452 protein-coding genes, 3 tRNA genes, 1 other RNA gene, 7 pseudogenes and 1 riboswitch (2 of these 464 running past the window's edge) are annotated in these 446364 nt (G+C 62.9%); of the genes and pseudogenes, 263 read left to right on the top strand and 200 right to left on the bottom strand.

The window, feature by feature from the left end; translation table 11 throughout:
• Positions 1-531, bottom strand: the 5' portion of a protein-coding gene (dgcN, locus tag FGD77_RS21210) for an N-acetyltransferase DgcN (RefSeq protein ID WP_255013737.1). 471 nt of this gene lie to the left of the window's left edge; 531 of the gene's 1002 nt are visible here — the first part of the coding sequence; its start codon is at positions 529-531; the stop codon falls past the left edge of the window.
• Between the two features lie 311 nt (positions 532-842).
• Here dgcN and FGD77_RS21205 point away from each other — a divergent pair, with 311 nt between their 5' ends.
• Positions 843-1802 carry an L-malyl-CoA/beta-methylmalyl-CoA lyase gene (locus tag FGD77_RS21205; RefSeq protein WP_255013736.1) on the top strand — a complete coding sequence of 320 codons (960 nt, stop codon included), beginning with the start codon at positions 843-845 and terminating at the stop codon, positions 1800-1802.
• Positions 1803-2073: 271 nt separating this feature from the next.
• On the opposite strand, the gene FGD77_RS21200 is transcribed toward FGD77_RS21205, so the two are convergent.
• From FGD77_RS21200 to FGD77_RS21180, 5 genes are read right to left on the bottom strand one after another with little or no spacing between them, the layout of a single operon-like run.
• Positions 2074-3000, bottom strand: a complete 927-nt coding sequence (locus FGD77_RS21200) for an alpha/beta fold hydrolase (protein WP_255013734.1) — start codon at positions 2998-3000, stop codon at positions 2074-2076.
• On the bottom strand, positions 2997-3914 hold the full coding sequence (locus FGD77_RS21195) for an ornithine cyclodeaminase family protein (protein ID WP_255013732.1): 918 nt from the start codon (positions 3912-3914) through the stop codon (positions 2997-2999). The genes FGD77_RS21200 and FGD77_RS21195 overlap by 4 nt, the downstream gene beginning before the upstream one ends.
• Positions 3911-4546, bottom strand: coding sequence for an HAD-IA family hydrolase (locus tag FGD77_RS21190; RefSeq protein WP_255013730.1), 636 nt, complete (start codon positions 4544-4546; stop codon positions 3911-3913). Before FGD77_RS21190 ends, FGD77_RS21195 begins: the two co-directional genes overlap by 4 nt.
• A complete protein-coding gene (locus FGD77_RS21185) occupies positions 4543-5520 on the bottom strand; it encodes a DMT family transporter (RefSeq protein ID WP_255013728.1) in 978 nt (325 codons plus the stop codon). Before FGD77_RS21185 ends, FGD77_RS21190 begins: the two co-directional genes overlap by 4 nt.
• 11 nt (positions 5521-5531) lie before the next feature.
• Positions 5532-5978, bottom strand: a complete 447-nt coding sequence (locus FGD77_RS21180; RefSeq protein WP_255013725.1) for a YaiI/YqxD family protein — start codon at positions 5976-5978, stop codon at positions 5532-5534.
• 113 nt (positions 5979-6091) lie between these two features.
• Here FGD77_RS21180 and FGD77_RS21175 point away from each other — a divergent pair, with 113 nt between their 5' ends.
• On the top strand, positions 6092-6685 hold the full coding sequence (locus tag FGD77_RS21175) for a LysE family translocator (RefSeq protein WP_255013723.1): 594 nt from the start codon (positions 6092-6094) through the stop codon (positions 6683-6685).
• A gap of 33 nt (positions 6686-6718) precedes the next feature.
• Here FGD77_RS21175 and sthA read toward each other — a convergent pair whose 3' ends face one another.
• The 5 genes from sthA to FGD77_RS21150 form a co-directional block, all read right to left on the bottom strand.
• On the bottom strand, positions 6719-8155 hold the full coding sequence (gene sthA / locus FGD77_RS21170; protein ID WP_255014394.1) for a Si-specific NAD(P)(+) transhydrogenase: 1437 nt from the start codon (positions 8153-8155) through the stop codon (positions 6719-6721).
• Between the two features lie 4 nt (positions 8156-8159).
• Positions 8160-8993, bottom strand: coding sequence for an S-formylglutathione hydrolase (gene fghA / locus FGD77_RS21165; protein ID WP_255013721.1), 834 nt, complete (start codon positions 8991-8993; stop codon positions 8160-8162).
• A gap of 103 nt (positions 8994-9096) precedes the next feature.
• Complete coding sequence (locus FGD77_RS21160) at positions 9097-10029, bottom strand: AEC family transporter (RefSeq protein ID WP_255013719.1); 933 nt, start codon at positions 10027-10029, stop codon at positions 9097-9099.
• A 140-nt stretch (positions 10030-10169) separates the two neighbouring features.
• Positions 10170-13319: a valine--tRNA ligase gene (locus FGD77_RS21155; RefSeq protein ID WP_255013716.1), complete on the bottom strand. Its 3150-nt coding sequence runs from the start codon at positions 13317-13319 to the stop codon at positions 10170-10172.
• A gap of 284 nt (positions 13320-13603) precedes the next feature.
• Complete coding sequence (locus FGD77_RS21150; protein WP_255013706.1) at positions 13604-14212, bottom strand: HD domain-containing protein; 609 nt, start codon at positions 14210-14212, stop codon at positions 13604-13606.
• A 162-nt stretch (positions 14213-14374) separates the two neighbouring features.
• Here FGD77_RS21150 and FGD77_RS21145 point away from each other — a divergent pair, with 162 nt between their 5' ends.
• Entirely contained in the window at positions 14375-15448 is a 1074-nt protein-coding gene (locus FGD77_RS21145) for a DUF2235 domain-containing protein (RefSeq protein WP_255013704.1), read from the top strand.
• A gap of 17 nt (positions 15449-15465) precedes the next feature.
• Here FGD77_RS21145 and metF read toward each other — a convergent pair whose 3' ends face one another.
• Positions 15466-16332, bottom strand: a complete 867-nt coding sequence (metF, locus tag FGD77_RS21140) for a methylenetetrahydrofolate reductase [NAD(P)H] (protein ID WP_255013702.1) — start codon at positions 16330-16332, stop codon at positions 15466-15468.
• Between the two features lie 100 nt (positions 16333-16432).
• Here metF and FGD77_RS21135 point away from each other — a divergent pair, with 100 nt between their 5' ends.
• Together FGD77_RS21135 and FGD77_RS21130 are read left to right on the top strand one after the other, a co-directional pair.
• Entirely contained in the window at positions 16433-17347 is a 915-nt protein-coding gene (locus FGD77_RS21135) for a LysR family transcriptional regulator (protein WP_255013698.1), read from the top strand.
• 81 nt (positions 17348-17428) lie between these two features.
• Entirely contained in the window at positions 17429-18217 is a 789-nt protein-coding gene (locus tag FGD77_RS21130; protein WP_255013696.1) for an inositol monophosphatase family protein, read from the top strand.
• Between the two features lies 1 nt (position 18218).
• Here the strand turns inward: FGD77_RS21130 and FGD77_RS21125 are convergent, their stop codons facing one another.
• The 3 genes from FGD77_RS21125 to putA are packed head-to-tail and all read right to left on the bottom strand — an operon-like array spanning position 18219 to position 22785.
• Positions 18219-18575 (bottom strand): GFA family protein, encoded by a 357-nt coding sequence (locus FGD77_RS21125; RefSeq protein WP_255013694.1) that lies wholly within the window; start codon positions 18573-18575, stop codon positions 18219-18221.
• Positions 18572-19315 (bottom strand): rhomboid family intramembrane serine protease, encoded by a 744-nt coding sequence (locus FGD77_RS21120; RefSeq protein WP_255013691.1) that lies wholly within the window; start codon positions 19313-19315, stop codon positions 18572-18574. The genes FGD77_RS21125 and FGD77_RS21120 overlap by 4 nt, the downstream gene beginning before the upstream one ends.
• 38 nt (positions 19316-19353) lie before the next feature.
• Positions 19354-22785 (bottom strand): bifunctional proline dehydrogenase/L-glutamate gamma-semialdehyde dehydrogenase PutA, encoded by a 3432-nt coding sequence (putA, locus tag FGD77_RS21115; RefSeq protein WP_255013689.1) that lies wholly within the window; start codon positions 22783-22785, stop codon positions 19354-19356.
• A 146-nt stretch (positions 22786-22931) separates the two neighbouring features.
• Between putA and FGD77_RS21110 the strand changes: the two genes are divergently transcribed.
• The 4 genes from FGD77_RS21110 to tig all read left to right on the top strand — a co-directional run bounded on the left by FGD77_RS21110 (position 22932) and on the right by tig (position 26300).
• The gene (locus FGD77_RS21110) at positions 22932-23402 is read left to right on the top strand and encodes an Lrp/AsnC family transcriptional regulator (protein WP_255013686.1); all 471 of its coding nucleotides are present in this window, start codon (positions 22932-22934) and stop codon (positions 23400-23402) included.
• Between the two features lie 120 nt (positions 23403-23522).
• Positions 23523-23608 (top strand) — tRNA-Leu (locus tag FGD77_RS21105).
• Between the two features lie 94 nt (positions 23609-23702).
• Positions 23703-24857 (top strand): benzoate/H(+) symporter BenE family transporter, encoded by a 1155-nt coding sequence (locus FGD77_RS21100; protein ID WP_255013682.1) that lies wholly within the window; start codon positions 23703-23705, stop codon positions 24855-24857.
• 108 nt (positions 24858-24965) lie between these two features.
• Positions 24966-26300, top strand: a complete 1335-nt coding sequence (gene tig / locus FGD77_RS21095) for a trigger factor (protein ID WP_255013679.1) — start codon at positions 24966-24968, stop codon at positions 26298-26300.
• Between the two features lie 215 nt (positions 26301-26515).
• Here tig and metG read toward each other — a convergent pair whose 3' ends face one another.
• Positions 26516-28234 (bottom strand): methionine--tRNA ligase, encoded by a 1719-nt coding sequence (gene metG / locus FGD77_RS21090; protein ID WP_255013677.1) that lies wholly within the window; start codon positions 28232-28234, stop codon positions 26516-26518.
• Between the two features lie 73 nt (positions 28235-28307).
• Positions 28308-29531, bottom strand: a complete 1224-nt coding sequence (locus FGD77_RS21085; RefSeq protein WP_255013675.1) for an MFS transporter — start codon at positions 29529-29531, stop codon at positions 28308-28310.
• 349 nt (positions 29532-29880) lie between these two features.
• Between FGD77_RS21085 and FGD77_RS21080 the strand changes: the two genes are divergently transcribed.
• Complete coding sequence (locus tag FGD77_RS21080) at positions 29881-30924, top strand: aldo/keto reductase (protein ID WP_255013672.1); 1044 nt, start codon at positions 29881-29883, stop codon at positions 30922-30924.
• 8 nt (positions 30925-30932) lie between these two features.
• On the opposite strand, the gene FGD77_RS21075 is transcribed toward FGD77_RS21080, so the two are convergent.
• Entirely contained in the window at positions 30933-31796 is an 864-nt protein-coding gene (locus tag FGD77_RS21075; protein ID WP_255013668.1) for a helix-turn-helix domain-containing protein, read from the bottom strand.
• Positions 31797-31903: 107 nt separating this feature from the next.
• On the opposite strand from FGD77_RS21075, the gene FGD77_RS21070 reads away from it, so the two are divergent.
• Genes FGD77_RS21070 through FGD77_RS21060 form a run of 3 tightly spaced genes read left to right on the top strand, consistent with a single transcriptional unit; the run spans position 31904 to position 33900 of the window.
• The gene (locus FGD77_RS21070; RefSeq protein ID WP_255013666.1) at positions 31904-32110 is read left to right on the top strand and encodes a DUF2061 domain-containing protein; all 207 of its coding nucleotides are present in this window, start codon (positions 31904-31906) and stop codon (positions 32108-32110) included.
• The gene (locus tag FGD77_RS21065; protein ID WP_255013663.1) at positions 32103-32987 is read left to right on the top strand and encodes a fatty acid desaturase; all 885 of its coding nucleotides are present in this window, start codon (positions 32103-32105) and stop codon (positions 32985-32987) included. Before FGD77_RS21070 ends, FGD77_RS21065 begins: the two co-directional genes overlap by 8 nt.
• Before the next feature lie 19 nt (positions 32988-33006).
• A complete protein-coding gene (locus FGD77_RS21060) occupies positions 33007-33900 on the top strand; it encodes a DMT family transporter (RefSeq protein ID WP_255013660.1) in 894 nt (297 codons plus the stop codon).
• Here FGD77_RS21060 and FGD77_RS21055 read toward each other — a convergent pair.
• The 3 genes from FGD77_RS21055 to FGD77_RS21045 form a co-directional block, all read right to left on the bottom strand.
• A complete protein-coding gene (locus tag FGD77_RS21055) occupies positions 33863-34570 on the bottom strand; it encodes an NUDIX hydrolase (protein ID WP_255013658.1) in 708 nt (235 codons plus the stop codon). The two genes, FGD77_RS21060 and FGD77_RS21055, sit on opposite strands and share 38 nt — an antisense overlap.
• A gap of 29 nt (positions 34571-34599) precedes the next feature.
• A complete protein-coding gene (locus tag FGD77_RS21050) occupies positions 34600-34992 on the bottom strand; it encodes a DUF983 domain-containing protein (RefSeq protein WP_255013656.1) in 393 nt (130 codons plus the stop codon).
• A gap of 112 nt (positions 34993-35104) precedes the next feature.
• Entirely contained in the window at positions 35105-36517 is a 1413-nt protein-coding gene (locus tag FGD77_RS21045) for a diguanylate cyclase (RefSeq protein ID WP_255013654.1), read from the bottom strand.
• An 87-nt stretch (positions 36518-36604) separates the two neighbouring features.
• On the opposite strand from FGD77_RS21045, the gene FGD77_RS21040 reads away from it, so the two are divergent.
• From FGD77_RS21040 to FGD77_RS21025, 4 genes are read left to right on the top strand one after another with little or no spacing between them, the layout of a single operon-like run.
• The gene (locus FGD77_RS21040) at positions 36605-36889 is read left to right on the top strand and encodes a DUF3572 domain-containing protein (protein ID WP_255013651.1); all 285 of its coding nucleotides are present in this window, start codon (positions 36605-36607) and stop codon (positions 36887-36889) included.
• On the top strand, positions 36886-37596 hold the full coding sequence (locus FGD77_RS21035; RefSeq protein WP_255013648.1) for an HAD family hydrolase: 711 nt from the start codon (positions 36886-36888) through the stop codon (positions 37594-37596). The genes FGD77_RS21040 and FGD77_RS21035 overlap by 4 nt, the downstream gene beginning before the upstream one ends.
• Entirely contained in the window at positions 37593-38501 is a 909-nt protein-coding gene (locus FGD77_RS21030) for a DMT family transporter (protein ID WP_255013646.1), read from the top strand. Before FGD77_RS21035 ends, FGD77_RS21030 begins: the two co-directional genes overlap by 4 nt.
• A gap of 59 nt (positions 38502-38560) precedes the next feature.
• Positions 38561-40123 carry a trimethylamine methyltransferase family protein gene (locus FGD77_RS21025; protein WP_255014389.1) on the top strand — a complete coding sequence of 521 codons (1563 nt, stop codon included), beginning with the start codon at positions 38561-38563 and terminating at the stop codon, positions 40121-40123.
• Positions 40124-40318: 195 nt separating this feature from the next.
• Here FGD77_RS21025 and FGD77_RS21020 read toward each other — a convergent pair whose 3' ends face one another.
• From FGD77_RS21020 to FGD77_RS21005, 4 genes are read right to left on the bottom strand one after another with little or no spacing between them, the layout of a single operon-like run.
• Positions 40319-41056, bottom strand: a complete 738-nt coding sequence (locus FGD77_RS21020; RefSeq protein ID WP_255013642.1) for an ABC transporter permease — start codon at positions 41054-41056, stop codon at positions 40319-40321.
• Entirely contained in the window at positions 41053-41775 is a 723-nt protein-coding gene (locus tag FGD77_RS21015; protein ID WP_255013640.1) for an ABC transporter ATP-binding protein, read from the bottom strand. Before FGD77_RS21015 ends, FGD77_RS21020 begins: the two co-directional genes overlap by 4 nt.
• Complete coding sequence (locus FGD77_RS21010) at positions 41772-42440, bottom strand: TenA family protein (protein ID WP_255013638.1); 669 nt, start codon at positions 42438-42440, stop codon at positions 41772-41774. Before FGD77_RS21010 ends, FGD77_RS21015 begins: the two co-directional genes overlap by 4 nt.
• On the bottom strand, positions 42440-43408 hold the full coding sequence (locus FGD77_RS21005) for an ABC transporter substrate-binding protein (RefSeq protein WP_255013634.1): 969 nt from the start codon (positions 43406-43408) through the stop codon (positions 42440-42442). The genes FGD77_RS21010 and FGD77_RS21005 overlap by 1 nt, the downstream gene beginning before the upstream one ends.
• 68 nt (positions 43409-43476) lie before the next feature.
• A riboswitch (TPP riboswitch) is annotated at positions 43477-43582 on the bottom strand.
• Between the two features lie 152 nt (positions 43583-43734).
• On the opposite strand from FGD77_RS21005, the gene FGD77_RS21000 reads away from it, so the two are divergent.
• The 3 genes from FGD77_RS21000 to FGD77_RS20990 are packed head-to-tail and all read left to right on the top strand — an operon-like array spanning position 43735 to position 47268.
• Positions 43735-45489, top strand: a complete 1755-nt coding sequence (locus tag FGD77_RS21000; protein ID WP_255013630.1) for a DUF4153 domain-containing protein — start codon at positions 43735-43737, stop codon at positions 45487-45489.
• A 58-nt stretch (positions 45490-45547) separates the two neighbouring features.
• Positions 45548-46144: a heme NO-binding domain-containing protein gene (locus FGD77_RS20995; RefSeq protein ID WP_369682750.1), complete on the top strand. Its 597-nt coding sequence runs from the start codon at positions 45548-45550 to the stop codon at positions 46142-46144.
• The gene (locus tag FGD77_RS20990) at positions 46141-47268 is read left to right on the top strand and encodes a diguanylate cyclase (RefSeq protein WP_369682749.1); all 1128 of its coding nucleotides are present in this window, start codon (positions 46141-46143) and stop codon (positions 47266-47268) included. The genes FGD77_RS20995 and FGD77_RS20990 overlap by 4 nt, the downstream gene beginning before the upstream one ends.
• Before the next feature lie 338 nt (positions 47269-47606).
• On the opposite strand, the gene mnhG is transcribed toward FGD77_RS20990, so the two are convergent.
• The 6 genes from mnhG to FGD77_RS20960 are packed head-to-tail and all read right to left on the bottom strand — an operon-like array spanning position 47607 to position 53539.
• A complete protein-coding gene (gene mnhG, locus FGD77_RS20985) occupies positions 47607-47996 on the bottom strand; it encodes a monovalent cation/H(+) antiporter subunit G (RefSeq protein ID WP_255013627.1) in 390 nt (129 codons plus the stop codon).
• Positions 47993-48280 carry a K+/H+ antiporter subunit F gene (locus FGD77_RS20980; RefSeq protein ID WP_255013623.1) on the bottom strand — a complete coding sequence of 96 codons (288 nt, stop codon included), beginning with the start codon at positions 48278-48280 and terminating at the stop codon, positions 47993-47995. Before FGD77_RS20980 ends, mnhG begins: the two co-directional genes overlap by 4 nt.
• Positions 48277-48777: a Na+/H+ antiporter subunit E gene (locus tag FGD77_RS20975; RefSeq protein WP_255013621.1), complete on the bottom strand. Its 501-nt coding sequence runs from the start codon at positions 48775-48777 to the stop codon at positions 48277-48279. The genes FGD77_RS20980 and FGD77_RS20975 overlap by 4 nt, the downstream gene beginning before the upstream one ends.
• Before the next feature lies 1 nt (position 48778).
• Complete coding sequence (locus tag FGD77_RS20970; protein ID WP_255013619.1) at positions 48779-50317, bottom strand: monovalent cation/H+ antiporter subunit D; 1539 nt, start codon at positions 50315-50317, stop codon at positions 48779-48781.
• Positions 50314-50667, bottom strand: a complete 354-nt coding sequence (locus FGD77_RS20965; protein ID WP_255013616.1) for a Na+/H+ antiporter subunit C — start codon at positions 50665-50667, stop codon at positions 50314-50316. The genes FGD77_RS20970 and FGD77_RS20965 overlap by 4 nt, the downstream gene beginning before the upstream one ends.
• A 1-nt stretch (position 50668) precedes the next feature.
• Positions 50669-53539, bottom strand: a complete 2871-nt coding sequence (locus tag FGD77_RS20960) for a monovalent cation/H+ antiporter subunit A (RefSeq protein ID WP_255013600.1) — start codon at positions 53537-53539, stop codon at positions 50669-50671.
• A gap of 590 nt (positions 53540-54129) precedes the next feature.
• Between FGD77_RS20960 and FGD77_RS20955 the strand changes: the two genes are divergently transcribed.
• Positions 54130-54762 carry a MarC family protein gene (locus tag FGD77_RS20955; protein WP_255013598.1) on the top strand — a complete coding sequence of 211 codons (633 nt, stop codon included), beginning with the start codon at positions 54130-54132 and terminating at the stop codon, positions 54760-54762.
• Positions 54763-54904: 142 nt separating this feature from the next.
• Complete coding sequence (cls, locus tag FGD77_RS20950; protein WP_255013596.1) at positions 54905-56335, top strand: cardiolipin synthase; 1431 nt, start codon at positions 54905-54907, stop codon at positions 56333-56335.
• Between the two features lie 68 nt (positions 56336-56403).
• On the opposite strand, the gene FGD77_RS20945 is transcribed toward cls, so the two are convergent.
• Together FGD77_RS20945 and FGD77_RS20940 are read right to left on the bottom strand one after the other, a co-directional pair.
• Positions 56404-57594, bottom strand: a complete 1191-nt coding sequence (locus tag FGD77_RS20945) for a crosslink repair DNA glycosylase YcaQ family protein (RefSeq protein ID WP_255013594.1) — start codon at positions 57592-57594, stop codon at positions 56404-56406.
• Positions 57591-58427, bottom strand: coding sequence for a hypothetical protein (locus tag FGD77_RS20940; RefSeq protein ID WP_255013591.1), 837 nt, complete (start codon positions 58425-58427; stop codon positions 57591-57593). The genes FGD77_RS20945 and FGD77_RS20940 overlap by 4 nt, the downstream gene beginning before the upstream one ends.
• A gap of 322 nt (positions 58428-58749) precedes the next feature.
• On the opposite strand from FGD77_RS20940, the gene panB reads away from it, so the two are divergent.
• Positions 58750-59601, top strand: coding sequence for a 3-methyl-2-oxobutanoate hydroxymethyltransferase (gene panB / locus FGD77_RS20935; RefSeq protein ID WP_255013589.1), 852 nt, complete (start codon positions 58750-58752; stop codon positions 59599-59601).
• Positions 59598-60446: a pantoate--beta-alanine ligase gene (panC, locus tag FGD77_RS20930; RefSeq protein WP_255013587.1), complete on the top strand. Its 849-nt coding sequence runs from the start codon at positions 59598-59600 to the stop codon at positions 60444-60446. Before panB ends, panC begins: the two co-directional genes overlap by 4 nt.
• A 212-nt stretch (positions 60447-60658) precedes the next feature.
• On the opposite strand, the gene FGD77_RS20925 is transcribed toward panC, so the two are convergent.
• Together FGD77_RS20925 and FGD77_RS20920 are read right to left on the bottom strand one after the other, a co-directional pair.
• Positions 60659-61201 (bottom strand): carboxymuconolactone decarboxylase family protein, encoded by a 543-nt coding sequence (locus FGD77_RS20925; RefSeq protein ID WP_255013586.1) that lies wholly within the window; start codon positions 61199-61201, stop codon positions 60659-60661.
• Between the two features lie 201 nt (positions 61202-61402).
• On the bottom strand, positions 61403-62731 hold the full coding sequence (locus FGD77_RS20920) for an aspartate aminotransferase family protein (protein ID WP_255013584.1): 1329 nt from the start codon (positions 62729-62731) through the stop codon (positions 61403-61405).
• Positions 62732-62978: 247 nt separating this feature from the next.
• Between FGD77_RS20920 and FGD77_RS20915 the strand changes: the two genes are divergently transcribed.
• Positions 62979-63866 (top strand): MurR/RpiR family transcriptional regulator, encoded by an 888-nt coding sequence (locus FGD77_RS20915; RefSeq protein WP_255013581.1) that lies wholly within the window; start codon positions 62979-62981, stop codon positions 63864-63866.
• Positions 63867-63990: 124 nt separating this feature from the next.
• Here FGD77_RS20915 and serA read toward each other — a convergent pair whose 3' ends face one another.
• Both serA and FGD77_RS20905 read right to left on the bottom strand, forming a co-directional pair.
• Positions 63991-65586, bottom strand: a complete 1596-nt coding sequence (serA, locus tag FGD77_RS20910) for a phosphoglycerate dehydrogenase (protein ID WP_255013579.1) — start codon at positions 65584-65586, stop codon at positions 63991-63993.
• Positions 65587-65640: 54 nt separating this feature from the next.
• Positions 65641-66813 carry a phosphoserine transaminase gene (locus tag FGD77_RS20905; RefSeq protein ID WP_255013576.1) on the bottom strand — a complete coding sequence of 391 codons (1173 nt, stop codon included), beginning with the start codon at positions 66811-66813 and terminating at the stop codon, positions 65641-65643.
• A 157-nt stretch (positions 66814-66970) separates the two neighbouring features.
• Here FGD77_RS20905 and serB point away from each other — a divergent pair, with 157 nt between their 5' ends.
• Entirely contained in the window at positions 66971-67843 is an 873-nt protein-coding gene (serB, locus tag FGD77_RS20900) for a phosphoserine phosphatase SerB (protein ID WP_255013573.1), read from the top strand.
• A 90-nt stretch (positions 67844-67933) separates the two neighbouring features.
• Positions 67934-68251: a YciI family protein gene (locus tag FGD77_RS20895; protein ID WP_255013568.1), complete on the top strand. Its 318-nt coding sequence runs from the start codon at positions 67934-67936 to the stop codon at positions 68249-68251.
• Between the two features lie 27 nt (positions 68252-68278).
• Here the strand turns inward: FGD77_RS20895 and FGD77_RS20890 are convergent, their stop codons facing one another.
• On the bottom strand, positions 68279-69289 hold the full coding sequence (locus tag FGD77_RS20890) for an asparaginase (protein WP_255013564.1): 1011 nt from the start codon (positions 69287-69289) through the stop codon (positions 68279-68281).
• A gap of 189 nt (positions 69290-69478) precedes the next feature.
• Here FGD77_RS20890 and FGD77_RS20885 point away from each other — a divergent pair, with 189 nt between their 5' ends.
• The gene (locus FGD77_RS20885) at positions 69479-70027 is read left to right on the top strand and encodes an invasion associated locus B family protein (protein ID WP_255013561.1); all 549 of its coding nucleotides are present in this window, start codon (positions 69479-69481) and stop codon (positions 70025-70027) included.
• A 130-nt stretch (positions 70028-70157) separates the two neighbouring features.
• Entirely contained in the window at positions 70158-71336 is a 1179-nt protein-coding gene (gene rlmN, locus FGD77_RS20880; RefSeq protein WP_255013557.1) for a 23S rRNA (adenine(2503)-C(2))-methyltransferase RlmN, read from the top strand.
• Between the two features lie 131 nt (positions 71337-71467).
• Here rlmN and FGD77_RS20875 read toward each other — a convergent pair whose 3' ends face one another.
• On the bottom strand, positions 71468-72286 hold the full coding sequence (locus tag FGD77_RS20875) for an LOG family protein (RefSeq protein WP_255013551.1): 819 nt from the start codon (positions 72284-72286) through the stop codon (positions 71468-71470).
• Between the two features lie 194 nt (positions 72287-72480).
• On the opposite strand from FGD77_RS20875, the gene dapD reads away from it, so the two are divergent.
• The 5 genes from dapD (at position 72481) to rnr (ending at position 77939) form a co-directional block, all read left to right on the top strand.
• Positions 72481-73308 carry a 2,3,4,5-tetrahydropyridine-2,6-dicarboxylate N-succinyltransferase gene (gene dapD, locus FGD77_RS20870; protein WP_255013550.1) on the top strand — a complete coding sequence of 276 codons (828 nt, stop codon included), beginning with the start codon at positions 72481-72483 and terminating at the stop codon, positions 73306-73308.
• Entirely contained in the window at positions 73308-73676 is a 369-nt protein-coding gene (locus FGD77_RS20865; RefSeq protein WP_255013545.1) for a hypothetical protein, read from the top strand. Before dapD ends, FGD77_RS20865 begins: the two co-directional genes overlap by 1 nt.
• Before the next feature lie 213 nt (positions 73677-73889).
• Positions 73890-75041, top strand: coding sequence for a succinyl-diaminopimelate desuccinylase (dapE, locus tag FGD77_RS20860; protein ID WP_255013540.1), 1152 nt, complete (start codon positions 73890-73892; stop codon positions 75039-75041).
• A gap of 3 nt (positions 75042-75044) precedes the next feature.
• The gene (locus FGD77_RS20855; protein ID WP_255013535.1) at positions 75045-75635 is read left to right on the top strand and encodes a DUF2064 domain-containing protein; all 591 of its coding nucleotides are present in this window, start codon (positions 75045-75047) and stop codon (positions 75633-75635) included.
• Positions 75636-75674: 39 nt separating this feature from the next.
• The gene (rnr, locus tag FGD77_RS20850) at positions 75675-77939 is read left to right on the top strand and encodes a ribonuclease R (RefSeq protein WP_255013529.1); all 2265 of its coding nucleotides are present in this window, start codon (positions 75675-75677) and stop codon (positions 77937-77939) included.
• On the opposite strand, the gene FGD77_RS20845 is transcribed toward rnr, so the two are convergent.
• The 3 genes from FGD77_RS20845 to FGD77_RS20835 all read right to left on the bottom strand — a co-directional run bounded on the left by FGD77_RS20845 (position 77936) and on the right by FGD77_RS20835 (position 79811).
• Positions 77936-79009 carry a 5-(carboxyamino)imidazole ribonucleotide synthase gene (locus FGD77_RS20845; protein ID WP_255013526.1) on the bottom strand — a complete coding sequence of 358 codons (1074 nt, stop codon included), beginning with the start codon at positions 79007-79009 and terminating at the stop codon, positions 77936-77938. The genes rnr and FGD77_RS20845 overlap by 4 nt on opposite strands.
• Positions 79002-79490 carry a 5-(carboxyamino)imidazole ribonucleotide mutase gene (gene purE / locus FGD77_RS20840; protein ID WP_255013523.1) on the bottom strand — a complete coding sequence of 163 codons (489 nt, stop codon included), beginning with the start codon at positions 79488-79490 and terminating at the stop codon, positions 79002-79004. Before purE ends, FGD77_RS20845 begins: the two co-directional genes overlap by 8 nt.
• A 96-nt stretch (positions 79491-79586) precedes the next feature.
• Entirely contained in the window at positions 79587-79811 is a 225-nt protein-coding gene (locus tag FGD77_RS20835) for a YdcH family protein (RefSeq protein ID WP_255013520.1), read from the bottom strand.
• A 170-nt stretch (positions 79812-79981) separates the two neighbouring features.
• Between FGD77_RS20835 and FGD77_RS20830 the strand changes: the two genes are divergently transcribed.
• The 3 genes from FGD77_RS20830 to FGD77_RS20820 all read left to right on the top strand — a co-directional run bounded on the left by FGD77_RS20830 (position 79982) and on the right by FGD77_RS20820 (position 81650).
• On the top strand, positions 79982-80401 hold the full coding sequence (locus FGD77_RS20830) for an Hsp20 family protein (RefSeq protein ID WP_255013506.1): 420 nt from the start codon (positions 79982-79984) through the stop codon (positions 80399-80401).
• Between the two features lie 18 nt (positions 80402-80419).
• Positions 80420-80647 (top strand): DUF1150 family protein, encoded by a 228-nt coding sequence (locus tag FGD77_RS20825; RefSeq protein WP_255013503.1) that lies wholly within the window; start codon positions 80420-80422, stop codon positions 80645-80647.
• A gap of 136 nt (positions 80648-80783) precedes the next feature.
• The gene (locus FGD77_RS20820) at positions 80784-81650 is read left to right on the top strand and encodes a glycosyltransferase family 10 domain-containing protein (protein WP_255013500.1); all 867 of its coding nucleotides are present in this window, start codon (positions 80784-80786) and stop codon (positions 81648-81650) included.
• Positions 81651-81722: 72 nt separating this feature from the next.
• Here FGD77_RS20820 and FGD77_RS20815 read toward each other — a convergent pair whose 3' ends face one another.
• Together FGD77_RS20815 and trxB are read right to left on the bottom strand one after the other, a co-directional pair.
• Positions 81723-82049: a ribonuclease E inhibitor RraB gene (locus FGD77_RS20815; RefSeq protein WP_255013498.1), complete on the bottom strand. Its 327-nt coding sequence runs from the start codon at positions 82047-82049 to the stop codon at positions 81723-81725.
• Positions 82039-83043: a thioredoxin-disulfide reductase gene (gene trxB, locus FGD77_RS20810; protein WP_255013496.1), complete on the bottom strand. Its 1005-nt coding sequence runs from the start codon at positions 83041-83043 to the stop codon at positions 82039-82041. The genes FGD77_RS20815 and trxB overlap by 11 nt, the downstream gene beginning before the upstream one ends.
• 202 nt (positions 83044-83245) lie before the next feature.
• Here trxB and FGD77_RS20805 point away from each other — a divergent pair, with 202 nt between their 5' ends.
• A complete protein-coding gene (locus tag FGD77_RS20805) occupies positions 83246-83746 on the top strand; it encodes an Lrp/AsnC family transcriptional regulator (RefSeq protein WP_255013493.1) in 501 nt (166 codons plus the stop codon).
• Positions 83747-83758: 12 nt separating this feature from the next.
• Here the strand turns inward: FGD77_RS20805 and pgeF are convergent, their stop codons facing one another.
• Genes pgeF through lgt form a run of 3 tightly spaced genes read right to left on the bottom strand, consistent with a single transcriptional unit; the run spans position 83759 to position 86471 of the window.
• Positions 83759-84526 (bottom strand): peptidoglycan editing factor PgeF, encoded by a 768-nt coding sequence (pgeF, locus tag FGD77_RS20800; RefSeq protein ID WP_255013489.1) that lies wholly within the window; start codon positions 84524-84526, stop codon positions 83759-83761.
• The gene (locus tag FGD77_RS20795; protein ID WP_255013487.1) at positions 84523-85587 is read right to left on the bottom strand and encodes a class I SAM-dependent methyltransferase; all 1065 of its coding nucleotides are present in this window, start codon (positions 85585-85587) and stop codon (positions 84523-84525) included. Before FGD77_RS20795 ends, pgeF begins: the two co-directional genes overlap by 4 nt.
• Complete coding sequence (lgt, locus tag FGD77_RS20790; protein WP_255013484.1) at positions 85584-86471, bottom strand: prolipoprotein diacylglyceryl transferase; 888 nt, start codon at positions 86469-86471, stop codon at positions 85584-85586. The genes FGD77_RS20795 and lgt overlap by 4 nt, the downstream gene beginning before the upstream one ends.
• A gap of 123 nt (positions 86472-86594) precedes the next feature.
• Between lgt and FGD77_RS20785 the strand changes: the two genes are divergently transcribed.
• The 5 genes from FGD77_RS20785 (at position 86595) to FGD77_RS20765 (ending at position 89435) form a co-directional block, all read left to right on the top strand.
• Positions 86595-86849, top strand: a complete 255-nt coding sequence (locus FGD77_RS20785; protein WP_255013481.1) for an accessory factor UbiK family protein — start codon at positions 86595-86597, stop codon at positions 86847-86849.
• Positions 86850-87242: 393 nt separating this feature from the next.
• Positions 87243-87488 carry a hypothetical protein gene (locus FGD77_RS20780; protein ID WP_255013479.1) on the top strand — a complete coding sequence of 82 codons (246 nt, stop codon included), beginning with the start codon at positions 87243-87245 and terminating at the stop codon, positions 87486-87488.
• Between the two features lie 253 nt (positions 87489-87741).
• On the top strand, positions 87742-88242 hold the full coding sequence (locus FGD77_RS20775) for a YbjN domain-containing protein (RefSeq protein WP_255013475.1): 501 nt from the start codon (positions 87742-87744) through the stop codon (positions 88240-88242).
• 43 nt (positions 88243-88285) lie between these two features.
• A complete protein-coding gene (proC, locus tag FGD77_RS20770) occupies positions 88286-89104 on the top strand; it encodes a pyrroline-5-carboxylate reductase (protein WP_255013473.1) in 819 nt (272 codons plus the stop codon).
• On the top strand, positions 89097-89435 hold the full coding sequence (locus FGD77_RS20765) for a tRNA-binding protein (RefSeq protein ID WP_255013470.1): 339 nt from the start codon (positions 89097-89099) through the stop codon (positions 89433-89435). The genes proC and FGD77_RS20765 overlap by 8 nt, the downstream gene beginning before the upstream one ends.
• Positions 89436-89692: 257 nt before the next feature.
• Here the strand turns inward: FGD77_RS20765 and FGD77_RS20760 are convergent, their stop codons facing one another.
• Both FGD77_RS20760 and FGD77_RS20755 read right to left on the bottom strand, forming a co-directional pair.
• On the bottom strand, positions 89693-89956 hold the full coding sequence (locus FGD77_RS20760; RefSeq protein WP_255013467.1) for a hypothetical protein: 264 nt from the start codon (positions 89954-89956) through the stop codon (positions 89693-89695).
• Between the two features lie 67 nt (positions 89957-90023).
• Positions 90024-90965, bottom strand: a complete 942-nt coding sequence (locus tag FGD77_RS20755; protein ID WP_255013465.1) for a GlxA family transcriptional regulator — start codon at positions 90963-90965, stop codon at positions 90024-90026.
• Positions 90966-91053: 88 nt separating this feature from the next.
• Here FGD77_RS20755 and FGD77_RS20750 point away from each other — a divergent pair, with 88 nt between their 5' ends.
• From FGD77_RS20750 to FGD77_RS20720, 7 genes are all read left to right on the top strand, one after another.
• Complete coding sequence (locus tag FGD77_RS20750) at positions 91054-91965, top strand: 3-keto-5-aminohexanoate cleavage protein (protein ID WP_255013462.1); 912 nt, start codon at positions 91054-91056, stop codon at positions 91963-91965.
• Positions 91966-92730, top strand: coding sequence for an SDR family oxidoreductase (locus FGD77_RS20745; protein WP_255013460.1), 765 nt, complete (start codon positions 91966-91968; stop codon positions 92728-92730).
• 24 nt (positions 92731-92754) lie between these two features.
• Positions 92755-94176 carry a carnitine 3-dehydrogenase gene (locus FGD77_RS20740; protein ID WP_255013458.1) on the top strand — a complete coding sequence of 474 codons (1422 nt, stop codon included), beginning with the start codon at positions 92755-92757 and terminating at the stop codon, positions 94174-94176.
• Complete coding sequence (locus FGD77_RS20735; RefSeq protein WP_255013456.1) at positions 94173-95333, top strand: acyl-CoA dehydrogenase family protein; 1161 nt, start codon at positions 94173-94175, stop codon at positions 95331-95333. The genes FGD77_RS20740 and FGD77_RS20735 overlap by 4 nt, the downstream gene beginning before the upstream one ends.
• Before the next feature lie 252 nt (positions 95334-95585).
• Positions 95586-97625, top strand: coding sequence for an acetate--CoA ligase family protein (locus FGD77_RS20730; RefSeq protein WP_255013452.1), 2040 nt, complete (start codon positions 95586-95588; stop codon positions 97623-97625).
• Complete coding sequence (locus FGD77_RS20725; protein WP_255013450.1) at positions 97622-98407, top strand: carnitinyl-CoA dehydratase; 786 nt, start codon at positions 97622-97624, stop codon at positions 98405-98407. The genes FGD77_RS20730 and FGD77_RS20725 overlap by 4 nt, the downstream gene beginning before the upstream one ends.
• Positions 98408-98532: 125 nt before the next feature.
• Positions 98533-99576: a PAS domain-containing sensor histidine kinase gene (locus tag FGD77_RS20720; RefSeq protein ID WP_255013448.1), complete on the top strand. Its 1044-nt coding sequence runs from the start codon at positions 98533-98535 to the stop codon at positions 99574-99576.
• 46 nt (positions 99577-99622) lie between these two features.
• Here FGD77_RS20720 and FGD77_RS20715 read toward each other — a convergent pair whose 3' ends face one another.
• Together FGD77_RS20715 and FGD77_RS20710 are read right to left on the bottom strand one after the other, a co-directional pair.
• The gene (locus FGD77_RS20715; protein WP_255013446.1) at positions 99623-100651 is read right to left on the bottom strand and encodes an ACP S-malonyltransferase; all 1029 of its coding nucleotides are present in this window, start codon (positions 100649-100651) and stop codon (positions 99623-99625) included.
• Positions 100648-102828: a thiamine pyrophosphate-dependent enzyme gene (locus FGD77_RS20710; RefSeq protein WP_255013444.1), complete on the bottom strand. Its 2181-nt coding sequence runs from the start codon at positions 102826-102828 to the stop codon at positions 100648-100650. Before FGD77_RS20710 ends, FGD77_RS20715 begins: the two co-directional genes overlap by 4 nt.
• A gap of 177 nt (positions 102829-103005) precedes the next feature.
• On the opposite strand from FGD77_RS20710, the gene FGD77_RS20705 reads away from it, so the two are divergent.
• The 5 genes from FGD77_RS20705 (at position 103006) to FGD77_RS20685 (ending at position 107684) form a co-directional block, all read left to right on the top strand.
• The gene (locus FGD77_RS20705) at positions 103006-104100 is read left to right on the top strand and encodes a saccharopine dehydrogenase NADP-binding domain-containing protein (RefSeq protein ID WP_255013442.1); all 1095 of its coding nucleotides are present in this window, start codon (positions 103006-103008) and stop codon (positions 104098-104100) included.
• A 9-nt stretch (positions 104101-104109) separates the two neighbouring features.
• Positions 104110-105627, top strand: a complete 1518-nt coding sequence (locus tag FGD77_RS20700) for an aldehyde dehydrogenase family protein (RefSeq protein ID WP_255013440.1) — start codon at positions 104110-104112, stop codon at positions 105625-105627.
• Between the two features lie 63 nt (positions 105628-105690).
• Entirely contained in the window at positions 105691-106413 is a 723-nt protein-coding gene (locus tag FGD77_RS20695) for an energy-coupling factor ABC transporter ATP-binding protein (RefSeq protein WP_255013437.1), read from the top strand.
• The gene (locus FGD77_RS20690) at positions 106388-106984 is read left to right on the top strand and encodes an energy-coupling factor transporter transmembrane protein EcfT (RefSeq protein ID WP_255013434.1); all 597 of its coding nucleotides are present in this window, start codon (positions 106388-106390) and stop codon (positions 106982-106984) included. Before FGD77_RS20695 ends, FGD77_RS20690 begins: the two co-directional genes overlap by 26 nt.
• A 157-nt stretch (positions 106985-107141) precedes the next feature.
• The gene (locus FGD77_RS20685; protein WP_255013431.1) at positions 107142-107684 is read left to right on the top strand and encodes a biotin transporter BioY; all 543 of its coding nucleotides are present in this window, start codon (positions 107142-107144) and stop codon (positions 107682-107684) included.
• Positions 107685-107806: 122 nt separating this feature from the next.
• Here the strand turns inward: FGD77_RS20685 and FGD77_RS20680 are convergent, their stop codons facing one another.
• Positions 107807-108655 carry a PRC-barrel domain-containing protein gene (locus FGD77_RS20680; protein WP_255013428.1) on the bottom strand — a complete coding sequence of 283 codons (849 nt, stop codon included), beginning with the start codon at positions 108653-108655 and terminating at the stop codon, positions 107807-107809.
• A gap of 326 nt (positions 108656-108981) precedes the next feature.
• Here FGD77_RS20680 and FGD77_RS20675 point away from each other — a divergent pair, with 326 nt between their 5' ends.
• From FGD77_RS20675 to FGD77_RS20665, 3 genes are all read left to right on the top strand, one after another.
• Positions 108982-109701: a response regulator gene (locus FGD77_RS20675; protein ID WP_255013425.1), complete on the top strand. Its 720-nt coding sequence runs from the start codon at positions 108982-108984 to the stop codon at positions 109699-109701.
• Positions 109701-111065 carry an ATP-binding protein gene (locus tag FGD77_RS20670; protein ID WP_255013422.1) on the top strand — a complete coding sequence of 455 codons (1365 nt, stop codon included), beginning with the start codon at positions 109701-109703 and terminating at the stop codon, positions 111063-111065. The genes FGD77_RS20675 and FGD77_RS20670 overlap by 1 nt, the downstream gene beginning before the upstream one ends.
• Before the next feature lie 221 nt (positions 111066-111286).
• The gene (locus FGD77_RS20665) at positions 111287-111838 is read left to right on the top strand and encodes an EF-hand domain-containing protein (RefSeq protein ID WP_255013419.1); all 552 of its coding nucleotides are present in this window, start codon (positions 111287-111289) and stop codon (positions 111836-111838) included.
• Positions 111839-112026: 188 nt separating this feature from the next.
• On the opposite strand, the gene FGD77_RS20660 is transcribed toward FGD77_RS20665, so the two are convergent.
• The 8 genes from FGD77_RS20660 to FGD77_RS20625 all read right to left on the bottom strand — a co-directional run bounded on the left by FGD77_RS20660 (position 112027) and on the right by FGD77_RS20625 (position 118489).
• On the bottom strand, positions 112027-112509 hold the full coding sequence (locus FGD77_RS20660) for an isoprenylcysteine carboxylmethyltransferase family protein (protein ID WP_255013418.1): 483 nt from the start codon (positions 112507-112509) through the stop codon (positions 112027-112029).
• Between the two features lie 82 nt (positions 112510-112591).
• A complete protein-coding gene (locus FGD77_RS20655; RefSeq protein WP_255013415.1) occupies positions 112592-113350 on the bottom strand; it encodes an ABC transporter permease in 759 nt (252 codons plus the stop codon).
• Complete coding sequence (locus FGD77_RS20650; protein ID WP_255013413.1) at positions 113350-114042, bottom strand: ABC transporter permease; 693 nt, start codon at positions 114040-114042, stop codon at positions 113350-113352. Before FGD77_RS20650 ends, FGD77_RS20655 begins: the two co-directional genes overlap by 1 nt.
• Positions 114043-114110: 68 nt before the next feature.
• Complete coding sequence (locus FGD77_RS20645) at positions 114111-114902, bottom strand: transporter substrate-binding domain-containing protein (protein WP_255013410.1); 792 nt, start codon at positions 114900-114902, stop codon at positions 114111-114113.
• Between the two features lie 28 nt (positions 114903-114930).
• A complete protein-coding gene (locus FGD77_RS20640; protein ID WP_255013407.1) occupies positions 114931-115701 on the bottom strand; it encodes an ABC transporter ATP-binding protein in 771 nt (256 codons plus the stop codon).
• Positions 115698-117089: an NAD(P)/FAD-dependent oxidoreductase gene (locus FGD77_RS20635; protein WP_255013392.1), complete on the bottom strand. Its 1392-nt coding sequence runs from the start codon at positions 117087-117089 to the stop codon at positions 115698-115700. Before FGD77_RS20635 ends, FGD77_RS20640 begins: the two co-directional genes overlap by 4 nt.
• Complete coding sequence (locus tag FGD77_RS20630; RefSeq protein WP_255013389.1) at positions 117082-117399, bottom strand: (2Fe-2S)-binding protein; 318 nt, start codon at positions 117397-117399, stop codon at positions 117082-117084. The genes FGD77_RS20635 and FGD77_RS20630 overlap by 8 nt, the downstream gene beginning before the upstream one ends.
• Positions 117365-118489, bottom strand: a complete 1125-nt coding sequence (locus tag FGD77_RS20625) for an FAD-binding oxidoreductase (protein ID WP_255013387.1) — start codon at positions 118487-118489, stop codon at positions 117365-117367. Before FGD77_RS20625 ends, FGD77_RS20630 begins: the two co-directional genes overlap by 35 nt.
• 91 nt (positions 118490-118580) lie before the next feature.
• Here FGD77_RS20625 and FGD77_RS20620 point away from each other — a divergent pair, with 91 nt between their 5' ends.
• The 3 genes from FGD77_RS20620 (at position 118581) to FGD77_RS20610 (ending at position 122082) form a co-directional block, all read left to right on the top strand.
• Entirely contained in the window at positions 118581-119495 is a 915-nt protein-coding gene (locus FGD77_RS20620; RefSeq protein WP_255013386.1) for a LysR substrate-binding domain-containing protein, read from the top strand.
• Positions 119496-119633: 138 nt separating this feature from the next.
• Positions 119634-120443 (top strand): carbon-nitrogen hydrolase family protein, encoded by an 810-nt coding sequence (locus tag FGD77_RS20615; RefSeq protein WP_255013382.1) that lies wholly within the window; start codon positions 119634-119636, stop codon positions 120441-120443.
• Entirely contained in the window at positions 120436-122082 is a 1647-nt protein-coding gene (locus tag FGD77_RS20610; protein WP_255013379.1) for an NAD(P)/FAD-dependent oxidoreductase, read from the top strand. Before FGD77_RS20615 ends, FGD77_RS20610 begins: the two co-directional genes overlap by 8 nt.
• 239 nt (positions 122083-122321) lie before the next feature.
• Here FGD77_RS20610 and FGD77_RS20605 read toward each other — a convergent pair.
• Positions 122322-122396 (bottom strand) — tRNA-Thr (locus FGD77_RS20605).
• Between the two features lie 82 nt (positions 122397-122478).
• On the opposite strand from FGD77_RS20605, the gene FGD77_RS20600 reads away from it, so the two are divergent.
• From FGD77_RS20600 to FGD77_RS20565, 8 genes and pseudogenes are all read left to right on the top strand, one after another.
• Positions 122479-122637, top strand: coding sequence for a hypothetical protein (locus FGD77_RS20600; protein ID WP_255013376.1), 159 nt, complete (start codon positions 122479-122481; stop codon positions 122635-122637).
• A 292-nt stretch (positions 122638-122929) separates the two neighbouring features.
• Positions 122930-124199, top strand: a pseudogene (gene murA / locus FGD77_RS20595) (UDP-N-acetylglucosamine 1-carboxyvinyltransferase).
• Positions 124196-124666 (top strand): DUF2948 family protein, encoded by a 471-nt coding sequence (locus tag FGD77_RS20590; protein ID WP_255013373.1) that lies wholly within the window; start codon positions 124196-124198, stop codon positions 124664-124666. The pseudogene murA and the gene FGD77_RS20590 overlap by 4 nt, the downstream one beginning before the upstream one ends.
• Before the next feature lie 37 nt (positions 124667-124703).
• On the top strand, positions 124704-126005 hold the full coding sequence (hisD, locus tag FGD77_RS20585) for a histidinol dehydrogenase (RefSeq protein WP_255013370.1): 1302 nt from the start codon (positions 124704-124706) through the stop codon (positions 126003-126005).
• A 179-nt stretch (positions 126006-126184) separates the two neighbouring features.
• Positions 126185-126664 (top strand): UPF0262 family protein, encoded by a 480-nt coding sequence (locus tag FGD77_RS20580; RefSeq protein ID WP_255013368.1) that lies wholly within the window; start codon positions 126185-126187, stop codon positions 126662-126664.
• Positions 126665-126668: 4 nt separating this feature from the next.
• Positions 126669-127133, top strand: coding sequence for a low molecular weight phosphatase family protein (locus tag FGD77_RS20575; protein WP_255013366.1), 465 nt, complete (start codon positions 126669-126671; stop codon positions 127131-127133).
• On the top strand, positions 127130-127522 hold the full coding sequence (locus tag FGD77_RS20570) for a ketosteroid isomerase-related protein (RefSeq protein ID WP_255013361.1): 393 nt from the start codon (positions 127130-127132) through the stop codon (positions 127520-127522). Before FGD77_RS20575 ends, FGD77_RS20570 begins: the two co-directional genes overlap by 4 nt.
• A complete protein-coding gene (locus FGD77_RS20565) occupies positions 127522-128127 on the top strand; it encodes a GNAT family N-acetyltransferase (RefSeq protein WP_255013359.1) in 606 nt (201 codons plus the stop codon). The genes FGD77_RS20570 and FGD77_RS20565 overlap by 1 nt, the downstream gene beginning before the upstream one ends.
• A 154-nt stretch (positions 128128-128281) precedes the next feature.
• On the opposite strand, the gene FGD77_RS20560 is transcribed toward FGD77_RS20565, so the two are convergent.
• Positions 128282-129067, bottom strand: a complete 786-nt coding sequence (locus FGD77_RS20560) for a hypothetical protein (RefSeq protein WP_255013357.1) — start codon at positions 129065-129067, stop codon at positions 128282-128284.
• 411 nt (positions 129068-129478) lie between these two features.
• On the opposite strand from FGD77_RS20560, the gene mgtE reads away from it, so the two are divergent.
• A complete protein-coding gene (mgtE, locus tag FGD77_RS20555; protein ID WP_255013355.1) occupies positions 129479-130879 on the top strand; it encodes a magnesium transporter in 1401 nt (466 codons plus the stop codon).
• Between the two features lie 64 nt (positions 130880-130943).
• Here the strand turns inward: mgtE and FGD77_RS20550 are convergent, their stop codons facing one another.
• Complete coding sequence (locus FGD77_RS20550; protein WP_255013353.1) at positions 130944-131573, bottom strand: ribonuclease T2; 630 nt, start codon at positions 131571-131573, stop codon at positions 130944-130946.
• 148 nt (positions 131574-131721) lie between these two features.
• Here FGD77_RS20550 and FGD77_RS20545 point away from each other — a divergent pair, with 148 nt between their 5' ends.
• From FGD77_RS20545 to FGD77_RS22515, 7 genes are all read left to right on the top strand, one after another.
• Complete coding sequence (locus FGD77_RS20545; protein ID WP_255013351.1) at positions 131722-132465, top strand: DUF1013 domain-containing protein; 744 nt, start codon at positions 131722-131724, stop codon at positions 132463-132465.
• Positions 132466-132713: 248 nt separating this feature from the next.
• Positions 132714-133538 carry a carbon-nitrogen hydrolase family protein gene (locus tag FGD77_RS20540; RefSeq protein ID WP_255013348.1) on the top strand — a complete coding sequence of 275 codons (825 nt, stop codon included), beginning with the start codon at positions 132714-132716 and terminating at the stop codon, positions 133536-133538.
• A 169-nt stretch (positions 133539-133707) separates the two neighbouring features.
• Positions 133708-135672, top strand: a complete 1965-nt coding sequence (locus tag FGD77_RS20535) for a site-specific integrase (RefSeq protein WP_255013345.1) — start codon at positions 133708-133710, stop codon at positions 135670-135672.
• A gap of 107 nt (positions 135673-135779) precedes the next feature.
• Complete coding sequence (locus FGD77_RS22530) at positions 135780-135923, top strand: transposase (RefSeq protein WP_369682748.1); 144 nt, start codon at positions 135780-135782, stop codon at positions 135921-135923.
• Positions 135924-136288: 365 nt separating this feature from the next.
• The gene (locus FGD77_RS22525) at positions 136289-136669 is read left to right on the top strand and encodes a hypothetical protein (RefSeq protein WP_369682773.1); all 381 of its coding nucleotides are present in this window, start codon (positions 136289-136291) and stop codon (positions 136667-136669) included.
• Positions 136606-136767, top strand: a complete 162-nt coding sequence (locus tag FGD77_RS22520; protein WP_369682747.1) for a hypothetical protein — start codon at positions 136606-136608, stop codon at positions 136765-136767. Before FGD77_RS22525 ends, FGD77_RS22520 begins: the two co-directional genes overlap by 64 nt.
• A gap of 45 nt (positions 136768-136812) precedes the next feature.
• Positions 136813-137166: a transposase gene (locus tag FGD77_RS22515; protein ID WP_369682746.1), complete on the top strand. Its 354-nt coding sequence runs from the start codon at positions 136813-136815 to the stop codon at positions 137164-137166.
• A gap of 373 nt (positions 137167-137539) precedes the next feature.
• Here FGD77_RS22515 and FGD77_RS20520 read toward each other — a convergent pair.
• A protein-coding gene (locus tag FGD77_RS20520; protein ID WP_255013343.1) for an IS3 family transposase occupies positions 137540-138666 on the bottom strand; the annotation gives its coding sequence in 2 pieces (ribosomal slippage) (positions 137540-138402 and positions 138402-138666; 1128 coding nt in all).
• A 52-nt stretch (positions 138667-138718) separates the two neighbouring features.
• Here FGD77_RS20520 and FGD77_RS20515 point away from each other — a divergent pair.
• Together FGD77_RS20515 and FGD77_RS20510 are read left to right on the top strand one after the other, a co-directional pair.
• A complete protein-coding gene (locus FGD77_RS20515) occupies positions 138719-139069 on the top strand; it encodes an MgtC/SapB family protein (protein ID WP_255013340.1) in 351 nt (116 codons plus the stop codon).
• Positions 139070-139079: 10 nt separating this feature from the next.
• Positions 139080-139817, top strand: coding sequence for a Crp/Fnr family transcriptional regulator (locus FGD77_RS20510; protein ID WP_255007515.1), 738 nt, complete (start codon positions 139080-139082; stop codon positions 139815-139817).
• Positions 139818-139965: 148 nt separating this feature from the next.
• On the opposite strand, the gene FGD77_RS20505 is transcribed toward FGD77_RS20510, so the two are convergent.
• Positions 139966-140121: a hypothetical protein gene (locus FGD77_RS20505; RefSeq protein WP_255013338.1), complete on the bottom strand. Its 156-nt coding sequence runs from the start codon at positions 140119-140121 to the stop codon at positions 139966-139968.
• A 187-nt stretch (positions 140122-140308) separates the two neighbouring features.
• On the opposite strand from FGD77_RS20505, the pseudogene FGD77_RS20500 reads away from it, so the two are divergent.
• From FGD77_RS20500 to FGD77_RS20470, 7 genes and pseudogenes are all read left to right on the top strand, one after another.
• Positions 140309-141048: pseudogene (locus FGD77_RS20500) on the top strand (IS110 family transposase); the annotation flags it as partial.
• 494 nt (positions 141049-141542) lie between these two features.
• A complete protein-coding gene (locus tag FGD77_RS20495) occupies positions 141543-143006 on the top strand; it encodes a glycosyltransferase family 2 protein (protein WP_369682745.1) in 1464 nt (487 codons plus the stop codon).
• Positions 143003-143971, top strand: a complete 969-nt coding sequence (locus FGD77_RS20490) for a glycosyltransferase family 2 protein (RefSeq protein ID WP_255013336.1) — start codon at positions 143003-143005, stop codon at positions 143969-143971. The genes FGD77_RS20495 and FGD77_RS20490 overlap by 4 nt, the downstream gene beginning before the upstream one ends.
• Positions 143972-143976: 5 nt before the next feature.
• Positions 143977-145014 (top strand): glycosyltransferase, encoded by a 1038-nt coding sequence (locus FGD77_RS20485; RefSeq protein WP_255013333.1) that lies wholly within the window; start codon positions 143977-143979, stop codon positions 145012-145014.
• A 3-nt stretch (positions 145015-145017) separates the two neighbouring features.
• Complete coding sequence (locus tag FGD77_RS20480; protein ID WP_255013331.1) at positions 145018-146118, top strand: acyl-CoA dehydrogenase; 1101 nt, start codon at positions 145018-145020, stop codon at positions 146116-146118.
• Positions 146115-146819 carry a PIG-L deacetylase family protein gene (locus FGD77_RS20475; protein ID WP_255013329.1) on the top strand — a complete coding sequence of 235 codons (705 nt, stop codon included), beginning with the start codon at positions 146115-146117 and terminating at the stop codon, positions 146817-146819. Before FGD77_RS20480 ends, FGD77_RS20475 begins: the two co-directional genes overlap by 4 nt.
• A pseudogene (locus FGD77_RS20470) lies at positions 146819-147025 on the top strand (SAM-dependent methyltransferase); the annotation flags it as partial. The gene FGD77_RS20475 and the pseudogene FGD77_RS20470, both read left to right, overlap by 1 nt.
• A 71-nt stretch (positions 147026-147096) precedes the next feature.
• Here FGD77_RS20470 and FGD77_RS20465 read toward each other — a convergent pair.
• Positions 147097-147936: a plasmid recombination protein gene (locus tag FGD77_RS20465; protein ID WP_255013327.1), complete on the bottom strand. Its 840-nt coding sequence runs from the start codon at positions 147934-147936 to the stop codon at positions 147097-147099.
• Positions 147937-148506: 570 nt separating this feature from the next.
• Entirely contained in the window at positions 148507-150678 is a 2172-nt protein-coding gene (locus FGD77_RS20460; protein WP_255013325.1) for an AAA family ATPase, read from the bottom strand.
• A 189-nt stretch (positions 150679-150867) separates the two neighbouring features.
• Between FGD77_RS20460 and FGD77_RS20455 the strand changes: the two genes are divergently transcribed.
• The 4 genes and pseudogenes from FGD77_RS20455 (at position 150868) to istB (ending at position 153542) form a co-directional block, all read left to right on the top strand.
• Positions 150868-151242, top strand: coding sequence for a hypothetical protein (locus tag FGD77_RS20455; protein ID WP_255013324.1), 375 nt, complete (start codon positions 150868-150870; stop codon positions 151240-151242).
• Between the two features lie 125 nt (positions 151243-151367).
• Positions 151368-151833: pseudogene (locus FGD77_RS20450) on the top strand (DDE-type integrase/transposase/recombinase); the annotation flags it as partial.
• Positions 151834-151933: 100 nt separating this feature from the next.
• Positions 151934-152758 (top strand): annotated as a pseudogene (locus tag FGD77_RS20445) (IS21 family transposase); the annotation flags it as partial.
• On the top strand, positions 152748-153542 hold the full coding sequence (gene istB / locus FGD77_RS20440; protein ID WP_255013322.1) for an IS21-like element helper ATPase IstB: 795 nt from the start codon (positions 152748-152750) through the stop codon (positions 153540-153542). The pseudogene FGD77_RS20445 and the gene istB, both read left to right, overlap by 11 nt.
• Positions 153543-154124: 582 nt before the next feature.
• On the opposite strand, the gene FGD77_RS20435 is transcribed toward istB, so the two are convergent.
• Positions 154125-156014 (bottom strand): propionyl-CoA synthetase, encoded by a 1890-nt coding sequence (locus FGD77_RS20435; RefSeq protein ID WP_255013320.1) that lies wholly within the window; start codon positions 156012-156014, stop codon positions 154125-154127.
• A gap of 347 nt (positions 156015-156361) precedes the next feature.
• Positions 156362-158638, bottom strand: a complete 2277-nt coding sequence (locus FGD77_RS20430; RefSeq protein ID WP_255013318.1) for an NADP-dependent malic enzyme — start codon at positions 158636-158638, stop codon at positions 156362-156364.
• A 192-nt stretch (positions 158639-158830) separates the two neighbouring features.
• On the opposite strand from FGD77_RS20430, the gene upp reads away from it, so the two are divergent.
• Entirely contained in the window at positions 158831-159463 is a 633-nt protein-coding gene (upp, locus tag FGD77_RS20425; protein WP_255013315.1) for a uracil phosphoribosyltransferase, read from the top strand.
• 165 nt (positions 159464-159628) lie between these two features.
• Here upp and FGD77_RS20420 read toward each other — a convergent pair whose 3' ends face one another.
• On the bottom strand, positions 159629-160657 hold the full coding sequence (locus FGD77_RS20420; RefSeq protein ID WP_255013313.1) for a hypothetical protein: 1029 nt from the start codon (positions 160655-160657) through the stop codon (positions 159629-159631).
• A 219-nt stretch (positions 160658-160876) separates the two neighbouring features.
• On the opposite strand from FGD77_RS20420, the gene FGD77_RS20415 reads away from it, so the two are divergent.
• Positions 160877-161896, top strand: coding sequence for a type I glyceraldehyde-3-phosphate dehydrogenase (locus tag FGD77_RS20415; RefSeq protein ID WP_255013311.1), 1020 nt, complete (start codon positions 160877-160879; stop codon positions 161894-161896).
• Here FGD77_RS20415 and FGD77_RS20410 read toward each other — a convergent pair.
• Positions 161880-162563: a tyrosine-protein phosphatase gene (locus FGD77_RS20410; protein ID WP_255013309.1), complete on the bottom strand. Its 684-nt coding sequence runs from the start codon at positions 162561-162563 to the stop codon at positions 161880-161882. The two genes, FGD77_RS20415 and FGD77_RS20410, sit on opposite strands and share 17 nt — an antisense overlap.
• 131 nt (positions 162564-162694) lie before the next feature.
• Between FGD77_RS20410 and FGD77_RS20405 the strand changes: the two genes are divergently transcribed.
• Complete coding sequence (locus FGD77_RS20405) at positions 162695-163912, top strand: alanine--glyoxylate aminotransferase family protein (RefSeq protein WP_255013307.1); 1218 nt, start codon at positions 162695-162697, stop codon at positions 163910-163912.
• On the opposite strand, the gene FGD77_RS20400 is transcribed toward FGD77_RS20405, so the two are convergent.
• Genes FGD77_RS20400 through smpB form a run of 5 tightly spaced genes read right to left on the bottom strand, consistent with a single transcriptional unit; the run spans position 163909 to position 167878 of the window.
• Complete coding sequence (locus FGD77_RS20400) at positions 163909-165009, bottom strand: pyridoxal phosphate-dependent aminotransferase (RefSeq protein ID WP_255013305.1); 1101 nt, start codon at positions 165007-165009, stop codon at positions 163909-163911. The two genes, FGD77_RS20405 and FGD77_RS20400, sit on opposite strands and share 4 nt — an antisense overlap.
• Before the next feature lie 40 nt (positions 165010-165049).
• Positions 165050-166234: an amino acid aminotransferase gene (locus tag FGD77_RS20395; protein WP_255013301.1), complete on the bottom strand. Its 1185-nt coding sequence runs from the start codon at positions 166232-166234 to the stop codon at positions 165050-165052.
• Between the two features lies 1 nt (position 166235).
• The gene (gene sseA, locus FGD77_RS20390) at positions 166236-167093 is read right to left on the bottom strand and encodes a 3-mercaptopyruvate sulfurtransferase (RefSeq protein WP_255013299.1); all 858 of its coding nucleotides are present in this window, start codon (positions 167091-167093) and stop codon (positions 166236-166238) included.
• Between the two features lie 60 nt (positions 167094-167153).
• Complete coding sequence (locus FGD77_RS20385; protein WP_255013297.1) at positions 167154-167402, bottom strand: hypothetical protein; 249 nt, start codon at positions 167400-167402, stop codon at positions 167154-167156.
• Complete coding sequence (gene smpB, locus FGD77_RS20380; protein ID WP_255013294.1) at positions 167402-167878, bottom strand: SsrA-binding protein SmpB; 477 nt, start codon at positions 167876-167878, stop codon at positions 167402-167404. The genes FGD77_RS20385 and smpB overlap by 1 nt, the downstream gene beginning before the upstream one ends.
• A 241-nt stretch (positions 167879-168119) precedes the next feature.
• Here smpB and rpsD point away from each other — a divergent pair, with 241 nt between their 5' ends.
• From rpsD to FGD77_RS20360, 4 genes are all read left to right on the top strand, one after another.
• On the top strand, positions 168120-168740 hold the full coding sequence (gene rpsD / locus FGD77_RS20375) for a 30S ribosomal protein S4 (RefSeq protein WP_255013292.1): 621 nt from the start codon (positions 168120-168122) through the stop codon (positions 168738-168740).
• A gap of 129 nt (positions 168741-168869) precedes the next feature.
• A complete protein-coding gene (gene hisC, locus FGD77_RS20370) occupies positions 168870-169955 on the top strand; it encodes a histidinol-phosphate transaminase (protein ID WP_255013290.1) in 1086 nt (361 codons plus the stop codon).
• Entirely contained in the window at positions 169952-170875 is a 924-nt protein-coding gene (locus tag FGD77_RS20365; RefSeq protein ID WP_255013288.1) for a prephenate/arogenate dehydrogenase family protein, read from the top strand. Before hisC ends, FGD77_RS20365 begins: the two co-directional genes overlap by 4 nt.
• Entirely contained in the window at positions 170872-171777 is a 906-nt protein-coding gene (locus FGD77_RS20360) for an extensin family protein (protein WP_255013286.1), read from the top strand. The genes FGD77_RS20365 and FGD77_RS20360 overlap by 4 nt, the downstream gene beginning before the upstream one ends.
• 1 nt (position 171778) lies before the next feature.
• On the opposite strand, the gene FGD77_RS20355 is transcribed toward FGD77_RS20360, so the two are convergent.
• The gene (locus tag FGD77_RS20355) at positions 171779-172795 is read right to left on the bottom strand and encodes a DUF2125 domain-containing protein (RefSeq protein WP_255013284.1); all 1017 of its coding nucleotides are present in this window, start codon (positions 172793-172795) and stop codon (positions 171779-171781) included.
• A gap of 66 nt (positions 172796-172861) precedes the next feature.
• Between FGD77_RS20355 and FGD77_RS20350 the strand changes: the two genes are divergently transcribed.
• From FGD77_RS20350 to FGD77_RS20340, 3 genes are all read left to right on the top strand, one after another.
• Positions 172862-173392 (top strand): gamma-glutamylcyclotransferase, encoded by a 531-nt coding sequence (locus tag FGD77_RS20350; protein ID WP_255013282.1) that lies wholly within the window; start codon positions 172862-172864, stop codon positions 173390-173392.
• A 66-nt stretch (positions 173393-173458) separates the two neighbouring features.
• Positions 173459-174676, top strand: coding sequence for a biopolymer transporter ExbB (locus FGD77_RS20345; protein WP_255013280.1), 1218 nt, complete (start codon positions 173459-173461; stop codon positions 174674-174676).
• A 3-nt stretch (positions 174677-174679) separates the two neighbouring features.
• The gene (locus tag FGD77_RS20340) at positions 174680-176440 is read left to right on the top strand and encodes a peptidoglycan -binding protein (protein ID WP_255013278.1); all 1761 of its coding nucleotides are present in this window, start codon (positions 174680-174682) and stop codon (positions 176438-176440) included.
• Between the two features lie 181 nt (positions 176441-176621).
• On the opposite strand, the gene clpA is transcribed toward FGD77_RS20340, so the two are convergent.
• Together clpA and gloB are read right to left on the bottom strand one after the other, a co-directional pair.
• Positions 176622-178946, bottom strand: coding sequence for an ATP-dependent Clp protease ATP-binding subunit ClpA (gene clpA, locus FGD77_RS20335; RefSeq protein WP_255013276.1), 2325 nt, complete (start codon positions 178944-178946; stop codon positions 176622-176624).
• Positions 178947-179099: 153 nt separating this feature from the next.
• Positions 179100-179867 (bottom strand): hydroxyacylglutathione hydrolase, encoded by a 768-nt coding sequence (gloB, locus tag FGD77_RS20330; RefSeq protein ID WP_255013274.1) that lies wholly within the window; start codon positions 179865-179867, stop codon positions 179100-179102.
• Positions 179868-179964: 97 nt separating this feature from the next.
• On the opposite strand from gloB, the gene FGD77_RS20325 reads away from it, so the two are divergent.
• The 8 genes from FGD77_RS20325 to FGD77_RS20290 all read left to right on the top strand — a co-directional run bounded on the left by FGD77_RS20325 (position 179965) and on the right by FGD77_RS20290 (position 186831).
• Positions 179965-180711, top strand: a complete 747-nt coding sequence (locus FGD77_RS20325) for a class I SAM-dependent methyltransferase (protein WP_255013271.1) — start codon at positions 179965-179967, stop codon at positions 180709-180711.
• Positions 180712-181047: 336 nt separating this feature from the next.
• Positions 181048-181608 carry a F0F1 ATP synthase subunit delta gene (locus FGD77_RS20320; RefSeq protein ID WP_255013269.1) on the top strand — a complete coding sequence of 187 codons (561 nt, stop codon included), beginning with the start codon at positions 181048-181050 and terminating at the stop codon, positions 181606-181608.
• Complete coding sequence (gene atpA, locus FGD77_RS20315; RefSeq protein ID WP_255013267.1) at positions 181609-183147, top strand: F0F1 ATP synthase subunit alpha; 1539 nt, start codon at positions 181609-181611, stop codon at positions 183145-183147. It begins immediately after the preceding gene.
• 1 nt (position 183148) lies between these two features.
• Positions 183149-183550 (top strand): hypothetical protein, encoded by a 402-nt coding sequence (locus FGD77_RS20310; RefSeq protein ID WP_255013265.1) that lies wholly within the window; start codon positions 183149-183151, stop codon positions 183548-183550.
• Positions 183551-184432, top strand: coding sequence for a F0F1 ATP synthase subunit gamma (locus FGD77_RS20305; RefSeq protein ID WP_255013263.1), 882 nt, complete (start codon positions 183551-183553; stop codon positions 184430-184432).
• A gap of 20 nt (positions 184433-184452) precedes the next feature.
• A complete protein-coding gene (atpD, locus tag FGD77_RS20300; RefSeq protein ID WP_255013261.1) occupies positions 184453-185877 on the top strand; it encodes a F0F1 ATP synthase subunit beta in 1425 nt (474 codons plus the stop codon).
• Between the two features lie 57 nt (positions 185878-185934).
• Complete coding sequence (locus FGD77_RS20295) at positions 185935-186360, top strand: F0F1 ATP synthase subunit epsilon (protein WP_255013259.1); 426 nt, start codon at positions 185935-185937, stop codon at positions 186358-186360.
• A gap of 120 nt (positions 186361-186480) precedes the next feature.
• Positions 186481-186831 carry an H-type lectin domain-containing protein gene (locus tag FGD77_RS20290; protein WP_255013257.1) on the top strand — a complete coding sequence of 117 codons (351 nt, stop codon included), beginning with the start codon at positions 186481-186483 and terminating at the stop codon, positions 186829-186831.
• Positions 186832-186892: 61 nt separating this feature from the next.
• Here the strand turns inward: FGD77_RS20290 and FGD77_RS20285 are convergent, their stop codons facing one another.
• Positions 186893-187909: a ribose-phosphate pyrophosphokinase gene (locus tag FGD77_RS20285; RefSeq protein WP_255013255.1), complete on the bottom strand. Its 1017-nt coding sequence runs from the start codon at positions 187907-187909 to the stop codon at positions 186893-186895.
• A gap of 108 nt (positions 187910-188017) precedes the next feature.
• Here FGD77_RS20285 and FGD77_RS20280 point away from each other — a divergent pair, with 108 nt between their 5' ends.
• Together FGD77_RS20280 and FGD77_RS20275 are read left to right on the top strand one after the other, a co-directional pair.
• Positions 188018-188263 (top strand): hypothetical protein, encoded by a 246-nt coding sequence (locus tag FGD77_RS20280; protein WP_255013253.1) that lies wholly within the window; start codon positions 188018-188020, stop codon positions 188261-188263.
• A 1-nt stretch (position 188264) separates the two neighbouring features.
• The gene (locus FGD77_RS20275) at positions 188265-189089 is read left to right on the top strand and encodes an alpha/beta fold hydrolase (RefSeq protein ID WP_255013250.1); all 825 of its coding nucleotides are present in this window, start codon (positions 188265-188267) and stop codon (positions 189087-189089) included.
• Between the two features lie 28 nt (positions 189090-189117).
• On the opposite strand, the gene FGD77_RS20270 is transcribed toward FGD77_RS20275, so the two are convergent.
• The 5 genes from FGD77_RS20270 to FGD77_RS20250 form a co-directional block, all read right to left on the bottom strand.
• Positions 189118-190158 (bottom strand): low specificity L-threonine aldolase, encoded by a 1041-nt coding sequence (locus tag FGD77_RS20270; RefSeq protein ID WP_255013248.1) that lies wholly within the window; start codon positions 190156-190158, stop codon positions 189118-189120.
• The gene (locus tag FGD77_RS20265; RefSeq protein ID WP_255013247.1) at positions 190158-190613 is read right to left on the bottom strand and encodes a YcgN family cysteine cluster protein; all 456 of its coding nucleotides are present in this window, start codon (positions 190611-190613) and stop codon (positions 190158-190160) included. The genes FGD77_RS20270 and FGD77_RS20265 overlap by 1 nt, the downstream gene beginning before the upstream one ends.
• On the bottom strand, positions 190610-191548 hold the full coding sequence (locus FGD77_RS20260; protein WP_255013244.1) for a bifunctional riboflavin kinase/FAD synthetase: 939 nt from the start codon (positions 191546-191548) through the stop codon (positions 190610-190612). The genes FGD77_RS20265 and FGD77_RS20260 overlap by 4 nt, the downstream gene beginning before the upstream one ends.
• Before the next feature lie 77 nt (positions 191549-191625).
• Positions 191626-192069, bottom strand: a complete 444-nt coding sequence (locus FGD77_RS20255) for a MaoC family dehydratase (RefSeq protein ID WP_255013242.1) — start codon at positions 192067-192069, stop codon at positions 191626-191628.
• Between the two features lie 142 nt (positions 192070-192211).
• Positions 192212-193087 carry an HAD family hydrolase gene (locus FGD77_RS20250; protein WP_255013240.1) on the bottom strand — a complete coding sequence of 292 codons (876 nt, stop codon included), beginning with the start codon at positions 193085-193087 and terminating at the stop codon, positions 192212-192214.
• A 118-nt stretch (positions 193088-193205) separates the two neighbouring features.
• Between FGD77_RS20250 and FGD77_RS20245 the strand changes: the two genes are divergently transcribed.
• The gene (locus tag FGD77_RS20245) at positions 193206-194084 is read left to right on the top strand and encodes a cation diffusion facilitator family transporter (RefSeq protein ID WP_255013238.1); all 879 of its coding nucleotides are present in this window, start codon (positions 193206-193208) and stop codon (positions 194082-194084) included.
• A gap of 80 nt (positions 194085-194164) precedes the next feature.
• Here FGD77_RS20245 and FGD77_RS20240 read toward each other — a convergent pair whose 3' ends face one another.
• Positions 194165-195085 (bottom strand): manganese-dependent inorganic pyrophosphatase, encoded by a 921-nt coding sequence (locus FGD77_RS20240; RefSeq protein ID WP_255013236.1) that lies wholly within the window; start codon positions 195083-195085, stop codon positions 194165-194167.
• A gap of 101 nt (positions 195086-195186) precedes the next feature.
• Here FGD77_RS20240 and FGD77_RS20235 point away from each other — a divergent pair, with 101 nt between their 5' ends.
• The 4 genes from FGD77_RS20235 to FGD77_RS20220 all read left to right on the top strand — a co-directional run bounded on the left by FGD77_RS20235 (position 195187) and on the right by FGD77_RS20220 (position 198741).
• Complete coding sequence (locus FGD77_RS20235; RefSeq protein ID WP_255013234.1) at positions 195187-195873, top strand: DUF2161 domain-containing phosphodiesterase; 687 nt, start codon at positions 195187-195189, stop codon at positions 195871-195873.
• Between the two features lie 187 nt (positions 195874-196060).
• Positions 196061-196348, top strand: coding sequence for a co-chaperone GroES (locus FGD77_RS20230; RefSeq protein ID WP_255013231.1), 288 nt, complete (start codon positions 196061-196063; stop codon positions 196346-196348).
• Positions 196349-196422: 74 nt separating this feature from the next.
• Complete coding sequence (gene groL / locus FGD77_RS20225; RefSeq protein ID WP_255013230.1) at positions 196423-198066, top strand: chaperonin GroEL; 1644 nt, start codon at positions 196423-196425, stop codon at positions 198064-198066.
• Positions 198067-198249: 183 nt separating this feature from the next.
• Positions 198250-198741, top strand: a complete 492-nt coding sequence (locus FGD77_RS20220) for a GNAT family N-acetyltransferase (protein ID WP_255013228.1) — start codon at positions 198250-198252, stop codon at positions 198739-198741.
• A gap of 14 nt (positions 198742-198755) precedes the next feature.
• Here the strand turns inward: FGD77_RS20220 and FGD77_RS20215 are convergent, their stop codons facing one another.
• Both FGD77_RS20215 and FGD77_RS20210 read right to left on the bottom strand, forming a co-directional pair.
• On the bottom strand, positions 198756-199259 hold the full coding sequence (locus FGD77_RS20215; protein ID WP_255013226.1) for a GreA/GreB family elongation factor: 504 nt from the start codon (positions 199257-199259) through the stop codon (positions 198756-198758).
• 5 nt (positions 199260-199264) lie between these two features.
• Positions 199265-199702, bottom strand: coding sequence for an NUDIX domain-containing protein (locus tag FGD77_RS20210; RefSeq protein ID WP_255013224.1), 438 nt, complete (start codon positions 199700-199702; stop codon positions 199265-199267).
• 72 nt (positions 199703-199774) lie between these two features.
• On the opposite strand from FGD77_RS20210, the gene FGD77_RS20205 reads away from it, so the two are divergent.
• The 3 genes from FGD77_RS20205 to FGD77_RS20195 all read left to right on the top strand — a co-directional run bounded on the left by FGD77_RS20205 (position 199775) and on the right by FGD77_RS20195 (position 203110).
• Positions 199775-200497, top strand: a complete 723-nt coding sequence (locus FGD77_RS20205) for a triacylglycerol lipase (protein ID WP_255013222.1) — start codon at positions 199775-199777, stop codon at positions 200495-200497.
• Complete coding sequence (locus FGD77_RS20200; RefSeq protein WP_255013220.1) at positions 200494-201648, top strand: alpha-D-ribose 1-methylphosphonate 5-triphosphate diphosphatase; 1155 nt, start codon at positions 200494-200496, stop codon at positions 201646-201648. The genes FGD77_RS20205 and FGD77_RS20200 overlap by 4 nt, the downstream gene beginning before the upstream one ends.
• Positions 201649-201775: 127 nt before the next feature.
• The gene (locus FGD77_RS20195; RefSeq protein ID WP_255013218.1) at positions 201776-203110 is read left to right on the top strand and encodes a lytic murein transglycosylase; all 1335 of its coding nucleotides are present in this window, start codon (positions 201776-201778) and stop codon (positions 203108-203110) included.
• Between the two features lie 398 nt (positions 203111-203508).
• Here FGD77_RS20195 and FGD77_RS20190 read toward each other — a convergent pair whose 3' ends face one another.
• The 7 genes from FGD77_RS20190 to FGD77_RS20160 form a co-directional block, all read right to left on the bottom strand.
• Positions 203509-203991, bottom strand: coding sequence for an RNA pyrophosphohydrolase (locus FGD77_RS20190; RefSeq protein ID WP_255013216.1), 483 nt, complete (start codon positions 203989-203991; stop codon positions 203509-203511).
• Between the two features lie 54 nt (positions 203992-204045).
• Positions 204046-205383: a S41 family peptidase gene (locus FGD77_RS20185; RefSeq protein ID WP_255013214.1), complete on the bottom strand. Its 1338-nt coding sequence runs from the start codon at positions 205381-205383 to the stop codon at positions 204046-204048.
• Between the two features lie 3 nt (positions 205384-205386).
• Positions 205387-206559 carry a murein hydrolase activator EnvC gene (locus tag FGD77_RS20180; protein ID WP_255013212.1) on the bottom strand — a complete coding sequence of 391 codons (1173 nt, stop codon included), beginning with the start codon at positions 206557-206559 and terminating at the stop codon, positions 205387-205389.
• Positions 206556-208097: a 2,3-bisphosphoglycerate-independent phosphoglycerate mutase gene (gene gpmI, locus FGD77_RS20175; RefSeq protein ID WP_255013210.1), complete on the bottom strand. Its 1542-nt coding sequence runs from the start codon at positions 208095-208097 to the stop codon at positions 206556-206558. Before gpmI ends, FGD77_RS20180 begins: the two co-directional genes overlap by 4 nt.
• A gap of 169 nt (positions 208098-208266) precedes the next feature.
• Positions 208267-208737, bottom strand: coding sequence for a 23S rRNA (pseudouridine(1915)-N(3))-methyltransferase RlmH (rlmH, locus tag FGD77_RS20170; protein ID WP_255013208.1), 471 nt, complete (start codon positions 208735-208737; stop codon positions 208267-208269).
• A gap of 28 nt (positions 208738-208765) precedes the next feature.
• Entirely contained in the window at positions 208766-209236 is a 471-nt protein-coding gene (gene rsfS, locus FGD77_RS20165; protein WP_255014365.1) for a ribosome silencing factor, read from the bottom strand.
• Between the two features lie 101 nt (positions 209237-209337).
• The gene (locus FGD77_RS20160; RefSeq protein ID WP_255013206.1) at positions 209338-210693 is read right to left on the bottom strand and encodes a mechanosensitive ion channel family protein; all 1356 of its coding nucleotides are present in this window, start codon (positions 210691-210693) and stop codon (positions 209338-209340) included.
• A gap of 102 nt (positions 210694-210795) precedes the next feature.
• Here FGD77_RS20160 and FGD77_RS20155 point away from each other — a divergent pair, with 102 nt between their 5' ends.
• The 4 genes from FGD77_RS20155 (at position 210796) to FGD77_RS20140 (ending at position 216054) form a co-directional block, all read left to right on the top strand.
• Positions 210796-211722 (top strand): histone deacetylase family protein, encoded by a 927-nt coding sequence (locus FGD77_RS20155; RefSeq protein WP_255013204.1) that lies wholly within the window; start codon positions 210796-210798, stop codon positions 211720-211722.
• A 193-nt stretch (positions 211723-211915) separates the two neighbouring features.
• A complete protein-coding gene (locus tag FGD77_RS20150) occupies positions 211916-213091 on the top strand; it encodes an MFS transporter (RefSeq protein WP_255013202.1) in 1176 nt (391 codons plus the stop codon).
• Between the two features lie 74 nt (positions 213092-213165).
• On the top strand, positions 213166-214188 hold the full coding sequence (locus FGD77_RS20145) for an aspartate-semialdehyde dehydrogenase (RefSeq protein WP_255013200.1): 1023 nt from the start codon (positions 213166-213168) through the stop codon (positions 214186-214188).
• A gap of 243 nt (positions 214189-214431) precedes the next feature.
• Complete coding sequence (locus FGD77_RS20140) at positions 214432-216054, top strand: DUF4139 domain-containing protein (protein ID WP_255013198.1); 1623 nt, start codon at positions 214432-214434, stop codon at positions 216052-216054.
• Positions 216055-216157: 103 nt separating this feature from the next.
• Here the strand turns inward: FGD77_RS20140 and recR are convergent, their stop codons facing one another.
• From recR to FGD77_RS20120, 4 genes are all read right to left on the bottom strand, one after another.
• Complete coding sequence (recR, locus tag FGD77_RS20135; protein WP_255013196.1) at positions 216158-216751, bottom strand: recombination mediator RecR; 594 nt, start codon at positions 216749-216751, stop codon at positions 216158-216160.
• 77 nt (positions 216752-216828) lie between these two features.
• Positions 216829-217173 carry a YbaB/EbfC family nucleoid-associated protein gene (locus FGD77_RS20130; RefSeq protein WP_255013194.1) on the bottom strand — a complete coding sequence of 115 codons (345 nt, stop codon included), beginning with the start codon at positions 217171-217173 and terminating at the stop codon, positions 216829-216831.
• 88 nt (positions 217174-217261) lie between these two features.
• On the bottom strand, positions 217262-219037 hold the full coding sequence (locus FGD77_RS20125) for a DNA polymerase III subunit gamma/tau (protein WP_255013192.1): 1776 nt from the start codon (positions 219035-219037) through the stop codon (positions 217262-217264).
• 78 nt (positions 219038-219115) lie between these two features.
• Positions 219116-219478, bottom strand: a complete 363-nt coding sequence (locus tag FGD77_RS20120; RefSeq protein ID WP_255013190.1) for a DUF202 domain-containing protein — start codon at positions 219476-219478, stop codon at positions 219116-219118.
• Between the two features lie 109 nt (positions 219479-219587).
• Here FGD77_RS20120 and FGD77_RS20115 point away from each other — a divergent pair, with 109 nt between their 5' ends.
• On the top strand, positions 219588-220430 hold the full coding sequence (locus FGD77_RS20115) for a neutral zinc metallopeptidase (protein ID WP_255013188.1): 843 nt from the start codon (positions 219588-219590) through the stop codon (positions 220428-220430).
• Between the two features lie 8 nt (positions 220431-220438).
• Positions 220439-220957 carry a protein-tyrosine phosphatase family protein gene (locus FGD77_RS20110; RefSeq protein WP_255013186.1) on the top strand — a complete coding sequence of 173 codons (519 nt, stop codon included), beginning with the start codon at positions 220439-220441 and terminating at the stop codon, positions 220955-220957.
• On the opposite strand, the gene ffs is transcribed toward FGD77_RS20110, so the two are convergent.
• Positions 220952-221050: signal recognition particle sRNA small type (ffs, locus tag FGD77_RS20105), an RNA gene on the bottom strand. The genes FGD77_RS20110 and ffs overlap by 6 nt on opposite strands.
• A 133-nt stretch (positions 221051-221183) precedes the next feature.
• Between ffs and FGD77_RS20100 the strand changes: the two genes are divergently transcribed.
• Positions 221184-222392, top strand: a complete 1209-nt coding sequence (locus FGD77_RS20100; protein ID WP_255013183.1) for a bifunctional 2-polyprenyl-6-hydroxyphenol methylase/3-demethylubiquinol 3-O-methyltransferase UbiG — start codon at positions 221184-221186, stop codon at positions 222390-222392.
• A gap of 62 nt (positions 222393-222454) precedes the next feature.
• On the opposite strand, the gene FGD77_RS20095 is transcribed toward FGD77_RS20100, so the two are convergent.
• On the bottom strand, positions 222455-222991 hold the full coding sequence (locus FGD77_RS20095; protein WP_255013181.1) for an adenine phosphoribosyltransferase: 537 nt from the start codon (positions 222989-222991) through the stop codon (positions 222455-222457).
• A 149-nt stretch (positions 222992-223140) separates the two neighbouring features.
• Positions 223141-224028 (bottom strand): S-methyl-5'-thioadenosine phosphorylase, encoded by an 888-nt coding sequence (locus tag FGD77_RS20090; protein ID WP_255013179.1) that lies wholly within the window; start codon positions 224026-224028, stop codon positions 223141-223143.
• Positions 224029-224308: 280 nt separating this feature from the next.
• On the opposite strand from FGD77_RS20090, the gene FGD77_RS20085 reads away from it, so the two are divergent.
• The 4 genes from FGD77_RS20085 (at position 224309) to FGD77_RS20070 (ending at position 227506) form a co-directional block, all read left to right on the top strand.
• Positions 224309-225880, top strand: coding sequence for a SulP family inorganic anion transporter (locus tag FGD77_RS20085; protein WP_255014363.1), 1572 nt, complete (start codon positions 224309-224311; stop codon positions 225878-225880).
• A gap of 77 nt (positions 225881-225957) precedes the next feature.
• On the top strand, positions 225958-226128 hold the full coding sequence (locus FGD77_RS20080; protein WP_255013177.1) for a hypothetical protein: 171 nt from the start codon (positions 225958-225960) through the stop codon (positions 226126-226128).
• A 60-nt stretch (positions 226129-226188) separates the two neighbouring features.
• A complete protein-coding gene (locus FGD77_RS20075) occupies positions 226189-226704 on the top strand; it encodes a GNAT family N-acetyltransferase (RefSeq protein ID WP_255014360.1) in 516 nt (171 codons plus the stop codon).
• A gap of 34 nt (positions 226705-226738) precedes the next feature.
• Positions 226739-227506 carry an EcsC family protein gene (locus FGD77_RS20070; protein ID WP_255014358.1) on the top strand — a complete coding sequence of 256 codons (768 nt, stop codon included), beginning with the start codon at positions 226739-226741 and terminating at the stop codon, positions 227504-227506.
• Positions 227507-227522: 16 nt separating this feature from the next.
• Here FGD77_RS20070 and ptsP read toward each other — a convergent pair whose 3' ends face one another.
• From ptsP to FGD77_RS20045, 5 genes are all read right to left on the bottom strand, one after another.
• Positions 227523-229766 (bottom strand): phosphoenolpyruvate--protein phosphotransferase, encoded by a 2244-nt coding sequence (gene ptsP, locus FGD77_RS20065; protein ID WP_255013175.1) that lies wholly within the window; start codon positions 229764-229766, stop codon positions 227523-227525.
• 66 nt (positions 229767-229832) lie between these two features.
• The gene (locus tag FGD77_RS20060) at positions 229833-231071 is read right to left on the bottom strand and encodes an aspartate kinase (RefSeq protein ID WP_255013173.1); all 1239 of its coding nucleotides are present in this window, start codon (positions 231069-231071) and stop codon (positions 229833-229835) included.
• Positions 231072-231153: 82 nt separating this feature from the next.
• Positions 231154-231558: an ACT domain-containing protein gene (locus FGD77_RS20055; RefSeq protein WP_255013171.1), complete on the bottom strand. Its 405-nt coding sequence runs from the start codon at positions 231556-231558 to the stop codon at positions 231154-231156.
• Positions 231559-231577: 19 nt separating this feature from the next.
• On the bottom strand, positions 231578-232006 hold the full coding sequence (locus FGD77_RS20050; RefSeq protein WP_255013169.1) for a DUF1178 family protein: 429 nt from the start codon (positions 232004-232006) through the stop codon (positions 231578-231580).
• Positions 232007-232085: 79 nt separating this feature from the next.
• Positions 232086-232571 carry an NUDIX hydrolase gene (locus FGD77_RS20045; protein ID WP_369682744.1) on the bottom strand — a complete coding sequence of 162 codons (486 nt, stop codon included), beginning with the start codon at positions 232569-232571 and terminating at the stop codon, positions 232086-232088.
• A 151-nt stretch (positions 232572-232722) separates the two neighbouring features.
• Between FGD77_RS20045 and modA the strand changes: the two genes are divergently transcribed.
• From modA to modC, 3 genes are read left to right on the top strand one after another with little or no spacing between them, the layout of a single operon-like run.
• Positions 232723-233505, top strand: coding sequence for a molybdate ABC transporter substrate-binding protein (gene modA, locus FGD77_RS20040; RefSeq protein ID WP_255013168.1), 783 nt, complete (start codon positions 232723-232725; stop codon positions 233503-233505).
• Positions 233505-234188 carry a molybdate ABC transporter permease subunit gene (gene modB, locus FGD77_RS20035; protein ID WP_255013166.1) on the top strand — a complete coding sequence of 228 codons (684 nt, stop codon included), beginning with the start codon at positions 233505-233507 and terminating at the stop codon, positions 234186-234188. Before modA ends, modB begins: the two co-directional genes overlap by 1 nt.
• Complete coding sequence (gene modC / locus FGD77_RS20030) at positions 234185-235279, top strand: molybdenum ABC transporter ATP-binding protein (protein ID WP_255013164.1); 1095 nt, start codon at positions 234185-234187, stop codon at positions 235277-235279. Before modB ends, modC begins: the two co-directional genes overlap by 4 nt.
• A 224-nt stretch (positions 235280-235503) precedes the next feature.
• Here modC and FGD77_RS20025 read toward each other — a convergent pair whose 3' ends face one another.
• The 5 genes from FGD77_RS20025 to FGD77_RS20005 all read right to left on the bottom strand — a co-directional run bounded on the left by FGD77_RS20025 (position 235504) and on the right by FGD77_RS20005 (position 241046).
• Positions 235504-236475, bottom strand: coding sequence for an ABC transporter ATP-binding protein (locus FGD77_RS20025; protein WP_255013163.1), 972 nt, complete (start codon positions 236473-236475; stop codon positions 235504-235506).
• Positions 236472-237458 carry an ABC transporter ATP-binding protein gene (locus tag FGD77_RS20020; RefSeq protein ID WP_255013161.1) on the bottom strand — a complete coding sequence of 329 codons (987 nt, stop codon included), beginning with the start codon at positions 237456-237458 and terminating at the stop codon, positions 236472-236474. The genes FGD77_RS20025 and FGD77_RS20020 overlap by 4 nt, the downstream gene beginning before the upstream one ends.
• Entirely contained in the window at positions 237458-238366 is a 909-nt protein-coding gene (locus FGD77_RS20015; protein ID WP_255013160.1) for an ABC transporter permease, read from the bottom strand. The genes FGD77_RS20020 and FGD77_RS20015 overlap by 1 nt, the downstream gene beginning before the upstream one ends.
• On the bottom strand, positions 238363-239343 hold the full coding sequence (locus tag FGD77_RS20010; protein WP_369682771.1) for an ABC transporter permease: 981 nt from the start codon (positions 239341-239343) through the stop codon (positions 238363-238365). Before FGD77_RS20010 ends, FGD77_RS20015 begins: the two co-directional genes overlap by 4 nt.
• Positions 239344-239501: 158 nt before the next feature.
• Positions 239502-241046, bottom strand: coding sequence for an ABC transporter substrate-binding protein (locus FGD77_RS20005; RefSeq protein ID WP_255013155.1), 1545 nt, complete (start codon positions 241044-241046; stop codon positions 239502-239504).
• A 347-nt stretch (positions 241047-241393) separates the two neighbouring features.
• Between FGD77_RS20005 and FGD77_RS20000 the strand changes: the two genes are divergently transcribed.
• From FGD77_RS20000 to clpX, 3 genes are all read left to right on the top strand, one after another.
• The gene (locus tag FGD77_RS20000) at positions 241394-243028 is read left to right on the top strand and encodes an iron ABC transporter permease (protein ID WP_255013153.1); all 1635 of its coding nucleotides are present in this window, start codon (positions 241394-241396) and stop codon (positions 243026-243028) included.
• A 110-nt stretch (positions 243029-243138) separates the two neighbouring features.
• Positions 243139-243780, top strand: a complete 642-nt coding sequence (locus tag FGD77_RS19995; protein ID WP_255013151.1) for an ATP-dependent Clp protease proteolytic subunit — start codon at positions 243139-243141, stop codon at positions 243778-243780.
• 132 nt (positions 243781-243912) lie between these two features.
• The gene (clpX, locus tag FGD77_RS19990) at positions 243913-245181 is read left to right on the top strand and encodes an ATP-dependent Clp protease ATP-binding subunit ClpX (protein WP_255013149.1); all 1269 of its coding nucleotides are present in this window, start codon (positions 243913-243915) and stop codon (positions 245179-245181) included.
• A gap of 122 nt (positions 245182-245303) precedes the next feature.
• Here clpX and FGD77_RS19985 read toward each other — a convergent pair whose 3' ends face one another.
• The gene (locus tag FGD77_RS19985) at positions 245304-245624 is read right to left on the bottom strand and encodes a DUF1801 domain-containing protein (RefSeq protein ID WP_255013146.1); all 321 of its coding nucleotides are present in this window, start codon (positions 245622-245624) and stop codon (positions 245304-245306) included.
• 355 nt (positions 245625-245979) lie between these two features.
• On the opposite strand from FGD77_RS19985, the gene FGD77_RS19980 reads away from it, so the two are divergent.
• From FGD77_RS19980 to FGD77_RS19970, 3 genes are read left to right on the top strand one after another with little or no spacing between them, the layout of a single operon-like run.
• Positions 245980-246363, top strand: coding sequence for an NADH:ubiquinone oxidoreductase subunit NDUFA12 (locus FGD77_RS19980; RefSeq protein ID WP_255013144.1), 384 nt, complete (start codon positions 245980-245982; stop codon positions 246361-246363).
• A gap of 23 nt (positions 246364-246386) precedes the next feature.
• A complete protein-coding gene (mlaD, locus tag FGD77_RS19975) occupies positions 246387-246851 on the top strand; it encodes an outer membrane lipid asymmetry maintenance protein MlaD (protein ID WP_255013141.1) in 465 nt (154 codons plus the stop codon).
• Positions 246848-247207: a DUF2155 domain-containing protein gene (locus tag FGD77_RS19970; protein ID WP_255013139.1), complete on the top strand. Its 360-nt coding sequence runs from the start codon at positions 246848-246850 to the stop codon at positions 247205-247207. Before mlaD ends, FGD77_RS19970 begins: the two co-directional genes overlap by 4 nt.
• Here the strand turns inward: FGD77_RS19970 and aat are convergent.
• From aat to FGD77_RS19950, 4 genes are all read right to left on the bottom strand, one after another.
• Positions 247171-247821: a leucyl/phenylalanyl-tRNA--protein transferase gene (gene aat, locus FGD77_RS19965; protein WP_255013136.1), complete on the bottom strand. Its 651-nt coding sequence runs from the start codon at positions 247819-247821 to the stop codon at positions 247171-247173. The genes FGD77_RS19970 and aat overlap by 37 nt on opposite strands.
• Before the next feature lie 8 nt (positions 247822-247829).
• Entirely contained in the window at positions 247830-249179 is a 1350-nt protein-coding gene (accC, locus tag FGD77_RS19960) for an acetyl-CoA carboxylase biotin carboxylase subunit (RefSeq protein WP_255013134.1), read from the bottom strand.
• Between the two features lie 10 nt (positions 249180-249189).
• Positions 249190-249681, bottom strand: coding sequence for an acetyl-CoA carboxylase biotin carboxyl carrier protein (gene accB, locus FGD77_RS19955; RefSeq protein WP_255013132.1), 492 nt, complete (start codon positions 249679-249681; stop codon positions 249190-249192).
• Between the two features lie 118 nt (positions 249682-249799).
• Positions 249800-250357 (bottom strand): LuxR C-terminal-related transcriptional regulator, encoded by a 558-nt coding sequence (locus FGD77_RS19950; RefSeq protein WP_255013130.1) that lies wholly within the window; start codon positions 250355-250357, stop codon positions 249800-249802.
• A 160-nt stretch (positions 250358-250517) separates the two neighbouring features.
• Between FGD77_RS19950 and queC the strand changes: the two genes are divergently transcribed.
• Genes queC through queF form a run of 4 tightly spaced genes read left to right on the top strand, consistent with a single transcriptional unit; the run spans position 250518 to position 252771 of the window.
• Positions 250518-251210 (top strand): 7-cyano-7-deazaguanine synthase QueC, encoded by a 693-nt coding sequence (gene queC, locus FGD77_RS19945; RefSeq protein WP_255013127.1) that lies wholly within the window; start codon positions 250518-250520, stop codon positions 251208-251210.
• Between the two features lie 3 nt (positions 251211-251213).
• Positions 251214-251570, top strand: coding sequence for a 6-carboxytetrahydropterin synthase QueD (queD, locus tag FGD77_RS19940; protein WP_255013125.1), 357 nt, complete (start codon positions 251214-251216; stop codon positions 251568-251570).
• Entirely contained in the window at positions 251567-252289 is a 723-nt protein-coding gene (queE, locus tag FGD77_RS19935; RefSeq protein ID WP_255013123.1) for a 7-carboxy-7-deazaguanine synthase QueE, read from the top strand. Before queD ends, queE begins: the two co-directional genes overlap by 4 nt.
• A 17-nt stretch (positions 252290-252306) precedes the next feature.
• Positions 252307-252771 carry a preQ(1) synthase gene (queF, locus tag FGD77_RS19930; RefSeq protein ID WP_255013121.1) on the top strand — a complete coding sequence of 155 codons (465 nt, stop codon included), beginning with the start codon at positions 252307-252309 and terminating at the stop codon, positions 252769-252771.
• A gap of 120 nt (positions 252772-252891) precedes the next feature.
• On the opposite strand, the gene acs is transcribed toward queF, so the two are convergent.
• From acs to FGD77_RS19900, 6 genes are all read right to left on the bottom strand, one after another.
• Positions 252892-254841, bottom strand: coding sequence for an acetate--CoA ligase (gene acs, locus FGD77_RS19925; protein ID WP_255013119.1), 1950 nt, complete (start codon positions 254839-254841; stop codon positions 252892-252894).
• Positions 254842-254897: 56 nt separating this feature from the next.
• On the bottom strand, positions 254898-255653 hold the full coding sequence (locus tag FGD77_RS19920; RefSeq protein WP_255013116.1) for an ABC transporter ATP-binding protein: 756 nt from the start codon (positions 255651-255653) through the stop codon (positions 254898-254900).
• 45 nt (positions 255654-255698) lie between these two features.
• A complete protein-coding gene (locus FGD77_RS19915; RefSeq protein WP_255013114.1) occupies positions 255699-256460 on the bottom strand; it encodes an ABC transporter ATP-binding protein in 762 nt (253 codons plus the stop codon).
• A 12-nt stretch (positions 256461-256472) separates the two neighbouring features.
• Entirely contained in the window at positions 256473-257666 is a 1194-nt protein-coding gene (locus FGD77_RS19910) for a branched-chain amino acid ABC transporter permease (protein ID WP_255013112.1), read from the bottom strand.
• Positions 257667-257669: 3 nt separating this feature from the next.
• On the bottom strand, positions 257670-258701 hold the full coding sequence (locus FGD77_RS19905) for a branched-chain amino acid ABC transporter permease (RefSeq protein ID WP_255013109.1): 1032 nt from the start codon (positions 258699-258701) through the stop codon (positions 257670-257672).
• Positions 258702-258822: 121 nt separating this feature from the next.
• On the bottom strand, positions 258823-260196 hold the full coding sequence (locus tag FGD77_RS19900) for a substrate-binding protein (RefSeq protein ID WP_255013107.1): 1374 nt from the start codon (positions 260194-260196) through the stop codon (positions 258823-258825).
• Between the two features lie 218 nt (positions 260197-260414).
• Between FGD77_RS19900 and FGD77_RS19895 the strand changes: the two genes are divergently transcribed.
• From FGD77_RS19895 to FGD77_RS19875, 5 genes are all read left to right on the top strand, one after another.
• Positions 260415-261758, top strand: a complete 1344-nt coding sequence (locus tag FGD77_RS19895) for a helix-turn-helix domain-containing protein (RefSeq protein ID WP_255013105.1) — start codon at positions 260415-260417, stop codon at positions 261756-261758.
• A 94-nt stretch (positions 261759-261852) separates the two neighbouring features.
• A complete protein-coding gene (locus FGD77_RS19890; protein ID WP_255013103.1) occupies positions 261853-262224 on the top strand; it encodes a response regulator transcription factor in 372 nt (123 codons plus the stop codon).
• Positions 262221-262562: a hypothetical protein gene (locus tag FGD77_RS19885; RefSeq protein ID WP_255013101.1), complete on the top strand. Its 342-nt coding sequence runs from the start codon at positions 262221-262223 to the stop codon at positions 262560-262562. Before FGD77_RS19890 ends, FGD77_RS19885 begins: the two co-directional genes overlap by 4 nt.
• Complete coding sequence (locus tag FGD77_RS19880; protein WP_255013100.1) at positions 262562-265231, top strand: ATP-binding protein; 2670 nt, start codon at positions 262562-262564, stop codon at positions 265229-265231. The genes FGD77_RS19885 and FGD77_RS19880 overlap by 1 nt, the downstream gene beginning before the upstream one ends.
• Positions 265232-265299: 68 nt before the next feature.
• The gene (locus tag FGD77_RS19875) at positions 265300-266280 is read left to right on the top strand and encodes a FliM/FliN family flagellar motor C-terminal domain-containing protein (protein WP_255013097.1); all 981 of its coding nucleotides are present in this window, start codon (positions 265300-265302) and stop codon (positions 266278-266280) included.
• Positions 266281-266400: 120 nt separating this feature from the next.
• Here FGD77_RS19875 and FGD77_RS19870 read toward each other — a convergent pair whose 3' ends face one another.
• Complete coding sequence (locus tag FGD77_RS19870; RefSeq protein WP_255013095.1) at positions 266401-266616, bottom strand: hypothetical protein; 216 nt, start codon at positions 266614-266616, stop codon at positions 266401-266403.
• A gap of 131 nt (positions 266617-266747) precedes the next feature.
• On the opposite strand from FGD77_RS19870, the gene FGD77_RS19865 reads away from it, so the two are divergent.
• Positions 266748-267014, top strand: coding sequence for a DUF2312 domain-containing protein (locus FGD77_RS19865; RefSeq protein WP_255013093.1), 267 nt, complete (start codon positions 266748-266750; stop codon positions 267012-267014).
• 164 nt (positions 267015-267178) lie between these two features.
• Here FGD77_RS19865 and FGD77_RS19860 read toward each other — a convergent pair whose 3' ends face one another.
• Entirely contained in the window at positions 267179-267937 is a 759-nt protein-coding gene (locus FGD77_RS19860; protein WP_255013091.1) for an alpha/beta fold hydrolase, read from the bottom strand.
• A 96-nt stretch (positions 267938-268033) separates the two neighbouring features.
• On the opposite strand from FGD77_RS19860, the gene FGD77_RS19855 reads away from it, so the two are divergent.
• The gene (locus tag FGD77_RS19855) at positions 268034-268408 is read left to right on the top strand and encodes a hypothetical protein (RefSeq protein WP_255013089.1); all 375 of its coding nucleotides are present in this window, start codon (positions 268034-268036) and stop codon (positions 268406-268408) included.
• 55 nt (positions 268409-268463) lie between these two features.
• On the opposite strand, the gene glyA is transcribed toward FGD77_RS19855, so the two are convergent.
• Positions 268464-269747, bottom strand: a complete 1284-nt coding sequence (glyA, locus tag FGD77_RS19850; protein WP_255013087.1) for a serine hydroxymethyltransferase — start codon at positions 269745-269747, stop codon at positions 268464-268466.
• Positions 269748-269920: 173 nt separating this feature from the next.
• On the opposite strand from glyA, the gene FGD77_RS19845 reads away from it, so the two are divergent.
• Both FGD77_RS19845 and FGD77_RS19840 read left to right on the top strand, forming a co-directional pair.
• The gene (locus FGD77_RS19845; protein ID WP_255013085.1) at positions 269921-270682 is read left to right on the top strand and encodes an NAD kinase; all 762 of its coding nucleotides are present in this window, start codon (positions 269921-269923) and stop codon (positions 270680-270682) included.
• A 107-nt stretch (positions 270683-270789) separates the two neighbouring features.
• Positions 270790-270993, top strand: coding sequence for a CsbD family protein (locus FGD77_RS19840; RefSeq protein ID WP_255013083.1), 204 nt, complete (start codon positions 270790-270792; stop codon positions 270991-270993).
• A 166-nt stretch (positions 270994-271159) separates the two neighbouring features.
• Here the strand turns inward: FGD77_RS19840 and FGD77_RS19835 are convergent, their stop codons facing one another.
• The gene (locus FGD77_RS19835) at positions 271160-271561 is read right to left on the bottom strand and encodes a MerR family DNA-binding transcriptional regulator (RefSeq protein ID WP_255013081.1); all 402 of its coding nucleotides are present in this window, start codon (positions 271559-271561) and stop codon (positions 271160-271162) included.
• A 225-nt stretch (positions 271562-271786) separates the two neighbouring features.
• On the opposite strand from FGD77_RS19835, the gene FGD77_RS19830 reads away from it, so the two are divergent.
• From FGD77_RS19830 to FGD77_RS19820, 3 genes and pseudogenes are all read left to right on the top strand, one after another.
• Positions 271787-272188, top strand: coding sequence for a PaaI family thioesterase (locus FGD77_RS19830; RefSeq protein WP_369682743.1), 402 nt, complete (start codon positions 271787-271789; stop codon positions 272186-272188).
• Positions 272185-272691 (top strand): PaaI family thioesterase, encoded by a 507-nt coding sequence (locus FGD77_RS19825; protein ID WP_255013077.1) that lies wholly within the window; start codon positions 272185-272187, stop codon positions 272689-272691. The genes FGD77_RS19830 and FGD77_RS19825 overlap by 4 nt, the downstream gene beginning before the upstream one ends.
• Positions 272684-274023: pseudogene (locus FGD77_RS19820) on the top strand (MATE family efflux transporter). The gene FGD77_RS19825 and the pseudogene FGD77_RS19820 overlap by 8 nt, the downstream one beginning before the upstream one ends.
• Here FGD77_RS19820 and FGD77_RS19815 read toward each other — a convergent pair.
• From FGD77_RS19815 to FGD77_RS19795, 5 genes are read right to left on the bottom strand one after another with little or no spacing between them, the layout of a single operon-like run.
• Positions 274020-275645, bottom strand: coding sequence for a hypothetical protein (locus tag FGD77_RS19815; RefSeq protein ID WP_255013075.1), 1626 nt, complete (start codon positions 275643-275645; stop codon positions 274020-274022). The pseudogene FGD77_RS19820 and the gene FGD77_RS19815 overlap by 4 nt on opposite strands.
• Positions 275646-275651: 6 nt before the next feature.
• Positions 275652-275999 (bottom strand): arsenate reductase (glutaredoxin), encoded by a 348-nt coding sequence (gene arsC / locus FGD77_RS19810; protein WP_255013073.1) that lies wholly within the window; start codon positions 275997-275999, stop codon positions 275652-275654.
• Positions 275996-277054 (bottom strand): quinone-dependent dihydroorotate dehydrogenase, encoded by a 1059-nt coding sequence (locus tag FGD77_RS19805; protein ID WP_255013071.1) that lies wholly within the window; start codon positions 277052-277054, stop codon positions 275996-275998. Before FGD77_RS19805 ends, arsC begins: the two co-directional genes overlap by 4 nt.
• Positions 277051-277389 carry a DUF952 domain-containing protein gene (locus tag FGD77_RS19800; protein WP_255013069.1) on the bottom strand — a complete coding sequence of 113 codons (339 nt, stop codon included), beginning with the start codon at positions 277387-277389 and terminating at the stop codon, positions 277051-277053. The genes FGD77_RS19805 and FGD77_RS19800 overlap by 4 nt, the downstream gene beginning before the upstream one ends.
• A 51-nt stretch (positions 277390-277440) precedes the next feature.
• The gene (locus FGD77_RS19795; RefSeq protein WP_255013067.1) at positions 277441-278172 is read right to left on the bottom strand and encodes a folate-binding protein YgfZ; all 732 of its coding nucleotides are present in this window, start codon (positions 278170-278172) and stop codon (positions 277441-277443) included.
• A 69-nt stretch (positions 278173-278241) separates the two neighbouring features.
• On the opposite strand from FGD77_RS19795, the gene FGD77_RS19790 reads away from it, so the two are divergent.
• Together FGD77_RS19790 and FGD77_RS19785 are read left to right on the top strand one after the other, a co-directional pair.
• Positions 278242-278913: a TIGR04283 family arsenosugar biosynthesis glycosyltransferase gene (locus FGD77_RS19790; protein WP_255013065.1), complete on the top strand. Its 672-nt coding sequence runs from the start codon at positions 278242-278244 to the stop codon at positions 278911-278913.
• A 93-nt stretch (positions 278914-279006) separates the two neighbouring features.
• Positions 279007-279080: transfer RNA gene (locus FGD77_RS19785), tRNA-Gly, on the top strand.
• Positions 279081-279236: 156 nt separating this feature from the next.
• Here the strand turns inward: FGD77_RS19785 and FGD77_RS19780 are convergent.
• The 3 genes from FGD77_RS19780 to FGD77_RS19770 all read right to left on the bottom strand — a co-directional run bounded on the left by FGD77_RS19780 (position 279237) and on the right by FGD77_RS19770 (position 280494).
• Positions 279237-279458 (bottom strand): hypothetical protein, encoded by a 222-nt coding sequence (locus FGD77_RS19780; protein ID WP_255013055.1) that lies wholly within the window; start codon positions 279456-279458, stop codon positions 279237-279239.
• A 172-nt stretch (positions 279459-279630) separates the two neighbouring features.
• The gene (locus FGD77_RS19775) at positions 279631-280275 is read right to left on the bottom strand and encodes a hypothetical protein (RefSeq protein WP_255013053.1); all 645 of its coding nucleotides are present in this window, start codon (positions 280273-280275) and stop codon (positions 279631-279633) included.
• Positions 280276-280332: 57 nt separating this feature from the next.
• Positions 280333-280494, bottom strand: a complete 162-nt coding sequence (locus FGD77_RS19770) for a hypothetical protein (protein ID WP_255013050.1) — start codon at positions 280492-280494, stop codon at positions 280333-280335.
• A gap of 741 nt (positions 280495-281235) precedes the next feature.
• Here FGD77_RS19770 and FGD77_RS19765 point away from each other — a divergent pair.
• Positions 281236-282060 (top strand): hypothetical protein, encoded by an 825-nt coding sequence (locus tag FGD77_RS19765; RefSeq protein WP_255013040.1) that lies wholly within the window; start codon positions 281236-281238, stop codon positions 282058-282060.
• A gap of 220 nt (positions 282061-282280) precedes the next feature.
• Here the strand turns inward: FGD77_RS19765 and FGD77_RS19760 are convergent, their stop codons facing one another.
• Positions 282281-282781 (bottom strand): hypothetical protein, encoded by a 501-nt coding sequence (locus tag FGD77_RS19760; protein WP_255013039.1) that lies wholly within the window; start codon positions 282779-282781, stop codon positions 282281-282283.
• Here FGD77_RS19760 and FGD77_RS19755 point away from each other — a divergent pair.
• The 3 genes from FGD77_RS19755 (at position 282765) to FGD77_RS19745 (ending at position 285600) form a co-directional block, all read left to right on the top strand.
• On the top strand, positions 282765-283328 hold the full coding sequence (locus FGD77_RS19755; protein WP_255013036.1) for a hypothetical protein: 564 nt from the start codon (positions 282765-282767) through the stop codon (positions 283326-283328). The genes FGD77_RS19760 and FGD77_RS19755 overlap by 17 nt on opposite strands.
• A 111-nt stretch (positions 283329-283439) precedes the next feature.
• Complete coding sequence (locus tag FGD77_RS19750) at positions 283440-284921, top strand: hypothetical protein (RefSeq protein ID WP_255013034.1); 1482 nt, start codon at positions 283440-283442, stop codon at positions 284919-284921.
• On the top strand, positions 284881-285600 hold the full coding sequence (locus FGD77_RS19745) for an autotransporter outer membrane beta-barrel domain-containing protein (protein ID WP_369682770.1): 720 nt from the start codon (positions 284881-284883) through the stop codon (positions 285598-285600). Before FGD77_RS19750 ends, FGD77_RS19745 begins: the two co-directional genes overlap by 41 nt.
• A 186-nt stretch (positions 285601-285786) precedes the next feature.
• On the opposite strand, the gene FGD77_RS19740 is transcribed toward FGD77_RS19745, so the two are convergent.
• Together FGD77_RS19740 and FGD77_RS19735 are read right to left on the bottom strand one after the other, a co-directional pair.
• Positions 285787-286944, bottom strand: coding sequence for a calcium:proton antiporter (locus tag FGD77_RS19740; RefSeq protein ID WP_255013030.1), 1158 nt, complete (start codon positions 286942-286944; stop codon positions 285787-285789).
• Positions 286945-287042: 98 nt separating this feature from the next.
• Positions 287043-287585, bottom strand: coding sequence for a DUF2799 domain-containing protein (locus FGD77_RS19735; protein ID WP_255013028.1), 543 nt, complete (start codon positions 287583-287585; stop codon positions 287043-287045).
• Between the two features lie 703 nt (positions 287586-288288).
• On the opposite strand from FGD77_RS19735, the gene FGD77_RS19730 reads away from it, so the two are divergent.
• Positions 288289-288555 (top strand): hypothetical protein, encoded by a 267-nt coding sequence (locus FGD77_RS19730; RefSeq protein WP_255013026.1) that lies wholly within the window; start codon positions 288289-288291, stop codon positions 288553-288555.
• A gap of 229 nt (positions 288556-288784) precedes the next feature.
• Entirely contained in the window at positions 288785-289327 is a 543-nt protein-coding gene (locus tag FGD77_RS19725; RefSeq protein ID WP_255013024.1) for a hypothetical protein, read from the top strand.
• 82 nt (positions 289328-289409) lie between these two features.
• Here FGD77_RS19725 and FGD77_RS19720 read toward each other — a convergent pair.
• Positions 289410-289800, bottom strand: a pseudogene (locus FGD77_RS19720) (transposase); the annotation flags it as partial.
• A gap of 531 nt (positions 289801-290331) precedes the next feature.
• Positions 290332-291102: a FadR/GntR family transcriptional regulator gene (locus FGD77_RS19715; protein ID WP_255013022.1), complete on the bottom strand. Its 771-nt coding sequence runs from the start codon at positions 291100-291102 to the stop codon at positions 290332-290334.
• A gap of 234 nt (positions 291103-291336) precedes the next feature.
• On the opposite strand from FGD77_RS19715, the gene FGD77_RS19710 reads away from it, so the two are divergent.
• On the top strand, positions 291337-292482 hold the full coding sequence (locus FGD77_RS19710) for a TRAP transporter substrate-binding protein (protein ID WP_369682742.1): 1146 nt from the start codon (positions 291337-291339) through the stop codon (positions 292480-292482).
• 108 nt (positions 292483-292590) lie between these two features.
• A complete protein-coding gene (locus tag FGD77_RS19705) occupies positions 292591-293442 on the top strand; it encodes a TRAP transporter small permease subunit (protein ID WP_255013021.1) in 852 nt (283 codons plus the stop codon).
• A gap of 329 nt (positions 293443-293771) precedes the next feature.
• Here FGD77_RS19705 and FGD77_RS19700 read toward each other — a convergent pair whose 3' ends face one another.
• From FGD77_RS19700 to FGD77_RS19685, 4 genes are all read right to left on the bottom strand, one after another.
• Positions 293772-294341 carry a sarcosine oxidase subunit gamma gene (locus tag FGD77_RS19700; RefSeq protein WP_255013017.1) on the bottom strand — a complete coding sequence of 190 codons (570 nt, stop codon included), beginning with the start codon at positions 294339-294341 and terminating at the stop codon, positions 293772-293774.
• Complete coding sequence (locus FGD77_RS19695) at positions 294334-297282, bottom strand: sarcosine oxidase subunit alpha family protein (RefSeq protein ID WP_255013015.1); 2949 nt, start codon at positions 297280-297282, stop codon at positions 294334-294336. The genes FGD77_RS19700 and FGD77_RS19695 overlap by 8 nt, the downstream gene beginning before the upstream one ends.
• Complete coding sequence (locus FGD77_RS19690; protein WP_255013013.1) at positions 297279-297566, bottom strand: sarcosine oxidase subunit delta; 288 nt, start codon at positions 297564-297566, stop codon at positions 297279-297281. The genes FGD77_RS19695 and FGD77_RS19690 overlap by 4 nt, the downstream gene beginning before the upstream one ends.
• A gap of 154 nt (positions 297567-297720) precedes the next feature.
• Positions 297721-298971, bottom strand: coding sequence for a sarcosine oxidase subunit beta family protein (locus tag FGD77_RS19685; protein WP_255013010.1), 1251 nt, complete (start codon positions 298969-298971; stop codon positions 297721-297723).
• An 81-nt stretch (positions 298972-299052) separates the two neighbouring features.
• On the opposite strand from FGD77_RS19685, the gene FGD77_RS19680 reads away from it, so the two are divergent.
• Positions 299053-300021, top strand: a complete 969-nt coding sequence (locus tag FGD77_RS19680; protein ID WP_255013008.1) for a GlxA family transcriptional regulator — start codon at positions 299053-299055, stop codon at positions 300019-300021.
• Positions 300022-300023: 2 nt separating this feature from the next.
• Here FGD77_RS19680 and dapA read toward each other — a convergent pair whose 3' ends face one another.
• Positions 300024-300899 carry a 4-hydroxy-tetrahydrodipicolinate synthase gene (gene dapA, locus FGD77_RS19675; RefSeq protein WP_255013005.1) on the bottom strand — a complete coding sequence of 292 codons (876 nt, stop codon included), beginning with the start codon at positions 300897-300899 and terminating at the stop codon, positions 300024-300026.
• 162 nt (positions 300900-301061) lie between these two features.
• Here dapA and FGD77_RS19670 point away from each other — a divergent pair, with 162 nt between their 5' ends.
• Positions 301062-303032, top strand: a complete 1971-nt coding sequence (locus FGD77_RS19670; RefSeq protein ID WP_255013002.1) for a lytic transglycosylase domain-containing protein — start codon at positions 301062-301064, stop codon at positions 303030-303032.
• Positions 303033-303116: 84 nt separating this feature from the next.
• On the opposite strand, the gene FGD77_RS19665 is transcribed toward FGD77_RS19670, so the two are convergent.
• Positions 303117-303983 (bottom strand): DMT family transporter, encoded by an 867-nt coding sequence (locus tag FGD77_RS19665; RefSeq protein ID WP_255013000.1) that lies wholly within the window; start codon positions 303981-303983, stop codon positions 303117-303119.
• On the bottom strand, positions 303980-304657 hold the full coding sequence (gene mnmD / locus FGD77_RS19660) for a tRNA (5-methylaminomethyl-2-thiouridine)(34)-methyltransferase MnmD (protein ID WP_255012997.1): 678 nt from the start codon (positions 304655-304657) through the stop codon (positions 303980-303982). Before mnmD ends, FGD77_RS19665 begins: the two co-directional genes overlap by 4 nt.
• Before the next feature lie 64 nt (positions 304658-304721).
• Between mnmD and FGD77_RS19655 the strand changes: the two genes are divergently transcribed.
• The 3 genes from FGD77_RS19655 to FGD77_RS19645 all read left to right on the top strand — a co-directional run bounded on the left by FGD77_RS19655 (position 304722) and on the right by FGD77_RS19645 (position 306870).
• Positions 304722-305747 carry an FAD-binding oxidoreductase gene (locus tag FGD77_RS19655; protein ID WP_255014350.1) on the top strand — a complete coding sequence of 342 codons (1026 nt, stop codon included), beginning with the start codon at positions 304722-304724 and terminating at the stop codon, positions 305745-305747.
• Positions 305748-305773: 26 nt separating this feature from the next.
• A complete protein-coding gene (locus FGD77_RS19650) occupies positions 305774-306256 on the top strand; it encodes a L,D-transpeptidase (RefSeq protein ID WP_255012995.1) in 483 nt (160 codons plus the stop codon).
• Positions 306257-306507: 251 nt separating this feature from the next.
• Complete coding sequence (locus FGD77_RS19645) at positions 306508-306870, top strand: H-NS family nucleoid-associated regulatory protein (protein ID WP_255012992.1); 363 nt, start codon at positions 306508-306510, stop codon at positions 306868-306870.
• A gap of 105 nt (positions 306871-306975) precedes the next feature.
• Here the strand turns inward: FGD77_RS19645 and FGD77_RS19640 are convergent, their stop codons facing one another.
• Positions 306976-307629, bottom strand: a complete 654-nt coding sequence (locus FGD77_RS19640) for a YggS family pyridoxal phosphate-dependent enzyme (RefSeq protein ID WP_255012990.1) — start codon at positions 307627-307629, stop codon at positions 306976-306978.
• A gap of 164 nt (positions 307630-307793) precedes the next feature.
• Here FGD77_RS19640 and FGD77_RS19635 point away from each other — a divergent pair, with 164 nt between their 5' ends.
• Positions 307794-308294, top strand: coding sequence for a DUF3576 domain-containing protein (locus FGD77_RS19635; protein WP_255012988.1), 501 nt, complete (start codon positions 307794-307796; stop codon positions 308292-308294).
• Between the two features lie 131 nt (positions 308295-308425).
• On the opposite strand, the gene FGD77_RS19630 is transcribed toward FGD77_RS19635, so the two are convergent.
• Positions 308426-309676, bottom strand: coding sequence for a glycosyltransferase (locus FGD77_RS19630; protein WP_255012985.1), 1251 nt, complete (start codon positions 309674-309676; stop codon positions 308426-308428).
• 149 nt (positions 309677-309825) lie between these two features.
• Here FGD77_RS19630 and leuS point away from each other — a divergent pair, with 149 nt between their 5' ends.
• The 3 genes from leuS to holA are packed head-to-tail and all read left to right on the top strand — an operon-like array spanning position 309826 to position 313872.
• Complete coding sequence (gene leuS / locus FGD77_RS19625) at positions 309826-312372, top strand: leucine--tRNA ligase (protein WP_255012983.1); 2547 nt, start codon at positions 309826-309828, stop codon at positions 312370-312372.
• Positions 312359-312850, top strand: a complete 492-nt coding sequence (gene lptE / locus FGD77_RS19620) for an LPS assembly lipoprotein LptE (protein WP_255012981.1) — start codon at positions 312359-312361, stop codon at positions 312848-312850. The genes leuS and lptE overlap by 14 nt, the downstream gene beginning before the upstream one ends.
• On the top strand, positions 312847-313872 hold the full coding sequence (holA, locus tag FGD77_RS19615; RefSeq protein ID WP_255012979.1) for a DNA polymerase III subunit delta: 1026 nt from the start codon (positions 312847-312849) through the stop codon (positions 313870-313872). Before lptE ends, holA begins: the two co-directional genes overlap by 4 nt.
• On the opposite strand, the gene FGD77_RS19610 is transcribed toward holA, so the two are convergent.
• Together FGD77_RS19610 and FGD77_RS19605 are read right to left on the bottom strand one after the other, a co-directional pair.
• On the bottom strand, positions 313869-314312 hold the full coding sequence (locus FGD77_RS19610; RefSeq protein ID WP_255012977.1) for a GFA family protein: 444 nt from the start codon (positions 314310-314312) through the stop codon (positions 313869-313871). The genes holA and FGD77_RS19610 overlap by 4 nt on opposite strands.
• A 36-nt stretch (positions 314313-314348) precedes the next feature.
• Positions 314349-315902 (bottom strand): MORN repeat-containing protein, encoded by a 1554-nt coding sequence (locus FGD77_RS19605; RefSeq protein WP_255012975.1) that lies wholly within the window; start codon positions 315900-315902, stop codon positions 314349-314351.
• 196 nt (positions 315903-316098) lie between these two features.
• On the opposite strand from FGD77_RS19605, the gene FGD77_RS19600 reads away from it, so the two are divergent.
• Positions 316099-317763 carry an NAD+ synthase gene (locus FGD77_RS19600; RefSeq protein WP_255012973.1) on the top strand — a complete coding sequence of 555 codons (1665 nt, stop codon included), beginning with the start codon at positions 316099-316101 and terminating at the stop codon, positions 317761-317763.
• Between the two features lie 33 nt (positions 317764-317796).
• On the opposite strand, the gene FGD77_RS19595 is transcribed toward FGD77_RS19600, so the two are convergent.
• On the bottom strand, positions 317797-318192 hold the full coding sequence (locus FGD77_RS19595) for a metallopeptidase family protein (RefSeq protein ID WP_255012971.1): 396 nt from the start codon (positions 318190-318192) through the stop codon (positions 317797-317799).
• Positions 318193-318279: 87 nt separating this feature from the next.
• Entirely contained in the window at positions 318280-320193 is a 1914-nt protein-coding gene (locus FGD77_RS19590; protein ID WP_255012969.1) for a bifunctional 2',3'-cyclic-nucleotide 2'-phosphodiesterase/3'-nucleotidase, read from the bottom strand.
• Between the two features lie 217 nt (positions 320194-320410).
• Between FGD77_RS19590 and nudC the strand changes: the two genes are divergently transcribed.
• Both nudC and FGD77_RS19580 read left to right on the top strand, forming a co-directional pair.
• Complete coding sequence (gene nudC, locus FGD77_RS19585; protein WP_255012967.1) at positions 320411-321379, top strand: NAD(+) diphosphatase; 969 nt, start codon at positions 320411-320413, stop codon at positions 321377-321379.
• 65 nt (positions 321380-321444) lie between these two features.
• Entirely contained in the window at positions 321445-321912 is a 468-nt protein-coding gene (locus tag FGD77_RS19580) for an SRPBCC family protein (protein ID WP_255012965.1), read from the top strand.
• A 101-nt stretch (positions 321913-322013) separates the two neighbouring features.
• Here the strand turns inward: FGD77_RS19580 and FGD77_RS19575 are convergent, their stop codons facing one another.
• Complete coding sequence (locus FGD77_RS19575; RefSeq protein WP_255012964.1) at positions 322014-322526, bottom strand: hypothetical protein; 513 nt, start codon at positions 322524-322526, stop codon at positions 322014-322016.
• A gap of 253 nt (positions 322527-322779) precedes the next feature.
• A complete protein-coding gene (locus tag FGD77_RS19570) occupies positions 322780-323613 on the bottom strand; it encodes a prephenate dehydratase (protein ID WP_255012962.1) in 834 nt (277 codons plus the stop codon).
• Between the two features lie 143 nt (positions 323614-323756).
• On the opposite strand from FGD77_RS19570, the gene FGD77_RS19565 reads away from it, so the two are divergent.
• The 6 genes from FGD77_RS19565 to fnrL all read left to right on the top strand — a co-directional run bounded on the left by FGD77_RS19565 (position 323757) and on the right by fnrL (position 331148).
• Complete coding sequence (locus tag FGD77_RS19565) at positions 323757-324278, top strand: cytochrome c family protein (RefSeq protein WP_255012960.1); 522 nt, start codon at positions 323757-323759, stop codon at positions 324276-324278.
• 245 nt (positions 324279-324523) lie between these two features.
• Positions 324524-326422, top strand: a complete 1899-nt coding sequence (locus FGD77_RS19560) for an extracellular solute-binding protein (protein WP_255014348.1) — start codon at positions 324524-324526, stop codon at positions 326420-326422.
• 7 nt (positions 326423-326429) lie between these two features.
• Entirely contained in the window at positions 326430-327518 is a 1089-nt protein-coding gene (locus FGD77_RS19555) for a microcin C ABC transporter permease YejB (RefSeq protein ID WP_255012958.1), read from the top strand.
• Positions 327519-327522: 4 nt separating this feature from the next.
• A complete protein-coding gene (locus tag FGD77_RS19550; RefSeq protein ID WP_255012955.1) occupies positions 327523-328629 on the top strand; it encodes an ABC transporter permease in 1107 nt (368 codons plus the stop codon).
• A complete protein-coding gene (locus FGD77_RS19545) occupies positions 328626-330224 on the top strand; it encodes an ABC transporter ATP-binding protein (RefSeq protein ID WP_255012953.1) in 1599 nt (532 codons plus the stop codon). The genes FGD77_RS19550 and FGD77_RS19545 overlap by 4 nt, the downstream gene beginning before the upstream one ends.
• Before the next feature lie 177 nt (positions 330225-330401).
• Positions 330402-331148, top strand: coding sequence for a transcriptional regulator FnrL (gene fnrL, locus FGD77_RS19540; protein ID WP_255012951.1), 747 nt, complete (start codon positions 330402-330404; stop codon positions 331146-331148).
• Between the two features lie 52 nt (positions 331149-331200).
• Here the strand turns inward: fnrL and FGD77_RS19535 are convergent, their stop codons facing one another.
• Positions 331201-332040, bottom strand: coding sequence for a universal stress protein (locus FGD77_RS19535; RefSeq protein ID WP_255012949.1), 840 nt, complete (start codon positions 332038-332040; stop codon positions 331201-331203).
• A gap of 241 nt (positions 332041-332281) precedes the next feature.
• Here FGD77_RS19535 and ccoN point away from each other — a divergent pair, with 241 nt between their 5' ends.
• The 4 genes from ccoN to ccoP are packed head-to-tail and all read left to right on the top strand — an operon-like array spanning position 332282 to position 335722.
• Positions 332282-333886 (top strand): cytochrome-c oxidase, cbb3-type subunit I, encoded by a 1605-nt coding sequence (ccoN, locus tag FGD77_RS19530; protein ID WP_255012947.1) that lies wholly within the window; start codon positions 332282-332284, stop codon positions 333884-333886.
• Positions 333887-333901: 15 nt separating this feature from the next.
• Entirely contained in the window at positions 333902-334627 is a 726-nt protein-coding gene (gene ccoO, locus FGD77_RS19525) for a cytochrome-c oxidase, cbb3-type subunit II (protein WP_255012945.1), read from the top strand.
• A gap of 13 nt (positions 334628-334640) precedes the next feature.
• Entirely contained in the window at positions 334641-334838 is a 198-nt protein-coding gene (locus FGD77_RS19520; protein ID WP_255012933.1) for a cbb3-type cytochrome c oxidase subunit 3, read from the top strand.
• Between the two features lie 5 nt (positions 334839-334843).
• Positions 334844-335722, top strand: coding sequence for a cytochrome-c oxidase, cbb3-type subunit III (gene ccoP, locus FGD77_RS19515; protein ID WP_255012931.1), 879 nt, complete (start codon positions 334844-334846; stop codon positions 335720-335722).
• A gap of 208 nt (positions 335723-335930) precedes the next feature.
• Here ccoP and FGD77_RS19510 read toward each other — a convergent pair whose 3' ends face one another.
• A complete protein-coding gene (locus FGD77_RS19510) occupies positions 335931-336086 on the bottom strand; it encodes a hypothetical protein (protein ID WP_255012909.1) in 156 nt (51 codons plus the stop codon).
• 101 nt (positions 336087-336187) lie between these two features.
• Between FGD77_RS19510 and FGD77_RS19505 the strand changes: the two genes are divergently transcribed.
• The 5 genes from FGD77_RS19505 to ccoS all read left to right on the top strand — a co-directional run bounded on the left by FGD77_RS19505 (position 336188) and on the right by ccoS (position 341542).
• Positions 336188-337084, top strand: a complete 897-nt coding sequence (locus FGD77_RS19505) for a LysR family transcriptional regulator (RefSeq protein ID WP_255012907.1) — start codon at positions 336188-336190, stop codon at positions 337082-337084.
• Between the two features lie 93 nt (positions 337085-337177).
• Positions 337178-338728, top strand: a complete 1551-nt coding sequence (locus FGD77_RS19500) for a cytochrome c oxidase accessory protein CcoG (protein WP_255012904.1) — start codon at positions 337178-337180, stop codon at positions 338726-338728.
• Entirely contained in the window at positions 338728-339183 is a 456-nt protein-coding gene (locus FGD77_RS19495; RefSeq protein WP_255014345.1) for a FixH family protein, read from the top strand. Before FGD77_RS19500 ends, FGD77_RS19495 begins: the two co-directional genes overlap by 1 nt.
• Positions 339180-341387, top strand: coding sequence for a heavy metal translocating P-type ATPase (locus FGD77_RS19490; RefSeq protein WP_255012902.1), 2208 nt, complete (start codon positions 339180-339182; stop codon positions 341385-341387). The genes FGD77_RS19495 and FGD77_RS19490 overlap by 4 nt, the downstream gene beginning before the upstream one ends.
• Positions 341384-341542: a cbb3-type cytochrome oxidase assembly protein CcoS gene (gene ccoS, locus FGD77_RS19485; protein ID WP_255012900.1), complete on the top strand. Its 159-nt coding sequence runs from the start codon at positions 341384-341386 to the stop codon at positions 341540-341542. The genes FGD77_RS19490 and ccoS overlap by 4 nt, the downstream gene beginning before the upstream one ends.
• Before the next feature lie 196 nt (positions 341543-341738).
• Here ccoS and FGD77_RS19480 read toward each other — a convergent pair whose 3' ends face one another.
• Together FGD77_RS19480 and FGD77_RS19475 are read right to left on the bottom strand one after the other, a co-directional pair.
• Positions 341739-343199: a D-alanyl-D-alanine carboxypeptidase family protein gene (locus tag FGD77_RS19480; RefSeq protein WP_255014343.1), complete on the bottom strand. Its 1461-nt coding sequence runs from the start codon at positions 343197-343199 to the stop codon at positions 341739-341741.
• A gap of 259 nt (positions 343200-343458) precedes the next feature.
• Positions 343459-344046: a DNA-3-methyladenine glycosylase I gene (locus tag FGD77_RS19475; RefSeq protein ID WP_255012898.1), complete on the bottom strand. Its 588-nt coding sequence runs from the start codon at positions 344044-344046 to the stop codon at positions 343459-343461.
• Between the two features lie 89 nt (positions 344047-344135).
• Between FGD77_RS19475 and FGD77_RS19470 the strand changes: the two genes are divergently transcribed.
• The 3 genes from FGD77_RS19470 to phbB all read left to right on the top strand — a co-directional run bounded on the left by FGD77_RS19470 (position 344136) and on the right by phbB (position 347285).
• Positions 344136-344978 carry an EAL domain-containing protein gene (locus FGD77_RS19470; protein WP_255012896.1) on the top strand — a complete coding sequence of 281 codons (843 nt, stop codon included), beginning with the start codon at positions 344136-344138 and terminating at the stop codon, positions 344976-344978.
• 144 nt (positions 344979-345122) lie between these two features.
• Positions 345123-346298, top strand: a complete 1176-nt coding sequence (locus tag FGD77_RS19465) for an acetyl-CoA C-acetyltransferase (RefSeq protein WP_255012893.1) — start codon at positions 345123-345125, stop codon at positions 346296-346298.
• 264 nt (positions 346299-346562) lie between these two features.
• Entirely contained in the window at positions 346563-347285 is a 723-nt protein-coding gene (gene phbB / locus FGD77_RS19460) for an acetoacetyl-CoA reductase (RefSeq protein ID WP_255012891.1), read from the top strand.
• A gap of 75 nt (positions 347286-347360) precedes the next feature.
• Here phbB and FGD77_RS19455 read toward each other — a convergent pair whose 3' ends face one another.
• Complete coding sequence (locus FGD77_RS19455) at positions 347361-347528, bottom strand: YdcH family protein (RefSeq protein ID WP_255012890.1); 168 nt, start codon at positions 347526-347528, stop codon at positions 347361-347363.
• Positions 347529-347861: 333 nt separating this feature from the next.
• Complete coding sequence (locus tag FGD77_RS19450; protein ID WP_255012887.1) at positions 347862-348083, bottom strand: DUF2007 domain-containing protein; 222 nt, start codon at positions 348081-348083, stop codon at positions 347862-347864.
• Positions 348084-348140: 57 nt separating this feature from the next.
• Here FGD77_RS19450 and FGD77_RS19445 point away from each other — a divergent pair, with 57 nt between their 5' ends.
• Entirely contained in the window at positions 348141-349142 is a 1002-nt protein-coding gene (locus FGD77_RS19445) for a polyprenyl synthetase family protein (RefSeq protein ID WP_255014341.1), read from the top strand.
• A gap of 63 nt (positions 349143-349205) precedes the next feature.
• Here the strand turns inward: FGD77_RS19445 and FGD77_RS19440 are convergent, their stop codons facing one another.
• From FGD77_RS19440 to FGD77_RS19430, 3 genes are all read right to left on the bottom strand, one after another.
• Positions 349206-350039 carry a 4-(cytidine 5'-diphospho)-2-C-methyl-D-erythritol kinase gene (locus FGD77_RS19440; RefSeq protein WP_255014340.1) on the bottom strand — a complete coding sequence of 278 codons (834 nt, stop codon included), beginning with the start codon at positions 350037-350039 and terminating at the stop codon, positions 349206-349208.
• Between the two features lie 28 nt (positions 350040-350067).
• Complete coding sequence (locus FGD77_RS19435; RefSeq protein ID WP_255012885.1) at positions 350068-351783, bottom strand: tetratricopeptide repeat protein; 1716 nt, start codon at positions 351781-351783, stop codon at positions 350068-350070.
• Between the two features lie 123 nt (positions 351784-351906).
• Positions 351907-353556, bottom strand: coding sequence for an electron transfer flavoprotein-ubiquinone oxidoreductase (locus FGD77_RS19430; protein ID WP_255012883.1), 1650 nt, complete (start codon positions 353554-353556; stop codon positions 351907-351909).
• 278 nt (positions 353557-353834) lie between these two features.
• On the opposite strand from FGD77_RS19430, the gene greA reads away from it, so the two are divergent.
• On the top strand, positions 353835-354305 hold the full coding sequence (gene greA, locus FGD77_RS19425; protein ID WP_255012881.1) for a transcription elongation factor GreA: 471 nt from the start codon (positions 353835-353837) through the stop codon (positions 354303-354305).
• A 41-nt stretch (positions 354306-354346) separates the two neighbouring features.
• Positions 354347-355369 carry a hypothetical protein gene (locus FGD77_RS19420; RefSeq protein WP_255012877.1) on the top strand — a complete coding sequence of 341 codons (1023 nt, stop codon included), beginning with the start codon at positions 354347-354349 and terminating at the stop codon, positions 355367-355369.
• A 134-nt stretch (positions 355370-355503) separates the two neighbouring features.
• Here the strand turns inward: FGD77_RS19420 and FGD77_RS19415 are convergent, their stop codons facing one another.
• The 8 genes from FGD77_RS19415 to FGD77_RS19380 all read right to left on the bottom strand — a co-directional run bounded on the left by FGD77_RS19415 (position 355504) and on the right by FGD77_RS19380 (position 362408).
• Positions 355504-356349, bottom strand: a complete 846-nt coding sequence (locus FGD77_RS19415) for a metal ABC transporter permease (protein ID WP_255012875.1) — start codon at positions 356347-356349, stop codon at positions 355504-355506.
• On the bottom strand, positions 356346-357251 hold the full coding sequence (locus FGD77_RS19410; protein WP_255012873.1) for a metal ABC transporter permease: 906 nt from the start codon (positions 357249-357251) through the stop codon (positions 356346-356348). The genes FGD77_RS19415 and FGD77_RS19410 overlap by 4 nt, the downstream gene beginning before the upstream one ends.
• On the bottom strand, positions 357248-358162 hold the full coding sequence (locus FGD77_RS19405) for a manganese/iron ABC transporter ATP-binding protein (RefSeq protein ID WP_303626387.1): 915 nt from the start codon (positions 358160-358162) through the stop codon (positions 357248-357250). Before FGD77_RS19405 ends, FGD77_RS19410 begins: the two co-directional genes overlap by 4 nt.
• A gap of 60 nt (positions 358163-358222) precedes the next feature.
• Entirely contained in the window at positions 358223-359131 is a 909-nt protein-coding gene (locus FGD77_RS19400; RefSeq protein WP_303626386.1) for a metal ABC transporter substrate-binding protein, read from the bottom strand.
• A gap of 144 nt (positions 359132-359275) precedes the next feature.
• Positions 359276-360043, bottom strand: a complete 768-nt coding sequence (locus FGD77_RS19395; RefSeq protein WP_255012871.1) for an ABC transporter permease — start codon at positions 360041-360043, stop codon at positions 359276-359278.
• A complete protein-coding gene (locus tag FGD77_RS19390) occupies positions 360040-360762 on the bottom strand; it encodes an ABC transporter permease (protein ID WP_255012869.1) in 723 nt (240 codons plus the stop codon). Before FGD77_RS19390 ends, FGD77_RS19395 begins: the two co-directional genes overlap by 4 nt.
• A 9-nt stretch (positions 360763-360771) precedes the next feature.
• Positions 360772-361548, bottom strand: coding sequence for a transporter substrate-binding domain-containing protein (locus tag FGD77_RS19385; RefSeq protein WP_255012867.1), 777 nt, complete (start codon positions 361546-361548; stop codon positions 360772-360774).
• Positions 361549-361607: 59 nt separating this feature from the next.
• Positions 361608-362408, bottom strand: coding sequence for an ABC transporter ATP-binding protein (locus FGD77_RS19380; RefSeq protein WP_255012865.1), 801 nt, complete (start codon positions 362406-362408; stop codon positions 361608-361610).
• A gap of 112 nt (positions 362409-362520) precedes the next feature.
• On the opposite strand from FGD77_RS19380, the gene FGD77_RS19375 reads away from it, so the two are divergent.
• Genes FGD77_RS19375 through FGD77_RS19365 form a run of 3 tightly spaced genes read left to right on the top strand, consistent with a single transcriptional unit; the run spans position 362521 to position 365170 of the window.
• A complete protein-coding gene (locus tag FGD77_RS19375; protein ID WP_255012863.1) occupies positions 362521-363174 on the top strand; it encodes a TetR/AcrR family transcriptional regulator in 654 nt (217 codons plus the stop codon).
• Complete coding sequence (locus FGD77_RS19370; RefSeq protein WP_255012861.1) at positions 363171-364385, top strand: pyridoxal phosphate-dependent aminotransferase; 1215 nt, start codon at positions 363171-363173, stop codon at positions 364383-364385. The genes FGD77_RS19375 and FGD77_RS19370 overlap by 4 nt, the downstream gene beginning before the upstream one ends.
• Positions 364382-365170 carry a dimethylarginine dimethylaminohydrolase family protein gene (locus tag FGD77_RS19365; RefSeq protein ID WP_255012858.1) on the top strand — a complete coding sequence of 263 codons (789 nt, stop codon included), beginning with the start codon at positions 364382-364384 and terminating at the stop codon, positions 365168-365170. Before FGD77_RS19370 ends, FGD77_RS19365 begins: the two co-directional genes overlap by 4 nt.
• 49 nt (positions 365171-365219) lie before the next feature.
• On the opposite strand, the gene FGD77_RS19360 is transcribed toward FGD77_RS19365, so the two are convergent.
• Positions 365220-365504 (bottom strand): cupin domain-containing protein, encoded by a 285-nt coding sequence (locus FGD77_RS19360; protein WP_255012856.1) that lies wholly within the window; start codon positions 365502-365504, stop codon positions 365220-365222.
• Positions 365505-365594: 90 nt separating this feature from the next.
• Positions 365595-366365 carry a class II aldolase and adducin N-terminal domain-containing protein gene (locus FGD77_RS19355; protein WP_255012854.1) on the bottom strand — a complete coding sequence of 257 codons (771 nt, stop codon included), beginning with the start codon at positions 366363-366365 and terminating at the stop codon, positions 365595-365597.
• 496 nt (positions 366366-366861) lie between these two features.
• On the opposite strand from FGD77_RS19355, the gene FGD77_RS19350 reads away from it, so the two are divergent.
• The 5 genes from FGD77_RS19350 (at position 366862) to FGD77_RS19330 (ending at position 371827) form a co-directional block, all read left to right on the top strand.
• Positions 366862-368001, top strand: coding sequence for a porin (locus FGD77_RS19350; protein WP_255012852.1), 1140 nt, complete (start codon positions 366862-366864; stop codon positions 367999-368001).
• Between the two features lie 97 nt (positions 368002-368098).
• Positions 368099-368986, top strand: a complete 888-nt coding sequence (locus tag FGD77_RS19345; RefSeq protein WP_255012850.1) for a sulfotransferase domain-containing protein — start codon at positions 368099-368101, stop codon at positions 368984-368986.
• Between the two features lies 1 nt (position 368987).
• Complete coding sequence (locus FGD77_RS19340; protein ID WP_255012848.1) at positions 368988-369857, top strand: sulfotransferase domain-containing protein; 870 nt, start codon at positions 368988-368990, stop codon at positions 369855-369857.
• 67 nt (positions 369858-369924) lie between these two features.
• Positions 369925-370461, top strand: a complete 537-nt coding sequence (locus FGD77_RS19335) for a hypothetical protein (protein ID WP_255012846.1) — start codon at positions 369925-369927, stop codon at positions 370459-370461.
• A 490-nt stretch (positions 370462-370951) separates the two neighbouring features.
• Complete coding sequence (locus FGD77_RS19330; RefSeq protein WP_255014332.1) at positions 370952-371827, top strand: YihY/virulence factor BrkB family protein; 876 nt, start codon at positions 370952-370954, stop codon at positions 371825-371827.
• A gap of 15 nt (positions 371828-371842) precedes the next feature.
• Here FGD77_RS19330 and FGD77_RS19325 read toward each other — a convergent pair whose 3' ends face one another.
• Positions 371843-372214 (bottom strand): phage holin family protein, encoded by a 372-nt coding sequence (locus FGD77_RS19325; protein WP_255012844.1) that lies wholly within the window; start codon positions 372212-372214, stop codon positions 371843-371845.
• Positions 372215-372222: 8 nt separating this feature from the next.
• A complete protein-coding gene (locus FGD77_RS19320) occupies positions 372223-372543 on the bottom strand; it encodes a YqjD family protein (RefSeq protein WP_255012842.1) in 321 nt (106 codons plus the stop codon).
• Between the two features lie 164 nt (positions 372544-372707).
• On the opposite strand from FGD77_RS19320, the gene FGD77_RS19315 reads away from it, so the two are divergent.
• Complete coding sequence (locus FGD77_RS19315; protein ID WP_255012840.1) at positions 372708-372881, top strand: DUF1328 domain-containing protein; 174 nt, start codon at positions 372708-372710, stop codon at positions 372879-372881.
• Between the two features lie 240 nt (positions 372882-373121).
• On the opposite strand, the gene FGD77_RS19310 is transcribed toward FGD77_RS19315, so the two are convergent.
• A complete protein-coding gene (locus FGD77_RS19310) occupies positions 373122-373952 on the bottom strand; it encodes a response regulator (RefSeq protein ID WP_255012837.1) in 831 nt (276 codons plus the stop codon).
• A gap of 130 nt (positions 373953-374082) precedes the next feature.
• Here FGD77_RS19310 and FGD77_RS19305 point away from each other — a divergent pair, with 130 nt between their 5' ends.
• From FGD77_RS19305 to FGD77_RS19290, 4 genes are read left to right on the top strand one after another with little or no spacing between them, the layout of a single operon-like run.
• Positions 374083-374277, top strand: a complete 195-nt coding sequence (locus tag FGD77_RS19305; protein WP_255012835.1) for a NepR family anti-sigma factor — start codon at positions 374083-374085, stop codon at positions 374275-374277.
• Positions 374274-374855, top strand: a complete 582-nt coding sequence (locus FGD77_RS19300; protein WP_255012834.1) for an RNA polymerase sigma factor — start codon at positions 374274-374276, stop codon at positions 374853-374855. Before FGD77_RS19305 ends, FGD77_RS19300 begins: the two co-directional genes overlap by 4 nt.
• Before the next feature lie 2 nt (positions 374856-374857).
• A complete protein-coding gene (locus FGD77_RS19295) occupies positions 374858-376633 on the top strand; it encodes a sensor histidine kinase (protein WP_255012830.1) in 1776 nt (591 codons plus the stop codon).
• A 20-nt stretch (positions 376634-376653) separates the two neighbouring features.
• Positions 376654-376950: a DUF6522 family protein gene (locus FGD77_RS19290; protein ID WP_255012828.1), complete on the top strand. Its 297-nt coding sequence runs from the start codon at positions 376654-376656 to the stop codon at positions 376948-376950.
• Between the two features lie 30 nt (positions 376951-376980).
• Here the strand turns inward: FGD77_RS19290 and hemN are convergent, their stop codons facing one another.
• Positions 376981-378336, bottom strand: coding sequence for an oxygen-independent coproporphyrinogen III oxidase (gene hemN / locus FGD77_RS19285; RefSeq protein ID WP_255014330.1), 1356 nt, complete (start codon positions 378334-378336; stop codon positions 376981-376983).
• Between the two features lie 89 nt (positions 378337-378425).
• On the opposite strand from hemN, the gene FGD77_RS19280 reads away from it, so the two are divergent.
• Complete coding sequence (locus tag FGD77_RS19280) at positions 378426-379178, top strand: ZIP family metal transporter (protein ID WP_255012826.1); 753 nt, start codon at positions 378426-378428, stop codon at positions 379176-379178.
• A gap of 83 nt (positions 379179-379261) precedes the next feature.
• On the opposite strand, the gene dps is transcribed toward FGD77_RS19280, so the two are convergent.
• The 9 genes from dps to FGD77_RS19235 all read right to left on the bottom strand — a co-directional run bounded on the left by dps (position 379262) and on the right by FGD77_RS19235 (position 387898).
• Entirely contained in the window at positions 379262-379750 is a 489-nt protein-coding gene (gene dps, locus FGD77_RS19275) for a DNA starvation/stationary phase protection protein Dps (protein WP_255012824.1), read from the bottom strand.
• A gap of 155 nt (positions 379751-379905) precedes the next feature.
• Positions 379906-380922 (bottom strand): ABC transporter permease, encoded by a 1017-nt coding sequence (locus FGD77_RS19270; RefSeq protein ID WP_255012822.1) that lies wholly within the window; start codon positions 380920-380922, stop codon positions 379906-379908.
• Positions 380919-382421 (bottom strand): sugar ABC transporter ATP-binding protein, encoded by a 1503-nt coding sequence (locus tag FGD77_RS19265; RefSeq protein ID WP_255012820.1) that lies wholly within the window; start codon positions 382419-382421, stop codon positions 380919-380921. The genes FGD77_RS19270 and FGD77_RS19265 overlap by 4 nt, the downstream gene beginning before the upstream one ends.
• A gap of 66 nt (positions 382422-382487) precedes the next feature.
• The gene (torT, locus tag FGD77_RS19260) at positions 382488-383567 is read right to left on the bottom strand and encodes a TMAO reductase system periplasmic protein TorT (protein WP_255012818.1); all 1080 of its coding nucleotides are present in this window, start codon (positions 383565-383567) and stop codon (positions 382488-382490) included.
• A 72-nt stretch (positions 383568-383639) separates the two neighbouring features.
• On the bottom strand, positions 383640-384611 hold the full coding sequence (locus FGD77_RS19255) for a biotin-dependent carboxyltransferase family protein (RefSeq protein WP_255012816.1): 972 nt from the start codon (positions 384609-384611) through the stop codon (positions 383640-383642).
• Positions 384601-385476 carry an allophanate hydrolase subunit 1 gene (locus FGD77_RS19250; protein WP_255012814.1) on the bottom strand — a complete coding sequence of 292 codons (876 nt, stop codon included), beginning with the start codon at positions 385474-385476 and terminating at the stop codon, positions 384601-384603. Before FGD77_RS19250 ends, FGD77_RS19255 begins: the two co-directional genes overlap by 11 nt.
• Positions 385473-386855 (bottom strand): acetyl-CoA carboxylase biotin carboxylase subunit, encoded by a 1383-nt coding sequence (locus FGD77_RS19245; RefSeq protein ID WP_255012813.1) that lies wholly within the window; start codon positions 386853-386855, stop codon positions 385473-385475. Before FGD77_RS19245 ends, FGD77_RS19250 begins: the two co-directional genes overlap by 4 nt.
• A 1-nt stretch (position 386856) precedes the next feature.
• A complete protein-coding gene (locus FGD77_RS19240) occupies positions 386857-387090 on the bottom strand; it encodes an acetyl-CoA carboxylase (protein ID WP_255012811.1) in 234 nt (77 codons plus the stop codon).
• A 25-nt stretch (positions 387091-387115) separates the two neighbouring features.
• Positions 387116-387898 carry a 5-oxoprolinase subunit PxpA gene (locus FGD77_RS19235; RefSeq protein ID WP_255012809.1) on the bottom strand — a complete coding sequence of 261 codons (783 nt, stop codon included), beginning with the start codon at positions 387896-387898 and terminating at the stop codon, positions 387116-387118.
• Positions 387899-388027: 129 nt separating this feature from the next.
• Here FGD77_RS19235 and FGD77_RS19230 point away from each other — a divergent pair, with 129 nt between their 5' ends.
• Positions 388028-388927 (top strand): LysR family transcriptional regulator, encoded by a 900-nt coding sequence (locus tag FGD77_RS19230; protein ID WP_255012807.1) that lies wholly within the window; start codon positions 388028-388030, stop codon positions 388925-388927.
• A gap of 57 nt (positions 388928-388984) precedes the next feature.
• Positions 388985-389890 carry a DMT family transporter gene (locus FGD77_RS19225; protein ID WP_255012806.1) on the top strand — a complete coding sequence of 302 codons (906 nt, stop codon included), beginning with the start codon at positions 388985-388987 and terminating at the stop codon, positions 389888-389890.
• On the opposite strand, the gene FGD77_RS19220 is transcribed toward FGD77_RS19225, so the two are convergent.
• A complete protein-coding gene (locus FGD77_RS19220; protein WP_255012805.1) occupies positions 389823-390647 on the bottom strand; it encodes a glycosyltransferase in 825 nt (274 codons plus the stop codon). The genes FGD77_RS19225 and FGD77_RS19220 overlap by 68 nt on opposite strands.
• Before the next feature lie 8 nt (positions 390648-390655).
• Positions 390656-391474: a putative rhamnosyl transferase gene (locus tag FGD77_RS19215; RefSeq protein WP_255012802.1), complete on the bottom strand. Its 819-nt coding sequence runs from the start codon at positions 391472-391474 to the stop codon at positions 390656-390658.
• A 104-nt stretch (positions 391475-391578) separates the two neighbouring features.
• Here FGD77_RS19215 and FGD77_RS19210 point away from each other — a divergent pair, with 104 nt between their 5' ends.
• The 10 genes from FGD77_RS19210 (at position 391579) to FGD77_RS19165 (ending at position 399704) form a co-directional block, all read left to right on the top strand.
• Positions 391579-391920, top strand: coding sequence for a VOC family protein (locus FGD77_RS19210; protein WP_369682741.1), 342 nt, complete (start codon positions 391579-391581; stop codon positions 391918-391920).
• 311 nt (positions 391921-392231) lie between these two features.
• Positions 392232-392603, top strand: coding sequence for a 30S ribosomal protein S12 (gene rpsL / locus FGD77_RS19205; protein ID WP_076532270.1), 372 nt, complete (start codon positions 392232-392234; stop codon positions 392601-392603).
• Positions 392604-392615: 12 nt separating this feature from the next.
• Complete coding sequence (gene rpsG / locus FGD77_RS19200; protein WP_255012801.1) at positions 392616-393086, top strand: 30S ribosomal protein S7; 471 nt, start codon at positions 392616-392618, stop codon at positions 393084-393086.
• 26 nt (positions 393087-393112) lie between these two features.
• Positions 393113-395236, top strand: a complete 2124-nt coding sequence (gene fusA, locus FGD77_RS19195; RefSeq protein WP_255012799.1) for an elongation factor G — start codon at positions 393113-393115, stop codon at positions 395234-395236.
• An 88-nt stretch (positions 395237-395324) separates the two neighbouring features.
• Complete coding sequence (tuf, locus tag FGD77_RS19190; RefSeq protein WP_255012797.1) at positions 395325-396500, top strand: elongation factor Tu; 1176 nt, start codon at positions 395325-395327, stop codon at positions 396498-396500.
• Positions 396501-396603: 103 nt separating this feature from the next.
• Positions 396604-396912, top strand: a complete 309-nt coding sequence (gene rpsJ, locus FGD77_RS19185) for a 30S ribosomal protein S10 (RefSeq protein ID WP_076532278.1) — start codon at positions 396604-396606, stop codon at positions 396910-396912.
• 14 nt (positions 396913-396926) lie between these two features.
• Positions 396927-397811, top strand: coding sequence for a 50S ribosomal protein L3 (gene rplC, locus FGD77_RS19180; RefSeq protein ID WP_255012792.1), 885 nt, complete (start codon positions 396927-396929; stop codon positions 397809-397811).
• Positions 397808-398425, top strand: coding sequence for a 50S ribosomal protein L4 (rplD, locus tag FGD77_RS19175; protein WP_255012790.1), 618 nt, complete (start codon positions 397808-397810; stop codon positions 398423-398425). The genes rplC and rplD overlap by 4 nt, the downstream gene beginning before the upstream one ends.
• Positions 398422-398718 carry a 50S ribosomal protein L23 gene (locus tag FGD77_RS19170; protein WP_255012788.1) on the top strand — a complete coding sequence of 99 codons (297 nt, stop codon included), beginning with the start codon at positions 398422-398424 and terminating at the stop codon, positions 398716-398718. Before rplD ends, FGD77_RS19170 begins: the two co-directional genes overlap by 4 nt.
• A 234-nt stretch (positions 398719-398952) precedes the next feature.
• Positions 398953-399704 (top strand): IS5 family transposase gene (locus FGD77_RS19165; protein WP_255012786.1). Its coding sequence is split into 2 segments (ribosomal slippage): positions 398953-399286 and positions 399286-399704, totalling 753 coding nucleotides; the frame shifts between segments, so codons are not numbered across the junction.
• Here FGD77_RS19165 and FGD77_RS19160 read toward each other — a convergent pair.
• Positions 399692-400108 (bottom strand): hypothetical protein, encoded by a 417-nt coding sequence (locus tag FGD77_RS19160; RefSeq protein ID WP_255012784.1) that lies wholly within the window; start codon positions 400106-400108, stop codon positions 399692-399694. The genes FGD77_RS19165 and FGD77_RS19160 overlap by 13 nt on opposite strands.
• A gap of 536 nt (positions 400109-400644) precedes the next feature.
• On the opposite strand from FGD77_RS19160, the gene rplB reads away from it, so the two are divergent.
• Genes rplB through rplP form a run of 5 tightly spaced genes read left to right on the top strand, consistent with a single transcriptional unit; the run spans position 400645 to position 403287 of the window.
• The gene (gene rplB, locus FGD77_RS19155; RefSeq protein ID WP_255012782.1) at positions 400645-401487 is read left to right on the top strand and encodes a 50S ribosomal protein L2; all 843 of its coding nucleotides are present in this window, start codon (positions 400645-400647) and stop codon (positions 401485-401487) included.
• A gap of 3 nt (positions 401488-401490) precedes the next feature.
• A complete protein-coding gene (gene rpsS, locus FGD77_RS19150; RefSeq protein ID WP_255012779.1) occupies positions 401491-401769 on the top strand; it encodes a 30S ribosomal protein S19 in 279 nt (92 codons plus the stop codon).
• A gap of 3 nt (positions 401770-401772) precedes the next feature.
• Positions 401773-402153 (top strand): 50S ribosomal protein L22, encoded by a 381-nt coding sequence (gene rplV, locus FGD77_RS19145; RefSeq protein WP_255012777.1) that lies wholly within the window; start codon positions 401773-401775, stop codon positions 402151-402153.
• Positions 402153-402860 (top strand): 30S ribosomal protein S3, encoded by a 708-nt coding sequence (gene rpsC, locus FGD77_RS19140; protein WP_255012775.1) that lies wholly within the window; start codon positions 402153-402155, stop codon positions 402858-402860. Before rplV ends, rpsC begins: the two co-directional genes overlap by 1 nt.
• 13 nt (positions 402861-402873) lie before the next feature.
• A complete protein-coding gene (gene rplP, locus FGD77_RS19135; protein WP_113912323.1) occupies positions 402874-403287 on the top strand; it encodes a 50S ribosomal protein L16 in 414 nt (137 codons plus the stop codon).
• 317 nt (positions 403288-403604) lie between these two features.
• Here rplP and FGD77_RS19130 read toward each other — a convergent pair whose 3' ends face one another.
• On the bottom strand, positions 403605-404495 hold the full coding sequence (locus tag FGD77_RS19130) for a mechanosensitive ion channel family protein (RefSeq protein ID WP_255012771.1): 891 nt from the start codon (positions 404493-404495) through the stop codon (positions 403605-403607).
• 62 nt (positions 404496-404557) lie between these two features.
• On the bottom strand, positions 404558-405178 hold the full coding sequence (locus FGD77_RS19125) for a TIGR02466 family protein (RefSeq protein ID WP_255012769.1): 621 nt from the start codon (positions 405176-405178) through the stop codon (positions 404558-404560).
• A 164-nt stretch (positions 405179-405342) separates the two neighbouring features.
• Here FGD77_RS19125 and rpmC point away from each other — a divergent pair, with 164 nt between their 5' ends.
• The 26 genes from rpmC to FGD77_RS18995 all read left to right on the top strand — a co-directional run bounded on the left by rpmC (position 405343) and on the right by FGD77_RS18995 (position 426572).
• A complete protein-coding gene (rpmC, locus tag FGD77_RS19120) occupies positions 405343-405546 on the top strand; it encodes a 50S ribosomal protein L29 (RefSeq protein ID WP_138934549.1) in 204 nt (67 codons plus the stop codon).
• A 12-nt stretch (positions 405547-405558) separates the two neighbouring features.
• The gene (gene rpsQ, locus FGD77_RS19115; RefSeq protein WP_108691211.1) at positions 405559-405789 is read left to right on the top strand and encodes a 30S ribosomal protein S17; all 231 of its coding nucleotides are present in this window, start codon (positions 405559-405561) and stop codon (positions 405787-405789) included.
• 79 nt (positions 405790-405868) lie between these two features.
• Complete coding sequence (gene rplN, locus FGD77_RS19110) at positions 405869-406237, top strand: 50S ribosomal protein L14 (protein WP_255012763.1); 369 nt, start codon at positions 405869-405871, stop codon at positions 406235-406237.
• 1 nt (position 406238) lies between these two features.
• The gene (gene rplX / locus FGD77_RS19105; protein ID WP_255012761.1) at positions 406239-406550 is read left to right on the top strand and encodes a 50S ribosomal protein L24; all 312 of its coding nucleotides are present in this window, start codon (positions 406239-406241) and stop codon (positions 406548-406550) included.
• A complete protein-coding gene (rplE, locus tag FGD77_RS19100; RefSeq protein WP_255012759.1) occupies positions 406543-407106 on the top strand; it encodes a 50S ribosomal protein L5 in 564 nt (187 codons plus the stop codon). The genes rplX and rplE overlap by 8 nt, the downstream gene beginning before the upstream one ends.
• A gap of 19 nt (positions 407107-407125) precedes the next feature.
• The gene (gene rpsN, locus FGD77_RS19095; RefSeq protein WP_255012757.1) at positions 407126-407431 is read left to right on the top strand and encodes a 30S ribosomal protein S14; all 306 of its coding nucleotides are present in this window, start codon (positions 407126-407128) and stop codon (positions 407429-407431) included.
• Positions 407432-407443: 12 nt separating this feature from the next.
• Positions 407444-407836 carry a 30S ribosomal protein S8 gene (rpsH, locus tag FGD77_RS19090; RefSeq protein ID WP_255012754.1) on the top strand — a complete coding sequence of 131 codons (393 nt, stop codon included), beginning with the start codon at positions 407444-407446 and terminating at the stop codon, positions 407834-407836.
• A gap of 12 nt (positions 407837-407848) precedes the next feature.
• On the top strand, positions 407849-408382 hold the full coding sequence (rplF, locus tag FGD77_RS19085) for a 50S ribosomal protein L6 (protein WP_255012752.1): 534 nt from the start codon (positions 407849-407851) through the stop codon (positions 408380-408382).
• Between the two features lie 11 nt (positions 408383-408393).
• Complete coding sequence (rplR, locus tag FGD77_RS19080; protein WP_255012749.1) at positions 408394-408753, top strand: 50S ribosomal protein L18; 360 nt, start codon at positions 408394-408396, stop codon at positions 408751-408753.
• Between the two features lie 114 nt (positions 408754-408867).
• Complete coding sequence (gene rpsE, locus FGD77_RS19075) at positions 408868-409455, top strand: 30S ribosomal protein S5 (RefSeq protein ID WP_255012747.1); 588 nt, start codon at positions 408868-408870, stop codon at positions 409453-409455.
• A 3-nt stretch (positions 409456-409458) separates the two neighbouring features.
• Positions 409459-409647 (top strand): 50S ribosomal protein L30, encoded by a 189-nt coding sequence (gene rpmD, locus FGD77_RS19070; protein WP_255012745.1) that lies wholly within the window; start codon positions 409459-409461, stop codon positions 409645-409647.
• Between the two features lie 346 nt (positions 409648-409993).
• Positions 409994-410377, top strand: a complete 384-nt coding sequence (locus tag FGD77_RS19065) for an ectoine synthase (RefSeq protein WP_255012743.1) — start codon at positions 409994-409996, stop codon at positions 410375-410377.
• A 158-nt stretch (positions 410378-410535) separates the two neighbouring features.
• Positions 410536-411018, top strand: a complete 483-nt coding sequence (gene rplO / locus FGD77_RS19060; RefSeq protein ID WP_255012741.1) for a 50S ribosomal protein L15 — start codon at positions 410536-410538, stop codon at positions 411016-411018.
• Positions 411019-411130: 112 nt separating this feature from the next.
• A complete protein-coding gene (gene secY / locus FGD77_RS19055) occupies positions 411131-412498 on the top strand; it encodes a preprotein translocase subunit SecY (RefSeq protein WP_255012740.1) in 1368 nt (455 codons plus the stop codon).
• Entirely contained in the window at positions 412499-413146 is a 648-nt protein-coding gene (locus FGD77_RS19050; RefSeq protein WP_255012738.1) for an adenylate kinase, read from the top strand.
• A 241-nt stretch (positions 413147-413387) separates the two neighbouring features.
• Positions 413388-413756: a 30S ribosomal protein S13 gene (rpsM, locus tag FGD77_RS19045; RefSeq protein WP_255012735.1), complete on the top strand. Its 369-nt coding sequence runs from the start codon at positions 413388-413390 to the stop codon at positions 413754-413756.
• A 15-nt stretch (positions 413757-413771) separates the two neighbouring features.
• Positions 413772-414161 carry a 30S ribosomal protein S11 gene (gene rpsK / locus FGD77_RS19040; RefSeq protein ID WP_073199670.1) on the top strand — a complete coding sequence of 130 codons (390 nt, stop codon included), beginning with the start codon at positions 413772-413774 and terminating at the stop codon, positions 414159-414161.
• Positions 414162-414273: 112 nt separating this feature from the next.
• Complete coding sequence (locus FGD77_RS19035) at positions 414274-415290, top strand: DNA-directed RNA polymerase subunit alpha (protein ID WP_255012686.1); 1017 nt, start codon at positions 414274-414276, stop codon at positions 415288-415290.
• 120 nt (positions 415291-415410) lie between these two features.
• Positions 415411-415836, top strand: a complete 426-nt coding sequence (rplQ, locus tag FGD77_RS19030) for a 50S ribosomal protein L17 (RefSeq protein ID WP_255012682.1) — start codon at positions 415411-415413, stop codon at positions 415834-415836.
• A gap of 140 nt (positions 415837-415976) precedes the next feature.
• Positions 415977-417359 carry a trypsin-like peptidase domain-containing protein gene (locus tag FGD77_RS19025; protein WP_255012679.1) on the top strand — a complete coding sequence of 461 codons (1383 nt, stop codon included), beginning with the start codon at positions 415977-415979 and terminating at the stop codon, positions 417357-417359.
• Between the two features lie 3 nt (positions 417360-417362).
• Positions 417363-418679, top strand: coding sequence for a replication-associated recombination protein A (locus FGD77_RS19020; RefSeq protein ID WP_255012677.1), 1317 nt, complete (start codon positions 417363-417365; stop codon positions 418677-418679).
• Between the two features lie 384 nt (positions 418680-419063).
• Positions 419064-420692 (top strand): ABC transporter substrate-binding protein, encoded by a 1629-nt coding sequence (locus tag FGD77_RS19015; RefSeq protein ID WP_255012674.1) that lies wholly within the window; start codon positions 419064-419066, stop codon positions 420690-420692.
• Positions 420693-421030: 338 nt separating this feature from the next.
• Complete coding sequence (locus FGD77_RS19010) at positions 421031-422641, top strand: ABC transporter substrate-binding protein (protein WP_255012670.1); 1611 nt, start codon at positions 421031-421033, stop codon at positions 422639-422641.
• A 192-nt stretch (positions 422642-422833) separates the two neighbouring features.
• Entirely contained in the window at positions 422834-423790 is a 957-nt protein-coding gene (locus FGD77_RS19005) for an ABC transporter permease (RefSeq protein WP_255012663.1), read from the top strand.
• A gap of 13 nt (positions 423791-423803) precedes the next feature.
• Complete coding sequence (locus FGD77_RS19000) at positions 423804-424865, top strand: ABC transporter permease (protein WP_255012659.1); 1062 nt, start codon at positions 423804-423806, stop codon at positions 424863-424865.
• Between the two features lie 6 nt (positions 424866-424871).
• Positions 424872-426572 (top strand): ABC transporter ATP-binding protein, encoded by a 1701-nt coding sequence (locus FGD77_RS18995; RefSeq protein ID WP_255012656.1) that lies wholly within the window; start codon positions 424872-424874, stop codon positions 426570-426572.
• Between the two features lie 805 nt (positions 426573-427377).
• Here FGD77_RS18995 and carB read toward each other — a convergent pair.
• Complete coding sequence (gene carB / locus FGD77_RS18990) at positions 427378-430680, bottom strand: carbamoyl-phosphate synthase large subunit (protein ID WP_255012654.1); 3303 nt, start codon at positions 430678-430680, stop codon at positions 427378-427380.
• Positions 430681-430925: 245 nt separating this feature from the next.
• Here carB and FGD77_RS18985 point away from each other — a divergent pair, with 245 nt between their 5' ends.
• Both FGD77_RS18985 and FGD77_RS18980 read left to right on the top strand, forming a co-directional pair.
• Positions 430926-432065, top strand: a complete 1140-nt coding sequence (locus tag FGD77_RS18985) for an aminodeoxychorismate synthase component I (protein WP_255012641.1) — start codon at positions 430926-430928, stop codon at positions 432063-432065.
• Positions 432020-432670 carry an aminotransferase class IV family protein gene (locus FGD77_RS18980; RefSeq protein ID WP_255012638.1) on the top strand — a complete coding sequence of 217 codons (651 nt, stop codon included), beginning with the start codon at positions 432020-432022 and terminating at the stop codon, positions 432668-432670. The genes FGD77_RS18985 and FGD77_RS18980 overlap by 46 nt, the downstream gene beginning before the upstream one ends.
• Positions 432671-432708: 38 nt before the next feature.
• Here the strand turns inward: FGD77_RS18980 and FGD77_RS18975 are convergent, their stop codons facing one another.
• On the bottom strand, positions 432709-433917 hold the full coding sequence (locus tag FGD77_RS18975) for a cyclopropane-fatty-acyl-phospholipid synthase family protein (RefSeq protein ID WP_255012635.1): 1209 nt from the start codon (positions 433915-433917) through the stop codon (positions 432709-432711).
• Between the two features lie 266 nt (positions 433918-434183).
• Between FGD77_RS18975 and aspS the strand changes: the two genes are divergently transcribed.
• Entirely contained in the window at positions 434184-435959 is a 1776-nt protein-coding gene (gene aspS / locus FGD77_RS18970; RefSeq protein WP_255014325.1) for an aspartate--tRNA ligase, read from the top strand.
• A 58-nt stretch (positions 435960-436017) separates the two neighbouring features.
• Here aspS and FGD77_RS18965 read toward each other — a convergent pair whose 3' ends face one another.
• Both FGD77_RS18965 and FGD77_RS18960 read right to left on the bottom strand, forming a co-directional pair.
• Positions 436018-436737: a GNAT family N-acetyltransferase gene (locus FGD77_RS18965; RefSeq protein WP_255012633.1), complete on the bottom strand. Its 720-nt coding sequence runs from the start codon at positions 436735-436737 to the stop codon at positions 436018-436020.
• A 278-nt stretch (positions 436738-437015) separates the two neighbouring features.
• Complete coding sequence (locus FGD77_RS18960) at positions 437016-437735, bottom strand: response regulator (RefSeq protein WP_255012631.1); 720 nt, start codon at positions 437733-437735, stop codon at positions 437016-437018.
• 181 nt (positions 437736-437916) lie between these two features.
• Here FGD77_RS18960 and mce point away from each other — a divergent pair, with 181 nt between their 5' ends.
• Entirely contained in the window at positions 437917-438321 is a 405-nt protein-coding gene (gene mce, locus FGD77_RS18955; protein ID WP_255012628.1) for a methylmalonyl-CoA epimerase, read from the top strand.
• Positions 438321-438620 (top strand): DUF1467 family protein, encoded by a 300-nt coding sequence (locus FGD77_RS18950; RefSeq protein WP_255012625.1) that lies wholly within the window; start codon positions 438321-438323, stop codon positions 438618-438620. The genes mce and FGD77_RS18950 overlap by 1 nt, the downstream gene beginning before the upstream one ends.
• On the opposite strand, the gene FGD77_RS18945 is transcribed toward FGD77_RS18950, so the two are convergent.
• From FGD77_RS18945 to FGD77_RS18935, 3 genes are all read right to left on the bottom strand, one after another.
• Complete coding sequence (locus FGD77_RS18945; protein ID WP_255012622.1) at positions 438571-439275, bottom strand: EI24 domain-containing protein; 705 nt, start codon at positions 439273-439275, stop codon at positions 438571-438573. The genes FGD77_RS18950 and FGD77_RS18945 overlap by 50 nt on opposite strands.
• Entirely contained in the window at positions 439272-439850 is a 579-nt protein-coding gene (locus FGD77_RS18940; RefSeq protein ID WP_255012619.1) for a nitroreductase family protein, read from the bottom strand. Before FGD77_RS18940 ends, FGD77_RS18945 begins: the two co-directional genes overlap by 4 nt.
• 68 nt (positions 439851-439918) lie before the next feature.
• Positions 439919-440179: a hypothetical protein gene (locus FGD77_RS18935; RefSeq protein ID WP_255012616.1), complete on the bottom strand. Its 261-nt coding sequence runs from the start codon at positions 440177-440179 to the stop codon at positions 439919-439921.
• A 137-nt stretch (positions 440180-440316) separates the two neighbouring features.
• Here FGD77_RS18935 and FGD77_RS18930 point away from each other — a divergent pair, with 137 nt between their 5' ends.
• Both FGD77_RS18930 and FGD77_RS18925 read left to right on the top strand, forming a co-directional pair.
• A complete protein-coding gene (locus FGD77_RS18930; RefSeq protein WP_255012614.1) occupies positions 440317-441021 on the top strand; it encodes a M48 family metallopeptidase in 705 nt (234 codons plus the stop codon).
• On the top strand, positions 441021-441377 hold the full coding sequence (locus FGD77_RS18925; RefSeq protein ID WP_255012611.1) for a YigZ family protein: 357 nt from the start codon (positions 441021-441023) through the stop codon (positions 441375-441377). The genes FGD77_RS18930 and FGD77_RS18925 overlap by 1 nt, the downstream gene beginning before the upstream one ends.
• Positions 441378-441383: 6 nt before the next feature.
• On the opposite strand, the gene rimO is transcribed toward FGD77_RS18925, so the two are convergent.
• Entirely contained in the window at positions 441384-442760 is a 1377-nt protein-coding gene (gene rimO, locus FGD77_RS18920) for a 30S ribosomal protein S12 methylthiotransferase RimO (RefSeq protein ID WP_255012608.1), read from the bottom strand.
• A gap of 131 nt (positions 442761-442891) precedes the next feature.
• Between rimO and FGD77_RS18915 the strand changes: the two genes are divergently transcribed.
• Both FGD77_RS18915 and FGD77_RS18910 read left to right on the top strand, forming a co-directional pair.
• On the top strand, positions 442892-444874 hold the full coding sequence (locus FGD77_RS18915) for an AsmA family protein (protein ID WP_255012592.1): 1983 nt from the start codon (positions 442892-442894) through the stop codon (positions 444872-444874).
• Positions 444875-445646: 772 nt separating this feature from the next.
• A protein-coding gene (locus FGD77_RS18910; RefSeq protein ID WP_255012589.1) for a Hint domain-containing protein crosses the window boundary here: on the top strand, positions 445647-446364 show its 5' portion. It continues 128 nt past the right edge of the window; the window shows 718 of its 846 coding nt (coding positions 1-718); its start codon is at positions 445647-445649; its stop codon lies beyond the right edge, outside the window.

The raw sequence follows: 446364 nt of genomic DNA, 5'->3' as shown, positions 1-446364 counted from the left end.
CTGGCCGGTGGCGCGGAAGGTCGCCTTCATCCCGCGCGCCGTCATGTCGCGCTCCATTGCCATGGCGGTGTACATTTTCCCGACCGCGCAGTCAGTGCCGATGGCAAGGCACCGCTTGCCGCGCCGCTTTTCGCCGTTTGCGATGGGATACTGCACCGAAGGGATGCGCACGTCGTGCAGGGTGCGACCATGTTGCCGGGCGGCGGCGACCAGATCTGCCTCGCCCCGCAGCAGATTGTGCAGGCCGCTGGCCAGATCATAGCCCATGCCGAGCGCGGCGATCAGTAGTTCTTTCCACTTGGCTGAGATGACTCCGCCCCGGTTGGCCACCCCGATCACCAGCGTTTTGGCGCCAGCCTCGCGGCCCTCGACCAAGGTCATGTCAGTCAGGCCCAGATCGGCGCCACAGCCGGGCAGGCGAATCTGGCCGACAGCGTTTTCAGGGCGCCAGTCCCGGATGCCGATGGCGACCTTGGCCGCCAGCATGTCGGGCGCATCGCCCAAAAACAGAAGATAGGGCGTTTCGATCATGGCAGATGTCCTTGGAATGGCTTGCATGCAGACATGCACCCAGTGGCGGTTTGGCAATATCCGCCTTTTAACCCATTTTGACGGTTCATATCACGCGAAATCGCGCACTAATCTACTGATTCACGCATTTTTTCGACGCAACCCTTGGCAGAGAGGCAATTGGTCGAATTATCTTCGAACTTTCTCATCTTTTGCCAAAGCGTCTGCCGCGCTGATGCTGCAAGTGCGAAATCAGCTTGCGCCCCGCAGCGCAATTTAATACCGATCAGGGCGAAATGTACGCAACATCCTTATTCGGAAAGGCCCATCACATGAGCTTTCGCCTTCAGCCACCCGCCCCCGCCCGCCCCAACCGTTGCCAGCTTTTCGGACCCGGCTCGAACGTCAAGCTGTTCGAGAAGATGGCGGCCAGCGCGGCGGATGTCATCAATATTGATCTGGAAGATTCGGTCGGCCCGAATGACAAGGATCTGGCACGCAAGCAGACGATCGAGGCGATCAACACTGTCGATTGGGGTAATAAATACCTCAGCGTGCGGATCAACGGCCTCGATACCGGCTGGTGGTATCGCGATGTCGTTGATCTGCTGGAACAGGCCGGCGACCGGCTGGACCAGATCATGATCCCCAAGGTGGGCTGCGCGGGCGACATCTATGCCGTCGACGCGCTGGTCACGTCGATCGAGCGCGCCAAGGGCCGCACCAAGCCGATCAGTTTCGAGGTCATCATCGAGAGCGCGGCCGGCATCGCACATGTCGAGGAAATCGCGGCCGCCAGCCCGCGCCTTCAGGCGATGAGCCTGGGGGCGGCGGATTTCGCTGCCTCGATGGGCATGGCGACGACCGGTATCGGTGGCACACAGGAAAACTATTATATGCTGCACGAGGGTGCCAAGCATTGGTCCGATCCGTGGCACTGGGCGCAGACGGCCATCGTCGCGGCCTGCCGCACGCATGGGCTGCTGCCGGTTGATGGCCCGTTCGGTGACTTCTCCGACGACGAAGGCTTTCGCGCGCAAGCTCTGCGGTCTGCCACGCTGGGCATGGTCGGCAAGTGGGCGATTCATCCCAAGCAGATCGCGCTGTGCAACGAGGTGTTCACCCCGTCCGAGGCCGCCGTCACCGAGGCGCGCGAAATTCTGGCCGCGATGGAGACGGCCAAGGCCAATGGTGAGGGCGCGACCGTTTACAAGGGCCGTCTGGTGGATATCGCCAGCATCAAGCAGGCCGAGGTCATCGTGAAGCAGTCCGAGATGATCGCCGCCGGCTGACCGAGGGGCATGTGACGGAAGCGAGCGCCTGCGGCGCCCTCTTTCCTCATTTGCGCTGCGCGCGGCGACATTGAAAATCTTGCAGATTTTCAATGAGTGGATATTTAGAGCAAGAAGAAGGCAGGGCGGTGCATATAAGCGCCGCCCGCTTTGCATTTTTGATCGCGCTCAAGCTGTTCGATGCTGATTTCCAGATGTGGTTCGGTGCCTTGGGGCGGTGGGCGCGTGGCTGGCAGATTCGGCACGTCAGGGCGGGAGTTGAGCGAAAAGCTCAACCCGCGACGTGTATGAGATGGGGGCGCATCGCCTTTAGGGCATCGCTGCTGTGGCTGTAGGGCAGTGCGTGGCCGGCTTGGGGCACGATGTGGTGGGTGGCATCGGGGTTCCAGTCGCTCAGCGTGTCCTTGCCTGATGGTGGAATGATTTCATCCGCCGCGCCCCAGATGGCCAGCAGCGGCACGCCGACGGCGGCGATGGTGCGGTGCGCCTGTTCCATATGTTCGTTCAGCGCGCCGTGCAATGACGACAGCACCGCAGGTATGAAACCCCGGTGGCGCAGCTGCCCAATCTGTATTTGGGTGATGCCCGGCACGCTGACGGGCTGGTCCCTTTGGGCCGCGCAGGCGCGGCGCATGGAGCGGCCATAGACCGACAGCATCGCCCAGCGGCCCAACGCCCCGGTGCCCGCCATCAGCCGCAAGCCAGGGCCCAGATCATGCCCGAGTCCTGCAGGCGCGATGAGCACGATCTGGCGCAACATGTCGGGGCGCTGTGCGGCAAAGGCGGGCACAATTGCGCCGCCCATGGAATAGCCGAGCAGTGTGACATCGTTGACGATGCCCTGATCGGCCAGAAGGTCCGACAACTGGCGCACGAAGAACGCGCAGTCCTGCAGGCCGCGCGGGCGATCCGAATAACCGCGCCCGTTGAGATCATAGATCAGCACGCGGTAGCCCATTTCGCCCAGCCCCTCGGCGATGGCTGTCCAGACGGGCGAGGGGGTGGTCAGGCCGTGGACGCAGACTGCCACCGGCCCGCTATCGGCGCCCAGCCAGCGGTAATGCGTGCGTCCTTGGGGCAGGTCGGCAAACTGGCCGGGCGCATCCTGTCGTGCGCGGCCTGACATGGTCGGGCGGGCTGCCTCGCGCGCGAAGGGGGCAAGGAAAAGCACCGCCAGCGCAAGCAGCAGCCATGTCATCCGGCAGCCTGCCAGGCATCGAGGATATAGCGGCTGGTCATCAGATCCAGATGCGCGCCGCCGCCATTCTTGAACAGGGTGATCTCATCATCCGAGGTGCGCGTGAACCTCTCGGGCTCGTAATGGTCGGCCAGAATGGCATCGGGCTGGATCACGCCGTCGGCCAGCGGGATCTTCAGTTCGCCGATATGGCCGACCGTGGTGTCGCGGCTGTCGACGAATATCCGCGCGCGGGTAAGGGCGGTATCGTTCGCCTCTCGCATGTCTGGGCGGTATGCGCCGATCAGGTCGATATGTTGACCGGGCTGAAGCCACTCGCCCTTGATGAACGGATCGGTGCTCATGGTGGCAGAGGTGACGATATCGGCGGCGCGCACCGCTGTTTCCAGATCATCCGCAACGGCGATACCGGGGCAGTCCTGTTGCATCGCCTCGGCATTGGCGCGGGTGCGGTTCCAGACGGTGAAGCGCGCGTTCGGCCAGACCGCGCGATACGCCTGCCAGAGGTTGCGGCCCACCGTGCCGGCGCCGATGATCAGGATGTTTTCGCTATCCGGGCGGGCGAGGCTGCGGGCGGCAAAGAGGCTGTCGCCGGCCGTCTTCCACTTGGTCACGAGGTGGAAATCGATGATCGCTTCGAGGGTGCCGATCTCATTGTCGAAAAGGTTCACCACGCCGTTGATCATCGGCTGCCCCTTGCCGGGATTGCCCGGAAAGATTGTGGCGCATTTCACCGCCAGACCGATCCCGTCGATCCAGGCCGACCGGTTCAGCAGTGTATCATCGTCGCGATAGAGGAAGGTATCGGCGATCTCGGCCTTGGGCAGGGCATGGCCGCGCTCGAACGCATCGCACAGCCCGATCCAGTCAAGATTGGCCTCGCCCTCGGCAAAGGGGATCATGGTGATGGTCATTCGATATCTCCTTGGGTCAGCATGCCGGGGGGCAGCAATCCGGCGTCGACCAGACATTGGGCAAATCCGTGGGGTCCGTCAAACAGATGCACCTGCCAGCCGCGCGCGGCGGCGGCGGCGATATTTTCGGCCCGGTCGTCGGTGAACAGCAGATGGGCGGGCGGGATGCCGCAATCGGCCTCGACAGCGGCGTAGATGGCCGGATCCGGCTTGGCCATGCCCATGGAACCGGAAATGTAGGAGCGGTCGAATTCCGTCAGGAACGGGAATTGCGCCACGCTCAACGGGAAGTTCTGCGCGCCGAAATTCGACAGGACAAATAGCGGCACGCCGCGCGCCCGCAGCGCGCGCAGCAGCACGAGCGATCCGGGGATGGCGGGCTGCGCGATGTCGCACCAATGGTCGCGGATATGCAGGATCTCGGTGGCAAAACCCGGATGCGCGGCGGCGGTGCGGGCGATTTCGGCGGCGAAATCCGCGCCGCTGTCGATGCGCTGCATCATGGCGTGGATGTCGACGGCCTGAAACAGCGCCCGGCGCCGGGCAGGGCCGACCACGCGGTCAAAATACCGCTCGGGCTGCCATTCGATCAGCACATTGCCGATGTCGAAGATGACCACCTCGGGGATCATCGGCGATACCGGGGGTTGGGTTTCGCGGCGCCGGATGCATTTTCGCGCCAGAGCATGTAAAGGCCCGATCCGACGATCAGCACGATCCCGGCCCACGCGTTCAGCTGCGGCCAGGTGTCAAAGAACGCCACCCCCCAGAAGATCGAGATCGGCATCGCGACATATTCGAACGGCGCGGCAAAGGCCGCCTCGCTCAGCCGGTAGGCTTGAGAAATCAGCCAGCTGCCCATGACGCCTGCGACACCCAGCATGAGGATGACCCACATATCGGCACGCGCGACCGGCGCCCATGTGCGCAACAGAAACTCCAGCGCCGGGTGCGGGCCGCCCGCATAGCGCCCGTCGCCGATCAGCGCGCCGATGATGGCGCTGGAAATCAGGAAGGTGAGGATGACATAAAACGTCATCGTCGTGGCGCTTTCGGTACTACGTACCTTGCGGGTTACCATGTGCATCGCGCCATAAAGCAACGCCGAGATGGCCGGCAGCAGCGACGCGGCCTGAAACGCGTCCGTGCCCGGCTGAACGATCAGCAAGACCCCGATCAAGCCCAGGATGATGGCGGCCCAGCGGCGCGGGCCGACCGTTTCGCCCAGAAAGATCACCGACATGACCGCAATCGCCAAGGGCGAGATGAAGAAGATCGCCACCGCATCCGCGATGGGCAGGGCGGCGAGGCCGAGAAACAGGCACACGTTCGCGCAGACGATGAACGCGCCGCGCAGCAGATGCGCGCCGGGGCGGCGGGTGCGCAGGGCGGACCAGCCCCCGCTGAGCGGCATGATGACAAAGAGGAACACTGTCATGCTGACCAGCGAGCGCAGGAAGACGACCTGATGCAGCGCGTAGCCCTCGCTCAGCAGTTTGATACCCAGATCGACAAAGGAAAAGCACAGGATCGCCGTCAGCGCGCAGGCCGCGCCCATGGTATTGTTGCCTTGCTCTTTGGTTCTGCCGATCGGGGCGGTGGTCATTGCACGGTCCTTCAGGTGGCGCGGGCCTGCCTGACCGCCCGCTCCAGCGCATCCAAGAAGCGCGAGCGATCCGTCTTTGTAAACCCCTTGCCGCCGCCTTGGCGGAACGGATCGGCGGCGCGCAGGTCGGTCATCAGGTCGCGGGTGGCCAGCACGTTGCCGATATTGGCCGCCGTCAACGGCTCGCCATTATGTTTCAGCACCATTGCGCCCGCTTCGACGCATTTCGCGGCCAAGGGGATGTCCCCGGTGACGACCACGTCGCCCGGCCCCGCGCGGTCGGCGATCCACATGTCGGCCACGTCCGGGCCATCGGGAACGATGACCGTCTGGACCAAGGGGTGAGGCGACGGACGCAGGCCGCCGTTCGACACGATATGCACGGTCCAGCCATGGCGCGTTCCGACGCGGATCGCCTCATCCTTGACCGGGCAGGCATCGGCATCGACATAGATCATCTGAGGCGGCTCCGATTGGTTGGGCGGGGTGCGATCCCGCAGGAAACGGGTCGCCATGCCACCCGGTTACGCCAAAAATGCGGGTAGTGTCCACCATTCGCAAGGCGCCCCAGATGCAACCTCTCATCCTTCCGCTGCTGATATTCCTGTTTCCCCTCGCGTTCAGCCCCGGCCCCGGAAACATGGTCTTTGCTGCTGCGGGCGCGCGGTTTGGGCTGCGTGCCACGCTGCCTGCGAATGCCGGCTATCACCTTGCCACGCTGGCCGTGACGATCCTGATCGGACTGGGGTTTGCCGAGGCGATGAATACTTTCCCCGGCCTCTTTGCCGTGATCAAGGTGGCCGGATCGCTCTATGTTCTGTGGTTGGCTGCGACGCTGATGCGCGCGGGCCTCAATGACGACGCCGAGGCGCGCCCGGTGGGCTTTGGTGACGGGGTCATCCTGCTGCTGCTGAACCCCAAGGCCTATATCATCATCGCGCTGATGTTCACGCAATTCCTGACAGATCAGGGGCGATCCGGGTTATGGACCGTCGTGGCCATCGCGGCCATCTTCACGCTCAACAATCTTGCGGCATTCCTGACCTGGACCATCTTCGGCGATGTGATCGCGCGCCGGTTCCGCGAAGGAGGCCGGGCGCGCAATGTCAATATCGTGTTCGGCGCGATGCTGGGGGCGGCGGGGCTGTGGATTTTGATCCACTGACACGCGCCGCCCCGCGCGGAAGGCGCCACCGCGTCAGGCCTCGGCCTTCTTTGCCTTGGTGCGATGGACCTTGTACTCGTCGGGGATCGGCATGCGGTTGAACGCGTCAAGTCCGGCGATCTTGTAGGCCTCGGCCAGCGTCGGATAATTGAACGTGTTCTGCACGAAGTAATCCACCGTCCCTTTCAGGTTCAGCACCGCCTGCGCGATATGGATCAGCTCGGTCGCGCCTTCGCCGACAATCTGCACGCCCAGAACGCGGCGCGTTTTCAGGGAAAACAGCATCTTCAGCAGGCCGTGTTCCAGCCCCATGATATGGCCGCGCGATGTCTCGCGGAACCGGGCGACGCCGACCTCGTAGGGGATGCCCAGTTCGTTCATCTCCTCTTCGGACATGCCGCAAGTGCTGATTTCGGGCACGGAATAGATGCCGTAGGGAAACCATGGGCTTTCGGGCAATGTCGGCGTGTCCAGCGCATGACACGCGGCGATGCGCCCCTGTTGCAGCGATGTGGAGGCAAGGCTGGGATGCCCGATCACGTCGCCGGCGGCATAGATATGCGGCACCTTGGTCTGGTACGTCTTGCGATCTACCTCCAGGCGTCCGCGATGGTCCGTCTTCAGCCCCGCCTTGTCCAGGCCCAGCCGTTGCGTCGCGCCCATCCGCCCGGCGGCAAAGAGCAGCATTTCGCTGCGCACATGGCGCCCGTTTTCCAGCGTGACCTCGACATGCTGGCCCGCGTCCTCGATCTTTTCGATCCCCGAGCCAAGGCGCAGATCCACCCCGTTTTCGCGGATCTGGTGGGTGAAATCCTCGATCAGGGTCTTGTCGATGAAATCGAGAAAGCTGTCGCGCGGTTCGATCAGTGTCACCCGCACGTCGAGCGCGGCGAACATCGTGGCATATTCCACCCCGATCACGCCCGCACCGATTACCGTCAGGCTGCGCGGAATGGTCTCAAGCTTGAGAAACTCGTCGCTGTCCAGCACGGTCTTGCCGTTGAAAGGGCAGGTCTTGGGGCGATGTGTCTTGGTTCCGGTCGCGATCAGGAACCTGTCGGCGGTCAGGCGCGTCGTTTTGCCGGCCTCGACCTGCACCTCCACCTCGTTCGGGCCGGTGAAACTGGCCAGACCATAGAGCGTTTCGACATGGTTGCGGTTGAACTGATGCTCCAGCACGTCGACCTCGTAATCGACGGTCTTGTTCAGGCGCGCTTGCAGATCCTCGGCACCGATATCTTCCTTGACCCGGTAGGCGCGCCCGTAAAAGCTGCGCTCGCGCCAACCCGAGAGGTTCAGCACCGTCTCGCGCAGGGTCTTGGACGGAATTGTGCCGGTATGGGCCGACACCCCGCCAAGACGGTCCTTGCGGTCGATGACCAGAACGCGGCGATTCAGTTTGCCCGCCTGGATGGCGGCAGACCGGCCCGCCGGGCCGGAACCGATGACGATGAGGTCGTAATGGTCCATCAGATCAACTCGCATAGAGCGCCTCGGCGTGGAACGTGACGTGATCTTCCATGAAGGTCGAGATGAAAAAGTAGCTGTGATCATAGCCCGGCTGCATCCGCAGGATCGCCTGCTGGCGCCGCGCGGCTGCGGCATGGGCCAGCGTTTCGGGCTTCAGGAGGTCGATGAACTGATCGTTCGTGCCGGTATCCACCAGGATCGGCCCGTCAAAGCCCGTGTCCTTCATCAGCGCGCTGGCATCATGCGCGGCCCAGTTGCCCTCGTCCTCGCCCAGATACCCGGTCAGCTGCTTGCGGCCCCAGTCGCTTTCCGTGGGGTTGCAGATCGGCGAGAAGGCCGACACGCTCCGGAAGCGCCCTGGCAGACGCATTGCCAGCGTCAGCGCGCCATGCCCGCCCATCGAGTGGCCGGTAATGGCCTGCCGGTCCAGATCCACGGCAAATTCGGCGCCGATCAGCGCGGGCAGATCCTCGGCGATGTAATCCCACATCTGAAAATGCTTGGCCCACGGCTCCTGCGTGGCGTTCAGGTAGAACCCGGCGCCTTGCCCCATGTCAAAGGCATCGTCGTTCGCCACGCCCTCGCCGCGCGGCGATGTGTCGGGAAATACCAGCGCGATGCCCTGCTCGGCGGCCCAGCCCTGTGCGCCGGCCTTGGTCATTGCGTTCTCATGGGTGCAGGTCAGGCCGGACAGAAACCACAGGACCGGCACGGGGCCGTCCTTGGCCTCGGCGGGCAGGAACAGGCCGAACGTCATGTCTGTTCCCGTTGCCTTGGAGGCATGCGAATAGACGCCCTGAACGCCCCCGAAACAAGCGTTTTCCGATTTCACTTCCATGGCGGTGCTCCTTGAATGCTGTATATGTCGCGGCTCTATCTAGCACACGGTTACCAAGTTCAAAACGACTAAGACACCGGCAATTCTGTCGGCCTGCTGCGCATCAGTACAGCGGCTGAACCCACCCGATCACCAGCGATACGGTCACCGCCGCCAGCACCGTAGAGATCAGGATCGAGGTCGACACCCGCTGCGGCGCCACACCGTAATGCTGCGCCAACATATAGACATTGCCCGCCACCGGCAGCGATGCGGCGGCAATCATAACCGCCGCCGAATAGGGCGCGACGTCGAACACCAGCAGCGCGGCCACGGCCACGGCGGCGGGGTGCAGCACGAGCTTGCAGGCCGATAGCCAGCCCGCGACATAAGGCCGCTCGGCCGATTTTCCGGCCAGCGACGCGCCGATGGCAAACAGCGCGCCGGGGGTCGCGGCGCCGCCCAGAATTACCAGAAACTCGTTGACCGGACCGGGAATCGGCAGGCGCAGCCCCGACCACGTCAGCCCCAGCACGATCGACACGATCATCGGATTCTTCAGCAGGCCCAGCCCCACCGTGCCCAATACCGCAGGGCGCATCCGCCCGTCGCGCGTGCCGGTGATCACGATCACGATCAGCGCGCCGAACACGATCAGATCTACCGCCAGCACCATCATCACTGCCGCAATCGCAGCCTCGCCCATCAGCATCGCCAGCATGGGGATACCCAGAAACCCGACATTGCCGACCACGCCGCATTGCGCCTCGATGGCGGCCTCCTCGGCGCGGGCGCCGCGCATCAGCGATACCGCTGTGACCAGCAGATACACCACGCCCGAGCCGCATAAGTACGCCAGCACAAAGGCCGGATCGAATATCTCGCGCAGGCTCAGATTGGCCGAGAACCGCAGCAGCATTGCGGACAGCGCAAAATAGAACACGAACTTCGTTAGCCACGCAGTCGCCTCGGCGGTGAAAAACCCAAAGCGCCGCGCGCCGTAACCCAGCGCGATGACCATGAAGAACGGCAATGTCGACAGAAATATGGCAGCCATGCCTCTTGGTAACAGCCGGAGGAACGGCGTCAATCGCAACGCTTGCGACCTGCTGGGCCATGCCTTTTCTTCTTGCCTTAAATATCCCCGCCGGAGGCCCCCGGCAGACAGCAAACGCCACCGCCGGGGACGGGCGCGCCTTAGCCCAGTTCGGCCAACCGCGCGCGCGCGGCGCGCAGCGTTGCCGCCTCTTCCTCACGCATGGCCAGATTTTCGCGTGCTTCCCCGACCACCTCATCGGGCGCCGAGGCCACGAATTTGGGGTTGTTCACGCGCCCCTTCAGCCCGCCGATCTCCTTCTCCAGCTTGCCCAGCGTCTTGTCCAGCCGGGCCTTCTCGGCCTCCACATCGATGATATCCGCCAGCGGCAGGCCAAAGACGCCGCCCTCGGCTGCCACGGTGACGCAGCCCTTGGGGAATGTGTCGACATGGGTCAGGCTATCGATCCGCGCCAGCCGTTTGATCATCATCTCGTTGCGGTCCCATGCAGCCTTGCCTGCCGCGTCCAGCGACGTCACCAGCATCGGCACCTGTAGGCCCGCGGGCACATGCATCTGCGCCCGCGCGCTGCGCACCGCGTCGATCAGGGAAATCACCCAGTTAATTTCCCGGTCAGCAGCCGCATCGACCAGTTCGGCGCCGTATTCGGGCCAGTCGGCATGGATCAGCATCTTTTGCCGCTCGCCAAGGTTGCCCCACAGCTCTTCGGTTACGAAGGGCATGATGGGGTGCAGCAGGATCAGGCACTGATCAATGACCCACGCCATCGTGGCGCGGCTCTCGGCCTTGACCGCGTCCGTGCCGTCCATCAGCAGTGGCTTGGAGAATTCGACATACCAGTCGCAGACCTTACCCCAGACAAAGACGTACAGCGCGTTCGCCGCGTCATTAAACCGGTAATTGCCCAGCGCCGCGTCCACGTCGGCGCGCACCTTCGCCGTCTCGCCGATGATCCACTTGTTCACGGTCTCGTTCGGGGCAGGGGGCGTATGCACAGAATAACCCGCACCCAGCGCGGCAGGCGTCGCGCCGTTCATCTCGGCAAAGCGGGCGGCATTCCACAGCTTCGTGCCAAAGTTGCGATACCCCGCGATGCGCCCGCTCGACAGCTTCAGGTCGCGGCCCATCGCAGCCATCGCCGTCAGAGTAAAGCGCACGGCGTCGGTGCCATATTCGTCGATCAATTCCAGCGGGTCCAGAACATTGCCCAAGGATTTGGACATCTTCTTGCCCTTCTCGTCGCGCACGAGGGCGTGGACATAGACGTGGCTGAACGGCTTTTGCCCGACAACGGCGTATTGCATCATCATCATCCGGGCGACCCAGAAAAATATGATGTCAAACCCGGTGATCAGCGTCGAGGTCGGGAAATACTTTTGCATTTCAGGCGTGTCCTCGGGCCAGCCCAGCGTGCCGATGGGCCACAGGCCAGACGAAAACCACGTGTCCAGAACATCCGCGTCGCGCCACACCGGATAGAGCAGATGCGTCGGGTCCTGGCTGATCACATAATCTGCCAGACTTTCGGCCAGAACGTGCATCGCCTCGCCGCGATCGGCCACTTCAACCAGCCGCGCATGATTCAGCGGCGTCGGAAGACCGGCCAGCACGTCGTCGAACTTGTCATGCAAGGCGTCAAAATCGGGCGCGGCATGGTAGCGGTCCGTGCCCGGCGCCAGCGACTGATCCCACAGGAGGCGCTGCATTTCGACCATATCCAGCGCGCCGTCACTCTCGTCATCGCGGAATTCGCCGCGTTCCAGATCAAGGCCGTACCAGACCGGGATCTGATGACCCCACCACAGCTGACGCGAAATGCACCACGGCTGGATGTTCTCCAGCCAGTGGAAATACACCTTGCGGTCGCTCTCAGGCATGATTGTCACCTCGCCCGAGCGGACGGCGTCGATCGCCGGCTGGACGATCTGCGCGGTCTCGACGAACCACTGATCGGTCAGCATCGGCTCGATCACCACCTTGGAGCGGTCGCCGAAGGGCTGCATGATCTGCTTGGCCTCGACCAGCGGCACCATGCCGGGGTCCATGCACACGTTGCCGTCAGACTCTTCGGGATTGCCGGGGACCATAACGGCCAGACCGTCGTCCGTGATCTGCTGCACGACGCGCTTGCGCGCCTCCAGCCGGTCCAGCCCGCGCAGATCGTCCGGCACGAGGTTGATCGTATCCGCCTCTGCCTCGTCCAGCGCGCGCTCGCCCTTGGCGACGGCCATCGCAATGGCAGCGGCCTCGGCGTAGGGGGCGCCATCGTCGCGCATCTGCGCGCGTGTGTCCATCAGACGATAGCAGGGGATGCCGCCCCGCTTGGCCACGGCATAGTCGTTGAAATCATGCGCGCCGGTGATCTTGACCGCGCCCGAGCCGAAGGTCGGATCGGGATAGTCATCGGTAATGATCGGGATCAGGCGGCGATGCTCCTTCGGGCCGACCGGAATTTCGCACAGCTTGCCGACAATCGCGCCATAGCGCAGATCCGACGGATGCACCGCCACCGCGCCGTCACCCAGCATCGTTTCAGGCCGCGTCGTGGCGATGGCGATATAATCGCGCGTCTCGCGCAAGGTGATGTTGCCGTCCTCGTCCTTCTCGACATACTCGTAGGTCTCGCCGCCAGCGAGCGGGTACTTGAAATGCCACATATGGCCGGCGACGTCGATATTCTCGACCTCCAGATCGGAAATCGCCGTCTCGAAATGCGGGTCCCAGTTGACCAGACGCTTGCCGCGATAGATCAGCCCCTTGTCATACATGTCGACAAAGACCTTGATGACCGCGTCGTGGAAATTCGGGCCGTTCCCCTTGTCGGGATCGCCTGCCGCGCCGCCCATGGTGAACGCCTCGCGCGACCAGTCGGCTGAGGCGCCGAGACGCTTGAGCTGACCGATGATCGTGCCGCGCGACTTGACCTTTTGCTCCCAGACACGCGCGACAAATGCCTCGCGCCCCAACTCTACCCGCGTCGGCTCGCCATTGGCGGCCATGTCGCGCTCGGTCACCATCTGCGTGGCGATGCCGGCGTGATCGGTGCCCGGCTGCCATAGCGTGTCAAAGCCCCGCATCCGATGCCAGCGCACCAGAATATCCTGAAGTGTGTTGTTGAACGCATGCCCCATATGCAGACTGCCGGTCACATTCGGAGGGGGGATCATGATGCTGAACGGCTCGGCGCCCTCGGCCGCATTGGCGCCCGCCTTGAACGCGCCGGATGTCTCCCACGCCTCATAGAGCCGCTGCTCGGCCTCGGCCGCATCGAATGTCTTTTCCATAGCCATGGGATCGCTCCTTATTCTAAAGCGGTTCGTCTTAGACCTGAGGCACTCAGTTAAGGTGAAACGCGTGCAACGCTCATATGTTGCGCAGCGTTTCGCGAAAAGCTGTAATTCAGGTTTTTCGCGAAACGCTTTGGGCTTTGGCTTAGACAATTCGGCGCCTGAGGGAAAGCCCGGTGGAAATTGCCGCCATGTAAATCCGCGCTGGCGTTCAACGCGCCCCGCGCAGGGCCAGAAGTGCGCCAGGCTTTTTCTTGATCCTAAATACCCAAATCCCGCCGCCGGCCTCAGGCGCGGGGGGCGCCGGTCAGCGGTTCACGGGCGCCGGGGCGGATGACGGCGGGGTCGTAAGGCTCGCGCGCGAAAACCTCTTCGACCATGGGCGCAAAGAATTCCAGCGGCAGCGTGTCATAACCCGGATCAAAGCTGGACTGGTCCCACCGCTCGCAGAATTCGGCGCAATCGTCGAAATAGGGGTGACCTGCATGGCGCTCACGCTTGTTCGGGTCGGCGCCGTCCAGGTGGTGGCCGTAATAGAGCATTTGGAAATCGCCATGGGTGGCGACGCACCATGTGCATTGCTCGCGCACGAAGGGCTTCAGAATCGTGGCGGCGTATTCGTCGTGATTATAGGGCGCATAGATGTCGCCGATGTCATGCAGCAGCGCCGAGACGACCCAGTCGGTATCGGCCCCATCGCGCCATGCCCGCGTCGCCGATTGCAGCGAATGGCCCAGCCGCGTGATCTGGTAGCCTGACAGGCTTGCGTCCAGTTCGACCAGCGCGGTCATCAGGCGCCCGGCCGTGTGGCGGGTGTGGTCGATCTCGTGCTTGGTGAGGAATTCGTACTCCTCCTTCGTACCATCCTTCATCTGGGTAAAGCTGACTCGGTCCATGGCTGGCTCCTCTGTGCGCTGTGTCCTATGGGCGTGATCCAACAGCAGATGCCTGCGCATTTGCAAGGGCGCGCGGCCTATGGAATATCTGTCAATCGGCGGATCGTGAGATATATCTAGCCCAAAGGCACCCAAATTGCGCGGGAAAGGACGAAGCCGAACATGTCATGGCGCAAATGGGTCAAGAAAATCTATGCACTGGCGCTTCCGGGGTTCGGGCGCGATTTGCGGCGCGGCCATCAGGGCGGGATCGATCATCGCGGGCCGGTGACGCATGTTCTGATCCTGGATGGGACGATGTCGTCGCTTGCCCCCGGTGACGAGAGTAATGCAGGCCTCACCTACAAACTGCTGGGCGATGTGCGCGGCGCGCGATTGGCGCTGTATTACGAGGCGGGGCTGCAATGGCAGGACTGGCGCGGCACAGTTGGCGTGATGATGGGCCACGGGATCAACCGCCAGATCCGGCGCGCCTATGGATACCTGGCCAATCGCTACAGGCCGGGCGACAGCATTTATCTGCTGGGCTATTCGCGCGGCGCCTATGCCGTGCGGTCGTTGGCGGGCGCGATCGACATGGTTGGCCTGCTGCGCCCCGAACATGCGACGGAGCGCAACGTGCGGCTGGCTTGGCGCCATTACCAGACAGGGCCGGGCAGGCCGGTTGCGCGCGATTTCCACCGCGCCTATTGCCATGACAGCGTGCCCGTCGAGATGGTCGGCGTCTGGGACACGGTCAAGGCGCTGGGCCTGCGCCTGCCGGTTCTGTGGCGCTGGACCGAGGCGTCGCATTCGTTTCATTCGGCCAGTCTGGGGGGCTCTGTGCGGCGAGGCTATCACGCGCTGGCGCTGGACGAGACGCGCGTCGTCTATACGCCCGTTCTGTGGCAGACCAATGGAATCACCAATATCGATGTGCAGCAGGTCTGGTTTCGCGGCACCCACCCCGATGTCGGCGGGCATCTGGACGGGTTCGAGGCCGCGCGTCCGCTCGCCAATGTCCCGCTGGTGTGGATGCTGGAGCAGGGCGAGGCCGCAGGTCTGCCGCTGCCCGAGGGATGGCGCGGGCGCTATCCGTGCGATGCGTGCGCGCCGTCCGTCAGCACCTGGCGCCACTGGGGCAAGATATTTCTGATCCGTGCGCGCCGCAAGGTCGGTCGGGATCCTTCGGAGTGGATCCACGAAACGGCGCGGCAGGACTGCGCCGCGCCGCCCCTCAAGGGCGGCGCAGATTGATCTGGCTGCGGCGCGGCTCAGGCGACGTCACGCAGCTCGACCTTGGGCGTAACGCCCAGCGCATGACAGATGTCGCGTGTCAGTTCGGGCCGGTTCAGCGTGTAGAAATGCAGATCTTCGACACCTTCACTCATCAGCTTGCTGCACAGCTCGGTCGCGACGGCAATGGCCAAAAGGTCGCTGCGTCCGTCACGCTCGGCCGTCTCGAAGGCCGCGTTCAGCCAAGAGGGGATCGATGTGCCGCACGCTTCGGCAAAGCGGCGCGCGCCGGTCCAGTTCTCGATCGGGAAGATGCCGGGAATGATCGGCTTGTCGATGCCCGCTGCGGCGCAGCGATCGCGAAAGCGCAGGAACGTATCGGCGCTGAAGAAGAACTGGGTGATGGCCTCGTCTGCGCCGGCGTCGAACTTGCGCTTCAGCCACTCGACATCTGAGTTTTCATTGGCGGCATTCGGATGCGCCTCGGGGTAGGCGCCGACGCGGATCGTGAAATCGCCGCGGTCCTTTAGCGCCGCGATCAGTTCGCAGCTGTCGTTGAACCCGTCGGGATGCGGTTTGAACTCGCCCGTTTCCTTGGGGGGGTCGCCGCGCAGCGCGACGATCTCGGTCACGCCGGCAGCGGCGAATTCATCGGCGATGGCCAGTGTTTCTTCGCGCGTCGCGTCGACGCAGGTCAGGTGCGCCGCCACGTTCAGCCCGGCCGAGCCGTGCAGGGCGCCGACCGCCTCGCGCGTCAGGGTGCGGGTGGTGCCCCCTGCGCCGTAGGTGACGGAAACAAAGCGCGGCTGAAGCGGCGCCAGTGTGTGTACCGTGTCCCAAAGGCGAAATGATGCCTCAAGGTTCTTGGGCGGGAAGAATTCGAACGAGATGTTTGGCGTTGCCATGACGTGATTTCCTTTGGTGGGGCTTGAGCCCTTTGTCGCAATGCAGCATAAATTACGCAAATTCATAATTTTCACGATCTATATGAGGCGCGCTAATATAATGCATATCGAGTTCCGGCATCTTCGCACGATCCGCGCGATCCACGCCGCGGGCGGACTGGCCAAGGCGGCCGATCAGTTGAACATCACGCAATCTGCGCTGAGCCATCAGATCAAGGGGCTGGAGGATCAGGCCGGGGTCGAGCTGTTCGTGCGCCGCTCAAAACCGATGACACTGTCGGCGGCGGGGATGCGCCTGCTGCGCGTGGCCAACAAGGTGCTGCCCGAGATCGAGGCGCTGGAGGCTGAATTCAGCGGCGTGCGCGACGGCAGTTCGGGGCGGCTCCATATCGCCATCGAATGTCACGCCTGTTTCGAGTGGCTGTTCCCGGTGCTGGAGGCGTTTCGCCATAACTGGCCCGAGGTCGATGTCGACATCCGCCCCGGCCTTGCCTTTGACGCGCTGCCCGCCCTGCAAAAGGAAGAGGTGGATCTGGTCGTCTCGTCCGACCCCGAGGCGCTGCGCGGCATCGGATTCAAGCCGCTGTTCGATTACGAGCCGGTGTTTCTGGCCTCGGCCCTGCACCCGTTGGCGCAGAAGGACTATATCGAGGCCGAGGATTTTCGCGGCCAGACGCTGATCACCTATCCGGTAGACCGCTCGCGGCTGGACGTGTTCACCGAATTGCTGACCCCCGCCAAGGTCGAACCTGCCAACATCAGGCAGGTGGAACTGACGGCGGTGATCCTGCTGCTGGTGGCCTCCAATCGCGGTGTTGCCGTACTGCCCGACTGGGTGGTGCGCGAATTGCGCAGCAGCGACGATTATGTCGTGCGCCCGATCACCGAGGGCGGCCTGACCAAGCGGCTCTATGCCGCGATCCGCGACGATGACGCGACCAAGCCGTTCATGGCGCATCTGATGAAACTCGCGCGCGAGATCCCGATGCGCCTGCAACGGCGCGAGCCGGTCTAACGCCACACGTGCCCAGCCCCTTGCAGGCAAGGCACTGGGGGCCTATACGCGCGGCTTGATGTAGGTAGGGACGTGATCGAAATGGCACTCAGCGCAAATCTTAACGTGATGATGAAGGCGGCCCGCAAGGCAGGGCGCGCGCTGGCCAAGGATTTTCGCGAGGTCGAGAACCTTCAGGTGTCGATGAAAGGCGCCGGCGATTTCGTCAGCCGCGCCGATATTCAGGCCGAGCAGATCATCAAGTCCGAGCTGATGAACGCCCGCCCCACTTATGGCTGGATGGCCGAAGAGGGCGGGGAGGAGCCGGGCGCAGACCCCACCCGCCGCTGGATCGTCGACCCGCTGGACGGCACTACGAACTACCTGCACGGGCTGGCGCATTGGGCGGTGTCCATCGCGCTGGAGCATAAGGGTGCGATCGTCGCCGGTGTCGTCTATGACCCCTCACGGGACGAATTGTTCTTTGCCGAAAAGGGCGAGGGCGCGTGGATGAACGAATCCCGGATGCGCGTGTCCGGGCGTGACAAGCTGATCGAGAGCATCTTTGCCACCGGCCTGCCCTTTGGGGGGCGCAGCGACCTGCCGCAAACCTTGCAGGATCTGGCCCGCCTGCTGCCTGCCTGCGCCGGTGTGCGCCGCTTTGGTGCGGCCTCGCTCGATCTGGCCTATGTCGCAGCCGGCCGTTACGACGGATTCTGGGAACGTCGCCTGAAGCCGTGGGATCTGGCCGCTGGCCTGCTGATCGCGCGCGAGGCCGGCGCGCTGGTCGAGCCGTTGACGCCCGAACGCAACATTCTGGACGAAGGCGCGATCATCTGCGCCAACGCGCCGATCTTTGACAAGTTCGCCCGGATCATCCGCAATCAATAGGCTATTCGTCGGACGGGTGATTGATCCCGTCGACCCAGCCGATATCTCCCAGATCGCGTGGGTTCACCCCCTCCAGCGTGCCCAGATTCACGCCGTATTCATTGGGGTTCGACCGGCGCCGGTGATGCGTGTAGATGCCGCAGATCGAACAGAACCAATGCTGCGCCTTGCCCGTCCCCCACGTATAGAGCGTCAGCGTGTCCGCGCCCCTCACAACCTCCAGCCCGTCCAGCGGCGCCGTCACCGCCGCCGCCCCGCGCCGCGCGCAAAAGCTGCAATCGCAGCGGCTGGCTGTTTTCAGCCCGTCCGTCAATGTCACGCGCAGTTCCACCGCGCCGCAATGGCATGTCGCTTTCATTTTCGCCTCACTTTCGGGATACGGGTGCGCGCATATTCATACTTTGCCTGCGGATGGGGTGGGCGCCCCTCATTGCGCGCCCAGAACTGCGGGCCGCCCCGGCGCAGCAGCAGCGGCACGGTCAGCAAGACCCCGATGACAAAGCCCCCCGCATGCGCCCAATAGGCAACGCCTCCGCCTGTGGCGGGCATCGACAGCCCGCCAAAGATCTGGAATCCGAACCATAGCCCCAGCATGATCCAGGCTGGGATCGGCAGGATGCGAAAGAAGATGACGAAGATGATGAGGACATCCACCTTGGCCTTGGGAAACAGCAGCAGATAGCCGCCCATCACCCCCGCGATCGCCCCCGAGGCGCCAACCGTCGGCACCAGCGAATAAGGTTCGGACATGAGTTGCGCCAGCCCGGATCCGACGCCGCAGGCAAGGTAGAAGGCAAGATAGGGCAGATGGCCCATCTCATCCTCTAGATTGTCGCCAAACACCCACAGAAACAGCATGTTACCGGCCAGATGCATCACGCCGCCATGCAGGAAGGTAGAGGTGATCAGCGACGGGTAAGCCCCCGCATAGGTGACCTTTGCCGGGATCATCGCCCAGTCGACGTAAAACGCGTTCAGCGCGCGCGGATCGCTCATCAGTGGCCAATAGCTGATGAAAATGATGACATTCGCGGCGATCAGCGCGTAGGTCACATAGGGCGTGCGCCCCGAGGGGTTATGATCGCGAATGGGGAACATGGGGCCAAACTGGCCCCATGTCCCAGCGTGGTCAAGCGTTAGGACATGCCGCCCAGCAACGCGGCGTTACCGCCGGCCGCGGTGGTATCGACGCAGACATGCCGCTCGTTCAGCACATGGCCCGAATCCGGCAGCCCGGTGATCAGCGGCAGGATCGGCCCGCTGCGCGCCGCCAGTGCCTGCGCATAGGGGCGCGCCATCGTCGCATCGCCCCAATACAGCGCGCCCGCGATGCCGGTCAGCGATGTCAGCGCCTCGGGCGGGACGGTGCCCGTCGCCTCGACCGCCAGACCGCCAAGGCCGGTGACGGCGCGCGCCTGCGCCTGCGCCGCCTCGCGGCCCGGCCCCATGCACAGCAGGGGCGCGCGTGCGTGGCTGGTCAGGCGGTTGGATTCGCCCGTTGGCCCAGGCATCACCTGATCCTCGCGCGGCTGCATTTCGACCTTATGCGCCTTGTTCAGCGCGGCCTGAATGTCCTTGGCCGCCATGATGCCTTCCCAGTCATGCCCGGCCAGTGGTGCGGGATGCGCTGTATACCGGGCCAGATAGTGCGGGCCGCCGGCCTTGGGCCCGGTGCCCGAAAGCCCCTCGCCGCCGAAGGGCTGGGAGCCGACGATCGCGCCGATCTGGTTGCGGTTGACGTAGATGTTGCCGGCCTGCACCCGTTCGGTCACGTATTGCACGCGGTCGTCGATGCGCGTCATCAGGCCAAAGGTCAGGCCATATCCGGTGGCGTTGATCGCGTCGATCACCTTGTCCAGTTCGGTTGCGCCGAAGGTTGCCATGTGCAGCACGGGGCCGAAAATCTCGCGCTGCATGTCGCCGATGCCGTCCACGCGGATCAGCGTGGGGGCGATGTAGGTGCCGGAATTGGGTGTCTTCAACTCGTGCAGCAGCCGACCTTCGGCGCGGGCGGTCTGGATATGCTCGGCAATGCCTGCGCGGGCGGTTTCGTCGATGACGGGGCCGCAATCGGTGCTAAGATCCCAAGGCATGCCGATCACCACCGCATCCATCGCGCCGGTCAGCATCTTGGTGAAATCCTCGACGATATCCTCCTGCACATAAAGGCAGCGCAGGGCCGAGCAGCGCTGCCCGGCGGACTGGAACGCCGATTCGACGATGGCCTGCACAGCCTGTTCGGGCAGGGCGGTGCTGTCCACGATCATCGCGTTCAACCCGCCGGTTTCCGCGATCAGCGGCGCGCCGGGGGCGAGGTTTTCGGCCATGGCGCTGCGGATCTTCATTGCCGTCGCGGTGGACCCGGTGAAGGCCACCCCGCCGACGCGCGGATCCGATGTCAGCGCCGCGCCGATATCGCCGCCGCCGGGCAGGAGTTGCAGCGCCGTCTTCGGCACGCCGGCCTCATGCATGAGGCGCACGGCGAAATGTGCGGTCAGCGGCGTCTGTTCGGCCGGTTTGGACAGCACGGCGTTGCCGGCTGCCAGCGCGGCGGCGATCTGGCCGGTGAAAATGGCCAGCGGAAAGTTCCACGGGCTGATGCAGGTGAAGGTGCCGACGGCGCCGGTATCGGGCGCATTGGCGCCGTAGTAGCGCAGGAAATCAACGGCCTCGCGCAGTTCGGCGACCGCGTCCATCTGGCTTTTGCCGGCCTCGCGGGCGAGGATGGCGAAAATCTCGCCATAGTTTTGCTCGTAAAGGTCCGCGATCTTGGCCAGTACCGCACCGCGTTCGGTGGCGGGGGCGTCCCAGGGCGCGGCATTGCTCAGGGCCGTTTCGATGTCGACGCGGCTGGCTTGGGCGACGGTGCCGGGGCTGCCTGCCGGGTCGGCGGGGTTGGCTACATCGACCGCTTCCTCGGGCTGGGCCCTGGCCGCCAGAATGGGGGCTGCCGCCCATTTATGGGTGGCAAAGGGCGCGCGGGCAACCTCAACAGCGTCCAGCGTCGGCTGGTGTTTCAGGTCGAACCCCTTGGAGTTCACGCGCTCGGGCAGGAACAGTTCCGGGCCGGTGGGCAGGGTCGGGCCATCGAGATCGACCAGATGGAACGGATCGGCGGCGACGATTTCGGGCGCGACCTCCTCATCCACGATCTGGTTGACAAAGCTGGAGTTGGCGCCGTTTTCCAGCAGGCGCCGCACGAGGTACGCCAGCAGATCGCGATGCGCGCCGACGGGGGCGTAGATGCGGCAGCGCGTGCCCTCGTTCTTCATCACGATGTTATGCAGCGCCTCGCCCATGCCGTGCAGGCGCTGGAATTCGAACGCCTCCTTGTCGGTGGCCATGTCCAGCACGGCGGCGACGGTGTGCGCGTTATGCGTGGCGAACTGGGGGTAGATGCGGTCGGTCATCGACAGCAGCTTGCGCGCGTTGGCGATATAGCTGACATCGGTGGCGGGTTTGGACGTGAAAACGGGGAAGCCGTCGATACCTTCGACCTGTGCCTGCTTGATTTCGGTGTCCCAATAGGCGCCCTTGACCAGACGCACCATGATGCGCCGGTCGTGCCGCTGGGCCAGATCATAGAGGAAATCGATCACATGCCCGGCGCGCTGGCCATAGGCCTGCACAACCACGCCAAAGCCGTCCCAGCCCGCCAGTGCGGGTTCGCTCAGCACCGTTTCGATCACGTCCAGCGACAGTGCCAGGCGGTCGGCCTCTTCTGCGTCGATATTCAGGCCCATGCCAGCCGATTTCGCCAACAGCGCAAGGCTGCGCAGGCGCGGCACCAGAATTTCCATGACCTGCTCGCGCTGGGCGACCTCATAGCGCGCATGCAGCGCCGACAGCTTGACCGAAATGCCGGGGTTCCTGGCGATCTCGTCATGGGTGCAGGCCTGCGCGATGGCACTGATGGCGCGACTGTAGCTGAGGTGATAGCGCGTCGCGTCCTTGTCGGTGCGCGCGGCCTCGCCCAGCATGTCGTAGGAATAGGTGTAGCCCTTCTTCTCCATCTTGGCGGCGCGGTCCATCGCGGACTGGATGTTTTCGCCCAGCACGAAGTTGCGGCCCATCTCCTTCATCGCGCGCGCGACGGCGGTGCGGATCACAGGTTCGCCCAGACGTTTCATGGCGGCGCGCATATGGCCGACGGGGCCCTTGCGGTCCTCTTTCAGCACCTTGCCGGTCAGCATCAGCGCCCATGTCGAGGCGTTCACCAGCGGCGAGGTCGAATGGCCCATATGCTTGCCCCAGTCGGAGGGCGCGATCTTGTCCTCGATCAGCGCGTCGATGGTTTCGGCGTCGGGCACGCGCAGCAGTGCCTCGGCCAGACACATCAGCGCGATACCCTCATCCGTGGACAGGCCATATTCAGCCAGAAACACCTCCATCAGGCCCGGATCGGACTGACCGCGAATGTCGCGCACCAGATCGGCGCCTCGGGCGCAGATGCGCTGGCGATCCTCGGGCGAAAGGTTCGCCTCGGTCTTGAGGCGGGCGATGGTCGTCGCCTCATCGGCATAGGTGTCCAGGTCGACTGCACGGCGCGATTGGGTGTCGTATGGCATAAGGGCATCCTTTGGTGGGCTGGGCCGAAGGCGATGGCAAGCATCTTTCGCAACGCTCCGATTGACCGATCCTAGCACGTCCAGATAAGATGTTTTTCCTGTTCAATACCTTTGCACAGGCCAAATGGACGGAAATTGGGGCATCTATGAGTTCAAATGAGCTGGATAAGTTCGACAAGGCGATTCTCCATGTTTTGGCAACGGATGGGCGCATCAGCGTCACTGATCTGGCGCGCCGCATCGGCCTCTCCAAGTCGCCCACGCAGGCGCGGCTGCGGCGGCTGGAGGCGACGCGCGTGATTTCGGGCTACCGCGCGATGATCGACCCGATCCGGCTGGGGCTGGACCACGTCAGTTTCGTCGAGGTGCGCCTGACAGACACGCGCGAGGCCGCGCTGGCCGAATTCAACGCCGCCGTCTGCAAGATCCCCGAGATCGAGCAGGTGCATCTGATTGCCGGTAATTTTGACTACCTGATGAAGATCCGCACCCGCAGCATGAACGACTACCGCCAGATGCTGGCCGACCGCATCAGCACCCTGCCGCATGTGGCCGGCACCAGCACCTATGTCGCCATGCAGGCGGTCAAGGAAAACGCGCCAGAAGATGCGATCTGAGGCTGGCCAATAGAATGGTTGCGGTTTGATCGATGCGCTTGGGGCGCGCTTAGCTGTCCCCATGAAATACGCGCTGTGACGCTTTACACCCGCGCCGGGGTGTTTATTGTCCGCGCCGATGCGGGCGTGATGGAATGGTAGACATACCAGACTTAAAATCTGTTGGGCGTATGCCCGTGTGGGTTCGAGTCCCACCGTCCGTACCAAAGATGACGTTTCCAAGAAAATTCACTGCCAGCCCCTGACGTTTCGCCCGATCCTGCGCTAAGCGGGGGCAATTGCACCAGTCAGGATGCCTCCATGCGTGTTTCCGTTATCATTTCGGCCCTTGTGGCGGTCCTTGTCGGGTTTGGCGGGTCGGTTGCGATCATCCTGTCGGCGGCGGATGCGCTGGGCGCCAGCGAGGGGCAAAAGGCGACGTGGATCACCGTTCTGTGCCTGTCGATGCTGGCGACCACTGCGATTCTCAGCATTCGCCACCGCCTGCCCATCGTTACCGCATGGTCAACGCCGGGCGCGGCTGTGCTTGCCGGCGTAACCGCCACGTCGATGGAGGTGGCGGCGGGCGCGTTCATCCTTGCCGCGTTGATGCTGATCGCGACCGGTCTGATCCCCGCGCTGGAGCGGGCGGTGGCGCGCATACCCGGCGAAGTGGCGTCTGCCATGCTGGCCGGGGTTCTGTTCAGTTTTGTCGCGCAGGCGGCGTTGGTGATACCGGGCGCCGAAGCGCTGGTTCTGCCGCTGCTGGCGCTGTTTTTCGTGGTCAGGGCGTTCTCGCCGATCTGGGCTGTGCTGGCCGTGCTGGCGGCTGGCGTGCCGCTGGCCATTGCGCTGGGCATGGCGCATCCCGTCTGGCATGGCGGGCTACCGCCGATGGCGCTGATCCGGCCTGAATTCACCGCAGGCGCGCTGCTGGGTGTGGCGCTGCCGCTTTATCTGGTGACGATGGCCTCGCAGAATCTGCCGGGTTTTGCCGTCTTGCGCGCGGCGGGCTATCCGGTGCCGGGGCGCTCGATCCTGACCGTGACGGGCATCGCATCGCTGCTCAGCGCACCATGGGGCGCGCACAGCACCAATCTGGCGGCAATCACCGCCTCGATCTGCACCGGCCCCGATGCGCACCCGGACCCTGGCAAACGCTGGCTGTGCGGGCCGGTCTATGCGTTGGGTTATGGTGCGATCGCGCTGGTGGCGATGCCGCTGGTGCTGCTGTTCGCCAACTTTCCGCCTGCGCTGATCGCCGTTGTCGCAGGTGTCGCGCTGCTGGGGCCGTTCATCGGATCGCTCAGCGGGGCGCTGGCCAGCGGCGCCCATGCGGCGCCCGCCGCCGTCACGTTTGTCGTCACGGCGTCGAACCTCAGCCTGTTGGGCATCGGCGCCGCGTTCTGGGGGCTGGTGGCCGGTCTGGCGCTGGTCGGGATCGAAGATGCGCGCGCGCGACTGCGGCGTGGCTAGGGCGGCAAAGACTCCGCTTGCGCCGCGCCCGCCACACCCCTAGAAAGCCCTTGATTTTGACCGCTGCGGACGCCTCCGCGGCCCGATTGCAATGGATAAGGACGAACAATGCAGGTCACCGAGACCCAGAACGAAGGCCTCAAGCGCGCCTATAAGATGCTCCTGACTGCTCAGGATCTGGACGCCAAGGTCATGGACAAGCTGAAAGAAGCGCAGCCCGAAGTGGAAATGAAGGGCTTTCGCAAGGGCAAGGTGCCCCTCGCGCTGATGAAAAAGAACTTTGGCCAGCGCGTCCTGGGCGAAGCCATGCAAGAGGCCGTCGACGGCGCCATGAAGGCGCATTTCGAGGAAAAGGGCGTGCGCCCCGCCGCCGAGCCGGCCGTGAAGATGACCAACGAGGATTGGAAAGAGGGCGACGACGTCGAAGTCGAAATGTCCTACGAGGCGCTGCCCGAGATCCCCGAACTGGACCTCAGCAAGGTGTCGCTGGAGCGTCTGAAAGTCATCCCCGATGATGCTGCCGTCGACGAGGCGCTGGCGAATCTTGCCTCGAATGCGCAGGATTTCGAGGACCGCAAGAAGGGCACCAAGGCCAAGGATGGCGACCAGATCACGATGGATTTCGTCGGCAAGGTTGACGGCGAGGCGTTCGAGGGCGGCACAGCCGAGGACTATCCGCTGGTTCTGGGCTCCGGCAGCTTCATCCCCGGTTTCGAAGAGCAGCTGGTCGGCGTGAAAGCCGAGGAGGAAAAGGACGTCACCGTCAACTTCCCCGACGATTATCAGGCCGAGCATCTGGCCGGCAAAGAGGCCGTCTTCTCCTGCACCATCAAGGCCGTCAAAGCCCCCAAGGATGCCGAGATCGACGACGAACTGGCCAAGAAGTTCGGCGCCGAGGATCTGGCCGGTCTGAAAGGGCAGATCAGCGAGCGGCTGGAGGCCGAGTATGCCGGCGCTGCCCGCGCGGTGATGAAGCGCGCGATGCTGGATGAGCTGGACAAGATGGTCAGCTTTGAGCTGCCCCCCTCGATGGTCGAGCAGGAAGCCAAGCAGATCGCGCATCAGCTGTGGCATGACGAAAACCCCGATGTTCAGGGCCACGACCATCCCGAGATCGAGACGACGGATGAGCATAACACGCTGGCCGAGCGCCGCGTGCGTCTGGGCCTGCTGCTGGCCGAGCTGGGCCAGCGCGCCGAGGTTCAGGTGACCGATCAGGAAATGACGCAGGCCATCATGGAACAGGCCCGCCAGTATCCGGGTCAGGAGCGCCAGTTCTTTGAGTTCATCCAGCAGAACCAGCAGATGCAGCAGCAGATGCGCGCCCCGATCTTCGAGGACAAGGTCATCGATTACGTCGCCGAGCAGGCGAATGTGACCGAGAAGGAAGTGTCCAAGGCGGATCTGGAAAAGGCCATCGAAAAGCTGGACGAAGAGGCCTGATAGGGCCGTCAGCTTTGGCAAAATTGGAAAGAGCGGGCCGTTTGGTCCGCTCTTTTTTCGTTCAGGATGATGGGGTCTTGCAGCGTGGCTGCCTTGCTTTGGCCAAAGCGTTTCGCGAAAAATCTAAATCACTGCTTTTCGCGAAACGCACGCGATATATGAGCCTTGCCCGCGTTTCGCCTTAAGTGAGTGCCCCAAGTTTAAGGCGAGGCGCTTTAGGCGCGCACACCCGAAAACCGCGCCTGCCACTCCTCGCGCTGCTCATCGGTGATCTTGGCAAATGCCACCTCTGGCACGGTGAACGCATGGCCGGGCGTGAGCATTCCCAGCGCGGCGGGCACGTCATCGGGCCAGCTGTCGTCGTCGGTCTGCATCGCTGCCAGCATGTCCGCCGCCGCATCCGGCACAAACGGCGCGCTCAGCACCGCGTAAAGCCGCACGAGGTTCAGCGCCAGTCGGATCTGCGCGGCGGCCCTGTCGGGGTCGGTTTTGAACGTCGTCCACGGCGCGACGCTTTGCAGATACTCATTGCCCGCGACCCAGATCCCGCGCAATTCAGCGGCGGATTTGCGCACGTCCATCGCCTCCATGTGCTGCTCATAAGTGCGCACGCGGGCGGTGATGCTGTCGATCAGGGCGTGCTCGTCGGGGCCGAATTCACCTGCTTCGGGCACGGATTCGCCGAATTTCGAGCGGCAGAACTTGGTCACGCGGCTGACGAAATTGCCCAGCACGTCGGCCAGATCCTTGTTCACCGAGACCTGAAAGTTCTCCCAGGTGAATTCGGAATCGCTGGATTCCGGCGCATGGCTCAATAGCCACCAGCGCCAGTAGTCGGGCGGCAGGATATCCAGCGCCTGATCCATGAACACGCCGCGCCCTTGGCTGGTGCTGAACTGGCCACCGTCATAATTGAGGTAGTTGAACGACTTGATGTAATCGACCAGCTTCCACGGCTCGCCCGACCCAAGGATCGTCGCCGGAAAGCTAAGTGTATGAAACGGCACGTTATCCTTGCCCATGAACTGCGTATAACGCACGTCATCGGCGCCCTTGTCGGTGCGCCACCAGCGCTGCCACGCGGCATCATCCAGCCCGTGCGCCTCGGCCCATTCACCGGCGCAAGCGATGTATTCGATGGGCGCGTCGAACCAGACGTAGAACACCTTGCCCTCCATGCCGGGCCAGTCGGCATCGCCGCGCTTGACCGGGATGCCCCAGTCCAGATCGCGGGTGATGCCGCGATCCTGAAGCCCGTCGCCATCGTTCAGCCATTTGCGCGCGATCGATGTGGTCAGCAGCGGCCAGTCCTGCTTGCTGTCGATCCAGTCGTTCAATTGCCCGCGCATCCCGGCCTGCATTAAATACAGATGCTTGGTCTCGCGCACCTCCAGATCGGTCGAGCCTGAAATGGCGCTGCGCGGTTCGATCAGATCGGTCGGGTCCAGCTGTTTCGTGCAGTTCTCACACTGATCGCCGCGCGCCTTGTCGTAGCCACAGTTGGGGCAGGTGCCCTCGATATAGCGGTCGGGCAGAAACCGGCCATCGGTGTTTGAATACACTTGGCTTTCGCTGACTTCGCGGATCAGGTCGTTATCGGCCAGCTTGCCTGCGAAATGCTGCGTCAGCGTATGGTTCTGCGGGCTGGAGGAACGCCCGAAATGATCGAAACTCAGGCGAAATCCACGCGCGATCGCGGCCTGGACCTGATGCATTTCGGCGCAGTATTCCGCGACGGGCTTGCCCGCCTTCTTGGCGGCCAGTTCGGCGGGGGTGCCATGTTCGTCCGTGGCGCACAGGAACAGCACCTCGTGGCCGCGCCCGCGCTGATAGCGCGCATACAGATCGGCCGGCAGCTGGCTGCCCACCAGATTTCCCAGATGCTTGATCCCGTTGATATAAGGTATCGCCGATGTGATCAGATGCCGTGCCATGTCGCCCCTCGTTTAAACGCTTGCGCCCGCTTTAGCGCAAGCGCCACAGCGTTGCCAGTGCGTTGCGGATCCGTCACTCCGGGTCGCGGCTGCCCTTGGTCAGCCGCCCGATGAGAAAGCTGGTCCTCGGGCTCCAGACATAGCGCGTGCGCGTGGCCTTGATCGGGCGCACGCGCATCCGCGCTATGCTGTAAATCACCAGCGCGACATGTCCCGCCGCGATCATCACGAACATGGCCGACGGTCCGAATGCTTCGATCAGGGTCGAGGCGACCAGCGGTGCGGCGATAGCCCCCAGGGCGTAAAAGAACATCAGCGCCGCCGACAGCTCGACCCGCTGGTCGGACGTGGCGAAATCATTGGCATGCGCGACGGCGACCGAATAAATAGGAAAGGACGTGAGGCCAAAGAAGAACGCGGTCAGCATAACTCCCTCGGCCGACAATGCGCCCAGCCACGCGGTCACGGCGCAGCAGACGATGGCCGCGATCGACAGCCCCACCAGAACATGCCGCCGGTCATACTTGTCCGCCAGCCACCCCACCGGAAACTGCGCGAGGGCGCCGCCCAGCACGAAGGCGGCGAGGAACCAGGCGATCTGCGTTGTCGCCAACCCCACCTGCTGACCATAGAGCGGCCCGACCATGCGAAAGGTCGCGCTGCTCATCGCCGCCACGACGACGGCGGCTGCCGCCAGAGGCGAGCAGGCGACGGCAAGACCGGGGCGCAGGCGCGGCGCGCTCGGCGTCTCGGGCTGCTCGGCGCGCGTCAGGGTGATCGGCAGCAGCGCGGCGCAGCACAGCATCGCCAGCAGGTTGTAGGATACATACGACGCCGGCTCCAGAACCGAGATCAGCATCTGCGCCACCAACGACGCCCCCATGTCGGCCAGCCGGTACACCCCCATCGCACGCCCCCGCGTGGCGTTCGTGACCTTGGCCTGAAGCCACGCCTCCAGCACGGTATAACATCCTGCGATGCACAGACCCATCGCCACGCGCATGGCCGACCATGCCCACGGATCGATCACCAGCATATGCGCGATCAGCGAAAGCGTTCCCGCCGCCGTGAATGCCGCAAAGGCGCGGCTGTGCCCGACACCGCCCATCAGGCGCGGCGCCCACCAGCAGCCGATGAAAAAGCCAAAGAAATGCGCCGATCCCAAAAGCCCGATCTGTGCCGTCGTAAAGTCCAGCGCCAGACCGCTCAGCGCGTCCAGCGGGCCAAGCCCGCCCGATGCCAGCTGCATCAGGATCACCGACAAGAAGAGCGCGGCGAAGGAGATCATCATACGCATCGTGCAGTCTTTCCCGCCTGAAAATGCCAACTGCTCAAACAGCCCGGCCCGCCGCGAGATTGCACAGCTCGCCCGGCAAAGCCAAGCCTGCCCGTTCTTCTTGCGAAAAATATCCCCGCCGGAGGCTCCCGGACACGCCACCTGCGCGAAGCCCAGAATGGGGCATCAGGTGTCAGCCAATAAACCTGTGCACCCCGCCGTTTCTTGCGGCGTGTGTCCAAAAGGAGATTCAGAAACGTTTACCGGGATATCCCCTGAATGCGCCCATCGCTTGTGGACCGCGAACTTTGCGCGTGACGCCGCGCGCGAACTGGTTAGGTTGCGCCAAAAGACAAAAGGATTTGCCGCGATGAAGATGAACCCGCTTGGCCGCACCGGCCTGATGGTGTCCGAACTCTGCCTTGGCTCGATGACCTGGGGCACCCAGAACACCGAGGCCGAAGGCCATGCCCAGATCGATCACGCGCTGGAGCGCGGCATCAACTTCATCGACACCGCCGAGATGTACCCGGTCAATCCCAAGACCGCCGAAACCCAAGGGCGCACCGAAGAGATCATCGGCACATGGTTCGCTGCGACGGGTCGGCGCGCCGACGTCATCCTCGCCAGCAAGGTCAGCGGGCCGGGGATGGACTATGTGCGCGGCGGCGCGCCGATGACGGCGGATGGGATACGGCTGGCCGTCGAAGGTTCACTGCGGCGGTTGCAGACCGATCACATCGACCTCTACCAGCTGCACTGGCCCAATCGCGGCAGCTATATGTTCCGTCAGAACTGGACCTATGATCCGTCCGGGCAGGACAGCGCCGCCGTGCTGGACGACATCGCCGCCACGTTGGAGGCCCTGAACGCCGAGGTCGCGCGCGGCACCATCGCCCATATCGGCCTGTCAAACGAAAGCGCATGGGGCACCGCGCAATTCCTCCGCCTGTCCGAGGCGAATGGCTGGCCGCGCGTCGCCAGTATCCAGAACGAGTATTCGCTGCTCTGCCGTCTCTATGACACCGATCTGGCCGAGCTGTCCGCACATGAGGATGTCGGCCTGCTGGCCTTTACGCCGCTCGCGGCGGGGCTGCTGACGGGCAAGTATCAGGACGGCGCCGTGCCCGCAGGCTCGCGCATGTCAATCGTCAGCGATCTGGGCGGGCGCAAGACCGAGCGCGTATTTCCGGCCGTTCAGGCCTATCTGGACATCGCGTCGCGCCATGGGCTGGACCCGGCGCAGATGGCGCTGGCCTGGACGCTTACGCGCCCTTTCATGACCTCCTCAATTTTCGGCGCGACGACGATGGCGCAGCTGGATGTGGCGCTTGGCGCGGCGGATATCACGCTCGACGATGCGGTGCTGAGCGAGATCGACACCGCTCATCGCGCGCATCCCATGCCTTTCTGACGGGGGCCTCAGGCCCGCATGTCGCCCGCGAGATCCGTCAGGTAGTCCGGCATCTCGCGGTCCGACACCGACGCTTCCCGCACGAGGTGGTCGAAATGTTCGGTCAGGGCCTGCACCCGCTCGGTATCGCGGAAGGCCATGTAATTGCGCCCGATATACAGCACGGCCAGTAGCGGGCCGAAGATGGTGATCGGCGCCGAATAGACCCGGCGCGCGTCGAACAGATACAGCCGCAAGCGCGGGTATAGCTGTCCGGTGACGTCGATCAGCCGCGCGATCTGCGCGCGCCGCACGTCCAGCGGCAGGCCGCGATAATACCCCTCGGCGCGCACGAAACTGTGCAACTCATAGAGCGGCATCGCGATCTCGTAATCCGATTGCGCATTGCGCATCCAGTCCAGCCGGTCCTCGGACGCGCCGATCACCTGATCGGTGCTGCGGCCCAGATGCGGCGCGTATTCCCATTCCAGCATCGCCCGCGTTTTCAGCATATCGGGCATCGCGGCAGGAACATGGCGGATCTTGTAGCCCGCTGCCTCCTTGTGCCAGTCAAAAATCTGCGCATCGACGGCGGCGCGCGGCGCCTCGGTCAGCGACAGCGAATTGGCCAGGATATCCGCCGCCGTTTCGGGCCGGTCGGTCAGCCCCAGCAGCCAGTCGGCTGAAATCCCGAGGCTGCGCGCGCATTCCGCGACCACCTGCGCATTGGGCAGGCGCGCACCGACACCGCCCAGCAGCTGCGACACGGTCGAGCGGTCGACGCCGATGGCGCGGGCCAGCGCGCTCTGGCTCATGCGTTTTTTGCCCATCGCTTCGCGCAATCGCGAGCGGAACAGAGTCGCGCGGGCGCGTTTGTCTGTTTTTACCATCATCGGTGATAATTATCACGATTGCGGTAAAATGTTAACTGCAAACGGAATGGCTACGCGGACGCCGACGCCTTATCCAAGTCCTTGTAAAGTAACCAATCGGAGGATTTATGGAGCGGCCCAAACGCACGATGGTCAAGGCGATCATCTGGAACCTCAACGGCCTGTTGGTGATGAGCCTTGTCGGCTACGCCATGACAGGCTCTGCCGGAATCGGCGGGGTGATGGCGGTGGTGAACACGGCAATCGGGCTGAGCCTTTATGTCCTGTACGAGCGGGTTTGGTCGCGCATTTCCTGGGGTCGCGTCAATGCGTGACGTCGAATGGCCGACGCTGGCGTTGCTGCTGGCGGTCTATGCGCTTTGGGCGCTGGCGACGACATGGGCCGCTGCGATATGGTTGCCGCTGGGCATTTTGCTGACAACGCTGGCCATCGCGCAACATTCATCGCTGACGCATGAGGTGCTGCACGGCCACCCGTTCCGCAACCAGCGCCTGAACGAGGCGACAATCTGGCCCTGTCTTGGTCTCTTCGTGCCCTATGCCCGCTTTCGCGACACGCATCTGGCGCATCATCACGACGCGCTGCTGACCGACCCCTATGACGACCCGGAATCCAACTATCTGGACCCGGTCGTCTGGGCGCGCCTGCCACATATCGCCCGCGCGGTGCTGCGGTTCAATAACACGCTGCTGGGGCGCGTCACCGTCGGGCCCATGGTGGGTATGATCGTCTTCTGGCGCGGCGACTGGCGCGCGATCCGTGCGGGTGACATTGCCATCCGGCGCAGTTGGCTGTGGCAGTTGGCTGCCATTGCGCCGGTGCTGGCATGGGTATGGGCGTCGCCCATGCCGGTCTGGGCCTACGCGATTGCTGCCTATGGCGCGATGTCACTGCTCAAGATCCGCACCTTTCTGGAGCACCGCGCGCATGATCGTGCCAGCGGGCGCACCGTGGTGATCGAGGATCGCGGCCCGCTGGCGTTGCTGTTCCTGAACAACAATTACCACGTCGTACACCACATGCACCCCAAGACGGCGTGGTATCTTCTGCCGCGCCTTTATGCACAGAACAAGGCGCATTACCTCGGCCGCAACGACGGCTACGTCTATCGCAACTATGCGCAAATTTTCCGCCGCTATTTCCTGCGTGCCAAGGATCCGGTGGCGCATCCGCTCTGGCCCCGGCCCTGATTTGGCGGCATGAGGGGCCATGTCTGCATGGATCCTTCTCGCTATCGCCGCCGCCGCGTTCCAGACGCTGCGCTTTGTGCTGCAAAAACGCCTCAGCATGGGGGCGCTGTCGACGGGCGGCGCGACCTTTGCGCGCTTTGCCTACTCATTGCCCTTCGTGGTGCCGCTGGCCGCGCTTTACCTGTGGTGGGCGGGCGTGGCCCTGCCCACGCTGACGCCGCTGTTCTGGGCCTATGCGCTGGCGGGCGGACTGGCGCAGATCCTTGCGACATGGTGCATGGTCGCGTTGTTTGCCGCGCGCAATTTCGCCGTCGGTATCACGTTCAAAAAGACCGAGACGGTGCAGACCGCGCTGATCGGTCTGATCGTACTGGGCGACCGGATCAGCTGGGCGGGGTTTGCCGCGATCCTGATCGGGCTTGCCGGCGTGCTGATCCTGTCGGGCGGGGTCGGGGCCGCGCGCTGGCGCCTGCTGAACCGCGCCGCCGCGCTGGGGCTGATCGCGGGGGCGCTGTTCGCGGTGTCGGCGGTCGGCTATCGCGGCGCGACGCTGGAGGTGGCCAGCGATGACGCATTGTTGCGCGCGCTGGTGGCGCTGGCGGTCGTGACCACATCGCAGGCGGTGGGCATGGCGCTGTGGCTACGCTGGCGCGAGGCGGGCGAGATCGGGCGCGTCATCGCGGCGCGGCGCACGGCGGTCTGGATGGGGTTGACCGGCCTTGGCGGTAGCCTGTGCTGGTTCACTGCTTTCACGTTGCAGAACGCCGCATACGTTTTTGCCGTGGGGCAGGTCGAGGTGATATTTTCGCTGATCGCGGCCAAGCTGGTGTTTGGCGAAACGGCGACGCGGCGCGAATTTGGAGGAATTGCGCTGGTTACGGTGTCGGTGATCCTAGTGGGCTTGCTCCGTTAAGGCGCAGGAACAGGCTTTGTTCGTCATCGTTGCGAAAGAAAGGGATCGAGGTCGGCGGCGCCGTGTCATCGCCGCGCGCGGCGATTTCGGCCAGCACCACCTCGGTGATGAACGGCAGATCAAAGCGGCGCGCCTCGGGAAGAGGCACCCATTGCAGATGCGACAGTTCTTCGCTGGCGGCGCTGAAATCGCCGGGATCGCCTGCGATGTGGTCGGCGTCGATCAAAAAGAACCGCGCGTCAAAGCGGCGCGGGCGGCCCGGCGGCGTGATCGCGCGAAAGACGAATTGCAGAGCGCGCGCGTCCGGCACATAGCCACGCGCGGCGAAACCCGTCCAGTCGTGCGGAACCGGATCGGGCCATGTGCCGGGGCGCCCGATGATGAGGCCCGATTCCTCCCACAGCTCGCGGATGGCGGCGGCAGCCAGCGCAGCGGCCAGGCCCGGCGCGCTGTCCTCGACCAGCCGTTCGGCGCAAAGCGCGGGTAGGGGCGCGGCAAGGGGTACGGCGGCGTCGCCGGGATCGACCGCGCCGCCGGGAAAGACGAACTTGCTGGGCATGAAGGCCGCTTTTGCGCCGCGCTGGCCCATCAGGACCTGTCGCTGTGCCCCGTCGCGTCGCAGGACGATGACGGTCGCCGCGTCGCGGATCGGCGTGGATCGATCAGACATGGCTGCCTCCCCTCGCGGCCGGGATACGCTCAGGCGCTTGTACCAAAGCCGTGCATCTGCCGCGCCCATTGAAACGCGACAACCGCGCCCTTCAGCCGTGGCAGAAGATACAGCGACAGGCCGACGCAGCCAATGGCGAAGATCGTGAAAAGCACCAGCGGATCGGGGCGGAACTGCACGAACGAGATGTGCAGGGCAGGCGCCATGATGTGCCCGACGATCAGGATGGTCAGGTAGGCCGGGCCGTCATCTGCGCGGTGCTGCGACAGATCCTCGCGGCAAACGGCGCAGGTGTCGCGCACCTTGAGATAGCTTTTCAGCAAGGGTCCGGAGCCGCAATTGGGGCATTTGCAGCGAAAGCCCTTGCGCAGCGCGGGCCACAGCTCGCGCTCTTGGGTGGGGATTGTGATCTGATCGGTCATGTCGCCCTCTAAGCGGATTCAGGCGCAATTTGGTGCAGGACCGTCGAAAAGGAAAGGGGCAACACGACGCCGACCCCATGTCGCGCGGATTTGCCGCGCTATGGTGTCGGCATCAGGCGGCCGGGCGAGCGCTGAGGGTCACGGTATTGCGTCCCCGTGCCTTGGCCCGGTAAAGCGCGCGGTCGGCCTGTTCCAATAGGGCGTCCACGCTGGCGGCGGCTGCACCACTTGTCTGTCCGCCCCGGCCCATCGCGACACCGATGCTGATGGTGACATGCACCGGTCCGGCCTCGCCCTTGGGCATGATGGCGGTGGCGGCGATACGGCGGCACAGTCGATCGGCCGTATTGCGGGCCTCGTCCCCGTCGGCGCCGGGCATGATGATCAGGAATTCCTCGCCGCCTATACGGGCCACCAGATCGCCCTCGCGCACGCCATTGCCCAGCAGGTCGGCGACATGGCACAGCACCCGATCGCCCGTGGCGTGGCCGTGATGGTCATTGATCTGCTTGAAATGGTCCAGATCGGCGACCATCACGGCAAAACCCTTGCCGCCGGGGGCCTGAGCCGTGGCGAGTTCCCGCAGGAACGGCATTGCGAAGCGGCGGTTGTATAGGCCGGTCAATGGATCGATCATCGCGGCGCGCAGCCCGTCATGCAGCCGCGTGCGCAGACGGTCGATGGCCTGTTTGCGCTGAATCTGGCGGCTCATCCGCAACGTCCATTCCCCCAGATCGGCCTCGCCCACGATCACGTCGTTGGCGCCCATGTCCAGCAGGCTGGCGGCCAGCGGCTGGCAGCCGCTGGGCACCACCGCGACGATACGGCTGTGGCGTGCTTCGGGCGCCGCGCGCAGTTCGGCCATCAGGGCAAGCGCCATTTCGCTGGTGGCGGCATCGCCCGCACGGCCCGGTATCATCAGAACGAACACATCAGCAGCCGGTGCGCCGGGCGCTTGCGTCACCGGCCCGCCTGCCCGGAGCGTGGCGATCTGGTGCCGGCAGGCGCTGCGCAGGCGGGTGCGCAGCGCCGTGGCGTCGCACATATGGACCGCCAGCAAGGTGATGCGCCCGGGCCGATCAAAGCCGCCCTGCGCCTCGCCGAAACCGGCGGCACGCTCGGACCCGGCGTTCAGGCGCATATCCTGAAGCGCGTGATGCTGACGCAGCAGGCCGCGCAGGCGGGCCAGGATGATCCGTTCGTCGATGGGCTGGGTTATGACGTCATCTGCCCCGGCCCTCAGCGCATGAACGCGCGCCTGCGCTGTATCCTGGGGCAGAAGGGCGACGATGGGGGTGACGGCTGTACCCGGCGCGGCGCGCAACGCCACAATCAGATCGGCGCAGTCCATATCTGGCAGGGCCGCGCCAACGACGATCAAATCTGGTTCCACAACGCGCGCCATCGCCATTGCATCACGGCCCGAGGTCGCCTGCGAGATTTCGAAATGGGCCGCGGACAGCTTGACCTTGAGAACGATCCTGTTGGTCGCTACCGCATCGACGATCATGATTTTGCCTGACATGGGCCGCGCCCTTTCTGACTTGCCCTTTTCTGACGTCCGACTATCCATGCAAGTAGTTAAGAAAACCTTTCCGGGAATTTTAGGCAAATGACGAATACGCGGGAATCCGCCGAGACCCTCGCCTTGCAATGTTTGGGTTGGCTGCTTGCAAATGACGATCTACTGCCGGTTTTCATGGGGGCGACCGGGGCCGGAGAGGATGACCTGCGGCGCGGCGCCGGCGATCCTGCCTTTCTGGGCGCGGTTCTGGATTTCATCATGATGAACGACGACTGGGTGATTGATTTTTGCGCCTCGGTCGGCGCCGCCAATGACACGCTAATGCGCGCGCGCGCCGCATTGCCCGGCGGACAGGAGGCGCATTGGACATGACAGCACCCGCAAACCGGCGCGATATCGCAGGGATCATCTTTGACAAGGACGGCACCCTGTTCGACTTTCACACCACCTGGGCCGATTGGACGCGCGGCTTGCTGGGCGCACTTGCCGCCGAGCACGCCACATCGCCGGAGATTCTGGCGCGCGCGGTCGATTTCGATCTGCCTACGGGCCGCTTTCTGCCGGGTAGCCCGCTGATCGGCGCCACCAACCGGGAGGGCGCCGAACTGCTGGCCGGGGCGATTCCGGGCGCAGACGCTGGCGCGATAGAAGAGGCGATCCGCCTGACATCTGCCGCTGCGCCGCTGGCCGCCGCCGTACCGCTGGCACCGTTCCTGACCGGGCTCTCCGCGCGCGGGCTGAAAATCGGGCTGGTCACGAACGATACCGAATATGGCGCACGCGCCCATCTGACCAGTGCTGGCGTGCTGGCGCATTTCGATTTCATCGCCGGATACGACACCGGCCACGGGGCCAAACCCGAGGCCGGCGCGCTGCTGGCCTTTGCGCAGCAGATGGGGCTGGCGCCGTCGCGTGTGGTCATGGTGGGCGACAGCACGCATGACCTGATCCCCGGACGGGCGGCGGGCATGCACACGCTGGGCGTGCTGACCGGCATCGCCAAAACGGCCGATCTGACGCCCTATGCCGATGATGTCCTGCCGGATATCGGCCACATCCCCGGCTGGCTGGACGCGTGACACGGCACCCGGCCTTTGGTCTGGCGCTGGCGGCGTTCGGCGCGCTGGTGCTGACGCCGGATGCGATGCTGCTTCGGCTGTCGGGCATGGCGGGGCCGCAGATGCTGGGCTGGCGCGGGCTGTTCATGGGAACGGCGCTGCTGCTGATCTGGCTGCTGATATCGCGCAGACGTCGGGCTGATCTGGCGCTGCTGGGCAGTGGCGCGGGGATTGCCATCGTGGGCTGCCAGTTCTTCAACTCGACATTCTTCGCGCTGGGCATCGCGGGGGCGCCTGTTGCGATCGTGCTGTTCGGGGTCGCGACGACGCCGATCTTTGCCGCGCTTCTCGCGCGTTTGCTGTTGGGCGAGCGGACGGCGCGCGCGACATGGTTCACCATCGTCGCCGTGGCGGTCGGGATCGGCATCGCGGTGCTGGGCGGGGGCGGAGTGGTTGCCCCGACGGGCGCCGTGGTCTTTGGCGCTGCGGCGGGGCTTGGCGTGGCGGCAATGCTGGCATTCAACTTTGTCGTGCTGCGCGCGCACCCGCATCTGCCCATTCCGCTGCTGATCGGACTTGGCGCGCTCTGCGCCGGCGTGGCGGGTGTAACCGTGACCGGCCCGGCGCATATGTTGGACGGCAACGTCTGGGCCATCGCGATCACCGGCTGCATCATCCTTCCGGTGTCCTTTTTGTCGCTATCGTTTGCATCACGGCACACGGCGGCAGCAAATGTCAGCCTGCTGCTGCTGCTTGAGACGGTGCTGGGCCCGGTCTGGGTCTGGCTGGCGATGGGCGAGGCGATGACGCCGGCCATGCTGTTGGGCGGGGGCATCGTGGTCGGGTCAATAGCGCTCTACCTGCTGCATGTGCGGCAATCGGTGCGGCGTGACACGATAAAAACGACAAACCTTGCCGCTAAGTGAATACCACTCCGGCGCGTGGCGTGGTTCGATAGGACCAAGCCATGACGGAGGGACGCGCGATGACCGAAGACCTGAAGCGCCGCAAACGGACCGGTGGCCGTGCCGGAAACGCGGATCGTCGCGGCACGGCGGTGATCGAGCAGATGCCGTGGAATCCACCGCTCAACATCGACCGCCCGACCGAGCCGCTGAACGATGCCGGAATCGCCGCGATCCATGACGGCGCCATGCGCATTCTGGAGGAGATCGGGATCGAGATCCTGAACCCCGAGGCACTTGAGATATTCCGGGCCAGCACCGGCTGCACCATTTCCGGCACCAACCTGCGTATGGGCCGCGAGTTCGTGATGGAGGAGGTGGCCAAAGCCCCCGAGCAGTGGACGATCACGCCGCGCAATCCCGACCGCCGCATTACCATGGGCGGACGCCATCTGAACTTCGGCAACGTGTCGTCGCCGCCCAGCTATTGGGATATGAAGCTGGGCCGCAAGGTGACTGGCACGCGCGAGATGTGCGCCAACCTGCTGAAGCTAAGCCAGTATTTCAACTGCATCCATTTCACCGGTGGCTATCCGGTCGAGCCGCAGGACATTCACGCCTCGGTGCGTCATCTTGATGTGATGTACGATGCGCTGACCCTGACGGACAAGGTTTGCCACGCCTATAGTCTGGGCAAGGAGCGGGTCGAGGATGTGATGGAAATGGTGCGCATCGCCGGTGGGCACAGCCACGACGAATTCGACGCGACCCCCCGCATGTTCACCAACATCAACTCGACCTCGCCGCTGAAACACGACGCGCCGATGCTGGACGGCTGGATGCGCCTTGCGCGGCGGGGGCAGGGGCTGGTGGTGACACCCTTCACGCTGGCGGGCGCGATGGCGCCGGTGACGATGGCGGGTGCAGTTGCGCAATCGCTGGCCGAGGCGCTGGTGGCGGTGGTCCTTGCCCAGCTGGTGCGCCCCGGCGCGCCCTGCGCGATCGGCACGTTTACCTCCAACGTCGATATGAAATCCGGCGCGCCCGCGTTCGGTACGCCCGAATACATGCGCGCAACGCAGATGACCGGGCAACTGGCGCGCCTCTACAAGCTGCCGATGCGCGCCAGCGGCGTCTGCGCCGCGAACGTGCCCGATGCGCAGGCAACGTGGGAGACGTCGAACAGCCTGTGGTCTGCGGTGCAATCGGGCACCAACATGGTCTATCACGCGGCGGGCTGGCTGGAGGGCGGGCTGATCGCCAGCCCCGAGAAGTTCGTCATGGACTGCGAGATCCTACAGCATATCCAGCGCTACATGGACCCGATGCTGACTGCCACCGGCCCGGACGAGATTGCCGTGGACGCCATCGCCGAGGTCGGCGATCAGGGTCACTTCTTTGGCATCCAGCACACGCAGGACCGCTATACGACGGCGTTCTATCAGCCCTTCCTCAGCGACTGGCGCAATTTCGAGGCATGGGAGGCCGATGGTGGTGTCTGGACTGCGCAGCGGGCGCATCAGTTGGTGCAGGACATCCTTGCCAGTTTCGAGCCACCTGCCCTGGACGAAGCCATCCGCGAAGAACTGGCGGATTTCGTCGCCCGCCGAAAATCCGAAGGCGGCGCGCCCACCGATTATTGACCCGTCGCCAAAAGGAGCACGCTGCGCGCGCGCAGGTTTCAAGAGCCGCCCGTTGCAGGCGCGCCGACCTGCGCTATGGACGCTGCTTTTTGCCGAGCGTTGATGGGTATTTGAACCAAGAAAAACCAATGGCGCGCATCGCTGTTTTTTCTTGGTGAAAATACCCAAATCCGACGCCTGCCCAAAGGAGTCCGGTCAGCCATTTCTGTCCAGCGTGGCGCGGCAGGCGCGATCGACGGCGGCGTGCAGCAGGACGGTGCAGATCGCCAGGACAATGAGCGCGGCAAACATCAGGTCTGTCTTTGCACGTCCATTGGCCAGCAGCATCAGATAGCCCAGACCCTTGGACGCGCCGACCCATTCGCCGATGATCGCGCCGATGGGGGCATAGACTGCGGCCAGTCGCAGGCCTGACGCAAAACCGGGCAGGGCGGCCGGGATGCGGATGTGGCGCATGATGCGCGCGGGGCTGGCGCCCATGAGGCGCGCCATGTCGATCCAGGCCTGGGGCGTGCGCATCAGGGCGTCGAAAAAGGCCGAGGTGACGGGGAAATAGATCACCAGCAGCGTCATCACCACTTTGGATCCTATGCCATAGCCGAACCACAGGGTCAGGATCGGGGCGAGGGCGAAAACCGGCACCGCCTGGCTGAAAATCAACATGGGGCGCACCAGCTGGCGCGCGAGGGGGGATGCGGCCAGTGCGATGGCTGTCGCCCCGCCCAAGGTGGCGCCGAGGGCGAGGCCCGCCAGCACTTCGATGGCCGTGATCATCGTATGGTGCGCGATCAGGGCGCGGCTGGTCCAGAGCGTTTCGGCCACCAGCGCAGGGCCAGGTAGAATAAATCGTGGCACACCGGTCAGCAGGACCAGCGCCTGCCATGCAGCCAGCGCGACGAGCGCCGAGGCGGCGATGCTGCCGACGCGCCTCATGGTCCGGCCCTCAGTTCGGCCAGCAGGGCGCCTTGGGCACTGAGGGTCGGCGCGTCATCCACGGCACGCGGCGGGGCGCCGGGGGGCACGGGCCGTTCGCGCAGTCCGCCGTGGCCGAGGATGAGGATGACGTCGCTCAGCCGGGCCGCCTCGGCCGGGTCATGCGTGACCATCAGCACGGTTTTGTCCGAGAGCAGCTGTGCCGTCAGGTCCTGCACCTGCGCGCGGGTGCGCGCATCCAGCGCCGAGAACGGCTCGTCCAGCAGGACAATGGGGCGATCCTCCATCAAGGTACGCGCCAGTGCGGCGCGCTGGCGCTGGCCGCCCGATAGCGTGGCGGGGCGTTTTTCCGCGTGTGCGCGCAGCCCGACCTCGTCCAGCAGTTCGGCGGCGCGCTTTTCATCCGGCGCCGCGTTGCGCAGGCGGGCACCCAGGGTGACATTCTGCGCGACGGTCAGCCACGGCAGCAGCAGATCGGATTGTGCCATCAGCGCCACGCGCCCGGCGAGGGGGGCGCCGTCACTGGCAGTTAACGTGCCGGTCAACGTCGCCTCGTCCGCGATGCTCGAAATCAGGCGCAGGATGGTGGACTTTCCCACGCCGGACGGTCCCAGCAGGCAGGTCCATTTGCCTGCCGCCGCCGTGAGCCGGATGGGCGGGATCAGGGGCACGCCGTCGATATCGACGGACCCCTCCAGGATGATGCCGGGCGCTGTCATCCCTGCAAACCCATGTCCCAAAAGCCCACCTCCAGCCGTACGGCTGTGGAAAAACGCTGTGAAAGCGCGCGCCACCGTGGGCTATCCTGCGGCGTTGCCCCCAGCCGCCGGGCAATGGCGCCATCGAGAAGCGTGCCAGCCTTGCGACAGGCTTGCTGATAGTCCGACCCGGCATAGGTATCGATCCATTCGCCATACGGCGTGTCGCCGCGCCCGGCAGCCAGACGCAGGCCGATTTCGCCGTATCCCAGTACGCAGGGCGTGAGCGCCGCCAGCAGGTCCAGAAAATCGCCCGAGTAGCCCGCATCCAGCACATAGCGCGTATAGGCGATGTTCTGCGCCGCCTCGGGCGCGGCGAATAGCGTGGCCTCGTCGATGCCTTCGCGCGCGCAGGTGGCGACATGCAGCGCGATTTCACCGTTCAGCAGCGCGTCCAGCGTGGTCGTGGCAAAGCGCATTTCCTCGACCGTGTCCGCCTTGACCACCGCCAGCGCCCAGGCGCGGGAGAAGTGGATGAGAAACACGTAATCCTGCACGAGGTAGTGCAAAAAGGCCTTGCGCGGCAGCGTGCCGTCCCTCAGCCCCTCGACAAAGGGGTGATGGGTGTAGGCGTGCCAATCCTGCGCCGCGTCCGCGCGCCATGCGGTGAAGGTATCGCCGTACATTACTGCGCCTCCGATTGTGCGCCGGATGTTGCACCCGGATCGATGGCCAGTTCGGACACAGAACGCGTGCCGTCCAGCAGCCCGGCCTCGGCCAGGAAACGCTCGAAATCGGCGTAGCGGGCGATGTCGACGGCGGCAGGGCGCAGGGCAAAGCGGGGAATCGTGTCGGTCCACGCGCGGGCGTTCAGGGCATCGTCCAGCTCGGGTGAGGTGGATTTGAAGATGTCCCAACTGTCGTCGGGGTGGTTGACGATGTATTGCGTCGCTTTGCCCGTGGCGCGCAAAAAGCGCGAGATCAGCGCCAGATCCATCGTCTCGGGGTTGGCGACATAGATCAGTTCGTCATAGGGCGGCACGCCGGCCTCTTCGACGAAAAAGCACGTTCCGGGGGCGCCTTCGATCTCCATCTGGTTCAGCTCGAAATTGCGATAGGCGCCGATGACCGCATCGACCTGTCCGGACATGACCGAGGGGCCAAGGGACCAGTTGACGTTGATCATTTCCACATCATCGAAGGTGATGTCATGCTGATTCAGGATCGCGTTCAGCAGCGCCTCTTCGACGCCGGCAACGGAATAGCCGATCTTGCTGTCCTTGAGGTCGGCGATCGTCTTTATTGGGCCGTCCTTTAGCACCAGCAGGCAGTTCAGCGGGCTGGCGATCAGGGTGCCGACGCGGATCAGCGGCAGGCCTTCGGCGATCTGAAGGTGCAGTTGCGGCTGGTAGGATACGGCCAGATCGACCTGACCTGCGGCCACCATCTTGGGCGGGGCCGAGGCATCGGCGGGCGCGATGATTTCAATGTCCAGACCTTCATCGGCGAAATAACCGCGCTCTTGGGCGATTACGATAGGGCCGTGGTTGGGGTTTATGAACCAGTCCAGCACGAGGGTCATCTTGTCCTGTGCGCATGCTGGCACGGCGGTCAGGGCGCTTAGAAAGGCGGCGGTGAAAACGAGGGATTTCATGTCGGCTCCTTGGTGGTGATTCAGGACCGACGGGACAAACGGAAAAGGGGCGCAGGGCCGCATTGGCGGCGTCTGCCATCTCCGTTCCCTCCGCCGGTACTGACCGGATCAGGTTCGATGGGTCGGCGTATCGCCTCTCAGCTCCGGCATAGCGGAGCACCCCAACGGATAGGCCAGACCTAGCAAGTGCCGGGCGTGCGCGCAAGCCGCGAAAGACCACGCCGCGCGGGACGGCGCCTGCGGTGAAAATCGCCCGTTCAGCTTGGGCGTGAAAGGCGGTAGGCTGCGGCGAAACGATGCGTCAGATCATACCCGGAGTGCTGTCCATGATGCTCAGATCCAAAACCAGTGACGCGCGGCTGCTATACGCCATCGTCGGCGCGGTGGCAGGCCTGTCGGTCTGGGGGTTGATCAATGTTCTGCCGGACATGGTGGACAACGCGCGGGCCGCATTGCTGCCCATCGCGGCCGGGCTGGGGTTCTTTGGCGTGCTGCTGGCGCTGCTGGGGCCGGTGCGCCTGAAACTTGCGGCGGTGGCGGCGCTGGGCATGGCGGTGCCTGCCGCGCTGCTGCTGTTCTGGGCCAGCTTTCGCCATGCGCAGGTCGAGGATTTTCTGGACACTGGGTACGGGGCGGCCGCCTTTGTCTATCTGCTGGTGATCGGGGTGCCGTTCGTGACCGCCGGGCTGCACAGGCATGGGGGATGGCGCCACTACGGGGCCTTGTTTGACACCGCGTGGAACCTGGTGGTGCGCGTTGCGGCCGCGTGGCTGTTTGTCGGGGTGGCCTGGCTGGTGCTGCTGCTGTCGGATCAGTTGCTGGGTCTGGTCGGGATCGACATCATCGAGGATGTCATTGCGCTGGAGCCGGTGCCATACCTCGTCAGCGGTATTGCGCTGGGCCTGGGTCTGGCCATCGTGCATGAGCTGCGCGATTACGTGTCGCCGTTTCTGGTGATCCAGCTGCTCCGTGTGCTGTTGCCTGCGCTGCTTGTGGTGCTGGCGGTGTTTATCGTGGCGCTGCCGTTTCGGGGGCTTGCCAGTCTCTTTGGTCAGTTTTCGGCGGCGGCCACGTTGGTGGCGGTCACGGTGGCGGGCATTACCCTGGTGACGACAGCGATCCACCGCGACGATGGCGTGTCGGTGCAGGGCGCGGGTATGCTGATGGCGACCCGCCTGCTGAGCGCGATGCTGCCTGTGCCCGCTGCGCTGGCGCTGTGGGCGGTGTGGCTGCGCGTGGACCAGTACGGGCTGACGCCCCACCGCGTGGCGGGACTGATCGCCGCTGCGGTGGCGCTGATCTATGCGCTGGCCTATGCCGTCGCGCTGCTGACGCGCACTGATTGGCGTCGCCAGCAACGCAGCGTCAACCGCTGGATGGCACTGGTCACGCTGGCGATTGCGGCGCTATGGCTGACGCCCCTTCTGAATGCCGAGCGCCTTGCGACCGCCAGCCAGATCGCCCGCGCGGGGTCTGGTGCTGCGGACCGGGATCTGGCCCTGTGGGAGATGGCCAATGAATGGGGTATCGCAGGCCAACGCGGCCTGGCCCGGCTCGAGTCGCAGGCGGATGCGCAAGAGGACGGTGATCTGCTGGCCCTGATCGAAAGGGCGCGCCAGACCCCGGCCAGATGGGACTACCAGAAGGCCACAGGCGATGACGGAATCGTCACGCTGGAAGGCATCGTACCGCTGCGTCCGGTGGGTAGCAGCCTGCCGCCCGGCGCGCTGGACGGGCTGGACCCGGACGAGCGGCAACAGATCCACGAATCTTGCAAGCGCCGCCTGACCGGGGGGCATCCGGGCTGTGTCATCGTGATCGCCCCGTTCGAGCCGGCCGAAGATACCGAGCGCGCCATCGGCCTGTTCGCGACGGCAGACGAAGGCGCGCGACTGGTGGCATACCGGATATATGAGGGGCGCCTGTTTCAGCAGGGGTATCCGCGCGATATTCTGGGAGGCAACTACCCTTATGTCTCAAAAGACGTGATTGCGGATATTCTCAAGGGTCGGTTTCGCCTCGTCCCCGCGCCGCGCACGGTGCTGGAGGTCGGAGGCATGCAGCTGTTTCCGCAAAATTGACCGCGTTGGTGAATTCTTAAGGTGCGCCGTGCATATCTGAACCAGGGACGTAGCGGAGATGGATATGCACGGGCTGATCAATCGGGCGATAGAGCGTTTCGTGCGCGACACGTATGGGCGCGACGTCTGGGGCACCGTGATGCGGCGCGCCGGGCTGGATTATACCGAATTCGAGGCGATGCTGACCTATGAGGAGCATGTCACACATGACGTGCTGGGCGCCCTCGCTGATGTGCTGGGTCGCCCGTTGCAGGATATCCTCGAAGATATCGGAACATATCTCGTCTCGCATCCCAACGTCGAAGCGCTGCGCCGATTGTTGCGTTTTGGCGGGCCGACCTTCACCGAATTTCTGCACTCGCTGGACGATCTGCCTGCGCGCGCGCGGCTTGCCGTGCCTGACTTGGCCCTGCCCGAGCTTGAGCTGCGCGAACGCGGCGATGGGCGTTTCAGCGCGCTCTGCCGTAGCCGGACGCCGGGGTTCGGACATGTCATGGTCGGGCTTTTGCGCGCGCTGGCAGATGATTACGGCGCGCTGGTCCTGCTGGACCATAAGGGCCGCCGCGACGGTCTGGAAGTGATCGAGATCCGGCTGCTGGCGGTGGAGCATGCCAGCGGACGCCGTTTCGATCTGGGTGTAGGGGCAGTGAAGTGAGTGTTCACGTAGGCAAGGACCGGTCTGATCACGCCACGGCGATGATGGATGTGCTGTGCCCCATGCACGCGGTACTTGATGCCGCGGGGTGTGTGGTGCATGCCGGTCCGACATTGGCCAAGACATTCGGAGCGGCGCCGATGATTGGCGCACGGTTTGCCGATCTGTTTGAGATAAAGCGCCCACAGACCGATGGATCCATACGGATGCTGCTGGGGCTGGCGGGCACCAAACTGCATCTGCGGATGCGCTGCGCACAGCGTACCGACCTGAAGGGTGTCGTCGTGCCGCTGGCGCCGGGCGCGGCCCCTGTCGGTGGCGCGCTGATCAATCTGTCCTTCGGGATCTCGGTTGTTGATGCTGTGCGGGATTACGGTCTGACCAGCAGCGATTTTGCTGCGACTGATCTCGCTGTCGAAATGCTCTATCTGGTCGAGGCCAAGACCGCCGCGATGGAGGCGTCGCACAAGCTGAACCTGCGCCTTCAGGGCGCCATGATCGCGGCCGAGGAAAAAGCCTATACAGACACGCTGACCGGGCTGCGCAACCGCCGTGCGTTGGGTTATGTGCTGGAACGACTGACCGAGGCAGAGCAGGATTTTGCGCTGATCCATCTGGATCTTGATTACTTCAAGGCGGTGAACGACAGCATGGGGCACGCGGCGGGCGATCATGTGCTGCGCGAAGTTGCGCGCATCATGGTTGAAGAGACGCGCGACGAAGACACCGTCGCCCGCGTCGGCGGTGACGAATTTGTGCTGGTGCTGACGCGGCTGACTGATGCGGGTCGTGTGCATGAAATCGCGGCGCGGCTGATCGGACGATTGTCGCAGCCCATCCCCTTCTCGAATCGGTTCTGCACCATATCGGCCAGTGCGGGGTCGGTAATGTCGTGCGATCACGCACATCCGGATATTGCGCGCCTGATGCTGGAGGCCGATACGGCGCTTTACGCTGCCAAGGATCGTGGACGCGGGTGCCATATTCCGTATTCGCTGGATCTGGGACATACCGGTGATCCCTTGGCGGACGCTGGCGAAAGGCCCGCGGATGCGCGCGGCCCCGTGGCGCATAGCGGTCCGGTGGCTTGGGGCGACAGCAAGGGGGCAGATGCCGTCGAGTGATGTGCCGCTCTGCTCTGGGCGCCTGCTAAAGCGTTTCGCCTTAAACTTAAGGCGAAACGCGTGCAACGCTCATATGTCTGGTGCGTTTCGCGAAACGCTTTAGGAACAGCGTGAACCGCAGGTCAATGCCCCGGCAATGGCTTATCCTCTCGCGGGACAGTTCGCGTCCGAACGGCATCGATGATCGCTCACCATACCATTTCGTCAGGCGACGCCATTCTGGTCGTCTTGTAAAAGGCAGATCGAAAGGCCGGGAAACAGGACTTTGGAATAGCGTTACGTGTCTGACGGGAGCGCGAGGGACTATGTGTACCGCGCGCGCGGCTCTGGTCTATGCGTCAGGTTTTGGTCTCGCTCTCCAGCGCGCGGTCGGCTTCGGGTACGTTCAGTGTTGACCAGGTGTCGTCCTCCGGCGGCGGGGGCGGGGTTGGGCAGGCGTCCTTGTGGATATTCACCTTTGCCATGAAGTTCGCCGATATCGGCGCCGTGACGAACAGGAAGGCCATGACCAAAAGAACATGCAACGCCCCGTCACCGAATATCTGCGCATGAATTATCGCCGCCAGAAGAAGGGCGCCGATGCCCACGGTGCCCACTTTGGTCGGTGCGTGCAGGCGTGTCATGGCATCGTTGAACTTCAGCAACCCAATCGAGCCGATCAGCGAAAAGCCGGCACCGACGATCAGGCAGATCGAAATGGCGTAGATTGCGACAGTTTCCCAGATCATTCGATAATGTCCCCCCTCAGCACGAAGCGCGCATAGGCGACCGTGCTGACAAACCCCAGCATGGCGATGATCAGCGTGACTTCGAAATAGATGTGGCTACCCTGAGCTATCCCGAGCAGGATGATCAAGCCGATGGCATTCACGACCATGGTGTCCAGCGCAAGGATCCGGTCGCCCGTACCCGGCCCGATGATCAGCCGGATCATGGCCATGACCTGCGCCGCAGCGACCGTCACAAAGGCGATCCAGAGCGCGATATTCATCACATCCATGGCGAGGGTCATGAGAAAATCTCCAGCAGGCGCCGCTCGTAGCGGTGCTTGATTTCGTCGCGCACCGCATCCGGGTCGTCGGTATGCAGCGCATGGACCAACAGGCTGTGCCCCTCGTCCGACAGATCCGCCGACACGGTGCCGGGCGTCAGTGTAATTGTTCCGGCGAGGACCGTGATCGCCTCGGGCTGGCGCAGTTCCAGCGGCACAACGACCCATGCGGGGCGCAGGCGGGAGTTGGGCTTGGTCAGGACGATCCAGGCGACTTGTACGTTGGCAACCATGATGTCCCACAGCACGATCAGGATATAGACAGCCATCCGGCCCAGCCGGACACCGCGCGGCGTACCCGGCCACCAGGCCGATGTCCCCCAGGGGATCACGATGCCCAGGATCAGTCCGAACACCAGCATTCCGGGCGACAGTGTGTTTTGCAGCAGCAGCCAGACCGCCGTCAGCAGAAGTGTCAGGAACGGGTGCGGCAAGAGCCAGTAGAACGCGCGTGTCATGTCAGTGCCCCTCCTGCGGTGTGCTCAGCTTGCCGGGCGTGTCCAGCACGGTGCTGATATAAGGCGCCGGCGCGAAAAGTTGCGCGGCGATGGCAGTGGTGTAGCGGTGCGCCGGGCCGGCGAGAACTGTCAGCGCGATCAAAAGCGCCAGCAACCCGCCGACGGCCGTGTAGGACAGCGGGGATAGGGACGGCGCTGGAGTGTCCTCAAGGGGGGGCACCGCGCGCGCCTTCCAGAAAATCGTGCTGCCAGCGCGGCCAAATCCGATCAGGCTGATCAGGCTGGCGCCCAGCACCACCGCCCAGATCCAGACAACCAACGGGGATGCGATGGCGGCATTTAGGATCAGCAACTTGCCAACAAAGCCGGACAGCGGCGGCAGGCCGACCATCGCGATGGCCGCCACAAAGAACATCCCCGCCGTCAGGGACGCGCCCGCGATCTGCGGCGCCGCGCGCAGCCGCAGATCCGTCCGCCCGCTGCGCACCAGATCGGCGATCAGGAACAGCGCTGCTGATGCCAGCGTCGAGTGCGGGATGTAATAGAGAGCCGCGGCGATGCCCGCCTGCGTGAACAGCGCGATGGCGATCATCACCATGCCCATCGATCCGATTACGGCATAGGCCACCAGACGGTCCAGCCGACGCGCGGCCAGCACACCGATCATGCCGACCGCCAGGGTTGCCAGCGCGGCAGGGGCCAGCCACAGGCCTTGCAGCCCCGAAGTGACCTCCAGATCGGGCGGAAAGATCAGCGTATAGACGCGGATGATGGCGTAGGCGCCGACCTTGGTCATGATGGCGAACAGGGCGGCGACAGGCCCCGGCGCCTCGGCGTAGCTGGAGGGCAGCCAGAAATGAAGCGGCACGACCGCCGCCTTGATCGCAAAGACCAGCAGCAGCAGCACCGCCGCCACGCGGATACCGACGCTGCCGCCCGCGTCGATCAGGGCGACGCGCCCGGCGATATCGGCCATGTTCAGCGTACCTGTTTCGGCATAGATCGCGCCAAGGGCGAACAGGAACAGCGTCGATGCCAGCAGATTGTACAGCACATACTGGGCACCCGCCCGCAGGCGCACATGCCCACCCGAGTGGATCATCAGCCCGTAGGAGGCGATCAGCAGCACCTCGAAGAACACGAAGAGGTTGAACAGATCCCCGGTCAGGAACGCGCCCATCAGGCCCATCATCTGGAACTGAAATAACGCGTGGAAATGCCGCCCGCGCTCATCCCATTTCGATCCGATGGCGTAGAGCAGCACGAAAAAGCCCAGCACCGCCGTCAGAAGCACCATCATAGTCGACAGCCGGTCAGCGACCAGCACGATGCCGAAGGGTGCGGCCCAGTCGCCCAGCTGATACAGCGTGACAGTCCCGTCCGAGGCCTGCCATGCAAGGCCCGCCGCGATCACGATAAGGGCCAGCACGCCCGCAATCGACAGGACCCGCTGGATGCCGATGTGATACCGGGCCGCCAGCACGATGAACGGCGCGACGATAGCGGGCAGGATGACGGGCAGAATGATCCAGTGCATCATGCTGTGCCCTCCTTGTCGGTCTCGCTGCCCTCTGTGGGGTCATTTACATGGTCGTCATCGGCCCCCAGATAAGCCCCGAGCGCAATCATCACGATGACCGCCGTCATCCCGAAGGAGATCACGATGGCAGTCAGCACAAGCGCCTGTGGCAGCGGATCTGTATAGGTTTGCGCATCGCTCAGGATTGGCGGTGCGCCGATTGTCAGCCGCCCGGAGGCGAAGAGGAACACGTTGACCGCATAGGTCAGCAGCGCCACGCCGATGATCACCGGAAAGGTGCGCAAGCGCTGCACAAGGTAGAGGCCGGCGGCGGTGAGGATGCCAATGGCGGATGCGACGAGCAGTTCCATCTTAGACCTCCTTTGCCGACTGGGGCGGTGCGGGACTGTCGCGCGATGGGTCTATATCCATCGCGTGTTCGCTATCTTCCACATGGGCGCGACGCGCGAGGCGCGAGAAGCTTTCAAGTGACAGCATCACGGCGCCGACCACGGCCAGAAATACGCCCAGATCGAACAGGGCGGCGGTGGCCAGCTCGAACTTTTCGAAGGGGGGGATGCGGACATAGGTGAAATCCGAAGTCAGGAACGGCATGCCGAAGAACCACGATCCCATGCCGGTCAGGCCGGCGACCAGAACCCCGGCGCCGATCACGCCGTGGTAGGGATAGCGCAGCCGCGCCGACGCCCAGCTAAAGCCGCTGGCCATATACTGCATCACCACGGCAATCGATACGATCAGCCCGGCGATGAACCCGCCGCCGGGATCGTTGTGGCCGCGCAGGAAGATGTGCAAGCCGACCAGCAGCACGATCGGCATGATGACGCGGGTCAGGACCACCATCATCAGCGGGTGGATGTCGCCTGCGCGAGGCTGATCGGGCTTTCGGTTCAGAAGGCGCGCGCGAATGGGGCCGTCCAGCAGTGCCTCGGTCAGGGCGTAGATCAGCAGGGCGGCGATGCCCAGAACGATGATTTCACCGAACGTATCAAAGCCACGGAAATCGACGAGAATGACGTTGACCACATTGGTACCGCCGCCGCCCTTGTACGAATTGGCCAGATGGAAGGCCGAGATCGACTCGCTCACCGGGTCGCGCAGCAGGTAGTAATATGCCATTCCCATGGTCCCGAGGCCCCCGGCAATAGCGATGGCCGCGTCGCGGGTGCGGCGCAGAACGGTGCTCTCGACAGGGGTGCGGTTGGGCATGAAATTAAGGGCCAGCAGCATCAGGATGGTGGTGACGACTTCGACGGTGAATTGCGTCAGCGCCAGATCAGGCGCGCTGAAATAGACGAAACCAACGGATACCAGCAGCCCGACGATCCCCAGCAGGATCAGTGACAGCAGACGGTTGCGATGCAGGAATACCAGCGCCGTCGTTGCCGCGACCAGCATCAGCCAGGCCGCAACGGAAATTGGCCCGATCGGCAGCATGTCGTATGTGGCCGGCCCGATCGTCCCGGTGGCCCATGCATGCACGCCACCGGCCACGACAGTGACCGCCATGATCGCGCCATAGCGCGAAAAGGAACCGTCATGCAGCGGCTGAATGATCGCGCGTGCGACGCCGACAGCCCCGTCGATAACGCGGTCAAAGATCGTCTTGGCCTCGGGGCGCGGTGCGGCATCCCACAGCCGTAGCGCCGGGGCGTGCAGCGACACCAGCGTGAGCGCGCCCGCCGTCGCGATAATCGACATCCACAGCGCCGGGACCAGCCCGTGCCAGATTTTGAAATGCTCAGTGGGTAGCTTGACCGCGCCGCCCAGCACGGCATCGGTCACCAGCTTTATGAACGGTTCGGCCAGAAAGGGCGCGACGCCGATCACCACGACCGGCACGATCAGGATCGCGGGTGGCAGCCACAGCCCGGGGCCCGGATCGTGCGGCGGGGCGTCATAATCGTCGCGTTCGGGACCGAAGAAGGTATGCGCGATCAGGCGGAAACAATAGGCCGCCGAAAAAAGCGATCCGATCACCGCCAGCGCCGGCACCAGCCAGGGCATCCCGAACAGCGTGGTGTGCAGCGTTTGCTCCAGCATCATTTCCTTGCTGAGGAACCCGTTCAGCAGCGGAACCCCCGCCATCGACAGCGCGCCCAGCGTGGTGATCACGAATGTGATCGGCATCACGCGCCGCAGTCCGCCCAGCCGACGGATATCACGGGTGTGAACCGCATGGTCGATGATCCCGGCGGACATGAACAGAGCGGCCTTGAACGTCGCGTGGTTCAGGATATGAAACATTGCCGCCATCGCGCCAAAGCCCGTCCCGGTGCCCAACAGCATGGTGATCAGGCCCAGATGGCTGACTGTCGAGAACGCCAGCAGCGCCTTCAGGTCATGCTTGAACAGGGCGATCACAGCCCCCAGCACCATCGTGATCAGCCCGGCGCCGGTCACGATCATGAACCATTCGGGGGTGCCCGACAGCACCGGCCACAGCCGTGCCATCAGAAAAATGCCCGCCTTGACCATCGTGGCCGAGTGCAGATAGGCGCTGACCGGCGTCGGCGCGGCCATCGCATGCGGCAGCCAGAAATGGAACGGAAACTGCGCCGATTTTGTGAAACATCCCAGCAGGATCAACAGCAGGGCGGGAACATAGAGCGGCGAGGCCTGAATGACATCGCGCCGCTCCAGAATGACGCTCAGATCATAACTGCCCGCAATCTGGCCCAGAATCAGCATTCCCCCGATCAGGGCCAGCCCGCCCATGCCGGTCACGGTCAGCGCCATGCGCGCGCCCTGACGGCCTTCGGGGAGGTGTTTCCAATAGCCGATCAACAGGAAGGACGACAGCGACGTCAGTTCCCAGAAAACCAGCAAAAGCAGGATGTTGTCGCTCAGGACGATCCCGACCATCGCGCCCTGGAACAGCAGCAGATAGGTGAAAAATTCGCCCATGTTATCATTGCGTGACAGGTAATACCGCGCGTAGATGATGATCAGCAGGCCGATGCCCAGAATCAGGCAGGCGAAGAAGAATCCCAGCGGGTCCAGCATCAGATTGACGTTCATCCCGATGCTGGGCAGCCAGTCGATACGGGCAGTGACGACCTCCCCGGCGAACACGGCAGGCGCGTTCGTCAGAAGCCCGATCAGCGCGGTCAGGGTCACTGCCCCCGTGACCCCGGCGCAGGCCTGACGGCCGGCGGAATTCATCAGTCCGGGCAGGAGCGCCCCGAGAAACGGCAAAAGAGCGACAAGGAAGAGGGACACGCGAACTCCTGATCTGCTGACCGGTCCATGTGTGGTCAAGTTTCGCTGCAGGCTCAAGCAAAACCGACGCCGGAAACGTGCTAAGGGCGCGAATGTCGCAATTTTAAGGTGTTTTCGCGAGATGCAAGCGCAAGGCGGCAGTCCGCCCCCTCCCGTTTCTCATCCGCATCCGTCAGCGCCCGTGCGAAGGCGTGTTGATCGGGGGTGGTGTCTGGAATGGGAATGAGCAACGTCGCAGGCGATGACTGTCCGAAGCCCCTCATCGTCGCGCCTGCTGCCGCCATTGCCCTCCTTGGATGGCGTGGCGGCCAGCGACTTCCAGTAAACCCAGACGCCATATTCTGCATGGAACGAGGGTAATTTCGGGATATTGCCCCCCTCACCAAGACGGACGAGGCAGAGCAGGATGTCGACGCAAAGGCGCCGACGCCACCGGGCGGCTTCGCGGTTGCGACCATAGGGATCTGGCACGTCGCCGGATGAACCCGATGGCGGGGAACGCCGTGGAGCCACGGTTGACCTTGACGGTTTTCTCCACGAGTGTCGTCCGATTGCACATGTGACACAAATGACAAGAAGGGCGCTGACCGATGGATTTCACCGAGTTGACGAAGGCGTTTGGCGCCTTCTTCGCCATCATGAACCCTTTCGTGAATTTGCCGATCTTTCTCGCACTCAGCGCAGGATTCTCGGTCGCGCAGCAGCGGGTGCTTGCGGTCAAAGTTACAATTTTTTCCGCGATCATGTGTGTGGTGATCCTGTTCGCCGGGCAGAAGATCATCAGCTTTTTCGGGATTTCGGTGGACCAGTTTCGCATCGCCGGGGGCGCTGTCCTGGCCCATATTGCATGGACCATGCTGAACGGCGGCAGCATCGCGTCTCATCACGGCAGCGGGCAGGAGAAGGACCAGATGAGCGATCTGTCCGGGCTCGCCTTTTATCCGATCACGTTTCCGATGATTGTGGGGCCTGGAACGATCGCGACGCTTATCATCTATACGGGCCATGCCAAGGGTCTGGACGACCTGCTATCCGTTGGCGCGGTGGTGGCGGCGATCCTCGTCCTGCTCTTTGTGGTCCTGTTCTTTGCGTCCTACTTTGGCAAGATCATGAGCGACACCATGCGGGTGATCATGTCGCGCTTGATGGGGATGATCCTGCTGGCGATCTCGGTCGAGATGATCGTGGCGGGTGTAAAAGCCGTTCTTCCGGGGCTGGGATGAAGCCGGGGCCGCAGTGACCTGTCACCCAATTCCGAGGGCTCATCAATGAAGATTTTCGACCCGGCCAATCATCTGCGCATCTGCAATCCTGCCGATGCCAATGGCAGCCGCTAACGCGCATCGAGATTTCAAAGGGTAGCCGATGACAGTTCTTCTGATTTTCCATGCGCTTTTGGTTGCGACCTTTACGGTCCGCATATTGCTGCGTGACGATCTGTCCCCGCCCGCACGGCTGGCATGGTTCATCATCCTGATACTGTTGCCCTATTTCGGAACAGTCATATACTCTCTGTTCGGCGAAATTGATATCGGCAGACGGGTGAAAAGGCGGCACAAGGAAGTCTTTGACGAGATCAGGGCCAAGGCGTCCAGCTACATGGGCGACGCTCGGAATGTCGACGGGTTAATCGCCCTGACCTACCGCCCGGCATTTCGCTATGCCGGGTCGATCAACGGATTCCATCCAGTGGACGGGAACGCGGCCGAATTGATGGCGGATGGCGATGCGACCCGCGCGCGCCTGGTGGCGGATATCGATGCGGCCACCGATCACGTGCATGTGCTGTACTACATCTGGCTGAGCGACATGACCGGCACCGATGTCGCCGAGGCATTGATCCGCGCGGCAGGGCGCGGGGTGACATGCCGCGCGATGGCTGACGGGTTGGGATCGCGCGCCTTGATCAAATCGCAGCTTTGGAAGCGCATGGACGACGCCGGGGTCAACCTTGCCATCGCGCTGTCGTTCAAGAACCTTCCGCGCGTCCTGCTGACCAGCCGTATCGATCTGCGCAACCATCGCAAGATCACCGTGATCGACGGCGTCATCACCTATTGCGGGAGCCGCAATTCGGCCGACCCGGAATTCCTTCCCAAAAAGAAATACGGACCTTGGGTCGATATCATGCTGCGGTTCACCGGGCCGGTCGTGGCGCAGAACCAACTATTGTTCGCCAGCGACTGGATGCAGGCAACGGGCGCGCCGCTGGACGGGATCAAGCTGACGGCCGAGCCGGTCAAAGGCGGGTTTCCGGCGCAGGTGATGGGCGTCGGTCCCACGGAACGCCACGCCGCCACGCCACAGCTTTTCGCAAATCTGATTGCCAGCGCACACACGACGCTGACCATTTCCACGCCCTATTTCGTGCCGGACATGACGTTGATGGACGCATTATGCGCAGCGGCCCTGCGCGGTGTCACCGTGACTCTGATCTATCCGGCGGCGAATGACAGCTGGATCGTCGCCGCCGCCAGCCGCAGCTACTATCACAAACTTCTGGATGCAGGATGCATCATTCACGAATTCAAGGGCGGGCTGCTACATGCCAAGACGCTGACGATAGACGGGCAGGTCTGTCTGATCGGATCCTCGAATCTCGACCTGCGCAGTTTCGACCTGAACTATGAAAACAACATCCTTTTGCATGATGAGGGCGTGACCCAAGCCGTGTTTGAGCGGCAACAGGACTACATCGGACGCTCGGAAGAGGTTGCGCTGCCCGCAGTTTTGGCCTGGCCCTGGCACAGACGCATCTGGCACAACGTCATCGCGACGATCGGCCCGGTGCTGTAGATCGGGATCAGGCAGGCGGCGCCAATGGCGCGGTTATGAGAAATCTCACAGATAGTTCGAAAATCTCATCAAGTGTGTGCTTGGGATGAGCTTGTTGATCCAGTTACGCCAGCCTGCGCGCACCACTCGACGGTGTTGATCCCGACCATGCGCGCGAACCGCCCCAGTTCGGCCTCCAGCCGCGTAAACCGGCCTGCACCCCAGCGCACGCCAGCCTCTGGCCAGAACCCGGTGACGCGCAGCCAGCCCTGCGGGCGGTTGGCTTTCAGTTCGATCCGGCCGACAAAGCGGTCGCCTTCCAGCAGCGGATACACGTAATAGCCCCAGCGCCGACGGGCGGCGGGCACGAACATCTCGTTCACATATTCAAACCCGAAAAGCCGCTTTAGCCGTGCCCGGTCGCGAATCGCCGGATCGAACGGGTTGAGGATGCGAAGCCGCCCGGTGGGTGCGGGCAGCGCGGCAAGGCGCGCGTTCAGATCCGGCGCGGCCAGCATGGTGCGCACCCGGCCATCGGCGTCGGTCACGCCAACCTGCCGAGGTGCGCGCCGCGCCATCCAGCCGCGCGTCTCGCCGGCATCCATTGCGCCCCAGAACCGTTGGACTTCGCCGCAGCTGGCCACGCCCAGCCGGTCCAGTGCCAGATCGCACAGTGCATCCATCTGCGCAGTATCGTCCATGTCCTGCGGCTGGTGGGTTGGAAAGACACGCTCGCCCAGATCGTAGAATTTCACGAAATTCTCGCGTCGGCAGGTCGCCAGATCGCCCGCATACCACATCTGATCCAGCGCCTTTTTATGGGGCGGGCGGGCCCACATCTCGCGGCTGGTGGCCTTGGTATCAAAAGCGTGGGTCGACAGTGGCCCTTCGGCGGCGATCCGGGCGCGGATGGCCTTGATTTCAGCCTGCCCCAGGCCGGACTGATACCACGCACCGCGCGCGGCATTGGCGCCCAGCCGTGCGAATTGCCGCTGCCAGAGCGGAAGGATATGCATTGGGATCAGCGACGCATCATGAGTGAAATGCTCAAACAGGTGCTGGCCCAGCAGCGGCCACAGCATGCCCTCGCGGTAGTTTGGATTGCGCGACCACAGGATGTGATTATGCGCGCGCGTGACGTTGCGGATCGTGTCGATTTGCAGAAAACCGATCTGCCGGATCAACGCCATCACATCTGGCGGTCCCGTTCCCACTTGGCTCAGACCGTTCGCGTGCAGCCACAGATGCCGCGCCGCCGGGTTGTCCAGAATGGTTGTCACGGCAGGCTGAGCTGTATCAGCGCCTCTTGCAGTTCGCGACCTTCCAGCGTCAGGACCGCCGCGATGAACAATTGCCCGGCCCGGCAGGCGCGCGCATTGTCGACGGTGCCCAGCCGGGCAAAGCTGTCCATGACCAGCGCGGCGTCAGGCACGGCCACGATGTAGCGGGTCAGCGCGGCAAAAATCGACGCCTCGGCCTTTGCGGCGCGCTTGGGTGTGGTGGTCAGCGGCCCGCGCTGGGCGCCCAGCTGCGCGGCGCGCAGTTGAATTCGGTAGTAATTGCGCAGCCCGGCCGTGTTCAGCCGTGCAGCGGCGCGCGCCGTCGTCTCGGCCATGCGTTCGGGCGACAAGGTGCCGCGCACGGCCTGACCGCACAGATGCGTCGGCATGGCGCCGAGAACGGTCTGTTCGACCAAATAGTAATAGTGCAAATCGCGTAGCGGCAGATGGGCCAGCCCCTGATCGATCACCCCCCACAGAAGGCCTTGCGTCCGCGCGATTGGCACGGGTGTCCCGGCCTGCACCGCCAGCACACGATCAGCGACATAGCCCGCGATGATCGGATCGCGCAGCATGTTCGCGGCGTGCTGCGTCGCCAGTTCCAGATTTTCACCCTTGAAGCCCAGCCTGCGCAGATCGGCGCGCACGGTCTCTTCCTCGTACATGCGGCCCAGCAGACGGATCAGGTCGGCGCGGCTGACCTCGCCGGTGGTCTGTGCCATCGCCGGTCCGGCCAACGGCGCGGTCAGCGGCAGGGCGCAGAGGAAAACGCGAAAGACCACAGAAAAGAGGGCCGAGGAAAACGCTGGAAAAATCACTGGTATGTGCCGCAAAGCCGGGCCTCCTGAAGAGTTTCGAGTTTAAGTTGATACACAACCTGGCGTCGAAATACTCGTAACATCGATACGTCGTGAGCGTTTCGGCGCATTGTCCCTGAGGCAACACTGTATCGAAACGCCTTTGCTTGTGCAGTCGCCCGAGGTTCTTGGGTAATATAAGGTGAAGGCCGCATGAAACCACCCCTAGAGGTTTGCGCGTGCGGTGCAAGCGCATCGTGCGGATCACCGCCTGCGCCCGCGCGGCAAGTCAACAGTGGAACTTGGGCCGAAACCTTGCTACCCATCGCGGCAACGCAGCAATTTCGAGGCCCGCCAGATGAGCGCCACAGCCCGACAGACCGCCCCGCTTCCTGCCGATATCCGCGCGATGAAGGGCGGCGCGCCCATCGTCAGCCTGACGGCCTATACCACGCCGATGGCGCGCATGATGGATGCGCATTGCGATTTCGTGCTGGTTGGCGACAGCGTCGGCATGGTGCTGCACGGCATGCCCTCGACGCTGGGCGTGACCATGGACATGATGGTGATGCACGGGCAGGCCGTCGCGCGCGGACTGGACACCGCGATGCTGGTCATCGATATGCCTTTCGGCAGTTACGAAGAGGATCCGCGCCAGGCCATGCAGAGCGCGTCGCGCATCATGCGCGAGACGGGCGCCGCGGCGGTCAAGCTGGAGGGGGGCGCGCATATGGCTGAAACCATTGCATTCCTCACGGCGCGCGGGGTGCCGGTGATGGCCCATATCGGCCTGACGCCACAGGCGGTCAACACGCTGGGCGGCTACAAGGTGCAGGGCAGGGGCGCGGGCGCCAAACATCTCAGCGAGGACGCGCAGGCGGTGGCCGATGCGGGCGCCTTTGCCGTGGTGCTGGAAAAGGTGCCCGCAGGCCTTGCCGACCGGATCACGGCGGAGATCGCCATTCCCACCATCGGCATCGGCGCGTCGGCAGGCTGCGACGGGCAGGTGTTGGTCGTGGATGACATGCTGGGACTGTTCACGGCGTTCAAGCCGAAATTCGTCAAGCGCTATGCGCAGTTGGGCACAGACGGCGAGGCGGCGATTGCCGCCTATGCCGCCGAGGTGCGCGCGCGCGCGTTCCCTGCGACTGAACACACCTTCGCCGACGAGGCGCCGACATCGGCTTCGGGCAAGGCAAGCGGCGCATGACCGCGCCGATTCTGCGCAGCCTGGTCGATCTGCGCGCCGCGACTGCGCCCTGGCAACGGGCAGGGCAGCGTATCGGCATCGTGCCGACGATGGGCGCGCTGCATGATGGCCATTTGTCGCTGATCGCCGCCGCCAAGCAGACATGCGAGCGCGTGATCGTGACGATCTTCGTCAACCCGCGCCAGTTCAGCTCGCCCGAGGATCTGGCCGGCTATCCGCGCACCGAACATGCCGACGCGGCAAAACTGGCCCGCTTTGATGTCGACGCGATCTATGTGCCCGACGGCGATCAGATGTATCCCGGCGGCTTTGCCACCACTGTCACCGTCTCGGGCCTGACCGAGGTCATGGATGGCATCCACCGCCCCGGCCATTTTCAAGGCGTGGCAACCGTGGTGGCCAAGCTGTTCGCCCAGACTTCGGCCACGGACGCATTTTTCGGGGAAAAGGACTATCAGCAGCTTCAGGTTGTCCGCCGCATGGCGCGCGATCTGGATATCCCGATCACCGTCCATGGCTGCCCTACAATCCGCGAGATCGACGGGCTTGCCATGTCCTCGCGCAATCTGCTGCTGTCGGACCGCGCCCGCACCATCGCGCCGGTTTTGATCGAGCAGATGGAAGAAATGTCCGAAGCCATCACAGCCGGTCAGGATTTCGCCGCTGCGCAGGAAGGCGCAATTGCCGCGCTAATGCGGGCAGGCTTTACCGGGGTCGATTATTTCGAGATGCGCGCGAATGACGATCTGGCGCTTCTGACCGCCGCCACCCAGCCCGCGCGCCTGTTTGCTGCGGCGTGGCTGGCCGGGGTGCGCCTGATCGACAATATCGCCATCCAAGGATAGCGCGATCCGCCCGGCGTCTTTCTGCTCTAAGGATCGCCGCCGCAGGTAAAGCGAAGCAGCCCCAGCGTGGGCGCGGTCTTTCTTGCCGTGCTCGGCAATTGCTCCAAAGCCGTCGCTGTCATCGCAATTGCGATGCTGTGGTTATGAGATGTGGACATGACATAGCCCCTCCTCTCATTCCCGAGAAAAGGCGACAGCATCACCCCTTTGGGTCAACCGCCCAGTGGGTTGTCGGCCATTTCGGCATCAACATGAGCGTCGATTGGCGTCTGATATGTCAATAGAAGGTATCCCAGGACAGAATAGAACCCGACGGTGGCGATCAGGTCTATCACGGCCGCGCGGCCGATGACGGCTGCCAGTTCCGCCTCCTGTTCCAGTGTTAAACGATTGTTGTCGATCAGTGCATCGACGGCGCGCACGATCAGGCCGTCTTCGCCATCGGGCATTTCGCGGATCGCCGCTATGCGGGCATCGTCCATGCCAATGGCCCGGGCCCGGCTTACGTGATGCGCCCATTCATAGTCCGATCCCAGACGGGCGGCGGTGCGCAGAATGACCACTTCTGCGCGCACGGGGCCAAGGCGGCTGTCTTTTACGATATGTTGGCGCAGCGGCGCCCAGGCTCGCAGCAGCGCGGGGTGGTGTGCCATCGTGCGGTACACGTTGAGCGCGCCCGCAAAGCCATCGCGCAGATCGGAAATCTGCGTGGGCCACTCAGCGTCGGTCAACGGAGGGCAAGGGGATTGAGTCACGAGCATAGCCTTCCAGTTGCCAGGCAAAACGGGCGTGAAACGACAGCCGTCAATCTGCCCATGTGGGGGTGATGGAACATATATCTCACCATATCAGCGCCTTATGCACCAAGCGCTTGGCGCGATCATCCTGCGCTTGAAGTGTGGTCGCAGGGTCGCCTGCAACTGTTGGGGTGAATCTGGCACGGGCGATCAGATAGCTCATCGCGCCGCCGTGACCTCGTGGATTGCCGTCGCGACGCGGTCAACGATCTGGTCGATATCCTCGGGCGTGCAAATATAGGGCGGGGCAAGCAGAACGTGATCGCCGTTAATCCCGTCAACCGTCCCGCCCATCGGATAGGTCAGCAGGCCACGCGCCATGGCGGCCTTCTTGATCTTCGCATGAATTTTCAGCGTTGGGTCAAAGGGTGCCTTGCTGCCTTTATCTGCTACAATCTCAATCCCGCGGAACAGGCCGCGGCCACGGATATCGCCCACATGGGGCGATTGTCCCAATGCCACCTCGAGGCCGGTTTGCAACCGCTCGCCCATGGCAAGCACATGCTGCATCATCCCGTCACGCGTCAGGATTTCCAGCACCTTGCCGGCTGCCGCCGCAGCGATCGGGTGGCCGATATAGGTGTGTCCGTGCTGGAACAGGCCTGACCCATCGCGAAACGCCTCAAATATCTTGCGCGCCAGCAGGACCGCCCCGATAGGTTGGAACCCGCCGCCCAGACCCTTGGCGATTGTCACGATATCTGGCACGATCCCTTCTTGCTCAAAGGCAAAAATCGTCCCTGTCCGACCCATGCCGCACATCACCTCGTCCAGGATCAACAAGACGCCGTATCGGTCGCAGATTTCGCGTATCCGGGTGAAATAGCCCTCGACGGCGGGCACCGCTCCCAGCGTGGCCCCGACGACAGGTTCGGCCACGAATGCCATTACCTGATCTTCGCCCAGTTTGCGGATCTTCGCCTCCAGCTCATCCGCCAGCCGCGTTGCGTAATGCGCGTCGCTTTCGCCCGCGTGCTGGTCACGATAGGCGTAGCAGGGCGAGACATGATGCGTTTCGGGCAGGATCGGCTGAAACTGCGCCCGCCGCATCGCGTTTCCGCCGGTCGCCAGCGCGCCGATGGTGTTGCCGTGATAGCTTTGCCGACGGGCAATGATATGGCGGCGCTGTGGCTGGCCAATTTCAACGAAATACTGCCGCGCCATCTTTAGCGCCGCCTCGACCGCTTCTGACCCGCCGGAGACAAGGTAAACATGGTCCAGTGTATCCGGGGCGCGGGCGGTCAGCCGATCTGCCAGATCCTCGGCCACATCGGTGGTGAAAAACGAGGTATGGGCATAGGAAAGTGCAGTCATCTGCGTTTGCATTGCCTCCAGCACCTCGGGGTGGTTGTGGCCAAGGCAACTCACAGCCGCGCCACCTGAGCCGTCGATATAAACGCGCCCTTCGCTATCGGTGATCGTGATGCCCTTGCCTGAAACAGCACGGGGGAGGTCTGCGCCGATGGAGCGGTGGAGAAGTGCGGTCATTCTGGGTTCCAGTTCGTCTGCCCTGCGGAGAATCATACCCGCGTCATGCCCATCATGCTACCAAACTCCGAGGTTGCAACAAGTGTTTCACTCACCTTCGGATGAAGCGATTGGTGTGCGAATGAGAATCTGATACATTCAGATCTTTCGCCAGCTTGGAGACATGGCAGGCTTCACTGAAAAACCTTGTGATCCCCTCCTTGCATGACAAAGCTGCGGAAGCATCAAAGGCAAAGAGGTGAATCGAATGTTGCAAAGCGAGTCCCTGAGCGACAGGATCATTGCCCGATTCGACGCCATGTCGCCGCAACTGCAACTGGCAGCGCGGCATGTGCTGGAAAACCCGCAGGAGGTGGCCCTGGTCTCGATGAGGCGGCTGGCGCGCAGTGCCGGGGTGCAACCTGCCACGATGACGCGCCTGGCTCAATTCCTTGGGCTGACAGGGTATGAGGACATCCGCGCCCATTATTCCGAGGCAATCCGGCTTCGCGCCGATGGCTTTGCCGCGCGGGCGAGGGAGCGCGATACTGCTGCGCCCGGCGCTCAGGGCGGGCTGGCCCAGCAGATGCTCCAAGGCCTCGCGTCTCAGGTCGCGCGGTTAAGCGAGCCGCAATCGCTTGCCCGGCTGCAAGCGGTGGCTGACCACCTGATCCGCGCCGACAAGATCTATGTGCTTGGGCTGCGCTCCTGTCACTCGGTGGCGTGGCATTTCCACTATGTCATGACGCTTTTGGGCGAAAAGACCGTTCATCTTGACGGCCCTGCCGGCACCGGTGCGGATGGGCTTTTGCGGTCAGATGCGCAGGATGTTCTACTTGCGATCTCGGTCAGTCCCTATTGCGTCCAGACGCTTGAACTGGCCGATCTGGCGCGCGCAAAGGGCATGACTGTCGTCTCCATCACCGACAGCGAAGTTTCCCCCCTCATCGCCATTTCCGAAGTGTCCATCCTGTTCTCGATCGAGAGCCAGACGTTTTTCCACACGCTGACCCCCGCCCTTGCGATCTCGGAAGTATTGTGCGGGCTGATTGCGGACAACGACCGGCACGCGGCGCTGGACGCGCTACAGCGGGCGGACCGGCATCTGCAAATGCTCAAAACCTACGCCAACACGATCCCGCACCGCAGGATTTGAAATCTGAGTCCCTTCCTGAAACAATGGGGATTCATTGATTAAAGCGTTCTTTCAGTTCACCCACCTCCCTGCACCGGTTCTGCGCAGGGAGTATTTGGGGAAAACTGAAGGCCCCGGGGCAGGGTTATCCGATGTCGAACTGTAGCGGTTTGATCTGCCGGAAAAGATCCGTGCTTTGCAGCGCATCTATCGCCTTTTGCGGGACCGGAGCATCGACATAAAGCAGCGCGATCGCCTCGCCGCCCGCACTGGACCGGCCGAGGGTAAAGTTGGCGATGTTCACGCCATTTTCGCCCATCGTCTGGCCCAGTGCACCGATGATGCCCGGCTGGTCGTTGTTGGTGACGTAGAGCATATGCGCGCCAATTTCGGCGTCGATGTTGATGCCCTTGATCTGGATGAAGCGCGGCTTGCCGTCCGAGAAAATAGTGCCGCCGATCGACCGCTCACGCTTGTCGGTGACGACCGTCAGCTTGATATAGCCCTCGAAAACGCCGGATTTGTCCTGATGTGTGGTGCTGATCTTGATGCCGCGTTCCTTGGCCACGACGGGCGCGCTGACCATGTTTATCTCGGGGTTCACCGCTTTCATGATGCCCGCGACGCTGGCCGAGGTCAGGGCGGGCAGGTTCATCTGGCTGACTGCGCCGTCATAGAGGATGTTGATCGCCTTGACCGGCTCGTCCGTCATCTGGCCGATGAAGGCGCCCAGATGGGCGGCCAGTTTGATCCAGGGGCCCATCACCTTGGCTTCCTCGGCGGAAACGGACGGCATGTTCAGCGCATTGGTCACCGCGCCGGTCAACAGATAGTCCGACATCTGTTCGGCCACTTGCAGGGCGACGTTTTCCTGCGCCTCGGTTGTCGCTGCGCCCAGATGGGGCGTGCAGACGACGTTTGGCAGGCCGAAGAGCGGGCTGTCGGTCGCAGGCTCGACCTCGAACACGTCAAAGGCCGCGCCGGCGATGTGGCCCGATTCCAGCAGATCGGCGACCGCCGCCTCGTCCACCAGACCGCCGCGGGCGCAGTTGATGATGCGCACGCCTTTCTTGGTTTTCTCCAGATTTTCGCGGCTGAGGATGTTGCGCGTCTGGTCCGTCAGCGGCACGTGCAGGGTGATGAAATCGGCGCGCGCCAGCACGTCGTCCAATTCGACCTTTTCGACGCCCATCTTGTCGGCCTTCGCCTCGCTGAGGAAGGGATCATAGGCGATCACCTTCATCTTGAGGCCCCGCGCGCGATCACAGACGATTCCGCCGATATTGCCCGCGCCGATGACGCCCAGCGTCTTGGCCGTCAGTTCGGTTCCCATGAAGCGCGATTTCTCCCACTTGCCCGCATGGGTCGAGGCATTGGCATCCGGGATCTGGCGCGCGACGGCGAACATCAGCGCGATGGCATGTTCGGCTGTCGTGATCATGTTGCCAAAGGGCGTGTTCATCACGATCACGCCCTTTTTGCTGGCCGCGACCTTGTCGATATTGTCGGTGCCGATCCCGGCGCGGGCGATCACTTTCAGCTTGTGCGCATTGGCGAGGATTTTTTCGGTGACCTTGGTGGCAGACCGGATGGCGAGGCCGTCATAGTCGCCGATGACGTCGGCCAGACGGTCCTTGTCCTTGCCCAGATCGGGCTGAAAATCCACGTCGATGCCGCGATCGCGAAAAATCTGCACGGCGGTTTCAGACAGCTTGTCGGATACGAGAACTTTGGGAGCCATTTTTAGCGTCCTTATGGAATATGGGGAGGGGGCGGGCCACAGGCCCGCCGAATATCATGCGGCCTGCGCGGCCAGTTCGGCGTGGTAGGCCCATTCGATCCAAGGCATCAGCGCCTGAATGTCGGACGTCTCGACCGTGCCACCGCACCAGATGCGCAGGCCCGGCGGTGCGTCGCGATAGGCGCCGATGTCATAGGCGGCGCCCTCGGCCTCCAGCCGTTTCGCGACCGCCTTGGCGAATGCCGCACCATCGCTGATCTGCGGATCGGTGAAGCGCAGGCAGACGGACGTGTTCGAGCGTGTCGCAGGATCCTGAGCCAGATTCGCGATCCAGTCGTGATCGCTGCAGAAATCCGCAACGACGCCTGCATTGGCATCGGCGCGTTCGATCAGGCCGGACAGGCCGCCGACGGATTGCGCCCAATCCAGCGCCAGCAGATAATCCTCGACCGCCAGCATGGAGGGGGTGTTAATCGTCTCGCCCTTGAAAATCCCCTCGATCAGCTTGCCACTCTTAGTCAGGCGGAAAATCTTGGGCATCGGCCATGGGGGGGTGTACGATTCCAGCCGCTCTACGGCGCGCGGGGATAGCACGATCATGCCATGCGCAGCCTCGCCGCCCAGCACCTTTTGCCAGCTGAAGGTGGTCACATCCAGCTTGTCCCACGGCAGATCCTGCGCAAAGGCGGCAGAGGTGGCATCGCAGATGGTCAGGCCCTTGCGATTGGCGTCAATCCAGTCTCCGTTTATCACGCGCACGCCGGATGTGGTGCCATTCCAGGTGAAAACCACGTCATTATGGCTGTCGATGCCGCCGAGATCGACGATTTCGCCATACTCGGCGGTCTTGACCTCGGCATCCAGTTTCAACTGTTTGACCGCGTCGGTGATCCAGCCCGCGCCAAAGGATTCCCACGCCAGCATTTCCACCTTGCGCGGGCCCAGCAGTGACCACATCGCCATCTCGACAGCGCCGGTGTCGGAGGCGGGCACGATGCCGATGCGGTAGCTATCGGGGATGCCCAGAACGGCGCGGGTGCCGTCGATCGCGGCCTTCAGCCGCTCCTTGCCCACAGATGCGCGGTGACTGCGGCCCAAGGGTGCGCCAGCCAGTTTTTCGAGTGCGAATGCAGGGGGTTTGGCACAGGGGCCAGAGGAGAAACGCGGGTTTGCAGGCCGCAATTCGGGCTTGCGCACGTCAGTGCGCGCCGGGTCGTCAATAGCCATTTAGCTATCCTTCCAGATAAGCGCCCTTCGTTGGGGAAGGGTGTCCCGCCGCAAACGCTATGCGCCGTCCGGCCCTTTCGCAAGCCGTTATTTCGGGCTATAGCGTCGCGGCGGGATAATTGTGCGACCTGCGCATCAAGGCCGGAGCCATTCACCCATGTTCACAGCCACCCTGATCGCCCGCCCCGGCGGGTTGGAGCCAAGCCTGACCGAAAGCCTGCGCAACGCGTGGGGCGGCGGCGATGTGCAGTGGTTGTCCCCTGACGAGGCGGCGGAATTTACCCTGGCGCAGCGGCCCGGCAACCTGTGGGATGTCTGGCAGGATGTTCAGGGGTTGGGCGTCGATCTGGCGGTGCAGGCCACGGAGGGGCGGCGCAAGCGGATGTTGCTGGCCGATATGGACAGCACGATGATTCAGCAGGAATGCATCGACGAACTGGCCGAGGTCGCGGGCGTCGGCGATCAAGTGCGCGCGATCACCGCCCGCGCGATGAATGGCGAGCTGGATTTCGAGGGCGCATTGCTGGAGCGTATGGCCCTGCTCAAGGGGTTGCCCGAGGCGGTGATTTCCGACGTGCTGCGGAGCCGCATCACCCATGCGCCGGGGGGGCGCATATTGGTTGCGACGATGCGCGGCAATGGCGCGCATACGGCGCTGGTATCGGGTGGGTTCACCGCCTTTACCGGGCCGGTCGCCGCTGCGCTGGGCTTTGACGAGGATCGTGCGAATGTGCTGGGAATCGCCGATGGCGTGCTGACCGGCGATGTCGCCCGGCCCATTCTGGGACGGCAGGCCAAGATCGACGCGCTGGATGAGATCACGGCGCGGTTGGGTATCGGCGCGGCGGACGTGATGGCCGTGGGCGACGGGGCCAATGATCTGGGCATGCTCGGGCGCGCCGGCGCCGGCGTCGCGCTGCATGCCAAGCCGTCCGTGGCGGCCCAGTGCGATCTGCGGATCAACCACGGCGATCTGACGGCGCTGCTGTATTTGCAGGGCTATGCGCGGTCCGAGTTTCTGACCGGCTGACAGGGCGGGGTTGCGCCGCTATCATTGTGCCAGCCTGCCCCGGCTGATCTGGCCTGATGAGGGCAGGCAAAACGCAAGGGAGCGTATACCATGTCCAGCACTTTTCTTTTTGTCTATCACGGTGGCGGTATGCCCGAGACGCCCGAAGAGGGCGAGCGGGCCATGGCCGCATGGCAGGCCTGGATGGACGGGGTCGGCGATGCCATGGTCGACAGCGGCAATCCGGTGGGAATGTCCAAGACCGTCGGCGTCGACGGTGTGACCGACAATGGCGGGGCAAACCCGACCTCGGGCTATACCATCGTGCGTGCCGACGGCATCGACGCAGCGTGTGAAATCGCCAAGGGGTGCCCGATTCTGGAGGGCGGCAAGGGTACGATCGAGGTGGCCGAGATCATTCAGATGTGATGTTGCGGCCCACTGGCGGCGGGCGTCCTATGCCAGCAGCCCGGCTGCTGGTTTGATCATGCCCGCCTCGATCCCGCGCCAGCTGCGTATCGTCTTGTTCATGAATTTGCGGGTCGCAGGATGCTCGGGGTCCAGCACGCCCAGCCGCACCAAAAGCGCGGCAATGGCGCATTCGGACGCGCGGTCAGCTCCATCCGCGACCTTCAGCGCGATGCCCAGGCCGAGGCCCGGAATGATTGCGATGAAAAATGCCTCGGCCCCGGTTTTCAGCGCCACGGGTTGATTGCAGGCGCGCATCAGTTCGGTGCAGGCGCGCCCTTCGCCGGCGACCAGATCGGGGTGGGCGATCATCGCGTCGCGCAGGCGCGCGGCGGCGGTCTGCCGCGCATCCGCGCCCTCGCGCGCATTGGCAAAGAATGCCATCGCGCGGCCCATACCGTGCAGGGTGGTCAGAAAATTCGGGGCTGAACAGCCATCGATGCCGTAGCCGGGGCTGGAGTGCTGAGTTACCTCCTCGAACGCGCGCAGGCAGGCCTGCTGCACGGGGTGATCGACCTCGATATAGTCGGGTTCGGCGCCCAAATGCTGGTTCAGCGTTAGAAACCCTGCATGCTTGCCCGAGCAGTTGTTGTGCAGCTGGCAGGGCGCCTCATAGGCGCGAATCAGGGCATGCGCGGCCTCTTCGTCCTTGGGCATGTGGCTGCCGCAACGGAAATCCGGCTCGCGCAGGCCCAGCCCTTCGACCCATTTCGCCACGCGCGCAGTGTGGATGGCCGCGCCGTTATGCGACGCGCAGGCCAGCGCCAGATGTTCGGGCCCCAGCCCGGCGGCATCCGCCGCGCCGCTTTCCACCAGCGGCAGCGCCTGAAGCATCTTGCACGACGAGCGCGGATAAACCTGCACGTCCGGATCGCCCCACGCCTGAACGATCTCGCCGCCCGGCCCGCAGATCACGGCATGCCCCAGATGCAGGCTTTCGGCTATCGGGCCGCGCCAGATTTCGGTCATGGGAACGGGGGGCAGGGCGGCAAGTGTCATGGTCTGGCTCCTTGGCGAGGCAATGTGCGGGTTTCCGCCAATTCATTCTTTCGTTTCTGGCACGATTTGGGCTATTGATGCACTGTCGAGAAGAACCGCGCGCTTGCCAAGAGCAAAACCCCGGTAACAGGGGCGGCCTGCGGGCGCGACTGAATTGAGGCTCATGACAGCTTGGAGGCTGCACAAGATATGGCATCACCTGTGACGCGCGGCGCGCTGTGCGCGGCAATTTCCGCATTTGCACTAACCGGTTTCGGTGCGGCAACCCCCGCATCGGCCCAATCCGAAAGCACAAATCAGGTCGCCGCAAAAACGGCCTGGAGCGTTTTCACCGAAAAAACCCCGCGTGAATGCTGGACCGTGTCCGCGCCCACCGAAACCGTCAACACCAAGGGCGGCAAGGTCGTGGCCGTGCGCCGTGGCGAAATCCTGTTCATGACGTTCTTTCGCCCCGATGCGGGGGTGCGCGGTCAGGTGGCCTTTACCGGCGGGTACCCCTTTGCCGACGGCTCGACCGTGGATGTGAGCATCAGCGGCGAGAAGTTCCAGCTTTATACCGAAAAGGATTGGGCCTGGCCCGCCAGTGCCGATGACGACGCCAAGATCATCGCCGCGATGAAGCGTGGCTCGGACGCGGTGCTGACGGCACGGTCCGGTCGCGGCACCCAGACCAAGGACACGTTTTCGCTGATCGGCTATACTGCCGCGATGGAAGAGGCGCAGAAGCGCTGCCAGTAAGGCGGCAGTCTGAACGGGAATTGCGGGGCGGTCCGGTTGGGCCGCTCCTTTTCATTTGCCTGCCAGACCCTTTGGCATTACGCGGCGAATCCTATATAGGGCAATATCCGATGCTGAAAGGCCCGCCCAGATGACCCATACCGCCCCGATCACCCAGGACCTCGTGACCCTCCCGCGCAAGGTGCCGGAGGGCAAGCCGAACCTGATCGGTCTGACGCGCGATGCGCTGCGCCAGATCCTGATCGATCATGGCACGCCCGAAAAGCAGGCCAAGATGCGCGCCGGCCAGATCTGGCAGTGGGTGTACCAGTGGGGCATCCGCGATTTCACGCAGATGACCAACCTCGCCAAGGGCTACCGCGTTGAACTGGACGAGAAATTCACGCTCGACATCCCCGAGGTCGTCAGCCGCCAGGTCAGCAGCGATGGCACCCGCAAATATCTGGTGCGTATCGCTGGCGGTCACGAGGTCGAGGTTGTCTATATCCCCGAAGATTCGCGCGGCACGCTGTGCATTTCGTCGCAGGTCGGTTGCACGCTGACCTGTTCGTTCTGCCATACCGGCACGCAAAAACTGGTGCGCAACCTGACAGCGGGCGAAATCGTCGGCCAGATCATGGTCGCGCGCGACGATTTGGGCGAGTGGCCCGAACAAGGCGCGCCCAAGGACGAAACCCGCCTGCTGAGCAATATCGTGCTGATGGGCATGGGGGAGCCGCTGTATAATTTCGAGAATGTGCGTGACGCGATGAAGATCGCGATGGATCCCGAGGGCATCCAGCTCAGCCGCCGCCGGATTACCCTGTCCACCTCCGGCGTGGTGCCGGAAATCCACCGCACGGCGGCCGAAATCGGCTGTATGCTGGCCGTCAGTTTCCACGCCACCACGGACGAGGTGCGCGACGGGCTGGTGCCGATCAACAAGAAATGGAACATCGCCGCCCTGCTGGAGGCGCTCAAAGCCTACCCGAAGGTCAGCAATTCCGAGCGGATCACGTTTGAATATGTCATGCTGAACGGGGTCAACGACAGCGACGAAGACGCCCGCCGTCTGGTCAAGCTGATCGAAGGCATCCCGGCCAAGATCAACCTGATTCCCTTCAACGAATGGCCCGGCGCGCCCTACAAGCGCAGCTCCAATAACCGCATCCACGCCTTTGCCGACATCATTTACAAGGCCGGCTATGCCAGCCCCATCCGCACCCCGCGCGGCGAAGATATCATGGCGGCCTGCGGCCAATTGAAATCCGCAACCGAACGTGCGCGCAAATCACGGCGCCAGATCGAGGCTGAAACCGGGCCGAACTGACGCACCGCCCGTTTTCCCCGCAAGTGATCGTTTTTCGCTGGGGTGCAACGCGCACGCGATACGTGCCGGATCCGGTTCGGGCCATGTGCCGCAGTCAAACCGACCGCGGCACATGACAGAAGGTGTGGCCGCTACAGGTCGCTGTGCCAGTTGTCGATGATCTCGACGGCCTCGGCAGCAGTTTCGACAAACTTGAACAGGTCCAGATCCTCTTGGCTGATCGTGCCGGCATCTGCCAGCGCCTCCCAGTTGATGATCTTGCGCCAGAATTCTTCGCCGAACAGCAGGAAGGGCATGCGCTTCATCCGGTCGGTCTGAATCAGCGTCAGCGCCTCGAACGTTTCGTCCAGGGTGCCGAACCCGCCGGGAAACACGCAAATGGCGCGTGCGCGCATCAGGAAATGCATCTTGCGGATCGCGAAATAGTGAAAGTTGAAGCAAAGGCCGGGCGTGACATACTCGTTTGGTGCCTGTTCATGCGGCAGCACGATGTTCAGGCCGATCGACGCGCCCCCCGCGTCAGCCGCGCCGCGATTGCCGGCCTCCATCACGCCGGGGCCGCCGCCCGTCGCCACCACGAATTCGCGCCCGTAGGCCGCCATCGACCGCTCGGTCATCAGGCGCGCGAAAATGCGCGCCTCGTCATAATATTTTGACAGACCGGCCAGCGTTTCGGTACGTGCCTCGGCCTTTTTCGACGGTTCGGGAATGCGCGCGCCCCCGAACAGCACCACGGTGCTTTTGATTCCGCGCTCGTTCAGGATCAACTCGGGCTTGAGCAATTCCAGTTGCAAACGCACCGGGCGCAGATCCTCGCGGCACATGAAATCCATGTCATTGAAAGCCAGCCGATAGGCCGGCGCGCGCGTCTGCGGTGTATCCGGCACCTGCTCGGCGGTACTGCGGTCTGATCCGGCGTCGCGAAACTGGCTCGTACGGTTGTCTTTCATGCGCGCTCTTCCCTGGCTGCTAAGTTGTTACCAGAACTATCCGGTTGCCAGTGAATTGACCAGCGCCGGAGGGCTGGTCACGGGCGCTGCCCGGTTTTGCCGCATTTTGCACCGCCTGCGACGCATTGCGCGTTGCGCGCAGCGTGCCTATACCCGATCCCAACCCAAAGCGATTTTTCGAAAGGTCCGCTGCCATGTCCAACGCTCAGCTTGAAATTGCCATCGACACCGCCTGGGAGGCGCGCGACCAGATCACGCCCGAAACAAAGGGCGAGACACGCGACGCCATCGAGGCGACGCTGGACGCGCTGGACAGTGGCACGCTGCGCGTCGCCGAGCGGGGCGAGGATGGCACCTGGCACGTGAACCAGTGGGCCAAGAAGGCGGTTCTGCTGGGCTTTCGCCTGAAGAACATGGAGCGCCAGCCCGGCAGCGCGCAGGGCGGTGCCTGGTGGGACAAGGTCGACAGCAAGTGGAAGGATTGGGGCGACGCCGAATGGCAGAAGGCCGGTTTCCGCGCCGTTCCCAACTGCATCGTGCGCCGCTCGGCCTATATCGCGCCGGACGTGGTGCTGATGCCGTCTTTCGTCAATCTGGGCGCTTATGTGGATAGCGGCACCATGGTCGACACATGGGCGACTGTCGGCAGCTGCGCGCAGATTGGCAAGAACGTGCATCTGTCGGGCGGCGTCGGCATCGGCGGCGTGCTGGAACCGATGCAGGCCGGCCCCACGATCATCGAGGATAACTGCTTTATCGGGGCCCGCTCCGAGGTGGTCGAAGGCTGCATCGTGCGCGAGGGCAGCGTTCTGGGCATGGGCGTCTTTATCGGCCAGTCGACCAAGATCGTCGATCGCGAGACGGGCGAGGTCATGTATGGCGAGGTTCCCTCCGGTTCGGTCGTCGTGGCCGGGTCGATGCCCTCCAAGAACGGGATCAATCTCTACTGCGCCGTCATCGTCAAGCGCGTGGACGAGCGGACCCGCTCCAAGACGTCGATCAACGAGCTGCTGCGCACCTGATGGAAGGCAAGCCCAAACCAAAGGCGCCCAAGCGGCAGGAGGTCTACACCCTTCTGGTTGAAATCGGCCGCAAGGCCGGGGACGGCCTGCCCAAGGGCGCCACCGGCGCCGCGCTGGTGATCTATGCCAGCGGCGTGGACGAGGGCGAGGCCGTGCGCGAAACGGTTGCGATCCTCAAACAGGCCGACACCGCGCCGCTGGATGTTTCGGGCTATGGCACCCTGGCCGAGCGCGAGGCCGAGGGGCATGAGATCGCCGATGAGGACCGCGCGCTGATGCAACGCGCGCTGGACGAGAACGCGGTGATCGTCGCGCAGATGACGCCGTTTTTCGGCGACGAGCCAGACGACGATCCCGAGGCGGACTGAACCGCCAGACGGAACGGGTGTGATTGGCGGCGATTTCGGGATAGTCCTGCGAGGCAAGGACCATCTGGCAATGGGTATTTCTGCGACGGCCCCGCCTTTTACCAAAGCTCCGCGATCCGGCGAACACGGCCGACCCCGCCCCCCGCATTATTTGCAAAGCCGGGATATCCGCGCTAGCCATTGGCGAATGTCATTGCCAATTGCCGAGGGACCATGCCGCACACACCTGCCGACCCCGCTGACCTGACCGCTGCGCTGATCCGCTGCCCCTCTGTCACCCCCGAGGAGGGCGGCGCGCTGGCGCTGCTGGAGGCGTTTCTGACCAAGGCGGGATTTGCCTGCACCCGCGTCGATCGCGGGGGAATTGCCAATCTCTATGCCCGTTGGGGCGAAAAGGGAGCCCCGCGCAGCTTTGGCTTCAACGGGCATACCGATGTGGTGCCGCTGGGCGATGAGGCCGCATGGACCGTGGCCCCCTTTGGCGCTGAAATCCGGGATGGCATGATGTGGGGCCGTGGCGCGACCGACATGAAATCGGGCGTTGCCGCCTTTGCCGCCGCTGCCGTGGATTTCGTGCAGCAGACGCCCCCCGATGGCGCTGTTATTCTGGCGATCACCGGCGACGAGGAGGGCGACGCGCTGGACGGCACAACCGCGCTGCTGGACTGGATGCAGGAAAACGGCGAAGCCATGGATGTCTGCATCGTGGGCGAGCCGACCTGCCCTGACGAGATGGGCGACATGATCAAGATCGGGCGGCGCGGCTCGCTGAGTGCGTGGCTGACCATCACCGGGGTGCAGGGCCATTCTGCCTATCCGCATCGCGCCCTCAATCCGCTGCCTGCCATGGCGCGGCTGGTGGACCGGATCAGCTCTCACACGCTGGACGAAGGGACCGAGCATTTCGACCCCTCGACGCTTGCGGTCGTGACCATCGACACCGGCAATCCGGCGACCAACGTGATCCCGGCAAGTGTGCGCGCGACCGTCAATATCCGCTATAACGACGCGCATAGCGGGGCGGGGCTGACCGACTGGTTGCAAGGGCAACTGGACGCGATCTGCGCCGAAACGGGCGTCACCGGCACGCTCAAGGTGAAGAATTCCGGCGAGAGCTTCATCACCCAGCCGGGCGCCTTTTCGGACATGGTCGTGCGCGCGGTCGAGGCCGAGACGGGGCGCACCCCGGTACTCAGCACATCCGGCGGCACGTCCGACGCGCGCTTTGTCAAGGATCACTGCCCGGTGGTGGAATGCGGGCTGGTCGGCAAGACGATGCATCAGGTGGACGAGCGGGTGAGCGTGCAGCAGATCCACCAGCTCAAGGCGATCTATACCCGTATCCTGCGCGACTATTTCAGCTAGCACATGCGCCCCACGCTGGTCGTCATGCTGAAAGAGCCTCGCCCGGGCCGGGTGAAAACCCGGCTGGGGCAGGGCATCGGCATGGTGCCCGCCGCGTGGTGGTTCCGCCATCAGACCGCGCGCTTGCTGCGCGAACTCGACGATCCACGCTGGCGGCTGATCCTGGCCGTCGCGCCGGACGGCGAGGGGCTGGCCAGCCGCGTCTGGCCCGCGCATCTGCCGCGCGTCGCCCAAGGGCGGGGCGATCTGGGCGCCCGTATGGCGCGTATCATGCGCGCCCTGCCGCCGGGCCCGGCCTGTATCATCGGTGGCGACATTCCCGGCATTCGCCGCACGCATATCGACCGCGCGTTCAGGGCGCTGGGCGCGCATGATGCGGTCTTTGGCCCCGCGCCCGACGGCGGCTATTGGCTGATCGGGCTGAAACGCAGCCGCGCCGTTGCGCCGCGTTTCCTGCGCCCTGTCCGCTGGTCCAGCGCCGATGCGCTGGCCGATAGCATGGACAGCTTGCCGGGGGCGCGTATCGCGCTGGTCGACACGTTGCGCGATGTCGACACCATTGCCGATCTGCACCCATCTCGGGCCGTGCGATAACTGTTCCCGCCGCGCCGCGCGCGTGATAGGCACCGCACCATGAATCAGATGCCAAGCAAAGCCGAGATCCTTCAGTGGATTTCCGACAATCCCACCCTTGCCGCCAAGCGCGACATCGCCAAGGCGTTCGCCATCAAGGGGGCCGCACGGATCGACCTCAAGCGTATCCTCAAGGAGCTTGAGCAAGAGGGCCATCTGGAAAAGCGCAAAAAGACCTACCGCGACCCTGACCGCCTGCCGCCTGTCAGCGTGCTGCAAGTGATGCGCGCGACGTCTGACGGCGATCTGATGGCCCGCCCGCTGGAGTGGCAGGGTGACGGTGCCGAGCCGGCCATCCTGCTGATCCCCCGCGCCTCCGATCCCGCGCTGGGCGCGGGCGACCGCATCCTTGCCAAACTGCAAGAGGTCAAGGGCGAGGCGCATCATTACGAGGCGCGGCTGATTCGGCGTATCGGCACCAACCCTCTGAAAGTGCTGGGTATCTTTCGAAAGGGCGCCGAGGGCGGGCGCATCATGCCCATCGACAAGGGGCAGGCGCTGGAATGGATGGTCGACGATAAATCCACTGGCGGCGCGCAGGATGGTGAACTGGTCGAGGCCGAGCAATCCGGCCCCAAGGGCCGCATGGGCCTGCCGCGCGCCCGTATTCTGAACCGCCTTGGCGATCCGTCAGCGCCGCGCGCCGTGTCGCTGATCGCCATTCACCAGCACGGCATCCCCGACGACTTCCCCGACGCGATGATCGCCGAGGCTGACGCGATGAAACCTGCGGGTCTCAACGGCCGCGAGGATCTGCGCGATCTGCCGCTGGTCACGATCGACCCTTGGGATGCGCGCGATCACGATGACGCCTGCTATGCCCATGCCGATGACGATCCCAAAAACGCGGGCGGCCATGTGATCTGGGTCGCCATCGCGGACGTGGCGCATTACGTGACGCCCGGCAGCGCGCTGGACGCCGAGGCGCGCAATCGCGGCAATTCCAGCTATTTCCCGGACCGCGTCGTGCCGATGCTGCCCGACCGGCTGTCGGGCGATCTATGTTCGCTGCACGAGGGCGTGCCGCGCGCCTGCCTTGCCGTGCGGATGCGCGTTGATGAGTTCGGTGAAAAGATCGGCCAGACGTTTCACCGCGCCATCATGCGCTCGGGCGCGTCGCTGAATTACCAAGAGGTGCAGGCGGCGATGGACGGCGCGCCCAATGACAAATGTGCGCCCCTGATGGACGATGTGATCGCCCCACTTTATGCCGCCTACGATGCCCTTAAAACCGCGCGCAAGAACCGCCAGCCGCTGGATCTGGACCTACCCGAGCGCAAGGTCGTCCTCAGCGACGAGGGCAAGGTGCTGAGCGTCAATTTCACCGACCGGCTGGACGCGCACAAGCTGATCGAGGAATTCATGGTGCTGGCCAATGTCGCTGCCGCCGAAACGCTGGCGGCGAAGAAGTCCCCGCTGCTCTACCGCGTCCACGAAGAACCGCCCGAGGAAAAGCTGGACACGCTGCGCGAGGTGGCCGAGGCCGCCGGGCTGGTGCTGGCCAAGGGGCAGGTGCTGAAGACGTCGCATATCAATGCGCTGCTGCACGGCGCGGCAGGCACGGATCACGCCGAGCAGATCAACATGTCGACCCTGCGCGCGATGACGCAGGCCTATTATTCGCCCGCCAATTTCAGCCATTTCGGCCTTGCGCTGAAGGCCTATGCGCATTTCACCTCGCCCATCCGGCGCTATGCTGACCTGATCGTGCACCGCGCGCTGATCTCGGCGCATGGCTGGGGCGATGACGGGCTGGGCGTTGGCGAGGCAGAGCAGTTGGACGCGACCGCGCAGCATATTTCCCAGACCGAACGGCGATCGATGATGGCCGAGCGGGACACCAATGACCGCTATCTTGCCGCGTTCCTGTCCGAGCGTGTGGGCGAGGAGTTCAGCGGGCGCATCAGCGGCATCGCCAAATTCGGCGCCTTTGTGCGGTTGGATGAAACCGGCGCCGATGGCCTGATCCCGATGCGCAATCTGGGGCACGAGTATTTCCATTACGATGCCGCAACCGCAACGCTGATGGGGTCCGATTCAGGCCGCATCATCACGCTGGGCCAGAGCGTGACGGTCAGGCTGGCCGAGGCCGCGCCGGTGACGGGGGGGATCGCGCTGGATCTGATCAGCGTCGAGGGCAAGAATATGCCCCAAGGGCGCGGACGGGGCCGTGGCAAGCCGCCCCAGCGCAAGCTGGGCGCGGCGAAAAAGAAGGCTGGCAAGACCAAGAAAAAGGTCGAGCGGACGCGCCGCGCGAAATCCTAGGCGGGGCCGGTCACACGGTTGACATGGCCCATCTTGCGGCCCTGCTTGACCTCGGCCTTGCCGTATAGATGCAGCGCGCAGGCGCCATCGCGGGCCAGATCCGGCACGCGGTCCATGTCGTCGCCGATCAGGTTTTCCATCACCACGTTCGAGTGCCGCTTGCCATCGCCCAAGGGCCAGCCGGCCACTGCGCGGATGTGCTGTTCGAACTGGTCGACGGTGCAGCCGTTCTGTGTCCAATGGCCCGAATTATGCACGCGCGGGGCGATTTCATTGACGATAAGACCATCCGTAGTGACGAACAGCTCAACCCCCATGACGCCGACATAATCCAGCTGGTTCAGAATCTTGGCTGCCAGCAGCACCGCATCGCTGCGCTGCGCCGGTGACAGCCGGGCAGGGATCGTCGTGGTGCGCAGGATGCCGCCCTCATGCACGTTTTCGCCCGGATCAAAGGCCGCCACATCGCCCGCCGCATTGCGCGCGGCGATCACCGACACCTCATGGCTGAAATCGACAAAGCCCTCGTAAATGCTGGGCGCGCCGTTCATATCGGCCAGCGCGCCTTCGGCCTCGTTGGGATCGCTGATACGCGCCTGCCCCTTGCCGTCATATCCGAAACGCCGGGTTTTCAGGATCGCCGGCAGGCCGATTTCGGCCATCGCCTGGGTGATGTCGACACCGTCATCGACAGCGGCAAAAGGGGCGGTTTGCAGGCCCAGATCGTTCAGAAACGCCTTTTCGACCAGCCGGTCCTGACTGACGCGCAGCGCCATGCGGTTGGGGTGAACGGGGCGCAGTTTTTCCAGGATATCCAGCGCCGAGGTCGGGATGTTCTCGAACTCGAAGGTGATCACGTCGCATGCCTCGGCAAAGCGGCGCAGGGCCTCTGCATCCTCATAGGGCGCGGCGATGTGGCGGTCTGCGACATGGGAGGCTGGGCAGCCTTCGCCCGGTTCGAAGATACAGGTCTTGAACCCCAGCCGCGAGGCCGCGACCGACAGCATGCGACCCAGTTGGCCGCCGCCAAGGATGCCGATGGTGGCGCCGGTTTTTAGGGGTTCAGTCATTGCTGGGCTCCTCGGGGATGGAGGCGGACAGGGCGGCGCGCCAGTCGTCCAGCCGCTGCGCGAGGGCCGCATCGCCATTGGCAAGAATCGCGGCGGCCATCAGGCCCGCGTTGGCGGCGCCGGCAGCGCCGATGGCCATGGTCGCGACCGGGTAGCCCTTGGGCATCTGGACGATCGAATACAGGCTGTCGACACCCGACAAGGCCCGCGTCTGGACCGGGACGCCGATCACCGGCACGCGGGTTTTCGAGGCCATCATGCCCGGCAGATGCGCCGCGCCCCCGGCGCCCGCGATGATCGCCTTGAGCCCGCGCGCCGCGGCCTCGGCCCCGTAGGTCCACAGACGATCCGGCGTACGGTGGGCCGAGACGATGCGCGTCTCATAGGGCACATCCAGCGCGTCCAGAATATCAGCGGCTTCCTTCATCGTGGGCCAGTCGGATTGACTGCCCATGATGATCCCGACCTCGATGTGCGGCATAATGCGCCCCCCTTAATTCAGGCGCGAACCATAAGCGCGCGGGGCAGGAGCGTCTAGCACCGATGCGCGGCAAATTCGCGGAAGCGTTGCGCGCATTCAGGCGATGATGTCGGGCAACAGGCGGTCTTCGATATAGGCGATGCGGTCCTTCAGGCGCAGCTTTTGCTGCTTGAGCCGCTTGACGGTCAGCGCATCGCGTATCGGCTGCTGGTCCAGCGCGTCGATCGCGTGATCCAGATCGCGGTGCTGGCAGCGAAACTGCTCCAGCTCGACGCGCAGCACATCGTCCGACTTCATCTCAAGCTCGCTGTAGGCGTTCATTTTCGTGTCATTCCTTGGCCGGCTGATATTGTGCGAAGGATATGCTGAAATTGCACGCCCGCATAGCCCTTGTACCCAATTGGGTGAAGGCCCATATTCATTGCAACGCGCCGTTGCCGAACCGGGACGGTGCACAATCTGACCAGTCGCTTGACGCAAGGACGTGGCACATGACGAAACTGACACTGGGGGCGCACCCCTACATGCTGGGGTTCGACCAGTTGGAGCGTCTGCTGGAACGCAGCGCGAAATCCGGAAACGAAGGGTATCCGCCCTTCAACATCGAACAGACATCAGACAATTCCTACCGAATTACGCTGGCCGTCGCAGGCTTTGGCGAAGAGGATCTGTCGGTCACGGTCGAGGACCGACAGCTGGTGATCCGGGGGCGCCAGTCGGCTGACCTGTGCGAGCGGGTGTTCCTGCATCGCGGTATCGCGGGACGGCAGTTTCAGCGCAGTTTCGTGCTGGCTGATGGGGTCGAGGTGGGCGCAGCGATCATGGAAAACGGTTTGCTGCATGTCGATCTGACCCGCGCACTGCCCGAAACGGTCGTTCAGACGATCAAGATCAACAAACGCGGCCAGTAACCTCAGAAGGATACGATCATGGATACAGAATTCGAGTTTCCGCACGAGCCGGGTAACCGCATCGCCTATGTGCGCCCCGTCGCTGTCGAGGATCTGCCCGAGGATGTGCAGAATCAGGTGGGCGGGCTGAAAACGCTTTATGCCGTGCACAGCGAAGAGGGCGAGCGTCTGGCGCTGGTCAGCGACCGCAATATGGCCTTTGTGCTGGCGCGCCAGCACGATCTGGATCCCGTCACGGTACATTGACTGCGGGCGTCGGCGATTGTTGTGGCTGATGCCGGTGAGGATTTATAGAACGATGAAAATCAAGGGGCGCGCGCTGGTCTGTTGCCGGTGCGCGCCTTTTACGTGTAAGAGGCGCGTGTTCATGAAAGGTTGATCCATGTCCCTACCCACGCCCAAGGTGGCGATCCTGCCGTATGACATGAAGCTGGGCCTGCGGCCGGGCGCGATACCGTTGGACCGGCTGATGTGGCCGCTGGGCGTGCCGGGCGATATCGCGGGCCGGACACTGGGGGATCTGGAGCCGCAGGATCACCTGATCGTTTTTCCCCGCAAGACACTGCACTGGCGGCCGGGCTTCGGCACGCGGGCGCGCGTTTCGATTGCGGTGCTGGAGCCGGCGGTTATTCACGGGGCGCATCTGGCGGCGCTGCGCCGGTCCTACCGGCGTTTTTATCGCGTGCTAAGCCATGATGCCGCGCTGCTGGCGGATATTCCCAACGGCTGCTTCTTTCCTTTTGGCAGCACATGGGTGCCGGGCTGGCGCGATCTGGATACTACCAAGACGCGCATGACATCGCTGATTGCGTCCAGCAAGCGGTCGCAGGAGGGGCATGTGCTGCGTCATGCGGTTGTGGACTGGGCTGCGGATAGCGGTCTGGATCTGGACGTCATGGGGCGCGGCTACAAGCCGTTCGTTGACAAGTCCGAGGGGCTGGCGCCGTATCGCTATTCCGTCGTGATCGAGAACGTGCGCGACAAGAACTATTTCACCGAGAAACTGATTGACGCCATTCTATGCCGGACCGTGCCGATCTATTGGGGCTGCCCCAACATCGGTGATTTCTTTGACACCTCCGCCATGGTCATCTGCGAGAGCGAGGCAGATCTGCGCGCCGCGATGTTGGCTGCCTGCGAAGAAGAGTATGCCGCAAAGCTGCCGACCCTGAGTGCGATGCAGCAGGTGGCGGCAGAATATGGCGATCTGCATGGCCGCGCGGCCAGGGCTGTATTGGCCGAGGCCTGACGCCGGATCAGCCGCCCTGCCAGGTCAGAGACCCGGCGCCGACGGGTACGACCTTGTACCCGTCGTGCGGCATCACGCGGAAAACCCCCATCCGTCGGGCAGGAAGCCATGCGCCAGTACCAGTTGCGTCGCGGCCTCTTCGCCCAGCCAGATGGCCATGGCGGTGACAGGCTGATCGGGCAGGCGCACGGCCAGATAGGCCGTGCCATCCTCGTCCGGGGTGCGGGCGCAGTCAAAGCCGGCCTCGGCCAACGCCGCCTCGGCGGCCTCCCAGTCGGCGGCACCTTGGGCGACGAAAGCATAGTCGAGATCGGCCGTATCGGGTAGGTCGGATTCGGCCTGGATATCCGCAAAGACAGCGTAGGTTTCGGCGCGCTGGGCGACCAAATCATGAGACATGCGCGGCGTCCTCGGCGACGGGGGCTACTTCTACGACATCTTCGTTTTCGGCCATGCCATGCTCGGCCAGCCAGCGCTCGGCTTCCAGCGCGGCCATGCAGCCCATGCCGGCGCTGGTGACGGCCTGTCGGTATTTGTAGTCGGTCAGATCGCCGGCGGCAAAGATGCCGGGCAGGGACGTTTCCGTGCTGTCCGGTTTGGTCACGACATAGCCCCCCATGTGGGTTTCCAGCACGTCCTTGACCAGCTCGTTCGACGGTGAATGGCCGATGGCGATGAACACGCCCTTGGCCGGAATGTCGGTGATCTCGCCGGTTTTCGTGTGCTTCACCTTGACGCCTTCGACCCCCAAGGGCGCATCGGTGCCGTAGACCTCGTCCAACTCGTGGAACCACATCGGGTGGATCTTGGGGTTCTTTTTCAGCCGGTCGATCAGGATACGCTCGGCGCGCAGTTCGTCCCGGCGGTGGATCAGCGTCACCTTCGAGGCGAAGTTGGTCAGGAACAGCGCCTCTTCGACCGCCGTGTTGCCGCCGCCGACGACGACGATCTCCTGTCCGCGATAGAAGAACCCGTCGCAGGTGGCACAGGCCGATACGCCGAAGCCCTTGAACTTCTCCTCGCTGGGCAGGCCCAGCCATTTTGCGCGCGCGCCGGTGCACAGGATGATCGCGTCGGCCACGTATTCAGTGCCGCTGTCGGACTGGCAGACATAGGGACGTTTGGTGAAATCGATGCTGCTGATGATGTCGCCGATGATCTCGGTGCCCACGGCCTTGGCGTGCGCCTCCATCCGGATCATCAGGTCGGGGCCTTGCACTTCGGTATCGCCGGGCCAGTTTTCGACCTCGGTCGTGGTGGTCAGCTGGCCGCCGGGTTCAAGCCCCTGAACCAGGATCGGCTCCAGCATGGCGCGGCTGGCGTAGACGGCGGCGGTGTAGCCCGCAGGGCCGGAGCCGATGATCAGAACCTTGGTCTTTTTCGTCTTGGCCATGTGCCTGCCCTCTTGATGGTCTGCAATTCCTGCGCCTGATATAGACCCGGGCGGCCAGCGGCGAAACCCCCCGCAATTCGGCCTTGCAATCGCGGCGTCTTCGGCATACTCCGCGCAAGTATCTTGCGCTTTGGCGAAAGATTATTGCGTCGACCGGCGTGGCTGATATAACAATCGCGAAATTCCCGAGGATAGGTGAGCAATGGCGACGACCCGTCTGGACCCGATCGACCGCAAGATTTTGGCCGAGCTACAGGCAGATGGCCGCATGACCAATGTCGAACTGGCCAAGCGCGTGGGTATTTCCGCGCCGCCCTGCCTGCGCCGGGTGCGCACGCTGGAAGAGGCCGGATATATCCGCGGCTACCACGCCGATGTCGACCCGCGTGAACTGGGCTTTGAGGTGCAGGTGTTCGCCAATGTCGGCCTGCAAAGCCAGGCCGAGGCGGACCTGAGCGCGTTCGAGGCGCGCTGCCGCGACTGGCCGCTGGTGCGCGAGTGCCACATGCTGAACGGTGAGGTGGATTTCATCCTGAAATGCGTGGCGCCCGATCTCAGCACCTTTCAGCGGTTCCTGACCGAGGAACTGACGGCCGCCGCCAATGTCGCCAGCGTCAAGACCGCGCTGGTCATTCGAGGCGCCAAGGATCAGCCCGGCGTGCCATTCGACGTGCTGGAGGCACGGCTGGCCCGCGACGCCTGAGGTTTGTGCGGACTACAGGCGAATGGCGGCGATCTGGCGGCCGTAATCAGCCTCGCCCCGGTGGGTCGCGCGGCGGTAGGAGTAAAAGCGATCCTCGTCCGCATAGGTGCAATGGCGCGTCCACTTGGCCCGTCCGACGCCGGCGCACTGCAACCGCGCCACGCCAAACCCCGGCAGATCGAACAGCATCTTGCCCGGAGCGCCCTCGGCAAAAAAGCGGGCGTTTTCGGGATCATTGGCCAGAAAAGCATCCATGAAATCGATGCTGACCTCATAGGCTGATTGGCTGATCGACGGCCCGATGACGGCAGCGATATTGGCGCGGGCCGCGCCCAGTGCCTCCATCGCGTCCACCGTTGCCTCCAATACGCCATCAAGGGCGCCGCGCCACCCGGCATGGGCCGCGCCTACCACGCCCGCGCGCGCATCGGCAAACAGAACCGGCTGGCAATCGGCGGTCAGCACTGCCAGCGCAAGGCCCGGAGTCGCCGTCACCAGCGCATCCGCGCGGGGGCGCTGCGCGATCGGCACGTCGATGGGCGCGTCAACTGGCAGCGCCGTGGCGGAATGGATCTGATGCACCGTCAGCAAATGGTCCGGACTGACCTTCAGCGCGTCTGCGACGCGGGCGCGGTTGATGGTGACGATTTCCTGCTGGTCCGATGACCCCAGCCCGCAATTCAGGCCTGCGAAAATACCCGAGGACGCGCCACCCCGGCGGGTAAAAAACCCATGACGCAAGGGGGCGAGGCTATCTGCGGTCAGAATTTCCAGCGTCACATCGACAATCCCGGCGGCGGTGCGGCGCCTTCGGGATAAAGGCCCATCACCTTGAACAGAGTTCCCATTTCCGCCGGGTGGGTCAAGCGCCGATGTGCCGCCACATGCGCCTCGCGCGCCGCGCCGCTGAGCGTGCCTGCCAGTTTTTGCGCGCGCTGGGTGATGCCCAGCCGCTCCAGAAACACACCCTGCGGCGTGATGCGGCTGTGCCGCGCGGGGGCGGCGGCCAGCGCCAGCGCCTCGAAATCGACATGCGCGGTCAGATCGGCGGTGCCGGGGACGGCGTAAGGGTCCGCCGGTGCATGCGCGCGCAGCGCCTGAAACGTATCGCCCAGTGCGCGCCAGTCGCCGTAATCCACGATCAGGGCCGCGCCGCCGTGTTCCGCGATCTGCGCGCCGATATGGGCCATGATATGTGTGGCGGTGGGGGAGAATTCGACGATGTCGCCGTCCTGCGTATCCTCCAGCCGGTGCGCCAGCGGTGGCGGGGCGGCTGGCGCGCTGAGGCCGGGGATCAGGCGGTCGCCGTCCCGGCCCACCATCCGCTCGCGCCATTGGGCGCCGTCACGCTGCGCCTGCCGGATCGGCAGCGCGTCGAAGAATTCATTGGCGATTAGGAACAGCGGCAGATCGGGCAGCGTCTGCACCGTGTCATGCCATGTGGGACCGGCGCCCTCCAGCGCCTTGGCCTGCGCGGCGCGCAGTGTGGGCGATGTTTCGACCAGATGCACCTGTGCGGCGGCGCGAAATCCCGGCACCGTGCCGGTGGCGCGCAAAATGTCGGCCATCAGCGTGCCGCGCCCCGGCCCAAGCTCGGCCAGTGCAAAGGGGCTGGGCGCGCCCTGATCCAGCCACGCCTGCGCGATGCATAGACCCAAAAGTTCGCCGAACATCTGGCTGATCTCCGGCGCGGTCGTGAAATCGCCCGCCGCGCCCAGCGGATCGCGCGTGGCATAGTAGCCGTGCTGCGGATGCATCAGGCACTGCGCCATATAGTCGGCCAGCGTTATCGGCCCGCTCTCTTGGATCTGCGCGATCAGGAGCCGCTCCAGGGGGGTCATGGTGCCTTGGGGCGGGTCAGCAAAAGCAGCAGGCCGAAGGCGATCATCGGCAGGGACAAAAGCTGCCCCATGGACAGGCCGTACCCCGCGCCGATCTGCACCGCATGGCCCAGCGGATTGCCCTCCGACATGAACTGCATATCCGCCTCGCGCACGAATTCAACGATGAACCGCGCCGCGCCATAGCCGACAAAGAAACACCCGGTGATCCAGCCCGGCCGCTTCAGCGCGCCGCGCCGATAACCCAGCCACAGCAGGACCGCGCCCAGGATCAGCCCTTCCAGCAGCGCCTCATAAAGCTGAGACGGATGGCGCGCACACAGGCCAATCACGTCGGGGCAATCCTGTGCTGCCGCGCCCGGGAACGCCACGCCCCACGGCAGATCGGTGGGCCGACCCCACAGCTCTCCATTGACGAAATTGGCGATGCGGCCCAGCAGCAGCCCGACCGGGGCCGCCATGCAGAGCAGATCGCCGACGGACAGGATGCGCAGTTTGTTGCGCAGCGAGAAAACAACGCAGGCAAGCAACACGCCCAGCATACCGCCATGAAACGACATGCCGCCCTGCCAGACCTGTAGGATCTGTGCCGGATGCGACATGTAATAGCCCGGCTGATAGAACAGCACAAAGCCCAGCCGCCCGCCCAGAATGATTGCCAGTATCGCCCAGAACAACAGATCCTCGACCTGTTTGGCTGTCATCGCTGGCTTCTTGTGTTGCCACAGATTCGGGCGGCGCACCGCCCCCAGCACGATCCGCCAGCCCAGCACGATCCCCGCGATATAGGCCAGCGCGTACCAGCGCAGCGCGAATTCCATTCCAAAGATGGAAATCGCAAAAATCTCGGGCGAGATATCGGGGTATGGGATCAGGGCTTGCATGGCGCAGACATGGCCGCGCATCGGGGGAGAAGTCAACCATGTGCAGCTTGCGATCAGGGCGTCGGGCGCCCATATTAGGGCCAGATCATAATTTCAGCGAAACCGCAACGCCGGAGGCGATATATGCAGACCCGCAACAAGGTGATGGAAGACATCTCGCAATTGATGACCAACGCGATGGGCGTGGCCCAGGGCGCCCGGCAGGAGGCCGAGACGGCAATGTCGTCGATGATCGACCGCTGGCTGGCTGACCGCGACTTCGTGACGCGCGAAGAATTCGATGCCGTGCGCGCCATGGCGCAAAAGGCCCGCGAAGAGAATGAAGCGCTGAAAACCCGGCTTGACGCGCTGGAGGCCGCCGCGACCAAGCAGGGCTAGCTCTCTGAGGAGTCTCCGGCGGGCCGGGCAACACGGTCCCGGCCCACGCCACCCGACGCAGCGGCGTGATCGCGCGCAGGCTGTGCATCGTGCCGACATCCTTGCGCGCGGTGCACCATAGCCCATGCAGGGTGATCCCCCATCACCAATATCGCGGAGTTTGCACAGGCCAAGCCCGGCCATGCGTGGATGCTGCATTGAAAAATCTAATTGACTCGCCGTTTGAATTTCAACACGCTGACCAAGTATTTTAACGAATTCCATAGGTTACCATCTTGAATTGCATTTACGCCAAGGCGATACCTCATGGGCTGTGCTTGCGGGCGGCTATATGTGGCCAGAGGGGATTGCATACCCAAAGCGGCTGGAACGCGATGTGCGGTCGGGGGTTGTATGACATCTGAGGCGGCGGCGCATGTGCAGGTGTTACGTGATCGGCTGGCCAAGGCGCGGGCGCTCAAGCAGATCATCCGCGACACGCCTGACCGCCTGACCCGTGACGATGCGATCATCGCCTATACCCGCACTCTGGACCTTCTGGTTGAGGATCTGATCGTGCTGGAGGATTTGGGCGTGATGGCGGCGTGCATTGACTATCTCAGCGCGGCAGACACGCGCCGGGACGATCCGCCGCTCTGACACGCCATTTGCACGCGGCGATTCCCGCCAGAATCGGGCCCCGAGTCGCAGGGGACGCCGAATATAGTGTCCCTCGCAGATATCATCCACAACTTATTGCGGTTATCCACAACAAATTGCTTTACAGGTAGACGACTGTGCCGCACCATATCTGGTAATGGGCTGAGGAGTACCCCCAGCCCATAGCGCAGGCATCCAGTGCTTGGGGGCGTCAACGATCCCCATCTCAGGATCAAACCTAAAAGGTGACGACATGGCATTGTCCGAGCAGTTCCTGACAGACGACTTGCATCCAATCGACATCGTGGAAAACCTGGCCGAACATAACGACTGGCAGTTCGACCGCGTGGGCGACGATCAGATCGCCATGGCGGTCGAGGGGCAGTGGCGCACCTACTCGATCACGCTGGCGTGGTCCGCCTATGACGAGACGCTGCGCATGGTCTGCACGTTCGAAATGGACCCGCCCGGCGAAAAGCTGCCGGTGCTGTACGAGATCCTGAACGACATCAACGATCAGTGCTGGACCGGAGCCTTCAACTACTGGCCCGAGCAAAAGCTGATGGTCTATCGCTATGGTTTGCTGATGTCCGGCGGGCAGGGCGCCTCGCCCGAGCAGGTCAACGCACTCATCACCGCCGCCGTTCTGGCCACCGAGCGGTATTACCCCGCGTTCCAGCTGGTCCTGTGGGGCGACCGCACCCCGCGCGATGCGATGCAGGTCGCCATTGCAGAGGCGTATGGCCGCGCGTAACCTCGCCCCCGCAGACCTGAGAACGGGCAAGGGGGACAGCGTTATGGATATGGATTACGTGGCCGAAAAGGGCCTGCTGCTGCTGGGTTGTGGCAAGATGGGCAGCGCGATGCTGCAAGGGTGGCTGTCGGGCGGGCTGCCCGCCAGTTCCGTCTGGGTGATCGACCCGCAGCCGTCCGATTGGCTGAAGGGCGCGGGCGTTCACATCAACTCAGATGATCTGCCGACCGCGCCCGGTATCGTTCTGATCGCCGTCAAACCGCAAATGATGGGTCAGGCGTTGCCAACCCTCAAGGCGATGGGAAATGGCACGACGCTGTTCATCTCGGTCGCCGCCGGCACGCCGATTTCCGCGTTCGAGGCGGCGCTGGGCGGCCAAAGCCCGATCATCCGCGCCATGCCCAATACCCCCGCCGCCGTGGGCCGGGGCATCACGGCGATCATCGGCAACGCACATGCCAGCAGTGGCCAGATGGATCTGGCCGAAATGCTGCTGCGCGCCGTGGGGCAGGTCGTCCGGTTGGAAAATGAGGATCAGATGGATGCCGTCACGGGCGTCTCGGGCTCTGGCCCGGCCTATGTATTCCATATGATCGACTGTATGGCCAAGGCCGGCGAAGCCGAGGGGCTGAGCCCCGAGTTGGCGATGCAATTGGCGCAGGCCACTGTCGCGGGTGCGGGCGCGCTGGCCGAGGCGGCGGACGAGACGCCCAGCCAACTGCGCGTCAACGTCACCAGTCCCAACGGCACCACGCAGGCGGGGCTGGAGGTCCTGATGGACGACGAAAACGGCCTGCCGGGTTTGATCCGCCGCACCGTCGGCGCCGCCGCAGACCGGTCGCGGGAATTGCGCAATGGCTGAGATCACCTTTGATGACTTCATGGCTGTTGATATCCGCGTCGGTCGCGTGACGCGGGCCGAACCATTCCCCGAGGCGCGCAAGCCCGCGATCAAGATGTGGATCGATTTCGGCCCCGAGATCGGCGAGCGCAAGACGTCGGCGCAGATCACGGCACATTACACGCCCGAGGCGCTGACAGGCCGCATGGTGATGGGTGTCGTCAATTTCCCGCCCCGCCAGATCGGTCCCTTCATGTCCGAGGTGCTGGTGCTGGGGGTGGCGGACGCAGATGGCGAGATCGTGCTGCTTTCGCCCGACAGCGATGTGCCCATCGGCGGGCGCATGCATTGAGCCGCGTTTTCCTGACGCCGCCCTCGCCTATATGATGGGGTGCTTCCGACGTTGGGCGGCTGTATTGCCGCCGGGGTATCTGAGAATAACGAACATTGCTGCCCCCATTTCCGCGCCGGAGGTCCGCGAGGCGATGGGGGTGCTGGCGGTGCAAAAATTGACCGCCTTTTTCAAGGGCGAAGCGCCGCCGAATGCGGTTAGTTAGCGGCAGCGCGACCTGACGAGTTTAGGCAGGAACTGCCGGGACGTGCCGCAAATTAGTCGATCCGGTCGGAGTCTGCCCTGCGTTTTCGATCCAGATCCGGTTTGGGTGCATTCCTTCGGTTGTCCCACGCGGGGTCCCAACGCTTGATCATGTTCGATACCAGCTTGCCGCTGGGGTAGGCGATGATCACCGCTGCGATGATGCATATGGCGATGGCCCAAACCGAATAATAGCCCAGGGTGAAGCTGACGATAATCAATGCGCCGGCGATGGCTGTTGCGCCGAGCCACGTGACGTAGAGGGCGAGGCGGTCCATATTATGTCCTTTTCGCGCTATGACGGCTACGGTGCATCAACGCGGCCGTGCTGCGCAAGTTCCCGCGCTATCGGCCGGTTGAGCGCAGAGACGTGGGCGCCGCACCATAGCGCACGCGCATCGCGCGGGCCAGCGCGGCGGGGGATTCATAGCCGCAGCGCACTGCGATCTCGGCAATTCCCAACTGCGTGCTGTCCAGCAGTTTGCGCGCCTCGGACAGGCGCATATGGCGGTAGACGGTGCCGGGCGGCGCGCCCAGTGCCCGGCGGAAATGCCGGTCCAGCGTGCGGGGCTGACACCCCATCCGCCGCGCGATAGCGCCCAGGGGCAGGGGGCGTTCGACATGCGCGCGCATCTGCGCCAGCGCGCCGCGCACCAGCGCATCGGGCTGGGGCGCGTTTGGCGCGGTATCGCTGCCATGCATGAACTGATCCTCGACATCCAGACGCGCCGCCATACCCGCATGCTGGGCGATCAGCTCCATCATCAGATCCAGTGCGCTCATCGCGCCGGCGCAGGTGATGACCGGCCCGTCACGGGTCAGGCGGGTGCGCTCGGTCTCGACGTCCAGAAACCGCTCGGCAAAGGCGTCCTGCAAATCCCAGTGCAGCGTCGCGCGCCGTCCCGCCAGCAGCCCTGCCGACGCCATCAGCCACGGCCCGGTATCCATGCCGACCAACGTCCGCGCCTTCTTGGCCGCAGTGCGCAGCGCCTGCCGCGTGCGGGGCATATCGTGGCGCTCGTGGTCGTAACTGGCCAGAACAAAGAGATAATCACACCGCTCCAGCCCGGCCAGCGCGTCATGTGGAAGGACCTGCATCCCGCTGGAACTGCACGCGGCGCCGCCCGTCATGGTGTAGATATGCCAGTCGAACACACTCGCCCGGCTGACCATATTGGCGGCGCGCAGCGGCTCCAGACAGTTGGCAAGGCACAGGTTGGAAAACCGGTCGAAAAGCACAAAGGCGATGCGCGTCGGCAGGCCTTGGAGTTTTGTCCATTTCTGCATCATTTATGTCTGATACTGCACGATGGACCGGGGCGCCAGCGTTACCATATGCGGTAACCACAGACGCAACCTTTCGAAAGGATGGCCCATGCCCCTGACCATGAATCGCGATGTCTTCATCACCTGCGCCGTGACCGGGGGCGGTGGCACGCAGGACCGCAGCCCGCATGTGCCCCGCAGCCCCGAGCAGATCGCGAACAGTGCCATCGCGGCGGCCAAGGCGGGCGCGGCCATCGTGCATTGCCACGTGCGTGATCCCGAAACCGGCAAGGCCAGCCGGGATCTGAAGCTGTACCGCGAACTGACCGATCGCGTCCGCGCGGCCGATACCGACGTCGTGCTGAACCTGACGGCCGGCATGGGCGGCGACATGATATTCGGTGACCCGGAAAACCCACTGCCGCTGAACGACGACGCATCGGACATGGTCGGCGCCAGCGAACGCGTGGCCCATGTGCTGGAATGCCAGCCCGAGATCTGCACGCTCGATTGCGGCACGATGAACTTTGCCGAAGCCGATTACGTCATGACCAACACCCCCGGCATGCTGACCGCGATGGGGCGCATGATGACGGAAGCGGGCACCAAGCCCGAGATCGAGGCGTTCGACACCGGCCATCTTTGGTATGCCAAGCAGCTGGTCAAGGACGGCGTTCTGGAAAAGGACGCGCTGGTGCAGCTGTGCATGGGCGTGCCGTGGGGCGCGCCGAATGACCTGAATACCTTCATGGCGATGGTCAACAACGTGCCGGACGATTGGAACTGGTCCGCGTTTTCGCTGGGCCGCGACCAGATGCCGTATGTCGCGGCCGCCGTTCTGGCGGGTGGCAACGTGCGTGTCGGGCTGGAGGACAACTTGATGCTGGATCGCGGCGTGCTGGCCGAGAATTACCAGCTGGTCACCCGCGCCCGCGAGATCATCGAACGTATGGGTGCCAGGATAATGACCCCTGCCGACGTGCGCGACAAGCTGCGCCTGACCAAGCGCGCGCCTCAGTAAATGGCCGCCCGCGTCCTAATTACAGGGGGTGCCTCGGGCATCGGTCTGGGCCTTGCGCGGCGGTTCACGGCGCAGGGCGACCGCGTTGCGCTGTGCGATGCGGATGGCGATGCGGCGGTGCGTGTCGCCGCTGAAATGCCGGGCGCTATCGTGCGGCAGGCTGACGTGGCGGACGCGGCCCAGATGGACAGCTTCCTTGGCCAAGTCGAGCAGGCATGGGGCGGCATCGACGTTGTTTGCGCCAACGCAGGCACCGGCGGCCCTGCGGGGCGGATCGAGGATCTGGATTATGACGATTGGCAGGCCTGCCTTGCGGTCAATCTGAACGGCGCGTTCCTGACGTGCCGCTGGGCCGCGCGGATCATGCGGGCGCAGAAATCGGGCTGCATTATCATTACGTCCTCCACGTCGGGCCAATGGGGCCATCCCTACCGCTCGCCCTATGCGGCGGCGAAATGGGGCCTTGTCGGTCTCACCAAAACGCTGGCGATGGAGCTGGGCGAGGCGGGCGTGCGCGTCAATGCCATCTGCCCCGGCGCCGTGACGGGTGACCGCATGGACCGCGTCGTGGCGATGGAGGCGAAGGCATCCAACCGCCCCGAGCAGGATGTGCGCGATCAGTATGTGCGAGGCGTGTCGATGCGCACCTGGGTCACGGTCGACGATCTGGCCGACACTGTCCTGTTCCTCGCTTCGCCTGCCGCCTCCAAGATGTCCGGCCAGATCATCGCGATCGACGGCCACACCGAAACCAACGCGCCCTGAGGGCGCATGACAACGGACAGTTTTATGACCAAGAAAATGACAGCCGCCATCATCGGCGGCGGCGTGATCGGCGGCGGATGGGCCGCGCGGTTCTTGTTGAATGGCTGGGATGTGCGCATCTTCGACCCCGATCCGCAGGCGAAACGCAAGATCGGCGAAGTGCTGGACAACGCGCGCCACGCGCTGCCGATGCTGTATGACTACGCCATGCCTGCGGAGGGCGCGCTGACCTTCCACGACACCGTGACCGAGGCCGTCACCGGCGCCGGCTGGATTCAGGAAAGCGTGCCCGAGCGGTTGGCGATGAAGCACAAGGTCTACGCCGAGATCCAAGGCGCCTGCCTTGAGGAGGCCGTCATCGGCTCGTCCACCAGCGGCTATAAACCCACTGAGCTGCAAGAGGGCGCCGCGCGACCCGGTCAGATCATGGTCTGCCATCCGTTCAACCCGGTTTATCTGCTGCCGCTGATCGAGGTCGTCGCGACGCCCTCGTCTGACCCTGCTATCGTCGACCGCGCCGCCGAAATCCTGACCTCCGTCGGCCTTTATCCCTTGCGCGTGCGCAAGGAGATCGACGCCCATATCGCCGACCGCTTCCTCGAGGCCGTCTGGCGCGAGGCGCTGTGGCTGGTCAAGGACGGCATCGCCACGACCGAAGAAATCGACAACGCGATCCGCTATGGCTTTGGCATCCGCTGGGCGCAGATGGGCCTGTTCGAGACCTACCGCGTTGCCGGCGGCGAGGCCGGGATGAAGCACTTCATCGACCAGTTCGGCCCCTGCCTCAAATGGCCGTGGACCAAGCTGATGGACGTGCCCGAGCTGACCGACGAGCTGGCCCAGATGATCGCGGACCAGTCCGACGACCAGTCCGGCCACCTCACCATCCGCCAGCTGGAGCGCAAGCGCGACGGCAACCTCATTGCCATGATGCGCGCGTTGAAACAGCAGGGCAACGCGTCGGGCCGTCTGCTGAACGAGCATGAGAAAACTCTGCGTCCGGTGCTGGAGGGCGGTAGCCCCATGATCAGCCTGCGCCGCACGATCCCCGTCGACTGGACGGATGTGAACGGCCACATGAACGAGGGGCGCTACGGCCAGATATTCTCGGATGCCGCCGAAGAGGTGATGGCGTTCGTCGGCGCCGATGACGCCTACATCGCAAGCGGACTCAGCTATTTCACCGTCGAGACGACGACGAAATATCTGGCCGAAACCCACGCGGGCGACGCCGTCGAGGTCCACACTCGCGTGACCGAAGGGCAGGGCAAGAAGCTGCGCTGCCTGCATGAGATGAAGCGCGCCAGCGATGGCGAGGTTCTGGCGACCTGCGACCAGTTCATGCTGCATGTCAGCCTTGAGACGCGCCGCACCTGCGCGCCCGGTCCCGATGTCGCTGCCCGTATTGCCGCGTTGGCTGCCGCCCATGAAGGAGCAAAACCATGAATTTCGGATTGACTGACGAACAAGAGATGATCGTCTCGACCGTGCGCAGCTTTGTCGAAAACGAGATCTACCCCCATGAGGCCGAGGTCGAACGCACGGGCGAGGTGCCTGCCGACGTGGCCGAAAAGATCAAACAAAAGACGTTGGATCTGGGGTTCTACGCTTGCAACTTTCCCGAAGAGGTCGGCGGCGCCGGCCTGAGCCATCTGGAATTCGCACTGGTCGAGCGCGAACTGGGCCGCGGCTCCATGGCGCTGTCGCACTTCTTTGGCCGCCCGCAGAACATCCTGATGGCCTGCGAGGGGGAGCAACGCGAACGCTACCTGCTTCCCGCCGTGCGCGGCGAGCGGATGGACGCGTTGGCCATGACCGAACCCGGCGCCGGATCGGACGTGCGCGGCATGAAATGCAACGCCAAACGTGACGGCGGCGATTGGGTTCTGAACGGGACCAAGCATTTCATCTCGGGCGCCGACCACGCCGATTTCATCATCGTATTCGTCGCCACAGGCGAGGATCAGACACCGAGGGGACCAAAGAAACGCATCACGACCTTCCTCGTCGACCGGGGCACGCTGGGCTTTACCATCCGCGACGGGTATAAATCGGTCAGCCATCGCGGCTACAAGAACATGATCCTGGATTTCGACAATTGCCGCCTGCCGGACGCGCAGGTGCTGGGCGAGGTGGATGGCGGCTTTGCCGTGATGAACGAATGGCTCTACGCCACGCGCATCACCGTTGCCACCATGTCTGTGGGGCGCGCGCGCCGCTGCTTTGATCTGGCGCTGAGCTATGCGGCCGAGCGCCAGCAGTTTGGCCAGCCAATCGGCAAGAACCAGGGGGTCAGCTTCCAGATTGCCGACATGATCACCGAAATCGATGCGGCCGACTGGCTGACCCTTGCCTCCGCCTGGCGGCTGGATCAGGGCCTGCCCGCGAACCGCGAAATCGCCTCGGCCAAACTCTACGCCTCGGAGATGCTGGCGCGCGTCACCGACGCCACGCTGCAAATCTACGGTGGCATGGGGCTGATGGACGATTTCCCGATCGAGCGGTTCTGGCGCGATGCGCGGGTCGAGCGGATCTGGGACGGCACATCCGAGATTCAGCGCCACATCATCAGCCGCGATCTGCTGCGGCCCCTGGGCGCCTGAGGCACAGGTGGCTCCAGAAGGACTTTTTGCCTTCGGCGAGGATATTTGGAGCAAAAAGAAAACGGGGGGAGCCTGCTCGGCGTCCCCCCTCGGAAAGGTGAAACCCTTTCTCCTTGCACGGTCATCGGCGTCCCCGCCTGTACCGTGATTTCATACTGGCCAAGAGTGGTTAATTATGCGTTACCGCCCCCTTTTTCTTGCTAAAAATATCCCCGCCGGAGGCATGGAATCTGTTTTGGAGGGCCGCCTGCCATGACTCGCGATCTGAGCCGTCTGTTCCGGCCCCGCTCAATTGCTGTCATTGGTGGCGGCGTCTGGTGCGCTTCGGTGACCGAGCAGTGCCGCCGCATGGGGTATGACGGCGCGGTTTGGCCGGTTCACCCCAAGCGTGCCGAGATGGGTGGCCTGCCCACCTACGCTTCGCTTGGCGACCTGCCGGGGGCGCCGGATGCAACCTTCATCGGAGTGAACCGCAACGCCACCATCGACACGGTGCGCGACCTTGCCGCCATGGGCGGGGGCGGCGCTGTTTGTTTTGCCAGCGGGTTCCGTGAGGCGCAGGCAGAGATGGGCGATGGCGATGCCTTGCAGGACCGGCTGCTGGATGCGGCGGGCGACATGCCCATCATCGGGCCAAATTGCTATGGGTTCATCAATTACCTCGACGGCGCGCTGCTATGGCCTGATCAGCATGGCGGCACGCGGTGCGATAAGGGCGTCGCACTCATTACCCAAAGCTCGAATATCGCGATCAACCTGACCATGCAGGCGCGCGGGTTGCCGCTGGCCTATGTGGCGACCGCTGGCAATCAGGCGCAGACCGGGCTGGCGGACATCGGGCAGGCGCTGCTGGAGGACCCCCGCGTGACCGCGCTGGGGTTACATATCGAAGGCGTTGGAGATCTGGCCGCCTTTGAGGCGCTGGCAAGGCGCGCGCGCGCCTTGGGCAAGCCTGTCGTCGCGCTCAAGGCGGGGAAATCGGTGCAGGCGCGGGCTGCCGCCGTGTCGCACACGGCCTCGCTGGCGGGCAGCGATGCAGGTGCGCGGGCGTTGTTGAGGCGGCTGGGGATTGCGCAGGTTGAAAGTCTGTCAAAGCTGCTGGAGACGCTCAAGCTGCTGCATCTGGCCGGGCCGCTGCGATCGGAGCGCATCATATCAATGTCCTGCTCGGGCGGCGAGGCGAGCCTGATGGCCGATGCTGCCGTCGGGCGCGGCGTTACCTTTCCGCTGCTGGACACCGCGCAGCATACTGCACTGCGCGCCGCGCTGGGGCCGATGGTGGCGCTGGCCAACCCGCTGGATTACCACACGTTCATCTGGGATGATGTTCCTGCGATGACGCAGGCGTTTACCGCCGCGTTGTCGGGTGACGTGGCGTTGGGTTGCCTTGTCGTCGATTTTCCACGTACCGACAGGTGCAGCGATGCCGCATGGGACTGCACCCTTGCCGCAGGTGCGGCGGCGGCCAAGGCAAGCGGCACGCCTCTGGCCTTCGTTGCCAGCCTGCCGGAGAACCTGAGCGAGGAGGTGGCGCAACGCATCACCGATGTCGGCCTCATCCCGCTGCTCGGCATCGAAGAGGCAATGACCGCGATCGAAACAGCGGCCACGCTGGGGCGTCACCGCGCGGCCGATGCGCCTGTGCTCTTGCCGGGCGCCGACTGCCCTTCTGATGTGCTGAGCGAGGCAGCCAGCAAGGCGGCGCTGGCGGCGCATGGGGTGACGGTGCCGCAATCGTGCCGGGTGGAGGCCGCGGATCTGCGCGCCGCAGCCGAGGCGATGCCCCTGCCGCTGGTGCTGAAGGGCGAAGGTTTCGCCCACAAAACCGAGGCGGGGGCGGTCGCCCTCGGCCTTGCCACACCGGGCGCCGTGATGGAGGCCGCCGCGCGCATGAACGCACCCGCCTATCTGCTGGAGGAAATGATCACCGGCACCGTGGCCGAGCTGCTGATCGGTGTTGTACGCGACCCGGCGCATGGCTTTGTTCTGACCATCGCGGCGGGCGGTGTGCTGACAGAGATGCTCAAAGATAGCGCATCGCTGATCCTGCCTGTCTTGGCACGAGATATCACCGAGGCGCTGGACAGTCTGCGCATTGCCCCCATGTTGGCCGGATATCGCGGCCAGCCGGGTGCGGACCGTGCATCGATTGTCGCCGCCATCATGGCGGTGCAGGAATATGCGGTGCAAAACGCCGCCCATTTGCAAGAGGCCGAGATCAATCCGCTGATCTGCACCGCCACCCGCGCTGTCGCTGCCGACGCGCTCATCAGAACAGGAGAAAAGACATGACAGACAGCCTCATCAAGACCGACAAGCGCGGCCATGTGCTGGAGGTTACGCTCGACCGGCCCAAGGCCAACGCGATTGATCTGAAAACCAGCCGGATCATGGGCGAAGTGTTCGCGGACTTCCGGGACGACGACAATCTGCGCGTTGCGTTGATCACCGGCGCGGGCGACAAATTCTTCTGCCCCGGCTGGGATCTGAAGGCGGCGGCGGATGGCGATGCGGTCGACGGCGATTACGGCGTCGGCGGCTTTGGCGGCCTGCAGGAGTTGCGCGGGCTGAACAAGCCGGTCATCGCCGCCGTCAACGGTATCTGCTGCGGCGGGGGGCTGGAACTGGCGCTGGGCGCGGACATCATCCTCGCCGCCGATCATGCCAGCTTTGCGCTGCCTGAAATCCGCTCGGGCACGGTCGCGGATGCGGCCAGCGTCAAGCTCCCCAAGCGTATCCCCTACCATATCGCGATGGAGATGCTGCTGACCGGTCGCTGGATCGACGCCGAGGAGGCTGCGCGCTGGGGGATGATCAACCGGATCGTCCCCGCCGCCGATCTGATGACGCAGGCGCGCGCGCTGGCCGATGAGTTGGCGGGCGGTCCGCCGCTGGTCTATGCCGCGCTCAAGGAAATCGTGCGCGACGCCGAAGGCAGCGATTTTCAGACCGTGATGAACAAGATCGCACGCAGCCAGTATGAAACCGTCGCGCGGCTCTATTCCTCCGAGGATCAGATGGAAGGCGCGCGCGCCTTCGCGGAAAAGCGCGATCCGGTCTGGAAGGGCCGCTGACACTGCGGTCCGGGGCTGTGCAGACTGGCGGTGCGCAGCCCGAAGGGGGCATATTGCAGCAGGCTTGATGGCAGGGTCCGGGCAGGATACTAAGATGCTGTACAGATCAAGGGCGACTAGTAGACGTGAAACACAAAGATGGTAGTGGCCTGACATGGTTGGTGACGCCCGACCTTCTGGGGTTCATGAACAATGAGGGCAGGTTTGTCGAAACGAACCCGGCATGGTTCAAGATCCTCGGGTATACGGGCGCAGAAATCGACGATCAGCATTTCACCGATCTGATCCATCCTGATGACATCAACAGGATGCAGGCCGCATTTGATCAGATGAGCGGCGGCCAGCCTGTCCTGAACTTCGTCAACCGTTTCCGTCGCAAGGATGGCGGATATGAGTGGATCTCGTGGCATGGGGTGCCTGAGGGTGGGTTGTTCTTCTGCACCGGGCGCTGCATCACTGCGGAAAAGGAAAACGAGGCCGCACTCAGGACACGTGAACAAGAGGCCAGCCTGCGAGAGCAGTTCATTGCCGTGCTGGGGCATGACGTGCGCAATCCGCTGGCCGCGATCAACGCCGCGTCGCGCGTGATCGCACGCAACACCGAGGATCCGCAGATTGGTGAGATGATCGCGTCTATTCAGGGATCGACCGACCGCATCGCGCGGCTGATCGACGATGTGATGGATTTCGCCCGCGCACGTCTGGGCGGCGGGATTCGCATCGAGGAGCATGTCGATCACGACGTCAAGCCGATCCTGGAGCAGACCGTGCGCGAGATCAGCCTGGCCCATCCCGAGGCCGAAATCATCACCGAGTATGATTTCTGCGATCCTATCCGCTGCGATTCAGAGCGTATCGCGCAGCTGATTTCGAACCTGCTGGCCAATGCCGTCGTGCATGGCGAAAAAGGTGCGGCTGTCACCGTCAGCGCGCAGGATCGCGATGGATCGTTCTATCTGTGGGTGACGAACCTCGGCGAGCCTATTCCCGCAAACGTGCGCAAGATGCTGTTCGAGCCGTTCGCGCGATCAAATGCACGCGACACGCAGCAGGGGCTGGGGCTGGGCCTGTTCATCGCGCGCGAGATTGCCCGCGCGCATGGCGGCGATCTGACCGTGAAGTCTGATGCGGATAGCACTGTGTTCACATTCAACATGCCGCGCGTTTGACCGCGGTTTGCGGGGGCCGCAGGCCTAAAGCGTTTCGCGAAACGCATCAGTCCGTGACGATGGCGCGCTGATCGTCCAGCCCCATCGACACCAGCAGCGGCGCTTCTGACTGGCGCGCGGTGAAGCCCGCTTTGCTATGCATACCATGCCAGCCGCAGGCGACCAGCGACTGCGCGACGCCGCCGCCCAGCGTGTTGCCCGGCCCGGTGACGATGAACATGTCGGGCGCGAATTCGCGGGCGGCGATCTGAATGGCGCGGGTGAAATCGTAGGTTTGCGTCACCTGATGGCCCAGCGTGTAATCGCGCAAGGCGTCCGGATCGGTCGCGCCGGGCCACCAGATCGCGCCGCGCCCATCGATCAGCGGTAGCTTTGGCTGGCTGAAAAGGGATTGTGGCAGGGCCGCGCGGCCCCGCTCGGCCACGGGCTCTTGCAGGTCCGTATGGAACGCGGCGTGATGCGGCAGGCGCATGGGAAACCTGCCGTCCAGACGCGGCACGGAGGCCTCGAATTCGGTTAGCCCCGCCTCGTCGCCCGCCAGCACCAGCATGCCGCCCAGATCGATGGACAGGCGCAGGACGGCATCCCCGGCATCGATCTGCCGGACCGTGTCCAGCAGCCCGGCCCGGCGGGCAGGGTCGGGGCGCCAGTCGGGGCCGGTGCAGGGATAGACCAACTGCCCGCCGATGGAGGCTTCCTGCATCAGCCGACCCATCGTGTTGACCACGGTGAAACCGCCCGCCGCATCCAGCGCCCCGGCAGCGGCCAGCGCGATGTACCAGCCCATCGAATTGCCGGTGACGGCGACAAGCTCGATATCCTCGGCCAGCGCCTGCCGGTCCAGATAGGAGGCGGCGTAGATTAGCGGCGAGGCCGCATCGCCCACGGTGTGGGTGGCATTGGAAAACCGCTCGGCGCCGTCCAGTTCGGTTACAGGCGTCTGGCCCTCAGCGCGGCGCAGATCGTCGAATGTGTCCAGCAGCGGGGCGCCGCTGTGATGGCGGTGCAGATAGCCCAGCTCGGGCTTGTTATAGGTGCCCCGGCCGGGGCAGATCAGAACGGCGCGGCAGGTCATTCGCAGGCCTCCTTGGCAGCGGCGACGATGCTGTCGCGCGATGGCATGGTGGCCGCGTAGGCCGGGCCGGTGGCGATGAAACTGTCCTGCGCGGTGATGCGGCTGACCGGCAGTTCGGCCCGCTCGACAAACAGCGCCATCAGCCCTTCGGCCTGGCCGCCGGTGTGGCGGCATTCATCGACGATCAGCACGGATTTGCAGCCGCGCGTGGCGTCCAGCAGCGCCTGCGCAGGCAGGGGCGCGATCCAGCGCATGTCGATGACGCGCGCGTCGATCCCTTCGCTGTGCAGCACCTCCTGCGCCTGCCGGGACAGGTAATATCCGTTGCCATAGCTGACGATGGCCAGATCCTTGCCTTGCCCATGCACGCCGACACTATCCAGCGGGATACGCTCGTCCGGGGCGGGGTAAGTGCCCATCCAGCCGCTATCACCGGCCTCGTGCAGATCGCGCATCGGATAAAGCGCGATAGGCTCCACGAACACCACGACGCGCTGTTCCTCGCGGGCCAGCCGCACGCATTCGCGCAGCATCATCGCGGCATCCGGCCCGTTCGAGGGGCAGGCGACCACCAGCCCCGGAATGTCGCGCAGCACGGCGAGGCTGTTGTCGTTGTGGAAATGCCCGCCAAAGCCCTTTTGATACCCCAGCCCCGCGATGCGCAGCACCATCGGGTTGGTAAATTGCCCTTGGCTGAAAAACGGCAGCGTCGCCGCCTCGCCGCGCAGCTGGTCCTCGGCATTGTGCAGATAGGCGAGGAACTGGATTTCCGGCAACGGGATAAAGCCGTTATGCGCCATGCCGATGGCAAGGCCGAGGATGCTTTGTTCGTCCAGCAGCGTGTCGATCACCCGGTCGGTGCCAAAGCGTTGGTGAAGGCGCTGGGTGACGCCGTAGACGCCGCCCTTGCGGCCGACATCCTCGCCCATCACCACGATTTCGCCATGGGTCAGCATGAGGTCGGTGAGCGCCCAGTTGATCAGACGGCTCATCGGCTGGGGCTGGTCCATCTGCTTGATATCGCTACCGAAGGCTGCCTCGCGCTGCTCGGCGCTGGGGCCGTTGGTGGGGGCGCAGTCGCGCTTGGGCGGGATGATGCTGGCCATCACATCGGCGGCGGTTTTCAGGCGGGGGCGGGTGACGGCCTCGTCTGCCACGCGGGCGACGCGGGCATTTGTTTCCTCGTAGATGCTCAGCGCCTCGGCTCGCTCAAGCGCGCCCGCCGCCTCCAGCAGGCGGACCGTATGCAGCAGCGGATCGTTTGCCTCCTCCGCCTCGACATGCGCCTTTGGCAGGTAGGTGGTGGGCAGATCGGCGCCCGCGTGACCATAAAGGCGTACCATGGTCAGGTGCAGAAACGCCGGCTTGCGCTGGGTGCGCGCATAGTGCGCGGCCTCGGCGGCGACCTTTGCGGTGTCGTAGATGTCCAGCCCGTCGGCGTGGAAATACCGGATGCCGGGGCGGTGCTGCATGCTGGCGGCGATCCAACCCTTGGGCGTTTGGGTGGAAATGCCGATGCCGTTATCCTCGCACACCAGAAGCAGGGGCATGGGCACCGATTGCACGGATGTCCAGCCCGCGGTGTTGATCGCGCCCTGCGCGGTGGAATGGTTGGCCGAGGCATCGCCGAATGACGCCATCGCGATGCCGTCATGGGGCAGGGCACGATGTTCGGGCGGGCGGCGGCGCGCCAGTCCCAGACCATAGGCCGCGCCGACCGCCTTGGGCAGGTGGCTGGCGATGGTCGAGGTCTGCGGCGGAATCATCAGCGCGCGTGACCCCAGCACCTTGTGGCGCCCGCCGGAAATCGGATCCTCGGACGAACAGGCGAAACTCAGCAGCATGTCCCATGTGATCGACTGGCCCGGCACCTGCCCTGCGCGGGCGATCTGGAACGCAGCATCGCGGTAATGCAGGAACGCGATGTCATCGGGGCGCAGTGCGTGCGCGACCGCCGCCATCCCCTCGTGCCCCGACGATCCGATGGTGTAGAACCCCTGGCCCGCCTTTTGCATCGCGCGGCTGGTGCGATCCAGCGCGCGGCTGACGCATTGCGCGCGGTAGAGCGTCACGGCCTCGGTATCGCTCAGCGCATCCGACGGCGCAGCACCCTGCGGCAGATCGCCGGACGATACGCGGGCGACAAAGTTTTCATGCACGATCTCTGCGCGGTCCATCAAACCCTCCGGTCATCTGAGATTTGCCGCGCACATTGCCCGCCACCCGGCGGCGGTGCAAGCAGGCAATGGCGCCGTCGCTTGACACATCGCGCCGGGCGGCGCGATGATCTGGCCAATCACCGGGCAGAGCGACGCCTGCATTCCTGACAGTAGGGTAATAAGGAGGGCGCAGATATGGATGTCTGGAACATCGCAATCGTCGGCGCGGGCAATATCGGACAGATGATTGCCGCGCTTTTGCACCGCTCGCCGCATTACGAGGTGACAGTGATCGACCGCGACGCGGCGGGGCTAAAGGCGCTGGGCGATGCGGGGATTAGGATCGCAGAGGTCGATGTGACCGATACCGCCGCGCTGACATCGGCGCTCAACGGGCACCACGGTGTCATCAGCGCCGCGCCCTTTTTCCTGACGCCGCAGATCGCCGGAGCGGCCAAGGCCGCAGGCGCGCATTATTTTGACCTGACCGAAGATGTGGAGGCGACCCGCGCCGTGCAAAAGCTGGCCGAAGGCGCGCAGACGGCCTTCATGCCGCAATGCGGCCTTGCGCCCGGTTTCGTCGGGATCGCGGGCGCAGATCTGGCGGCGCAGTTCGATGAATTGGATACACTGTCGCTGCGCGTGGGCGCGCTGCCGCTCTATCCGACGAACGCGCTGAAATACAATCTGACATGGTCGACGGATGGGCTGATCAACGAATACTGCAACCCCTGCACCGCGCTGGTGGACGGAGATCTGCGCCAGCTGGCTCCGCTGGAGGATCTGGAGGAGCTGGCCCTTGATGGTGTGGACTACGAGTGTTTCAGCACCTCCGGCGGCCTTGGCACGCTGGCCGAAACGCTGAAGGGTCGCGCGCGCCGGGTGTCTTACCGCACCATGCGCTATCCCGGCCATTGCGCGATTCTGAAAATGCTGCTGCACGATCTGGGGCTGGAGCGGCGGCGCGATCTGCTCAAGGATATCTTCGAGACGGCCCTGCCGCGCACCGATCAGGATGTGGTACTGGTCTATTGCACGGCAACTGGTATGAAGGACGGCGCGTTGCGCGAACGCAGTTTCATCAACAAGACGGTCGCGCGCAAGATAGACGGCAGGCATTGGAGCGCGATCCAGATCACCACGGCTGCCGGCATTCTGGCGGTCGTCGATCTGATGCGCATGGGCAAACTGCCGCAGGCAGGATTTGTCGGGCAGGAGCAGGTGAAATTGGCCGACTTCCTTGCCACCGAGTCCGGCGCGCTTTACGCACCGGGTAGCATTACAGAATAGGAGCATGCCATGAGCACCTCGAATGACACATCCCTGAAAACCGTCCTTGCCAATCTGGGCCTGAAAGAGGGCGACCTGACAGGTGGTACCCTGGCCGTCCATTCGCCCGTCGATGGTAGCCTGATGGCCGACCTGACCGAAACCAAGAGTGCCGACATGGACGCCGTGATCGCGAACGCGAACACCGCCTTCAAGGCATGGCGCCAGGTGCCGGCCCCCCGCCGGGGCGAGCTGGTGCGCCTGCTGGGCGAAGAGCTGCGCAACGCCAAGGACGACCTCGGCGCGCTGGTCAGCTGGGAGGCGGGCAAGATCGTCTCCGAGGGTCTGGGCGAGGTGCAGGAGATGATCGACATCTGCGATTTCGCCGTCGGCCTGTCGCGCCAGCTATATGGCCTGACCATCGCATCCGAACGTCCGGGCCACCGCATGATGGAAACATGGCACCCGATGGGGCCTGCGGGCGTCATCACCGCCTTCAACTTCCCGGTCGCGCCGTGGGCGTGGAATTCGGCGCTGGCATTCGTGTGCGGCGATCCGGTGATCTGGAAGCCGTCCGAGAAGACGCCGCTGACCGCGCTGGCCTCGGCCAACATCATGGCGCGCGCTGTGGCGCGGTTTGGCGATGATGCGCCCGAGAACCTGCTGCAGGTCGTCATCGGCCGCGCCGATCTGGGCGAGGCGCTGGCGAAATCCAAGCACGTGCCGATCATCTCGGCCACCGGTTCGACCCGCATGGGCGGGGCTGTCGGACCAAAAGTGGCCGAGCGTTTCGGCCGCTGCATCCTTGAACTGGGCGGCAACAACGCGATGATCGTCGCGCCGTCCGCAGACCTCGATATGGCCGTGCGCGCGATCACCTTTTCCGCTGTCGGCACGGCTGGCCAGCGCTGCACCTCGCTGCGCCGCCTGATCGTGCATAAATCCATCAAGGATGATCTGGTGGCCAAGTTGGAGAAGGCTTACGGCGGCCTGCCCATCGGCAGCCCGTTGGAATCTGCCACGCTGATCGGCCCGCTGATCGACAAGGCCGCAGGCCAGGGCATGGACAAGGCGCTGGAGGCAGCCAAGGCCCAGGGCGGCACCATCATCGGCGGCGGCGCGGCAGACGGTGCGCCCGAGGGCGGCGTTTATGTCAAACCGGCGATTGCGGTCATGCCGGGCCAGACCGACATCGTGAAGCACGAGACCTTCGCGCCGATCCTTTACGTCATGGAATATGACACGCTGGACGAGGCGATCGAGATGCAGAACGACGTGCCGCAGGGCCTGTCCAGCTGCATATTCACCCTCAACGTGCGCGAGGCCGAGCGGTTCGTGTCCGACACCGGCAGCGATTGCGGCATTGCCAACGTCAACATCGGCCCCTCGGGCGCCGAGATCGGTGGCGCGTTTGGCGGCGAAAAGGAAACCGGCGGCGGGCGCGAGTCGGGATCGGATGCGTGGAAGGGCTACATGCGGCGCCAGACCAACACGATCAACTACTCGGACGAGCTGCCGCTGGCCCAAGGGGTCAAATTCGACATCTGAGCCTTGTTTTGATGCCGCCCGCGCGGCTACACGTTGCGGGCGGTAACACGGGACGGATGGACATTGGCGCAGCCACTGGCACTCGACAACATATCGCTCGCCCTTGAGGGGCGGGCGATTTTGCATGGGATCACCCTGCACGGCGATCAGCGGCGCATCGGCGTCGTCGGGCGCAACGGATCAGGCAAAAGCACGCTCGCGCGGGTGATTGCCGGGCTACAGGCGCCCGATAGCGGCGCGGTGCGGCTGTTCGGCGTCGATGTGGCCAAGGACCGCAAGGCCGCGATCCGCACGGTCGGCATCCTGTTCCAGAACCCCGATCACCAGATCATTTTCCCCACCGTGGACGAGGAAATCGCCTTTGGCCTGACGCAGCTGGGCCAGTCCAAACCCGAGGCGGCAGCAGGCGTGCGCGCCATTCTGGAGCAGTTCGGCAAGGCCCATTGGGCGGGCGCGGCGGTTCACCCGCTGAGTCAGGGGCAAAAACAACTGCTGTGCCTGATGTCGATTCTTGCGATGCGCCCGCGTCTGATCGTGCTGGACGAACCGCTATCGGGCCTCGACATTCCCACGCGGATGCAGCTGACGCGCTATCTGGACGGGGTCGACGCGCATCTGCTGCATATCAGCCACGATCCCGCCACTCTGGCCGGATATGACCGCGTGATCTGGATCGCCGAGGGCCGCATCGCCGGCGACGGGCTGGCGGGCGATGTTCTGGCAGAGTTTGCCGCCGATATGGAACGGCAGGGAGGGATGGATGATATCTCTGACCTCGCCGGTTGAGACATGGGCGCATGGCTGGCCTGCGGGGGCCAAACTGGGCGCGCTGTGCATTGCCACGATGGGGCTGTTCGCGCTGGACAGCGCGGCGGGGCAGGGGGCGGCATTTGTCGTGATGCTGGCGCTTTATGTCGCGCCCGGAGCGGTGTTTTTCCGCAGCGGCATGACGCGGATACGGATGCTGTGGCCATTTCTGGCGGTGATTTGCCTTTGGCATCTGGTCACGGCGACACCGGCGCAGGGCGCGGTGATCGCGCTGCGGCTGGTGACGGCGGTGGGGCTGGCCAACCTTGTCACCATGACGACACGGCTGTCGGACATGATCCGGGTTGTGCGCTGGCTGGCGTCCCCCTTGCGCCGTTTCGGAATGGACACGCGCGCGCTGGAGTTGGGGATCGCGCTGGTCATTCGGTTCACGCCGATGCTGGCGGACAAGGGCATGGCGATGTCACGCGCGTGGCGCGCGCGGTCGCCCCGCCGTCCGGGCTGGCGGATCGTGCTGCCGTTTACCCTGATCGCGATAGACGACGCCGAGCATGTGGCCGACGCGCTGAAGGCGCGCGGTGGGGTTTAAAGCGTTTCGCGAAAAGCTGTGATTCAGGTTTTTTGCGAAACGCTTTAGGGGATTCTCAAAAACTTGCGTCGGCAGATTGCCCGACGCGAATTTTTGGTTGCGTTGGGCGCGAATTCCGGCGCAACGTCCCCCGACCCCAGACAGGAGCCGTCCGCCCATGGAACGTAATATCGCGCTCATTGCGCTCTTTGCCGCGCTTATCGCCGCGCTGGGGATCATCCCGGCAATCATGCTGCCCTTCGGCGTGCCGATCACCGCGCAGAGCCTTGGCGTCATGCTGTGCGGCACCGTTCTGGGCGCTAAACGCGGAGCAATGGCGGTTCTGTTGTTCATGCTGCTGGTGTGCCTTGGTATGCCGCTATTGTCTGGCGGCAAAGGCGGGCTGGGTGTGATCGTCGGCCCCACCGGCGGTTTCTTTCTCGCCTTCCCGATTGCCGCGTTCGTCGCGGGTCTCATCACCCAAAGCTGGCGCAGCGCGCCGCTGGCTGTCGCGGCTGGGGTTGCGGCTGCTGTTGGCGGTGTGGTCCTCTATGTTTTTGGCATCGTGGGCATGGCGCAGGTGCTGGGCAAGACACTGGGCGAGGCGACCATGCTGGTCACGGCCTTTATACCCGGCGATGTGATCAAGGCGGTGCTGGCGGGACTCGTGACGTCCGCGCTGTACCGGGCGCGGCCCCGCGCGGTGCTGTCGCGGGCCTGACTGACCAGCACCCTGTGATTGCATCTGACTGCCCCTTGTAAGCGCAGACGCGTCGGCCATAGGCGCATGAAAAAGGCCCATCCTGTTAAGGACGGGCCTTGTCGTGTGTCAGATCACCCGGGTTACATTTCGTATTCGGGCTGCGCTTCCAGAAGTTCTTGGGTACTGTCGATATAGATACGCACGTCGTCACCGTCCTGCTGTTGCAGGATCTGGAGTTCGTCAAACGTCACTGCGACAGGCTTCTCGCCGAGGCCCAGGAAGCCGCCGACATTGATGACCACGTGGGACACTTTGCCGTCGTCGCCCAGAACCAGACTGTCGACCTCGCCGACGCTTTCGTCATTCGCGCCGTATACGACAGCACCTTCCAGTTGCTCGGATGTCATCTCGGTGACTTGGCTCATTTCAACTTCGGCGTAACCTTCACGCTCGACTGCCGGACGGGGCAGCAATTCGCGCTGGGCGCCCTCATTGGTCATCTGCGCCGTATCATTGACGGCGACATCATCGTCTGCGACCATTTCGGCTTCGGCCATATCATCGCCACGCTCGAATGCGGGCATCTGCTCCAGCGCCTCTTTGGTCGTCGACACCACGAGGAAGCGGTCGTCGCTGTCGCCTTCCTCGCGCACGACCGTGATCTCGTCCATCGGTACTGCGACGTCGCGCTCGCCAATCCCGAGGAAGCCGCCGACGCCCAGGATCACTGCACTGACAGTGCCATCTTGGGTCACGATGATATCGTTGATCTCACCGATATCGTCCCACTCGACTTCACCGCCGTCTGCGATTGTCGCGTCTGCTTCAACGGCATTTTCGGCGTTGTAGATACGCATGCCGATCAGTTTGGAGGCGTAGAAATCGCTCTGCTGCATTTCGACCTGACCAAAGCCAGTGGCGCTGGTTTCGGCACTGACGGCGCCGGTCATTGCGATCACGAGTGCGGTTGTGCTCAGAAGGGTCTTCATCTTGGTACTCCTTGTTTGCATTACTGTTCTTCGCTCTGGGCACACAACTGACGCGGTGCAGATCGGTTCCAAGACAGTTGCGATTTTTTCGGATTCGGCAGGCTTTCCCTGAGGCGTTCACTGCCCTGCATGCCACTTTCGGGGCCAACTGCGGGAGGGTTTTTTCAGCACCGACGCCGGACTATCACGGTGCGCATCGCCGCGGCCGCTTGATACATTTTGCGACACTTATCTTTCCCCGAATGGCCCGCCTGTTGCTATTATTTCTGCGGAAAACGACGCTATTCAGGATAGCGAAAACCGGACATCGCCGGAGGAGAACAATCATGACAGACCCGATCGCACCGCAGATCCTGATCGTTGACGATGCCCGCGATATTCGCGAGCCGCTCAGCCAATATCTGCGCAAGCAGGGGCTGCGAACACGGCTGGCCGCGGATGCCGCCCAAGCGCGCGAGATCTTGGAGGAGGCGGCCATTCACCTCGTCGTCCTCGACATCATGATGCCGGGCGAGGACGGGCTGAGCCTGTGCCGATGGCTGGTTGCCCATGACGGCCCGCCTGTGCTGCTGTTGACCGCGATGGCGGATGAAACGGACCGCATCGTCGGGCTTGAGATCGGGGCTGATGATTATCTGGTCAAGCCGTTCAACCCGCGCGAGCTGTTGGCGCGCATCCGCGCGATCCTGCGGCGCACCCCGCCCGAGGTGGCCGCCCCGCCCAGCGAGCGGCGCGCCTTTGCCGGCTGGGTGCATGCCCCGGATGCCCTGAAACTGATCGGCGATGATGGCCAGGTTGTTACGCTGACCACCGCTGAAAATCGCCTGTTAGGTATTTTCCTTGATCAGCCGCGCAGTGTGTTGAGCCGCGCGACCTTGCTGGATCTGACCGCCGGGCGAGAGGCAAAGGCATATGACCGTGCCATCGACAACCAGATCAGCCGCCTGCGCCGCAAGATCGAGGTCAATCCCAAAGACCCTCAGATCCTGATTACCGAATGGGGTGGCGGCTACAGGCTGGTGGCGGACGTGACGGAGGCCGGCTGATGAATCGGCTCAGACGTCTTCTTCCCGATGCGCTGGCAGGGCGCATTGTCCTGCTGCTGGCGATCGCTTTGCTCGTCGCCAACGCGATTGCACTGGTTGTCCTCAATTTTGAACAGCGGCGCTTTGGTCGGCAAGCCACCGAAGACCGCGTGATTGAGCGTGTCGTGGACCTTATTTCCGCGATGGAGGCTGTCGATGCACGGGCCCGGCGGGTGATTGCGCGGGAGGCGTCGTCTCGTTTTGCGCGGGTGAGGGTGGGAAAGACCCCGTTGCTGCGCGAAATCGGCACGGACACCCGGTCCCAATACATCGCGGCGCGGCTTGCCGAAACGCTGAAACGTGACGATGTGACAGTGGGCACTATCGAGCGTCCGCATCGGGCGGGTGCCTCTGACCGGCGGCATGGGGGGCGAACGGGCGGGTTCATCGGCATCACCGCGCCGCTTGTCGCGCAGGGCGGACAGGCCCAATGGCTCAACGTTGTGATCAGCGGCGCGCCACCCCGCCCCCGCCATGTCGACGGCAAGTCGATTCTGATCGTTCTTGCCCTGTCGCTGCTCTGCGTGCTTGGCGTTGCCATCGCCGTTGCCCGCCTGTTGACGAAACCACTGGGCCGGCTGTCCCACGCCGCCGAGGCAGCCGGGCGCGGCGACCGCACCGCGCGGGTACCCGAAGAAGGTCCGCGGGAAATGCGCGACGCGGCGCGCGCCTTTAACGCGATGCAGGCCGAGATATCGCAGTTTGACGCCGAGCGGATGCGCATGTTTGCCGCTGTGGGCCATGATCTGCGCACGCCGATGACCAGCCTGCGCATCCGTGCCGAAATGGTCGACGATTCGGACCTGCGCGACGCGATGGTACGCACACTGGACGCGATGACCGTGATGGCCGATGGCCTTGTCAGATATGCAAAAGAGGGACGGGACGCAGAGGAGGTGAAGCCGGTCGAACTGGGCGCGTTGATTAGACATCTTTGCGATGATCGCGCCGTGACATTCAGTGCCGATGCAAAAGTCCAAGTGACGGGCCGCCCCGTAGCCCTTGGCCGGGCTATCGGCAACCTCATCGACAACGCCATACGCTACGGCGGCGAAGCGACGGTTACGCTATCGCAGGACGCGCGACATGCCATCGTCACGATCGAGGACACTGGTCCCGGCATCCCGACAGATCATCTGGATGCCATGTTCCAGCCGTTTACCCGGGGCGATGACAGCCGTAACCTGGACACCGGCGGTGCGGGCCTGGGCCTTTCGATCGCGCGCACGACCATTATCGCGCACGGTGGCCAGATCATGCTTGAAAATCGCGTTGAAGGTGGACTGCGCGCGACAGTAACTCTGCCGTTGCAGAGATCGGCCTGAATTGGGCATGGCAACGGCTGTAGGGTGGCCCTGCGCGGGCATGTTCGGTGCCCGGACCGGCCATCCGATGCCGAGTTTGTCGCAAGCTGTATCAGAATGAAGGCTTGCGACGACTGACGACAAATCGACTGGCCCGCTGACACACATAATGTGCGATTAGCACCTAAGTTGAGGTCAAGGGGCGCTGGCCCCTTTTGAGGAACACAAAGAAAGGTCTTGAAATGAAACCGACAAACTCCCTCCCCGTTCTTTTCGCCGCCGCCATTGCCCTGACAGCGGGAACCGCGATTGCGACTGCGCAGACCGCGCCCGCACAGGACGCAAGTGGCACCCCGGCGGCTTCCGCCCAAGTGACCAAAGCTGCATCCAACGGGCATCGCTCACATGGTCGCGGACACGGCTATGGCGGACGTGGCAAGTCTGAGATGATGCAGCAGATGTTCCAGCGGATGGACGGCAATGGGGACGGCAAAGTTACCCAGGATGAGGTCGACACCTTCCGCGCAGCACAGGTCACGGCGGCGGATGCCGACGGCGATGGCGGGCTCAGCATCGAGGAGTTCGACACGGTCTACCGCGATCTGACCCGCACGAAGATGGTCCGTGCGTTCCAGCGCCTTGACGCGGATGGCGACGGCACGATCAGCGACGAGGAGATGGACAACCGCTTTGGCGGGTTGGTCGAGCGGATGGATCGCAACGGCGATGGCGCGCTATCGATGGAGGACCACGGCCGCGGGCATGGTCACAAGGGCGGCTCACGCAAAGACTGAAAAGGTGGCGACCGCAGCTGATTCGACGCTGGGGGCGGGGCACAGGATGCCCCGCCTTGAGGGCGTCGTAGGACTAAATCACGACGACCGTATTTCTGATATCCGATGACGCGGCGCTGTGTCCGCCCTGCCGTCATTCACAAGCCGCGCAACATTTGAGCCATCGCAAGTAGCCATCTGTCGCTGCTCTAGGAGTCGTAGGGCTGCAAAAGAGGAACCCATCGCGGCACGTTCGCCTTGTAACGCAGGTAATCCTCGCCAAAGCGCCGCTCCAGATCCGGTTCTTCTTTGACAGCGAAATAGACTGTGTTGAGAAGAAAGAAGGCCACCGCCCAGCCAAGGAGCAGAAGGCTACCCAGCGCCAAAGCTTCTGCGAGGATCATGAGAATGACGGACAAAAGCATCGGGTTGCGCATGTATCGGTAGGGTCCAGTCACGACAAATTTCCGGGGTGGGTCCCATGGCGCCGGGGTCCCTTGGCCTTCGCGCGTGAACAGGACCATCGTCCTGACGGCCAGAACAAGTGCGGGTATGGCCAGTATTACGGCCAAGACCCATTGAATACCCGTCCCGTCCATGGGGCCAAACGGCCAACGGTCGCCAAGCCAGTGGATCACAAGCGGGACGTAGATCAGCGCGGTCCCCGGAAGGATCAGCAAGGTTTTTGTCATTCTCCAAAACACGAGGGCATCCATTCGCAACGCTTCAGACGGACCCTGTAGCTGAGCAAAAATGCGCTATCTGAATCTCGCTTCAGGTGACGGGGGTGGGGGCGATATCAGGCTTCACCTCCTCGGTGCGGCGGACCAGATGGCGCAGATAGCGGCGCTCGAACCAGCGGAAGGCCCATGTGATGCACAGAACGATCAGGAAATAGAGCACCGCCGCCGTGATGAACCCCTCATAGGCCAGATAGTAGCGCCCGTTCAGCCAGCGCCCGACCCCAAGGATATCCTGAAGCGTGATCGTGCTGGCGATGACCGACCCGTGCAGCATGAAGATGACCTCATTGGAATAGGCCGGGATCGCCCGTCGGAAGGCCGAGGGCAGGATGATCCGGCGCATGCGGCTGCGGTAGGAATGGCCGGTGGCGATGGCTGCCTCGACCTCGCCGGTTGGGGTGTCGGCGATGGAACCGCGCAGCAGCTCGGTCGTGTAGGCCGCCGTATTGAGGGTGAACGCGATCAACGCGCACCACCATGCCGAAGACAGGATCGGATCCCACAGAAAGCTGTTGCGGATGACATCGAACTGCCCGACGCCGTAATAGATCAGATAGGTCTGGACCAGCAGCGGCGTGCCGCGAAAGACATAGGTGTAGCCCTGTACCAGCGGGTTGAAGACAGGGTGCCTGGATGCGCGCGCGATCGCCATGGGAATCGCGATCAGCCCACCCAGCAGCAGCGCCAGAAACGTCAGGTTCAGCGTGATCCACACACCATATAGGAAACGGTCAAAATTCTCGGCGATCAGCGCGATATCGAGCGGGATATAGGACAGTATATTTTCCATCATCCAGCCCTCACCACGCCGCGGCTGTAGTGCCGCTCAAGCGCGCGCAGCAAAACATCCGAAACGGCGGTCAGCATCAGATAGATGACAAAAGCCGCCGCCATGAAGGTGAACAGCTGGCCCGTGGAGCGGCCTGCGGTGAACGCGTTATAGACCAGATCCTGAAGGCCGATGACCGAAACCAGCGCCGTCGTCTTGAGTTGCACCAGCCAGTTGTTGGTAAAACCCGGCAACGCATAGCGCACCATCTGGGGCCAGATGATGTGGCGGAAAATCAGCGTTCTGGACATGCCGCAGCTGATCCCTGCTTCGATTTGGCCGCGCGGGATGGCCATGATCGACCCCCGGAACGTTTCGGTGAAATAGGCGCCGAAAATCACGCCAATGGTGCAGGCACCGGCAGCAAACTGGCTGACCTCGATATAGCCCCACAGGCCGGTCATCACGCCGATATTGTTCAGCGTCACCTGACCGCCGTAAAAAACCAGCAGGATCAGCACGAGGTCGGGCACGCCGCGCACGATGGTCGTGTACAGCCCGGCCAGACGCCGCGCCAGACGGCTGGAGGACAGTTTCGCCCAGGCGCCCAGCAGCCCGAACAACAGCGCGATGACAAGGGACGTCAGCGCCAGCTTGATCGTCATGAGCGTTCCGTCAATCAACTGGGATTGGTATTCCAGTATCAGGTCCATCAGGCGTCTCCCGGTTGCGGGTCAGGGCGACGGGGTGCCGCCCTGACGGTTGTTCGATGCCAGTCAGATCATTCGGACGCAGGACGCCCGCCATAGATGTCAAACTCGAAATATTTGTCGTTGATTTCGCCGTAGACGCCGCTTTCGCGGATGGCGAGGATTGCCGCGCTCAGTTCGTCGCGCAGCGCCTCGTCGCCCTGGCGCACCGCGATGCCGACGCCTTCGCCATAGCATTCGATGTCCAGATGATCTTCGCCGAGGAAGGCGTAGTCAACGCCTGCATCGGTATCGAGAAAACCCTCCTTGGCGATCAGGCTGTCGGACAGTTGCGCATCCACACGGCCCAGCGCGAGGTCACGGAACACTTCGTCCTGCGAGCCATAAAGAATGATTTCCGCATCGGGGAACGTCTTTTCCGCATAGCACTGGTGCGTCGCGCCGCGCTGAACGCCGATGCGTTTGCCCGCCAGACCTTCGGGCGTGCCCTCAAAATCGGCGTCCTTGCGGGCCACCACACGGGCCGGTGTCTGATAATACTTGTCCGAGAAATCGATCTGGCGCTTGCGCTCTTCGGTGATCGACATGGAGGCGACGATGGCGTCGAACTTTTGCGCCTTGAGCGCGGGGATCATGCCGTCCCACTCCTGCTGGACCAGCTCGCATTCGCGCTGCATTTCAGCGCAAAGCGCCTTGGCGATGTCAATGTCGAACCCGACAAGCGTGCCGTCCGATGACGTGGCTGAAAACGGAGGGTAGGCGCCCTCGACGGCGATGCGCAGCGTGTCCTGCGCGGCAGCGGGGAGGGCAATCGCGGCCAGTGCGGCGGCAGCGACAGTGGTCAAAACAGTTCTACGGATCATTTTTTGGTTCTCTCCTGTTGGTGGTTCGTTAATTCATGCGCGATAGAAACGTCTGAAATTCCGTGGTTTGCGGGTTGGAAAACAGCTGCGACGGCGGGCCTTCTTCGCAGACCTCGCCCTTGTGCAGGAAAACGGTCTTGGTCGATACGTCACGGGCAAAGCCCATCTCATGCGTGACGACCAGCATCGTGCGCCCCTCGTCGGCCAGATCGCGCATCACGCCCAGCACCTCGCCCACCAGTTCGGGATCGAGCGCCGAGGTCGGCTCGTCAAAGAGCATCACATCGGGGTCCATCGCCAATGCCCGCGCAATGGCGACGCGCTGTTGCTGACCGCCGGACAGATGCGCGGGATAGTAATCGGCGCGGTCCGACAGCCCGACCTTGGCCAAGAGGGCCTTGGCCTTTTCGCGCGCTTCGGCCTTGGGCGTTTTTTGCACGTATAGCGGCCCTTCCAACACATTTTCCATCACCGTCATGTGGGACCAAAGGTTAAAGCCCTGGAACACCATGGCAAGGCGCGCACGCATCCGCTCGACCTGCCGGATGTCCTCGGGGACGGTATCGCCATGGCGGTTCTGCGTCATGCGCATCTTTTCCCCGGCCAGCCAGATGTCACCGGAATTCGGCGTTTCCAGCAGGTTGATGCAGCGCAGGAAGGTGCTTTTGCCAGAACCCGAGGCGCCGAGGATGGCGATGACTTCGCCTTTCTGCGCTTCCATGGAAACGCCCTTGATGACTTCATGGCTACCGAAACTCTTGTGCAGGTCCTCGATCTTCAGTGCTGCGGGGTCGCTCATGCTGTTTCCTCCTGATCGTTGGTCAGTGTTGCCATCTCGCCCAGCTTAGTCGGCTTGATGGGCGAGCGTGCCCTTGGCGGGGCGATCAGTCCCATGCGAGATGCTTTGCCAGCGCTCAAGATTCCACGCACGGTGGCGTCACACATGCGACCTTGGCACGGCCCCATGCCAACGCGCAACGATGTTTTGATCTGACGGTGCCCTTGCGGGCCCTCGCGCATGCCTTGGCGGATTGCGCCGGCGGTTACCTCTTCGCAGCGGCAGATGATGGTATCGTCCGGCGGTGACAGGGTCTCGGCCGGGGGCCGGTAGGCGGCATCCAGAAAGGGGCGGATGGCGCGGCTGCGAAACAGCATTGCGCGGGCAGTTGCCGCGCGCTGGTTTCGGGTATCGGCGCTGATCCGCCCGCTGGCGTGCAGAATATCGAGCGCCGCGAGGTCCCCGGACGCGGTGGCCGCCTCGGCGCCGCCGATGCCCGCCCCGTCACCGGCAACGTGCAGGCCGGGCTGATCGGTGGCACCCCAGACATCGCGGACCGGCTGAAACGCAACCTGCGCCGCGTTCCATTCATGCGTGATGCCCGCGGCACGGCTGATATGCGTTGACGGGATCACCCCCTGATGGGTCAACAGCAGGGCGCAGGTCAGATCTTGCTGCTGGCCCTTGGAGCGGAAAGAGAAATGGATCACGCCGCTTGCGTCGCTGGTGGCTTCGAAACCTGAGGCGGCTGTGTAACGCCGCACACCGGCCTTGCGGATTTTTCGGATCAGGCCAAGCCCCTTCAACAGCACCCTTGCCGCAAACGCGGCTTTCGGCAGATAGGGCAGGGCGGCGAGCATCATGCGCGGTGTCTGGGTCTCGACCAGCGCCTTGGGCGGGCATCCGGCGTCTATCATCTGCGCCGCGACCAGATAGAGCAGTGGCCCCGATCCGGCCAGCACCGCGCCCTGCGGCAGCATCCCTGCGGTCTTCATCAAGATCTGCGCGGCGCCTGCCGTCATCACACCGGGCAGCGTCCAGCCGGGAAACGGCACGGGCCGCTCCTGTGCGCCGCCCGCCAGCAGGACATGCGGCGCTGACGTGATATGGCTGACTCCATTCTGCGACCAGACCACGCGTGGCCCAGAGCCCAGACGCCAGACCGTCGCGCCGGACTGCACCGTCACGCCGGGATGGTCCAGCGCATCGACCAGTCGCGCGCCGGACGCATACTCCGCGCCCAGCCACCCGCGCGAGGCCCGGTTCTGGCCGACATTGCGATAGATCTGCCCGCCGGGCTGCTGCTGTTCGTCCAACAGCAAGACATGCAGGCCGCCATTGGCCGCCGTCGCAGCCGCCGACATACCGGCAGGACCGGCACCGATGATGATCAGATCAAACTCAGACATCATTGCCCCCGCTCAGTCCACGCAGCCCCATCTGGCGTTTGACCACCATGCCGCTGCGCACCCGAATCATGCAGGCCTGTGTATTGGGCATGCCATCAACCTCGACCAGGCAATCGAAACAGACGCCCATCATGCAAAACGCCGTGCGCGGCGCCCCGTTGACCGTTTGCCTCGTGAATGCGCCGGAATGGGCCAAAAGAGCCGCCGCAAGCGATAGTCCCGCAGGCGCCGTGATCGCCTCGCCTTCATAGTGAAACTGCACGACCTCGCCCGTCTCAGGCGGCGTCAGAAAGCGAGAAGCGATTTTCATCGAAGCCCTCCAGATCAGGTGCTGCGGATGTGTCTTCTATCCAATCCGCGAGGACGGAGGCATGCAGCGGGGCAAGCGTGACACCGCTGTGGCAGGTGACGAGGTAGGCGCCGGGGTGGCGCGCCGAGCACGCGTAGACCGGATATCCGTCAGGCGACATGACGCGCAGCGCGCCCCAGGCTCGCACGACGCGCACGTCCGCCAAAGCCGGAAAGACGGTGATCGCGTGGCGTGCAAGCCCGGCCATCACGTCCAGCGTTTCGCTGTCGTCCAGACCTGCATCGGCCTTGGTTCCGCCGATCTGCACGCCGCCTTCGTCCACCTGCCGGATCGTGCTGGACAGGAACGGCAGCCGGTCGCCCAGCTTCTCGGTGATCAGCAGCTCGCCGCGCTGGGGCCGTATCTGCGTGGCAAAGCCAAGCTCGGCGGCCAGTTTTGCCGCGCCCAGTCCGGCGCAAAGGATGACCTTGTCCGCACTGTGTTTTTGACCGCCCGCCATCAACAGGTCGAATCCACCACCCGCCACCGGTGTGATCCTTGCGACCGGCGCACTCATCGTCACGCGCCCGCCGGCGGCCGTTACGGCGCCCCGCAACGCGCGCAGGACGCGCAGCGGATTCACATGACCGTCAAGCCGCGAGAAACTGGCTCCGACGACCTCTGGTCCGATACCCGGCATCTGCCCCCGCAGATCATCGCCGCTCAGCATCTCATGGCTGAACCGATTGCCCAGATGCCGCTGCTGTTGCGTCAGCATTCCTGCGAATTCATCCATCTCGGCAGCGTCGGTGAAGAATTCGAAACCGCCGGACTGATCCAGCGCCACATCCATGCCGGACAGATCGGCCAGCTTGCGCGCAAAATCGGGCCACGCGGCCAGCGCGTCATTGGTCCAACTGGCGTAGGGCGCGAAATTCCACCCCTTGCCCTGTCCCCAGACAAGACCGAAATTGCCCTGCGACGCACGTGCGTCACTGTCTGCGCCATCCAGCACATGCACCCTGCGGCCCGCCAACAGCAGCCCCAGCGCCACGGACAGGCCGACGACGCCGCCGCCGACAATGGTGATTTCAGGGTCCGTGCGATCCATGCGATTCCTCCTTGGGCAAAGTCGCAGCTTTTCTTTTATATGAATAATCGTGATATTTATTAAAATCATTCCTTTTGGATATGTATTGACCATGCTCGCGCGTCTCACCCATCGCCAGATCGAGGCCTTCCGCGCCGTGATCGAAACCGGCAAGATCACGGCGGCAGCCGGTGTGCTGGGCACGACCCAGCCTTCGATCAGCAAGCTGATCGCCGATCTACAGCACGCTGCCGGGTTCGACCTGTTCGAGCGGCGCGGCCGGCAGGTCGTGCCGACCCCCGAGGCGCTGGCCCTATATGAAGAGGTCGAACGGTCCTTCGTCGGCATGTCCGAAATTTCCCGCGTCATTGAGGATATCCGCGATTTCCGCAAAGGCAGCCTGTCGGTCGCCGGAATGCCTGCGCTGGCGTTGAAACTGCTACCGGACGTCATTGCGCAGTTCATCGCTCAGGAACCCGGCATCACCGTGTCGCTGCGCACACGCAGTTCGCAGGCCGTCTTGCAGCACCTCAGTTCGCAGCAGTTCGACCTCGGCTTTGCCGCGCTGGACAGCGACCATCCCGCTGTCATCCGCAGACCGATCTTTACCGCCCCTATGCTGGCGGTCCTGCCGATTGGCCATGATCTGGAGCAGAAGGACGTTCTGGAACCCGCTGATTTTGATCAGCAACCGTTCATCGCGCTCGGGGCCGAGATCGGCACGCGATCCGAAACCGACCTGTTCCTGTCCGCAGGCGGTGCCCGCCCTCGGATCGTCGCCGAAGCCCAGCTGTCGGCCTCAATCTGCGAGTTGGTCGCGGCGGGCGCGGGCGTCTCGATCATCGAGCCGGTTACGGCGACGTATTTCGCGCGTGCAGGACGCGTCGCTGCACGCCCGCTGTTGCCGGAGCAGCCGTTTCGCTATGATTTGCTGCTGCCCGCCTTGCGCCAGCCCTCTCGCGTTGCCAGCCGGTTTCTGGAGCTTGTCGAAGACCGCTTTGCGACGTGTCTTGTGAACGGGAATTAGATATTTCTTGCGACGAGCGGGCGCCTCTTCTGACGGGGCCTTCGAGATGATAAGAATAGCGGCATTTTCCGGAGCGGCCTTGGCTGTCATTGCAAACGCAGGTAAATCCGGCGCATGGTAGTCGAAAAGGACGCACCGTTGAAGATCGCGCTTTGGCAAACCATGCCCCTACATGACCCACAGCAGGCCTTGGCCGCGCTGGACCAAGCGGCGCAGCATGCGCGGGCCGAGGGTGCAGATCTGATCCTGACGCCCGAGATGACACTGGGGGGGTACAACGTCGGTCCTGACCAGTGCAAAACACTGGCGGCTTTGGCCGACACCCTGACTGACGCGCTTAAATCCATCGCCATAAAACATGACATCGCGCTGGTCGTTGGCCTTGCCTTGCCGGGGGCAGGCGAACCCTACAATGGCGTTATCGTGCTGGACTCGGCAGGGGTTGAGCGGCATCGCTATCACAAGACCCATCTGTATGGGGGTGTTGATCGAATCCAGTTCGCCGCAGGCGGGGCGCTGTCCGGCGTGTTCGAGCTGAACGGCTGGTCCGTCGGCCTTGCGATCTGCTATGATATCGAATTTCCCGAAGTTGCCCGCGGCCTCGCCCTGCAAGGGGCCGATCTGATCCTTGTGCCAACCGCAAACATGATACCGTTTGACAGCGTCGCCACCCGGCTGGTCCCGGCCCGCGCCGAAGAGAACGCGATCTACCTAGCCTATGCCAACTACGTCGGCAGCGAAGCGGATTTTACCTATGGCGGCCTGTCCTGTATCTGCGGCCCGGACGGCGGCGACCTTGCCCGCGCGCCCCAGGATGCCCCTGATCTGCTGTTCGCAGACCTAAGCCACGCCGATCTCGCGACCCGTCGCCAGCTTCAAAACCACCTCACTGACCGCCGTCCAGATCTGTATGGACGCCCCAATGCCAAAGGTTCATCACATGAATAAAGTCTCTGTCTTCGGGCCAGATTTTCCCTTTGCCTACGATGATTGGATCACCCACCCCAAGGGGCTGGGCCATTTGCCGGACACAGCCCATGGCGCCAAGGTGGCGATCATCGGCTCGGGCGCGGCGGGGATCATCGCGGGCTATGAACTTATGAAGCTTGGCGCCCGGCCGGTCGTGTTCGAGGCCGGTCAGTTCGGCGGACGCCTGCGCTCGCAACCCTTTGAGGGGGCCGATGGCGTCATCGCGGAGTTGGGCGGTATGCGGTTTCCCGTCTCCTCCACCGGGTTTTACACCTATGTCGACAAGCTGGGCATCCAAAGCAAACCTTTCCCCAATCCGCTGACCCCGGCGGCAGGATCGACCGTAATCGACCTGCTGGGCAAGACCCACTACGCCGAAACGCTGGCCGACCTGCCGCCGCTGTTCCACGAAGTCGCCCAGGCTTATGACAAGGCGCTGGAGGACGGCGCGAATTTCACTGCGCTGAAACAGGCGATCCGCGACCGGGACAACGCCCGGATCAAGGAAATCTGGAACCCCATCGTCGAGCAATGGGACGAGCGGACCTTCTATGATTTCGTCGCCTCATCGGACGCCTTTCAGGCGCTGTCCTTTCATCACCGCGAAGTCTTTGGTCAGGTCGGGTTCGGCACCGGCGGCTGGGATTCCGATTTCCCCAACTCCATGCTGGAAATCCTGCGGGTGAATGTGACCGAATGTGACGACCATCAGCGCTATATGGTCGGCGGGGTAGCGCAGGTCCCGCACAAGTTGTGGGACCATGCCGCCGAGAATATCACCCACTGGCCCGCGGGCACCACACTGTCCAAGCTGAACGGCGGGGCCACCCGCGCCGGAGCCACCCGGATCCGGCGGCAGGGCGACAAATTTGAAATCACCGATCAATGGAAGCGGGTCGAGACATTCGACGCCGTGCTTGCCACCTGCCAAAGCCACCTGCTGTCCACTGTGATCGACACCGAAGAAACCCTATTTGCCCACGATCTGTGGATGGCGCTGGACCGGACCCGCTACATGCAATCGGCCAAGACATTCGTGATGGTCGACCGCCCGTTCTGGAAGGACAAGGACCCGAAAACCGGCCGCGATGTCATGTCGATGACGCTGACCGACCGCATGACGCGCGGCACCTATCTTTTCGACAACGGGCCGGACAAACCCTCGGTGATCTGCCTCAGCTATTCGTGGATGACCGATGCGCTCAAGGTGCTGCCCCTGTCGGTGGAAAAGCGCGTGGAGCTGGCGCTGTCCTCGCTGGCGAATATCTACCCTGACGTTGACATCCGGTCGCATATCCTGGGCGACCCGATCACGGTCAGCTGGGAAAATGACCCCAATTTCCTGGGCGCGTTCAAAGGTGCGCTGCCGGGGCATTACCGCTATAACCACCGGATGTTCGGCCACTTCATGCAAGACGACCTGCCACCGCAGGAGCGCGGGATCTTCATGGCGGGCGATGGTGTCAGCTGGACACCTGCCTGGGTCGAAGGGGCGGTCCAAACCTCCCTCAACGCAGTGGCCGGGATCATCCGCCATCTGGGTGGCGGATTTCATGCCGAAAACCCATCGCCCTGTGACGCCTATGCCGAATGGGGGCCAGTCAAACTGCCGGACTAGTCGGTTTCTCCAAAGGGCAGGATAGGGTGTTACGAAAGCAGAGACGCTTTTTCCACTGAATACACCCCGGACGCGCCCGCCAGCGCACCGGGGTTTTTCTTTGCCTGATTGCGAGCAATGCCGGGACGTAAGGAAAGATTTTCTACGGATTGCCGCGGGATCTGCACCGTTTGTTCACGTACAGCGCACGTGTCGCCCCGAAAGGCTTGCGCGTAAGCGATTGTATTGTGGGTGTTTTCTGGTGCTGTGAGAGAGGATTGAACTCTCGACCTCACCCTTACCAAGGGTGTGCTCTGCCACTGAGCTACCACAGCAATCGGGCGCTGATTAGACGCTTCTGACGTCTCGTGCAACCCTTATCTGGACCCGTCGGCGCGCCTCATGTAGAGAAGCGCAATGAGCAGCGATGACACCCCGAAACAGCCCAAACCCAAGGGCAATCCGCGCGAGGATCGGTTGAAGCAGGCGTTAAAGGCCAATCTGGCCCGGCGCAAGGCTCAGGCGCGGGTGCGCAAAGATGCGCAACCGACGGTAAAAAAAGGCGATGACGCGTGAAATATTTGATAACTTTCGCGCTTGCGGTCTTTGCCTGCGCCGCCAGCGCACGCAGGCCAGTCCGGCACTTTGCTATTTTGAGGTGGATGGAAATATGCTGATTCAGGGCCGGTGCGTGCAGGTCGCGCAGCTCCAGACGGACGCTTGTTGGAACGACGCGCCGGGCGCCAATCATGTGCATAATCCACTGGGCAAGCTGATCCGCGTCGGCGGTTGCCGGGTAAACAGGCGCGCCCGGGTTTGCGCCTGGAAATAGCGCTTAGACTTCAAGAAAACAGAAAGATACACGCATATGGACAGCATCATCGTTACGGGAAATGGCCCGCTCAGCGGCACGATTCCCATCGCGGGGGCGAAAAATGCGTGCCTTACGCTGATGCCCGCGACGCTACTCAGCGACGAACCGCTGACGCTGACGAACGCACCACGGCTGAGCGATATCCGCACCATGTCGGACCTTCTGGTTTCGCTGGGGGCAGAGGTATCGACGCTGCAAGGCGGGCAGGTGATCGCGATGTCGTCGCACAGTCTGACCAGCCAGAGGGCCGATTATGACATCGTGCGCAAGATGCGTGCCTCGATTCTGGTGCTGGGTCCGCTTCTGGCGCGGTTTGGCCATGCCGAGGTGTCGCTGCCGGGTGGTTGCGCTATTGGTGCGCGGCCCGTCGATCTGCACCTGAGGGCGCTGGAGGCGATGGGCGCCGAACTGGAACTGCGCGAGGGCTACGTGCATGCAAAGGCGCCCGGCGGGCTGAAGGGTGGCACGTTCGAATTTCCGATTGTGTCGGTTGGGGCCACGGAAAATGCGCTGATGGCCGCGACGCTGGCCAAGGGCACGACGGTGCTGAAATGCGCCGCGCGCGAGCCCGAGATCGTCGATCTGGCCACCTGCCTGCGCCGCATGGGCGCCCAGATCGAGGGCGACGGCACCGACACGATCACCATTCAGGGGGTCGATCGCCTGCACGGCGCCACCCATCCGGTTGTCACCGACCGGATCGAACTGGGCACATATATGCTGGCTCCGGCGATCTGCGGCGGCGAGGTGACGTGCCTTGGTGGGCGAATCGACCTGCTGCACGCCTTCTGCGAGAAACTGGACGAGGCCGGCTTGTCGGTAACTGAGACCAAAGAGGGGCTGACCGTCGCGCGGAAAAACGGCGATATTCGCGCCGTCGATGTAGCGACCGCGCCGTTCCCCGGCTTTCCCACCGACCTGCAGGCGCAGTTCATGGCGCTGATGTGCATCGCCGATGGCACATCGGTTCTGGAGGAGAATATCTTTGAAAACCGCTTCATGCACGCGCCCGAGCTGATCCGCATGGGCGCCGATATCGACGTGCATGGCGGCGTCGCCACGGTCAAGGGCGTCGCGCGGCTGAAGGGCGCGCCGGTCATGGCGACCGATCTGCGCGCGTCGGTGTCGCTGATTCTTGCCGGGTTGGCGGCCGAGGGGCGAGACGACGGTGAACCGCGTCTATCACCTCGATCGAGGGTACGAGCACGTCGAGGACAAGCTGAGCGCCGTCGGCGCGAAAATCGAGCGGGTGTCGGGCCAATGAACGATGATGCACGGTTCGAGGATGCGCGCGAGGCGGCGCTGAATCTCGGCGCGCTCGATAGCGAGGATTTGCAGGTGATCTCGGGGCTGGCGCAGGATGCCGTGTTCCCCATCACCGAGATGAAGTGGCAAAGGGGCGCGCGTCGCTTCGCGCTGCTTCTGAACCGGTTCCGCTGGGAGGATGACAGCGGCGCCCGCCACGTGCCCGAGCGGGTGCAATCGCTGCTGGTTATCGAGGGCGTGCTGCGCGTCGCCAGTCAGGGGATCGATCGCAGCGATGCCGACCTTATCCTGTCGCTGCTCAGTGTCACGTTCGAGCCGGGGCAGGATGGCGCGGGTCATGTGCTGCTGACGCTGGCCGGCGACGGTGCCATCCGGCTGGAGGTCGAGGCGCTGGATGTCACGCTCAAGGACGTCACGCGCCCCTATGTGGCCCCTTCGGGCAAGGCGCCGCATCACCCGGACTGACGCTCACCATCCCCTTATTGACCGCAAGGAGCTTGCGATGCCCCGTTTCCTTGACCATTTTGCGCCTGATTTTGAGGCCGAGTTTACCGCACTGTTGAACGCCAAGCGCGAGGACAGCCCAGACGTCGACGATACCGTCGCCGCGATCATTGCCGATGTGCGCGCACGCGGCGATGCGGCGGTGCTGGACCTGACCGAGCGGTTTGATCGCGTGTCGTTGACCCCCGCCACCATGCGGCTCAGCCCTGCGGAGGTCGCGCAGGCGGCGCGGCAGGTGACGCCCGATGTGCGCGCCGCGCTGGAACTGGCCGCCGCCCGCATCCGCGCCTATCACGCGCGCCAGATGCCCGGTGATGACAGCTGGACCGATGACGCGGGCGCGACGCTGGGCTGGCGCTGGACTCCGGTCGATGCCGCCGGGCTGTATGTGCCGGGCGGGATCGCGACCTATCCCTCATCGGTGTTGATGAATGCGATACCGGCCAAGGTTGCGGGCGTCGCACGCCTTGCCATGGTCGTGCCCACGCCGGACGGCGCGTTGAACCCCGCCGTTCTGGCCGCCGCGCAGATCGCCGGCGTCGATGAGATCTACCGCATCGGCGGAGCGCAGGCCGTCGCCGCGCTGGCCTACGGTACCGAAACGATCGCCCCGGTGGACAAGATCACCGGCCCCGGCAACGCCTATGTCGCCGCTGCCAAGCGCCGCGTTTTCGGCAAGGTCGGCATCGACATGATCGCAGGGCCGTCCGAAATCCTTGTCATTGCGGATGCGGATAATGATCCCGACTGGATCGCGCTGGATATGCTCAGCCAAGCCGAACATGACGAAAGCGCCCAGTCGATCCTGATCACCACCGATGCGGCATTTGGGCAAAAGGTGGCGGATGCCATCGACGCCCGCCTGAAAACGCTGGAGCGGCGCGCCATCGCGGGTGCCAGCTGGCGCGATTTTGGCGCGATCATAACCGTGCCGGATCTGGCCATCGCCGCGCAACTGTCGAATCGCATCGCGCCCGAACATCTGGAACTGTGCGTCGCCGACGTGGACGCACTCAGCGCGCGCATCACCCATGCGGGCGCCATCTTCCTGGGCCAGTGGACGCCCGAGGCCATCGGCGATTATGTCGGCGGGCCGAACCACGTGCTGCCCACGGCGCGGTCGGCGCGGTTCTCGTCCGGTCTTGGCGTGCTGGATTTCCTCAAACGCACCACGCTGGCGCGCATGACGCCCGAAGCCCTGCGCGCCGTCGGTCCCGCAGCCGAAACGCTGGCCACATCCGAAAGCCTTGAGGCGCATGGCCTGTCGGTACGCGCCCGTCTGGATAAGCTGAACGGATAAGTCCCCCGCGCTCCGCGGGAGGGTGGGGCTGCGCGCTGCGCAAGCCCATCCAATGCCGCAGGCGATAGAGCATGGGCCCGGATTTACCTGCGGCCTTGCAATCGCGGTGCCAACGCACCATTGCCCCACGCGCGCCGCCGCGCTACTGCTAACGCAACAAGATCTGCGAAAGATACCCCATGAGCCGCATCAGCCATATCGAACTCGACGACGCCAACCTGCCCGCGCCGACCCCTGAAATCGAGCAGGAACGCAAGGTCGCCATGTTCGATCTGATGGAGGAGAACACCTTCTCGCTGCCCGCGCGCGACGGGCGCGAGGTGCCGGACGGCCCCTACCGCGTGGGGCTGTCGATCCGCGAAAAGCGTCTGGTGTTCACCGTGACGACCGAGATCGAGGCGCCGGCCGCCGAGTTCCACCTGTCGCTCAGCCCGTTCCGACAGGTGGTCAAGGATTACTGGGCCATCTGCGAAAGCTATTTCAACGCGGTGAAAAACATGCCGCCAAGCCAGATCGAAACCATCGACATGGCCCGCCGCGGTATCCATAACGAGGGCGCGCGCATCTTGGAGGAACGGCTGGAGGGCAAGGCCGGCATCGACACCGATACCGCACGCCGCCTCTTTACGCTGATCTGCGTGCTTCATTTCGGCAGCTGACGCAATGGCTGTTCCCCTCCCTCATTCGGTGCTGTTTTGCTGCGATTACAATGCAGTGCGTTCGCCCATGGCCGAGGGTATCATGAAACAGCTCTACGGCACCGGCACCTATGTGCAATCTGCGGGCGTCAAAAGCGATCTGGATATCGACGGCTTTTCCATCGCCGTATGCAAGGAAATCGGCGTCGAACTGGCCCGCCACCGCGCGCGCAGCTTTGACGAGATGGAGCAGTGGGGCGACGATCTGGGATCGTTTGATATGGTCGTCGCGCTCAGCCCGGCCAGCCAGCGCCGCGCGCTGGAGTTGACCCGCGTCTTTCACCTTGATGTGCTGTATTGGCCGATCCTGGACCCGACGGGCCTTGGCGAAACGCGCGAGGCCAAGATGACATCATACCGCCAATCACGCGACCAGATTCTGGCGCATATGATCGAACGCTGGGGCGACCCAAGAGGAGAAGAGACATGAGCGAGACCATCAAGCACTATTTCGATGCTTTCAACATCGGCGATACCGAGGGCATGCTGGCCTGTCTGTCGGACGATATCGCTCACCACGTCAACGAGGGCGGCGTGCGCCGGGGCAAGGACATGTTCCGCGATTTCTGCGCCCATATGGAGGAATGCTACCGCGAGGAGCTGTCGGACATCGTCCTGATGGCGTCCGAGGATGGCACCCGTGCGGCGGCTGAATTCGTGGTCAGCGGTATCTATCTGAAAACCGACGAGGGTCTGCCCGAAGCGGATGGGCAGGCCTACAGGCTGCCTGCCGGAACATTCTTTACGCTCGAGGATGGGCTGATCACGCGGATCACGACCTACTACAACCTGTCCGACTGGCGTAATCAGGTATCTTGATGGCAGCGCGCGCGCCGGATGTGCGTATCCTGTCCGGCGCCGCACTGGACGCGGCGCTGGATGATGTTGCGCGGCTGCGGATGACCGTGTTTCGCAGCTATCCCTACCTCTATGATGGCAATCTGGACTACGAGCGGGACTATCTGCAAGCCTATCGTGACAGCCCCGGAGCGATTCTTGTCGGTGCCTTTGATGGCCCGCGTCTGGTGGGCGCGTCGACCGGCGCCCCGCTGGAGGATCACGCCGACGATTTTGCTGCGGCATTTGCGGGGCAGGGCCTGACCCTCAGTTACATCTTTTACTGTGCTGAATCGGTGCTGCTGCCCGAATATCGCGGGCGCGGTGTTGGCCATGCGTTTTTCGACCGGCGCGAGGCGCATGCCCGCGCGCTGGGCCGCCGCATGTCGGTGTTTTGCAGCGTGCAAAGGCCGGGCGATCATCCGCTGAAACCGGCAGGGTACGCCCCGCTCGATCCGTTCTGGCGCGCACGCGGATATGCGCCGCTACCGGGCGCTGTGGCCAGTTTTCGCTGGAAGGATATCGACAGGGATGGCGAGACGGATCATGCGTTGCAATTCTGGATGCGCGCGCTGAATCCGACTTGACTTCGCCCCCCGGCGCGCTGTCGATGCGCGACCGCACAAGGAAGGGCTGCCGCGAACCTGCACGCCCGCAAAATACCGGCATCCGAATGGCGACAGTTTGGCTAGAGACGGCGGCCCCCGCGTCCGTTTCGCCGTGCGTTGAAACTGAATTCGGTTACTGGGCCATATCTTTTACGCTGTCAGTCAAGAAACGCTCAAAACCTACCGGCAGCACTGCGCCCGGCGCCTGGTAAGGGTTCGCGAAGGCCAGTATGAGGTAGATAATCAGACCGGCATAGCCTGTAAAGCATGACAGGAGCGACAGATTCAGCGCTGTCGGCGGCCAAGTGAAAAAGGCGGCCGCAAGAAGGGTGATCCCTGATATGCCTGCCATCAGAAAAAGAACCGATGCGCCCGTCCGCACTGCATTCTCGCGCGACTCGCGCAATTCCGACAGGCCTCGTATGTCGCTGATCATGATATCGAGCAGCCGCTCCTGACGCGCGCTTGACGGTTGAAGATCCAGAAGCCCCTCATAGGCCGTGTACCAGCTTTGCCACCCCGCGTCGGTCAATAGACCGGTTTCTGCCAGAGAATCCCATTCCTCCTCGACGACGATGCGCCCGTAGCGTGCCAGCGCGCGCCGGATCTCTTCGGTTGGCTCGGCGCCGTACCGGGCCGCGTCATAGTAGACGTCCCCAAGTATCGTCGCCTCGCGTGCGGCGGCGATTTCGACATTGCGGATTGATCCCAGCTCCTGCGCGAAGATGAGCGCCAGAACGAGGCTGTGCAACGCGGCGATGCGAAAAAGGACAGACCCGGCAAGGTCGCGCGTCTCTTGAACTGTCCCGGCGCCGAATGCGGACCTGCTCACGCCATAGGACGTGAGGCCCAGCCCGATTGTGGCGGCGATGAAAAGAAAGGACGAAACCGGGACGGGAAGATCAAAAAGCCAGTGCATTATCAAATCCCGAAATTATGTTGATGAGGCGCCCATTCCAAACGTGCATCATCAAGACGATAATCGAGAAAAACTGTAGGCTCAATTGCGATTGGCCGAGGAGGCCGACGTTGTTGCGAGACACTGCCCCAGTGTGATTCAGATCGTGACCCCATGAGCATGGGCGCGCAGTATCGCGTGGTTTTTCCCCTTGAGGACCGATCTGATCGACCCTCGGGGTTTCGGATGCGTCTAGGCCGGACTCAGTTCGGCGAAAACAGAGCTGCCTTTGTGATGTTTTCTGTATCCTGAAATACGACTCCATGTTTCGGTTTTCGGGCTAGGCTGCTGCAACCCCCGACACGAACCAGAAACGGCACATTCTGGCACCTGACCGTTGGGGCATGCGAAGAATCGAAGAGGACCCGCGAAATGATCGACGGCGACACACTGTCCGCTCCGCCCCAAACACCTGAACCTGAGCACGAACCGAAACGTGTGCGCGAACGGGTCAAGGACGCGGTGGACGCGCGCGATGCTCAGACACTGGTGGCGCTGCTGGAACCGTTGCCACCGTCCAGCGCGCTGCGCCAACTACTGTTGCTGGCCACCGAAGATCGTGACGTCCTGCTTGCGCTGATCACCGCGGATCTGGCCGCATACCTGATCGAGGAGGCGCCGGTGCAGGCGGCCACTGATCTGGTCGAGCGCATGACAACCGACCGCGCCGCAGAAGTGCTGGACAAGCTGGACTCCGATCTTCAGGCCGACATTATCGGCAATCTCGGGGACGAAATTGCCAATGCCATTCTGGCCCGGTTGCATCCCGACGATGCCGCCGATGTCCGCCGCCTCGTGGAATACGAGGATGGCACGGCGGGCGGTCTTATGACCGCCGAGGCGTTCAAGTTCCCCGATACCGCAACTGTCGGGGCGGTTTTGCGCGGGATTGTGTCAGAGGATGCGGATTTCGAGCGGTATCGCGGTCAGCATCCCTATGTGGTCGATACCGAGGGCCGCCCCGTCGGCGTCGTTTCGCTGCGCAATCTGCTGACGACCAATCGCAGCCAAAGACTGACCGCGATCATGGTCACGCCGGTTACGGTTGGCGTGGATACAACGCTTGATATTTTGCAGGACCTTTTTGATCAGCACGACTTTTATGGGATTCCCGTGGTGGAATCCGATGGGCGACTGGTCGGCGTCGTTTCACGCTCGGCGGTGCAGGCTGCCGCTCTGGTGCGGTCCGAAAGCGAAAGCCTGAAACGGCAGGGTGTCGTGGGCGACGAGTTGCGCTCGATGCCGACGTGGCTGCGCTCGCGTCGTCGGCTCGCGTGGCTTTCGGCCAATATCGTCCTGAACATAATCGCTGCGTCGGTGATTTCAGCCTACGAGGAAATTCTGGCGGCGGTCATCGCCATCGCGGTCTTCTTGCCGATGGTATCCGATATGTCGGGCTGCTCGGGCAATCAGGCGGTCGGTGTGACAATGCGCGAGCTGGCGCTGGGCATCGTGCAGCCCAAGGACGCGTTTCGGATATGGCGCAAAGAGGCCAGTATCGGGGTCATCAACGGTATCGCGCTGGGGATTCTGATCGGACTTGTCGCCTGGGTCTGGAAGGGCAACCCGTGGCTGGGTCTGGTGATCGGCAGCGCCCTTGCCGCAAACACGCTGATCGCGGTATCGATCGGGGGCGTTGTGCCGTTGCTCCTGAAACGGCTTGGGCAGGATCCGGCAGCGGCCTCGGGCCCGCTGCTGACGACAATCACCGATATGGCGGGATTCTTTCTGGTGCTTAGCCTTGCAAGCTTGATGATGCCGCTGCTGATCTGAACGCTCTGGCTGCGGTCGTCTTGCTCTTGTTGTAGCCGACCGGTCAAGCGACGGCCCGGCAGGGTCAGCGTATGGGGTCGAGGCGTGCGTCCTTCAGGCGGCAATCGCGCGCCACGTCCTGTCCGCAGGGCACCGGGTCCAAGCTGCGCGACAGGCAGATCCGCGCCTCTTTAATGCGGCGGTTTTGGCAGGTGATCGTGACCATGTCGGGGTTCAGCGCAGGGTTGGCCTTGAGAAAGGCGGCCTCGACGACATTGGCGGGCAGGGTGACCGGCCTGGACAGTTTGGCAAAGACATCAGGCCGCGTGATGCGGCCATACGCTTCGCGCGCGAGGGCATAGTAAGCGGCGCCGCCAAGCCCGGTGCAGCGCCCGTGTTTCTTCCATTGATGCCATGCCAGCCCCGCGCTGCCCATGATATCGGCCATGCCTTCGGACATGGCCCGCGAGGGCGGGCGCTGGGCTGTCTGGCAATAGCTGGGCCAGCCGCGATGGTATTGCGGCCAGAGTCCATGCAGTGACCAACCCCGATCTGCTGCCGCACTGCATTCAGGCGCCTCCCGCGTGTCGCCAATGGTGGCGCACCACGTCGGCGTCCAGCTGAGGGCCAGCACGTAATAGTCGAACACGCCCGATTTTTCGCCATCTGCGCGGGCGATGGTGGCAGTCAGCAGCAGGATCAGCAGCGCGCGCATGATTTCCGTCTTTCCATTTCGCAATTTGCGCACTATACCCAGCCCCAAGTTTCCCGACAATGGCGACCCGCCCCGGACCAGATCCGCGGCCTCCTGGAGACAGGAGACAGGGAAGGCTTGCCGGAATTCATAGCTGTAGGAGAGACACATGGCGAAACCACTGATGGCCAAGGCCACCGCCGTCTGGCTGGTGGACAATACCACGCTCAGCTTCAAGCAGATCGCGGATTTCACTGAAATGCACGAACTTGAGGTTCAGGGCATTGCCGATGGCGATGTGGCCACTGGCGTCAAGGGGTTTGACCCGATCGCCAACAATCAGCTGGAACAGTCCGAGATCGATGCCTCGGAAAAGGATCCGATGCGCAAGCTGAAGCTGAAATACAACGCCTCTGCCGAGGGCGAGGAAAAGCGCCGCGGCCCGCGTTACACACCGCTGTCCAAGCGGCAGGATCGCCCGGCGTCGATCCTGTGGCTGGTCAAGTTCCACCCGGAACTGGCTGATGCCCAGATCTCCAAGCTGGTCGGCACGACCAAACCGACGATCCAGGCGATCCGCGAGCGCACGCATTGGAACATCTCCAATATCCAGCCGATCGATCCCGTCGCGCTGGGCCTGTGCAAGCAGTCCGAACTGGACGCCGCCGTGCAAAAGGCCGCCGCCAAGAAGGCCCGCGATGGCGAAGCAATGAGCGATGATGATCGCCGCAAGCTGCTGAGCACCGAGCAGAGCCTGTCCAGCGATGACGATCACAAGATGCCGACCGCCATCGAGGGGCTTGAGACGTTCACGTTGGGCCACGGAGAGCCGGAGGTCACCGAAAAGCAATACGACGCCGACAGCCTGTTCAACCTGCCCGATGATAAGGGCGAGGATGAGGACGACGCGTAAGGCAAACGCGCGCCGCTGTCTGCCAATCCAATCCCGGCCGCCAATCCGCGCGCCGGGATTTTTGGTGCCCAGCGTGCAGATATGGCTTGGGAGAACCCTGGATGCGTATGCCCATGGCGTGACGCTTTTTCGATCGACAAGCTGGCGATGGATGTGGTGGTGATTTGAATTATGTCGTCGCTGCCGCCTTGCATTTGGCGGCGGCGCTGACCTAGGCTGCGGCTCGATTTCCCAGCAGGAGCCTGCCCATGACCCGCTTTCTCGATATTGCCTGCCTGCAACTGCGCCCCATGCCGGATATGGAGACCGCGCTGACCGAGGCGCTGCCGATGTGCGAACAGGCGGTGACGGGCGGCGCGCAAATGTTGTTTTTGCCGGAATATTGCGGCGGGCTGAAGTCCGAGGGCGCGGCGGTGGCGCCGCCTTCGGCACCCGAAGAGGACCATCTCTTTTTGCGCCGGATGCAGGAGTTTGCGGCGCAGCATGGCGTCTGGATCAATCTTGGCTCCGTCGCCGTGGATGGCCCGGATGGGCGCATCATCAATCGCGGTTTCATGCTGACGCCGGATGGCAACATCGCTGGGCGGTATGACAAGATCCACCTGTTCGATATCCAATTGTCCGCTGACGAGGTTTACCGCGAAAGCGACCGGGTCGATCCGGGGCACTGCGCGGTGATCCACCAAACGCCGCTGGCGCGGGTGGGGCATGCCATTTGCTACGATCTGCGTTTTTCGCATCTTTTCCGCGCACTGGCACAGGGCGGGGCCGAGATACTGGCCTGCCCGGCGGCATTTACCGCCAAAACCGGCGCGGCGCATTGGCACGTTCTGAATCGCGCCCGGGCGATCGAGACGACGCGGTTTGTGGTATCCGCCGCGATGACGGGGCCGATCCCGGGCGGGGGCGAAACCTATGGTCATTCGCTGATCGTCGATCCGTGGGGCGAGGTGCTGGCCGATGGCGGCGCGGGGCCGGGCGTGGTGGCGGCGCGCATCGATCTGGACCGCATTGCCGAAACCGAAGGGCGGATCCCCAGCCTGATGAACGACGTGGATTTCGCACGGGTCTGAGAAAATTCTACGAATTTTCTTTGCCTTCGGCGAGGATAGTCAGAGGGACAAGAGATGTTAGCGCGTTGATTATGAGTGATTTTTGGTGTTCTTCCTCTGATGTGTCGCACAATGGTGTCACGCACGGATATAGAGACTTGTGACGCGTTCGCCCTAATCGAGGGCTATCATGAGCAAACATCTTCACCTCTTCAAGCGGGGAAACATCTTCTACTGGCGCCGTCGCCTGCCGGCGTTATCCACAGGAAATCGCTGTCTTCAGCTATCTTTGCATACCTCAGATCTGCGAAAAGCGTCTATTATCGCTCGGAAATTAACTTCCGAGAGTGATCGCATGCTGCACGATATTTCACAAAACCTCCTGTCCGTCGCGGATGCCAAGGCCTGGCTCAGCCATGTCATTGCCGAAGAGCTCGGCCGCATCCGGCATGGCCGGGTGGTGTTTGGTGCGGACCCGGTCGGGCCCGCGGAAGACGACCGGCGCGCTGATTGGGCGACAGCGCAGGCATGGAAGCTGATGGCGCAGGGTGGACCTAAGGCAGAAGTGACGAACGATGTTGCTGCGCGCTTGCGCACAGAAGGCGCAACCGAAGCCGACCTTTACGCTCTGGAGACGCACCTGTCCATGAACACGCAGGATGTGATGTCCGAGGCACGGATGAACCGCATTGCGCGTGGCTTCATGGAATTGACCGATCTCAGCACACGCCCCGGAAATGTCGAACTCCTGCACCTGCGCAAACTTTTGATCGAAGGGCGGGCTGCGGCTTGGGCGCAGGCAGATAGCGCAGGGCTGAACCCCGAGCCAGAGATTGCGCGGACCCTCGCTGAGCATATGACAGAGGCATTGCTGTCTTCTCAGAAGGCCGCGTATTTTGCCCAGCCTGCGGCCGCGACAGACCAGTCAACACCAGTGGCATCTGCGCAAGCTCAGCCAGTCGCACATGTGGATCCGGCCCCTTCCGCGGTGCCTGATGTGGTGCCCTCAGCTTATGATCCCTGCATCTTTGCGGTAACCCGCCGGCTGAACGCCGCGAAGACGGCGCTGCAGAGTCAGGGATCCGCCGAAGGAGCTGCCCTGAGTGCGATGGAAAAGATGCGCCTCGCCACGGCCACGCTATTCGTAAAGGCGACCGACATTCAGGATGTGCGCCACATTCACAAAGCGGATGTCGCGCGCTTTCGAGACGCCCTTCTCAAGCTGCCGAAGAGCTGGGGAAAGAGCCGCAAAGACGAGGGCGCACCGATCGCAGACATCTTTGAGCGCGCTCGCTGCCTGCCGGCCGATAAGGTCGGCCTGTCTGTCACAACGATCAATCGTCATCTTGATATGCTGCGCCAGATCCTTGATCGGGCGGATGGTGAAGGTATCGAAATCGATCCCAAGGTGCAGCCGAAAAAGCTTCGGCTCCGTGAGACGGTGCGCCGCCGCAACAAGCGCCCGGCCTTTTCCGCTGAGGATTTGGCCCTTCTGTTCCAGCACCATATCTGGACGGGGTGCCACAGCCCTCGCTTCCGCAACAAACCGGGAAAGTCGCTCCTGAAGGACGGGCTCTACTGGGTGCCGTTGATCGCTGCCTATACGGGAGCGCGGCGGGAAGAAATTGCGGCCCTTTCTTTGGGAGATATCCGGGAGGAGAACGGTATTTCCTTCTTCAACTTCGCGGAGAACGATAATCGCGGTGTGAAGACGCTCGCAGGTGAGCGGCGGGTGCCTGTGCATGACAGGTTGATCGCGCTCGGCCTTCTCGACCATGTCGCTGCGCTTCGGCGGAAGAAGTCTTCCGATCTTTTCCCAGAGTTGAAGCCGAAGGGGCATGTGAAAGGATCGCTGAAGAAGTACGGCGAAACTCTCTATTATAATTGGGAGAACGCGCTGAATCTGGTCTTCGGCGACGACAAGCATGGCTATGGCATGCATTCCTTCCGTCACTATATGAATGACACGCTGGCGCGGGAAACGTCGGTTCCCAAGATCGTTCGGTTAGAACTTATTGGGCACGAGGGCGAGGATACGAATGAGAGCGTCTACACCAAGGGCGCCGCAATTTCAGAGCTTCACAAGGCGATCAACCACCTTCCGGTGGTCGAGAGCTTGGTTGAAAGATCGTATGCGCCGTCCCCGTCCCATTGATTTCTGCGGTTCCGTTGCACTGAACCAACGGCGAGTTTCGTTCTGAGCATTCAGAAGGAGACGACGATGGCGGATGGCGGGGACGGGTTTGACGGCTGTATTGAGTTGTGCAGCGGACGCGTGGATATCGGCGCTGGCCGGGTGAGGTGAAGGCGCGGATCGTGGCCGAGAGCTTTCAGCCAGGCGCGTGGCAGCACGGCTTGGCCGCGCATCAGCTTTCGGATTGGCGGCGGCGGGCTCGCCGAGGGTAGCTGGCCTTGTCGGCGGACGCCATGGCGGTAGTGTCATCAGCTGTTCTTCCAGCCTTTGTGCAGAAAGGCCCATGGCAGGCGCGAGAAGTCATAGTTCCGGACCGGTTTCGATACTTTGCGCACCTGGATCATCCATCAGCCCGGCCAGGCACTCGATGCGTGGGCCGGGACATGCCCTAGACGGCCCTTTCAGCCCGCCGGATCCTTGTGAGATGCCGCAATGGGGCTGGCTCCGGGTCGTCACCGTTTCGGCTTGTCGTGACTGTGGATGTGAGGTGTCGTTGCCCTTGGCACGCAATGTGTGCTTACGGGGTCTTGCCGTGAGGCGCGCCCCAATCCTAAACACGGAATGAAAGGGCAACGACATGGATCTGCTTATCGGTTTGGACGTCTCGCTGGCAAGCACCGCGATCTGCGTTCTCAACGCGCATGGGAAGGTGGCCAGGGAAACGACGGGGGCCAGCGAACCGGAGGAGTTGGTGGCGGCTCTGCGCGCCCTGTCTGGCAAGGTGGTCGCGGTGGGTCTGGAAGCTGGTCCGCTTTCGCAACGGCTGCACAAGCACCTGACGGAAGCCGGTTGTGAGACCGTGCTGATGGAAGCCCGGCAAGTGAAGGGTGCGCTGAAGGCGATGCCGACAAGACTGATCGCCGGGACGCATTCGGCATCGCGCGGCTCCTGCAGATGGGCTGGTTCCGGCCAGTGCATTGCAAATCGGTGTCGGCGCAGGAAATGCGGGCGGTGCTGACGGCGCGCAAATCGATCCAGCAGGCAGCCATCAATCTCGAGCTGTCGATACGCGGGCTCTTGCGCAACTTCGGACTGAAGATGGGCGTGGTCGCCTAGGGCCGTTTCTAGGCCCGGGTCCGGGAGCTGACTGCGGGGAGCCCGATGCTGGAGACCGCCGCAGACCCGATCCTGAGAGCGCGGGCGGCATTGCGAAACGAATTGGCCGGACTGGAAAAACTGGTCAGAGATCACGCCAAATCCGACCCGATCTGCCGCTTGATGATGACCATGCCCGGCGTCGGCGCGATCGTTGCCCTCACGGCCAAGTCTGCTATCGACGATCCAGAACGTTTCCGCTCCTCGAAGGATGTTGGCCCCTGGGCCGGGTTGACGCAGAGGCGGAAGCAGTCCGGCGAGCGCGATGTCATCGGCCAGATCACGCGGACAGGAGATGCTGGCTTGCGCACCGCGCTCTACCAAGCTGCAACGGTGATGTTGATCCTCGCGCGTGGCTGATGTGATCCAGTCATGGTGATCGATCCCATCGCCAAGCCAGAGCCCATTCTTGCGCATTTCAGTCCGCCGCAGGATGTTGCGGACCGAGGAGCTCTCGACGTTCACGGTGCTCTTGGAGAAGGTCGAGGCGCGGATGGAGAACTGACCGACCACATCAGCGAGGATGGGTTTGCGTCCGATGAATGCCATCCTGTTCGCCACGCATTTCGAGACCCAGTTAAAGTTTTCGCGTACTGGTTCATAGGTCTCTCTCATTTGTTTCGAGGATGCTGGATAATGATACGACGACACCCTTTGTCCATATTATCGCGCTGATAATGACTTTCGACAATCTGGGGGTGGAGTGCCCCCATCGAGTGGTCCGGTTTGAATGTTAGTGCATGGTCGGCCTCTGGTCTATCGGCAGAATACTTTCAGGCGCGGGCGGGCGATATCGAAGGGAGCTGTGCGGCCTGATGGTGTTGTAATGGCGACGCCATCTTTCGATCAGGATCTGTGCCTCGCGTAGTGTTGAAAAGACCTCACCGTTGAGCAGCTCGTCCCGAAACCGGGAATTGAAACTCTCACAGTAGCCGTTCTCCCAAGGTGATCCTGGTGCGATGAAGGCCGTCTTCGCGCCAACCGCGCCAATCCAGGCGCGCACCTTCTTGGCGATGAATTCCGCGCCATTGTCTGACCTTATGTATTCCGGCGGGCCGCGCAGGATGAACAGGTCGGTCAGGGCGTCAACCACATCGGTTGAGTTGAGCTTGCGTTTGACACGGATCACCAGTGCCTCCTTCGTGAATTCATCGATGATGTTGAGCGTGCGGAAAACCCGCCCGTCGTGGGTCCGATCCTGAACAAAGTCGTAAGACCAAACATGGTTCGGGCGCTCCGGCCGCAGCCGGACGCACGATCCGTCGTTCAGCCAGAGCCGTCCCTTCTTGGGTTGCTTTTGCGGAACTTTCAGCCCCTCCCGCCGCCAGATCCGTTCGACCCTTTTATGGTTCACATGCCAGCCGCTGTTGTTTAGCATCCCGGTGATCATGCGATACCCATAGCGTCCAAACTCTTCTGTCAGTGCGATGATGTCATCGGTCAGCCGCTCTTCGTCCGGCGGGCCACAGGGCACCTTGCGCTGTGTCGAGCGATGCTGACCCAATGTGCGGCAAACCCGGCGCTCAGATACGCTGAGGGTTTGCCGCACATGGTCAATGCACTGTCTGCGGCGGGAAGGGCTTAGAAGTTTCCCCGGGCGGCCTCGGTCAGGATCATCTTGTCCAGCGTCAGATCCGACACGGCGCGCCTCAGCCGGGTATTCTCAACCTCCAACTCCTTTAGCCGTTTGAGCTGATCACGGCTCATGCCGCCATATTCTTTGCGCCATCGATAATAGGTCTGCTGCGTCACGCCAATCTGGCGAACCGCATCAGCGATCGAACTGCCTTGCCCTTGCAACACTTCAACCTGCCGAAGCTTCAGCACGATCTCTTCGGGTTTATCTCTCTTTCCAGCCATCTCTGGTCCTCCTGAAATGGGATAATACTATCCCAGTTGGTGGACCACTTCAGTGGGGGCACTCCACTATGTTCTGGTGGCGATCGGCTCTGCCGCTTTGATGACGGTAACGCTCAACTTCGCATTGAGCGGCATGGCCGAAGATGATGCCATTTCCATCGATCCCACCCGCCTGATTCAGGGCATTGTTGGCGGTATCGGTTTCCTTGGAGCGGGGGCGATCATGTCGCCCAGCGACGACGGACGACTGAAAGGTGTCCGCAGCGGCGCGGCGATTTGGGCCGTGGGGTCGATCGGCATCGCCTGCGGGCTAGGTTTCCTGAAAGAGGCGGCGTTCATCTCGGCGCTGATCTTCGTAGTTCTCAACATCTTTGACTGGCTTCATATCCGAGGCAACAAATAGAAAGGTCGACATGTCCAGCACATCCAGTTGCCTCGTCACGAAACTGTCGCATTACGTATCCATGTCCGAGGCGGATCGCGCAAGGCTGGCCACGCTCGAAAAGGCAGAGCGGAATTTCGATGCCGGACAAGAGGTGTATCAGGGGGGCGACGAGAACAAGGACCTCTATGTCGTGAAGCATGGCTGGGCCTTCAGCTATACCGATCTGCCCGATGGCCGCCGCCAGATCGTCAAGATCCATCACCCCGGCGACATCGTCGGCTTTCCCGATGTCGCTCTCAAGCACGCCACGACCACATTGCGCACCGTCGAAGAGGTGTGCCTGTGTCCGTTTCCAAAATCGTCGCTCGACGAAATTCTCAGGAAATCTCCGAAGCTCTCGGCGCTTTTGCTGTCGATTGCACTGCGAGACCAGGTTGTTCTCATTGATGTGTTGCGGGCAATGGGCCGGATGAGCGCGCAGGAACGGGTCAGCTACATGCTGCTGGACCTGATCGCGCGGCTGCGGATCACCAATCAGGATATGACCGATACGATCCGCCTGCCGATGACCCAGAGCCAGATTGCCGATTATCTTGGGCTGACCAATGTATACATCAGCAAGACATTCATCCGCATGGAAGAGGACGGCTACATTCATCGCGATCAGAATCGCCTCCGGATCCTTAGGGAGGATGCGATGATCGCACTCACGGATTTTCACGATCGATATGCCGACATGGATACCTCATGGTTTCCGCAGGACTAGGGGCTGTTGACGTTCACCGTATCTGAATGATTGTTGCCGCAATCGAGATGAAGGCCTTGAAGCTCTGATCTGCCTTGCAGGAGCGCATGGCTATCCACCTGTTTTCATTCATATTTCCGAAGTAGTTTTCGATCAGGTGCCGCCATTTTTAGGTTTCCTTGTCGAAGGTTGCGGGAAATTTTCGATTGGATTTCGGCGGTATGACCGGGATGATGTCGCGTTCCAGCAGGTCATTGCGAAACCAATCTGCATCCGAAGCCCTATCCGCCAGCAAGTGCCCGGCAGACAGATCACGGATCAACATATCAGTCTCGCGCAGACCGTGGGCCTGTCCCGCTGCCTGGCAGGCGATTGACTTCAATCGCCGAGAAGGGGGCATCAGGCAGAAATCGACGAGGTTGCCGAGTGCGTCTGTCAGAGCCAGTATCTTCGTCGTCATGCCGCCGCGAGAACGGCCGATGGCCTGGCAAAGAGTCCCCCTTTTGCGCCCTGAAGCGATCTGCGAAGCGGTTCAGCGCCCAGTAATGCGTTTTGTGCCGGTGAAAACAATCGAACAACAGGGCGTTCTTATGACGCATCGCACCCGCTCATTGTTGGTCCGTCAACGCACCATGGCGGCAAATACGCTGCGTGCCCATTTGGCCGAATTCGATCAGGTCGTAAATCCTGGCATCGCCAATCTGGTGAAGCTGGCCGACAGGGCGTTCATCGACAAAGAGCTTCCACCCTTTGCTCTCCGGGCTCTTGCAATCCTGATCCGGCGGCTTGCTGAACTAACTGAGAAGATCTGCACACTCGACCAAGAATTGCGGGCTTGGCATTCAGAGAACGAGGCCAGCCGCAGACTCGCTGTAGTTCCGGGCATTGGTGTGATCACGGCAACCGCCATCGTAGCGACATTCACAGCCCCAGAGCAGTTCCGCTCCGGTCGGCAGTTCGCTGCATGGCTTGGACTCACGCCTCAACAGCATTCAACCGGTGGTAAGACCCGGCTTGGCGGCATCTCCAAACAGGGGGATCGATATCTTCGACGATTACTGGTGGTAGGTGCGACTGCGGTCATGCGTCACGCGAAGAAAATCAGACCCCTATGACTGATTGGGTGAATGATTTGCTGGAGAAAAAGCCATTCCGGCTCGTCTCCGTCGCGCTTGCCAATAAACTCGCCCGCATCGCCCGGGTAATCCTGACAAAAGGAGAACCCTACCGACCATACAGGCTGCCCGCCTGAACCGCAAATAGCTCAATACGAATTGGCAAAGGCAGTCGATGATGCGTAACGATCGAGCCAATGGTGATGAAAACCCGTCTGATTCAACGTTCCGCTAAAGCACGCGAACTTAATCAGGGACTTCACCGGCGGATTTCCATCAGGGCCAGCGGCAGATGAGCGTCGCACAAACAGGCCGGACATATGAAAGCAACCGATCAACGCAACGAGACAAAATCAGCCCTTGCCATAAGGGGTGTCCACACTTGAATCAGAAGTTAGGTGATTTGGGCATCCGAAACGTCAACAGCCCCTAGGTGCGCCGGACTGATTCAATCCAGTTGAAAGCCCGGTTCGGTCATATCGCGCATTCTAAGGGTAACAGCGTATGCGTCGCTCGCATGCGCGCGGGCACTAAACGGCAAGTGAAATGGTTGCTGATTCGATGATATAGTAATTCTGCAAGCTGCTGATCATAAATAATATTATCGCAATTTAACGCCTGGGTGTGAACAATGAAACTTTGGCCTTTCGTAGTCTGTATCATGCTGATTCTGGCAGCTATCGTTCCGGGTGTCGGCATAGTCATTTGCGCGATGGTCCTTGTCATTCAGATCACCTTGATAGGAATTCGGCCGATTATCGCGTGTCTCCCCGCGCGACTAACTAGAGGTCAGCGGAATGTCGCCACTCCCCGATTTTCGATCCATGTAGCGACCCATTCGGAACCGCCCGACATGGTAATCTACACCCTGCGCACCTTGCTGGATCAGGATTGGTCCGGGAATGGCTACGAGATCATCGTGATGGACAACAACACAACCGATCCGGCACTGTGGAAGCCGGTCGAAAGGTTCTGCGCGGCCTATCCTGACCGCATCACATTTCTTCACTGGATGGGCGTCAGCGGCGCAAAGGCGGGCGCGCTCAACATTGCACTGGAGCATACTGGCGCGGACGCGACCCATATAGTCACCGTCGATGCGGATTATGTCGTCCACCGCGATTTCCTGAGCCGCGCCACGGAAGCGTTGCACCGGACCGGGGCGGATTACGTGCAGTTTCCGCAATCCTATATTGCCACGACCACCACCGCACCGGGAATAGATGCCGAACTCGAGGAGTATTTCCGCACCAATGCCGCCGTCGCCGACGAGGCCGAGGCAGTGCTGCTGACCGGCACGCTCTGCGTGATCTCGAAACCGGCGCTCAGCGCCGCAGGCGGTTGGTCCGGTGCCACCACGACCGAGGATGCGGAACTGGGCGTGCGGCTTTGCCATGCTGGCTTCACCGGGCGTTTCATCAACCAAGTCGTGGGAAAGGGCTTGCTGCCGCTGTCTCTGCGGGATCTCGAGAAACAGCGATATCGCTGGTGCAGCGGCAACGTCCAGACCCTGCTGAGACACGGGTCGAAGATCCTCACCCCCACGGGCAATTTCAATCTGCACAAGCGGCTGGTCATCCTGTCGCAATTGACCGCCTGGTTCAGTCTCTCCCTCGTTCCCTTCGCGCTGCTGACGGTATGGCTGCTGACCGGCCAAGGGCACACTGTCGCCATCACGTTGGCAGCTGGAGCTATCGCGCTTAACTTGTGTGACATCACGATACGCGTCGTTGCGCGCGGGCTGCGCGACAGGCTGGCACTTCCTGTCGTTTTGCACGCGTTGGCCTGCCGCATCGCCCTTGCGCCGCAATCGGCCAAGGCGACGTTCGATGCGCTGACAGGCAGCCGCCTGAAATTCGTGGTGACTGATAAATCCGGCGACAAGGCCCATGCGGCCGACTTTCTGTCTGGATGCCACCTGATGATCTTCATCACGTCGGTCTTGCTGCTGATCGGTGTGCAGCCCGGCGACCCGTTGATCCTTGCCGCGCTTCTGACGCTTCTGCTGCCGCTGCCCGCCGCGCTGCTGACCGACAGAAGCTTGCGCGCCTATCGCAAGGCAATTGTCCCACCCATGACGGAGGTCATCACATGAGATCCGATCCGCTTGCTCCCCTGGTCGACATTATCATCCCGACCTATAATCGCGCGCATCTGATCGCCGGGGCCATCCGCGCCGCGCTCGAGCAAAGCTGGTGGAACAACCGTGTCACCGTGATCGACGACGCCAGCACCGACGCCACCGAAGTCGCGGTGCGGCCTTTCCTTTCCGACGCGCGCTTCAACTATATCCGGCTGTCGGGCAACCTCGGCACGGCAAATGCCAAGAATGCAGGCCTCCTGCTGACCGATGGTGAGGCCGTCACCTTTCACGACTCCGACGACATTCCGCATCGCGACAAGGTTCTCCATCAGGTGCGCGCTCTGACCGCGCAGGACATCGGTGCCGATGAGTGCCTGAACTGGCGCCTGGCGGGCAAGGAAGCGGGCCAGAGGCTGGAGGTCAGCGCTGTGCTCACCCATCACGAACTGGTCCTGCCGGACGGGCGCCGCGTTAAAATACGCCGCGACATTTCCCTGCTGGACGACGTGTTTCCGAACCTTCAGATGGGCGCCCGTGTGCCCGGCGAGTGGACGCATATCAACTCCGGCCTTTTCTGCACCGATGTGTTCCGCCGCCTCGGCGGCTTCGAGGATTGCATCGAGGAGGATCGCGAATTTCGCAACCGGCTGATCCTGAACGGAGAAATCATTTGGATCGTGCCGGAACTGCTGCTGACCAAAATCGAAACCCCCGACAGCCTGACGCAATCGGCGGTCTCGGATTACGACAGCGCCCGGCGCAAGGCGGACCGGCAACTGGTCTGGAAGAAGGTTGAGGCCTGGCGGCAGAGCGGCACGGTAAACCCAGTGCCGGTGGATATCCCAAACCTTGGCGTGAGCTTCGTCAGCTGCCCCGATCTGCTGCTGCGGCGCGACATTCCGACCGTGCCCGATACATCGGCGCAGGTCGACAGCATCCTGTCGTCACGTTCGGCCGCACAGGTGGCCGCACAATGAGGCCGATGCGGCAAGAGACCGGGCGCGCGCCCGTGGCGATTATCGATCCGTGCAGCGCTGCGGGTTACGATCTGCGCGGTCTCGGGACCGGCGGGCTTGGAGGCACCGAAGCGACGGTACTGCGTGTGGCGACCGCGCTTGGCCCGCAGTTCGCGATCACCCACTTTCAGAACGGTCGCAGACATCGGCATTTATCCGGCGCCGGACAGTTACGCCCCCTGCAAGACCTTGACGATGCGGAAAACCCCGCCGCCTTGATCGTCATCAACCGCTGGAAAGTGGCGATTAAACTGTGCAAGCAATACCCGGACACCCCGATTTTCCTCTGGCTGCATGTCTATCCGGGCCGTCACAACCGCAAGATGGGCGCGGCGCTGAAAGCAGCCGGTATTACCGTCATCTGCGTTTCCAAGACACATGCGAGAGAACTCGAAGCTTTTCTCGGGACGGAGGATGCACCGCGTATCCGCGTAATCTACAATCCGCTCGACGACACTTTGCAACCCGACGACACGGCCCGCAATCCCGACAGGCTGCTTTTCGCCAGTTCGCCCCACAAGGGGCTGGCCGAGGTGTTCGGCCAGTTTGCTGCCCTGCGCCGCGATCTTCCGAGCCTGACCCTCGCAATCGCCGATCCCGGCTATCTGCGGTGGGACACGGGGCCGGTGCCCGAGGGGGTGATATTTCTGGGCTCGCTGTCTCATGCCGCCTTGATCCGGCAGATGCGCCGCGCGCTATGCCTGTTCTATCCGCAGACTAGTTTTGCCGAGACTTTTGGTCTGGTCCTGGCCGAGGCCAATGCGGTCGGCACTCCCGTTCTGGTGCATGCGGAGCTGGGTGCGAACGCGGAAATTGTTGCGGATGCGGATCAGCAGGTGGACGGGCACGACCCGGCGCAAGTCCTCGCCCGCATCCGCGCTTGGCGTCGGTCGCCGTCGCAGGTCACGGCCAATCCTGATTTCCGGATGAGCGCAGTTACGCAGCAGTGGGCGCATCTCCTCCAGCGCACCGAGGCGACCCAGATGCAGTTGAGAATGGTGTAGAAAATGACAGCACCGAAATCCCTTTGCGTCGTGTCGCAGCCGCCAAATGCTGATCAGCGGGTGCCTGTCCGGATATCGCGAGAGTTGCGGGCGATCGCCGCAGATGAAGAACGCGGCTACCGCTCAATTGCCTGCTCGATCGACCTGTTGCGGCAGGCAGGTTACCTGACCGACGACGGCGCATTCGATCCCGCCCGGACCGCACGGGCATTGATGCAAGTCGGGGCAGCAAACCTCAGCGTCGGACGCCTGTGGGAGGGGCATATCAACGCGCTGCATCTGATCCGGCTCTATGGCACAGGCGACCTGAAAACGTCCATGAACCGTCGAATTGAAAAGGGCGCCCTGCTCGGGGTCTGGGGGGCGGACGCCGAGGTGCCGGTCACGCTGGATGCATTCGATACCCACTTGAACGGGCGCAAGAATTTCACCTCGGGGCTGGAGACCGTGACCCATGCCATCGTTACCGTAAATTCAGGGCGCGATGTGCGATTGGCGCTGATCGATGTGACGGACACCGCTCGCGCGGACCCATCGACGTGGGACATGCAGGGCATGCAGGCGACAGCATCGGGGGCCTACGATTTCACGGGCCTGTCTGCGGACAGGATCGAGTGGGTTGGCAGCCCCGGCGACTATTTGAAAGAGCCGCGTTTCGTTGGTGGCGTCTGGCGGATCGCCGCATTGCAAGCCGGTGCTGCGGCAGGATTGCTGGACATGGCCGCAACCGAGCTCCGCACTGCGGGACGAATGAACGCGGAGGCCCAGCAGTCACGTCTTATCAGTGTGCTGATGCGGGTCTGGGCTGGAATGGCACTGACCGAGCGTGCGGCCGACGCCACGATCGATCGGGAAATCGCGCCGGAAGATATCGTGGCCACGTCGATCGCGGCGCGGCTCTTCACCGAAGAGGTTGGCCTCGACGCCATTCGCGCTGTCGAACAGAGCATTGGCCTGCGGCATTTCGAGGCCGGTTCCGAGACCGGACGCATGGCGCGCGATCTTGCGGTCTATCTGCGGCAGGCTGCGCGTGATGCGTTCCTGCAACGGGCGGCGCGGACTGCCGTTGGAGAAGACGGTCGCATCTGGGGAGTATTCGGGTGAATATCGCGCACAGCCTTCTGTTGCCGGACGTGTTTGAGGGCAGGGAAAAGCTCGTTGTGCTGGCCCCGCATCCTGACGATGAATCCCTCGGCTGCGGCGCTCTGCTGGCGCGGGCCTTCACGGGCGCGGGCGCGCATGTCATCTGCCTGACTGACGGAAGTGCGAGCCACCCGGGTTCGACCGAATGGACGTCGCAGCGGATGGCGGCCCGGCGACGCGCGGAAATGATCGAGGCGATTGAGTGCCTCGGCGGATCCGCGCGCGATCTGACCTGGCTGGGCATGACGGACAGCGGTCTTTACCAGGCCGATACCAACGCCGTCGCGGTCGACCTTGAACAAATTATTGCGGATTTCGGCGCGCGGCACATCTTTGCGCCAGCCGCCGAAGACCACCATGAAGATCATCAGGCGACGGCTCGGTTCGCCAGCGAGTTGCGCACCCGCCGCCCGGACTGGTCATTCTACAGTTATCCCCTGTGGTGTCGCTGGGACGACCCCGATTTCCGGCAGACCACCGCCCGACATGCACCGATATATCTGTCTTCGGGTGATCTGCGGGAGAGAAAACGGACAGCGATCAACGCGCATCAAACACAACTGGGGCAGATCATCACCGACGATGCTACGGGCTTCGCTCTGTCGGCGGGGTTCGTCGAGAAATTCGTCACTGAAGACGAGATCTTCTGGAGGATGCCTTAATGGGTGTGGGCCGCGATCATCTGCACGCACTCTATGCCGACACTTCGGATCCCTGGGATTTCGCGCACAGCGATTACGAGCAGGCCAAGTTCGCCGCGACGCGCGCTGCGCTGTCGCGGCCCCGTTACACTTCGGCGTTCGAGCTTGGCTGCGGCAACGGTCAGCTCGCCCGGCATCTGGTTGAGATCTGCGATCGCTATACCGGCATGGATGCGGTGGCCATCGCGATCGAGGCGGCGCGTCAAGCTGTGCCGAATGCCCGTTTCATCCACGACTTTTACCCTTGTCCGCTATCCTTGCGCTCACGCGCCTCCTTGATCGCGCGTTTGCGCGACTTGCGGACCGTGGCGCTGGCCAAGGTTCGCCCTTCTTCGACAATCCTATCCGCTTTCTGCTTTTCATCTTCCAACGTCTGCTGTGCTTCCGCCCGTGCCAGCTTTTGCTGTTCTGCCCGCCACTGTGATGGCGGCACATGTCGCCGCTTCGCAGGCACCGGCTCTCCGTTGCGTTTTGCCTCCCGGCGTGCCTCGGCATCGCGTACTCCGCGGGTGATACCCAGATCGGTGAACGCCTCTCCCGCCAGATCCTGAGCATGCTCGTAGCTATAGATGAGCGGGTTCATCGAGGCCTGCAACAAGACCTGTTGCCCGCGGTTGACGGTGATCCGTTCGCGCCAGACCGCCACGACAAAATGGATGTGATAGGCCTCCTCATCGGCATGGCCGCTGGCATAGCGCAACTGCCCATCCGGGAAGTGCTGCTGCAGAAATGCCAGGGCGGCCGCGCGGAACCGGCCGACCTGTTCCGGGTCCCAATCCGCATGGCCGGTGCCGCCGAACCATTTCTTGTTTACCGTCAGAATACCTTCGCGCAGGGGGCCATGGCGGCTGCGCTTCCAGGGATCGACCAGGCCTTGCTCCTGAACACCGCGGGCTTCTCTCTTGCGCGACTTGGCCTTCAGAGCCTCCACATGCGCGTGAATATTCTGCCGTTTGGCTTGGTCAATCTCGGCCAGCAGAGTCTTCTTCCAGCCTTCTTCACCGAAAAGGTGCTCGTTCAGCGCCGTGCTGCCCAGATCGACATGGGAAAGATCGCCACCTGATCGCTTGTCATGCATCGCAAAGCGGCCAAGATCATTCGGATGCAGCCCCTGAAACCGAAAAACGATGGGCGTATTTCCGATGGCTGAAAGCTGGGGATTGTGAAATTTGGCATGGATGGACATAGTGGCACCTAGGATATCTCAATGTCCCGAGTCTCGCCTCAACCCGTGAAAATCCATTTACCGGATCGAGTAACCTTTCCGTGATAATTGCCGGAACTGGTACTCATTAGTCTTGTTGCAATCCCGGGGAGCCCCGGAACTACAACAAGATCGCTCGCTCGGGGGATACCCCCGAGACCCCTTCTCGGAATCATTCAATGGGCACCCCATTTCACGATCCCTGCGACCAGCAGCCTGCTGGACCCTCCCCCCGCTATTTGAAATAGTTTTTCGATTACCTTTTCGATTGTCTATTATGGTTCATGGTTCACCTGACTATCTTGGCCTGTCTGGGTTCCTCCCGATATCGTATCGCGCGTCATCGCGCAGGTGTTCCGACTCAGGTTTGGGTTTTCGGTCGACTCCATTTGGGAGCCGACCCTGCGGTAATCCGCTGCGCCGATGCAGAGGGCGCCCCGCGTGTCAGGAGGCCCCCGAGTTCTGAGCGACCGCCGCACCCTTGATCCCATGCTGCGCGTCGTGGCTCCCCGTCTCTTCGGAAGGGGCGAGCGCCCGGCTGTTGTCATGGCTACCGATGTCCGGCGCCGAAGCCCCAGGTGCCCGCGCGAGCCATGCGTCCAGCCGCGCTCCTTCGAGGAGCCCGACTTTGACGAGGTCCGCCGCCATCTCGATCAGGAGCCCCCTGCGGGTCTCGAGGAGCCGCATCGCGCGGGCCTCGGCGGCCTCAAGTCGGGCGCGGATGCGGGCGGCATTGGCCGGATCTCGCAGGTAGGCTGCGGAGGAGATGTCGAGCCAGACCGGCCCCTCGGCGCCGAGCCCCATGCGGGTGTCGATGCCGATGGCGGTCTGCGTCGCCTGGGCAAGGTCCGAGAGTGCGTTGCCGCCCGCACCGGCCGCCGCTACGCCGAGGATCAGGCGCTCGGCGGCGCGGCCCGCGAGGGCGTAGGTCAGCTCGGCCTCGAGATCCTCGAGCATCAGCTCGCCGGAGGCATGGGACAGCCAGGCCTGTCCGCCCTGCCGGGTCAGAACCAGCCGGGTGATCTTGCCGAGGCCGAGGCAGGTGCCGACGATGGCATGGCCGCATTCATGGAGCGCGATGCGTCGCTCGCGCGCCGGGCTGTGATCCTCCGCCTCGGGGTCGAGCGCGGTCAGCACGTCGCGCGCTGCGACTTCGCGGCCTTCCTGGCGCGCGGCACTGCGCGCCTGGCGCAGGGCACCGTCGACATCCGCCGCGCTCTGGCCGGTGGCGGCGCGGGTCAGGCGCGCCATCTCCTCGGGTGGGATATCGGGGCCAAGGCCATCGCGAAGCATCTGCGCCAGCGCCCCCGCACCCGGTAGCGGCACCTGCGCCTTGATATCGATGCGGCCCGGCCGCAGGACTGCCGCATCGATCTTGTCGGGAAAGTTGGTGGTGGCGACGATCATCACGCCCTCGATGTATTTGAGGCTGTCGAGGGCCTCGAGGAAGGCATTGATCACCTGTGCCCGGTAGCTGTTATTATGTGGGTCCGGATCGGCGCGGTCGCCGACGGCGTCGATCTCGTCGATCACGAGGATCGCCGGGCGGGCGGCGGCGGCCTCGTCAAAACTGGCGCGCATCGCCCGCAGCATGTGGGAAAGATTGCCCATCGCTTGCCACGAGGCAAAGCTGCCGCGCACCAGCGCAACGCCCGCGCTGCCGGCCATGGCGCGCGCCAGATGCGACTTGCCGGTGCCGGGCGGACCCCAAAGCAGCACCGAGCGCTGCACGTCGGCCCAGCCGATGCGCCCGTCCGACCAGCCCTGCAGATCCGCGACCATCCGGCGCGCTGCCGCTTCGGCCTCGCCGTAGCCTTCGATGTCATCGAGGGTGGGGCCGCCATCGGATGTCCGCCGGGTGGTATCCAAGAGGCGCGCAGCAACCTCGCGCGGGGTTGCGGCGCGCAAGGCCAAGGTCAGGGAGGCATCCGACAGGCGCGCGAGGGCGCGATCCTGGGGCAGCGCATCGAAGAGTTCGGGATCAATCTTGCCGGTGGCGCTGCTTGTGGCGGCGATCATTGCCATCAGGATGTCGCGCGACAGAGGCGCAAGCTGCAGCGGGTCGGGCAGCGCGCGGCGCAGATCCTCGGGCAGCTGCGCCAGGGTCTCGGCGAGGATCAGGACGGGATACGGCGCGTCCAGAGCCCGCGTCACTCCCTGCAGCGCCGCGCCCCTGATGCGCAGCTTGTCGCGGTCCTCAATGGCGATCTCGACAACGCAGAGATCGGGAACGCCATCGACTTTCGGGTCCGCATCTTTCAGCAGGACGGCGGGCCACACCTGCGCCTCATCGGGCAGGATCGTCGATTCCAGCATGCTGCGCACAGAGGTCATCGACATGCCGCCCGTGTCGGGGCCGATCTCGATCAGCGTCACCGCCCCCGGCGCCATGATGTCCTTGACGCGCGCCTGCGTGCCGATCGTCGCGCACAGCCGCAGCATCAGCGACAGAGCACTGGTCGGTACATGAACCGCCGGGCGATCGCGGCCCTGATTGTCCACCGCCAGCGGATCGCCTCCGGCCGCGCGCAGGGCGTCCTGATCGTCGATCGGGATCTGCATCACCGTCGGCGATGCGGCGGGGGAGCCGAGCGGCTCGGACCCGCGATCGGACATCTTGCGCTCGGGAGGCTCAACGGGCTGCCACGGACGGCGCCCGTCGCCGGACCGGTTTTCGGCGAGCTCGGCATGGTCGGCGCGCAGACGGGTCTGCGCGGGTCAGGCGCGGGAGCTGCAGGCGATGACCGTCAACATGCAGGTGATCCTGCGCCTCTTCGGCGCACCAATGGACGATCCAGAGCAGAGATGATGATGGATGTCCGTGTGGCCGCTTCTGACGCCGGGGTGCCACCGCCCAAGGTGTTCTTCCGGCGCTGGCAGGGCCGGGAATGTCTGCGCATCGATATGAATGGAGACATCATCTTCTACGATGGCATCCTCGCTTGGCACGCAGGTGACGATGTCCAGAGTTGGCCGCGCAAGGTATTTCTCAATCGTGCAGAAATTGCTCCTGAGCAAGGAGATGCGGCGCGCTCGAGATCGGAAAACTCCGGGCGCCTCGGAGCTCTGGAACCCGAGTTTCCGGCTTCCAGCGATCGGGAATGGGCATCGTCGGGGCCGGACAGCACGGAGCCCGAGGACCTGGAAGAGGAAGACGCAGACCCCGCTCCCGACTGGTAGGGCAATCCTCCTGCACACGCGTTCCGCCGTTTTCCGCAGCCGAAATCCGCCCTGTGACGGACCGGCAATGTGCTCTGCGATCTTGCTCAATCGACGCAAACCGCCACCGGCATCGACACCCGCATGTCTATGTTGCCTTCGTCATCGATACGTTCGCTGATCGCATCGTGGGGTGGCGGGTATCGCGGTCGGCCAAAACGGACTTTGTTCTCGATGCTCTTGAGCAGGCGCTGCATGATCGACGGCCTGTTCAGAAGAGCGGACTGGTTCATCATTCGGATCGCGGTGGGCAATATCTGTCCATTCGATACACTGAGCGTCTGGCCGAAGCTGGCATCAAACCATCGGTCGGCAGTGTCGGCGATTCCTATGACAACGCACTCGCTGAGACGATAAACGGCCTCTACAAAATTGAGCTGGTCCATCGTCAGGGGCCTTGGCGCAACATGCAGGATCTGGCAAATGGCGACACTCGGCTGGGTCGATTGGTTTAATCACCGGCGCCTGCTTGGACCTATCGGAAACATCTCGCCAGCCGAGGCGGAAGAGAACTACTATGCACAGCATGACGTGCTCGATATGGTCGCGTGAAATGAAGCTATAGGTCTCCGGTAAAACTGGGGCGATTCATTCCAAACATTTCCATCAGGTCGCTTTCGCGGAAGGTTCTCGTCATCTCGAAGCGATAGTGGGATGGGAGAAAGGCCAGGTTGAGAAGAACGTCCGGGACGCGCGGCATCGGTTTTGGCAGCCTATGCCGGAGCACTCTGATCTTGCGGCGCTGAACGATTGGCTGGAACAGCGCTGTATAGCGCTGTGGCACGACATCCCTCACGGAGCTCTGCCCGGCAGCATTGCCGATGTCTGGATACAGGAGCAGGCTACACTGATGCCGTTGCCGCGCGCTTTCGATGGGTTCGTTGAGCACAGCAAGCGTGTCTCACCCACTTGTCTGATCAACTTCGAGCGCAATCGCTACAGCGTTCCAGCGTCTTTTGCGAACCGGCCGGTCAGCTTGCGCATCTATCCCGAACGGCTCGTTGTGGCGGCAGAAGGCCATATCCTGTGCGAACACTCACGCGTCATCGACCGCTCACACAAGAACCTGGCGCGCACGGTTTATGACTGGCGGCATTATCTGGCGGTCCTTCAACGCAAACCAGGTGCGCTTAGGAATGGCGCACCCTTCGCAGAGTTACCTCCTGCATTCAGGCAATTGCAGGATTTGATGCTACAGCGCCCTGGTGGCGATCGCGAGATGGTCGATATCTTGGCGCTGGTCTTACATCACGATGAACAGGCCGTGCTGGTCGCTGTGGAAATGGCCTTGGCAGAGGGTGTCGCGACAAAGACCCATGTGCTGAACCTCCTACACCGGTTGATCGACAGAAAGACGACAGGCGGGCCCAATATCGACACGCCGCAGGCCCTTGCTCTGAACCATGAGCCAAAGGCGAATGTCGAACGCTACGACGGCCTGCGTGCCCGAACCGCCGGAGGTCGTCATGCGTCATGACCCTGCCAGCGGCGCCGTCATCATCATGCTGCGCAGTCTGAAGATGCACGGCATGGCCCAAGCCGTCACCGACCTCATGGAGCAAGGCGCACCGGCCTTTGATGCCGCGGTGCCGATGCTTGCCCAGTTGCTGAAGGCCGAAGTGGCAGAACGGGAGGTGCGCTCCATTGCCTATCATATGAAGGCCGCACGCTTCCCGGCTTACAAGGATCTCTCCGGCTTCGACTTCGCAGCCAGTGAGATCAACGAGGCCACGGTGCGACAACTTCATCGTTGCGAGTTTATGGACGGCGCGCAAAACGTCGTGCTGATTGGAGGCCCTGGGACTGGAAAAACCCATGCCGCAACCGCCCTCGGCGTTCAGGCCGTCGAACATTATCGTCGGAAAGTGCGCTTCTTCTCGACCATCGAACTGGTCAATGCCCTCGAGCAGGAGAAGACCCTTGGCAAGGCCGGAAAGATTGCCGAAAATCTCACCCGGCTTGATCTCGTGATCCTGGACGAACTGGGCTACCTGCCGTTCAGTGCCTCGGGTGGCGCTCTGCTTTTCCACCTGCTGAGCAAGCTTTATGAGCGCACCAGCGTCATCATCACCACGAACCTGAGCTTCAGCGAATGGGCCACCGTCTTCGGCGATGCCAAGATGACAACCGCACTCCTCGACCGCCTGACCCACCGCTGCCACATCCTGGAGACCGGAAACGACAGCTTCCGCTTCAAGGCAAGCTCAGCCGCAGCAGCCAAAAAGAAGAAGGAGGACAATCATGTCTTGACCCAAGACTGACCACCGAAACATAATCTAAAGGTGGGTCACTTCTCGATGGAAAACCCGGGTCACTTCTGCATGGAAATCTACACTCAGGCTTTTTTTTGAGCTTGGCGACCAGACTGGGCATAAGCATTCCCGCCAAGATGGCTTCTAAATGTATACCGAGCTTGCCGCTACATCTCCGCAATGTTTAGGTGGATCCTGAGGGGGCAAGGAGCGACCGTGCTTGCTAAATTGTCTTTCAATTCGATCCGTATTGAATCAAGCGCCTTGAGGTGCCGATCAACAGCGCCCAAGGGGTATCCATCAATAGAACAGAGGCCAACCACGCGCTGACAATTGAACTGGACCACCCGATGCTCGACCCCACGATTTTCCGGGCTCGCTATGTGATCCAATATCGGAAAACACTTTAGAAGCTAACTTGATCTTATGTCTCGATTGTCGCACACAGGTGTATCACTGCGGATGACGTCACAGCCGAAAAGACACGTATTTACAATGCACTAACGTATTTACTCTTATCCCTCCGAAGAGGATATTTTCAGCAAGAAGAATGAGGGTGGGCGCCGCGTGTATGTGCGGCGCCCCGCGCGTTTATTTCGGGTAGCCGATGGTTTTGAGCGCCTCTGCGATTTCGTCCAAAACGGCGGGATCGTCGATGGTGGCGGGCATCTTGTAATCCTCGCCGTCGGCGATGCTGGCGATGGTGCGGCGCAGGATCTTGCCCGAGCGGGTTTTGGGCAGACGGTCGACCACGACCGCCAGTTTGAAAGCGGCCACAGGGCCGATTTTTTCGCGCACCAAGGCGACGCATTCGCGGGTGATGTCTTCGCTGGGGCGGTCGACGCCCTTGGTGAGGCAGACGAAACCGACAGGCACCTGGCCCTTGAGGTCGTCCTTGGCGCCGAGGACGGCACATTCGGCGATGTCGGGGTGGCTGGCCAGCACCTCTTCCATCAGGCCGGTGCTGAGGCGGTGACCCGCGACGTTGATGACGTCATCGGTGCGGGCCATGATGTAAAGGTATCCGTCCTCATCGATAATGCCGGCGTCGCCGGTTTCGTAATAGCCGGGGAAGGTGTCGAGGTAGGATTTGCGAAACCGCGCTTCGGCATTCCACAGCGTCGGAAGGGTGCCGGGGGGCAGGGGGAGCTTGATCGCGATGGACCCCAATTCGCCCGCTGCCTTGGGGGTTCCGTCATCGGCGAGGATGTGGATGTCGTAGCCCGGCATCGGCAGGGTGGGTGAGCCCATCTTGACCGGAAGCGCCTCGATCCCTGCGGGATTGGCGGCGATGGCAAAGCCGGTTTCGGTTTGCCACCAGTGGTCATAGACGGGTTTGCCCAGCACCTTTTGCGCCCATTGGATGGTGTCGGGGTCGGCCCGCTCGCCCGCCAGGTAGAGAGCGCGCAGGTTTGACAGGTCGTATTTTTTCAGTAGGTCCCCATTGGGATCCTCGCGCTTGACCGCGCGGATGGCGGTGGGCGCGGTGAAGAAGCTGCGCACATCATGCTCGGCGATCACCCGCCAGAACGTGCCGGCGTCAGGGTTGCCGACCGGCTTGCCCTCGAACACGACGGTAGTGTTGCCGTGGATCAGCGGGGCGTAGCAGATATAGCTGTGCCCGACGACCCAGCCCACGTCGGAGGCCGCCCAGAACACCTCGCCCGGGTCGACGTTGTAGATGTTTTTCATCGTCCAGTTGAGCGATACGAGGTGGCCGGCAGTGGCGCGGATGACGCCCTTGGGCGCGCCGGTGGTGCCCGAGGTGTAGAGGATATAGGCCGGGTGGTTGCCCTCGACGGGGACACATTCGGCAGGTGTCACGCCGTACTGGAACGCGAACCAGCTGACGTCGCGACCCTGGACCAGCTTGGCGACCTCTTGTTCGCGCTGGAAGATGACGCAGAAATCGGGCTTGTGCGTTGCCTGCTCGATGGCACCGTCGAGCAGGGGCTTGTATTGGACGATGCGGTTCGGCTCGATCCCGCAGGACGCGGCGATGATCGCCTTTGGGGTGCAATCGTCGATGCGCACGGCCAGTTCGGACGCGGAAAATCCGCCAAAGACGACCGAATGGATCGCGCCGAGCCGCGCGCAGGCCAGCATCGCCTCGAGCGCTTCGGGGACCATGGGCATGTAGATGATGACACGGTCGCCCTTTTCCACGCCCTTGGCGCGCAGCGCGCCCGCAAGGCTGGAGACGCGGGCCTGAAGTTCGCTATACGTGATGCGGTGCTTGGTGCCGGTCACCGGGCTGTCGTGGATGATCGCGGCCTGCGCCCCGCGCCCGGCCTCGACGTGGCGGTCGACGGCATTGTAGCAGGTGTTCACCTTAGCATCGGCGAACCATTCATACATGTCATTGCCGCGGTCAAACTGCGCCTTGGTCGGGGGTTCGACCCAATCGATGGCCTCGGCCTGTTTCAGCCAATAGGCCTCGGGGTCGGATTTCCAGCTTTGATAGATCTCGGCGTAGCCCATGGTGCACTCCCTGCTTGTTGATACCTTTCTAGAGCGCCGACAGGGGGCACGGCAAGACGCGTCGCGTTGACCAGCGGACGTCAGATGGCCGCGCTAGCGCCGACGCCTCCCTGGAAGGCGGGGCGGTGATGCTTTCATGGTCAGGGATGGTGGCCCGCAGCCATAGCGAACCGCGTAGGCCAGAAATCACAGTTAGCGCGATACTGCATCGCAGCGCCAGACCCCAGAGGGGCGACGGTCACGCTTCAAGCGCTACCATGGCGAGGAAGATCGGCAGGCCCTATGGGCGCACCGCGTCGCTGGCGCCGTCGTCGATCCGCGCCCAAAAACCCCAGCGATTGACGCGTTCAGCCATAATGCGCGACGGGCGTTCCGGCGATGGCGGCCATGTTCAGCAGCCCGCGCGCGGTGATCGAGGGTGTCACGATATGCGCGCGGTTGCCCATGCCCATCAGGATCGGGCCGACCTCCAGCCCGCCCCCCTTCATTTTCAGGATGTTGCGCACACCCGACGCTGCATCGACGTTGGAGAAGATCAGCACGTTCGCCGCCCCCTCCATCCGGTTGTCGGGCAGCAGGCGTGCCCGCAGCTCTTCGTCCAGCGCGGCGTCGAGGTTCATTTCGCCCTCGTAGCAGAAATCGCGGGGCTTCGCGTCCAGCAGGGCAACGGCGGCACGCAGGCGCTTGCCCGAATCCTCGCCCTGATTGCCGAACTGCGATTGCGAGCAAAAGGCGACTTTGGGTTCGATCCCGAAGCGGCGCACATGGCGCGCGGCGCCGATGGCCGTTTCTGCCAGGTCTTCGGGCAATGGGAAGACGCGGACATGCGTATCGCTGATGAAAAGTGGCCCGTCTTCAAGGATCATCATCGACAGGGCGCCATGGGGGCGGCGATTGGCATCCGATAGCACCTGACTGACATAATTCAGGTGCCAGCGGTATTCGCCGAAGGTGCCGCACAGCAGGCTGTCGGCCTCGCCGCGGTGGACCATGACGGCGCCGATGGCGGTGGTGTTTGTGCGCATGACCGCCTTGGCCAGATCGGGGGTGACGCCGCGTCGCTTCATGATCTCGTGGTAGCTGGTCCAGTAGTCGCGATAGCGCGGATCGTCCTCGGGGTTGACCAGACGGAAATCGCGGCCGGGGCGGATGTTCAGGCCCAGCCGTTCACAGCGGGTTTCGATGACCGAGGGCCGACCGATCAGGATGGGCTGCTCTCTGGTTTCCTCCAGGATGGCCTGCGCGGCGCGCAACACCCTTTCGTCCTCGCCTTCGGCAAAGACGATACGGCGGGCGTCCTTTTTCGCGGCCTCGAAAACGGGACGCATCAGCAGGGCGGATTTGAACACGGACGCGTCCAGCTTGGCCTTGTATGCGTCCAGATCTTCCAGCGGGCGGGTGGCGACACCGCTGGCCATGGCGGCGCGTGCGACGGCTGTGGAGACGATGCCCGACAGGCGGGGATCAAAGGGCTTGGGGATCAGGTAATCGGCGCCGAATGTCATCGATTCGCCATGATAGGCGGCTGCGGCCTCGGCGGAGGTCGTGGCGCGCGCCAGCTCGGCGATGCCGTCGACGCAGGCGATTTGCATTTCGTCGTTGATCTGCGTCGCGCCCACGTCCAGCGCGCCGCGAAAGATGAACGGGAAACACAGCACGTTGTTGACCTGATTGGGAAAATCGCTGCGGCCCGTGGCGATGATCGCGTCCGGCACCGCCTCGCGCGCGAGGGCGGGCATGATTTCGGGCGTGGGATTGGCCAGCGCAAAGACGATGGGGCGCGCCGCCATTTTTCGCACATGGTCCAGCGTCAGCGCACCGGGGCCGGACAGGCCAAGGAACAGGTCCGCGCCGCCGATCACGTCATCCAGACCGCGCAGATCGGTCTTTTGCGCGAATTCGGTCTTTTGCGGATTCATGTCCTCGGCCCGGCCCTCGTAAACCAGCCCGTGAATGTCGCACAGCCAGATATTTTCGCGCCGCGCCCCCAGTTTCACCAGCATGTTCAGGCAGGCGATCCCGGCAGCGCCACCGCCGGTCGAGACGATCTTGATGTCCTCCCAGCGTTTGCCGGTGACGTGCAGCGCATTTTTCGCCGCCGCCCCGACAACGATGGCGGTGCCGTGCTGATCGTCGTGGAAAACCGGGATGCCCATTTTTTCGCGGCAGATCTTTTCCACGATGAAACAATCGGGCGCCTTGATATCTTCAAGGTTGATCGCGCCGAAGGTGGGTTCCAGAGCGCAGACGATCTCGGCCAGCTTTTCGGGGTCTGATTCGTCCAGTTCGATATCGAAACAGTCGATGTTGGCGAATTTCTTGAACAGGACGGCCTTGCCCTCCATCACCGGCTTGGAGGCCAGCGCGCCGATATTGCCAAGGCCCAGAACGGCGGTGCCGTTGGTGACGACCGCCACCAGATTGCCCCGGCTGGTATAGCGGCTGGCATTTGCCGGGTCTGTCTGGATCTCCAGACACGCCTCGGCGACGCCGGGGGAATAGGCGCGGGCCAGATCGCGGCCATTGGCCAGCGGTTTGGTTGCGCGCACTTCCAGCTTCCCGGGTTTGGGGAACTCGTGATAGTTCAGTGCCGCCTGTCGTAGCGTATCGCTTGTGTCGCTCATCTGGCAGATCCTAGCGTGATTTGGTTTAACATTGAACCAACCGCCGCATTGCGATGTGTCCGGGGCCTGCCTGAGTGTGCAGTCTTGCGCGCATTTGCGCAATCGGGAATGGGGCGGCGGCCTGCCTCGGCCATTGCCCTTGGCCTCTGCATCCGGATAAAAGGCCATAATCATTCGCCGGAAGGATACCCCATGCAAGAGCATCTTACGATCGTCAAACACCCGCTGGTCCAGCACAAGCTGACGCTGATGCGCGAAAAGGACGCTTCGACGGCAGTGTTCCGGCAGCTTCTGCGCGAAATCTCGCAACTGCTGGCCTACGAAGTCACGCACGAGCTGCCGATGACCACGCGCGAGATCGAAACGCCGATGCAAACGATGGACGCACCGGTGCTGGCCGGACGCAAGCTGGCGCTGATCTCGATCCTGCGGGCCGGTAACGGCCTGCTGGACGGCATGCTGGAGCTGATCCCGTCGGCGCGGGTCGGCTTTGTCGGGCTCTACCGGGACGAGACGACGTTGCAGCCCGTGCAGTATTATTTCAAGGTGCCAGACCAGATGGACAAACGGCTGGTGATCGTGGTCGATCCGATGCTGGCGACGGGCAATTCATCGGCCGCCGCCGTCGATCTGCTGAAAGAGGCCGGCGCCAAGGATATCCGGTTCCTGTGCCTGTTGGCCTCCCCCGAAGGTGTTGCGCGCATGAAAGAGGCGCATCCTGATGTGCCTATCGTAACCGCGTCGCTGGATGATGGGATGGACGACAAGGGCTATATCCTGCCGGGTCTCGGGGATGCCGGCGATCGGATGTTCGGTACGAAATGACGCAGAACCGCGGAAGCGGACCTGTTTACCCAGACATATGAGTTCAGACAGGATTCCCCTACATATTGTGGGGCAGTGTAAGGTTTCGCGGCCTTTCGCGCTGACGCGGATACGCCGGGGGCGGGTCCGGCGTTTTGCAGTGCCAACCTGCAGCGCAGCCTTGGCTCAGCCGCCGCAGATCCCTTGCAGGCGCAGCCAGTCGGCATCGCTCAGCACCGCTGGCGGGGCGCCCGATGCAAAGGGATCGGCCTCGATCAGGTGCAGGGTCGTTTCGCCGGTGATGTCGCGGGCATAGGCGTAGGGCGTGCTGCGGATCGACCACGCCTTGAACCCGTCCAGCAGGGCGGCGCTGTCCACGGACGCGGACGGGGCGTCGGTCAGAAGATATTCGGCATAGCTGCGCAGGGCCTCGGTTCCCGGCTCGCCCGTGGTCAGCAGCCGGAACGACGCGATCATGCCGACGTGGTCCAGCAGACGGCCCAGCGGATCATAGGCGCGGGCGCGCGTTCGTTCGGCGACGATATAGCCGGCGACGACGTCGGGCTCTTCGAAATCTTCGACCAGCGAGCGGTGCAGCAGGATCGTGCCGCCGGGCAGGGTGGCGGTGCTGTCAACGCCGTCGCGTACGACGCGCAGCGCGCCGGTGCCGCGCCGGGCAGGCAGGCGTTCGGCCAGACGCGCCAGCGCGGTGGCACCTGCGGGCGCGCGGCATGGCGGACCGGTCACGGCCTGCATCTGCGCCTCGAGGGCGGCACCGATCTGGGCGCGTTTGACCGGTGGCACCACGCGCAGCGCATGGTCACGTACCGCGCCCGGCAACCAGAAAATCGCCAGCGCCGCCACAACGGCCATCGATCCCAGCACCATAGCCAGCCGCAGCCGCCCCGGACGCGGCCTGAGGCGCGCAACACCGGTGCGCAGCTTTTCTATGGCGTCAATCATCTGATATTCGGCTGCGCCCAACTCTAGCGTTTCGCCGGTGTCGCCGTCCGGGTGATAGATCGCCGGCGTCTGGCCGGGATTGGCCCGCACGACCGCCGGGATCGACCAATGTGTCAGCGCCCGGTCGCGCATATCGGTGATGATGAGGGTCGCATCGCCAACTGACACTACCACCTCGCGGCGCTGATCGCCGGGGGCGGCGCGCCACAGGCCCTGCGCCTCGAGCCGTTCGTATTCGCTAAGTGCGGTCATGTGGTGGGATCTGCCCTGCGTTTTTTGCCGGACACTAGCATGATGGCGATACCAGCGGCAATCGTTCGGGCGCAATAGGCGCGGCGGCGTTTGTGGCGGTCCGGGTCCGCGCGCCGCGCGGGAGTATTTGCGGAACAATGAAAGCCGCGTGAGGGGGGTGGCGGGCGCGGCGTGGGCGCGCTAACGATTGGCGGGAATACCGCTTTCGGAGTCAATGTGATGTCCCAGCCGCCTGTCAGGATCGCCATAAATGGATTTGGCCGGATCGGTCGCGCCATCTTGCGGATCATCTTGCAGGGTCGCACTGATATCGAACTGGTACTGATCAACGAGATCGAGCCGCTGGAGACCTGCGCCTATCTGTTTGAATATGACAGCGTTTACGGCACCTGGCCCGGCAAGGTCGCCACCGCGCCGGGCACGCTGATCGCAGGGGGGCGCGAGATCGCCTTTCACTCGGCGCCAGACCTGCGCCAGTTGGATCTGAGCGGTGTCGATCTGGTGTTGGAATGCACCGGCATGGCGGGCAAGCGCGCCATGGCCGCGCGCGGGATCGAGGCGGGCGCCGGGGCCGTTCTGGTATCCGGCCCGGCGGCCGAGGCGGACGTGACGCTGGTTCTGGGCGCGAACGAGGCGGCGCTGGCCGGTCAGGACATCATTTCAAACGCGTCCTGTACCACCAATGCACTGGCGCCGTTGGCACGGCTGCTGGACGAGGCGTTCGGCATCGTATCGGGCCAGATAACGACGGTGCATTGCTATACCGGCAGCCAGCCGACGGTGGACAAGCCGCGCGGCAATCTGGAGCGGAGCCGCGCCGCCGCCCTGTCGATGGTGCCGACCACGACCAGCGCCCGGCGCCAGATGGAACTGGTCCTGCCGGATCTGGCAGGGCGGATCGAGGCGCGCGCGATCCGGGTGCCGACGGCCAGCGTGTCGTGCATTGATTTGGTTGTTCAGACGACGCAGCCGGTGTCGGTGGATATGGTGAACGCCGTTCTGCGCGATGCGGCGCAAACTGGGCCCTATACCGGTGTCTTTGGCTGGACCGAACGGCCGCTGGTGTCGTCCGATCTGCGCGCGCGTCCGGAATCGATCATCATGTGCGGGCGCGAAACCTCCGTATCGCAGGGCGGGCTATGCCGTGTGTTTGGCTGGTATGATAACGAGTGGGGGTTTTCCTGCCGGATGCTGGACATGGCCGCTCGCATCGGGGCGGGCCTTAGAACCAAGGCTTGAAACGGGCCTCGAAATCGGCCTGCACGGCGGTGTTGTCGTATTCGGTCTGCACCCATTGCTCGAACCCGATGCCGGTTTCGGCGTGGCGCGTCTCGTAAAGGTCCAGAATGTAATCCAGCACGCCGGTACGCGAGCGGCGCACATGCAGGAACCGCAGGCCCAGCATCGGGCGCGCCTCGGCCACGCTGCGCCCCTCGATCACCATCAGGTAGATGGCCGAGGCGAATCCGGCCCGGTCCGCGCCGGATTTGCAATGCATGACAAAGGGCTTCTCAATGCTGCGAAAGGCGTCGATCAGGGCCTGAATATCCTCGGGCGGGGCGGCGTATCGGGCATGCAATGTCACATCGACCAGCGTCAGGCCCAGTGCCGCGCAGCTTTCCTTTTCGGTCAGGTAATGTGCCGCGCCGGCCGAGCCGCGCAGGTTGAGGATGGATTTGACGCCCATCGCCTTCATCCGGGCAAACCGCTTGTGCGTGGGGTGGTTCGAGCGCCAGACGCCCGGCGCGACCTCGTACTGGTTGGTCCAGATGCCGCGCAGGATGGCGTGGTCGAACCACAGGTTGTAGATATGCGCGCGGCGCCGGTTTTCGGGGGTCGAAAGGTCGGTGTTGTAGGATTGGCGCAGGTTACGCTCCCACGTGGCCAGTCTTTTGAAGGGGGTCATGTTGGCCTCGGGGCTGCGGCAGGAATGTTCGGGTTTAGCCTTGCGCGTGCATCAAGGCAAGCCGCGCGGGTGGATTGACGCGGCCCCCGTTGGCGGTAAATGTGCGGCATCAAGGCCGAAGGGAGACGGTGATGAGCGGACCGAAGCAACGCGGAGCGCTGGCAGGCGGGCGCAGCTATCTGGCAATTCCCGGCCCCTCGGTCGTGCCCGACCGGGTGCTGAACGCGATGCATTGCGCATCGCCGAACATCTATGCCGGCGCGCTGGTCGAGATGGCGGATACGCTGCTGCCGGATCTGAAGCGCGTCGCGCGTACCGAGCATCACGCCGCCATTTATATCTCCAACGGCCATGGCGCGTGGGAGGCGGCCTTTGCCAATACGCTGACGCCGGGGGACGGAGTGCTGGCGCTGATCACCGGAAGCTTCGGGCATGGCTGGGCCGACATGGCGGCGCAGCTGGGCGCCGATGTGGCCAAGATGGATTTCGGCCGCGCGGCCCCGATCGACCCTGCCCGCGTCGAAGAGGTTCTGCGCGCTGACACCGAACGCCAGATCAAGGTGGTCGTGGCCACCCATGTCGACACGTCCAGTTCGGCACTCAGCGATGTGGCGGCGGTACGCGCCGCGATGGATGCGGCGGGGCATCCGGCGCTGCTCATGGCCGATTGCATTGCCTCGTTTGGGTGCGACAGGTTCGAAATGGACGCCTGGGGCGTCGATGTTGCCGTTACCGCCAGCCAGAAGGGGCTGATGATGCCGCCGGGCCTCGGCTTTGTGTTCTTCAGCGAAAAGGCGGCCGAGGCGCGGCGCAGGTTGACCCGTGTCAGCCCCTATTGGGATTGGACGCTGCGCGCCGCGCCCGACCAGTTCTATCAGTATTTCTTTGGCACGGCGCCGACTCAGCACCTTTATGGTCTGCGCGCCGCTCTGGACATGATCCGCGAGGAGGGGATCGAGGCTGTGTGGGCGCGCCATGACCGGCTGGCCCGCGCGATCTGGGCCGCCTGCGAGGTGTGGGCGCAATGCGGCGCGCTGGGGCTGAACATTGGCGATCCGGCGCATCGCAGCCGCGCCGTCACGGCGCTGTCGCTGCCCGCCCCGCGCGCCAGCGATCTGCGTGCGTGGCTGGAGCGTGAGGCCGGCGTGACACTGGGCATCGGTCTGGGCATGGCCGAGCCGGACGATCCGGCGTGGCACGGTTTTTTCCGCATCGGCCATATGGGCCATGTCAACGCGCATATGGTGCTGGGCGTGCTGAGCAGTATCGAGGCGGGGCTGATCGCGCTGGATATCCGACACGGATCGGGGGCGCTGGGCGCGGCGGCCGAGGTGATCGCGCGCGGTTAGCCGCGCGCGTCTGCCAGCGCGCCGGGCAGGGCGGCGGCGAACAGCGCCAGATCATCCGGCGTGCCACAGCTGACCCGAATGCAGCGGTTTTGCGGCGTGGCAAAGGGCATCCGTACAAAGATATCGCGCCGCGCCAGCCCTTCCAGCACGGCGCGGGCGAAATCGCCGTCGCTACCGCAATCGATGCTGACGAAATTGGTGGCCGAGGGGATGGAGATCAGCCCGTTCTCGGCCGCGATGCGGGCGATCGTGCCCCGTGCGGCGGCGACCTGCGCCTGAACATGCGCCAGCCAGCCGGTGTCCTCCACAGCCGCCAGCGCCCCGGCCTGCGCTGCCCGGTTCATGCCGAAATGATTGCGGATCTTCTCGAATTCCGCGATCAGATTTGCCGCTCCCATGGCATAGCCGACGCGCGCGCCGGCCATGCCATACGCCTTGGAAAACGTGCGCATGCGGATGACGCGCGGATCGCCCGCATCAATCGGCGCGGCGGCGGGGGCAAATTCGACGTAGGCCTCATCTAGGATCAGAAGCGCGCCCTTTGGCAGTTTGTCCAGCGCCTCCGACATCGCCTCGCCGTCATGCCACGTGCCCATCGGGTTGTCGGGGTTGGCTAGGTAGACCAGTTTCGCGCCCACCTCAGCCGCGCGGGCCATCAGGGCGGCGGGGTCCTCAAAATCATCCCGATAGGGCACCTTGTGCAGCGTGCCGCCATAGCCGATGACGTGGTAGTTGAACGTCGGATAGGCACCGTCGGACGTGACGACCGCATCGCCTGGCGCGATCATCAGGCGCACCAGATAGCCCAGCAGCCCGTCGATGCCTTCGCCAACGACGATATTCTCCGGCGCAACGCCATTCTGCGCGGCCAGTGCGCGGCGCAATTCAAAGCTGGTCGAATCGGCGTATTTCCAGATCTCGGCTGTGGCCGCCTCCATCGCGGCAATGGCGCGGGGCGATGGGCCAAAGACGCTCTCGTTCGCGCCAAGGCGGGCGGCGAAAGGTGCGCCGCGCGTGCGCTCCATCGTTTCCGGCCCGACAAAGGGGATTGCTGCGGGCAGGGACTGGATAAGCGGGGTGGAGCGAGTATCTGACATGGGCGCCAACTAACGCGATGGCGCGCGCGGGTGCAAGGCGTCAGATCCCGACATCCACCAGCGCACGGGCCAGCGGCGCCACGGTGTCTGCATGCAGCCCCGCGATGTTGATGCGCCCGTCCGGTGCCATGTAGATCGCGTGATCATCGCGCAGCCGGTCCACTTGGCCTGGCGTAACGCCAAGGCGCGAGAACATGCCGCGATGGCCCGTTAGATAGGCGAAACGGTCCGATCCGGTTGCCGCCTCCAGCGCCCGCGCCAGCAGGGCGCGCAAAGATGTCATGCGGGTGCGCATCGCCTCCAGTTCGGCCTGCCAGTCGGCGCGCAAGGTGTCATCGTTCAGCACCATCGTGACCAGCCGCGCGCCGTGATCTGGCGGAAAGGAATAGCATTGTCGGTTCAGATGCGTCAGCGCGCCTTGGGCGCGATCGCGCAGAGTGCCGTCTTGCATGACCGCCATAAGGATGCCCGTCCGCTCGCGGTAGATGCCGAAATTCTTGGAACAACTGGCGGCGATCAGAACCACCGGGCAGCTTTGCGCAATGGCGCGCGCGGCAGCTGCATCCGCCTCCAGCCCATCGCCGAGCCCCTGATAGGCCAGATCGATCATCGGCACGGCGCCGCGCGCGTTCATGATCTGGGCCAACGCGCGCCAGCCCTCGATATCGGGGTCGGCGCCTGTCGGGTTGTGGCAGCACCCATGCAAGAGCACCACGTCGCCCGCCCGCAACTGCGCCAGATCGACCAGCATCCCTTGGACATCGACGGCATGCGTCGCCGGGTCGACATAGCGGAACGGGACTGCTTCGATGCCCAGATGGGTTAGAATGCTCAGATGGTTGGCCCATGTCGGATCGGTGACGAAAACGCGCGCGCCGGGCCGTGCCATGCGCAGCAGCTCGAACCCCTGCCGCACCGCCCCGGTGCCGCCGGGCGTTGCGATGGCCGCCACGCGTCCTGCGGGAAATCCTTCGCCCAGCACCAGCCGCTGCATCGCGTCCAGAAATGCGGGATCACCCGCCAGCGCAACGTAGGTCTTGCTGTTCTCAGCCTGCCACAACTGGTTCTCGGCCTCTTTGACGCTGCGCATGATCGGGGTCGCGCCAGCGGCGTCCTTGTAGACGCCGACGCCCAGATCAATCTTGTGCGCGCGGGTGTCGCCAGCCAACTGCGCCATCAACCGAAGGATCGGGTCAGCGGCCTGCGACGCCAGCAGGTGCAGCATGTCAGGCGTCGCCGGTCGCAACCGGAACTGTCGGAAAGGCACCCCATTCTGCCCACGATCCGTCATAGAGCGCATGATCCATCACACCGATCCGCTCCAGCGCGAGGTTGATGATCGCCGCCGTGGTGCCCGACCCGCAGGTGGTGATGACAGGCTTTGACAGGTCCGCCCCGGCGCGGTCAAAGACGGCGCGCAGGTCTGCGGCGTCCTTCATGGTGCCATCCGCGTTCAGCAGATCGGCATAGGGCACGCTGCGCGATCCGGGGATATGCCCCTTGCGCAGCCCCTCGCGGGGTTCGGGCGCGTCGCCGCGGAACCGCTCGGCTGCGCGCGCATCCAGAATGGTGTGGTCGCCCAGCTTGGACGCGGCGGCGACCTGCGTGACGTCCTTGACCATCTGGTTCTGGCGCCGCACCGTCATATGTCGGTCGCGCACGATGGGGGCCATGTCCTCGACCGGGTGGCCCTCGGCCAGCCACTTGGGCAGCCCGCCATCCAGCACGGCGATGTGGCGCTGGCCCATGAGGCGGAACAGCCACCAGACACGCGCGGCGGAAAACAGCCCATGCGCGTCATAGACCACCACCTGATGCCCGTCACCGACACCCATGGCGCGCAGCCGCGACATGAACTTTTCCGTCGTCGGCGCCATGTGCGGCAAATCCGAGCGGCTATCGCTGATGTCGTCGATGTCGAAGAACCGTGCGCCGGGAATGTGCGCGGCCTCGTATTCGCCATGCGCATCGCGCCCTGCGCCCGGCAGGAACATCGTTGCATCAAGTATCCGCAGATCGGGATCCTTGAGATGCGCGGCCAGCCACGCGGTCGAGACCAGAATTCCCGGATCGTCCTCAGCCATGATATACCCTCGTTTTACCCGCATCCTGCCTACAACCGGCCTGCAGTCAAGGCAAGCGTGTCACCTGCCCAGACGCCGGCGCGCCAGCCCGCCGACCGCAACCAGTGCCGCGCCCATCGCGCCGCCCGCCACCGCATGCACCAGAACCAGCGGCCCGGCCTTCAGGCCCGGCCCGATCAGCGTCAGCAGATACCACGCAGACCCGCCCGCGACGATCCCCAGCCCGGTTGCCAGAACCCGCCCAAGGGGCCGCGCGCCCAATGCAACGCTGCCGACGGCGCCGCAAAACATGGCGGCCAGCAGCTCCATCAACGATGGTCCTTCAGCAGGCGCTGCTTCTGACGGCCCCAGTCGCGCTTGGCTTCACTCTCGCGCTTGTCGTGATTCTTCTTGCCCTTGGCGATACCGATCTTCAGCTTGGCCAGCCCGCGATGATTGAAATACATCACCAGCGGCACCAGGGTCATACCCTTGCGCTGTGTGTCGGACCACAGCCGCGCCATTTCGCGCCGGGATACCAGCAGCTTGCGCCGCCGTTTTTCCTCGTGGCCAAAGGTCTTGGCCTGCTTGTAGGGCGCGATATAGCTGTTCACCAGAAACAGCTCGCCATCCTCGACGCTTGCATAACTCTCGGCAATGTTGGCGCCACCTTCGCGCAGCGACTTCACCTCGGACCCCTCAAGGATGACACCGCATTCGATATCGTCCTCGATCGCGTAATCATACCGCGCGCGCCGGTTTTCGGCGATCACCTTGTAATTCTTGTTCTCATCGGTCTTTGCCATGCAGGCGATCTAATCATGCCCTGCGCCCAAGTCCAGCCAAAGGCGCGCGGTTCGTCTTTTCTTCTTGCCTGAAATATCCCCGCCGGAGGCCCTGAATCTCTTTTGGCGCAGCGCCCGTTGACTCTGCCCCGATCCTGGATATAAGCGCGGCTTCATTGGTGTTGGTGGCCCCCGCAAGGGGATGCCTGTCGGGATTTTCCAAAGGACAACGCCCTTCGCAACGTAAAGAAGGAGATCAGCCGTGACAAAACGCACGTCTGCCAAGTACAAACTCGACCGCCGCATGGGCGAAAATATCTGGGGCCGCCCCAAATCCCCCGTCAATCGTCGTGAATATGGCCCCGGTCAGCACGGCCAGCGCCGCAAGGCGAAGATTTCCGATTTCGGCCTTCAGCTGCGCGCCAAGCAAAAGCTCAAGGGCTATTACGGCGACCTGACCGAAAAGCAGTTCAAGCGCGTCTACATCGAGGCCGCCCGCGTCAAGGGTGACACCGGCGAGAACCTGATCGGCCTGCTCGAGCGTCGTCTGGACGCCGTTGTCTACCGTGCAAAGTTCGTCCCGACCGTTTTTGCCGCGCGCCAGTTTGTCAACCACGGCCACGTCATGGTGAACGGCAAGCGCGTCAACATCCCCTCCTACCGCGTGAAAGAGGGTGACGTGATCGAGGTCCGCGACCAGTCCAAGCAGATGGCCGTCCTTCTCGAGGCCACTCAACTGGCCGAGCGTGACGTGCCTGACTACATCGACGCCGATCACTCGAAAATGAAGGCGACCTTCGTACGCACGCCGGGCCTGACGGATGTGCCCTACGCGGTGGTGATGGAACCCAACCTCGTGATCGAATTTTACGCGCAGAACTAAAGCACCGCTTTTTCTGCACATTTGCCACAGCGCAGGGGTCGCGCCGGGAAACCGGGGCGGCCCTTTTTATTGGTGCTGGTCAAGGTGCGGCACGGTGGCTAAAACGTCCCTGTTCGATGGGGGGGACACATGAGCAACATCACGCCGCAGCCAGGAATTATGGACATCACGCTTTATCAGGGCGGGGTGGCGCATCTGCCGGGCATCGCCAACGCGGTCAAGCTCAGCTCGAACGAAAACCCCTTTGGCCCCAGCGACGCCGCCAAGGAGGCGTTTCGCAAGGCGTCCTACCACCTGCACCGCTACCCGTCCTCGGACCACGGCGAACTGCGCACCGCCATCGGCGAAGTGCATGGGCTGGACCCCGAGCGTATCCTGTGCGGTTCGGGCAGCGACGAGATCATTTCGTTCCTGTGCCAAGCCTATGCCGGACCGGGCGATGAGGTAATTCATACCGAACACGGCTTTGGCATGTACCGGATCAGCACGCTGGCCAACGGCGCCACTCCCGTCGAGGTGCCCGAGCGCGAGCGCGTTACGGATGTCGATGCGATCCTCGCCGCCTGCACGGATGCGACGAAGCTGGTGTTCATTGCCAACCCCAACAATCCCACCGGCACGATGATCGGTGAGGGCGAGGTTGCCCGTCTTGCCGCCGGTCTGCCCGATCATGTCCTGCTGGTTCTGGATGGTGCCTATGCGGAATATGTCGACGGCTACGATGGCGGCGCCTCGTTGGTCGAGGCGCGCCAGAACGTCGTGATGACGCGCACCTTTTCCAAGCTCTATGGCCTTGGCGGGCTGCGCATCGGCTGGGCCTATTGCCCCGCTCACGTCATCGCGGTGCTGGAGCGGGTGCGCGGGCCGTTCAACCTGTCGACAGCAGCGCTGGCCGCTGCCGAGGCCGCCGTGCGCGACACCGCCTGGGCCGGGAAATGCCGGGCCGACAACACCCGCTGGCGTGCTTGGCTGGCCGAGGCGCTGGGCGAACATGGCGTGCCGTCCGACACCTCGCTGGGTAATTTCATCCTGGCCCGTTTCGCCAATCAGGCCGAGGCCGAGGCCTGTGACGAGCATCTGAAATCCGAAGGGCTGATCGTGCGCCGCGTCGCCGGGTACAACCTGCCCAATTGCCTGCGCATCACCGTCGGGGACGAGGCCAGCTGCCGCCGTGTGGCCCATGCGGTGGGGCAATTCATGGCCACCGCGCGATGAGTGTGATCTATGACCGCATCGCGCTGATCGGCCTTGGGCTGATCGCCGGGTCCATGTCGCTGGCGATCCGCCGCGCGGGCCTTGCGGGCGAGGTGGTCGGCTATGCCCGCTCAGCCCAGACGCGCGCGACTGCGCGCGAGATCGGGCTGTGTGACCGGATCGAGGAGAGCGCCGCCGCCGCCGTTGAGGGCGCCGATCTGATCGTTCTGTGCGTCCCGGTCGGCGTCATGGGCGATGTTGCCGCCGAAATCGCCCCCTACCTCAAGCGCGGCGCCACGGTCAGCGATGTCGGCTCGGTCAAGCGGTCGGTGATCGACGCTGTCGCGCCGCATCTGCCCGAGGGGGTCCATTTTGTCCCGGCGCATCCCCTTGCCGGCACCGAACATTCCGGTCCGCGCGCGGGCTATGCCGAGCTGTTCGACAATCGCTGGTGCCTGATCGTGCCGCAGGAGGGCGCAGACCGCACCGCCGTGGACCGGCTCGAGGCGCTTTGGAGGGGCATCGGCGCGCAGACCGATGAGATGGACGCCGATCACCATGATCTGGTGCTGGCCGTGACCAGCCACACGCCGCACCTCATCGCCTATACGATGGTCGGCGTCGCCGATGATCTGCGCCGCGTGACCGATAGCGAAGTCATCAAGTATTCCGCCGCCGGTTTCCGCGACTTCACCCGGATTGCCGCCAGCGATCCGACAATGTGGCGCGACGTGTTCCTGAACAACCGCGAGGCGACGCTGGAGATTCTGGGCCGCTTCACCGAGGAGTTGTTTGCGCTGCAACGTGCGATCCGCACCGGTGACGGCGACCATCTGCACGATTATTTCACCCGCACCCGCGCCATCCGGCGCGGCATCATCGAGGCAGGGCAGGACACCGACGCGCCTGATTTCGGCCGGACCCGGACGCGGGGCGGATGAGGCGGGCCGCGCCCTTGGTGGCGCTGCTCGTCGCCTCGGGCGCCGTATTTGCCGACGCGCCTGATACGTCCCTGCGTCCCATTGTCCGGCCTGCGATACTGGAGACGGAACAGCCGCAACCGGTAGCGCCTGCCCGCGCGCTGTATACGCCCACCCGACCCGTGGCGCGCCCTGCGGATCTGACCCAGATCACGGTCCGCAGCCCGGCGCCGGTTCAGGCACCCGCCCCGGCGCGCCAGACGGGCGAGGGGGCCGGGCAGCACCGCCCCCGGATTCAGCAGCCCTCTGCGCGGGGCGGGCTGATGGCCTCCTTGCGCCCGTTGCTGCGCCCCTTGGGCATTGGCCGCAAGGCGCAGGAGCGAAAGAGAAAACTCGCGCGCGGCGCCGTCTGCGGTGACATGGCCATTCAGGGCGAGGAGGTCGGGCACGTGCCGGGCCGGATCTCGGGCTGCGGTATCGACAACGCGGTCAAGATACGCAGCATCGGCGGCGTGGCCCTCAGCCAGCACGCCCTCATGGATTGCCAGACCGCCCGCACGATCAAGGCCTGGATGCAACAGGGCATGGCGCCTGCGGTCGGTGGGTATGGCGGCGGCGTCGCCCAATTGCGCGTGGCGGCACATTACTCTTGCCGCACGCGTAACAACCGAAAGGGCGCCAAGATTTCCGAGCATGGCAAGGGGCACGCGATAGACATCGCCGCGTTTCAGTTGCGCGATGGGCGGACGATTTCGGTGCTGAATGATTGGGGCAGCGGTAAAAAGGGTCGTATGCTGAGGAAAATGCACCGCTCGGCCTGTGGGCCGTTCGGCACGGTGCTGGGCCCCGAGTCCGACAGGTTTCACCGCGATCATTTCCATTTTGATACCGCGCGCTATCGCAAAGGCAGTTATTGCCGCTGATTTAACGCAGGCGCAGAATGGGCGCTGGGCCGATCGGCAGCGGACCGATCCAGATGCGCCCGCCGGCAAGCCGCAATGGCACCTCCAGCGATTTCGGGTCTTGACCCATGTTGGACATGACCGACAGCGCCCGTTCGGTTGTATCTGCCATGTCGGGTGTCAGCGCCCCCGCTCGCGTCGCCGCGTCCAGCATCTGACGCCAGTTGCGCGCGGTGAGTGTCAGCGTTCCGTCCGGCCGCCCCCCCAGATCCACAGCCAGCACGCCCGACGCGGCAAGGGTCATGGCGCCCCAGCGGATCTGGGCGTTCTTGATGGTGATGCGTGTGGGCTGGGGGCGCGCCTCTTCCAGTGCGCTGCGGTCCCACGGCACGTCGAAATCCACCGTGGCATCGGTCATGACCGTATCGATCACGCGTGGCAGGGCGCCCGCCGTATCGATTTGCGCCATGATTGGAGCAGGCAGGGCCACGCCGTCGGCCGCCAACCCCAGATGATAGCGTGCATGACCGGTCCCGATGGCGTCCTCGGTCCGCTCGCCTGCCAGGCGTAGGGTTGCAGCTGACAGCGCGCCGCTGCCATCATCGGGCGTCAGGGCGATACCCTTGGCCGTCAGCGTGATGCGCTGGGGTGCGAGTGCCGTGCTGGGGGCAAGCACCAGTGAGGCGCGCATGTCCTGATTGTTCAGCGCGTAACTGTGCAAGGGCGTGCGCAACTGCTGTTCCTTCGGCCACACGGCGATGAGGTGGTTCGGCGTATAGCTGAGCGTCAGCACCTGAAAAAACGGCGCCTGCCAACCCAGCCCCGATGTCGGATCGGCAAGTTCCAGTTCCGTGAGCGTCGTGTCGAACCGGTTGGGAAACCCCTGCACGGACAGGTCGCCATACTCTGCCACCCATCCTTCGGCCCGGCGCGCATCGAACCATTCGGCCAGTCCCGACCGCATCGCAGCCGACCCGATAAACCAGTATCCGGCCCACGCTGCCGCCAGTGTGATGACGATTGCCAGCAATATCCGCATGATCAACCCCTTTCGCGCCCTCGTCCAATCGTGTTTATAGATCTAAATGGCAAGAGGGACTTGGCAATGACGATGTGGGTTTTCGGCTATGGATCGCTGGTATGGAACCCCGGCTTTGATGTGGCGTATCAGCAGATCGCGACATTGCCCGATTATGCGCGCAGCTTTTGCATGCGCTCGATCCACCATCGCGGAACCATCGAGGCGCCGGGGCTGGTGCTGGCACTGGACGAGAGCCACGGCGCCCAATGCCAGGGCGTCGCGATGGCCGTGGCCGAGGGGCAGGAAGACGAGACGCTGGAATATCTGCGCGCGCGCGAGCTGATTTCGTCGGCCTATCTGGAACGCATGCTGGATATCCGGCTGGCTGATGGCCGCAAGGTCGAGGCGGTGACGTATGTCATCGACGCTCATCACGTCCAGTATTGCGGCGCACTTCCGCTGGAGGAGCAGGCCCGCATCATCGCCCATGCGGTGGGCGACAGGGGCGCAAATACCGAATATTTGTTCAATACTGCCGCGCATCTGACCGATCTGGGCATCAGCGACGTCGACCTTGAGTGGCTGGCCGCCCGGGTACGGGGGCTTTGCGCTTAACGGCTTGGCCCCGCGCGGTGATCCGCGTAGGGTGCGGCGAAACGAAACAGTGTCGGGAGCGTCCAGATGGACCAGCCGGACCGCGAGGTCGAGCCGCAATTTTCCCAGCCGTGGCGCCAGGTCGTCATCATGTTCCTGGTGCTGGGGTTGGCTGGCCTTGGCGCGTTCATGGCGTTGCCCCGCGTGCTGCCAGTGTTCGAGGCGAACCCGTATCTGAACGGTTTCATCTTTTTCGTGTTCCTGATCGGCGTGGTCGCGTGTTTCTGGCAGGTGTTTCAACTGGTCGGATCAGCCCGCTGGCTTGAAGGGTTCGCCAGCGACGCAAAGGGGCACGAGCTGTCGACGCCGCCCCTGCTGCTGGCCCCCTTGGCGACGCTGCTGCGTCAGCGCAGCAAGCGGATGCAAATCTCGCAATCGTCGGCCCGCTCGATGCAGGACATGGTCGCGCAGCGCATCGACGAGGCGCGCGAGATCACGCGCTATATTGTCAACGTCCTTATTTTCCTGGGCCTTCTGGGGACATTCTATGGCCTTGCCACGACCGTTCCCGCGCTGGTCGAGACGATCAGGGGCCTTGCCCCGCAAGAGGGCGAAGGCGGGGTCGAGGTGTTCACCCGGCTGATGACCGGTCTTCAGTCGCAGCTGGGCGGGATGGGCGTCGCCTTTGCCTCGTCCCTGCTGGGCCTTGCCGGATCGCTGATCGTCGGCCTGCTGGAACTGTTTGCAAGCCATGGCCAGAACCGGTTCTACCGCGAGCTTGAGGAGTGGATGACGACCATCACGCGCGTCGGTTTCGCTGGCGCCGAAGAGGGCAGCCCCGAGCAGGCGCTGCTGACCGGCATTGTCGACCAGATGAGCGAGCAGATGGAATCGCTCCAGCAGATGCTGACGCAATCGGACATCAGCCGCACGGCGGCGGATGAGCAGATGGCGGTGCTTGCGGGCGCGGTTGATCGGCTGGCGCGCGGTATGGATGACGATGGCAGCACAGCCGCCGCGCTGGGCCGCGTTGCCGAGGGCCAAGAGCGGCTGATCGATGTGCTCGAGGCGCGCGAAGTGCCCAAGGAGACCGGGCTGGATGCCGAAAGCCGTATGCGCCTGCGGTCCATCGACGTGCAAATGCTGCGTATTCTGGAGGAAATCAGTGCCGGACGGCAAGAAAGCATGTCCGAACTGCGCACCGATCTGGCCGGGCTGAAACAGGCGCTGTATGCCGCCCGCGCGCCCCAGCGCAGCTACCGCGTCACCGGTACAGCCAGCCAGCCGCCGGAGCAGGAGGGCTAGACCATGGCCCTGTCGCGCCGCACCGGGCACCGCTTTCAGGCCTCGATCTGGCCGGGTTTCGTGGACGCGATGACCGGGCTATTGCTGGTGCTGATGTTCGTTCTGACGATCTTTATGGTCGTCCAGTTCGCCCTGCGCGAGACGATCACCGGGCAGGCGAGCGAACTGGATTCGCTATCGTCCGAGATCGCGGCGCTGTCTCAGGCGTTGGGGCTGGAGCAGGACCGCAGCGCCACCTTGCAGGAGCGGGTCGGCGCGCTGACCACCACCCTGACGGATGCCCGCCAGCGCCAGGAAGAACAGGCGGCGCGGATCGCATCGCTGGCCGTCAGGGATGAGGCGTCTCAGGCCCGCATCGCGGACTTCGAGCAGCAGGTTGCCGGTCTTTTGGCCGCGCAGGACACCGCGCAGGGACGCATCGGAGAGCTGGAGGGCGCGCGCGACAGCCTGATGTCGGAAAAAGAGGCTCTGCAACTGCTCCTTGCCGATCTGCGCAACGAGGTCGATGCCGAGGCCGAAGCGGCCCGACTGGCCGCCGCGCAACGCGACGCGCTGGAGGCATTGGTCGCCGATCTGCGCAGCAAGGCAGGCGATGCAGAGGCCGCGCTAAGCGATCTTCAGGCAGAGCTGAGCGACGAGGAGGCCTCCCGCCTTGCGCAGGCCGCTGCCGCCGAGGCGCTGCGCGAGCGGCTGAAGAATTCGCAGACCGAACTGACCGCGATGACCGTCGCGCTGGAAGAACAGCGCCGCCGTGCCGAAGAGACGCTGACCCTTCTGGCCGCTGCGCGCGACGCTGGCGCCGATCTTGAGGCCCGGCTGGCCGAAGCGCTGGCCGCCCGCACCGCGCGCGGTGAGGAGGTCGCAGCGCTGGAGGCGGAGCTGGCCGCGCTCAAGGCCGATCAACAGCTGTCGATAGAGGAGGTTCGCGCCCGGCTGGCCACCGCCCTTGCGGCACAGCGGGAGGCCGAGACTGCCGCCGACGCGCAAATGAGTACCGCCGAGGAGCGCGCCGTCCTTCTGAGCGAGGCGCGAAAAAACCTGTCTGATCAGAAGGCCCAGACCGAAGAGGCGCAGCGTGCGCGCGAACTGCTCAATCAGCAGGTCGCGGCGCTGCGCGATCAGTTGGGCCAACTACAGGCGCTGCTGGACGAATCACAGGAACGCGAGGCGGCCAGCGATGTGCGCGTCGAGGCACTGGGGCAGGATCTGAACGCCGCGCTTGCCCGTGTCGCCGCCGAGGAAAAGCGCCGTCGGCAAGCCGAAGAAGAGAAAAACAAACTGCTTGAGGCCGAAAAGCAGGATCTGGAAAAATATCGCTCGGACTTCTTCGGGCGCTTGCGCGACGTGCTGGGCAATCAAGACGGCGTGCGGATCGAAGGCGACCGCTTTGTCTTTTCGTCCGAGGTTCTGTTCGCGCCGGGGCAGGCGACCCTGTCGAATCCGGGCAAGAACGAGATCGCGAAAGTGGCCGAAATCCTGCGCAAGGTCGTGGACGACATACCCGAGGAGATCGAGTGGGTCATCCGCGTGGACGGCCACACCGACGACGTGCCGATCATCGGCACCGCCGGGTTTGCCGATAACTGGGAACTCAGCCAAGCGCGGGCATTGTCAGTTGTACGCTACATGATTGATTTTCTGGGCCTGCCACCGGACCGTCTGGCGGCCAACGGGTTTGGGCAATACCAGCCCATAGCACCCGGCAGCAGCCCCGCCGCCCGCGCGCAAAACCGCCGGATAGAGCTGAAATTTACCGAGAAATAGCACTGGATTTTTTGCCGGAAGCCAAGAAAATTCTGTGAATATTCGGCGCCCGGGGCGGACGGCACTTGGTCATGATGGGCTCGGTTTTGGTATCGCGCGCCGCCCCGCAGCACATCGGCCTGCTCAGGTGCGGCGCCGGTCACAAGGACCAGCGCCGCAAGAGATCAACATCGTGCCTTACTCAGTCGGCAGTCAGAAGCGGCGGCTTCTTACCGCTCAGGCGTGGCGTGTCGGGGCCGCTGACCTGCAGGTCGATCTTGCCATCCTTGATCGCCACCTTGACCACGCCGCCCTTGGCCAGCTTGCCAAAGAGCAGCTCTTCGGCGAGCGGCTTCTTGATGTATTCCTGAATGACGCGGGCCAAGGGGCGGGCCCCCATCTTGTCGTCATAGCCCTTGTCGGCCAGCCATTCGGCGGCGGGCGGTGTCAGTTCGATCGTGACGTTGCGGTCCATCAGCTGCGCTTCAAGTTGCAGGACGAACTTTTCGACCACCTGCATGATCACTTCCTTGGGTAACGTGTCAAAGGAGATGACGGCATCCAGACGGTTGCGGAATTCGGGCGTGAACGTGCGTTCGATCGCGGCCGTATCCTCGCCCTCGCGGCGGTCGCGGCCAAAGCCGATGGCAGATTTCGCCAGCTCCGATGCACCCGCGTTCGAGGTCATGATCAGCACCACGTTGCGAAAATCGACGGACCGGCCGTTGTGATCGGTCAGCGTGCCGTGGTCCATCACCTGAAGCAGGATGTTGAACACGTCCGGATGCGCCTTTTCGATCTCGTCCAGCAGCAGCACGCAATGCGGGTGCTGGTCGACACCGTCGGTCAGCATTCCGCCCTGATCGAAGCCGACATAGCCCGGAGGCGCACCGATCAGGCGTGAAACGGCGTGTTTCTCCATGTATTCGGACATGTCGAAGCGGATCAGTTCGACCCCCAATGTGTGGGCCAACTGTTTGGCGACCTCGGTCTTGCCCACGCCGGTGGGGCCGGCGAACAGATAGTTGCCGATCGGCTTTTCCGGCTCGCGCAAACCCGCGCGGGCAAGTTTGATGGCCGAGCTGAGCGCGGTGATCGCGGCGTCCTGACCGAACACTACCCGCTTGAGCGATGCCTCCAGATCACGCAGCACGGTGGCATCATCCTTGGACACGTTTTTCGGCGGGATGCGGGCAATCTTGGCGACGACCGCCTCGATTTCCTTGACGCCGATGTTTTTGCGGCGCTTGGAGGCGATAATCAGGTGCTGCGCCGCGCCGGCCTCGTCAATCACGTCGATGGCCTTGTCGGGCAGTTTGCGGTCGTTGATATAGCGCGCAGCCAGATCGACGGCGGTCTTGATCGCGTCGTTGGTGTATTTGACGCTGTGATGTTCCTCGAAATAGGGCTTGAGGCCCTTGAGGATCTTGATCGAATCCTCGACCGACGGCTCGGCCACGTCGATCTTCTGGAACCGGCGGGCCAGCGCGCGGTCCTTTTCGAAATGCTGGCGGAACTCCTTGTAGGTGGTGGAGCCCATGCAGCGCAGCTTGCCGCCCTGAAGCGCGGGCTTCAGCAGGTTGGACGCGTCCATCGCGCCGCCCGATGTGGCGCCGGCGCCGATAATGGTGTGAATTTCGTCGATGAAAAGCACCGCATCAGGGTGATTTTCCAACTCGGTCATCACGGCCTTCAGCCGTTCTTCGAAATCGCCGCGATAGCGGGTGCCGGCCAGAAGCGCGCCCATGTCGAGCGAATAGATGGTCGTTTTCGACAGTATCTCGGGGGTTTCGCCTTTGACGATCTTGTAGGCCAGCCCTTCGGCGATGGCGGTTTTGCCGACGCCGGGATCGCCCACCAGAAGCGGATTGTTCTTGCGGCGGCGGCACAGCACCTGAATGCAACGCTCGACCTCATCGTTGCGACCGATCAGCGGATCGACATCGCCGGTGCGGGATTTCTCGTTCAGGTCGACGCAATATTTTGCCAATGCAGATTCGCCCGGCTCGACGGCGCCCGGCTCTTGGGCGCGGTGCGTGCTTTCATCATCGGCGCCCTGCACCGGGCGCGGCTCGCCAAAGGCGGCATCCTTGGCCACGCCATGGGCAATGAAATTGACCGCGTCATAGCGCGTCATGTCTTGTTCCTGCAGGAAGTACGCGGCGTTGCTTTCGCGTTCGGCAAAGATGGCGACCAGCACGTTGGCGCCGGTCACTTCGGTGCGACCCGAGGATTGCACATGGATCGCGGCGCGCTGGATCACGCGCTGGAACGCGGCGGTCGGGACCGCCTCGGAGCCTTCGATTTCGGTAACGAGGTTGGACAGTTCGTCGTCGATGAACTCGACGAGCGTGCCGCGCAGATCCTCGGTGTCGACACTGCATGCCTTTAGCACGCGGTGCGCGTCGGGTTCATCCACCAGTGCGAGCAGGAGATGCTCGAGCGTTGCGAATTCATGCTGCCGCGCGTTAGCCAGCGCCAATGCGGCGTGAATTGCCTGTTCCAGTGTTGTCGAGAATGAAGGCACGTTCGTGCTCCTTCTTGTCTGGTGTCGCGGTCAGCGGCCAGTGTGGCCTGATACCCTTAAAGTTTGGTCGATATATCCACAGCTTCAAGGTTTTTCTCGCAAGACGGTCCCAATTTTCCGTGTTCGGGCGCCTGTGCATCGGGGGCTGAGAGGTCAAAAATGGTCTTTGCGCTTGCGGATTTCGGCAAAGACGGCGGCGTCGGAGGCGTCCTGCAATCCCAGACGCGCCCGGATGGCGGGATCTGAGGCGCGCAGAAAAGGGTTGGTGGCCAATTCCTCGGCCATGGTGGAGGGGATGGTGGCGCGACCTTGATCGCGGGCCGCGCTGATTGCGTCTGATCGAGATATAAGCGCGGAATTGCCGGGATCAACGGTCAATGCGAATTTCGCGTTGGCCATGGTATATTCGTGGCCCGAATAAATCATGGTTTCGGGTGGCATCTCCATCAGCTTGCTCAGCGATTGCCACATTTGGTCAGGGGTGCCCTCGAACAGGCGCCCGCATCCAAGCGCCATCAGGCTGTCGGCGGTGAAAACGGCGTGGCTGGTCGGGAAATGCACGGCGATGTGGCCGATGGTATGGCCGGGTACGTCGATGACATGGCCGGTCTGATCGCCGATCTGGAGGGTGTCGCCTTCGGCCACTGCGCTGTCGAGGCTTGGCAGGCGGTGCGCGTCGGCAGCCGCACCGATGACGGTGGCGGGATGCGCGGCCAGCAGATCGCCGAGGCCCTGAACATGGTCCGCATGGTGATGCGTCAGCAGAACATGGCTGAGCGTCCAGCCCTTTTGCGTCAGCGCCCGCAGGATCGGTCCCGCCTCGGGCACATCGACGCACAGCGTTGCGCCGCTGCCCGCGTCATGCGCAAGAAAGGCGTAATTATCCGACAGGCACGGGATCGTCAGGATTTCGAATGGCATTTCAAGCCTCCGGTAGGTTCGGGATCGGCGCTTGGGTGTTTGCGCGCCGTCCCTTCTAAGCTAGGGTCCAGCCTGACGGATCAGGGGCGCCACTGCAATGCATGTTGATGTGCAGGAATTACGGAATTTTTATTACCGCAGCACGCTGGGCCGTGCGGTGCAGAAAACCGTGCGCGCCGAGATCGCCCGCGTCTGGCCCGAGGCCAAGGGGCAGACCGTCGTCGGCTTTGGCTTTGCGGTGCCTTTTCTGCGGCCTTACCTGACCGATGCGCGGCGGGTCATCGCGCTGATGCCTGGACCGCAGGGAGTGATGGCCTGGCCACAGCATATGCCCAATATTTCCGTCCTGTGCGAGGAAACGCTGTGGCCCATCGAGACGGGCCATGTCGACAAATTGCTGGTCATGCACGGGCTGGAAGCCAGCGAGCGACCTGCCGATCTGCTGAATGAATGTTGGCGCGCGCTGGGGCCGGGGGGGTCGGCGCTGTTCGTGGTGCCCAACCGGGCCGGGCTGTGGTCGCGCAGCGACCGCACCCCGTTCGGATCGGGGCGGCCCTATAGCCAGACCCAGCTGGAGACGCTGCTGAAATCGCACAGCTTCCTGCCCGAGCGGCACATGACCACGCTGTATCAACCGCCCAGCCCCCTTCGTTTCTGGCGCAAGACCGCCGGAATGTGGGAACGGCTGGGCGGCAACCTGTCGGTGATCGTGTCGGGCGGCGTGCTGATGGTCGAGGCCACCAAACGCGTGCAGGCCCCGCGCGGCCCCGGCCTGCGCGCCAGCGTGCGCAAGCCACTTGAGGCGCTCAGCCCCCGCCCCAAGCCGGTGGCGGGACGGGCGTGAACGATTCACCTGTTATATGTCGTAGGCCGCCCGAAATCCGGGATAGCCAAGGTTAGCGCAAACATCTGTGACCTGCCGTGCTGTCAGAATCGTTGCCGGATCAGTGCCTTTGTTAATTTTTTGACCAAAAAAACCGCCACAATGCGTTGTGACTAAGGCATGGCATTGAAAAATATACGCTTTCCATGCCGCGCGCCTGTGCCATAGCAACTTGCGAGGTGGGCAATGCTCTGCTAAACCCACGCCGGATTACACTGATAAGAGTATGTATGCTCGCCATCGCCCCTCAGACGTGCCCACGTCTGTCGCAGGGGCCTAATTGTCGAAAGGGTGGACGTGTCCGAACCAGCTTCGATTTCCTCGGGTATCGCCGAACGCTATGCGACCGCGATCTTCGAGATAGCCCAAGATAGCAAACACCTGCCCAAGCTGGAGACCGGTGTTGACGCCCTGGCCGAAGCGCTGAACGTCAGCAGTGACCTGCGCGGCGTTATCTCCAGCCCGGTTATCAGCCGGGACGAGCAGGGCAAAGCCATTGCCGCAGTCGCGAAACACCTCAAGCTGACGCCGGAATTGTCGCGCGGCCTGAGCCTGATGGCGCAAAAACGTCGTCTGTTCGCGCTGCCGCAGCTGATTGCACAGCTGCGCGCCAAGATCGCCGATGAAAAGGGCGAAGTGCAGGCCGATGTCACCAGCGCCAAGGCGTTGACCAAGACGCAGGCCGACAAGCTGGCCAAGACGCTGAAGGCCAACATTGGCAAGGACGTCAAGATTCACGCGACCGTTGACGAGAGCCTTGTTGGCGGTCTTATCGTAAAGGTGGGCTCGAAGATGATCGATACGTCGATCCGCTCCAAGCTTGCATCGCTCCAGAATTCAATGAAAGAGGTCGGATAAATGGGTATCCAAGCGGCAGAGATTTCTGCAATCCTGAAGGACCAGATCAAGAATTTCGGCCAAGAGGTCGAAGTGGCCGAAATCGGCCAGGTTCTGTCCGTCGGTGACGGGATCGCGCGCGTTCACGGTCTGGACAATGTGCAGGCCGGCGAGCTGGTCGAATTCCCCGGTGGGATCATGGGCATGGCCTTGAACCTCGAGGCCGACAACGTCGGTATCGTGATCTTCGGCTCCGACCGTGATATTAAAGAAGGCGACACCGTCAAGCGCACCAAGTCCATCGTGGACGTGCCGATCGGTGACGCGCTTCTGGGCCGCGTTGTTGACGGCCTTGGCAACCCGCTGGACGGCAAAGGCCCCATCGAGGCCACAGAGCGCGGCATCGCCGACGTCAAGGCGCCGGGCATCATCCCGCGCAAATCGGTTCACGAGCCGATGGCGACCGGCATGAAGGCCGTCGACAGCATGATCCCGATCGGTCGTGGCCAGCGCGAGCTGATCATCGGCGACCGTCAGACCGGCAAGACCGCCATCGCGCTGGACACGATGCTGAACCAGAAGTCGATCAACGACGCTGCAGGCGACGATGAAAGCAAGAAGCTGTATTGCGTCTATGTCGCCATCGGTCAGAAGCGGTCGACCGTTGCCCAGCTGGTGAAAAAGCTCGAAGAGACCGGCGCCATGGCATATTCCATCGTCGTGGCCGCGACCGCATCGGACCCCGCGCCGATGCAGTTCCTCGCCCCCTATTCCGCAACCGCGATGGCCGAGCATTTCCGCGACAATGGCCGTCACGCGCTGATCGTCTATGATGACCTGTCCAAGCAGGCCGTGGCCTACCGCCAGATGTCCCTGCTGCTGCGCCGTCCGCCCGGACGCGAAGCCTATCCCGGCGACGTGTTCTACCTGCACTCTCGTTTGCTGGAGCGGTCCGCCAAACTGAACGAGGATAACGGGTCCGGTTCGCTGACAGCCCTGCCGATCATCGAAACCCAGGGCGGCGACGTTTCGGCGTTTATTCCGACCAACGTGATTTCGATCACCGACGGCCAGATCTTTCTGGAAACCGAGCTGTTCTATCAGGGCATCCGCCCCGCCGTGAACACCGGTCTGTCGGTCTCGCGTGTGGGCTCCTCGGCCCAGACCAATGCGATGAAATCCGTCGCCGGCCCGGTCAAGCTGGAACTGGCGCAGTACCGCGAAATGGCGGCGTTTGCGCAGTTCGGTTCCGATCTGGATGCCGCCACCCAGCAGCTGCTGAACCGTGGTGCGCGCCTGACCGAGCTGATGAAGCAGCCGCAGTATTCGCCGTTGACCAACGCCGAAATCGTCTGCGTCATCTACGCCGGCACCAAAGGGTACCTGGACAAGATCGCGGTCAAGGATGTCGGCCGTTTCGAGGCTGGCCTGCTCAAGCATCTGCGTGGCAAGCACGCGGACCTGCTGGACATGATCACCAAGGAAGACCCGAAAATCAAAGGGGAAGCCGAGAACAAGATCAAGGCCGCACTGGACGAATTCGCGCAGGACTTCGCCTGATATGCTGCGATGCGCTTCCATAGGTGCAGGGGCTGCGGCGTTCCTTCTGGACGCCGGGTTTGCACATGCGCAGTCGAGTCGTGAAGAGATTATCAAGGCAGCCGCTGTGAAATCTGTGGCTCTTTACGATGAGATGGCGGCGTGTATGGATACTGCGGAATTTCGCGAGGTCGGGTTTGCCCCGGAGGGACCATGCACGGAAATGACAAGTCGCATTTTCGAGCTTGAAGCCTACGACGGTTACCTTCTGGAGGCTGGATACCCTTGTGTTGCCGGCTTCTTTGGCCGGATCTACGCAGAAAACTTCGATGGCTATGGCGGGACCGGGAAAGCACCGTTCGGGACAATCGATCCGGAGTGGGCTGGCAAGTTCGAAGACTGCCGCCAAATGTTGGAGAACTAGATGCCAAACCTAAAGGACCTGAAAAACAGGATCGCGTCGGTCAAATCGACCCGCAAGATCACCAAGGCCATGCAGATGGTCGCCGCGGCGAAACTTCGCCGCGCGCAGGAGGCTGCCGAGGCGGCGCGTCCCTATACCGAGCGTTTCAACGCCGTTATGGGGCGCCTCGCGGCATCGGTTGGCAAATCCGAAGGTGCGCCGCGTCTGCTGCGTGGGACGGGTCAGGAGCAGACCCATCTGCTGATCGTAATGACGTCCGAACGTGGCCTTTGCGGCGGTTTCAACGCCAACATCGCCAAGCTGGCGAAACAGCGCGCGACCAAGCTGGTGGGCGAGGGCAAGACCGTCAAGATCATCACGGTCGGCAAGAAGGGCCGCGATTCCATGCGCCGTGAGTACGGCCAGTATTTCGTGGATCACGTCGATTTTTCTGACGTCAAGCGGATCGGCTATGCCGACGCGCAAGGCGTGGCGACACAGGTTCTGAACCGCTTTGACGCGGGCGAATTCGACGTGGCGACGATCTTTTACGCCACGTTCGAAAACGTCGTCACCCAGATCCCGACAGCCCAGCAGATCATCCCGGCCGATTTCGACGCGCCCAGCGACGAGGGCACCGGCGCCGAAACGCTCTATGACTACGAGCCGGACGAAACGGCGATCTTGGCCGACCTGCTGCCGCGCGGCGTGGCCACGGCGATCTTTGCCGCATTGCTGGAAAACGGGGCGTCCGAACAGGGCGCGCGCATGTCCGCGATGGACAACGCCACCCGCAACGCTGGCGAGATGATCGACAAGCTGACCATTCAGTATAACCGCTCGCGTCAGGCTGTGATCACGAACGAGCTGATTGAAATCATTTCGGGCGCGGAAGCGCTCTAGAAACGAGACGGAGACAATACATGGCAAATGCAAAAGGCAAAATCACTCAGGTGATCGGCGCCGTGGTTGACGTTCAGTTCGGCGACCATCTGCCGCAAATTCTGAACGCCCTGACCACCGAAAACAACGGCAAGCGTCTGGTTCTCGAGGTTGCGCAGCACCTCGGTGAGAACACCGTGCGCACCATCGCGATGGACGCGACCGAAGGCCTCGTGCGCGGTCAGGAAGTGACCGACACCGATGGCCCGATCACGGTGCCGGTCGGCAACTCCACGCTGGGCCGCATCCTGAACGTCGTGGGCGAACCCGTGGACGAGGGCGGCCCCGTGTCGCGCGACGACGAGCGTTCGATCCATGCCGACGCGCCCCCCTTCGCCGATCAGTCGACCGAGTCGATCGTTCTGGTGACGGGCATCAAGGTCGTCGACCTGCTGGCGCCCTACGCCAAGGGCGGCAAGATCGGCCTCTTCGGCGGTGCCGGCGTGGGCAAGACGGTTCTGATCATGGAACTGATCAACAACATCGCCAAGGTTCACTCGGGCTTCTCGGTTTTCGCCGGTGTGGGCGAGCGGACGCGTGAAGGCAACGACCTTTACCACGAGATGATCGAATCGGGCGTTATCGTCCCCGACAACCTTCAGGATTCCAAGGTGGCGCTGGTCTACGGCCAGATGAACGAGCCTCCGGGTGCGCGTATGCGCGTCGCTCTGACCGGCCTGACACTGGCCGAGCAGTTCCGCGACCAGTCGGGCACGGACGTTCTGTTCTTTGTCGACAACATCTTCCGCTTTACGCAGGCCGGTTCCGAAGTGTCCGCCCTTCTGGGCCGCATCCCTTCGGCTGTGGGCTACCAGCCGACGCTGGCCACCGACATGGGCCAGATGCAAGAGCGGATTACGTCGACAAACAAAGGGTCCATCACCTCCGTGCAGGCCGTCTACGTGCCTGCGGACGACCTGACCGACCCTGCGCCTGCGACGTCGTTCGCGCACCTTGACGCCACGACCGTTCTGTCGCGTGCGATCTCCGAGCTGGGCATCTACCCGGCGGTTGACCCGCTTGATTCGACATCGCGCCTGATGGACCCCTCCGTCGTCGGCGAGGAGCATTATCAGGTTGCGCGTGACGTGCAGGGTATCCTTCAGCGCTACAAGTCGCTTCAGGATATCATCGCGATCCTGGGCATGGACGAACTGTCTGAAGAGGACAAGCTGACCGTGGCACGCGCCCGGAAAATCCAGCGCTTCCTGTCGCAGCCCTTCGACGTGGCCAAGGTGTTCACCGGCTCGGACGGTGTTCAGGTGCCGCTGGAGGAGACGATTTCGTCCTTCAAGGCCGTTGTCGCGGGTGAGTATGACCACCTGCCCGAAGGCGCCTTCTACATGGTTGGCGGCATCGAGGACGTGAAGGCCAAGGCCGAGCGTATGGCCTCCGACGCCGCATAATGCATCTGCCGGACCGCGCCTGTGGTCCGGCACCCCGCCTAATGAAGGAGGCCACCAATGGCTGACACAGTGCAATTCGATCTGGTATCGCCCGAGCGCCTTCTGACATCCGTTCAGGCGCGCGAAGTGCAGATTCCGGGCGCCGAGGGCGATCTGACGGCGATGGCCGGCCATACGCCGCTCATCACCACGCTGCGCCCGGGCATCGTGCGCGTCACTTCGGACAAGGGCGAAGATGAATACGCCGTCACCGGCGGCTTTGCCGAGATCAACGCCGACGGCGTTTCGGTGCTGGCCGAGCAGGCGATCCATCGCACGGACCTGACGCAAGAACACTTCAAGAAGCTGGTCGCGGACGCGACCGAGCGTCTGGCGCGCGCGCAGGAAACATTCAAGAACGAGCCCGGCCCGGTCGATGATGCGGCCAAGCTGCTGGCCGACATGGTTGCGATGGGTGATCATATCGGCCTCAGCGGCTACTGATCTGCGCCGCAGATCGAAGACCCGGACAGGGGCCTGCATTTTGCAGGCCCTATTCTTTGGTGGCTTCACATATTTGCGAAGATGTGGATTATGCTGGTTTTGCGGTAATGATTGAGCGACATGAAAAAACTGGACACCGGGCTAATCGGGATCGATCAGGGCGAAGCGGTCCTGTTTTCGGAGCATGAAAGCGGCGGCACCATGTGGACCGGTGAGGGGGAGCGTACGCGCCGACACCCGGTCCGCTTTGCCGAGCGGTATCGCGCGCCGCCTGTCGTGCATTGCGCCCTATCGATGTGGGATATCGACAACCGCACCAATGCGCGCGTCGAGGTGAGCGCCGAGCGTATCACCGAAACCGGATTCGAAGTGGTCTTCCGTACCTGGGCCGATACCCGCATTGCCCGTGCGCGCGCCCGCTGGATGGCGATCGGCGAGGTTTATCATGCCGATGGTTGGGATCTGTACTGACCCCCGCCCTCCGGGCACCGTTACACGGCCCCCGACGGGTTAATGCTGCTACCAAATTGGCCTAGTTGCCGAACTGGCCCTCGTAGACCGGCTCGAGCGTCGGCGTATCGAACAGCGAGGACACGCTGGTGCCGTTCCAGATGTTCAGGATCGCCTGCGCGAATACCGGCGCGGTCGGGATGATGCGGATGTTCGGCGTGGCCTTCACTGCCTCGGTCGGGGCGATGGTGTCGGTGATGACCATGGATTTCAGCACGGAATTGGTCACACGCTCGACCGCCGGGCCGGACATGACGCCATGGGTGGTGTAGGCATGCACCTCGGACGCGCCATTTTCTACCAGTACCTCGGCCGCCTTGCACAGCGTGCCGGCGGTGTCGCACATGTCGTCGACGATGATGCATTTCTTGCCGGTCACGTCACCGATGATGGTCATTTCAGCCACTTCACCGGCCTTTTCGCGCCGCTTGTCGACGATGGCGAGCGGGGCGTTGATCCGCTTGGCCAGTTCGCGTGCGCGCGCCACGCCGCCGACGTCGGGGGATACGATCATCACGTCGTCCAGGCTGCCCTTGAACTGCTTCATGATGTCCAGCGCAAAGACCGGCGATGCGTAGAGGTTGTCGACCGGAATGTCGAAGAACCCCTGGATCTGCGCCGCGTGCAGGTCCATCGTCAGAACCCGCTCGATGCCCGCCTCGACCAGCATGTTGGCCACCAGCTTGGCCGAAATGGGCGTGCGCGCCTTGGAGCGGCGATCCTGCCGTGCGTAACCGAAATAGGGGATGACTGCGGTGATGCGCGCGGCCGAGGACCGGCGCAGCGCGTCCGACATGATCAGCAGCTCCATCAGGTTGTCGTTAGCCGGGTTCGACGTGGGCTGGATGACAAACATATCCTCGCCGCGCACGTTCTCGAACACTTCGACGAATATCTCGCCATCGTTGAACCGCTCGACCCGCGCATCGACGAGGCCCAGATTGACGCCCCGGTGCATCGACATGCGCCGCGCGATGGCAGTGGCCAGCGACATGTTGGCGTTGCCCGAGATGAGTTTCGGCTCAGATGTGGATGACATGGCTTTGGGTCCCTCGGGTGGCCGCATGAGCGGATTCGTTGCGTTGACACCGCTTAGCACGCGCGTAGGGTCGGGCAAAGCAGCAGGCACCCGAAGGATACGCAAAACATGGCTCAGGTTGATTATTTTTTCTCGGTGCTGTCGTCCTGCGCCTGTCGGGACGGCGTCGGGTTCGATCGCGGCCCTGCCGATCGCGGTTTGTTGCATGGGGTCGAAACCTATGGCGCCGATAGCCGAGCGGCAGCGCAGCGCGGCGTCAGAGGCATGCCCGGCTATCTGGCCGGTGATGGCGCGCCAGTCCGGGGGCGGGACCGGCTTGCCTATCCGGACCGTCATCGGGCGGGCCTCGCCTGACATGCCGCGCACTGAAAGGGGCGGCTTTCCAACCTGGTGGACGGTTTTTGGACAGGGACCGCGCCCCGCGCTGCTGATCCATTGCAGTCTTGCCGATTCGGGCGTCTGGCGCGGTATGGCGCCATCGCTGTCGGGTGCGCTGAGCATGACGGCCTTTGATATGCCGGGTCATGGGCGCAGCGCCGATTGGGATGCACGCGGCGAAATGAGTACGGTTTGCGCCGGAATGGCCGCCGATTTCGCTGCCGATTTGGCCCAAGATTGCGGCCCGGTCAACGTGATCGGACACAGCTTTGGCGGGGTGGTCGCGTTGCGGCTGGCGGTGGAGCGGCCCGACCTTGTCCGCTCACTGGTGATGATCGAGCCGGTTTTTTTCGCCGCAGGGCTGCGCACGCAGCCGGATGCCTGCGAAGAACATCTGGCCGAGCAGCGGGCATTCGTGGCGGCGATGGCGGCGGGCGATTTGGCCAAGGCGGCGCGCAATTTCATTGGCCAGTGGGGCGGCGGGCGTCCGTGGGACAGCTTCAGCGCCGAGGCGCAAGCGCGCATCGCGCAGCAGATGCCGCTGATCGCGGCGGTGGGGCCCGCGTTATACGACGACGTGGCAGGGCTGTTGGAGCCGGGCGTGCTGGAGGCGGTCGACATCCCTGTGCTGCTGCTGGAAGGCAGTGAGGCACCGCAGATTATCCCCGCGATCAATGCGGCGCTGGCCGCCCGGTTTCCACGCGCCCGGCGCGGTGTGATCGATGGAGCAGGGCATATGTCGGTCGCGACGCATCCGGGTCAGCTGAGCGCCGAAGTGCTGCGATTTCTGGCAGAGGTCTGAACCGGGAGTGGCTCTCCCCGGCTGCGTTTCAGCCCTTTGCCAGCGCCAGAAAATCGTCGATCATCTCGTGTGTGATCGACCAGTCGCAGACCAGCCGCATCATCAGGCGTTCGTCTGCATCGCCCTCCAGATCGCCCCAGAGTCCATAGACTGCACCCGCCGCGTGCAACCGCTGATGCTGGTGGCGGGGCAGGGTTGCGAAGATCATGTTCGCCTCGGGCTCTTCGACAAACTCCAGCCCGGCCACATCGCGCAGGCCGGCGGCGAGCCGGGCGGCGTTCGCGTTGGCGGCGCGGGCGGCGTCCAGCCATGTGCCGCCGTCCAGATAGCCCTGCATCTGCGCTGACAGGTAACGATGCTTGGAAAACAGATGCGCGCCGCGCTTGCGGCGCAGCTCGAATTCCCACGCATGGGCGGGATCAAAGAAAATCACCGCCTCGACCCCGGCGCAGCCGTTTTTCGTGCCACCAAGGCTGAGCGCGTCGATCCCCGCCTTCCATGTCATGTCGGCGGGAGTGCAGTCCAAGGCGACCAGCGCATTGGCGAACCGCGCCCCGTCCAGAAACGTGGGCAACCCGTACTCACGCGCCACCCCGGTCAGGGCGCGCATTTCCTCCAGCGTATAAAGACGCCCCATTTCGGTGACCTGCGTGATCTGCACCGGCCCGCGCTGCGAGGTATGCACATCGCCCTTGGTCCAGCCTTCGATCCGGGCGCGCAGCCCGGCCGCGTCCATCTTGTCACCACTGCCTACAAGGCTCAGCTTGGCGCCGCCGGTGTAAAATTCGGGGGCGTGACATTCATCGACGTTGATATGGGCCAGCGGCGTGCAGAACACCGCCTGCCACGGCTGGGTGAGCGTCCCCAGCGCCAGCGCGTTGGCTGCGGTGCCGGTGGCGACCAGATAAACTGCGGCTTCGGGTGCCTCGAACAGCTCGCGGATCTGCGCGCGCACGCCGTCCATGATGGGATCGGTGCCATAGCTGGGCTGATAGCCACTATCGGCGGCCATCATCGCCCGCGCCACGGCAGGATGCATCGGGCCGCTGTTGTCGGAGGCAAAATACATCAGGTCGGTTCCTCTATGACATGGTCTTCCCAGTCGTCCTCGTCGATTTCAAATTCGGGGACGGTCCGGCTTTGCATCGAGACGCCCGCGTCATGAACGCTTTGTGGATCGCCGGAAATCAGCGGATGCCAATCGTATAGCTTCTTGCCCTGCCACAGCAGCTTGTAAGCGCAGGTTTCGGGCATCCAATACAGGTTTGTGTCCATATTCGTGGGCTTCAGCACGATGCATTCGGGCACGAACTGGTGGCGAATCGGGTATTGCGCACAGCGGCAGGTGGTATCGTCGAACAGGCGACAGGCGACGCGGGTCATCACGACCTCGCCGGTATCCTCGTCCTCCAGCTTGTTCATGCAGCATTTGCCGCAGCCGTCGCACAGCGCCTCCCATTCGGGGCGCGTCATGCGGGTGATGGGCGTATCCTCCCAAAATCGGGGGCGCAGCGGGGGACTCATAGCGCGTCCAGTATGCTGCGGGCCTTGGCGCAGTCGGCATCCATCTGGGCGATGAACGCCTCAAGGCTGTCGAACTTTGCCTCGGGGCGCAGGTATTCAACCAGCGCGACCGACAGATCGGCGCCGTAAAGATCGCCGGAGAAATCAAACAGGAACGTTTCCAGATTGGGTACCTCGCCCTCGAACATCGGGCGCACACCCAGCGAGGCCGCGCCGGTATATTGTCCCAGATGTGGACCGTTCAGAACGTCGACCAGAACGGCATACACGCCAAAGCGCGGCGGATGCAGCCCCGCAATCGACATGTTGGCCGTCGGATAGCCCAGCTCGCGGCCGCGCTTGAACCCGCCCATGACCGTTCCTTCGATCCGGTGCCAGTGGCCCAGCATCACGGCCGCGTCCTGAACGCGCCCCTCGCCCAGCGCGCGCCGGATCGCGGTCGAACTGACCTGACTGCCCTCAGCCACCAGAAGATCCGCGATGGTCACGTCAAAGCCCATCTCGGCGCCGTATCCGGACAGCATTTCGGCATTGCCGGCGCGCCCCTTGCCAAAGCAGAAATCCTTGCCCACTACCAGATGGCGCAGGCTCAGCCCGTCGGCGATCACGCTTTGCGCAAATTCGCGGGGGGACAGCGCGGCCATGGCCGCGTCAAAGGGCAGCTCGAACAGGGTTTCCACCCCCAGCTTGGCCAGACGGTTGGCGCGGGCGCCGGGGCTCATCAGGCGAAAGGGCGGGGCGTCCGGGGCAAAGTGTTCGCGCGGGTGGGGCGTGAAGGTGACGATGCCCAGCGGCGCGCCTGACACGGCGCCGGCATCGCGTGCCAGATCAATAACGGTACGGTGGCCCAGATGCACGCCGTCGAAATTACCGATAGCGGCGCTGGCGCCCTTGGCAGAGGCCGGGACGGCCTTGTAATCGTGGAAAATACGCATGGCGAAGGCGTAGCGTGGCGCATCCTGCTACGCAAGCATGGATGCGCACGTCACGCGACTGTGGGGCGGGTTTTGCGCTAGTCGAACTTGCGGGAGGGGGCCATGACCATCGCCTCGCCGATCAGGACCTTCTTGCCGTTGACCATGCAGCGGCAGTCCAGCCCGACGCGCCGCTTGGCGTGATCGATGGAAATCACCTCGACCTCGGCATGGACCATGTCGCCGGGGCGGACCGGGGCGAGGAACTTCAGCGACTGGCCCATGTAAACGGTGCCATGGCCCGGCAGCTGTTCGCCAATCACGGCCGAGATGAGGCCGGCGGTCAGCATGCCATGCGCGATGCGTCCCTCGAATATGGTGTCGCGGGCATATTCATCGTCCATATGCACCGGATTACGGTCGGTCGAAACCTCGGCGAACAGCTCGATATCGCGGTCGGTAATGACTTTGCGCAGGTGGCGCGTCATGCCCATCTCGATGTCTTCGATGCAGATCGTGCCGCGTGGCATGTTGTCCAACATGAGGCCCTCCGGGTGGTCCTGTGGGTAACAATAAGGCGCCGAGGCGCCGCATATTGGAACTTTATTACTTCGCAGGCGCAGAAAATCAACCCCTAAAGGAGTCCGTACCTGGCTAATTATTGCGCCGTGAGCGGCCCGGCCTTTAGCGCAAATGCCCTATTGTATAGGTCGGAGACGCCATTTTCTGTGCCAGATATGCCTCCAGCCGCGCGGGGTTGGGTTGATCGTCGGCGTTCGTCTCGGATGCGGCCAGCCCGCCGGTGATGAACAGCGAATCGATATTCTCGCCCATCGCGCCTGCAATGTCGGTGCCGATTCCGTCACCAATCGCCAGAATGTCCGCTTCGGCGATATCCTTGCCAAGGGCGGCCAGTCGGCGGCGCGCCAGATCGTAGATCGGCGGATGCGGTTTGCCGAAATACAGGCTCTCGCCGCCCATTTCGGTATAAAGCTGCGCCAGCGCGCCGGCGCACCACTCGCGCACATCGCCGCGATCCACCACGATATCGGGGTTCGCGCAGAGCAGCTTCATCCCCTTTTGCTTGGCATAGAGGAAATCGGCGCGGTTCACCGCCGGGTCGGCCAGCGGATCGAACGGGCCGCAGCAGACGATGCCGGTGGCGCGGTCCAGCGGCACGCGGGTGATGGGTGCGGGGTCGTCGATCACCTCCATAGGCGCAAAGAAGCCCTCGTCACGGGCAGGTTCGCCCATGAAATAGACCTTGTCGCCGACAACACCGCGAAACATTGCGGCGCGGGCTGAATCGCCCGAGGTGGCGATGGCGTCATAGGCATCGTCCGGCACGCCGAATTCATGCAGCTGCGCCGCCACCCCCTTGCGCGGTTTGGGTGAGTTGGTCACCAGCACCACCGTGCCGCCGCCCGCGCGGTAGATCCGCATCGCGGCGACGGCGTCGGGATAGGCGGTGACGCCATTGTGCAGGCAGCCCCACAGATCGACGAACAGCGCGTCGTAGCGGCTGGACACGTCGGCGAGCGATTGGATGATCTGGGTCATGGGGCCTCCCTTCGGCGTTGGTTTCAGATATGGCAGGCGGAGGCGCCCGAGGCCAGAGCCGAGTCCGGTTGCAGCCCGTTGCACCCCCGCGCTAGATGAGCGGCGAAGGAGCGACATCATGCATGATCATTCAGGCCACAGCCATGACCATTCGCATATCCCGAAGAACGAGACGAAAATCGCCATCGCCGCCGCGTTGACCGGCACCTTCATGGTGGCCGAGGTGGTCGGCGGCGTCATCTCGGGCTCGCTCGCGCTGATTGCGGATGCGGGGCATATGCTGACCGATTTCGCGTCGCTGATGCTGGCATGGCTGGCGTTCCGGCTGGCCCGCCGTCCTGCCGACTGGAAGCGGACCTACGGGTTTGACCGGTTTTCGGTGCTGGCGGCCTTCGTCAACGGCATGTCGCTGTTTGTCATCGCGGGCTGGATCCTGTGGGAGGCGATCCAGCGCCTGAACGATCCGCAGGAAGTGCTGGGCGGCGTCATGATCTGGGTCGCGCTGGGCGGTCTGCTGGTCAATATCCTTGCCTTTCTGGTGCTGACGCGCGGCGGCGCAGGCGAGAATCTGAACGTGCGCGCCGCTGCATTGCATGTGATGGGCGACTTGCTGGGATCAGTCGCGGCGTTGGTGGCGGCGCTGGTGATCATTTGGACCGGCTGGACACCGATTGATCCGATCCTGTCGGTGCTGGTTGCTGTGATCATCCTGCGCTCGGCGTGGAAGGTGGTGGCACAGAGCGGGCACATCCTGCTGGAGGGCGCCCCCGACGGGTTTGACCGGCGCGACGTGGTCGCAGACCTGTGCGCCGAGGTGCCGGGGCTGCGCGATGTGCGCCACGTTCACGCCTGGTCGGTCACGCAGGAGCGGCCCATGGTTACGATGGTCGTCGAGCTGGACGCGGGCAGCGATGCAACTACCGTCAAGACTGCGATCCGCGAACGCCTGCAAGAGCGGCACGCTATCGGGCATGTCACCATCGAGGTAGAGCGCTGACGGCGCCGAATCCTCGCGAACAGTCGTTTGCGGCGCGGGTCAGAGCAGCGCCGCCGGGTGGCCGATGCCCGGCCCCCGCGTCAGATCTTGAGGCTGGGGATGATCTGCTTTTTCCGGCTCATCACGCCGGGCAGGATCACAGTGTCGCCCGTGGGTGCGATGCCAAAGGACTTCTCGGCCAGCGTTTTCACCATGTCGTTGGGGATCAGCAGCGTCGCCTCTTCGTTCAGGATGTCGACGACGAACAATAGCACCTGATCGACGCCATCCTCGGCGGCGACCGTCTGCATCGTCTGCATCAGGCTGTCCTTGCGGTCCAGAACCACCTTGGGCGCCGTCGTTTCCAGCACCGAGACGCGGAATTTGGCGCCGGGCAGCTCGAACTCCTTGCTGTCCATGCGCAGCAGTTCGGCGTCGGTAAAGGCCGAGACGTCTGATTTGGCGGCGAACATCTGGGCCGCATAATCGCCGATGTCGATGCCCAGATCCGATGCCAGATCATGGGCGATCGCCTTGTCCTCGTCCGTGGTGGTCGGGCTGCGGAATTCCAGCGTGTCGCTGAGGATGCACGACAGCATCGCGCCCTTCACGCCCTCGGGCATCTGCGCCATGTCCTTGCCGATCATCTTCCACATGATGGTGGCCGTGCAGGCCATAGGCTCGATCCGGATTTCCAGCGGGCCCAGCGTTTCCAGCCCGCCGACCAGACGGTGATGGTCGATGATGCTGCGGATATCGGCGTTGTCGATATTGGCGGGCAACTCGGCGGGGTTGTTGGTGTCGACGATGACGACGGGCTGGCCGTCGTCGACATCCGCGATGATCCGAGGCGTGTCCAGGTCCCAGCGTTTCAGCATGAACGCGGCTTCGGTATTGGGCTGTCCCAGCAGCACCGGCTGGGCGTCGATGCCTTTGATCTCGCTCAGATACCATGCCCAGACGATGGGCGATCCGGTGCTGTCCGTGTCGGGCGATGTGTGGCCGAAAACGAGCGTTGTCATGGGCTGCGGTCCTTGAATGCGAAACTGTTGCGAATTTGGGCGTCTTATAGGGGGGCGATGCGGGCTTGTCACGGGGGCGCGGTCCGGCCACGATGCGGCGCATGCAAAAACCTGTCGAAACCGATCTGTACGCGCCGGTGAAGGCTTGGCTGGAGGCGCAGGGCCATAGTGTCAAGGGCGAGGTCGGCGCCGCCGATGTCGTCGCGCGCAAGGGCGGTGCGCTACTGATCGTCGAACTGAAGCTGGGATTTTCGCTGGTGTTACTGCAACAGGCCGTGGCGCGGCAGGCGGTGTGCGATCTGGTCTATGTCGCGGTGCCGCGCTGGCGCGGCAAGGCGGGCTGGCGCGCATTCAAGGGCAATATCGGCCTGTGCCGTCGGCTCGGACTGGGGGTTCTGTCGGTTCAGTTCGAGGACGGGACCGTGCAGGAACATGCGGCGCCGGGACCGTTCCAGCCGCGCAGATCGCCCAAGAAACGCGCGCGGCTGGTGGCCGAATTCGACACGCGCAGCGGTGATCCGACACCGGGCGGCACCAACGGGCAGGTGATGACGTCCTACCGGCAGGACGCGCTGACCTGCGCGGCATATCTGGCGGGCGCAGGTGCGTCGAAAGGCGCCGATGTAGCGCGCGAAACCGGGGTGGGGCGGGCGCGGCAGATCATGGCGGACAATCATCACGGCTGGTTCTATCGCGCCAGTCGCGGCATCTATGCGCTGAGCGACGCAGGGGTCGCCATGCTGGGCACGACAGCGGTTCACATGCCCGAACTGCCGACAGTCGGCTAATTGCGCAGATAGCTGGACGTGGCGGGCATCGGCGGACTGCGTCATCGTATAAATGTTTAGATCACGAAGCAGTTGACACAGCGCTGCGGGCTGCCTAACTACCCATCGTTAGCACTCGCCTTGGGTGAGTGCTAACGGCCCGCATCCGGGCCACAGAAACGTAACTTTGAGCTAAGGAGCCTCAGAGATGGCATTTACTCCGCTGCACGACCGCGTCCTCGTTCGCCGCATTGAAGGCGACGAGAAAACCAAAGGCGGCCTGATCATTCCCGACAGCGCCAAAGAAAAGCCCAGCGAAGGCGAAATCGTCTCGGTTGGCGAAGGCGCACGCAAGGACAATGGCGAGCTGATCGAAATGGCCGTGAAGGCCGGTGATCGCGTCCTGTTCGGCAAATGGTCCGGCACCGAGATCACGATCGACAGCGAAGAGCTGCTGATCATGAAGGAGAGCGATATTCTGGGCAAAATGGCCTGATATCGCGCGATGCTGCGCCGCCCCACGGGGCAGGCGTGCATTAACCTGACACACTAATTCGAAGGAATTGAGATATGGCTGCTAAAGACGTCAAATTCAGCACCGACGCCCGCAACAAGATGCTCAAGGGCGTCAACATCCTGGCCGACGCCGTCAAGGTCACGCTGGGCCCCAAAGGCCGCAACGTGGTCCTGGACAAGTCGTTCGGCGCCCCGCGCATCACGAAGGACGGCGTATCCGTCGCCAAAGAGATCGAGCTGGAAGACAAGTTCGAGAACATGGGCGCGCAGATGGTCAAAGAAGTGGCCAGCCGCACCAATGACGAGGCCGGCGACGGCACCACCACCGCGACGGTTCTGGCGCAGGCCATCGTCCGCGAAGGCATGAAGTCGGTTGCAGCGGGCATGAACCCGATGGACCTCAAGCGCGGTATCGACATGGCGACTGCCAAGGTCGTCGAGCAGATCCGCAAGGCTGCCCGTGATGTGTCCGATAGCGCCGAAGTCGCGCAGGTCGGCACCATTTCCGCCAATGGCGAAAAAGAAATCGGCCAGCAGATCGCGGACGCGATGCAGAAGGTCGGCAACGAGGGTGTGATCACCGTCGAAGAGAACAAAGGCCTCGAGACCGAGACCGATGTTGTCGAGGGTATGCAGTTCGACCGTGGCTACCTGAGCCCCTATTTCGTGACCAATAGCGACAAGATGATTGCCGACCTTGAGGACTGCATCATCCTGCTGCACGAAAAGAAGCTGTCGTCGCTTCAGCCGATGGTTCCGCTGCTTGAGCAGGTCATCCAGTCGCAGAAGCCGCTGCTGATCATCGCCGAGGACGTCGAAGGCGAGGCTCTGGCCACGCTGGTCGTCAACAAGCTGCGCGGCGGTCTGAAGATCGCAGCCGTCAAGGCACCCGGTTTCGGCGATCGCCGCAAGGCAATGCTGCAGGACATCGCGATCCTCACCGGCGGTCAGGTCATCTCCGAAGATCTGGGCATGAAGCTGGAATCGGTCACGATGGACATGCTGGGTTCGGCCAAGAAAGTGTCGATCACCAAGGACACCACCACCATCGTTGATGGCGCTGGCGAGAAGGCCGAGATCGAGGCGCGCGTTGCCCAGATCCGTAACCAGATCGAAGAGACCACCAGCGACTACGACAAAGAGAAGCTGCAAGAGCGCGTGGCCAAGCTGGCCGGCGGCGTTGCAGTCATCCGCGTCGGTGGCATGACCGAAACCGAAGTCAAGGAGCGCAAGGACCGTGTTGACGACGCGTTGAACGCGACCCGTGCGGCCGTTCAGGAAGGTATCGTCGTTGGCGGCGGTGTTGCCCTGATCCAGGCTGGCAAGATTCTGGACGGTATGACCGGTGAGAACAACGACCAGACGGTCGGCATCTCGATCGTGCGCAAGGCGCTTGAAGCGCCCCTGCGCCAGATCGCCGAGAACGCCGGCGTTGACGGTTCGGTCGTTGCGGGCAAGATCCGCGAGTCCAGCGATGCCAAGTTCGGCTTCAACGCGCAGACCGAAGAATATGGCGACATGTTCAAGTTCGGCGTCATCGACCCTGCCAAAGTGGTGCGTCACGCATTGCAGGACGCGGGTTCGATTGCCGGTCTGTTGATCACGACCGAAGCCATGGTTGCCGACAAGCCGTCGAAAGACGGCGCCGGCGCAGGTGGCGGCATGCCCGACATGGGCGGCATGGGCGGAATGATGTAAGGTTTCGCCTGGCGAAAACCGAACTACCACCCAAAGCCGAGACTACGGGGGTCGCCTTTCTGGCGGCCCCTTTTTCGTGTGGCAGATGTTCCACCAAAAGAGATTTATGCCTCCGGCGGGGATATTTATGGCAAAAAGAAAGCGCTACTCGCCTGAGGCGTGTGCGGTGTGATGGGAAGGGCGATGATTCTTAGATTTCCTGAATTCAGTCGCGAGATGCGGCGCGGCGAGGAACCTGCCGTTGGCGCGCTGCTGCAGCGGGCCTTTGGCGGGGACGGCGAGGCGCGTTTGGTGCAGGCGCTGCGCAAATCGGGCGCTGTCGCGGGCGAGGTGGTGCTGCCATTTCAGGGCGGCATCGTGGGGTATTACGCCCTGTCGCGCATGGACGCCCCCGAGGGCTGGCTGTGTCTTGCCCCGGTCGCGATCGACCCGGACTGGCAGGGCGCGGGGCATGGGCGGCGGTTGATCGGCATGCTGGCAGAATGGGCGCGGCGCAGCGGCACCTATGTCGCCGTGCTGGGGCAGGTGCCGTTTTACGAACGCGCAGGTTTCAACGCCACGCGGGCGTCGCGGCTGACAACGCCCTATCCGGTCGCTCAGACGTTGATCGCGGGGCCGGGCGAGGATGCGCCGCAGGCGGCGCTGAGCTATCCTGCCGCGTTCGGCGCGATGTAGCGGTGGGGGCGGGGTTAATCTGCCTTATCGATGTGCGTCACTTCCAGTTCGACCATGCCGCTGGGGCGGGGCCATTCGACGACGTCGCCCAGTTGCGCCTCAAGCAGCGCGCGCGCGAGGGGGGAGTGGGCAGCGATCAGGCCCTGTGTCGGATCGGCCTCGTCCTCGCCGACGATGGTGTAGGTGGCGGGCTTGCCGTCCTCGTCCAGTACGTCAACGGCGGCACCGAACTGCACGCTTGGATAGGCGCCCTCGGGCGGCTCGACCAGAATGGCCGAGCCAAGCCGTGCCGCCACATAGCGCAAGTCACGTTCGGCCACCGCCAGCGGATAGAGCGTTTCGGGATCGTCCGGCGCAGCGCGCAGGCGGGCGATTTCCGCCTCCAGCGTGGCCTCGCGGGCATGTAGCTGGGCCAGACCGCGCGGCGTGACGTGGTTGGGGTGCGCAGAGATCGGCAGATCGTCCAGCCGCTGGGGCGTGGTGCTGCCGTCGTCTTCTTTGGTGAAGGCCTTGTTCATGTGCGTTACCCGACGATTTCCTCGAGTGGATCATAGCCGATGCCGTCTGAAAAGGCGATTGTCCTCAGGCTGTCGGGTTTTAGCCGGATATCGGGCAGCTCATCTGCGGCAAACCAGCGGCGGCGGGTCACGATGCCCTCGGGGTCGCGCCAGCCTGCATCCAATGCGCCGCTGACCAGCGTGCAGCGAAAGAATATTTCCACCTGATGAAAATCGCGCTGGGCGGCGTGAAATTCATTTATCAGGCACGGCGCGCCGATGGCAATGCGCAGCCCTGTTTCCTCGTGCACCTCGCGTTCAAGGCTTTGGGGCAGGCTTTCATGGATATTTGCGCCGCCGCCAGGCGCGCACCACAGATCGCTGCGCGCGCCCGGAAAGGCGTTGACCAGCAGCAGCCGGTCGTCGTGAATCAGGACGGCGCGGGCAGCGATGCGAATGGGCATGGGCGGGCTTTTACCTGTGGCAAGGGATGTGGGGGCTTTTCGTGCGGACAGTTTGCGCATATCTGCACAAGGATGAAAACATGGCCTCTCATAGTGGCGCTTGCTTTGCCTGTTCCGGCATTGGCTGACTGCGCCGTTCTGCTGCATGGGCTGGCGCGCAGCGATGCGTCGCTTCTGGTGATGGGCGAAGTGCTGGAGGCGGCGGGAATGCAGGTGGTGATCCCGTCCTATCCGTCAACCAAGGCGCGGATTTCCGCGTTGGCCGACGAGGTTCTGCCGGGGGCCGTTAGGGCCTGCGGTGACGAGACCGTTCATTTTGTCACTCATTCGATGGGCGGTATCCTCTTGCGTGCGTGGCTGCCTGCGCACCGGCCCGAAAACCTGGGCCGCGTGGTGATGCTGGCCCCGCCGAACCACGGCAGCCAGGTCGTGGATGAACTGGGCGGTCTGGAGCTGTTCGAATGGATCAACGGCCCGGCGGGCATGCAACTGGACACCGGGCCTGATACATTCACCGAAAGCCTGCCGCCTGTGGATTTCGATCTGGGTGTCATTGCAGGCACGCGGTCGCTGAACCCCTATTTTTCGCTGCTGCTGAAGGGGCCTGACGATGGCAAGGTGTCGGTCGCCTCGACCAAGGTGGATGGGATGGCCGATCATATCAAATTGCCGGTCACGCATACCTTCATGATGAATAATCCGATGGTCATCTCGCAGGTCGAGAAATTTTTGACCAGCGGCGCGTTTGACCATGACATGAATATCGGCGATCTGTTCCGGTGGGGTGACGATTGAGCCTGTCGCTGGAACTGCGCGGCGCTGATGTGCTGCATCCCGGCGGGCTGTCGCGCGCGCCGTTGGCCATTGCAGATGGGTGCATCGTTTCAGGTGAATCGGGCGGCGGCGGGCGCGTGGTGGACCTGACCGGGTTCACCGTATTGCCTGGTATCGTTGACGCCCATGGCGACGGGTTCGAGCGGCATCTGGCCCCCCGGCGCGGCGCGATGAAGGATATCGGCGCCGGCCTGATCGCCGCCGAGGCTGAACTGGCGGCGAACGGTATCACGACCGCCATGCTGGCGCAGTTCTACAGCTGGGAGGGCGGCATGCGCGGCCCTGATTTCGCCACCGCCGTCATGAAGGGGCTGGCGCAGATACGCGGCAGCGTTGTGACGGACCTGCGCGCGCAGCTGCGGTTCGAGGTGTCGATGGTGGACGATTACGAGGCTGTCGCAGCGTTTATCGCGCACTACGGCATTGGCCATGTCGTGTTCAACGACCATCTGCCGCATGCGGCACTGGCGGCGGGCAAGCGGCCGCCGCGACTGACCGGCCAGGCGCTGCGTATCGGGCGCAACCCCGAGCGGCACCTGGAGGTGATGCAGGCGCTGCATGATGGTATGGACCGTGTGCCGCAGGCTCTGGCGCGGCTGACGGCGGATCTGGCGGCGGCGGGAGTGTGCATGGGCAGCCATGACGACCGCAGCGCCGCCGCGCGCGCTGGGTGGCGCGCCATGGGCGTGACGATCGCCGAGTTTCCCGAAACGATGGAGGCCGCCGAGGCCGCCCAAGCCGGCGGTGATGCCGTCGTCATGGGGGCGCCGAATATCGTGCGCGGCGGCTCGCATAACGGCAATGCCAGCGCGGTGGACATGGCGGCGATGGGCTGCGTCGATGCGCTGGCGTCCGATTATCACTACCCCTCATTGCGGCGCGCGGCTTGGTTGCTGTCGGACGCGGGGATATGCGATCTGGCGGCGGCGTGGCATCTGGTGTCCAAGGGGCCGGCGCAGGTTCTGGGCCTTGCCGACCGGGGCGATCTGGCGCCGGGCCAGCGCGCCGATCTGACGATCCTGAGCAGCAACAGCCGCCGCGTTATGGCCACGCTGGCGGGGGGGCGGATCAGCTACCTGGCTGGGGATGCGGCGGATCGGTTCATCGGCTGAGTGTGCTTATGCAGGCATCGGCGGTTCCCCGCAGAAGCGCCTTGCATGACGCTTTCGATTTGCCCGGCTGTTGCCTATTGTGAAACAAAAGACTGAGGCAGAAAAAGACTGAGGCAGAGGGCAGGCGATGAAGATTTCGACATGGATGACCGCAGGTTTGACCGTTCTGGTGGCCAATAGCGCGGCAGGCGCGCCGGTCAGTACATCGCCCCGCCCCGAGGGGCGCCCGGACGGGCAGGTGCTGGCATCGGCGGCGGTGCGTGCGCCGACCACCGCCTTGCGTCCGGTGCTGCGTCCGGCGGATCTGGATACCGACGCACCGCTGCGCGTCGCGGCCAAGGATCCGGGCTTGCGCAGCTGGATCGCCGGATTTCGCGCCCGCGCGGCGGCGGTTGGGATCGAGGGGCAGGCGTTTGACGCGTCCTTTGCGGGCGTGCAATACGATCCGGGCGTGATCGCGCGGGACCGCAACCAATCGGAATTTTCCAAGCAGATATGGGAATATCTGGACACTGCCGTATCGTCTTCGCGTGTCAGCAACGGCAAGGCGGCACTGGCCCGCCACGGCGCGGCGCTGAACCGGATCGAAGCCCGTTACGGCGTCGAGAAGGAGGTCGTCACGGCCATCTGGGGCCTTGAGAGCGCCTATGGAGCCGCGCGGGGCAGCAGCCCGCTGATCGAATCGCTGGCCACGCTGGCCTATGACGGGCGGCGCGGCGCGTTCTTTGAAGAGCAGCTGATCGCGGCGCTGAAAATCGTGCAGGCAGGAGACGTGGCACCCCGCGCCATGACTGGCAGCTGGGCGGGGGCAATGGGCCATACGCAGTTCATGCCCACATCCTACCTGTCCTATGCGGTGGATTTCACCGGCGATGGCAGGCGCGACATCTGGTCGGACGACCCGACCGACGCGCTGGCATCGACCGCAGCGTATCTGGCGCATTTCGGTTGGAAAAAAGGGCAGCCCTGGGGCGTCGAAGTGCGCCTGCCAAGCGGGTTTGATCTGTCGCAGGCACGTCGCGATTTGACCCGCAGCCCCGCCGCATGGGCCGCCGAGGGCGTGCGCGACATGGCAGGGCGCCCGGTGCCGAACCATGGCAAGGCATCGATCCTGCTGCCTGCCGGATCGGGCGGCGCGGCCTTTATGATCTTTGACAATTTCAGCGTGATCGAGCGCTATAACAAGGCCGATGCCTATGTCATCGGCGTTGGCCACCTGTCCGACCGGCTAAAGGGCGGCTCGGCTATACAAGCGCCCTGGCCGCGCCAGTATCATGCGATAAGTTCAGCCCAGAGGCGTGAGATCCAGAGCCGCCTTCGCAGCAAGGGTTTTGCCGTTGAAAAGATCGATGGCATCATCGGTCCCAACACCACCAATGCGATCCGCGCCTTTCAGCAATCCGCCGGGTTGAGCGCCGATGGGTATCCATCCCAGGAACTGCTCAAGGCGCTGGGCGGCTGATCGCGGGGTCTGGGTGTTTTCACCAAGAAAAGCCAACAGGTTCGGCTCCCATTTGCGGTGTTAGACTGTCGTGGATGGAGGGGCATTGGCCCCCATTTTCAATACCCAATACGACCTCTCAGCCGTCCTGATGTCGAACGACTGATCTGTCCGCCATCTTGCGATGGACAGATTAAGGCTGGCTATGGACAGCGCTGCGACACAACCCCAGATCACCGCGCATCTGGAGCATCATCGGGCGCGGTTTAAAGGATGGCGGCCGGGTGAGGTTTTGGAGTCTTAAACCGCTGTAAGTCTGTATTCACTTTTTGCCCCTATGCTGGATCCCCATGAGGCCGTTTTGGGATATATGGCCATCGGCGCCGGGCATGTTTGGCTGGCATGGGCGGTGATCCGCGTCAGAGGTGCGGTGCGAATTCTTCCAGAACGGCGGTATAAACCGCGCGTTTGAAGGGGACGATATGGCGGGGCAGATCCGCAGGCGACAGCCAGCACCAGTGGGAAAATTCGGGATGCGCCGTGAGGATGTTGATCTGGCTGTCATCGCCGCGGAACCGGGCCAGAAACCATTTCTGTTCCTGCCCGCGATAGCGGCCTTTCCACATCCGGGCCACCAGATCATGCGGCAGATCATAGCGCACCCAGCCTGCCGTCTCGGCCTCGATCCGGACTAGATCAGGCGTGACTCCGGTTTCTTCGGCCAGCTCGCGCACGGCGGCGGCGCGCGCATCCTCGCCCGGATCGATGCCCCCTTGGGGCATCTGCCAAGCAGGCTCTTTCGTGTCGATGCGCTGGCCGACAAAGACGTGCCCGTCTCTGTTGACCAGCATCACGCCGACACAAGGACGATAGGGCAGAAGGGCGATCTGTTCCGGGGTCATGACCCTCTCCGAGGCTGGTGGGCGGGCCGCGACTGGCGTGGCCCGCTGCTTGCGTCAGTTGCTGCCGTTCAGCGTGGTGAGACCCTTGAGGATGTCGATGGCATAGGCCAGCTGGTAATCCTCCTCGCGCAGCTTTGCGCTTTCTTCGGCGCGTTCGCGGGTTTCCTTGATGTGCTGGATCTCGTCCTCGGTCAGGCTGTCATTGTTCAGGCTACCGCGCAGATCCGCCTCCGACCGCAGCAGTGGCGGTGCGCCGTTCTCGTCCTCCACCTCCTCAGGCTTGCGGCGCGGCTGCGCGACCAGAATGTCGGGCGACACGCCCAGCGCCTGAATCGAGCGGCCCGATGGGGTGTAATACCGGGCGGTGGTCAGGCGCATCGCGCCGTCGCCGCGCAGTGGCATGACCGTCTGAACCGACCCCTTGCCAAAGCTCTTGGTGCCCACCACCACCGCGCGGTGATGGTCCTGAAGCGCGCCGGCCACGATTTCGGATGCCGACGCCGAGCCACCATTGATCAGCACGACGATCGGTTTTCCCTCGGCCAGATCGCCGGGGGTCGCATTGATACGCTCGCCGTCCTGCGGATCGCGGCCACGGGTGCTGACGATCTCGCCCTTTTCCAGAAACGCATCCGACACCTTGATCGCCTGATTCAGCAGACCGCCGGGGTTGTTGCGCAGGTCAATGACAAAGCCGTTGATCTTGTCGATGCCGCCGGCCTTTTCGACCTCGTCGGCCAGGCTTGCTTCGAGGTTCTCATAGGTCTGGTCGTTGAATTTCGACACACGCAGAACCACGGCCTTCTGCTCGGTTCGCGCGCGCACGGCGACCAGCTTGATCGTGTCGCGGATGATGGACAGATCGAACGGCTCGCTCTCGCCTTCGCGCACGAGGGTGATGACGATCTCGCTGCCGACCGGGCCGCGCATCATGTCGACTGCGGCGTCCAGAGTCAGGCCCAATACACTTTCGCCGTCGACATGGGTGATGTAATCGCCCGATTCAACGCCCGCGTCAGCCGCCGGTGTGCCGTCGATGGGCGAGACGACCTTGACGAAGCCTTCTTCTTGGGTGACCTCGATGCCCAGTCCGCCGAATTCGCCGCGCGTCTGGACCTGCATGTCCTCGGCGTCGTCGGGCGGCAGGTAGCTGGAATGGGGGTCGAGCGATGTGAGCATGCCGTTGATTGCGGCCTCGATCAGGTCGCCCTCGTCGACTTCTTCGACATATTGCGCGCGGATCCGCTCGAAAATGTCGCCAAAGAGGTCCAGCTGCTCGTAGACGCTGGTGCTGTTCTTGCTCTCCTGCGCCATGAGAGGGGCGGCGATCTGCGTGGTGACGATCACGCCTGCCAGCGTGCCGGCGCCGGCAGCCATCAGGAATTTCTTCATAGATTACTCATCCTTGTCTGTCTTGAACCACAGCGCGGGGTCTACGGCGGTGTTATCCTGTCTGACTTCTATATACAGGGTTTGCGTCCATTCGGTAGCCGCCTCTAGCAGCTCGGCGGGCACAATTTCGTCATCCCGCTGTGTGCCGGGATCACCGACACCGCCCATCAGGCCCACGGGGCTGCCCCCGGGCAGGACTTGTCCTATCTGACCATAGACCACGTCCATCCCGGCGAAGACCAGCAAAATTCCCGATTGAGGCTCTAGGATCGCGACGTTTCCGTAATCCAGCAGCGGCCCCTGATAGCGCAGCGTCGCCGCCGCCGGGGTGGTGACGACGGCGCGGGGCGGCGCGGCCATGACGATGCCGGGGCGGATGATGCCTGCCGCGTCCGCCTCGCCCGCGCGGCGCAGGATGCGGCCCTGGACGGGCAGGGGGAGCTGGCCCTTGCGGTCCGCGATACCGGGCAGGCTGCCGGGGGTTTCGTCCAGGGCGATCTGGCTGAGCCCGCTGGCAAAGCCGTCCAGCGATTCGGCTGAGGCGATCAGCAGCGCGGTCCTGACAGGGTCTTCGGTAAAGCGGCGGGGCAGGTCGGTGCGGTCGGCGATGGCCTGGCTTAGCGCGGCGCGGGCGGTTTGCGCGCTGGCCAGCCCCTCGGCCAGTTTGTCGGCGGCGCTTTGCTGTAGGATGCGCAGGTCTGCCAGCTCCTCCATACGCAGGCGCAGCTGGGCGGCGCGCGCATTCAGGGCAGGCGCGACGTCAGCCACGATCATGCCGGAACGGGCGGTGCCTACGGGGCCTGTGGGATGCAGCAATGTCACAGGCGCAGGTGTCGCGCCGATGGAGCTGAGCACGCCCAAAAGCTGCGCGATCTCTTTGTCGCGCGAGGCCAGATCGTCCGCGACGGTCTGTTCCTGAATGGCGGCGCTGCGCAGGCCGACGCGCATGGCGCGCAATCCGGCCTCGAAGGCGCGCACGGTCTGCGTCAGTGCCTTGACCCGGCTGACAGCGCTGTCGGAGTCGTCCAGCGCGCGGGTTGCATCGCCCAGCATTTCGGCGGCAATCCGCGCTTCGGCGCCGGGATCGCTGGCTGCCGGGGTGTCCTGGGCGCGCACGGCGCCCGGCGTCAGCAGCAACAGCGCAGCGCAAATCAGCGGCGCGGCGGCGCGTTTCATGCGTGTTTTGCCATCTGGGCAGGCGCGATCAGGGACTGGCCGGTCATTTCGCCGGGCTGTTCCAAGCCCATCAGATCCAGCAGGGTCGGGGCCAGATCGCTCAGCCTGCCGGGGGTCAGCGCGGCGTCTTGGGGGCCGCCAACCATGATGACCGGGACCAGATTCGTGGTGTGCGCGGTATGGGGCGCGCCAGAGACGGGGTCGATCATCGTTTCGCAATTGCCGTGATCGGCGGTGACGATCATCGCGCCCCCTTGCGCCTCCAGCGCCGTCAGGACCCGGCCCAGCCCGGCATCCACCGCCTCGCAGGCGGCGATGGCGGCATTCAGATCGCCGGTATGGCCGACCATGTCAGGATTGGCATAGTTGACCACGATCAGATCATAACGCGCCTCGATCGCGGCGATCAGGTGATCGGTCACTTCGGGGGCCGACATCTCGGGCTGTAGGTCGTATGTGGCGACGCGGGGCGACTGGGCCATGTAGCGATCTTCGCCCGGTTCAGGCAACTCTCGACCGCCATTGAGGAAATAGGTGACGTGGGGATATTTTTCCGTCTCGGCGATGTGAAATTGGCTGCGTCCCTTTTTGGCGACCCAGACACCCAGCGTATTTTCCGGCATTTCATCCGGAAAGATGCAGTCCATGTAATTTTTATGCCGTTCCGAATATTCGGTAAAGCCCGACACGATGGCAAACCGGGGCCGTGAGCCCGTCTCGAATGCGGCGAATTCCGGGTCGGCAAAGGATGCGAGAATTTCGCGCGCGCGGTCGGCCCGGAAATTCAGACTCAGCAGCCCATCGCCGTCCTGCATGCCGCCATAGTCGCCCAGAACGCGCGGCTTGATGAATTCGTCGGTGCGGCCCTTGCCATAGGCGTTTGCGATGGCCTCTCCGGCGGTTTGCGCGCGGTAGCCTTCGGCCTTGGCGATGGCGAGGTAGGCCAGCGCGACCCGCTCCCATCGGTTATCGCGGTCCATGGCGTAGTAACGGCCAGAAACGGTGGCGATATACGCGCCGTCGGGCAGGGCGTCCTGCAGGCTGTCCAGATATGACTTGGCCGAGATCTGGGCGACGTCGCGCCCATCGGTGAAGGCATGGATCGCGACGGGCACGCCTTTGGCGGTCAGCGCGCGGGCGGCGGCTATCATGTGCTGGATGTGCGAATGGACGCCCCCGTCGGACAACACGCCCAGCAGATGCGCCGTGCCGCCCGAGGCCAGCATGGCATCGGTAAAACGGCCAATGCCGGGCAGCCTGTCAAACGTGCCGTTTTCGATAGCGCGGTCGATACGGCGCAGATCCATTTCGACGATGCGGCCGGCACCGATATTCAGGTGACCAACCTCGGAATTGCCCATCTGGCCTGCGGGCAGGCCGACATCCAGACCGTGCGTGACCAGCGTTGCATTGGGGCAGTTTGCCATCAGCGCATCGAAATTGGGCGTATTGGCCAGAAGTGGTGCGTTACCGATCTTGGAGTCCGACAACCCCCAGCCATCGAGAATGCATAGAATAACGGGTTTGGGGGTGCTCATGTCTTGCTCCTGGCCTCGGTCAGGGCCTTTGGCGCTGCTTTTAGCCAAGATGCGGGTGGGTTAAAACAACGATAGCGGTAACGGTTTGATGAATCTCGGGCCGCAGCGCGCGGGGTGGGGGCGCCATTGAGTATTTTTGGAACGATGAAAGGATGAAGGCGCCAGATTGTCAGCTGCGGTGGTAGGGGCCGCCGGCCAAAATGGTCGTGGCGCGGTAGATCTGTTCGGCCAGCATGACGCGCGCCAGCATGTGGGGCCAGACCATCTTGCCCAGAGACAGGCTGAATTCGGCGGTCTCGCGCAAGTGAGGGGCGATACCGTCGGCGCCGCCGATGACGAAGGCCAGATCTGTGCGGCCGGTATCGCGCCATTCGGCGATCATTTTCGCAAAATCCGGAGAGGTCAGAGTGCGCCCCCTTTCGTCCAGCGCGACGCGCACCGCGCCCTGAGGCAAGGCACGCTCCAGCAGGGCGGCCTCGGCGGTGGGGCCGCCGCCCTTCTTGTCTTCGACCTCTTGCAATGTGATCGGCCCGACGCCCAGCGCCCGGCCCGTGCGGTCTGCGCGCAGGATGTAATCATCGAAAATATCGCGCTCAGGCCCGGCACGCATGCGTGCGACCGCGCAGATGTGCAGCCTCATTCAGGTCAGCCCCTCTCCACCACGCCCGTCAGGCTGATGCGGCGCTGCCGGGGGTGCCTGCGGGCTGCCACATCTTTTCCAGCTGGTAGAACTCGCGCACTTCGGGGCGGAAGACATGGACGATCACGTCGCCCGTGTCGATCAGCACCCAATCGCCCGTTTCCTTGCCCTCGACACGAGAGCTTCGGCCAAGGTCATGCTTGAGCTTGTCGACCAGTTTTTCGGCGATGGAAACAACCTGCCGCGACGAGCGCCCAGAGCATACGACCATATAGTCGCCTATCGAGGATTTGCCGCGCAGGTCGATCTGCACGATATCCTCGGCCTTGTCGTCATCCAGGGATTTCAGAATATGCGCAAGCTGCTCTTTGCTGGATGCGCTGTCGTTCAGGGCCATATGGGGCACCTTCGTATCGGCGGCGATGGCCGCTGCTGCGGAAATGGACAGCTCGTTGCCCTCCTGAGTAATGCACCTGCATGTAGCCCCGGTGCCGGGCATTCCTGAAAGTAGCAAGCCGGGGCGCCTCTTTCAATGAGACACCTGAGAATTGTTTGCAATTCGCGGAACCGTGCCTGATTTGCCGATAGCTGCACGCCCCTTCAGGGTTCTGCGGGATTAAAACGGGTGGGTCTGGAGATGTCTTCGGGATCGTTCAGCATGCGGACCTCGCGCTGAGGGAAGGGGATCGAGATACCATTGTCGTGAAACGCATCCCATAGCGCCAGATAGACATTGCCGCGAATGTTGGTCAGCCCCTGTGTCGGGTCACGGATCCAGAAGCGCAGGATATAGTCCACGCTGCTGTCGCCAAAGCCGACGATATGGCATACCGGCTCTTTCATGGCCAGCACACGCGGCACGGCAGATGCGGCTTCGATCGCGATCTTGCGCACCTTGTGCGGGTCGTCCCCGTAGGCGGTGCCGAAATGGATATCAAGGCGCACGAATTCGTTGGAGTGGGACCAGTTGACGACCTGGCTGGTAATCAGATCCTCGTTCGGGATCAGGTATTCCTTGCCGTCGCGGGTGACGACACTGACATAGCGCGCACCCAGCGCATTGATCCAGCCGAATGTCTCTCCCAGGCTGATGACGTCGCCCGGCTTGATCGATTTGTCCAGCAGGATGATGACGCCCGACACCAGATTCGACACCACCTTTTGCAGGCCAAAGCCAATGCCGACACCGATCGCGCCCGACAGGAAGGCAAGGCCGGTCAGGTCCACCCCGACCGTGCGCAGCCCGATGAAAAATGCGGCACCGTACAGCGTGACCTGAAGCAGCTTGACCGCCAGCACCTGCATCGATGGTGAGATCTGTTCGTTTTGCCTGATCCGGCCGGATGTCGTCGTCGACACCAGCCGGGCGGCGAACAAAAGAGCGCCGAGGATGACCATGGCCTGCGCGACCAGCCAGACTGACAGGCGCGTGTCGCCCAGATGCACGGCCAGGCTGTCCATCAGGCTCTGCGCTTCGTCGGTCAGCCCCAGGATGATCAGCGTTGCCCAGGTCCATCCGGCATAGCGCACGACGCCGCGCACGAACCCGTTGACGATCAGCCGCGTGACGAAGGCGATGACCAGCCACGCCGTCCCCAGACTGACCGCGATGCCGATCAGGTAGGACCGGCTGGGCCATGTCACCTCCTGCATGATCCCGTACGTGATCCACCCAAGCGCGACGAAAAAGATCAGGCGCAGCCGTCGATGCACCATGACCAGCAGGCGAATCCGCCATTTTGGCCAGCCTTCGCGCGTGCGCATCCACTCGTGCAGGCGCGGGCCCAGAACCGCCCTCAGCAGATGTGCAACCAGGATCAGGCCGAGGATTATCAGCACCTGATAGGTGTTCCATGTGCGCAGCAGCGCAAGCATGAACCCTTGTCCCTGCGCCCACAGGCTCAGCGCAATGTCCTGCGCCTGTTCTGTCGCGGAGGTGGATGGATCTATCGCCATGTGAGGCAGATTACACGGCTACGACAGCACGGCAAGCCTGCACTGGACAGGCGCCGCGATTCGCGGTTGCATCGGACGTGCGCACATATAAAGGCCAGAATGATGACCACCGCCCTTCTCAGCCATGCCGATTGCCTCGATCATGAGGTTCCGCGGGATCATCCCGAACGGCCGGGCCGTCTGCGTGCGGTCCTGCGCGCCCTGGAGGCGCGCGATCTGCTGCACGAGGACGCACCGCTGGCCAGCGATGCGCAATTGCTGCGCGTGCATCCGCAGGCATATCTGGATGCCCTTGCACGCGCCGTTCCCGAACAGGGGTTTTTCGCCATCGACGGCGACACATGGCTGTCCCCGGGCACATTGCGCGCCGCAAGGCGCGGCGTTGGCGGCGCCATCCGGGCGGTGGACATGGTCATGGACGGCAGTGCGCGAAACGCCTTTGTCGCTACGCGCCCGCCCGGGCATCACGCCGAGCGTGGCACGGCGATGGGGTTTTGCTATTTTGGCACGGTTGCGGCAGCGGCCTGCCACGCGCTGGAACATCACGGGTTGAGCCGGGTGGCAATCGTCGATTTCGATGTGCACCATGGAAATGGCACGCAAGATCTGGTGCGGGACGATCCGCGCATCGCGTTTCTGTCGACGCACCAGATGCCGCTTTTCCCCGGCACGGGCGATCCATCCGACAGGGGCGCATCCGGCAACCTGCTGAATGTCGCGCTGCGCGACGGCGATGGCAGCGCCGCCTTTCGCGCGGCGATGGAGCGGCACATCCTGCCTGCGCTGGACGCCTTTGCGCCCGACCTGCTCCTGATCTCGGCAGGGTTCGACGCGCACCGCGATGACCCGCTGGCCAGCCTTGATCTGGTCGAGGCGGATTTTGCCTGGATCACCGAAAAGCTCTGCGATCTGGCGGGTATTCACGCGCAGGGGCGCGTCGTGTCCAGCCTCGAAGGAGGGTATAACCTGCGCGCACTGGCCAATAGCGTGGCGGCACATGTCGACGCGCTCATCGCGCGCACGGGTTGACGGCACAGACATATCAGGCAGACAGATCGGACGGGCGCGCCGCGCCCCTTTCAATGTTCTGAAAATACTCAAATTCCGCCCTATGCCCCACACATACCGGACCTAAGGTCATTCCGCAGCCTGCACCGCCATCTTGCCAGCGCCACGCGATCATGCAACGCAAGCGCCCTATGACGTCGCAAAGGAGAGTCTCATGCGCGCCGGGCTGATCCTTTTGTGCCTCGCCTATGTCCTTAGCCAATTCTATCGTGCCTTCCTTGCCGTTCTTGGCGGAGTTCTGGCGCGCGATATCGGCACGGGGCCGGAGGATCTGGCCTTCGCATCGGGGCTGTGGTTTCTCGCCTTTGCCGGTGCGCAGTTGCCTGTCGGCTGGGCGCTGGATCACATCGGGCCACGCCGCACGGCATCGTCGCTGCTGCTGATTGGCGGGGCCGGCGGCGCGTTGGTGTTTGCGTTTGCGCAAGGCCCGGCATTAGTCAATCTGGCGATGGTGATGATCGGGGCAGGCTGCGCCCCGGTGCTGGTGTCGGCCTACTACATTCTGGCGCGGCAAGGCAATTCGGCGCAGTTCGCCACCATGGCGGCGTTGCTTCTGGCCATCGGATCACTCGGCAATCTGGGCGCATCCTGGCCGATGGCCTGGACGGTCGAGGCATTCGGCTGGCGTGCGGCCATGATCTGCCTCGCGGCGATCACGGCGCTGGCGGCGGCCGTTCTGCTCGCCTTTGTGCGAGATCCCGAGGCGGCGCCGGGCGGGCAGCGCGGCTCGGTGCTGGACCTGTTGAAAATGCGTGCACTCTGGCCAATTTTCCCTATGATTTTTGTCTGTTACGCACCAGTGGCGGCAATTCGGGGTCTCTGGATAGGCCCATATCTGAGCGACATTTTCGGCCTTGGCACCGGGCAGCTGGGACAGGCGTCACTGGTGATGGGCGTGGCGATGATCTGCGGGACTCTGGTCTATGGCCCGCTCGACCGGGTATTCGGCACCCATAAATGGGTCATTTTCAGTGGCAACATGGCCTGCGCCGCCGCCAGCCTGATGCTGGCGGTGCTGGTGGGGCACAGCGTTGGACTTGGTATTGCCCTGTGCGCGGCCATCGGGCTGTTCGGCTCGACCTTTCCGGTGATGATCGCCCATGCGCGCGGCTTTTTCCCGGCGCATCTGGCGGGCCGGGGGGTGACGTTGATGAACCTTTTCGGCATCGGCGGCGTCGGCCTGATGCAACTCGGCTCGGGCGTATTGCATGTGCGGGTGGCAGCCACATCGGGCGATGTGGCTGCATACGGCGCGCTTTTCGCGTTCTTTGGCGTGGCTGCCCTGGCCGGATCGCTGGTCTATCTGTTCAGCCGCGACGCGCCGGTCTGACGGCCCCTTTCCCCCGCGCGCTCAAACGGCTAAGACGCGCGCAGTCAAACCGTATTTTATCAGGAGTAGAGTGAATGGGCTACAGAGTCGCCGTCGTCGGTGCCACGGGCAACGTGGGACGCGAAATGCTGAACATTCTGGCCGAGCGTCAGTTCCCTGCAGACGAGGTGGTCGCACTGGCCAGCCGCAAGTCGCTGGGCAGCGAAGTCAGCTATGGCGACAAGACGCTCAAGACCAAGGATCTGGATACCTTCGATTTCGCGGGCTGGGATATCGCGCTATTCGCCATCGGGTCCGATGCCACCAAGATCTACGCGCCCAAGGCGGCCAAGGCCGGGTGCATCGTGATCGATAACAGCTCGCTCTACCGCTACGACGCGGACGTGCCGCTGGTCGTTCCCGAAGTGAACCCCGAAGCGGTCGAGATGGTTCACAAGAAGAACATCATCGCCAACCCCAACTGCTCGACCGCGCAGATGGTCGTGGCGCTGAAGCCTTTGCATGACCGCGCCGGCATCAAGCGCGTCGTCGTCAGTACCTACCAGTCCGTCTCCGGCGCGGGCAAGGAAGGCATTGACGAGCTGTGGGATCAGACCAAGTCGATCTACAACCCCACCGATGACAAGCCGGCCAAGAAATTCACCAAGCAGATCGCCTTCAACGTGATCCCGCATATCGACGTCTTCATGGACAGCGGCGACACGAAAGAAGAGTGGAAGATGGTCGCAGAGACCAAGAAGATCATGGACCCGTCGATCAAGGTCACGGCCACCTGCGTGCGCGTGCCGGTCTTTGTCGGCCATTCCGAGGCGATCAACATCGAGTTCGAGGAGTTCCTGGACGAGGACGAGGCCCGCGATATCCTGCGCGAGGCGCCGGGCATCATGGTGATCGACAAGCGGCAGGACGGCGGCTACGTCACGCCCATCGAATGCGTCGGTGATTTCGCCACCTTCATCAGCCGCATCCGTCAGGACAGCACGATCGAGAACGGCCTGAACCTGTGGTGTGTGTCGGACAACCTGCGCAAGGGCGCGGCTCTGAACGCCGTACAGATTGCCGAAACGCTGGGCCAGCGCGTGCTGAAAAAGGGCTGATTGCGCCCGATCACGTCGCTTTCTTCCGGCGCAGTGCGCTGCGCCGGATTCAATCTTTGCCCTGTGGGGTCTCCTTGGTCCTGTGCCACCGGCCCTGCCAAGTTCATATTGCCACCGTCAATCGTCCCATGCATTACGCCGCAAATATGTAAATTAACCGTGACTTCGCGCATCCCGTCGCCAATCTCCTTGCAATTCTGCCCGCCGCGCCAAAAGCTGCCGGTCAAATAGCTGGAGACCAATATGCGCCCCGTAACTTTGCTTTTCGCCCTCGCTTTGCCCACCGCCCTTTGGGCCGATGATATCCCGCTGACCAGCCGGGTTTCGGATGTCACGCTGTATCCGCAGGGCGCCACCGTGCACCGGTCGGTTCCGTTCAGCGCGCCCGCAGGACAGCATGACCTGATCCTTCTTGACCTGCCGCAGAACACGGACCTGCAAACCGTCCGCGTTACCGTCACCGGCGCGCAGATGGGCGGCGTCACCACGCGCCGCGATTTTGTCCCGCCACGCGGTGACCGCCAATCCGCAGCCATCGAGGCCGCCGAGGCCGAGGTCGAGCGCCGCGAGGATGCCCTGCGCGACGCGCAGGCTGACATCGCCCGGATGCAACTGGCGGTCGATGCGGCTGACGCGCAGGTCGCCTTCCTGTCTCAATTGGGGCAGGGCGACGGGGTCGCGGCCCAGGATGTTGCCACCCTGCGCGACCTGGCCCAGATGATCGGGACGCAAACCTTGGCGGCGCGGCAATCGGCCCATGATGCACGCCGCGAAGCCGAACAGGCCGAGCGTGGCCTGAAAGACCTCATCGAAGCATTGGAGCAGGCGCGCCGCGCCCTTGCGGCCCTCGTCCCCGAGCGCGAGGATCGCGCGATGCTGGCCGTTTCGGTCACGGCCGATGCCCAGATCGAGGGCACGCTGGACGTTACCTACCAGACACATGATGCCGGCTGGGCGCCAGTCTATGACATGACCCTGACGCGCGAGACAGGCGCGCTCGCCGTCGCCCGGGGCGCCTATGTGCGGCAGAATACGGGCGAGAACTGGACAGATGTCGCGCTGACACTCTCCACCGTGCGCCCCAGCGGCCAGACCGCGCCCAGCATGATATACCCGCTGCTGCGCCGCATCGGCGAGCCGGTCCAGCTGATGCGCAAGGAAGCGGCAGGCGCCGCGTTCGACAGGTCCGCAGACAGCCTGATGATAGCCGAGTCTGCCCCATCTGTGGTCATGGCCGAGGCGGATTTTGACGGTCTGGCCGTGACCTACAACTACGCGCCGCCGGTGTCGGTCGCATCAGGCGCCGATGCGCTGCGCATCGCGCTGGGTACGCTGGATACGCAGGCCGAGATCGAGGCGCGCGCCGTGCCGCTGTACGACGAGACGGCGTATCTGATGGCGACGCTGACCAACGACACGGGCGAGCTGATCCTGCCGGGACAGACGAATCTTTATCTGGGCGATACCTTTGTCGGGCAGGTCCAGGGTGATCTGATCGCCGCGGGCGCCGAGGCAGAGCTGTCCTTTGGCCCCATCGACGGGCTACGCCTGACCCGCACGGTACTGGACCGCGAAGAGGGCGACCGCGGGCTGATCCGCAAATCCAGCGACCTGACCGAGACCGCGAAGATTGAGATCGAAAACCTCACCGACGAGGCCTGGTCGCTGCGCGTGCTGGACCGCGTCCCCTATTCCGAGCAGGAAGATCTGCAAATCGATTGGCAGTCTGATCCGCGCCCGACCGAGGAAAACCTCGAGGGTCAGCGGGGTATTCTGGCGTGGGATTTCGATCTGGCGCCGGGCGCAAGCCGCACTATCACGCTGGAGCATGACATGCAGTGGCCCGAAGGCAAGATTCTGGACTAAGCGGTTCAGCCCGCAGGCGGATCAATGCGCCGCCTGTGGCTTTTCTTGGTGAAAATACCCAAATCCCGACACCCGCGACAGGCGCCCAGCGCAGATGTGGCGCCTAAAGCGCCCGCCGCGCGCTGAGCGCTGCGCTGATCGTGCCATCGTCCAGATAGTCCAGTTCGCCGCCGATGGGGACGCCTTGGGCAAGTGTGGTCAGGCGTACGCGGCCCTCGATCTGGTCGGCGATGTAATGCGCCGTGGTCTGCCCGTCGATCGTGGCCCCGAGGGCGAGGATGACCTCGGTGATGCTCTCGTCATCAATCCTGCGGATCATGGCTGGAATGCGCAATTGCTCGGGGCCGACCTGATCCAGCGCACTCAATGTGCCGCCCAGAACGTGGTAGCGGCCCTGAAAAGCGCCGCCCCGTTCCATCGCCCAGAGGTCGGCAACGTCCTCGACCACGCAGAGCAGGCCGTTTGCGCGTTTGGGCGCGCGGCAGATGTCGCAGACCTCTGCCGCGCCGATATTGCCGCAGACCGAACATTCGCGCGCTGTGGCTGCGACAGACTGCATCATGTCTGCCAGCGGCATCAGTTTGAGTTCGCGCTTGGCGATCAGATGCAGAACCGCGCGCCGGGCCGAGCGGGGACCGAGGCCGGGTAGTTTGGCCATCATCTGGATCAGCGTTTCGATGTTGCGGTTTGAGCTCAAGCGAAGTGTCCTGATTGCAACGCCGGGATTGCCTTCGGCGAGAGTATTTGTCGGAACATTGAAAGTGGCGGGCGCGCCTAGAAGGGCAGCTTCATGTCCTTTGGCAGGCCCATGCCCTCGGACAGTTTGCCCATCTCTTCCTGGGCGCGGTCGCTGGCCTTGCCTTGGGCATCCTTGATCGCGGCGAGGATCAGATCTTCGACGACTTCCTTGTCGTCGCCGGAGAAGATCGACGGATCGATGTCGAGGCTTTTCAGTTCGCCCTTACAGGTGGCGACGGCCTTGACCAGACCTGCGCCTGATTCTCCGGTGACGGTCAGGCTGTGCATTTCCTCTTGCAGGGTTGCCATCTTGGTCTGCATTTCCTGTGCGGCCTTCATCATCTTGGCCATGTCGCCCATCTGGCCCAGTCCCTTGAACATCTTAATTCTCCAATCGGTAAACGGTTGGTCTCTAGATACGTGCGGCGGGGCGGCGGAACAAGGGCCAGACGCGGCATGAGGGCGGCGGTCAATCCTCTTCGAAGGGATCCCATTCATCCTCGACTTCGGGCAGGGCGTCTGCTGCCGCCTCATTTGCGATTTGCCGGGCGGTGCGGATTTCCAGGATTTCAGCGCCGGGAAATGCGTCCATCACCGCCTGCACCAGCGGATGTTGGCATGCCTCATCCTTGAGCGCCAGATCTTCGGCGTCGCGCACGCCTGCGATGGTCTGCGCGCCGCCCTCGTTGACCAGTGTCACGGCCCAGCGGTTGCCGGTCCAGCGCTGGAGCGCGGCGCCGAGGCGTTGGGCCAGATCGCGGGGGGCATTATCCGTGGGGACGAATTCGATCCGGCCGGGCTGATAGGCGGCCAGTTGGACGCAGGTTTCAACCTCAACCAGTAGCTTGACGTCGCGGTTGGCGCGGATTGTCTCGACCACGTGGTGAAAGGTTGGATAATGCGCCAGCGCGGCCTCGGTTTCGGAGGCGATGGCGAGGGTCTGGCCTGCGCCATCGCCGGAGGCGCGCGGTTGCGAGCCTTGAGGAGCGGCGGGGGGGGCGTAGGCGTTTGAAGGAGTGGATGTAGCGCCGCCGGAGGGCGATGGCGCGGCGCTACCTGTGGGCGGCGTGCTGGGCACCGGCGTGTTTTGCAGTTTGCGCAGCAGATCCTCGGGGCTGGGCAGGTCGGCAACATGGGTCAGGCGGATCACGGCCATTTCGGCGGCCATCATGGAGTTGGGCGCGCCTGCCACTTCTTCCAACGCCTTCAGCAGCATCTGCCACATGCGGGTGAGCACACGCATCGGCAGTGCCTCGGCCATTTGCAGACCGCGGGCGCGTTCGTCCGGGCCGATGGTGGGATCGTCTGCGGCTTCGGGCGTGATTTTCACCACCGAGGTCCAATGGGTGATTTCGGCCAGATCGCGCAGCACCGCCAGCGGGTCGGCCCCGTCGGAGTATTGCGCCCCCAGCTCGGTCAGCGCGCCTGCCGCGTCGCCCCTCAATATGAGATCGAACAGGTCCAGCACCCGGCCCCGGTCGGCCAGCCCCAGCATCGCGCGCACCTGATCGGCGCCCGTTTCACCGGCGCCGTGGCTGATGGCCTGATCCAATAGGGACGTGGCATCGCGGGCCGACCCTTCGGAGGCGCGCACGATCAGGGCCAGCGCGTCATCCGTGATCTGCGCGCCCTCGGCATCCGCGAGGCGGCGGGTGAGTTTCAGCATGACCTCCGGTTCGATCCGGCGCAGGTCAAACCGCTGGCAGCGGCTGAGCACCGTCACCGGCACCTTGCGGATTTCTGTGGTGGCGAAGATGAATTTGACGTGGGCGGGCGGCTCTTCCAGCGTTTTCAGCAGCGCGTTGAAGGCCGACGTGCTGAGCATGTGCACCTCGTCGATGATGTAGATCTTGTAGCGGGCCGAGGCAGCACGATAGGCGACCGAATCGATGATCTCGCGGATGTCGCCCACGCCGGTACGACTGGCGGCGTCCATTTCCAGCACGTCGACATGGCGCCCTTCCATGATGGCGGTGCAATGCTCGCAGACGCCGCACGGCTCGGTGGTGGGGCCGCCCTCGCCATCCCGTCCGATGCAGTTCATGCCCTTGGCAATGATGCGCGCGGTCGTGGTTTTGCCGGTGCCGCGGATGCCGGTCATGATGAAGGCCTGCGCGATGCGGTCGGCCTTGAACGCGTTTTTCAGCGTGCGCACCATCGCATCCTGCCCGACCAGATCGGCGAAGGTTTCGGGCCGGTATTTGCGGGCCAGAACGCGATAGCCGGAAGGGGACGTGTCGGTCATGTGGGGCGCCTGCGTGAATCGGAAGTTTCAGGGTGTCAAACTAGGCGCGCGGAGCGCCCGCGTCCACCGCTCAGCCGGTCACAGCATCCACAATATCGCGCCGGTGCCGATTGTCGCGAGCGACAGCATCGCGGCGAGGCGGTGAAAATTCTTCGATCCGGTCGCTTCGGCATCGCGGCAGGTCAGGCGCGCGTGGGTTTTGTGCGCCTGTCTTGCGGCGGTCCAGTAGATCGCGATTGCGGCGGCCAGAAAAAGGCTGGCCACCGCTTTGGCGGCCCATGTGGGCGTGAAATCGCCGAACACGGCCTTCAGCGCGATGGCAACGCCGACAGCGCCCAGCCCGAGGCCCATCCACGAATTGAACGTGCGCTCGTTGGCCATGATCGTGCGATCCTCGGCCCAGTCGGTGCGCTGTTCGGCCTTGTCTGTGTTGTCGCTCATCGGGGCAGGCTACGCGATGCGGGCTGCATTGGCGAGGCGGGTTTTACTGGAGAACTGCGCGCAGGGCGTTATAAAATGCCGCAACGCTGTCAGGATCGGAGACCACGCCATGAGACTGAAGGGATTGCGCCCCAGCCGCAACATCGAGGATCGCCGCCGCTCGGGCGGCGCAGGGCGGGGTGTGGGGATCGGCGGTGCCGGTCTGCTGGTGGTGCTGGCTATCGGGTATTTCACCGGGATCGACGTAACCCCGCTGCTGGAGGGGGGGCAGGGTGGATCGGTGCAGACCGCGCCGCGCGATCTGAGCCCCGAGGAGCAGCGCGCGGCCGATTTCAGCGCTCGCGTTCTGGGCAGTACCGAACAGGTCTGGAGCGCTATTTTGCCAGCGCAAGCCGACATCGCCTATACCCCGCCGGTGCTGGTGCTGTTTTCCGGCGTGACACGCAGCCCTTGTGGCGGGGCGTCGGGGGCCACCGGGCCATTTTATTGCCCGGCTGATCGCAAGGCGTATCTGGATACCGAATTTTTTGCTACGCTGGGGCGGGATCTGGGCGCGCGCGGCGATTTTGCCGCCGCCTATGTGATCGCGCATGAGGTCGCCCATCATATCCAGAACGAACTGGGCATTCTGGGCGCGGTAAGCGAGGCACGGCAGGGCAGCACCGAGGCACGGGCAAATGCGCTGACGGTACGGCTGGAGTTGCAGGCAGACTGCCTCAGCGGGGTCTGGGCCAGCGCCGTGGACGATCTGCTGGAACCCGGTGACATCGACGAGGCGCTGAATGCCGCGCGCCGTATCGGGGACGATCATCTGCAACGGCAGGCCGGTCGCGTGCCGCAGCCGCATACCTTTACCCATGGCACGTCCGAGCAGCGGTCCCGCTGGTTCGCCCGGGGCTATGATCGCGGGCAGATGGGCGACTGTGATACGTTCGCCGCGGATCGGTTGTAGGGCGGGGTATGACAGGGTTCGTCATCCATGCGCTGCCGGTACTCCGCGGCATTCTGGCCATCGCGCCGATGCCGGGTTCGGGGGGCGAGTATGCCGCCGATCTGGAGCATCTCAAGGATTGGCAGCCCGCGATGGTGGTGACGATGACCACGTCTGCGGAAATGGTCGCCGCCGGGGCGGGCAATCTGGGGCAGGACGTCGCATTTTTGGGTAGTCGTTGGGCGCATGTGGCGACACCCGACTACGGCGTGCCCGATGCAGACGCCATGCACAACTGGGACCGTGCCGAGCCGATAGCCCTGTCGGCGCTGCGCGGCGGCGGTCGGGTGCTGATCCATTGCAAGGGCGGCTGCGGGCGCTCGGGGATGGCGGCGCTGCGCCTGATGATCGCGGCGGGCGACGCGCCCGACGCGGCGTTGGCACGGCTGCGGGCGCTGCGCCCCGGCGCTGTCGAGACGTCCGCGCAGATGCGCTGGGCCCGCAGGGGCGGGGCCGAAGCTACAGATGCCGGTGGGGGGATAAGGTGAGAGGCTGGACAACGACCCAAGCGGGGCTCGTTACGGCTGCTTCCTTCCGGATCTGACCGGGTTGGCGAGGCGCCTGCCCGCGCCAACCTCTCGATTTCCCATTTATAGGGGCCGCTTGTGTATTGCAAGGGGTGGGCCAGCCGGTTTTCGGCGGGTTTGCTTAATTGCGAGCGCGCTGTAAGACGGGAGTGCCGCGCAGGGTGGCGCGGCCCACGCGAGCGTGCAGATGAGCCAGGTCAAGATCCAGTACGAGGCATATCCCTACCCCCACCGCGACCCGGCGGACGAGGCACGTCGGCTTGTCACCGGATCGCCATCGCATCCCTTGGAAATCGACCATTTCCTGTTTGGCGGGCGCCGTGATTGGGCGCAGCCGCTGCGCGTGCTGGTCGCAGGCGGTGGCACCGGTGACGGGCTGATCCAGCTGGCGCAGATGATGGCGCAGCTGGGGCGTCCGGCGGATATCACCTATGTCGACCTCAGCGCCGCGTCCCGCCGCATCGCCGAGGCGCGGGCGCAGGCACGTGGGCTGAAGGGCATCCGTTTCATCACCGGCTCGCTGCTGGATGCGCCCGATTGGGGGCCGTTCGATTATATCGATTGCTGCGGCGTGCTGCACCATCTGCCGGATCCGGCAGCGGGGTTTTCCGCCCTGCACGCCGCGCTGGCCCCCGAGGCAGCGGAGCGCGGCGGTGGTCTTGGCTTCATGGTTTACGCGCCCTATGGCCGGGCCGGTGTCTACCCGTTGCAGGCGGCCTTTGGCGCGCTGTTTCAGGGCCTTGCGCCCGAGGCGCGGCTAAAGGCGGCCAAGGCGCTGGTGGCGGATCTGCCCGCCGGGCATCCCTTTGTCGGTAATCCCAATCTGGGCGATCACAAGGACAGCGATGCCGGGTTTTACGACCTCTTGCTGCATTCGCAGGACCGGGCGTTTGACGTGTCTGACCTGTTGGAGGTGTTGGACGTGTCGGGTTGGGCGCTGAGCGGGTTTACCATGCCCGCGCTTTACGATCTGTCCCGCATCGCCCCGGTGCCGGAGCATCTGGACGCGGCGCAGCAAATGGCCGTGGCCGAACAGCTGCGCGGCACGATCAAGACGCATGTCGCCTATGCCGTCCCGAAGGGCGCGTCGCGCGGGCTGGCGGACGGGCGCAGCCAGGCGCTTGTGCCGCATCTGAAGGGGGTGCAGGCCGCACCGCTGGCACAGGCCATTGCGCGCGGCCAAAAGCCCAAGCTCAATTCCGGCGGCATCGACGCTGTGCTGAGCCTGCCCAAGGATGCTGCGCCCCTCATTGCCGCCATAGACGGGCGGCGCAATCTGACCGGGATCGCACAGACCGCGCGGATGGACCCGATCCGCATGGGCACGCTCTGGCCCAAGGTTCACCGCGAGTTGGGCGACTGGGGTTTGCTGCTCTATGCAGCGGCGCTGGGCTAGAGCGTTTCGCGAAAAGCTGTGATTCGAGTTTCTCCCGAAACGCTTTAGGGCGGTGCGTGGCGTCAATCGCCCTCGAAGGCGCAGAGCGCCTGCACGGTCAGTCCCATGTTCTCTAGCTTGGCCCGGCCGCCCAGATCCGGCAGATCAATGACAAAGGCGCAGGCCGCGATCTGCGCGCCCAGCCGTTCAACCAGCAGCGCGCCGGCGGCTGCGGTGCCGCCCGTTGCCAGCAGATCGTCCACGATCAGCACGCGCTCACCCGGCTGGATCGCGTCGCCGTGCAGTTCGAAAATTGCCTCGCCATATTCCAGACTGTAGCTTTGCGAGATGACAGTGCCCGGCAGTTTGCCTGCCTTTCGCACCGGGACGAACCCTGCGCCCAGACGATGTGCGACGGCCCCGCCAAGGATAAACCCGCGTGCCTCCAGCCCGACGACCTTGTCGATCCGGGCGTCTGTATATGGCTGCGCCAACTGCTCAATTGCCATGGCCAGACCCTCTGGATCCGCCAGCAGTGTCGTCACGTCGCGGAACAGAATCCCGGGCTTTGGGAAATCGGGAATTGTGCGGATGAGATCGCGGATCGTTGTCTGTGGCATCAGGGCGTCCTTGGGTTCAACGGTTGGGTTCTTTTTTGGGCGCGCCGCATCCGCCGTGCAAGCGGATCAATCTGCATTACCCCGCATAAATGCGCTCATCGCCGCCAGAGGTCGAGGGGCATCGGGGTTATCCTTTCGCGGTTCCGCGGTCAGTCTGCAGGCCTATTCAGCACCCGCCCGGCGACCGCGTCAAGGCGGGCCATCATCGCGGGATCGCGTGCGTCGGGCGTCGTCAGGATCGCGTATTCCAGCGCATGATCGCACCCCTCCGGGCAGGGCGCGCGACCCTGCGCCAACAGGTCCGGCAGGGCGCGCACCATCGCCTTGCCGCGCTGGGCATTGCCCAGAAGGGTGGCGATGATCGCGGTCACGTCGACCTCGCCATGTTCGGGGTGCCAGCTGTCGTAATCGGTGATCATGGCGACCGAGGCGTAGCACAGCTCGGCCTCGCGGGCGAGCTTGGCTTCGGGCATGCCGGTCATGCCGATCACGTCGCAACCCCACACCTCTCGGTAGAGGCGGCTCTCGGCCAGGGTGGAAAATTGCGGGCCTTCCATCGCCAGGTACGTTCCGCCCCGGTGGACGCGTGCCCCTGCCGCCTCGGCAGCGGTGGCGCAGGCGGCGCCAACGCGCGGGCAGGTCGGATGGGCGACGGACACATGCGCCACGCAGCCGGGGCCAAAGAAGGATTTTTCGCGCCCGATGGTGCGGTCGATATACTGGTCGACGATCACGAAATCGCCCGGCGCCATCTCCTCGCGGAACGATCCGCAGGCGCCGACGCTGACGAGGTCCGTGACCCCCAGCCGCTTGAGCGCGTCGATATTGGCGCGGTAGGGCACCGACGACGGGCTGTGGACGTGCCCGCGCCCGTGCCGGGGCAGGAAGGCCATCGGCATGCCGTTCAATGTGCCGGTCAGGATGCTGTCCGACGGGGTGCCGAACGGGCTGGCCACCTCGCGCCACTCTGCGCCCTCCAGCCCGTCGATGTCGTAAACCCCCGAGCCGCCGATCACGCCGATCATGGTTTGTGCCATGCGCTGTCCCTTTCTGTTTGCGCCCAAGGTTTAGGCGCCCCCGACAGGGATGAAAAGCGCCGCAGCGTCGGCGCGGGCGGTGAAAATACGCCAGTTTCTCAGGCGGCGCCCATGGTTTAAGGGTTTGGCAAGCGAATTCGTACCGATTCGGGTGTGGTCAAGGGACCGGGGGGCGGGTAAACGGGCCACTTATCTGGACCCGGATGATAACAGGACACACGCTTTGAAAACCTCGCTGGCCGCCTTTGCCAAGACCATTACGAAGCCCGATTTGCGCGTCATGCAGGACGAGCCGTTCAGCATCGGACGTGTCCGGATCGAGCTGCTGTCGGGCCTGACCGTCGCGCTTGCACTGGTGCCCGAGGCGGTGGCCTTCTCCTTTGTCGCCGGGGTGCACCCGCTGGTCGGGCTGTATGCTGCGTTTATCGTCGGGCTGGTCACAGCGATCATTGGTGGGCGTCCGGGGATGATTTCGGGTGCGACGGGGGCGCTGGCGGTGGTCATGGTCGCGCTGGTGGCGCAGCACGGTGTCGAATATCTGTTTGCCACGGTGGTCCTGATGGGGCTGCTGCAAATGACGGCTGGCGCACTGAAATGGGGCAAATTCATCCGCCTCGTACCGCACCCGGTCATGCTGGGCTTTGTCAACGGGCTGGCGATCGTGATTTTCCTTGCGCAGCTGGGCCAGTTCAAGGTGCCGGGCACGATGGTGGATACCGGCCACGGCATGGGCGGCGGAGAATGGCTGAGCGGGCAGCCGTTGATGGTCATGCTGGGCCTTGTGGCACTGACCATGGCGATCATCTGGGTCATGCCGCGCATCACCCGTATCATCCCCGCGCCGCTGGCCGGGATCGGCGTGGTTGCGGCGCTGGTTATTGCCTTTGGCCTGAATGTACCGCGTGTCGGTGATCTGGCCTCGATCCAGGGTGGGCTGCCGTCGTTCCACATCCCGATGGTGCCGTTCAATCTGGAAACCTTCGAGATCATCCTGCCCTATGCCATCATTCTGGCCGCCATCGGCCTGATCGAAAGCCTTCTGACACTGAACCTGGTGGGCGAAATGGTCGGCCGCCGTGGCGGCGCCAGCCAAGAGTGCATTGCGCAGGGTATCGCCAATACAGTGACTGGATTTTTCGGTGGCATGGGCGGTTGCGCGATGATCGGCCAGTCGATGATCAACGTCAAATCGGGTGGGCGCACGCGCATTGCCGGAATCGCCGCCGCGCTGTTCCTGCTGGTCTTCATCCTTTTCGCCGCGCCGCTGATCGAGCAGATCCCGCTTGCTGCGCTTGTCGGGGTGATGTTCATGGTGGTGATCGGCACGTTCGCCTGGAATTCACTGACGATCCTGCGCAAGGTGCCGCTGACCGATGCGATGGTGATCGTGCTGGTGACGGCGGTAACGGTGAAATACGACCTCGCCATCGCGGTGGTCGTTGGTGTCATCGTTTCGGCGCTGGCCTATTCGTGGAACAACGCCAAGCGGATTCATGCAACGACCAAGCTGGATGAGAGCGGCGCCCGCGTCTACAGCATCGAAGGCCCGCTGTTCTTCGGCTCGGCGGAGGGGTTCGCAGAATTGTTTGATATCGAGGGTGATCCCGATACCGTGGTCGTCGATTTCGATCAGAGCCGCGTGGTCGACCAATCGGCCCTTCAGGCGATCGAGACGCTGGCGGGCAAGTATCAGGCGGCGGGCAAGACGCTGCAACTGCGCCACCTGAGCCGTGACTGCCACCGCTTGCTGACCAAGGCGGGGAATCTGATGATCGACAGCGACGATGACCCTGAATACATGGTCGCGGTGGATTACGGCGTGCGCACCGGAATGCTGGGCGCGGGGCATTAGGCCCCGCACCGGCGTATCTGGCGGGCACCCGGATCGCGCTGGTAGTCGCGCCCCGCCGATTGCACTGGGCAAGGCGCGTGGCCTCTGACCCGCTGGCGATCCGCCCGTCGCGTGATCAGGCGGACAAACGGGCGCTGAACGGGGCAGGCGTTGAAACTCCCTTTTCCTACCGCATACTGACCTTTTTATTGCCCGTCCCGGTGAAAATGGTCGACCCTGCCGGGGACACTGGCGCGCAAACCAAGTAAGCCCGCGCGCCGCGTTTCAATTGTGCGGCTGGGCGCGCCGTGCTACGCGCAGCGCCGGCGATGCTGGCAAAACTGGCGAAAGGCGATGCGGTGCTCGAACTCAGGCCCGAAATTGACAGCGACTGGTGGGAGGTCGAGGCGCTTCTCGATCTGTGCTTTGCGCCGGGGCGCGAGGCGCTGTCGTCCTACCGCTTGCGCGACGGCGTGCCACCAGTGCCGGGCCTCAGCTCTGTTGCGCGGGACGAGAACGGCATCCTGGCCGGGGCGATCCGCTATTGGCCGGTTCAGGTGGGCGGCGCGCCCGTCCTGCTGCTGGGGCCGATTGCCGTTCACCCGACCCATCAGGGCGAAGGGCTGGGCGGCTACATGATGCGCGGCTCGCTGGCTGCTGCACGCGTGGCAGGCTGGGATCGGGTGATGCTGGTGGGCGACGCGCCTTACTATGGGCGCTTCGGGTTTCGGCGGCTCGCAGAGGTCGAGATGCCGCCACCGACGAACCCGGACCGCGTGCTGGGGCTGGACCTGATTCCGGGCGGTTGGGGCGGTATTGTCGGAAAAGTGACACGGGCGGCTTGAAACCCGTGGAGGATACGCTGATCTATATTCAATGATGGATCTTCTTGACCCCCCGATAGATGAGGCGGCCGTCGCCGCGCGGCTGGATGCACTGGTGCGGCGCCATGCGCGCGCGGGCAATTTGGGCATTCAGGTGCTGAACATCGTCGGCGGACGGGCCGAGGCGCTGCTGGAGCGGTTGCCCGAAGGCGTGCGTGACCGGCTGGAGGGCGGAACGGAGCAGGCGCTGTCAATGGCGATGGGCGCGGCGCAGCGCTCGCGCGGTGTTGTCGGCAGCCAACCCGGCTGGCTGAACCGCGCCGTGACCACGGCGATGGGGGCGGCCGGTGGTTTTGGCGGACTGCCCTCGGCACTGGCTGAATTACCCATCACGACGACCATATTGCTGCGCGCGATTCAGGACGTGGCAGGCGAATACGGCTTTGACGCCACCGAAGAGGGTGTACGTTTCGATTGCGTGCAGGTCTTCGCCGCTGCCGGGCCGCTGGACCATGACGACGGGGCGGATCTGGCATTCCTGACGACCCGCGTCGCGGTGACGGGCAAGGCGATGCAGGCGTTGATCGCCAAGGTGGCGCCGCGGCTGAGTGTGGTTCTGGGCCAGAAACTGGCCGCGCAGACGGTGCCGATACTGGGTGCGGCGGCAGGGGCGGCGACGAACTATGCCTTCACCAGCTATTACCAGCAGATGGCGCATGTGCATTTCGGGCTGCGCCGCCTGGCGATCGAGGCGGATCTGAGCCATGCCGAGGTGCTGGAGGCATTCCGCCAAAGGGTTGCGGCGCCGGTCAAGCGGGGCTGAGCAGACCGCGCCGGAGCTACAGTTTCTCGCGCAGATATTCCATGACGGCGGGGCGGACCGATTGGTCGCCCCGGCGCCCGGCCTCGTCGATGACGTCGCGCAATTCGTCCAGATTGGTGCGGCGCAAGATCGATTTGACCGGCCCGATCGAGGCGGGGCGCATCGACAGGATGCGGATGCCGATCGCCGCAAGGCAAGCGGCCTCGACGGGTCTGCCCGCATCCTCGCCGCAGAAACTGAGCGGCGTGTCTGTGGCCATGCACCGCTCTACGATGCATTGCAAAAAGGTCAGGAAACTGACGTTCAGCGTGTCATAGCGGCGGCGCACGCGCTCGTTCTCGCGGTCGGCGGCAAAGAAGAATTGTTTCAGGTCGTTCCCGCCGATGGAAATAAAATCGATATTGCGGAAGAACTGGTCTGGCGCATAGGCCAAGCTGGGTGTTTCCAGCATCGCGCCCAGCTTCATCGTGGCAGGCATGGGATGGCCAAGGATGCGCTCTCGCTCCAGCGCCTTGTCCAGCTCGGCGCGCCCGGCGTCGAACTCTTCGCGCTGGGCGACGAAGGGGAACATCACCGACAGGGGCCGCCCCTTGGCACCGCGAATGAGCGCCTGAAGCTGCATCCGCATGACCCCCGGCTTGTCCAGGCCCACGCGGATCGCGCGCCACCCCATCGCCGGGTTCGGCTCGTCCGTGGGCTTCATGTAGGGCAGCACCTTGTCCGAGCCGATGTCGAGCGTGCGGAACACCACTTCGCGGCCCTTGGCGGCATCCATGACGCGGCTGTAAAGTTCGCTCAACTCGGCCCGTTTGGGCATTTTCGACCGGACAAGGAATTGCAATTCGGTCCGGAACAGGCCGACGCTATCGGCGCCAGATCCCTCAAGGCTGGGCAGATCGGCCATGAGGCCTGCGTTCATTTTCAGCGACAGGGTGCGCCCGCACAGCGTGGTCGCAGGTTTGCCGCGGATAGAGGCGTAGCGTTCCTGCGCCTTGGCCTGCATCGCCATCTTGTCGCGAAAGGCGGCAATGACCGTGTCGTTGGGGCGCAGATGGGCGAGGCCCTGATCGCCGTCGACCAGAATGGGATCGCCATTCATCGCCTCGGTCGTGATGTTCTTGGCGTGGATCACCAGCGGGATTGCCAGCGCCCGGGCGACAATGGTGGCGTGGCTGCCGACGGCGCCTTCCTCCAGCACGATTCCCTTGAGGCTGCGGCCATAATCCAGCAGTTCGGCAGGGCCGATATTGCGCGCGATGAGGATCGGATCAGGCGGCATTTCGGCGGCTGTCCCGGTGCCCTGTCCGGTCAGGATGCGCAGCATGCGGTTGCTGAGATCGTCCAGATCGTGCAGGCGGTCGCGCAGGTAGGCGTCGGCCACCTGTCCCAGCCGGGCGCGGGCAGTCGATTGTTCCTTTTCCACCGCTGCCTCGGCCGACAGGCCGCGATTGATGTCCTCTTCCATGCGCCGCATCCAGCCTTTGGAATTGGCGAACATGCGGTAAGCCTCCAGCACCTCCAGCTGTTCCTTGTCACCGAAGCGGGCGCTGGTCAGCATGCGGTCGACGCCGACGCGCAGTTCTTCTACGGCCTCGTTCAGGCGCTCAAGCTCGCGTACGGGATCCTCGCCGATGAGGTTGGTGACGATGACGCGGGGTTCGTGCAGCCAGACATGGCCGCGCGCCGCGCCCTCCTGCGCCGTGGTGCCGCGAAACTGGACCGCGTGCTGGTGGCGCGCCTTCATCGCCGCGCCGTCACCGATGAAGGCGCCCAGTTCGGTCATTTCGGCGAGCACCATCGCCACGACCTCGACCGCGTAGACTTCCTCCTCGGAGAAGCTGCGCGTGTCTTTCGACTGCACCACCAGCACCCCGAGTTTTTCGCCAAGGCGCTGGATGGGAACGCCCATGAAGGACGAATAGCCCTCTTCGCCGGTTTCGGGCATGAAGCGGAAGCCGGGCGTGTTGGGGGCGTCGTCGGTATTGATGACCTGGCCGGTACGCGCTACGCGCCCTACCAGACCTTCGCCCAGACGCATCCGGGTTTCATGCACGGCAGCGGGGTTCAGGCCCTCAGTCGCGCACAGTTCCAGCATGTCCTCATCGCGGAACAGGTAGATCGAGCAGACTTCGATCCGCATTTCCTCGGCGATGAGGTGGGTGATCTGATCCAGACGCGCCTGACCAGCGGCATCCTCGGCCATGACGGCACGAAGGCGGCCCAGCATGTGGCGGCTGTCGGTCTGGAAATCATGGCTCATCAGCGGGGTGCTCTCGCGCCTTTCTGTCGTTCGAAGGTGCGCACGGCGAGGTCAGGCCGGCACGCCTTATCCGACCTTGTCCAGGTCGAAGGTATCATGCAGCGCCTGAACGGCGAGTTCCATGTATTTTCGATCAATCAGCACGGAAATCTTTATCTCGGAGGTTGCAATCACCTTGATGTTGATTCCCTCATTGCTGAGCGTGCGGAACATTTGCGCCGCCACACCCGACTGGCTGCGCATGCCGATGCCGACGGCCGAGATCTTGGCGACATCGGTGTCGGCCACCAGATGGCTGTAGTTGATATTGCCTGTCTCGACAGCACTTTTCAGGGCCCTTTCGGCACGCGCCACCTGTTCGGTGGGGCACGAAAAGGTCATGTCGGTGCGCCCTTCTTCAGAGATGTTCTGAATGATCATGTCGACATTCACCCCCGCCTCGGACAGCGGGCCAAAGATGGCGGCGGCGATGCCGGGGCGGTCGGCGACCGACATAAGGGTCATCTTGGCCTCGTCGCGGGAATAGGCGATGCCGGTCACAACTTTGGATTCCATGATTTCCTCCTCGGCGCAGACAAGGGTGCCGGCGCCATCTGATTGTTCCTCGAAGCTGCTGAGAACGCGCAGCTTTACATTGTAGCGCATCGCCAGCTCGACCGAGCGGGTTTGCAGAACCTTGGCGCCAAGGCTGGCCAGCTCCAGCATCTCCTCATAGGCGATGCGGTCCAGCTTGCGCGCCTTCGGCGAAATGCGCGGATCGGTGGTGTAGACCCCGTCGACATCGGTATAAATATCGCAGCGCTCGGCGCCCATGGCGGCGGCAAAGGCGACGGCGGTGGTGTCACTGCCGCCGCGGCCCAGCGTCGTGATACGGCCCTCGGGGCTGATACCCTGAAACCCGGCCACAACGGCGACGCGCATGCCCTCGGCAAATTTCGCCATGATATTGGCGGGCGGAATATCCACGATACGGGCGGCGGAATGGGCCGAGGAGGTTTTCACCGGCACCTGCCAGCCCTGCCAGCTACGCGCCGGAATCTCCATTTCCTGCAACGTCAACGCCATCAGGCCGGCCGTCACGTTTTCGCCCGACGACACGACGGCATCATATTCGCGCGCATCATACAGCGGCGATGTCTCGCCGACCCACCCGACAAGTTCATTGGTCTTGCCGGACATGGCCGACACGATGACGATGACGTCATAGCCATTGGCCACTTCGACGCCGACACGTTTGGCAACGCGGCGGATACGGTCAAGGTTGGCGACGGACGTGCCGCCGAATTTCATCACGAGAACGGGCATGGATACGTCCCTTGAGGCAAGTTCGCAGGCGGTTTACGCGCGGCGGCGCCCGAGGGCAATAGTGCGCTGCATACCGAGTGGGTCAGCCGCGCGCCTCGCGCACCATTTCGCCAAGGGCTGTCATCGCGTCGCGCGCCCGGTCCAGCGGTACGAACAGATGGTCGTGATAGAACCCTGCCACCGGATTGACCCCCATGCCGAGGCCCGCCAGCCGCGTCGTGACCTTGGCCAGAAACCCGATAGCATCCAGCGCGGAATGCACGTTCAGCGTGATCATCCGGCAGGGAAATTCGTACCGCAGGCCCGCCGCCATGGCAGCATCACGCGTGATAATGACGGTTGTTCCCTCGCCCTCCTGCATGGTCATGCGCGGACACAGCCCCGGCGGCACGTCGCGCTCCGGCAGGGTGACGAACACATAGATGTCATCATCCAGCACCGGCGCCATACCGGACAGAAGATGTTTCAGATCATGTCCGCCAGCCATGGTGCGCCTCGTGCTCGGATCAGTTGACTTTGCGGGCCGGGCGAAAGGGCAGGGGCAGGATCGGCACGCCGTCCTCGACCAGCTTGCGCGCGTCGTCGATGCGGGCCTCGCCGTATATGGCGCGTTCGGGTGCGGTGCCCTCGTGCATGGCGCGCGCCTTGCGGGCAAAATCCGTGCCGACATATTCGGAACTAGCTTCGACCTTTTCGCGCAGAGTGGCAATAGCGTGCTGCGCTGCTGTTTCGGGCGCGGCCAGTGTGCGGGTCGCATGCGCGGCGTCGCGCGCAGATTGCACGCTGGGCGCCATGATGCCCTTGGTGACATCCGTGCTGCCACATTCAGCGCAGGTGACCAACCCGGCGCGCGCCAGTTTCTCAAAGGACGCGGCCGATTGAAACCAGCTGTCAAAGCTGTGATTTTCGGCACATTTGAGCGAGAATTTTATCATCTGTCCCGTTCCGGTTCTACATATCTAAAATATATGCCCCACTGTGAATATCAAGCGTGTCCCGTTCCGCATCGGGCGCTCAGCCCCTTAATTGGTCCGGGTCAAATTTGGCGATCATATGTGCCAGTTCGGGTTCATCCACGAGGGCGGCGGCCTTCTTGGGGCGCAGCCATCTACGCTTGCGCTGGCCTGCCTCGGGGAAATCCGAGGCGATTTCCTGCACTTTCAAAGCATAGAGCATGGCAACGCATGGCAAACCGGCGCTATCAGGGACGCTTTTGTGATAGTGATACAGGCCCAGGCAGCGCGAATATATGCGCCCGCGCACGCCGGCCTCTTCCCACGCCTCGATCTCGGCGCTTTGCATGGGGGTCTTGCAGTCGACGGGCCAGCCCTTGGGCACGATCCAACGGCCCGAACCGCGGCTGGTGATCAGCAGCACCTCGGGTTTGCCGCGCCGCATACGATAGCACAGCGCGCCGAACTGCGTGCGCAGTTCGGTTTTGTGGGCATCGCTCATGTCGATGGGAATATGCGTCGATGGGGCGGTGATGGTGCTGTCCATGCTGTTGATATGCTTGTTGTGCGGGCGCTTTTGCGCTTGCGTTTTGCAATTATATGGCGAGGATTCGCAAAATAACAACAGCTTGCAGCGGTTGGCGCGGCATGTGTGGAATTGATCCCTTCAATGGTATGTCCGGTCAGGAGACAGTGAAATGCGGATTTCCCAACCATGTGACAGGCTGCTAGCGCGATTTCGCAAGATTTCGGCGGCAGGCGTCGTGGCCCTGCTGGTTGCGGCGCCGGGCGCACAGGCCGCCAATCAAGTTGTCGTCTTTGCTGCCGCGTCATTGAAGGACGCACTGGATGATATAACGGCGATCTATCCTGGCGAGGTCGCGGTATCGCTGGGCAGCAGTGGCCTGCTGGCGCGCCAGATCGGCGAGGGCGCCCCCGCTGATGTTGCTTTTCTGGCCAACACCGATTGGATGGACTGGCTGGAGGAACAGGGTGCCGTTGACCCCGCACGCCGCGTTGCGCTGGTGGGCAATGCGCTGGTGCTGATCGCGCCGGCAGACGCACCTGATCTGGAAGACGTGGACGCGGATACGCTGCTGGCGCGTCTCGACGGCGGGCGCATGGCCATCGGCCAGACCCAAAGCGTTCCGGCTGGCATGTATGGCCGCGCGTGGCTGGAGGCGTCAGGCATGTGGGACACGCTGATGCCGCAAATGGCCGAGACGGACAACGTGCGCGCGGCGCTGGCGCTGGTCGCACTGGGCGAGGCGCCGTTGGGCGTGGTCTATGCCACCGACGCGTTGGCTGAGCCCAGGGTGCGCGTCGTCTATCAGGTGCCGGGCGAGATGCACGATCCGATCATCTATCCTGCTGCGGAGCTGACGGACGCGGCCGCGCCCTTCATGGAATTCCTGCAAGGGGCCGAGGGGCGCGGCGTGTTTGAGGCGCACGGGTTCTTGCCGCTGGTGAAGGCCCCCTGATGCTGGACGCCGCCGCATATACCGCGCTGGCGCTGTCGCTGAAAGTGTCGCTGATCGCGACATTGTTCAGCCTGCCGGTGGCGATTGCGGTGGCGTGGCTGCTGGCGCGGCGGCAGTTTCCGGGGCATGCACTGGTCAGCGCGCTGGTGCATCTGCCGCTGGTGCTGCCGCCTGTCGTGACAGGGTATCTGCTGTTGCTGACATTCGGGCGCAACGGCGCGGTGGGTGGGCTGCTTGAATCCATCGGCATCGTGTTTGCGTTTCGCTGGACCGGGGCGGCGCTGGCGGCGGCGGTCATGGGATTTCCGCTGATGGTGCGCGCGATCCGCCTGTCGATCGAGGCGGTCGATCCGAAGCTGGAGGAGGCGGCGGCGACGTTGGGTGCGGGCCGCTGGCCGGCGTTCATGCGCGTCACGCTGCCCCTGATCGGGCCAGGGATATTGGCAGGCGCCGTCATGGGCTTTGCCAAGGCGATGGGCGAATTCGGCGCGACGATCACGTTCGTTGCCAACATACCCGGCCAGACGCAGACGCTGCCCTCGGCCGTATACGCGTTCTTGCAGGTGCCGGGCGGTGAGGGATCGGCGTTGCGATTGGTGGTGCTGGCGTCCGGCGTGGCAATCGGCGCGGTGCTGCTGTCCGAGTGGTTGGCGCGGCGTATGGCGGCACGGATCGGCGCATGAGTTTGCTGGTCGATATCGCCCATCGCGCGGGCGACTTTGCGCTGGAGGCCGCGTTTGAGGCGGGGCCGGGCGTGACCGCGCTGTTCGGGCCATCGGGGTCGGGCAAGACGACGCTGGCCAACGCCATCGCCGGGCTGTTGACGCCGGATGCGGGCCGGATTGCGCTGGGCAGCGACGTCTTGCTGGACTGCGCTCAGGGCATCTGCCTGCCGGCCGCGCGGCGCCGGATCGGCGTGGTGTTTCAGGAAGGTCGGCTGTTTCCGCATCTGACCGTGGCGCGCAACATCGCCTTTGGCGCGCGTTATGCGCCGCCGGGCGCGCCCGGGCTGGACGGCGATGCGATCATGGCGATGCTGGGGATCGAGGGATTGATGGAGCGTCGCCCGCGCAGCCTGTCGGGGGGTGAAAAACAGCGCGTGGCGATTGCCCGCGCGCTGCTGATGCGCCCGCGCCTTTTGCTGATGGACGAACCGCTGGCGGCGCTGGACGGCCCGCGCAAGGACGAAATCCTGCCCTATCTGGAGCGTCTGCGCGACAGCGGCACGGTGCCCATCGTCTATGTCACCCACAGCGTGGCCGAAATTGCGCGGCTGGCAGATCGCATCGTCGTGCTGCGGGATGGCCGCGTGTTGCGCCGGGGCGACGTGACGGATGTGCTGAGCGATCCGGCCATGGTGCCGTTGATTGGCGTGCGCGAGGCCGGATCGGTCCTGATGGCGCGTGTGGTCGAGCGTAATCCCGGCGGTCTTGGCCGCCTCGAGATCGGCGGTGGCGAACTGCGTCTGCCGGGTATCGAGGCTGGTGTGGGCAAGACGGTGCGCGTCAGGGTTCTGGCGCAGGATGTGCTGATCTCGCTGGGACGGCCCGTCGGCCTGTCGTCGCGCAACATTCTGCCCGCGGTGGTGGATGAGGTACATCGCGGCGATGGGCCGGGGGTGGCCTTATCGCTACGTATCGGACCCGCACGTCTGCTGGCACGTATCACGGCGGATGCGATGGACGAGCTGGCGTTGCAGCCGGGGACCGAATGCTATGCGGTCGTGAAAGCGACGGCAGTTGCACGGGCGGATATCGGTGGCGATACGCCCTGAGCTGGTTTATTTCCAATCTAAATGGCCGATTTATCCACAGGTTTTTGCTAAATTATTGTCCAAATACGATATAGCTGCCGCATCGATTTTATCGACCGTCACCGTTTGATTTTCGGCAATCAGGATTTACCTGACCTTGAATTCTATCTGGTAGGGGATGGCACGGCGGCTTTATTGCTGAACTTGGGCCGCTGAAGAGGGGCCGGTAGGTCACCGGTCAACGCTCACTCGGCCAGATGGCAGGCGGCCATGGTGCTGCTGTCGCCGATGGGGCGCAGCTGCGGACGCTCGGCCCGGCAGATGTCCTGCGCGATGGGGCAGCGCGGGGCAAAGGGGCAACCGGGGGGCGGATTGACAGGATCAGGCAGTTCGCCGGGCGTACGCGGCGCATCGAACGATCCGCCGCTGAGCTTTGGAATCGCATCAAGCAAAAGCTGCGTATAGGGATGCTTGGGCGCGTTGAAAATCCTGTCGGTCTGGGCCAGCTCCATGACCTGACCCAGATACATGACGGCGACGCGGTCGCCGAAATGCTCGACCACGCTGAGATCGTGGGTGATAAACATGTAGGTGAGGCCGCGATCATCCTGCAAATCGTTCAACAGGTTCAGGATCTGTGCCTGAATGGACACGTCCAGCGCCGAAATCGGCTCGTCTGCGACGACGAAGGCGGGGTTGGTCACCAGCGCGCGGGCGATGGCGATGCGCTGGCGCTGCCCGCCTGAAAACTCATGCGGCAACTTGCGTTGCCAGCTTTGGTCGCAGCCGGTGGCGTCCAGCACATCTTCGACCTGCGCGCGCACGTCGGCGGCGGATTTTTCAGGCATCAGATGGCGGATCGGCTCGGCAAGGGTCTGAAACACGTTGCGGCGCGGATTGAGCGAGGCGTAGGGGTTCTGGAACACCATCTGCATGTCGGCGCGAATCGGCTTGCGCGTGCCCTCGTCCATTGTGTCGATGCGCTGGTCGCGAAAGTAAATCTCGCCCGACGACGGTTTCAGCAGGCCCATGATGGCGCGGCCCAGCGTTGTCTTGCCGCAGCCGGATTCGCCGACGACGCAGAACGTCTCGCCCTTTTGGATCTGGACGTTGACGCCGGAAAGAGCATGCAGGACCGGCTTTTCAGTGCTGAGGAAATGGGTGGGCAGCGCAAAGCGCATCTCCAGTCCGCGTGTTTCGACGATTGTGTCGGTCATAGCGCGGCCTCCGCATCATCATGCGCCCTGTTTTCATGCATCGGGTGAAAACAGGCGACGCCATTTTCCAGCGGCGGCATGGCGGCGCGACACTGATCCGTCGCGCGCTCGCAGCGTGGGTGGTAAGGGCAGCCCGTCGGCAGGTTGGTGATGGGCGGCATCGAGCCGGGGATCTGGTACAGCTTCGCCCCGCGCGTGGAGTTTTGCGGCAGCGCCTTCAGCAGGCCTACGGCATAGGGGTGTTTCGGCGCGTCGATGATGTCGCGGGTGCGCCCGGTCTCGACACATTTGCCGGCATACATGATCATCAGGCGTTCGGTGACTTCGGCGACCACCCCCAGATCGTGGGTGATCAGGATCAGCGCCACGTCATTTTCGCGGCAGAGCGTCAGGATCAGCGACATGATTTCGGCCTGAATGGTGACATCCAGTGCCGTCGTCGGCTCGTCCGCGATGATCAGTTCCGGGTCGGTCAGCAGGGCGATGGCGATCACGACACGCTGGCGCAGGCCGCCCGACAGCTCGTGAGGGTAGGCGTCCATCCGGCTCTCGGCCGAGGGGATGGCGACGAGGTTCAGCTTTTCCACGCTGAGGCGATGCGCCTCGCGGGTGCTGATACTGCGATGCGCCTTGAGTGTTTCGATCATCTGCGTGCCGATGCTGAGCACAGGGTTGAGCGTGACCATCGGGTCCTGAAAGATCATCGAGATGCGGTTGCCGCGGATGCGCCGGATTTGCCGTTCGGACATGGTCAGCAGGTTTTGGCCATCGAACGTGACCGAGCCTTTGGTGACGCGGCCCGGATCGGCGATGAGGTTGAGGATGGCGAAGGCCAGCATGGATTTACCGGCGCCAGATTCGCCCACGACGCCCAGTCGCTGACCCTTTTCCAGCGTCAGGTCGACGCCGCGCAGCGCCTCGACCTCGCCCTTTTTGCCGCGCGGAAAGGCGACATGCAGATCGGTGACATTGAGAAGTGCCATCAGTCATCCCCCCGGCGCAGTTTCGGGTTCAATACATCGCGCAGCCAGTCGCCCAAGAGGTTGAGCGCCAGCACCAGTGTGACCAATACGATGGCCGGATAGAGTGTGATCCACCAACTGCCCGAAAAGATGAATTCAAATCCTGACCGGATCAGCGACCCCAGTGATGGTTTGTCGGTGGGCATGCCAAGACCGAGGAACGACAGGGCCGCCTCGGTCATGATCGCCTCGGCCACCTGGATGGTGGAAATCACCAGCACCGGCGTCAGCGTGTTGGGCAGGATGTGGAGCCACATCACCTTGCGCGCGGGCAGGCCGATCACGCGGGCGGCGTCGACGTATTCCTTGTTCTTCTCGCCCAGAACGGAGGAGCGGACGGTGCGTGCAAATTTGGGCCATTCGGCGACGCCAATGATGAGGATCAGCATGAAGATGGCGTAATCGGCATAGATGTTGGCATCGAACGCGGTCTGAAAAAGGGCCAGCGCGATGATCGCGATCATCAGCGTCGACAGGGACATCTGGATATCGGCAAGGCGCATCAGGAAACTGTCAACCCAACCGCCCTTGTACCCCGCCCAGAGGCCGAGGGTAACGCCGAGGATACCCTGCACGATAACGGCGCCGATGCCGATCAGCAGCGAAATGCCGGTGCCATACAGAATGGTGCTGAAAACACCGCGCCCTTGCGTGTCGGTGCCCAGCCAGTAACGTTCGTCCCCACCCGTGCGCCACGACGGGGGCAGTTCGCTGTCCATGATGTTCAATTGCAGCGGATCATAGGGGTTCTGCGGCGCGATCCATGGGGCCAGTGCAGCCATGACGATCAGGATCAGCAGCACGATACCGGCGCCGATGGCGACAGGGTCCGACAGGAAACGTTTCAGGAAGCCACGCCAGGTAATCATGATTTGGCCCCCGGCAGTTTCACCATCGGATTGATCAGGGTGTAGACGAAATCGACGATGGTATTGACCACGACAAAAATCAGGCCGACCACGATGATATAGGCGATGATCAGCGGTGTATCGACGCGGTTCACCGCCTCAAGGAACAGGAACCCCATGCCGGGCCACTGGAACACGGTTTCGGTCAGGATGGTGTAGGCGATTAGCGTGCCGATCATCAGACCGCCCACCGTGACAACGGGCAGCAGCGTGTTGCGGAACGCGTGGACATAGCGGACGCGCGGCGTCGACAGCCCCTTGGCGCGGGCGAACCGGACGTAATCGGTGCCCATTGCCTCCATCATTTCGGCCCGGATAAGGCGGATGAAGAGGGGCAGCATGATCGAGCTGAGGGCGATACAGGGCAGGATCAGATGCGCCAAACCGTCGATGGTGAGAAACCCGGTATCCCAGCCCCATGGCAATTCAACCGTGGCACCACGCCCGAATGCGGGCAGCCAGCCCAGTTCGACACCAAACAGCCAGACCAGAAGGATCGCGGTCAGGAATACCGGCACCGATATGCCGATGATTGACGCGGTCATGATCGTCTTGGCCATCCATTTTTCGCGGTTGATGGCGCAATAGATGCCGCCGGGGATCGACAGGGCAAGGAATATGACCACGGAGCCGAGGACCAGTTCAAACGTGGCGGGGAATTTGTCCATGATGACGTCAAGCGCCGGGCGCTTGAAGAAATACGAATTGCCCAGATCGCCCTGAACGGCGTTGCCCAGAAAGCGGCCATATTGGACAAGGAAGGGATCGTTCAGTCCCAGTTCGCTGCGCAGGGCGTCGCGGTCGGCTTCGGACACGGATTGACCGACCAGCTCGCGCAGCGGATCGCCCAGATTGTCCTGAATGGAAAACCCGATGAGCGAGATGACGAACATCACGATCACAGCCTGAATGGCGCGTCGGATAAGGAATGCGATGATGTGCATGATTGGCTATCGTCTCTGGCGAATGCTGGAGGGGCCGGTATCGTCCTGAATGGATGTGACACCACTAAAAGCTGAGGCTACCCCGCGCGTCAACCCCTGTAGGGCGAATGACGTGGCGGCGGGCCAGCGTGATGCAGGCCCGCCAAAGCTTCTTATTCCTCGATGACGAGGTCGCCCAGATAGGGGAAGTTCATCACGTTCAGGATCGGTTCCACGTTCACGCCCTTGCGCGCGGCCCATGCCAGATCCTGCCAGTGCAGCGGAATGAAGGCCGCATCGTCATAGAGCAGCTTTTCGATCTGTTGCAGGTCTGCCGTTCGCTTTTCCTTGTCCGTTTCGGTCAGGGTCGCGATGGTCATCGCGTCGACCTCGGGGTTCGAGTAATTGCCCGAATTGTACTGACCGCGGCCGGTGTCGGCGTCGGGGGTCATGTTGAGGAATTCAAAGAAGTTCGCCGAATCCTCGGTATCCGAATGCCAGCCGATCATCATGATGTCTGCTGCGCGCTCGTCGTATTTGGGCCAGTATTGCGCCTTGGGGATGGTAGTCAGGTCAACGTCGATCTTGATCTGAGCCAGCATCGCCGAGGCCGCTTCGCAGATCTTGTAGTCGTTCACATAGCGGTTATTGGGGCACATCATCGTTGCGCTGAATCCGTCCGCGTACCCGGCCTCTTCCATCAGGGCCTGCGCCTTGGCGACGTCAAAGCGGGGCAGCAGATCGGGGTTGTGACCGTCATAACCCGCGGGCGAGTTCTGTGCCGCGACGGTTCCAAAGCCCTTCATGATCTTTTGAACGATGCCCTCATTGTTGATGGCGTTGGCCATGGCCAGACGGACCTTGGGGTTGGCCAGCGCCTCGTTCCGCTTGCCGTTCAGTTGCAGCGTGATGATGCGCGTGCCGGGCAGGGTGATGAGGTCCACCTTGTCATCGTTCCTGATCCGCTCAAGGTCGGTGGGGGGGACGGGGGCGATAAAATCGACATCGCCCGACAGCAGGGCAGCGACGCGCGTCGGTGCTTCCTTGATCGGGGTCAGTACGGCGGTCTGCACATTGCCGGGGCTGTCGGTGTCCCAGTAATCGGGATTGCGTTTGAACACCATCTTCACGCCCTGCTCGCGCTCGGAGACGGTGAAGGGGCCGGTGCCCGACATGTTTTTCGACGCAAAGCTATCGCCATGCTTGGCAATTCCGGCGCCGCCTTCCTCGTAGAACTTCTTGTCCATGGGGAACACGTAGGTGGCGGTGTTCAGAACAAGCGGGCTGGGCCCGTCCGTCTTGATTTCCACGGTGGTATCGTCGATCGCGGTGACCGTCGTCCAACCCGCGAAAATGCTTTTGAAGTCGGCCGAGGATTTCAGCCGCTCGATGGTCCAGACGACGTCTTCGGCGGTCATCGGGTTCCCGGAGTGGAACTTGACCCCCTCGCGCAATGTGAAACGCATGGTGGTGTCGTCGACGCGCTCCCATTCGGTGGCCAGACGCGGATCGAACCCGTGGTCGGCATTCCAGCGGACCAGCGGATCGAAGGTCATATGGCTCATTTGCAGTGTGCCGCCCGAAAGCTGCTCGTGCGGGTCAAGCGAGACGGGATCGGCGTCATAAGCAAAGTTCAGCGTCTGCGCCGAAACCATGCTGCCGGCGCCCAGCAGCAGGGCCGTGGCAGTGGCCGTGGCGAGGGTGCGAAGTGTTTTCATGAAGTATCTCCCTGATGGTAGGTGCGCGCAGCGTTTTAGGAAGCCGCGTCAGCAGATGCGGCAGGTTGTCCCGATTCTGGTTGCATGTAAAGACTGCTATCCTGCGATAGGCCGTCGCGCGGTCGCAAATGGCTGCGTTAAACCGCTGGATTCGGTCGAATTTCCCTTTCGGCCAAGGCGCAGTGGCCAGAGGCGCCGCGATCCCCCGCCAACATCGCGGGTGTGGATCGTGGCCGGAGCGTCCGGCAGTTCGCGTAAATGCCGACCTCGCGGCCTTGACCCTCCCCCATGTGCTGATTATTGATCGAAACGCTCAGGCATAGACGCCTGGTGTCTGGGGATTTTTCTTGACCGAACGGCTGATGTACCGGCTGGCTTGGGCCGTTGCCGCGTTGTGCGTGGCACCGATCCTTGCCGCTGCGCTGGCCGCGCTGGGCGGCGATTTGCAGACTTGGCGCGATGTTTTGTCGACGGTGCTGCCGCGTTATACGGCCACCACCCTTGCGCTGGTCGCTATCGTGGGCAGCGGCGCCGCCGTCATCGGCACGGCGACGGCGTGGATGGTGACGGTCTATCGCTTCCCCGGTGTGCGCTGGCTGGAGGTCGCGCTGGCGCTGCCGCTGGCGTTTCCGGCCTATGTTCTGGCCTATGCCTATACGTCGCTTCTGGACCATCCCGGCCCTGTGCAGACGCTGCTGCGCGATCTCACCGGCTGGGGCCCGCGCGACTACTGGTTCCCCGAGATCCGCAGCCTGGGTGGTGCGGCGGTGATGCTGACGATGGTGCTTTACCCTTATGTGTACCTGTTGGCGCGCGCGTCCTTCCGCCAGCAAAGCTCAAACGCGTTTCTGGTGGCGCGCACGCTGGGGCGCCCGCCGCTGGCGGCGTTCTGGGCCGTGGCGCTGCCGATGGCGCGCCCGGCGATCATGGGCGGCGCGCTGCTTGTCGTCATGGAGACGATCGCGGACTATGGCACGGTTGCCTTCTTTAACGTGCAGACCTTTGCAACCGGTATCTATCAGGCGTGGTTTTCGCTGGGCGAGCGGGCGACAGCGGCGCAGTTGTCGCTGTGCCTGCTGAGCTTCGCGCTGCTGCTGGCGGGGCTGGAGCGCGCCCAACGAGGCCGCGCGCGCCGGGCAAGCCGCGGTGGTGCGCGGTTCGAAGTGCTGACGAAGCCGAGGCTGACCGGCTGGAAGGGCTGGGGCGCAACGGCCATTTGTTTCCTGCCCGTGTTGCTGGGGTTCCTGATCCCGGTGGTGATGTTGGGCATCATGGCATGGGGATCGGGGCAGAGCCTGATCCAGCCACGCTATCTGTCGTTGATGGGCAATTCCGTGCTGCTGGCTGCCGTGGCGTCCGTGCTGACGGTGATCGGCGCGATCCTGATCGGGTTTCGCGCCCGCACCAAACCGGGGCGCACGTCGCGCGCGCTGGTGGTGGGCGCGGGCCTTGGCTATGCCGTGCCGGGCGGGGTGATCGCCGTGGGCCTGATGGTGCCGATGGCGGGCCTTGATAACGCCATCGATCGATTCATGGAGGGCAATTTCGGCATCGATACCGGGCTGCTGATCACCGGATCTATCTGGCTGATGGTGCTGGCCTACATGGCGCGGTTCATGGCCGCCGCCCTCAACGCCTATGACAGCGGCATGGCGACTGTGCCCGGGCATTTCGACGCGATCGCGCGCAGCCTCGGCCAGGGCTCGGCGAGGCTGCTGTGGCGGGTGCATCTGCCGGTGGCGCGCACCTCGGTGCTGACCGCGCTGCTGATCGTGTTCGTCGACGTGATGAAGGAACTGCCCGCGACGCTGATCCTGCACCCGTTCAACTTTGACACTCTGGCGGTACAGGCCTATCGCCTGGCGGCGGATGAACGCCTGCGCGAGGCGGCGGTGCCGTCGCTGGCGCTGGTGGGGTTTGGCCTGATTCCCGTTCTGCTGCTGTGCCGCACCATCGGGCGTGAAAGCCGGGCATCGCAGTAGGCGGCGACAATTTCCCGGCGTGCCCTTGCGGCCCCTTGGGCGCGATACTAAGACTCCCTTAGGATCTGATCAGCTAAGGATCAGACGTACTTCAGCAGGCAAGGCGGAATATGACAGACCCAATGGACACCTACATGAACACCCTCGTGCCGATGGTGGTCGAACAGACCAGCCGGGGGGAGCGGGCCTACGACATTTTCTCGCGCCTGCTGAAAGAGCGGATCATTTTCCTCAGCGGCCCGGTCCATGACGGCATGTCCAGCCTGATCGTCGCGCAGCTGCTGCACCTTGAGGCGGAAAACCCGTCCAAGGAAATCAGCATGTATATCAACAGCCCCGGCGGCGTGGTTACGTCCGGCCTGTCGATCTACGACACGATGCAGTACATCCGGCCCAAGGTGTCGACGCTGGTGATCGGGCAGGCGGCCTCGATGGGGTCGCTGCTGTTGACGGCGGGCGCGCCGGGCATGCGATTCTCGCTGCCCAATTCGCGGATCATGGTGCACCAGCCGTCGGGCGGGTATCAGGGTCAGGCGACCGACATCATGATTCACGCCGAAGAGACGCTGAAGCTAAAGAAACGGCTGAATGAGATTTACGTCAAACATACCGGCCAGACCCTGAAAAAGGTCGAAGAGGCGCTGGAGCGCGACAACTTCATGTCGCCCGAGGACGCCAAGAATTGGGGCCTGATCGACGAGATCGTCGAGAACCGAATCAAGCCCGAGGACGACGAAAAGCCCAAGTCATAAGACAAGAATCACAGGTTTCGGGCGCGGCATTTTGCGATTGTCGCCGCCCGGTGCCTGCCCTAAGTTAAGGAAAAGGGTGGCCTGACCTGTGTCTTGGCCCCCGTTTGCAACGCACCGCCCGAAAGGTAGATCATGTCGAATAATTCAGGCAGCGACAGCAAGAACACCCTCTATTGCAGTTTCTGCGGCAAAAGCCAGCACGAGGTACGCAAGCTGATCGCCGGCCCGACCGTGTTCATCTGCGACGAATGCGTCGAGCTGTGCATGGATATCATCCGCGAAGAAACGCGCAGTGCCGGGCTGAAAACGTCCGAGGGTGTGCCCGCCCCACGCGAGATCTGTGATGTGCTGGATGATTATGTCATCGGTCAGGCCACGGCCAAGAAGGTGCTGTCGGTTGCGGTTCACAACCATTACAAACGTCTCAACAACTCCGGCAAAAGCGGCGATATCGAGCTGCAAAAATCCAACATCATGCTGATCGGTCCCACCGGCTGCGGCAAGACGCTGCTGGCGCAGACGCTGGCGCGGATTCTGGATGTGCCGTTTACCATGGCGGATGCGACGACCCTGACCGAGGCCGGTTATGTCGGTGAGGATGTCGAGAACATCATCCTGAAGCTGCTTCAGGCGTCCGAATATAATGTGGAGCGTGCGCAGCGCGGCATCGTCTATATCGACGAGGTCGACAAGATCACGCGCAAGTCTGAAAACCCGTCGATCACGCGCGACGTGTCGGGCGAGGGCGTGCAGCAGGCACTGCTCAAGCTGATGGAGGGCACGGTTGCGGCCGTGCCGCCGCAGGGGGGGCGCAAGCATCCGCAGCAGGAATTCCTGCAAGTGGATACGACCAACATCCTGTTCATCTGCGGTGGCGCCTTTGCCGGCCTTGACAAGATCATCGCGGCGCGCGGCAAGGGCAGCGCAATGGGTTTTGGCGCGGATGTCCGCGACAAGGACGATCGCGGCGTCGGCGAGGTGTTCAAGGATCTCGAGCCTGAGGATCTGTTGAAATTCGGTCTGATCCCCGAATTCGTGGGCCGCTTGCCTGTCATCGCAACGCTTGAGGATCTGGACGAGGACGCGCTTATCACCATTCTGACGCAGCCAAAGAACGCGCTGGTCAAGCAATACCAGCGCCTGTTCGAACTGGAGAATGTTCAGCTGACCTTTACCGACGATGCGCTGACGGCCATCGCCAAGCGGGCCATTACGCGCAAGACCGGCGCGCGCGGGCTTCGCTCGATCCTTGAGGACATTCTGCTGGATACGATGTTCGAAGTGCCCAGCATGGAAAACGTCGAAGAGGTCGTGGTGAACGAGGAGGCGGTCATTTCCGACGCCGCGCCGCTGCTGATCTACGCGGAAAGTGCCAAGAAGGAAGGCGCGTCGGCAGGTTGAGCCGGTCGCCATTTTGAAGTTTGAAAGAGTGGACCTGTCGGTTCACTCTTTTTCTTTTGGCATGGTAAAAACCGGGCCGGTGTGCGCCGCCGGACACAGCGGGCAGTCACCGGGGTAGCGGATCACGTTGCAATCGCTTGTCTCAAGAAACTCTCGGTCTCTTTTGCGGAGACATCCTCCAAGGTTCGAAACTTCAAATGGCGCTGATTTTTTCCCTTCCCTTCTAGAAGGGCGTCGGGATCATCGAACGAAGCGCCTTGCGAGAACTCCAGCGACACGTGGTCTTTGTAGGTAAAAATCCCGCCCACGAACTTGCCGTCATCACCCGGATCAAGCGCAAGCACCTCTCCGCCATATTTGGGAAGGTACCGAACATCCGGCTCAATCTGATCGACAATCTCTTTGATCGCGCCTTCAATTTCTTGTGACTCTACCTTGTCCATTCTTCAAGCTCCACTGGCGGTCGGTAACTTCAACCGTTTGATTAAACGCCTGTTTCATCGCCCTTCGTAGAATGCGAGTTGTCCGTCAAAAAGGTCTGACGGCGCGTACCGCCCCCTAAAGGCGCCCGTTTCTCACAGCTTTCGCGCTTTAGGCTACTTCAACGACAGCATCTGCGAAACCAATTTTGGCCAAACCGGCACCACCCCGGTTAACCGGCCTGCGCTTGAAATTTGGGCAGGGCACCAGACTGGCTGCGCAGGCGGGAGGCATGCATGACATCGTTTCCTGCGCCCGCCCACTGGACCTTTTCCCGCCAATACGCCATATCAGGAACAACGACCTGCGGAGGACGACATGGGCATTCTCAACTCGCTGCTGCGCGCTGTGACATGGTGGCACGGGCAGACCCTCAACACTCAGCTTTATACTTGGCGCAAAGGCACCAAGGTGGGTGAGGATTCGCAGGGTAATATCTTTTACCGCTCGAAAGACGGCGATCGCCGCTGGGTCATTTACAATGGCGAGGCCGAGGCAAGCCGCGTCAGCCCCGAATGGCATGGCTGGTTGCATCATACCTATCAGGATCCGCCGACAGAGACGCCGCTGCCGCATCAGCCATGGGAAAAGCCGCATCTGGAAAACCTGACCGGCACCGCGCTGGCCTATGCGCCTGCCGGGTCGATCCGCCGCAGTGGTTCCAAGCCGCGCAGCGATTACGAGGCGTGGAGCCCCGAATAAGGCCCCACTGGCAGAGAGCGGACATGGCTGAAAACAAAAGCGAAATCATCGCAGGGGCCGTCGTCGTGGCGGTGGCACTGGGCTTTGTCGCCTATGCGGGCAAACTGACCGGCGCCTCTGCCGCTGCAGACAGCTACGAGCTTTCGGCCAGCTTTCGCTCGGCGGATGGCATCACGGTGGGCACCGACGTGCGCCTGGCCGGGGTCAAGGTGGGGCGCGTGACGTCGATGGCGCTGGACCCGGCGACATACCGCGCCGGCACGACGATCAGCGTGGCCCGAGCGATAGACGTTCCCGACGACAGCGCGCTGGCGATATCGTCCGAGGGGCTTTTGGGCGGGAATTATGTTGAAATCCTGCCCGGCGGCTCTCCGTTGTATTTCGCGCCGGGTGACCAGATCGAATTCACCCAAGGATCAATCAGCCTTGTGTCGCTGCTGATGAAATTCGTCGGCGGCGACGACGGCGACAGGAGTTCGGCAGAATGAGATCTGTTGCGCTATTCCTTGCTTTGCTGATGCCGTTTGCGGCTGCGGCGCAGGACGGGGCAACCACGGGCACCGGGGCGATGCTGCGTGCGCTGGAAAAAATATCTGGCGAGACGACCGACTTCACCCTGACCCCGGGCGAGCAGGCCACATTCGGGCGCCTGAGCATCGAAATGGACGAGTGCCGGTATCCCGCAGGCGATCCGGCGGCGGATGCCTTTGCCTATCTGATCATGCGCGAAGTGGGGGCGGATACGCCCGTATTTTCAGGCTGGATGGTGGCATCTTCACCGGCGCTGAATGCGCTGGATCATCCCCGCTACGACGTCTGGGTGCTGCGCTGCAAGACCGACTGAGTGTCGCGGTCCAGCGGATGGCGCGCCATATGCGCCGGGTAGTGTAGCGCCGTCGCCAGTTGGCGACGGTAGGCGGCACGGCTGATTTCCGCGGCCCCGAGGCTGGCCAGATGGTCGGTGATGAACTGCGTATCGAACAGCATGTAGCCGCAACGGCGCAGGTGGTCGACCATATGCACCAGCGCCAGTTTCGAGCCGTCGGTGTGGCGTGAAAACATGCTTTCCCCGAAAAACGCGGCGCCCAGCGTGACGCCATAGACGCCGCCCACCAGCGCGCCGTCCTGCCTGATCTCCAGTGAATGGGCGTGCCCCATTTCGTTCAGCAGCAGGTAAAGGCGGCGTATTTCGGCGTTGATCCACGTCTCGGGGCGGTCTGCACAGGCATCGATGACGCCTGCGAAATCGGTGTTCAGTGACACCTGATAGACGCCGCGCCGCATCCGCCGCGCAAGACTGCGTGAAATATGCAGCCCGTTCAGCGGTAGCACGCCCCGTCGGCGCGGATCGACCCAGAAGATTTCAGGATCGTCGCGGCCCTCGGACATGGGAAAGACGCCGGCCGCATAGGCATTGAGAAGCAGCTCGGGCGTCAGGACGAAATCGTCATCCGTCATGTCGCGCCTCAGTCCCGCAGATGCGTCTCCAGCCAGTGTTCCAACCAGTGGATATTGTAGTCGCCAGACTGGACATCGCCGTCCTGTAGCAGCGCATGGAACAGTGGCACTGTGGTTTCGACCCCATCGACGATAAGCTCGCCCAATGCCCGGTTCAGCCGCGCCAGCGCGGCGGGGCGGTCGGGGGCATGCACGACCAGCTTGCCGATGAGCGAATCGTAATAGGGCGGAATGGTGTAGCCATCATACAGCGCGCTATCGATCCGCACGCCAAGGCCGCCGGGCGCGTGAAACTGCGTGATCTTGCCGGGGCGCGGCGCGAACTCGGGCAGCTTTTCGGCGTTGATGCGCACCTCGATGGCGTGGCCGTTGATGCGCAGATCGTCCTGCTGAAATTCCATTGGCAAACCAGCCGCGACGCGGATCTGTTCGCGCACCAGATCGACGCCAAAGATCGCCTCGGTCACCGGATGCTCGACCTGCAGGCGAGTGTTCATTTCGATGAAATAGAACTCGCCGTTTTCATAAAGGAATTCGATCGTGCCGGCGCCGGTATAGTTGATACGGGCCACGGCATCTGCGCAGATGGCACCGATGCGCGCGCGTTCCTCGGGGGTGATCGACGGGCCGGGGGCCTCTTCGAACACTTTCTGGTGGCGGCGCTGAAGCGAACAGTCACGCTCGCCCAGATGCACGGCGCGGCCCTTGCCATCGCCGAACACCTGAATTTCGATGTGGCGCGGGGTCGTCAGGTATTTCTCGATATAGACTTCGTCATTGCCGAAGTTCGATTTGCCCTCGGCGCGGGCGGTCTGGAAGGCGCGCTCCATCTCGGCGGCGTTTTGCGCCACCTTCATGCCCTTGCCGCCGCCGCCGGCGGTGGCCTTGATGATGACGGGATATCCGACCTCTGCGCCGATGCGCTTGGCCTCGGCCAGATTCGGGACGCCGCCTTCGCTGCCGGGCACGCACGGTACGCCCAGTTTTTTCATCGTATCCTTGGCGGTAATCTTGTCGCCCATGACGCGGATATGTTCAGCCGTCGGGCCGATGAAGGTCAGGCCGTGATCCTCGACGATCTGCACGAAGGTCGCATTTTCCGACAGAAAACCATAGCCGGGATGGATCGCCTGCGCGCCCGTCACCTCGCAGGCCGCGATGATCGCAGGGATCGACAGGTAGCTGTCGGTGGCGGCGGGCGGGCCGATGCACACGCTTTCGTCGGCCATGCGGACATGCATGGCGTCGGCGTCGGCGGTGGAGTGAACGGCAACCGAATGGATGCCCATCTCGCGTGCGGCGCGGATGACCCTCAGGGCGATCTCGCCCCGGTTGGCGATCAGGATTTTCTCGAACATTGCGTGCGCCTTATTCGATGATCATCAGGGGCGCGCCATATTCAACGGCGCCGCCATCCTCGACGAGGATGCGTTTCACGGTGCCGGCGCGCGGGGCGGGGATGTGGTTCATTGTCTTCATCGCCTCGATGATCAGCAGCGTATCGCCTTCGCTGACCTTGTCCCCGACGGAGACGAAAGAGGGCGCGCCCGGTTCGGCCTGCGTATAGACGGTGCCGACCATGGGCGATGTGACCGCGCCGGGGTGGCTGGCCGGGTCTTCGCCGGGGGCGGCGGCAGGGGCCGCGCCTGCGGGGGCAGCCGCGGGGCCGGGTGCGTGCGGCGCCGGGGCATGGGCCACGAATTGCGGCGCGGCCTCGACCTTGCGGCTGACGCGTACGTTCAGGCTGTCATCTTCGCCATATTCGCGTTTGACCTGCAATTCGGTCAGTTCGTTCTCGTTCAAAAGCTCGGCGAGTGCCTTGATGAAGGCGACGTCGTCATCATGCGATTTTTTTGGCATCGGGTTCCTCGGCGGCTGGCGCCCGTCATGGGGCGCGCTTTGGTTTTTCATGGCTTATATGGCAAGCGAACGCCATAGAAAACCGGGTTTGTTGGATCGTGGCGCCGCTGCGCCGTGCCTAGAGTGGCATCCCGCTGAGTTTTGCCACCAGTTCGGCCAGTTTGCGCGCGCCGAATTTGTCCAGCAGGCGGGCGCGATACACCTCGATCGTGCGGTAGCTCAGGCCCAGTTCCAGGCCGATCTCCTTGGATGTCAGGCCCCGGCAGGTCAGGATCGCCACCTCGCGTTCGCGTGTGGTCAGATCGACCATTGGCCGTTCCTCCGAAAGGTCCGCAAAGCTCCAGACGCCGCAACGAAAGGGATCTTCGGGCGTGACCGACTGGCCCCGCACCCGGCACCAGAACAGCGCGCCGCCCGTGCGCCGCATCACCCGCTGGTCCGAATAGCGCCCGGTCTTGCGCATGGCGCACAGGCCCTGCTGCCCGATGCGGCGATATTCCTCGATGCTGGGATAATACCGGGCCAGCGGTACGTCGGCAAAATTGGCAGGGTCAGGTGGCACCGCACCATCGCCAAAGGTTTCCGCAAAGCGCAGATTGCACTGCCGGATGATCCGGTTCTCTAAGATCGCAAGCCCGATGGGCGCGTAATCGAAGGCAAGCTGAGTTTGTGGCATTTGTCCCATGTGGCCCTATTTGCGGATGATTGCAATGTGGCAGGGTGATTGACGTGCGCGGATCGGCGCGATAGGCGCGCATCGCTTGCCACCGGGGCGGCGCGGGCTTAGATGCAGCAGTATGCGGTCGCAGCCTACCCGCCCAAAACAAGGACGAGACATGAAGGTTATAGTCATCTGCTCCGGCGGGATGGATTCGGTGGCGTTGGCGCACCGGATTGCGGCGACGCATGATCTGCACGCGCTGCTGTCGTTTGATTACGGCCAGCGCCACGCCAAGGAACTGGGTTATGCCGCTGCCTGCGCAAGGCGACTGGGCGTTCCGCATCACGTGATCGACATCGCCAGTGTCGGCGCGGCGCTCAGCGGATCCGCCCTGACGGACGATATCGACGTGCCGGACGGGCATTACGCCGAAGAGACGATGAAGCTGACCGTCGTGCCCAATCGCAACGCGATCATGCTGGCGATCGCCTTTGGCATGGCCGCCGCGCAAAAGGTGGATGCGGTCGCGACCGCCGTGCATGGTGGCGATCATTTCATCTATCCCGACTGCCGCCCCGATTTCATCGATGCCTTTCAGGCGATGGAGGATCGCGCGCTGGACGGCTATGCGCGGGTCCAACTGCTGACGCCCTATGTGACCGGATCCAAGGCCGATATCGCCATTGACGGCGCCAAATACGGCACGCCTTTTGGCGAAACGTGGTCCTGCTACAAGGGCGGCGATCTGCAATGCGGTCGTTGCGGCACCTGCGTCGAGCGGCGCGAGGCATTTCATCTGGCAGGCGTGGACGATCCGACACCCTATGCCGATCCGGATTTCTGGCGCAGCGCAATTGGCGAGGGATAGAAGATGTATCGGATCACCAAGGAATTTCACTTCTCGGCCTCGCATCAGTTGTTCGGCCTGCCGGACGATCACCAATGCGCGCGGCTGCATGGGCATAATTATATCGTCGTGGTCGAGCTTGCGTCAGAGACGTTGAACCAGCATGGCTTTGTGCGCGACTACCTCGAACTGGCGCCGCTGAAGCGGTATATCGACGACGAACTGGACCACCGGCATCTGAACGATGTGCTGGGCGATGATTGCGTCACAGCCGAGCGGATGGCGAAACACCTCTATGACTGGTGCGCTGCCCGCTGGGCTGAAACGGCGGCCGTCAAGGTCAGCGAGACGTCGAAAACATGGGCTGAATACCGGCCATGAGCGATGTCATCCGCATCTCGGAGATCTTTGGCCCGACGATACAGGGCGAGGGTGCGCTGATCGGGGTGCCGACGGTGTTCGTGCGCACCGGCGGCTGCGATTATCGCTGCGTCTGGTGCGATAGCCTGCACGCGGTGGACAGCGAATTCCGCCACGACTGGACCCCGATGAGCGCGGATGCGGTGATGGACGAGGTGCGCCGCCTGTCGGGCGGCCAGCCTTTGACCGTGACGCTGTCGGGCGGCAACCCGGCGATCCAGCCCTTGGGCGATCTGATCGCGCTGGGGCGGACCGAGGGCTATGGCTTTGCCATGGAAACCCAAGGGTCGGTGTCCAAGGACTGGTTTTCGCAGCTGGATATGCTGGTGCTCAGCCCCAAGCCGCCCTCGTCCGAAATGCAGACCGACTGGGCGATGCTGCAAGAGTGCATTGATGCGGCCCAGGGCGCGCCCAGCGTGCTGAAGATCGTGGTTTTCGACGAGGCCGATTACGCCTATGCCCGCGGGGTTGCCGCGCGCCATCCCGGCCTGCCGATCTATCTGCAACCGGGCAATCATACGCCGCCACCGCCGGACGATGACGATGCGACCGTTGATATGGAGGGCATCGACACCCGGATGCGCTGGTTGGTAGACCGGGTGATCGCGGACCATTGGCATGCGGCGCGGGTGCTGCCGCAACTGCATGTGATGCTATGGGGAAATAAACGCGGCGTGTAGGACCGCAGGAGGTATTCATGAGCGAAAATATCTACAGTGATCTCAAACAGCTTGGCGCCAACACCGCGCTGCCGGACGATCCGGCCAAGGCTGAATTGGAGCGCGTGCAAAACCCGCAGGCGGATGTTCTTTATAACGTGCGTTTCGTCGCGCCCGAGTTCACGTCGCTTTGCCCGATGACCGGCCAGCCCGATTTCGCGCATCTGGTGATCGACTATGTGCCGGGCGATTGGCTGGTCGAGAGCAAGTCGCTGAAGCTGTACCTGGGCAGCTTTCGCAATCACGGGGCGTTTCACGAGGATTGCACCGTCAGCATCGGGCGGCGGATTGCCGAGTTCACCGAGGCAAAATGGCTGCGCATCGGCGGGTATTGGTATCCACGCGGCGGCATTCCGATTGATGTGTTCTATCAGACCGGCCCGATGCCCGAAGGCGTCTGGATACCGGATCAGGGCGTGCCGCCTTACCGCGGGCGCGGATGAAACTCGGCTCGCCCCGCCAGCCATGCGCTGACGGGGCGAGCTAAAGCGTTTCGCTTTAAACTTGAGGCACTCACTTGAGGCGAAAAGCTGTGAGTCAGGTTTTTCGCGAAACGCTTTATGCTATTTCTGGGTCTTACGGTTATCGATCAGATCATCCACCACTGCCGGATCAGCCAGCGTCGATGTATCGCCCAGCGTGTCAAAGTCATTTTCGGCGATCTTGCGCAGGATGCGGCGCATGATCTTGCCTGATCGGGTCTTGGGTAGGCCCGGCGCCCACTGGATGATGTCCGGCTTGGCGATGGGGCCAATTTCGGTACGCACCCATTTTTCCAGCTCTTTGCGCAGTTCGTCGGTCTCCTCGACGCCATTCATCACGGTGACATAGGCATAGATGCCCTGACCCTTGATATCATGCGGATAGCCGACGACCGCGGCTTCGGCCACGGCTGAATGCGCGACAAGGGCGGATTCGACCTCGGCGGTGCCCATGCGGTGGCCCGAGACGTTGATGACGTCATCGACGCGCCCGGTGATCCAGTAATAGCCGTCCGCATCGCGTCGGCAGCCGTCGCCGGTGAAATAATAGCCTTTGTAGTCCGAGAAATAGGTTTGCTCAAACCGTTCGTGATCGCCGTAGACGGTACGCATCTGGCCCGGCCAGCTGTCCTTGATGCACAGCACGCCCTCAGCCACGGTGTCGGTGATTTCCTCGCCCGATGTGGCATCGAGGATGACAGGTTCGATCCCAAAGAAGGGCCGCGTGCAGCTACCCGGTTTTGTCGCCGTGGCGCCGGGCAGGGGCGTCATCAGATGGCCGCCGGTTTCGGTCTGCCACCATGTATCGACGATGGGCAGCGCGCCCTTGCCGACGACCTCATTGTACCAGTTCCACGCCTCGGGGTTGATCGGCTCGCCCACGGTTCCCAGCAGTTTGAGCGCGGACAGATCGCATTTCTCGACGTAATCCTTGCCGTGGGCCATCAGGGCGCGAATAGCCGTCGGTGCGGTGTAGAACTGATTCACCTTGTGCTTTTCGCAGACCTGCCAGAAGCGGCTGGCGTCGGGGTAGGTCGGTACGCCTTCGAACATCAGCGTCGTCGCGCCATTGGCGAGCGGGCCGTAGATGATATAGCTGTGCCCCGTCACCCAGCCCACATCGGCGGTACACCAGAACACATCGCCATCATGATAGTCGAACACGTATTTATGCGTCAGCCCGGCATAAAGCAGATAGCCGGCCGAGCTATGCACAACGCCCTTGGGCTGCCCGGTCGAGCCGGAGGTGTACAGGATGAACAGCGGATCTTCGGCCTTCATCGGGCGGGCGGGGCAATCCGGGCTGGCCTGCTCCATCTGCGCTTTCAGGTCGATGTCGCGGCCCTGAATCCACGTCGTCTGTCCTCCGGTGTGTTTGACCACAAGGCAGCGCACCTTGTCCGAGCAATGCAAAAGCGCCGCATCGGTGTTGGATTTCAGGGCCGTCGCGCGCCCGCCGCGCGGCGCCTCATCGGCAGTGATGACCACCTTAGCGCCCGAATTGTTGATGCGGTTGGCCAGCGCGTCGGGGGAAAACCCGGCAAAGACGATGGAGTGTACCGCGCCGATGCGCGCACAGGCCAGCATGGCATAGGCCGCCTCGGGGATCATCGGCAGGTAGATCACCACCCGGTCGCCGCGCATGATGCCCTGGCTCAGCAGCACGTTGGCAAAGCGATTCACCTTCTCGTGCAGTTCGGTATAGGTGATGTGCAGTGCGGGTGTTTCGGGGTCGTCCGGTTCCCAGATGATGGCGGTCTGGTCGCCGCGCGTTTCCAGATGGCGGTCGATGCAGTTGGCGGCGACATTCAGCACGCCGTCCTCGAACCAGCGAATGTCAACTTTGCCGTGCTCGAAGGACGTATTCTTGGCCTTGGTAAATGGTTCGATCCAGTCGAGGCTCTGCGCGTGCTGCGACCAGAACCCTTCGGGATCCTTGATCGAGGTGGCATACATTTCGTCATACTTGGCGGCGTCGATATGGGCGTTCTTCGCAAATTCCTGCGATGGTGGGTAGGTTTTGTCGGACATTTCTATACCTTTGTGGCTATCAGTGCAGGCAAATCCGGGCGGGCAGGGCCGCGCTCTCAGATCGCCAAATATTCCGCGCGCAGTTCCTGGTTGTCGAGAACCTCGGCTGCACTACCGTCAAAGACGATGCCGCCAGTGTCAAGGATCACGGCGCGGTCTGACAGCTCCAGCGCGCGCACCGCGTTCTGCTCCACCAGTATGGTGGTGATGCCCTGCGCCTTGATGATGCGCAGGGTTTTCTCGATCTCATCCACGATGACGGGAGCCAGTCCTTCGTAAGGTTCGTCCAGCAGCAACACCTTGATATCGCGGGCCAGTGCGCGTGCGACGGCCAGCATTTGCTGCTCTCCGCCCGAAAGCGTCACGCCTTCCTGGGTGCGGCGCTCGGCAAGGCGCGGGAACAGATCGTAGAGCCGTTCCAGCGACCAGCCGATCGGCGGGGCGATCTGGGCCAGTTGCAGATTTTCCTCGACCGTGAGGCCGGGGATGATGCAGCGATCCTCGGGAACAAGGCCGATTCCGGCGATGGCGGCCTCGTAGCTTTTCATCTTGTGCAGGGGCTGATGGTCCAGCCAGATCTCGCCGTGATTCAGCTGCGGGTTGTCCATGCGGGCGATGGCGCGCAGGGTTGTCGTCTTGCCCGCGCCATTGCGGCCCAGCAGCGCGAGGATCTCGCCCTCGTGCACGTTGAAGCTGATGTCCTGCACGATATAGCTTTCACCGTAATAGGCCTGCATCCCCCAGACCGACAGGAAGGCGGGGGCGGTGGCGGCGTGGTTTGCGTGCTTGGAAAAATCGGGTTTCAGGGTCATCTTGTCTGTCCTCTCTGGCGCGTCTGCGGCGCGGGGTCCGTGTCGTCAGGCGGCGGCGCTTTCGCCCAGATAGGCCTCGCGGACCTTCGGGTGGCCCTTGATGTTGTCGGGGGTATCCTCGACCAGCGGGGAGCCTTGGGCCAACACCGTGATCCGCTGGGCCAGGCTGAAGACGACGTGCATGTCGTGTTCGATGATGGCGATGGTGATGTCGCGCTCGTCCTTGATCTGTTTTAGCAAATCGATGGTGTTGTTGGTGTCGGCGCGCGCCATGCCGGCGGTGGGTTCATCCAGCAGCAGCAGGCGCGGCTCTTGCGCCAGGCACATGCCGATCTCCAGCCGCCTTTTGTTGCCGCGCGACATCGATGCCGAATGGTCAAAGCGCGCATCGGCCAGATTCAGGCTTTCCAGCATCTGCTCGGCCTGCTCGACAACGCTGCGCTCGCTGGCAATGCTTTCGATTGCGTGCATGCGGAACGATCCGTCCCGCTTGGCAAAGATCGGGATCATCATGTTTTCCAGCACCGTCAGATCGCCGAATATCTCGGGCGTCTGGAACACGCGGGAAATGCCCATCTGGTTGATCTCATAAGGTTTGCGCCCCAGCACCGACTGACCGTCGAACATGACGGACCCGGTGTCGGGGATCAGCTTGCCCACCAGCACGTTCAGCAGGGTGGATTTGCCGGCCCCGTTGGGGCCGATAATGGCGTGGACGGTGTTTTCCGCGATGCTGAGATTCACGTCCCCCAGCGCCTGAAGGCCGCCGAACCGCTTGTTCACGTTCTTGACTTCTAGAATGCCCATGACTGCGGCTCCTTATTCGGCGGGGGTTGTTTGTTTCGAGGTCTTGGCAGCTTTCCTGGCGCGAAACAGGCGCTTGATCCGCTGTCCGCCTTCGACCAGACCACCGGGCAGGAAAATGACGACCAGCATGAACACGATGCCAAGCGTCAGGTGCCAGCCCTTGCCGACGAAGGGATAGATGAGCGTGATCACGAAATCCTCCAGACCGTCGGGCAGCCAGTAGAACCATTCGTGCAGGATGCCGCTGTTGATCTTGGAAATGATGTTCTCCATGTATTTGATCAGACCCGCGCCCAGAACCGGGCCGATCAGCGTGCCCGCGCCGCCGAGGATGGTCATCAGAACCACCTCGCCCGAGGCGGTCCAGAACATCCGCTCAGGCCCCACTTGGGTATCCATCGCCACCATCAGGCCCCCGGCAAGGCCGGCATACATGCCCGAGATGACAAAGGCGGCCAGCGCATAGGGGCGCGCGTTGAGTCCGGTATAGGTCATGCGGGTGTTATTGCTCTTGATCGCGCGCAGCATCAGGCCGAAGGGCGAGCGGAAGATGCGGATCGACAGGTAGAAGGCCAGCACCAATACCACGGCGGCAATGTAGTAGCCCGCGTTGAAGGTGAACTGCCACGCGCCGACGGTCAGATCGTAGCTGGCCGTCATGTCCAGCCCAAAGAGGTTGGCATGTGCCCGTTGGCCCGGCGCCAGCGCGCCGTCAAGGATGCGCGCATCGTTCAGCTTCAGTTGCAGGCCGGTTTCGCCGCCGGTGATGGGGGTCAGCACCGAATAGGCCAGCGCATAGGACATCTGCGCGAAGGCCAGCGTGAGGATGGAGAAATAGATGCCCGACCGGCGCAGCGAGATGAATCCGACGACCAGCGCGAACAGGCCCGCGACAATCACCGACATGATGATGCCGGGGATGATGTTGGCTGTCAGCAGCTTCATCATCCAGATGCCGGCATAGCTGCCCACCCCCAGAAACGCGGCGTGGCCAAAGCTGAGATATCCGGTCAGGCCGAACAGGATATTGAACCCGATGGCGAAGATCCCGAAGATCGCGAAGCGTTGCATCAGGTCCGGATAGCCGGCGTTGAACTGTGCCATGCCGGAATCTTGCGGGAACGGGTTCAGGATGAAGGGGGCCGCCAGCGCGAGCACCGCGACGATGACCAGTAGAATGGCGTCTTTGCGTGTCATTCCCAGCATGGTTTATTCCTCCATCACGCCTTTGCGGCCCATCAGGCCGCGCGGGCGGGTCAGCAAAATGATGATCGCGACCAGATAGATGACGATCTGATTGATGCCCGGCAGCACCTCCAGCACCTCGGACATCGAGGCAAAGCTTTCGAGTACACCCAGCAGGAACCCGGCCAGCACGGCGCCCGGCAGGCTGCCCATGCCGCCGACCACGACCACGACGAAGCTGAGCACCAGAAAATCCATGCCCATGTGGTAGTTGGGGCTGTTGATGGGCGCATACATGACCCCTGCAAGGCCCGCGACGGCGGCGGCGATGCCGAACATGATGGTGAACCGCTTGTCGATATTGATGCCCAGCAGGCCCACCGTCTCGCGGTCTGCCATGCCGGCGCGCACGACCATCCCGAAGGTGGTAAAGCGCAGGAAGGCAAAGACCCCGCCGATGATGACCAGCGAAAAGGCGAAGTAGACGAGGCGCCAGTAGGGGTAGATGATCGAATTGGCCCCCAGCCCCAGCAGCGCGCCGAAATCGAACGAGCCGCGGAAGGCGCTGGGCGCGGGTGTCGGGATCGGGTTGGCGCCGTAGTAGAATTTGATGACTTCCTGCAACACGATGGCCAGACCGAACGTCACCAGGATCTGGTCGGCATGGGGGCGCTTGTAGAAATGCTTGATCAGGCCGCGCTCCATGATGACGCCGATGGCGATCATCACCGGAATGGCAAAGAGGATCGAGATCGGCACCGCCCAGTCAATTATGAAATCCCCGGCATTTTGCCCGACGATGCTATGGATGTAGGGCACATCGACCGTCATCGGATTGCCCAAGAAATCGGTACGCGTGTCGTCCACCACCTCGTGGCTGAACGTCAGGATGCGGCTTATCGTGACGGCGCAGAACGCGCCGATCATGAACAATGCGCCGTGGGCGAAATTCACCACCCCTAGCGTACCGAAGATCAACGTCAGGCCGAGAGCGATCAGCGCATAGGCCGATCCCTTGTCCAGCCCATTGAGGATTTGCAGGATTATTGCATCCATCGTCTGCCTCGCATGTCAGAAAACTATCCGGCGCATATGGCCGGGCCTGCCCCGGACGGGGCCTGTCGTGCACAAGCCAAGCGCTGCCCCCTCCAATTGTCGGGGGCAGCCCTCAGTCAGATCATGCGCCGTCGTTGCATTCGCCCAGCGTCGCGTCCGGGCCGCCGAATTCAGGGGCGTCGGGGGCGTAGGTGACCTGCTCGGCAGGGGTCACTTCGACGATCTCAACCAGGTCGAACTCGTTCTCGGGGTTCTCCTTGCCGCGCACCACGACCACATCCTTGAAGCACTGGTGATCTGCGGCGCGATACAGGGTCGGGCCGTTGCCCAAGCCGTCGAACTCGAAGCCTTCCAGCGCCTCGACGACCGCGCAGGGGGCAAAGCTGCCCGCACGCTCGACCGCATCGGCATATAGCAGGGTCTGCACATAGCAGGTATGCGCTGCCTGGCTGGGCGGGAAGCCATATTTTTCGCCGAAGGATTTGACGAAGGCGTCCGAGCCGATATAGCGGTCGCCCTTCTCCTTTTGCAGTTTCCAGTCCCAGTTCTGCGAGCCAAAGATACCGGCCACGTTCTTGCCCGCGCCGCGCGCCATCAGCTCTGAATACAGTGGCACGACGATCTCGAATTGCTTGTCATTGACCATCTTGTCGCGCAGGCCGAACTGGACGGCGTTGGTCAGGCTGTTCACCATGTTGTTGCCGTAGTGGTTCAGCACCAGCACGTCGGCATCCGATTGCAGGACCGGCGTGATATACGAGCTGAAATCGGTCTGCGTCAGCGGTGTCTTGACCGCGTTCACTGTCTCCCAGCCGAGCGCCTCGGTGGAATTGCGGACAGCCTCTTCGGTGGTATAGCCCCAGTTGTAGTCGGCAGTCAGGTGGTATGCCTTGCGGTCGGTGCCGTAGGCATTTGCCAGAACGGGCGCCAACGCCGCGCCGGACATCCAGCTGTTAAAGAAGTGACGGAAACCATTGGCCTTGCGGTCCTTGCCGGTGGTGTCGTTCGAGTGCGTCAGGCCCGCCATGAAGATCACGCCGGCCTCCTGGCACAGCGCCTGCACGGCAACGGCCACGCCCGAGGACGATCCGCCGGTGACCAACACCACGCCGTCCTTTTCGATCATCGATTTTGCCGATGCGCGCGCGGCGTCCGATTTGGTCTGGGTGTCGCCGGTGACGTATTCCACCTTCTTGCCCATGATACCGTTACCCTGAAGCGCCTTCGAGCTGAAGGTCTGCATCATGCCGCCATCGCCGCCGCCGTTCAGATGCTCGACCGCCAGCTCATAAGCGCGCAGCTCGTCCGCGCCCTCGTCGGCGTAGGGGCCCGATTGCGGCACGTTGAAGCCCAGCGTGACGGTGCTGGCATCGCCGGGATCGTTGGCAAAGGCCGACACGCTGCTGGCGGTAAAGATTGTCGGAACGGCCAGACCGGCGCCTGCGACGACGCTGGTCCTCAGCAGACCGCGGCGCGTGAAATTCGATGTGGACATAAGAATCCTCCCTGTTGAGTAATCACGGCAGCGCACCTCCTCTGCGCACTGCCGGATCGCACAGATGTGCAAATGCAGTATGGCACGGAGAAAGAAAATTCCTCAACAACCGGCTTGCAGGAAACAATATTCTTGTAAAATACTGCACAGCGCTGTCATCTTTTGTGTAAAGTTTTGTCAATCGTTCGAAAAACACATTGATTCGGAGAGGAAATGACATGAAGGGCGGCGCGGTAGGCGGCACAACGATCGGCACCCGTATTCGCGAACGACGTCTGGCGCGCGGGGTCGCGCAGGGGGCGCTGGCCAGTCAGGCCGGGATTTCACCGTCCTATCTGAACCTGATCGAACATAACCGGCGCAAAATCGGCGGGCGTATCCTGCTGCGTCTGGCAGAGGCGCTGGAGGTCGACGCGCAGACGCTGTCACAGGGCGGTGAGGCCGCGCTGATCGCCGCCCTGCGCGAGGCGGCGGGCGAGGCCGCCGAAGCTGGCGATGCTGACACGACGCCGACGCCTGATCTGGACCGCGCCGAGGAATTCGCCGGCCGCTTTCCCGGCTGGGCGCAACTGCTGGCGGATACACTGCGCCGCGCACAGGCGGCCGGGCGGCAGGTGGATGCGCTGTCCGACCGGCTGGCGCATGATCCGCAACTCGCCGCGTCCCTGCACGAAGTGCTGTCAGTCGTCACGGCCATCCGCTCGACCGCGTCGATCCTTGTCGAAACGCCGGCGCTGGAGCCGGAATGGCGGGCCCGGTTTCACCGCAATCTGGGTGAGGACAGTCAGCGTCTGGCCGACGGGGCGCAGCGGCTGGTGCGCTATCTGGATGACGGACCGGGAACCGGACGCGACATCCTGTCACCGCAGGACGAGGTGGATCGTTTCCTGGCGGCGGCGGGCCACCAGTTTGACGCGTTGGAGCAGGGCGGCGACGTCGATGCCGTCCTTGCTACGGGTGATATGCGCCCCGGCACAGGCGCGCATATGCTGGCCCGCGGGGCGCTGGAGACGTACTGCGCCGATGCCGCTGCGCTGCCGCAGGCCACGTTGCTGCGGGCGGTGGCGCGCCATGGCCTTGCGCCGCTGGCGCTGGCGCAGGAGGTGGGCGTACCGTTGCCGCGCCTGATGCGCCGCCTCGCCGCGATGCCCGAGGATGCGGTCGGCCCGGTCGGCCTGATCAGTGCCGACGCGTCGGGCGCGATCGGAACATTGAAGCCGCTTGAGGGGTTTGCGGCCACACGCCTTGCCGGGGCATGCCCGCTGTGGCCGTTGTTTCGCGTCGCCGGGCAGCCTGCCATGCCGCTGCGCCAGCGCATCGTGCAGCCGGACCGGGGTGCGCAGCCGGTTCTGTCCATTGCCACCTGCGAGCCCGCCGCGCCGCCCGCGTTCAACATGCCGCCGCTGATGCGGTCCTTCATGCTGCTGCTGCCGGACGTGGCCGGGGATGGGGAGACCGCGCTGATGCCTGTCGGTACCGCCTGCCGCGTCTGCCCGCGCACGGACTGCGGCGCACGGCACGAGCCGTCGGTTCTGGCAAATGCGGGCGATACGGATCTGTGACACGCAACCCTGCGCAGCTTGGTTTTGACATGCGCCGGGCCTTGGCCCAATAGTGAGCGTCTGATGCATCCCGTTTCCAAGGAGGGCACGCCGCATGACCAGCCAGGTTCTGCTGATCGAAGACGAGCCAAACATCATCGAGGCGATCACCTTTATCCTGTCGCGGGACGGGTGGCAGGTGCGCAGCCATTCCGGGGGCAACGACGCGATGGAGGTGATACGCGCCCGCCAGCCCGATCTGATCATGCTCGACGTGATGCTGCCGGGGCGGTCGGGGTTTGACCTGCTGGCCGATATCCGCGCCGATCCGGCGCTGGCGCAGACCCCGGTGCTGATGCTGACGGCGCGCGGTCAGCGCAAGGATCGCGAAATGGCCGAGAGGGCCGGGGCCAGCATGTTCATGACCAAGCCATTTTCGAACGCTGAGATGCTGGAGGCGGTGCGCACCCTCGCCGGTGGCGGATGACCGACCGGCCCCCCGGCGGGCGCGCCGAATTCGTCGCGCGCGGGACATATCGCCGCCGCCGCATGATCGACGCGGCCGGGCTGTTGCCGGTTTTCGGCGCGCTGTTGTTTGCGCTGCCGCTGCTGTGGCTGGGCGCCGGGGGCGCCGCGCCGCGCACATCGCATGTGTTGCTGTATCTGTTTGCCGTCTGGGCGATTTTGGTGGCCCTGTCGGCGCTGGTCACCCGCAGCCTTGGTACTGGCGGTGACGCCCCCCCGGATGAGGACGCCGATCCTGGCGCCCCGGATGGCGATGGCGCCGCGGGCGCTGCGCCGGGCGCCCCGGTACGGCACGGCTGATGGCGACGCTCAACATTCTGGTGGCGGTCTGCGTCGCCTATGTGGTGCTGCTGTTTGCCGTCGCCTTTGCCGCCGACCGGGCGGCGCGGCAGGGACGTGGTGGCTGGCTGCGCTCGCCGTTGGTCTACACGCTGTCGCTGTCGATCTATTGCACGGCCTGGACATTCTATGGCGCTGTCGGCTTTGCCGCGCGGTCGGGGCTGGAATATGTCACCATCTACCTTGGTCCGACGCTGGTGATGATCGGCTGGTGGTGGACCCTGCGCAAGATGGTGCGCGTGGGACGCAGCCAGCGCATCACCTCGGTCGCCGACATGATTTCATCGCGCTACGGGAAATCGAACACGCTGGCCGTCTGCGTCACCGTTCTGGCGGTGATCGGCACGACGCCCTACATCGCGCTGCAGCTGCAATCGGTCACGCTGTCCTTTGCGGCCTTTTCGCCGGTCGATCCCATCGGGCAGGGCCGCAGCGAACAGTCCATTGCTGTCTATGTGGCGCTGGGGCTGACGCTGTTCACCATCCTGTTCGGCACCCGCAATCTGGACGCGAACGAGCGCCATCACGGTGTTGTCATCGCCATCGCGCTGGAGGCGGTGGTGAAACTGTTTGCGTTGCTGGCCGTCGGCATCTTTGTCGTCTGGGGGCTGGAGAGCGGAATCGCGCAGACGCTGGCCCGTATCGACGCCTCGCCCATCGCCGAATTCAACGTATCGGCCAGCCGCTGGACCGCGCTGACGTTGCTGTCGGCAGCCGCATTTCTATGCCTGCCGCGCATGTTTCAGGTGATGGTCGTGGAAAACGAAGATGAGCGCCATCTGCGCACGGCCGCGTGGGCCTTTCCGCTGTACCTGATGCTGATCAGCCTGTTTGTCGTGCCGATCGCCGCTGTTGGCCTCGATCTGATGCCCCAGGGATCGAACCCCGATCTGTACGTGCTGAAACTGCCGTTGCTGGTGGGGCAGGACGGGCTGGCGATCCTGTCGTTTCTGGGGGGGTTTTCGTCGGCCACATCTATGGTGATCGTCGCGGCCATCGCGCTGTCGACCATGGTTTCGAATCATATCGTCATGCCGATCTGGCTGCGGGCGACCGGAGGTGCGGCGATGATGTCGGGCGATGTGCGCCAGTTCGCGCTGCTGGCGCGGCGCCTGTCCATCGGTGGCGTGGTGTTTCTGGGGTATTTTTATTTCCGCCTGTCGGGCGGCGGCACTGCGCTGGCGGCTATCGGGCTGATCGCCTTTGCCGGCGTCGCGCAGTTTCTGCCCGCGCTTATGGGCGGGCTTGTGTGGCGCGGTGCCACGCGGTCAGGCGCGCTGGCGGGCCTCAGCGTGGGGTTTGCGTTGTGGCTTTACTGCCTGCTTCTACCCAGCTTTGGCGCGGGGGTGATCGTGCCGGTGCGGGTGATGGAGGCGGGCCTGTTCGGCCTGTCCTGGCTGCGCCCGCACGCCATGTTCTGGACCGGAGGGATGGACCCGCTGGTTCATGCGGTGATGTGGTCGATGCTGCTGAATTGCGCGGCTTTCTGCGCGGTGTCGATGTTCAGCTTTCCGCGCCCGATCGAGCGGCTACAGGGGGCCCAATTCGTCAATGTATTCGATCACTCGCAGCGCCCGGGCAGTTGGACCGGCGGGCTGGGCCAGTCCGAGGATCTTCTGATCATGTCGCAGCGCATCCTGGGCGCCACCGAGGCGCAGGAAATTTTCGCCCGCGCCGCCCGCCGCCAAGGCCTGAGCGGCTATCTGCCTGAACCGTCGCCGGAATTTCTGGAATATCTCGAACGGCGCCTGTCGGGGTCGGTCGGGGCCGCCACCGCTCACGCCATGGTCAGCCAGATCGTCGGGCGCGCGACCGTATCGGTCGAAGACCTGCTGGCCGTCGCCGACGAGACAGCGCAGATCATGGAATATTCCAGTCGGCTGGAGGCCAAATCGGCCGAGCAGGCCAGAACAGCGCGCCAACTGCGCGTGGTCAACGAAAAACTGACGCAGCTATCGGTGCAGAAGGATGGCTTTCTCAGCCAGGTCAGTCACGAGCTACGCACGCCGATGACGTCGATTCGCGCCTTTTCCGAAATCCTGCTTGGCGGTGGGCTGACCCCGGAAGAGTTGCAGAAATATGCCTCGATCATTCACGCGGAATCGCTACGGCTGACGCGGCTGCTGGATGATCTGCTGGACCTTTCGGTGCTGGAGTCGGGGCAGGTGGTGCTGAACGTCCAGACCGCCACGCTGGCCGAGGTGCTGGACCGGGCCATATCGGGCGCGGTCGGCGGGACGCTTGGTGGCTTGGATATCCGCCGCGACACGACGGCCGAGGCGATGGTCCTGCACACGGATATCGACCGGCTGGCGCAGGTTTTCATCAATCTCATCGCGAATGTGCGCAAATATTGCGATGCGGATCATCCCGTTCTGGAAATCCGCGCCGAGCGTGACGGCAATGGTCTGATCGTGGATTTCATCGATAACGGTACCGGCATCCCGATTCAGAATGAGGCGTTGATCTTTGAAAAATTCTCGCGCCTTGGGGAAACCCGTGCGCCCGGCGCCGGTCTGGGGCTGGCGATCTGCCGCGAGATCATGCACCGGCTGGGCGGCGCCATCGCATACCTTCCCGGGCAGGGCGGCGCGGGGTTTCGGGTGACGCTGCCGCAGGCGTCGCAATAGCCGGTATCGGCGAAACAATTTGGTAACCAATGGGCGGTAGGGTCGGTGCGTTGAAGATCTGGTAAGGGATGGCACGGCAGCGCATGGTGACGGGTGGCGGTAACAAGGTAATTCACCGCAAGGCGCGGGCCTCTCGCGAGGAATATCATGCCCGCGCCATGTCCCCGGCCAAGGCGCTGCGTCTGGCGCTGGCGCAAGCGTCCGATACGCATTTTGACCTCCCGATGATTGTGACCACTGTCGAGCAGGTCGAGATTTCCCAAACTGCCCTGCGCGCGGAATTCAACGATGGCGGTCTTCTGGTGCTGCTGGATGGACCGAAGGGCGCGCGCGGCGCCGTGCGGCTGGACGATGCCCTGCTTTCGGCGTTGATTGAGGTGCAGACCACGGGGCGCGTCAGCGGGCGCCCGCCGGGTGGCCGCGCTGTGACGCGCACGGATGCGGCCATCGCCGCCCCGCTGATCGATGCAACGTTGGAGCGCGCCGAGGCGCAGCTGAGCGAAGAAGCGCCCGACCACTGGGCTAGTGGTTTCCGGTTTGGCGTGATGATGGAGGATGCGCGCGGCATGTCTCTGGCGCTGAATGCGGCCGCGTTTCACGTTTTTCGCATGACCGTCGAATTGGGGGAGGGCGCCCTTCCGGGTAGTGTCGCCTTTCTGCTGCCGGTGCCCGTTGCCCCGCCGCCACCCGCGACTGCGCCGGGCGTGGACAAGGTGCAGCGCACGCTGGAGCAAAGCGCGATGAACGCGCCCGTCAGTATGGAGGCGGTGTTGGGCCGCGTTAGCTTGCCGTTGACGCAGCTATGCGGCCTGGCGCCCGGCGACGTCGTGCCATTCCAGATGGATCGACCGCTTCAGATCCGACTGGAGACCGGCCAGAAACATGTCGTCGCGTTGGGGCGGCTGGGGCAGATGAATGGCATGCGTGCCGTGCGCCTGACGCCCGGCGACGACAGTGCCAACGCGGCAAACATGGCCGCGCTGAATACGGCGCCCCCCCCGGATGAGCACAAGGGCACAGGGGAAAGTGCGGAAGTATGTGGAAAATGAAGCGGAATGATCAGTCGCGTGCCGCAGTGCGTGCCAAGCAGACGAGCAGGAATGATCCGGAACGTGCCCAAATCGCCGTCGCAAATCTGGCGCTGTTCGTCGCGGGGCTGTTGGTCACGCTCAGCGCAGCATGATGCCCAGAACGACCATCATCAGGCCGATGACCGACAGCAGCAGTGCACCGGTGTTGACTGGCAAAACCTTGCGCAGGACATCGCGCATGGCCGTGTCGTCCAATCCGGCGCGCCGGGCGCGCCATACACGGGCCACGCACCAGACCAGGCCACCAAGACCGAGGAGCGATACAGCCGCGCCGCACCAGATCAGTATTTCCATTGCTGCTCTCCTGACTTTACCGGTTTGCCCGCTGACCTAGTCCATCGGCCGCCCAAGCTCAAGCAGGCGGGGCTTGCGGGGGCGGCGGGGGCGCGGTAGTGACACAGCTTTACGACGATGCGGAGAGCAGCATGGACGACCAGACCCCCGGAACCCCCGATACCTATCGCGTGACCGCCGACGAACTGCGCCAGTTCATTGAGCGGATCGAGCGTTTGGATGCCGAGAAGAAAGACCTCGCCGAACAACAAAAAGAGGTGATGGCCGAGGCCAAGGGCCGCGGTTACGATACCAAGGTGATGCGCAAGGTGATTGCATTGCGCAAGCGTGACAAAGACGACATTGCCGAAGAAGAGGCCGTTCTTGAGATGTACAAAGAAGCGCTTGGAATGCAATAAGTGCAATTTAACGCATTGATTGTAGATACTCCCGCTTGGGGCGTTGTGCAGTTTTGAAATAATGTTGTGCAACGCCTGTTTCGCGAAGAACGGTTGATCGATAAATATGATCAGGCCCATCGCCAGTCACGGTCCGATGTTGGCTTTTGGTCCTAACGTCAAGTTTAGCGCTCCAGCCACCCCCGCACCACATCCACAAACGCCCGCGGCTCCTCGGCATGCAGCCAATGGCCCGCGCCTTTCAACGCCGTAAAGCGCGCCTTGGGGAACAGTGATTTGATCACCTCGCGGTGTTCGGGCTGGACGTAGTCAGATGCCTCGCCGGTTAGAAACAGCGCCGGGCGCTCAAAACTGCCGTGAAGATCGGGAAAACCCATGATCTGCGGCATCTCGTCGGCCAGCACGTCGAGGTTCAGGCGCCAACGGCGCCCGGCAACATCCAATGATTGCAGGAAGAACGGCACCAGCGCCGGATCGTCGACCAACGGTTCCAATAGCGCGGTCGCGTCCGAGCGTTTCTCGATGCGCGACAGGTCCACCCGGCGCATCGCGTCGAGGTATTTCAGCTGGCTGTGCCCATAGGCAACCGGCGCGATGTCTGCGACGATCAGGCGGTTGACCAGGGCCGGCTGTGTCATCGCCAGCGTCATCGCCGCCTTGCCGCCCATCGAATGGCCCAGCACGTCAACCGGGCCGTCCAGAGCCTCGCAAATCTCGGCCAGATCGGCGGCCAGATCTGCGTAGCTGTGGGTGTCTTTCCAATCGCTCATCCCGTGATTGCGCAGATCCACCGCCACGACGCGGCGGGTATCGGCCAGACGCCGCGCGATCACGCCCCAGTTCCGGGCCGAGCCATAGAGACCGTGGGCGATCAGCAGGGTGGGGGCGTCCGTGCGCACCCCGTGGTCAATCATGTTCAACATGGGCCAAGTGATATCGCGCTGCCGCCTGCGCTTCCAGCCCCCATTGAGCCTTGGGCGCCGCGTGGGTAGTGTTCGGGGCGAGATGAGGGGCCAAAGATGATCGATCCGGTGACATTTCAGAAAGATATCGACGCAATGCAGGTCAAACTGCGCACCCGTCTGGGCGCGCGTGGCAAGACGCTGGCCCATTCCCTGCACCGGGCCAGGCGGTCTCTGCCTGGATCCGCGCAGCAGGCAGGTGCCCGGCTGGTACAGATGCAGGCAATGGTCGCCCATCCCCGCCTGCGCCGTCTGGTGGCGCGCGCGCAGGTCGATGCCGCGCTGAGCGCGTTGAACGCGCCATTGGCAACAATCAACGTCAAGGAACGGCGCAAGGACCGGTTGCTGGGGCTTGCCGGTAGCGTGGTGTTCAACCTGTTGATTCTGGGCGCGGCGATCATTGCGTTCATGCTCTGGCGCGGGCTGCTCTGAAGCGCAAAACGGCGCCGCTGTTTCCAGCGGCGCCGCATTTGTGCAAGTTATCGGCTCAGAGGTTGGGGTAGAGCGGGAAGCGTTCGCACATTTGTGCAACTTCGCCGCGCACCTTCGCCTCGACATCGCTGTTGCCATCCGCGCCATTGGCGGCCAGACCATCGACCAGTTCGACGATCCAGTCACCGATCTGGCGGAACTCGGCCTCTTTGAAGCCACGCGTGGTACCTGCCGGGCTGCCCAGACGCAGGCCGCTGGTGACGGTCGGTTTTTCCGGGTCGAACGGGACGCCGTTCTTGTTGCAGGTGATATGTGCGCGGCCCAGCGAGGCGTCGGCGATGTTGCCCGTCACCTTCTTGGGGCGCAGATCGACCAGCATCAGATGCGTATCGGTGCCGCCGGTGACGATGTCCAAACCACCCTTTTTCAGCTGGTCGGCCAGCGCCTGGGCATTCTTGACGACCTGCTGGATGTAGCCCTTGAATTCGGGGCGCAGCGCCTCGCCAAAGGCGACGGCCTTCCCCGCGATCACATGCATCAGGGGGCCACCCTGAATGCCGGGGAAGATGGCCGAGTTGAACTTCTTGGCCAGCGCCTCGTCATTGGTCAGGATCATGCCGCCGCGCGGGCCGCGCAGCGTCTTGTGGGTGGTGGTGGTGGCGACATGCGCGTGCGGGAAGGGCGAGGGGTATTCGCCCGCCGCGATGAGACCCGCAAAATGCGCGACGTCGGCCAGAACATAGGCGCCGACCATATCGGCGATCTCGCGGATGCGCTTGAAATCCAGATGACGCGGGATGGCGCTGCCGCCGGCGATGATCATCTTGGGCTTGTGCTCTTTGGCCATCGCTTCCATCTGGTCGTAATCAACGTCCAGAGTGTCGCGGCGCACGCCGTATTGAACGGCGTTGAACCACTTGCCCGACTGGTTGGGCGCGGCGCCATGGGTCAGGTGGCCTCCGGCGTCGAGGCTCATCCCGAGGATGGTGTCGCCGGGGGACAGCAGCGCCTGCATGACGCCCTGGTTGGCCTGCGATCCCGAATTGGGCTGCACATTGGCGAATCCGCAGCCGAACAGCTCGCATGCCCGCTCGATCGCGAGATTCTCGGCGACGTCGACGAACTGACAGCCGCCATAGTAGCGGCGGCCGGGATAACCTTCGGCGTATTTATTGGTCATGACGGACCCTTGGGCCTCCATGACAGCGGCCGAAACGATGTTTTCGGACGCGATCAGCTCGATTTCGCTGCGCTGTCGGCCCAGTTCGCTGGTGATCGAGTTGAACAGCTCAGGGTCTCGGCTGGACAGGGATTCGGTGAAAAAACCGGAGTCGGACATGGGGTGGCTCCCTAATTGCAATGTCGTTGCAGGATGTGGTAGCGGAAACATTCTTACAATGTAAGCTGGTAATGCGACAATTTCGTGCGGCGATGCGGCAGTGCTGGTACAGACGGACAAAACATGATGTCACTGCACGCCGTATCAGACAGCACAGCGGGGCGAGCGAAAAGATGCGCGGAAACATTGCTTTTCTGGCCAGCGGGGCGCCCAGTGCACGCGCCGCGCAGACCGCTTTGGTGCGCCGGTTCGGCACAGTCCCCGAAGAGCGCGCCCGCGTCATCGTGGCGCTGGGCGGCGATGGTTTCATGTTGCAGACCCTGCACCGGACGCAGGAACTGGATGTGCCCGTCTACGGGATGAATCGCGGCACTGTCGGATTCTTGATGAACGAATATAGCGAGGCCGATCTGATGGAGCGGCTGGAGGCCGCAGGCGAAGAGGTGATCAACCCTCTGTCGATGCACGCGGAATCCACCGACGGCGGTACGCACCGCGCCCTTGCCATCAACGAGGTATCGCTCCTGCGGGCCGGACCGCAGGCCGCGCAGCTGAAGATCACCGTCGACGGGCATGTGCGGCTGGAGGAACTGTCCTGTGACGGCGCGCTGCTATGCACGCCCGCCGGATCGACGGCCTATAATTACAGCGCACACGGCCCGATCCTGCCGATCGGGTCCGATGTTCTGGCCCTGACCGCCGTCGCCGCCTATCGCCCCCGCCGCTGGCGCGGTGCGCTGCTGCCCAAGGCTGCAACGGTGCGTTTTGATATCTGCGAGCCGGAAAAGCGCCCTGTGATGGCAGTGGCCGACAGCACGGCGGTCGCCGATGTGCTGTGGGTCGAAATCCGGTCGGAGCCCAGCATCGCCCATCGTATCCTGTTTGATCCGGGCCATGGGCTGGAAGAAAGACTGCTGCGCGAGCAATTCGTCTGATTCGCCCGGCCGGGCATGGAACCATAGGGCCGGTCGCCAAGTTAGGACAGTCATAGAGGGGCGAGACATTCACCCCTGTAACGACAACCCTAAGACAGGAGCGAAAAATGAACTGGGATACCATCAAAGGCAATTGGAAGCAGCTGACCGGCGAAGCAAAATCGCAGTGGGGCAAGCTGACGGATGACGACGTTCAGCAAGCCGAGGGCGAGCGCGAGAAGCTGGTAGGCAAGGTACAGGAACGTTATGGCGTGGCCAAGGACGAGGCCGAGCGCCAGGTTGACGAATTCGCCGCACGCGTCAACAAATAGCGTTGCAGGGGGGCTTGCACAGACCCTCAGAGTGCAGTCATGATCAGGGGCGGTTCCTTTGGGGCCGTCCCTTTCGCGTGTATCGGCAAGGCCAAAAGTGCCCGATTGTATCGCAACATTGCTTCACGTGATGGGCGCAGAATTAAAGGTATGGCCGCTGAAATGGCTAATCCGTGATGGAATCAGGGGGCTTACCTTCGGCCAGTAGTCGCTCTGCCCAGTCTATATTGCCACGCAAGTCCTCAATCGCGGCATCCAGTTCCTCGCGCTGCCGGAGCATCTGCGCCAGACGCGCGCCAGCCAGCTCCTTCGTGCGCAACAGTTGTGCATTATGCGGATCGCCTGATTCGTAGAGGTCCAGCAACTGGCGAATATCCTCCAGCGCAAAACCGAACCGCTTGCCGCGCAAAATAAGCTTGAGCCGTGCGCGATCCCGATTGGTGAAAAGCCGCTTTTGAACTTGCCGGATAGGTGCCAGAAGCTCCTTGGCCTCGTAAAAGCGCAAGGTGCGCGGTGTCACGTCGAATGCATCGCACATCTCACGGATTGTCATCGTCTCGCCGGTCATATTGAACCTGAATATACAGTGTGATTTAAGTCCCTATAGTAGTTTGCCGTTACGTAAATACAACATGGACGGGGTGTTATGCACGCAGATTTAGGCGTCAATATTGCGTGAACGCGCGTGTACGGTTCCGGGTTGCGCCCACGCGGGGTGGCACTGATACACTATAGCCAGATGTATTGCACAGAGAGACCGGTCATGGAAGTCGGCGAAAAAGAGTCCCCGAAGATGGCAAAAGAATTCTTTGCCGCGCTTCCGCATGCCGTGGCGCTGGGTCTGGTATCCGAGCGGATAGAGGGCGGCTGCGCCGTCATGTCGATGCCTTGGGCCGAAAAGCTGGTGGGCGATCCGGCCACCGGTGTGGTGCATGGCGGGGCTGTCAGCACGTTGATGGATACCTGCTGCGGCGCCGCCGCGATGAGCCATCCACAGGCTGCCGGCGCCACGGCCACGCTGGGGCTGCGGATCGACTACATGCGCCCGGCCACCCCCGGCCAGACCATCCGCGCCGAGGCGACGTGCCATCATGTCACGCGCACGGTCGCCTTTGTGCGGGCGGTGGCGGTCGATGACGATGCGGAGCGCCCGGTCGCCACGGCCACCGGCACATTTACCGTCGCAGGCGCATGATGCCCCGCCGCCCCGCCCCCGAACCCGTTCAGGTGGTCAAGCAGCGCCGGGACGAGACGCTGGCCGCGCTGGTCGGCGGCGTGCCCTATATCGGATTTCTCGGTGCCCGGTTCGAGCGGCGCGGAGATGAACTGACCGGCATCCTGCCCTATGCGGATGCGCTGATCGGTAATCCGCTTTTGCCTGCGCTGCACGGCGGTGCCACGGCAGCGTTTCTGGAAATGACTGCGATCATCAGCCTTGGCTGGGCGATGCTGTGGCCCCGGATCGAAGGCGGCGCGCCGGTGCCCGAGGTGGGCGCGCTGCCCGCATTGCCCAAGACCATAGATTTCACCATCGATTTTCTGCGCACCGGCCTGCCGCGCGATGCCTACGCCCGCGCGCAGATCACGCGTGTCGGGCGCCGTTATGCGTCGGTGCAGGCCGAGGCGTGGCAGGACAATCGCGACCGCCCCATTGCACAGGCGTCCGGGCATTTTCTGATGCCGCCGCGCGATGAGTGACAGTTTTACCGCGCGCGCGCCTGCCCACATCCGCCTGACGCATCGCCGCGTGCTGCGCATCGCATGGCCGATAGTGCTGTCCAATGCCACGGTGCCGCTGCTGGGAATCGTCGATACCGGTGTGATCGGCCAGTTGGGGCAGGCCGCGCCCATCGGCGCCGTGGGCGTGGGCGCGGTGATCCTGACGGCGATCTACTGGATCTTCGGCTTTCTGCGCATGGGCACCAGCGGGCTGACTGCGCAGGCACGCGGCGCGGGCAATGTACCCGAGGTCGCGGCGATGCTGACGCGCAGCCTGCTGATCGGCGGGGCGGGCGGCGTGATGGTTCTGCTGCTGCATGTTCCGCTATTTGCCGGCGCCTTCGCGCTGTCCCCCGCCAGCGCCGAGGTCGAGCGCCTCGCGCAGGACTACATGAGCATCCGCGTCTGGAGCGCGCCCGCCATGATCGCCCTGTTCGGCATGACCGGCTGGCTGATCGCGATGGAGCGGACGGGTGCCGTGCTGGTGATTCAACTGGTGATGAACGGGCTGAACATCGCGCTGAACCTGTGGTTCGTTCTGGGCCTTGACTGGGGCGTGACGGGCGTGGCCTGGGCCACTTTTGTCGCTGAATGGGCCGGGCTGATCTGCGCCTTCGTCCTGTGCCGCGATGCATTTCGGGTGCCGGAGCCTGGCGCAACTGGGCACTGATTTTTGACAGGGCGCGGCTGTGGCAGATCGCGTCGGTGAACACCGACATCCTGATCCGCTCGGCCCTGCTGGAGGTGGTGCTGCTGTCCTTCATCTTTCTGGGCAGTGATCTGGGCGACGTCACGCTGGCGGCCAATCAGGTGTTGGTGCAGTTCCTGCATGTCAGCTCGTATATGATGGACGGCTTTGCCTTCGCGGCCGAGGCGCTCGTGGGCCAAGCGGTGGGCGCGCGGGCGGCAGGCGCTGTGCGGCGCGCGTCAATTCTGACCAGCCAATGGGGCGTGGGCGCGGGGATCTTGCTTGCGCTGAGTTTCGCGCTGTTCGGCGGTGCAGCAATAGATATGCTGGCCGCGTCCGAGGAGGTGCGTGCGGCGGGCCGCGAATTCCTGCCGTGGATGGTGGCGGCGCCGATATTTGGCGCGGCGGCGTGGATGCTGGACGGCATCTTCATCGGCGCCACGCGTACCCGCGACATGCGCAACATGATGATCGTTTCGCTGGCCGTCTACGGCGCGACGCTGGTGGTGCTGGTGCCGATTTTCGGCAATCACGGCCTGTGGATCGCGCTGCTGGTCAGCTTCGCGGTGCGTGGCATCACGCTGGGCCTGCGCTATCCGGCGCTGGAGCGGGCGGCGACCTAGTCGCTGGTGCGCAGGCGCGAGCGCTGGACGATGGCAATGGTCGCCAGCGGTAGGGTCACGGTCAGCACGCCCACCACGATCAGCAGGATTCCCAACTGGCTGTAATCGGCGGGCACTGTCACCACACCTGTCTGGCGATCCGTCACCTCACGCGTGACGATGAACACCTCATTCAGGTATTTCGTCCCTAGGGCCGAGGCCGACAGCGCGAGGTTCGTGAACGATGCCATCACGGCAAAGAACGTCGCCTTGAGGTTGCTGGGCGCATTGCGCGCGATCCAGGCCAGCATGGGGATCAGGGCGATCTGGCTCAGCGGGCTTTCGGCGGCGGTGTCCAGCACGGCGATGAAGCGCGCATCGACAATGCCCCAGGTCAGCGGCGCGGTGATGTCCTGAATGCCGTAGTACAGCGCGATATTCGGCAGCGCCAGCACACCTGCGATCAGCGTCAGCGTCAGGTAGACCCGCGTCAGCCTGCGCTGCGCCATGTAGGGGCGCAGCACCAGCATCGCGATCAGCGTCAGCATCGAGGCGATCAGCCCCAGCACGGACAGGAACTGCGCATCGAACTTCAGCCCGTCAATGACAAACCACGTTGCGCCGGGGCCGGGCAGGGGCACCGCGCGAAAGACAAAGACGATCAGCGCCGTGCCGATCAGCATGCGCGCCTGCGCCGGGTTGATCGCGCGGATCAACTGGCGCATCAGAAGCAACACGATGGTCATCGACCCGGCAAAGACGATCTCCTGCGCGTAGGGCACATCGAGCAGGCCCACCGTCAGCGACAACGCGACAAAGGCGCCGCCGCCGATAAAATACCACGGGTTGGGTTTGGTCGGTGCGCCGGGGCGGGCCTCAAACGGGGTGGTGTCCTGCCCCAATGCACGGGCGCGGCGAATGGCGCGGCCCCGCTGCCACGCGGCCAGCGCGACGCCCGAGACCGAGATGAGCGGCACGACCATCGCGATGGCGTAGATGCGCGCGTAAACGGCGGCCTTCTCGGCCTGCGGCAGCGTCTCGGCCCCGTCGAAGGCGGCGATGTTGATCGCCGCGACGATCAGCGTGCCGCCGATCAGCGCGATCCGCCCCAGCGTTTGCATCGTGGTATGCAATGCACGCGATGTGGCTTCGTCCAGCGGCGCGCCGTCGGCATCGACTACCGGCACCGCCTCGACCGACATGGCATCGGCCACCGCGTCTTGCAGCACCAGACCGCAGGGCATCAGCAATACCGCGGCGACATACCACGCCTCGACCGGCATTAACGCGGCCATCGCGCCGGGCGCCGTGACCAGCAGATACATGATGCCCAGTGCGCCCATAACCAGGGCGGCCCCGAGCCAGACCAGCGCGCCCTTCCAGCGCCAGATGATGTCCACCAGATGCCCCAGCGGCATTTTCAGCGCCCAGGGCAGCCCGGCCCAGAAACCGAGCCCGGCCAGAAATGCCGCTGACAGCCCCAGATATTCCTTGACGAAAAATGTGCCGACGATGCCGGTAATGGTCGAAATTCCGTAGGCCAGATAGATCATCAGCGGCGGCAGGTAGGACCAGCGCATCTGCCGCGCCAGATCGAATACTGTTGCGTCGATCCAGCGGTGGATGCGGCGGACAAAGCGCATTTTTGCTCAGCCGTCCAGAAGGGTCAGCACCGCCTCGGGCGGGCGGCCGATGATAGCGCGGGTCCCGGTCAGGGCCAGTGGCCGCTCGATCAGCTTCGGCTCTGCCGCCATGGCCGCGAATAACGTGTCGTCCGCGTCTTCCTTGGCCAGACCCATGGCCCGAAACGCCGCCTCGCCGGGGCGCATCATGGCGATCACCGGGCCACCCAGCAGGGCATGTGCGGCGCGCAGTTCGGCCTCGGTGAGGGCGTCGTCCAGATAGCGGCGCAGTGTCAGATCAGCGCCGCCTTGCTCCAGCAGCGCAAGCGCGGCGCGCGATTTCGAGCAGCGAGGATTGTGCCAGAGGGTTATCATAGCCATTCTTCCCGGCGGGTGCCGACAGACTCGGCGACGCTGGCGTGTCCATCCGCCTCCAGCAGCCTGTCCAGCCCGTGCGCGATGCGCGGCACCAGCGGCAGCCCCTCATACACCAGCGCCGAATAGAGCTGCACGGCGCAGGCACCGGCGCTGATTTTGGCATAGGCATCCTCGGGCGAGGCAATGCCGCCGACGCCGATCAGGGGCATCTTGCCATCGGTCAGTTTTGAAAGCCGCGCCAGCAGCCGCGTGGATTTATCAAACAGCGGCGCGCCCGACAGCCCGCCGACCTCGCTCTTGGCGGCGCTGGTCAGTCCGCCGCGATCCAGCGTCGTATTGGTCGCAATGATCCCGGCCAGTCCAGCACCCTGCGCAACCTCAGCAATCTCGGCCAGGGCGGCATCGTCCAGATCCGGCGCGATCTTCAGGAAAACCGGAATCGGGTGCTCCAACCAGTCGCGCGCTTCCATCACCCCGGCCAGCAGCGCCCTCAGCGCATCGCCGCCCTGAAGATCGCGCAGCTTTTCGGTGTTGGGGCTGGAGACATTGACGGTGGCAAAATCCAGATGCCGACCGCAATGGGCCAGCACGCGGGCGAAATCCTCGGCCCGGTCGTCGCTGTCCTTGTTCGCCCCGAGGTTCAGGCCGATGACAGCGTCTCTGGGGCGCTGCGCCAGCCGTATTGCCGCCGCCTCCATCCCGAGGTTGTTGAAGCCGAAGCGGTTGATGACGCCGCGATCCTCGGGCAGGCGGAACAGGCGCGGCTTGGGGTTGCCCGGCTGTGCGCGCGGCGTCACGGCGCCGACCTCGATCATGCCGAAACCCGCGCGTGCCAGCGGCGTCAGCGCCTCGGCGTTCTTGTCGAATCCTGCGGCCAGCCCGATAGGGTTGTCCAGCCGCAGCCCCGCCACTTCGCAGGCCAGACGCGGCGATGTGATGCGCCCCGGCAACGGAACCAGCCCGGCGCGCAAGGCGCGCAAGGCCAGCCCATGCGCCCGCTCGGGGTCCATGCGGTGAAGCAGGCCAAGGCCGATCCGGTTCAGAGCACTCATTGCGCGTCCGCCGGGAACTGATGCATCCCGTCCAGCAGTGGTAACGTGCGCGCCCAAGCCACATCTGTCAGTCGCAACTGTCGGTAAAGATGAGGGAAAAGCGCGCCGCCGCGCGAGGGCTCCCACCGCAGATCATCGCCCAGAAGATCAGGGTCGATACCCAGCAGCATCAGATCCGCCTCGCCCGCGAAATGTTTGGCTGCCGTCTCGGGGGCCTGCGCGATCGTGGAAAAATGGATATAGCCATCGGCCACATCCACCGGCGCGCCGGTGGTGGCGCCGGTGGCGCGCAGGGCGTCCCATTCAGACTGTCGGAATATCTTGTAGATCATCATGGCCCCCTGATGCCGCGCAGCGCTGCGCCGGTCAAGCGCGATGAGGCTGCATTATTCCGGCGTGTAACGTACCTTGGCGTCGGCGGCCTCCATCGGCCCCACTGCGCGATCAAACCGCAGATAAGCGATGCCGCGCCCGCCCGATTGGGTATAAAGCGTGCCTGCCGCCTTGCCGCCCGCGGTGATGTCGCTGCCCACCGGCGCCGCGCCCTCGACCTGAACGGTGGCGAGGCCCTTGCGCAATTCGGTCTTGTGCTTCATCCGCGCGGTCACTTCCTGACCCACATAGCAGCCCTTGCGAAAGTCGACGCCATTCAGCCGCTCGAACCCGGCCTCTAGGATGAAGGTATCCGGCGTCAGTTCGATCCCGGTCTCGGGGATGCAATGGGCGACGCGCAGCGCGTCCCAATCACTGCCGTCATCGCCGCCGTCCGCACCATACAGGCGCCAGCCCATCGCCGGATCGCGCGGATCGGTCAGCGCGCCCTCGGGCGACGGGCCTGTGCCGCGCCGCACAGCCAGATCCGTCTGGGAAATCTGCACATCGGCGCGCAGGCGGTACATGTTCAACCGCTGGATCAGGCCCGGCGCAATCTGCTCTGATGCGTCGATGTGGATCGCACCACCCCGCTCGAACACAAAGAAGTCAGCCAGATATTTGCCCTGCGGCGTCAGCATCGCGGTATAGACTAGGCCCTGTGTCAGCTTGGCCAGATCGTTTGTGATCAGCCCCTGAAGGAAGCCATGGGCATCGCTGCCGGTGATCTGGTGAATGGACCTCATCGCTGCTACCTCTCGTTCGTGCCACCCCTGTCATATAGGATCTCAGAGCGTCGGCAACAGGGGGCGATGATGCGCGCAAAGCTGTCCGTGATCGTGCCGGTACTGAACGGCGCCGCCGACCTGCCCGCGCTGCTGGCCGGGTTGATGGCGGGGGTAGAGGCCGGGCTGATCCGCGAGCTGATTCTGTCCGACGGTGGATCGCGCGACGCGACGATGGGTATCGCCGAGGATGTGGGGGCGATCTGGATCACCGGCCCTGCGTCCCGCGGCGAGCAGTTGCGCCGCGGTGCGGCCGCGGCGGGCGGCGACTGGCTGTTGTTTGTGCATGCCGATACAGTTCTGCCAGATGGCTGGGTGCAGGCGGTAGAGGCGCAGGTGGAGGATGGCCGTCCCGGATATTTTCGCCTGTCCTTTGACGCGCAGGGCGTGGCTCCGCACATCGTGGCGGGCTGGGCCAATTTGCGCGCGCTGCTGTTTCGCCTGCCATATGGCGATCAGGGTCTGCTTATCTCGCGGGCCGAGTATGACGCCGCAGGTGGATATCCGGACATTCCCCTGATGGAGGATGTGGCGCTGGCCCGCCGTCTTGGCCGCCGGTTGCGGATGATGCCGCTGGCACTGCGCACCAGCGCCGCGCGATACAGCCGCGATGGCTGGGTCCGGCGCGGCGCGCGCAACCTGTGGCTGCTGGCGCGCTATTTGACCGGCGCCGACCCCGAGGTGCTGCGGCGGCGCTATTGAGGGACTGGCGACCGGGCGCGCGGCGAAAATTCGCGGAATTCTCTGCGCCCGCTTGCCTAGGCGCGCGCCGCGCGGTAACAGGGGTTTGCCCGAGCGGGCGTTGTGTAATGGTAAGACCTCAGCCTTCCAAGCTGATGATACGGGTTCGATTCCCGTCGCCCGCTCCAGGATCTCCCCACTGTCAGTTGTCAGTTACACCATCCCTTTTCTGGATTTCACACCATCCTTTTCCGGCGGGGCGTGATGCTTCGCGGTGATGGCCCGTCGCATCAGTAAATGAGGGCTGAGTTTTTAACGGGAAGCTTTTCATCCGTTGAGGCGCGTCACCAAGTATACTTGGTGATCAGCCCCCCGCGCCAAAAGGCATGCTCCACGTCCTCGCGGAGATAGAGGTGCCCAAAATCCTCGCCTCCGGGCGAGAAAGGACGCATGCCCGACCCCTTGAGGTGGACCAGAATCGTGTTCCAGCGTTCCCCGGATTCACCAACCAGCGTCGACAAGGTTACGAAACGTCGGTGAAACGCTGCGATATCCGCCTTGGTCATACAGAACCGCTCGCCTCCACTTTTCGGGAACTTCAGCTGCGTAGCCGGCATGTGACCAGCCGATGCGAGAGCCACCAATCGTTCTGTTACCCGGAGGCCGATCGACTGCCCGAAAGCCGACATTGATGTCACGTCAGGACCCAGCAGGAGCCCCGCCCGATCCGCCAATAAATCAATCGCGTCCTTTTTGACGGTGATCGCCTGATAACCGTGGATTTCCGGTCGACACCCGGCAAGGAAGGCCTCCTTCCCGTATTGCGTTGATTATCGCGCCAACCCGCAGACCCGTACGGTTCTTGGCATGCTGAATTCTCTCCCATGGTTCGTCATCGACCTCGATGGTCGCCGCCGTCGCTTGAAGTTCAGCCACGAGTTTGAGTCCATCGGCGGGGTGCCAAGGCGAATTGATGGCCGCAAGCGCGGTCATGGGAACGAGAACCTCATCTTCGATCAGAGATTTCAGCTCCAACTTCGAGGCGCCGATTAAGTTATGCATCTCTATCGGTCCGACGAGGTGCCCGGCCTCTTCGAGGAGCGGGGCATATCGATGCGCGTCGAATGTCTTGCGGGCCGTGGGCCGGTCGTCATCCTCGGCAATCGCCCCGGCCGCCATCGGGAACTTCTCCAGTAAAGATGGCGCGAGACCGGTCTCGCGGGCTGCGGTATGAAGAGAGTGCAGGCGACGTTCTGGTTGGACAGCCCCGACGGCGACATCACCCGCAGCCACAGGCCAAGTATCGAAGATTCGTTCGCGCAGGAGGTTGCGGAAAGTGGCAAAGCTATCTTCATATTCGAGCTTCAGACTTGACTCGGACATCGCTCGCCTGCCTCGACACGTCATTACACGAAAATCAGCCCGACAGGGCGTGCGAAGTCATACAAAAATGCCGTGTACGTCGCCCGTAATCTTCGCGCGGTTGAGGTTCTGATAGATCAGGATGCTGTTCGTAACGGACCGGCCGCTGGAGAAGCCTGGAAGCACTACGATCTTGGACACGGCTATTGCAGCTACGATTTCTTCGATCAGCGTCAGCATCGAATGGCCTGCGTGAAGTGCTCTTTTTACATTCCCAAGTTACATTCCCAAGGCATCTTCGCGGGCGCAAATTCTGGAAGGAAAGACCAACCTGCTGCGCCTCCGTCAGGAGATCCCACTGAACGACGATGAGCTTTGGGCCGTCGGACGGCATCGCAGCGCACGATGCACTGGTACAGAAGCTCGCCGACGTGCCGACATCGGACTTGGTCACCCGGCGCTCGACCGACAGGCAGAGATGATTGTCGTTTTCAAAACAGATTTTCGATCGCCAGACTATTTTACTGAGCACAGAGAATGTCCGGGTCAAGCCGAAATTTCCGGATGCTACACTGGATGCGAATGGCAGCTATCGAAGGCGGCAATCAAAACCTACCAAAACCGCAGAGATTCTGGGGGGCTGCCAAGGGATTGATGTTTTGCGAAGGTCGCTCAAGCTGGCGAAAGTATTCGTTTTTTTTGACCTATCCATTTTAGTAAAGAGTTATTTTCCAATGTGTTGACTATATCCCGCCTGCCAAATTTCGCCTTTCAAATTGAGAAAGCAAAAATGGCCTCGGCTTAACCGGTGCAAAAACGTAGCTATTTGTGAGCGAACGTGCTCTAGCCGCGAAATTCCACTTATGATTTTTTTACCGCCCCCGGCGGAATACAACCGCCTCGAGGCCAAGTATGATCGGCGTCTTTCGCGTGTCTCAAAGAAATTCTGCTTGTGGATACACTACATGTCTTGCGGTTCTGTTGGGATCATCAATCCTTGGTCCGCCGGACGGTGCGGCAGCGCAGAACGTGGTCTGCACCAGTCCGACCTATCCCGCCCCCGTGATCCGCCCCGCAGAGCCCAAGAGCGCTTTGGGTAACATACCGGATGGCGTGATCCTTCAGGCCAGCGGGCTGAATGGATGCACCGCCACAAGGAACACCGATAGCGAGCGCAATGGCGGCCCCGGACAGGATGCGGGGGAGACCATCCAGGAAACTTACCCGGCGCGCCGCACCCCTTTTCAATACAAGGCGCCCGTCGCATCACTCAGCAAGGGCGGGCGCGGCGGGGAAGGTGAGTCACAGAATGCCGTAAGTGGAAACGCCACGGGCGGTCGCGGTGGCCAAGCCGGTGCGGGCGCAGATGCAACGCTGACTTTCGGGGGGGCGATCCGGCCGACATCCTTGCCATTTGCGCTCAGGGTCGTCTCCAGCGGAGGCGACGGGGGCGATAGCGGGACTTCCCAGACTTGCGGGCAAGGCAAGGCCTTCAGTGACTATGGCGGCGACGCGGGATCGGCAGGCCAGGCTTACCTGGACGGAAGGTTCGGGATCGGGGTCTTGCTGGGCACATCACCGGTATCGCCATTGATCGATGTCGCCGCAGATGGGGGCAAGGGCGGTGACGGAGGGCGGATCGGCGCCGGAATCGGAGATGGAGGTGGCGGTGGTTTCGGTGGGGATGGCGGCCTGGCCGATGTCACGCACGGGGGCGGTATCACGACCACGGGCAATTTCATGCACGGCATCATCGCGCAATCCGTTGGCGGCGGGGACCGGTATCTTCAGTCTCGCCATCGGTAGTGATGGGGTGTCCGGCGGATCCGCCGAGACGGTCGAGATCAAGAATTTGGGCGGGTTCGTCGCAACCTAAGGCGACCATGCCGTAGGCCTTGACGCCCACAGCATCGGCGGCGGTGGCGGCAAGGGCGGAATGGCCTTTGCGCTGTCCGCAGGTGGGCCCATCGCCGCTTCGGTCGCGATCGGAGGCAAGGGTGGATCGGGCGGTTTGGGCGGCGACGTGTCAATCCGCAACGAAGGCCAGGTCCAGACGTTCGGGCTGGACGCGCCGGGCCTGAAAACCCACAGCATCGGCGGGGGTGGCGGCCACGACGGCGCCGCTGTCGCCAAGGCCTTCGCGGTATCGCCCATCAAAGAGGTTCCGTCCTTCGGGGCGTCGGTCGGGATCGGCGGCGCGGGCGGCACGGGCAACAACGTCGGCAAGGTTTTTACCTTCAGCAGCGGAACGGTCCTGACGGGTGGCCACGGCTCCGCTGCCATCATGACCCAGAGTATCGGCGCGGGCGGCGATTCCTCGGCAAGCTCGTTCGTGGGCGGCGGAACCGATATCGCCATAAGTGGGCCGGTCTCGATCGGTGGGTCGGGTGGGGTGGCTGGCAATGGCAATGACGTGCAGGCCGAAAGCACAGGATTTCTGGCAACCTATGGTCAGGATGCGCCGGGCCTGTTTGCCCAATCGATCGGCGGCGGCGGGCGATCGTGGCACCGTGACCGTGTCGCTCAATCCGGGCACCGATATCCAGACGGCCGGCGTCGCCTCGCACGTGATTTTCGCAAAAAGTGTCGGCGGCGGCGGTGGGAACGCCAAGGCCTCCGGTGTCGTGAAAAACGGTATCTTTGCCATCAAATCGATTCCCTTCGCCCTGACCATCGGCGGCAGCGGCAGCGCCAGCGGCAATGGCGGGCAAGTGACGGTCGACATCAAGGATGGCGCGATCCGCATGACCGGCCCCGACGCGATCGCGATTGTCGCGCAGAGTATCGGAGGAGGCGGCGGCGGCCTGGCCCATCTGACCACGATGGACGCGCTGTTGACCCCTTCGGCCAATCCCGCCGAGGTCAGGACCCCGCCAATCCAAGAGTTTTTTCCGTCGATCAAGTTCGGAGGCAAGGGGGGCAAGGCAGGCGACGGCGGCGCGGTCGCCATCACCATCGAAGGCAATCCGGCGCAGATCACCACCGCGGTTTCAACGACGGGCCAGAACGCCCACGGCCTGGTGGCGCAAAGCCTGGGAGGGTCGGGCGGCGCCGCGATGGGGGCAAGGGGCTGAATTTCTTTATCAAACCAGACAAGGACAGCCTGTCGTCCGGCGGCGGGGGCAAGATCGACGTCGCCTTGTCTCAGGGCATCTTGAACCACCGGCAACGACGCGTTCGGAGCCTTGCTGCATAGTATCGGCGGTACCGGGGGGCTTGCCGGTGATTTTGGCGGCATCGCGGACGGCAGTTACATCGGAATGCTTGTGGACCCTACGATCAGCCAGTCCTTCCGTGGCAGCGGCGGCGACATCACCCTGAAGATGGCCTTGGGCAAGGTCAAGACCAGCGGCGCCCACGCGCCCGCCATTTTCGCGCAAAGCCTTGGCGGTGGCGGCGGTTTGGTCGCCACGACAGACAGATGGTACAAGCGGGTCGCTTGGCGGTCCGGGCGAAGGTCAGGACATCACGGTTCAGATCGTCGCGGACAAGACCCCGGGCGCGGGGGTTATCCGCATGTCATCGCCACCGGTCCCGACCCCGACGGCGTGTTCTTGCAAAGCGAAGGGCAATCGGGTGGCGGTATATTGCGGGTCGCGGTGGGCGATGGATCAAGCGTCCAGGGCGGTTTCGGTTATGCCTACGCTATTCGGCTGTTGGGAATGCGGAGGGATGCCGCAACACCCGACGTGATCAACAATGCGGGCCTCATCCAGGTCGACTCCACGCCTCAAGTTGGCGGTGGCGCGAGCAACACCATGGAAACCTATTGCACGACCGTGATCAATTCCGGAACCATTAATGGCAGTATCGTAGTTCCGCCGACCGCCGAAGCAGGGCAACTTACCGTTGCCAACCAACCATCCGGCCAGATGAATATTGGGACCTCGATGCGGCTTGGCGAGGCGGGCCAACTGAGGAATGCCGGTCTGGTCACCATCGGCGGGACGTCGCAGACGGTGATGACGGGGGATCTGGCGCAAGCCGCCACCGGTCGGCTTCGGTTCGATCTGGACACGGTCAGCGGCACGGAACCTATCCTCGCCATACTGGGCGCGGCTACTCTGGACGGCACGATTTTAGCGAACCCCATCGGCCTGCACAAATCGAAGAAAACCCTGCTGAGCACCACCGATGGCGTGACCCGCGCGCCGGGCTTCACAACCGAGGCACCGTATCTCTTTTCCTACGAAACGGTGGTCGAGGGCCGGGATCTGACCCTGACCACGGATGCCGATTTCCCCAGTGCTGACGGCGCGCAAGGCGGCACCCGCGCCAGCCTTGCGGGCCATTTACAGACGATCTGGGACAGCGGCGAGCCGGGCTTTGCCACCGGTTTTGATGCATTGGCCAACGTTCAGGAGGCCAAGGACTATACCCGGGCGCTCGATCAGATGTCCGGCCGCGCCGTCTCTGCCGTTGCCGCAGCGCGGTATGACGCCAGCCTGCGCCTGGTGAACAGCGCGTTCAGCTGCCCCACATTTGCGGGAAGCGCTCCGCGCCTGACCGAGAAAAGCTACACTTGGGCGCGGGTCGACGTTGCGGATTTCGACCGCGACGCCAGTGGCGGCTCGATCGACTACAGCGGGCGGTCCACAATCCTGACCTTCGGAGGCCAGCACGGAAATTGGGCCGAGCTGGTTCCCGGGCGGTGTCGTCGGATATGAAGACAGCCGTATCAGCAGCACGATGGATGCCACGAACGTGGACGGTCAGGCCGGTCTGGCTGTGCTGGCGCTCAAACGCGAAATCGGACCGTGGGTGATCGGTGGTGCCGTTGATCTGGGGTATGGAACCTACAACACCCGCCGCGATATCACTTTCGGCGGAACCCCATTGCAAACACGCGGATCCAGCAATGCCTTGAATGCGGGCGCGCATTTCAACGCATCCTATCAGAAGTTTTACGGCAACTGGTATGTGGAACCCCAAATCAATCTGGACATGACTTACCTCCGGTTGGACGGCTATCGCGAAACCGGTGCTGGGCCCTTCAACCTTGATGTATCGACATCAGACGACGTCGTCTTTTCTGCGACGCCGGCGGTCAAACTGGGGCGGCGGGTCAATTTGGAAAATGGAACGATCCTGAACGCCTACGCGACCGCCGGGGTGCGCTTTTTAAGCGGCAATGATTGGAACACCAACGCCCGGTTTGCGAATGTGGCGTCCAGCTCGGGAGGGCTCGGCACCACGCTCGACACTCCCGATGTATTGGGCCGGTTCGGCGCAGGCGTCGAGGTATTCAACGAGGGCGGCATTAATTTCAGGGTGCAGTACGATGCAAGCGTGGCCTCCAACTATCTATCGCACCAAGCTGAATTGAGGCTGAGCGTTGCCTTCTAAGCTGCCCGGTTGACGGGATATCGAAGAACATTCTCGTGTTCAGAAAATCTTCAGCGTGTTTTAGGAACATCTGCAAGTTGATTTGCAAAGCAAGCGAGATCCCGTTGCCTGCCATTCTCACCATCTTCGCCGCCACTGTCCGCCCGACGTACCTGGTACCGCCCGCTGCACAACCTGACGGTTCGCTCACGGGCTGAAGATCAGCAATAGATACGCCAGAAATAGCACCAGATGCACCGCGCCCTGAAGCACGTTGGTCCGTGCACCGCCGAACGTCATGGTGCTAATCACCAGTGTCAGCACCAACAGGACGACCGACACGTTGTCGAGGCCGAGCGTCACCGGATGACCGATCGCGAGGCTGATCGCCAAAATCGCCGGAACTGTAAGCCCGATGGTGGCAAGCGCCGAGCCCAAAAGTAGATTGACCGAGCGTTGCAGCAGATTGGCACGCGCCGCGGCGATGGCGGACATGCTCTCGGGCAACAGTACGAGAAGCGCGATCAGTACGCCGCCCAGAGCCACCGGAGCACCAACCTCGACAATGCCGAAATCGACCAGCTTCGCAAGCCGCTTTGACAGAAGCACGATAGGAACAAGGGTCAGCAGCAACATCGCTATGTGATAGGATCGCGACCGGATTGGACCGTGCGCCTCATCGGGTGCGTGCGGGCTTTCTGCTACCGGATCGCCCACGGTCGGCTGCTCAAAAAAGGTGCGGTGCCGCACCGTTTGCATGATCAGAAAAACTCCGTACAACAGGATGGTTATCAGCGCGAAGAATCCAGCCTGTAGCGGTGAAAATGTCGCATCCGCCGTTGATACGGTGAAGTCGGGCAGGATCAGCGCGAACACCGAGAGGGGCAGCAGCACCACCAAAAAGGCCCGTGCGCCCTGCAGGTTATAGTCCTGAACTTTGTGCCGCAGCCCGCCAAGTAGCAACGCCGCGCCGACGAGGCCGTTGAGCACGATCATCAGCACCGCAAACATGGTGTCGCGTGCCAGTTCGGGAGACGCGATGCCAGTGAGCATCACCGATGCGATCAGGGAAACCTCGATCCCGATCACCGAGAGGGTGAGGATCAGCGTTCCGAATGGTTCGCCAAGCAAATGGGCAAGTGCGTCTGCATGCCGCACCACACCAAAGGTTGCCCAGACTGCGGCTGCAAACAGCCACATGAAAATCAACCCTGCAATGAAAAAACCAGTCAGTCCGACAAGCCACCGGTCGCCATGAAGCTGAAAGACCGCAAGTGTGACCGCACCAACAAGAAACGGCGCTTCTTCGCGCGCGCGCGCAATGACTCCGGTCGAGGTCCACCCTGCGCGACCATCTGCCGTCATTCGTGCCTCCTACATTGAAGTCAGAGCCAAGCGGCCACGCCTCACGACAGATGCGCCAAAGGTCGGTCCACCAGAAGGCAACCGCCAAAGCCGAACATTTATTGCGCGAGTTCGGAATAGCGGATCCGTTCGAACTCCAAATCCTGCATGCGGCTCTCTATCCGAGCGAGTTCGCGACGCAATCGGCTGCGTTCACGCAGCTTGTCTTCGTCTGCCAATTCGCTGATACGGCGTATCTGTATGCGCAGGTCATCGGCCTGCGAGCGCAAGTCGCTGATCTGGCTGGTGAGATTGTGGTACTGTCGCCCCGTGATGTTAGCCTGCGTCAGTGCTGCGAGTTGCGGGCCAGTGCAGACAGACGAAAGCGTATTGCCGGAACGTCCAACCTTGTAGGCATTTGCCGGCGTACAGTAACTGCGCAGGCCTTCCGTGCGTCCGGCGAGCCAGGCATTCACATCCGGCACGACACCGATCTTGCCGCAGGCTTCGCGATGTCGGGAGATGTAATCCGTCGAACGACCTGCCGCACCATCGGACACGCCAATGCCACGCCAGTTTCCGTCGCGGCACTGATCTTCCGACAACGAAGCGCAAGACACGAGTAGAAAGGCTGCGAACAATAACATTGCTGACACGCGCATTTTGATTTCCCTCGTGTTTTGACAAAAAGATCAAGCCTACAAGACGACTGTACATGCTGCTGCGTAGTCAGCCAAATTTTCTCTCTGACACGCCTATAAGCATTTGTGCGCATTTTTAGCGGATTCCCAAACGAATTTGTCCCAGCCTCACGCCCATCTCGATCGGGGCCCCCGGCTGCCGTTGCCGGTTTCCGGTCTTGCACAAGCAGCCGCCCCCGCGCCCCGCTTCCCGATTGGGCATCGGAGGGCGTTCTGAACCCAAGGGGATTTGTGGCGTTTGGTGAAACAATAATTATAGAATGTCTCAGGTATCCACTGAAAATCCTTGGAAATTATGATTTATCTGAAGGTTCAGTTACAAAAAAGTCGGCAGATGAGATTTCCTTGTGCCCTGTAGATGGTGCCGCCCAGAAATACGGTGCTGCTGTGGCAAAGAAGATCCAATAGATCGGAGCCACGAATGCCCACGTCGCTGGCGTACATAATTGGCTATACCCGCATAAAGGTGAGTAACCGAAGCGGAGGTGTCAAAACGCCGGGCAGTACGACCGGCTCCGCGTAACTGAAGCGCTCCGCCGCTTGCCCTTCACTCTGTCAGCGCAATTCCCGTATTTTCTGGACATTCCAATTAACTGTGAGGCCAAGGCGCTCGGGATCAGGATGGGCGAGCCGCTGCATCTGATCCGCGACAAGGTCGAGGCGCATGCTGGCGCATTTCGGTCGCTATGTCCCGCTGCCGCGGATCCACGTGTTTCCCGGCAATCACGATTACTGCGATCACGTACTGGACGGGGACGACCGGTTGGCGCGCATCTGCGCTGAGGCAGGTGCCCATTTTGCGCAGAAGCGCGAGACCCTCATCAGTGACACCCGATATCTCTGCTGCACGCTCTGGACCGATTTTGCATTGGGTGGATCGGCCATGGCAGGCATGTACCAGGCCGGAAAGTGGATGAACGATTATCTGTAGATCCGAGTGCAGGGCGAGCGGTACCGCAAGATCGCCCTGGTCGATATCGCTCGCGTGTATGCCGATCACAGGGCGAAGCTGGCAGAGCCAATTGCGGGGCGCACGATCGTCGTAACGCATTATGCGCCGCTGGATGACTGCGTGCCGCGCATTCATGACGTGGCAATGGCCTAGCGTCGACGACTTGGTGATCAGATATGCCGACGGACATCGAGAGTTTCGGAGTGTCATGCTTTCTTTGAGAAAGGGAAGCAAAGCGTGGATCGGCTTGTGGAAGAATTTCGGCGCACAGCATTCCGCTCCTGACTTCAGTCGATGTGACAGTTTCAGTATAATCGTCGAGACAGAGACAGCCGCGAGCCGGTTGGTGCAGATAATTGGGCAAGCGCTGAGCCTTCAACTGATCGGGCAGAACTCCTGCAGTTGTTCGACTAACGCTCAATGCGAAACGGTCGATGATATCGTTGGTGTTTTGGGAGCAGAACAAAAGACTTTTGACGTCTTGCGACGAAGCATGATCATATTCCTGTCCAACAGGCAGGTCGAGAGAGAGGTTGCGTTAAAAAAACTGGCCGAAGATCAACAGGCGCAGCAGCTTCTTTTCGCAGTTCTGCGTGATCTCGTTGGGGGCGACGCGAACGCTCTTCACCGATTAACCGAACTACATGCTACCGAAAACGATTGGCACTTGGCCGACACGATAGCAACGCTCGATAGCGTTGCTTGCCGCGCGCTTGGCCGTCTTTGTTCGCAATACAGATGGAAAATTTGAGATTATTGCTTGAGCGTTTCAAGCGCCGTGTGGATTTGGGCCGTCAGTGGCGGGGTTGTCTGATAGAGTTTCTGCCGATGCTGCGGATCATGTTCACAACCTGCGTGCGCTGCCGAACGACAAAGTCCCGCGACCTGTGGATAGCAAGGACGGCTTGCTGATCTTCTGATTTGATCTCGACAGACCGCATCGTTGGACGACGCACCGCTTCACAGATTGCCTCGGCATCGGTGGCATCGAACTTGCCGCGCTTCACATAGGGTTTGACATAAGCGGCTGGCATCAGCCGAACATCATGCCCGAGTTTACGCAACTCGCGGCCCCAATGGTGGGCGGAATCAAGCCTCCATGCCGACGACACAGCGCGGCAACGTTTCAAAGAACGCCAACAATTTTGCGCGTTTGATCTTCCTGTTGAAAACCTTGCGTCCGGTTTCCGAAGTTCCGTGAACTTGAATCACAACCTTGGCCAACCTCTCAGCGATTGCAATGCAATCGCCTGCCGGTCAGCGGATCCAGGCCAACTGTTTTAACTGTCATTGGGTGGCGCCTCTCTCAGCAGTCGATGGCAACTGCAGTATGGCGCATTGCGAGGCCGGGTGGAGCAGAAGCCATCCACCTCATCCACGAAGGACCGTCCGCGACGCTTAGTAGCCCGCTCTGTGGGCGAGCATGCCGCGCCGTTGCATGTCGGCTCAGAGCCTAACTCGGAAGCGTCAAAATCCTGTTGCGTGCGCAGGCAGAAGGGTTCTTGTTTCAACCGCAGAAAATCTCTTGCTGTCCCGCAGCGGGAACAGCAGTCATTCATATATGATGTAGCAAGAGTCAATTTGGCAATACCGGAGCTGCGGGTGATGCGAAGGTCGGCTGCATGTGGGCGACGACCCGCCGGTTTTCCCGTGCGGACCTTGGAGCGCCAACAGCAGCCGATCCGTGAAGATTGGCTTGGACAGGTAGTGACAGACCTTTGTCACATCGTGACGCTGTGTGGATTGGACGTGAAGCTAGGCCATCAGGCGGCGTTTTGCCGCCATTGTTTCCCAGAGATCACGCTCCTGGCCTGCTCGGAAGGACTGCTCGACGAAGTCCATGTGATCTCGCGCTGCCTTTTCGGCGCGCTCCGGATCGCCTTCGATGATCGCGTTGCCGAGTTCGATATGCTGATTCAAGAGCTGTTCGCCCGAACCGTCGATCGTCCGCAGGTACTGACGGTTGTAGAAGGCGCCCTGCTTGGTCAGGTCGTAGATCGACGCCATCATGTGGATCAGGGTTGCATTGTTGCTGGCATCGACGATGGCTGAATGCAGCGCGAAATCAGCCGTGCGAGAAAGCTGGTGATCGTCGGTTTGCTGGGCCTTGCGCAAGTTGTCCAGCGTTGCGGCGATCCTTTCCTTGTCGTCCTGTGTCGCACGAAGCGCGGCCAAGCGCGCCGCGAAACCCTCCTGTTCGCGTCTGTATTCCAAGTAATCATAGAAAGCCGTAGAATGGCGGCCATAAAGCGACAGCAGCGCCGACGACATCGCCTTGCCGGTCAGCGGGACGATAAACGAGCCTTCTCCATGCCGCACTTTCAGCAACCCTCGGTTCTCCAGTGTTTTCAGCGCTTCGCGCACTTTCGGGCGTGACACGTTCAGCGTTTCGGAAAGTTCACGCTCGGAGGGCAGCTTGCGCCCCTCCTTCAGTACGCCCGACAGGATCATTTCCTCGATCTGCTTGACGACGGCTTGGGCGACGGATTCGTGTCCGACGGGTTCGAAGGGGCTATTGCGGTCCATTTCCTGCTCCTTGATACCTGAGATGCTGCTAGAACCTTATCAGTGGTCTTTATTATTTTCCACTGCGCGGTAAACTTCAAGACCCGCAAGGCTTGGAATGGCGCGATGCTATTATAACGCATAATCAGTATTTTAAGAGTGATTTTGTAAATTTGGATAAAAGTAATCTTGACAAAAAACAGGTCCAGCTGATGCCTTTACGCGTCCAGTGGTAAAGAAATTTCTTGGCTGGAATTGAGCGGTAAAGATAATTTACCATCTCGGGTCGTGGATAGGAGGTACCGTGACCGGCCCGGGGAGAGGGTCGGAAAAACCTTGGAGGATAATATGAAAACGACCCTGACATCGCTTGCTGTGGCCGGCGCCATGCTGGTTGGCGGCCCCGCTGCGGCGCAAGACCGGCTGCTTTTGAAAACGCCGGTCGACTTTTCGACTGAACTGCCGAGCCTCGGCTCGCCCGTTCCGCGCAGCGCAGAACAGTTTGAGCAGTTGTCGGGCGGATCATCGCGCATGAAGATCTATGAACCCGGCAAGCTGGTGCCGCCGTTCGAGATCCTGGAGGCGGTATCATCCGGCAAGATCAACTCGAGGTATTTGCTGGCCGGGTACTGGGTAGGCCAGATTCCGGCGGCACCGCTGTTTTCGTCAGTACCGTTCGGACCTGAAGCGCCGGAATACATGACCTGGCTCTATTACGGCAACGGGCTGGCCCTTTATCAGGAGATGTATGACCAGGCCAGCTACGACGTTCATGTTTTGCCCTGCGGCGTGATCGCGCCCGAAACGTCGGGCTGGTTCGCCAATGAGATCAACAGCCCCGAAGATCTGAAGGGGCTGAAGATGCGCTTTTTCGGGCTTGGTGGGAAAGTGATGCAGAAGCTTGGCGTGGTCACCTCGCTGCTGCCCGGCGGCGAGATCTTCCCGGCCCTCGAAAAGGGTGCGCTCGACGCCACCGAATTTTCGATGCCCGCGATCGACGCCCGGCTCGGATTCCACAAGCTGGTCAAATACAACTATTTCCCCGGCTGGCACAAGCAGGCCACCGTGTCGGAACTGCTGATCAACAAGGATGTGTGGCGCGCGGCACCCGATCAGCACAAGGCGATGATCGAAACCGTTTGCAAGGTGTTAATGGCCGATAGCGTCGCCGAAGGTGAAGCCATTCAGTTCAAGGTCATGAAAGACAACGTCGAGAACAACGGCGTCATTATCAAGCAATGGTCGCCCGAGATGCTGGATCTGTTCCGCACCACTTGGGATGAGGTCGCGGCAGAAGTAGTTGCCAATGATGCATTCTTCGCCAAGGTTTGGGAAGATATGAGCACATTCCGCGACGGTAATGAGTTGTGGAAGACGAACGCCTTTTTGCCGCGCCAGTAGGCCCGCGTTGCTGATTTGGCCGGGACGCCTTGCTTGCATCCCGGCCTCACCCGAATTCATCCCGCCGCGCCGGATATTGAACATTCGGCCGTAAAGCGGAGACATCGCATGGCCGCCGAGTACTCGCCCGACAACGATCCAATCCAGACCTACCAACGCCTGCACGAACACGAGGATAATGATGGCCAGCCGATTGCGACAGCGATCGACCGCTCTGTAAAGGCGATCGGGCATGTCGTGATGTGGGCGAACATCCTGCTAGTGGCGGCCATCGTCAGCCAGATCTTGCTGCGCTATCTGCTGAATCAGCACTATCCGAAACTGGACGAAATCCAGTGGCATTTCTACGGCCTCGTGACGATGATCGGCATGTCATACGCGCTGGTGACTGACAGCCATGTCCGTGTCGATCTTTTCCACATGCAACTGTCCCGCCGCGCGCAACGCCTGATCGAGGTTGCTGGTATCCTGACGCTGCTTGCGCCGTTCATCTATTTGATGATCGACCAGGGATATGACTATTTCCACGAAAGCTGGCGGGTGGGCGAACGCTCCAGCAGCGCCATCGGCCTTCCGGCGCGATGGGCGTTGAAGGCCGTCATTCCGATCAGCTTCGTCTTGCTGGCGCTCGCCGCGCTTGCCCGTCTGATCCACGATGTACATGCCCTTCTGCGCGGACCCGCCTCGGAACGCGAGGGCGCGTCGCCGCGGCGGCTGATCCTGCTCCTGTTCGGATTTGCCGTCGTCTGCGTCGCGTTGACCTTCCTTGTCGAGACCACCGAGGAAAAGCTGGTCATCACGATGTTCCTGACGTTCATTGCCCTGCTTTTCACCGGCTATCCCGTGGCCTGGCCGCTAGCCGTCATCGGCGTCGCGTTTTGCGGCCTCGCCTATCTGTTCGACAACGGTTTCATGCTCTGGACGGGACTCGAAGACACCTTCACCGGGCTCGACTATTGACCCTAGGCGCCGAAGCTTCTTGTCCGCGCCGAGGGCTTGTATGCGCCTGGACCGTGCTTGCGACGATCTCCATCTGGTCCGGCGTGAAGTCTGGGCGCTTCTCTTCCCAGGTCTTCCTCCGTCCCCCCGCATCCGTGAGGGGCTGCCAGATGTGTGCGAGACTATTTTCTCGCACTTGTTTTTCTTGGCGCAACTCAGGCGGCGCTCAAATCCCAAATTAAATCAATAGCCTGCCGCTTTTCCGCGACAGGCTTGATGGTGGATATGTCCCACAGGGCGGAATGGGTCAGTATTATCCGGGCCCTCGCATGTCAAAACATCGAACAGTTTCAGCTGACGTTCTGCACCGATAGTTCGACCGCGTGCAGAAACGACTTGGCCGAGGAACTGGCCGAGAGCAGCAGATACGTGTCCGCGCCAGTGCGTGCGACGATGGCGCCCATATGTTCCATCACGGTCCGCGCGATTGCGTTTTGAACAAATGCGTCCGGGTGCAGATCCACCGGGCAGATCCGCTCCAGCGCGCGGCGCGCGCCGGGGCCAGAGATTTCCAGCGCACACCATGCGTCGGTCTGGTCGGTCGTGTAGGCCGCGCCGTTCAGCTTGGCCGCGATCTGCGGCTCGGCGTCGGGCGTTGGGCTGGGGAACAGCACAAAGGCCTGATCAACGGCAAGGCGCATGATCGCCGCTGACTGATCCTGGGTTGCGGCCGACATGCCGACCTCGGGCAGGGGAATGCCGAAGGCTGAGTTGATCGCTGCCTTGGCTGCCTCCTCGCCCCCCAGAGGCAGGGCGATGGACACGATGGCCAGATCTTTGGGCGCGCTCAGTTTGATGTCGCCAAAGCTGCGGTCGTAACCCGCCAGCGGCGGGGTGGCGGTGAGTGTAAAATCAGGCACGCAGACGCTCTCCTTCGGGGTCGATGAAGTGGGCCGAGACGATCTCGACCTCCATCTCGGTGTCGTGGACAGGGCTGACGGCGCGGACGATTTCGCCCATGCGGGTGTCACCCGATTTGATGAACCCCAGGCCGACGGAATGCTCCAGACTGGGCGAATACGCCACCGAGGTCATCCAGCCCTGATCGTTGGCCATGGTCGCCTCATCGCCCTTGTTGATGAAATGCGATCCGGCGATCAGTTTCTGGCTGCGATCCACCGGGCGGAAGCCAACCATTTTCACGGCATCCTCGCGGTTCATGTCGGGACGTTGGGACAGCGTGTTGCCGATGCAATCCTTCTTGGAACTGACCATGCGGCCCATGCCGAGGTTGTGCGCGGTGATGCGCCCGTCCAGTTCGTTGCCCGCCGCGTGGCCCTTTTCGATGCGCATGACGCCCAGTGCCTCCAGACCATAGGGGCTGGCGCCGAATTCCTCGCCTGCCTTGACCAGCGCCTCGATCATCGAGTTACCGTAGCGCGCGGGTACGGCGATCTCATAGGCCAGTTCGCCCGAGAACGAGATGCGGAACAGACGCGCAGGCGTGCCGCCGCAGACGGTGATTTCGCCGCAGGCCATGAAGGGGAACCCCTCGTTGGACATGTCCTGCGTATCGTCCACGATCTTGCTCAGCAGCTTGCGCGCGTTGGGACCGGCGACGGCGAACTGCGCCCAGGCATCGGTGGTGGAAATCAGATGCACATCCAGATCGGGCCACAGGCACTGACGCGCGAATTCCATCCGGCGGAATACCAGAACCGCGTTGGCAGTGGTGGTGGTCATCACGAAATGGTTCTCGGCCATCCGCGCGGTGGTGCCGTCTTCGTAGCAGATGCCATCCTCGCGCAGCATGATGCCATAGCGCACGCGGCCCACTGCCAGCTTGGCAAAGCCGTTGGCGTAGATCCTGTTCAGGAACTCGGCGGCGTCCTTGCCCTGAACGTCGATCTTGCCCAGCGTGGTCACGTCGCAGATGCCGACGGAATTACGGGTATTCAGAACCTCGCGGTCGACGCTGTCACGCCATCCTTTTTCGTTGCCCTTGACGAACCATTGCGCGCGCAACCAGTTACCGACCTCGATAAACGTCGCGCCGTTCTTGGTTGCCCATTCGTGGCTGGGCGTAAGACGATAGGGGCGGAAATCAGTGCCGCGCGCCCGGCCTGCCAATGCGCCGATCGGGATGGGCGTATAGGGCGGGCGGAAAATGGTAGTGCCGGTTTCCGGAATCGATTTCCCGGTGCACTCGGCCATGATCGCCAGCGCCGACATGTTCGATGTCTTGCCCTGATCGGTGGCCATGCCGGTGGTCGTGTAGCGTTTCAGATGCTCGACCGAACGGAATCCCTCGCGGTGGGACATCTTGATGTCCTTGACGGTGACGTCGTTCTGAAAATCGACCCAGGCGCGTTTCTTGCCCGAGGGAATATGCCATTTCGGCGCACATTCGAACGCTTCGTCCTCGGCCTTGGGGGCGGGGTCGCCCGTCGGAGTAAAGCCAAGATCCGCGATTTGCGCATTGGCGGCATTGCGGCCCCCATCGAGCGCGGCTGCCAGCGTCAGTGCGCCGTTGGCCGCGCCGGCGACGGTCATGCCGACAGGCAGATTGCTGCCCGGCACAAAGGCCGATATCCCATCATCCCAGACGGGGCGGCCCCGCTGGTGGCAGGTCAGATGCACTGCCGGGTTCCAACCGCCCGAAACGGCGAGGCAGTCGACGTCGATCATCTGCCCGTCGGTCAGCGTGATCCGCTTCAGCGCCTTGCGGCCCGCAGTATCGACCACGCCCGCACCGCGCACATGGCGCGCGCCGGGCACATCGCAGACGGCGGGGCGGTCGCGCGTGTCGATGACCGCTGCGATTTCAACGCCCTTGGCCGCCAGATCAGAGGCGGTGCGCCAGCCATCATCGTTGTTGGTCAGGACCGCGACCTTCTTGCCGGGGGTCACGCCGTAGCGGTTGACATAGGTGCGCACGGCGCTGGCCAGCATAATGCCGGGGCGGTCGTTATTGCCAAAGGCGATGGGCCGCTCGGTCGCGCCGGCGCTCAGCACGGCGCGTTTGGAATAGATCCGCCACAGCACTTGGCGGGGCTTGCCGCCCGATCCGGGCAGGTGGTCGGTGCACCGCTCCAGCGCGCCGTAGATGCCGTGATCGTAGGCGCCGTAGATCGTGGTGCGGGTCATCAGGCGGACATTGTCCATCGATGCCAGTTCAGCCACGGCCTGCGCGGCCCAATCGGCGCCGGCCATGCCGTCAACCTCAAGCGTTTCGGAATTCAGACGCCCGCCCGGCGCGAAATCCTCGTCCGCCAGAATCACCCGTGCGCCGCTGCGCGCGCCGGCCAGCGCCGCCGCCAGACCCGAGGGGCCGGCACCGATCACCAGAAGGTCGCAGTGCAGGAAACCTTTGTCATAGGTGTCGGGGTCTTCCTGCATCGACAGGCGGCCCAGGCCGGCCGAGGCGCGGATCACAGGCTCGTAGAATTTTTCCCAGAACGCGGCGGGCCACATGAACGTCTTGTAGTAAAAACCGGCAGCCAGGAAGGGCGAGACCATGTCGGTCATCGCCATCAGATCGAATTCAAGCGAGCCGCGGTGGTTCTGACTGGTGGCGGCAAGGCCGTCGAACAGCTCGGCCACGGTGGCGCGGGTGTTCGGCTCTTGTGCCGCGCCGTTGCGCAGCTGCACCAGTGCGTTCGGCTCTTCCGAGCCGGCCGTCAGGATGCCGCGCGGGCGGTGGTATTTGAACGAGCGCCCGACCAGCACCTGACCATTGGCCAGAAGGGCCGAGGCCAGCGTGTCACCTGCATAACCCGACATGGATTTGCCGTTGAAGGTGAAATTCAGCGCCTTGGAGCGATCGACGAGACCGCCGTTGATCCGGTTGATCTGGCTCATTTACTGCGCCCCCGTGCACGGGCCACGTCGCGGGCCATTTCGACTGTAGTGATTTCATGGGTGACAGTATCGCGCGTGACGACCAGCCAGCTGCGATCGCCCTGTTCGTGATACCAAAGCTCCTGCATCGGCCCGGCGACATTGTCGCGGATATAGCCGTATTCGTGGAACGCCTCTGCCGCGTCTTCGGCCTGCCAATCGGGGCGGTCGATAAGCATCGCGTCGCCGAGATAGATGAATTCGGCGACATCGCGCGGTCCGAGAAGGGGGTGGTTGATGATCATTTGCTCACCTCGAAGTTACTCGGAATTCGTGCGAACTCCGGGGACGTTTCTGCGCCGAAAACTGGGGGTTGCGAGGCTTGTGCCCCCAGCAACCGCAGCGCCTGCACGTAGGGCGGGACATGGGTATTTTTACCAAGAAAAAGCATGCTGTCCCTCAATGCAGGTTGGGCTGGTTGCCCTGACCCTTTTCGTCGATCATGTGACCGCGCTTGAACCGGTCCAGTCGCATTTCCGTGGCGACGGGGTGGGGCGTGTCCTTGGCGATGAGATGCGCGTAACACCATCCCGATCCCGGCGTCGCCTTGAAGCCGCCATAGCACCAGCCGCCGTTGAAATAGAGGCCCCCGATATGGGTCTTGTCGATATAGGGCGAGCCGTCCATCGACATGTCCATGATGCCGCCCCAACTGCGCAGCAGGCGTGCGCGCCCGATGATGGGCATGATCGCCATGCCGCCCTCGGCCACGTCCTCGACCACGGGCAGGTTGCCGCGCTGGGCGTAGGAATTGTAGCCGTCCAGATCGCCGCCGAAGACCAGACCGCCCTTGTCGGACTGGCTGACGTAGAAGTGACCTGCGCCAAAGGTGATGACGCCGGGGATGACGGGTTTCAGCCCTTCGGTGACGAAGGCTTGCAGGACGTGGGATTCAATGGGCAGACGCATGCCGGCCGTGGCGGCGACGCGGCTGGAAGAGCCGGCGACGCACATGGCGACCTTCTTGGCGCGGATCGGACCGCGCGATGTTTCCACCCCGCGGCAAACGCCGTTTTCGATGTCAAAGCCGGTGACTTCGCAATTCTGGATGATGTCGACGCCGCGGCTGTCGGCGCCGCGCGCATAGCCCCACGCGACCGCGTCGTGGCGCACCGTACCGCCGCGCCGCTGGTACAGCCCGCCCTTGATCGGGAAGCGCGCGTTGTCATAGTTGAGGAACGGCAATTCCGCGCGCAGCTGTTCGGCGCTGGCGTATTCGGCGTCGGCGCCCGCAAGGAACATCGCATTGCCGCGCCGGATGAACGCGTCGCGCTGCGCGTCCGAGTGCAGCAGGTTCAGGATCGACCGCTGCGAAATCATGGCGTTGTAGTTGAAATCCTGCTCCAGCCCTTCCCACAGCTTTAGCGACAACTCGTAGAACGGCTCGTTGCCGGGCAGGAGGTAATTGGAGCGGATGATCGTTGTGTTGCGCCCCACGTTGCCGCTGCCGATCCAGCCCTTTTCCAGCACGGCAACATTGGTGATGCCGTGCTCCTTGGCCAGATAATAGGCTGTGGCAAGGCCGTGACCGCCGCCGCCGATGATGATGACATCATATTCGGCTTTCGGCTCGGGCTCGCGCCAGACGGGTTTCCAGCCCTTGTTGCCGGTCAGGCCTTCTTTGAGGATGCGGAGGGCGGAATAGCGCATGATGATTTCATCCAACCTTTGGTGAGTTGCCATTACCTTATCGCGCCAGCGTATTTGCACTTTCCCGCAAAGGTCGCATATATGTCTGAAATGGACAGGCGCCCGGATCATCACCCCAAGCCTACGCGAATCGGTATCCTGCCGATCGCCGATTTCGCCGTCATGTCCTACGCCGCCACGGTGGAGCCGCTGCGCGCCGCCAATCTGCTGGCCGAGCGTGCGCTATATGAGGTGGTCCACCTTGCGACCGGGGCGGAGCCTGTGCCCAGTTCAGGCGCGCCAGTGGTGCCGCCGGATGCGCGGGTCGGAGATGCGCTGGCGCTGGACATGCTGTTCATCATCGCAGGCGGCGATATCAGCGGCTACCGTGATCCACCGCTATATCGCTGGCTGGCGCGGTTGGCGCGCGAGGGGGTGGCGCTGGGCGGGGTGTCGGGTGGTCCGGTCATTCTGGCGCGCGCCGGGCTGATGGCGGGGCGGCGCATGACGCTGCATTGGGAATACGCCGAAGCGCTGGCCGAATTGTCACCGGAACTGGCGATCGAGCGCACGCTGTATGTGATCGACCGCGACCGGATGACATGTGCAGGCGGCACCGCGCCGCTGGACATGATGCACGCGCTGATCGCCCGCCAGCATGGTGCGGGGTTCGCGCGGCAGGTCAGCGACTGGTTCATGCATACCGACATCCGCCCGCCGGTCGGTCCGCAGCGCGGCGGGCTGGCGCAGCGTGTCGGCACCCACACGCCCGCCATTCTGGACGCGGTCGAGGCGATGGAGAGCCATGTTGCCGATCCGCTGGATCTGGGCCAGCTGGCGGGTATCGCGGGGGTGTCGGCGCGCCAGCTGAACCGGCTGTTCACCGATCAGCTGGGACAGCCGACCATGCGATACTATCGCACGCTGCGGCTGGGCCGGGCGCAGAGCCTGTTGCGCAATAGCGCCCTGCCGCTGACGCAGATCGCGCTGGCGACAGGGTTTGCCAATTCATCGCATTTCTCGCGCGCCTATTCCGCCCAGTTCGGGCAGCCGCCGTCGCAGTACCGGTGATATCAGTTCAGCAGACCGGCATGGCGCATCGCGCTAGCAACCAGTGCCTTGGTCCCGTCCGTCAGCGGCACCAGCGGCGAGCGGACCTCTTCGCTGCATTTGCCCAGTAGGGACATGGCGTATTTGACGCCGACCAGCCCCGGCTCGGTAAAGATCGCTTGATGCAGCGGCATCAGCCGGTCCTGAATTTTCAGCGCCTCGGCATAATCCCCGGCGAGGCAGGCGGCCTGCAACTGGGCGCACAACTTCGGCGCGGCGTTGGCTGTGACCGAAATGCAGCCCACCCCGCCCTGGGCGTTGAAGCCGTGGGCCGTCGCATCCTCGCCCGAGACCTGGATGAAATCCGTGCCGCAAGTGATGCGCTGCGCGCAGACGCGGGCCAGATCGCCGGTCGCATCCTTGACGCCGACGATTCGCGGCAGTTTCGCCAACGCGCCCATCGTGGCGGGCGACATGTCGACGGCCGAGCGTCCGGGGATGTTGTAGATGATAATCGGCAGATCGCAGCTATCATGCGCGGCGGTGAAATGCGCGATCAGCCCGGCCTGTGTCGGCTTGTTATAATAGGGTGTGACGACCAGCGCGGCATCTGCGCCGACCTTGTGGGCGTGCTGCATGAAGGCCACGGTTTCAGCGGTATTGTTACTGCCCGCGCCCGCGACCACGGGGATGCGGCCTGCGGTGACGCGCACGACCTCTTCGACGACGGCCATATGTTCTGAGTGGCTCAGCGTCGGGGACTCGCCGGTGGTGCCGACGGGGACCAGGCCATTGCTGCCCTCATCAATATGCCATTCCACCAGTTTGCCCAGCGTGCCGAAATCCACCTCGCCGTTTTTCAAGGGCGTGACCAGGGCCGGAAGGGATCCTGTGATCATCGTGAACTCCTGTTCGTCGCGGGGCTGCTTGGCCCGGTGGGGTATGGCGCGCGCACCATGGTAGTGCACCATCCGGTGCCCTATATGGGGCGGGTGGACGGCGCATCGGCGCAAGCTTAGGCTGGGGCTGTCTATCCTTTGCAATGACAGGAAATGCAAGCCATGTTGCGTCCTCTTTTCGCGGCCCTTTTGCTGATACAGGGCGTCCTGCCTGCGTTTGCCGAGGCCCCGGCGCGCATTTTGCCGCCCCGCCCGCTGGCCTCGGCGCTGGATGCGGCGGGGGCCGGGCGGTGGGACCGCGCGGTGCAACTGGCCGAACGTGATGGGCCTGTGGCTGGCATGCTGATTGAATGGGCGCGCCTGCGTGCGGGGCGCGGCACGGTGCCCGAAGTGCTGGACTTTCTCGCGGCCCATCCGCGCTGGCCCGGGCTGGACAGGCTGCGCGAAAAATCGCTTGGGGCGTTCGCGGATGCCAGCGATGCCCAGATCCTCGCGTTTTACGACGGCGGCGCGCCCGAAACCGGCGCAGGGGTGCTGCGCCACGCCGAGGCGTTGAAAAACGCCAACCGTCTGGGCGATGCCGAGGCCAACGTGGTGCAGGCCTGGCTTACCTTCGATCTGAGCACCGAGGAACATACCGATTTCCTCAACGCGTGGGGGCGCCTGCTGGAGCCGCATCACGATGCACGCATGGACATGACGTTGTGGCGGGGCCTGCGCGATTCCGCATTGATGCTGCCGCTGGTCAGCAAGGACATGCGCGCTCGCGCCGATATCCGCCTGATGGAGCGCCGCGGTTTCGCGGTCAAGTTCGCGGCCCTGCCCAAGACGATGCAGCGCGATCCCGGCATCGCCCACATGCTGTTCGAGCAATACATCAAAAACAACAAGCCCCAGCAGGCGATGGATCTGATGCTGCGTCAAAGCCGGATCGCGGGCGGACTGGGCGAGGCATGGCGCTGGGCCGGATGGCGGCGCAGCTTTGCCCGCCGGATGATGCGTAGCGGCGACTATACCCGCGCCTACGATCTGGCGGCGCACCACCAGCTGGTCGATGGCGGCGCCTATGCGGATCTGGAGTGGCTGTCGGGCTATCTGGCGTTGCGCTTCATGGATGATCCGGCACTGGCGCTCGATCACTTTCAGCGCCTGCGTGCGGCGGTCCGCAGCCCCATTTCAATGGGGCGCGCCAATTACTGGATTGGCCGCGCTCAAGAGGCGCTGGGCGATCCCGAGGCTGCCCAGATCGCCTATGCCCTAGGCGCCGAGGAGCAGACCAGTTTCTATGGATTGCTCGCGGCCGAAAGGGCCGGGCTGCCCAGCGATCCGGCGCTGGCGGGGACCGAGGTGTTCGCGCCGTGGCAGGAGGCCGACTTCGCGCAGACCGATCTGTTCCGCGCGGTCGCGCTGCTGGCCGCGTCACGCCAGTTGACGCTGGCCGAATGGTTCATCACCGCGCTGGCCGATACGCTGGATCGCCCTGCACTGGGCAGCCTTGGTGCCGCGCTGGGCGACATGGGCCAGCCGCATTTGCAGGTGATGCTGGGCAAGGTGGCGGCGCAGCGCGGTATCGTGCTGCCGGCGGCGTATTACGCGCTGCATCCGATGACCGATCTGGACCTGCCCGTGCCGATGGAAATGGCTCTCGCCATCGCCCGCCGCGAAAGCGAATTTGACCACCTCGTCGCCAGCGGTGCGGGGGCCTTGGGCCTGATGCAGGTGATGCCGGGCACGGCGGGCGATGTGGCGCGCGATCTGAGGATCACCTATGACCGCGCCGCCGTCCTGAACGACTGGCAGTATAACGCGCGGCTTGGCTCCACCTATCTCGCGCAGATGTCGCGGCGCTTTGGCGGCAATGTGGTGATGATTGCAGCGGCCTATAACGCCGGCCCGGCGCGCCCGCCCCGGTGGATGTCCGAGCAGGGCGATCCGCGCAGCGGCAATGGAACGAACGGCCTGGACATCATCGACTGGATCGAGTTCATCCCGTTCGACGAGACGCGCAACTACGTCCAGCGCGTCGCTGAAAGCCTGCCGATCTATCGCGCGCGATTGGGCAAAGACCCGCACCCCGTGCCGTTCACTCAGGAACTGACCGGCGCAACCGTGCCATCAACGCTGAAGCGATGACACCACCGGACGCCCACAGACTGTTCCGGCCAACCCGGCCCGGCTTTCATCGTTCCTGAAATACTCGCGCCGCAGGCATCCGCCCTATCCCACCTTGCGCTGCCGCCAGAGCGTGAACAGCCCAGCCCCAACCACCACCGCCACGCCTATCGCCACATTCGTGCGGATCGTCTCGCCAAAGATCGTCACGCCGATAATCGAGATGAAAACCAGCTGCAGATAAGCAAAGGGCTGCACGGCGCTGGCCTCGGCGACCTCGTAGCATTTGATCAGCGTGAAATGCCCCAGCACGCCGGTCAGGCACAGCGCCGACATCCAGCCCCAGTCGGCCAGCGCCATGGGTTCCCAGAACCAGACGCCAACACAGGTCATGCCCAGTGATCCGACGATTCCTGTCCAGAAAAAACTGGTCGCTGCGGTGTCACGCCGCGCGGCATAGCGCGTCAACAGGCCGTAAAGCGCGAACATGAGCGCACCGATCAGCGGAATGATCGCCGTCGGTTCAATTACGGCAATGCCCGGCTGAAGGATGATCAGCACGCCAACAAACCCGATGCCGATGGCACTCCAGCGGCGCCAGCCCACATATTCCCCCAGGACGGGACCGGACAGGGCGGCAATCAGCAGCGGGTAGCAGGCGAAAACCGCATGCGTTTCGACCAGACCCAACTTGGTAAAGGCCACCACGAGAATGCAGATCTCCGTCACCAGCAGCAGCGCGCGAAAGGCTTGTAGCACCGGCTGGCTCGTCCGTGCGGCGGCGCGCAGCCCGCCGGCCTTGCGCGACGATACGGTCAGCACGAACGCCGCAAAGAACCAATAGCGGATCATGATGACCATATAGACGTTGTATTCGCCCGCCAGATGGCGCGACAGCCCGTCCTGAATGGCAAAGACCAGCGTCGTCGCCAGCATCAAAAGAATGCCCAGCCGTGCGTTCTGTTCCGTCATCGTGGCATCCTCGCCTTGGTCATGTGCCTTTTGCGGCCATAGCCGGGCACGCGGGCAACGTCCATGCCCGCCGCCGCCAGCGCCCGGCGCACATGTCCGGCGGCGGTATAGGTCGCCGCCGTCCCGCCGGGGACGGTATGGGCGGCAACGGCGGCCATCAGATCGGGTTGCCACAGTTCGGGATTGCGGGCCGGGGCGAACCCGTCAAGGAACCACGCATCGGCGCGGCCTGTCCATGCGGGCAGGGCGGTGCGTGCGTCGCCGATGATGACTTCCAGCCGCGTGCCATCCCCCAGATCGATCCGGGGCGCGCCGCTGCGCCAGCCCGCCACCAGCCGCGCCGCGCGCTGCGCCAGCGCCGGAAAGGCGGCCAGCGCGCGCGCCATATCCGCAGGCTCCATCGGGTGCGCCTCGAACGAGGTTAGGTGCAGCGCGCCCGGCGCGCCATGCGCCGCCCATCCCTCGGCCGCCATCAGCATGTTCAGCCCGGTGCCAAATCCCAGTTCGGCCACATGAAAGCCATCGCGAAACCGTCCGGGCAGGTCATTGCCGTCCAGGAACACATGCCGCGTCTCGGCCAGCCCGTCATCAAGGCTGAAATACGGATCGTCATACCGGCGCGAGACCGGGACATCGCCCGCTCGCCAGTCCAGCCCGGGGCGCTGGTCCTGCATGGCGCTGTCCTTTATGCAATAAATTGAGACAGGCAGATCATGCAGAGGGGCAGGGCGAATGGCAATGGCCGATGTGACGGTGCGCGGCGCAGGCATCTTCGGACTTTCGGTGGCGTGGGCCTGCGCCCGGCGCGGCGCGCGCGTTCAGGTTATCGACCCCTGCGGGCCGGGCACTGGCGCGTCGGGCGGCATCGTCGGTGCGCTAGCGCCGCATGTGCCGGAGAATTGGAATGACAAAAAGGCGTTCCAACTGGACAGCCTGCTGATGGCCGAAGGGTTCTGGGCCGAGGTGGCCGAGGCGTCCGGTCTGTCGCCGGGCTACGCGCGCACCGGGCGGCTGCAACCGTTGGAGGCAGGCGGCGCCGCGCTGGCAAACGCGCGTGGGATTCAGGCGCAGACGCTCTGGCAGGGGCGCGCGCTGTGGCGCGTGGCGGGCGCGGCAGAGTTCGCGCATCCGCCGCACAGCGCAGATGGCCGGATCATCCACGACACTCTGACCGCGCGCCTGCATCCGGCGCGCGCCTGCGCCGCGCTGGCCGCTGCGCTGACGGCCAAGGGGGCTGTGATCCGCACCGAGGCCGCGGATGAAGGCCGCGTGATCTGGGCGACCGGGGCGGCGGATCTCGGGGCGCTGAATGCTGCCCATCCCCGGCAGGTGGGTGCGCCGATCAAGGGGCAGGCGGCGCTGATGGATTTGGCCCTGCCGGATCATCCGCAGATCTTCGCTTGCGGCGTGCATATCATCCCGCATGAAGACGGCACAACCGCCATCGGATCGACCACCGAGCGCGAGTTTGACGGCCTCGGCACCGATGTACTGCTCGACGATGTCATCGCCGCCGCGCGCGCCGCCTATCCGCCACTTGAAAATGCCCGCGTGATCCGCCGCTGGGCCGGGCTGCGCCCGCGCACGCGCAGCCGCGCGCCGATGCTGGGCGCGCATCCGCTGCATCCGGGCCAGTTCATCGCCAATGGCGGGTTCAAGATCGGCTTTGGCATGGCGCCCAAGGTGGGCGAGGTCATGGCGGATTTGCTGCTGGAGGGCCATGATACCATCCCCACTGGATTTCGCCCCGAGGCATCGCTGTGACGGGGGCAGGGGCGCGCCCGCAAGACATGGTCCTGACGCCAACGGGACTGCGCTATCGCGGACACCTCTACCCGTGCAGTATCGGCAAGGGGGGCATTTCGGCGGCGAAGCGCGAGGGGGACGGCGCCACGCCGACTGGCGTCCACCGCATCGCCATGACGCTTTATCGGCCGGACCGCATGGCGCCCCCCGCCCCATGGGCGCGGCCCATCGTCACTGGTGACCTGTGGAGCGACGACGTCACCGATTCGGCCTACAATAACTGGGTGCGCGCGCCCTATGCCCCCAGTCACGAGGCATTGCGACGGGCGGATCCGCTCTATGATCTGGTGCTGGTGACGGATTGGAACTGGCCGGATGCGGCGCCGGGGCGGGGCAGTTGCATTTTCATCCATCAATGGCGCAGGCCCGGCTATCCGACCGAAGGCTGCATCGCGCTACGCCGCGATCACCTGCGGATGATTGCCACCACGGTCATGCCCGGAACGCGCGTGATTGTGCGGCAATAATGGGCGCTGGAAGGAATGGATATTATATTGGTAGCGGTAACGGGAATTAATTTGATAGCGATAATGCACGCGATAACCCGCCTATACGCGGGGTGGGCGCAATGCCCCGCTTACAACCACAAAGATACAATCTATATTGAATATACACGTAACAACATAATAGTGCACATGTTTACGCGCGGGCTAAAGTTTCTTTTGCACCTTTTTTCAAAATCATATAAAGCAAAAGGAAAACACACCGTGGGAAAAAAATGGCAAAATTCGATCTGAAGTCTTTGAGCGTGCAGGAATTGAAATCCCTGCAAAAGAAAGTCGACCGCGAATTGGCGGGCCGCGACAAGCGGCAGCGCAAGGAAGCGCTGAACGCGGTCAAGGAGAAGGCCAAGCAGTTGGGGTTCTCCTTGGGTGACTTGATTGGTGACGGCGCCGGCCCCAATGCTGACGGTACCAGCGGTAGCCCAAAGGCGGTGCGCGCGCCTGCCCCTGTGAAATATCGCAGCCTATACGATCCTCAACTGACATGGAGCGGCCGTGGCCGCCCGCCGCGCTGGATCAAGGAAGCGCAGGAAAACGGCGTCGATCTGGAAACACTGCGCGTCGATCCCGAGGCCTGATTGGAAATTGAGGTCGGCCCGAAACAGGCAATATACTGTAATATACTGTAGGGTCGATCTTGGGTCTTTCACGGCTGTATTTTACAAATCGGCCTGAGGTTGGACTCAGCTGTAATCGCGATCTCCGAAAATGGCGCTGCCCACGCGAATGTGGGTGGCGCCCTGTGCTATCGCGCTTTCGAAATCGCTGCTCATTCCCATCGACAGCCCTGCCAGATCGTTGCGCGCCGCGATTTTGGCCAACAGCGCGAAATGCAGGCTTGGTTCCTCATCTACGGGGGGGATGCACATGAGGCCCTTGACCGGAAGGTTCAGCGCGCGGCACTCGGCGATGAAATTGTCGGCACCCGCGGGGGGGATTCCGGCCTTCTGATCCTCTTCGCCGGTATTCACCTGAAGGAATAGATCGGGGCAATGTCCCACTTCATCGGCAATGCGCGCGATGGCATTTGCCAGTTTTGGCCGGTCCACAGAATGGATCGTCTGAAACAGATCGAATGCCTGGCGCACCTTGTTGGATTGCAACGGCCCGATCAGGTGCAGGTCGACGCCTTGAAATGTTTCGCGGAAGGCCGGCCATTTGCCGGCGGCCTCCTGCACGCGGTTTTCGCCAAAGACGCGGTGCCCCTCGTGCAGCACCTCCTGGACGCGCGCATCCGGCTGCACCTTGGACACGGCGATCAGCGTGACGCAGCCGGGGCTGCGTCCGGCTGCGGAAACGGCGGCCTCCACGCGGGCGGTGATATCGGCAAGGCTCATGGGCGAACTCGTTGATTGGTGGCGAAATAACGCCCCTATCTAACCACCCCCGCCGACGGGATGCAAAGCGTCATATCCGCCGCCGTCGTCCATGCCGTCTGCAAACAGCTTGCCCCATGGGCGCGCGTTGGTTACTAGGAGAAAAGGCAACGTCGGACGGTATTATGATGCTTCTTTCGCTAAATCGCGCGGTGATCGCAATTGCGGCCCTCGGCATGCTCGCGGCCTGCGGTGACGAGCCGCCGAGATTCGACCCCAACGCGGTCGTGGTCGAAAGCGGCAAGGAGGCCAAAGGCCCCGCGCGTGTGGATGCCAAACCGGGTGAATCCGGTGGTAGTATTTTCGAGATCTTCCAAGGCAAGGAAGCAGGCATCAAGGTGAACCGCTTCCTTTGGACGGCATCGCTTCAGGTGCTGGATTTCCTGCCGGTCCAGACGGCAGATCCCTTTACCGGTGTGATTTCCACCGGCTACGGCACCCCGCCGGGCGGCGGGCGCGCCTATCGCGCGACGATCCTGATCAGCGATCCGGCGCTGGATGCGCGATCGCTCAACCTTTCGCTGTCCACGCAGTCAGGGACGGTCGCCGCAGGCACGCAGCGCGCGGTCGAGGATGCGATCCTGTCGCGCGCGCGGCAGCTGCGTATTCAGGCCGGTAAATACTGAGGGTAAGGCCGGGCAACCGGCCGGCAATGCTGCTACATATTCGACAAGGGGGCGCGGTGTCGCCCCTTTTTCATGCGCGGACCGGCGCGATATGTCGTCGCAGCGGCGCAGCTTTTCGCGAAACGCTTTGGTTAGATGACAAGCGGCATCCGCATGACATCATCCACCCACGCGATCTGCCGGGGGAGGCAGACCTTCTCCAGATCGTAATTCTCGACCATCAACTGCCGTGCCGCCGTGCTCAGCCGGTCGCGCAGGGCGCTGTTCTCCAGAAGGTCGCAGACCTCGCGCACCAGTCCCGCGCGGTCAAAGAAATCGACCAGCCGCCCGGTCTGATCATGCGCGATGACCTCGCGCACAGGGGCGGTATCGCTGGCGACGATCGCGGCGCCGCAGGACATTGTCTTCAGCAGGGACCAGCTGAGGACGAAAGGATAGGTCAGGTAGACATGCACGCGGCTGATTTGCAGCACGCGGGTGAACTGGTCATGCGGGATACGGCCCAGAAAATGCACACGGTGCCAATCGTTTGGCGTGATCTGGCCTTGCACCTCGTCGCGGAATATCTGCTTCCATGTGCGGCCCTTGGGCGGCGGGCTGCCATAGCTGACCTCGTCGCCGCCGATGATTATGATGCGCGCGTTCGGGCGGTTGCGCAGCAGGTCCGGAAGGGCGCGCATGAAGATGTGATAGCCGCGATACGGCTCTAGGTTGCGGTTGATGAAGGTGATGATTTCCGTCTCGCGTGTGTATTCTTCGCAGCCCTTCATCTGGAGCGTGACGCCCGGATCGGGCGCTGAGAATGCCGTGTCTATGCCATCATGCGCCACGGTGATGCGGCGGCGAAATTCGGCGGGAAACGTGTCTGCCTGAAACGCGGTGGGGCTGATCCCGGCCTCGGCGCGTGGGAAATGCAGATGGTTGTTGAGGTTCTTCAGCCGGATGCGCAGTGGCTGCACCTCGGGCTCGCGCGCGCGAAATTCTGGGTCGAAATCGAGGTGGGGATACCCGGCCTCGTGGTACAGCTCGCAATAAAGACCGATGCGCGCCTGCGGCCACAGATCGCGCAGGAACATCGATTCGCCCCAGCCGGGATGCGCCAGAATCAGATCGGGCGCATAGCCCTGATCGGCCAGCGCGCGCGCGGCGCGCCAACATGCCTCGCCGCGCGTGACCTTGCTATCCAGATCGACCAGCCAGGGGTGTACGCTTTGGCCGGGGCGCTGGGGCAGCGTATAGGGCAGAACGCGCACGCCCTTCCAGGTGACAGGCTCTTTCACCTTCAGCGTCAGGGCGGTGCAGTCATCCCCGCGTGCGGCCAGGGCAGGGGCCAGATGCTTGAACTGGCCGGGAAAATTCTGGTGGATAAAGAGGATTTTCATGGGCCTTGCCTGCGCTGCATCGTCCGCATCGCTTATAGGCGTGGCCCGCGCGCCCGCAAGCCTTGCAAATTTGCGGCGCCCACTGGACGATGCGCGCCTCTGCGCCTATCACCGGACCTGACGTATTTGCCCCAGTGAAAGCCGCCGCCATGTCCCGCTATTCCGCTACCGAGATCGAAGCCAACTGGCGCAAGGCCTGGGACGAGGCCGGGATTTTCCGCGCGGGCCATGATCCGTCCAAGCCGAAATATTACGTGCTGGAAATGTTTCCCTACCCATCGGGGCGCATCCACATGGGCCATGTGCGTAACTACACGATGGGGGACGTTATCGCGCGGCACAAGCTGGCGACGGGCCATAACGTGCTGCACCCGATGGGCTGGGACGCGTTCGGCATGCCCGCCGAGAATGCGGCGATGGCCTCGGGCGGCCACCCCAAGGACTGGACTTATCAGAACATCGCCGACATGCGCGCCCAGATGAAGCCGCTGGGCCTGAGCATCGACTGGAGCCGCGAATTCGCCACCTGCGATCCGGAATATTACGGCCAGCAGCAGGCGCTGTTCCTGGACATGCTGGAGGCCGGGCTGGTCTATCGCAAGAACGCGGTCGTGAACTGGGATCCTGTCGACATGACCGTTCTGGCCAATGAGCAGGTCGAAAACGGCCGCGGCTGGCGCAGCGGCGCCGAGGTCGAGCGCCGCGAGCTGACACAGTGGTTCTTTGCGATCTCGGACATGGCCGAGGAACTGCTGGAGGCGCTGGATACGCTGGATAACTGGCCCGCCAAGGTGCGCCTGATGCAGGAGAACTGGATCGGCAAATCACGCGGGCTGCAATTCGCGTTTGGTCTCAATGACGGCCCCGAAGGGTTTGACCGGGTCGAAGTCTACACGACCCGCCCCGATACCCTGATGGGCGCCAGTTTTGTCGGCATTTCGCCCGATCACCCGCTGGCGAAACATCTGGAGAAGGACGATGCCGACCTGGCCCGGTTCAACGCCGAGTGCCGCAGGGGTGGCACCACCGAGGAGGCGCTGGAAAAGGCGGAAAAGCGCGGCTATGACACCGGTCTGACCGTGCGTCACCCCTTTGATACGGCATGGAAATTGCCGGTTTACGTCGCCAACTTCATCCTGATGGATTACGGCACCGGCGCGGTTTTCGGCTGCCCGGCCCATGACCAGCGCGATTTCGAGTTTGCCACCAAATACAGCCTGCCGATCATCCCGGCCTTTTTGCCGTCCGAGGACGCGGATACGCACCTGAGCGAGGCGTATGTCCCGGCCAAGACCGAAAAGGTTCATTACGTCAGCGACTTTGCGGGCGCGTCCTGGCGCACCGGCGCCGAGGCCATCGATGCGACCATCGATTTCTGCGAAGCCAATGGCGTGGGGCAGGGCGTGACGAAATACCGCCTGCGCGATTGGGGCCTGTCGCGCCAGCGCTATTGGGGTTGCCCGATTCCCGTCGTGCATTGCGATGCCTGCGGCGTGGTGCCGGAGAAAAAGGAAAACCTGCCGATCCGCCTGCCCGACGATGTCACTTTCGACGTGCCGGGCAACCCGCTGGACCGCCACCCGACTTGGCGGCAAGCGCCGTGCCCGAAATGCGGCGCCGCCGCGCGGCGCGAGACGGACACGATGGACACATTTGTCGACAGTTCGTGGTATTTCATCCGCTTCACCGCGCCCCATGCCGATACGCCGACCGATGTCGCGGCGGCGGAATACTGGATGAATGTCGATCAGTATATCGGCGGTGTCGAGCATGCGATTCTTCACCTGCTTTATAGCCGCTTCTTTGCCCGCGCGATGCATGTCACCGGGCATCTGCCGAAAAGCGCGTCCGAGCCGTTCAACGCGCTCTTTACCCAAGGGATGGTGACGCACGAGATATACCAGACGGCGGGCGACAATGGCCGCCCTGTCTATCACCTGCCGGAGGATGTGCAGGACGGCAAACTGGCTGATGGCACGCCCGTGCAGATCATCCCCTCGGCCAAGATGTCGAAATCCAAAAAGAACGTCGTCGACCCTGCGCAGATCATCGACGCCTACGGTGCCGACACGGCCCGCTGGTTCGTGCTGTCCGACAGCCCGCCCGAACGGGACGTGGAATGGACCGCCTCGGGCGCCGAGGCCGCACACAAGCATTTGTCGCGCGTCTGGCGCATTGCCACCCAGATCGCATGCGCCGCCGAGGAGGGCGCGCCAGACGAGGACGAGGCGCTGCTGCGCGAGATGCACAAAACGATCCATGATGTCACCGGCGGGGTCGAATCGTTTGGCTTCAACGCGGCAATTGCACGGCTTTATGCCTTTACCGGCAGCCTGAGCAAAAGCGATGCAGGCACAGAGGCCAAGCGGCAGGCGGCCCGCACGCTGGCGCAGCTGATGTCGCCGATGACGCCCCACCTGGCCGAAGAGATGTGGCAGATGCTGGGCGGCGAGGGGCTGATCGCCGTTGCGCCATGGCCGGTGGCGGACCCGGCGATGATGCAGGACGATTCGGTCACCCTGCCGGTCCAGATCAACGGCAAGCGGCGTGCCGAAATTCAGGTGCCGCAGGACATGCCGAAGGACGAGGTTGAAAAAATTGCGCTGGCGACCGATGCTGTGCAGCGTGCGCTGGAAGGGGCCCAGCCCAGGAAAATCATCGTCGTCCCCGGCAGGATCGTCAATGTCGTCATTTAACAGGCGCAGCTTTTGCCTTGCGGCGCTCGCCGCGCTTGCGGCCTGCGGATTTACGCCGGTCTACGGCCCGGATGGCGCAGGCACCGCGCTGCAGGGGCAGGTGCTGGTTGATGAACCGATCACGCGCGATGCCTATCTGCTGACGCGCGAGCTGGAAACGCGGTTGGGGCGGGCCAATCCGGGGCGATACGGGCTGAGCTATGCCATCACGATGTTCGTCGAATCCATTGCCATTTCACAGGACAACGTGACGACCCGCTACAACCTTTTGGGCGGCGTCACCTATGCGCTGCGCGATCTGGATACGCAGGCTGTCGTTGCTTCGGGCAAGGTCGATAATTTCACCGGCTACTCCGCCTCTGGCACGACCGTGGCGACACAGGCGGCCGAGAAGGATGCCCGCGAGCGGTTGATGAATATAATGGCCGAGCAGATCGTCACGCGGTTGATTGTTGCCGCGCCCAGCTTCGGCCCATGAAACTATCGGCTCGCGATGCGCCCGGCTATTTCGCGCGCCCTGATCCGGCGCGTGCTGGCCTGCTGATTTATGGCGCCGACGCGATGCGCATCGCCCTGCGCCGGGCCGAAGTGATCGCGGCCCTCGTCGGCCCCACCGGCGAAGAGGAAATGCGCGTCGCCCGCATGCTCGCCGGCGATCTGCGCAAGGATCCCGCGCGCCTGAATGATGCGGTGAAGGCGGCCAGTTTTTTCCCCGGCCCACGCGTCGCGTTTGTCGAGGACGCGACCGAGGCGCTGGCGGCCCCCATCCTCGCCGCGCTGGAGGATTGGCGCGACGGGGATGCGCAGATCATCGTGACGGGTGGGCAACTGAAACCCACATCCAAGCTGCGCAAGGCGTTCGAGACACACAAGAACGCCTATGCCGCCGCCATCTATGACGAACCGCCCAGCCGCGCCGAAATCGAGGAAACACTGGCGAAATCGGGGTTGAAGAATATCGGGCAGGACGCGCTGCGCGACCTGCACGATCTGGCGCGTGCGCTGGACCCGGGCGATTTTCGCCAGACCATGGACAAGCTGTCGCTGTATAAACTCGATGACGACACGCCGCTCAGCCCCGAGGATATCGCCGCCTGCGCGCCTGCCTCGGTCGAGGCAGATCTGGATGATATCCTGCATATCGTGGCCGAGGCCCGGTCGGGCGAGATCGGCCCGATGATGAAGCGCCTGCGCGCCCAAGGGGTGCAGCCCGTCGGCCTGTGCATTGCGGGGACGCGGCATTTTCGCACGCTCTATACGGCGGCGTCCGATCCCGGCGGCGTGAGCCAAGGCATCGCGCGGATGCGCCCGCCGGTGTTCGGGCCGCGTCGCGACCGGATGCAGCGGCAGGCGCAGGCATGGGGCGCCGCCCGGCTGGAAGATGCGCTGAGTCTGCTGACGGAAACGGATCTTGCCCTGCGCTCGGCCAATCAGACCGCGCCGCAGATGGCCCTGGTCGAACGGGCGCTGATCCGCCTTGCGATGATGGGGGGGCGTTAGGCCGGCGCGCTGCCGGTCGCCTCTTCGATCATTGCGAAGAACTCGGTACTGGTAATGCGCTTGTGGTTCCCCTCCAGCGCGTAGCCGTCCGGCTTGGCGTCGATGAACAGCTCTCCGGTCAGCGGGATGCCGTCGGGATCGTCCAGCGCGCCCAGATTGACATAGTATGTGCCGTTCTGCGGCCCCGGCGCGATGAATCGATAATAAAGCCCGCTGCCACATGCCGTGCAAAACGCCCGCTCACCCCACTCGGACGAGGCATAGGTCTGGATGGTGTCGCCCGCGTCTACAGTCAGGCCGTCTGGCGGGGTTTCAATGGCCAGCGCAATGCCGCCCGTCCATTTGCGGCACATAGCGCAGTGGCAGGCGTAGGTTTCCGCGATGGGCGTGGTGATGGTGAACTTGGCCGCGCCGCACAGGCATGATCCGGTATGGGGCATTGGAATCCTCGGGTTTTGGACGCAGGGATGCGCCGGTTACTCTATGGCGGTGCCGTTATCCGGTGTCGCAAGTTCGGTGCTGCCCCGTTGCGGCAAAGAATCGCGCGTAACGCTGGGCGCTGTATCGGGCGCGGCCTCGGCCGGGGTGCCCGGCGCGGCGGCAGCGTCGCCGGGGGGCGCGCCGACCGGCAATGCGCCGTCCTGCCACTCGCCGCTTTCGACCTGTCCCGAGGCATAGCGCATCGTGCCTGCGCCCTGCCGCTTGCCATCGACAAAAAGGCCCTCATAGACGTCGCCGTTCACATAGGTCGCAACGCCGGTGCCGTTGATTTCGCCGTCCTTCCAGTCGCCCTCGTAGACGAAACCGTCGGGCATCACGATCTTGCCGGTGCCGTCGCGCTGCCCGTTCACAAAGCCGCCGCTATAGACGGTGCCGTCGGGGTAGGTGGCGGTGCCCTGACCCTGACGTTCGCCATTTGCCCACTCGCCCTCATAGCGATAGCCGTCGGCGTAGGTCATCACGCCCTGGCCGTGGTTGCGCGCGGCCTTGAACATGCCCTCATAGATCAAACCGCTGGGATAGGTGGCGCGGCCTTGCCCCTCGATCACGCCATCGGTCCATTGGCCGTCATATGTGGCGCCGTCGGGATAGGTGATCTTACCCTCGCCATTGGCCAGATCATCGCGGAATTCACCCTCGTAGACTGACCCGTCGGGATAGGTGACGCGGCCAGTGCCTGAAATCTTGCCCGCCACCCAGCTGCCTTTGTAGACATAACCATCGGTGCCGGTGAAAATGCCCTGACCGTCGCGTTTGTCGTTGGCGAAATCGCCCTCGTAGACGTCGCCGTTATCATAGACGACGCGGCCTTTCCCCTCGCGTCGCCCGGCGACCAGCGCGCCCTCGTAGACGTCGCCATTGGGCTGGGTCAGCTTGCCCATCCCGTTAATCTGGCCGTCTTTCCACAGGCCGGTATAGATCAGCCCGTCCGGCATGGTCAGCGTTCCCTGGCCATCGCGCGCGCCGCGTTTCACTTCGCCCTCGTAGGTGGCGCCGTCGGGATAGGTGATCGATGCCTGACCGTCCTTGACGCCCTCGACCCAGTCGCCCTCGTAAACATAGCCCCCCGGCGAGGTCATCGTGCCGCGCCCATGATGCATGGCGTTCAGGAATTCGCCCTCATAGCGCACCCCGTTGGCATAGACGGCGATGCCGCGCCCGGTGATCTTGCCATTGACCCAGCCGCCCTCGAAGGTGCCGCCATCGGTAAACACGATCTTGCCGGTGCCGTTCGGCTTGCCCAGTGCGAATTCGCCCTCGTAGACCGACCCGTTGGGAAAGCGTGCGGTGCCCTTGCCCTTGATCTCACCCTCGTTCCAGTCGCCGCTGTATTCATAGCCGTTTGGCAGGGTGTAGGTGCCGGTGCCGTGCTGAAGCCCGTCCTTGAACGTGCCCTCGTAGACGCCGCCATCATCATATTGTTTGGTCTGGATCGCGCTGTCCTGAGCCGTCAGCCCAGTGCTTAGCACCCCTGCGATCAGCCCCAGTGATGCGGCGAAAACGATCGGTCGTGTCGATTTGGATACCATGCTGTGCCCCGGATGCCCTGTCGCCGCACCCTTGGGCGCAGCTTTCGGGCAAAACTACTGGACGGACCCCCTCGGGGCAACGCGATTCGTCCCTAACGGCGCGGTGGCGCCCGCTGGGGTACATTTTGACCATTCCGCGATTGGGGTTGGCGCAAAAACACTCTAGATCAGGGCGGGACCAAAGAAGGAAACGCCCATGTCCGACAGCTTCCGCCTGACTCTTGCCCAGCATAACCCCACGGTGGGGGATATTGACGGCAACGCCGCGCAGGCCCGCGCCGCATGGAACGCCGCCGTTGACGCTGGCGCGGATATGCTGGCGCTGCCCGAGATGTTCATCACCGGCTACAACACGCAGGATCTGGTGCTGAAGCCCGCCTTTCATCAGACGGCGATCGCCGCGATCCACGCGCTGGCGGTTGACTGCGCGGACGGTCCGGCGATTGGCATCGGCGGTCCGGCTCTGGAAGGGGCCGAACTGTGCAATGCCTATTACGTGCTTCAGGGGGGCAAGGTCACGGCGTGCGTGCTTAAACACCACCTGCCGAATGAAACGGTCTTTGACGAGGTGCGGCTATACGGGTCGGCGCCGCTGAGCGGGCCTTATACCGTTGGGGACCTGCGCATCGGCAGCCCCATTTGCGAGGATGCCTGGCACGAGGATGTGGCCGAAACGCTGGCCGAAACGGGGGCGGAATTGCTGCTGGTGCCCAACGGATCGCCCTATTACCGCGGCAAGATGGAGGTGCGCCAGACCATCATGGTCAGCCGCGTGATCGAGACGGGCCTGCCGCTGGTCTACCTCAACATGACCGGCGCGCAGGACGATCAGGTATTTGATGGCGGCAGTTTCGTGCTGAACCCCGGCGGCGCTCTGGCCGTGCAGATGCCGCTGTTCGAGGCGGGGCTGGCGCATGTCGATTTCACGCGCGGGCCGCAGGGCTGGACTGCGCAGAAGGGCGATCTGGCCCACATCCCGGATAATCTGGAGCAGGATTATCACGCAATGGTCGTCGCCCTGCGCGATTACCTGCGCAAGGCAGGCTTCAAACAGGTTCTGCTGGGGCTGTCGGGCGGAATCGATTCGGCCATCGTCGCCGTTATCGCCGCCGATGCGCTGGGCGCAGACAACGTGCGCTGTGTCATGCTGCCCTCGGAATATACGTCGCAGGCTTCGCTGGACGACGCGCAGGCCGTGGCCGAGGCGCTGGGCTGCCGCTATGATTTTGTCCCGATTTCAGAGGGGCGCGCGGCGATCACCGCGACACTGGCACCCCTGTTTGAGGGGGCCGAGCCAGATGTGACCGAGGAGAACATCCAGTCCCGCCTGCGCGGCCTGCTGCTGATGGCGATGTCCAACAAATTCGGCGAAATGCTGCTGACCACGGGCAATAAATCCGAGGTGGCAGTGGGATACGCCACCATCTATGGCGACATGAATGGCGGCTACAACCCGATCAAGGACCTCTACAAGACGCGGGTGTTCGACATTTGCCGCTGGCGCAATGCGCATCATCGCGACTGGATGATGGGACCAAAGGGCGAGGTGATCGCAAACCGCATCATAGACAAGCCCCCCTCGGCCGAACTGCGGGACGATCAAAAGGACAGTGATTCGCTGCCCGATTACCCGGTGCTGGACGGGATACTTGAGCTGCTGATCGATGGGAATGCGAGCGTGGCCGACTGCGTCGCTGCGGGCTATGACCTTGCGGATGTGAAGAAGGTCGAGAACCTAATTTATATCAGCGAATACAAAAGATTCCAATCGGCGCCGGGCACACGGCTGAGCAAGCACGCCTTCTGGCTGGATCGGCGCTATCCCATCGTAAACCGCTGGCGGGACAAGAGCGGGGGGTGAATTGCATGCGCGTCGGCATCGCTGGCGCGCGGGCTATTCCCACCAGCGGTCGATGCTGGCGATGTCATCATCCGACCAGCCGAAATGATGGGCGAATTCGTGGATCGTGACATGGGCGACAAGCTCTTGCAGGGTTACGTTGTCGCGCGTCGCCAGCTCCGCCAGGATCGGCTGTCGGAACAACCAGACCGTATCGGGCCAGGGCGAGGGGTAGGATATCGATTTTTCGGTCATCGGTACGCCCTCGTAAAGGCCGGTCAACGCCAGCGGATCGTTCATCTCCAGATCGGCCAGCATGGCCGCGTCTGGCAGATCCAGCACTCGCAGCACCACCTCTGCCGCGGCGGCGGCAAAGGGCGCGGGCAGGGCTGCGACGGTGTCGCGCGCGATCTGTTCCATCTGGTCGAGGCTGGGTATCTGCTGGCTCATCCCGGACATATGGGCGGTGGGGACGGCAAAGGAAAGAGCGCGCGTCGGCCAGATACGACAGGACGCGCGGACAGCGCGGGCCGGACGTCAGAGCGAAATGCGCAACCGCAGGAAGCCATCTTGGGTCAGGCCCATATCCTCGACGCCCGGGCCTGTCAGCGCGGCGGGATCGCTGCGCAGGGCCGGGCCGGTATCTAGCATGACCGCGTTGCCGGGCATGGGATGAAAACGCCAGTTTGCGCTGTAATCATCCGGAACGGCCAGCGGCGCGCGCGCGATTTCATCGGCCAGCTCGTCGCGCACAAGGCGGTCGGACGCGTGCACGACGTTGCCCCCGCGCATCGGGCTATAGGCGCCTCCGCCTTGTGCGCGATAGGTGCTGGTCGCCAGCAGAAACCTGTCCACCGGGTCCAGCGGTCGGCCGACATGGCGCAATTTGCGGATGCGCCGCGTATCGGCATTGATCAGCGCGCCGTTGCGGTCATAGCGCGGCGGCGCCGATAAATCGATCTGGTAGGTCAGCCCGGCAATGACATCAAAATCATGCCCTGGCACGGCGGGATCGCGCAGCATCGCCTCGGGCGTATCCGCCCTCTGCGTGGCAAAGCAGATCGCGGAACGCTCCAGCCACTCGTGCAGCTCGGCGCCGGTGATCAGCAGACCGCACAGATGGTTCGGCAAGGAGTAAAGATCGGCTGCGTGGCGCAGCGAAACCGGCCCGGCAGGTATATCGCTGAAATTCAGTGGCCCGCCGCGCCCGCCTGTCTTGAACGCCGGGGTTGCGGACAGGATCGGCAGCCCTTCATGCGCGGTGCCGGCAACGGCGCGCGACAGGATGCGCTGCTGTAGCAGGTTGACAGCTGCCACCGACGGATCTGGCCGCGCCAGCGCAAGATAGCTGTGGAGGCGCTGCGCGCAGTGCCCGATCGGCTTGCGCATATGGCGCAGCGTGATGGTGTGTGCGGCGCGCACCGCGTTGGACATTTCGGGGTCGGGCGGGATGGCCGGCTGCGCACACGGCGTTGCGACCGCGCGCAATCCGCAGCGATGGGCGGTGATGCCCCAGCGCCCGCCCCGGCGTGTCAGCGTCAGGTCCATGACACCCAGATGCGAGCCGTAGGCGCCAGCCATCAGCGCGGGCGTGCCGTTCAGCGCGCCAACCTCATGATCGACGCCGCCCGCCGCGTCCGCGCGTCCGGGCTGTGGGAACAGATCGTGGCTGTGTCCGGCCATGATGGCATCGACCCCCGGAATGGCCGCCAGCGCCAGGGCTGCATTCTCTGCCATCGGCTGAGGCGCGGCGGTGTCGATGCCGGTATGGGCCAGCAGCAGCACCAGATCGGCGCCGGCGGCGCGCACCTTCGGGACCATGTCGCGCGCAGTCTCGACCATGTCGCGCGCACACAGATGCCCCGCCAGATGCGCCTTGTCCCAGATGTTGATCTGCGGCGGCACCAGCCCGATGACGCCCAGCGTCAGGTCATGCATCTGCCCGGTCGCGTCACAAACGCGCCGTGGCAGCAGAAGGTAGGGCGGCAGGTAACTGCCCGTCGGCGCTGCGCCCGGATGCGCGACCACATTGGCGCAGGTGAAGGGAAAGGTGGCATCGGCCAATGCCCGGTCCAGCCAGTCGAGGCCGAAGTTGAATTCGTGATTGCCAAGGCTCGCGGCGTCATAGTTCAGCCGGTTCATCGCGTCGATGACAGGGTTGGGGCCGCGCCAGCCGCTGCCGAATTGGCCGGTGACGTCGCCAACAGGGGTGCCCTGAAGCGCGTCGCCATTGTCGAACAGCATCGTATTGGCCACCTCGGACCGGGCCGCGCTGATCAGCGTCGCGGTGCGCGACAGACCATAGGGGCGCCCGCCCTCGTCGGCGTAATAATCATACGGTAGCAAATGCGCATGCAGATCGGTTGTCCCAAGAAGGCGCAGCTGCAAGGACACATCTTCGACCGCCTCAACGGCGGTATGCGGCGTGGCAAGGGGGAGCTGTGCGTTCATTCTCTTTCCCGAAGGGGGCTGGGCGGGATTGCCCATTTCGGCCATGTCTGGGCACAGTTAGGTTTTATCACAGCCTTGGATGTTATCCACAGTTTTATACAACCCATAGGCGAGTGTGGCATATTTGGCGACGCCTGTTGCTGCCATGTTACCCCGCTTGCGCGGCAGTGGGGGGCATGGCACGGGATGCGCAGGCGGCGAGGCAAGGGAGACGCATGTGAAATTGGCCGAGGGCGTGACATTCGCAGGGGCGGCGCTGGACCGCGCGGCGCATCTGCGCGGGAACGCGGCACAACTGGACCGAGCCATCGCCGAGCTGGGCGCCGAAACGATCCTGATGTGGCGCGGCAAGCCGTTGGTGTATGCGGGTGCGTTGGCGCCGCTGGTACGATTGCGGCCTGATCATCCGGTACTGGCCGGGACGCGCCGCATTTTGCTGGGGCGCGAGGGGGGCACGGGGCCGTTGATCCTGGTGCATGACATCTCGCACTGGGTGCCCGAGGGGCAGGATACAGGCACGTTGAACAGCTTCCTGGATCCCAGCGAGCAGCGTCATCCGGCCTTGCCCGAGACGTTCATTTTCGCGGAACTGCGCCGCATCATGACCTTGCTCACCCCGCGCGATGCCGAATTGGCGGCGACGGCGCGGGGTCTTTTCGGCTGGCACGACAGCCACGGGTTCTGCGCCTGCTGCGGTGCGCCCAGCGATATATCGATGGCGGGTTGGCAGCGCCGCTGCCCGGTCTGCGCCGCGCCCCATTTCCCGCGCACTGATCCGGTCGTCATCATGCTGATAACACATGGAAACTCGGCGCTTCTGGGCCGCTCTCCCGGCTGGCCCGAGGGAATGTACTCGCTGCTGGCTGGATTTGTCGAACCGGGCGAAACCATCGAGGCCGCCGTGCGCCGCGAAGTCCATGAAGAGACGGCGATCAAGGTCGGCGAAGTCGGCTATCTGGCCAGCCAGCCCTGGCCGTTTCCAGCCTCGCTGATGATGGGCTGCTACGGCACCGCACTCGGCCGCGACATCACTGTTGATCCCACCGAAATCGAAGATGCGGTCTGGGTCACCCGCGAGGATATGATGGAGGCATTTGCGGGGCGCCACGCGTTTTTGGCCCCCGCGCGGCGGGGCGCAATCGCGCAGTTTTTGCTATCCAACTGGCTTGCGGACCGGCTGGATTGAGGCAACAGTAACCGCCCCGGCCTGCATGTATGGCGCGAGGCAATTGAATTGAGCAGGATACCCATATGAAGTTCGAGACACGCGAAGATATCGAAGCACCTATCGACTACGCCTTTTCGCAGATTTCGGATTTTGCCGTGCTTGAGCGGTCGTTGCAGCGGCGCGGCGCGGACGTAGAGCGCACCATAGACAAGACCCCGCCCGCGCCCGGCATCGTGTGGGATACCGCGTTCGACCTGCGCGGCAAACGCCGCCATTTGCGGCTGGAAATGATCTGCTATGAGCCGCCGACGCTCATGCGCTTTGCCGCGACGTCCAAATCGCTTGATTGCGATGTCGAGGTCGAATTGGTGTCGCTATCCCGCGGCCGTACGCGCATGGCGCTGGCTGCTGATCTGAAGCCCCGGACCATTTCGGCGCGCCTGATGGTTCAATCGCTGAAACTGGCCCGCACAAACGTCACCAAGCGGTTCGAGATTCGCACAGCCACGTTTGCCAGGGATCTGGAAGATCGGTATCTGCGCCGCGCCTGAGCCGGATCGGCCAGACCGGGAATCGGGCCGCTCTCCATACCCGACATTGCGCAAACTGCGGCAGGCGCCACACTGAGCAGCGCCTGCCATGATTGCCAAGGTCAGATCAAATCGTTGGTCTTGCGGTCTTCGATATCCCGCATGCCGATCTGGAAGCCGTCTTTGCGGTCTTCGATATCCCGCATGCCGATCTGGAAGCCGCCTTTGCGGTCTTCGATATCCCGCATGCCGATTTGGAAGCCGTCTTTGCGGTCTTCGATATCCCGCATGCCGATCTGGAAGCCGCCTTTGCGGTCTTCAATATCCCGCATGCCGATCTGGAAGCCGTCTTTGCGGTCTTCGATATCCCGCATGCCGATCTGGAAGCCGCCTTTGCGGTCTTCGATATCCCGCATACCGATCTGGAAACCGTCTTTGCGGTCTTCGATATCCCGCATGCCGATCTGGAAACCGCCTTTGCGGTCTTCGATATCCCGCATGCCGATCTGGAAGCCGCTTTTACGATCTTCGGTATCCCGTGCGCTGATAACCGTCTGGTCCAGTGAAATGACGGGTATGGCAAGGGCCGGTGTGGCGGCGGCAGCGATGAGGGCAGCCAGTGCGATGCGTTTCATTTTTTATCCTTCCTTTTCAAATTGATCTTCTGGGATGCGCGACGTCAGTGCCGCGTTGCCATACCCCAAGTATGAACCGATCGGCGCGCTCCGGGAACCTGCCTCGCCGCTCTGTGATTCCGCGCGCGCCTGCGGACACGCCCGAGTGACGCGGGGCGTCGCAACCGTGATCAATCTCGGCGGCGCGGACGTGTGAAAAGGCCCGCCAAAACGTAAGGCGGGCCATCAAATTATCCTAAAATCAATGGCTTGGTCAGTCTCTGCGCGGATCGCGCGGGTAAACGCCAAGAATGTTCATCTGGCTGGTGAAATATTCCAGTTCCTCCAGCGCCAATGCAACATTTGCGTCCTCCGGGTGCCCTTCGATGTCGGCATAGAACTGCGTTGCCGAGAACGATCCGCCAACCATGTAGCTTTCCAGCTTGGTCATGTTGACGCCGTTGGTGGCGAACCCGCCCATCGCCTTGTAAAGCGCGGCGGGAATGTTGCGCACGGTAAAGACCAGGCTGGTCATCATTCCCGCGTCGCCGCGCCGGGCCAGATCAGGTGCGGGCGCCATGACCAGAAACCGGGTGGTATTGTCGCCCTCATCCTCGATCCCGTCCGCCAGCGTATCCAGCCCATAGATTTCGCCGGCCAGCGCGCTGGCCAATGCGGCGGTTTCGGGTACGGCGGTCTCGGCGACCTGCCGGGCAGATCCGGCAGTGTCGGCGCCGGTGATACGTTTGATGCCGTGGGCTTCCAGAAATCCGCGACACTGGCCCAGCAGCATCGGGTGGCTCATCGCCTGCTCGATATCGGCCAGCTTTGTGCCCGGCAGCGCCAGAAGGGCGATGCGCACCCGAACGAACGCTTCGGCGATGATGTGCAGACCGCTGCCCGGCAACAGGTGGTGGATGTCGGCCACGCGCCCGAAAGTCGAGTTTTCAACCGGCAGCATCGCCAGATCCGCAGTGCCGCCGCGCACCGCCTCGATTGCGTCCTCGAAGGTGCGGCAGGGCAGGGCGGCGGCACCGGGATATGTTTCGCGGCAGGCCTGATGCGAATAGGCGCCGGGCTCTCCCTGAAAGGCGATGGTCTGGGTCATGGTCCGGCGTCCTTGCGTTTCGGGCCCGCCGGGCGACGTAAAACGGGCGGGGGCGGGCACTTGGTCGCGCAAACTATACCTTGCGCAAGGGGAGGGGAAGCGGATAGATACGCGGCCAAAGGATATCAAATGGAAGCGGGTACATGTTCGACACAATGACACTCACCAAGGTTCTGGGCGGCTTCTGCGGCGCGTTTCTGGTTTTCCTTCTGGGCAAATTCGTGGCCGAAGAAGTGTACGCCTCGCGCGTCGGCCTTCACGGCGAAGAAGTGATGCAGGGGTATTTGATCGGCACAGATGATGACGATAGCGGCGTCGAGGAGACAGCCGGTCCCACCTTTGATGAGGTCTATGCATCGGCCGATGCCGGCAAGGGCGAGCGCGTCTTTAACAAGTGCAAGGCCTGCCACCAGCTGGAACAGGGCGCCAATTCTACAGGTCCCTATCTGTATGGTGTCGTCGGGCGCGATGTGGATGCCGCCGAAGGCTTTGGCTATTCCGGTGCGCTGGAAAAGGTCGTCGACGTCTGGACGCCCGAGCATCTGAGCGGATTTCTGGAAAATCCGGCAGGCTACGCTCCGGGCACCGCCATGGGGTTTTCCGGTCTGAAAAGTGTTGATGACCGCGCCAATCTGATCGCCTATCTGGCAACTTTCGGCGGCTGAGCGCAGGCGCCCTGGCGTGGAAATTCAGGGGCGGTCCAGTTGGGCCGCTCTTTTTCTTTTTCCGCAGTAAACGTATGGTGGGCTGACGCCGCCATCCGCTTTCGGTGCTTGAATGTTATGGCCCCGCTCCGGTAGCTTGCGGCAAGATGCCCGACGCTTTGGCGCGCGGTGCGGTTCACTCAATGAGGATGCCCATGCCCCAGCGAAACACTGCCACGTCCCGCGCTAGCGCAGCGCCATTCGGCATGTCCGGCCTGTTTCGTGCCGCCCTGACCGGGCTGGCGATTGCCGCGCTGGCGGCGCAGGGCGCGCTGGCGCAGGATGCGGATGGCGAGATTACCCGCTCCCACGGGTACAGCTATTTTGGCGATCTGAAATATCCCGCCGATTTCACGCATTTCGATTACGTCAATCCCGATGCGCCCAAAGGCGGGGAAATCGCGCTGGATGCGTCCGGCACTTTTGATTCGATGAACCCTTATTCGCGCAAGGGCCGCGCCGGGGCCTATTCGTGGATGGTGTATGAAAGCCTTCTGGGGGAAATGCCCGCCACCAGCGAGGGGCTGCCGGCGGACACCTATGGCGAATCCTACGGTCTGTTGGCCGAAAGCCTGGAATATGATGCGGGAAAAAACTGGGTAATTTTTCACATGCGCCCCGAAGCGCGGTTTTCCGACGGCACGCCCGTCACCGCGCATGACGTGGTCTTTTCGCACAACCTGTTTCTGGACCAGGGGCTGCAATCCTATGCCGATGGGGTCAGGCGCCGGGTGACCGGCGCCGAGGCGCTGGACGATCACACCGTCAAATTCACCTTCGCCCCCGGTATTTCGCGTCGGTCGCTGGTCGATCAGGTGGGCGCCGTGCCGGTGTTTCCCAAGGCATGGTACGAGGAAACCGGCGCGCGTCTGGACGAGCCGCGCCTTGATGCGGCGCCCGGATCGGGACCGTACATGATGGACAAGGCCGAGGTGAACCGGCGTATCGTGTACAAGCGCAACCCCGACTATTGGGGCCGCGATCTGCCGATCAATGTGGGGCGGCATAATTTCGACACTATCCGGATCGAATATTTTACCGACGATTCTGCCGCGTTTCAGGCGTTTACCGCGGGCGAATACACATTCCGCCAAGAGACGAATTCGAAAACATGGGCGACGGGGTATGATTTTCCCGCCGTGCAAAAGGGATGGGTCAAGCTGGAGGACCTGCCTGACGGCACACCGCCCAGCCCCTCGGGGATCATCTTTAACCTTGGTCGCGAGACGCTGAAGGACAAACGCGTGCGGCAGGCGATCGCGCTGGCCTTCAACTTTGAATGGACGAACGAGAGTCTGCAATATGGTCTGTTCAAGCAGCGCGAATCCTTTGTTCAGGACACCCCGCTGCAAGCGATAGGCGCGCCCGAAGGGGCCGAACTGGACCTGCTGCAAAGCCTTGGCGACGTGATCCCGCCCGAGATGCTGACCGAGCCTGCGGTGATGCCGCACGCCTCGGATGCCGGTCGCCTGAACGACCGGCGCAACCTGCGCCGTGCGATGGGTCTGCTGGACGAGGCTGGCTGGCCCGTGGGTGCGGATGGCATGCGCCAAAATGCGGATGGCACGCACCTGAGCCTTGAATTTCCCATCCCGTCATCGGGGTCCGCCACCATCGGTGCGGTGGTCGAGAATTTCGTGCAGAACCTGCGCGCCATGGGTATCGACGCCAAGATGGAGAAGATCGATCCGTCGCAATACACCCTGCGCAGCCGCGACCGCGACTATGATCTGGTGTTCGGCAGTTATGCGTCATTTTTGCAGCCCGGTACGGGACTGATGCAACGCTTTGGCAGCCAGGAGGCGGCATTTAGCCTGTTCAACCCCGCCGGGCTGGCCAGCCCGATGGTCGATGCGATCATTGACGCGGCGCTGGAGACGGACGATCAGCAGACGCAGGACGCGGCACTGATGGCGCTGGACCGGGCGTTGCGCTACGAGCTGTTCATGGTTCCCGCCTGGTATAATGATGCCCATTGGGTCGCCTATTGGGACATGTTCGAGCATCCCGAAAAGATGCCGCCCTACGCGCTGGGCGTGCTGGATTTCTGGTGGGTCAACGCGGACAAGGCGGCGGCGCTGAAATCCTCCGGCGCGCTGAGGTAGCCGCAAGATGGGAGCCTACATACTGCGGCGTCTGCTGCTGATCATCCCTACGCTTGTGGGGATCATGATCATCAACTTTGCCTTGGTGCAGTTCGTGCCGGGCGGCCCGGTCGAGCAGGCCATTGCCAACATGCAAGGCAAGGGCGACGTGTTCGACAGCTTTGCCGGTGGCGGCAGCGATGCAGGCACGGCGATGGATGTCGGCGGCGGGGACAAATATGTCGGCGCGCGCGGTCTGCCGCCCGAGATGATCGCCGAGCTGGAAAAGCAGTTCGGTCTGGACAAACCGCCGCTGGAGCGGTTCGGGCTGATGATGTGGAACTACCTGCATTTCGATTTCGGCGAGAGCTATTTCCGCAAGATAAATGTGACCGATCTGGTGCTGGAGAAGATGCCGGTGTCGATCAGCCTCGGCCTGTGGTCGACGTTGATCGCCTATCTGATTTCGATCCCGCTGGGCGTGGCCAAGGCAGTGCGCGACGGCAGCAGTTTCGATACCTGGACCAGCGGCGTCATCATCGTGGCCTATGCGATCCCGGCGTTTTTGTTCGCGATCATGCTGCTGGTGCTGTTCGCGGGAGGCAGTTACTGGAAGCTGTTTCCGCTGCGCGGCCTGACCTCGGACAATTTCGAGCAGCTCAGCCTGATCGGCAAGGCGCTGGATTACCTGTGGCACATCGCGCTGCCGGTGCTGGCCAGCACCATCGCGGCCTTTGCCACGCTGACGCTGCTGACCAAGAACAGCTTTCTGGACGAGGTGAAAAAACAATACGTGATGACCGCCCGCGCCAAGGGTCTGAGCGAACGGCAGGTGCTGTATGGCCATGTGTTCCGCAATGCGATGTTGATCGTGATCGCGGGCTTTCCGACGGTGTTCATCGGGATCTTCTTTGGCGGATCGGTCCTGATCGAGACGATATTTTCGCTGGATGGGCTGGGCCGGCTGGGGTTCGAGGCGGCCGTGGGCCGCGATTATCCGGTGATGTTCGGCACGCTGTTCCTGTTCGGTCTGATCGGGTTGGTGGTCAATATCTTCAGCGACTTGATGTATGTGCTGGTCGATCCGCGCATCGACTTTGAAAAGCGGGAGGGCTGACGCGATGGCCCTGTCGCCGCTTAACCAGCGCCGCTGGCGCAATTTCCGGCGCAACCGGCGCGCGTTCTGGTCGCTGATCCTGTTCACGATCGTGTTCGGGCTGAGCCTCTTTGCCGAGTTTCTGGCGAATGACAAGCCGATCCTCGTGCAGTATCGCGGCGAGTTTTATGCGCCGATCTTCAAGTTCTATCCGGAAACGGAGTTTGGTGGCGATTTCAAGACCGAGGCAATTTACCGCGACCCCGAGGTGCGCTGCCTGATCGCGTCGGGGGGGCTGGATACGTGTTTTGACAATCCCGAAGGGGTGATCGCACAGGCCGCGACCGGCGAGGTGGATGGCGAGAAGGTCGAGGCGGGCTGGGCCATCTGGCCGCCAATTCCCTACAGCTATGACACGCCCGTCGACCGCCCCGGCGCGGCGCCGTTGCCGCCCAATGCGCAGAACCTGCTGGGCACCGACAATACCAAACGCGACGTGCTGGCGCGGGTGATCTACGGGTTCCGCCTGTCGGTGCTGTTCACGTTGATCGTCACCACGCTGGCATCGATCCTCGGGATCGCGGCGGGGGCGGTGCAGGGCTATTTCGGCGGCTGGCTGGACCTGACATTTCAGCGATTCATCGAGATATGGGCCGCGACGCCGCAGCTATACGTCATCATCATCCTGTTCGCGATCCTGCCGCGCGGCTTCTGGCTGCTGGTGGCAATCACGGTGCTGTTTGGCTGGATGGCGCTGGTGGGTGTGGTGCGGGCCGAATTCCTGCGCGCGCGCAATCTGGAATATGTGCGAGCGGCCAAGGCGCTGGGCGTCAGCAACGGGCGGATCATGTTCCGGCACATGCTGCCCAACGCGATGGTGGCGACGCTGACGATGCTGCCCTTTGTCATCACCGGCACGATATCGCTGCTGGCGGGGCTTGATTTTCTGGGCTTCGGCCTGCCGTCGTCATCGCCCAGCCTGGGCGAATTGACGCTGCAGGCGAAGAACAACCTTCAGGCGCCGTGGCTGGCCTTCACCGCGTTTTTCGCCTTTGCGATCATGCTGTCGCTGCTGGTCTTTATCTTTGAGGGCGTGCGGGATGCGTTCGACCCCAGAAAGACGTTTCAATGAGCCTTCTGGAAGTCGAGAACCTGACAATTGCCTTTCGTCAGGACGGCCAGCGCGTGCAGGCGGTGCATGGTGTCAGCTTTACCGTGGACCGGGGCGAGACGGTCGCGCTGGTCGGCGAGAGCGGGTCGGGTAAATCGGTGACTGCGCTGTCCACCGTGTCGCTGCTGGGCGATTCCGCCGAGGTGGGCGGGTCCGTGCGCTATGACGGGCAGGAAATGATCGGCGCGTCCGAGAGGCAGTTGCGCAAGGTTCGCGGCAACGACATCAGCTTTATCTTTCAGGAGCCGATGACGTCGCTGAACCCGCTGCACACGTTGAAGCGGCAGTTGGCGGAGTCGCTGGAATTACATCAGGGGCTAAAGGGGGCCGCGGCGCGTGCGCGGGTCGTCGAACTGCTGACCGAGGTCGGCATACGCGATCCCGAAAGCCGACTGGATGCCTATCCGCACCAACTGTCCGGCGGGCAGCGGCAGCGCGTGATGATCGCCATGGCACTGGCAAATGGGCCCGACATCCTGATCGCGGACGAGCCGACGACGGCGCTGGACGTGACCATTCAGGCGCAGATCCTCGACTTGCTGGCCGATCTGAAGAGCCGCGACATGGGGCTGCTGTTCATCACGCACGATCTGACCATCGTGCGCCGCATCGCCGACAAGGTTTGCGTGATGAAGGATGGCCGCATCGTCGAAGCCGGGCCGACCGCCGAGGTATTTGACAATCCGCAGCACGCCTATACGCGCAAGCTTTTGAATGCGCAGGCGGTTGGCCGACCCGATCCCGTGCCCGAGGCGGCGCCGGTGATCGTCGAGACGGAAAATCTGCGCGTCTGGTTTCCCATTCAGAAGGGTTTCCTGAAAAAGACGGTCGGCCATGTGAAGGCCGTCAACGACGCCAGCATCACCGTGCGCGCGGGCGAAACGCTGGGCATCGTGGGCGAATCTGGCTCGGGCAAGACCACGCTGGCGCTGGCGATCATGCGGCTGATCGCGTCCGAGGGGCGCATCACCTTCGCGGGCGAGGATGTGAATGGCTGGTCGACCCGCAAGCTGCGCCGCCGCCGGGCCGATATGCAGATCGTGTTTCAGGACCCATATGGCAGCCTGTCACCGCGCATGACCTGCGCCGAGATCATATCGGAAGGGCTTGGCGTGCATGGCAACCCTGCGGGGCGCGGCGATAAAAGGTCTCTGCGCGATCTGGTGGGCGATGTGCTGGACGAGGTGGAACTGCCGCGCGACGTAATGGACCGCTATCCGCACGAGTTTTCGGGTGGGCAGCGCCAGCGGATCGCCATTGCGCGAGCGATGATCCTGCGACCCCGGCTGCTGGTTCTGGACGAGCCGACAAGCGCGCTGGACATGACGGTGCAGGTGCAGATCGTGGGTCTTTTGCGCCGTTTGCAGGTGAAATACGGGCTGGCCTACCTTTTTATCAGTCACGATCTGTTGGTCGTGCGCGCGATGAGCCACAAGATCATCGTGATGAAGCAGGGCGATGTGATCGAGTCGGGCACTGCCGAGGATCTGTTCGAACGTCCCCAAACAGAGTACGCGCGCAGCCTGCTGCACGCGGCGCGCCATCCTGCCGGTTAACGGGCGGAGCGGGCAAAGCAGTAGCCTGCCTTGCGCGCTGAGCGCCCGGAAGCGCGGTTCATGGGGGCGCGGGCGAATATTGCGCGACACGCATCGGTTGTCTTTCACTCGGCAACGGCCTAGTTTCGCTCTTTGATCAAAGATAGTATCGGCTGCGGCCGAGGGAAAAGCGCGCGAATGTTTGCAGATCATATTAGTCAGATGCCGCAGGAGTGCGGAAATTGTCCCATCAGGCACACCGCCGTCTGTGCGCGCTGCAATCCAGACGAGTTGGAACAGCTGGACCGAATAAAGTATAATCGCAGCTTTCAGGCGGGCCAGACTGTCATCTGGTCCGGGGACCGGATGGATTTTGTCGGGTCGGTGGTGTCAGGCATCGCCACGTTGACCCAGACCATGGAGGACGGGCGCACTCAGATGGTGGGGCTGCTTCTGCCCAGCGATTTCGTCGGGCGCCCTGGCCGCAATGAGGCGGCGTATAATGTGATTGCGACCAGCGATCTGGTCATGTGCTGTTTCCGCAAGCGCCCGTTCGAGCAGATTATCCGTGACACACCGCGCATCTCGCAGCGGCTGCTGGAAATGACCCTCGACGAACTGGACGCAGCCCGTGAGTGGATGCTGGTGCTGGGCCGCAAGACCGCGCGCGAGAAGATCGCGTCGCTTCTGGCCATCATCGCGCGGCGCAGCGCGCTGGCCGACAGGGCGGGGCCGGATGGCCGGACGGTGTTCGATCTGCCGCTGACCCGCGAGGCCATGGCCGATTATCTGGGCCTGACGCTGGAGACTGTCAGCCGCCAGATATCCGCGCTGAAGCGCGACGGCGTGATTTCGCTGCACGGCAAGCGGCACGTTACCGTCCCCGATTTCGCACGCCTGCTGAACGAGGCGGGCGATGACGTACAGACATTGATGATACAGTGATCTGCGCCGCCCTGATGGGGCGCAGATTAGTCTTGGTCGCGGAGTTCCGTTGTCAGCGCGACATGAATAGCGGCAGATGCGCGTGTTCCAACAGGTTGCGTGTGGCGCCCCCGAACATCGCCTCGCGCAGGCGCGAATGGCCATAAGCGCCCAGCACCATCAGATCCGCATCCGTATCGACCGCGTGGCGCAGCAGCACGTCGGGCACGCGGGGCAGGGTGCGCGCCAGGACGTCGATCTCGACATGCAGGCCGTGGCGGGCCAGGAATTGTGACACGCGTCCGCCGGGGTCCGATCTGTCGGGGCCGTGAACGGGCGGGTCGACGATGACCACATGCACCCGCGTTGCGCGCACCAGGATCGGCAGCGCGGCGCGCACCGCGCTCATGGCCTCGAAGCTGTCATTCCATGCGATCATCACTCGTTCCGGCGCGGCCGATACAGCGGCGCCCTCCGGCACGATCAGAGCGGGCAGGCGGCCATTGAACAGGCACGCCTCGGCGGCGGCTTCGACCTCGCCTCCGGCGGCTTCGCCGTAAGGTTGCGGCAGCACGGCCAGATCGGCAAAGCGCGCCTCGCCGCCGATGCGTCTGCCCATGTCGGCCATAGGCGCGACCTCGATCTGGCTGCACCAGTGGATATCGGTGCCCTGCATATACGCGTTGGCGGCGGTGCGGATCTCTTCCGCGCGGTCCTGTGCGCGCACAAGGCATTGTTCAACCAGCGCGGCCGACGCGGAAGCGTGAAAATAGCCGATCTGCGAGGCATCCACGCCAATGCACATGATATCGAGATGGGCATCGTGCGTTCGCGCCAGAACCATCGCCGCATCGAGCGCGGGCGCGATCAACGCGGGATCGGTCAGCACTGTGAAGAGGGATTTTATTGGCATTCTGCTCTCCTTGCAGGGTATCGATGCGACGGGGCGACGCGTTGTGTGCCGGGCCGCATTGTGCAACCTTAGCGCAGTGTTGGCATGCGAAACTTGATCCGCATCAATATCGGCAGGAAGATGGAATCCTTGATGCAGATCAAGGATTGCGCCACTTCGGCACGCGATACGAAGCAGGTCTGGGCGCGCGCGTGTGATTCGCCGTTCGATTCGCGCGGATAAAAGGACGAAGGGACTGAGAATGACGAATTACGTAAAGCTGATCGTGCTGGGATTGATCGCTTTCCTGGCATTGATCGCGGCAAACTATGCCCGCGATTTGGCTTATCTGGTCAACGCGTTGACGATCGCTTTGGCTGCCAGTGTCACATTCGTGTGGGTGCTGCGCAATACGGACGAGCCCGTTGTGCGGGTCGATCTGTCAGGTGAATACATGGACGGCGTGATTCGCGCCGGGGCCGTCGCGACCGCCCTCTGGGGCGTCGTCGGCTTTCTGGTAGGCACATTCATCGCCTTCCAACTGGCCTTTCCATGGCTCAATTTCGAATTCCTGCAAGGTATCGGCAATTTCGGTCGCCTGCGTCCGCTGCATACATCGGCTGTTGTTTTCGCCTTTGGTGGTAACGCGCTGATCGCGACGTCCTTTTATGTCGTGCAGCGCACCAGCGCCGCGCGGCTCTGGGGCGGAAATCTGGCGTGGTTCGTGTTCTGGGGCTATCAGCTGTTCATCGTGCTGGCGGCGACCGGATACCTCTTTGGTGCGACCCAATCGCGCGAATATGCCGAGCCGGAATGGTATGTCGACTGGTGGCTGACAATCGTCTGGCTGGGCTATCTGGCCGTATTTCTGGGCACCATCGTCAAGCGCCGCGAGCCGCATATCTACGTGGCGAACTGGTTCTACCTCGCGTTCATCATCACCGTTGCGATGCTGCACGTGGTCAACAACATCTCGATCCCGGTCAGCATCTTCGGGTCCAAATCCGTATCGCTGTTTTCGGGCGTGCAGGATGCGATGACGCAGTGGTGGTACGGCCATAACGCCGTCGGCTTCTTCCTGACTGCGGGTTTCCTCGGCATGATGTACTACTTCGTTCCCAAGCAGGCCGAGCGTCCCGTCTACAGCTATAAACTGTCGATCATCCACTTCTGGGCGCTGATATTCATCTATATCTGGGCCGGACCGCACCACCTGCACTACACGGCGCTGCCTGACTGGGCGACGACGCTTGGCATGGTGTTCTCCATCGTGCTGTGGATGCCCAGCTGGGGCGGCATGATCAACGGTCTGATGACGCTGTCGGGCGCCTGGGACAAGCTGCGCACCGATCCGATCATCCGCATGATGGTCATCTCGATCGGCTTTTACGGCATGTCCACCTTCGAGGGCCCGATGATGTCGATCCGTGCGGTCAACTCCCTGTCGCACTATACCGACTGGACCATTGGCCACGTGCATTCCGGCGCTCTGGGCTGGAACGGCATGATCACCTTCGGCGCGCTCTACTTCATGGTGCCGCGACTTTGGAACCGCGAGGGGCTCTATTCCCTGCGTCTGGTCAGCTGGCATTTCTGGCTCGCGACCATCGGCATCATCCTTTACGCCGCGTCCATGTGGGTCAGCGGAATCATGGAAGGCCTGATGTGGCGCGAAGTGGATGCCAACGGCTTCCTCGTGAACAGCTTTGCCGATACTGTCGCCGCCAAATTCCCGATGAACGTTGTTCGGGGTCTGGGCGGGGTGCTGTTCCTCAGCGGTGCAATCGTGATGTGCTACAACCTTTACATGACCATTCGTCGGAGCCCGGCCGTAGAAGCCACCAACTCCGTCGTCGCGGCAGAATAGGGAGGGGCCGGAAACATGGCACTTCTGGACAAACACAAGATCCTTGAAAGAAACGTAACGCTGCTGTCCATCTTCGCCTTTCTGGTGGTCAGCATCGGGGGCATCGTGCAGATTGCACCGCTCTTCTGGTTGGAGAACACGATCGAGGATGTAGAGGGCATGCGCCCCTATTCCCCGCTGGAGCTGACCGGGCGCGATATCTACATCCGCGAAGGCTGCTATGTCTGCCACAGCCAGATGATCCGCCCGATGCGCGACGAGGTCGAGCGTTACGGTCACTATTCGCTGGCTGCGGAATCGCAGTACGACCACCCGTTCCAGTGGGGGTCCAAACGAGCCGGTCCCGATCTGGCGCGTGTCGGCGGACGTTATTCGGACGAATGGCATGTCGATCACCTGATGGACCCCCAATCGGTGGTGCCAGAGTCGCTGATGCCGAAATATGCCTTTCTGTCGGACCGGATGATCGACGGCGAATATGTGGGCGATCTGCTGAAGACCCACCGTTTCGTCGGCGTGCCCTATACCGACGAGATGATCGAAAATGCCTCGCTGGATTTCAGCGTGCAGGTTGATGCCTTCGGTGACTATGACGCCATGCTGGAGCGGTATCCGGGCGCGCAGGTACGCAATTTCGACGCGCAGCCGGGGATCTCGGAAATGGATGCGCTGATCGCCTATCTGCAAATGCTGGGCACGCTGGTCGACTTCTCGACCTTCACGCCCGTGGCGAGCCGGTAAGGGAGGACGAGCAATGGAGTCTTATACGTTCCTGCGCGCCTTTGCCGACAGCTGGATGCTGATCGCACTCTTTGCGTTCTTCATCGGCGTCTGCTTCTGGGTGTTTCGCCCCGGCGCGACCAAGACCTACGAATCGCCGGCGAACATCCCGTTCCGGCATGAAGACAAACCCGCGCCCCGGCGCGCGCAAGACCCCTCAGAGGAGGTGTGAGCGACATGGCAAAGCCACCGAAGAAGACAACGGAAGATCCCAGCACCACCGGCCATCAGTGGGACGGGATTCAAGAGTTCGACAATCCGATGCCGCGCTGGTGGCTGTGGACCTTCTACGTCACGATCATCTGGGCAATCGGCTATTCCATCGCCTATCCGGCCTGGCCGGGCATCAAATCGGCGACGACTGGTATGCTGGGCTGGTCGACGCGCGCCAACGTGGCCGCCGATATTGCCCGCGTGAATGCGATGAACGACGCAATCAACGCGCAGCTCGCCTCGGCGGATCTGAGCAGCATCGCGGCCGATCCCGAATTGTCCGGCTACGCGACCTCGGCTGGTAGCGCCGTGTTCAAGACGTGGTGCGCGCAGTGCCACGGATCGGGCGCCGCAGGCGCGCAAGGCTATCCCAACCTGCTGGACAACGACTGGCTGTGGGGCGGCGATATCGAGGCGATCCACACCACCATCGCGCATGGTATCCGCAATGAGGATGACCCCGACGCGCGCTATTCACAGATGCCCGCCTTTGGCGAAATTCTGGACCGTGCCGAGATCGATCAGGTCGTGAACTATGTCATGTCCCTGTCGGAGACACCGAAGGACGCCAGTCTTGTTGCCGCCGGCGAGGGGGTCTACATGGACAACTGCGCCGCCTGCCACATGGAAGACGGCACCGGCGACCGCGAACAGGGCGCCCCGAACCTGACCGACGCGATCTGGCTTTATGGTGGGAATTACGACACGCTGAAGGAGACCGTCACCTATAGCCGCTTTGGCGTGATGCCGCCATGGACCGAGCGTCTGAGCGCCGCGCAGATCGCTGCCGTGGCATTCTATGTCTATCAGCTGGGCGGGGGCGAAATAGCGCCTGGCCAATGAAACACCCGCGTGCCTTCGGGTGCGCAGGTGGGCGCCGATCCGGGCCGCTTTGTTCGCGCGTCTCGGACTGGATCGGCGCTAATCTCACCAGATATGATTTCAGCATACATGAAAGGGGCTCTTGGCCCCTTTTGGCCGTCTTCCCACCGGTGGGTGTTGCCAGCGGCGGCCCCGCCACGGCCAGCGCGGCGGGGTGCGTCGATAGGGTTCAGTCACGGCGGCGCGCGATGCGGTGCGCCTCGATCTCGGCATCACGGCGGGTGTCGAACCGGTTCCGTTTGCCCTGATGGCCCCTGTTGCAGCGGGGGGCGGGATCGTCGTTGCGGGTGGCAGTCATGATAGATTTCGCAAAGATATTCAGCATGGTGCGTTCCTTCCGCGTGTTTGTGATGTTCTATACAATTGCCCCTTTGGCGGCTATATTGCGAGTCTGAAAGAATTCCGTTATGTAAGGTACACTTACACATGGACTGGCTCGCACTTCCTCCGTTAACCGCGTTGCGTGCCTTCGCTGCACTGGCGCAGGCCGGGTCTGTCAGCGGGGCCGGGGCGCAGTTAAATGTTAGTCATGCTGCGGTCAGCCAGCAGGTCAGGCAGCTTGAGGCGCATATGGGCCTTGCCCTGACACGCCGCGACGGGCGCGGCCTGAGCCTGACCGCTGAGGGGGTGCAACTGGCCGAGGCGCTGACCGAAGGTTTTGGCGCGATTGGGCAGCGCGTCGCGGCCCTGACGGGCGCGGACGCACAGCGCCCCCTGCAGATTTCCGTGACGCCGCAATTCGCCGCCAGCTGGCTGATGCCCCGTCTGAGGAGCTTTCAGGCGAGTCATCCCGGCGTCGATCTGATGGTGCATCCCTCGCCGCAACGGGCCGATCCGACGCCGGGGGGCGTTGATATCGCCATCCGCTTTGGTCTGGGCCACTGGCCCGGCCTTGAGGCCGAACTGTTGATCCCGACCGATATCGTCGTGGTCGCTGCGCCGTCGCTGGTGGGCGAACGTCAGTTTATCGACCGCGAAGAGCTGTTGGAGTATCCGTGGCTCTCCGAACTGGATACAAGCCCTGCCTCCGACTGGATGTTTCGCGCCGGCCTGAACGAGCTGCGCGGCACGTCCGTCACGCAGGTGCCCGGCAACCTGATGCTGGACGGTGCGCGCGCCGGGCATGGCATAGCGGTGCTGACATCATCATCGGTCGAGGATGACGTCGCGGCGGGCCGCCTGCGTGTTCTGTTTTGCGATGCGGGCGAAACCGGGTACTTTATCGTCACCCGCGAGGGTGTCATGCGCCCGCAAGCCAAGGCATTTTTGCGCTGGCTGCGCGCCCAAAGGCCGCATGGCGCATCAACCACGGCCCAGATATGACCGTGGCGTGCAAGTGCAGTTGATGCAAGTCAAGGCAGTACATACCTAAGCCGCGCACAACGCGCGGATCAAAGACTCCCGGAGATCAGTCACGTGGCAGACACCCAGCCAGATACCCCGCCCCCCAGCCTTTATGCCGCGCGCGAGCCGATATTTCCCAAGAAGGTCTACGGCAAGTTCCGCAATCTGAAATGGATCATTCTGGCCGTCACGCTGGGCATCTACTATCTGTTCCCGTGGGTCCGATGGGATCGTGGCCTGAACCTGCCCGATCAGGCGGTGCTGGTGGATCTGGCGAACCGGAGGTTTTATTTCTTCTGGATCGAAATCTGGCCGCATGAATTCTACTTTGTCGCCGGTCTTCTGGTGATGGCGGGGCTGGGTCTGTTCCTGTTCACCTCGGCCCTTGGCCGAGTCTGGTGCGGCTATGCCTGCCCACAGACGGTATGGACCGACCTTTTCATCCTGGTCGAGCGCTGGATCGAAGGCGACCGCAATGCGCGCTTGCGTCTGCACCGGCAGGACAAGATGGACGCGCGCAAGCTGCGCCTGCGTCTGACCAAATGGCTGGTCTGGCTGGCGATCGCCGTCGCGACGGGCGGTGCGTGGGTATTTTATTTTACCGATGCACCGACATTGCTGGTCGATCTGTTCACGCTGAACGCGCATCCCGCCGCTTACACGACCATCGCGATCCTGACGGCGACCACGTTCTTCTTTGGTGGGTTCGCGCGCGAGCAGATCTGTATTTATGCCTGCCCATGGCCGCGTATCCAAGCAGCGATGCTGGACGAGGATACATTGACGGTCGGCTATCGCGAATGGCGCGGTGAGCCGCGCGGCAAGGGCAACGTGCGCCGCAGGAGCGCCGAACAGGCTGTCGAAGCCGAGCAGATGAGCAGGGCCGCCGGGCCGGGCAAGGCCGTTTATCCGCCGACACCCTATCCGGGCAAGCCGCTGGGCGTTCAGGGCATCACCGAAGGCCCCGGCGATTGCATCGATTGCATGGCGTGCGTCAACGTCTGCCCGATGGGTATCGACATCCGCGATGGTCAGCAGATGGAATGCATCACCTGCGCGCTGTGCATCGACGCTTGTGATGAAATCATGGACAAGATCGGCAAGCCGCGCGGCCTGATCGACTACATGGCCCTGACCGACGAACAGAGCGAGCGCGAGGGCAACCCGCCCAAGCCGATCCTCAAGCATATCCTGCGCCCGCGCACGATCCTTTACACCGTGCTGTGGCTGGCCGTCGGCTTTGGGCTGGTCTTTGCGCTGTTCATCCGGCAGGACATCGACATGACGGTCGCGCCCGTGCGCAACCCCACCTTCGTGACCATGTCCGATGGCACAATCCGCAACACCTATGAGGTGCGATTGCTGAATAAACACGGCGAAGAGCGCAATTTTGCCCTGACCGTGACTGGCGCGCCCGATGTGCAACTGATCGTCGAGGGGAGTCAGGGCGCTGACGTGATCGTGCCCGCCGACAGCACGCTGAATCAGCGTGTCTATCTGCAGGCCCCCGCAGGCAGTGCCCCGGCCACATCCGAGCGCAGCGACGTGCGAATCTGGGTCGAGGATACGGTCAGCGGCGAGCGTGCCTCCAAGGACACGATCTTTAACGGGAGGGGGCAATGATGGCGCAGCGTGAAATCACCGGACGCCATGTGCTGATCGGATTTGTTGCCGCCTTTGGCGTTATCATCGGCGTCAATCTGTTCCTGGCCTATAGCGCGGTCAGTACCTTCCCGGGGCTGGAAGTCTCCAACTCCTACGTTGCCAGTCAGGAGTTCGACACCCGCCGCGATGCGCAGGAGGCGCTGGGGTGGGTGGTGGATGCCAGCCACCATGACGGCGTGCTGACGTTGGCGATAACCGGCGCGGCGGGCGCACCCGTCGAGGTGGCGCAGCTGGACGCGGTTTTGGGCCGCGCGACGCATGTGCGCGACGACATGACGCCCGATTTCACCTTCAACGGCACCGCCTATGTCGCGCCCGTCGATCTGGCACCGGGCAACTGGAATATCCGGATGGAGGCCGTCGCGCCTAGCGGAACCCGGTTCCAGCAGCGCGTCGTGTTGCAGAAGAAATGACTGCCGCCCTGCGCCCCTCGTTTTCTGCCTGCCCGGCCTGTGCAGCCGCGCCTGCCGCGTCGGCGTTGGCCGGAACTGAGGACGATGCAGGCGAGTCTGGCGACGCGCGCCTGATGCTGTCGGTGCCCGGCGTGCATTGCGCCGCCTGCATCACAAAGATCGAGCGCGGGTTGATGACCCATCCCGGCGTCCGCGCCGCGCGCGTCAACCTGACGCTGAAACGCGCCAGCATCACGGCGGCGCCGGACACGGACGTGGCCGAGATGATCGGGCTGGTCGAGGGGCTGGGATACGAGGCGCACGAGCTGGACGCCGCCGCCCTGCGTGCCACCGCCACCGACAAGGCCGGGCGCGACCTGCTGATGCGGCTTGCCGTTGCCGGGTTTGCCAGCATGAACGTCATGCTCTTGTCCGTCGCCGTCTGGTCGGGCGCGGCAGATGCGACGCGTGACATGTTCCACTGGATCTCCGCCGCGATCGCGCTGCCGACCATTGCGTTTTCCGGTCAGCCATTTTTCCGCAACGCGTATCATGCGCTGCGGGGTGGGCGCCTGAATATGGACGTGCCGATCACGCTGGCCATTTTGCTGGCGATTGGCACATCACTGTGGGAAACGGCGCTGAGCGGGCATCACGCCTATTTTGACGCCGCGCTGACGCTGGTGTTTTTCCTGCTGGCGGGCCGCTATCTGGACCACCGCACGCGCGCGATTGCCCGCTCTGCCGCCGAGGAGCTGACGGCGCTCGAAGTGCCGCGGGCGTGGCGGCTGGACGGCGATACCGAAACGCAAGTTGCCGTGTCGCTGTTGAAGTTGGGTGACCTGATCCGCGTGCGCCCCGGCGGGCGGATGCCCGTCGACGGCGTGATCGAGGAGGGTACGTCCGAGCTGGACCGCTCCCTTCTGACAGGCGAGACGACGCCGGTTTTTGCGGGCGAGGGACAGCAGGTCTCGGCGGGCGAGATGAACCTGACCGGCCCACTGACCTTGCGCGCAACCGCCGTCGGCGCCGATACATCGCTGCACCGCATGGCCGATCTGGTGGCGATGGCCGAGGCGGGGCGCGCCAACTACACCTCGTTGGCGGACCGGGCGGCCAAGCTATACGCGCCCGGCGTTCACATCCTGTCGGCGCTAGCCTTTCTGGGCTGGCTGATCGGCACCGGCGACATGCGCACGGCGCTGAATATCGCCGCTGCCGTGCTGATCATCACCTGTCCCTGCGCGCTGGGTCTGGCCGTGCCTGCGGTCACGACGGCGGCCAGCGGGCGTCTGTTCAAACGCGGCATGCTGATCAAAAACGCCACCGCGCTGGAGCGTCTGGCCGAGGTGGACACGGTCGTCTTTGACAAGACCGGCACGCTGACCACCGGCACCCCCACGCTGGAGGCGCCGGACATGCTGGAGCCGGGCGCGCTGGCCGTTGCGATGGCGCTGGCGGCAGGCTCGTCCCATCCGCTGAGCCGGGCAGTTCTCACAGCCGGGCAAGGTCTGGGCCTCACTGCGTCCGATGTCACAGGGATCCGCGAAGTGCCCGGATACGGCACCGAAGGGCTGTGGCAGGGCCGCTGCGTGCGTCTGGGCCGGGCCAGCTGGACCGGCGCCGCGCCGCTGGCGCAGACAGCCGCGTATTTGCAGATCGGCGACGGCGCGCCGCTGGCGCTGACCTTTGCCGACACGCTGCGCACCGGCGCTGCCGAGGCGGTCGAGGCGCTGAAGGACGCGGGCAAACAGGTGGTGCTGATATCGGGCGACAGCGCGCCTGCGGTGCAGGCCATGGCCGAGCGGCTGGGCATACCCGAATGGCAGGCCGAGGCGCTGCCCGAGGACAAGGCCAGCCGGATAGCCGCCATGTCCGGCGAGGGCCGCAAGGTGTTGATGGTGGGCGACGGGCTGAACGATACCGCCGCGCTGAGCGCCGCGCATGTGTCAATCTCGCCCGCCAGTGCGCTGGACGCGGCGCGCGCGGCCTCGGACATCGTGCTGCTGGGCGCGGATCTGTCGCCCATCGCGGACGCTTGCGCCATCGCGCACAGCGCGACACGCCGCATCCGCGAGAACTTTCAGATTGCAACTGTGTACAACGTCGTCGCCGTACCGCTGGCGGTCGCAGGGCTGGCCACGCCACTGATTGCGGCGCTGGCGATGTCCACCAGCTCGATCACCGTATCGCTGAATGCGCTGCGGCTGAAGGGGCGGGCATGAACGTTCTGGTCTATCTCATCCCCATCTCGCTGCTGCTGGGCGGTGCGGGGCTGGTTGCGTTCGTCTATACCCTGCGCAGCAATCAGTATGACGATCCCGAGGGCGACAGCCGCCGTATCCTGTCGGACGAATGGGACGACCATCCCAAGCCATGAGGCGGATCGGGGGCACCTGTTAGCTGGTTGCCCCTGGGATTGATGGTGTGTTCCATTCTCGGGAATGAAACGAAGCACTATGGGGCAGATGCGCCATGGGAGTCGCGCAAAAATTTCTGTGCAATCAGCCAAAATGCGAAACGGGCGCGAGGTGTCCCTCGCGCCCGTGCCTGTCAAGTGTGAGCAGTGCCGTGTTTCAGCCCGGCTCGATCATGAAGCAGGTCACCTTGCGCGACTGAAGCCTGCGGCAGGCCAGATCGGCGGTTTCACGGGTGAGTCCCATGAAATTGGCGTCATACCCATTCGACCGGGTGACGATCTTGCGCAGCGATCCGTCCAGCGTGCTCATCTCGCTGAGGGCGGTTTTCACCAGGATCTTTTGCGCCTTGTACTCGCTGGAGTAGCGCCCGACGTTGATGCCCCAGTTCCGTCCGCCCGATGTGGATATGCGCGTGACGATCTCTTGCACCGGATCCTCGGCTTCTACCTGAAGGCTGGCGAGCGTCAGATTGCTGGGGCGCGGTACCGGTTTGATCACAGCGGCGGCGGCAGGGGCGGCGGCTGCAACTTGGACGATGGTTTCTTCAACTGCCGCAGGTTGTACCGTGCTGGGCTGCGGGGCGAGCGGTGCAACGTCGGCGACGTCGACCGCTTGTGCAGCCATCAGAGCCTTTTGGATATCGTCCTGCGAGGCGACGAGCATTGGCATTTGGGGCACGTCGGGTGCAGGCCGGGATCTGGGGCGCAGGCTGGACGTGACTGCTGCAGCGGCGGCCAGGCGTATGGTCTTGCCCGCGACGCCTTGTTCTTCGCTATCGCCGGCCGTGCGGATCACTTGCGTGTTGCCCGAGCCCATATAGCGCGGCTTGGACGGGCGATTCACGGCGACGCGTGTTGGTGCCTTTTTGAACCCCAGATCCAACAGTTTGGCCACCTGTGCGTTGCGAGTCGCGGTCGAGCGGCCGCCGAACACCGTGGCGATGACCCGCTCGCTGCCCCGCTCGGCGCTGGCGACGAGGTTGAAGCCGGCAGCGCGGGTATAGCCGGTCTTGATTCCGTCCGCACCCCTGTAGGCGCGCAGCAGTTTGCGGTTGGTGTGGTAGACCTTGCGCACGCCCGCGTCAGCGGAGATGCGCGAGAAAAGATTGTAGTATTCGGGATAGTCGTAAAACAGATGCCGCCCCATGACCGTCATGTCGCGGGCGGTGGACAGGTGGCCCTCTTCGGTCAGGCCATGCGCGTTCTTGAAGGTGGTTCGCGACATTCCCAGCGCTTGCGCGGTGCGGTTCATCCGGCGGGCAAAGGCCGCTTCGGATCCTGCGATGGCCACGCCGATTGCGGTAGCCGCGTCGTTCGCCGATTTTACGGCAGCGCCGCGAATCAAGTAACGCAACTTGATCCGCTGGCCCGGTTTCAGGCCCAGCTTGCTGGGGGGTTCGTTCGCGGCGTGGCGGGTGATGACGACATCGTCGTCAAGCCCGATCTCGCCATGCTCGATCGCTTCGAACGCGATATATAGCGTCATCATCTTGGTCAGGGAGGCCGGATGCAGCCGCGCATTGGCGTTCTCGGAATGAAGCACCTTGCCTGATCTGGCATCGATGACATAGGCCGCATATGGCGCTGCCGCCGCACTGAGCGGGACGATTACGAACATCCAAACTGTGGCGAACACCCACAGACTCAGCCGGATAGACTGCCTGTCCCGATTTGTCATGGAACCACTCTTTTTTACTGCCTCGCGCCGCCGGATTTTTCCGACTGACTTTTATTGTTAGGGCGAAGGTATCACATGATGAGTGTCGAATAAAGTATTCAATTGGATAGAGTTTATCTAGTTTGACGTGCTCTCGATCCCATATATTGGGGGGTGCATGGCGCTCCCCACTAGACCGGCTAATGTGGACTAAATGTGTTCATGCGGGCGGGGGCCGCTGCGCCATCGCGGCCACGTCGGCATGGCGGGGGCAACAGGTGAGATGGTCATTGACCAGCCCGCAGGCTTCCATGAACGCATAGACGATAGTGGGACCGCAGAACTTGAAGCCGCGCTTCTTCAGATCCTTCGACATCCGGGCCGACAGCGGGGTGTGGGCGGGAACCTGGGATTGGCTGGTCCAGGTGTTTTGCAATGGGACGCCGTCGACATATCCCCACAGATAGGTGTCAAATCCGCCTTCTGCCTCAATCTTTTGCCATGCTCGGGCGTTGGTGATTGTCGCTTCGATCTTGCCGCGATGGCGGATGATTCCGGGATCGTCCAGCAGGCGGTTTACCTCGGCCTCTCCCCAGTTGGCGATGACGTTAGGGTCCAAATCCGCAAACGCCGTGCGAAAATTATGCCGTTTCTTCAGAATGGTAATCCAGCTCAGCCCAGCCTGAAAACCGTCGAGAACCAGCTTTTCCCACAATGCGCGGCTGTCCCATTCCGGAACGCCCCATTCGGTGTCGTGATAGGCAATATAGATTTCTTCGGGCCCGGCCCAGTCGCATCGCCTGCACATTTAGCGCGCTCCATTGTTTCAAATTGTCACATTAAGCCTTTCTTAGCGCAGTGCGCGCACATTGGGCGACAGTCAAATCGGAGCGACGCATGACAGACCATCGCAAGGCGAAATGGGCGGATGTGCCAGCGGGCCATCAGGACCCATTATCATACGCCATATCCTCTCGGGATCAGTCCACCATTGGCATGGTCGAAGATGCCGTGCGGCATAAGCAGGTGATGCTGGCCTTTCAGCCTGCCGTCGCGGCGGGACAGGTCGGACAGGTCGCCTTTTACGAAGGTTTGATACGTGTGCTGGACAGCACCGGGCGAATCATCCCGGCCAGGGAATTCATTGGCGCTATCGAAACCACCGAGACAGGACGCATCATTGATTGCCTCGCGCTGGAAAAGGGGCTGAAGACTCTATCGATGCATGCGTCGCTGCGGCTTGCGATCAACATGTCGGCGCGCTCCATCGGATATGGCCGCTGGATGCGTACGCTTAGGCGCGGGTTGGACGCGGATCCGACGGTGGCTGAAAGGCTGATTCTGGAAATCACCGAAGGTTCCGCCATGCTGGTGCCAGAGTTGGTGACCGGTTTCATGTCCGAGATGTCACAACGTGGCGTCAGCTTTGCGCTGGATGATTTTGGTGCCGGGTTCACTTCGTTTCGATACCTCAAGGAGTTTTACTTCGACATTCTCAAGATCGACGGCCAGTTCATCCGCGGTATTGCCCAGAATGCAGATAATCAGGTCCTGACGACGGCGCTCGCCACCATCGCGCGCCAGTTCGACATGTTTACCGTCGCCGAAAGCGTCGAATCTGCGGAAGATGCTACGTATTTGACCTCAATCGGTATTGATTGCCTTCAGGGGTATTTCTACGGCGCACCCTCCGTCAAACCGGTCTGGCTGACGCCCGAGTCGCGCCGCGCCACTGCATGAGCGGGCAAATAATGATGCGGGCCACCGTCCCGGTTGCCGCAATGCAGTGCATGGGATATGCAAAAGGGGAATGGGCAAAGGATGGCATCGGCCGCTAGGTCGACGTGCTCCGGCGCCTGGCAACACCCTGTCGGAGGATTTCCCATGACCAATGTCGTTATCGCATCAGCCGCGCGCACTGCCGTCGGCTCGTTTGGGGGGGCGTTTGCAAACACCCCTGCCCATGATCTGGGCGCTGCCGTGCTGGAGGCAGTCGTCGCCCGTGCGGGCATAGACAAGGCCGAAGTGTCGGAGACGATCCTTGGTCAGGTCCTTACGGCTGCCCAAGGGCAGAACCCTGCCCGCCAGGCGCATATCAACGCCGGCCTGCCGCAGGAAAGCGCGGCGTGGAGCCTGAACCAGGTTTGCGGATCGGGCCTGCGTGCGGTCGCATTGGGCGCACAGCATATTCAACTGGGCGATGCTGCGATCATCTGCGCTGGCGGTCAGGAGAACATGACACTCAGCCCGCACGCGGCGCATTTGCGGGCCGGGCAGAAGATGGGCGACCTGGCGATGGTCGACACGATGATTCGCGATGGCCTGTGGGATGCCTTCAACGGATATCACATGGGTCAAACGGCCGAAAATGTCGCCGAAAAGTGGCAGATCAGCCGCGAGATGCAGGATGAATTCGCGCTGGCCAGCCAGAACAAGGCCGAAGAGGCTCAGAATGCCGGGCGTTTCGACGATGAAATCGTTCCCTTTGCCGTCAAGTCGCGCAAGGGCGAGGCGATCATCGACAAGGATGAGTATATCCGCCACGGCGCCGTGATCGAGGCGATGCAAAAAATGCGCCCTGCCTTCGCCAAAGACGGAAGTGTTACGGCGGCCAACGCCAGCGGCATCAATGATGGCGCCGCAGCGACCCTGCTGATGAGTGCTGACGACGCCGAGAAGCGCGGAATCGAGCCGCTGGCGCGTATCGCCAGCTACGCCACGGCAGGACTGGACCCCGCCATCATGGGCGTCGGTCCGATCCATGCCAGCCGCAAGGCGCTGGAGAAAGCTGGCTGGAAGGTCGGCGATCTGGATCTGATTGAGGCAAACGAGGCGTTCGCGGCTCAGGCCTGCGCCGTGAACAAGGAGATGGGCTGGGATCCGGCCATCGTGAACGTGAACGGCGGCGCCATCGCCATTGGCCACCCCATCGGGGCCTCGGGCTGCCGCGTTCTGAATACGCTGCTGTTCGAAATGAAACGCCGCGGCGCCAAGCGAGGACTTGCCACGCTGTGCATCGGCGGTGGAATGGGCGTTGCCCTGTGCGTCGAGCGTGCCTGACGGCGCTTTTGCCTCAGCCGACATGCGGTCCGATCACAATGGGCGCCCTTCGGGGCGCCTTTTTTGCGGCCTATAGCTACGGTATGGTGGATCTTGGGCGCCGCAATTTGCCGTTACATGATACGATCGTCTACAATGGTGGTGCGGCACCGTCATGCGTCAATGATAAACTGAACACGTAATATTATTGCGCGTTGACACTTCCCGAGGTAACAGACTTACTGGCTCTAAGGCTGAAAATCGAAAGACAGAGGGATATCAACCATGGCTAGAACGGCACTTGTCACAGGCGGATCACGCGGCATCGGCGCCGCTATCGCGAAACAACTCAAGGCGGATGGCTGCAACGTCGCCGCGACCTATGCGGGGAATGATGAGGCCGCGAAGGCCTTTACCGAAGAGACCGGGATCAAGACCTACAAATGGAATGTCGCCGACTACGATGAAAGCGCCGCAGGTATCGCCCGCGTAGAAGCGGATCTGGGACCGATCGACATCGTCGTGGCCAATGCCGGAATCACTCGCGATGCGCCCTTTCACAAGATGACGCCCGAACAGTGGCACCAAGTGATCGACACCAACCTCACTGGTGTATTCAACACAGTCCACCCGGTCTGGTCCGGCATGCGCGAGCGCAAGTTCGGGCGCGTGATCGTCATCAGTTCGATCAATGGACAGAAAGGCCAGTTTGCGCAGGTCAACTACGCCGCTACAAAGGCTGGTGATCTGGGTATCGTCAAGAGCCTTGCACAGGAAGGTGCGCGTGCGGGTATCACCGCGAATGCGGTTTGCCCGGGATACATCGCGACCGAGATGGTGATGGCCGTACCCGAGAAGGTGCGCGAGTCGATCATCGGCCAGATTCCGACAGGCCGTCTGGGCGAACCCGAAGAAATCGCGCGCTGCGTGTCATTTCTGGCGGCTGACGGTTCGGGCTTTATCAACGGGTCGACGATTTCGGCCAACGGTGGTCAGTTTTTCGTATAACACCCCGCGCTGCGAACGAAAGAGGCCGACGCAGATTGCGTCGGCCTTGTGCGTTTTTCGCAAGACAGTTTTCCGTCAACTTTCTGAAAGGCGCTCAATTTCCTCTTTCAGCCGCAATTTCTGTTTTTTCATTTCCGCCACGTCAAGGGTGCTGACACCCGGCGCCCGTTGCGCCTGATCCACCTTGGTAGAAAGGTCGTGATGCTTTTTCTTCAGTTCCTCAATGTGCGAAGCCAGACTCATGAAAGCACTCCTCTTTTTCTATGTGCGAAATGTAACATGATGAGTGCACCACATTATTGTCAGTCTGTCACGCCGCAGGCGCAGCATGACGGCGGAATAATGTGAAGAACTCTAGTCACCATTCAGCGCGGCAAGTGTCCCAATTAAAGGTGGCGCCCCGCCGGGTCGAGCGGAAGGTGTTGCTTATGCACAGTTTTCGGAATCGGCGTATTCCGTGGCATCTGCCCGCATGATTTATGCATGGTGCAGGCAAAATTCAGCTCGCCGACCTTTGCGCGATCGACAGATCCGGCGCGTTGCAACGGGCATATCCGCCCGACAGCAAGGGGCAGACTAGGGGCCGTCATGCACCTCTATCCCGTTGTCGCGCAGGGCGCGGGCGGCATCGGCGAAATCATTGGGGTGCACCATCAGGCGGCGGGGGAAAATGCCAATACCACCTTCCAGAACGCTCATATTTACGTCCATTTCAAAGCAGTCTATACCCTCGCCCTGAAGCAGGGCCTGGGCGAAAGCGATGGTTGCCATATCGGTGGTACGCAGTAACTGTTTCATGTTGATTGATTTAAGCGCGCGCGCTGGCGTTGTCGAGGCGTGGCAGATGTGGACGGGGTGGATGTGGATCAGATGCTGAGCAAACCGCACGACAGGCTGGCCGCCCGTTTCGAGGCCAAGATGGCGTCGGTCGACGGGCTGATCCGGGCGCGCATGGCATCGCGTCACGCACCGCGTATCCCCGAGGTGACAGCACATTTGGTCGGGGCAGGGGGCAAGCGCCTGCGCCCCATGCTGACACTGGCCGCGGCCGAGATTTGCGGCTACTCGGGCGATAATGATGAGAAACTGGCGGCAACGGTCGAGTTCATTCACACCGCTACATTGCTGCATGACGACGTGGTCGATGAAAGCAGCCAGCGGCGTGGTCGGGCGACGGCCAATCTTCTGTGGGACAACAAATCCAGCATCCTCGTGGGGGATTACCTGTTCGCGCGATCGTTTCAGTTGATGGTCGAAACGGGCAGTTTGCGGGTGCTGGATATTCTGGCAGATGCGTCCGCAACAATCGCCGAGGGCGAGGTTCTACAGCTGACAGCCGCCCGCGATCTGGCCACGACCGAAGAGATTTACCTGCAGGTGGTAAGGGGCAAGACAGCCGCGCTGTTCTCGGCTGCGACCGAGGTGGGGGGCGTGATCTCGGATGCGCCCGAAGCGCAATGCCGCGCGCTGCGCGCCTACGGTGACGGTTTGGGAATCGCCTTTCAAATTGCCGATGATTTGCTTGATTTTCAGGGTGATAGCGCCGCGACCGGGAAAAATATCGGTGATGATTTTCGCGAACGCAAGCTGACGCTGCCGGTCATCAAGGCCGTCGCGCAGGCAGACGCGGGCGAGCGTGATTTCTGGCGCCGCACCATTGAAAAAGGTGACCAGCGTGACGGCGATCTGGAGTGCGCCATTGCGTTGATGCGGGGGCATGGCGCGCTTGAGGCCGCCCGCGCCGACGCGCTCAACTGGGCCGCCAAGGCCAATGACAACCTGAACCAGCTGCCTGAACACCCCACACGTGATCTGCTGGGCGATCTGGCCGATTATGTGGTGTCGCGTATCACATAGTCCCCGACGCGCGTGGCGGTAAAGTCGCGCGCGACAGGTTGACCTGCAAAGTGAACTGCCCGATCAAGCCGCGTTCAAACGGGTGACGGCAACCCACCAACCCGGGTGACTTTCCTTTAACCGGCCAGCCGCGCTGGCTGCGGTTTCGGCGTCTGCATAGAGGCCAAAGCACGTGCCGCCTGATCCTGACATGCGCGTCAGCATGCAGCCCGGCGTAACTTCGAGTGTTGAGAAGACCTGCTCGATCACCGGCTCGCACGCGATCGCGGCCTCTTGCAGATCGTTACGCTGCTGTTTCAGCCATTCGATAAAGGGACCCGCCTCAATGCCGGTCGGGATCGGGTCGGGCATGGGGGCATTGTCGCGATTGGACAGGCGGCGAAACACTTCGGTTGTCATCACGGGAATGTTCGGGTTGACCAGCACCGCATGCAGTTCGGGCAGGTCCGGTATGGGCGTGACGATTTCACCCACGCCGCTCATCCGGGCGGCACCGACAGGGGCGGCGCAGCAGACCGGCGCATCGGCGCCAAGCGCCAGAACATCATCGGGAATCTGCTTGCCCGTCAGATCGGACAAGGCCCGCAGCGTCGCCGCCGCATCGCTGGAGCCACCGCCGATACCTGCGGCGACGGGCAGGGTTTTTTCCAACGTGATCTGCGCGCAAGCGTCCATAATGCGCGCGGCGCGCAGCACGAGGTTGTCATCGCCTTTCGGGGTGCTCTCGGCCATTGGGCCGGTCAACACCAGCGAGGATACATCCGCGCGGCGCACCATGACACGATCACCGATGTCGGCGAACATCACCAGCGAATCCAGGATGTGATAGCCATCGTCGCGTCTGCCGGTGACATGCAGGGTCATGTTTATCTTGGCCGGGGCGAAAACTTCGGCGATGTCGCTGTCATTTCCTTCGGCCATGTATTCATCCTTCATCATTTCTCACTTTCAGGGGCTCGGCGCCCTCTTCTTCAAGAACCTTGTCCAGTCCGATCTCCAGCTTTCTGCGGACACGGTCCGGGTCAACATCGGGTGTCGGCTTGTCCTTGTTCACCAGCGACAGCGCCCGCCGCCATTGAAAACGTGCCTCTGTATGTCGGCCGACGGCCCACATCGCGTCACCCAGGTGGTCGTTCACAACCGGATCGACGGCATAGAGCTCGGCGGCCCGCTCCAGATTGACGACCGCCTCGTCATAGCGGCCAAGGCGGAACTGCGCCCAGCCCAGGCTGTCAACGATGGCGCCGCTGTTCGGCTCGGCCTGAACGGCCCGCTCGATCATGTCCAGCGCCTCGTCCAGCTTCATGCGCTGCTCGACCAGAGAATAGCCCAGGTAATTCAGCACCATCGGCTCGCCGGGATTCAATTCCAGCGCGCGGCGGAAATCGGTCTCGGCTTCGGGCCACTTGCCTAGGCGTTCATAGCTGATGGCGCGGGAATAGACAACGAACCAAGGCTCGTCGCCTCGCGCCTTGAAGAGCTTGATCGCGGCATCATAGGCCTCGACCGCCTTGTCGAACTGTTCGCTCTGACGGTAGAGATCGCCTGCCGAGGCCTGTACCAACGCGACCGCCGGATGGCTTTTGCGCAGGCTGGCGACCACGTCTATGGCACCTTGTAGATCGCCGGAGCTACGCAGCGTTTCGGCGCGGCTCAGTTCGGCGGTGTAGTAGGAGGGCGACGATGCGGGCACGCGTTGAAACGCCTGCGTTGCCAGCTCATAGCGGCCCAGTTGCGCCAGCAATTCGCCCGTCATGATCATCGCATCGACATCGTCGGGGTCCAGATATTCGGCCAGCCGCGTGTAAAGCAGCACGTAATCGGGGCTGGTATCCTGCAACAGCGCCATACCGAGCGACAGGAACACCTCGCTAATACCCTGACGCGGCGTTTCGATGCGGCCAAGGTTCAGCCGCTCGCCTGCGGCAAGGCGTGCGCGTAAATCGGCCACTTGCGGATCAGAATCGGTGCCGAACGTGTCGTCAAGAATCTTGATCGCATCCTTGTTCCGCTCAAGTTGGCTGAGAACTTCGGCCCACGCGATCACGCTGCGGCGGGTGGTCTGCATCGGGCCATCGACGTCGCCGGAATAAATCTTGTCCGCGCTTTCGAAATCCCCGACCGAAGCCAGCGCCAGCGCCTTGTGATAGACGGCGAGGCTGCGCAGACCTGGCTCGGCGGCGATGGCGTCGAATTTTTCCAGCGCGGTGCCCATGTCGCCGGTGCCCAGAGTCGCCCACGCCCCGATCAGGCCATCGGCCAGCGGTCCGACAGCCTCTTTGGCATCGATCATCTTGAGAACAGTGGCAAAATCGCCTGTTACGACCGCATCGCCCAGCAGCACCATCTGCGCCACCTGGCTGCGCATGTCCTCTGCGGCCATGCGCTTGGCGATCGGCAATGCCTTTTCGACCTTGCCGGTGGCCAGCAGTGAACCGATGGCGCTGTCCAGCAGCACCAGATTGTCCGGATCGGATTTCAGTGCCCTCAGCGCATATGTCGCGGCGGAAGCGTAATCGCTGTCAAACCGTGCGGCGCGGGTGGCGAGGTAAGGCCCGGCGGTATCGTTCGCGCTGGCGGCAACAGGTGCGGCCAGTGTCGGGGCCACGAGTGCCAGAATGGTCAGGAATCGGAGTGTCACGCGCGCTGCCCCTGCTTTTGCATGCATATGTCGGCGCAACGTAATGCGCGGCAGGGCCGAGGGCAATGACGCCCGGCGTATCGCCGCCGGACGCCTGGTGAATTTAGCGTGTGGAGGTCCCGCCTACATGTTGGGATAGTTTGGCCCGTCCCCGCCTTGCGGCGTGGTCCAGGTGATGTTCTGGGCCGGATCCTTGATATCGCAGGTCTTGCAATGCACGCAGTTCTGAAAGTTGATCTGGAACCGCGGCGGTTTGCCGTCTTCCTCGATGAACTCGTAGACGCCAGCGGGACAATACCGCGCCGAGGGGCCAGCATACCTGGCCAGGTTGAAATCCACCGGGATGTCCGGGTTTGTCAATTTCAGGTGCGCAGGTTGGCTTTCCTCGTGGTTTGTCATCGAGAAGCTGACATTGGTCAGCCGGTCAAAACTCAGTTTGCCATCGGGTTTGGGATAGTTGATCGGCTTGTGCTTCTCGGCCAGTTCGGTCGCTTCGGCGTCGTTCTTGCCGTGCTTGAGCGTACCAAGAAGCGAAAAGCCAAAGCTGTTGGTCCACATGTCCATGCCGCCCACCATCAGCGATGTGGTAAGCCCGTATTTGGACCAGAGCGGCTTGACGTTGCGGACCTTTTTCAGATCCTTTCCGATATCACCGCTGCGCACCTCGGCCTCATAATCCGACAGTTCGTCGGCCCGGCGGCCCGCCGTAATCGCCGCATGCGCGGCCTCGGCGGCGGCCATACCGGACAGCATTGCGTTATGGTTGCCCTTGATGCGCGGCACGTTGACCATGCCGACCGAGCAACCCAGCAGCGCAACGCCCGGTGCAACCATTTTCGGCATCGACTGATAGCCACCTTCGCTGATCGCGCGCGCGCCATACGCCACGCGCTTGCCGCCCTTCAGCAGCTCGGCCACCATCGGGTGATGCTTGAACCGCTGGAATTCCATGTAGGGGTAAATGTAGGGGTTCTTGTAGTTCAGGTGGACGACGAAGCCGACATAGACCTGATTGTTCTCAAGATGATAGATGAATGACCCACCGCCCGCATTCTTGCCCAGCGGCCAGCCCATCGTGTGGGTGACGCTGCCTTGGCGGTGCTTGCTTGGGTCAATCTCCCAGATTTCCTTCATGCCGAGGCCGAATTTCTGCGGCTCGTGGCCTGCGGACAGATCGAATTTTTGCATCACCTGCTTGGCCAGCGATCCGCGCACGCCCTCGCCGAGGAAGACGTATTTGCCGTGAAGCTCCATCCCCGGCTCGTAATTCGGACCTTCTGTGCCATCGGGATTGCGGCCGAATTCGCCCGCGACGACGCCTTTGATCGAGCCGTTTTCGCCGTAGACGAGTTCCGAGCAGGCCATGCCGGGGAACACCTCGACACCCAAGCCCTCGGCTTGTTCGGCCATCCAGCGGCAGACATTGCCCATGCTGACGATGTAATTGCCATGATTGCTCATCAGGCCCGGCATGGGGAAGTTGGGTACGCGGACCTTCCCGCCTTCGCCCAGCAGGTAAAAACTGTCATCCTTGACCGGCACGTTCAATGGCGCGCCCTTTTCCTTCCAGTCCGGCATCAGGCGGTTCAGGCCGACCGGGTCCAGAACGGCGCCCGACAGGATATGCGCGCCCACCTCGCTGCCTTTTTCCAGCACGACGACGTCCATATCGGGGTCCAGCTGTTTCAGGCGGATCGCGGCGCTCAGCCCTGCCGGGCCGGCGCCCACAATCACCACATCATATTCCATCGTCTCGCGCGTCGTCTGGGACATCGGATCATCCTTTCAAGGGCCCGTGGCAGGGCTGGCAATATAGCTGCGAACGTCCCTAGCGCGTGGTGGCGTCTGACGTCAATTCAAACACGACCTAAAGGAATACGCAAAACGGCAATTTATCACCTGTCCGGGCCGGTCGGTCGGCGGGTGCGATTGCGTGTGTTCGGGCGATGCTCTATTGCAAAGCCGCACGCACTGGGGGCATCCTTGGGCGGGTTGAAATCAATGAGACGGCAGGTGTGGCAGTGGCCGACGCCGCGGACTGGGGTACTGACATGGAAAAGTTTCCGATGACACGCGCAGGCAACGACGCGCTGGGCGCCGAGCTGAAGCAGCTGAAATCGGTCGAACGCCCGGCAATCATCCGCGCCATCGCCGAGGCGCGCGAGCATGGCGACCTGTCCGAGAATGCCGAATATCATTCCGCCCGCGAAAAGCAGAGCTTTATCGAAGGTCGCATCAAGGAGCTGGAGGGCGCGTTGGGCCTGGCCGAAGTGATCGACCCGAAAAAGCTGTCCGGCGCCATCAAGTTCGGCGCGACAGTCACGCTGATCGACGAAGATACCGAAGAGGAAAAGACCTGGCAGATCGTCGGCGAACATGAGGCGAGTATCGAAAAGGGCCTGCTGAACATTAAATCGCCCATCGCGCGCGCCCTGATCGGCAAGGAAGAGGGCGACAGTGTCGAAGTGCACACACCGGGCGGCGACCGCGCCTATGAAGTGCTGAAGATCGCGTATGTCTGACGGGTCCGGTTCTATTGCGGACGCATGAGATGGCGCCCAGGATGACTGGCTATAAAACCAGTAATGCGACTACGCAGATTTCCGGCGCGGCGCGTGACGTCTATCGCTTAGCGCGCGTCGAGATGGCGGCGCTGATCCTGTCGGCGGTCTGGCTGTTGGCGGCAACGCTGTTCTTTGTGGTGTTTGGGGCGGGCCTGCGCGAGGGTGCATTGGGCGTCGTACTGACGACGCTGGCCATCTTGCTTCCGGTGGCGATGATCTGGGTCGCGGCCATTGCCGCGCGCACAGCGCGCATCATGCGCGAAGAAAGCGCGCGTCTGCATGCCGCGATCGACGGTATCCGCCAATCCTATATCACCCAGTCAAAAATGCAGAATCCGCAGAGCAGCGCAGACACTTCCGTTGCGCGCAAACTGGACGAAGTCGCAGCAGCGCAGCGCAAGACTGAAACGGCGCTTGCGACGTTCACATCGATGCGTCCCCTGGTGCCTGCGGCATTGCCGCCCGCCCGCGTCGCTGCGGCCCGCCGTGCGCCGGGCGATGAAAGTCAGGTGGCGCTGCCGCTGGGCACCCCTATCGAGGACACGCTGCCGCCGCTGGAGCGTAGCGACTTCATCCGCGCCCTGAACTTTCCGGAAACCGCCGAGGACAAGGCAGGGTTTGCATCGCTGCGCCGCGCACTCAAGGACCGCCCGGCCGCGCAACTGATACAGGCTGCACAGGATGTGCTGACCCTGCTCAGCCAGGACGGCATCTATATGGACGATCTGCGCCCGGACATGGCCCGCCCGGAAATCTGGCGCAATTTTGCCGGTGGCACCCGCGGCCGCGCCATCGCTGCGCTGGGCGGCATACGTGACCGCTCGTCGCTGGCGCTGGCGGCGGCGCGAATGAAGAACGATCCGATTTTCCGCGATGCCGCGCATCATTTCCTGCGCCGCTTCGATCAGATGTTCAGCAGTTTCGCCGAATCGGCGGATGATCACGACATCTCGGATTTGTCGAACACACGCACGGCGCGCGCGTTCATGTTGCTGGGGCGGGTTGCGGGAACGTTTGACTGAGCGTGCCGCTGCCCCGGCGCAAGGTTGCCTGCGCCGGATTTGAGTATTTGTAGAACGATGAAAGAGCGAGACAGCGCTTTTTCTTGGTCAAAATACCCAAATCCAAGGCTGCCCATGGGCGATGCGCACCGATGTCAGGGTGCCTCGGCTGCCATCCGCGATGCGCGCCGTGTGACCGCCAGGCGCCGGAGGAACGCGAGGATGAAGATTGCCGTGAGGATCAGCACGATGGTCGCTGCGGGGGCGGAATCGAGGTAGAAGCTGGCATAGGTGCCCAACAGCATCGAAACGGTGCAGACCAGAAACGACATCCAGAGCATTGCGCCAAAGTTGCGCACCGTCAGGAACGCAATCGCCCCCGGCGTAACCAGCAGGGCAACCGCCAGGATCAGCCCGACCGAGCTGAGGGTGGCCACGATGGTCAGCGACAAGGCGGCCAGCAGGCCGTAGTGCAGAACGCTTGTGCGCAGCCCCGAGGCTTGGGCCTGTGCCGGATCGAACGCGTGCAGCAGCAGATCTTTCCATTTGATGATCAGCAGACCCGACACGACCAGCGCGATCAGGCCCGACGCCCACAGATCCTGCGGGCCGACGCCCAGCATGTTGCCAAACAGGATATGATCGAGATGTTCGTTCGTGTGGATCGAGGTGTACATGATGATGCCAACCCCGAACATGCCGGAGAAGACGACACCCATCACCGTGTCCTGCTTGACCCGGCTGTTCTGTGACAGATAGCCCGTGAGCAGCGCGCAGCCCATACCGGCAGCGAATGCACCGACAATCAGCGGTAGGCCCAGGATCCAGGCCAGCACGATGCCCGGCAGTGTCGCATGGCTGACCGCATCGCCCATCAGCGCCCAGCCCTTGAGCACCAGAAAGCACGACAGCAGCGCCGTCGGCGGTGCCACCAGAAGCGCAATCCAGAAGGCATTTTGCATGAACGGGAACTGGAAGGGCAGCAGCAGCGTGTCGATCATGGCTGGATCTCCTTGGGGGTGGCCGCTGGCTCGGCATTGTGGCCGGGGCTGCGGTCCAGCGCCTTGCGCGCTTTGCGGCGGACCGCCAGCGTGCCGTGTTTTGGCGCAAAGACGAACGCGGCGAGGAAGACCAGCGTTTGCAGCGTCACGATAACCCCGCCTGTTGCCCCGTCGAGGAAATAGCTGGCATAGGCCCCCACAAAGCTGGTGAGCGTCCCGATCAGCACCGACACGACGATCAGCCGGGGAAAGCGGTCGCACAGCAGGTAGGCCGTCGCGCCCGGTGTGACCACCAGCGCGATCACGAGAAACGCACCGACGGTGATCATGGCGGCCACAATGGCCGCTGACAGCAACGCAAAGAAGACGAGCTTGAGCAATTCAGGCCGCAGGCCGATGCTGCGCGCGTGGCTTTCGTCAAAGAAGACGACCATCAGATCCTTCCACTTGGCCAGCAGGACGGCCAGCGATACGAAGCCGATGAGTGCCAGTTGCAACGTATCCTCGGGGGTAATGGCCAGGATGTTGCCCATGATGATGGTCTGGATGCTGACCGACATCGGCGACAGCGACACCATGAAAAGGCCCAAGCCAAAGAACGAGGTAAAGATAATGCCGATGATCACGTCGATCTTCAGCCCCGAACGCCCGGACAGGAACAGCATGGCCCCGGCGGCCAGCCCGCCGGCGATGAACGCCCCCAACGCGAAGGGCAGGCCGAGGATATAGGCCCCCGCCACGCCCGGCACGACCGAGTGCGACAGCGCGTCGCCGATCAGCGACCAGCCCTTGAGCATCAGATAGCATGACAGGAATGCACAGACGCCGCCGGTCAGGGCCGACACCCACATCGCATTGAACATGTAATTGTAGGAAAAAGGTTCGATCAACGTCTCGATCATGTGTCACCGCCCTTGTCCGGCGCGGGCTTTTTGCGCGGCTTGCGGCGTTCGCCGTAGTGGACGAAGGGCCGTTCGTCATCGGTGATGATGCGCAGCTCGCGCGGGTCGTCGTCGTCGTGCAACTCATCCCCGCCGAGGGTGAAGTGGCGCAGCACGCCGCCAAAGGCCGATTCGAGGTTTTCGCGGGTAAAGACCGTGTCGGTCAGCCCGTAGGCCAGCACGGTGCCCTTGACCAGTACTGTGCGGTCGCAAAATTCGGGAACCGAGCCGAGGTTGTGGGTGGAGACCAGCATCACGCGGCCCTCATCGCGCAGCTCGCGCAGGAGGGTGATGATCTGTTCTTCGGTCTTGACGTCGACGCCGGTGAACGGTTCGTCCAGCAAGATGACCTGACCGTCCTGAGCGAGCGAGCGGGCAAGGAAGACACGCTTGCGCTGGCCGCCTGACAGCTCGCCGATCTGGCGCTTGCGAAAATCGTTCATCCCGACGCGGGCGAGGGCCTGTTCGACCGCCGCGTGATCGGTGGCGCGGGGGCGGCGCAGAAACCCCATATGGCCGTAGCGGCCCATCATCACGACATCTTCGACCAACACGGGAAAAGTCCAGTCGACCTCTTCGGATTGGGGAACGTAGGCGACGAGGTTGTCGCGCAGTGCCTCTTTGACCGATTTGCCGAGCAGGCGAATTTCACCGCGTGCGGCAGGCACGAAGCCCATGATCGCCTTGAACAGGGTGGATTTACCGGCGCCGTTGACACCGACCAGCGCAGTGATGGTGCCGCGCGGGATTTCGAACGTGGCATCATGCAGGGCGGTGTGGCCGTTGCGGTAGGTGACGGTCACGTCGCGCGCCATGATTCCGCTTGCCGGATCGGCGGTGGTTTCCGCATCGGTCGATACCTGGTCGCGCATAAGGGTGTCCTTGTTATTAAAAACGGGGCGCCGGGGCGCGGCGCCCCTCAGTAGCTGACGTCAGTCGATATGCGGCGCCAGCGCATCCGTGATGGTTTGTGCATCGACGCGCAGCAGGTCCAGATATGTGGGCACCGGACCGTCGGGCTTGCTCAGGCTGTCGACATACAACTCGCCGCCATAGGTGGCGCCGGTTTCGCGGGCGACCTGCCTTGCCGGGTCGGTGTTCACGGTGCTTTCGCAGAATACGACGGGGATCTCATGTTCGCGCACGCCGTCGATAACACCGCGCACCTGCTGCGGTGTACCGACCTGATCGGCGTTTACCGGCCATAGATACAGCTCTTTCAGGTCGAAATCGCGGGCAAGATAGCTGAACGCGCCCTCGCATGTCACCAGCCAGCGGTTGTCCTCATTGATGCTGGCAATGCGGTCTCGCAGGGGTTTCACTGTTTCTGTGATCCGCTGTTTGTAGGCGTCGGCATTGGCCCGGTAGTGTTCGGCATTGCCCGGGTCGTGCTCGGAGAAGGCGCTGACGATATTGTCGATATAGATCAGCGCGTTGCCCAGACCCATCCACGCGTGGGGGTTCGCCATGCCCTCGTATGAGCCGGACGAGATCGAGATGGGATCGATCCCATTGGTCAGCGTGGCCGAGGGGATGTCGCCCAGATTGGCGAGGAATTGTTCGAACCACAGTTCGAGGTTCAGCCCGTTGTAGAGGATCAGATCGGCATCCGACGCGCGTACGATGTCCTGCGGGGTCGGATCGTATCCATGGATCTCGGCGCCGGGCTTGGTGATTGATACGACCTCGGCATGATCGCCCGCGACGTTCTGCGCCATGTCTTGCAAGATAGTGAACGTCGTGACGACCTTCATCCGGGTGCCGTCCTTGGCCGCGGCGCCGGTCGCGGTGAGGGCGGCGGCGATGGCAGTGGCCATGGCGTATCTCATGGGGGTCTTCATCTGAAGGCTCCTGCTTCGGTTGTAATGGGTTTAATGAAAATGCGAAGCAGTCGCAAGTGTCAAGGGGTGTATCCCCTCTGCATACGCTATTGCGCGATTCTGGCGCAGGAGTCGTGGCGCGGGTAGGGTGGCGGGTCTGGCGTTCTACATCCTTGGCCCGCGCCGTTCGATCCAGCGAAATCCCATCGTGATGAGTCCGGCAATCAGCAGATACCCCAGCGCCAGCAGCAAAAGCGGTTCGTAGATGATGAACGTGTCCTGGCGGACGCGGGAGGCGACGGCGTAAAGTTCGACTATGGTGATGGTTGCGACCAGCGGCGTCGCCTTGAGTTGCAGGATCGTCTCGCCGCCCAGCGTCGGCAGGGCCTGGCGGATCGCTTGGGGCAGCCAGATGCGGCGGAACATCGTGAATTTGGGCATGCCAAAGGCGCGTGCGGCCTCGATCTGGCCCTTCTGGACAGACGCGAAAGCGCCGCGCATGACCTCGCCCTCGTAGCCGGCATAGGACAGCGTCAGCGACAGGATCGCATAGGGCCATGCCTGCCTGAGATAGGGCCAAAGCTCGGATTCGCGGATCCATGGGAACTGCGGGAAGAGCGAGCCGAGGCCGAAATAGAGCAGCCAGATTTGCAGCAGCAGCGGCGTGCCCCGGATCACGGTGCAGAACGCCCGCGCTGGCGCCGCCAGATACCAGGGGCCGATCGCTTGGGCGAGGCCCAGGGGTACGGCCAGCGCAAACCCCAGCACGAGCGATACCACCAGCAGCCAGATCGTGACCCATAGCCCGCTGAGGGCGAGCGGGGCGTAGGCGGGGATCCAGCTCCAGTCGAGGGTGACGGCGCACCAGATCACGAACGCCGCAAAAAGGCCCAGCATGATGAGGCGGCGGGGGATCAGCATCGCGCGGATCATGATGAACTCCGATGCGATGGTTGCCCGCGCCGCGCCCATTTCTCGATCCGGGCAAACACGACGCCGGAGAGGAGCGTGACCATCAGGTACAGGAACCCGGCAGCGAGGAAGAAGGTGAAATAGGCCCGCGTTGTCTGCGCCGCCTGCCGGGTTTCCAGCGTCAGCTCGGAAAATCCGACGACAGCCAGCAGGGCGGTATCCTTGGTTGCGATCAGCCACAGGTTGGCAAGGCCGGGGATGGCAAAGGCCGTCATCGCCGGGATCGTCACGCGCCGCGCCAGCAGGCCGCGCGGCATGCCAAAGGCGCGCGCCGCCTCGATCTGGCCGGGGGGGACGGCCTTGATCGCGCCGCGCAGGATTTCGGTGGAGTAGGCGCCCTGCACCACGCCCAGCACCCAGATACCGGCGGCGATGCCACTGATTTCGACGGGGCCGCGCCCCATGGCGGCGGCGATATTGTTGATGATGTCGGTGCCGACGTAATAGAGGATCAGGATCAGCACCAGTTCGGGCACGGCGCGCACGACGGTGGTGTAGACCTCCAGCAGGTCGCGCACCCACGGGCTACCGTAGAGTTTGCCCATCGCGCCGAAGAACCCGATGATCAGGCCAAAGCCGAAGGCCCCCAACGCGATCTGGATCGACGCGGCCAATCCGCGCAGCAGGTTCGCCCCCCAGCCGGGGGGCGAGAGCGACAAGAGTTCCAGCGCTTGCTCCAAGGGGTGCGCTTACTTGCTGTAGATCGTGGTGGTGAAATACTTGTCCGTGATCTCGTCATAGGTGCCGTTTTCAAGGATCGCGGCGATGCCTGCATTCAATTGCTCGCGCAGCGCATCGTCGCCCTTGCGCACGCCGGCGCCTACGCCCTTGCCCAGGATCGCCTCGTCATCCGCGACGGCGCCGACGATCTCGCAGCAGGCGCCGATGTCGCTGTTGACGAAATCGGCCATGGCGATGCTGTCGGCCTGAACCGCATCGACGCGGCCTGAATAGAGATCCTGATTGGCCTCGTCCTGCGTCTGGTAGACGCGGATTTCTGCGGCGCTATCGCTGAAATGCTTCTGCACATAGGCCTGATGTGTGGTCGATGCCTGAACGCCCAGGATCTTGCCGTCCAGCCCGGCACCGTCCGGGGTGATCCCGGACCCCTTGGCGGTCACGACGACGGCCGGCGTTTTGTAATAATGATCGGTGAAGTCGATTTTCTTCGCGCGCTCTTCGGTGATCGACATGGACGCCATGATGACGTCGATCTGCTCGCCCAGAAGCGACGGGATGATGCCGTCCCAGCCGGTCGGGGTAATCTCGCAGGTCATCTCCTGCACCGCGCAGATGGCGTTCGCGATCTCGACCTCCCAGCCGGACCAGTTGCCGGCGCTGTCGGGCGCGGCGAAGGGCGGATAGGGTTCGGAGGCGATGCCGATCTTGACGGTTTCTGCGGTGGCGGCGCCTGCGGTCAGCAGGGCGGCAGCGGTGGCCGTGGCCAGCATTGTCCTGAGGTTCATTCGTATTTCTCCCTGTTTTGCGTTTTTTGCTTTTCGGTTTTTCGCTAGGGTCGCTCCGGTTACGAGACGGTCCTAAGAAATTGTTTCAGCCGCTCGGACTGCGGATTTCCAAACACCTCTTCGGGCGGGCCTTCTTCTTCGATAAGGCCTTCGGACAGGTAGATGACGTGGGTGGCTACTTCGCGCGCGAATTTCATCTCATGCGTGACCAGGATCATGGTGCGCCCTTCGGCGGCCAGATCGCTGATGACGGTCAGCACCTCGCCCACCAGTTCGGGGTCCAGCGCGCTGGTCGGTTCGTCAAATAGCATCACGGCGGGGTCCACGGCCAGTGCGCGGGCGATGGCGGCGCGCTGCTGCTGGCCGCCGGACAGAAACGCGGGATAGCTATCCGCCTTGGCGGCAAGGCCGACACGTTCCAGCAGCTCCATCGCGCGGGCGGTCGCCTCGCGCTTGGGGATGCCCAGCACGTGCACCGGCACTTCGATGACGTTTTCCAGCAGGGTGCGGTGCGTCCACAGGTTGAACGACTGAAACACCATGCCCAGCTTGGTGCGGATCCGCTCGATCTGCTTGGGCTTGGCGGGGGTGCCGTCGGGCTTCATCGCGATCTGCTCACCACCGACGATGATACGGCCGGAACTGGGTGTCTCGAGGAAGTTGATGCAGCGCAGCATGGTGGATTTGCCCGAGCCGGACCCCCCGATGATCGCCACCACGTCGCCGCGCGCGGCGGTCAGGGACACGCCCTTGAGAACCTCCAGATTGCCAAAGGATTTGTGCAGATCCTCGACCCTGATGGCCTCTTGCGGTGCGGTGTCGGTGACGTCCGCCTGGGCGGCGGTTTGTGCCGAACTCATGCATGTCTCCCCATTCTTGGCTTGTAGTAATTCCGATTCTGTCTAATTGTGCAACTGTATAATAACGATTCATCCCGAACCCTTGCTCTCAACTTCACCCAGCAGGCCCGCCATGTCGCCCGAACGCAAGCCATTCCGCCGGATCGGCCCCGATCAGCGCCGCGATGCGATGATCGCAGCGATGCTGGCCGTGATCGCCGAAGAGGGGATCGCCGCCGCCACCACGCGCGCCGTCGCCGCGCGGGCCGAGGTGACGCCGGGCCTGATCCGGCATTATTTCGACAGCAAGGATGCGCTGCTGAGCGCGGCGTATGAGCGCCACATGACGGCCCTCACGCGGGCCACATGCGGCCCCGATACGGGCGGCAGCGCCGCTGCGCGGCTGGCACGGTTTATCGTGGCGGGCCTGCGCGCGCCTGTGGTCAGCGCCGAGGCGGTATCGCTCTGGGCGGGGTTCCTGACGCATGTGCAGCAGGGCGGGCGCATGCAGGACACGCACGCGGCGACCTATGCGGAGTTTCGCGACCACTTGCAGGGCCTCATCGTTGCCGCGCTGGGCGAGGCCGGGCGCATGGCGCCACCGGCAACACTGCGCCGCCACGCAATCGCCTGCAATGCGGTGATTGACGGTCTGTGGTTAGAGGGCGGCATGCTGCCGGACGCCTTTGACGCGGACGAACTGGCACAGATCGGGCTGGCTTCGGTGGGCGCGATGCTGGACTTGCCGCTAACGGCGGAGATGATCGAAGAAGGGAAATTGACATGAAATTTGCAAGCATTACCGAGCGGCTTTCACATCTTGGCGGTGCCAAATGGGCCGTGCATTCGCGTGCGCGCGCCCTCAAGGCGGCCGGACATGACATCGTCGAACTGACCATCGGCGAGCCTGACGTGCCGCCCCGCGATTCGCTGGTGGAGGATGCCGCCGCCGCCATGCGCGCCGGACGGATGGGCTATTCCAACGGCATGGGCGAGCCGGGTCTGCGCGCGGCGCTGGCGCAGCGGTACACGGGCTCGACCGGGCGCGCGATCACGCCCGATCAGGTGATGTGCCTGCCCGGCACGCAGACGTCGCTGTTCACCACCCTGATGGGATTGGTCGAGGCGGGCGACGAGGTGCTGGTGGGCGATCCGATGTATGCAACATATGAGGGCTGCATTCGCGCCAGCGGCGCTGCGATGGTGCCGGTGCCGCTGGACCCCGAGAATGGGTTTCGCATCCGGGCCGCTGATATCGCCGCGCGCATCACTCCGCGCAGCCGTGCGATTTTACTGAATACGCCGCACAACCCCACCGGCGCGGTCCTGACGCAGCAGGATATTCGCGAGATTGGCGCGCTGGCGCGCGAGCATGATCTGTGGATCATCTCTGACGAGGTGTACGAAGAGCTGATCTTTGACGGCGTCCCTTTCGCGTCGCCGCTGGCCGAGCCGGATCTGGCGGATCGCACGGTGGTGGTATCGTCCATTTCCAAAAGCCACGCAGCGCCGGGGTTTCGCAGCGGCTGGGCGATCGGCAGCACCGAATTCACGTCAAACCTGCTGTCGCTGTCCGAAACGATGCTGTTCGGCAGCCAGCCCTTTCTGGCAGACGCGACCGCCGCCGCCGTGTCGGCGCCGTCTCTGGTGGCGCCGGGGATGCGCCAGCGCTTTGCCGCCCGGGCGGCCTATCTGGCGGGACGTTTGGAGCAGGAAAGCGCGCTGCGCGTCAGCCGCCCGCAGGCAGGCATGTTCGCGCTGATCGACATTTCCTCGACCGGAATGGACGCCGAAAGCTACGCGTTCGATCTGCTGGAGAATGCAGGCGTCGCGGTGATGCCCGGCACATCCTTCGGCGCGACGCTGAACACATGGGTGCGCGTTGCGCTGACCGCTTCTGATGCGGCACTTGAGACGGCGTGCGGGCGTATCATCCCCCATGCCGCCGGGTGCCCGGGTGATGCACAGGAAACCAATTCCCTGGGAGCATTTACATGACCAATCCTGCCACGCATTTTACCCACGCCATAAGCCGCCGACCCGGCGCCAGCGTCACGCACGGCCTGCGCGCCGAAGATCGCGGTGCGCCCGATCTGGCGCGCCTGCGGGCCGCCCATGACGCCTATGTTGCGACGCTGCGCAGCACTGGCGCCAAGGTCACCGTGCTGGACGCGCTGGAAGAGTATCCCGACGCGCTGTTCGTCGAGGACACCGCGCTGTGCCTGCCCGAAGGTGCGGTGATGATGCGCCCCGGCGCTGCTAGCCGCATGGGCGAGGTGGCGCAGATGCGGCCCGCCTTGGCCGCGCTGTTCGAGGATCTGCGTGATATTCACGGCCCCGGACATATTGAAGGGGGCGATATCCTGTTCACCGGGCGCGAGGTGTTGGTGGGCCGCTCGGCCCGCACCGATGCCACCGGCGTGGCCGAGCTGCGCGCGGTGACGGATGAGTGGGGCCACAGTTTGCGCGAAGTGCAGACGCCGCCCGGCGTTCTGCATTTCAAGACCGACTGTTCGCTGCTCGACCCTGAAACGATCCTGTCGACCAAGCTGTTGGATGCCAGCGGCTGCTTTGAAGGCTACCGCGTGCTGCACCTGCCCGACGGCGAGGAGGCGGCGGCCAACGCCATCCGTTTTAACGACGCGGTGTTGATGCCTGCGGGTTTCCCGAAAGCGGCCGAAATGCTGTCAGACGAGGGGTATGACGTGCGCCTTATCGATAACCGCGATTGTGCGCTGCTGGATGGCGGCATGTCATGCCTGTCATTGCGCCTGAACGTCTGAGGCAGGGGGGCCGGGCGGGTGCCCGGCCTTTGCTGCGGTGCTGGCGGTCTTACTTCAGCTCGACCTCGACGAATGACATGGGCATGTCGCCTTCGTTGATAACGTTATGCTCGGTTCCCTCGACGCGCTTGTAGACGCTGCCGGCGGGGACATGGTTTTTCTTGATTTCGCCACTCGGCAGTTCCAGACGCATTTTGCAGTCAGTGAGCGTCGTGATGACGTAATCCATCCCGTGCGTGTGCCAGCCCGTCTGCTGGCCCGGTTCGAAATCAAAGCGGGTCACGCGGGTGCGGGCGTCGTCGATAAGCTGTGTCGCGGTGCATGTCATTGTCATGGTCGGGGCCTCCGGCGGGAGTATTTCGGGAACGATGAAAGCCTATCCCGCCACATTCCAGGAGACGTGTCTAGGGCGCGCGCTGGACGGTCAGGTCGCGTAGGTCGCCCCCTCGTCGTCGAGAATCGCCATCAGCTCTGCCAGGTGGCGGTCGCTTTGGCCGGGATAGCCATCCAGTTCCCGCGCGGTTTTCTCCGCAATCTCGTCAGAAAGAACCCGCAGCGGCTGGCCGGTTTGCAGCGCGCGGATATAGGTTTCGGCGGCGCGTTCGAAGTAATACATGCGGTTGAACGTGTCGGCGACACTGTCGCCCAGAACCAGCACGCCGTGGTTGCCCATGATCATCACCTTCTTTTGCGGATCACTCAGCTGCGCGGCGCAGCGTTCGCCCTCGCCCTCGAACGCCAGGCCGCCATACCCGTCGTCGATGATATACCGGTTGAAGAAGGTCGCGCAGTTCTGGTCGATGGGTGGCAGGCGGCTGTCTGCCAGGCTGGCCAAAACAGTCGCGTGGATGGAGTGCACATGCATCACGCAGCGCGCATGCGCACAGTGCCGGTGCACGGCGCCGTGCAGGCCCCAAGCGGTAGGGTCGGGCGCGCCGGGGCGGTTGAGGGTGTCGGGATCGCCCGCATCCAGCAAAAGCAGTTCGGACGCGCGGATACGCGAGAAATGCGCCTGATCGGGGTTCATCAGGAATTGCGTGCCATCCTCGTTCACGGCCAGGCTGAAATGATTGGCCACTGCCTCGTGCAGATTCAGCCGGGCGGTCCAACGTAACGCGGCGGCAAGCTCGGTGCGCTGGGTCCAGTGGTCCATGTTGGGGACCTGTGTTTCGGGCTGGCGTTCGGGCGTTTGCATGGCGCGCTCCTTTGGGCTGCGAAGATATAGCGATGAAACCGGGTCAGGGCCGGGGCACTCTGCGCACTGTGATCATCCTATGCAAACAGACTGCGCGATTCGCGGGGGAAATCCAAACGCGTAGGGCGCGCAACCGTGGAATCGATCCGGGTTTCCAATTGCCGTCCATCGCATTCCCGTGGGTGGCGCGGGGCAATGTGCGGGCGCACCGGCCATTGTGATACTGCGACCGTGACGACACCGGTGCCAACCATCGTGAATGTGCCTCGATCTGCCAAAACCATTGAAATAAGTGGAAATGTCGGAATTCCGGCCAGATCGCGGTGGGCGTGTGTGCCTAAAACGTCACATGACAGCCAACAACGCCCGGCGGCGGGCGGGGTTCGTTGACTCACGCAGGCAAAAGACAGCATTAGATGCTTCAAGTCGCGTCCATACTCGGGAGGCGGCGGATCATGACACAAATCATACCTGCTACTCTGAGGAGGGACACACCTTGAAAAAGCATCTGCTTAGCACCAGCGCAATCGCCCTGGGCGTCGCCATGGCGGCACCTGCCGCGGCCCAGGAATGGGACGTCTCGTTCGGCGGCTACATGAGCCAGCACGTCGGATATGTCGACGTCAACGGTTCGGCCAACGCCGGTCAAGACTATGACGGCGTCAACATTCTCTCGAACTCCGAGATCATCTTCACCCCCTCGATCACGCTGGACAACGGCCTGACCTTCGGTGTGAACGTGCAGCTGGAAGGCAACAACTCGCCCGGCAGCCAGATCGACGAATCCTACATGACGATCAGCTCGGACACTCTGGGTCAGATCATCGTCGGTGGCGAAAACTCGGCTGGTTACAAATCGATGGTTGGCGCACCTGGCGTGACCACGATGTACATCAACTCGCCTTCGATCTCGGCATTCATTCCGTTCTCGAACGCATATCCCGGCGGTTTCCGTCAGGCCGGTCTGTCGTCCTTCACCGAAGTTGCGGGTAACAACGACGTTCAGCGTCTGACCTACTTCACGCCTTCGTTCAACGGCCTGACAGTCGGTATCTCCTATGCGCCGACCGCATCGGCAGGCCAGAACGCCGGTGCCGTTGCCGCAGGCAATCTTGACCGCAACGCTAACCTGTCGGACATCTTCGACATTGGTGTGAACTACAGCCAGACCTTCGGCACGACCAGCGTCACGCTGTCGGCACGTTACGGCACCGGCAACTCCGCAATCGTCGGTGTTTCCGATCCCGAAACATGGGGCGTCGGCGCACAGATTGGCTTCTCCGACTTCCTGATCGGCGGTAGCTACGCTGAGAACAACAACGGTGCAGCTGGTGGCGTTGGTGGCGGTCTTCCCGCTGACTACGGTTCGAACAACAAAGGTTGGAACCTGGGCGTGACCTACGACATCGCTGGCCCGTGGGCTGTTGAAGCTGTGACGTACCAAGGTGAGGTTTCCACTGCGACCGGCAAAGCCCGGTACGAAGCCTACCGCATCGGCGCGAGCCGCGATCTGGGACCGGGCGTCGATTGGGACATCTACCTGGCGCAGGTTAACTCGCACAACGGTGGCGTTGGCGCAGCTCGTCTGACGTCGAACGGTACGCTGATCGGCACCGGCATCAACCTGTCCTTCTAAGACTGGTTGACGTTAAAATTAGCGGGAGGGGTGGCAACGCCCCTCCCGTTCCTTTATCCGCAGGTCTGAAACGGTAACCTGCATGCAGGCGGGACAGATGAGCAAAACCCCCAAGAAGACATCCGCAAAAACCACCCGTCCCGCGCAGCCCACGCCCAAGGCCAGCATCGTGTGGCTGGCGTCGTACCCGAAATCGGGCAACACCTGGACGCGGATCTTTCTGGCCAATTACCTGATGAACACGCGGGAGCCGGTTTCGATCAATCAGGTTCACCGCTTTGGCATGGGCGATTCCATTGCCAAGACATATCGGATGGTGGCCAAGGATGAGGCTGCCGATTTAGAGGACGTCAACGTCACGCTTCGGTTGCGCGACCGCGTGCTGCGCGGCATCATCGGCAATGGCGCCGACGTCAATCTGGTCAAAACCCATAACATTCGCAGCGCCGCCTACGGGACCGATCTGATCCCGGCGAAATACACCCGCTCTTCAGTCTATATCATGCGCAACCCACTGGACATGGTGCTGTCCTATGCGCGCCATTACGGCATCACTGCCGCCGAAGCCATTGACGTGATCGGACGCAGCGACAATGCCAATGCCAGCGACACGTCGACGGTCTGGCAGTTCCTGGGCAGTTGGTCGGAGCATGTGAACAGCTGGACGGCTGATGCGCCCTATCCCAGCCTCGTGCTGCGCTACGAGGATATGCTGAACAAACCCGAACGGGCGTTCGGCGCGCTGGTGCAGCATCTTGGCGTGCCGCTGGACCCCGAGCGGCTACAGCGCGCGATCCGCTTTTCCAGCTTTGACGAGGCCAAGGGGCAGGAGGCCAAGGCCGGTTTTGCCGAGAACCCCGGCAAGAACAAGACGTTTTTCACCTCCGGCAAAGCCGGCGGATGGAAGGACGAACTGAGCGATGATCTGGTGGCGAAGCTGCGGACAGAACATCACGACACGATGAAGCGCTTCGGATACTTGTGACATGAGCAATCTCAAGCGGATCATCTGGATCGCCTCCTATCCCAAATCCGGCAATACATGGATACGCAGCCTTTTGGCGCATTACTTCATGCCACCGGGGCAGGCGCCTGACATCAACAACCTGCGTAACTTCACCACCGCCGATGTGCGGCAGGATTTCTACGATGCGGCAAATGGCGCGCCTTACAGGGGTGCGGATATGACCGATTGGATGCGCGTGCGCACCCCCGCGCTGCGCCTGATCGCGCAGTCACGCCCGAACCACCATTTCGTCAAGACACATTGTCAGACGATCCGCATCGATGGGCAGGACGTGATCCCGCCCGAGGTGACGTCGGGCGCTATCTACCTGATCCGCAATCCGTTCGATCTGGCGCCCAGCTTTGCCCGACATCAGTCGACGGATATCGATACGGCCATCGACAGGATGTTGAACCCTGACACGGTCATGGGCACGCCAACCGGGATTTTCGATGTGCTGGGCCGCTGGGACGATCACATCTGGTCCTGGACCAATGCGCCGGGCCTGAAACGGCGGGTGATCCGCTATGAGGATCTGCTGACCAAGCCTGCGCGCGAAATACGCGGCCTGCTTGAGGTATTTCTGGGCCAGAAGGTGGACGCCGCCAAGCTGGCCCGCGCGGTCAAGGCGACCGCTTTTGCGAACATGCAAAAGCAGGAGCGCGAACTGGGCTTTACCGAACGGCCCGAGGGCATGGCCAGTTTTTTTGCCAAGGGGCAGGCGGGCGTCTGGAAGGACGATCTGACCCCCGCGCAGGTGGGTCGCCTGCGGGCCGCATTCCTGCCGACGCTTGAGAAGTATTATCCCGAAATGCTGCGCCAAACCGAGGCGTTTGCCGCAGGCGCCTGACGCAGGCGCATTGGCACTGCGCCGCCGCGCATCTATATTAAAGCCCACACAACGCGAGGTGATACCGATGAAAGCCCCCTTTTTCACGATCGTCGCGGCGCTTGGCCTGACCGGGCTGGCCGCCTGTTCGCCCAACGTTCCTGCCGGTCGCGCGACGCTGGGTCCGAATCCGGCGCTGGGGGGCGGAACATTTACGTCGCCCGGCGGTATCACCGTTGCGGTGGACGCGCGCAATATCGGCGGGCGCACCGGTATTTGCGGCGTCTGGGCCGAAAGCATCAACCAATCAGTCCTAACCCGCAATGCTGGTCGCAAGGTCATAGATAGCGGCGGCGTTACCTTGGGCGGCGAGGCGGTTGCCCAGGGCCTTGGCTTTCTACAGCAGGTCGACCCGGCCACATCCTATGCCGGACTCGGGGCCAATTGCATCACGACGGACCGCGCATGGCAGAAAGGCGATGAGGCACGCGAATTGAAGGTCATACTTGCGCGCCAAATGATCCTGAATGAGTCGGATGGCGATTTCGGGATAGCAGGCGGCGTCATCATCTGGTTCCGCCCTGGCGGTCCCGGTGCGCACCCGTCGGACAAAAAACCATGGTAGTCTCTGGATGGGGCCGGCGCGTCCGGCAGTCTGGACCAGTCGCCGGGCTGCACCCGTCCAACTGATTTTTCCGGCGGTTTCATCGGTGTCCCTATGATGATCCGGGTTGAAAAGGGATCGCCGATCACCCCGACTGGACGCGCCTGCCCGGCGGGCTACCATCTGGCCCCACGCGGAAGCACGGTTGAGGTGTTTTTATACCTTCGGGCAAACACGTGGCATCCGGTATGCCAAAGCTCCGCGTTCAGGGCTGGTGAGCCGCCGGATCGCGTCAAGTGTGCCCTGTTTCGGGCCGATAGTAAAAGGATTGAGATATGATCGATATTTCCAATAAGGGCGGCCTGATAGCGCTGATTTACGACGTCTGGGCGATTATTTCGAACGTCGGCCGACATGTGGACCGGGGGCGCGCCTGATGGCGCATGCCTCGCGGGGGTATGGGCGCGCGCGCGTCCCCGTCGGGATTTGGCCCGCGCTCAAAGGCGTCTGGGTGTTGATCGGTGAAAAGAATCTGAATTTGATCGCGTCGGGCATCGGGTTTTTCGGCATCCTCGCCACGTTTCCGGCCATTGCCGCGCTGATCGCGCTCTGGGGGTTCGTCGCCGATCCGGGTCTTGTCGCCGGGCAGGTGTCTGAATTCACGACCCTCCTGCCTGACGAGGTGGCCAATTTGCTGACCGCGCGGGTGGCCGAACTGGTTGCGGCAGATGCCACGACGCTGGGATGGGCGGGCCTGCTGTCCGTCGTCTTGGCGCTGTGGTCCGCGCGGGCAGGTATCGGTGCGCTGATCGTGGGCCTGAATGCGGTTTACGGCGAGCGGAATCGGGGTGGTGTGCGGCATATTCTGGTGGCGTTCGGCCTGACCGGCGGCATGATCTGTCTTGCGCTGGCCTGTTTTGCCGCGCTGGTCGTGGCGCCCATCGTGCTCAGCTTTCTGCCGCTGGGTTTCATGGCGTCGCTCGTGGCGGAAACGCTGCGCTGGACAGTGGCAGTCGGGACAGTGATGCTGGCGCTGGGGCTGCTGTACCGATATGCGCCCAACCGTCGCGGGGTTGCGCGCGCCGGATGGATCACACCGGGTGCCATTGCGGCCACTATCCTGTGGGCGTTGGCGACATGGGCGTTCAGCGTCTACCTTCAGAATTTTGGCAATTACAACAAGATCTACGGATCGCTGGGTGCGGTCATCGTGCTGCTTTTGTGGCTCTATCTCAGTGCGTTCGTCTGTTTGCTGGGCGCCGCGCTGAACGCTGAATTAGAACTGCAACAGCGCAAGGACACAACCCGCGGCCCCGCCAAACCTATGGGCCAGCGGGGCGCCTTTGTAGCCGACAATCTTAGCCGGGATGGTAAAAGCGTCGACTGAATATCGGCCCGGCGTTCATTTCCCGTCCGTGGGTCCACGGCCCCGCGCAGCAAGGGCCGCGTTAAAGCCGATGATGAATGCCTCGGCCAAGGGGGGCGTCGCGCCCGGCTTCGGCGGGGTGGCGGGATCGCTGAGGGGGGGCGTTGCGTCTGCGTCGCGCTTGGACGACGATGAAGCCACGCCCAAGGCAATCAGCCCGGTGCCGGTGTAAATCCCTGCCAGAATAAGCGCCGCAGCGAATGCTGAATAAGCATCCTCCAGCATGATCCAGGCAGCTGAGGTCAGAAAGCCGAGACCTACCGAAACGAAAATTCCACCCACGACGCAGATCAGCGCGCGCCGTATGGCGCGCGCCGAGCGGTCCTTGACTGCGGATACAAGGCCCATTGCTGCGATCAGCGGCGCGAGGTGGACAGAATGCCCACGACAAAGCCCAACGCGGCAGCCATACCCAGTGAGAGTGCGGGTTTCTCCTGAACGAAATCATGTGCTTGGGCATTCAGCGCGTTTGCCTGCGCCTGCGCGGCGGAAACCGCATCGGCCCCGCGCGAGCGCGCATCGTCGAAACGCTTCTGCGCGGCTTCTGTCATGCTATCGCGCTGCGCCTTTGCCATTTGGCCCAGCGTCTCGGTGATTGCACCGATGTCCTGGCGCAATGTGGCGATCTGGTCCTGCAGGTCATCACTGTCGGGGGCTGCTGCTTTGTTTTGTGCCATATCCGTGGCCTCCTGAAACTTGAACGTCTGTCAGATGCAGCAACGCGTCAGTGGGCGTTTGGTTCCCATCTATATTTTGCCGTGTGCGGGAACCCCCTGATTGGAAGGGCGTTTGAAGTTAACCAAGTGGATTCACACTAGCACCCCATGGAAAGGAGATACAAATGCTCTATTGGGCCGTTGTTTTCTTGATCGTAGCGCTTGTCGCTGCCGTATTCGGCTTTGGCGGTATCGCGTCTGCGTCTGCGGGGATCGCGCAGATTTTGTTCTTTATATTTATCGTCTTGTTTGTCATCGCATTGATCGCCCGCGCGTTTCACGGAAGAGGGCCGCGCTGAACGTTGAGGCCCGACCTGCAATATCGGGACGCCCTTGGTTGATCTGAGGGAGGTGCAGCTTGTCGTGGGCCGTGACGAGGCGGCGAAAGTCGGCGTGATGTCAGAGTGATGAAAGTGTGATGAAAGTTGCTCCGACTTTTGGCGATGTGAACCAATACGGTTTGTGTCCCTCTTACGACAAAGCCGCCGACAGGAAAAACTGTCGACGGCTAGGCTATCAGGTTTAGAACCCCGATTGGATCAGGCGGTTTTGAGCGTCTCTGTCGACGAGAAGAACATCGCCTGACTCACGGCAGAGCGCACCTGATCTTCGTTGTAGGGCTTGGCAATCACGAACGCCGGTTCTGGCTTGTCACCGGTCAGCAGGCGTTCAGGGAAGGCGGTGATAAAGATCACCGGGATGTCGCCCACCTGGTCCAGCAGCGCCTTGACCGCGTCTATGCCGCTGGAATTATCGGCCAGCTGAATGTCGGCCAAGATCAGGTCCGGTATCTTCTGCAAGCCCAGTTCAATCGCCGCGTCGCGGGTGCGCCCGATGCCGGTGACATTGTGACCGATGGATGAGACGATGCTGTGCAGGTCCATCGCGATGATCGCCTCGTCCTCGATGATAAGAACGTTGCCGGCCATGCTGTTTTCAATGTCACGGCGCGCGGTTGCGATCAGGTCTTCGGCATCGGTTGCGCTGATGTCCATGATCGCGCCAATTTCCTGCGGGCTGAATTCTTCGATTGAGTTCAGCAGCAGCGCTTGGCGCGTATCGGGTGTCAGTGCGCGCATGTGGTCCTGCGCTGCTGTCTCCAGATTGCGGCTGGCCGATGCGCCGTCCTCGCCCATGTCCGGTGCGCCGACGCTTTGCCAGACAAGGCGAAAGGCGCGGAAAAGGGCGACGCGCGGTGATGGATCGTTTGCATAGGCTGCCCTGTCTTCGAGAATTGCCTCTAGCGTGGCGGTTGCAAAGGCGTCCCCGCTGGACTGGCTGCCTGTCAGGGCGCGGGCATATCTGCGCAGATAGGGAAGGTGATGCGCTATCTGCTGAGAGAAGTCCGGCTTGGTGTCAGAGATACCCATTGTTGCTCCGTATTTATTCGGTATTTTTCAATTCATGTCGGGAACCAACCCAGTATGAACGCGTTTGGTTCCCACGCGCGTGTAAAAAAGAGACGGCTCGAGGGCGACTATTTATGGATTGGCAGACGTGATGACCACAGGCAAGGGCGATGGGGATGAAAGTGGCAGGAACGCGCCACAGGGGCAGCCTAAACAGGGGCAACCTAAACGCAATCAGATCGACGATAACCTGAGACGTGTTTACGATGACATGCTGGATGACAGCGTGCCGGACCGTTTTCAGGATTTGCTGCGCCAGTTGCGCGAGCAGGACAGCGAAAAATGATACAGAAAAAAAGTGACGAAAGTGGTCCGCCACTTGATCCGCGCGACGAAATCGTGACGCATCTCAAACCGATGCGCGCCTTTGCGCTATCGTTGACGCGTGATATGGCGCGGGCGGACGATCTGGTTCAGGACACCGTCGTCAAGGCGTGGACGAATATCGACAAATTCACTGCCGGCACCAACATGCGCGCCTGGTTGTTCACGATCCTGCGTAACACATTCTATTCAGAACGGCGCAAGGCCAAGCGCGAAGTCGCGGATGTGGATGGGGCCATGACCGAGCGCATGTCGGAAAAGCCGGCACATGACGGCCGCCTTGCCCTCACCGATTTTCGTCGTGCGTTCGAACAGCTTCCTGCTGAACAGCGTGAGGCGTTGATACTGGTCGGCGCGCAGGGCTTTGCCTACGAGGAAGCGGCCAAGATGTGCGGCTGCGCCGTTGGCACAGTCAAGAGCCGCGCCAATCGCGGGCGCAAGCGGCTGGCCGAGATGCTCGACATGCGCGAGGACGAGGCGATGGAGCTGACAGACCAAGCGACCATTGCAGTCATCAGTCGGAACCCGGGCGCGATGTGACCATGGATACCAAGCGTCCGGAAAAGGCTGCCGTTCCCGAACAGGGGTGGCAATCTCTGAGGCGAAGCGATGCCCTTTTGCCGCGTACCGCGCTGCTTCTGACGCTGGCGCTGTTGCCGCTGGGCATCATCGCCGTGGCGCAAACGCAACGCGCGGTCAATACTGCGCGCGACACCTACCGCGCCAGCCTCAGCGCGCAGACCTCCCGCCTTGCGCAGCCCGAACGCGAGGTGATCCAGAGCGCGCAAGGGATAACTCAGGGGCTTGCCGACGCGCTTGTGGTTCTTGGTCCTACCGATGCCGTTTGCGCAGACCTGATGCGTTATTCGGCGTCGCGTAATGATCAGGTGGTGTTTTTGGGCTTTATCGATGTCAATCGTCGCTCGGATTGCAACAATTTCGGCAAGTCCTACGACTTTAGCGGAATTGAGTCGCTGCGAAATGCGATGAAGCGGGGCGCTTTCTCCATCAGTTACAATCCCTCTGGCGGGGCCAGCGGTAAACCTGTCGTGATTGTGCAGCAGCCGGTTTTCAGTGCGCAGGGCATACTCAAGGGATATGTCAATCTGTCGGTTCTGACAGAAGCTCTGGTGGCCCGGCGCAAGGCCGACCGTATGGCAGAAAACGCGGTGATTGTGACGTTCAATGACCGGGGACAGATCCTGACATCCGACCGTCCAGCAGACCAACTGGACGCATTCCTGCCGTCCGAAACCGAGCTGGCCGATCTGGTCGGTGGCGGCAAGCAGTTGTTCACCGAAGAGACGCGCAGCGGCGCGACGCGCGAATTTGCCGTGGTGCCCATTGTCGAAGGCCGTGCCTACGCCTTGGGCAGTTGGGACCCGGCGCGCCCGCAGGTCCGCGAGCGGGCCTTTGCCACGCTGACGCTGCTCTTTCCGCTATTGATGTGGCTCATCAGTCTGGTTGTGGCGCTGGTTGCGATCAGGCTTCAGGTCATTCGCCCGGTGCGCATTCTGGGCCGCCAGATGCGCGATTTTGCCGAAGGGCGCCGCGTGTTTCACAACGAGGCTCTGGAAAGCGCCCCCAGCGAACTGCGCGAGATCGGTGAGACGTTTGCGTCCATGGCGCAAAAAGTCATCCGTGATGAGGCGGATCTGGAAAACACCGTTCACGAGCGTGACGTGCTGATCAAGGAGGTGCATCACCGGGTCAAGAACAACCTGCAACTGATGTCCTCGATCCTCAGCATGCAGGCCCGGACGGCGCCCACGCCGGATACACGCAGTGCACTGCGCAAGGTGCAGGACCGGCTGACCAGTCTCGCCGCCGTTCACCGCGGCCTGTACGAGACGCCGATGGTCAGCCAAGTGCGCGTCGATATCCTGTTGGACGACTTGCTGCGGCAGTTGGCCACTCTGAGCGGAGGGGCGTCCGCGCCACTTGACGTCGACTTTGATTTGCAGCCGGTCGTTCTGGTGCCCGATCAGGCCGGCCCTCTGGCGATGCTGGCTGCCGAAGGGTTCACCAATGCGCTGAAATACGGCGGTGCCGGGCCGGATGGGCGCCGCGTCATCCGGGTGCGCCTGCGCCCGGACCCCGACCTGCCCGACATGGTCCTGTTCGAAATCGCGAACACCGTCACGTCAGACGTGCCGGGCGAGACAGAGCAGGGCCTGGGCCTCAAGCTGATTCACGCATTCTGCGCGCAGCTCGATGGCCGCTTTGTCAGCAAGGAGAAAGAGAGCGGTTGGTATTCCATGCAAATCAGTTTCAAGCTACAGGCGTTCGAACCTGATCAACACATACCGCGCGTGTAACGCACTGAAGGGAGGCACAGATGAAGGTGACACGCGACGGCGACGGTGCCGTGATCGATGCGGTCGATCTGGGCGCCCTGTTTGACCTGCCGCCCGGCGACGTGGCCGACGCGATGCGTGCAGGCAACATCACCAGCCAGTTTGAGACGGGCACAGGCGACGATGAGGGGACATTTCGGATGACGTTCTGGTACGGCGCCCGGCGCGTGCGCCTGACCTGCGCCGAGGATGGCACGGTGCTGAAGACGTCACGCAACAGTACGAAACGCGGCCTTCCGGGCTTCAACAAAACGGGCGACACTGAGCCGCCCGCTTAATGTGACAAACATTCTGTTGTTTTCTGCGCGTCAGGATGCGCGGCTGAAACGCACCCCGTCGGGCATATGCGCATCCAGCGCGCTGGCGACAATCCGCGTCAACGCGCGCCCTTCGGGCAGCAAGGTCAGCGTCTGCGCATCCAGCGTCACCAACGCGCCAAACCGCGCGGTGATTTGCGCCAGATCACGGTCCAGACTGGCGGTCAGATCGCCATATCTTGCGCGCAGCGCTGCACGGTCGATGGCAAACTCGCACATCAGCATTTCGATGGCATCAGCGCGCATCAAATCGTCCGCGCTCATCACATGCCCGCGTGCGCCTGCCAATTGCCCAGCCTCGATCCGCTGGATATAGGCGGCGGTCGCGGCAGCGTTCTGGACATACCCGGCGGGCAACCGCGAGATCGACGAGGCGCCAAGACCGATCAGCGTGGCGCAACTGTCCGCCGTATACCCCTGGAAATTGCGCCGTAGCCGCCCCTGATCCTTGGCCAGGGCCAGTTCGTCGCCCGGGCGGGCGAAATGGTCGATGCCGATCGGCTCGAACCCGGCGGCGCAAAATTGCGCTGCGGCCAGTTCGGACAGGCGGTGGCGGGCCACGTCACCCGGCAGGGCGTTTTCGTCGATCAGCTTTTGCCGCTTGGCCACCCATGGCACATGGGCGTAGCCGAAAAGGGCGATGCGTTCGGGGGCAAGCGTCAGCACCTTGGCCACCGTATCGGCGATGCGCGCGTCGGTCTGGTGGGGCAGACCATAGACCAGATCGCAGTTCAGCGACGTGATCCCGGCAGCGCGCAGATCGTCCACGCAAGCGCGGGTAATGTCATAGGGTTGTTCGCGCCCGATTGCGGCCTGCACCTCTGGGTCGAAATCCTGAATGCCGATACTGGCGCGGTTCATCCCCTCGGCGGCCAGCGCATCTATCTTGGCGCGGTCCACCATCGTCGGGTCGATCTCGACCGAAAATTCCCAACCATCCGCCGGAGGTATCGCGGCCTTGACCGCGCCGGCGAGGCGGTGGATCAGGTGCGGCGGCAGAATTGTCGGCGTGCCCCCGCCCCAGTGCAGGCGGCCCATGCGCAGCCCCGCGGGGATCGTTTTGGCCACCAGCGCCAACTCGGCCTCGAGCGTGCCGATATAGCTTTCGACCGGGCTCAGCGTCTGGGTGCCTTGCGTCCGGCAGGCGCAGAACCAGCACAGGCGTTCGCAGAACGGAATGTGCAGATAGACCGACACCGGCTGCGCAGGATCCAGCGCGGCCAGCGCATCGGCCTGAAAACCGCTGCCCACGTCGGGGGAGAAGACCGGCGCCGTCGGGTAAGAGGTATAGCGGGGCACGCGGGCGTCAAAGAGGCCCAGTGCGCGGAGTGTGTCCAGATGTTCCATGAGGGTGCTGTCGCACAGGCGCGCGCGACAGACCTTGTGCCAGATCAAGTTCACCGCGATATTGCGCGCTGTTGTCACAGGAGATGCTGATGGACGTGATCCCGTTGGGACTGCAGGCCGCCCTCTGGGGTCTGGTCGCGGGTAGCGCGCTGCTGCTGGGCGCGTCCGTGGGGTATTTCCTGCGCCTGCCGGCCGTCTTGGCATCGTCCATTATGGCATTCGGGATCGGCGTGCTGATCTCGGCGCTGGCGTTCGATCTGATGGACGAGGCGTTCAGCATCGGCGGCACCGGCGCTGCCGTTGCCGGATTTATCGGCGGCGCGGCCCTCTATGCGCTGGCGAACGCGATCCTTGCGCGGGCTGGCGCGCGCGAACGCAAGGTATCGGGCCGCGCCCCCGCCGCCAGCGTCGCCGCATCGCTGGCCATCGCCATCGGATCATTGCTGGACGGGGTCCCGGAAAGCGCGGCCATCGGCATATCGCTGCTGGATGGCGAAGGCGTGGCACTGGTGACGCTGCTGGCGATCGTGATCTCGAACATACCCGAGGGGCTGTCCAGCACGATCGGGATGAAGCGGGCGGGCAAGTCTGCAATCTATATCTTTGGTATCTGGACCGCCATCACGCTGGCCTGCAGTTGTGCGGCGTTTCTGGGATATACGGTAATCGGATCGCTGGCACCGTTCTGGATTGCGGCCGCCACAGCCTTTGCGGCGGGGGCGATATTCGTCATGCTGATAGATACGATGATCCCCGAAGCGTTTGACGAAATCCATGCACTGTCCGGGCCGATCGCGGCGGTGGGGTTCCTGCTGGCCTTTGCCGCGACGCATCTGCTGTGACAGCGCCGCCTCGCATGGCGCACAAGAAGAAAAGGGGTAGCCCTTTGGCTACCCCCTGAAGCTGGTTACTTTACGAACTGAAATCACTTTTTGGCTTCCGTGTGATGCGCGCCGATGAACCATGCGTCCTTGCTGACGCCACGGCTGACGGCGGTGTAGAGGTCTGCGGTTTCTTCGTCTCCCGCTTCGCCCGTTTCCTTGAGGCCCTCATGTGCCAGCGATGCAAACTGCACCATGCGCGTCTTCAGCGCTTCGATGTGGGTATCCTGATGCACTGCATCGCGCGGGTAGGCGTCCAGCTTGCCGTTCTTTTCGACGCCTTCCAGCGTGCCGTCGGCGGTGCCGCCCAGAATGACGATGCGTTCGGCGATGACGTCGACATGTTCGTCCATGCGGGCGCGCACCTCGTCCAGAAGCTCGTGAATACCGATAAAGCTGGGCCCTTTGATGTTCCAGTGCGCCTGCTTGAGCGCCAGTTGCAGTTGGATGCCGGTCGCCAGCGAGGTATTCAGATGGTTGATGGATGCCTCGCGGGCATTGTCGCTTAGGTAATCTGTGAACTTCTCGGTCATGTGATGTCCTTTCAGTTAGGTCGTGTCGCAGGGAGGGCGGTAGCCCCGCATGCGGTCTCTGGCACTATTACGCAGCGAGGGGCGCCGCGGTTCCACGCAGCGCCCCCTTTCAGCGACCTGGGTCGCCATCTGCGACACGCGGTCGCGGCGCAGCGTCAGCGCCCGCTCATGATCATGCGGAACCGAAGCTGATCGAAGATCACGGCGAGGATCAGAAGCGCGCCCAGCAGAACCATCTGCATATAGGAACTGACCTGCGCCAGATTCATGCCGTTCTGCACCAATATGATGAAAAACCCGCCCAGCACCACGTTCTCGACCCGGCCCAGCCCGCCGCGCAGGCTGACCCCCGCGATCACGCAGGCGGCGATGGATTCCAGCGCGATTGTGCCGCCCAGATTGGCCTCGCCCGATTCGACGCGCGCGGTCAGAAGCAGACCGGTCAGCGCCGCGATCAGCGAACAGAGGATATAGGCGATCATCAGCGTGCGGCGGGTGTTGATGGCCGACAAATGCGCGGCCTTGATATTGCCGCCCACGGCGTAGATCTGCGCGCCCAGCCGCATGCGCGACATGAAAACCCACATCACCGCAATGCAAGCCGCCGCCACGATCACCGGCACCGGGATGCCCCACAGCCTGCCAAAACCGAACACGTTGCCGAACGCATAGGGCAGCCCCGACACCGGGATGCCGCCCGTCAGGAACAGGGCCAGCCCCGCACCGACCGAGGACACGCCCAGCGTCATGATGAAGGGCGACACCTCGAACACGGCGACGCCGATGCCGTTGATCCCGCCGACTACCAGCGCCGCGCCAAACCCCGCCAGCGCGCCAATGGCGATAGCCAGCCACACCGCATCGGGAAAGACCGGCGCCATCGCCACCATCACCGTCGCCGACACTACTGAGCTGAGCGCGATCACGGTGCCGACCGACAGATCGAAGCCCCCTGAAATCAGTACCAGCATTTGTCCCAGCGACACGAGGATCAGATAGACTGACTGGCGCCCCACATTTACGAGGTTCTGAACCGTCAGAAACTTATCCGACATGATGGTGAATACGATCAGCGCGATCCCTAGGAAGAAGGGCAGCACGCCCACGCGGATGAACACCCGTTTCAGCAGGTTATCCTGCGGCGCGTCATCTGGGCCGGTGGCGGTCGTCATGCGGTTTCTCCCGTCTCGTCAAAGAAATGGCGCAGCACGTTGTCTTCGGTGCGCTGGTCGCCGGTCAACTCCGCAGTGATGCGTCCCTCGGCCATGACCAGAACCCGGTGCGCAAGGTTCAGCACTTCGGGCAGGTCGGACGAGATCACGATCACCGCCTTGCCCGAAGCGGTGATGTCGCGGATCAGGCGGTAAAGCGCGGCACGCGTGCCCATGTCGACGCCGACCGTCGGTTCGTCAAAGATATATAGATCGGCCTCATGGCCAAAGCTCTTGGCGAACAGTACCTTTTGCTGATTGCCACCCGACAGTTGCGCGACGGGTTTGGGGCGGTAGCTGCCTTTCAACTCGACCGTATCAAAAATCTCGGCGGCGGCGCTGCGCAGGGCGCGGGGGTGGATCATCGGACCACGCGCCTCGCGGCCCATCATCAGGTCGATGCATAGGTTCTGCCAGCCGCTTTTGGCCAGATCCAGCCCCTCGGCCTTGCGATCGGAGGTCAGGTAATGGATGCCCGCTGCCATGATATGCCGGGTGGGCGCGCCGGTGATCTCCGTGCCCTTCCAGCGGACGGTGCCGCTACGGACGGGCTGGATGCCCATGATGCTACGGAACAGGCGCGATTTGCCCGACCCGACCAGCCCGGCCATGCCCAGTACCTCGCCCCGCCGCGCGGTCACGGACGCGCCGCGTACGCCCCACGCGCGCAAGGACTCCACCTCCAGCAGCGTGTCGCCCGGCATGTGGGGAATATCGGGATAGATGTCGCGAATTGCGCGGCCTGCCATCATCTCGACCAGCGTTGCCTCGTCGGTTTCGGACATCAAAGTCGTGCCGATATAGGCACCGTCGCGCAACACCGTCACGCGGTCTGCGATGCGTTCAAATTCGTGGATGCGGTGCGAGATATAGATGATCGCGACGCCTTGCGCGCGCAGGCGCAGGACCGTCTGGAAGAGGTGGTCAACCTCGCGGTCGGTCAGCGATGCGGTGGGTTCGTCCAGGATCAGCACCTTGGGATCGCCGTGAAATGCCTTGGCGATTTCAACCATCTGCTGCTGGGCCCGGCTTAGATGCGCAACCACTGCGTTCACCGGAACATCAAAGCCGAGGCTGTCCAGCAGCACCTGCGCGGCGCGGCGCATGGCGCGGTGATCGGTGAAGGGGCCGACGCCCGGCTCGCGGCCCAGAAACATATTCTGCGCTACGGTCATTGTGGGAATCAGCGAGAATTCCTGAAAAACGGTATAGATGCCAGCAGCTTGGGCGTCTGCAACCGAGGTAAATCGCACGCTGCGCCCCTCGACCAGTATCTCGCCCTCCGAGGGGGTGTTGGCCCCGGCCAGAAGCGAGATCAGCGTTGATTTGCCGGCGCCATTTTCGCCGAACAGCACATGGACCTCGCCCGGCCTGACGTCGAAATCGACGTGATCCAGCGCGATCACGCCGGGGTAGACGCGCGTCAGGCGCTGCGTCTGGATCAGGGGAGTATCGCTCATTTGGGATATAGCCCTTTGAAGGGATGCGCCGGGCGGCGCGGAGCCGCCCGGCTGTGATGCGTCATATCATTCGACCGAAAAGATCGGCGAGAAATCTTCGGGCGGCAGGACGGCGGCGCGATTGGTATCTGCGATATTATCCTGATTGATGACGAAAATCTTCGGGCCGACATGCTTGATATAATCCTTGCCCTCCAGAACGCGGATCGCCTGATCGACGGCCATGCGTGCCTGAATGACCATGGAATCCGCAGGCGCGGCGGTGATGAAGCCCCGCTCGATCCCCGTCCAGACGCCCGGTGTCAGGTAAAAGGCCAGAATGCCCGTCTGATCCGTCAACCCGCGTGAGCGGATGACGCCCTGCGCCGCCTCGGCAGTGACGGCGGTGCCTGCGATATAGTCAACTTCGGGGTTGGCCTGCAGCACGTCTTCGACCAGTTTCAGTTGCGCCTCCTTGCCGGTGTCGCCATAGCGCGGCTCCAGCACCTTGACGGCGCTCCCCTCAACCGCGGTCATGAAGCCGGTATTCGCCGCCTCGACCCAGCCCGCGCCGGCGGGGCCGGGGAACCAGCCGACGGTGACCTCGTCGCTGCCTGCGGGGTGTTTCTCGGCCAGATAATTGCCGATCTCGCTACCCATCGTGTTAAACGATACCAGCGCCTTGCCTGAGATGTCCTGAGATGAGACGCCGTTGATTACGTCGATCACCGGGATGCCCTTGCCGGCCACTTCGGCGATGACAGAGTTCAGCCCGTCATAGGAAATCGCCCCGACGATCACCGCATCGGCGCCGCTGGCGACGCAATCCTCGATCTGGCTGATCTGGTTGGCCAGTTCGGTATAGCCGCCCGCGTCGGTGACATTCAGTTTGACGCCAAGGCGACGAGCCTCTTCGACCAGGCCATAGTCGACGCCCAGCCAATAGGCGTCCTTCATGTGGGGTAGGGCGGCGCAGATGTTCCATGGCTTTTCGGCCGTCTCCAGCGCCTCGTAGGTCACCGGGGTGCGCGCGCCATCTGCGGCAAAGGCAGGCTCGGTCTGCTCGGCATCGTAGGGGAACCACGCGTCCTGCGCCAGCGCGGCGCCGGGTAGAAGCGTGGCGGCCAAGGCCGTGCTGAGGGTTAGCTTGGTCAATATCCTTGTCATTGTCTGTTACTCCCGTTGGTTTCATGGGCGGGCATTGTGCCTGCCTCTTTTGCTTGGTTCTTGGCCCCGCCCTTAGGCGAGGGCGGCGCGGATTCTCTCCAGCCGTGCGCTGCGCTCGTGGCGTGCGTTCAGCGATTGCTGCATGTCGACCTGCCGGAACTTGACCGGCATGTTGGGCTGGAGCTGTCCGATCAAGTCCATATCGGCCGAGATGATCGCCCCGATGGTGAAATACCCACCGCCCGACACCGCGTCGCGGTGCAGCACGATAGGCTCGGTGCCGCCGGGGATCTGGATCGAGCCGTAGGAATAGCATCCATCGACGATATTCGACGGGTCCGACCCGGCGCCAAAGGGTTGTTCGCGCTCCACAAACTCCATCGGGTTGCCGCCGCGAAAGCGGTATCCCATGCGGTCGGCCTCGGGCGCGACCTTCCATTCGTCCGCAAAGAACTGCTTTTGCGAGCCTTGCGTCAGCCGGTGCCAATACAGTCCGGGCAGAACGCGTAGCTCTGCCGGTTTGGGCTGCTTGGCCAGCAGGGATCGGTCCAGTTTACGCTCTTTGGCCCGCGCCCCGGCCTTGCCCACGGGGACGGTATCGCCCGCCGCCAGCGCACGGCCCTCAAAGCCGCCCAAGGCGCCGATGGGGTAGGTCGCGCGACTGCCCAAGGCCGGGGGCGTGTCGATGCCGCCCGCGATCGCGATATAGATGCGTGCGCCGGATTTCAGGTACCCGAATTTCAGCGTCTGGCCTGCCTTGACCGGGAAGGACGACCAGCAGTCGCGTTCCTCGTCGTCGACGTAGACCGGCATTTCGGCCCCGGCCACGGCGACCAGTGCATCATCGTTGAACGTCAGCTCGGGGCCCATGAAGACCGCTTCCAATCCGGCGGCGTCCTCGGGATTGCCGACCAGCATGTTGGCGATGCGCATCGCCGCGCGGTCCATCGCGCCACCCTCGGGGATGCCGAGGTGGAAATAGCCGGGGCGCCCCAGATCCTGAATGGTGGTCAAAAGGCCGGGTTTGATGACTTCAAACGTCATTGAGAGCCTCCATCAGCTTGGCGTTGGTGCCGTCCATGTCGGTGTTGAAATCCTCCAGATCGAAGGTCACTTCGGCGATGCGGGGCGTATAGGTGCCGTCCTCGATTGCCTTGAGGATGCGGTCATATTCGGCGCGGTCGATGGGTTTCCATTTGACGATGTCGCCGGGTTTGAAGAACACCATGAAATCGCGCAGATAGCTGACCTTTTGATCGGCATCGAAGATCGTCATAGGCGTGATGCCGAACATCTGATAGCCGCCTGCGCCGCGCACGGAATAGACACAACTGAAACAGCCGCCATAGCCGACCGTCTGCTTGGGCGTGTCGGTGCGCGGTTTCAGATATTTGGGCACCTGAAGTTGTTTTTCGCGCTCGACCAGTTGGTAGAGGAAGGGCAGGCCCGAGACGAAACCGACCATCGACACGAACCACGGCGCGCTATGGTGCGCCTCGATGAAGGCCTCGACGCTGTCATAGCCGTTGATGCGCGCGGCATAGTCCAGATCGGTGCCGCTGGGGTCTTGGTGGCGCTCGCGAAAGCGCATGACACACTCATGCGTCCACGGGTCTTGGTAGAAGACTGGCACCTCGATGATGCGCGTCTCCAGCCGTTTTTCTGCGTTGATGGCCTTTTCTTCAAACTCTTTTAACTTGGCCATCATATCTTCGGGGGCGATCACGTCGGGGTCATAGCGCACCTGGAAGGAGGCATTTGCCGGGCAGATCTCGCGTACGCCGTCGATATTGGCGTCCTTCGCCGCGTTGCTCATGGCGAGCGATTTGAAGAACGCGTCCAGCGACATCTCTTCGTCCATCTCGACAAAGATGTGTTCGTCGCCGCCGTATGAATACCGTGTCTTCACGATGCTCCTCCTGTCTGGTCGGTGGTGAGGTTGCCCGCGTCCAGCCACGGCTCAAGCCATTGGGTATGGACGCGGCCCGCGCGCACGTCCGGCGATTGCGCCAGCGCCTTGTGCATCGGGATGGTGGTCTTGAGTCCGTTGATGCTGATGGCCTCCAGCGCGGTCGCCATTTTGTCGATGGCCGCCTCGCGGGTCGGGGCATGCACGATCAGCTTGCCGATCAGCGAGTCGTAAAAGGGCGGGATCTGGTAGCCCTCGTAGAGGAAATGATCGACGCGGATGCCGCCGGATTCCGGTAGAACGAGCGTGCCGACCACGCCGGGGAAGGGCATGAATTTATTCAGCGGATCCTCGGCGTTCAGCCGAACCTCGATGGCGTGGCCGGTCAAATGGATATCGGACTGCGCCACCGGCAGCGGCTCGCCCCCGGCAACGCGGATCATCATCGCGACCAGATCGAGGCCCGTCACCATTTCGGTCACCGGATGTTCGACCTGAATGCGCGTGTTCATCTCGATGAAATAGAACTCATCTGCTGCCGCGTCGTAGAGGTATTCGATGGTCCCCGCGCCGCGATACCCCACAGCCCGCGCCAGATCGACGGCGCTTTGGCACATCGCCTCGCGCGTGGGTTCGGGCAGATCGAAGGCGGGGGCCTCTTCCCACACCTTCTGGCGGCGGCGCTGGAGCGAGCATTCACGCTCAAAGCAATGCACGGCGTCGGTGCCGTCGCCCATGATCTGTACTTCGATATGGCGGGGCTGGGGGATGACCTTTTCCAGGTAGATGCCGCCATCGCCAAAAGCGGCCTGCGCCTCCTGCCGGGCCTGAGGGGCCAGTTTGGTCAGATCCTCGGGCGTGTCCGCGATGCGGATGCCGCGCCCGCCGCCGCCGGCGCTGGCCTTGATCATCACCGGATAGCCGATCTGACCGGCCAGATCGGCGGCGTGGTCCATGTCATCGATGCGCCCGTCCGATCCGGGGACGACCGGAACGCCCGCCGCCTCGGCGGCCTGGCGGGCCGATACCTTGTCGCCCATCCGCTCGATGGTGTCCGCAGACGGCCCGACAAAGATCATGCCCGCCTTCTCAATGGCGCGGGCAAAGCGCGGGCTTTCGGCCAGAAAGCCGTAGCCGGGATGCACCGCGTCGGCGCCCGCATCCATGGCGGCCTGCACGACGCGGTCCACGTCCAGGTAGGATTTAGCGGCTTGCGCGGGGCCGATGCATACGGCCTGGTCGGCCATGCGCACGGCCAGCATATCGGTGTCGGCTTCGGAGTGCGCCTGAATGGTATGGATGCCCAAGCTTTGTGCAGCGCGCACGATGCGCACGGCGATTTCGCCCCGGTTGGCGATGAAAAGACGCTGGATGCTCATGTTATTTCAACGTCGCCAGAACATCACCGGCGGACACTGCCGCCTCGTTGTCGACCGAATAGCCGTCGAACGTACCGGCCGCCTCGGCCTGCACCTCGATGAAGGATTTCATCACTTCGACCAGTCCGACGGTGTCGCCCACGGCCACGCTGTCGCCGGTCGATTTGAACGCCGGATCCTCGGGCGAGGGGCGGTGGTAGAAGGTGCCGGGAACCGGGGATTGAATGTCGGCCATGGTGTTGTCTCCTCCTTGGGTGTTTTTAGATGCTGTGTGCCAGAACGTCCTTGGCAGGGGCGATGGAAATGCCGTTTCCTTTCAGCGTGGCGCGGATGGCGCGCAGGATATCGACGGCGCCTGGCGTGTCGGAATGAACGCAGATCGATTCGAACGCGACATCGATGATTTTCCCGCTGGCCGTCTCGACGGTGCCGTCCTGGCAGGCGCGCAGGCATTTGCGCGCGAGGGTGTCGGGGTCCATCGCGGTCGGTTTGCGGGTGAACACGATCATACCATCGTCGCCGTAGTCACGGTCGGAATAGAACTCGCGTACCACCGGATGCGATAGCCGCTTGGCGACTTCGTAGGTTTTTGAGGCCCCCATGCAGAACAGGATCAGATCGGGGCTCATCTGTTGCAGTGTCTCGACCAGATGGCGCGACAGGTCTTCGTTGCGGGCAGCCTCCATATAGAGGGCGCCGTGCGGTTTGACGTGCTGAAGCGTCACGCCGTGGCGCCGCCCGAATTCGCGCAGGGCACCGATCTGGTAGAGGATGTCGTTGACCAGCTCGTCGTCGGCGGCGTCGATACGGCGACGCCCGAAACCTTGCAGATCCTTGTAGGCGGGATGCACCCCCAGCCCGACGCCGTGCGCCTTGGCCAGAGCTGTGACGCGGTTCATCGAATTGGGGTCACCCGCGTGAAACCCGGCGGCAACATTGGCCGAGCTGATGACCTCCATCAGAGCCTCGTCGGGCGCATCGCCATAGGACCAATGGCCGAACCCTTCGCCCATGTCGCAATTCAGATCGACGATCTCGCGCATACCGCGTTCCCCCTTGGCTGTGCTGAATTCCAGCCTGCAACGGCGATTAACGTTTGTAAATTTCAATTTAGTGAGGTTAGGATATCGGATAATCCGATAATGCTGATCCAACGGTGGCGGAGGGCGTCAGTGAACTTCAGGCAGCTGAAATATTTCGTCGCCACAGCCGAGACGGGGCAGGTCAGCCGGGCCGCCTCGGCACTGTCGATCTCGCAGTCGTCGGTGACGTCGGCCATCCGCGATCTGGAAACGTCGCTGGGCACCGTGCTGTTCCTGCGCACTCATCACGGTATGGATCTGACCGATGCGGGGCGCGATCTGCTGGCATCGGCCTATGCGATCCTGGCCAAGGTCGACGAAGCGCAAAGGCTGCGTCACCGCGATACGGGCGCGTCCGGCAAGGTGCGTATCGCCGCCAGCTATACGGTGATCGGGTATTTCCTGCCCTATCATCTGGATCGCCTGCGCCGCCTGCATCCCGATCTGGATATCGACCTGCACGAGTTGAACCGCGAAAGCATAGAAGAGGGGCTGCTGGCGAACCGTTTCGATATGGCAGTGCTGCTGACGTCGAACCTGTCCAACCCCGAACTGGAAAGCGAGACATTGATGCGCTCGACACGGCGGGTCTGGGTGGCCAGCGGTCACCGCTTTGCCCAGCGACGCAGCGTGGCGTTCGATGAGATCGCGACAGAGGATTACATCCTTTTGACTGTCGACGAGGCCGCGAATACAGCCATGAAATACTGGAGCCTTCAGACCGCGCAGCCCCGCGTTTGCCTGCGCACCATGTCGATCGAGGCGGTCCGGTCCATGGTGGCGAACGGGCAGGGTATCACGATCCTGTCCGACATGGTCTACCGGCCCTGGTCGCTGGAGGGCAAGCGCATCGCCACCGCCCTGACCGAGCCGGGCGTGCCGACGATGGATGTGGGGCTGGCCTGGCGGCGCGGTATCGCATTTTCACCGCAGATGCAGCTGATCCACAGCTATTTTCGCCAGACCTTTAACGCGCCCTACGCGGTCTGACAGGACTGCTGCGTCTTTGCGCTTGCCCAAGGGGAAGCTGCCTGCGCAAATGCCGCCATGAAACTGTCTGACAATACAATCGGCGCGCTGCTGATGATGGCGTCGATGGCGGCCTATACGCTGAACGACACGCTGATGAAGTCACTTTCAGGGCATGTGCCGCTGTTTCAGGTGATCTTTCTGCGCGGCTGCCTGACCAGCACGGCAGTCGCCGTGATCGCGTGGCGCATGGGCGCGTTTTCCAAGCGGGTTTCGCCCAAGGATGCGCGGGCCATTTTCCTGCGCGTGCTGGGTGAGGTGGCGGGCACCTATTTCTTTCTGACGGCGCTGTATCATATGCCGCTGGCGAATGTGACGTCGATCCTTCAGGCGCTGCCGCTGGCCATCACGCTGAGTGCCGCGCTGGTGTTTCGCGAAAAGATCGGCATCCAGCGGCTGGGCGCGATTCTGGTGGGGTTCGTCGGTGTCATGCTGATCGTGCGGCCGGGCGCAGACGGGTTCAACAGCTACGCGCTCTATGGGTTGGCGGCGGTCGGGTGTCTTACCCTGCGCGATCTGGCGACCCGCAGCCTCAGCCGCGAGACATCTTCGATGCTGGTCACCTTCGCCACGTCGGTGGCGGTCATGTCGGCCTTCGGGCTGGGCCATGTGGTGAGCGGCGACTGGGTGCCGCTGGGCCGCAGCGATTGGCTGACCATTGGCGGCGCGGCGACGCTGATCGTGGGGGGGTATCTCAGTTCGATCATGGTGGTGCGGGTGGGCGATATCGGATTTACCGCGCCGTTCCGCTATACGGCGATCCTGTGGGCGCTGCTGCTGGGGTGGCTGGTCTTTGGCGACTGGCCGATGCCGATCGTGCTGGTTGGCGCGGGGATCGTGGTGGCGAGTGGCCTGTTCACGCTGTACCGCGAGGCGCGTCTAGGGCGGAAAAGACGGCCCGTACCTGTTCTTCGTCCACGTTGAAGCGGTCCCTGAAGATCTGTCTCTGCGCATCTGTCAGCGGCTTCAATCTGCGGGGACGGAACTTGGCCGCGCTGTCATTGTCGGTATGCTTGGCGCGGATATACATCGGCGGGCGTGGGTGGATGATGGCGGGCATCACGTGATGCAACTTGTGATGCCCGTAATTCATGATCGTGCGCGCGTCGCCTTCGGCAAAATGGACCGCCAGCCCGCAGGCCCAGAACGGGCTGATGACATCCTCGGCAATCATGCCATCCGCTGACAGCGTGGCGGAATAGCCGGAGTTGAATTCGATCACCGTGCGCGGCTCGCGCCGGCGCAGCCGCCGGGTGCGGCGCGTGACGGACCGGATCAGCTCGACGAAATCGACGCCGACTGCATCATCATCGTCGAGGCGGAATTGCAGGCTTTCGGGACGTTCTTCGCCCAGTTCGTCCTGAATGGCCAGTTGCAGGGCAAGGCGGTGCTTCAGCGGCGCGCGCTGCGCGATCTTTATCTGCGGCACCGGGGCGCAGAGATCGCGCAGCTTTGTCAGCCACGGCTCGGGCATGTTCTGTCCGATCACGATAAGGAAGGTGAAATCGGGGTCCGTCTGCGCGCGAATCGACGGCAGGGTGAGCGTCTCGAAATGGGCAAACCGCAGGGCCATACGGGCAGGGGCATAAAGATAGGCCTCGCGCTTGGCCACACTGTCATGCATCCGCTTGAACCCGCCAAGGGCCGGGTAGGAGAAACGGCAGACGCCGATGACACGCATGGACTGTCCTATCTGTAAAGCGCGCGGATCGCATCCGCGTCGATGTTGTAGGTCCGACGAAACGCTGCTTCGCCTGCGGCGTCCAGCAAGGGCAGGCGGACGGGTTTGATCCCGTCCTTTTGGCGCGAATCGTTGAACTGGTTGTGCCCGCGAATATACATATCCGCCCCCGGCAGGGTCACAACGGGCATGACGCGGCCCAGTTTGGCATGGCTGAAATTCATGATACCGCGCGACGCGCCCGGCGCGACGGCCATTCCCAGCGCGGGGGTCCAGAGGGTTTCGACCGTGGGCTTGGCGTGGATGCCCTTGGGGCCGATGCGCGCGATATGGCCGCGATTGAAGTCGAGGCCGACATAGTGGTATTTTCTCAGCATCGGGCCTAGGTCACCCGCCGCCTCGCGCAGGTGTTGCACGAACGTTACGGCGACCGCATCATCATCATCCATGCGAAACTGGAGCGAGGGCAGGGGGCTGTCCTGCCGTACCTGATTGATGACGTCCTGCATGACCTGCCGGTGCCGGCCCGGCGCGCGCGGAATGATGACGGCTTGGGGCATATCCTCGACCAGATCCAGAAGGCGGGCCAGCAACGCCTCGGGCATCGCGTCGCCGACGACGATGGCGAGGGTGAAATGGGGGTCGGTCTGCGCCCTGAGCGGGGGCAGGGTGAGGGACTGGAAGGTGGCAAAGCGTTCTTCCATCCGCACCGGATCATAAAGATAGGCGGCGCGTGCCTCGGGCGTGTCATGGTGGATCTGAAAGCCGCCGATGGCGGGATAGGAAAACCGGCAAAGCCCGATCACCTGCATCTTGGTTTTGTCCATTGCCTGTGCGATCCTGTGCCGGTTGCCCGTGCTGACAGTGCCAGTGCGGCACAGCCAAGACAAGGCAAAGCCATGGTATTGGGCAAGGGCCGAAAGGGACGAATGTGACTGAAAAGCTGAAGATGGACTATGTCGAATTCTACGCGCCCGATCTGGAGCGCGAGCAGGGGTTCATGAACGCGGCATTTGGCTGGGATTTTGTCGAATACGGGCCTGACTATCGCGATATTCAGGGGTCCGGTATTGGCGGCGGGATTGAACGGGCGCCATTGGCCGCACCGCTGATCGTGTTGAAGGCGGAGGATCTGGACGCGGCATTGGCGCAGGTCAGGGCGGCGGGCGCGGATATCACGCGCGAGATATTTGATTTTCCGGGCGGTCGGCGGTTTGAATTCCGCGCTCCCGGCGGCACGCGCATGGCCGTCTGGACCACCGCAGCAGAGTGACCTCGCCACAGGCAACTTTGAAGGTGCCGGGCACCCCGCTTAATGGCCCCGGTGCCGCTGTTGACAAGCCTTCCGACTCCCCCTATACGCCCCTCATCCGGCTTGGGGGTCGCCTCGTCTGCCGATATCAGAACTGAAGTGGTCAAGATCCGGACGCCCGCCGTCCCGATCCTCTGGAAACTCGCCGCGTCCGCACCAGCAAGGGTTGCGATCGCGGTTGTTGCCTGTTGCGGACGCGCAGTGGGCATGGATTAACCGCATGGGTAAGACCCATGCACACACATGTGTTGAGAGACGGGGAAAGAACCGGAATGCCAACGATCCAACAGTTGATCCGCAAGCCGCGGCAGCCAAAAGTAAGAGCGCAGAAATCGCAGCATTTGCAGGGTTGCCCGCAAAAGCGCGGCGTCTGCACACGCGTTTATACCACCACACCGAAGAAGCCGAACTCGGCCATGCGGAAGGTCGCCAAGGTGCGCCTGACCAATGGCTTTGAGGTCATCAGCTACATTCCCGGTGAGAGCCACAACCTGCAGGAACACTCGGTTGTCCTGATCCGCGGGGGCCGTGTAAAAGACCTTCCCGGTGTGCGTTACCACATTCTGCGCGGCGTTCTGGACACCCAGGGTGTCAAAGACCGCAAGCAGCGCCGTTCGAAATATGGCGCGAAGCGCCCGAAGTAAGAGGATTAACAGATGTCCCGTCGTCACGCCGCCGAAAAGCGCGAAGTCCTGCCCGATGCCAAGTATGGCGACCGGGTTCTGACAAAATTCATGAACAACCTGATGGTCGATGGCAAGAAATCTGCCGCCGAGCGTATCGTCTACAACGCGATGACCCGTGTCGAAGACAAGGTCAAGCGCGCCCCGATCGAGATCTTTCACGAGGCGCTCGACCTGATCAAGCCGTCGGTCGAGGTGCGTTCGCGCCGCGTCGGTGGTGCGACCTACCAGGTCCCCGTCGAAGTGCGCCCCGAGCGTCGTGAGGCGCTGGCGATCCGCTGGCTGATCAACGCCAGCCGTTCGCGCAACGAACACACGATGGAAGAACGCCTTGCAGGCGAGCTTCTGGATGCTGTGAACAGCCGCGGCAGCGCCGTCAAAAAGCGCGAAGATACACATAAGATGGCCGAGGCTAACAAAGCTTTCAGCCATTATCGTTGGTAAAACAGATACTCTGAGGAAGCAGCCCAATGGCACGCGACTACGCTCTAGAACGCTACCGTAACTTCGGCATCATGGCCCATATCGATGCAGGTAAGACAACCTGCAGCGAACGGATCCTGTTCTACACAGGTAAGAACCACAACATGGGTGAAACCCATGAAGGTGCCTCGACCATGGACTGGATGGAGCAGGAGCAGGAGCGTGGAATCACGATCACTTCGGCTGCGACCACCACGTTCTGGCAGCGCCAGAACGATCCTACCCAGGAAGGTACGTCGGAAACCAAGTATCGCATGAACATCATCGATACACCCGGCCACGTCGACTTCACCATCGAAGTCGAGCGTTCGCTGGCCGTTCTCGACGGTGCGGTTGCGGTTCTCGACGCCAACGCCGGCGTCGAGCCCCAGACCGAGACCGTCTGGCGCCAGGCCGACCGTTACAAGGTGCCGCGGGTCGTGTTCGTCAACAAGATGGACAAGATCGGCGCCGACTTCTTCAACTGCGTCAAGATGATCAAGGACCGGACGGGCGCCACGCCTGCACCGATCCAGATCCCGATCGGCTCGGAAACCGAGCTCGAGGGCCTGGTCGATCTGGTCACGATGGAAGAGTGGGTCTGGGCCGGCGAAGATCTGGGTGCGAACTGGACACGTGGTCCGATCCGCGAAAGCCTGAAGGATGTGGCCGACGAATGGCGTGCAAACCTGATCGAATGCGCCGTTGAAATGGACGATACGGCCATGGAAGGGTATCTGGAGGGCGTCGAGCCTGACGAAGATACCCTGCGCAAGCTGATCCGCAAGGGCACGCTGTCGCTGTCTTTCGTTCCGATCCTGTGCGGCTCGGCGTTCAAGAACAAGGGTGTGCAGCCGTTGCTGAACGCCGTTGTCGACTACCTGCCCAGCCCCAAGGACGTTGTCGATTACATGGGCTTTGCCCCCGAGGACGAGACCGAGACCCGCAACATCCCGCGCCGCGCGGATGACGAGATGCCGTTCTCCGGCCTTGCATTCAAGATCATGAACGACCCGTTCGTCGGCTCGCTGACCTTCACCCGCATCTATTCGGGCAAGATCAAGAAGGGTGATACCGTCCAGAACACGACCAAGGGCAGGAAAGAGCGCATCGGTCGTATGATGATGATGCACTCGATCCAGCGCGAAGAGATCGAAGAGGCATTTGCCGGGGACATCATCGCACTTGCGGGCCTGAAGGACACGACCACGGGTGACACGCTGAGCGACGTCAAGGAACAGGTTGTTCTGGAAACGATGACCTTCCCCGATCCGGTGATCGAGATCGCGGTCGAGCCCAAAACCAAGGGCGACCAGGAGAAGATGTCGACAGGCCTCGCACGTTTGGCGGCCGAGGATCCGTCGTTCCGCGTGGAAACCGATCAGGAATCCGGTCAGACGATCATGAAAGGAATGGGCGAGCTTCATCTCGACATTCTGGTGGATCGTCTGCGCCGCGAATTCAAGGTCGACGCCAATATCGGTGCGCCTCAGGTGGCTTATCGTGAGACGATCGGTCACGAGGTCGAGCATACCTATACCCACAAGAAACAGTCGGGTGGGTCCGGTCAGTTCGCCGAGGTCAAGATGGTTATCTCGCCGACAGAGCCCGGCGAAGGTTTCTCGTTCGAGAGCCGCGTCGTCGGTGGTTCGGTGCCCAAGGAATATATTCCCGGCGTCGAAAAAGGTATCCGCTCGGTCATGGACAGTGGTCCGCTGGCGGGCTTCCCGGTTATCGACTTCAAGGTCGCGCTGATCGATGGCAAGTTCCACGATGTGGACTCCAGCGTCATGGCGTTCGAGATTGCCGGTCGCATGGGCATGCGCGAAGGCCTGCGCAAAGCAGGTGCCAAGCTGCTGGAGCCGATCATGAAGGTCGAGGTCATCACGCCTGACGAATATACCGGCGGGATCATCGGCGATCTTACATCGCGCCGTGGTCAGATTTCGGGACAGGAAAATCGCGGCAATGCCATCGCGATCGACTGTAACGTGCCGCTGGCCAACATGTTCGGTTACATCAACACGCTGCGCTCCATGTCTTCGGGCCGGGCCCAGTTCACGATGCAGTTCTCGCATTACGACCCCGTGCCGAGCAACATCTCGGAAGAGATCCAGGCCAAATTCGCTTAATCCGGGTGGCGGGGGCATCCCCGCCCTACCCAACCTGTAGGGTGGGCATGACGCCCACCACCTGACTTGCAAAAAGAGGAGCCACATCATGGCAAAGGAAAAGTTTGACCGCAGCAAACCGCACGTGAACATCGGGACCATCGGTCACGTTGACCACGGCAAGACCACGCTGACGGCTGCCATCACCAAGTATTTCGGCGACTTCCGCGCATATGACCAGATCGACGGTGCGCCCGAAGAGAAGGCCCGCGGCATCACCATCTCGACCGCGCATGTCGAGTACGAGACCGAGAACCGCCACTACGCCCATGTCGACTGCCCCGGCCACGCCGACTACGTCAAGAACATGATCACCGGTGCTGCCCAGATGGACGGCGCGATCCTGGTTGTGAACGCAGCTGACGGCCCGATGCCGCAGACCCGCGAGCACATCCTGCTGGGCCGCCAGGTGGGTATTCCCTACATGGTCGTCTACATGAACAAGGTTGACCAGGTCGACGACGAAGAGCTGCTGGAACTGGTCGAGATGGAAATCCGCGAGCTGCTCAGCAAGTATGAGTATCCCGGCGACGACATCCCCGTCATCCCCGGCTCGGCGCTGGCAGCAATGAACGGCACTCAGCCTGAAATTGGCGAAGAGTCGATCAAGGCGCTTATGGCCGCCGTTGACGAATATATCCCGACCCCGGCACGTGCCATCGATCAGCCCTTCCTGATGCCGGTCGAGGACGTATTCTCGATCTCCGGTCGTGGCACCGTGGTTACGGGCCGCATCGAGCGCGGCGTGATCAACGTTGGCGACGAAATCGAAATCGTCGGCATCCGCGACACCAAGAAGACGACCTGCACGGGTGTGGAAATGTTCCGCAAGCTGCTGGATCGTGGTGAAGCAGGCGACAACATCGGCGCATTGCTGCGCGGCGTTGACCGTGAAGGTGTCGAGCGTGGTCAGGTTCTGTGCAAGCCCAAGTCGGTTATGCCCCACACCAAGTTCGAAGCCGAGGCATATATCCTGAACAAGGAAGAGGGTGGCCGTCACACGCCGTTCTTTGCCAACTACCGTCCGCAGTTCTATTTCCGCACCACGGACGTGACCGGCACGGTCATGCTGCCCGAAGGCACCGAAATGGTGATGCCGGGTGACAACCTGCGCTTCGGCGTCGAGCTGATCGCCCCCATCGCGATGGAAGAGGGCCTGCGTTTCGCCATCCGTGAGGGCGGCCGTACCGTCGGCGCCGGCGTTGTGTCGAAGATCACTGAATAATTACTCTGGGCGGGCTGCATAGCCCGCCCCAAGGGTTCGAAGAGGGAGGCTGGATGGTCCGGCCTCCCTCCTATCAACTCCAATGCCGCGAAAGGCTAAATACATGCAAAGCCAGAACATTCGCATTCGGCTGAAGGCGTTCGATTACCGCGTACTGGATGCCAGCACGCAGGAAATCGTGAACACCGCGAAACGCACGGGCGCCGACGTCCGTGGCCCGATTCCGCTGCCGAACAAGATTGAAAAATTCACCGTTCTGCGTGGTCCCCACGTGAACAAGAAATCCCGCGATCAATGGGAAATCCGCACGCACAAGCGCCTGCTGGACATCGTTGATCCGACCCCGCAGACCGTGGACGCGCTGATGAAGCTCGACCTGGCCGCCGGCGTCGACGTTCAGATTTCGGTCTAAGGGGGGCACTGATTATGTTGCGCTCTGGCGTTATCGCAAAGAAGATGGGCATGACCCGTCTTTTCATGGAAGACGGGCGGCAGGTGCCTGTCACCGTTCTTCAACTGGACAAACTTCAGGTCGTCGCACAGCGTACGGCTGACAGCCACGGCTATTCCGCGGTGCAGCTGGGCGCAGGCTCGGCCAAGGCCAAGCGGACCTCGCAGGCAATGCGCGGCCACTTCGCCGCCGCCAAGGTGGAGCCCAAGCGCAAGATCGCGGAATTCCGCGTAGCGCCTGAGAACCTGATTGCAGTGGGCGAGGAAATCACCGCCAACCATTACTTCGAAGGTCAGTTCGTGGATGTCTGCGGCACGTCGATCGGTAAGGGTTTTGCCGGTGCCATGAAGCGTCACAACTTCAAGGGTCTGGAAATGACCCACGGTGTTTCGATCAGCCACCGTTCGCACGGCTCCACGGGCCAGTGTCAGGACCCGGGCAAGGTCTTCAAAGGTAAGAAGATGGCCGGTCACATGGGTGCCGCTCGGATCACCACGCAGAACCTGCAGGTGATCAAGACGGACGCTGATCGTGGCCTGATCATGGTCAAGGGCGCTGTTCCCGGCTCCAAAGGTGGTTGGGTGACGATCAAGGACGCGGTGAAAAAGCCGTTCCCCGAGAACGCTATCACGCCCGCCGCGCTGAAATCTGACGCCGAAGCCGCCGCCAAAGCCGCCGAAGAGGCCGCCGCAGCAGCCGCAGCCGAAGAGGCCGAAGCAGCCAAGGCAGCCGCCGAGGCACAAGCCGCCGAGGAAGCCGCAGCCGAGAAAGAGGCCGAGGCCGAAATCGCAGCTGACAAGGCAGAGGCCGGCGACCAGAGCGAGACTCTGGACGAGACCAAGAAGGATGATGAAGCATGAAACTCGACATGATCAAACTGGACGGCAGCACCGCCGGCTCGGTCGATCTGGGCGAAGACATCTTCGACCTGGACCCGCGCGCCGACATCCTGCACCGCGTCGTCCGCTGGCAGCGTAACAAGGCGCAGGCCGGCACGCACAAGGTGAAAACCCGCTCCGAGGTCAAGTATTCGACCAAGAAGATCTATCGCCAGAAGGGCACCGGCGGCGCACGCCACGGCGCGCGTTCGGCGCCTATCTTTCGCGGGGGTGGCATCTACAAGGGTCCGGTCGTACGCAGCCATGCGCATGATCTGCCCAAGAAGGTCCGCGCACTTGGTCTGCGACACGCCCTGAGCGCCAAGGCGCGCGCAGGCGAGCTGGTGATCATCGAGGATATCGCTGGCGTCACCAAGACCGGCACTCTGGCCAAGCAGATCAAGGATCTGGGCTGGAAGCGCGCGCTGATCATCGACGGCACCGAGGTCAATGCAGACTTCGCCAAGGCCGCCCGCAACATCGACGGTCTGGACGTCCTGCCGACGATGGGCGCAAACGTCTATGACATCCTCAAGCGTGATACTCTGGTCATCACCAAGGCGGGTGTCGAAGCACTGGAGGCACGTTTCAAATGAGCGCGAAACCTGAGCATTACGATGTGGTCCGCAAGCCCATCGTGACCGAAAAGGCCACCATGGCGTCCGAAAACGGCGCAGTGGTCTTCGAGGTCGCGATTGACAGCAACAAGCCGCAGATCAAGGAAGCCGTCGAGGCCCTGTTCGGCGTCAAGGTGAAGGCTGTCAACACGACCATCACCAAGGGCAAGGCCAAGCGTTTCCGCGGTCGTCTGGGCAAGCGCGCCGACGTCAAGAAGGCGTATGTGACGCTGGAAGAAGGCAACACGATCGACGTGACCACCGGTCTCTGAGGTCAGGTTGGCTTGAAGATTTGGAAACCCCGGCTGCGAGAGTGGCCGGGTTTTTTGTCTTATATTCATACATATCAATATAGCAAAGTATGATCTCGATTATCACAATTTTTGACTATACCTCAAATCAAAGAAGAGGTTTAAATTCGTACTTTTCAACTAGGGGCTGTTGACGTTCGGGATTCCCAAATCATCTGACTTCTGATTCAAGGTTGCAAACGGAGGAGAGCAACCTTGACCCGAAGAGTTCTAACCGATGCGCAATGGGCAATCATCAAACCGTATTGTCTGGGGAAATCCACCGATCCGGGGCAAACAGGGCGCGATCCCCGGCTGTTCGTCGAGGCGGTGCTTTGGATCGTTCGCACCGGAGCGCAGTGGCGCGAATTGCCGGACGAGTTTGGCAAATGGAACAGCGTATTCAAGCGGTTCCGCAGGTGGGTCAAAGCAGATGCTTTCTACCATATGTTCAGATCTTTAGCCTCAGACGCCGACCTCGAATACGCAATGGTCGATGGAACTATCGTCAAGGTCCACCGCTCGGGTCAGGGCGCAAAAGGGGGACTCTGTGCCAGGCCATTGGACGCTCTCGCGGAGGGATAACGACAAAGATACTGGCCCTGACGGATGCGCTCGGCAACCTCGTCGATTTCTGCTTGATGCCCGGACAAGCCAATGACCTGCGCGAGGTCGACACGCTGATCCACGGACTGTCCGCCGGGCACTTGCTGGCGGACAGAGCTTTCGATGCGGACTGGCTGCGCAATGACTTGCTGGATCGCGATATCACCCCGGTCATACCGCCGAAATCCAACCGGAAGTTCCCCGCGGAGTTCGACAAGGAAACCTACAAATGGCGGCACCTGATCGAAAACTACTTTGGTAAACTAAAGGAAAACAGAGGGATAGCCATGCGCTCCTGCAAGACAGATCAGAGCTTCAAAGCCTTCATCTCAATCGCCGCAACTCTCATTCACACAAGGTGAACGTCAACAACCCCTAGCTTCATTAGATGTTTTGGCACAGCGCGCCAACTGCGGCTGCCGTGGTCGACCCATGCTTTCGATGTGGATCGTTCAACAATCCCAGCCGCCTCGATTTCTTGCCTTAGCAAATCGTGAGGATAGACAAATACTCTTTCTCTGTCTCGAAACGCGATATGCAAGCTTTTGCCATAGTACTTTTGATGAAATGTTAGTCGACCCTTCAACTGCACACGCAAAAGAGTTTCACCGTCTACATGCAGGGCAATAAAGTCTGCACCATGAAAATCATCCGACAAACGCATAGAATTAAATCCATAGTCTGCCAAACGTGCTGCAATTTTTTGAAAATTGTAGTTTTCTTTCTGACGGTGATTGAGGCTTTTATAATCAGTGGCGGCGAACAAACTTAAACTCCTTGACAGCCTACCTTTTCGGCCCACTGTTAACCTTCATCTTTCACACGTCAAGTTTACTATAAGTGTGTAGCTAATTGTATTGCGATCAGCGTTTGGTTTCTTCGAGTCGGCGCCACCCCGCCCGAACAGCGCGCGCAGCGCGCCGGGCGAGCGCCTGACCGGCCCGCGGTCTGGCGCTTTGGCGGCCCAGCGCTGCCTGATGAAGGGGGGAGGGGCTTGGCGCGGATAAAGTGCCACGCTTAGCCGTTGTAGCGCCAGCCCCCGGTCAGGCGCTCGCCCGGCTTGGGGTGGGGCGTCCAGCGCGCAGGAGGCGCGCCCCGAATCTCTTATCATCCGCTTGACCCTCGCTGCGCTCTCGCCTACACGGGCCCATCAACGCAGCCTCGGATTCGTCCGGGGTTTCGTTTTCGTTCGCAAGAACGACCTAGCCGGGGACCTTCGGGGCCCTATACCCACGGTGGGCCAGTCCCACCCTACATAGGCGGAACACACATCCGCCGTTTGCTAAACGGAAGACAGAAAGCATGGCACTCAAGTCGTATAAGCCAACGACGCCGGGCCAGCGCGGGCTGGTGCTGATCGACCGTTCGGAGCTGTACAAAGGTCGCCCCGTCAAATCCCTCACCGAGGGTTTGTCGAAATCGGGCGGCCGGAACAACACCGGACGTATCACATCGCGTCGTCGCGGGGGTGGGGCCAAGCGCCTCTACCGGATCGTTGATTTCAAGCGTAACAAATTCGATATGGCGGCCACCGTCGAGCGGATCGAATATGACCCGAACCGGACCGCGTTCATCGCCCTCATCAAGTATGACGATGGCGAGCAGACCTATATCCTCGCGCCTCAGCGCCTGGCCATCGGTGACAGGATCTATTCCGGCACCAAGGTCGACATCAAGCCCGGCAACTGCATGCCGTTTTCGGGCATGCCGATCGGTACCATCGTCCACAACATCGAGATGAAGCCCGGCAAGGGTGGCCAGATCGCACGCGCGGCAGGCACCTATGCCCAGTTCGTCGGTCGTGACGGTGGCTATGCCCAGATCCGCCTCAGCTCGGGCGAGCTGCGTCTGGTTCGCCAGGAATGCAAGGCGACGGTTGGCGCGGTCAGCAACCCCGACAACTCGAACCAGAACTACGGCAAGGCCGGCCGCATGCGTCACAAGGGCGTTCGTCCTTCTGTGCGCGGTGTCGTCATGAACCCGATCGATCACCCGCATGGTGGTGGTGAGGGCCGGACCTCGGGTGGTCGTCACCCGGTGACCCCATGGGGCAAGCCGACCAAGGGCTACCGTACCCGCAACAAGAACAAGGCGTCGCAGAAGCTGATCATCCGCTCGCGTCACGCCAAGAAGAAGGGCCGCTAAGATATGGCACGTTCTGTATGGAAAGGCCCCTTTGTCGACGCCTACGTCCTGAAAAAGGCCGAAGCGTCGCGTGAGGGCGGTCGTAATGAAGTCATCAAGATATGGTCGCGCCGCTCGACGATCCTGCCCCAGTTCGTGGGCTTGACGTTTGGTGTTTACAACGGTCGCAAGCATATTCCTGTCAACGTCAGCGAAGACATGATCGGTCAGAAGTTCGGTGAATATTCGCCGACACGGACCTACACAGGTCATGCAGCCGACAAAAAAGCGAAGCGGAAGTAAGTCATGGGCAAGGAAAAGAACCCCCGCCGCGTGGCCGATAACGAAGCAATGGCAAAACTGCGCATGCTCCGTACCAGCCCGCAGAAACTGAACCTTCTGGCACAGCTCATCCGTGGCAAGAAGGTGGACAAGGCCCTGAACGATCTGACGTTCTCGCAAAAGCGGATCGCCGAAGATGTGCGTAAGTGCCTGCAGTCTGCCATCGCCAACGCCGAGAACAACCACAATCTCGATGTGGACGAGCTGATCGTGGCCGAGGCCTATGTCGGCAAGAACCTGGTCATGAAGCGCGGTCGCCCGCGTGCCCGGGGCCGGTTTGGCGCCCTGCGCAAGCCGTTCTCGGAAATCACGATCAAACTGCGCCAAGTTGAGGAGCAAGCCTGATGGGTAACAAAGTAAATCCGATTGGCATGCGCCTTCAGATTAACCGGACCTGGGACAGCCGCTGGTACGCTGACACCAAGGACTACGGCAATCTGCTGCTCGAAGATCTCGCCATGCGCGAGTTTATCAAGACCGAGTGCAAGCAAGCCGGCGTTAGCCGCGTGATCATCGAGCGTCCGCACAAGAAATGCCGCGTCACGGTTCACACAGCGCGCCCCGGCGTTATCATCGGCAAGAAAGGCGCAGACATCGAAACCCTGCGCAAGAAGCTGGCGGCGATGACGGCAAGCGAGCTGCACCTGAACATCGTCGAGGTGCGCAAGCCTGAACTGGACGCAGCTTTGGTGGGTGAGAGCATCGCCCAGCAGTTGGAGCGCCGCGTCAGCTTTCGCCGTGCGATGAAACGCGCTGTGCAAAACGCCATGCGTATGGGTGCCCTCGGCATCCGAGTGAACCTCGCCGGCCGCCTTGGCGGCGCCGAGATCGCCCGGACCGAATGGTACCGCGAGGGCCGCGTGCCCCTGCATACGCTGCGGGCCGATATCGATTATGCGCATGTCGAGGCGATGACCGCTTACGGCATCATCGGGATCAAGACCTGGATCTTCAAAGGCGAGATCATGGATCACGACCCGTCCGCGCGTGACCGGAAGGCTCAGGAACTTCAGGACGGTCCGGCACCTCGCGGTGCGGGCGGTCGGCGCTAAAGGGGAATGAAAGATGCTACAACCAAAACGCACTAAATTCCGCAAGCAGTTCAAAGGCCGCATCAAGGGCGAAGCCAAGGGCGGGTCTGACCTGAACTTTGGCTCGTTCGGCCTGAAGGCCACCCAGCCCGAGCGTGTGACCGCGCGTCAGATCGAGGCAGCCCGCCGCGCGATGACACGCCACATGAAGCGTCAGGGCCGTGTCTGGATCCGGATCTTCCCGGATGTGCCGGTCTCGTCCAAGCCTACCGAAGTCCGCATGGGTAAAGGTAAAGGTTCGGTCGATTACTGGGCTGCGCGGGTCAAGCCGGGCCGGATCATGTTCGAGCTTGACGGCGTCAGCGAAGAAATCGCAGTCGAGGCCCTGCGCCTCGCGGCGATGAAGCTGCCGATCAAAACGCGCGTTGTTCAGCGCGAAGACTGGTAAGGTCGAAGGCGCATAGCGCTTTCTGATCAGTGCGGTGTAGCGGATTGCCCAGCAATCCGCGGACCGCACCCCGGTAGAGAGAAATTGGGCCCCCGCCAAGAGATTGACGGGGGCCTACCTTTATAGAACGAAATCATCGGGAATATTGTTCGTGATATGACTTTCGCTACTGACAACAGGTGTCGGCGGCGTCAGTTCAGCGATGACCAAAAATTGGTAGATAGCCAGCAAGGATAGTTCTCCCATCCTGGAACCAAGAGCGCGGCCGGGCTCCGACGGTGGCAACCGAAATGCATCGGTCAAAGACATCGACGCTGTCACGTGTCCGCACCACCCGACGCTCGTTGCAGCGGCAGGGGTTCCTTGAAGGTCAGTGTGCGATAGGGGAAGGGAATCTCGATCCCCGCGTCGTCCAAGGCGCGTTTGACCGCCGCAACGACCTGATCGCGCGATGTACGCACCTCGACAGGTTTGGAGCCGGTCCACCACGTCACCTCGAAGTTGATCGAAGACGACGCGAATTCCTGTGCGAATATCTGGATCGGTTTTTCGTCGCTGATTACAGTATCGCAGGCGTTCACCGCGTCCGAGATGACCGAACGGGCCTCATCCACGTCAACGTCATAGGCAACGCCGCAGATCACGGTGACGCGGCGGCTGTCCTGATCGGTGCGCACGATCACCGGGTTCTTGAACAGGATCGAATTGGGTACGATCACCAGCTGGCCATCAGTTTGGCGGATATGGCTTTCGCGGATGGCGATTTGCGCGACCTTGCCCTCGATGCCTTCGCATTCCACATGGTCGCCGATCCGCATTTCACGACGAAACAGGATAATGATCCCGGCCAAAAAATTCTCGAACACGTCTTTGAAGGCGAATCCGATTGCGACGGAGCCGATTCCAAGACCCGCCAGAATACTGGCCGGAGTCAGGCCGGGAAAAAGGATGACAGCGGCAATCAAGATGCCCAAAACCCAGATCGCGATCGAGACCAGCAAGGTAAACAACTCTTGCAGGCTTCTGCGCAGCCGGGTGCGTTTGAGCGTACTTGACAGCGCGGACGCGGCCAGCTTGTTGATGAGCCAAGTCAACAGGATCACGATCAGGGCCACCGTCAGATTCGGCAGCAGCGCGACGGAACTGCGCGCAATATCGCGCAGTTGATTGATGAGAACGGTGACTGGTTCCAGCGGAACTCTCCTCATTGCCTCCGGGGGTAACGCGGAAGAACGCGGATGGTTCAATCAAAGGTGCCGACGCGACGCGATTACCCCCAAGCGTAATTGAAACTCACGCTTATCCGATCATCCTCCGACATATTCACCGGCACCTCATGGCGCAGCCACGATTCCCACATCAGCACTTCGCCGACCTCGGGCGTCATGTACGTGAACGTGCGCAGCTCTTCGCGCGCGTCCTTGCGGCGGGGTGGGGCGGCCATCATCATCGGCAGGCGGGGGTCCTCCAACTTGAGCGCGCTGGTGCCCTCGGGCATTGTCACGTAGGTCGTGCCGGAAATCACCGAATGGGGGTGGATGTGCGAGGCGTGGGTGCCGCCTTCGGGCAGGATGTTGATCCACAGGCTGTCCAGCTTCAGCTTTTTGCCGCCCAAATCGAACTCCAGATCTTCGGCGAAGGCGGCGACGTGCTTGTCCAATACCTTGACCAAATCGCGGAAGATCGGAAAGCGATAGGGCAGGTCGTCGAGCGACGCGTAGGACGTGTAGCCGGGATAGTCGTTATCCTCGCACCATTCCTGTCCGGCCTCGTCATCTTCGGCGATGGACCAGCAGGACGCTTCCAGTTCGGCGGCGTCGACGGGTTTGCCCAGTTCACGCAGCGCGGCGCGGTAAAGGCGGGTGACGTAGAGGGAGGATATATCTGACATGGGCGCTGTGATAGCGCAGCGGGCAGGGCATGGCGAGACCCTTTTGCAGACAGGGGTTGCGCCGGGCGCGCGGCCCCTCTATACGCGCCAGATCACAAGGATCTCCACCGGAATCAGGGTGACGCATCGTGCGGCCCTCCAGTGATGTTGAAAGGAATAAGGCGATGGACGCCAAGGAACTTCGAGAGAAGACACCAGACCAGCTGCGCGAAGAGCTGGCAAATCTGAAAAAGGCGCAGTTCAACCTGCGTTTCCAGGCGGCTACCGGCCAGCTGGAGAATGCGTCGCAGATGCGCGTTGCACGTCGCAGCGCAGCCCGTGTGCTGACCATCCTGAACGAGAAAGCCGCAGCCGCGGCGGCAGAATAAGGAGCCTGCAAGATGCCCAAACGTATCCTCTCTGGCACCGTGACAAGCGACGCCAACGCCCAGACCATTTCCGTGTCGGTCGAGCGCCGCTTCAAGCACCCGGTTCTGCAAAAGACGATCCGGAAGTCCAAGAAATACCGCGCCCACGACGAGAACAACACGTTCAAGGTGGGTGACAAGGTGCGCATCATCGAATGCCCGCCGCGGTCCAAGACGAAACGCTGGGAGGTTCTGGAGGGTTAAGCCCTCCGGCACTTATTCAGCTTAATCGAAACCCCGGGGCAAGGGCCGCATCGCCCCCCGGTAGGTCGGGAGAAACCAAATGATCCAGATGCAGACAAACCTGGATGTTGCTGACAATAGCGGCGCTCGCCGTGTTCAGTGCATCAAGGTTCTGGGTGGTTCCAAGCGTAGATACGCATCCGTCGGCGACATCATTGTCGTCTCGGTCAAGGAAGCCATCCCGCGCGGTCGCGTGAAAAAAGGCGACGTGCGCAAGGCCGTCGTCGTACGTACCGCCAAGGAAGTGCGCCGCGAAGATGGCACCGCCATTCGCTTTGACAGCAACGCTGCCGTCATCCTGAACAACGCGGGCGAGCCTGTCGGCACCCGTATCTTCGGGCCGGTCGTTCGCGAACTGCGCGCCAAGAAGTTCATGAAAATCATCTCGCTCGCTCCGGAGGTGCTGTGACATGGCTGCCAAACTGAAGAAGGGCGACAAGGTCGTCGTCATCGCAGGCAAGGACAAGGGCAAGGAAGGCACCGTTGCCTCCGTTGATCCCAAGGCCGGCAAGGCCGTTGTCGATGGCGCCAACATGGCCATCCGCCACACCCGCCAGAGCCAGACCGCACAGGGTGGCCGCCTGCCCAAGGCGATGCCCATCGACCTCAGCAACATCGCGCTGCTGGATGCCAACGGCAAACCGACCCGCGTCGGCTTTGACGTCAAGGATGGCAAGAAGGTGCGCGTCGCCAAAACCACGGGGGACGTGATCGATGCTTGATTCAGCAACCTATACCCCGCGCCTGCGTGCGCTTTTCCACGACGAGATCAAGGCCAAGCTGAAAGAAGAGTTCGGCTATACCAACGACATGCAGATCCCGCGTCTGGACAAGATCGTCCTGAACATCGGCTGCGGTGCCGAGGCCGTTCGCGACTCCAAGAAGGCGAAGTCGGCTCAGGACGACCTGAGCACGATTGCAGGTCAGCGCGCTGTTGTGACGATGGCAAAGAACTCGATCGCCGGCTTTCGTGTCCGCGAGGACATGCCGCTGGGGACCAAGGTCACCATGCGCAGTGCCCGTATGTATGACTTCCTCGACCGTCTGATCACGGTCGCGATGCCCCGTATCCGCGACTTCCGCGGTGTTTCGGGCAAATCCTTTGATGGTCGCGGCAACTATGCCTTCGGCATCAAGGAACACATCGTCTTCCCCGAGATCAATTTTGACAAGATCGACGAATCCTGGGGCATGGACGTTATCATCGCAACCACGGCGAAAACCGACGCTGAAGCCAAGGCGCTGTTGAAGCATTTCAACATGCCCTTCAACAGCTGAAGCAGCGGGAGAGAGAGTTATGGCTAAGAAAGCAATGATCGAGCGCGAGAAGAAGCGCCAGAAGCTGGTCGACAAGTTCGCCGCCAAGCGCGCGGCGCTCAAGGAGATCATCAATGACCAGAGCAAGCCGATGGAAGAGCGTTTCCGCGCGACCCTGAAGCTGGCCGACCTGCCGCGCAACAGCAGTGCAACACGTCTGCACAACCGCTGCCAGCTGACAGGCCGTCCGCATGCGTATTATCGCAAGCTCAAAGTGTCGCGTATCGCGCTGCGGGAACTGGGCCAGGCTGGCCTGGCTCCGGGCCTCGTGAAATCCAGCTGGTAAGGGAGATTTGAAATGAATGATCCTATCGGCGATATGCTCACGCGGATCCGCAACGCCTCGATGCGTGGCAAATCCACGGTGATGACCCCCGCCTCCAAAATGCGCGAGCGTGTGCTCGGTGTTCTGGCGGACGAAGGCTATATCCGCGGCTTTGAGAGCGCGACTGGCAAGGATGGCCACCCGGCCATCGAGATCAGTCTGAAATACTTCGATGGCGCCCCCGTCATTCGCGAAATGAAGCGGGTCTCCAAGCCCGGTCGTCGCGTCTATCTGGGCGTCAAGGACATCCCGTCGGTCCGTCAGGGCCTGGGTGTGTCGATTGTCTCCACCTCAAAAGGTGTGATGTCGGATGCAAGCGCGCGCAGCCAGAATATCGGCGGCGAAGTGCTCTGCACGATATTCTAAGGAGGGCTGTATATGTCTCGTATCGGCAAACTGCCCATTCCCCTGCCCGAAGGTGTCACCGCTACGCTCAGCGGCCAGACGCTTGAGGTCAAGGGACCGAAGGCAACGAAAAGCTTTACCGCCACGGACGATGTGACCATCACCATCGGTGAGGGTGAGATCACGATCACGCCGCGCGGTAAATCCAAGCGCGCGCGCCAGCAGTGGGGCATGACACGTAGTGTCGTGGCCAATGTTGTTCACGGCACCAACGCGACATTCAAGAAAGATCTTGAAATTCGCGGCGTCGGTTACCGGGCGCAGCTTCAGGGCAATGTCCTGAAACTGAACCTCGGCCTAAGCCATGACGTCGATTTTGTAATTCCGGAAGGTGTGACTGTTACCGTCCCCAAGGCCACTGAGATCTCGGTCGAAGGCACGGACAAGCAGCTCGTCGGTCAGGTCGCGTCTGATATTCGCGACTGGCGTCGTCCCGAGCCCTACAAGGGCAAAGGCATTCGCTACAAAGACGAGTATATCTTCCAGAAAGAAGGCAAGAAGAAGTAAGGAACGGGTAGATGGCAAACAGCAAGAGAAAACTGTTTCTGAAACGCCGCCTGCGCGTTCGGAACAAACTTCGCAAAGTGAACGCAGGGCGTATGCGCCTGAGCGTTCACCGCAGCAACAAGAATATCAGCGTGCAGCTGATCGACGATGTCAACGGCGTGACGCTGGCATCGGCCTCGACCTTGGAAAAGGATCTGGGCATGGTCAACAAGTGCAACATCGAAGCGGCCACCAAAGTGGGCGCCACGATTGCCGAGCGCGCGAAAAAGGCCGGCATCGAAGAAGCGTATTTCGACCGTGGCGGCTTCCTCTTTCACGGCAAGGTCAAGGCTCTGGCCGACGCCGCGCGTGAAGGTGGTCTGAAGATCTAAACTCAGCGTAGGCGGCCCCTGTCATGGGGCCGCCTCGATGATCCGGGGGCGCATTTGCCCACCTGGATTGACACATTTGGCGCAAGCCGCGCCGCTTTGAGAAGGACATGCCGCATGGCAAGAGATGACAACCGTGGCGGGGGCCGCCGCAACCAGCGCGACGAGACCCCTGAATTCGCCGACCGTCTGGTCGCGATCAACCGCGTTTCCAAAACCGTCAAGGGCGGCAAGCGCTTCGGCTTTGCCGCGCTGGTCGTCGTAGGCGATCAGAAGGGCCGCGTCGGTTTCGGCAAGGGTAAGGCCAAGGAGGTCCCCGAGGCCATCCGCAAGGCGACCGAGGCCGCCAAGCGCGCCATGATCCGTGTGCCGCTGCGTGAGGGTCGCACACTGCATCACGACATGGAAGGGCGCCATGGCGCCGGCAAGGTGATCATGCGCTCCGCACCGCAGGGTACCGGCATCATCGCCGGTGGTCCGATGCGCGCCGTGTTCGAAATGCTGGGCATTCAGGACGTCGTCGCGAAATCGAACGGCAGTCAGAACCCCTACAACATGATCCGCGCCACCATGAACGGCCTGACCAAAGAGTCGAGCCCCCGCATGGTTGCGCAGCGCCGTGGCAAGAAGGTCGCGGACATCATGGCTACCGAACACGCGCCCAAGATCAAAGGCGAACAAGCGCCCGTCGCGCAGGAGGGTTAAGACATGGCCAAAACTATCGTCATCAAGCAGGTGGGCAGCCCCATCCGCCGCCCCGCCGAGCAGCGCGCAACGTTGATCGGCCTCGGCCTGAACAAGATGCACCGCGTGCGCGAGTTGGAGGACACGCCCAGTGTCCGCGGCATGATCAGCAAGATCTCGCATATGGTTGAGATCGTTGAAGAAAAAGGCTGAGGTTTCTCGGCCTTGATAGCAGCGCCCCGGTCGGAAATGGCCGGGGCGTTTTGCGTTTCAGTGGCAGTGCAGCGGCTGTGAGCCGGCATGGCAGCATTGTCCGGGAGGCGAGCTTTTCCGGCAGCCACCGCTATGGGCGATCGTCGACACGTCGGGCCTTGCAACTTCAGACATGCTGTGTTCGCTGGCTAAAAGAGGCATTGTCGTTGCCAAGGTGAGGGCGCAGACCGTGATAAGCGCTTTCATCATAAGGAAATGCCTCGTTGTGGAATTTCACAAGTAAATTAACAAAGGTTAACAAAGTCAAGTCGTGGCCGCTTTGCGCCCAAAACGATGGAGCTATCGGATGATCCTGAAAACCCTCGCGGATGTTCTTGGCACTGCGGATCATGTCACCGGCGACGCATTCGACAGCCGCCGCATACTGCTGGCACGTGATGGGCTGGGATATTCGTTTCACGACACGCTGATCCGTGCGGGCAGTATCCAGCGACTGGAGTACAAGCACCATATCGAGGCAAATTATTGCATTGAAGGCGAAGGCGAGGTCGAGGAAGTCGCCACCGGGCGAAAATGGCCGCTGCGCCCCGGCACGATGTACGTTCTGGATGCGCATGATGCACATATCATCCGTGCCAAGACGGACTTGCGCCTTCTGTGTATTTTCACGCCCGCTCTGACAGGGGCCGAGACACATGACGCGGACGGCAGTTACAACCAAGCGGAATGAGGTTGGACGCCACTGCGTGGCGCCACCGCTCTTGCAAGAGCGGTAGCGGCCCGCTATACGCGCCCGAGTGTTGGCACCCGTGCCGACTCGAAACCCAATCAAGCCGCGTTCGGCCGCTCCCGTCGCTGGGGGTCGCATCCGGCACAAGGAGAAGCGACATGAAGCTGCATGAACTGCACGATAACGAAGGCGCAACCAAGCGCAAAAAGCGCGTTGGCCGTGGCCCCGGCTCGGGCATGGGCAAGACTGCCGGCCGTGGTATCAAGGGTCAGAAATCCCGCTCGGGCGTTGCGATCAAGGGCTTTGAAGGCGGCCAGATGCCGCTCTATCAGCGTCTGCCCAAGCGCGGCTTCAACAAGCCGAACCGCAAGGCATATGCCGTGGTCAATCTGGGTCTGATCCAGAAATTCATCGACGGCGGCAACCTGGATGCTGGCAGCGCCATCACCGAGGACGCGTTGATCGCGTCCGGTCTGGTGCGCCGCAAGCTGGACGGTGTGCGGGTTCTGGCCAAGGGCGACGTCACCTCCAAGATCACGCTGGAAGTCACCGGCGCCTCCAAATCGGCGGTCGAGGCGGTCGAAAAGGCGGGCGGTTCGCTGACGCTGACCGGCGCATCGGCGGCTCAAGCGGCTGAATAAGAGGTTGTGAGCGGCCTCCGCGCCGCTTACATACTCCCTAGTTTTTCAAAACACGCCGCCGGGCCGCTGGAAAACAGCAGTCGGCGGCGTTGTCATTCCGAAAGAGAGCCGAATGGTATCTGCAGCAGAACAAATGGCGGCCAACACCAGCTGGGCAGCGCTCGGCAAGGCCACCGACCTTCGCAAGCGCATCGTGTTCACCCTCATGCTGCTGGTGGTGTACCGCCTCGGCACATGGATTCCGGTTCCCGGCATCGACGGCGCCGAACTGCGTGAATTCATGGTCGGCGCGGGTGCCAGCATCGGCGGCATGCTGTCGATGTTCACCGGTGGCGCGCTGGGAAGGATGGGGATATTCGCCCTCGGAATCATGCCCTACATTTCGGCTTCGATTATCATTCAGCTGATGACGGCGATGGTTCCGTCGCTGGAGCAGCTCAAGAAAGAGGGCGAGTCCGGCCGCAAGAAGATCAACCAGTACACCCGCTACGGCACGGTCCTGCTGGCGACGCTGCAATCCTACGGTCTGGCCGTCAGCCTGCAATCGGGCGATCTGGTCACCAATCCGGGCATGTTCTTTATCGTGTCCTGCATGGTGACGCTGGTGGGCGGCACGATGTTCCTGATGTGGCTGGGCGAGCAGATTACCGCGCGCGGCATCGGTAACGGTATTTCGCTGATCATCTTTGTCGGAATCATCGCCGAGGTTCCTGCGGCACTGGCGCAGTTCTTTGCCAGTGGGCGCAGCGGTGCGATCAGCCCGGCTGTCATCATCGGCGTGATCGTCATGGTGGTCGCCGTGATCGGCTTTGTCGTGTTCATGGAACGCAGCCTGCGCAAGATCCACATCCAGTACCCCCGTCGTCAGGTAGGCATGAAGGTTTATGACGGCGGTTCGTCGCATCTGCCGGTCAAGGTGAACCCGGCGGGCGTGATCCCGGCGATCTTCGCCAGTTCCCTGCTGTTGCTGCCGACCACGATCAGCACGTTTTCGGGCGGGCAGGGCGGTAGCCCCATCATGTCGACGATCCTGGCCTATTTCGGCCCTGGTCAGCCGCTCTATCTGTTGTTCTTCACCGCTATGATCGTGTTTTTCGCGTATTTCTACACCTACAACGTGGCGTTCAAACCCGACGAAGTTGCGGAGAATCTGAAAAACCAGAATGGTTTTGTCCCCGGTATCCGTCCGGGCAAGCGGACGGCGGAATACCTGGAATATGTGGTCAGCCGTATTCTTGTTCTTGGTTCGGGGTATCTGGCTCTGGTCTGCCTGCTGCCGGAAATTCTGCGCGCGCAATTCGCGATCCCCTTTTATTTTGGCGGCACATCGGTTCTTATTGTCGTATCGGTCACGATGGACACGATCCAGCAGGTGCAAAGCCACCTTCTGGCACATCAATACGAAGGGCTGATTGAAAAATCACAGTTGGGCGGCAAGGGCAAAAGGCGCGCGCGTCGCAAAGGGACAGGACGGAAATAAATGAACATCATTCTTCTCGGACCGCCGGGCGCGGGCAAGGGCACTCAGGCACATCATCTGGTTGCCACCCGCGACATGATCCAGCTGAGCACCGGCGATATGCTGCGCGAGGCCAAGGATAGCGGCACCGAGATGGGCAAGCGCGTTGCCGATGTCATGGCCCGCGGCGAACTGGTGACGGACGAGATCGTCATCGGCCTGATCCGCGAGAAGCTGGAAGGCGACAAGCACGGCGGTTTCATCTTTGATGGTTTTCCGCGGACCTTGCCCCAGGCGGACGCGCTGGGGCAGCTGCTGTCCGAGTGCGGCGAAACCCTGGATGCCGTGATCGAGATGCAGGTCGATGATGAAGCCTTGGTCGGTCGCATCACTGCGCGCTCGACCTGCGCCGGGTGTGGCGCGGTTTATAACGATAATACCAAGCCGATCCCGCAAGACGGCGTTTGCACGACCTGCGGCGAGACGCATGAGTTCACCCGCCGCGCCGACGACAACGAAGAGGCGCTGCGCAATCGCCTCATGGAATATTACAAGAAAACGTCGCCGCTGATCGGGTATTACTATGCCAAAGACATGCTCAGCAGCATTGACGGGCTGGGTGCGGTCGAAGATGTGCAAAGCAGCATAGCCGACATTCTCCAGGGCTGAGATGGGCTGGGGAACCGGTGAAATCGGGTGGGGTGGTTTAGTTTGCCACCGCGCCCTTGACGCCCCCTGCAATTCCTCCTAACCAGCAGCATCCCGCAAGGGGCTTGATTCCCATGGGACTGTTCCCAAGACCGAATCGATTACCTGAATTCAGCTGCGGCTCGGGCGCCATGCGCCTCGGGCCTACGTTGTGAAAAAAGGGTCCGGCATTACGGACCCGCAACGAAAAAGGAATATGCACGTGGCACGTATCGCCGGCGTCAACATCCCGACGCATAAACGGGTTCCCATTGCCCTTACCTACGTCACCGGTATCGGTCCCTCGACCGCAAAAACCATTTGCGACGCGGTCGGCATCGACCAGACGCGCCGTGTCAACGAGCTGAGCGATACCGAAACGGTAGCGCTGCGCGAGTATATCGACGCGAACCTGACCGTCGAGGGTGACCTGCGCCGCGAGACGCAGATGAACATCAAGCGTCTGATGGACCTTGGTTGCTACCGCGGTCTGCGCCACCGCCGGAACCTGCCGGTTCGCGGCCAGCGCACCCATACCAACGCCCGCACCCGCAAAGGCCCCGCAAAGGCCATTGCCGGCAAGAAGAAATAAGGGAGGGCATCGGATATGGCACGCGATACCAAACGCACAAAGAAGAAGGTTTCCAAGAACATCGCCACAGGCGTTGCTCATGTGAACTCGTCCTTCAACAACACCAAGATCCTGATCTCCGACGTTCAGGGCAACGCAATTGCATGGTCCTCGGCCGGCACCTGTGGCTTCAAGGGGTCGCGCAAGTCGACGCCCTACGCTGCCCAGATGGCCGCCGAAGATGCGGGCAAGAAAGCCCAGGATCACGGCATGCGTACGCTCGAAGTCGAAGTGCAGGGGCCCGGTTCCGGCCGTGAAAGCGCATTGCGCGCCCTGGCTGCTGTCGGCTTCAACATCACGTCCATCCGCGACGTGACGCCGATGGCGCATAACGGCTGCCGTCCGCCGAAGCGCCGCCGCGTTTAAGGCTATTGTTTCAAGTGGGGCTGCGCATGTCCGCGCAGCCCCACTTACGTCATTTTAAACCTCGGGCGTTCTGGCCGTCGGACATGCGGGCAGGACTGGTATGGAGGGACACATGATCCACAAGAACTGGGCTGAACTGATCAAGCCGACACAGCTGGACGTCAAGCCGGGCAATGACCCGCTGCGTCAGGCCACTGTCGTCGCCGAACCGCTGGAGCGCGGCTTTGGTCTGACGCTGGGCAACGCGTTGCGCCGCGTTTTGCTGTCGTCGCTTCAGGGGGCCGCGATCACCTCTGTGCAGATCGACAACGTGCTGCATGAATTTTCGTCCGTGGCGGGTGTCCGCGAGGACGTTACCGACATCATCCTGAACCTCAAGGGCGTCGCCATCCGCATGGAGGTCGAAGGCCCCAAGCGTCTGTCGATCAACGTCAAGGGTCCGGGCATCGTGACCGCGGGCGACATCTCGGACAGCAGTGGCATTGAGATCCTGAACCGCGAGCATGTGATCTGCCACCTCGACGAGGGTGCGGACCTGTTCATGGAACTGACCGTCGGCACTGGCAAAGGCTACGTTGCCGCCGACAAGAACAAGCCCGAGGACGCGCCGATCGGCATGATCCCGATCGATGCGATCTACAGCCCCATCCGCCGCGTCAGCTATGATGTGCAGCCTACCCGTGAAGGCCAGGTGCTGGACTATGACAAGCTGACGATGAAGATCGAAACGGATGGCTCGATCACGCCCGACGATGCCGTGGCCTATGCCGCGCGTATTCTGCAGGACCAGCTGAGCATCTTCGTCAACTTTGACGAGCCAGAAAGCGCAGGCCGCCCCGAAGACGATGACGGGCTGGAGTTCAACCCGCTTCTGCTGAAGAAGGTCGACGAACTGGAACTGTCGGTGCGCTCGGCCAACTGCCTCAAGAACGACAATATCGTTTATATCGGCGATCTGATCCAGAAGACCGAAGCCGAAATGCTGCGCACGCCGAACTTTGGCCGCAAGTCCTTGAACGAGATCAAGGAAGTGCTGTCGGGTATGGGCCTGCATCTGGGCATGGACGTCGAGGATTGGCCGCCCGACAATATCGAGGATCTGGCGAAGAAGTTCGAAGACGCCTTTTAAGAATTCGCAGGCCGGGCCATATCGTCCGGCCTGCAAATACCGGGCCTGAAGCCCCAAGGAGAGCGGCCTGACACGCATCACGCCGCCGGACAAAGCAAAACACGTTTAGGAGTATAGAAAATGCGTCACGCAAGAGGTTACCGCCGCCTGAACCGCACCCACGAGCACCGCAAGGCGCTGTGGGCGAATATGGCTGGCTCGCTCATCGAACATGAGCAGATCAAGACGACCCTGCCCAAGGCCAAGGAGCTGCGCCGAATCATCGAAAAGATGATCACGTTGGGCAAACGCGGCGATCTGCACGCGCGCCGCCAGGCGGCTTCGCAGTTGAAGCAGGACCAGTATGTCACGAAACTGTTCGACATCCTCGGCCCCCGCTACAAGGATCGTCAGGGCGGTTACGTCCGCGTCCTGAAGGCCGGCTTTCGCTATGGCGACATGGCGCCGATGGCAATCATCGAATTCGTCGACCGCGATCCCGCTGCCAAGGGCAAGGGCGACAAGGAACGCGTCGCTGCCGAACTGGCGTCGATGGACGAAGACTGAAGCACCGCCCGCAAGGGTCGGAGTTTGCGAGGCCCCCGCCGGATCGGCGGGGGCTTTTGCGTATCTGGGTGCGCGGCGCAAACTTGCAATCGGGCGCCGGGGCGCGCATATCCGTCGAGCACAGATGACGGAGACGCGCGATGCTCAGATCGATTGCCATTGCATTGCTGGTGCTCAGCAGCCCCGCTGTGGCCGAAACTCAGGTTCCGACCAGTCAGACAGAAATCCAGTTGGGTTTTGTGCCTGTGGTCAAGGCGGTGACACCGGCAGTCGTCAACATCTACGCCCGCCGTGTGATCGAGGGCCGCGCCAGCCCCTTTGCAGATGATCCGTTCTTTGGCCAATTGTTCCAGAACTTCGGCGCGCAGCGCCCGCGGGTGGAAAACTCGCTGGGGTCCGGTGTAATTCTGGCATCGGATGGTATGGTCGTGTCGAACTATCATGTGGTGGGGCAGGCGACAGACATCCGTGTCGTGCTGAATGACCGGCGCGAATATGATGCCACCGTCCTTCTGGCCGACGAGGAAAGCGATCTGGCCATCCTGCAACTGACCGGCGCGGAGGATCTGCCTGCGTTAACCCTGCGCGACAGCGAAAACGTCGAAGTTGGCGAGCTGGCGCTGGCTGTCGGCAACCCCTTTGGTGTGGGCCAGACCGTCAGCAGCGGGATCGTGTCCGGCCTCGCGCGGTCAGGTACTGTAACGGGCAATACGCGCGGCTATTTCATTCAGACCGATGCGCCGATCAACCCCGGTAATTCGGGCGGCGCGCTGGTGGATACCAATGGTCGTCTCATTGGGGTCAACACGTCCATTCTCAGCCGGTCGGGTGGTTCAAACGGTATCGGCTTTGCCATTCCCGCGACGCTGGTGCGCCAGTTCATGGAGCAGGCCCGCGCGGGCGCCACAAAATTCGAACGCCCTTGGGCCGGTATCACCGGCCAGCCCGTCACCTACGACATGGCCGAGGGGCTGGGATTGGCCCGATCCGGCGGTATCATTCTGTCGGATATGCACCCGGCCAGCCCCTTTGGCGCGGCGGGGTTGAACCCCGGTGACGTGATTTTGTCCGTTGCCGGGCAGGAGGTGAACGGCCCCGCCGAGATGATCTATCGGATGACCGTCGCCGGGATCGGGGCGGAACTGATGGTCACGGCCGTTCAAGGCGGCGTTCAGCGCGACATCGCCGTGCCGATGCAGCGCGCGCCTGAATCGCCGCCGCGCGCCACGCTGACAACCGGCGCGCGGGCTGCCCTGCCGGGGGTGACCCTCAGCACGATCAATCCGGCCGTGATGGCGGAATACGACCTGCCCCTCACGGCGTCGTCCGGGGTTCTGGTCGTCGATCCGGGTGAAATCGGTGCGCGGGCCGGGCTGCGCGCGGGCGACACCCTGCTGAGCATAAACGGCGCTGAGGTCGCGACCAGCACCGACGCCAGCGCGGCGTTGGAGCGCGCGCGGGGTCGGCTGGCGCTGGATGTGCAACGTGGACAGCGGCGGCTGACCATGCGGTTCCGGCTGTAGGCGATGGCGGATCTGTTCGATACCGGGGAAGCCGCGCCGGAAACGCCACAGCAGGGCCACCGCCCCTTGGCGGACCGTTTGCGCCCCAAGGCGCTGGATGAGGTGATCGGTCAGGAGCAGGTGCTGGGCCCGGAGGCACCTCTGGGGGTGATGCTGGCGGCGGGCAGCCTTGGCTCGCTCATCTTCTGGGGCCCACCCGGGGTGGGCAAGACGACCATCGCGCGCCTTCTGGCGGATGAGACGGATCTGCATTTCGTGCAGATCAGCGCGATCTTCTCTGGCGTGGCCGACCTGAAGAAGGTGTTTCAGGAGGCCCGTCACCGCCGCCAGAACGGGCAGGGGACACTGCTGTTCGTCGACGAAATTCACCGTTTCAACAAGGCGCAGCAGGACGGGTTTTTGCCCTTTATGGAGGATGGCACGATCCTGTTGGTCGGCGCCACGACCGAAAACCCCAGCTTCGAACTGAACGCGGCGCTTTTGTCCCGCAGCCAGGTGTTGGTGCTGACGCGGCTGGCCTTTTCGGATCTGGAACGGCTTGCCCAGCGGGCCGAGCGCGAGATGGGTCGCGCGCTGCCGTTGGACGGCCCGGCCCGCGAGGCGCTGCTGGAAATGGCCGACGGCGATGGCCGCGCCCTGCTGAACCTGATTGAGCAGATCGTCGCGTGGAAGGTCACCGGCAAGCTGGACACCGAGGGCCTTGCCAGCCGCCTGATGCGGCGGGCCGCGAAATACGACAAATCGGGTGATGAGCATTACAATCTGATCTCGGCCCTGCATAAATCGGTGCGCGGGTCTGATCCCGACGCGGCGCTCTACTGGCTGGCACGGATGCTGACGGGGGGCGAGGATCCGCGCTATCTGGCGCGGCGAATCACGCGCATGGCGGTCGAGGATATCGGGCTGGCCGACACGCACGCCCACCGTGTCTGTCTGGATGCGTGGGAAACGTACGAGCGTCTGGGCAGTCCCGAAGGCGAATTGGCGCTGGGGCAGGCGGTGACGTATCTGGCGCTGGCGCCGAAATCGAACGCCGGGTACGCCGCCTTCAAGGCTGCGATGCGCGAGGCCAAGAAAACCGGCTCCGAGCCACCGCCGAAACACATCCTGAACGCCCCGACCAAGCTGATGAAAGAGCAGGGGTATGGCGCGGGCTATGCCTATGACCACGATGCCGAGGACGGGTTTTCAGGCCAGAATTATTTCCCCGAGACCATGAAACGCCCCATTCTCTATCAACCGGTCGAACGTGGGTTCGAGCGCGAACTGAAGAAGCGGTTGGACTATTTTACCAAGCTGCGGCTCAAGCGAGGATCGTGACGGCCAGATCGTCAGATTGGCCGTGACCGGCGACTAATCCTTTGTTTGCGACATATCCCGACCGCCAGAGTAGTGGTGCAAATGTTAGTTTAACGTTGCGCGGGTGGCACGGCACATCGTCAACCCCCAAATGTACGGGTTTGCTATAGATTTCCGCTGGCGATCTGGCGTGTTTCATGTTCCCCTAGCCCCATGTTGCAATCAAGCCACTCGCTTTGCACCCTTCCCGCGCTGGGGCAGATGCCCTCGCGCGAGAGCTGCGCAGATCCGCGCAGCGGCGGCCTGACACGGCCGGGCCGCCTTCGGCCCCATCCCTTTGATATCCTTGCGGGCCAGCCCGGTGCGACGCGCGATTACTCATTCCAATTGACAGAGGAAATCTGAATGACCAAGCACACTCAGTCCAAGACCAACAATTCAAGCGTGACCGCCACGCTGGACAGCGCCGCGCGCAGCGGCAGCATGTCCCGTCGCGCATTCATCAACAATTCGGCGCTGGTGGGTATCGGCGCCGGCGCGGCAGGCGGGCTGTGGACCGGCAAGGCGCGGGCGGCCACCCCGCAAAAGGGTGGCACGTTCCGCTTTGGCATCCATGACGGCAACTCGTCGGACAACCACGATCCGGGCACTTATGTCAGCCGCCAGCAGATCTATCTGGCGCACCAGTATCGCAGCTACCTGACGATGATCAATTCGGACGGCACGCTCGGCAACGATCTGGCGACCGGGTGGGAGCCGAACGACGACGCGTCGGTCTGGACATTCGAGATCACGCCCGACGCCACGTTCCACAGCGGCAAGCCTGTGACATCCGAGGATGTGGTCAATTCGCTGAACTTCCACCGGGGCGAAAAATCGACATCAGCGGCGAAATCCTTGCTGTCGTCGGTCACCGACATTCGCGCCGACGGCGATCATGCGGTCGTGGTCGAACTGGATGCCGGCAATGCGGACGTGCCGTGGCTGATGACCGACTACCACTTTGCCATTTGCCCCAGCGATGGGGAGGGCGGCATCGACTGGCAGTCGGGCGACGGGTCCGGCCCCTACAAGATCGACGATGCTGATTGGGGCGTTCAGTTCCGCTTGTCGCGTCACGACGGCTGGCACCTGGAGGGTGCGTATTTTGACAAGCTGCTGATGCTGGTGCTGAACGATCCCAACGCCCGCCAGACCGCGTTGGTGACTGGCGATGTCGATGCGATCTCGCTCGTCGATCTCAAGACCAAGGCGCTACTGGAGCGCGATCCGTCGATTGAAATCCTTAGCGTGCCGTCGGCTGCTGCGATCACGATGCCGATGTTCTGCGATACCGCACCCTTCAACGATGTGAATGTGCGCAACGCGCTGAAACTGGCGATGGATCGCGACGAGATCATCGCGAAGATCGCCTTTGGCGAGGCAACGAAGGGCAATGATTTCCACCACAGCCCGGCGATGCCCTATTTCCCCGAAGGCATTGAGCAGCGCGAATACGATCCCGATCAGGCGAAATCGCTGCTGAAAAAGGCCGGCGCCGAAGGCGTCGAGGTAAGCATCAGCACCGCCGACTCGGTCTTTTCCGGCGCCGTCGACATGTGCGTGCTCTATTCAGAGCAAGCCAGCAAGGCCGGCATCAAGGTGAACGTCGTGCGCGAGCCGAATGACGGCTACTACTCGGATGTCTGGCTGAAAAAGCCGTTCACGGCTGTCAGCTGGGGCGCGCGCCCCACGCCCGACGTGATGTACAGCCTTGCTTACGCATCCGATGCTGCATGGAACGAATCGCACTGGCAGAACGAGGACTTCAACAAGCTGCTGGTCCAGGCGAAGGCCGAACTGGACGACAGTTTGCGCGGCGAGATGTATCGCGAAATGGCGCTGCTGGCCCGCGATGATGGCGGTACGATCATCCCGTTCTTCAACAACTTCGTCTACGCGGTGCGCAATAACGTCTCGGTCGGTGAAAATCTTGCGCCGAGCTGGGAACTGGACGGCGCACGCGGCCCCAGCCGCTGGTGGTTCACGGGCTGATTTCCACAAAGCCCCGTTACGTGACAGCGACCAGACCCGGCGTGGCATTGCGCCGGGTCTGCATTGGCCCCAGACGACGCGGGCCGGACGCAGGTTTTTGGGCGTAGTTCAGTGTTAGGCCACCGCCTCATGCAAGTTTATTTCACCAAGGGCAACAATGCGGAAATATCGTTGCGTTCTCAGGAAATTTGTGGATGCCGGGTATCTTTCGTGTTTTGCTGGCAACAGGTCGCTTCTGACTCCGTCTTCTGGCCGCAACAGGCACAGACTGCACAGGCGTATTGAAACACCATCCGCCTGTGCAAAGCGGGATCAAAGCCGATATTCAGGGAGATGACATGAAAAATCCGAACACTCAGATGATGTTGGACCGATTGGCGCACGCCGCCCGCGAGGGGAGGGTTTCACGCCGTTCGTTCATGAATTACTCGATGGCCGCAGGCGTCACCGCCAGCGCCGCAACCGGCCTATGGGGCACCGCCGCGCGGGCCGAGCCAAAGCGTGGAGGCACCTTTCGCATCGCGCAACATGATGGCAACTCGGGCGACAGCAACGATCCGGGCCTTTACGAATCCAACGCCGAAATCCTGCTGGCACACACGCAGCGGGCGTTCCTGACGCTGATCGAAACCGATGGCACGCTTGGCCCTGACGTGGCGACAGAATGGTCGGCCACACCGGATGCGTCCGAGTGGACGTTCAAGCTGAACCCCAAAGCGACGTTCCATTCAGGCAAGAAGGTAACGGCCGAGGATGTCGTGGCCTCAATAAATTATCACCGCGGCGAGGACAGCACATCGACCGCCAAGGCGCTGTTGACCAGTGTCACGGACGTCGTTGCGCAAGACGAATCGACAGTCGTGTTTAAAATGGATGCAGGCAATGCGGATCTGCCGTGGCTTATGACCGACTATCACTTGGTCATACTGCCTGCGAACGAGGACGGCACTGCCAACTGGCAATCCGGCGATGGCTGTGGCCCCTACAAACTGGACAACTGGGAGCCGGGCATCCGCGCCTCGCTGACCCGCCACGACGATTGGCACGGTGAGGGGGCCTATTTCGACGCGATCGAGGTGATCTTCATCAACGACCCCAATGCGCGTCAGACGGCGCTGGTGACCGGCGACGCGGACGCGACAAGCTGGCTGGAGAACAAGACAATGGCGCTGGTCGAGCGTCACCCCGACGTCGATGTGATAAACCTGCCATCCGCGCAGACGATTACCATGCCGATGTTCTGCGACGTGGAGCCATTCACCGATGTGAACGTGCGCAAGGCCCTGAAGCTGTCGATCAACCGCGAAGACATGATGGAGAAGATTCTGTTTGGCGCGGCAACGATCGGCAACGATTTCCACCATTCGCCCGCCATGCCTTATTGGCCCGACGATGTAGAGCAGACCCCCTACGATCCCGATCAGGCCAAATCGCTGCTGAAAACGGCAGGAATGGAGAATCTGTCGGTCACGCTCCATTCTGCCGATTCCATCGCAACCGGCGCGGTCGATGCGGCCATCCTTTATTCGGAACACGCCAAGGCCGCGGGCATCGACATCAAAGTCGCGCGCGAGCCGAATGACGGCTATTGGTCCGATATCTGGCTGAAGAAACCGTGGTGCATGGTGGCATGGGGTGCGCGCCCGACGCCGGACGTGATGTACAGCCTTGCCTACAAGGACGACGCCGCCTGGAACGAATCGCACTGGCAGAACGAAGAGTTCAACAAGCTGCTGCTTCAGGCCAAGGCCGAGCTGGACGATGGCCTGCGCGCCGAGATGTATCGCGATATGGCAGTTCTGGCGCGTGATGACGGGGGCACGGTCATCCCGTATTTCCCGAACTTCGTTTACGGCAAGCGCAAGAATATAGGCACCACCGGCGAATACGCGATCAGCTGGCAGCTGGACGGCTACCGCGCCGCAAGCCGCTGGTGGTTCGAAAGCTAGACGATAGAGCACCCGGCCCGGCGCCCCTGCGGCCGCCGGGCTGTCATGCCCATACCGCGCCACGGCGCGGGATTTTGGGCCAAAATCAATGCCATGGACCCACGGGGTACCGTGATAGAGATGGCGATTTACTGTTAATTCGCGTCTGACCATGTTAGCGGTGGCAGACCGGAACAACAGCAGGAGGGATAAATGGGCGACATTCTTGGGCTTGTTGCGAAACGGCTCGGTCTGGGGCTGGTCATACTACTCGTGATTTCAGTCATCATCTTCTTCATGGTCGAACTCTTGCCAGGCGACATCGCCGAGGCGGTTCTGGGCCAAGGCGCGACCGAGGAAAACGTCAGAAACCTGCGCGAGCAGATGGGGCTGAACGACCCCGCGATCGTGCGGTATTTCGATTGGCTGAGAAGTGCGGTGACGCTTGATTTCGGTCGGTCCATCGTGACCCAGGAAACGGTGATGAGCGTGATCGGTGAACGGTTCCGCAACACGCTGTTCCTTGCCACCTATGCCGCCGTCATCGCGGTGCCCTTCGCCATTACCCTTGGTGTGATCGTCGCGCTTCTGCGCAACTCGATCTTCGACCGGGTGGCCAACGTGCTGACGCTGACGTCGATCTCCAGCCCGGAATTCTTTCTGGGCTACATCCTGATCCTCTTCTTTTCGGTCAAGTGGGGCATGTTCCCCGCGATCGCCAGCCTGAGTGACAGCATGTCCTTCTGGGAACTGCTGGAGCGCACGTTCCTGCCGGCGCTGACGCTGGTTCTGGTTGTCACCGCGCACATGATGCGCATGACGCGCGCCGCCATCATCAACCTGCTGGCCTCGCCCTATATCGAAATGGCCAAGCTGAAGGGCACCCCGCCGTGGAAGGTCATCGTGCGCCACGCGCTGCCCAACGCCTGGGCGCCGATCATCAACGTGATCGCGCTGAACCTCGCGTATCTCATCACCGGCGTCGTGCTGGTCGAAGTGGTCTTCGTCTATCCCGGCATCGGGCAGGCGTTGGTCGACGCGGTCAGCAAACGCGACTTTCCTGTGGTGCAGGCCTGCTGCCTGATCTTCGCCGCAACATTCATCCTGCTCAATCTCGCAGCAGATGTGGGTGCCATCCTGACCAATCCGCGCCTGCGGCATCCGAAGTAAGGGAGTTCGAGATATGAGCATTTTTGTAATCGCATACTATTCGCTGCTCCTGATCGCGTCATGCCTTGCCGCGTTCTACAATAAAAGATCAGCGTTCCTGCTTCTGTTTTCACTGACGTTGGTGTCGTTCGTTGTGGGCATCATCGGAGGCGCAGACGCACTCAAGATGATCGCGGTCGCGGCCGGTGTTCTCGCGTTGGCGGCAATGGTGTCCTATACTTTCCGCGAGTTCCTGATCCTGCTCGTCTCCAAGGAGATGGCCAAGGAATTGCGGACCGCGCCGCTTACCGCCGCCTTTGGCATGTTCGTGATCTTCACCTACGCCATCGCGGGTATCTTTGCCCCGTGGATCGCGCCCTTTGGCGAGGCCGAGGTGATTGCGTCGGCCTTCGCACCGGCGGACCAGAACATGCTGCTGGGTGCTGATCAATTGGGTCGCGACATGTTCAGTCGCCTGATCTATGGCACGCGCAATTCGGTCGGGCTGGCGCTGACGGCGACGCTGTTGGCGTTTATCGTCGGTGCCTTTCTGGGTCTTCTGGCGGCGACCAAGGGGGGGATACTGGACAACTTCCTGGGACGATTCGCGGATGTGATCATGTCGATCCCGTCGCTGATCTTTGCGCTGCTGATGCTGTCGATCTTCGGCCCGTCGATGCCGGTCATCATCATCGCCGTGTCGATCATCTACGCACCGCGCGTCTTCCGCCTGACGCGGGCCGTCGCGGGCGATGTCGTGGTGATGGACTATATCGAAGCGGCCAAACTGCGCGGGGAGGGTACCTGGTACCTCATCCGGCGCGAGATTCTGCCAAACTCGACCGCACCGCTGGTTGCTGAATTCGGTCTGGAATTCTGCTTTGTGTTCCTGCTGGTCGCGGGCCTGTCATTCCTTGGCCTTGGTATCCAGCCACCCACGGCCGATTGGGGATCTATGGTGCGCGAGAATGCAACGCTGATCTCATTTGGCGAAATCACACCGCTTATTCCAGCCGCCGCCATCGCGCTACTGACCGTCGGGGTCAATTTCGTGGTGGACTGGATGCTGCACCGGTCCTCGGGACTGAAGGAGTAAAGACGCATGACCTTTGACAAAAGCAAACACGATATCCTTCTGAAAATCAGAAACCTGAAAATTCAGGGCTATTCGGACGAAACTTGGGTCGACATCATCAAGGGTGTCGACCTGACCCTGCACCGCGGCGAAGTGATGGGTCTGATCGGGGAATCGGGCGCTGGTAAATCCACCATCGGCGCCGCTGCGATGGGCTATGCCCGTGACGGCACGCGCATCTCCGAAGACTCGTCTATCGAGTTCGACGGGATGGAGCTGACCACCGCCACCGAGGGAGAGCGGCGCGGCCTGCGCGGCAAGCGTATTGCCTATGTTGCGCAATCGGCCGCGGCGTCCTTCAACCCCGCGCACAAGATCATCGATCAGCACACCGAGGGGCCGCTGCAATATCGTCTGAAAAAACGGATGGAGGCGCAGGAAGACGCGATTGATCTATATAACCGTCTGCGCCTGCCGAACCCCGAGGAGATCGGGTTTCGCTATCCCCATCAGGTCTCTGGCGGTCAGTTGCAGCGTGCGATGACGGCAATGGCCATGTCCTGTCGGCCCGATCTGATCATCTTTGACGAGCCGACGACGGCGCTGGATGTGACCACCCAGATCGAGGTTCTGGCCGCGATCCGGGACATCGTCGATCAGTTCGATACAGCCGCGCTTTATATCACGCACGACCTCGCGGTCGTCGCGCAGATGGCCGACACGATCAAGGTACTGCTGAAAGGCGAAGAGGTGGAAGAAGCCTCGACCGCCGAGATGCTGAATAACCCAAAGGAGGAATACACCAAATCCCTCTGGGCCGTACGCAGCTTCGAGTCGCCGCAGCGTCAGCGTGATGGCCGTGACTGCCTGATTTCCGTCAAGAACGTCGATGCCGCCTATTCCGCCGGTCCCAAGATCCTGGATAACGTCAGTTTTGACATCTACGAAGGCATGACCGTGGCCGTGGTGGGTGAATCGGGGTCGGGCAAGTCCACAACAGCACGCGTCATTACGGGCCTTCTGCCGCCCCAGAAAGGCGAGGTGCTGTTCAAGGGCCAGCCGTTCCCGGCGGATTACCGCAACCGAAACAAGGAACAGCTGCGCCAGTGCCAGATGATCTATCAGATGGCCGACACCGCGCTGAACCCCAAGGTCAAGATCAGCGAGATCATCGGACGGCCTGCGAGATTCTATTCCGGCCTCAAGGGGGCGGCACTGAAAAACCGGGTGGACGAGCTGCTGGATCTGATCGAACTGGAGCCGGCGAAATACTACAATCGGTACCCGTCCGAATTGTCAGGTGGCCAGAAGCAGCGCATCGGCATCGCCCGTGCGCTGGCGGCCGAGCCCAGCTTTATCGTTTGTGACGAAGTAACATCTGCGCTGGATCAACTTGTCGCCGAGGGTATTCTGCGCCTGCTGGACCGCCTGCAGGATGAGCTGAACCTGGCCTATATGTTCATCACTCATGATCTGGCGACGGTACGGTCGATCGCCGACGAAGTGGTCGTCATGCAGCATGGCAAGGTGGTCGAACAGGGTCCGAAGGACGCGATGTTCACGCCGCCGCACCACCCCTATACGGACCTTCTGCTCAGCTCGGTCCCGGAAATGGATCCTGATTGGTTGACCACGCTTCTGGAGGAGCGGGGCCTGGAAAACCTGGGTGAGGCGGCATCGCAGCAGATTGACCCCAAAGACAAGAAGATCATGCCCTCGGACGCATAACGCGTTTTTCGGGGGCTATCTCTATCCCAAAAGAAAAGCGGCGGATGGGACACCATCCGCCGCATATATTTACGGGCAGTCGTTTGTCAGGGGCCGCTCCCTGCGCGCGCCGGACGGCCCTCAGGTCATGGCGATGCCGGTCAGGACCATCGTGCCAACAATTGCGGCATAGACAATCAGGACGGCAGGAAAGTTTGCGCTGTGCGCCCGCAGTTCGCGGTTCAGTTGTTCTCTGGTCATGGCTCTATCGCTTCTGGCCGTGGGACAGGGGCACTCCGGACCCTGATCCAAATTGGGTATTGGCGCATGGGTGTGTCCCATCCGCCGCTGCATCTGCTGAAACTTTTGAAGTGGCCAGCCCTGTCAGGGTTGGCCCGGGCCTGCGTGTCAGGTCATCGACATCGCGGACAGGACCATGGTCCCGAAGATCAGGCCATAGACAAAAAGCACAGCGGGCCATGTGGCACTATGCATGCGAAATTCGCGGTTCAATTGATCCCTGGTCATGGGTGCCTCCCTAGTGCTGCATATTCATCTCAGGCTCACCGTGTCGCCTTGACCCGGATCTATCTATCTTTTTGGGGAAAGCAATGGGTATTCGAATAATATTACATGCAATGGCAGCATGGCTGCCGTGGCTGGAGCGCATAACTGGCATGTTGGTTCGTAAGGTGCTGTTTTTAAGTTGGAATATTTATGATTATTCCGGCAGAAATACGCCTAATATTATTTCGTACTCACGCGCAGATGCCGCTTTGTAACACTGCGTGCGCAGGCCGGACAATTGCCCGGCCTGCGCTGTGTCTCAGGCCGCTGTCGGACCTTGCAGCGGCATCACCGTCAGATCGCCCTCTTGGCGGGCCTGCATCGCCTGTGCGGCGGCCAGCGACGCGGCAGCGGTGGTGAAGTACGGGATCTTGTCATACAGCGCCACCGACCGGATTTCGCGGCTGTCCTCAACCGACAGCGCGCCCTCGGTCGTGTTCATCACCACGGCAATCTCGCCGTTCTTCAGCATGTCGACGATATTCGGGCGTCCCTCATAGACCTTGTTCACCACGGTGCAGGGCAGGTCGTGCTCGGCCAGGAACGCCGCCGTGCCGCGGGTGGCGACGATGGTGAAACCCATGTCCAGCATGATGCGCGCGGCCTGGATGATCTGCGGCGTCTTGTCGGTGTCCTTGATCGAAAAGAACACCGCGCCGCTTTCCGGCAGCACCACACCGGCGCCTATCTGCGCCTTGAGGAAGGCGCGGGGGAAACTGACATCCCAGCCCATGACTTCGCCGGTTGAGCGCATTTCAGGCCCCAGGATCGTATCGACACCGGGGAATCGGGCGAAGGGCATCACCGCCTCTTTCACCGAAAACCACGGCATCGCATAGTCGGCCAGCGTCATCTGGTCGGCCATCGGCAGGCTGCCCGGTGTTGCGCCGCTGGGGTAGGCGCCGCGATGCGGGAAATTGCTCAGCGGTTCGCCCGCCATCAGGCGAGCGGCGATGGAGGCGATCGCAGAATCGGTCGCCTTGGCCACGAAGGGTACGGTGCGGCTGGCGCGGGGGTTCACCTCGATCAGGAAGATTTCACCGTTCTTGACCGCGAACTGGACGTTCATCAGCCCGACGACCTTCAGCGCGCGGGCGAGCGCGACAGTCTGCCGTTCGATTTCAGCGATGATATCCGCATCCAACGTGTAGGGCGGGATTGAGCAGGCGGAATCTCCGGAATGAACGCCGGCCTCTTCGATATGCTGCATGATGCCGGCGACATGCACGTTCTCTCCATCGCACAGCGCATCGACATCACATTCGATCGCGCCCGACAGATAGCTGTCCAGCAGCACCGGGCTTTTGCCCGAAACGACGACCGCCTCGGCGATGTAGCGCTCCAGATGTGGCATGTCGCGCACGATCTCCATCGCGCGCCCACCCAGCACATAGGAGGGGCGGATGACCAGCGGGAAGCCGATCTTTTCCGCAATCGCAAAGGCTTGGGCGTCGGTCGAGGCGATGCCGTTCACCGGTTGTTTCAGATCCAGACGGTTGACCAGATCCTGAAACCGCTCGCGGTCCTCGGCCAGGTCGATGGCGTCGGGCGACGTGCCCAGGATCGGGATGCCCTCGGCTTCCAGCGCGTTGGCCAGCTTTAGCGGGGTCTGCCCGCCGAACTGTACGATCACGCCGTGCAGCGTGCCGTTTTCCTGCTCGACGCGCAGGATTTCCATCACATGTTCGAACGTCAGCGGTTCGAAATAGAGCCGGTCGGAGGTGTCGTAATCGGTCGAAACCGTCTCGGGGTTGCAGTTGATCATGATCGTCTCATAACCCGCATCCGACAGCGCATAGCAGGCGTGGCAGCAGCAATAATCGAACTCGATGCCCTGGCCGATACGGTTCGGACCGCCGCCCAGGATAACGACCTTCTTGGCATCGGTGGGCCGCGCCTCGCATTCCACATCGCCCATCATCGGGGCCTCGTAGGTGGAGTACATATAGGGCGTCTGCGCCTCGAATTCGGCGGCGCAGGTGTCGATCCGCTTGAACACGGCGTTGACGTCGGCGCTGCGCCGGGCAGCGCGCACGGCTGTTTCGGTTTGGCCGGTCAGCGTGGCAAGGCGCGCATCGGCAAAGCCCATCATCTTCAGGCGCCGCAGGCCTGCGGCATCCTTGGGCAGGCCGCTGGCGCGAACACCCTCCTCGGCTTCGATAATCTCGCGGATGCGGGCCAGAAACCACGGGTCGTACATGGTGACGGCGTGGATGTCGTCGTCGCTCAGCCCGTGGCGCATGGCCTGCGCGATCACGCGGATGCGGTCGGGCGTCTGTTTCGCCAGCGCACGGGTAATGGCAGCTGCCTCCGGCGCGCCTTCGATGGCGATCTCGTCAAAGCCTGTCAGGCCGGTCTCCAGCGACGCCAGCGCTTTTTGCAGGCTCTCGTGGATCGTGCGGCCAATCGCCATGACCTCGCCCACCGATTTCATGGCAGTGGTCAGATGCGGTTCGGAGCCGGCGAATTTCTCGAAGGCAAAGCGCGGAATCTTTGTGACGACGTAATCGATCGATGGTTCAAAGCTGGCCGGCGTGACCCGGGTGATGTCGTTGTCCAGCTCGTCCAGCGTATAGCCGACGGCCAGCTTGGCCGCGATCTTGGCGATCGGGAATCCCGTCGCCTTGGATGCCAACGCCGAAGAACGCGACACGCGCGGGTTCATTTCGATTACCACCATGCGCCCGTCTGCGGGGTTGATCGCCCATTGCACGTTCGATCCGCCGGTTTCGACGCCGATCTCGCGCAGGACCGCAATCGATTGATTGCGCATCACCTGATATTCCTTGTCCGTCAGGGTCAGGGCAGGGGCCACGGTGATCGAATCGCCCGTGTGGACGCCCATCGGATCGACATTTTCGATGGCGCAGACGATGATCGCGTTGTCGGCACTGTCGCGCACGACCTCCATCTCGAACTCTTTCCAGCCCAGAAGCGATTCATCAATCAGGATCTGGTTGACCGGGGACGCATCCAGCCCGGTCTTGCAATAATGCTCGTAATCCTCGCGGTTATAGGCCACGCCGCCCCCGGTGCCGCCAAGGGTAAAGGCAGGGCGGATGATTGCAGGAAGCCCTACGTAATCAATGGCATCCATGCATTCTTGCATAGTGTTGGCAATCGTTGCCTTGGGGTTTTCGATGCCCAGCCGGTCCATCGCCTCGCGGAACAGCTTGCGGTCTTCGGCCATTTCGATGGCCTCTCGGTTGGCGCCGATCAGTTCGACGCCGAATTTCTCCAGTACTCCCATATCGGCGACTGCCAGTGCAGTATTCAGGCCGGTTTGGCCGCCCATGGTGGGCAGCAGCGCGTCGGGGCGTTCCTTTTCGATGATTTTGGCGACGATCTCGGGCGTGATCGGCTCGATATAGGTGGCGTCGGCCAGCCCCGGATCGGTCATGATCGTCGCCGGATTCGAATTGACGAGGATCACCCGATACCCTTCTTCGCGCAGCGCCTTGCAGGCCTGCGCACCGGAATAGTCAAACTCGCAAGCCTGCCCGATGATGATGGGTCCGGCCCCGATGATCATGATGGATGAAATATCGTCGCGCTTTGGCATAACCCGTGTCCCCGCTTGGCAGCTGTGGTTGCGCAGGCCCGCCGGGAGCGTCGCATCGGATCGCGTTGGGCGGGCGCGCAAATTGGTGGCGTTATATCCATGCGGCGCTCCGGCGCAAGGGGCTAGGCTACAGGCGCGCGCCGACTGGCACTGATTTCAAGTTCTGTTTTAACTTGGGCGTGAAACACACTAGGTAGCGGCCAAGGTGGCGGCGCGCACAAAGAAGCGCGCAGGGAGGGTTGCAGGTGGAAATTCGCTTCGATCATGGGCCGGTGGGGCCGGACGGGGATGGCGCCTGCCTGTTCGCGGCGCCGCGCCGGATGATCCTTGCACAGGATGCGGGCGATGTGCCGGGCGCACTGGCCGCGCTGGATGCCGCGCGCGCAGATGGCGCATGGCTGGCAGGATATGCCAGCTACGAGCTGGGCTATGCGCTGGAGCCGCGCCTTCGGCCGCTGATGCCAACCCGCCGCCGACTGCCGCTGATGGCATTCGGTGTCTATGATGCACCCACGCTTGCGCCGGACCTGCCCAAGGGTGGCGGCAGCCTGTCGGAATTTACGCCCCGCTGGGATGCGGCCCGCTACGCTGCCGCGTTCGATAGGGTTCATGACTATATCAGCGCCGGTGATTTCTATCAGGCCAACCTGACCTTTCCGCTGGAGGGGACGGCATCAGGCGATCCCGCTGCGGTTTATGCCGCGCTATTTGCGGCGCAGCCGGTGCGCCACGGCGCGCTGGTACGCCAGCCGGACTTGCCTTCGCTGCTGTCACGCTCGCCCGAGCTGTTCTTTCGCACCGATACGTCCGGGCGCATCCAGACCCGCCCGATGAAGGGCACCCAGCCGCGCAGCGCCGATCCCGCCGAGGACGCGCACCGTCGTATTTTCCTGTCCAGCGATGAGAAGAACCGCGCCGAGAATCTGATGATCGTCGATCTCTTGCGCAACGATCTCAGCCGCGTCTGCACGCCCGGCAGCGTCACCGTGCCGGAACTTTTCACCATCGAAAGCTATAGCACCGTCCACCAAATGACGTCGCTGATCGAGGGGCAGATGAGGCCCGATACGGGCCTTGCCGGGCTCTTTACCGCGCTGTTCCCCTGTGGGTCGATCACCGGCGCGCCGAAGCTGCGCGCCATGCAGGTGCTGCGCGATCTGGAGCCGGAGGCGCGCGACATCTACTGTGGCTCTATCGGCTGGGCTGCGCCGGACGGGCGGGCCGAATTCAACGTTGCGATCCGCACCCTGCTGCTGGACGATGGGGGACGCGTGACGCTCAATGTCGGCGGCGGCGTGGTTTATGACAGTACGGCCGAGGCCGAATATGAGGAGGCGCTGTGGAAAACCCGCTTTGCCCGCCCGCTGATCCGGGATTCGCACTGATCGAGACGATGTTGTGGACGCCGGGCATCGGCATCGCCCACCGTGCGCGCCACATGGCCCGGCTGCGTCGCTCGGCGCGCGCCCTCGGGATCACGCCGCAGGGGGCCGAGTCTGCGCTGGAAGGTATCACCGCCGATGGCCCGCTGCGCCTGCGCCTGACCGTGGACGCGGCAGGGCAGGCCGCAGTTACTGCCACCCCGTTCCAGCCGCTCGCGCCCGATACCCGGTGGCGCGTTGCCATCCACCCCCAGCGGCTTGACGCCGCTGATCCATGGCTGCGGCACAAGACGACGCGCCGTGCGCTTTATGACACCGCCCGCGCCGACCTGCCTCCGGGTATCGACGAATGGATATTCCTCAATACCGGCGGCGCGCTGTGCGAGGGGACCATCACCAATCTCTATATCGATACCGGCGACAGCCTTCTGACCCCACCGCGCGCCTGCGGCCTGCTGCCCGGTATCGGGCGCGAATCGCTGATCGCCGCCCGCCGTGCGTTACTCGCTCGTCTGACGCCGCAGGACATCACCGAGGGCACAGCACTTTACGTCGGCAATGCGTTACGCGGTCTGATCCGCGCCGACCTCGTCCATTCTTCTTGCTGAAAATATCCTCGCCGAAGGCGAAAAAGGCCCCGAATGCTCTAACGATTACCGCGATAAAGATAATCCCGCGTCAGTGGCACGGCATCCTGGCGCCGCGATAGCTGCACCTGAAAAACCACCTGCCGGTCAAGCCGAAAGGCAAGTTCAGAAACCTTCAGATAATAGCGCCACATCCGGCAGAATCGATCATCATACAATCGCCGCGCGTCATCGATGCGCGCCATGAACCGATCATACCACAGGCGCAGCGTCTGGGCGTAATGCAGGCGCCAGACCTCCAGATCTGTGGTGATCAGGCCCGAGCGTTCAATCGCGGCAGACATTTCCGACAGCGACGGCACATAGCCGCCCGGAAAGATGTATTTCAGGATCCACGGGCTGGTCACGCCCGGCGGCTTGGCCCGTCCGATAGTGTGGACCAGCGCGATGCCATCCTCGGTCAGCAAATCATTTATCTTTTTGAAATAGGTTCGATATTGTGGCGTGCCGACATGTTCGAACATTCCGACTGACACGATGCGATCGAACGACCCTTCGACATCCCGGTAATCTATCAGCTCGAATCTCGCGCGATCGTCCAGCCCCGCGTCGCGGGACCGCTGGTTGGCGATTCTGTGCTGCTCTTCGCTGAGCGTCACACCCAAGACCTGCGCGCCATGATCGCGCGCCAGCGTCAGGCCCATACCGCCCCAGCCGCAGCCGATATCCAGAATGCGCATCCCCGGCCTTAGCAGCAGCTTGCCTGCGATATGCGCCTTCTTGGCGTCCTGAGCCTCGTCCAGCGTCATGCCGTCGCGCCTGAAATAGGCGCAGGAATATTGCCGGTCCTCGTCCAGAAATAAATCATAGAGCGCGCCCGACAGATCATAGTGATGCGCCACATTCTGCCGCGACCGGCCGACCGGATTAAACTGCTGTGCGCGGCGCCCCAGATACCGCAGGATGCGGAGCGGATGGCGCACCCAACGTCGCCCCTGTGCTGCCATATTGGCGAGGCATAACCGCAAAAAACCCTCCAGATCGTCGCCTTCGATAGTCAGTTGGGCATCTACATATCCCTCTCCTACGCCCATTTCGGGGGACAGCATGATACGGCGGGGCAGGCTGGCGTCTTTCAGGACGACGGCCACCTGCGGTCCGGGGGCGCTGCCCTGATAGGTTTTTAGGTCGCCGTTCGGATAGGTGACGCTCAGGCGTCCTTGCTGGATAAGTCCTGTCAGAAAATGGTGAAGGGCCATATTCCACATATCTCACCCCCATGTCTGCGGGCGATGTGGGGCGCCGCGCGTGACAATGTTGACGTTAAATCGTAACGCATACCTGTGCTGTCTGGTTTCCAGAGCTGGTGAGATAACACGCCCCATACCGCCGGGCCGATATCTTCAGGGCCGGTGACGTCGACGTTCCCGCGTCGGCCTCCACCGGCCCCGCCCCTTGACTTTGCGGCCCGGGGCATGTGTATCGGCCCAATGTCACGACAGCCCCCAACGGGGCCGCCAAAGGGGATCCGATGATGCACGCCTATCGCAGCCATACCTGCGCCGACCTTACGAAATCAGACGTGGGCGACACCGTGCGCCTGTCCGGCTGGGTCCACCGCATCCGCGATCACGGCGGCGTCCTGTTTGTCGATCTGCGCGATCACTATGGCATGACGCAGTTGATCTGCGACCCCGACAGCCCGGTTTTCGATCAGGTCGACGCCGTGCGCAGCGAGTGGTGCATCCGTATCGACGGCAACGTCAAGGCGCGTGATGAGGCGCTGATAAACCCCAAGCTGCCCACCGGCGAGATCGAGGTTTTCATCCGCGATATCGAGGTTCTGGGCGCGTCCAAGGAACTGCCCCTGATGGTGTTCGGCGATCAGGACTATCCCGAGGAAACACGCCTGAAGCACCGCTATCTGGACCTGCGCCGCGAGGCGATGCAGCGCAACATGACGCTGCGCAGCGATGTCGTGGCGTCCATGCGCCGCCGCATGTGGGATCAGAGCTTCCGCGAATACCAGACGCCGATCATCACCGCCTCTTCTCCCGAGGGCGCGCGCGATTTTCTGGTGCCCTCGCGGCTGCATCCGGGCAAGTTCTACGCGTTGCCGCAGGCGCCGCAGCTGTTCAAGCAGCTGATCATGGTGTCGGGCTTTGACAAGTATTTCCAGATCGCGCCGTGTTTCCGCGACGAAGATCCGCGCGCCGACCGCTCGCCCACGGATTTCTACCAGCTCGACCTTGAGATGTCCTTTGTTGAGCAGCAGGACGTGTTCGACACGATCCAGCCCGTCATTCAGGGCGTTTTCGAGGAATTCGGCGGTGGCCGCAAAGTCGACACCGAGTGGCCCCAGATCAGCTACGCCGACGCGGCGCTGTGGTACGGGACCGACAAGCCGGACCTGCGCAACCCGATCAAGATGCAGGTCGTCTCGGATCATTTCCGCGGCTCCGGCTTTGCCATCTTTGCCAAGCTGCTGGAGCAGGAAGGCACTGAAATCCGCGCCATCCCGGCGCCCGGTGGCGGTAGCCGCAAGTTCTGCGACCGCATGAATGCGTTTGCACAGAAAGAGGGCCTGCCGGGGATGGGCTATATCTTCTGGCGCGACGGGGAGAACGGCATGGAGCCGGCAGGCCCCCTCGCCAAAAATATCGGCCCCGAGCGGACCGAAGCCATCCGTCAGCAACTTGGCCTCGGCGTTGGCGACGCAGCATTCTTCCTTGGCGGCAAGCCTTCTGCGTTCGAGCGTGTGGCGGGCAAGGCGCGCACCGAGATCGGCGCTGAGCTGAAGCTGACGGACGAAAATCGCTTCGCCTTTGCGTGGATCGTGGATTTTCCGATGTATGAGGCGGACGAGGAGACGGGCAAGATCGACTTCTCGCACAACCCCTTCTCGATGCCGCAGGGCGGGCTTGAGGTGCTGGAGGGCGATCCGCTGAAAGTGCTGGGATATCAGTATGATCTGGCCTGCAATGGCTACGAGTTGATTTCGGGCGCGATCCGCAACCACCGTCTCGATGTCATGATCGCGGCGTTCGAGAAGGCCGGTTATGACGAGGCCGAGGTGCACAGCCGCTTTGGTGGCCTTGTGCAGGCGTTCCAATATGGCGCGCCGCCGCATGGTGGCTGCGCGGCGGGGATCGACCGCATCGTGATGCTGCTGGCGGACGAGGCGAATATCCGCGAGGTCATCATGTTCCCGATGAACCAGCGCGCCGAAGATCTGATGATGAACGCCCCCAGCGCGCCCACTTCCGATCAACTGATGGAGCTGAGCCTGCGGGTGATCCCGCAGGAGTGATCCGGCGGTACGCTGTTGAATTTACGGGCGGGGGCCGAGGGCCTTCGCCCGTTTTGCGTCAGCGCCCCAGCGCCGGATCATCCGACACGCGGACCAGCCGCGTCAGATCGCTGAGCGATGATTTCTGCTGTCCAGTTTCGCCGAAATTCGACGGATCCAGCCACAGGCGAAACGCTTCGTCCAGCGCGGGCCATTCGGCGTCGATGGCGGCAAACCATGCAGTGTCGCGGTTACGCCCCTTGACCACCGTCGCCTGCCTGAAAATACCCTCATAGCTCAGCCCCAGCCGCTGCGCGGCGCTGCGGGAGGGCAAGTTCAGCGCGTCACATTTCCATTCATACCGCCGATACCCGGCCTCAAAGGCCCAGCCCATCATCAGATACATCGCCTCACTCGCCGCGATGGTACGCTGTAGCGCGGGCGCCATGGCGATATATCCCACCTCGATCGACCCCGCAGAAGGCTGAACCCGCAGGTAAGAGGCGAAGCCGCCATAAGCCTCGCGGTCCTTGTCATAAATGGCGAAGAATACATAATCTGGCGACGCGGTAATGTCGCGCATCCAGCGGTGAAACTGCGCCGAGGACGCGAAGGGTCCTACGGGCATGTAGTCCCAGACCGCGTCATGACCATCGAACGCCTGAAACAGCAGCGCCGCGTGGTCGGCTGCGTCCAGCGGCTCCAGCCGGACATGCGCCCCGTCCAGCACCATGGCCGCGGGGGCGGGCGGGGGTGTCCAGTCATCCAGTGCCGTGCCGCGCGGGCGGGGATCGCTCATCAGTAGGCCTCGCTATGCTGCTCAAGGCAATAATAGGGGCTGGGCCGCGCAGGGGAAGCGGTTTCTTGGGTGTGTTTTGCGACGTGCAAGGGCAACCAGATGCCCGAGTGCCCTCAAGAATCAGGCGGGAATCGTCGCCCATGTCCAAACCCGGCACACGGGTCTTTTCAGCAAGTCGCCGCGTCTCATGGCATCGGTCGCTTCTGTCTGCGCGCGCCCGCTGTGTAATGTGAGTTTGCGCTGCGTGCTTTGGATCAGTCTGCGCAAGCCAACCGCGATCACATCGCCGCCCGGTTGTCCAATCGCTCTTGCACCAGTCCGGCGACCCGCGCCACGCGGCTGTTCAGGGCTGCACCGCTGCGCCGCCCTTCACCGGCCAGCGCATCGGCAGCGAGGGCCAACGGGCCATCATCGGCCGCGCGTGCCACGCCGCGAAGGAACTGCGCGACATAGTCCAGCACCGGCCCCTCGGCATGTTCGCCCAGAAGATTCGACACATGCACCATGTCATCACGGTAGGCCAGTGGATCGGGGTGCACGTCCTCATCGGGCAGGATACGCGGTCCGCTGGGCCGACGGTCTTCGGGCATGGTGGACAGCACGGCCTGCTGAAAGACGCCCAGATTGGTCAGGGGTTTGGCCAGAAACCCATCGGCCCCTGCGGCCATTGCATCCGCCCGGCCCCCGTCAAGGCCGCTGGTGGCGATGATCGATGTCACGCGCGGCGCGGCGTCGGCCAGTTCCTTGATCAAATCCGCGCCCGAGCCATCGGGCAGGCCCAGATCGATGATCACCGCCGTGGGGCGGTAGACCGACAGGTGGCGACGCGCCGAACGCAGGCAATCGGCCCGCCGAATCCGTGCGCCCGAATGCAGGCACATCAGCCGCATGGCATCGCACGCATATAGGCTATCCTCGACCACCAGGATCGTCATGCCCAGCAACGGGCGCAGGGCGGTGGGGTTCTTGATGGGGTTCAGTACAGGCAGATCGTCCATGCGTATCTCTCCTTTTGGCAACATCCGACTCAAGAGTTACGCAGACTTGGCTAACGCGGGGTTAACGTCTCAGGTGGAATCTTGATCCTGTTGCAGGCGCCATGCGTCACAGCGCCCGCTTGCCACCACCGCGCACGCGCGCGATAACATGCGCCACCTGCACCGAACAAAAGGACAGCCCATGATCGGACGCCTCAATCACGTGGCCATCGCCGTGCCCGACCTTACCGCCGCCATCGCGCAATATAGCGGCGCGCTGGGCGCCGATGTCGGCGCGCCGCAGGACGAGCCTGACCACGGCGTGACCGTGGTTTTCATCAATCTTCCCAATACCAAGATCGAGCTGCTGTATCCGCTGGGCGATGCCAGTCCGATCACCGGCTTTCTGGAAAAGAACCCGTCGGGCGGCATCCATCATGTCTGCTATGAGGTCGATGATATCGCGGCTGCGCGCGAGCGTCTGGTTGCATCCGGCGCGCGGGTGCTGGGGGATGGCGCGCCCAAGATCGGCGCCCATGGCAAGCCGGTGCTGTTTCTGCATCCCAAAGATTTCAACGGCTGCCTGATAGAGCTGGAGGAAGTCTGATGGGCCCGGTCACCGGTCTGGTCCTCTATGCGGTCATCTGGTCGATGATCTTTATGGTCGCCATCCCGATTCGCCTGCAAACCCAAACCGAGGCAGGCGCGGTGGTCCCCGGCACGCATGGCGGATCGCCGCAGCGCCACGATCTGAAGAAAAAGGCGTGGATCACCACGCTGGTCGCGCTGCTGCTCTGGGCGCTGGCCGCGTGGATCATCCTGACGGGTCAGATCACGCTGAGCGATATCGACCTGTTCACACGGTTCGGGCCCGGCCCGATTGAAGAGCGTGGACTAGGTGGGTAAAGGTCGCGGCCCCCAAGATCGGAATGATCAGGTTCAATAACGGCACGCTGAGCGGGATTGCCATCAGCACGCCCGCCAGCCAGATCCGCAACCAGTGACGGCGGCGCAGATCGCGCGCCCCGTCGCGGCCCAGTCGCCGCATCGCCGCCAGCTGGAAATACTCGCGCCCCAGAAGAAACCCGTTCAGCGCCCAGAAAATGGCCAGCGTGGCAAAGGGCAGAAATGCGTAGAGCACCAGCGCCAGAAGGTTGGCGCCGATCAGAACCCCCAGAAATGCAAACGTGTCGCGCACCGTGTCCATCCATGGCAGGCGCGGCACCGGGGGCAGGTCCGGATAATGTCGCGCCTCCACCGCCGCAGCGACATCGTCGAGAAAAAGCGACGTGATGGCCGAGGCGACCGGCATCATCAGAAAGACCGACATGGTCATCATCAGCACCAGACTGCTCCAGCCCAGCAGATCGTCCACCCAGCGCACTTCGCCCACCAGCGGCAGCGTTACAACGTCGCCGGTCAACCAACTGATCACCATCAGGACGCCGGCATAGGTCGCAAACAGCAGCGCGACGGTCAACGCCAGCCCCAGAAACAGGACGCGGCGAAATCGTGGGTCTCCCATCTGCGACAATGCCTTGGCAAAGCTGGAAAATATCATGCGCCGTCCCAGGTCGTCAGTGCCGCGACATCGGGGCGGGGCCGCTCGGGCGGGGGGGTCGTTTCGGTTCCGATATGGATGAAGCCTGCCACGCGCTCGGCCGTGGTCAGGCCCAGATTATCGCGCACGAAGCCGGGATCGTGACTGGGCCACCCGCTCAACCAGTTGGCCCCCCAGCCCGCAGCGAGCGCGGCGTTCAGCAGCCCCAGACAGGCCGCACCGGCCGAATAGGTCTGCTCAATCGCGGGGATCTTGGGCGAGGGGCGCTGAACCTCGATGACGGCGACCACCAGCGCAGCGTCGTCGAACTGCTTTTGTGCTTTGGCGATTGCTGCATCGTCCAGCCCGTCTGCCGCATCGCACGTGGCCACCGCAGCCGACAGCCGATCCAGTGCCGCCCGGCCCAGTACGATAAAGCGCCACGGCTCCAGCTTGCCATGGTCCGGCGTGCGCGCGGCGGCGGTCAGCAGCGGCATGAGCTGGGCGCGGTCCGGCACCGGCAGGCCCAGCGTCTTGGCCGGGCGCGAACGGCGCGTCAGCAGAAAGTCCAGCGCTTGGGGGCTAGGGTCGGGCATGGCGATATCTCCGGGAATTGCGGTCACGCCCCCTATGTCGGTATGCGGCGCACTCCGGTCAAGGGGCTTCAGCCCTGTGGCGCCCGGGTGTAGACCCCTTCGGGCAGGTCCAGTGCAGCCCCCAGATCGCGCAGCTGCGCCATGGACAGCGTAATGGTGCGCGTCTCGCCCAGGCGGGGATCGTATTGATTGATGGTGACGCATTCCTCGAACGCGTGGATGATCACGTCCTCCTGCAACGGCGTGGTGGGCGCGCCGGGGGCGGGCGGGGCAAAATCATCGACCAGCGTGATCACTGTCGCGTCGAATTCATGTTCGATCGAAAACATCTGCAAGACCCCCCGTCGCTGCCGCCAGTGGCCAGTTTGGTCCGATCGGCGGCGCCTTGCAAGCGGCCAGCAAACCTGCTGGCCCTCGGCGCCGGGCGCGGATAAACTGAGGCAAATCAGTCGATCGGAGATCATCCATGCGTAAATTGACGCTTTTATGCGTTCTGGCACTGGCAGCGTGCGACGTGCAGGGCCCCGCGCCCCAGCAGCAACCCGGCGCCGCGCGCCCCAAGCCCACGATATCGACGCCGACATCTGCGAAAATCTCGCAGTTCAAGGCTGTCGTCGCGGCGGTCGAACCCGTGGCCGAGCAGGAATGCCGGGCCCGGACGAGGGGCGCCAATTGCGATTTTCGCATCGTCGTGGATGATCGCCGGGGCCAGCCTGCAAACGCCTTTCAGACGGTGGACGCGCAGGGGCGCCCGATTCTGGCGTTCAACCTCGCGCTGATCGCAGAGGTGCGCAACCGCGACGAACTGGCCTTTGTCATGGGGCACGAGGCGGCGCATCACATCAGCGGCCATCTGGACCGGCAGCGCAACAATGCGATGACAGGCGCGATCCTGCTGGGCGGTCTGGCGGCGATTACCGGTGCCGGGCAGGGCGCTGTGCAGAACGCGACGGATCTGGGGGCGGGCCTTGGCGCGCGCACCTATTCCAAGGATTACGAACTGGAGGCCGACGCGCTGGGCACGGTCATCACGCGCCGCGCGGGGTATAATCCGGTACGCGGTGCCGCCTTCTTTACCCAGATCGCCGATCCGGGCGACCGCTTCCTTGGGACGCACCCGCCCAACGCCAAGCGGATCGAGACGGTGCGGCGGGTCGACGCCAGCCTCTGATGCGCCAACTGACCGGCATCGTCAGCGACCGGGGATCGAAATATGCGGTCTCCGGTGGCCCCGCCGCCACGCGGGAAGATGTCGATGCGTTTCTCAAGGATCTGAAGCGCGACAAGAAATTCGCCAAGGCCACGCATAATACGTGGGGTGTTCTGCTGCCCGACGGCACGCCGCTGAAGGGCGACGACGGCGAGGCCGGGGCAGGTATGGTGATCATCCGCATGCTGGAGCGCGCAGAACTGACCGGCCAGCTGATCGTTGTCACCCGATGGTATGGCGGCAAGCATCTGGGCGGGGATCGGTTCCGGCATGTGCAGACATGCGTGGCCGAATGGCTGGAGGCCTACAGCGGCTGAACGCGCCTAGGGTGCGACGGTGCCCCACAGATCATATTCGCCCGCCTCATCGACCAGAACGCGTACGATGTCGCCAACAGAGATGTCATCCGTCCCCTCGTCGATGAATAGATTGCCGTCAATTTCGGGCGCGTCTGCCTTGGTTCGGCAGGTGGCGATGCCATCTTCGTCGACGTCGTCGACTATGACATCTTGCACAGAGCCAACTTTTGCAGCCAGTTTTTCCACGGAAATCGCCTGTGCCTTTTCCATAAAGCGATCCCAGCGGTTCTGTTTGACCTCATCTGGCACATGGTCCGGCAGATCGTTGGACCGCGCCCCGGCGACGTTTTCGTACTGGAAGCAACCGACGCGATCCAGCTGCGCCTCGTCCAGCCAATCCAGCAGGGTTTGGAACTCTGCCTCCGTCTCGCCGGGGTAGCCAACGATGAAGGTGCTGCGCAGGGTGATGTCCGGGCAGACGTCACGCCAGGCGGCGATTTCATCCAGCGTCCTGGCCGCAGCCGCAGGGCGTGCCATGCGGCGCAGCACATCGGGGTGGGCGTGCTGGAACGGGATGTCCAGATAGGGCAGCACCAGCCCGTCCGCCATCAGCGGAATCAGATCGCGCACATGCGGATAGGGATAGACGTAATGTAGCCGCACCCATGCGCCGAGGCTGCCCAGATCGCGCGCCAGATCGGCGATATGCGCGCGGTGGCCGCGCTCTTCGGCGTGCTTGATATCGACACCGTAGGCCGATGTGTCCTGCGAAATGACCAGCAGTTCGCGCACGCCGTTCTCGACCAGCTTTTCCGCCTCGCGCAGCACCGCATGGGCGGGCCGCGAGGCAAGGCGTCCGCGCATGTCGGGGATAATGCAGAACTTGCACTTGTGGTTGCAACCCTCAGAAATCTTTAGGTAAGAATAGTGTCTGGGGGTCAGGCTGACCGCCGATTTCGGCAGCAAGTCGATGAAGGGATCGGGCTTGGCCGGCACGGCGGCATGGACGGCGTCCAGCACCTGCTCGTACTGGTGCGGGCCGGTTACGGCCATGACGCTGGGATGCGCGCCGGTGATATATTCCGGCTCGGCGCCGAGGCATCCGGTGACGATCACGCGTCCGTTTTCCTGCAATGCCTCACCAATGGCGCTGAGGCTTTCGGCCTTGGCCGAATCGAGAAATCCGCAGGTGTTCACGATCACCGCATCGGCCCCGATATAGTCAGGCGAAATCCCGTAGCCCTCGGCACGCAGGCGCGTGAGGATGCGTTCGCTGTCCACCAGAGCCTTGGGGCAGCCCAGCGATACCATGCCGATGGTCGGCTGGCCGTCGCGTTTGGGGGCGGGTGTCAGGCGTGCGCGGGCCAGATCGGGGCGCAGGTCGGGGGGATTGGTGCTCATCCGCCGCATATAGACGAGGCGCGGCGCGCGCAAAAGGGGCAAACTGTTGCCGCCGGATCGGCGTGCGCCTACAGTTTGACGCAAACGGTCGCAGTCCCGCAGGCCAAGTGAGCAGAGCAAAGAGCAGTCGGATGAAATTTCTCTTAAAACTTCTGGTGTTTATCCTCGTTGCGGTGGCCATCGCGGTCGGCGCGCTGTTCTTTTTGCCGGGTGAGCGCATCGCGCGCATTGCCGCCGAGCGGATCAGCGACATGACGGGCCGCGAGGTCACGATGACTGGCGAGACCTCGATCAGCTTCTATCCGGTTCTCGGAATCAGTACGGGCCAGACCACCATTGCCAACGCAGATTGGGGCACTGGCGGCCCCATGCTGAGCGCGGGCAGCCTCAAGCTGGGCGTCGATCCGATCGCGCTGATCCGGGGTGACATCCGCATCACCGGGCTGGAAGTGACGCAGCCGCGTATCGTGATCGAGCGCGGCAAGGACGGGCGTGGCAACTGGCAGATCGGGGTCGCTGGAGTCGCCTCGACGGAGCAGGCGGACGCGGCGCCGGGCGCCGCGCCCAAATCCGACCGTCTGGCGCTGACGCTGGACCGGGCGCTGATCACCGATGCGTCTGTGGTCTACATCGACCACGCGGCAGGCACGCGGCGGCAGATCGAGGGAATGGATCTGGAGATGCGCTGGCCCACTTACGCGGGCGAGGGAACCTTCGAGGGGGTCCTGCGTCCGGCGGGCGAGGATGTGCGCGTCACCGGGCGTCTGGGCGAAGTGGGTCCGTTTCTGGAAGGGGCAGTATCGCCTGTCACGCTGACGATCTCGACGGGTGGCGCCACGTTTACGGTTGATGGCCGCGCCACGACCGCACCGCAACTGGACGGGAAAATGTCGGCGGATATCGACAACACCGAGCGTTTCATGGCCGCGCTGGGCCTGCCCGTGACCCGCCCGCCCAAGGGGCTTGGGCGGGCGATCATGGCCAACTCCCAGATCAACCTGACCGAGGATCTGCGACTGTCCCTGCGGGATCTGTCCCTGGATCTTGACGGAAACAGCGTGACCGGCGCGCTTGATGTGGCAACATCGGGCGCCCGCCCGCGCATCACGGCACAGTTGAACGCAGGCGCGCTGGACCTGGCCGGTCTGACCGGGGGCGAGGCCGCAGGCGGTAGCGGTGGCAGCGGCGGCGCGTCCCAGCCGCGCGACACCGGATGGTCCACCGCGCCCATCGACGCAAGCGCGCTGAGCGTCGCGGATGCCAACATCGCGCTCACCGCGAGCAGCATCGATATGGGGCAGTTCAAATTCGGCGCCGCGCGTATCCGCCTGACCATCGACAACGCTCGCGCCGTCGCCGAGTTGCAGGAATTGCAAGGCTACGGCGGCACCATCGGCGGGCAGGTCGTGGCCAACAACCGCTCGGGCCTGTCGGTCGGCGGCGATCTGACCGCGCGCGGCATTGATATGGAGCGGCTTTTGACAGATGCCGCCGGGATTACCCGGTTTGCGACCACCGGCACCGCCAGCCTCGATTTCCTGGGGGTTGGCCAATCTGTCGATGCGATCATGCGCAGCCTCAGCGGCAATCTCAAACTGGCCACCGGGCGCGGTGTCATCAGTGGCTTTGATCTGGATCGCCTCATGCGTACCGGCGATGGCAGTGGCGGCACCACCGTTTTTGACGAGGTCAGCGCCAGCTTTGCGATCAAGGACGGTGATATGCGGGGTGACGATCTGAACATGTCGATGCCGCTGGCCACCGCCACGGGCAAGGGGCGCATCGGTCTTGGGGCACGCGACATTGATTATCTCTTTACGCCAGTGCTTCTGCGCGGTGAAAACAGCCGGGGTCTGGCCATTCCGGTGCGTATCCGCGGCCCATGGTCGGGGCCCAGCATCCGCCCCGATCTGGAAAAGGCCATTGATCTCAACTTCAAGGAAGAGCGCAAGAAGCTGGAGAAAAAGGCCCGAGACGAGGTCAACAAGGAGATCGACAAGTTCGTTGAAAAGGAACTGGGCGTGAAGGTCCAGGACGGCCAGTCCGTCGAGGATGCGATCAAGGATGACGTCACGAAACGCGCCACCAAGGAGCTGTTCAAACTATTCGAATAACGCGCGGCCCGTCTTTGAACCTTCCTAAAATACGCGCGTCACAAGGCCCCGACCGGCACCCTCGCGGGGATCAACGGTAAAAAATTGACCAAAATAAAAGGGCCCCGCCGGATTGGTGATGCAGTCTGCGGCGTGGGAAAAGAAACTTTCTGCTTGATCAGTGCGCGCGGCATCCTTGGAATACGGCTCTTGGCGGTTGATCCGCATTATCGGAAAGTGAGTAGCGATTGCCGCCGGAATGTCGCGTATGGCGACCTTGCAGTTGGCAAAGATTGCGCCGGACGCAATACTGAACTTCTGGCACAGGTCTTGTGCGTGTGGATCTGATGGATTTTTATGTCATGGTAATAAACACAGCCGCACTCAGGGCAGATCGGTTTAGCTTCGATTTTGGCATTCCTGCTTCGATGCCTTGCGGCAATGAACTTTCAAATAGGGAGAACAATAAATAATCCCATGTGGTGTGCTTACCCCCACAATGGCGGATTATGGCAGACCCAATCTTCGCAAACCGGTGCTGTCGACGACGTTTTCATTCTTAATTTCTGCGAGGGAAGATACAGGCGGTTTCTATACCTTAAAAAATTGCACTATATTCCGTCATGTATTACTCTTCAAGAGACGATCCAGTGTGCGCGCCTTATGTTCGGCGGAAACGAGTGATTAATCAGTAATAAGGGGGCAACACGTCATGCCAACGGCCTATAGTGACCAGTTTCTAAGCATAAACCCGTTCGCCCCCCCCGCGGGGGGGACACCGCTGGGTGTTTCCGTGCTGGGCATCATCGATCAGAATGACGATGGCTTCATCAGTCGGGACGTCGGCGATACAGTTAATGGTAGCGTCGTAGACTTCTCGTATCCCGGTGATACCGTGACGATCAACGTTTCCGGAGTGGGTGATATCACCTACACCGGCGCCACATTCTACCTTGCAAACGGGCAGAGGGTATTCACCCCCACCGATGGGCAGATTCTTCAGAGTGGTACCTTCGTTTCCTCAACAGCCGCGCCTGATGAGGATCCGGTTGATGTCAGTCTTTTGGCCCCCCCATGCTTTACCGCTGGAACATTGATTGAAACGCCTTCGGGTCTGCGCAAGGTCGAGCTTCTCGAAGTGGGCGACGAGGTAGCGACCAAGGACAACGGGAGCCAACGGATCATCTGGATTGGCACCCGGACGGTCGGCGGGTCCGGGAATTTTGCGCCGATACACATCTCCGAGGGGGCGCTGGGCAACCGGCGGGATCTTGTTGTCTCGCCGCAGCATCGGATGCTGGTTAGCGGATGGCAGGCCGAGCTGCTGTTCGGAGAGGCTGAGGTTCTTGTAGCGGCAAAACATCTTATCAATGGCGATACGATCTATCGTGCCCCCTGCGCTCAGGTGACCTACCTTCATCTTATGCTCGATGAACACCAGATCATCTTTGCTGAAGGTGCGGCGACCGAAAGCCTTGATCCGACGTCACCCTTTCTGGCTGAAGACCCGG

Origin of the sequence: Roseovarius sp. M141, assembly GCF_024355225.1 — a bacterium.
Classification (GTDB): Bacteria; Pseudomonadota; Alphaproteobacteria; order Rhodobacterales; family Rhodobacteraceae; genus Roseovarius.
This window is presented reverse-complemented; position numbering and strand designations above follow the sequence as displayed.

Excerpts from the sequence above, each read along its gene's own strand:
- purE (WP_255013523.1), bottom strand. The coding sequence starts at position 79,490 with ATGCCGCACATCGAGGTCGGGATCATCATGGGCAGTCAATCCGACTGG.
- FGD77_RS20820 (WP_255013500.1), top strand. The coding sequence starts at position 80,784 with ATGTCCCTACCCACGCCCAAGGTGGCGATCCTGCCGTATGACATGAAG.
- FGD77_RS20430 (WP_255013318.1), bottom strand. The coding sequence starts at position 158,638 with ATGAGCGACACAAGCGATACGCTACGACAGGCGGCACTGAACTATCAC.
- FGD77_RS22520 (WP_369682747.1), top strand. The coding sequence starts at position 136,606 with ATGGGCTGGTTCCGGCCAGTGCATTGCAAATCGGTGTCGGCGCAGGAA.
- FGD77_RS19220 (WP_255012805.1), bottom strand. The coding sequence starts at position 390,647 with ATGCGTGTCATCGGCGTCTGCCGTTTCTCCTACCCGGCCCTTGGCGGG.
- FGD77_RS20345 (WP_255013280.1), top strand. The coding sequence starts at position 173,459 with ATGGACCAGCCGGACCGCGAGGTCGAGCCGCAATTTTCCCAGCCGTGG.
- FGD77_RS21100 (WP_255013682.1), top strand. The coding sequence starts at position 23,703 with ATGCGTGTTTCCGTTATCATTTCGGCCCTTGTGGCGGTCCTTGTCGGG.
- FGD77_RS21130 (WP_255013696.1), top strand. The coding sequence starts at position 17,429 with ATGGCACTCAGCGCAAATCTTAACGTGATGATGAAGGCGGCCCGCAAG.
- FGD77_RS19415 (WP_255012875.1), bottom strand. The coding sequence starts at position 356,349 with ATGATCGACACGCTGCTGCTGCCCTTCCAGTTCCCGTTCATGCAAAAT.
- rplV (WP_255012777.1), top strand. The coding sequence starts at position 401,773 with ATGGGCAAGGAAAAGAACCCCCGCCGCGTGGCCGATAACGAAGCAATG.
- FGD77_RS21200 (WP_255013734.1), bottom strand. The coding sequence starts at position 3,000 with ATGACATGGCTGCTGCTTGCGCTGGCGGTGCTTTTCCTTGCCCCCTTC.
- FGD77_RS19815 (WP_255013075.1), bottom strand. The coding sequence starts at position 275,645 with ATGCGCTTTGTCCGCCGCATCCACCGCTGGATCGACGCAACAGTATTC.
- FGD77_RS20540 (WP_255013348.1), top strand. The coding sequence starts at position 132,714 with ATGACCCGCTTTCTCGATATTGCCTGCCTGCAACTGCGCCCCATGCCG.
- FGD77_RS20230 (WP_255013231.1), top strand. The coding sequence starts at position 196,061 with ATGGCATTTACTCCGCTGCACGACCGCGTCCTCGTTCGCCGCATTGAA.
- FGD77_RS20610 (WP_255013379.1), top strand. The coding sequence starts at position 120,436 with ATGAATAAAGTCTCTGTCTTCGGGCCAGATTTTCCCTTTGCCTACGAT.
- FGD77_RS19430 (WP_255012883.1), bottom strand. The coding sequence starts at position 353,556 with ATGTCCCAGACGACGCGCGAGACGATGGAATATGATGTGGTGATTGTG.
- hemN (WP_255014330.1), bottom strand. The coding sequence starts at position 378,336 with ATGGAACATCTGGACACACTCCGCGCACTGGGCCTCTTTGACGCCCGC.
- FGD77_RS20845 (WP_255013526.1), bottom strand. The coding sequence starts at position 79,009 with ATGACTGAACCCCTAAAAACCGGCGCCACCATCGGCATCCTTGGCGGC.
- FGD77_RS20250 (WP_255013240.1), bottom strand. The coding sequence starts at position 193,087 with ATGACCCAGATCATCCAATCGCTCGCCGACGTGTCCAGCCGCTACGAC.
- FGD77_RS20685 (WP_255013431.1), top strand. The coding sequence starts at position 107,142 with ATGGAACGTAATATCGCGCTCATTGCGCTCTTTGCCGCGCTTATCGCC.
- FGD77_RS20235 (WP_255013234.1), top strand. The coding sequence starts at position 195,187 with ATGCAAAAACCTGTCGAAACCGATCTGTACGCGCCGGTGAAGGCTTGG.
- FGD77_RS21145 (WP_255013704.1), top strand. The coding sequence starts at position 14,375 with ATGTCATGGCGCAAATGGGTCAAGAAAATCTATGCACTGGCGCTTCCG.
- FGD77_RS20020 (WP_255013161.1), bottom strand. The coding sequence starts at position 237,458 with ATGGCACTTCTCAATGTCACCGATCTGCATGTCGCCTTTCCGCGCGGC.
- FGD77_RS20715 (WP_255013446.1), bottom strand. The coding sequence starts at position 100,651 with ATGACCTGCCGCGCCGTTCTGATCTGCCCCGGCCGGGGCACCTATAAC.
- FGD77_RS20280 (WP_255013253.1), top strand. The coding sequence starts at position 188,018 with ATGGCTCAGGTTGATTATTTTTTCTCGGTGCTGTCGTCCTGCGCCTGT.
- rpmC (WP_138934549.1), top strand. The coding sequence starts at position 405,343 with ATGGACGCCAAGGAACTTCGAGAGAAGACACCAGACCAGCTGCGCGAA.
- rplX (WP_255012761.1), top strand. The coding sequence starts at position 406,239 with ATGGCTGCCAAACTGAAGAAGGGCGACAAGGTCGTCGTCATCGCAGGC.
- FGD77_RS18975 (WP_255012635.1), bottom strand. The coding sequence starts at position 433,917 with ATGTGGAATATGGCCCTTCACCATTTTCTGACAGGACTTATCCAGCAA.
- fusA (WP_255012799.1), top strand. The coding sequence starts at position 393,113 with ATGGCACGCGACTACGCTCTAGAACGCTACCGTAACTTCGGCATCATG.
- FGD77_RS19300 (WP_255012834.1), top strand. The coding sequence starts at position 374,274 with ATGATACAGAAAAAAAGTGACGAAAGTGGTCCGCCACTTGATCCGCGC.
- accB (WP_255013132.1), bottom strand. The coding sequence starts at position 249,681 with ATGCCAAAAAAATCGCATGATGACGACGTCGCCTTCATCAAGGCACTC.
- FGD77_RS20560 (WP_255013357.1), bottom strand. The coding sequence starts at position 129,067 with ATGCACTGGCTTTTTGATCTTCCCGTCCCGGTTTCGTCCTTTCTTTTC.
- FGD77_RS20630 (WP_255013389.1), bottom strand. The coding sequence starts at position 117,399 with ATGAAAATCGCTTCTCGCTTTCTGACGCCGCCTGAGACGGGCGAGGTC.
- FGD77_RS20865 (WP_255013545.1), top strand. The coding sequence starts at position 73,308 with ATGGAAGGCAAGCCCAAACCAAAGGCGCCCAAGCGGCAGGAGGTCTAC.
- FGD77_RS19725 (WP_255013024.1), top strand. The coding sequence starts at position 288,785 with ATGCTTTCTTTGAGAAAGGGAAGCAAAGCGTGGATCGGCTTGTGGAAG.
- FGD77_RS18965 (WP_255012633.1), bottom strand. The coding sequence starts at position 436,737 with ATGAGCGATCCCCGCCCGCGCGGCACGGCACTGGATGACTGGACACCC.
- FGD77_RS20495 (WP_369682745.1), top strand. The coding sequence starts at position 141,543 with ATGAAACTTTGGCCTTTCGTAGTCTGTATCATGCTGATTCTGGCAGCT.
- FGD77_RS20240 (WP_255013236.1), bottom strand. The coding sequence starts at position 195,085 with ATGACAACGCTCGTTTTCGGCCACACATCGCCCGACACGGACAGCACC.
- FGD77_RS20115 (WP_255013188.1), top strand. The coding sequence starts at position 219,588 with ATGAGACTGAAGGGATTGCGCCCCAGCCGCAACATCGAGGATCGCCGC.
- queC (WP_255013127.1), top strand. The coding sequence starts at position 250,518 with ATGAAGGTTATAGTCATCTGCTCCGGCGGGATGGATTCGGTGGCGTTG.
- FGD77_RS19630 (WP_255012985.1), bottom strand. The coding sequence starts at position 309,676 with ATGAAAATCCTCTTTATCCACCAGAATTTTCCCGGCCAGTTCAAGCAT.
- lptE (WP_255012981.1), top strand. The coding sequence starts at position 312,359 with ATGTCGTCATTTAACAGGCGCAGCTTTTGCCTTGCGGCGCTCGCCGCG.
- FGD77_RS19375 (WP_255012863.1), top strand. The coding sequence starts at position 362,521 with ATGTCGCCCGAACGCAAGCCATTCCGCCGGATCGGCCCCGATCAGCGC.
- rpsN (WP_255012757.1), top strand. The coding sequence starts at position 407,126 with ATGGCTAAGAAAGCAATGATCGAGCGCGAGAAGAAGCGCCAGAAGCTG.
- FGD77_RS19420 (WP_255012877.1), top strand. The coding sequence starts at position 354,347 with ATGACTGGCTATAAAACCAGTAATGCGACTACGCAGATTTCCGGCGCG.
- aspS (WP_255014325.1), top strand. The coding sequence starts at position 434,184 with ATGCACGCCTATCGCAGCCATACCTGCGCCGACCTTACGAAATCAGAC.
- FGD77_RS19870 (WP_255013095.1), bottom strand. The coding sequence starts at position 266,616 with ATGGAAATACTGATCTGGTGCGGCGCGGCTGTATCGCTCCTCGGTCTT.
- FGD77_RS20655 (WP_255013415.1), bottom strand. The coding sequence starts at position 113,350 with ATGGAAAATATACTGTCCTATATCCCGCTCGATATCGCGCTGATCGCC.
- FGD77_RS19775 (WP_255013053.1), bottom strand. The coding sequence starts at position 280,275 with ATGTCCGAGTCAAGTCTGAAGCTCGAATATGAAGATAGCTTTGCCACT.
- FGD77_RS20725 (WP_255013450.1), top strand. The coding sequence starts at position 97,622 with ATGACAGACAGCCTCATCAAGACCGACAAGCGCGGCCATGTGCTGGAG.
- FGD77_RS19860 (WP_255013091.1), bottom strand. The coding sequence starts at position 267,937 with ATGTTGAACATGATTGACCACGGGGTGCGCACGGACGCCCCCACCCTG.
- FGD77_RS18940 (WP_255012619.1), bottom strand. The coding sequence starts at position 439,850 with ATGCCCGACCCTAGCCCCCAAGCGCTGGACTTTCTGCTGACGCGCCGT.
- FGD77_RS19305 (WP_255012835.1), top strand. The coding sequence starts at position 374,083 with ATGACCACAGGCAAGGGCGATGGGGATGAAAGTGGCAGGAACGCGCCA.
- FGD77_RS20070 (WP_255014358.1), top strand. The coding sequence starts at position 226,739 with ATGGATCTTCTTGACCCCCCGATAGATGAGGCGGCCGTCGCCGCGCGG.
- FGD77_RS19880 (WP_255013100.1), top strand. The coding sequence starts at position 262,562 with ATGGCGACGCTCAACATTCTGGTGGCGGTCTGCGTCGCCTATGTGGTG.
- dapA (WP_255013005.1), bottom strand. The coding sequence starts at position 300,899 with ATGATCACAGGATCCCTTCCGGCCCTGGTCACGCCCTTGAAAAACGGC.
- FGD77_RS20705 (WP_255013442.1), top strand. The coding sequence starts at position 103,006 with ATGGATGTCTGGAACATCGCAATCGTCGGCGCGGGCAATATCGGACAG.
- FGD77_RS20025 (WP_255013163.1), bottom strand. The coding sequence starts at position 236,475 with ATGACCGACACAATCGTCGAAACACGCGGACTGGAGATGCGCTTTGCG.
- FGD77_RS20890 (WP_255013564.1), bottom strand. The coding sequence starts at position 69,289 with ATGACACTTGCCGCCCTGCCCCCCGTTCCCATGACCGAAATCTGGCGC.
- FGD77_RS19455 (WP_255012890.1), bottom strand. The coding sequence starts at position 347,528 with ATGAGTCTGGCTTCGCACATTGAGGAACTGAAGAAAAAGCATCACGAC.
- FGD77_RS20545 (WP_255013351.1), top strand. The coding sequence starts at position 131,722 with ATGGCGAAACCACTGATGGCCAAGGCCACCGCCGTCTGGCTGGTGGAC.
- FGD77_RS20190 (WP_255013216.1), bottom strand. The coding sequence starts at position 203,991 with ATGACCCCGGAACAGATCGCCCTTCTGCCCTATCGTCCTTGTGTCGGC.
- FGD77_RS21070 (WP_255013666.1), top strand. The coding sequence starts at position 31,904 with ATGGAGCGGCCCAAACGCACGATGGTCAAGGCGATCATCTGGAACCTC.
- FGD77_RS19235 (WP_255012809.1), bottom strand. The coding sequence starts at position 387,898 with ATGCGCGAGATCGTCGATCTGAATTGCGACATGGGCGAAGGGTTCGGC.
- FGD77_RS19680 (WP_255013008.1), top strand. The coding sequence starts at position 299,053 with ATGTCTGAAATGGACAGGCGCCCGGATCATCACCCCAAGCCTACGCGA.
- FGD77_RS20815 (WP_255013498.1), bottom strand. The coding sequence starts at position 82,049 with ATGTCTCATGATTTGGTCGCCCAGCGCGCCGAAACCTACGCTGTCTTT.
- FGD77_RS19465 (WP_255012893.1), top strand. The coding sequence starts at position 345,123 with ATGACCAATGTCGTTATCGCATCAGCCGCGCGCACTGCCGTCGGCTCG.
- FGD77_RS21055 (WP_255013658.1), bottom strand. The coding sequence starts at position 34,570 with ATGTCTGATCGATCCACGCCGATCCGCGACGCGGCGACCGTCATCGTC.
- rpsQ (WP_108691211.1), top strand. The coding sequence starts at position 405,559 with ATGCCCAAACGTATCCTCTCTGGCACCGTGACAAGCGACGCCAACGCC.
- FGD77_RS19125 (WP_255012769.1), bottom strand. The coding sequence starts at position 405,178 with ATGTCAGATATATCCTCCCTCTACGTCACCCGCCTTTACCGCGCCGCG.
- FGD77_RS19640 (WP_255012990.1), bottom strand. The coding sequence starts at position 307,629 with ATGAGCCTTGCCGATATCACCGCCCGCGTGGAGGCCGCCGTTTCCGCA.
- rplR (WP_255012749.1), top strand. The coding sequence starts at position 408,394 with ATGGCAAACAGCAAGAGAAAACTGTTTCTGAAACGCCGCCTGCGCGTT.
- FGD77_RS20575 (WP_255013366.1), top strand. The coding sequence starts at position 126,669 with ATGGCTGTTCCCCTCCCTCATTCGGTGCTGTTTTGCTGCGATTACAAT.
- FGD77_RS19855 (WP_255013089.1), top strand. The coding sequence starts at position 268,034 with ATGATCGATCCGGTGACATTTCAGAAAGATATCGACGCAATGCAGGTC.
- FGD77_RS19605 (WP_255012975.1), bottom strand. The coding sequence starts at position 315,902 with ATGGTATCCAAATCGACACGACCGATCGTTTTCGCCGCATCACTGGGG.
- FGD77_RS19130 (WP_255012771.1), bottom strand. The coding sequence starts at position 404,495 with ATGAGGAGAGTTCCGCTGGAACCAGTCACCGTTCTCATCAATCAACTG.
- istB (WP_255013322.1), top strand. The coding sequence starts at position 152,748 with ATGCGTCATGACCCTGCCAGCGGCGCCGTCATCATCATGCTGCGCAGT.
- FGD77_RS19170 (WP_255012788.1), top strand. The coding sequence starts at position 398,422 with ATGAGCGCGAAACCTGAGCATTACGATGTGGTCCGCAAGCCCATCGTG.
- torT (WP_255012818.1), bottom strand. The coding sequence starts at position 383,567 with ATGACAAGGATATTGACCAAGCTAACCCTCAGCACGGCCTTGGCCGCC.
- FGD77_RS19245 (WP_255012813.1), bottom strand. The coding sequence starts at position 386,855 with ATGAGCATCCAGCGTCTTTTCATCGCCAACCGGGGCGAAATCGCCGTG.
- FGD77_RS20780 (WP_255013479.1), top strand. The coding sequence starts at position 87,243 with ATGACATCTGAGGCGGCGGCGCATGTGCAGGTGTTACGTGATCGGCTG.
- FGD77_RS20310 (WP_255013265.1), top strand. The coding sequence starts at position 183,149 with ATGCTGCGATGCGCTTCCATAGGTGCAGGGGCTGCGGCGTTCCTTCTG.
- rplN (WP_255012763.1), top strand. The coding sequence starts at position 405,869 with ATGATCCAGATGCAGACAAACCTGGATGTTGCTGACAATAGCGGCGCT.
- FGD77_RS19280 (WP_255012826.1), top strand. The coding sequence starts at position 378,426 with ATGGACGTGATCCCGTTGGGACTGCAGGCCGCCCTCTGGGGTCTGGTC.
- FGD77_RS20365 (WP_255013288.1), top strand. The coding sequence starts at position 169,952 with ATGAGTGTGATCTATGACCGCATCGCGCTGATCGGCCTTGGGCTGATC.
- FGD77_RS21205 (WP_255013736.1), top strand. The coding sequence starts at position 843 with ATGAGCTTTCGCCTTCAGCCACCCGCCCCCGCCCGCCCCAACCGTTGC.
- FGD77_RS20565 (WP_255013359.1), top strand. The coding sequence starts at position 127,522 with ATGGCAGCGCGCGCGCCGGATGTGCGTATCCTGTCCGGCGCCGCACTG.
- FGD77_RS19995 (WP_255013151.1), top strand. The coding sequence starts at position 243,139 with ATGACAGACCCAATGGACACCTACATGAACACCCTCGTGCCGATGGTG.
- FGD77_RS20285 (WP_255013255.1), bottom strand. The coding sequence starts at position 187,909 with ATGTCATCCACATCTGAGCCGAAACTCATCTCGGGCAACGCCAACATG.
- FGD77_RS20580 (WP_255013368.1), top strand. The coding sequence starts at position 126,185 with ATGAGCCGCATCAGCCATATCGAACTCGACGACGCCAACCTGCCCGCG.
- FGD77_RS20465 (WP_255013327.1), bottom strand. The coding sequence starts at position 147,936 with ATGCATGACAAGCGATCAGGTGGCGATCTTTCCCATGTCGATCTGGGC.
- FGD77_RS20045 (WP_369682744.1), bottom strand. The coding sequence starts at position 232,571 with ATGGACAGCACCATCACCGCCCCATCGACGCATATTCCCATCGACATG.
- FGD77_RS20965 (WP_255013616.1), bottom strand. The coding sequence starts at position 50,667 with ATGGAACTGCTCGTCGCATCCGCCATTGGCATCCTCACCGCCGCCGGC.
- FGD77_RS19325 (WP_255012844.1), bottom strand. The coding sequence starts at position 372,214 with ATGGGCCTTGTATCCGCAGTCAAGGACCGCTCGGCGCGCGCCATACGG.
- FGD77_RS20075 (WP_255014360.1), top strand. The coding sequence starts at position 226,189 with ATGCTGGCAAAACTGGCGAAAGGCGATGCGGTGCTCGAACTCAGGCCC.
- FGD77_RS21160 (WP_255013719.1), bottom strand. The coding sequence starts at position 10,029 with ATGGCTGCCATATTTCTGTCGACATTGCCGTTCTTCATGGTCATCGCG.
- FGD77_RS19730 (WP_255013026.1), top strand. The coding sequence starts at position 288,289 with ATGCTGGCGCATTTCGGTCGCTATGTCCCGCTGCCGCGGATCCACGTG.
- queE (WP_255013123.1), top strand. The coding sequence starts at position 251,567 with ATGAGCGATGTCATCCGCATCTCGGAGATCTTTGGCCCGACGATACAG.
- ccoO (WP_255012945.1), top strand. The coding sequence starts at position 333,902 with ATGGCACTTCTGGACAAACACAAGATCCTTGAAAGAAACGTAACGCTG.
- FGD77_RS20670 (WP_255013422.1), top strand. The coding sequence starts at position 109,701 with ATGAATCGGCTCAGACGTCTTCTTCCCGATGCGCTGGCAGGGCGCATT.
- FGD77_RS19495 (WP_255014345.1), top strand. The coding sequence starts at position 338,728 with ATGGCGCAGCGTGAAATCACCGGACGCCATGTGCTGATCGGATTTGTT.
- rplP (WP_113912323.1), top strand. The coding sequence starts at position 402,874 with ATGCTACAACCAAAACGCACTAAATTCCGCAAGCAGTTCAAAGGCCGC.
- FGD77_RS21045 (WP_255013654.1), bottom strand. The coding sequence starts at position 36,517 with ATGTCAGGCAAAATCATGATCGTCGATGCGGTAGCGACCAACAGGATC.
- FGD77_RS20305 (WP_255013263.1), top strand. The coding sequence starts at position 183,551 with ATGCCAAACCTAAAGGACCTGAAAAACAGGATCGCGTCGGTCAAATCG.
- modC (WP_255013164.1), top strand. The coding sequence starts at position 234,185 with ATGAGTTTGCTGGTCGATATCGCCCATCGCGCGGGCGACTTTGCGCTG.
- FGD77_RS20700 (WP_255013440.1), top strand. The coding sequence starts at position 104,110 with ATGAGCACCTCGAATGACACATCCCTGAAAACCGTCCTTGCCAATCTG.
- FGD77_RS20130 (WP_255013194.1), bottom strand. The coding sequence starts at position 217,173 with ATGTTCAAGGGACTGGGCCAGATGGGCGACATGGCCAAGATGATGAAG.
- FGD77_RS20635 (WP_255013392.1), bottom strand. The coding sequence starts at position 117,089 with ATGTCTGAGTTTGATCTGATCATCATCGGTGCCGGTCCTGCCGGTATG.
- FGD77_RS20760 (WP_255013467.1), bottom strand. The coding sequence starts at position 89,956 with ATGGACCGCCTCGCCCTCTACGTCACGTGGCTCGGCGCAACAGCCATC.
- FGD77_RS19595 (WP_255012971.1), bottom strand. The coding sequence starts at position 318,192 with ATGAGCCAGCAGATACCCAGCCTCGACCAGATGGAACAGATCGCGCGC.
- FGD77_RS19315 (WP_255012840.1), top strand. The coding sequence starts at position 372,708 with ATGCTCTATTGGGCCGTTGTTTTCTTGATCGTAGCGCTTGTCGCTGCC.
- rlmH (WP_255013208.1), bottom strand. The coding sequence starts at position 208,737 with ATGAGGCTGCACATCTGCGCGGTCGCACGCATGCGTGCCGGGCCTGAG.
- hisD (WP_255013370.1), top strand. The coding sequence starts at position 124,704 with ATGCCCCGTTTCCTTGACCATTTTGCGCCTGATTTTGAGGCCGAGTTT.
- FGD77_RS20730 (WP_255013452.1), top strand. The coding sequence starts at position 95,586 with ATGACTCGCGATCTGAGCCGTCTGTTCCGGCCCCGCTCAATTGCTGTC.
- FGD77_RS21185 (WP_255013728.1), bottom strand. The coding sequence starts at position 5,520 with ATGACCACCGCCCCGATCGGCAGAACCAAAGAGCAAGGCAACAATACC.
- FGD77_RS19255 (WP_255012816.1), bottom strand. The coding sequence starts at position 384,611 with ATGACGTTTGAAGTCATCAAACCCGGCCTTTTGACCACCATTCAGGAT.
- FGD77_RS20765 (WP_255013470.1), top strand. The coding sequence starts at position 89,097 with ATGGCTGAGATCACCTTTGATGACTTCATGGCTGTTGATATCCGCGTC.
- FGD77_RS19520 (WP_255012933.1), top strand. The coding sequence starts at position 334,641 with ATGGAGTCTTATACGTTCCTGCGCGCCTTTGCCGACAGCTGGATGCTG.
- FGD77_RS19670 (WP_255013002.1), top strand. The coding sequence starts at position 301,062 with ATGTTGCGTCCTCTTTTCGCGGCCCTTTTGCTGATACAGGGCGTCCTG.
- mnhG (WP_255013627.1), bottom strand. The coding sequence starts at position 47,996 with ATGATCTGGGAAACTGTCGCAATCTACGCCATTTCGATCTGCCTGATC.
- FGD77_RS20625 (WP_255013387.1), bottom strand. The coding sequence starts at position 118,489 with ATGGATCGCACGGACCCTGAAATCACCATTGTCGGCGGCGGCGTCGTC.
- FGD77_RS19695 (WP_255013015.1), bottom strand. The coding sequence starts at position 297,282 with ATGAGCCAGATCAACCGGATCAACGGCGGTCTCGTCGATCGCTCCAAG.
- FGD77_RS20395 (WP_255013301.1), bottom strand. The coding sequence starts at position 166,234 with ATGCTGCACCTGCTGGCGTCGCAGGCCGCTGACCCGATCCTTCGGTTG.
- FGD77_RS20155 (WP_255013204.1), top strand. The coding sequence starts at position 210,796 with ATGACCACCGCCCTTCTCAGCCATGCCGATTGCCTCGATCATGAGGTT.
- FGD77_RS19535 (WP_255012949.1), bottom strand. The coding sequence starts at position 332,040 with ATGCCAATAAAATCCCTCTTCACAGTGCTGACCGATCCCGCGTTGATC.
- FGD77_RS20015 (WP_255013160.1), bottom strand. The coding sequence starts at position 238,366 with ATGATTACCTGGCGTGGCTTCCTGAAACGTTTCCTGTCGGACCCTGTC.
- FGD77_RS20350 (WP_255013282.1), top strand. The coding sequence starts at position 172,862 with ATGACGATGTGGGTTTTCGGCTATGGATCGCTGGTATGGAACCCCGGC.
- FGD77_RS19635 (WP_255012988.1), top strand. The coding sequence starts at position 307,794 with ATGATGCTTCTTTCGCTAAATCGCGCGGTGATCGCAATTGCGGCCCTC.
- FGD77_RS20980 (WP_255013623.1), bottom strand. The coding sequence starts at position 48,280 with ATGACCCTCGCCATGGATGTGATGAATATCGCGCTCTGGATCGCCTTT.
- FGD77_RS19610 (WP_255012977.1), bottom strand. The coding sequence starts at position 314,312 with ATGCCCCATACCGGATCATGCCTGTGCGGCGCGGCCAAGTTCACCATC.
- clpX (WP_255013149.1), top strand. The coding sequence starts at position 243,913 with ATGTCGAATAATTCAGGCAGCGACAGCAAGAACACCCTCTATTGCAGT.
- panB (WP_255013589.1), top strand. The coding sequence starts at position 58,750 with ATGAGCGCCACAGCCCGACAGACCGCCCCGCTTCCTGCCGATATCCGC.
- metG (WP_255013677.1), bottom strand. The coding sequence starts at position 28,234 with ATGGCACGGCATCTGATCACATCGGCGATACCTTATATCAACGGGATC.
- leuS (WP_255012983.1), top strand. The coding sequence starts at position 309,826 with ATGTCCCGCTATTCCGCTACCGAGATCGAAGCCAACTGGCGCAAGGCC.
- rpsK (WP_073199670.1), top strand. The coding sequence starts at position 413,772 with ATGGCACGCGATACCAAACGCACAAAGAAGAAGGTTTCCAAGAACATC.
- FGD77_RS19885 (WP_255013101.1), top strand. The coding sequence starts at position 262,221 with ATGACCGACCGGCCCCCCGGCGGGCGCGCCGAATTCGTCGCGCGCGGG.
- glyA (WP_255013087.1), bottom strand. The coding sequence starts at position 269,747 with ATGTCCGACTCCGGTTTTTTCACCGAATCCCTGTCCAGCCGAGACCCT.
- FGD77_RS20405 (WP_255013307.1), top strand. The coding sequence starts at position 162,695 with ATGAGCGGACCGAAGCAACGCGGAGCGCTGGCAGGCGGGCGCAGCTAT.
- ptsP (WP_255013175.1), bottom strand. The coding sequence starts at position 229,766 with ATGAGCCATGATTTCCAGACCGACAGCCGCCACATGCTGGGCCGCCTT.
- FGD77_RS19010 (WP_255012670.1), top strand. The coding sequence starts at position 421,031 with ATGAAAAATCCGAACACTCAGATGATGTTGGACCGATTGGCGCACGCC.
- FGD77_RS20505 (WP_255013338.1), bottom strand. The coding sequence starts at position 140,121 with ATGTTGATCCGTGATCTGTCTGCCGGGCACTTGCTGGCGGATAGGGCT.
- FGD77_RS20975 (WP_255013621.1), bottom strand. The coding sequence starts at position 48,777 with ATGACACGCGCGTTCTACTGGCTCTTGCCGCACCCGTTCCTGACACTT.
- FGD77_RS18945 (WP_255012622.1), bottom strand. The coding sequence starts at position 439,275 with ATGATATTTTCCAGCTTTGCCAAGGCATTGTCGCAGATGGGAGACCCA.
- FGD77_RS20215 (WP_255013226.1), bottom strand. The coding sequence starts at position 199,259 with ATGAACAAGGCCTTCACCAAAGAAGACGACGGCAGCACCACGCCCCAG.
- FGD77_RS19560 (WP_255014348.1), top strand. The coding sequence starts at position 324,524 with ATGTCCGGCCTGTTTCGTGCCGCCCTGACCGGGCTGGCGATTGCCGCG.
- FGD77_RS19575 (WP_255012964.1), bottom strand. The coding sequence starts at position 322,526 with ATGAAACGCATCGCACTGGCTGCCCTCATCGCTGCCGCCGCCACACCG.
- FGD77_RS19545 (WP_255012953.1), top strand. The coding sequence starts at position 328,626 with ATGAGCCTTCTGGAAGTCGAGAACCTGACAATTGCCTTTCGTCAGGAC.
- FGD77_RS20275 (WP_255013250.1), top strand. The coding sequence starts at position 188,265 with ATGCCGCGCACTGAAAGGGGCGGCTTTCCAACCTGGTGGACGGTTTTT.
- FGD77_RS19590 (WP_255012969.1), bottom strand. The coding sequence starts at position 320,193 with ATGAACGCACAGCTCCCCCTTGCCACGCCGCATACCGCCGTTGAGGCG.
- FGD77_RS21000 (WP_255013630.1), top strand. The coding sequence starts at position 43,735 with ATGATGCTCAGATCCAAAACCAGTGACGCGCGGCTGCTATACGCCATC.
- FGD77_RS19405 (WP_303626387.1), bottom strand. The coding sequence starts at position 358,162 with ATGCGCGACCAGGTATCGACCGATGCGGAAACCACCGCCGATCCGGCA.
- FGD77_RS21180 (WP_255013725.1), bottom strand. The coding sequence starts at position 5,978 with ATGATCTATGTCGATGCCGATGCCTGCCCGGTCAAGGATGAGGCGATC.
- mnmD (WP_255012997.1), bottom strand. The coding sequence starts at position 304,657 with ATGCAGGACCAGCGCCCCGGGCTGGACTGGCGAGCGGGCGATGTCCCG.
- FGD77_RS20255 (WP_255013242.1), bottom strand. The coding sequence starts at position 192,069 with ATGTTGGACAACATGCCACGCGGCACGATCTGCATCGAAGACATCGAG.
- FGD77_RS20415 (WP_255013311.1), top strand. The coding sequence starts at position 160,877 with ATGTCCCAGCCGCCTGTCAGGATCGCCATAAATGGATTTGGCCGGATC.
- FGD77_RS19950 (WP_255013130.1), bottom strand. The coding sequence starts at position 250,357 with ATGCCACAAACTCAGCTTGCCTTCGATTACGCGCCCATCGGGCTTGCG.
- holA (WP_255012979.1), top strand. The coding sequence starts at position 312,847 with ATGAAACTATCGGCTCGCGATGCGCCCGGCTATTTCGCGCGCCCTGAT.
- FGD77_RS20680 (WP_255013428.1), bottom strand. The coding sequence starts at position 108,655 with ATGAAGACCCTTCTGAGCACAACCGCACTCGTGATCGCAATGACCGGC.
- FGD77_RS20485 (WP_255013333.1), top strand. The coding sequence starts at position 143,977 with ATGCGGCAAGAGACCGGGCGCGCGCCCGTGGCGATTATCGATCCGTGC.
- fnrL (WP_255012951.1), top strand. The coding sequence starts at position 330,402 with ATGTTTGCAGATCATATTAGTCAGATGCCGCAGGAGTGCGGAAATTGT.
- FGD77_RS20145 (WP_255013200.1), top strand. The coding sequence starts at position 213,166 with ATGGGCTACAGAGTCGCCGTCGTCGGTGCCACGGGCAACGTGGGACGC.
- FGD77_RS19905 (WP_255013109.1), bottom strand. The coding sequence starts at position 258,701 with ATGGATGCAATAATCCTGCAAATCCTCAATGGGCTGGACAAGGGATCG.
- FGD77_RS19645 (WP_255012992.1), top strand. The coding sequence starts at position 306,508 with ATGGCAAAATTCGATCTGAAGTCTTTGAGCGTGCAGGAATTGAAATCC.
- rpsL (WP_076532270.1), top strand. The coding sequence starts at position 392,232 with ATGCCAACGATCCAACAGTTGATCCGCAAGCCGCGGCAGCCAAAAGTA.
- FGD77_RS19875 (WP_255013097.1), top strand. The coding sequence starts at position 265,300 with ATGGCACGGCAGCGCATGGTGACGGGTGGCGGTAACAAGGTAATTCAC.
- FGD77_RS21175 (WP_255013723.1), top strand. The coding sequence starts at position 6,092 with ATGCAACCTCTCATCCTTCCGCTGCTGATATTCCTGTTTCCCCTCGCG.
- fghA (WP_255013721.1), bottom strand. The coding sequence starts at position 8,993 with ATGGAAGTGAAATCGGAAAACGCTTGTTTCGGGGGCGTTCAGGGCGTC.
- FGD77_RS19025 (WP_255012679.1), top strand. The coding sequence starts at position 415,977 with ATGCTCAGATCGATTGCCATTGCATTGCTGGTGCTCAGCAGCCCCGCT.
- acs (WP_255013119.1), bottom strand. The coding sequence starts at position 254,841 with ATGTCCGACAAAACCTACCCACCATCGCAGGAATTTGCGAAGAACGCC.
- FGD77_RS19865 (WP_255013093.1), top strand. The coding sequence starts at position 266,748 with ATGGACGACCAGACCCCCGGAACCCCCGATACCTATCGCGTGACCGCC.
- FGD77_RS18915 (WP_255012592.1), top strand. The coding sequence starts at position 442,892 with ATGAAATTTCTCTTAAAACTTCTGGTGTTTATCCTCGTTGCGGTGGCC.
- FGD77_RS20340 (WP_255013278.1), top strand. The coding sequence starts at position 174,680 with ATGGCCCTGTCGCGCCGCACCGGGCACCGCTTTCAGGCCTCGATCTGG.
- upp (WP_255013315.1), top strand. The coding sequence starts at position 158,831 with ATGCAAGAGCATCTTACGATCGTCAAACACCCGCTGGTCCAGCACAAG.
- FGD77_RS20690 (WP_255013434.1), top strand. The coding sequence starts at position 106,388 with ATGATATCTCTGACCTCGCCGGTTGAGACATGGGCGCATGGCTGGCCT.
- FGD77_RS19020 (WP_255012677.1), top strand. The coding sequence starts at position 417,363 with ATGGCGGATCTGTTCGATACCGGGGAAGCCGCGCCGGAAACGCCACAG.
- FGD77_RS19015 (WP_255012674.1), top strand. The coding sequence starts at position 419,064 with ATGACCAAGCACACTCAGTCCAAGACCAACAATTCAAGCGTGACCGCC.
- FGD77_RS21075 (WP_255013668.1), bottom strand. The coding sequence starts at position 31,796 with ATGATGGTAAAAACAGACAAACGCGCCCGCGCGACTCTGTTCCGCTCG.
- FGD77_RS19665 (WP_255013000.1), bottom strand. The coding sequence starts at position 303,983 with ATGACGGAACAGAACGCACGGCTGGGCATTCTTTTGATGCTGGCGACG.
- FGD77_RS21150 (WP_255013706.1), bottom strand. The coding sequence starts at position 14,212 with ATGGACCGAGTCAGCTTTACCCAGATGAAGGATGGTACGAAGGAGGAG.
- FGD77_RS19565 (WP_255012960.1), top strand. The coding sequence starts at position 323,757 with ATGTTCGACACAATGACACTCACCAAGGTTCTGGGCGGCTTCTGCGGC.
- FGD77_RS19980 (WP_255013144.1), top strand. The coding sequence starts at position 245,980 with ATGGGCATTCTCAACTCGCTGCTGCGCGCTGTGACATGGTGGCACGGG.
- lgt (WP_255013484.1), bottom strand. The coding sequence starts at position 86,471 with ATGCAAGCCCTGATCCCATACCCCGATATCTCGCCCGAGATTTTTGCG.
- FGD77_RS20620 (WP_255013386.1), top strand. The coding sequence starts at position 118,581 with ATGCTCGCGCGTCTCACCCATCGCCAGATCGAGGCCTTCCGCGCCGTG.
- FGD77_RS19970 (WP_255013139.1), top strand. The coding sequence starts at position 246,848 with ATGAGATCTGTTGCGCTATTCCTTGCTTTGCTGATGCCGTTTGCGGCT.
- rpsH (WP_255012754.1), top strand. The coding sequence starts at position 407,444 with ATGAATGATCCTATCGGCGATATGCTCACGCGGATCCGCAACGCCTCG.
- FGD77_RS19340 (WP_255012848.1), top strand. The coding sequence starts at position 368,988 with ATGAGCAATCTCAAGCGGATCATCTGGATCGCCTCCTATCCCAAATCC.
- FGD77_RS20420 (WP_255013313.1), bottom strand. The coding sequence starts at position 160,657 with ATGACCGCACTTAGCGAATACGAACGGCTCGAGGCGCAGGGCCTGTGG.
- FGD77_RS19555 (WP_255012958.1), top strand. The coding sequence starts at position 326,430 with ATGGGAGCCTACATACTGCGGCGTCTGCTGCTGATCATCCCTACGCTT.
- FGD77_RS21085 (WP_255013675.1), bottom strand. The coding sequence starts at position 29,531 with ATGCGTATGATGATCTCCTTCGCCGCGCTCTTCTTGTCGGTGATCCTG.
- FGD77_RS19900 (WP_255013107.1), bottom strand. The coding sequence starts at position 260,196 with ATGTCCACATCGAATTTCACGCGCCGCGGTCTGCTGAGGACCAGCGTC.
- ccoP (WP_255012931.1), top strand. The coding sequence starts at position 334,844 with ATGGCAAAGCCACCGAAGAAGACAACGGAAGATCCCAGCACCACCGGC.
- FGD77_RS20650 (WP_255013413.1), bottom strand. The coding sequence starts at position 114,042 with ATGGACCTGATACTGGAATACCAATCCCAGTTGATTGACGGAACGCTC.
- FGD77_RS19740 (WP_255013030.1), bottom strand. The coding sequence starts at position 286,944 with ATGACGGCAGATGGTCGCGCAGGGTGGACCTCGACCGGAGTCATTGCG.
- FGD77_RS20675 (WP_255013425.1), top strand. The coding sequence starts at position 108,982 with ATGACAGACCCGATCGCACCGCAGATCCTGATCGTTGACGATGCCCGC.
- FGD77_RS19570 (WP_255012962.1), bottom strand. The coding sequence starts at position 323,613 with ATGACCCAGACCATCGCCTTTCAGGGAGAGCCCGGCGCCTATTCGCAT.
- FGD77_RS20785 (WP_255013481.1), top strand. The coding sequence starts at position 86,595 with ATGCAGACCCGCAACAAGGTGATGGAAGACATCTCGCAATTGATGACC.
- mlaD (WP_255013141.1), top strand. The coding sequence starts at position 246,387 with ATGGCTGAAAACAAAAGCGAAATCATCGCAGGGGCCGTCGTCGTGGCG.
- FGD77_RS20590 (WP_255013373.1), top strand. The coding sequence starts at position 124,196 with ATGAACGATGATGCACGGTTCGAGGATGCGCGCGAGGCGGCGCTGAAT.
- FGD77_RS20265 (WP_255013247.1), bottom strand. The coding sequence starts at position 190,613 with ATGAGTCCCCCGCTGCGCCCCCGATTTTGGGAGGATACGCCCATCACC.
- FGD77_RS21050 (WP_255013656.1), bottom strand. The coding sequence starts at position 34,992 with ATGACCGATCAGATCACAATCCCCACCCAAGAGCGCGAGCTGTGGCCC.
- FGD77_RS20775 (WP_255013475.1), top strand. The coding sequence starts at position 87,742 with ATGGCATTGTCCGAGCAGTTCCTGACAGACGACTTGCATCCAATCGAC.
- FGD77_RS20480 (WP_255013331.1), top strand. The coding sequence starts at position 145,018 with ATGACAGCACCGAAATCCCTTTGCGTCGTGTCGCAGCCGCCAAATGCT.
- mce (WP_255012628.1), top strand. The coding sequence starts at position 437,917 with ATGATCGGACGCCTCAATCACGTGGCCATCGCCGTGCCCGACCTTACC.
- FGD77_RS19845 (WP_255013085.1), top strand. The coding sequence starts at position 269,921 with ATGCGCGGAAACATTGCTTTTCTGGCCAGCGGGGCGCCCAGTGCACGC.
- FGD77_RS19215 (WP_255012802.1), bottom strand. The coding sequence starts at position 391,474 with ATGGACAAAACCAAGATGCAGGTGATCGGGCTTTGCCGGTTTTCCTAT.
- ccoS (WP_255012900.1), top strand. The coding sequence starts at position 341,384 with ATGAACGTTCTGGTCTATCTCATCCCCATCTCGCTGCTGCTGGGCGGT.
- aat (WP_255013136.1), bottom strand. The coding sequence starts at position 247,821 with ATGACGGATGACGATTTCGTCCTGACGCCCGAGCTGCTTCTCAATGCC.
- accC (WP_255013134.1), bottom strand. The coding sequence starts at position 249,179 with ATGTTCGAGAAAATCCTGATCGCCAACCGGGGCGAGATCGCCCTGAGG.
- FGD77_RS19505 (WP_255012907.1), top strand. The coding sequence starts at position 336,188 with ATGGACTGGCTCGCACTTCCTCCGTTAACCGCGTTGCGTGCCTTCGCT.
- FGD77_RS19650 (WP_255012995.1), top strand. The coding sequence starts at position 305,774 with ATGGTCCTGACGCCAACGGGACTGCGCTATCGCGGACACCTCTACCCG.
- dapE (WP_255013540.1), top strand. The coding sequence starts at position 73,890 with ATGCCGCACACACCTGCCGACCCCGCTGACCTGACCGCTGCGCTGATC.
- FGD77_RS20060 (WP_255013173.1), bottom strand. The coding sequence starts at position 231,071 with ATGCCCGTTCTCGTGATGAAATTCGGCGGCACGTCCGTCGCCAACCTT.
- FGD77_RS19795 (WP_255013067.1), bottom strand. The coding sequence starts at position 278,172 with ATGAGGTCCATTCACCAGATCACCGGCAGCGATGCCCATGGCTTCCTT.
- FGD77_RS20735 (WP_255013456.1), top strand. The coding sequence starts at position 94,173 with ATGAATTTCGGATTGACTGACGAACAAGAGATGATCGTCTCGACCGTG.
- FGD77_RS21005 (WP_255013634.1), bottom strand. The coding sequence starts at position 43,408 with ATGAAATCCCTCGTTTTCACCGCCGCCTTTCTAAGCGCCCTGACCGCC.
- FGD77_RS19825 (WP_255013077.1), top strand. The coding sequence starts at position 272,185 with ATGATGCCCCGCCGCCCCGCCCCCGAACCCGTTCAGGTGGTCAAGCAG.
- FGD77_RS18950 (WP_255012625.1), top strand. The coding sequence starts at position 438,321 with ATGGGCCCGGTCACCGGTCTGGTCCTCTATGCGGTCATCTGGTCGATG.
- FGD77_RS19065 (WP_255012743.1), top strand. The coding sequence starts at position 409,994 with ATGATCCTGAAAACCCTCGCGGATGTTCTTGGCACTGCGGATCATGTC.
- FGD77_RS18935 (WP_255012616.1), bottom strand. The coding sequence starts at position 440,179 with ATGTTTTCGATCGAACATGAATTCGACGCGACAGTGATCACGCTGGTC.
- FGD77_RS20185 (WP_255013214.1), bottom strand. The coding sequence starts at position 205,383 with ATGAAGAAATTCCTGATGGCTGCCGGCGCCGGCACGCTGGCAGGCGTG.
- FGD77_RS20355 (WP_255013284.1), bottom strand. The coding sequence starts at position 172,795 with ATGCGGATATTGCTGGCAATCGTCATCACACTGGCGGCAGCGTGGGCC.
- FGD77_RS20110 (WP_255013186.1), top strand. The coding sequence starts at position 220,439 with ATGACAGGGTTCGTCATCCATGCGCTGCCGGTACTCCGCGGCATTCTG.
- FGD77_RS19270 (WP_255012822.1), bottom strand. The coding sequence starts at position 380,922 with ATGACGACCGCCACCGGCCCAGATGACGCGCCGCAGGATAACCTGCTG.
- FGD77_RS20895 (WP_255013568.1), top strand. The coding sequence starts at position 67,934 with ATGTCCAGCACTTTTCTTTTTGTCTATCACGGTGGCGGTATGCCCGAG.
- FGD77_RS18960 (WP_255012631.1), bottom strand. The coding sequence starts at position 437,735 with ATGGACGATCTGCCTGTACTGAACCCCATCAAGAACCCCACCGCCCTG.
- rplC (WP_255012792.1), top strand. The coding sequence starts at position 396,927 with ATGTTGCGCTCTGGCGTTATCGCAAAGAAGATGGGCATGACCCGTCTT.
- FGD77_RS19365 (WP_255012858.1), top strand. The coding sequence starts at position 364,382 with ATGACCAATCCTGCCACGCATTTTACCCACGCCATAAGCCGCCGACCC.
- FGD77_RS20535 (WP_255013345.1), top strand. The coding sequence starts at position 133,708 with ATGAGCAAACATCTTCACCTCTTCAAGCGGGGAAACATCTTCTACTGG.
- sthA (WP_255014394.1), bottom strand. The coding sequence starts at position 8,155 with ATGGACCATTACGACCTCATCGTCATCGGTTCCGGCCCGGCGGGCCGG.
- FGD77_RS20205 (WP_255013222.1), top strand. The coding sequence starts at position 199,775 with ATGAAAACATGGCCTCTCATAGTGGCGCTTGCTTTGCCTGTTCCGGCA.
- FGD77_RS21110 (WP_255013686.1), top strand. The coding sequence starts at position 22,932 with ATGAGTTCAAATGAGCTGGATAAGTTCGACAAGGCGATTCTCCATGTT.
- FGD77_RS21060 (WP_255013660.1), top strand. The coding sequence starts at position 33,007 with ATGTCTGCATGGATCCTTCTCGCTATCGCCGCCGCCGCGTTCCAGACG.
- FGD77_RS19800 (WP_255013069.1), bottom strand. The coding sequence starts at position 277,389 with ATGATGATCTACAAGATATTCCGACAGTCTGAATGGGACGCCCTGCGC.
- FGD77_RS21135 (WP_255013698.1), top strand. The coding sequence starts at position 16,433 with ATGCATATCGAGTTCCGGCATCTTCGCACGATCCGCGCGATCCACGCC.
- rplQ (WP_255012682.1), top strand. The coding sequence starts at position 415,411 with ATGCGTCACGCAAGAGGTTACCGCCGCCTGAACCGCACCCACGAGCAC.
- FGD77_RS21025 (WP_255014389.1), top strand. The coding sequence starts at position 38,561 with ATGACCGAAGACCTGAAGCGCCGCAAACGGACCGGTGGCCGTGCCGGA.
- FGD77_RS19550 (WP_255012955.1), top strand. The coding sequence starts at position 327,523 with ATGGCCCTGTCGCCGCTTAACCAGCGCCGCTGGCGCAATTTCCGGCGC.
- FGD77_RS20640 (WP_255013407.1), bottom strand. The coding sequence starts at position 115,701 with ATGAGCGACCCCGCAGCACTGAAGATCGAGGACCTGCACAAGAGTTTC.
- rsfS (WP_255014365.1), bottom strand. The coding sequence starts at position 209,236 with ATGCCCGGCACCGGGGCTACATGCAGGTGCATTACTCAGGAGGGCAAC.
- FGD77_RS19835 (WP_255013081.1), bottom strand. The coding sequence starts at position 271,561 with ATGACCGGCGAGACGATGACAATCCGTGAGATGTGCGATGCATTCGAC.
- FGD77_RS21040 (WP_255013651.1), top strand. The coding sequence starts at position 36,605 with ATGACGAATACGCGGGAATCCGCCGAGACCCTCGCCTTGCAATGTTTG.
- FGD77_RS20360 (WP_255013286.1), top strand. The coding sequence starts at position 170,872 with ATGAGGCGGGCCGCGCCCTTGGTGGCGCTGCTCGTCGCCTCGGGCGCC.
- queD (WP_255013125.1), top strand. The coding sequence starts at position 251,214 with ATGTATCGGATCACCAAGGAATTTCACTTCTCGGCCTCGCATCAGTTG.
- FGD77_RS20245 (WP_255013238.1), top strand. The coding sequence starts at position 193,206 with ATGCATGATCATTCAGGCCACAGCCATGACCATTCGCATATCCCGAAG.
- FGD77_RS19345 (WP_255012850.1), top strand. The coding sequence starts at position 368,099 with ATGAGCAAAACCCCCAAGAAGACATCCGCAAAAACCACCCGTCCCGCG.
- FGD77_RS21010 (WP_255013638.1), bottom strand. The coding sequence starts at position 42,440 with ATGTACGGCGATACCTTCACCGCATGGCGCGCGGACGCGGCGCAGGAT.
- FGD77_RS21015 (WP_255013640.1), bottom strand. The coding sequence starts at position 41,775 with ATGACAGCGCCCGGCATCATCCTGGAGGGGTCCGTCGATATCGACGGC.
- FGD77_RS20195 (WP_255013218.1), top strand. The coding sequence starts at position 201,776 with ATGAAGATTTCGACATGGATGACCGCAGGTTTGACCGTTCTGGTGGCC.
- FGD77_RS20490 (WP_255013336.1), top strand. The coding sequence starts at position 143,003 with ATGAGATCCGATCCGCTTGCTCCCCTGGTCGACATTATCATCCCGACC.
- serA (WP_255013579.1), bottom strand. The coding sequence starts at position 65,586 with ATGGCTCCCAAAGTTCTCGTATCCGACAAGCTGTCTGAAACCGCCGTG.
- FGD77_RS21065 (WP_255013663.1), top strand. The coding sequence starts at position 32,103 with ATGCGTGACGTCGAATGGCCGACGCTGGCGTTGCTGCTGGCGGTCTAT.
- FGD77_RS20400 (WP_255013305.1), bottom strand. The coding sequence starts at position 165,009 with ATGTCAGATACTCGCTCCACCCCGCTTATCCAGTCCCTGCCCGCAGCA.
- FGD77_RS19335 (WP_255012846.1), top strand. The coding sequence starts at position 369,925 with ATGAAAGCCCCCTTTTTCACGATCGTCGCGGCGCTTGGCCTGACCGGG.
- FGD77_RS20745 (WP_255013460.1), top strand. The coding sequence starts at position 91,966 with ATGGCCGCCCGCGTCCTAATTACAGGGGGTGCCTCGGGCATCGGTCTG.
- FGD77_RS19805 (WP_255013071.1), bottom strand. The coding sequence starts at position 277,054 with ATGAGTGCTCTGAACCGGATCGGCCTTGGCCTGCTTCACCGCATGGAC.
- rpsC (WP_255012775.1), top strand. The coding sequence starts at position 402,153 with ATGGGTAACAAAGTAAATCCGATTGGCATGCGCCTTCAGATTAACCGG.
- FGD77_RS20410 (WP_255013309.1), bottom strand. The coding sequence starts at position 162,563 with ATGACCCCCTTCAAAAGACTGGCCACGTGGGAGCGTAACCTGCGCCAA.
- rplD (WP_255012790.1), top strand. The coding sequence starts at position 397,808 with ATGAAACTCGACATGATCAAACTGGACGGCAGCACCGCCGGCTCGGTC.
- rlmN (WP_255013557.1), top strand. The coding sequence starts at position 70,158 with ATGACCCATACCGCCCCGATCACCCAGGACCTCGTGACCCTCCCGCGC.
- FGD77_RS20825 (WP_255013503.1), top strand. The coding sequence starts at position 80,420 with ATGGATACAGAATTCGAGTTTCCGCACGAGCCGGGTAACCGCATCGCC.
- FGD77_RS20600 (WP_255013376.1), top strand. The coding sequence starts at position 122,479 with ATGAGCAGCGATGACACCCCGAAACAGCCCAAACCCAAGGGCAATCCG.
- FGD77_RS19370 (WP_255012861.1), top strand. The coding sequence starts at position 363,171 with ATGAAATTTGCAAGCATTACCGAGCGGCTTTCACATCTTGGCGGTGCC.
- dapD (WP_255013550.1), top strand. The coding sequence starts at position 72,481 with ATGTCCAACGCTCAGCTTGAAATTGCCATCGACACCGCCTGGGAGGCG.
- FGD77_RS18995 (WP_255012656.1), top strand. The coding sequence starts at position 424,872 with ATGACCTTTGACAAAAGCAAACACGATATCCTTCTGAAAATCAGAAAC.
- rplB (WP_255012782.1), top strand. The coding sequence starts at position 400,645 with ATGGCACTCAAGTCGTATAAGCCAACGACGCCGGGCCAGCGCGGGCTG.
- greA (WP_255012881.1), top strand. The coding sequence starts at position 353,835 with ATGGAAAAGTTTCCGATGACACGCGCAGGCAACGACGCGCTGGGCGCC.
- atpA (WP_255013267.1), top strand. The coding sequence starts at position 181,609 with ATGGGTATCCAAGCGGCAGAGATTTCTGCAATCCTGAAGGACCAGATC.
- gpmI (WP_255013210.1), bottom strand. The coding sequence starts at position 208,097 with ATGAGCACCCCCAAACCCGTTATTCTATGCATTCTCGATGGCTGGGGG.
- FGD77_RS19830 (WP_369682743.1), top strand. The coding sequence starts at position 271,787 with ATGGCAAAAGAATTCTTTGCCGCGCTTCCGCATGCCGTGGCGCTGGGT.
- FGD77_RS19265 (WP_255012820.1), bottom strand. The coding sequence starts at position 382,421 with ATGAGCGATACTCCCCTGATCCAGACGCAGCGCCTGACGCGCGTCTAC.
- FGD77_RS19290 (WP_255012828.1), top strand. The coding sequence starts at position 376,654 with ATGAAGGTGACACGCGACGGCGACGGTGCCGTGATCGATGCGGTCGAT.
- FGD77_RS20955 (WP_255013598.1), top strand. The coding sequence starts at position 54,130 with ATGGATTTCACCGAGTTGACGAAGGCGTTTGGCGCCTTCTTCGCCATC.
- FGD77_RS19400 (WP_303626386.1), bottom strand. The coding sequence starts at position 359,131 with ATGAAGACCCCCATGAGATACGCCATGGCCACTGCCATCGCCGCCGCC.
- mgtE (WP_255013355.1), top strand. The coding sequence starts at position 129,479 with ATGATCGACGGCGACACACTGTCCGCTCCGCCCCAAACACCTGAACCT.
- FGD77_RS20140 (WP_255013198.1), top strand. The coding sequence starts at position 214,432 with ATGCGCCCCGTAACTTTGCTTTTCGCCCTCGCTTTGCCCACCGCCCTT.
- FGD77_RS20970 (WP_255013619.1), bottom strand. The coding sequence starts at position 50,317 with ATGATGCACTGGATCATTCTGCCCGTCATCCTGCCCGCTATCGTCGCG.
- FGD77_RS20805 (WP_255013493.1), top strand. The coding sequence starts at position 83,246 with ATGGCGACGACCCGTCTGGACCCGATCGACCGCAAGATTTTGGCCGAG.
- FGD77_RS21190 (WP_255013730.1), bottom strand. The coding sequence starts at position 4,546 with ATGATCCCCGAGGTGGTCATCTTCGACATCGGCAATGTGCTGATCGAA.
- FGD77_RS19510 (WP_255012909.1), bottom strand. The coding sequence starts at position 336,086 with ATGCTGAATATCTTTGCGAAATCTATCATGACTGCCACCCGCAACGAC.
- FGD77_RS20435 (WP_255013320.1), bottom strand. The coding sequence starts at position 156,014 with ATGGGCTACGCCGAGATCTATCAAAGCTGGAAATCCGACCCCGAGGCC.
- groL (WP_255013230.1), top strand. The coding sequence starts at position 196,423 with ATGGCTGCTAAAGACGTCAAATTCAGCACCGACGCCCGCAACAAGATG.
- FGD77_RS19240 (WP_255012811.1), bottom strand. The coding sequence starts at position 387,090 with ATGGCCGACATTCAATCCCCGGTTCCCGGCACCTTCTACCACCGCCCC.
- rplE (WP_255012759.1), top strand. The coding sequence starts at position 406,543 with ATGCTTGATTCAGCAACCTATACCCCGCGCCTGCGTGCGCTTTTCCAC.
- phbB (WP_255012891.1), top strand. The coding sequence starts at position 346,563 with ATGGCTAGAACGGCACTTGTCACAGGCGGATCACGCGGCATCGGCGCC.
- rpmD (WP_255012745.1), top strand. The coding sequence starts at position 409,459 with ATGGCCAAAACTATCGTCATCAAGCAGGTGGGCAGCCCCATCCGCCGC.
- arsC (WP_255013073.1), bottom strand. The coding sequence starts at position 275,999 with ATGATAACCCTCTGGCACAATCCTCGCTGCTCGAAATCGCGCGCCGCG.
- FGD77_RS20855 (WP_255013535.1), top strand. The coding sequence starts at position 75,045 with ATGCGCCCCACGCTGGTCGTCATGCTGAAAGAGCCTCGCCCGGGCCGG.
- FGD77_RS19310 (WP_255012837.1), bottom strand. The coding sequence starts at position 373,952 with ATGGGTATCTCTGACACCAAGCCGGACTTCTCTCAGCAGATAGCGCAT.
- cls (WP_255013596.1), top strand. The coding sequence starts at position 54,905 with ATGACAGTTCTTCTGATTTTCCATGCGCTTTTGGTTGCGACCTTTACG.
- FGD77_RS20710 (WP_255013444.1), bottom strand. The coding sequence starts at position 102,828 with ATGGACCGCGCAGAGATCGTGCATGAAAACTTTGTCGCCCGCGTATCG.
- rpsJ (WP_076532278.1), top strand. The coding sequence starts at position 396,604 with ATGCAAAGCCAGAACATTCGCATTCGGCTGAAGGCGTTCGATTACCGC.
- dps (WP_255012824.1), bottom strand. The coding sequence starts at position 379,750 with ATGACCGAGAAGTTCACAGATTACCTAAGCGACAATGCCCGCGAGGCA.
- serB (WP_255013573.1), top strand. The coding sequence starts at position 66,971 with ATGTTCACAGCCACCCTGATCGCCCGCCCCGGCGGGTTGGAGCCAAGC.
- FGD77_RS19470 (WP_255012896.1), top strand. The coding sequence starts at position 344,136 with ATGACAGACCATCGCAAGGCGAAATGGGCGGATGTGCCAGCGGGCCAT.
- FGD77_RS20645 (WP_255013410.1), bottom strand. The coding sequence starts at position 114,902 with ATGATCCGTAGAACTGTTTTGACCACTGTCGCTGCCGCCGCACTGGCC.
- ccoN (WP_255012947.1), top strand. The coding sequence starts at position 332,282 with ATGACGAATTACGTAAAGCTGATCGTGCTGGGATTGATCGCTTTCCTG.
- FGD77_RS19580 (WP_255012965.1), top strand. The coding sequence starts at position 321,445 with ATGAAGTTCGAGACACGCGAAGATATCGAAGCACCTATCGACTACGCC.
- tuf (WP_255012797.1), top strand. The coding sequence starts at position 395,325 with ATGGCAAAGGAAAAGTTTGACCGCAGCAAACCGCACGTGAACATCGGG.
- FGD77_RS20885 (WP_255013561.1), top strand. The coding sequence starts at position 69,479 with ATGGCATCACCTGTGACGCGCGGCGCGCTGTGCGCGGCAATTTCCGCA.
- rpsE (WP_255012747.1), top strand. The coding sequence starts at position 408,868 with ATGGCAAGAGATGACAACCGTGGCGGGGGCCGCCGCAACCAGCGCGAC.
- panC (WP_255013587.1), top strand. The coding sequence starts at position 59,598 with ATGACCGCGCCGATTCTGCGCAGCCTGGTCGATCTGCGCGCCGCGACT.
- FGD77_RS20660 (WP_255013418.1), bottom strand. The coding sequence starts at position 112,509 with ATGACAAAAACCTTGCTGATCCTTCCGGGGACCGCGCTGATCTACGTC.
- queF (WP_255013121.1), top strand. The coding sequence starts at position 252,307 with ATGAGCGAAAATATCTACAGTGATCTCAAACAGCTTGGCGCCAACACC.
- trxB (WP_255013496.1), bottom strand. The coding sequence starts at position 83,043 with ATGGCCAAGACGAAAAAGACCAAGGTTCTGATCATCGGCTCCGGCCCT.
- FGD77_RS18925 (WP_255012611.1), top strand. The coding sequence starts at position 441,021 with ATGCGCCAACTGACCGGCATCGTCAGCGACCGGGGATCGAAATATGCG.
- FGD77_RS20385 (WP_255013297.1), bottom strand. The coding sequence starts at position 167,402 with ATGGAGCTGCTGGCCGCCATGTTTTGCGGCGCCGTCGGCAGCGTTGCA.
- FGD77_RS20220 (WP_255013228.1), top strand. The coding sequence starts at position 198,250 with ATGATTCTTAGATTTCCTGAATTCAGTCGCGAGATGCGGCGCGGCGAG.
- FGD77_RS19410 (WP_255012873.1), bottom strand. The coding sequence starts at position 357,251 with ATGATCGAGACGTTGATCGAACCTTTTTCCTACAATTACATGTTCAAT.
- FGD77_RS19780 (WP_255013055.1), bottom strand. The coding sequence starts at position 279,458 with ATGACCAAGGCGGATATCGCAGCGTTTCACCGACGTTTCGTAACCTTG.
- FGD77_RS19360 (WP_255012856.1), bottom strand. The coding sequence starts at position 365,504 with ATGACAATGACATGCACCGCGACACAGCTTATCGACGACGCCCGCACC.
- FGD77_RS19480 (WP_255014343.1), bottom strand. The coding sequence starts at position 343,199 with ATGTTCGTAATCGTCCCGCTCAGTGCGGCGGCAGCGCCATATGCGGCC.
- FGD77_RS20510 (WP_255007515.1), top strand. The coding sequence starts at position 139,080 with ATGTCCAGCACATCCAGTTGCCTCGTCACGAAACTGTCGCATTACGTA.
- FGD77_RS20750 (WP_255013462.1), top strand. The coding sequence starts at position 91,054 with ATGCCCCTGACCATGAATCGCGATGTCTTCATCACCTGCGCCGTGACC.
- FGD77_RS19000 (WP_255012659.1), top strand. The coding sequence starts at position 423,804 with ATGAGCATTTTTGTAATCGCATACTATTCGCTGCTCCTGATCGCGTCA.
- FGD77_RS19735 (WP_255013028.1), bottom strand. The coding sequence starts at position 287,585 with ATGCGCGTGTCAGCAATGTTATTGTTCGCAGCCTTTCTACTCGTGTCT.
- rimO (WP_255012608.1), bottom strand. The coding sequence starts at position 442,760 with ATGAGCACCAATCCCCCCGACCTGCGCCCCGATCTGGCCCGCGCACGC.
- FGD77_RS20160 (WP_255013206.1), bottom strand. The coding sequence starts at position 210,693 with ATGGCGATAGATCCATCCACCTCCGCGACAGAACAGGCGCAGGACATT.
- atpD (WP_255013261.1), top strand. The coding sequence starts at position 184,453 with ATGGCAAATGCAAAAGGCAAAATCACTCAGGTGATCGGCGCCGTGGTT.
- FGD77_RS20455 (WP_255013324.1), top strand. The coding sequence starts at position 150,868 with ATGATGATGGATGTCCGTGTGGCCGCTTCTGACGCCGGGGTGCCACCG.
- FGD77_RS20055 (WP_255013171.1), bottom strand. The coding sequence starts at position 231,558 with ATGGCTGGCGGACATGATCTGAAACATCTTCTGTCCGGTATGGCGCCG.
- FGD77_RS19895 (WP_255013105.1), top strand. The coding sequence starts at position 260,415 with ATGAAGGGCGGCGCGGTAGGCGGCACAACGATCGGCACCCGTATTCGC.
- FGD77_RS20100 (WP_255013183.1), top strand. The coding sequence starts at position 221,184 with ATGAGCCAGGTCAAGATCCAGTACGAGGCATATCCCTACCCCCACCGC.
- FGD77_RS21020 (WP_255013642.1), bottom strand. The coding sequence starts at position 41,056 with ATGAGGCGCGTCGGCAGCATCGCCGCCTCGGCGCTCGTCGCGCTGGCT.
- FGD77_RS19715 (WP_255013022.1), bottom strand. The coding sequence starts at position 291,102 with ATGGACCGCAATAGCCCCTTCGAACCCGTCGGACACGAATCCGTCGCC.
- FGD77_RS19450 (WP_255012887.1), bottom strand. The coding sequence starts at position 348,083 with ATGAAACAGTTACTGCGTACCACCGATATGGCAACCATCGCTTTCGCC.
- FGD77_RS20090 (WP_255013179.1), bottom strand. The coding sequence starts at position 224,028 with ATGGCACAAACCATGATCGGCGTGATCGGCGGCTCGGGGGTTTACGAC.
- FGD77_RS19705 (WP_255013021.1), top strand. The coding sequence starts at position 292,591 with ATGGCCGCCGAGTACTCGCCCGACAACGATCCAATCCAGACCTACCAA.
- FGD77_RS21035 (WP_255013648.1), top strand. The coding sequence starts at position 36,886 with ATGACAGCACCCGCAAACCGGCGCGATATCGCAGGGATCATCTTTGAC.
- FGD77_RS20005 (WP_255013155.1), bottom strand. The coding sequence starts at position 241,046 with ATGAAAACACTTCGCACCCTCGCCACGGCCACTGCCACGGCCCTGCTG.
- gloB (WP_255013274.1), bottom strand. The coding sequence starts at position 179,867 with ATGCCATTCGAAATCCTGACGATCCCGTGCCTGTCGGATAATTACGCC.
- FGD77_RS19910 (WP_255013112.1), bottom strand. The coding sequence starts at position 257,666 with ATGCTGGGAATGACACGCAAAGACGCCATTCTACTGGTCATCGTCGCG.
- FGD77_RS20050 (WP_255013169.1), bottom strand. The coding sequence starts at position 232,006 with ATGATAAAATTCTCGCTCAAATGTGCCGAAAATCACAGCTTTGACAGC.
- FGD77_RS22515 (WP_369682746.1), top strand. The coding sequence starts at position 136,813 with ATGCTGGAGACCGCCGCAGACCCGATCCTGAGAGCGCGGGCGGCATTG.
- FGD77_RS19685 (WP_255013010.1), bottom strand. The coding sequence starts at position 298,971 with ATGCGCTATTCCGCCCTCCGCATCCTCAAAGAAGGCCTGACCGGCAAC.
- FGD77_RS19490 (WP_255012902.1), top strand. The coding sequence starts at position 339,180 with ATGACTGCCGCCCTGCGCCCCTCGTTTTCTGCCTGCCCGGCCTGTGCA.
- FGD77_RS20260 (WP_255013244.1), bottom strand. The coding sequence starts at position 191,548 with ATGCGTATTTTCCACGATTACAAGGCCGTCCCGGCCTCTGCCAAGGGC.
- FGD77_RS20830 (WP_255013506.1), top strand. The coding sequence starts at position 79,982 with ATGACGAAACTGACACTGGGGGCGCACCCCTACATGCTGGGGTTCGAC.
- FGD77_RS19770 (WP_255013050.1), bottom strand. The coding sequence starts at position 280,494 with ATGCTGACGCTGATCGAAGAAATCGTAGCTGCAATAGCCGTGTCCAAG.
- FGD77_RS21125 (WP_255013694.1), bottom strand. The coding sequence starts at position 18,575 with ATGAAAGCGACATGCCATTGCGGCGCGGTGGAACTGCGCGTGACATTG.
- FGD77_RS19655 (WP_255014350.1), top strand. The coding sequence starts at position 304,722 with ATGGCCGATGTGACGGTGCGCGGCGCAGGCATCTTCGGACTTTCGGTG.
- FGD77_RS20570 (WP_255013361.1), top strand. The coding sequence starts at position 127,130 with ATGAGCGAGACCATCAAGCACTATTTCGATGCTTTCAACATCGGCGAT.
- tig (WP_255013679.1), top strand. The coding sequence starts at position 24,966 with ATGCAGGTCACCGAGACCCAGAACGAAGGCCTCAAGCGCGCCTATAAG.
- FGD77_RS19985 (WP_255013146.1), bottom strand. The coding sequence starts at position 245,624 with ATGGACAAGGTAGAGTCACAAGAAATTGAAGGCGCGATCAAAGAGATT.
- FGD77_RS22525 (WP_369682773.1), top strand. The coding sequence starts at position 136,289 with ATGGATCTGCTTATCGGTTTGGACGTCTCGCTGGCAAGCACCGCGATC.
- FGD77_RS20290 (WP_255013257.1), top strand. The coding sequence starts at position 186,481 with ATGAAAAAACTGGACACCGGGCTAATCGGGATCGATCAGGGCGAAGCG.
- smpB (WP_255013294.1), bottom strand. The coding sequence starts at position 167,878 with ATGGCAAAGACCGATGAGAACAAGAATTACAAGGTGATCGCCGAAAAC.
- rnr (WP_255013529.1), top strand. The coding sequence starts at position 75,675 with ATGAATCAGATGCCAAGCAAAGCCGAGATCCTTCAGTGGATTTCCGAC.
- FGD77_RS19690 (WP_255013013.1), bottom strand. The coding sequence starts at position 297,566 with ATGATCATCAACCACCCCCTTCTCGGACCGCGCGATGTCGCCGAATTC.
- FGD77_RS20150 (WP_255013202.1), top strand. The coding sequence starts at position 211,916 with ATGCGCGCCGGGCTGATCCTTTTGTGCCTCGCCTATGTCCTTAGCCAA.
- carB (WP_255012654.1), bottom strand. The coding sequence starts at position 430,680 with ATGCCAAAGCGCGACGATATTTCATCCATCATGATCATCGGGGCCGGA.
- FGD77_RS19320 (WP_255012842.1), bottom strand. The coding sequence starts at position 372,543 with ATGGCACAAAACAAAGCAGCAGCCCCCGACAGTGATGACCTGCAGGAC.
- FGD77_RS20665 (WP_255013419.1), top strand. The coding sequence starts at position 111,287 with ATGAAACCGACAAACTCCCTCCCCGTTCTTTTCGCCGCCGCCATTGCC.
- FGD77_RS19005 (WP_255012663.1), top strand. The coding sequence starts at position 422,834 with ATGGGCGACATTCTTGGGCTTGTTGCGAAACGGCTCGGTCTGGGGCTG.
- FGD77_RS20295 (WP_255013259.1), top strand. The coding sequence starts at position 185,935 with ATGGCTGACACAGTGCAATTCGATCTGGTATCGCCCGAGCGCCTTCTG.
- FGD77_RS19050 (WP_255012738.1), top strand. The coding sequence starts at position 412,499 with ATGAACATCATTCTTCTCGGACCGCCGGGCGCGGGCAAGGGCACTCAG.
- FGD77_RS19385 (WP_255012867.1), bottom strand. The coding sequence starts at position 361,548 with ATGAACCTCAGGACAATGCTGGCCACGGCCACCGCTGCCGCCCTGCTG.
- modA (WP_255013168.1), top strand. The coding sequence starts at position 232,723 with ATGCGGATTTCCCAACCATGTGACAGGCTGCTAGCGCGATTTCGCAAG.
- FGD77_RS19355 (WP_255012854.1), bottom strand. The coding sequence starts at position 366,365 with ATGCAAACGCCCGAACGCCAGCCCGAAACACAGGTCCCCAACATGGAC.
- FGD77_RS19475 (WP_255012898.1), bottom strand. The coding sequence starts at position 344,046 with ATGTGCAGGCGATGCGACTGGGCCGGGCCCGAAGAAATCTATATTGCC.
- proC (WP_255013473.1), top strand. The coding sequence starts at position 88,286 with ATGGATATGGATTACGTGGCCGAAAAGGGCCTGCTGCTGCTGGGTTGT.
- FGD77_RS20120 (WP_255013190.1), bottom strand. The coding sequence starts at position 219,478 with ATGAGCGACAACACAGACAAGGCCGAACAGCGCACCGACTGGGCCGAG.
- FGD77_RS19380 (WP_255012865.1), bottom strand. The coding sequence starts at position 362,408 with ATGAGTTCGGCACAAACCGCCGCCCAGGCGGACGTCACCGACACCGCA.
- FGD77_RS20875 (WP_255013551.1), bottom strand. The coding sequence starts at position 72,286 with ATGAAAGACAACCGTACGAGCCAGTTTCGCGACGCCGGATCAGACCGC.
- rpsG (WP_255012801.1), top strand. The coding sequence starts at position 392,616 with ATGTCCCGTCGTCACGCCGCCGAAAAGCGCGAAGTCCTGCCCGATGCC.
- rplF (WP_255012752.1), top strand. The coding sequence starts at position 407,849 with ATGTCTCGTATCGGCAAACTGCCCATTCCCCTGCCCGAAGGTGTCACC.
- FGD77_RS20210 (WP_255013224.1), bottom strand. The coding sequence starts at position 199,702 with ATGCCCATTCGCATCGCTGCCCGCGCCGTCCTGATTCACGACGACCGG.
- FGD77_RS21120 (WP_255013691.1), bottom strand. The coding sequence starts at position 19,315 with ATGTTCCCCATTCGCGATCATAACCCCTCGGGGCGCACGCCCTATGTG.
- FGD77_RS20915 (WP_255013581.1), top strand. The coding sequence starts at position 62,979 with ATGTTGCAAAGCGAGTCCCTGAGCGACAGGATCATTGCCCGATTCGAC.
- FGD77_RS19840 (WP_255013083.1), top strand. The coding sequence starts at position 270,790 with ATGAACTGGGATACCATCAAAGGCAATTGGAAGCAGCTGACCGGCGAA.
- putA (WP_255013689.1), bottom strand. The coding sequence starts at position 22,785 with ATGCCATACGACACCCAATCGCGCCGTGCAGTCGACCTGGACACCTAT.
- FGD77_RS20085 (WP_255014363.1), top strand. The coding sequence starts at position 224,309 with ATGCAGGACGAGCCGTTCAGCATCGGACGTGTCCGGATCGAGCTGCTG.
- FGD77_RS20835 (WP_255013520.1), bottom strand. The coding sequence starts at position 79,811 with ATGAACGCCTACAGCGAGCTTGAGATGAAGTCGGACGATGTGCTGCGC.
- FGD77_RS20550 (WP_255013353.1), bottom strand. The coding sequence starts at position 131,573 with ATGCGCGCGCTGCTGATCCTGCTGCTGACTGCCACCATCGCCCGCGCA.
- FGD77_RS19295 (WP_255012830.1), top strand. The coding sequence starts at position 374,858 with ATGGATACCAAGCGTCCGGAAAAGGCTGCCGTTCCCGAACAGGGGTGG.
- FGD77_RS19920 (WP_255013116.1), bottom strand. The coding sequence starts at position 255,653 with ATGACCCTGAAACCCGATTTTTCCAAGCACGCAAACCACGCCGCCACC.
- FGD77_RS19915 (WP_255013114.1), bottom strand. The coding sequence starts at position 256,460 with ATGGGCATTCTAGAAGTCAAGAACGTGAACAAGCGGTTCGGCGGCCTT.
- FGD77_RS20755 (WP_255013465.1), bottom strand. The coding sequence starts at position 90,965 with ATGCAGAAATGGACAAAACTCCAAGGCCTGCCGACGCGCATCGCCTTT.
- FGD77_RS20270 (WP_255013248.1), bottom strand. The coding sequence starts at position 190,158 with ATGTATTTTGCCTCCGACAACAGCGGCCCGATGCATCCTGCCGTGGCG.
- FGD77_RS20740 (WP_255013458.1), top strand. The coding sequence starts at position 92,755 with ATGACCAAGAAAATGACAGCCGCCATCATCGGCGGCGGCGTGATCGGC.
- FGD77_RS21080 (WP_255013672.1), top strand. The coding sequence starts at position 29,881 with ATGAAGATGAACCCGCTTGGCCGCACCGGCCTGATGGTGTCCGAACTC.
- FGD77_RS20905 (WP_255013576.1), bottom strand. The coding sequence starts at position 66,813 with ATGGCTATTGACGACCCGGCGCGCACTGACGTGCGCAAGCCCGAATTG.
- FGD77_RS20325 (WP_255013271.1), top strand. The coding sequence starts at position 179,965 with ATGCATGTTGATGTGCAGGAATTACGGAATTTTTATTACCGCAGCACG.
- hisC (WP_255013290.1), top strand. The coding sequence starts at position 168,870 with ATGAGCAACATCACGCCGCAGCCAGGAATTATGGACATCACGCTTTAT.
- FGD77_RS20795 (WP_255013487.1), bottom strand. The coding sequence starts at position 85,587 with ATGACCCCCCTGGAGCGGCTCCTGATCGCGCAGATCCAAGAGAGCGGG.
- FGD77_RS21155 (WP_255013716.1), bottom strand. The coding sequence starts at position 13,319 with ATGGCTATGGAAAAGACATTCGATGCGGCCGAGGCCGAGCAGCGGCTC.
- FGD77_RS18930 (WP_255012614.1), top strand. The coding sequence starts at position 440,317 with ATGCGTAAATTGACGCTTTTATGCGTTCTGGCACTGGCAGCGTGCGAC.
- FGD77_RS19035 (WP_255012686.1), top strand. The coding sequence starts at position 414,274 with ATGATCCACAAGAACTGGGCTGAACTGATCAAGCCGACACAGCTGGAC.
- FGD77_RS20125 (WP_255013192.1), bottom strand. The coding sequence starts at position 219,037 with ATGACCGACACGTCCCCTTCCGGCTATCGCGTTCTGGCCCGCAAATAC.
- FGD77_RS19600 (WP_255012973.1), top strand. The coding sequence starts at position 316,099 with ATGTCCGACAGCTTCCGCCTGACTCTTGCCCAGCATAACCCCACGGTG.
- FGD77_RS20995 (WP_369682750.1), top strand. The coding sequence starts at position 45,548 with ATGGATATGCACGGGCTGATCAATCGGGCGATAGAGCGTTTCGTGCGC.
- FGD77_RS19225 (WP_255012806.1), top strand. The coding sequence starts at position 388,985 with ATGAAACTGTCTGACAATACAATCGGCGCGCTGCTGATGATGGCGTCG.
- FGD77_RS19790 (WP_255013065.1), top strand. The coding sequence starts at position 278,242 with ATGCGCGCAAAGCTGTCCGTGATCGTGCCGGTACTGAACGGCGCCGCC.
- secY (WP_255012740.1), top strand. The coding sequence starts at position 411,131 with ATGGTATCTGCAGCAGAACAAATGGCGGCCAACACCAGCTGGGCAGCG.
- FGD77_RS20920 (WP_255013584.1), bottom strand. The coding sequence starts at position 62,731 with ATGACCGCACTTCTCCACCGCTCCATCGGCGCAGACCTCCCCCGTGCT.
- metF (WP_255013702.1), bottom strand. The coding sequence starts at position 16,332 with ATGGCAACGCCAAACATCTCGTTCGAATTCTTCCCGCCCAAGAACCTT.
- FGD77_RS19395 (WP_255012871.1), bottom strand. The coding sequence starts at position 360,043 with ATGATCCGCGCGATGCTGATCCCCCGCCGCCTCATCATGCTGGGCCTT.
- rpsS (WP_255012779.1), top strand. The coding sequence starts at position 401,491 with ATGGCACGTTCTGTATGGAAAGGCCCCTTTGTCGACGCCTACGTCCTG.
- sseA (WP_255013299.1), bottom strand. The coding sequence starts at position 167,093 with ATGGCTGAGGACGATCCGGGAATTCTGGTCTCGACCGCGTGGCTGGCC.
- modB (WP_255013166.1), top strand. The coding sequence starts at position 233,505 with ATGCTGGACGCCGCCGCATATACCGCGCTGGCGCTGTCGCTGAAAGTG.
- FGD77_RS19890 (WP_255013103.1), top strand. The coding sequence starts at position 261,853 with ATGACCAGCCAGGTTCTGCTGATCGAAGACGAGCCAAACATCATCGAG.
- rplO (WP_255012741.1), top strand. The coding sequence starts at position 410,536 with ATGAAGCTGCATGAACTGCACGATAACGAAGGCGCAACCAAGCGCAAA.
- FGD77_RS21195 (WP_255013732.1), bottom strand. The coding sequence starts at position 3,914 with ATGACCATCACCATGATCCCCTTTGCCGAGGGCGAGGCCAATCTTGAC.
- FGD77_RS20460 (WP_255013325.1), bottom strand. The coding sequence starts at position 150,678 with ATGTCCGATCGCGGGTCCGAGCCGCTCGGCTCCCCCGCCGCATCGCCG.
- FGD77_RS20180 (WP_255013212.1), bottom strand. The coding sequence starts at position 206,559 with ATGAAACGCGCCGCCGCGCCGCTGATTTGCGCTGCGCTGTTGCTGCTG.
- FGD77_RS20095 (WP_255013181.1), bottom strand. The coding sequence starts at position 222,991 with ATGCCACAGACAACGATCCGCGATCTCATCCGCACAATTCCCGATTTC.